A 455324-nucleotide genomic window follows, 5' to 3' on the forward strand; every position below is an offset into this window, starting at 1 on the left:
GCTCGTCGACCTCCTCAAGCGCAGCCGCTACGACGAGGGGAGGATCTACCGCTCGCACCCGTTTCTGGTCAAGGACGTGCTGTTCAGCGCGATCCTCGTCGCGGCAAACGAGGCGCTCGTGGAGATCTCGCGCATCGTCGGCGCGCGGGAGAGGGACGTGGAGATGATAGGGCGCTGGATCGAGCGCGGCCGCCGGGGCCTCGACGCCTGCTACGACGGGGACCTCGGCCTCTGCCTGGACAGGGACCTGCGCTCGGACGAGCCCCTGCGAGTCCGCACGATCGCCGGCTTCGCGCCCCTGATCTCGGGCTGCACGGACACCCTCCGCGAGAAGCTACTCCTGCTCCTCTACTCGGGAACGTTCGCGGGGGACGACCGCCTCCGCTGGCCGCTCCCGCCTAGCACGAGCCCGCGAGAGGCGCGCTTCCACCCTCGCGCCTACTGGCGCGGGCCGGTCTGGCCGGTGATCTCCTGGCTCCTCTGGCGCTCGCTGAAGCTGGCGGGCGAGGAGGGACGCGCCGCCGACCTCAGACGCTCCTCCCTGGAACAACTCGCCGCCGGCGGCTTCGCGGAGTACTTCGAGCCGTTCACCGGCGAACCGCTGGGCTCGGACGACCAGTCCTGGACCGCCGCCGTCGCCCTGGACTGGCTCGCCCCGGAGCCATAGGACGCGCGAAAACGCCCCGGAAGACCGGGGCGTCCATAACCACCTCTATGTTCGCCTCGTTCTACCCGACGCCCTGGGAATCCTCGAGGAGGAACGTGATCGCCAGGTTGACCTTGTAGCCGACGATGCTGCCGTTGTCGATCAGGACGTTCATGTCCTTGACCCAGGCCCCCTCGACGCCCCGAAGCGTGCTGGTGGCGCGGTTGATGCCCTCTTTGACGGCATCTTCGAAGCTCGACTGGGAGGTCGCGCTGATCTCGGTTACACGAGCTACCGACATGCTTTCTCCTTTCCTCGCTACAAGCGGTACTACCCGCGTTAGAGGCGGGTTAAACCCGGAAACAGCGACGAAACGGCGGGTTCCGCTACGCGAGCGGGGCGACGAGGATCGGGTCGCTCGTCGGCATGGGGGAGCCGCCCTCGGGCTCGAGCGTCACCGCGACGGCCTCGGCGCCCTCCATGGAGCCCCGGACGGTCGTAGCGGCGTCGCCGTCGCGCGGCTCGAAGAGGCCAGCGGGCTCCGGCACGCCGTCGCGGATGATCCAGGTCTCGTAAACCTCGCCCTCGGGCGGGGGCGGCAGCTCCCTGGCGACGAGCACCGCCTGATCGTCGCCGGTCATGAGCACCTCCCCGCCCGCGTTGCTCGCGAGCCCCGAGCCCTCCATCTGGATCGTGCGCCGCTCGGCGACCTCGTCGCGCAGGTCGCCGTTCTGGTCCCGCAACGAGAAGTTCCACGCGAGCAGCCCGACCACGGCGAAGAGCACGGCCGCGGCCGCCGCGAGCACCTGCGGACGGAGAAACCAGCGTCTCCCGCCCTCCCGGCGCTCCCGCCGGGGCGGCGCCTCGCTCAGGATCTCGCGCGGGGCGCCGACCCGTTCGAGCACGCTCCTTCTCAGACCGGGGCTCGGCTCCTGTTCGGCGGGGGCGAGGGCGAGAAGGTCGGCGACGCTCTCGAGCTCGTCGACCTCCGCGTTTAGTTCGGGGTGCTCGGCGAGGTAGGCCTCGAACCACAGCCGTTCCTCGCCGGTCAGGGCGCCGAGGGCGTAGGCCGCTGCGAGCTCGTCAAAGCGCGTGCGATCCGGGTCCCCCCCCGGTGCTCTCGTCGGGCCGCTCATCCGGGCACCGCCATCCCGCGGTCCTCGAAGTAGCCCCGGATCTTCTTGAGGCCGAGCCTCATGCGGCCTTTGACCGTACCGAGCGGCAGGTCGAGAAGCTCCGCGATCTCCAGGTGGGTGTACCCGGAGAAGTACGCGAGCTCCAGCACCTTGAGCTGCTCCGGCGGAAGCACCTTGAGGGCCTCGCGCACCTGAACCCTCTGCGAGTTCCGCCACGTCTCCGCGAAGGCCTCGCTCGGCTGCGTCGTGACCGCGACGGCCTCGACCTTATCCTGGGTCCTGCGGCGGCTCGCGCTGGAGCGGAGCTGGTCGATGCCGCGGTTGTGCACGATCGAGAGGATCCAGGTTCGCACGCTCCCCCTGTCCGCTCTGTAACTTCGCGCTGCCCGCCACACCTCCAAGAAAGCCTCCTGCGCCAGATCCTCGGCCGCCTGCCGATCGCCCATCATCCTGTAGGCGAGGGAGTAGGCCGCCCTTACGTGCCTGTCGTACAACCCCGCGAACGCCCCCGAGTCCTCGCTCTCGACCAGGGCCATGAGGTCCTCGTCCGCCATGAGAAGGTACTGTCGTCCCCTGTCCGCCATGCCCGTATCTTACGCGAGCGCCACCGCCCCGGATCACTCCACCCCTCGCTCGAGAACACCAAAGCATGCATCCGAGGGAGGAACGGACGGGCAGGTATGCCGAAAAGCCGCCCGCAAGGTTGCGCTCTTGTTACGAAAATACACACATCTACACACATATTCGCTTGTTCGGATGACGCGGTTGCTGTTAGCATGCGCGTTCGAGGCGTGAGGGGCGCCTTTTTCATATATAGGACCATTGGCGAAGAACATGGGAGGGATTTGGGGGATTGTTGATCCGGGGCCGGGGGGGCTTCGTAGAGAAGTGGTGAGACGAACTGTGGTGTTCTTCAGGGACATAGGGTCCCGCAGAGAAAGGAGTCAGCGGATGGACGGAGCAGAGAGCCGCATCTCGCCGGTCGGGTTCGACCGGGAGTACTCGCGGCGCAACTTCTTGAAGACGGCGGCGATGGCTGGTGCGGCCGCGGCCGCGGCCGGCGCGGGGGGCTTGGCCCTCGGTGCTCGTCCGGCCTGGGCGGTCCACGAGGGTTACCAGGCCGTGGGCGACGTGGGCATCTTCCAGCTCGCCTACAAGCTAGAGCTTCTGGAGGGCACGTTCTACGACATCGGCGCGGCCTCCGGCCTCTTCGCCGGCAACGATCTGGCGCAGATCGCGGCGATCCGCGACCACGAGTTCGCGCACGCCGACGCCATCGCGTCGACCCTCTCGGCCGCAGGCGCCGAGGTACCGGCGACGCCCGAGTTTATCTTCCCGGACGACGCGACCGCGGACGCGGCGACGTTCCTCGGGTACGCGGCGACGTTCGAGCCGGTGGGGATCGGGGCCTACCAGGGCGCCGCTCCGGCGCTCGTCGACAAGAACCTGCTGGCGGCGGCGATCTCGATCCACAACGCCGAGTGCCAGCACCGCTGCGCGATCAACATCCTTCAGGGTGTCGTACCGCCGAACAACATCGCGTTCGAAGAGGCGCTGCCGCTGGACGCAGTTCTGGCCGCCGTCGCCCCGTTCGGCGTCACGGCTTAAGGGAGGGGACAGAAACAGATGGAGAAGCACACGATCAATCTGCCTAGCGTGGAGGAGTTCGCGCGGCCCCGGACCAGGAGCAACTTCCTGAAGGCGCTCGCGGCCGCGGCCGTCGGTACCGTCGCCGGTACGGCGCTCCTCTCCGGTCGCGCGGAGGCGCAGACCTACGGCGGCGCCAGCGGCGGCGGCGACATCGACATCGCCAACTTCGCCCTCACGCTCGAGTACCTCGAGGCCGAGTTCTACGGGATAGCGCTCGACTCCGGCGTCCTCGCCGAGCCCGCCCTCAGCTACATCGCGGCCACGTACGACCACGAGAACCAGCACGTCAACGCCCTGATCGAGCTGATCACGGGCGCCGGCGGCACCCCGGTCGCCAAGCCGGAGTTCACCTTCCCGGAGGGCGCGTTCTCGAGCCAGGCTTCGATCCTGGAGCTCGCGGGCACGTTTGAGCCCGTGGGCGTCGGCGCCTACCTCGGCGCCGCCCCGATGATCTCCGACCCGGCCGTTCTGGCCGCGGCCGGCAGCATCGCCGGGGTCGAGGGCGAGCACGTCGTCGCCATCAACAACCTCAACGGCGTCGTGCCCCCGGCGAACACGGCCTTCCCGGCCGCGCTGACCCAGGACGAGGTCCTCGCCGCCGTGGCGCCGTTCCTCGGCATGGGCTCCATGATGGAGACGGGTGGCTCCAAGCCCGCCCCGGGCGTGGGCAGCGAGAAGGCTTACTAGGCCTCTGAACGCTCACAACCGCAGCATGTACCACCGGAGCAGGGCGTTCTTCTACGCCCTGCTCCTCCTTTCGCTCTTCGCCCTGCCGTCCTGCGGCGGCGCCGAAGAAGCGGAACAGCCCGCGCCTTCGGAAGGGACCCGGACAGCCCCGGCCACGGGGGAGATGGCCCCGGAGACCACCGCCGCCGAAGAGACGACCGTCGCCGGTGGGATGACCGTCGCCGGGAGGACCACCGCCTCGGAGGCGACGGGCGAGGTCGCGGAGGCCCCGAGGGCGTCCCGAAGTTCAGGGACTTCTTCGAGGAGGGCGAGGGGAACGAGCCCGTGCAGCTTCAGGGCGCGGCGGGCTCGGCGGGCGCGATCCCCGCGGTCAAGCCGTTCAATTTCGGGCGGGATCCCGGGGCCCGGAGGACAAGACGCTCTACATCACCATCCCCAAGCTCGGCCTGGAGGGCGTCCCCGCCTTCGACGAGGTCTCGGAGGAGGCCCTGACGGAGGGCACGGCCCACATCCCCGCCACCGGCTACCCGTGGCAGGAGGGGGCGAACGTCTACGTCGCCGGGCATCGTCTCGGCTATCCCGGCACCCGCTCCGACCGCGTCTTCTACGACCTCGACCTGCTCGTCCCCGGCGACGAGATCCTCGTGACGGACTCCGCCGGCGGCGAGTACAGGTACGTCGTCAGCGAGCAGATCGTGGTCCCGCCCGATAACGTCGAGGTGATGAACCCCGTCGAGGGCAAGTCCCTGCTCTCCCTCCAGACCTGCACCCTCCCGGACTACGCCGAGCGCATAGTCGTCCAGGCGGAGCTGGTCTAGGGAGGCCAGCGGGTTCTCCGATCCCGACGATAAGCCCTCCCGGGCGGCGTGCTAAGATCTGCGCCGGTCGGGAGCGGTATCTCTTGGAGGTAGCGAGGAACCTTGGAAGCGGTCTTTCGTTTGAGCGTACTCTCGAGCGGCAGCTCGGGTAACGCCACCTATCTCGAGACCGGCAAGCGCGGGGTCCTCGTCGACGCCGGCCTCTCCTGCAAGAAGCTCAAGGGGCTGCTGGCCCGCGTCGGTCGCGGCCTCGACGATGTCTCGGCCGTCTTCGTCACGCACGGTCACGCCGACCACACCTCCGGGGTGAAGTCGCTGCTGCGCGAACGACGGATCCCGGTCTACGCGGCGCCGGGCGTCGCGGAGGCGGTGAAGGGGTCCGAGCCGGTCCCCGCCGGGGAGACCCTGGACTTCGGCGCCCTCGCCGCGACGTTCTTCGCGGTGCCGCACGACGCCCCGACCTACGGCCTCCGCGTCTCCGACGGCAGGAGGTCCGCCGCCCTCGCCACCGACCTCGGCGAGATCAGCTTCGAGACCATCGAGCACATGCGCGGCGTCGAGGCCCTGGTCCTCGAGGCGAACCACGACCCGGAGTGGCTCCGGCGCGGGCCGTACTCCGCGGATCTCAAGCGCCGCGTCGCCTCGCGCATCGGCCACCTCTCGAACGAGCAGGCGGCGGAGGCGGCGCTCGCCCTCGCCCCGCACGGCCTCAAGGACCTCGTCCTCGCCCACCTCTCGGAGACGAACAACTCCCCCATGCGAGCGACCGGCACCGTCCGCCGTGTGCTCAAGGCCGCGGGCCACGACGGCATAAGGGTACGGGCGGCGATCGCCAGGCACCCCACGCCCTGGATCGAGGTCGGCCAGCCCATCCAGGACCACCGACACGTCTACCGCTACGGGGAGGAGGGCGCGGAGCGCTCCCGACTCTTCGACCTGGGGTAGAAAGCCATGATCCGGCGCGCAACCGTCCTCGCCGTCGGGCGACTGAAAGGTTGGGCCGCCGACGGCTCGGACGACTACCTCAAACGCCTCCGCCGCTACTTCCCGATCGAGGTCGTCGAGGTCCCCGAGGAGGACCTCAACCGCCGCGCCCCCGCGGAGGTGCTCTCCGCCGAGGCGACGAGGCTCCTCAGGCGCCTCCCCGAAGGAGCACACCTCGTCGTCCTCGACCGCGAGAGGGGCCGCCGGTTCTCCTCCGAGGACCTGGCGAGGCACCTGGACGACCTCGGCCTCTCGGGGAACAGCCACGTCGCCTTCGTCCTCGGCGGCCCGCTCGGTCTCGCGCCCGAGGTGCTGCAGAGAGCCGACACCAGGCTCTCCTTCGGCGACATCACGCTGCCCCACGCCCTGGCGCGGGTGGTCCTGCTCGAACAGCTCTACAGGGCGGCCAAGATCAGCCGGGGCGAGAAGTACCACTACTAGCCTCCGCTTATAGGGCCGTCTCGGACGAAGGTATTCTCGCCTCTGCTTTCAACATAGAGGTTAACCGGACCGGTTCTTGCGCAAGGGCGGAGAGCAGGCCCGAAAGCCCTCGCTCGCGGGTCGGCCGACTGCCCCTAAAAGCGGTACTATGTGCATGTATATGCAGGTGCAGATAGACAGTTTCGAGGACGATGGCATGGCGGTACTTGTGGGCTACCCGAAGGGGCGCAGGGCGTTCGACGTGCCCCGGGAGCTGCTGCCCGAGGGGTGTGGCGTTGGGGACGTGTTCGAGGTCCGGTTCGTGAGGGACGAGGGGGCGTCGGAGCGGGCGTCGGCGGAGAACCGGCGGTTGATGGGCGAGCTGCTCGGGCGCGGGGAGGGCCGCTCGTGAGCCTCGAAGCGCGGCTCGCCGGCGCCCTCCGCGAGGCGGCGCGGGAGGCCTACGGGGTGGAGCTCGACGGGGTGCACGTCGAGCGGCCCAACGAGGCGGCGCACGGGGACTTCGCCTCGAACGTCGCCCTCGCGAACGCGAAGGTCTTCCGGCGCAACCCGCGAGAGGTGGCCCAGGGGCTCGCCGAGGCGCTGAAGGCGCCGTTCGTCGAGGACGTCGAGGTGGCGGGGCCGGGGTTCATAAACTTCCGGGTCTCGTCGGAGGCGTTCGGGGAGGAGCTCGGCGGGCTACTCTCGACCGGCGAAGGCTACGGTCGGCGGGAGCCGTCCGGAGCCCCGATCCTGCTGGAGTACGTGAGCGCCAACCCGACCGGTCCCATGACCGCCGCGCACGGGCGCCACGCCGCGTACGGGGACTCGCTCGCCCGGATCATGGCCGCCTCCGGGCGCAAGGTCTCGCGCGAGTACTACTTCAACGACGGGGGAAACCAGATCCGGCTCCTCGGCGAGTCCGTCGCCGCCCGCTACGCCGAGCTCTTCGGACGCGAGCGGCCCGTCTCCGACGCGTCCGCCCTCTACAAGGGCGAGTACATCCGCGACATCGCCGAGGCCCTCAAGGAAAGGGACGGCGACCGCTACCTGGACGCCGATCCGGCCGAGGCTTTGCCGGCCATCACGTCCTTCGCGACGGACTGGTGCATGGCCGGCATCCGGGAGACCCTCGCCCGGGCCCGCTCCGGCTTCGACCGCTACTTCAACGAGAAGAGCCTCTACGAGTCCGGCGAGGTCTCGGAGGTGATCGAGGAGCTCAAGGGGCGCGGCCACGCGTACGAGAGCGAGGGCGCCCTCTGGCTCGAATCCACGAGGTTCGGGGACGACAAGGACAGGGTCCTCGTGAAGCGGGACGGCTCGTACACCTACATGGCGCCGGACCTCGCCTACCACCGCGACAAGTGGAACCGGGGTTTCGGGACCGCAGTGGACGTGCTCGGCGCGGACCACGCGGGCTATCCGCCGCGCATCCGGGCCGGGATCGTCGCCCTCGGGCTCCCCGAGGACTTCCTCGACGTCGAGCTCGTGCGCCTCGTGAAGCTCCTCCGCGGCGGCGAGCAGGTCAAGGTCAGCAAGCGGGCCGGCAACTTCGTGACGTTCGACGAGCTCATGGACGAGGTGGGGGAGGACGCGGCGCGCTACTTCTACGTGCGCTCCTCGCACCGCACGGAGATGAACTTCGACCTCGCCGTCGCCGTCCAGCAGTCCGACGAGAACCCCGTCTACTACGTCCAGTACGCCCACGCCCGCATCGCGAGCATCTTCCGCCGCGCCGAGACGGACCCGGGCTCGATCCGGAACGTCCCGGAGGGCGAGTTCGCCCCGAGGAGCGAGCGCTCCTCCTCGAGCTCCTCGACTTCCCGCGCGTGATCCAGAACGCCGCCGCGAAGAGGGAGGTCCATCCCTGCCGACCTACCTGGAGACCGTCGCGACGCGCTTCCACCGCTTCTACACGGTGCACCAGGTGCTCGTGGAGGACGAGGCCCTCAGGCAGCGGAGGCTCGCCCTGTGCGCCGCCACGAAGCTAGTCCTGGCGTCCGGTTTGAACCTCCTCGGGGTCGAGGCGCCAGAGAGGATGTAGGCGGGCCGGGGGCCCTTGCGCTCTGGGCTGCGTAGACGTGGCCGGGCGGGGCGCAGCGTGTGCTTGCGCAAGATAGCGCCGTTCGTATCGGACCGCTGCGCGGGAGGCGCCTCGAGGTGGCGGAGCTAGAGTGGTTCCGCCACCTCGAGACTACTGGTTATGGTTGACAAGATCAGATGCCCCAGCCTCGCGTACAGCGCGCCGACCAGCAGCGAGGATCTCGGCGGTTTCATCCTCGCCTCTTCAAGAACGTCTCCTTCACGTCCGCCTCCTCGCCCGGTCGAAGCGCGCCGCTGGCCTCCGGTAACTTCCCCTACGCCCGAAGCGCTAGCCGAGGAACGGGGACCGCGGTCTCGCTCGTGCGGGCAGGCTTTCGGAGGACTTCGAGCCTGCTCCTACCGCGGACGGTGCGATTGGGTGGCGGGTGCTGGTGACGGCAGGGAGGGGGCCGGGATCGTCGGTCCCGGCCCCTCCCTATTGGCGGCGCGCTACTTGACCGTGAAGCTCCACCCGGCGGTCGCCGACATTCCTTGCGGATCGGCCACGTATATCTTGACCTTGTGGAAGCCCGGCGCGAGGCTCGGGTGTAGCTGAGCCGGCTGCCGCTGTAACCGAAGGTCGTCACCTTGCGCCCGTCGACGAACAACTGGATGCTGGCCCTGGACAGAGCCGACTGGGCGTCGGCGACGGTGGCCCGATCGTCGGCGTCCGATCGTAGGTGGTCCCGTTGGGGACGGGGTTCAAGTACCGCACCCAGGGGCCGTGTCGTTTGTGGCGGCGGCATGAGCGTTGACGAGCCCCCGGCCGAAGAGCACGTCCTTGCCGGGAGCACCGAGGTCGGTGGCGGTCGCCTCCAGGCGACGGCGTATCTCGGTGGCGGGGAGGCCCCGGGAGGCAAGGTTGGCCGCGATCCCCGAGACGAACGGGGCCGCCATGCTAGTCCCGTTCTTGTGCCCGTAACTTCCGAGCGCGACCGGCAGGGTCGAGAGTATCCTCTGCGAGTTGGGAGCGCCCAACTGGCCGCCCGGCGCGGCGACGTCGACCCAGCTTCCGAAGTTGGAGAAGTTCGAGTCGCCGTTGGACGTGTTCGTGGCCGAGACCGCTATCGCGTTCGGGTAGGCGGCCGGGTAGTTCGGCGTGCTTACGGCGTCGTTCCCCGCCGACGCGACGACCACGACGTTGTTCCTCCACGCGTTGTCCACAGCGTTCTGCGCGACTGTAGAAGAGCCGTACCCGCCGAGCGAGAGGTTGATGACCTCGGCGTCGAGCCGGACGGCCTCGTTTATGGCGGCGATGATGTCCTCGTCGGCGCAGCCCAGATCGTCGCACACCTTGTAGTTGAAGAGCAGGCCGTCGGGGGAGGCCCCGGCGATGCCGGTGCCGTTGCTGGTCAGCGCCGCTGCTATACCGGCCACGTGGGTGCCGTGACCTTCCGTGTCCACGACGGTCGGGGTGTTGTTGATGAAGTCCCAGGAGTCCATTACCCGGAGATGTCGGGGTGGCTCTCGTCGATGCCGCTGTCGATGACGGCGATGGTCGCCCCGGTGCCCCTGGCCGTGTCCCAGGACGGGTAGGCCCTGAGCTTGGGCAGGCCCCACTGCTGGGGGCGAGCGGGTCGTTGGGCGTGAACAGGGGCTTGCGCACGTAGTTGTAGTCGGTCGCCTCGACGTTGGGATCCCGCTCCAACTCCTCCTTCTTGCGCTCCAGCCCTCGCTCTCGCGCTCCTTCGGTCCGCTCGTTCTTTACCGCCGCGAACGAGAGGACCTCGGCGTCGTTCTCGGCGAGTTCCTTGTCGACCCGCGCGCCGACTTTCTGTTTCACACCGTCCTCGCTCGCCGCGGAGGCCTTCTCCTCGTACGTGACGATCAACTCGCCCGCGACGTAAGGGTTCCCCTGGGCATCCTTGTCTACCTGGCGCTCGGGCTGCGCCTGGGCTTCTGCAGGACCGACGGGTGCCGTCCTCGCCCGCTCCGCCTTCGCCTCATCCAGTTTCTTGGCCTCCTCGGCGGAGAGCTTGGGCTTCTCGGCCGAAGCGCCTCTATCCTCGGACTCGCCTCGAGCCTGCGGCGCGAGCCACAGCAGCGACAGCGCCGCGAGCAACGCCATCAACATCACCCCCACGCTCCTGAACCACCCGCTGCCCCTGACAGTGTGCATCTCGTGCTCCTTCCGAACGAGGCGGGGCGACTCTTGCCCGCCGTTTGCTTCAGATCTCCCTGCCCGCCCATGACGCCATCCCGCGAAGGAGCACGTCCTGCTTGAACCCGGCCGCCGCCGGCCGTCTCACGCTTGCTCCTCCTCTCGCAGTCCCCGCGTCCGCCTCTCAAGGGACAGCGCTCTCGACCTCCACGTCCGGCTCGTCGCCGAACTTCTCCTCGACCCTCTTCAACACCTCCTCCAGCTTCTCCCGAGCCTCCCGAGGGCGGCCCGCGCGGCGTCGACCTCCGTACCTAGCGGTGACACCGTCTCCCTTCCTGCGACCCAGTCTTGCGCGTCCTGCTCCATCTGAACCTCCGAAAAACGCTCGCTTGCACAACCGTAGTCGGCGCCAGTGCGCACCGGTATCACCCACCCGGGTGTTTCTGAGGAAGTTTTCGTCCCGTTCCTGTAACAAGAAGTAACAAAACAATGCTTGTTGTTGCAATGTAGGGTCCGTGGCATCACCCGAATGGGTATTTGTGGCTTGTACGGTTGCGAGGCGGGTCATGTGATGGGGCTGCGTCATCGGAGGCGAGAGCCTTGCTAGTATCGCGATCTTCGGATACGTTCGGGAACGGGAGGCATCTCCGCCAGCCTGTACCGGGTCGCATTTTGGGGGCAGTACAGGTTTGAGGTCTTAGAGAGAACGCGGGAGGAGTTAGGGTTTGGGCTCCACGAGGGTCTTTGAAGGCGTTACCGTTCGCTATTCGAGGCTGCGGGGACGGGATGCTCGTGGCCGGCAAGGACGGAACCGTCGTGGACGCCAATCCGGCGGCCTGCCGGCTTCTTGGGCTGGAGTCCGAGCGGCTCGTCGGGTCCGCGTTGGTGGCGCACTTCGACCCCGTAGACGAGAGGCTCGGGCGTGCCTGGGAGGAGTTGCGGGCGACGAGCAGGTTCGACGGGGGCTCCTCATCAGGCGCGCGGACGGGACTAGTTTCACGGCGGAAGTCGCGCTGCGGGGGGGACATGGAGAGGAGATCGCCGTGGTACTCCGAGCCGTCGGCGAGCGCGAGCGGATCGGGGGTAGCCCCGCGGGCGAGGAGGCGTTCAGGGCGCTCGTGCATGGGGCGCCGGACCTCGTGGCCGTCACCGACGCGGAGGGGGTGTTGGGGTACGTCAGTCCCTCCGTGGAGCGGATGTACGGCCACAAGCCCGAGGAGGTCGTGGGGAGGAACCTCCTGGAGTTTGTCCACCCGGAGGACCATCCGGCGGCGCTCAAGGACCTCGCGTGGACCGCTCGCAATCCGGGGGTGGTAGGGATGCCGGGGCCGCTGGTGCGGCTCGGGCACCGGGACGGCACGTGGCGCCACGTCGAGACCTCCGCCTCCAACCTGCTCGACGAGCCCGGGGTGCGCGGTCTCGTGTTTCACGGCCGCGACATAACCGACAGGGTCAGGCTCGAAGAGGAGTTGCGGGGGAGCGAGGAGCGCTTCAAGGCGCTGGTGGAGAACGCCCAAGACTTCGTGGTCTTGGCCGACGAGAACAACGTCGCGCTCTACGCGAGCCCGGCGATAGGCCAGATCCTGGGTTACTCCCCGCAGGAGTTCGTCGGGACGCGTATCTCGGGCTACGTGCATCCCGACGACTGCGAGTGGGCTCTTGGCAAGGTGGCCGAGGTGTTGCCGGTCCCCGGGTCGCACAACCTGGGGACCGCGAGGTACCGGCACGAGGACGGCTCCTACCGCTACCTCGAGGTCGTCGTCAACAACAAGCTCGAGGACCCGGTTCTACGAGGGGTGGTGTGCAACTGCCGCGACGTGACGGCGCGCGTCGAGGCGGAGAGGGCCCTGCGCGCGAGCGAGGAGCGCCACCGGGCGCTCAACGAGAACGCTCTGGACTTTGTCGTGGTGCAGAGGGCCGACAACACGCTCTCGTACGTCAGCCCCTCGATAGAGCGGTTGCTGGGCTACAAGCCGGAGGAGGCCGTCGGGAAGGTCGGGGCGGACTTCATACACCCCGAGGACCTGGAGTGGGCGTGGCCGCTGTTCTACGAGCAGCTCGAGAAGCCCGGGATCAACGAGGGCGTCGTCATCCGTTACCGGCACAAGGACGGCTCCTGGCGATGGTTCGAGTCGGCGTGCAACAACCAGCTGGCGAACCCCGCCGTGAGAGGTCTCGTCTTCAACTGCCGGGACGTGACCGCGCGCGTCGAGGCGGAGACCAGGCTCAGGGAGGCCGAGGAGCGGTATCGGCGGCTGGTCGAGCGGGTGCCGGCGGCGACGTACATCGAGAGGAACGACGCGGAGAGCTCGACGGTGTACGTCAGCCCGCAGATCGAGGAGATGCTCGGTCACACGCCGGAGGAGTGGATCTCCGACCCCGGGCTCTGGCTCCGCACGCTCCACCCCGAGGACCACGGGCGGGTGCTGGCCCGCCACCTCAAGTGCAACGGGACCGGCGAGCCGTTCGAGGAAGAGTACCGCTGCATCGCCAGGGACGGGCGGGAGGTCTGGGTGCGCGACGAGGCCGTGCTGCTGCGCGACGAGCGCGGGGAGCCACTCTACTGGCAGGGGGTGAAGATAGACATTACCGCTCGCAAAAAGGCCGAGCTCGAGATCCTGCGTCTCAACACGAAGCTCCGGAGCCAGGTCGCGGGGTTCACCTCAGAGCTCAAGGCCGCGCTGGCCGGGCTCGAGGAGAGCGAGCGCTACCTGGAGGAGAGGGAGGCGCACTTTCAGGACACCTTCGAACTCGCCGCGGTAGGGATGGCGCACGTCGCCCTAGACGGGCGTTGGGTCCGGGTCAACAAGAAGCTCTGCGAGATCGTCGGCTACGAGCGTGAGGACCTCACGAAGAAGACATTCCAGGACGTCACCCACCCGGAGGATCTCGAAGCCGATCTCGAGCAGGTCGAGAAGCTGCTCGCGGGCGGTATCCCCTCTTACGCCATGGAGAAGCGTTATGTGAAGGGTGATGGCTCCACCGTCTGGGTGGAGATCTCCGTCTCGCTGGCGCGCAAGCCCTCCGGCGAACCGGACTACTTCATCTCCGTGATCGAGGACATCGACCAGCGCAAGGGGGCGGAGGCGCTCTTGAAGCTGCTATCGGCGAGGGAGGTCGAGATCCTCGGCCTCATGGCCAAGGGACGGACCAACACCGAGATCGCCGGGGACCTTGGGTTCAGCCCGAACACCGTCAAGACGCACGTCAAGAGCATTACGGCGAAGCTCGGCGTCTCGGATCGCACCCAGGCCGCCGTCTACGCCGCCGGGGTGGGCCTCTTCACCCCCCGCTTCAGAGTCCCGACGGGGCTTCCCGGCATGGGCGCCTGACCGGCGAGGCGGCGCTCGGATATACTTGAGGGCCATCGGAGCAGACCAAGACTCACGGGGTGATATGGGCAGCGACGGCCGGCTGACGATCTGCCAGATCAGCGACATCCACTGCGGCAGCGCCTACTTTATCCCGGACCTCCTCGAACGCTCCATCCTGGAGATCAACGACATGGAACCGACCGCGGTGGTCGTCTCGGGGGATCTGACGGACGCGGGTTACCGGCAGGAGTTCGAGCAGTCGGCGGAGTACGTGAGCCGTTTTCGGTGCCAGAACGTGATGGTCATCCCGGGCAACCACGACTCCCGGAACGTCGGCTACATCCACTTCGAGCGGCTCTTCGGCGAGCGGTACTCCGTGATCGAGTTCGACGAGGCGATCATGGTCGGGGTCGATTCCTCCGAGCCGGACCTCAACGATGGGCGGGTCGGGCGCGAGCACTACGGCTTTATCCGCAGCTGCTTCGAGAACGCGGGGAACCGGCTCAAGATCTTCGTGGTGCATCACCACCTCGTTCCGATACCGGGGACGGGCCGCGAGCGGAACATCATCTTCGACGCGGGCGATCTCCTGGAGCTTCTGGCCGAGCTCGACGTGGACCTCGTCCTCTCCGGGCACAAGCACGTCCCGTACTCGTGGCGCCTGGAGAACATGTTTATCGTGAATGCCGGCACGGCCTCGACGACGCGCCTGAGGGGGAACACGCGCCCCTGCTACAACATCATCGAGATCGAGGGTCCGCGCGTGAAGGTCTTCCGCAAGTACCCTTTCAAGGAGCGCGAGCTCGCGGTCGACTTCGACGCCGAGACCCACCAGTACTCGCGCTACGAGGACAAGATAGACGCGCAGGTCCAGGCCCCGTCGGAGATCCCCGGCCTGGGCACGGGAGACGCGTAAGCGGCCCCCTTGAGGGCGATCTTCCTTATCGACGGCGAGCACTACCCGCCCGTCGTCTTGCAGGCGATGAGGGCCATCGAGGGCTCGATGGGCCTGACGGCCGTGGCGGCGGCGTTTCTAGGCGGCACGGAGAAGCTGAAGGAGGGGACGGATTACGGCGTGCCGCTCGTGCGCGACGCGGACCCGGTCTCCGCGGTCGCGAACGCGCTCCGCGAGCATCCGGGGGTCGAGGTGGTCGTGGACCTCTCGGACGAGCCGGTGGTCGGGTACCGGGAGCGGATGCGCATAGCCTCGCTCGTCCTCGCCGCCGGGGCCCGCTACAAGGGGAGCGACTTCGAGCTCGCGCCGCCGGCGTTGCGCCGCGTCTCCACGAAGCCCTCGCTCGCGGTGATCGGGACGGGCAAGAGGGTGGGGAAGACGGCGGTCTCGGGGTACCTGGCCCGCCTGCTCTCGCGCAACGGCTTCGACCCTTGCGTCGTCTCGATGGGGCGCGGGGGGCCGGAGGAGCCCGAGGTGATCGAGGGCCACAAGATGAGCGTCGGGAGCGACTTTCTGCTGGAGGCCCTGGAGAAGGGGGCGCACGCAGCGAGCGACTGCTACGAGACGGCGGCGCTGAGCCGGGTCGTCACGGTCGGGTGCAGGAGGTGCGGCGGCGGCCTCTCCGGGGAGCCGTTCGTCTCGAACGTCCTGGAGGGGGCGGAGGTCGCGAACGGGCTTCAGACACACCTCACGCTCTTCGACGGGTCGGGGGCGGCGGTGCCGCCGGTCGAGGTTGGGGGCGCGTGCTCGTCGCGGGGGCCCACCAGGACCCGGAGTACATAGCCGGGTACCTCGGGGCCTATCGGCTCCTCGTCTCCGACCTCCTGCTGCTGACGATGAGCGAGGAGCCGATGGCGGACGCCGCCAGGGTGCGGGCCGTCGTGGAGGCGGTGGGGAGGTGAGGCCGGATCTCCCGGTTCTGCCCACGATCTTCCGGCCCCGACCGGTCGGCGAGGTTCGGGCCTGCGCGTCTCCTACGTCTCGACGGCGCCGGCCGCCGTGCTCCCGAAGCTCGCCGGGCACCTGGAGGAGCGCTACGGGTGCGAGGTGGTCGCCTCCTCCGGGAACCTCTCGGACAGGAAGGCGCTCGCGCGCGACCTCGACGCCGCGCGCGACCTCCCGTTCGACGCGTACCTGACCGAGATAAAGGCGGCGGCGATCGACGTGGTCACGCGCCGGGGGGCGGAGGAGGGCAGGCCGGTCCTGTACTGCGACAACGACCCCGTGGCCGCGGCCGGAGAAGGCGCGGCCCTCGACGGGGCGCTCCTCGCCCTCGCCCGGGAGGCCATCGCTCGTTTCGAGGCCGGGCCCGTCGGGAGTGACCCCGGCAAGAGAAGTGGTGTATAATAATGGCATCGACGCACCACCGGCAGGTCTAACCTCCGGCAGTCCCGCGTCGATTCCGATGGAGCCCGACCCGATGGGTCTTCGCAACCGCAGGACCCCGGTTTGTAGGGGAGGTCGAGTGGTCTTCTTGTATGAGCATGGCTGAGCGTCGCTCCGGGAGCGTTGCGGCCTTCGCGATCGAATACGCCGCAGTCACCGAGCGCGTCGCCCTCCGGGTCGCGCCGTTCGGCGGGGCCGGGGTCCCCGAGCGGGCCTACCCTCTGGCCATGGAGACGTTGAGGCAAGAGCTGGACGCCATGCCCTTCTGCGGGCGCGTGGCGATACTTCGAGAGGAGCGCCTCGACGAGAAGGGCGAGATCCAGTCCCTCGTCGCCTCCCCCGGCACGCTGAAGCTCGGCGACACGCTCGGGACGGCCGACCCGGATCAGGGCGAGGTCGACCTGGCGGTCGAGCCGATCGAGGGCCTGACCCTCCTCTCGCGCGGGCAGCAGGGCTCGATCGCCGCGATCGCGGCGGCCCCCAGGGGGACGATGCTCAAGACGCCCGACATGTACATGAGCAAGCTCATCGTGGGCCCGAACTCGCGCGGCAGGATCGACATAGACGCGCCCGTCTCGGAGAACGTAAACGCCATCGCGGAGGGCTACGGGCGCAGGCCGTCGGAGATAACCGTGGCGGTCCTCGAACGCGAGCGGCACGAGGACCTCGTCGAGCAGATAAGGGCGACGGGGGCCAGGATCCAGCTCCGGCAGGAGGGCGACCTCACGCCGGCGATCGCCGTGGGCCTGCGCGGGGCGGGGCTGCACGCGATCATGGGCATCGGCGGGGCGCCCGAGGGTATCCTCGCCGCCGCCGTGATGAGGTGCCTCGGCGGGGAGATGCAGGCCAAGATGTGGCCCACCCAGCGCTCCCAGGTCGAGAAGCTCAGGGAGTACGGCCTCGACGATCCCGAGAAGAAGCTCACGATGGACGACCTCGTCCGGAGCACGGACGTCGTCTTCGCGGCGACGGGGATCACGTCCGGCGAGATCCTCAACGGGGTGAGGTACTTTCGCGGGGGCGGCAGGACCCACTCCGTGGTGATGTCCACCGAACCCCGTATGGTACGATTCATGGACACCATCCATGCCCTCGAGCCCGAGGCCGGGACGCAGGGCTTCCAGCTTTAAAAAGATAAGTTCACCATTTTATGAAGCCACGCATTCGCGTACCGAAACAGGAGAGGTAGAGAAATATGACGGAGTTAGCCACCCTCGAGCGCAAGCCCCTGAGCGACCTGCACCAGATCGCTTCGCAGCTTGGCATCGAGTCGTACCGCAAGTACCGCAAGCCCCAGCTTGCCGAGCTGATCTACAAGACCGCGACCGAGCAGGCCGACGGCGCGAAGACCGAGCCCGAACCGGTCGCGACGACCGAGCAGCCCGCCGCCGATAGCGCCGCCGCGACCAACGGCGCGGCGACCGAGGCCAGAAACGGGTCGGCCAACGGCGCCGCCGGCGTCGCCACCGAGACCCCCCGCACCGACCCCTTCGGCGAGGCCGACACCGCCGCCGTGGCGGCCCCCGAGGAGGTCGAGAAGCGGCGCAACGAGAAGAAGGGCCGCGACAAGGGCGAGGGCCGGCGCGAGGGGCGCGGGGACAAGGGAGAGAAGGCCGAGCGCGGCGACGGGCAGGCCCCCGTCCAGAGCGGCGTCCTCGACGTCCTGCCCGACGGGTTCGGGTTCCTAAGGACCAACGGCTACAGCCAGGGCAAGGGCGACGTCTACGTCTCCACGTCCCAGATCAAGCGCTTCAACCTCAGGCGCGGCGACGAGGTGGTCGGCCAGATTCGCCCGGCGCGCGACGGCGAGAAGTACCCGGCACTGGTGCGCATCGAGACGGTCAACGGCACGGAGCCCCAGAAGGGCCGCCGCCGGACGAGCTTCGACGACCTGACGCCGCTCTACCCGGAGGACCGCCTCCGCCTCGAGTGGAAGCCCAACGACATCGCCCCGAGGGTCATCGACCTCACGGCGCCGATCGGGAAGGGCCAGCGCGGGCTCATCGTCTCGCCGCCGAAGGCCGGTAAGACGACGATCCTCAAGCAGATCGCGCAGTCCATCGCCGCGAACTACCCCGAGGTCAAGCTCTTCGTCCTCCTCGCCGACGAGCGGCCGGAGGAGGTTACGGACTGGGAGCGGAGCGTGCAGGAGGCGACCGTCGTCTCCTCGACCTTCGACCAGCCCTCCGAGAACCACATAGCCGTCGCCGAGCTCGTCCTCGAGCGCGTCAAGCGGCTCGTCGAGGAGGGGGAGGACGTAGTGGTCCTGCTCGACTCGATCACGCGCCTCGCCCGCGCCTACAACCTCGCCGCACCCGCCTCGGGGCGCATCCTCTCCGGCGGCGTCGACTCCGCCGCGCTCTACCCGCCGAAGAAGTTCTTCGGCGCGGCCCGGAACATCGAGGACGGCGGGTCACTCACCATCCTGGCGAGCGCGCTCGTGGAGACCGGGAGCCGCATGGACGAGGTAATCTACGAGGAGTTCAAGGGCACGGGCAACATGGAGCTCCACCTGGAGCGCAAGCTCGCGAACAAGAGGATCTACCCGGCGATCAACGTCGAGGACTCCGGCACGCGCAAGGAAGAGCTCCTCATGGAGCCCGCCGAGGCCCAGCGGGTCTGGCAGGTCCGGAGCATCCTGGGGGCTTTGGGCACCGACCAGAAGGTCGAGCTCCTCATCCAGAAGCTCAAGGAGACCCGCACCAACGCCGAGTTCCTCCGCGAGCTCCAGCGCGTCCGCGGCTAACGCGAGCGCGACGACCCGGGGGCGGCCACGCGGTAGCGGTCGCCCCTCCAGGTTTTTCTCGCCCGGCGCGGTAAAATACGTTCTTACGACCAATTACAACCGGAGGCTTCTATGAAGACCGACATACATCCCCAGTACACGACGACGCACGTCCATTGCACGAGCTGCAACACCGACTTCGATACTCGCTCGACGGCGGGCGACGCGATCACGGTCGACGTCTGCTCGAACTGCCACCCCTTCTACACGGGCAAGCAGCGCATCCTCGACTCCGGTGGCCGGGTGCAGCGGTTCAGGAACCGCCAGCAGGCCCGCCAGAACCGATAGGGGCTGCGTCGTGAGGGTCGGCGGACAGGCGGTCATGGAGGGCGTCCTGATGCGCTCCCCCAACTTCTGGGGGATGGCGGTCAGGACGCCGAAGGGCGAGCTCGACGTTCAGGCGGAGCCCTTCCGCTCCATCACGCGCAAGAGCAGGCTCTTCAGGATACCCGTCCTGCGGGGCTTCCTCTCGCTCGCGGAGACCTTGTGGCTCGGCATGCGCGCGCTGGCCCTCTCGACGAACATAGCGCTGGGCGAAGACGAGGACCTCTCCAAAAAGGAGATCGCCTTTACGATGATCTTCGGTCTCGTGCTCGCCTTTCTCCTGTTCCTCGCCGCCCCCGTCTTCGGGACGAAGGGCCTGGGGTGGTTGATCGGGAACAGCATCGAGAACCCGCTCCTCTTCAACCTCGTCGAGGGCGCCTTGAGGATCGGCATCTTCATGCTGTACCTCCTCGGCATCACGGCGGTGAGCAAGGACATAAAGCGCTTCTTCGCCTACCACGGCGCCGAGCACAAGGCCATAAAGGTCTACGAGCGGGGGGAGGAGATGATCCCCGCGAACGCCCGCAAGCTCGACACGAGCCACGTGAGGTGCGGGACGAGCTTTATCCTCTACGTGCTCGTGATGAGCATCCTGGTGTTCAGCCTCCTGCCGATAGACTGGTGGGTCGAGGCGCTCGCCGCGCGCGTGGTCGTGATACCGCTCGTCGCCGGGCTCGCCTTCGAGTTCATCATGTGGAGCGCCCGGAACCAGGGCAACCCGATCGTTCGCGTCCTCGTCTGGCCGGGCCTGCAGCTCCAGAAGCTGACTACCCGCGAGCCCACCGACGATCAGGTCGAGGTCGCGATGGCGTCGCTGAAGAAGGTCCTCTCCCTGGAGGAAGAGGCCCGCATCAAGCCCGACGCCACAAACCAGCTCGTAATCTAAAGACCGAGAAGAGTTACACAAGTCATGGATCAACAGGTAGTCAAACTCGCCGAGGAGACGCTGGCGCGCCACGACGCGCTCACCAGGGAGCTCTCGGACCCGAACATCTACTCCGACCAGCGCCGCTACGCGGAGATCGCCAAGGAGCACTCCAGAATGCGGCGCGGGGCAGAGATGTCCCAGGCGCTGCTCGACGCCATACAGGAGGGCCGGGAGGCCCGCGAGCTCGTGGCGACGGCCGAGGACGCCGAGATGCGGGAGTTTCTCGCCGCGGAGGCCGAGGGGGCCGAGGAGAAGGTGGCGGAGCTCTCCGAGAAGATCCGCGTCGAGCTCGTCGACCGCGACCCGAACGACGACAAGGACGTGATCGTCGAGATCCGGGCGGGCGCGGGCGGCGACGAGGCGGCGCTCTTCGCGGGCGAGCTCGAGGAGATGTACTCGCGCTACGCTGATCGCCTGAACTACAAGCACAGGACCCTCTCCTCCAACCCGGCGGAGGTCGGGGGGTACAAGGAGGTCATCCTGGAGATCGAGGGCGACGGCGCCTACTCGGTCTTCAAGCACGAGGGCGGGACGCACCGCGTCCAGCGGGTCCCGAAGACGGAGAGCCAGGGGCGCATCCACACCTCCACGGCGACCGTCGCGGTCATGCCCGAGGCCGAGGACGTGGAGGTCGAGATCGGGCCGAACGACCTGGAGATCGACGTGTACCGCTCCAGCGGCCCCGGCGGCCAGAGCGTGAACACCACGGACTCGGCCGTAAGGATCACGCACAAGCCGACCGGCCTCGTAGTGACGTGCCAGAACGAGAAGAGCCAGCTCCAGAACAAGGAGCAGGCTTTACGCATCCTGAAGTCGCGCCTCCTGGAGCGCGAGATGGAGGAGCGGGCGAAGCAGGCGGGCGAGATGCGCCTCGCCCAGGTCGGGAGCGGCGACCGCTCCGCGAAGGTCCGCACCTACAACTTTCCCCAGGGCCGCATCACGGACCACCGGGTCGGCGTGACCTCGCACAACCTGGAGAGCACGCTGGGCGGCGACCTCGAGGAGTTCACGAAGGCGCTCTCGGCCAAGGAGCGGGCCGAGAAGCTCGCGGCGGAGGCGAACGCGCCGGCTAGCGGCAATGGGGCGACGAGATAAAGTAGCGCGGGCGAGCGTCTACCGCACGGTCCGGGAGGCCGCCCTCAGGCTGAAGGAGGCCGGGGTGCCGGAGCCCGCGGCCTCCGCCGAGATCCTGATGGCCGAGCTCCTCGACCTGCGGCGCGGCAACCTGGCGTGGCGCGAGGAGCCCATGACCGAGGAGCAAGCCGCGACCTACGAGGCCTGGATCCAACGCCGCCTCCGCCGCGAGCCCGTGCAGCGCATCCTCGGCTACACCTATTTCCGCAACCTCGAGCTCGACATCGACGAGCACTCGCTGATACCGCGCCCGGACACCGAGAGCGTGGTGAGCGTCGCCCTCACCCGCATCGACGAACGCGGGGGCTCGTGCCGCGTCCTCGACATCGGGACCGGCTCCGGCACCATCGCGGTGTCCATTGCCCAGGAGCGCCCCCGCTGCGAGGTGCACGCCACCGACATCTCCGAAGGCGCCCTTGAGGTAGCCCGCGCCAACGCGAAGAAGGCCGGCGTAAGGGTCCACCTCCACCACACAGATCTAACCGCCGGCCTCGACGCCCTGCGCGGGAGCGTCGAGGTGCTGGTCTCCAACCCGCCCTACATCACGAGCGCGGAGATCCCGGGCCTCGCCCCCGAGGTCCGCGACTGGGACCCGCGTTCCGCCCTCGACGGCGGCCCCGACGGGTTGGAGTTCTACCGGCGCATCTTCGAGGAGACGCCCCCGCTGCTGGCCGACGGGGCCGGCGTGGTGCTGGAGATAGGCCACGACCAGTCCCGTTCGGTCCTCGAACTGGGCCGGAGCAGGGGGTTCGTCCCCAGGGGCACCGCCCCGGATCTCACGGGTACGCCGCGAGTCGCCCTGCTGAAGTGGACGGGCGGCTCTTGAGGACCGTCGCCCCTCGCGAGGCCGCCGAGCTCCTGCGCGGCGGCGGCGTCGGGCTCGTACCGACGGAGACGGTGGTAGGGCTCGTCGCCGGCGAGACGGGGCTCGACAGGCTCGCGGGGATCAAGGGCAGGGACCCGACGAAGCCCATAGCCTTGCTCTGCCCCTCGGCGGAGAGCGCCTTCGGGCTGGCGTCCCGCGTCCCGCCCGTCGCGGAGGCTCTGGCGCGCTCCCTGTGGCCGGGCCCCCTGACGCTCGTCCTGGATCGGGAGGACGGAGGTACGATCGGCGTCCGGGTCCCCGACCACCCGACGGTGCGAGAGCTGCTCGCCGAGTACGGTAGCCCCCTCTACGCCACGAGCGCCAACCCCGCCGGAGGCCCCGCTCCCGCCACCCTCGATGGGGTGGACCCGGTCATCCGGGAGAGCGCGGACTTCGCCGTCGCCGGCGAGTCGGGGGGCGGGGAGGCCTCCGCCGTCGTGGACCTCTCCGGGGGGCGGGCCAGGATCCTGAGGCCCGGAGCCGGGCTGGACGAGGCGACGCTCTCCCGCATGATGGAGGGGTAAACCGCGTCACGGCGCCCGTTTGAGGCCGTACTGTGCAACGTTTATACTCTGTCGGTCCGTCCGATCAGCAGGGGAAAGGCGTGGGGTACGGCACCATCTGCGGTACGCAACACCGTCGAGCACCGGGACGGAGAGCCCCTAACCCTGAACGGCAAGTAAGTTTTACCGTGAACCGGAGGTAGAAGAATGATAGGCCCGTACACTGAGGTTGATTCAGAGGTTCAGGCGGCGCTCGATGGTGAGCTGGAGCGTCAGAGAACGACGATCGAGTTGATCGCGAGCGAGAACTTTGCGTCTCCGGCGGTGCTTGCCGCGCAGGGCTCGGTGCTGACGAACAAGTACGCCGAGGGCTACCCCGGGAAGAGGTACTACGGGGGCTGCGAGCAGGTAGACAAGGTCGAGGTGCTCGCGATCGAGCGGGCCAAGGAGCTCTTCGGGGCTGAGAGCGTGAACGTGCAGCCGCACTCGGGGAGCCAGGCGAACGAGGCCGCGTACTCCGCCCTGATCGAGCCGGGCGACAAGGTCCTCTCGATGGATCTAGCGCACGGTGGGCACCTCACGCACGGGATGAAGATCAACTTCTCCGGCCGCATGTACGACTTCGTCCACTACGGGGTCGGCGAGGACGGCTACATCGACTACGACGAGGTCCGCGAGACGGCGCGCCGCGAGAAGCCGAAGCTCATCATCGCCGGGGCGAGCGCCTACCCGCGCATCATCGAGTTCGAGAAGTTCCGCGAGGTCGCCGACGAGGTGGGGGCGTACTTTCTGACCGACATGGCGCACATCGCGGGGCTCGTCGCGGCCGGGATGCACCCGTCGCCGGTGCCCTTCTGCGAGATCGTCACGACGACGACGCACAAGACGCTCCGGGGGGCGAGGGGCGGCATGATCCTGAGCCGCGAGCCCTTCGGCAAGAAGGTGAACAGCCGCGTCTTCCCGGGGATGCAGGGCGGCCCCTTGATGCACGCCATCGCCGGCAAGGCCGTCGCCTTCGGGGAGGCGCTGAGGCCGGACTTCAAGGACTACGCCCGGAAGATCGTGGAGAACTCGCGGTCCCTTGCCGAAGGCTTGATGGAGGGCGAGATCAACCTCGTCTCCGGCGGGACGGACAACCACCTCATGCTCGTGGATCTGAGGGGGACGGGGACGAACGGGAAGCAGCTCGAGCACGTCCTCGACGAGGTCGGGGTTACGTGCAACAAGAACATGATCCCGAACGACCCCGAGCCGCCGACGGTCACGAGCGGCGTGAGGCTCGGCACGGCCGCGATGACGACGCGCGGGATGGGGGAGGACGAGATGCGCGAGATCGCGGAGATCATCGTCGCCGCCGTGCGCGGGGAGACCGAGGGGCTGCGTGACCGCGTCACCGCCCTCACGGACGCCTACCCGCTCTATGCCTGAGGGGACGCTGGCCGAGAACCTCCGCGTCGTCGACGGCCCCCTGAGCCGCAACAAGCTCGCGACCCTGCGCGACGAGACCACCGGGACCCCCGAGTTCCGCCGCGCGATGCGCGAGCTCGCCCTCGTGATGGTCGCGGAGGCGACGCGCTCGATGCCGACGCGGACGGTCCGGGTTCGCACCCCGCTCGTGGAGACGGAGGTGGAGGAGATCTCCGGCCCGGTCTGCCTCGTCCCCGTCCTCCGGGCGGGTCTCGGTATGCTCGACGGGGCGCTTGCCCTCCTCCCCGAGGCGACGGTCGGCTTCATGGGCCTTCAGCGGGACGAGGAGACCGCCGAGCCCGTCGAGTACTACGTCAACCTCCCGCAGAACATCGGGGACTACCTCGTGCTCGTCCTCGACCCGATGCTCGCGACGGGCGGGAGCCTCTCCGCGACGCTGACGAAGCTCAAGGAGTACGGGGCGACCTGGATCTCCTGCCTCCACGCCGTCTCCGCCGTGCCGGGCGTCGAGCGCGTGACGCGCGAGCACCCGGACGTGACCTTCTACACCGCCGCCCTCGACCCCGGGCTCGACGAGCGTTCGTTTATCGTGCCGGGCCTCGGCGACGCGGGGGACAGGTTGTATGGAACCCTTTAAGGACCCGTCGGTGGACACCTCGGAGGGCCACGCCGCTCTCAAGAGGGCGCGCCCCTCGTGGGACGAGTACTTTATGCGCATTGCGCACGAGGTCGCGACCCGCTCGACGTGCCCGCGGCTCGCCGTCGGGGCGGTGGTCGTGCGCGACAAGCGCATCCTCACCACCGGCTACAACGGGAGCCCGTCCGGGATGCCGCACTGCGACGACGTCGGGTGTTTGATCCGCATCGTCGACGGCCGCGAGAGCTGCCAGCGGACGCTCCACGCCGAGCAGAACGCCCTGATCCAGGCCGCCTACCACGGCGTCTCCGTGCGCGGCTCCGCCGTCTACTGCACCCACCAGCCCTGCCTCTTGTGCATCAAGATGATCATGAACGCGGGCGTCGAGGAGGTCTATTACGCCGGGGGCTACCCGGACGGGCTGGCGATGGAGCTCGCGAGCGAGGGCGGCCTCTCGGTGGTACGGCTCGGCGACGACCGCGAAGAAGCGCCCGGTTGAGGGGCTGCGAGGCTCGCGGAGACGCCGCCCGTGCGCGGGAAGAAACCGCCGTTGTAGCGGGCTCGAAACAATTTGCAAGAAATTGAAATACTTCGGAGCCTGGAGTAGTATCTAGCCGATGGCGGACACCAATTCGCGCGGGAACGGACGTGGGGGTAATGCGACCCGGTTTCTGGGCATCGGTTTTACTCTGGGGTTGATCCTGGGGCGCCGGTCCTCGCGGGCTTCGTTCTGGACAGGTTTGTCGGCACGCTCCCGCTCTTTCTTCTGGTCGGGGTTGCGATCGGCTTCGTCGGGAGCTTGTACTACGTGCACAGGGCGATAAAGAGCCTGGGCGGTTGATGGGGCGCATTGGAAGCTGGCGTTTCTGTGCGCGGCATGGACGGCGGGGTTGGCCGTGCCGGTGGCCGCCCTGGTCTGGTACCTTTACGGCGGCTCGCACGCCGGGGCCTTGTCGTACGGGGTTGGGGTTGGGATCCTGAGCTTCGTCTCGACGGCGGTGACGGTCTCTTGGCTCCTCAGGGGGACGCGGGCCTGGGTGCTGGCGGGGGCCGGATCGTTCGTGGCGCGCTACGGGTTCGTCGCGGTGGCTCTGGGAGTCCCCGCGTACCTCGAGTCGTGGCCGGCGCTGGCGATGCTCGGCGGGTTCGCCGGGGTGTTTCTGGCCGAGAACGTGGTTCTCGTGCCGGTAGCGTTAAAGATGGCGGGAAACCTTGGAACGGACTACGGTGCGGGTGGCTCGGCGCCGGAGACAGAGGAACGAAGGGTGGAGGTTTGATGGGCTTGTTGACGCTGGCACAGGTGAGTCAGGACGAGTTGAGGCACGAGATCCTGCACACGTGGGAGACCGCCAGGGAGACCTGGCACATACCGATACACCTCGGACCCATCGACATCTCCATAGACAAGAGCGTGTGGTTCCTATTCATAGGGACGGCGCTCACGTTCCTCATACTCTTTGTGGGGAGCAGGATCCTCAGCACGCGGCCCGGCGCGTATCAGGTCATCGTGGAGGAGCTCTACGGCTTCGGGCGCAGCTTCGGCGGTCAGGTCGGCGAGGAGGGGAAGAAGTGGTTCCCGTACACGCTCTCCCTCTTCGTGTTCATCCTCGTGCTCAACCTTATAGGCCTCATCCCGACGAGCTACCCGGTCACCGCCAACATCTCGTTCACGATCGTGCTCGCGCTCATGACGTTCATCCTGACGCAGTACGAAGGCTTCCGGCGTAACGGCCCGGTGAGGTATCTGAAGAGCTTCGCCCCTCCGGGGTTGCCCGCCAAGCCGCTCATGGTGCCGCTGATGACGTTCCTGGAGATCTTGCAGGAGTTCACCAAGCCGCTGACGCTCGGGCTCCGGCTCTACGCCAACATCCTCGCGGGGCACTTGATCATCTTCGTCTTCCTCGGCCTTATCCTGTACTTCGGCCTGAGCGGCGTCGGGGCCATCGTGCCGTTGGTCTCGGTCCCGCTGGCGGTGGTCTTCTACGCTTTCGAGATCTTCGTGGCCGTCCTGCAGGCGTACATTTTCGCTATACTCACGCAGGTTTACATCGAACAGGCGATGTTCCGCGAGGACCACTAGGCCCTCGACCAAACAGGCGTAGCAAAAGCAGAAGAGAGGAGCGGTAATACATGGATATACTGGCGGCGGTTCAACCCTTGCTGGCCCTGCTACTCCAGGCGGACAACAGCGCGGACGGGCTCAAGTACGTCGGGACCGGCATCGCGGCCGGCACGGCGGTCATCGGGCCTGGGGCCGGGATGGGGTACCTGATCGGCCAGACCATAGCGTCGATCCACCGCCAGCCGGAGGCGTTCGACCAGACGAGGACCTTGATGTTCCTCGGCATCGGGCTCGTCGAGGCGTTCGCCCTCTACGGCATCGTCTTCGCCCTCCTCATCGCCTTCGTTCTTTAAGCAAGGCTAGAAAGGGGACGGGGACATGGTCGAGATGGTGGCTCAGCTAGACCCGACGGGTATCTTCGACATACCCAACACGAGGCTGATCTTCTGGGAGGTCGTCGCCTTCCTGATCCTGCTGTTCCTGCTTATCCGGTACGTGTTCCCGCCGATCCGCAAGCAGATCCAGGACCGCCAGCGGGCGATCGAGGAGTCGATCGACGAGGCGGAGCGCACGCGCAGGGAGGCCCACGAGCTTCTGGCCGAGTACCGGCGCCAGATCGACGAGGCCCGCGGCGAGGCGCGCCAGATTCTGGACGAGTCGCGCAAGCAGGGCGAGGCCCAGCGCGAGCGGGCCAAGAAGGAGGCCCGTGAGGAGGCCGATAAGATCATCGAGCGGGCCCGCAACGAGATCGGGCGCGAGCGCGAGGCCGCCCTCCGCGGCGTGCGCCAAGAGGTCGCCGACATGGTCGTCGTGGCCTCCGAGCGCGTCCTCAAGCGCTCCATCGAGCGCGACGACCACGATCGCTTGATCTCGGACGCTCTGGATAGCCTCGAGTCCGACGTCGCCACCTCCGGGGTCGGCGACGGGCGGGGCGGTAGGTAGCGTTTGAGCGCGGTATCGACCTACGCCGAGGCCCTCTTCGAGGCCGCCCGCGAGCGTGGGGAGCTCGAGGAGACGCTAGACAACCTCAGGGAATTTTTGGGTGCCCTGGATGAGAGCGAGGAGCTGAGGCTCTTCTTCTACGGCACCCAGATCCCGGAGAACCAGAAGCGGCGGGCCCTCGACGGGCTCACGGAGGGCATGACGACCTCCACCACGAACTTCTTGAAGGTTCTCACGGACAACGACCGGACGGAGATCCTCGACGAGGTAACGCTGCGGTACGAGGATCTGGTCAAGGAGCACCTCGGAAGGATCGAGGTCGACCTGACGACCGCGGTCGAGCTGACTCAGGGAGAACTCGACGAGGTAAAATCGCGGCTGGGCCGCATTCTGGACGGCAAGGACGTGGTCCTCGAGACCCACGTCGACCCCGAGCTGGTGGGCGGGGCGGTCTTCAGGTTCGGCGGCAGACAGGTAGACGGTAGCGTGCGGGGGCAGCTTGCGAGCCTCCGGGAAACCATGCACGAGAGAGGGGCAGTCTAGTGGGTAGGCTCAGGCCGGAGGAGATCTCCTCCATACTAAAGGGAGCCATAACGGATTACGAGAACCGGGTCCGCACCGAGGAGGTGGGACAGGTTCTAGAGGTCGGGGACGGCATCGCGCGCGTCCACGGCCTGCAGAACGTGATGTATCAGGAGATGCTCGAGTTCGAGGACGCCCGTGGTAACAGGGTCATGGGGCTCGCCCTGAACCTCGAGGAGGACAACGTCGGCGTGATCGTCGCCGGCGACGACACGCACATCCAGGAGGGCAATATCGTGCGGCGCACCGAGCGCCTCGCGAGCGTGCCCGTTGGCGGCGGCGTCCTGGGCCGCGTCATCGACGCTTTGGGCCGTCCGATGGACGGGAAGGGCGAGATCGAGGCCGAGGACAACCTCCCCGTCGAGATCGTCGCGCCGGGCATCATCAAGCGCCAGCCGGTGAAGCAGCCCCTCCAGACGGGCATCAAGGCGATCGACGCGATGATCCCGATCGGCCGGGGACAGCGCGAGCTCGTGATCGGCGACCGGAAGACGGGCAAGACCTCGATCCTGCTCGACACGATCATCAACCAGGCCAACCAGGACGTGAAGTGCATCTACGTCGCCGTCGGCCAGAAGGACTCCTCGGTCGCGGGCGTCGTCTCGTCGCTGGAAGAGGCCGGGGCGATGGACTACACCACCATCGTGAACGCCTCCGCCTCCCAGTCGGCGACGCTGCAGTACCTCGCCCCCTACGCGGGCTGCGCCATCGGCGAGTTCTTCATGAACCAGGGCCAGGACGCGCTGGTGATCTACGACGACCTCTCCAAGCACGCGGTCGCGTACCGGCAGATGATGCTCCTGTTGAGGCGTCCGCCGGGCCGCGAGGCGTACCCGGGCGACGTCTTCTACCTCCACTCGCGCCTCCTGGAGAGGGCCGCGAAGCTCTCGGACGACGCGGGCGGCGGGTCCCTGACGGCGCTGCCGGTCATCGAGACCAAGGCGGGGGACATCTCGTCTTACATCCCGACGAACGTCATCTCGATCACGGACGGGCAGATCTTCCTCGAGGGCGACCTGTTCAACGCGGGCCAGCGCCCGGCGATCGACACCGGCAACTCGGTGAGCCGGGTCGGTTCCTCGGCCCAGATCAAGGCGATGAAGAGCGTGGCGGGCACGCTGCGGCTCGACCTGAACCAGTACCAGGAGCTGGCGAGCTTCGCCCAGTTCGGGAGCGACCTGGACAAGGCGACGCAGCAGACGCTGAACCGCGGCGAGCGCCTGACGTCCATCCTGAAGCAGCAGGAGCGCGACCCGATGCCGGTAGAGGAGCAGGTGGTCGTGCTCTACGCCGCCTCCAACGGCTACCTCGACGAGGTGGACAACGATTCCGTCGGCGACTGGGAGCGCCAGTTCCGCGACTACATGCGCGACAGTCACGGCGAGATCCTGGACGGCATCCGCGACTCCCAGCAGCTCTCCGACGAGAACGAGGGGAGCTTGAAGGAGGCCATCGAGCACTTCAACCAGAACTACGAATCGCAGGCGACCCAGCTCGTGGACGCCTCGGCCGGTACCTCCGACGAGGACGGGGAGAGCTAGACCTTGGCCTCCCTCCGCGACCTCAAGCGGCAGATCGACTCCATAAAGAACATCTCCAAGGTGACGGAGGCTCTGCAGACCGTCTCCGCGGTGAAGTTCCGGAAGGCGGAGAGCCGGGTCAAAAAGGCCCGGCCTTACGCCGAGAACGTCGAGCAGATGATGCGCGACGTCGCGAAGAGCGCCACGGGCTCGAGCCCGCTCCTCGCCGGTCGGGACGAGGTGCGCCGGGTCGCCGTCGCGACCATCACCGCGGACCGGGGGCTCGCCGGCGGTTTCAACGCCCAGGTTCTGAGGCGGACCGTGCGCTTGCGGGAGGAGCTGGACGGGGAGAAGGTCCAGGTCGCGAGCGGCCGGAAGTCGGTCTCGTTCTTCCGGTTCCGCGGCATAGAGCTGGCAGAGACATACACCGGGTTCTCCGACAGCCCGACCTACGAGCAGGCGCGCGAGATCGGCCAGGCGCTCGTCGGCCTCTTCGACGACGAGGAGGCCGACGAGGTCCACCTCGTCTACAACCGCTTCGAGACGGCGCTCACCCAGCGTCCGGTCGTCACGCGGCTTCTGCCCGTGGCTCAGGAGGACGAGGAAGACGAGGATGAGGGCGAGAACGGCTCGGACGCCTCGTACTTCGAGTACATCCCGGACGCCGAGACCGTCCTGAAGAAGCTCGTCCCGCGTTACGTGGAGACGATGATCTGGCAGGCGCTCCTGGAGAGCGCGGCCGGCGAGCACGGCGCGCGGATGACGGCGATGAAGAACGCCACGGACAACGCCAACGAGCTGTCGGACAACCTTACCCTGCAGATGAACAAGGCCCGCCAGGCCCAGATCACGCAGGAGATTCTGGAGATCGTAAGCGGGGCGGAGGCCCTGTCCGCCGGATAGGGCGGATGCGTCTAAGCAGGAGGCTACGCAATGGATAAGTTCGAGGGGGCCATGGATAAGGCCAAGGATCTACTCAGAGGAGCCACCGGCGGTAACGCCGGTGAGCCCGCCGCCGAGGGTCAGCAGGAGGAGGGCTCTTCCCAGTCCAGCGGGACCGGGACGGAGGACCAGCGGCAGACCAACGCGCGGCGCACCCCGGGTCACGAGAGCAACGGCGGCTCGAACGGCGGTAACGGCCAGGCTCAGACCCAGGAGAGGGAGCGCGGCGCGAACGGCAAGGTGACCGGCGTCGGGACCGTGATCGAGGTCAAGGGTCCGGTCGTGGACGTGAGGTTCGACCCGGAGGAGATCCCGGAGATCTTTAATGCTCTGATGGTCACCCTCAGCGAAGACAGCGAGGCGCCGGAGCTCGTCCTGGAGGTCCAGCAGCTTCTCGGCGACGACGTCGTGCGGACCGTGGCCATGTCCTCGACCGACGGCCTCAAGCGCGGCATCGACGCCCGGGACTCGGGCCGTCCGATCGCGGTCCCGGTCGGCAAGGACGTGCTCGGGCGGGTGCTCGACGTGCTCGGCAACCCGGTCGACGAGCAGGGCGAGGTCAAGGCCGACGACTACTGGCCGATCCACCGCCCGGCGCCGAAGTTCGCGGACCTGACGACGCAGGCCGAGCAGTTCGTCAGCGGCATCAAGGTCATCGACCTTCTGTGCCCGGTGCGCCGCGGCGGCAAGGCCGGCCTGTTCGGCGGCGCCGGCGTCGGTAAGACCGTTCTCATCACGGAGCTCATAAACAACATCGCGCTCCAGTACGAGGGGACCTCGGTCTTCGCGGGCGTGGGCGAGCGGACGCGCGAGGGCAACGATCTCTACGGCGAGATGGAGGAGGCGGGCGTCCTCCCGAACACGGGGATGGTCTTCGGGCAGATGAACGAGCCGCCCGGGGCCCGCTTCCGCGTCGCCCTGACCGGCGTTACCCAGGCCGAGTACTTCCGCGACGAGCTCGGCCAGGACGTGCTGTTCTTCGTCGACAACATCTTCCGCTTCGTGCAGTCCGGCAACGAGGTCTCCGCCCTCATGGGAAGGATGCCCTCCGAGGTCGGTTACCAGCCGACCCTGAGCACCGAGATGGGCGCCTTGCAGGAGAGGATCACCTCGACCAACAAGGGCTCGATCACCTCGTTCCAGGCCGTCTACGTCCCGGCGGACGACTTCACCGACCCCGCCCCGTTCACGGTGTTCGCCCACCTCGACTCCACGGTCGAGCTGTCGCGTTCCCTGGCCGCGCAGGGCATCTACCCGGCCGTCGACCCGCTCTCCTCCTCCTCCACCATCCTCGACCCGTCGGTGGTCGGGGACGAGCACTACCAGGTGGCCCAGCAGGTCAAGAACATCCTGCAGCGCTACAGGGAGTTGCAGGACATCATCGCGATCCTCGGCATCGACGAGCTCTCCGAGGAGGACAAGGTCATCGTGGGCCGGGCGAGGAGGCTGCAGCGCTTCCTGTCGCAGCCGTTCTTCGTGGCCGAGCAGTTCACGGGGCTCGAGGGCAAGTTCGTCGACCTCGAGGAGACGATACGGTCGTTCAAGGAGGTCGTGGAGGGCAAGCACGACGATCTGCCCGAGCAGGCCTTCTACCTCGTCGGCGGCATCGACGAGGTAGTCCAGAAGGCCCGCCAGCTCTCCGGCGAGGAGGATGACTCCTCCGAGGGCGGCGACTCCGAGGGCGACGGGGCCGAAGGGGACGACAACTCCGACGGGGAAGGCTAGGGGTGACGGAGGGACGTTCGGAGGAGCGTGAGAGCCGGCAGCTCTACTGCCGGGTCATCACGCCCGAGCGCATGATCTTCGACGACGAGGTGGATCTGGTCGTCGCGAGGATCGCGGACGGACAGATCGGGGTGCTGGTAGACCACGCCCCGACCGTCTCCACGGTGGAGATCGGGGACGTGAGGATCCAGCAGGGCGAGGAGCGCCACGTCTACGCCACCTCCGACGGCTTCTTCAAGGTCTCGGAGAACCTCGTCCAGATTCTGGTCGAGGAGGCGGTGCCGGCGGGGGAGATCGACACCGACGCGGCCCAGACCCGCATCGAGGAGGCCGAGAACGAGCTCTCGGAGCTCTCGGAGGGGACGACGAGGAGAACACGGAGAGGGCTCGCGCCGATATCGAGCGCCGGCGCCGGATGGGCGAGAACCTCGCCCGCGTGGCCCGCGAGTACGGCGGCGAGTAGCCGCAACCGTTTCACGGGGTCGCGGAAGACGGCCCCCGTACCGAGAATGCAAAATCGGGAGGGTGGTCTTCATGGAGAGGTTCTACATCGAGGGTGGCAGGCGGCTCGCGGGGGAGGTAAGGGTTTCGGGTGCCAAAAACGCGGCCCTGAAGCTTATCGCGGCGGCGCTCCTCGCCCCGGGTCGGACGACGCTGCACAACGTCCCCCGCATCCGCGACGTGGACACCATGCTCGCGGTCCTCGACGGCCTCGGGGCGGGGAGCGACTTCAGCGGCAACACGCTGGAGATCGACGCGGGGACCATCGACTCCTACACCGCCCCCTACGAGCTCGTGCGCCAGATGCGCGCGAGCATAGTCGTGCTCGGCCCGCTCGTCGCGCGCTTCGGCGAGGCCGAGGTCTCGGCCCCCGGCGGGTGCAACCTCGGCCTCAGGAAGTTCGACTTCCACCTCAACGGGCTGCGGGCGCTCGGGGCCGAGGTGGAGCTGGATCACGGCTTCATCAGGGCGACGGCGCCCAACGGGTTGAAGGGGGCCGAGGTCTACTTCGAGTACCCGAGCGTCACCGCGACGGAGAACGTGATGATGGCCGCCGTGCTGGCGCAGGGCACGACCATCATCGAGAACGGCGCCCGCGAGCCCGAGGTCGTCGCCCTGGCGGAGTTTCTAAACCTGATGGGGGCCAACGTCTTCGGTGCCGGGACCGGCCGCATAGTCGTGGAGGGCGTCGAGGAGCTGCACCCCGTGGACTACGTGGTGCTGGGCGACCGCATCGAGGCGGGCACGTTCGTCATGGCGACCGCCGCCACCGGCGGGGACGTGACGGTCAGGGGCGTGGACCCCGCGCACCTCAAGATGGAACTCGTCAAGCTGCGGGAGATGGGGGTGGACGTCGCGGACACCGGCGACGGGCTGCGCGTGCAGGTCTCCGACCCCGCCGAGCTCGGCAGCGTCGACGTCTCGACGCTCCCCTTCCCCGGCTTCGCCACCGACCTCCAGGCGCAGATGATCACGCTGCTAACCCAGACCTCGGGGGCCGGGATCATCACCGAGAACGTATACGAGAACCGTCTCCAGGTGGCCGAGGAGCTTAACCGGATGAACGCCGGCATAGACCTCTTCGGCGGCCACCGCGCGATGGTCAAGGGCCCGAAGAAGCTCTCCGGCACGATCGTCCAGTCGCCGGACCTCAGGGGCGGCGCCGCCCTCGTCATGGCGGGGCTCGTCGCCGAAGACACCACCGTCGTGGACGGGGCGAGGCACATCCTCCGCGGCTACGAGGGCTTCGAGGAGAAGCTCTCCGGGCTCGGCGCGACCGTCGCCTTCGGCACCGAGCCCGCGGTAAGCCGCTAGGTCCTCACAGACCTCCTACCGGAACACGTCCTCCAGAACTGCACGCCCGGAGCCCGCGTCCCGCTCGACCACGCCTCCAGGTCGGATCCTTAAGGCCCGGCGCTCCTGGGGTGTAGCGGCGCGGATCGCGCGCGACGGGCCGGTGCCTTGCCGCGCGGTGGTGTGGGAGCAGTAGTCGCGCGCCGGCCCCTACCGCGCCGATGTTGGCGTCTCCGAATATCCCGGTACCGTCATGGGGTAGATAAGGAGAGACGGTCCGAGGAACGGTTGCTAAGATGCACGGATCATCCGTAGCTCCATCGTAACGGAACGGAGATCTAAAACTGGCGGTGGTCAAGAACAAGGTCGAGGTACTCTCGCTCACCCGCAGGCTCGTGCGGTACCGCTCGTACACGCCTGGGGCCGCGGAGTCGACGATGGACTTCGTAAACGGCTGGTTCGAGGCGCGGGGTCTGGAGACTATCCGGTACAAGGGCGCGGGGCCGAACGGGGAGCTCTCCTCGCTCGTGGCGCGGGCCGGATCCGGGGGGCCGAGGATCCTGCTTCACGCCCACGCGGACGTCGTCCCCGGCAACGAGGACCAGTTCGAGCCGTACGAGGAGGGCGAGGAGCTCTACGGCCGCGGGGTCTACGACATGAAGGGGCTCTGGCGGCGATGATGTACGCCGTCGAGGACCTGCACGCTCTGGGGTGCGACTGCACCGTGGAGCTCCTGATCGTGCCGGACGAGGAGCGCGAGTACGGGGGCCGACGGGGGCGGAGGTCCTCATCGAGAACGGCCACACGGGCGACTTCCTTATCACGGGGGAGCCGACGGACTTCCACATCGGGGTGCAGGCGAAGGGCGTTCTGGACCTGCGCGTGATGCTGCAGGGCAAGAGCGCGCACGGCTCCCGCCCCTGGCTCGGCAAGAACGCGGTCCTCCTGGCCTACGAGCACTACAAGCGCCTCCTGGACCTCCCGTTCGCGAGCGAGAGGAGCGAGCTCTTCCCCTACCCGAGCATCAACATGGCCCGGATCATCGGGGGGGACGTCATAAACCGGGTCCCGGACCGGGCGACCTACGACCTCGACATCCGCTACCTGCCGGAGCAGGACCCGCGGGAGATCGCGCGCCAGATCCGCTCCATCGACATGCCGGCCGACGTCGAGGTGCTGTTCTCGCGCGAGCCGACCTACGTCTCCCGCCGCAACCCGTTCGTGAAGGCCCTGCGCGAGGTTGCCGCCCGCCACTTCCACGGCAACCCGGTGAGCGTCGGCCGCCACGGCGCCTCCGACATCGTCTACTTCCAGCGCGCCGGCATCCCGGGGGTCGAGTTCGGGCCCATCGGCGGCGGGCACCACGGGCCGAGGGAGTACGTGGTCTCCCGTTCGCTGGAGATGTACCGGCAGATGCTCGTGCAGTTCGTGCAGATTCTGGCCGCCAACGGGTCCGCCGTCCGGGAGAGTAAGCTTTAAGCTCCATTTGCTACCGTTAGCAGCGTCTTGCAAGATTCCTGTAGCGCGAGTATATTGCGCACAGGTTTCGGGAAACTTCTCGCGGGAAGAGAGGCATACTTGGCGCTAGCTCTGTTGCAGGCGGGGGCCCAAGAGATAGGGTACGGCACCCTATACATCTACGTGGGGCTATTCCTCCTGATGGTGGTCGGTTTCGTGGCGACCACGCTGGTCCTGGCCCGGCTCATCGCCCCGAGTCGCAGGGGGGCGAAGGTCAAGCGGGCCAACTACGAGACCGGAGAGATGACCGTCACGGATCCGTGGCGGCCCTTCCCGGTCCGGTACTACGTTTTCGCGCTGCTGTTTCTGATCTTCGACGTCGAGGCGGCTTTTCTTTATCCCTGGGCCGTCATCTACAGGGACCTGGGGCTCTACGGTTTTGTCGAGATGATTATTTTCGTGCTTATCCTGGGCGTAGGTCTCGCTTATGCCTGGAAGAAGGGGGCCCTCAAGTGGGTTTAATGCAAAGGTTCAACGAGCCGAACGTCCTGACGACGAGCTCGGACAAGCTCTTCAACTGGGCGAGAAAGAACTCCCTCTGGCCGCTCCAGTTCGGGCTGGCGTGCTGCGCGATCGAGATGATGTCCACCGGCATGGCGCACAACGACCTCGACCGCTTCGGGGCCGGCTTCTTCTCGGCGAGCCCCAGGCAGGCGGACGTCATGATCGTCTCGGGCACCGTCTCGACGAAGATGGCCGAGCGGATGACGCGCCTCTACGAGCAGATGCCCGAGCCCAAGTGGGTGATCGCGATGGGCGCCTGCGCCATCTCCGGCGGCCCGTTCCTCGACGGCTACTCCGTCCTCATGGGGGCGGACAGGGTGATCCCGGTGGACGTTTACGTGCCGGGGTGCCCGCCAAGGCCCGAAGCGCTCATCTTCGGGATCATGACGCTCCAGAAGAAGATCGAGCGGGACCAGCAGGTCGGCTACGAGAAGCCGAGGCCCGCGCTCGTCACCGAGGACGGGGACTTTCTCGAGTACCTCCCCGAGCGCGAGTACACGAACATCTCGGAGGGCAAGGCCCCGCGCTTCGAGGGCGTGAAGCCGCTGAAGCGCACCTACGTCTTCGAGCGCAAGGGGATGCCGCCCGCCTCCCAGACGGACGTCGGCTGGATCCCGGCCGAGGTCAAGAAGAAGCTCAAGGAGCAGCAGAGGGCCGAGAAGGCCGCCGCCGCGAGCGCTCAGGAGAACGGCTCCCCCGAGGAGCCCGCCGACCCCAAGGGGACCGCCTAAGTTGGCCTTCACGCTCCCCGAGGGGGACCTCAACGAGCGGCTGGAGCGTTACCTGGAGGGGTTTCGGAACAGGCACGGGCTCGAGGAGTCCGAGATCGAGGGCAACCTCGTGCGGATCGTGATCGAGCCCTCGGCCCTGCGCTCGGTCCTGACGACGGCGCGGGAGGCGCTCGGGATCCTGCACCTCTCGTTTATCACCGTGGTGGACCGGATGGGTTCGTTCGAGATCACCTACGAGCTTCTGGATCTGCGGGGCGGTCAGGTTCGGGTGAAGACGACCGTGGAGGGCGAGGAGCCGGTGATAGATACCGTCACCGACGTCTACCCCACGGCGAACTGGCACGAGCGCGAGGCCTACGACATGTTCGGGGTCGCGTTCAAGGGCCACCCCGACCTCCGGCGGCTGTACATGTGGCAGGATCACTTCGACCACCACCCGCTGCTGAAGAGCTTCGAGATCAGCACCAAGCGCACCTTCGAGAATTTGAGGTAAAGGGATGCTTAGCGAAGAACGCCGCACCGAGCAAGTAAGCCTGGGCAGCCGGGCCAGCGCGCGTCTGGCGGGCTCGGACATCAGGGACGAGTTCGGCCTGGAGACGCTGGACATGAACATGGGGCCGCAGCACCCGGCGATGCACGGCCTGTTGAGGCTCATACTCGAGCTCGACGGAGAGACCGTGGTGCGGTGCGACCCCGTGATGGGGTACCTGCACCGCAGCAAGGAGAAGATCTCCGAGAACCGCATGTACCCCGCGGTCGTCCCGATCACGGACCGCATCGACTACATGAACAACATCGCCATGGAGTACGGGTACTGCCTGGCGGTGGAGAAGCTTCTGGACGTGGAGATAACGCCGCGGGCCGACGCCATCCGGGCGCTGATGAACGAGTTCGGGCGCATCATGAGCCACATCCCGTCCGTCGGCTTCCTCATGCTGGAGCTCGGGGCGTTCACCCCGATCCTGTACGCCTTCCGGGAGCGGGAGCGCATACAGTCCATCTTCGAGGCCGTCACCGGCGCGAGGATGATGTTCCACTACATCCGGATCGGGGGCGTCAAGGCCGACCTCCCCGAAGGGATGCCCGAGAAGATGTGGGAGTACATCGAGGGCCTCGAGAGCCGCTTCGACAACGACTTCGTGGACCTTATCGAGGGGAACGAGATCTTCCGGGCGAGGACGCGCGGCGTCGGCAAGATGACGCCGGAGAAGGCGCTCGAGATGGGCCTGACCGGGGTGCCGCTGAGGTGCACCGGGGTCCCGTTCGACGTGCGCAAGCACTACCCCTACGGCTGGTACAAGAACCTCGACTTCGACGTCGTCACCGACGCCGCCGGGGACGTGGAGGGCTCGTACCGGTGCCGAATAGGCGAGGTCAGGCAGAGCATCCGCATGATCAAGCAGATCCTGGAGAACCTCCCCGAGGGCGAGGTCATGGCGGACATGGGCCGGCGCCTGCGGCCGAGGGAGGGCGACGGCATCGGACGGGTCGAGTCCGCGCGCGGCGAGTACGCCGTGCACGTGGTCTCCGACGGCTCGGACACGCCGTACCGGGTCCACTACCGGACGCCGTGCACCGTGAACATGCAGCTTCTGCAGGAGATCGTGCCGGGCCACTACCTCCCGGACATCATGCCGATCATGGGTCTTATAGACCCGGTCTCCGGGGCGTGGGACAAATAATGGCGAGGGAGGCACTGGGGCTTTGAGCTTGGACATCCTCAATCAGGAGCCGATAAGGTTCCTTCTCTCCTTCGGCGTGGTGCTGTTTCTGGTCCTGAACCTGGCGGCCATCTTCACGATGGCCGAGCGCAAGGTCTCGGCCTACATCCACCTGCGCTTCGGCCCCAACAGGGTGGGCCCGAGGGGGCTCCTGCAGCCGGCGGCCGACGTCTTCAAGCTGTTCACCAAGGAGAACCTCGCCCCGAGCCGGGCGGACATATGGGTCTTTCTCGCGGCCCCCATCGCGATGTTCCTGCCGGCGGCGCTCGTGTGGCTCGTCGTGCCGTTCGCGCCGAACGCCGTGATAGCGGACCTCAACGTCGCCATCGTGTTCTTTATCGCGATGACCTCCATCGGGGCGCTGGGCCTGATCATGGCGGGCTACGGGAGCCGGTCCAGCTTCTCGCTGCTCGGCGCGTTGCGGGGGGCGGCGCAGATGATCTCCTACGAGGTGCCGCTGATCCTGAGCCTGCTCGGGGTCATCATGCTCTCGGGGAGCCTCTCGCTCGTGGACGTCGTCAACGCCCAGGCGGGCGGGTTCTGGCACTGGTACTTTCTGCCGCAGCTCCCGATGTTCGTCGTCTTCTACATCGCGGGGCTCGCGGAGGCGAGGAGGGTGCCGTTCGACCTGCCGGAGGGCGAGAGCGAGATCGTCGGCGGGTTCATGGTCGAGTACTCCGGGATGACGTGGGCCCTGATCCAGGCGGCCGAGTTCGCCTCGATGGGCCTGATCTCCGCGATCACCGTGACGCTCTTCTTCGGGGGCTGGCAGCCGCCCTTCGAGTTTCTCGATCTCGGGAACTTCAACTGGTTCTGGTTCGGCCTCAAGACGTCGATCCTCGTGTTCACCTTCCAGTGGGTGAGGTGGAGCCTCCCGCGCCTGAGGATGGACCAGCTTATGGACCTGGGTTGGAAGATACTCGTACCGGCCAGCTTGATCTGGCTGTTCGTCACCGCCGGGGCCATGCTCCTGCTGCCGTCGGTCTTCTAGTTAGAAAGGTTTTCAGATGCCCCAGCTGGGACAGGGAATCTTGAAGGGGATGGGGATCACCTTCAAGCACATCTTCGACAAAAAGATCACGCGCGCCTACCCCGAGTACAAGCGCGACCTCCCCGAGCGGAGCCGCGGCATGCTCACCGTGGACATGGATAGGTGCATCGCGTGCCTGCAGTGCATGCGCATCTGCCCCGATCACTGCATCTCTATAGAGCAGACCAAGCGCGACGCCGACGGCTCCGGAAAGCCGAAGCCTTACGCCATCGGGTTCGTGATCGACGACTCGCGGTGCATGTACTGCTCCCTCTGCGTCGAGGTCTGCCCGGTCAACTGCATCTACCACACCGAGGAGTTCGAGGCCCAGGCCTACAACCGCCTCGAGCTCGCGCGGCAGTTCGGCGAGCGCCCGGTGGACCCGACGATAGACCCGAAGCCCGCCGTGAAAAAGAAGAAGCCGGCCGGCAAGGCCGCAGCGGGCCAGGGCGCCGAGGGCAAGGCCGCCCCCAAAAAGGCCCCGCGCAAGGCTCCGAACAAGGAAGACGCGGCCTAGATCGTGGTCATCGCTTTCGTCTTTCTGGCCTCGATGACCCTGATCTGCTCCCTCGGCGTGGTGCTGAGCCGGAGCATCGTCCACTCCGCGCTGTTCATGTCGGGGGCGTTTCTGGGGATAGCGGGCTTCTACGTGATGCTCAACGCGCCGGCGCTCGCGGCGTTCCAGGTCCTGATCTACGTCGGGGCGGTGACGGTGGTGATCCTGTTCGGGATCATGTTCACCCAGAAGCCGCAGGCCCGGCACTTCCGGACGATCATCTCGAAGCAGCTTTGGCCCGGATTTTTCGTCACGGCGGGGGTCGGGGCGTTTCTCGCCTACATCGTGACGATCCAGGATTGGTCGGGGAGCGAGCCCGGTAACGGCATGAGGAGCGTCGGGCAGCTCGGCGAGACCCTGCTCGGCGTGAACGGGGCGCCGGAGATCTTCGGGCTGCTCTTCGAGGTGGCGAGCGTCCTGCTGCTCGTCGCGGTGATAGCGGCGATCGTGGTCAGCCGCAGGAAGACGGGCGAGGGGATAGACAGGGGGGTGGAGGAGTAGTGCCGCCGCAGGTGCAGCAGTTTGTGGACACGCTGAACGCGGCGTTGCCGCTCGAAGGGTACCTCGTCGTCGGGGCGATCATGTTCGCCATCGGGGCGTGGGGCGCGCTTATCCGCCGCAACGCCGTGGTCGTCTTTATGTGCATCGAGCTGATGATCAACGCGGTCAACCTCTCGCTCGTGTCCTTCGCGGACTACCTGCCGGACGCCGGCGGGTTCGGGGCGGGGTACGCGGTCCTGGTGATCGCGGTGGCCGCGGCCGAGGTCGCGGTGGGGCTTGCGATCGTGCTCGCCGTCTACCGCTCGCGCAAGACGGTCAACGTCGACGAAGTCAACCTGCTCAAAGGCTAGGGGAACGGATGACGCAGAGCGTTGGACAGCAACTCATCATCGCGGCCATCCCCGGCCTGCCGGCGCTGGTCTTTCTGGTGCTGGCCCTCTTCGGCCGCTACCTGAAGGAGGGCGCCCAGTACGTCGCCATCTTCGGGGTGGCGACCTCGCTGGTCTTCAGCGCCTTCGCGCTGTACTTCGTGGTCCGCACGGGGGCGCCGCTCGACTTCGCGGTGAACTGGATAAACCTCGGGCCCGGCGGCTCTTTCCCGATCGGGGTCTACGTCGACGGCCTCGCCGCGATGATGCTCGTGGTGGTGTGCTTCGTGAGCCTGATGGTGCAACTCTACTCCGGGGCGTTCATGCAGGACGACCGGAGGTTCGCGTGGTACTACGCGATCCTCAACCTCTTCACCGCCTCGATGCTCGGGCTCGTGGTCGCGCCGAACTTTATCGAGCTGTACATCTTTTGGGAGCTCGTCGGGCTGTGTTCGTACCTCCTGATCGGGCACTGGTTCGAGAAGCCCTCCGCCGCCAAGGCGGCGCAGAAGGCGTTTATCGTCACGCGCATCGGGGACGCGGCGCTGTTTATAGGGATCATCATCTTCTGGCGGGCGACCGGCACGACGGACTTCAGCGCGATCTCCGAGGCCGCGGCGGCCGGGTTCGTGGGCGGGTCCGTGTTGACGACGGCCCTGATCCTGGTCTTCGTCGGCGCGGTCGGCAAGAGCGCCCAGTTTCCGCTGCACGTCTGGCTCCCGGACGCCATGGAGGGCCCGACGCCCGTCTCGGCGCTCATCCACGCGGCCACGATGGTCGCGGCCGGCGTTTTCCTCGTCGCGCGCACCTACGACATCTTCGTGCAGAGCGAGCAGGCGCTGCTCGTCGTGGCGTACATCGGCGGGTTCACGGCGCTCATGGCGGCGACGATGGCCGTCGTCAAGAAGGACATAAAGCGCGTGATCGCCTACTCGACCGTCTCGCAGCTCGGGTACATGATGATGGCGCTCGGGATCGGCTCGTACACGGCCGGGATGTTCCACCTCTTTAACCACGCCTTCTTCAAGGCGCTGCTCTTCCTCGGGGCCGGCAGCATCATCTACGCGATGAACAGCTACAACATGTTCGACATGGGGGGGCTACGGCGCAGGATGCCCCTGACGTTCTGGACGATGGTTTTGGCCGGGCTCTCGCTCGCCGGCATCTTCCCCCTCTCGGGCTTCTGGTCGAAGGACTCGATCCTCGCCGGCGCCTTCGAGGAGGGCTTCTACCTCCTCTACGCGATGGCGCTCGCCACCGTCTTCCTGACGGCGTTCTACATCTTCCGCGCGATCTTCGTCGCGTTCACGGGCGAGGCCCGGACGGACGGCGCGCGGGAGGCCGTCGAGTCGCCGAGCATCATGACGGGGCCGATGGTCCTCCTGGCCATCCTCGCCGTCGTGAGCGGCTTCCTCGGCATCCCCGAGGGCTCCTTCGGCCTACCCATCAGGGACTTCTTCTCCGCGCTCGTCGCCCCGAGCGAGTTCACGGTCGAGGCGCTCGAGCTCGAGACGCACTCGTTCAACTACGTGCTGGGGGCGATCTCGGTGGCCGTGGCGCTCGCGGGGATAGGGCTGGCGTACGCGCTCTACGTGCCCAAGCCCGAGCGGGCCGCCGCGCTCGCGCGCCGCTTCGCGCCCCTCCACACGTTCCTGGACCGGGGCTGGTACTTCGACGCGATCTACGACAAGCTCTTCGTCCGGCCGGCGATGGCGCTCGGCAGGGCGACGAACGTCTTCGACAGGCGGGTGCTCGGGAGCATGGTCTCGGGCTTCGGGCGCGGGGTCTCCGGGCTCGGCGAGAGGCTCAGGCCGCTCCAGAGCGGCGGGGCGCAGAATTACGCGCTGTTCATTCTTGTAAGCGTACTGGTGATAGGGGTGATAGTGGGGGCGCAGTACGGGTTCCTCGTGGTGGCGTTGATAGCGGCCGTGACCGTGGGCGCGGTGGCGATAGGGACGCGCCTGTGATCACCACGATAACGATCTTCTTCCCGCTCGTCGCGGCGGTCGTCATGCTCGCGTTCCCGCGCACGGCGGACGCGAGGACGGTCCGCTACACGGCCCTGGGCCTCGCGGCGGTACCGTTCCTGCTGACCCTCTACATCTACTTCCGCCACAGGGGCGACCTCGGCGCGCCGTCGCTCACGCAGGACGTGAACTGGATCGAGGCCCTCGGCATCGGCTACCGCGTCGGGCTCGACGGCCTCGGCTTCGGGATGTTCTTCCTCTCGGCGCTCCTGACCCTGATCGCCGTGGTCGCGTCGTGGGACGTGCGGGAGAACCTGAAGCAGTACTTCGGGATCCTGTTTATCGCCGAGGTCGGGATGCTCGGGGTGTTCGCGGCTCAGGACCTGATCCTGTTCTACGTCTTCTTCGAGATCACGCTGATCCCGATGTACCTCCTCGTCGGCGTCTGGGGGGACGAGAACCGGCGCCCGGCGGCGGTGAAGTTCTTTATCTACACCTTCCTCGGGAGCACGGTGATGCTCGCGGGCTTCCTGGCCCTGGGCATCCTCTCGGGGCCGAACTTCTCCATCGACGCGCTGAACGGGGGCGGGCTGCCGAGGGGTGCCCAGGTCGCGATCGCCGCCCCTATCCTCTTCGGCCTCCTGGTGAAGACGCCGGCCGTCCCGCTCCACAGCTGGCTGCTGGACGTCTACGTCTCCAGCCCGACCTCGACGAACGTCGTGCTCTCGGGCATCCTCCCGAAGCTCGGGACGTACGGCCTCCTCAAGGTCGCCCTCCCGCTGCTCCCGCAGGGGGTCGAGCCGTACCTGCCGATCATCGCCGCGCTCGGGGTCGTGAACATAATCTACGGCTCCTTTGTCGCGTTCATGCAGCCGGACCTGAAGGCGCTCGTCGCGTACTCCTCCATAGGCACCCTGGGGTTTATCCTGCTCGGGGTGGCCTCCGGCAACGCGGTCGGGCTCAACGGGGCGGTCATGCAGCAGGTGACGCACGGGCTGTACTCGGCGCTGTTGTTTATCCTCGTCGGGGTTATCGCGAGCCGCGCCGGGACCCGCAACATCCGGGAGCTCGGTGGGATGGCGGCGCGGATGCCCTGGGCCGGGGGGCTCCTGGCGCTCGGGGCGCTCGCCGCGATGGGGATGCCGGGGCTCGCGGTCTTCGTCTCGGAGTTCATGAGCATCATGGGCGGCTTCGTCGCGTACCCGATCGCGGGGGCGCTGGCGGCCCTGGGCATAATCCTGAGCGTCATGTACCTCTCGTACATGCTGCGCCGCACGATCTTCGGTCCTGCCCCGGAGAGACCCGCGCTGGCCGCGGCCACGGACGCCGGGCCGGTCGAGATGTCGGCCGTCGTGCCGCTCGCGTTCCTGCTCGTCCTCCTGGGCATCTTCCCGGGCCTGCTCATCAGCGTACAACGGCCGGCCGTGGAGCTCCTCCTGGCCGCGATAGGGGGTTCGTAAGTTGTTCACGGCGCAGACCTTCGTCGGGCTGAGCCCGAGATCGTGGCGTTTTTGTTCTCGATGGTCGTGTTGATGGTCGGGGTCTTCGCCCCGAACTCCAAGGGCCTCGTCGCCGGTCTCGCCGTCCTCGGCGCGATCTCGACCTTCGTCACCGCAGCGGTGCTCCTGGCGGCGGGCTTCGAGGGGGAGTTCCTCGGCAACGCGTACGTGGTCGACGCGTTCGCGCTCTACTTCAAGCTCATCGTGGCCTTCTCGGCGCTCTTCGCGATCCTGGCGGCGATACGCTGGTCGGGGCGCACGGGTGACGCGCCCGAGTACCTGATGCTCATACTAGCCGTGGCGGTCGGGGCGATGATGCTCGTCTCGATGCGCGACCTCTTCGGCCTCTTCGTGGCGATAGAGCTCGCGACGATCCCCTCGTACGCGCTCGTCGCCTTCGATCGGCGCCGGCGGGAGAGCTCGGAGGGGGGGATGAAGTACCTCCTGACGGGGGTGATGGCGTCCTCGATCCTGCTCTACGGGATCGTCCTGATCTACGGCGCCTCCGGCTCCGCGAACCTCGCGGACGTCGGTCAGGCGTTCTCGGGCAGCCTCTCGCCGGTCGCGCTCCTCGGGCTGGTGCTCCTGATCTCGGGCTTCGCCTTCAAGCTCTCGGCGGCGCCCTTCCACTTCTGGACCCCGGACGCCTACCAGGGGGCGCCGACGAGCGCGGCGGCCTTCCTCTCGGTGGCGCCCAAGGCCGCGACGTTCGCGATCCTGCTGCGCGTCCTCCTCGAGGGGATGCCCGACGCGGCCCCGACGTGGACGTCGGTGATGGCGTTTCTCGCCGTGCTGACGATGTTCGTCGGCAACCTCCTCGCCCTGAGGCAGCGCAACGTGCGGAGGATGCTGGCCTACAGCTCCATCGCCCACTCGGGCTACATCCTCGGCGCGTTCGCGGCGCTCAGGGGGGCGGGGCTGGACACCGCGGTGCAGGCCGTCCTCATCTACATGGCCGCGTACACCATAATGAACCTCGGGGCGTTCTTCGTGATCGACCTCGTCGGCGAGGACGGCAAGAGCTTCAACGGGCTCTTCCGCTCCAGGCCGGGCGTGGCGGCTTGCATGGCGGTGTTTATGGCGGCGCTGGTGGGGATACCGCCCTTCAGCGGGTTCTTCGGGAAGGCGTGGGTGATCTTCGCGGGCGTGCAGGCCGCCTCGGCCGCTACCTACATCGTGGTCGGCGCCCTCGTGATAAACAGCGTCCTCTCGGTCCCGTACTACTTCGGCATCATCCGCAACATGTTCTTCGAGGACCCGGTCACGGGGGCAGAGGAGCCGAAGGGGACGGGGATCGTCCTGTTCTGCGTCTACGCCCTGGCTATCGCCACGACCGTGTTCGGTCTCTTCATCGGGCCGCTCTCCGCCCTGGCGGAGCGGTCGGGCTTGCTGTAGGGTAACCGGTCCATGAAGGCTATAGTTCTCGTCGGTGGGCAGGGCAGCAGGCTTCGGCCGATCACGTACGACGTGCCGAAGGCGATGGTTCCCCTGAGGAACCGCCCGTTCATGGGCTACATGTTCGACTTCCTGAAGGCCGGGGGGCTCTCGGGCGCGGTGCTCTCCCTCGGGTACCTGCCGGACCCTATCCAGAGCTACTTCGACGGCCAGGACCTCGAAGGGTTCTCCATAGATTACGCGGTCGAGGACCGGCCGCTCGGGACCGCCGGCGGGATCAAGAACGCCGAGGGCTACCTCGACGGGGGGCCGCTCGTCGTGGTGAACGGGGACGTCCTGAGCGGGGCGAACCTGCGCGAGGCGATCGAGGCGCACGAGGCCTCGGGGGCCCTGGCGACCATCGTGCTAACGAGCGTGGAGGACCCGACGGCCTACGGGCTCGTCGAGGTCGACCACGACATGAAGGTCCGCCGTTTCCTCGAGAAGCCGGCCGCCGACGAGGTGACGACGAACCTGGTCAACGCCGGCATCTACGTGATGGAGCCCGAGGTGCTCGCGAGGATTCCGGCTGGCCGCGAGGTCTCGATCGAGCGGGAGATCTTCCCGCGCCTCCAGGCCGAGGGGCTCCTCGGGGCGTACGTCTCCAGCTCCTACTGGCGGGACATCGGGACGCCGCGGAGCTACCTCGCCGCCTCCCAGGACGTGCTCTCGGGCGCGGTCGGGGCGGGCGAGGGCTTCGAGTTCCTGGAGGTCGACCCCTCCACCGGCCGGGCGAAGGGCGTCAAGATCCTGCCGCCCGTCTCGGTGGCCGCCGGGTGCGTCCTCGGGAGGAGCGCCACGATCGGGGGCCGCTCCGCCCTCGGGCGCGGGTGCGTCGTCGGCGAGGGGGCGGTCGTCGAGGGGAGCATCCTCTTCGACGGGGCCGAGGTGGAGCCGGGCGCGGTGGTTCGCGGCTCTATCATCGGGCCGAACGCGCGGGTCGGCCAGGACGCGATCGTGCGGGGCCTCTCGGTCCTCGGCGCGGGCTGCGTCGTCGGCGAGGGGAACGTCCTCGACCAGGGCGTGCGCATCAACCCCGGCGTGGTCCTACCCCCGAGGAGCATGAGCTTCTAGGGCACCATCGCGGTTGTTCGGGGACTGCGAGGGCGGATAGAATGCTGCCCCAAGGACCCAGAGCCGAGAGGTACCTCCATGACCGTAGCGCAAAGACCGGTCACCGCCGAAGAGCTGTTGACGATGCCCGAAGACGGCGTCCGGCGGGAGTTGGTCGAGGGAGAGGTGCGGGAGATGACCCCGGCAGGGAACGTTCACGGGAGGATAATCCTTAACATAACCACCCCATTGGACCGGTACGTGCGCGACAATGGTCTGGGCCTTATGTTCGCCGCCGAGACGGGTTTCAAGATTGCGAGCAACCCCGATACCGTACGCGCCCCCGACGCGTCTTTCGTGCGTCGCGAGCGGGTCGAGGAGGTCGGTGAGGTAGAGGGGTACTGGCCGGGCGCCCCAGACCTCGTAGTAGAAGTGGTCTCGCCGAACGACTCCTATGCCGGCGTGGAGGAGGAGGTCGCCTCCTGGCTCGAGGCCGGGGCCCGCGCCGTCGTGGTGGTGGAGCCGCGGACGAGGACCGTCTCGGTGCGTTCCTCGCGGACGGAGATAAGGGTTCTCACCGAGGGGGACGTGCTCGACGTAGGCTCGGTGGTCCCCGGCTTCTCGATGCCCGTCGCCGACGTCTTCGGGTAGCCCAGGGGCTCGGGTTGGTGCTGAAGCCGTACGCCGAAGTCCTCGCGGACCTCTTTTACCCTCAGCGGTGCGTCGGGTGCTCGCGCCGGTCGAGCGACGTTCTGTGCCGAACTTGCTTCGAGGCGCTGCCGGAGATCTCGCCGCCCACGTGCGGGCGGTGCGGGCTGCCGACGGCGTTCGAGGTCTACGGGTGCGACGGTTGCCGCACGGTCGAGTTGGCCTTCGACGGGGCCCGGGCGCCGTTGCGGTACGAGGGCGTGGGGAAGGGGGCGGTACACGCGCTGAAGTACGAGGGGTACAGGCGCGTCGTGGAGAGGTTGATGGCGCCGCTGATGGCGGGGAGCCTCGCGGGGATGCGCTTCGACGCCGTCGTGGCCGTGCCCCTGCACCGGGCGCGGCTCGCGAAGAGGGGGTTCAACCAGGCCGAGCTCATGGGGCGCGCCGTGGCCGGGAGGATCGGGGCGCCCTTTTTGGATAAACTTCGGGCGGTGAGAGGGACGAGGGATCAGGTCGAGCTTGCGGCGCCCGAGCGGCGCGAGAACGTGGCCGGGGCGTTCGATGCGCGGGGCCCCGTGGCAGGAAGCGTGCTTCTCGTGGACGACGTCATGACGACCGGCGCGACCCTGAACGAGTGCGCGCGGGTGCTCAAGACGTCGGGCACGAGGGAGGTCCACGCCCTGACCCTTTGCAGGACGTGTTGAAGCGCCTTCGCGGTCTCTCGTCCGGGGACACGCGGGGCGCGACGAGAGGGAGGCGGCTCGGGGAGAGGGCGAACTGCAGACCATCGCGGTAGCGCTGAGGAGAAGCCAAGGGTCGACCGCCGGGGGCCGAGGGCCGGAGGCGGCCGACGAAGGAGGCCAGAGCATGGACGTGGCGATCAAGGGGCGGAACATCCCGGTGACGGAGGCCCTGGAGAGGTACGCGAGGGAGAAGGTCGAGCGCGTCGCCAAGTTCTTCGACGACGGGGGGAGCGCGTCGAGGGTCGAGGTCGAGCTCTTGCACGAGCGCAACCCCGCGATAGGCCAGCCCGAGGTCGCCGACGCGACGCTCTTCGTCGGCGGGACGGTGATGAAGGCGCGGGAGGCTTCGGCGGACATGTACGCCTCCATCGACCTGATGGCCGACAAGCTCATACGACAGGTCCGGCGCTACAGGGGACGCCAGATCGACCGCTGGCAGGGCCAGAGGGCGCGCAAGACCGCCGCCGACGCGCCGCCGTCCGGGGCCGAGGCCGTCGACGAGGAGGAGGCGGTCACCGACCTCGGGGCGCGCATCGTGCGCACCAAGCAGTTCCAGATGAAGCCCATGGGGCCAGAGGAAGCGGCCATGCATATGGAGCTCCTCGACCACGACTTCTTCGTGTTCACGAGTGCCGAGACGGGTGATATAAATGTGTTGTACAGGCGTCGCGATGGCGACTTCGGGCTTATAGAGCCCGCGAGATAAACGAGACGGCGGGGCGCCACTTCGGGCGCCGTTTCGCCGAGCGAGGATCCTTACTTTGGCTAACCTGCTTACCAGAATCTTGCGCATGGGCGAGGGGCGCAAGGTCAAGGCGCTCCAGAGGGGCGTCGAGGCCGTCAACGCCTTCGAGCCCGGGGTCGAGAAGCTCTCCGACGAGGAGCTCGCGGCGAAGACCGACGAGTTCCGCGGGAGGCTCGAAGGGGGCGAGACCCTCGAAGACATTTTGTATGAGGCCTTCGCGGTGGTTCGCGAGGCGTCCAGGCGGGCGCTCGGGATGCGGCCCTTCGACGTCCAGGTCATGGGCGGCATCGTGCTGCACGAGGGCAAGATCGCCGAGATGAAGACCGGCGAGGGGAAGACGCTCGCCGCGACCATGCCCGTGTACCTGAACGCGCTCTCGGGCAAGGGTGTGCACGTCGTGACCGTCAACGATTACCTGGCGCGCCGCGACGCGGGATGGATGGGCGAGGTCTACAAGTTCCTCGGGCTCACCGTCGGCCTCATCCAGGACGGCATGGTCCCCGCGGACCGGAAGGTGGCCTACGGGGCGGACATCACCTACGGGACCAACGCCCAGTTCGGCTTCGACTATCTGCGCGACAACATCGCGACCAGCGTGGAGAACCTCGTCCAGCGCGAGCTCAACTACGCCATCGTCGACGAGGTCGACTCCATCCTCATCGACGAGGCCCGGACCCCGCTCATAATCTCCGGCCTCCCCGAGAGCGCCGCCGACACCTACTACCGCTTCGCGGCGATCGTCCCGCGCCTCGAGGAGGGCGAGGACTACGAGGTCGACGAGAAGAAGCGGCAAGTAGCGCCGACCGAGGCGGGCGTGGAAAAAGTCGAGAAGGCCCTGGGCGTGGAGAACCTCTACGACGACGTCAACACGAACCTCGTCAACCACCTCAACCAGGCGCTGCGGGCGCACGCGCTGTACCGCAACGACAACGAGTACATCGTGCGCGACGGGCAGGTGTTCATCGTCGACGAGTTCACGGGGCGCGTCTTGGAGGGGAGGCGCTACTCCGAGGGGCTGCACCAGGCCATCGAGGCCAAGGAGGGGGTGCAGATCCGGGAGGAGAACCAGACCGTCGCGACCATCACGATCCAGAACTTCTTCCGCCAGTACGACAAGCTCGCGGGCATGACCGGCACCGCCGCCACCGAGGCCGACGAGTTCATGCACATCTACAAGATGGCCGTCGTCTCCGTCCCGACGCACCGCGAGATGGTCCGGATGGACAAGGACGACCTCGTCTACCGCTCCAGGAAGGCGAAGTACGAGGCCGCCGTCGAGGACATCGCCGAGCGCCACAAGGCCGGACAGCCCGTCCTCGTCGGTACCGTCTCGGTCGAGGTCTCCGAGCACCTCTCGGGCCTGCTCAAGAAGCGCAGGATCCCGCACGCCGTGCTGAACGCCAAGCAGCACGAGCGCGAGGCCGAGACGATCGTGGCCGCCGGCGAGAAGGGCGCCGTCACGATCGCGACGAACATGGCCGGCCGAGGGACGGACATCAAGCTCGGCGAGGGGGTCCACGAGGCCGGGGGGCTTTACGTCCTCGGCACCGAGCGCCACGAGTCGCGCCGCATCGACAACCAGCTTCGCGGACGGTCGGGCCGTCAGGGCGACCCCGGCGAGTCGCGCTTCTACCTCTCGTTCGAGGACGACCTGATGCGCCGCTTCGGCGGGACCAGGATGCAGGCGGTCATCGACCGCATCGGGCTAGAGGAGGACGTGCCGATCGAGGCCGGCATGATCTCGGGCTCGGTGAGGCGCGCGCAGGAGCAGGTCGAGAGCCAGAACTTCCAGACCAGGAAGCGCATCCTCGAGTACGACGACGTCCTCAACAAGCAGCGCGAGGTGATCTACGCGCTCCGGCGCGACATCCTCATGGGCGGCGAGGTGGACACGTGGGGCTACGCCGAGGAGGTCCTCACGGACGTCGTCCTCACCCACACCCGCGACGACTACCCGGAGAACTGGGACATGGAGACCCTCTCCGCCGAGGTCCGCCGCTTCTACCCGAGCTCGATCGACTTCAAGGCGCTCGACCGCGAGAGCCTCGACTCGGACGGGATGCTCGAGATGGTGCTGGAGGACGCCCGGCAGAAGCTCGAGGAGCGCCAGGCCGAGTGGCGGGAGCGGACGGACGAGCTCGAGAAGCGCAGCCTGATCCGCACGGACGGCATCCACTCCTTCGAGGAGGCCGAGCGGCGCACCCTGCTCTCGATCATCGACTCGCGCTGGCGCGAGCACCTCTACGAGATGGAGAACCTGCGCGACGGCATCGGCTGGCGGGGACTCTCCCAGCGCGACCCGCTCGTCGAGTACAAGCGCGAGGGCTTCGACATGTTCACGGAGATGGAGGCCGGCCTGAAGCAGGACTACGTCACCTACATCTACCACGTCGAGAACGTGAAGCTGCGCGAGGAGCCGGCCCAGGAGCAGCTCTCCTACTCGGGCGGCGGCGAGGAGCCGAGCCAGCGCCCCAAGAGCCCGCGGAGGGTCGACGCCTCGAAGGTCGGCCGGAACGACCCGTGCCCGTGCGGCTCCGGCAAGAAGTTCAAGAAGTGCGGGATGGCGAACACCCCCGAGCACCAGCGCATGATGGCCCAGAACCCCAACCCCGCGGCCACCGCGGGCGCGGCCGCTGCCGGGAGCGCGGGGACGTCCGGCGGCGCCGCCGCGTCCCCCGTCCCCGATGCCTCGGAGGCGGGCGCCTCGTTCCCCGGCACGGGCTCGGTAGACGGCGACGGGAAGTAGTGGCGGAGCTGAACGAAAAGGCGGTCGAGCTCGAGGGGCGCCTGGCGGAGCTCGAGGACTTCTTCGACGTCGAGGGGCTCAGGCGATCGTCGGAGAAGCTCTCCGGCGAGATGAGCCGTCCGGGGTTCTGGGACGACCAGGAGGAGGCCCGCGAGATCTCCGGGGAGTTCTCGCGCGTCCAGAACCGGCTCAAGCTGCTCGAAGACTTGCGCGCGCGCCTCGACGACACCGGGGAGATCCTGGAGCTCTCCGAGGGGGACGCGGAGCTGCTGGGCGAGGTCGGCGAGGAGCTCGGGCGGATCGAGCGGGTGCTGGAGGAGCAGGAGGTGGCGCGGCTCTTCTCCGGCGAGTACGACGAGGGGCCGGCGATCCTCACCATAAACTCCGGCGCCGGCGGCGTGGACTCTCAGGACTGGGCCGAGATGCTCGCCCGGATGTACCGCAGGTGGGCGGAGCGGCGCGGGTACTCCCTGGAGACCATCGAGTACACCGAGGGGGAGGAGGCCGGCATCAAGAGCGCCACCTACTCCATCTCCGGGGAGTTCGCCTTCGGGTTGCTCTCGGCGGAGCGGGGCGTCCACCGGCTCGTGCGCATCAGCCCGTTCGACGCCGGCGGCAGGCGCCACACGAGCTTCGCCTCCGTCGCGGTCGCGCCGGTCGTGGGGGACGCGGTGGAGGTCGAGGTCGACGAGAAGGACCTGAAGGTCGACACGTACCGCGCCTCCGGGGCGGGCGGGCAGCACGTCAACAAGACGGACTCGGCGGTGAGGATCACGCACCTCCCGACCGGCATCGTGGTGCAGTGCCAGAACGAGCGGAGCCAGCACCAGAACCGCGAGGTCGCGATGCGGGTCCTCCGGGCGCGCCTCTTCGAGCTCGAACGCGAGAAGCGCCAGCGCGAGATCGCGGCGCAGAGCGGGGAGAAGGCGGACATCGAGTGGGGCTCGCAGATACGCTCCTACGTCCTGCATCCCTACAAGATGGTCAAGGACCACCGCAACGGCGAAGGGACCGCCGACGTCGACCGCGTCCTCGACGGCGACCTCGACGCCCTGATCTACGCCTACCTCAAGAGCCGCACCGCTGTTTAGCTTCGTTGGCAGGACCCTGGGCTTCGTGCTGCTCGTGGGGGCCGTCCTCGTCGTCGGCACGTACACCGTCCTGCCGCCCCTGGTGGAGGGCTACGTGGCCCGCAACGTGCAGGACCGCCTCGGCCTCGCGGAGACGCCCGAGGTTGACCTCACGAGCGAGCCGGCCCCCTTCATGCTGCTCGGGGAGTTCTCGGACGGGCGCGTGAGCCTGCCCCCTTCCGTGGCGGGCAACGTGAGCCCTGAAGAGGTAGCGATAGACCTGGACCCTTTCGACGTGGACGTCACGGGTAGCGTCCGCGGCGGAGCGCTGCGGACCGAGGCGCCGGTGACGGGCGGTCTGCGCGTGGAGCTCTCGGAGGCGGAGGTGAACCGCATCGCGACCTCCCAGGTCTCGTCGTTTCCGGTCACGGGGGTCGACCTGCGGGAGGGGAGCGCCCTCGTGGGCTCCGAGGTCGCCGTGCTCGGGTTCCCGGTTCCCGTCGGCGTGGAGGGGGGCGTCGAGGTACAGGACGGCGCGCTCGTCTTCGTGCCTTCCCGGGTGGAGGCGTTCGGGACGACGCTGCCGGAGGACCTAACCGGGCAGCTTCTCGAGGGGACGAGCTTTACGTATGCCCTGGGCGAGCAGTACGGCGGGAGCGTCGTGACCGGCGCCGAGCTTCTGGAGGACCGGGTCGTGCTCACGGGAGAGCTCGGGGAGCTTCCCGTGGGGGGAGCGGTTGATCCCCCGTAGCACCTTTGCTATCGTTCGCGGCGGCCCAAGGGGTCCTGGAGGGGGAGCTCGGCCGGCCGTGGTAGGCGTCGATGGCCCTCCGAACACAGAATACGCTGCGGGACCGTTACAGCGGCGCCGGCAGATCCGGGAACGCCACCTACCTCTGCCCGCCGCGCCACGTCTGGAGAGCGCATTGATCAACTTCAACAACGTCACCAAGGTCTACGGCAAGGACTCCGTGGCCCTGGACCACGTCGACCTGGGCATAGACCCGGGTGAGTTCGTCTTCCTCGTCGGCGCCTCGGGCTCCGGCAAGTCGACGATGGTCCGCCTGATCCTCAAGGAGCTCGAGCCCTCCGCCGGCTCGATCACCGTGAACGGGGTGCGGCTCTCGGGGATTCCGCGCCGGAGCGTGCCCAGGCACCGCCGTTCGATCGGCTGCGTCTTTCAGGACTTCAAGCTCCTGCCGAACAAGACCGCCGCCGAGAACGTCGCGTACGCGATGGAGGTGACCGGCCAGAAGCGCCGGGCGATCAGGGTGAAGGTCCCCCAGATTCTGGACCTCGTCGGGCTCGGGGAGCAAGCGGAGAAGTACCCGGACCAGCTCTCGGGCGGCGAGCAGCAGCGCGTCTCGATCGCCCGGGCGTTTGTGGGGCAGCCCCCGATCCTCATCGCCGACGAGCCGACCGGCAACCTTGACCCGGACACGTCGGTCGGGATCATGCAGCTTCTGCACAGGATCAACCGCATCGGCACCACGGTCCTCGTCGCGACCCACGACCGGGAGATGGTGGACGTCATGCGCAAGCGCGTCGTGGCGCTCGAAGACGGGCGCGTCGTGCGCGACATGGTGAAGGGGGGCTACGCGAATGAGGTTTAACCTGGGGTTCTTCCTGCGCGAGGCGGCGAAGAACATGCGCCTGAACGCGCTGATGAGCGTGACGGCGGTGACGACGACGGCGGTTTGCGTCCTCGTCCTCGGGGTCGGCCTCCTCGTCAGCGCCCACGTCGAGGGCATCCTGCGCGGGGTGGGCAAGGACGTCGCCATAACCGCGTTCTTCCCGGAGGACGTGACCCGGGAGCAGATAGACCAGGACCGCAGGCAGGTCGAGGGCTACCCGGAGGTCGAGGAGGTGGTCTTCGTCTCCGAGGCCGAGGCGCTCAACCGCGTCAAGGACATGCTGAGCGAGCAGCCCGAGGTCATGGAGGGCCTCGACCCGGACATCATGCAGGCCTCCATGGAGATACGGCTCGCCGACCCCGAGGCGTCGGACGCCGTCGCGGAGCGGCTCAGGGCGGAGGGCTTCTCGGAGGAGAACCTCAACTACCCTCAGCAGACCATAAGCCAGCTCAACCAGGTCACGGGGTACGTGATCTGGGCGCTCAGGGCGGCGACGGTGCTGTTCCTCGTGGCGAGCGTCCTGCTCATCTCCAACGCCATCAGGATCTCGATCTTCGCGAGGCGCAAGGAGATCGAGGTGATGAAGCTCGTCGGCGCCTCGGACGGCTTCGTGCGGACGCCGTTCGTGCTCGAGGGGCTGGCGCAGGGCCTGATCGGGGCGACCATAGCCGCCCTCGTCGTCGTCTGGGGCAACGCGATCTTTGTCGAGTGGGCCAGCAGCGCGCTGCCCTTCGTCCCCGTCTCCTCCTCGGCCGTCAACACCCTGCTCGTCCTGCTCGTCCTCATCGCCGTCGGCGTCCTCATCGGCATCGTCGGCAGCTTCGTCTCCGTGCGCAGGTTCTTGAGGGTATAGGGCCCCAAGCGCCCGGACGCCCGTTTGTTCCCGGCGGCCCGAGAGGGGGAGGCCGTCGGGAGAGGCCGGGGGTCGCGTTCGCACGGAGCATTATCGTGCACGTCGGGAGGCGTTCCGGAGGCCCTCGAGGGCGCGTCCATACGGCCGGTCGCGCGGTAGTTCGCGTCCCGTAGGTGGTAGACTCTAGGCATGCTTTTGGTTCGTCTACCCCTTCTCTCCCTATGATTTTGCCGGCACAACTGGTTCGCAGGGGCAAGTACTCGATCGCCGATCCTCTCTTCGTCGAGGAGCGGCGTCCGGTGCTGGTCGCGCGCAAGTTGCGGCGCGGGGCCGAGGCGGGGGACATAGTGCTCGTGAACGTCCGGGAGAAGGGCCGGTCGCTGCGCGGCGAGGTGACGAAGGTCCTGGGCTCCCCGGACGACCCCCGCAACGTCTACGACGCCCTTTTCGCCTCGATAGAGACCTCGCGGAGCTTCTCGCCGAAGGTCGAGGAGGAGGCCGTCGCCGTCGCGCGCAAGCCCGTCGGCGAGCGCGAGGACCTCAGTGGGCTGCCGACCGTCACCATCGACGGCTCGGACGCCAAGGATTTCGACGATGCGATCTCCATAGAGCGCACCGGGGGCGGCTACCGCGTGTGGGTCCACATCGCGGACGTGACCCACTACGTGAGGCCGGGGACGAGGCTCGACCGGGAGGCGATGAGGCGGGGCAACTCCGTGTACCTCCCCGGGACCGTAGCCCCGATGCTCCCGCGCGCCCTCTCCGAGGACGCGTGCTCCCTCAGGCCGGGCGAGGAGAAGGCGGCCGTGACGGTGGAGATGGAGGTCTCGTCCTCCGGTGAGACGCTGAGCCGCCGGGCGTACCGCAGCTTGATCAGGAGCGACGCGCGCCTGACCTACGGCGGGGTGGACGCCTTCCTGCGCGGGGAGGGCGAGGTCCGGGAGCCCGAGCTCGTCGGGACGGCGTACGAGCTCTCGCGCAGGCTGAAGACCCGGGCGGCCGTGCGCGGCAAGCTGGAGCTCGGGGGGCGGGAGCCCGAGTACGAGGTGGACGAGCGGGGCGTGCCCGTCGCGTCCGGGGTGCGGCGTTCGACGCCGGCGCGGGAGCTTATCGAGGAGCTCATGATCCTGGCGAACGAGGCGGTGGCCCGCGAGATCCGGGGGAGGCCCGGCGCGGTCTACCGGGTGCACGAGCGGCCGGACGAAGAGGACATGGAGAAGCTCGCGACGCGGCTGGAGGCCATAGGGGTCGGGGCCGAGCCGACGCCGGAGAACCTCGGCACGATCTCGCAGCAGTCCAAGTCCGACGCGGTGAACTACCTGATCCTGCGCTCCCTCCCGCGCGCCTTCTACTCGCCGGCAAGCCTCGGGCACTACGGCCTCGCCCTGGAGAACTACACGCACTTCACGAGCCCGATCCGTCGCTACTCCGACGTCCTGGTGCACCGGGCGCTCCTCGGGGAGGAGGCGCCGGAGGATACGACCGCCGCCGCGGGCGAGGTCTCGGAGCGCGAGTGGAGGAGCACGGTCTGCGAGCGCACGGCCGACCAGTACACGCTGATGTGGCTCATGCGCGACCGCGTCGGGGAGACGATGGAGGGGACGGTCGTGAGCACCGCGGCGTTCGGGCTCTTCGTGGAGCTGGAGACGGGGGCGACGGGGCTCGTGCACGTGAGCAAACTGCCGGGTTGGTGGACGCTGGATCCCAGCGGCGTCGTGCTCTCGAACGACTCCATCGGGGCCTCGTACAAGGTCGGGGACAGGGTGCTGGTAGAGTTGTTGGATGTTTTGCCGCTGATGCAGCGGGCGGAGTTGAGGGTGGTGAAGAGGCGATGAACGGCAAGCAGTACGCGCAGAACAAGAAGGCGTACCACGACTTCGCGATGGAGGAGACGTACGAGGCCGGGCTCCTGCTCACCGGCCCCGAGGTCAAGTCCATCCGCGAGGGACGGGCGAACCTCAAGGAGAGCTACGTGCGCGTCAGGAACGGCGAGGTGTTCCTGATCGGGGCGCACATCTCCCCGTACGAGAACGCCCGCCAGCGCGAGCAGCTCCCCACCCGCGACCGCAAGCTCCTGATGCACCGCAAGGAGATAGACCGCCTCACCGGCAAGGCCCAGGAGGACGGCAAGACCATCATCCCCCTGAAGCTCTACGACAAGGGTGGGAACATCAAGCTGCAGATCGCCGTCGCGAGCCGCAAGAGGGAGTACGACAAGCGCCGCGACATCGCCAAGAAGACGGCGAACCGCGAGATAGAGCGCGCCATGAAGGAGCGTCTGAGGAGCTAGACGGCGCCCCGCAAGGGGTTTGAAGCGGGCCGCTCACGCGGTATAATACGGGTTGTCAAGGGGGCGTACCGGCTTCGACGTGAGCGGTTAGCGCCTAGCGAGACGAGCCGAGTTTGCTGGAGACTCGTTAAACGCCGGCACCACAAGATACACGCCGATAACGATATGGCTCTGGCTGCCTAACTAAAACGGTAGCCGATCGGTCCGGGTAGCCCACGGCTCGGGTACCGGTCTCATTTTAGTGGGCTTACCCTACGGGTCCTGGCCCGGGGCACGTAGGGAACACTCAACGGGCTAGCCTCTCGGCGGTGCCCCGGTCCGTCGAGGCGGGCGAAACGAAACTGGGAGCGACGCTCGTACAATCTCGTGGGCAGCACGTTCGCGGACGCGGGTTCGATTCCCGCCGCCTCCACTACAAGGGCCCCGGTCGAGAGACCGGGGCCCTTCCCTCGTCCGCCTCTACCGGGTGCCTACTCCATCGTCAGAACGACGCGGTTGCGGAGGCGTCCCTCGTGCATCTCGTTCAGGGTGTCGCCGGCCGCTTCGAGGGGGCGGGTCGTGATGAGGGGACGCACGCCGGCCTTTGCGGCGAACTCGAGGGCGTCGCGGACATCCTTGCGGGAGCCCGAGGGGGAGCCCATGAGGTGGCGGCGGGCCCCGATCAGGTCCATGGGGGAGACCGTGATCTCACCGGGTGCGGCGCCGAGCACGGCGAGGGTGCCGTCGGGAGCCAGGCCGGGGAGCGCCGCCGTCATCGGCTCGACTGACGGGGCGGTGGCGAGGATGACGTTCGCGCCGCCCTCCCAGCCGAGGAGGGCCTCCGCGACCGATCCCTCGCGGGAATTGATGAACAGCTCCGCGCCGAGCTCCTTCGCCTCACCCTCCTTGTCCGCGCTGCCGGAGAGGACGGCGACGCGGGCGCCCATCGCCTTCGCGTAGAGGACGCCGAGGTGTCCGAGGCCGCCGAGGCCGATCACGGCTACCCTCATGCCCGGCTGGAAGCCCGCGTTTCTGAGGCCGTTGTAGACGGTGAGGCCGGCGCACATGAGCGGGGCCGCCTCGGCGAAGTCGAGGGCGTCGGGGATCGGGGCGACGTAGGCGGCCGGGGCGAGCATGAACTCGGCGTAGCCGCCGTCGACGGTGACGCCGGTGACGTTCGGGGCGACCTGGCAGAGCACCTCTTCGCCCCTCGTGCACTGCTCGCAGTGGCCGCAGGAGGAGTAGAGCCACGGCATCCCCACCCTCGCGCCCGCCTGGGGCCACTCGACGCCTTCCCCGACCTCCTCGACGACGCCCGCGACCTCGTGGCCCGGCACGACGGGGTACTGCGCGAAGGGGAAGGCGCCCTGCAGGACGTTCAGGTCGCTGTGGCACACGCCGCAGGCGCGCACCCGGATCAAGACCTGCCCGGGGCCGGGTACCGGCCTCTCGCGCTCCTCTATTGCGACCCCGCCGTTGGGTTCGTTGATCACCGCTGCTCGCATGCAAGCTCCTTCCTTTTAGGTGACGGCCCGGATATTAACCGCTATCGCGTATAGGACAAGGGGCGGGCTCGGCGCGGACGGGTGCCATAAGTAGCATGCTAAGGGGGGCGGTCAATGGGTATAATTCGTCGCCGTGAGCGATCCCAGGCCCATAGGCGTGTTCGATTCCGGGGTCGGCGGCCTGACGGTGCTCTCGGAGATCCGGGACAGGCTGCCGTACGAGCATACGATCTACTTCGGCGACACGGCGAGGGTGCCGTACGGCGTTCGCGACCTCACCGAGGTTCGGTGGTTCGCCTTCGAGATCATCCACTACCTGATCGACCTCGACGTGAAGATGGTCGTCATCGCCTGCAACACCGCGACGGCCGCGGCGCTGAAGGCGGCGCAGCGCTCCTTCGACGTCCCGGTGATCGGAGTGATAGAGCCCGGGGCGCGGGCCGCGGCGCTGGAGACCCGCAACCGCCGCGCCGGCGTTCTGGCGACGGAGGCGACGGTGACGAGCGGGGCGTACAGGCGGGCGGTCCACGCCTTCGACGCCGGCATAAGCGTCTACGAGCAGGCCTGCCCTGCGTTCGTGCCGCTCATCGAGCGCGGCATCGTGGACGGGCCGGAGCTCGAAAGGGTCGCCACGGGCTACCTCACGCCGCTCATGGAGCGTCGGGTCGACGCCGTGATCCTGGGTTGCACCCACTACCCGCTCATCTCGGCCACCATCAACCGCATCCTCGGCCCCGGCGTGCGCCTCATCTCCTCCGCGGGACAGACCGCGTTGGAGGTCGGCCGCATCCTCTCCCGCCGCGGCTTTCTCCGCAGGCCCAAGCACCCCGACGACGAGGGCCGCTCGACCTACATCTGCAGCGCCGACCCCGAGGAGTTCGCCCTCCTCGGCAGCCGCTTCCTCGAAGAAGAGATCGAGGCCGCCGCCCCCGCCGCGGCCCTCTAGGGGGCGCTCACATGCTCTGGTATACTCCGTCGCAGACCTTACGGGGCGTGGCGCAGCCTGGTAGCGCACCTGCTTTGGGAGCAGGGGGTCGGAGGTTCAAATCCTCTCGCCCCGACCACGGATAGGTCGCTCGCGGGTGTAGCTCAAAGGCAGAGCCCCAGCCTTCCAAGCTGGTTATGGGGGTTCGATTCCCCTCACCCGCTCTGTGTCCCCGGAAGCACCACCCCCGGGGCCTACCCTAGCGCCTGTAGCTCAGCCGGATAGAGCAGCGGACTTCTAATCCGCAGGTCGTAGGTTCGAATCCTACCGGGCGCGCCCCCGTTTTCCCCGCAAAACGCTGTTTTCCCTCCCGGCGCCTCCCCGTCCCGGTCGGGCGTTTACCACTTCCTTACCACTCAACCCCTTCGACCGCGCCCCCCGAGGCCCTCTCTCGCGCCGGCCCGAAGCGCCCCAGGCTCGCTGCCTGCGTCCTCCGGCGGCCCTGCACGTAGGTGTCCATCCCGCTCTTTCTCGAGCCGGTGAGGTGGACGAACCCCGAGACCGAAGCCGAGCACCTGGTCGCGGACGGTGGGATGTCGAGCAACTTCCCCGTGTGGCTCTTCGACGCCCCCGGCACGGGGTACGAGTTGGGGGTGCTCGGCTACCTGCGGGCGCTGGCGGACACGATGATCGAGGAGCACGACCGGCTCTACCTGGAGGAGCACGACTTCGTCAGGACCGTCCCCATAGACACCCTGGGTGGACGGACCTGTGGAGGTCGGCCTCTCGCCGGAGCTCGCGGCCGACCTCCACAGGTCCGGGCGCTTCGCCGCGAAACGTTACCTGAATAGCTAGACGTCGAGCCGCCGGCTCCATCGCCACGGGCGCGGCGGGGTCGGGGGGGTTCTCGTTACCGCGCTACTTGGGCTTCCTCTCCAGGAACGGCCGCTCGACGAACCGGTGGCTCAGGTAGGCCACCGGGATGCTGAGGGCCAGGATCGCGGCTAGCGCGCACGAGAAGGCGAGCCACGGCGACGAAGTCGCCCACGCCTCGAACTCCGCCGACCAGCTCGACGCAAGGAGGACCAGGACGGTCTGGTGCAGCAGGAAGAGGCTGTAGGAGATCGTCCCGACGAACCGAAACGGCGCGAACGAAAGCACCGGACGGAGGATGCGGCTGCCCGCAACGGCCGCGAAGAAGAACGCCGCCATCGACAGATCCACCAGGAGCCAGGCGGGCACGTGGATCGCGGCGGCGACCTCTGCCCCGAAGTAGGGGTACCCGAACAGGTAGACCGCGGCCGGCGGCGTGAGCGCGGTGGCGAGGGCCGGCCGCTCCCCGAAGCGCCCGACGAGCATGGCCAGCAGCATCCCCCCGGCGAACAGGTAGAGGTGCGTCGTGGGCAGGTGGTTGGCGTAGAGCTCCCCCTCCGGCCCGGGCGTGGCGGCCATCGCGTGTACGTAGATCGCCCGCCCGCCGACGAGGAGCCCCACCAGCAGGAGCGCCCTCTGCCACCAGCGCGGCACCAGCACGATCACGAACGGGAGGATGAGGTACCAGGCGACCTCCGAGGCCAGCGACCACATCACCGGGTCGGCCGAGGCGGTAGTCTCCGGGAACAGGGTGTGCACGAAGAAGGCGTGCGTGAGGAGGTCCCAACCCGTCGTCTCCTTCGGCCACAGGAGCCACACCACGGCCAGGGCGAGGTAGTACGCCGGGAGGATCCTCAAGGCCCGCCTGGCGAAGTACGAGCGCATCCGGTAGGGGCCGCGCTCCTTCCGGCCTTCCTCGACGCGGGTCAGGAGATAGCCGGAAAGGAAGAAGAACAGGAACACCCCGCCCGGCCCAAGCTGCAAGCCTTTCACCACGTCGAAGCCGAGGAAGGGCACGACGAGCGGGAGCCCCACGAGCGCGGCCCACTGCCCAGCCACGTGGGCGAGGACCACCTTGAGGACGGCCAGGCCTCGCAAGGCTTCTACCTCGGCAGAATGATCGGATATATCGTATTTCACGGGGGAAGAGTTTAAGGCTTATCGGGGTCCCTGCCAAGATCGGCCACGGAACTCCCTGGCCTTTCCGATCCTACTCGCCGACGAGTCCGAGCTTCCGGCTGCCCCGAAACCGAGCAAGCGCGGATACGCAAGAATCCGCAGTATGGAAACCCTCATGAGGACCGAGAAGGTCGAGGCTTGCGTCCTGTGTCAGCACCCGGGCCGTAGGATCCTGCACGGCGGCCTCGTGGGCCGCCGTGCAGGGCGTCTCGGGCTTATGGGCCTACGAGCAGCGCGTGGCGCGCCGCCTGATCCACCTCGATCCCGTGCCCGCCCCTGAGGACCTGCACCTCGCCTACGAGAGCTAACCGACCCACGGGGCGGACGAGCTCCCTGGGAGGACCGCCCTCCGCCGGGCAAGGGGATACGTTCGCGAAGGGTACCTGGCCCTCAGGTTCGGCTATGGGGCCTCTCCGGCCGGGCGCCTCGCTGGCCTCCTCGCCTACGTTCACCCCGGCCAGAGGGCGTGCTTGGAGGGGTCCGTCGCGTGGCGCCCCGCCTCCTGGCGGGTCCTGGACGTCGGGGCGGGCGCAGGGAGGACGCTCGACGCTCTCGCGGAACGAGACCGCCGCGGCCCTCTTCTTTCTGCCGGTCAGCGGCACGACTACCCGCTCCTGCGCCTCGCGGCGGCAGGACCCGCAGACCTCGGGCAGGGTCAGCAGGGCGCGCCATTCTACCGACCGAGCGGGGCGGGCGGATTCTCGCCGCCCGCCCCGCTCGTGCGAAGGCCGCTAGAGGAGCCTTACCCTTTCGCAGCTGGTCAAGAGCGAGAGGTCGCCCTCGATCGTCGGCGACACGCCCTCTATGAGGTCCGTGGCGTCCACGTAGGCCGTGTCGGTGCCGGCCCCGCAGTTGACGAAGTCGCTCGCGCCGTCGTTGGCCGCGTAGATCGTGTCGCCGCCGTCGCCGCCGTAGAGCCCGTCGCGGTCGGCGCCGCCGTAGACCTGGTCGGCGTCCGGGCCGCCGTTGACCTGGTCGGCCCCGGCGCTGCCCTGGAGGGTGTCCGAGCCGGCCTCCCCGTAGATCGTGTCGTTGGCGCCGAGCCCGTAGACGGTGTCGTTGCCGGCGCGGGCGGAGATGTTGTCGGCCGCCTCGGTGCCGGAGATGTTGTCGTTGCCGGCCGTGCCCGTCAGCGTGGCGGCCAGGGCGGCCGAGGCCAGCGCCAGGGAGAGGGCGAGGGCCAGGGCGAGGCCCAGGCCGAAGGACGTGCCCTTCTTGCGTATACTCGTCGCGTTCACGGAAACGCTCCTTTCGTGGGTGGGTTCTCCGTGGATTTACGGTCCCGGCGGCGCCTGCACGCGCCCCGGGGCTTCTTGCCTATGCTCTTCTTTGCTCGCGCGGAGTTCGGGCCGGACGGCCCTTCTCTTCTTCGCCCGTCGTCGGGCGCGTTACGCCCGGGGAGGACCATGCATCCCCACCACCCCTTTCGGTAGCCCGGCTGCCTCGCCCATCCTCCGAGGCCCGTGGCTTTGCGTCCCCGCCTCGCGACGGGTTTGCCTTTGTCGTTTTCCCCTACGGAGTCATTATCGGCACGTCGATGAGAAACCTTTAATCCTCGTCCCCGCCCGCGTCGTCGATCGCCCTGCGCGTCTCCTCGAGGTCGTCGAGGGCGTGGTGGGCGAGAGCCTCGGCGCTGCCGCCGGCGTCGCGCTCGAGCGCGGCGAGGACGACCATCGCCTCGCGGGGATCGCCGCGCCTGGCCGCGCCGTCTGCGCACCCCAGCGTCTCCGCCATCCTCTGCGTCGCCGGCAAGAGTGACCTTCGTGTCGTACCCGCCGATCTCGTCGATATTCAAGAAAACATAGATGCCCTCAAGGACCTGCCTGCGGGGTGGAGCGGTTACGATGTGGCTGCGCCGAAGCTCCAGTCGATCCAGAGCGCGACCGAGTGGATCCAGCAGGTGTACGAGGACGCGGCGCGCTCGGGATCGGTTCCTCGAGCAGGATGGTGGATGGGGGTCCGGCGAGACGCTGCGACGTTCTCTAGAGGAGACACGAGGGAGGTAGCGGATGGGCTGCTACGTGTTGGGTTTCGGGGAGATCGACCAGATGCAGGTCGCGGTCGTTGGCGGCAAGGGCGCGCACCTGGGGGAGCTTTCGCGGATCGAAGGCCTCCGCGTGCCGGCCGGCTTTTGGGTGACGACGGACGCCTTCCGCCGGATCATGGCGGAGGCGCCGTCGATCGACGATCGGCTCGATCGTCTGTCGCGCCTGGGGCCGGACGACCGGGAGGCGATCTCCGCGCTCAGCGCGCAGATCCGACGGACCCTCGAAGGGATCGCCATCCCCGACGATCTGGCGGCGGAGATCACCCGCCAGAGCGCCCGGCTCGGCGAGGGGGCCGCCTACGCCGTCCGATCCAGCGCGACGGCGGAGGACTTGCCGACGGCCTCCTTCGCGGGCCAGCAGGACACGTACCTGAACGTCGTGGGGCCGGCGGCGATCCTCCGGCACGTCGGCCGGTGCTGGGCCTCGCTCTTCACCGAGCGGGCCGTGACCTACCGCCTGCGGAACGGCCTGGACCACCGGAAGGTCCGCATGGCCGTGGTCGTGCAGCGGATGGTCTTCCCGCGGGCGGCCGGCACTCTTTTCACGGCCGATCCCGTCACGGGCAACCGGAAGGTCGCCTGCGTGGAGGCCACCTTCGGCCTCGGCGAGGCCCTGGTCTCCGGCCTGGTGAACGCGGACGTCTACGGGGTGCGGGACGGCGAGGTCGTCGCCATGGCGGTCGCCACCAAGCGGCTCGCCATCCACGCCTCGCCGGCAGGCGGTACGCGGGAACAGGAGATCGAGCCGGAGCGGCAGGACGAGCCGGCGCTGACCGAGCGCCAAGTCATGCGGCTCGTGCGGCTGGGACGGCGGATCGAAGCGCACTTCGGCCGCCCCCAGGACATCGAGTGGTGCCTGGTCGACGACGGCTTCCAGATCGTCCAGAGCCGGCCGATCACCACGCTGTTCCCCATCCCCGAGGCCGGCGACCGGGAGAACCACGTCTACGTCTCCGTCGGCCATCAGCAGATGATGACCGACCCCATGAAGCCGCTGGGCTCTCGTTGTGGCAACTGACGGCCGGCCGGCCCATGTACGAGGCCGGCGGGAGGCTGTTTGTCGACGTCACCCGGGGCCTGGCAACGCCCGCGAGCCGCGCAGGCCTCCTGGAGGTCCTGGGGAGAGGCGATCCGCTGATCGGAGACGCGCTGCAGACCATCCTCGACCGCGGCGACTTCATCCCGACGCTCCCGGACGAGGATCCCGGCGGGGCGCCGGCGGGCGGCGCCCCGGCCCCGATCGAGACCGATCCGGCCATCGTCGCCGGGCTGATCGCGAGCAGCGAGGCCTCTATCGCCGCCCTGAAGCGAGACATCCGGACAGAGTCCGGACCGGCGCTGCTCGACTTTATCCTGACGGACATCCAGAAGCTGAAGCGGATCCTGTTCGATCCGCAGAGCCATGGGGTGATCATGGCGGGGATGGAGGCCGCCTGGTGGCTCAACGAGAATCTGCAGGCGTGGCTGGGCGAGAAGAACGCGGCCGACGCGCTAACGCAGTCCGTCCCCCACAACGTCACGTCGGAGATGGGGCTGGCGCTCCTGGACGTCGCGGACGTGATCCGCCCGCATCCGGACGTGGTGGCTTTTCTGCAGCACGTCGAGGACGAGGGCTTCCTGGACGAGCTGCCCAAGCTCGCGGGCGGGCGGGAAGCGCGGGACGCCATCCGGGCCTGGCTCGACAAGTACGGCATGCGCTGCGTCGGCGAGATCGACATCACGAGGCCGCGTTGGAGCGAACGCCCCACCACGCTCGTGCCCATCATCCTGGGCAACGTCAAGAGCTTCGAGCCGGGCGCCGGCGGGCGGCGCTTCGAGAGAGGAAGGCAGGAGGCCCGGAAGAAGGAAGAGGAGCTGCTGGAGCGCCTGCGGGCCTTGCCGGACGGGGAGCGGAAGGCCGAAGAGGCCAAGCGGATGATCGACCGGGTCCGGACCTTCAGCGGGTACCGGGAGTATCCGAAGTACGCCATGGTCGGCCGCTACTTCGTCTATAAGCAGGCCTTGATGGAAGAAGCCCAGCGCCTCGTGCGGGCCCACGTGCTTCGTGAGGAGGAAGACATCTTCTACCTCACGTTCCAGGAGCTCCACGACGTCGTGCGCACGAACGGGGTGGATGACGGGCTCATCCGCGAGCGCAAGGACGCGTTCAGGTCGTATCAGGCGCTCACGCCGCCCCGGGTGCTCACCTCGGATGGCGAGGCCGTCGCCGGAGCGTACCGGCGCGGCGATCTGCCGGCCGGCGCGCTGGTCGGCTTACCGGTCTCCGCCGGGACCATCGAGGGGCGGGCCCGCGTCATCCTGGACATGGCACAGGCCGAGCTCGAAGCGGGCGACATCCTGGTCACCGCCTACACGGACCCCAGCTGGACGCCCCTGTTCGTCGCTATCGGGGGCCTGGTGACGGAGGTGGGGGGCCTGATGACGCATGGCGCGGTGATCGCGCGGGAGTACGGCTTGCCGGCCGTCGTGGGGGTGGAGCACGCAACCCGGCGGATCCGGGACGGGCAGCGCATCCGCGTGCACGGAACGGACGGGTACGTAGAGATCCTGCCCTAGTGGGCCAGCCCGACGGGTAGCCGGGCGGCAAGTGGTAGGCCAGACGCCGTTGGCGGCCTCGTGGAAGGCGCGGCCGCGTGCATGGCCGCGGCGTCCACCGTCAGGACGACGGGCGCCTCGCGGGCCGAGCGCCACCCGGTCGGGCCCGGCCGAAAGAGATGGTGACGTAGCGCTCGGTGCCGTTTAGCGGAGACCGGGGCTCCGCTATCATTGCGCTTATGGGACGAGGCCTGTAACTCAGAGGTCAAGCCGCGGGGGGAACCTGCTGCTCTTACGCGAGATTTGTAGCAGCTTCCGCACTTGGGATTCGGGTCGGGCAGGAGGAGAGGGGAAGGCGATGATCCAGGACCATTCCTTGGGAACGAATTGGGCCGGCAACTATGCGTACCGGGCGGCGAAGCTGCACCGGCCGTCGACGATCGAGCAGGTGCAGGAGATCGTCGCCAACGCGCCCGGCGTGCGCGTTCTGGGTTCGCGGCACTCGTTCAACGACGTCGCCGACTCCTCGGAGCTTGTAACGCTCGAAGCCATGCCCGCGGACGTGGTCGTCGACCACGAGGCGAGCACGGTCTCCGTCAACGCGGCCCTGAAGTACGGCGAGCTGGCGGAGATGCTGAACGCCGAGGGCGTGGCCCTGCACAACCTCGCCTCGCTTCCCCACATCTCCGTCGCGGGCGCCGTGGCGACGGCGACGCACGGCTCGGGCGACGCGAACGGCAACCTCGCGGCGGCCGTCGCGGGGGTCGAGCTCGTGACGTCGGCGGGGGAGATCTTCGAGGTCTCCAGGGGAGAGCCCGACTTCGAAGGCGTCGTGGTCGGGCTCGGCGCGCTTGGCGCGGTCACCCGCGTCACCCTGGACGTGGAGCCGGCCTACGAGGTGCGGCAGCGGGTCTTCGAAGGCTTGAGCTGGGACGCCCTCCTCGAGAACTTCGACGAGATCACTTCGCGCGGCTACAGCGTGAGCGTCTTTACCCGCTGGGGCGAGACGAACGACCAGGTCTGGGTCAAGAGCCGCGTGACGGACGAGGCCGAGGAGACGGAGGCCGACCTCTTCGGCGCGGTCGCGGCAGCCGTCGACCGGCACCCGATCCTCGAGCTCGACGCGTCTCCGTGCACGCCGCAGCTGGGCAGGCCCGGCCTCTGGTCGGACCGCCTGGCGCATTTCCGCATGGGCTTTACGCCGAGCAGCGGCGAGGAGCTGCAGTCGGAGTACCTGCTCCCGCGCCGGCACGCCGTGGAGGCCATAGAGGCCGTGCGCGCCCTCGCGGACGGCATCCGGCCGATCTTGCAGGTCTCCGAGCTCCGCACGGTGGCGGCGGATCGGCTCTGGATGAGCACGGCTTACGGGGAGGACGCCGTCGGCATCCACTTCACCTGGAAGCCCGAGCCAGGCGCGGTCGAGGCAATGCTCGTCCACATCGAGGACGCGCTCCTCCCACTCGGGGCACGCCCGCACTGGGGCAAGGTCTTCAATGCGGACGCGGCGGCGATCGCCCCGCACTACGAGCGCAGAGCGGACTTTGTCGGCCTGGTCGAGCGGCTCGACCCACGGGGAGCGTTCCGCAACTCCTGGCTGGAGGCCCATGTGCTCGGGGAGCCGTGACGCGCCAGGCCGCAAGACCGGAAGCACCGGCGTCTCCCCGATGGGTGTGGCCCCGAGCGTGGGCGGCGGCCGTCCACCGTGTCCAGGATACTCATACGCGCACGTTCTCCTGCGGGCCTGACAGGAGCCCCCGAGGATCGTTGCTCGCACCCTCTGGTGGGCTTACACACAGCTAGCTATCTCGAGTTCGAGGACATGCCCATCCGGGAACCTTCGAGAGCTACCGCTACGGTCCTCCCGCCTCCGCCCAGGCGTCGTCAGAGGGCCTTCGAGGAGCAAGGTGCCGGTCCGCCAGGCGAGCCCTACGGGAGGGGGCTCTTGCTAGGAGGACCGGGAGCGGCGTTCGTCCCCGATCAGGCCTTCGGCCTCCTCCGCGACGGCCACGAGGTCGTCCATGGAGGGGTTGTACGCCTCAGATCGCCGCCCGCCGACGCAGACCCTGGACGGTCGATCGGGCTCCGGGGAGAGCTCCACCCACGCGGCCCCGGTACCGAAGGCGCCGGGGAGGCTGGCGATCACCAGGTGGGGGTCGAAGGCGGCCACCTTGTCCCCTATCGCCGGGAGCGCGGCGGCCTCGACCTCGTCCTCGGGGCGCAACGCGCTTAGCGCACCTGAGATGGCCTCGCGGAACGCACGATACTCGTCGTCGAAGGCCACCAGGATGCGCATCTCGACCAACCCCTCCTCACCGGCGTGTGCTCTCTGGCAAAACTAATGCCTCGAAGGCGAAAAAGTTGTAACGCGCAACACAACATGCAACATATCAGGCTGCAGGTTTGTCCGCCCGCGAACGCGCGGCAACGGCGCCCGGAGACCGCAGGTTCGGAGGGAGGTGCTGCCTTAGATCACGCTGTTCGTTACCGCGTGCGTCGGGAGGGTACTGCCCTGGTGCTGACCGCTGTGGGCGCGCTACGCCTCCCGGAGCGCCTCACCTGTACGTCGGGCGCTTTCTTCCTGCTACTCCTCGTCGGCGCCGTAGCCTCGGTGGCGATGCTCCCACAAGCCGCGCCCCTAACTTATGCAAGACGATTTTTGCAATCGGCGTGAAAGATGGTGCGGTGAATGTCAATAAAGGTTGACACATCTACTAGCGTCAATTATAGTTGACGCATGAACGAGAAGACGAGGACACGAGTTGGAGGGCCGGAGGATCCGCGGGAGGGCTTGGAGGCCGTCGTCGCTTTGAGGCGGACGCTGGAGGCGCTGGAGGCGGCGCAGGTCGAGAACGCCATCGTGGCCGGGTGGTCCTGGGCGAGGATCGCCGAGGTCCTGGGCGTCAGCAAGCAGGCCGTGCACAAGAAGCATGCCAGGCGGATCAGGGACAGGTACCCGGGGGAACCGCCGGGGAGGAAGGGGAGGGGCGCATGATGTTCGCTCGTTTCACGGATGGGTCTCGCGGATCGGTGGAGGCCGCCTTCGAGGAGGCGAGGGCGCTCGGGCACGACTCGCTTGGGGACGAGGACCTTCTGCTCGGGATCCTCCGGGTCGACGAGGGGATCGCCGGGGAGGCGCTCTCCTCGCTGGGCGCGACGCTCGAAGGGGCGCGCGAGGAGTCCGAAGCGATGCTCTCCGACGCCCTCTCCGCGATCGGGGTCTCCCTCGAGGGGCTGCGCCGGGAGGCGGGGGAGGCCTTCGACATGAGCCTCCCGGACGACCGCAAGATCCCGCACTCCCCCTTGGCCAAGAACGCGCTCGTGGGGGCGCGCAAGGAGATGCGCAGGCTCGGAGACAGGCACCTCGGCGCCGAGCACGTGCTCTTGGGGATACTCGGCAACGAGGACGGTACGGCCTCGAGGCTGCTGGCGCGCTTGGGCGTGTCCCCGGCGGCGCTGGAGGAGCGGCTGTTCGAGCTACGAGGGGAGCCGCGCGGCCGGTAGCGGCATGGGGGAGGGGTAACGTTTCGGCGGCGCGAAACCCTCGCCTGCGGTGCGATGCCGAGTGCGAGTGCGAACCCGCCGACGTTCAGGCGCGGTGGTTGACGCGGAACGACGGCGGGTCGATCATGGTTCTCCGTGTCGGTCGGCTGCGGCGGCTCGTACGGCCAACCGGAGAAGGATGTCCGCGGGGAACGGACATCTGGACGAGCAGATCGACCCCACGAGCCGCGATGACCGGGTTCGTACCGGGGGTTGCGACGCCCCGGTACGAGTCGCAAGCGATCGGCGCTTCTGAGGAGGAGCTCGTGGGCACGGTATGCCGGGGGGCGGGGGAGGCACGAATGCGGTACGCCGAGTGCTAGGAGGAGAGTCGTGAACGAGCGAAGGGGAGAGGCGGCGAGCGGGGCGCGCAACCTCGCCGACGAGGACCTGACGCGGGCGGTGCTGGAGAGCTTCGGGGGCGCGGAGTCCGGACGGTTCAGGGAGGTGGCGCAGAGCCTCGTCAAGCACCTCCACGCGTTCGTGAGCGAGGTGAAGCTGACCGAAGAGGAGTGGTTCGAGGGGATAAACTTCCTCACCCGCACCGGCCACATCACCGACGACAAGCGCCAGGAGTTTATCCTGCTCTCCGACGTACTGGGCGTCTCGATGCTCGTGGTCGGGCTCAACCACCGCCACGTCGAGGGGGCCACGGACTCCGGCGAGGGCGTCGAGGTGGTCCGGGGTGACGGCAGCCTGCCCACGGGGAGCACCGAGGCTACGGTCTTCGGTCCGTTCTTCGTCGAGGGCGCGCCGGCCTTCGAGAACGGCGACGACATCTCGGGCGGCGCCCCCGGGGAGCCCTGTTTCGTCTCGGGGAGGGTGTTAAACGCCGGGGGGGAGCCGATCCCGGGCGCACGGGTGGACGTCTGGCAGGCCGACGAGGAGGGCTTCTACGACGTGCAGTACGACGATCTCGAAGGGGCGCGCGGCCGGGGACGGCTCCGGACGGACGAGGAGGGGCGCTACTCGTTCTGGTCCGTGAAGCCGGAGCCCTATCCGATCCCCTACGACGGGCCGGTAGGCGATCTGCTTCGGGCCGCGGGCCGCAGCCCGATGCGGCCCGCGCACGTCCACTTCATGGTGCAGGCGCCGGGCTACGCGACCTTGATCACGCACGTCTTCGCCGAGGGCGACGAGCACCTCGACACCGACGCGGTCTTCGGGGTGAAGGAGACCCTGATCGCCCCGTTCGTCCGCCACGACGCGGGCGCGGCCCCGGACGGCAGGGAGACGAAGGGGCCGTTCTACACGATGGAGTATGACCTCGTCCTGGCACCCGCCGGCGAGTAGCGAAGGAGGAGGGTTTGGGCGCAACGATGGAGACGGACGTCCTGATCGTCGGGGCCGGACCCGCGGGCCTGGCGGCGGCGCTCTTCTTGAGCGAGTACGGCGTCGAGAACGTCTTGCTGGAGAAGTACGGCTGGCTCGCCAACACTCCCAGGGCGCACATAACGAACCAGCGCACCATGGAGATCCTGCGTGATGTCGGCCTCGAGCGGGACGTCATCGAGAAGGGCGTGCCCCAGGAGCTTATGGGCGACACCGTGTTCTGCGCGAGCCTCGCGGGCGAGGAGCTAGCGAGGTTGCACACGTGGGGCACGCACCCGTTGCGCAAGGCGGACTACGATCTCGCCAGCCCCTCGCGCCACTGCGACATCCCGCAGACCCTGATGGAGCCGATCCTGCTCGGCGGCGCCGCCTCGCGCGGGACGAAGGTCCGCTTCGACACCGAGTACCTCTCCTTAGAGCAGGACGAGAGCGGCGTCACCGCGACGGTGCGCGACCGCCTCGACGGGAGGACGTACGAGATCCGCGCCCGTTACCTGATCGGGGCCGACGGCGGCCGGAGCAAGGTCGCCGCGGACATCAGTCTGCCCATGGAGGGGCAGATGGGCATCGCGGGGAGCATGAACATCGTCGTCAAGGCCGACCTGACGCAGTACGTCGCCCACCGCCCGAGCGTCCTGTACTGGGTCCTCCAGCCGGGCTCCGACATAGGCGGCATCGGCATGGGCCTCGTTAGGATGGTGCGCACCTGGGACGAGTGGCTGATCCTGTGGGGCTACGACATAAACGACGACCCGCCGGAGCTGGACGACAGGCAGGCCGTCGAGATCGTGCACAACCTCATAGGCGACGACACGGTCCCGGTCGAGGTCCAATCGTTCTCCTTGTGGACGAACAACCGCGCCTACATGACGCGCTACTCGGAGGGGCGCGTGTTCTGCATGGGCGACGCCTGCCACCGCCACCCGCCCTCCAACGGCCTGGGCTCGAACACCTCGATCGCCGACTCCCACAACCTCGCCTGGAAGCTCGCCCTCGTCTTGAAGGGCAAGGCCGGACCCTCGCTCCTCGAGACCTACGACGCAGAGAGGGCGCCGATCGGCAGGCAGATCGTCGAGCGGGCCAACAAGAGCATCGAGGAGTTCGGCCCGATCTTCGAGGCTCTGGGACTCCTCGACACCACCGACCCCGACGTGATGCTCGCCAACATGGAGGCGCGCAAGGAGAACACCCCGGAGGCCCGAGACCAGCGGGAGAAGCTCCGGAAGGCCATCGAAGGGAAGAACTACGAGTTCAACGCCCACGGCGTCGAGCTCGGCCAGCGCTACCGCTCGTCGGCCGTGGTCCCCGATGGGACGGACGAGCCCGCCTTCACGCGCGACCCGGAGCTCTATTACCACCCCACCACCTGGCCCGGCGCCAGGCTACCGCACGCTTGGGTGGGCCACGAGGGACGCAAGGTCAGCACGCACGACCTGGCGGGCAAGGGACGCTTCGTGCTCTTCACCGGCATAGGCGGCGAGGCGTGGAGGGAGGCGGCGCTCGAGACGAGCCGCAGGACGGGCGTGGAGATCGCCTGCTACGAGATCGGGCCGGGCCGCGAGGTCCTGGACCTCTACGACGACTGGGCGCGCCTCTCGGAGATCGAGGATAGCGGCTGCGTGCTCGTGCGACCCGACGCCCACGTGGCCTGGCGGCGGCGCACCGCCGCCGGAGACTGCACGCAGGAGCTCGGCCGCGCCGTGGACGGGATCCTCGGCCTCGCGCAGCCCGCGAACGGGCGAGGCGCGCGGACCGGGGAGGCGATAAGAGCGCAATAGGGCGGCCGGGAGAGCGTCCGCACCGGCTCTCTGCGCCCTACACGAAGGCGTGGCTCGGACGGGAGCCGGCTCCCCGGTGCCTGCGCCGACCGTCTGCTGCTACGCGCGGGGATCAGGCCTTGAGCCGGTAGCCCGTCTTGAAGATCCAGGCCACGAGCCCCAGGCAGATGGCGAGGAAGAGGAGCGTCATGCCCAGGCTCACGCCGACGCTCACGTCGGCGATACCGTAGAAGCTCCAGCGGAAGCCGCTGATCAGGTAGACGACCGGGTTGAAGAGCGTCACCGTCTGCCAGACCGGCGGCAGCATCTCGATGGAGTAGAAGCTGCCGCCGAGAAAGATGAGGGGCGTGACGATGAGGAACGGGACGAGTTGGAGCTTCTCGAAGCCGTCGGCCCAGATGCCGAGGACGAAGCCGAAGAGGCAGAACGTGAAGGCGGTGAGCACGAGGAACAGGAGCATCCAGAGGGGGTGTTGGATCTCCAGCGGCACGAACAGCGCCGACGTCGCGAGGATGATCAGGGAGAGGATGATCGACTTCGTCGCCGCTGCCCCGACGTAGCTTATGACGATCTCGACGTAGGAGACGGGGGCGGAGAGCAGCTCGTAGATGGTGCCCGTGAACTTGGGGAAGAAGATGCCGAACGACGCGTTGGAGATGCTCTGCGTGAGGAGCGAGAGCATGATCAGGCCGGGCACGATGAACGCGCCGTAGCTGACCCCGTCGATGCCGGTGATGCGCGAGCCTATCGCCGCGCCGAAGACGACGAAGTAGAGGCTCGTCGAGATGACGGGCGAGACGATGCTCTGCAGCAGCGTTCGGAAGGTCCTCGCCATCTCGAACGTGTAGATGGCGCGTATCGCGTGGAAGTTCACCGTTCCTCCTTGAGCAGGTCGACGAAGATCTCCTCCAGCGAGCTCTGTTTGGTCTGGAGGTCCTTGAACCGGATGCCCGCCCGGTTCAGATCCGCGAGCAGGGCGGTGATGTCCGTGCGCTCCGTCTGCGTGTCGTAGGTGTAGACGAGCTCGCCGCCGCCGGCCGCCAGCTCCAGCCCGTAGCCGGCGAGCTCGGTCGGGATCTCGTCGAGGTTCTCGTCGAGCTGCAGCGCGAGCTGCTTTCTGCCGAGCTTGCGCATGAGCTCGGCCTTCTCCTCGACGAGGATGATCTCGCCGTGGTTGATCACCCCGATCCGGTCGGCCATCTCCTCGGCCTCCTGGATGTAGTGGGTGGTCAGGATTATGGTGACGCCGGTCTCGCGCAGCGCGCGCACCATCTCCCACATGTCCCGCCTCAGCTCGACGTCCACGCCGGCCGTCGGCTCGTCGAGGAAGAGGATCTGCGGCTCGTGCGAGAGGGCCTTGGCGATCATGACCCTGCGCTTCATGCCGCCGGAGAGCGTGATGATCTTGTTGTCCTTCTTGTCCCACAGGGAGAGATCCCTGAGCACCTTCTCGACGTAATCGGGGTCCTTCGGCTTGCCGAACAGCCCGCGGCTGAAGCTGACGGTGGCCCAGACGGTCTCGAAGGCGTCGGTCGTGAGCTCCTGCGGGACGAGCCCTATTAGCGACCGGGCCGCGCGGTAATCGGAGATGATGTCGTGGCCGTCGGCCCGGACGGCGCCCTCGCTCGGGTTGACGATCCCGCAGATGATGTTGATGAGCGTCGTCTTCCCCGCGCCGTTGGGGCCCAGAAGGGCGAAGATCTCGCCGCGCCGGATGTCAAGGTTGATCTTCTTGAGCGCCCGGAACCCGGAGGCGTAGGTCTTGGCGAGGTTGGAGACGGAGATTATGGCGCCCAAGATCAGACCGCCAACCCCGCGAAGACCCGGCCCGCCTCCGAACGCCCCCGATCTTCGGTGCCGCCCTGTACCCTCAGCTCCCTCGTCTCGCCGGGCATCCCGCGACCGAAAACGGCCGGTCCGTCGTGGACCCCGTCCCCTCCAAGATTACGTGGTAGCGTCGCGCAATGGGCTCGGTGCATGGGTAGTCTCCTCCGCCGATAGCTTCCTGACCCCTATAGTCGCAAGGATACGACCCGTACACACCGGACAAAAGTACGGGTTTTCGATACGCACCTCGACGCGGGACGAACCTCGCGGAGCCGAAGAGGCTCGCACGCGCCGTCTCCCTTCCGCAGAGGAGGCGCGCGACGGCGAGCGTCTTGATCTATCATTTTGACCGTCCATACAATCAGGTTGTCGAGCGATTGGCTGGAGACGACGCTCGGGTTGGAGGTCCGGATGGCGGAAGTTGGCGTGGTGGGGGCGGGGACCATGGGCGCGGGGATCGCGGAGAGCGCGGCGCTGGCGGGCATGTCGGTGGTGATGCTGGACGTCGGGGAGGACGCGCTGGCCCGTGGGAGGCAGACCATCGAGAAGGACCTGGACCGCCGGGTTAAAAAGGGCCGGATCTCCGAGGCCGAGCGGGCCGGGATCCTGGGCCGCGTCACGCCGACGACCTCCATGGGCGACCTGGCCGGCATCCCCCTCGTCGTCGAGGCCGTGGTCGAGGACATGGACCTCAAGAAGAAGGTCTTCGCCGACCTCGAGGGCGTGGTGGGCGAGGACGCGGTGCTCGCCTCCAACACTTCCTCGCTCTCCGTCGCCGGCATCGCCACGGGCGTGAGTAGACCCGAGCGCGTCGTGGGCATGCACTTCTTCAACCCCGTGCCGGCGATGAAGCTCGTCGAGGTCGTCTCCGGCCCGTCCACGTCCCCCGAGGCGGTGCGCCGGACCGAGGAGGTCTCGGAGCGTCTGGGCAAGACCCCGATCCGCGTTTCCGACACGCCGGGCTTCGTGGTGAACCGCGTCGCCCGGCCGTTCTACCTGGAGGCACTCAGGATCGTCGAGGCCGGCGGGAAGCCCGGGGCGGTGGACGCGGCGCTGCGCGGCGCGGGTTTCCGGATGGGTCCCCTCGAGCTCGCGGACCTCATAGGCATGGACGTCAACCTCGCCGTCTCCGAGTCGCTCTTCGAGCGGTACTACTTCCAGCCCAGGTTCCGGCCCTCCTTCCTCCAGCGCTCGATGGTCGAGGCGGGGACCCTCGGCAGGAAGAGCGGACGCGGCTTCTACGACTACGGGGGCGAGGGGCAGAGGGAGGCAGAGGCGGAGGAGGGAGACGAGGCTATCGCCCTGCGCGTGATCTCCTGCATCGTCAACGAGGCCTTCCTGGCGCTCTCCGAGGGCGTGGCGACCGCCGAGGACATCGACCGGGCGATGAAGCTCGGCGCGAACTACCCGAAGGGCCCGTTCGAGTGGGCGGAGGAGTTCGGGGCGGGCGCCATCGTGCGGACGCTCGACGGGCTCAGAGAGATCCACGGCGACGCGTACCTCGCCGCGCCGTCGCTGAGGGAACGAGCCGCGAGCGCTTAGGGGCGCCGACAACGACACGAACCCGGGGAACCCCGCAACGACGATCTCTGCGACCCGTAGCAAGACCGGCGTCGTCGGCTAACCGGCAGGCGCATCAGGTTCCCCGAAAGCGCGTCGGCCTGGCGGTTCGCTTGCTCGTCGCTGGGACGACATCTCTTACCGGTTCGCGAGCGGGACGAGTCGAAACAGACGGGCCTCGTCCCAGGGGCTCCGCGAGGGCCTCGGTCAGGCGCCGACGTAGGCCGCGAGGTGCTTGCCGGTGAGGGTGGAGCGGGCGGCGACGAGGTCGGCGGGCGTGCCCTCGAAGACGATCCGGCCGCCGTCGTGGCCGGCGCCGGGGCCGAGGTCGAGGATCCAGTCGGCGTGCGCCATGACCGCCTGGTGGTGCTCGATGACGACGACCGACGAGCCTGCGTCGACGAGCCGGTCGAGCAGGCCGAGCAGCCCTTCGACGTCGGCCAGGTGCAGGCCGACCGTCGGCTCGTCGAGGACGTAGACGCCGCCCTTCTCGGCCATGTGGGTGGCAAGCTTGAGCCGCTGCCGCTCGCCGCCGGAGAGCGTGGTGAGCGGCTGGCCGAGGCTGAGGTAGCCGAGCCCGACGTCGGCGAGCCGCTCGAGGATGGCGTGCGCGGCCGGGGTGCGCGCCTCGCCGGCGCCGAAGAACTCCCCGGCCTCCTTCACCGACATCGCGAGCATCTCGGCGATGTTCCGGCCGCCCAGCGCGTACTCCAGCACCGACGGCTGGAACCGCTTACCCTCGCACTCCTCGCAGGTAGATTCGACGGTGGCCATCACGCCCAGGTCGGTGTAGACGACGCCGGCGCCGTTGCAGGTGGGGCAGGCGCCCTCGGAGTTGGAGCTGAAGAGCCCCGGCTTCACGCCGTTGGCCTTCGCGAACCGCTTGCGGATAGGGTCGAGCAGGCCCGTGTAAGTCGCCGGGTTGCTCCGTCTCGAACCGCGGATCGCGCCTGCGTCGACCACCACCACGCCGTCGCGGCCGGAGACCGAGCCGTGGATCAGCGAGCTCTTGCCGGAGCCGGCGACGCCCGTGACCGCGCAGAGCACCCCGAGCGGGATGTCGACGTCGACGTCCCGAAGGTTGTGCGTCGACGCGCCGCGGACCTCCAGCGCGCCGGAGGACGAACGCACCGATCCCTTAAGGGTCGCCCGGTCGTCGAGATGGCGGCCGGTGGTGGTGTCGCTCCCCCGCAGCCCCTCCACGGTACCCTCGAAGCAGACGGTGCCGCCCTCCGCGCCGGCCCCGGGGCCGAGGTCGACGACGTGGTCGGCGATCGCGATCGTCTCGGGCTTGTGCTCCACGACGAGCACGGTGTTGCCCTTGTCCCGCAGCCTCAGCAGCAGGTCGTTCATCCGCTCGATGTCGTGCGGGTGCAGGCCGATCGTGGGCTCGTCGAAGACGTAGGTGACGTCGGTGAGCGACGAGCCGAGGTGGCGGATCATCTTGGTGCGCTGTGCCTCGCCGCCCGACAGCGTCCCCGACGGCCGGTCGAGCGAGAGGTAGCCCAGCCCGATCTCCGCGAACGAGTCGAGGAGGTGTTGCAGCCCGGTGAGCAGCGGGGCCACGGAGGGCTCGTCGAGGCTCCGGACCCAGCCGGCCAGGTCGCTGATCTGCATCGAGCAGACGTCGGCGATGTTCTTCCCGTCGATCTTCGACGACCGGGCCTCCTTGCCGAGCCGGGTGCCGTCGCACTCGGGACAGGTCGCGAACGTCACCGCCCGCTCCACGAAGGCGCGGATGTGCGGCTGCAGCGCGTCGACGTCCTTGGACAGGAACGACTTCCGGATCCTCGGGATCAGCCCCTCGTACGTCAGGTTGATCCCGTCTACCTTGATCTTTGTCGGCTCCTTGTGGAGCAGGTCGCGCAGCTCCTTCCTGGCGTACTTGCGGATGGGTTTGTCCGGGTCGAAGAAGCCGGAGCCGCGGAAGATTCGGCCGTACCAGCCGTCGACGCCGTAGCCGGGGATCGTGAGCGCGCCCTCGTTGAGCGACAAGCCGTCGTCGTACAGCGCGGACAGGTCGAAGTCGGTGACAGAGCCCATGCCCTCGCAGCGCGGACACATGCCTCCGAGCCGGTTGAACGTGGCCTTCTCGGCCTTCGTCTTGCCGCCGCGCTCGATGGTAATTGCGCCGCTCGCCCTCACCGAGGGGACGTTGAACGAGTACGCGTTGGGCGAGCCGATGTGCGGCTTCCCGAGCCTGCTGAAGAGGATGCGCAGCATCGCGTTGGCGTCGGTGGCGGTGCCGACGGTGGAGCGGGGGTTGGCGCCCATCCGCTCCTGGTCGACGATGATCGCCGTCGTCAGGCCATCCAGCACGTCGACCTCCGGCCGCGACAGCGCCGGCATGAAGCCCTGCACGAAGGCGCTGTAGGTCTCGTTGATCATCCGCTGCGACTCCGCTGCGATCGTGCCGAACACCAGGGAGCTCTTGCCCGAGCCGGAGACGCCGGTGAAGACCGTCAGGCGGCGCTTCGGGAGCTCGACGCTGACGTCCTTGAGGTTGTTCTCGCGCGCGCCCTGCACGCGGATCAGGTCGTGGCTGTCGGCGGCGTGCCGCGCAGGCGCCTGCATGTCCGTCCTCATCGTCTCCCCCTCTGTCGGGCGCGGCGCAGCCGCGCGAGGTCGCGCAGGCGCTGCGCCGCGGCGGGTCGGCCGGTCGCCTGCGCGATCACGCCGCGCCGCACCAAAGCGAGGTGAATAGCGCGGGGCCCCGGCACGGCGGCATAGGCGACCTTCGTCGTGTCGCCGCCGAACGCCGCCCGTAGCCCCACCCCCGTCTCGATCACGGCCACCTCCCGTCCCGCACGTTGGCCTCCGCAGCAACCGGTCGCGTCGATTCCTGCCAGGGTGATTCTACGCAGAAGAGGGTGTTTCGCATCGCGGAAATCGTCCCCCCGATCCGGCGTCGGCGGACAGCCTCTCCATAACGTCACGCGTCCCGGAGCGTGCCGCGACGGCGACCGTTTGCCGACAACGCCGGTCTCGCTGTGGGTCGCAGACGTCGCGGCGAGGCTCGAACCCGGGCATCGAACCTCCTCAGCGCGGAGCGCCTCAGAGAGAGCCGACGCCCCCAGCTTCCGCAGCAGCTCCGCAGCCGTCGACCGCCTTCTTACTGGTGCTGCATAGCGAAAACTCTGTGAAGACTCAATAGTCGTTCCGTTGACACGGATTTGACTGATCGGTTAGACTAATCCGCGCACAGGGAGTTGTCCTTCCGCTTGGGGAAGCAGGAGGGCGTCGAGGAGACGGGGGCTGGGGCGATGGTAGAAGGTGCGCGCTCTACGGGGAGCCGCGGGGCCTTGGGCAAGGCCCGCATCGCTCTGGCCCCGTCGTCCGTCGGGCGCAGTGGGGAGGAGATCAGAGGAGAGAACCGTCGGTTTCGTTGTGGTCCTGCCTCGCGCGGGGGCGTACCGCGTCTCGGAGGCGGATCGTCGAGGCGCCGTTGCGCGTGGAGGAAGGGGGTGCTGGAAGAGAGGCTGCCTCGGGCTTCCGGCTCGGGAGTACCGGAGGAAGGGGATGGTTGCCGGCCGCGTCAGCGGCGGGAGAACTTCTGGAAAGGAGAAGAGTTCGAATGTCTGCGAGTACAGTAGGCCAGGCGCGAACATCGCGTTCCGCCATATGGTTGGTTCCGGCCTTGTGTGGCTTCGCGGTCGGGTTCGACGGGTACGACCTGATCGTCTACGGGACGGTGATTCCGGCCCTGCTGGCGTACGAGCCGTGGGGGCTAACGCCCGAGCGGGTGGGGCTCATCGGCAGCTACGCCGTCATCGGCATGCTCTTCGGCGCGCTGCTCGCGGGCACCGTCACGGACATAATAGGGCGTCGCAGGGCGCTGCTGATCTGCGTGACCTGGTTCTCGATCTTCACGGCGGCGTGCGGCCTGGCGCCGACGCCCGAGATGTTCGGGTTGTTCCGCTTCCTCGCCGGGATCGGCCTGGGCGGGCTCATACCCGTGGCGACGGCCCTTACGCTGGAGTACGCGCCCGGCCACCGGCGCAACATAACATACACGGCCATGATGGCCGCCTACAACGTCGGGGGCCTCCTGGCCGCGGGTCTCGCTATCCTGCTCATACCCTCCTTCGGCTGGCCGATAATGTTCCTGGTCGCGCTCGTGCCGCTCGTGGTCGTCGTGCCGCTGGGCCTGAAGTACCTGCCGGAGTCGATCAGCTTCCTCGTGGCGCAGGGCCGCAGGGGGGAGGCGGAGGAGCTCTCCCGCCGGTTCGGGGTACCGTTGCAGGAGGTCGCCAGCACGGTGCAGAGAGAGGAAGAGACCGCCGCGCACGGGGCAAGCTCCACGGGCTAAGGACGATCCTCGGCAGGCTCTATTTCCTTCGCAGCGTGGCCTTCTGGGCCGCCTCCTTCTGCGGCCTCATGCTGATCTACGGCTTCAGCACCTGGCTGCCCGATACGATGACGAGGGCCGGGTTCTCGGTCGGTTCGGCGCTCTCGTTCCTGTTGCTCTTCCAGGGCGGCGCCGTGATCGGCAACCTGGTCGCCGGCGGGCTCGCGGACAGGTTCGGCACGAAGCTGATCTGCGGGGTGTTCTTCGCGATCGCCGCGATAGGCATCTCTTTGTTGAGCGTCAATTTGCCGCTCCTCCTGACCTACCTGTTCGCCGGTGTGGCCGGTGCCGGGGTCTTCGCCGCCATGGTGCTCGTGTACTCCTACATCGGGCAGTACTACCCGGCGAGCAGCCGCGCCACTGCGCTCGGATGGGCGGCGGGGATCGGGAGGACGGGAGCTATCGTCGGCCCGATTTTGGGAGGATTCCTGGCGGGGGCCGGTCTGGCGGTGCCGTGGGGCTTCTACAGCTTCGCTATCGCCGGGGTGATCGCGGCGCTCATAATCTTCCTGCTTCCGAGGTCCCCCGCTCACGTGGACGTCGAGAAGTCCGAGTGGATCTAGTGCGCGAAGACGCGTCCGCGACCCGTCTTCACCGAACCTTCACCGACCTGAGGCCGGCGAAGGTAGGCGTGGCTTCGTAGAACCGACGTTCGAGAGCTCATCTCCCCGGAGGCGCTGGCTATCTTCGCCTCCGGGGATCGGACGCTTCGGGCGAGAGACGGCCGTCTCGGGGCTTCGCGGGTTCGGATGCCCGGGCGTAGTGCCGCATGAACTCGCCCGAGCAGCTCGTGAACGGTGGGACCTTCTCGCCACCCTTCGAAGAAGGCGCTTCGGCCTGCCCTTCGAACGCACCCAGAAGGATCGCGTTCCGCGGCCCGCGTACACGGGCACGGAACGAGTGAAAGCGTTGACACGAGTTTGACTGATCGGTTAGACTAATTTTCGTTACGGGAACGGGGACCGCGAAGATGCGTTCGGGGAGCGTAGGGATGTTCGAGGTGAGGGTTGGGGGTGGACCGGGCGTTGGTCCTGTGGAGGTCGCGTCGATGGCTGACGGCTATTCGGGGCTACCTCCGAGCGCGTAAAGGAGAGTTTATGGCCGAGGTGTTTATCAACGGCGAGAGCGTGGAGCTTTCGCGGCTCGAGCGCATGGCGATCGTGGATCCGGCGATCGGGGAAGAGGTGGGCAGCGTCCCGGCCGGTGGGGCCGGGGAGGTGGATCAGGCGGTCAGGAGCGCCTACGAGGCGTTTCCGGCGTGGCGCGACACTCCGGCGGCGAAGCGGGGCGAGATCCTCGGTGGGGCCGCCCACGCCGTCCTCGGCGCGGTTGGGGAGCTTGCTCCGCTCTTGACCTCGGAGCAGGGGAAGCCCTTGCGCGAGGCGCGGCTGGAGATACGGCGGTTCGTCCACACGCTGGAGCACTACGTCGGGCTCGCCAAGAACATCCGGGGCGGCTACGTGCCCGACCTCGACGTGGATACCTACGGGCTCATCATCCGGCGCCCCCTCGGGGTGATAGGGGCGATCGTGCCGTGGAACTTCCCGACGACCCTGCTGGGGAACAAGCTCGGCCCGGCGCTCGTCACCGGCAACGTCGTGGTGGCGAAGCCGGCCGATACCACGCCGCTCACGACCCTGAGGATCGCGGAGATCATGCACGAGGCGGGGCTTCCGGCCGGGGTCTTCAACGTGGTCACGGGGACGGGGGAGGGGGCGGGGCAGGCGCTCGTGGAGCACCCCCTGGTCCGCAAGATCGCCTTCACCGGCTCGACGCCGACCGGCAAGAAGCTCATGGCGCTGGCGGCGAACGACCTGAAGCGGACCACGCTGGAGCTCGGCGGCTCCGACCCGATGATCGTGTGCGACGACGCGAACCTGGAGAAGGCGGCGAGCGCCGCGAGCGTCGGGCGGTTCTTCAACTGCGGCCAGGCGTGCCTCGCCATAAAGCGGCTCTTCGTCTTCGAGAGCGTCGCCGACGAGTTTATAGAGAAGCTCGCGGGCAAGGTCGGGAGGCTGAAGCTCGGGCCGGGGACGGCCGAGGGCGTGATGCTCGGCCCGCTGCACTCGGCGCGCCAGCGCGACCTGCTCGAGGAGCAGGTCCGGGACGCCGTGGACTCCGGCGGCGAGGTGCTGCACGGGGCGAAGCGGCCCGGGGGGGACGGCCTCGACAGGGGCTTCTTCTACGAGCCGACGCTGCTCGTGGAGCCTGCGCGCGATTCGAGGGTCGCCACCGAAGAGGTGTTCGGGCCCGCGCTGCCGGTGTGGCGCGTGAGGGACATGGAGGAGGCGCTGGAGCTCGCCAACAGCTCCGTCTTCGGGCTCGGCTCCTCGATCTGGACGGCCGACCTGAACCGCGCCTCGGACGCGGCCCACCGTCTGGAGGCGGGGTACACCTGGATCAACAGCCCCCAGCTCGTCTACGACGAGTTGCCCTTCGGCGGCTTGAAGCAGTCGGGCTACGGCAAGGAGCACGGCATCGAGGCGCTCGACTTCTACACGGAGACGAAGTCCGTCGTCGTCAAGAAGGCGGTCGCCACCCAGGAGCTCGGCGGCGCCGAGCCGCAACCTTCGCAGAGGTGAAGCCATGATCGAGATACCGAACTGGTACAACGCCAGCTTGCTCGTGGACCGGAACCTGGAGGCCGGGCGGGCCAACAAGGTCGCCATCTACCACGGCGAGGGCGAGGTCACCTACGGGGAGCTTGCCCGCCGCATCAACCGCTTCGGGCACGCCCTCAAGGGGATGGGGGTGCGCCAGGAGGACCGGGTGCTGCTCCTCCTCAACGACACGCCGTCCTTCCCGACCGCCTTCTTCGCCGCGATCCGCATCGGCGCCGTTCCGATCCCGGTCAACACCCTGTTGCAGGCGGCGGACTACCGCTTCTTCGTCGAGAACAGCCGCGCGCGCGTCGTGGTCGCCGACGGGATGTTCGACGAGACGCTGACGGAGGCGCTGGCGGGCTACGACGAGCCCGTCGAGGTGATCCTCACCAACGTCGAGGATGCGGGGGGCAGGAAAACCCTCGAGGCGCTGCTGGAGGAGGGCGAGGACGAGCTCTCGCCCGCGGCCACCCACAGGGACGACCCCGCGTTCTGGCTCTACAGCTCGGGCTCCACGGGGAGGCCGAAGGGCGCCGTCCACCTGCAGCACGACATAATCTACACGTGCGAGACCTACGCCAAGCACGTGCTCCAGATCACCGAGGAGGACAAGGTCTTCTCCGCCTCCAAGCTCTTCCACGCGTACGGGCTCGGGAACGGCATCTCCTTCCCGTACTGGGCCGGCTCCTCGACGGTCCTCCACCCCGGGAGGCCCACGCCGCAGGCCGTCCTCGGGACCATCCAGCGCCACGAGCCGACGCTTTTCTTCTCCGTGCCGACGCTCTACAACGCGATCCTGAACTGGGAGGACGCGCGGGACTACGACCTCTCCTCCGTCCGCCTCTGCGCCTCGGCGGCCGAGGCGCTCCCGGCCGGCCTCTGGCGGCGCTGGAAGGAGGCCTTCGGCTCCACGATCCTCGACGGCATCGGCTCGACGGAGATGCTGCACATCTTTATCTCCAACACCGTGGACGGCCTCAAGCCGGGATCTTCGGGGAGGCCGGTGCCCGGCTACGAGGCCAGGGTTCTGAACGAGGAGGGCTACCCGGTGGAGCCCGGGGAGGCGGGCTACCTCTCCGTGAAGGGGGACTCGGCGGCGGCGTTCTACTGGCGCAGCCACGAGAAGACGAAGGCGACCATGCAGGGCGAGTGGATGTTCGCCGGGGACTGGTACCGAATGGACGAGGACGGGTTCTACTGGTACGAGGGGCGCTCGGACGACATGATCAAGGTCAGCGGCCTCTGGGTCTCGCCGGTCGAGGTCGAGAGCGCGCTCGGAGATCACCCGGCGGTCATAGAGGCGGCGGCGGTCGGCATCCCGGTCGACGGCCTCACCCGCGTCAAGGCCGCCGTCATCTTGAGGGAGGGCTACGAGCCCTCGAACGACCTGACCGAGGAGCTGCAGACCTGGTGCAAGGAGCGCCTGAAGCGCTACCAGTACCCGCACATCGTCGAGTTCGTCGACGACCTGCCGAAGACGGTGACCGGCAAGATCCAGCGCTTCAAGCTGCGCCGGCCGGAGCCGAACGTCCAGATGCCCCAGCAGGAGGACGAGCTGGTCTAGGGGAACGAGGAGGAGGGTGAGTTTGAGCGACCACTCGGCGACCGGGACGAATTCGGCGGCTCGACGGGTCGGCGGGAGTCCGCCGGGAGCACGGCGTTGCTGAACGGCATCCCCCTGATCGACGCGCACGTCCACGCCGCGCGCCTGCCCACCCTGAAGCAGTCATGGAGGGACTGGGCGGCCCGCTTCGGCTCGCCCTCCCTCATGGACCTCTACGACGACGAGGGGACTCTGGTCCCCGAACGCTTCGACGAGTACATGGCCTCGGAAGGTGTGGACGTCGCGATCCTGTTCTGCGAGTACAGCCCGAAGTCCACCGGCATCCAGCCCGTCGAGGACCTCGTCCCTATCCTCTCGTGCAACCCCGAGCGCTTCCGCCTGATGGCGAACCTGAACCCGCACCTGCACTACCCGCTCGTCGAGGAGCTGAAGCGCCAGATCTCCTTCGGCGCCGTCGGCCTGAAGCTCCACCCCGTCCACGGCACCTTTGCCCCGAACGAGAGGATGCTCTACCCGGCCTACGCCTTCTGCGAGGCGAACGGCTTCCCGGTCGTCTTCCACTGCGGCACGAGCGTCTTCCCCGGCTCCACGAACCGCTACGCCGACCCCGCCCTCATCGAAGACGTCGCCCGCGACTTCCCGGACCTCACGGTCGTGCTCGCCCACGGCGGGCGGGGCTGGTGGTACGACGCGGCGGCGTTCATCACCCTGATGCGCCCGAACGTCTGGATCGAGGTCTCCGGCCTCCCCCCGAAGAAGCTCCCCGACTACTACAAGGCCTACGACTTCGCCCGGCTCGCGAAGAAGATGATCTTCGGCACCGACTGGCCCGGCGTCCCCGGCAACCGCGCCAACGCCCAGGCCATCATCGACCTCGGCCTCGAACGCGAGACGGTCGAACTCATCCTGCACAAGAACGCCCGCGAGGTCTACGGGCTGGATCGAGAAGCCCCGTGAACGAGGCGACGGGGCCCGTTCGTCCCGCCCACCTCCGGGCGCAACCCCTCGTGCGAAACCTCCCAAACCCCTTGATTTTGACCGTCCGGTCAGTTACTCTGTGCGAGGATTGGAAGGCTAGAAAGGAGCGGGGCATGACTATGACGGCCGTAACCGAGGAGATACTCCTCGACCGCATAAAGAGCGGGAAGTTGATCGAGGATTCTTCCCAGGCGACGGAGCGTTACATCGAGGGGTTGAAGCGGACTTTGATCGTCTCGGCCGACACGGAGCTCATAAGCGCCCCGGCCTACATGAACGCGACGAAGGACTTCTCGACGCTGCCGAGCGTCAACAACTACATCACCGTCATGGGCATTGTGCAGGACGAGCTCGGGCACGCGCACATCGCGTACCGGATGCTCCGCGACCTCGGGGTCGACACGGAGGAGCTCGTCTACGAGCGCAAGCCGCGCCAGTTCAAGTACCCCTACGCCTTCGACGTGCCGCTGGAGAGCTTCACCGAGCTTATCGTGGGGAACGGCTTCTACGATAGGGCCGGGTTCGTGCTCCTGAGCGACATCCACCAGAACTGCTCGTATGGTCCTTGGAAGAGGGCGCTGGTCAAGGTCGACCGGGAGGAGAACTTCCACCTCAGGCACGGCGAGAAGTGGATGAAGGCCTTCTCGAAGGACCCGGAGAAGAAGGCCGAGCTGCAGCGGGCGGTCGATTGGATGTTCCCGCTCACGCTGGAGTGGTTCGGGCTGCCGGACGGCAAGAAGAAGCACAACGAGCAGATCGAGTACGGCTACAAGGGCTCGACGAACGACCAGTTGAGGCAGACCTGGATGTCCCACACGGTGCCGCTCTGCGAGGGCCTCGGGCTCGACGTGCCGGCGCACTACGACGCCGAAGGGGAGAAGTACGTCGTGGACTTCCCGTTCCCGGCGCAGTTCGACGCCGAGGAGAAGCGCTGGAAGTTCGAGGACGGCGCCATCACCTGGGACGACGTCATGAAGCGCTGGAAGGACCGCGGTCCGAACAACGAGGAGTACGTGAACCACCTCCAGCGCGGCTACAAGGAGCTCTACGCCAAAGACGTGGTCTAGGGTTGAGCACGTTCGTACTCATCCACGGGGCCTATCACGGCAAGTGGTGCTGGGAGAAGCTCGCGCCCCTTCTCGAAAGGGAGGGGCACGAGGCCGTCGCGGTCGATCTGCCCGGCCACGGCGAGGATGGGACCCCCGTCGGCGAGGTTACGCTGCAGGACTACACGGACCGCGTTTGCGAGGTCCTGCGGCGGCAGTCCGGGCCCGTCGTGCTCGTGGGGCACAGCCTGAGCGGCATCGCCATAAGCCAGGCCGCGGAGCAGTGTCCGGGCAGGATCGAGAAGCTCGTCTACCTGAGCGCGTTGCTGCTGCCGAACGGCAAGAGCGCGGCGGAGGCCTCTCAGGAGGACCCGGAGTCGGTGATCTCCGAGAGCACCGAGCTCGACGCGGAGAACGGGCGGCTCGTGCTCGAGGACGCGGGGATAACGGACGCCCTCTACAACGACTGCTCCGAGGAAGACGTGGAGCGGGCCAGGCGGATGGTCGGACCGCAGCCCCTGGCGCCTCTCGCGACGCCGGTGCAGCTCACGCAGGGCAACTACGGCGGCGTCAGGCGGACGTACGTAAAGACCCTGCGGGACAGAGCCGTCAGCCCGGCGGTGCAGGAGAAGATGCTCGCCGAGATGCCCTGCGAGAAGGTCGTCTCGATGGAGACCGGGCACATGTCGTTCTTCGCCGACCCCGAAAATCTGGCGAAGAACCTCGATTCTCTCGCGAGACTCTGAAAGGAGCGGGATGCACACGGTAGAAGAAGTGCGGGACGCGCTGCGGGAGGTTCTGGATCCCGAGTACCCGATCAGCCTCGTCGACCTCGGGCTCATACGCGGGATCGAGGTAGAGGGCTCGAAGGCTTACATCAAGCTGACGTACACCTGCATGGGGTGTCCGGCGATGGACATGATCCAGGATGACGTCCGGGACCGGCTGCTGGAGATGGAGGGCATCGACGAGGTAGACATCGAGGTCGTCTGGGAGACGTGGTCGCGCAAGGACATCACGCCGCTGGGCAAGAAGCAGCTCAAGCAGGTCGGGGTCGTCTAATGCGCCCCGTGGACAACTACGAGGTCTTCACGGCGCGGGTGGGGGAGGAGAACCCCCTCAGGCACAACGGCAACGTGCGGGCCTCGGAGCCGAAGGACGCGGCGGTCTACGCCCACCTCATGTACGACGAGTGGCGCTGGCGCGAGATGTTCGTCGTGCCGAGCGAGGCGCTCGTACGGGTGATCAGGCCGGAGTAGGGGGAGGGGCATGGAGAGGTACATGGTCTTTGCGCGCACGGAGTACGACCAGCCCATCGAGCATCGGGGCGACGTCGAGGCCGGGAGCGACGAGGAGGCGGCGAAGGTCGCGCAGGAGCGCCACGGCAGGGACTGGCTGGAGATGACGCTCGTCCCGGTGAGCAGGGCTTACTGGGCCGAGAAGGAGACCCAGGAGGGCGAGACGGAGGTGCAGGTGTGACCGGTCGTCCGGAAGGCACGGATAAGGTGGCGCCGGGACGCGGCGCCGAGAACGAGTTTCTCGTCGAGAGCGACGACGCTCTGGCGGCGCTGGTCAACGTCATCGCGGTCATAGGCGACAACGAGTACTTTCTCGGCCGCCGCGTCTCCGAGTGGGCCGACGCAGGACCGCTGCTGGAGTCGACGGCGGCGTGCGCGGCGATCACGCAGGACAAGCTGGGGCACTCCCGTGCGATCTACCCGCTCCTGGAGGAGCTCCCGTGGCCGAACCCGCCGACGGGCTTGCAGGGCGAGGTGGACCGGGCGCGGCGCTACTCGGTCAGCTTCCTCGACGACCCGCTGCCGAGCTGGTCGAACGTCGTCGCGGCGCTCGCGCTCGTGGGGCCCGCGGTGAACGTCGTGCTCGAGTCCGTCGAGAACTCCAGGTACGAGGCGCTCGCCAGGAGGGCGCACCGCATCCTCGACGAGGAGAAGCTCACCTCCGCCTACGCCGAGAGCCTCGTGCGCCAGATCGCCTACGAGGAGCGGGGCCGCGCACTGCTCCAGGAGCGGGTGAACGACCTGTTCCCGGAGATGCTGTGCTGGTTCGGGCCCGAGGGCGAGGAAGGCATCGAGGCCCTGAGGGCCGAGGGGCTGGCGAGCATGAGCAACGAGGAGATGCGCCAGAGGTACCTCGACCGGATCGTGCCGCTCCTCAAGGGCTGCGGCGTGGAGATCCCGGTGGAGCGAGACGAGAGCGAGGGACGATGGGAGTACGGAGACCTGCCATGGAACGAATGGAACCAGCTGCAGCGCCGTCTGGAGAGGTCGAAGGCAACGGCGTAGACGGGCCGCTCATCTGCCCCTGGTGCGACGGGGAGGACGTCGAAAAGATCTCCGAATACGGCCCGCACCTCATGGTCTACTCGTTCATGTGCCGGGAGTGCAACAGCCCGTTCGAAGTCATCAAACGATGACCGAGCCCTCGGGCCTGAGCGTCACGCCGGAGGAGGGCGGCGCGCTCCTCGTGGAGTTCGACCGCCCCGAGAAACGGAACGCCCTGGACGAAGGGCTGCAGGGCGAACTGCTCGCCGTCCTCCAGGAGGCGGCGGTAGACCGTGGGGTGCGCGGCGTGATCCTCACCGGGAGCGGCGAGGCGTTCTCTGCGGGCGGCGACCTCTCCAGGTTCGAGAAGGACTGGGACCCCGCCGAGTTTCGGGCGCAGAGCCACGAGTTGACGCGGCTCATCTCCGCCGTGGAGAGGTTGGAGAAGCCGGTGGTCGCGGCCGTCAACGGGCTCGCGACCGGGGCCGGGACGCAGCTCGCGCTCTCTTGCGACCTTCGGATCGCCTCCGAGAACGCGCGTTTTTTGTTCAGGGAGGGCATGATCGGGCTAATACCGAGCCACGGCGGGACGTCGCGGCTCGTCAAGCTCGTCGGGCTTGCCAGGGCACGCGACATCGTGCTCGGCGGCGAGGATCTGGACGCGTCCGAGGCGTTCCGGCACGGGCTCGTCACGCGCGTGGTCCCGCACGGACGGCTGCTCGACGAAGCGAGGGAGCGCCTGGGACACATCCTGAGGCGGGCGCCGCAGGCCTACGGGCTCGCCAAGCGCCTCCTTCACCTCTCGGCGAGCGTGGACCTGGAGAGCGGGCTCTTCGCGGAGAGCCTCGCGCAGAGCTCGCTCGTAGGGACCGAAGACCACAAGGAAGGCGTGCGGGCCACCCGCGAGCGGCGCGCGCCCCTCTTCGAGGGAAGGTAGGGTTTGGCGCATTTTCTTGCTTTCGAGGGGAAGGAGCCCCGGGTCGCCCCCGACGCCTTCGTCGCCCCGACCGCGGTCCTTGTCGGGGACGTGGTCGTCGAGGAGGGGGCGAGCGTCTGGTTCGGGGCCGTCCTGAGGGGCGACTTCAACCGGATCGTGGTAGGGGCCGGGAGCACCGTGCAGGACAACTCCGTGCTGCACACGGCGGAGGACCAGCCGACGGTCATAGGGGCCAACGTCACGGTCGGGCACCTCTCGATGCTGGAGGGTTGCACGGTCGGGGATGGGGCCCTGATCGGGATGGGGAGCATCGTGCTCAACCGGGCGCGCGTCGGGAAGGGGGCGATGCTGGCGGCGGGGAGCGTGGTGAGGGAGGGCGGCGAGATCCCGCCGGAGGTCCTCGCGGCGGGGGTACCGGCGCAGGTGAAGAAGGAGCTCGGGGGGAGTTCCTCGGAGTGGGTACAGACCGCCGCGCGCGAGTACCAATCGCTGCGGCTAAAGTACATGGGCAGGCCGGAGTATTCCATGGGTGAGAGCGGGAAGGGAGAAGCTTAAGCATGACTCAGGCGTTGATAAACGGGGAGAGGGTAGGAGCGAAGTCCGGCGAGGAGATGCCGGTCGTCAACCCGGCGACGGGGGAGCAGTTCGATTCCGTGCCCAAGTCGGGCGCGGAGGATGTGGACGCGGCGGTCGAGGCGGCGAAGGCGGCGTTTGGCCCCTGGTCGAAGACCGACCCGGACGAGCGGGCCCAGATCATGCGCGCCGGGGTGGCGAAGATACAAGAGAACTCCAAGGAGATCGCGAAGCTCCTCGTGCAGGAGCAGGGCAAGCCGATGATGGAGGCGATGGGCGAGCTCCATCACTTCCTGCACGGGATGAACTTCTACGCGGACCTGGCCAGCAAGATCCGGGGCTCCTACGCCCCGCTGCCGTCCACGTTCGGGACGAGCTACGGCATGGTCATCAAGCGCCCGATCGGCGTCTGCGCCGCGATCGTCCCGTACAACTTCCCCCTTACGCTCATGGGGACGAAGGTCGGACCGGCGCTCGCCGCCGGCAACACGATCGTCGTGAAGCCGGCCGACACGACGCCGCTGGCGACCTTGAGGATCGCGGAGCTCATGCAGGAGGCGGAGCTTCCGGCGGGCGTGCTGAACGTCGTGACCGGCCCGGGCAAGGAGGTCGGGGAGGCGCTCGTGGGGCACCCGGACGTGCGCCGGGTAGCGTTCACGGGGAGCACGGCCGTGGGCCGGAGGGTCATGGAGATCGCGGCTCCGCAGTTCAAGCGGGTCTCGGCGGAGCTCGGCGGCTCGGACCCCGTGATCGTCTGCCCGGACGCGAACGTCGAGAACGCTGTGAAGGGGATCAACGTCGGCCGGTTCTTCAACGCGGGCCAGGCGTGCCTCGCGGCCAAGCGGGTCTACGTCTTCGAGGAGGTCTACGACCAGTTTATGGAGAGCCTCATAAAGAGGGTCTCGCGCTACGAGGTCGGGGACGGGATGGAGAAGGCGGAGAAGCCGAAGATTCGGATGGGCCCCCTGAACGCCGCCCGCCACCGCGACGCCCTCCAGGAGCAGCTCGACGACGCGGTGAAGGGCGGGGCGAGCGTCGCGTACCAGGGCGAGACGAACGGGGGCGGCGGGTACTTCTTCGCCCCGGCGATCCTGGAGAACGCGCCCCACGACAGCCGGGTGACACGCGAGGAGACGTTCGGGCCGCTGTTGCCGGTCTTCAAGGTCAAGAGCATCAACGAGGCCATCGGACTCGCGAACGACACGAGCTACGGGCTCGGTTCTTCGATCTGGACGTACAACGTCAGGTACATCAATAAGGCCGCGCAGGAGATCGAGTCGGGGATGACGTGGGTGAACCAGCTCCACTTCGGCTACGACGAGCTGCCGTTCGGGGGCATAAAGGACTCCGGCATCGGCCGCGAGCACGGACCGGAGGCCCTGGAGTCGTACCTCGAGGCGAAGTCCGTCGCGGTCGGCGACCTCGACGTCGTGGAAGAAGAGGGCTCGGGCCTACAGTAAGGGAGGGGAGAGAGCATGGCGGTAGAGTACGGCAGGGAAGGCAACGTAGGGTACGTGACCCTGAACAAGCCCCCGGCGAACAGCTACGACTACTCCTTTATGGAGGAGCTGGGCGAGAGCGTCAACGAGGCGGCCTCGGACGCCGGAGCCCGCGCGGTCATCCTCAGGAGCGCCTCGGAGCGGTTCTTCAGCGCGGGCGCGGACATCAAGGCGTTCAACCAGAACCCGCCCGAAGAGAACATGGACATGATCCGGCTCGCCCACGAGAACCTCGCGCGCATAGCCGAGCTCCCGAAGGTCTTTATCGCCCAGATCGGCGCGACGGCCCTGGGCGGCGGCCTGGAGATGGCGCTCGCGTGCGACTTACGCTTCGGCGCGGAGGGCGAGTACTACCTCGGGCTCCCGGAGGCGACGCTGGGGCTCCTGCCGGGCAACGGCGGCACGCAGCGGCTTCCGCGCCTCATCGGGGCGCCCAAGGCGCTGGACCTCATGATCACGGGCCGCAGGCTCTCGCCCCCGGAGGCACACGAGCTCGGCATCCTCGACCGGCTGTTCCCGGCCGGTTCGTTGGAGGAGGAGACGCTGAAGTACGCCCAGGGGCTCGCGGACGGGGCGGCGCAGGCGATCGGCTCCATAAAGCTCGCCGTCCACCGCGGGATGGACAAGCCGCTGGCGGAGGGGCTCGGGATCGAGCGCGAACTGGTCGAGCCGTTGTTCAGCAGCGAGGAGTCGAAGGAGGGCATAGGGGCCTTCATGGAGAAGCGCAAGCCGGAGTTCGCCAAGCAAACGTAGCATCTTGCTCCGGCATGTAAAATAGTTTCAAGAGCGGTTCCTGGGGGAGGGCTCCACCCCTCCCCCGATCTTCTACGAGCAACGTAAGGAGCGCATAGCGTGTCCCAGCCCGACACCCTTATACAGATCTCAGACCGGGACGGCGACTCCCTCGCGCCGAAGCAGGCGCGCCTCATCAGGAGCGCGTACAAGGTCATGGGTGAGAAGGGGCTGGGACACCTCTCGTTGCAGGACGTCGCGGACGACGCGGGGGTGAGCAAGGCCATCCTCCCGTACTACTTCGAGTCCAAGGAGAACCTGATCCTCCTCACCATGCGCTGGGTGCTCGCGCGCGTCGCCCAGCGCATCCGCGAGGCGATCTCGCGCGCCGAGAGCGCCGAGTCGAAGGTCTCGGCGATGATCGACGCGATCTTCGTGAACGCGGAGTCCAACCGCCGCTTCTACCTGGTCTTCTTCGACTTTCTCGGCTACGCGGCCCGCAACGACCGCTTCGCCGACGTCGGCGCGACCTTTCACGAGATCTGCAACGGCCTCTACGCCGAGGTCGTGCGCGCCGGGCAGGAAGAAGGGGTCTTCAACGGGACGGACGCGCGCGAGGCGGCAACGGTGGTCCGCGCCCTCGTGGACGGGCTGTTCACGCAGTGGATCCAGGAGAAGGACTGGGAGAACACCCACGCGGAGTACCGCGAGGTCTGCAAACGCTCCGTCCTTGCCTACCTTACCGCCGGCGTCTAGCGCGTAGAGGCCTTCCCTCAGGGCGCTTGCCCGTGGCGCCACACACCGACCGATGCCGGCTTCGCCATGCCCTCGCGTCCCACACCCGGCGCCTGCGCTCCGCCCGGCCTCGTAGCCGTTGCCCGGAGTTGTCCGATCGGTCAATAATGAGGCCGGTTCGAGGCTTGGCGCCTCGGCGGGGCAAGCGGCAGCAAGCCGGGAGGATTGGCTCGTGAGCGACAGGGCGTGGTACGGCGGTTTGATGAGGCGACCGTGTGCTGCTTCGCTTCGGTCACTCCGGCCCTCGTCCTCGGTGTCGCGCCGGTCGTTTTCCGCAGGCTCGCGTCGCGGCGACCCGGGAAGGTAGCTTGCCCCTGCGCCTGACCGGTCCCGAACCGCCCGGGGACGTCGCACGCAACCTGCGGGACCTGCCGCGGTATACGACCGCGTCCACGCTCGGGGCCGGTTTCGTGGCGGCGCTTCTCGGGTCGACGGGGCCGGCGCTGCTGGTGTATCAGGCGGCCTCGGGCGCGGGTATCCGGAGGCGGTGATCTCCTCCTGGTTTCTCGCGATCTTTGTCGGTGGCGGGCTGTTGAGCCTGCTCTTGACGGTTCTGTACCGCGAGCCCATCTGCGGGGCCTACCCGATCGCGGGTAGCGCCCTGCTGGTCACGGTGCTCGGCGAGTACAGCATCGCGGAGGCGGTGGGGGCGTTCCTGGTCTCCGGCGTGCTCGTCACCCTGCTCGGTGTGACCGGCCTCTTCGACGCGGTGATGGAGCGCGTGCCCAACGAGGTCCTCATGGGGGCGCTCGCGGGGATACTCCTGCCGTTCGGGATCGAGGTCTTCGCCCTGCTCCCGTCGCAGCCGCTCCTGATCGGCTCGATGGTCGCGGCCTACCTCCTCGGCGTCCGCTTCGTGCGCGCGGTCCCGCCCGCCCTCCTCGCCCTCGTCGCCGGGTTCGCCGTGGCGGGGGCGAGCGGCCGGGTCGAGGTGGCGGAGCTCGAGCTCGCGCTCTCTCGGCCGGTCCTGATCCCGCCTTCCTTCGATTGGGGCGCGGTCGTCTCCGTCGCCGTGCCGCTCACGCTGCTCGCCGTCGCGACGCAGAACGCGCCCGGGGTCGGGATACTCAGGGCAAATGGGTACGCGCCGCCGACGAACGCCGTCACGATCTTCAGCGGGATAGGTTCGATCCTGACCGCGCCCCTCGTCGGCAACGGGGTGAACATCGCCGCCCCGATGACGGCGGTCTGCGCGGGGCCCGAGGCGCACCCGGACGTGGAGGGGCGCTACGTCGCCACGGTGACGCAAGGGGTGTTGTTCGTCGCCTTCGGGCTCGCGGGGGCCACCGTGATCTCGCTTATCGGCGCGCTGCCCGCCGCCCTCATCGCCGGCGTCGCGGGGCTCACGCTCCTGCCGGTGATCCTGCAATCTCTGAGGCTCTCCGTCGGGGGCGAGAGGCACGCCCTCGCGGCGGGCGTGGCCCTGCTCGTCGGGGCCTCGGGCCTGAGCATCCTCGGCATAAACTCGACCTTCTGGGCGCTCGTCGTCGGGGTGGCGCTCGCCAAGGTGCTCGGCGGGAACGAGGGGAAGAAGCCGTGAATCACCCCCGGGGCGGCTCTTTTGTAGGATCGGCGCGTGGCGCCGAAGGTGCCGTGGCGGATTTCCCTATAAAAGACGGCGCACGAACCTCATCGTGCCCGAAGCCCTGGAGAATCTGAGCATGCAGCCCAGCCCCGAGGAGCACGCGAAGGTCATAGAGACGGCTCGCGGCGAGCGCCCGGCGGAGCTTTTCGTGCGCGGCGGCACGATAGCGAACGTCTACTCGGGCGAGCTGCACCCGGGGAACGTCGCCGTCACCGGCGGGCGCATAGCGTACGTGGGGGAGGGCGAGGGGGCCATAGGGCCCGAGACGCGGGTGGTCGAGGCGGACGGGATGGTCGTGGCGCCCGGCTACGTCGAGGCGCACTTCCACCCCTGGGTCCTCTACAACCCCGTGAGCCTCGTCGAGGGCGTCCTCCCCCTGGGCACGACCACGATCTTCGCCGACAACCTCTTCTTCTACATGCAGATGGGGCCGGACGGCTTCCGGGCCATGATCGAGGACCTCGAGGAGCTGCCGCTCTCCTACCTGTGGATGGCGCGCCTCACCTCCCAGGCGAAGTTCCCCGGCGAGGACGAGATGTTCGCCCTCGAGAAGGTCGAGCCCCTCCTCCGGCGCGACGACGTCGCCGGCACGGCCGAGGTGACGCGCTGGCCCGCCCTCGCGGCCGGAGATCCCAACCTCTTGGCCGGCATCCGCGCCGCCAAGGCGCTCGGTAAGATCGTGGACGGCCACACCGGGGGCGCCTCGGAGGCGCGCCTGCAGCCGGTCGTCGCGGCGGGCATCGACGCGGACCACGAGGCGATCTCGAAGACCGAGGTCCTGAACCGCCTCAGGCTCGGGGTGTGGACGATGCTCCGGAACAGCTCGCTCCGCCCCGACCTGCCGGAGCTGCTGCGCGCCGTGACCGAGGACGGCGTCAGCACGCAGCGGCTCATGATGAGCACGGACGGCCCCTCCCCCGAGTTTGTCGCCGAGAACGGGCTCGTGGACGGCCTGCTCCGCATAGCCGTCGAGAGCGGCGTCCCACCCGTACAGGCGCTCCAGACCGTAACGATCAACCCGGCCACGCTGTTCAGGATCGACGGACAGGTGGGCGGCATAGGCATCGGCCGGCGCGCCGACCTCCTGCTCCTGCCGGACCTCGTCTCCTTCCGCCCCGAGACGGTCATCACCAGGGGCCGCGTCGTCGCCGAACGGGGCAAGCTCACCGCCCCGCTGCCGCGCCTCGACTGGTCGCGCTACGGGAGCCGGCCGCGCTTCGACCGGGGCCCCGACCTCGCGGACCCCGCGCTCTACCCGCAAAGAGCCGCCGGAGAGGAGGCCGAGGTCCCGGTCCTGCACCTCAAGACGGCGGTGATCTCCGAGAGGAGGGAGGCGCGCGTTGGGGTGAAGGGCGGGCGCGTAGCGCTCGACGGGCGGCCGGGCCTGCTGCACGCCGCGCTCGTGGACCGGGAGGGGGCCTGGATCTCCCGCGCCCTCGTCTCCGGCCTCGCGGACGACCTCGAAGGTCTCGCGAGCACCTACAACACGACCACCCAGACCCTCGTCCTCGGAAGGGACCCGGACGCGATGGCCCGGGCGGCCCGGCGGGTGAGAGAGCTCGGCGGGGTATAGCGATCGTGAAGGGCGGGGAGGTGACGTACGAGATCGCCCTCCCCATCACCGGCATGATGTCCGGGCGCCCCTTCGACGAGGTGGTCGAGCTGAACCGGAGCCTCACCCGAGCCGTCAACGAAGCGGGCTACCGGCACCACGACATCCTCTACACCCTCCTGTTCCTGACCTGCGACTTCCTGCCCGCCCTGCGCCTCACGCCGCTCGGCCTCCTGGACGCAAAATCCTCCGAGGTGCTGCTGCCGAGCGCTAGACCCGAATAGCAGCCCCCCGCAGCGGCGGAACCCACCGCTGCGCGAGACGGACGTGCCTCGATCGTCGCGCCCGAAGGTTCATCCCGGCCCGAGAACACCGGCGAGAGCCTTTTGCGGGCGCTTGGCCGGTCAGGGATGCTCCCCCGTCGACCGGGGCCGGCGGGAGAGGGGCTCGCTTGTTCCGTCGTGCTCGATTCCCGCGGGGCGTAGAGGTTCCCCGGGAGGAGCAGCGGGTTCGCCGTCCAGGGGGGTCTCGTAGGGCTCCCCGGTCGGGGACCCGTAGCGGCCGGTGAGCGTGATGCCCTCCCGCAACCCCATCTCCCGGAGCGGGGGCACGAGGTTGTGGTGACTCCCAGACGGTCGCGATCTCCGCTCCGGCGGCGAGGTAGCTCGGCAGACAAAGCCCTGCGTCACGCAGCCTCGACTCCCTCATTGCCCGCTAGTAACAAACGTGGTATATGTTCTGTAATGAGGTGAATGTTCTTTATGACGCAACGTGAGAGGCCAGAGGTGTTTACGGGCGGCGCCGGTCGTATGGGGGGACCGGTGCGCTGGGGTACGGCCTCTTCCGGCGGGTATCGCGGGCCGGCGGTCTTTCTCGGCCGGTCGTTGGCGCCGGCGGTGCGCATGGGTTGCATGCCGGGCAGGAGCCTGGCTTCGAGGCTCTTCGCTGCGGAGAAGCCGGCGCACCGGATGAACCCGTGGTCGGACGAGGATCTGCACAGGATGGACGGTCAGGAGGGGGGAGGCCAGTATCGCGCGGGCCGCCGCGCGCCGCCGCGTCTCCGTCCGTAGCAAGAAGGGGGGTCGACTCTACAAACCATACGTCCGGTGCAGGAGGATCGTATGTCAGATCGCCCGAACATCCTGGTCATCGTCTCGGACACGTTCCGGCGCGACCATCTCGGCGCATACGGCAACCGCAACATCCACACGCCCCACCTCGACGCCTTCGCGCGCTCGTCGGTAGTCTTCGACGGGCACCTGATCTCTTCCTTCCCCACGATGCCCGCCCGCGCGGACATCCTGACGGGGACCTTCTCGTACACCTTCATGGGGTGGCAGCCCCTGCCGAGGGACCTTCCGACGCTCCCGGGCTCTTGTCGCAGGCCGGGTACCTGACGATGGGATCGTGGACACCCCGTTCTTCGTTCGCGGCGGCTTCGGGTACGACCGGGGCTTCGACGACTTCGTCTGGGTCAGGGGCCAGGGCGACGACACCAGGCCCCGGGAGCGCTCCGACTACCGCGCGACGTGGAGGCACGAGGCCGACCGGCTCGTGGCGCGCACGGTGGACGCAGCGGAGCGCTGGCTGGAGAGGCACTACGAGGAGCCGTTCTTCCTGTACGTGGACACGTGGGACCCGCACGAGCCGTGGGACGCGCCCGCGTACTACACGGCCAGGTACCGGCCGCAGTACGCAGGAAGGGAGCTCTACCCCGTCTACAGCAAGTGGGAGGAGGCTGGGCTCACCCCGGACGACATGGCCCTGGCGCACGCTTTGTACTGCGGCGAGGTCACGATGGTCGACTTCTGGGTCGGGCGCCTGCTCGCCAAGCTTGACGTGCTCGGGCTCCGGGAGAACACCATCGTCGTCTTCACCTCCGACCACGGGTTCTACTTCGGCGAGCACGGCTACTTCGGCAAGGCCGAGTGGTTCCACGACGCCGGGGCCACCGTCAAGGAGGGTTCGATGCTGCCGGCCTGGCTGCCCGAGTCGTGGCTCCTGACGATCGGGTGGTCGCCGCTGCACCGGGAGCTCACGAGGGTCCCCCTCATGGTGCGCGGTCCCGGGCTGGAGCCGGGGCGCAGGACGGCGCTCACCACCGCGCCGGACCTCGCGCCCACGATCCTCGAGCTGGCCGGCGTCGAGCGCCCGGCGAGCATGCAGGGGGAGTCGTTGCTGGAGGTCCTCGGGGGGGTGAGGGACGAGCACCGCCCGTTCGTCATAAGCTCCTGGCCGCTGTACTTCGCGGAGGGCGAGATCACCACGGCCGTCGACTCGCGGCCGCGGCGCATCTCCAGCTATATGCCGCTCACCGTGTCCACGAGGGACCGCTCCCTCATCCTCGGCGGGCCGTCGGAGATGCCGGAGCTCTACGACCTGACGGTAGACCCCGGCGAAGAAGTGAACGTCTGGGAGGAGCACGTCGCCGAGAGCAGGGCGATGTGCGAGGCCGCGATCTCGTTTCTCGAGAGGTGCGGGACGCCCGAGGAATACCTCACACCGAGGCGAGCTGCGCTCGATAAGTGGCTCCGGTCGGAGCGTAAAGGGCCGGCCAGCACGGTGGCGTGAGCGGCTATCTGAAGGAGGCAATGCGATGAGCGTCGAGGTCGAGGTTGTCCGCACCGTCGAGGTGCCGACCCGCATGGTACACGGGCCGGGCGCGCTCTCCCGTCTGGGCGAGCTCGCGAGGGAGTTGGGGATACGCAGGCCGTTTCTGGTCACCGACGGGGGCGTCTCCGCCGCTGGGATCGCCGATGAGGCGCTAAAGCACCTCGAAGGCGCCGTCCCCTTCGACGGCGTGTACCCGAACCCGGACGTAGGGCTCATCGGGCGGGCGAGCGCGCTTTACAACGAAGAAGGCTGCGACGGGCTCGTGGCCCTGGGCGGCGGCAGCTCCATCGACACCGCGAAGGGCGTGGGCGTCGAGGTCACGCACGGAGGCTCCATCTCCGAGTACGAGTACGGTAGGACCCCGATCACGAGGCGCATACCGCCGCTCGTCGCCGTGCCGACCACCGCCGGGACCGGGAGCGAGGTCACGCTGTGGGCCGTGATCGCCGACCACGAGCGGAAGATCAAGTTCAACGTCGGGGGCACGCTGCTGATCGGGGCAAGCGTCGCCCTCGTGGACCCCTCCCTCATGACCGGGCTGCCGCCCACGATCACGGCCGCAACCGGGATGGACGCCCTCTCGCACGGGATCGAGTGCTACACCTGCGACTACCACCAGCCGTTCAACGACGCCGTCGCCCTCGCCGCGATAGAGCTCGCCGCCCGCTGGCTCAGGACCGCCTGCGGGGACGGCGCCGACCTCGAGGCCCGCACGCACATGGCGCATGCGGCGACGCTCGGCGGCCTCGCCTACGGCACCGAGAGCGCGGGCGCGGCCCACGCCATGAGCCAGTCCGCCGGCGGCGTCCACGATTGTCCGCACGGCGCCCTGACAGCCCGCGTCCTCGGGCCGGTCTGCGAGTACAACGTCCCCGCCGCCCCCGAGCGCTACGCCCGCGTCGCCCAGGCCCTCGGTGCCGACGTCTTCGGGCTGCCGCCGATGGAGGCGGCAGCGGCCGGTATAGAGGAGCTGTACCGCCTGACCGAAGACGTCGGGATACCGACGATGCGGGAGCTCGGCTTCTCGGAGGAGGAGATCCCGCTGCTCGCCCGCATCGCCTACGAGGACCCGCAGACCGTCGGGAACCCGCGCGAGGTCGGCGTGGAAGAGTACGAGGAGATCTACAGGAACGCCTTCGCGAGGGGTGAGCGATGATAACGCGGACGCAAGACCACCGGATGTACGTCGCCGGCGACTGGACCCCGGGCGCCTCGGCGAGGCGCCTGGAGGCGACGAGCCCGGCGACGGGGGAGCCCATCGGCACCGTCCCCGAGGGCACCCGCGAGGACGCCCGCCGCGCGATCCTCGCCGCGAACGACGCCTGGCCCGCCTGGGCGGCACGCTCCGCCTTCGAGCGCGCCGCCGCGATGGACCGCGTGGCCGACCTCATCGAGGAGCGCCGCGACCACCTCGCGTACACGCTCACCCTGGATCAGGGCAAGCCGCTCCACGCCGAGGCCTACGACGAGGTCGACGAGCTCGTCGTGTACTTCCGCATGGCGGCCGCGGACGCCACGCGCCTCGACGGCTCGATGCCGCCCTCCGTGGACGCCACGAAACGCGTGTTCCTCCACCGCGTCCCGCGCGGGGTGGTCGGCGTCATAACACCCTGGAACTGGCCCTACACCATGCCGGCCGAGCTGCTCGCCCCGGCCCTCGCCTCCGGCAACGCCGTGGTCTGGTCGCCGGCCTCCTCGACCTCGATCTGCGCCGTCGGGCTGGCCGAATGCATCGCCGATGCCGAGCTGCCGCCCGGGGTCTTCAACATGATCACCGGGCCCGGCTCCGAGGTCGGGGACGAGATAGCCGCGAGCCCCGGAACGCAGGCGATCGGCTTCGTCGGCTCGACCGCGACCGGCCGGAGGGTCGCCGAGCGCGCCGCCGGGAAGGCGACCCTCCTGGAGATGGGCGGCAACGGGCCTATGGTGATCCTGGAAGACGCGGACCTCGACGCTGCGGCTGAGGCGACGCTGGCCTCGGCCTTTCTGTGCGCGGGCCAGAGCTGCACCGCCGGGGAGCGCTTCCTCGTCCACGAGAGGGTCTACGACGGCTTCCTGGCTCGGCTCGAAGCCGCGATAGGACGGGGGCTCCGGCTCGGCGATCCCTTCTCCCCGGAGACGACGATGGGGCCGCTGAACAACGAGACGACCGCGAGCAAGATGGACCGCCACGTGGCCGACGCCCTCGACCGTGGGGCGGAGCTCCTGCGCGGCGGCTCCCGGGCCGGCGGCTTCCCGACGCGTCTCTACTACGAGCCCACGGTGCTCGGCGGGGTGACGGAGGAGATGGAGGTCGCGCGCGAGGAGACCTTCGGGCCTATCGTCCCCGTCACGGCGATTCGGGACGAGGCCGAGGCGCTACGGACGATCAACTCCTCGCCCTACGGCCTGCTCACCGCCGTCTGGACCGGAGACCTCGCCCGGGGACTGCGCTTCGCAGAGTCGGTGCGGACCGGCTGGGTAAACGTCAACGCCTCCTCCAACCACTGGGAGAGCCACCTGCCCTTCGGCGGCCGCGCCGGCTCTCGATCCGGCATCGGACGCGTCGGGGGCCGCTACCCGATGGAGACCTTTACCGAGCTGAAGACCGTCATCCTGAGCCTGCGCTAAACGGGCGAGGTTGTGGGCGGCCGGCGCCGGTGGGACGCCCGGGTGCTCAGCGGGCCGGGCTCTCGCCCCGGCTACGGAACCCGAGGCACTGGGAGATCTCGGCGGCCGCTTCCCGCACCGGGGCGACGACCTCCTCCGCGGACTCGACCGGCAGCCGGAAGGACGGGCCCGAGACGGAGACGGCGGCGACGACCGAGCCGTTGGCGTCCCGTATGGGCGCCCCGGCCGCGCTCAGGCCGATCTCGAGCTCCTCGACGGTGAAGGCGTAGTCGTCGCGCAGGACCTCTCTCAGCTTGTCCTCGAGGTTGGCCGGGTCGACCACGGTGTGCTCCGTGAAGCGCTCCAGCGGCCTCCTCAGGATGCGCCGGCGCTGGTCCTCGGGCATGTGGACCAGGAAGAGCTTGCCGGAGGCCGTGGCGTGCAGCGGGGTGTGTACCCCGGTCCAATCGGCGCTCAGGGCGGAGGACCTGGAGATGGTCTGGTGGATGATGACGGCGTCGTCGCCCTCCAGCATCGCCACGGTGACCGTCTCGCGCGTCTGCTCGCTGAGGCGCTCGCAGATCGGGCGGGCGCACCGGACGACGTCGAGGTCGGCGGTCACCGCGCTCGCGAGCAGCACCAGGCCGAAACCCAGGCGGTACTTCTCCGTCACCGCGCTCTGCTCGACCATCCCACGGTCGCGCAGCGTGGTGAGCAGCCGGTAGGCGGTGGACTTGTGGATGTTCAGCTCGTTCGCCACCTCGGTCACCCTGGACCATCCCCGGTTGGCGAGAAACTCGAGCACGGTGATCGCCCGGTCGACCGACTGGACGCCGCCTCCCTTGCGATCCGTGGCTTCCATGGCCGAGCATTCTACATCGTTCATGCTTGTACTCCCACACCTCGCGGCGCGCGGCCCGGACGAGGTACGGGCCCGCCCCTACCAGGGGGGGCTCACCGCCCCCGCCCTGGGGAAGGGGCGCACCGCCCCGTCACGCCCCGCGTCGGGCCCGGGCGCACGGCGGGCCCCGGGCCGCAGGAGGCGCTCCAGCCGGAACGGGCTTATGGGGTGGCGGGTCGTCCCCTTCTCGGCGAGGTCGGCCATGATCTCGCCGACGACGCTCGCGAACTTGAAGCCGTGCCCGGAGCAGGGCGACGCGAAAGAGACCTGCTCGTACTCCGGGTGCAGGTCCATGACGAAGTGGTGGTCGGGGGTGTTGGTGAACATGCAGGTCTGCAGGTTCATCGTCGGGCCCGCCCCCTCCGGGAAGTACCGCTCGGCGAAGGCCCTGAGCAGATTCTCGTCGCGGTCGTGGACCTCCCGGTCCACGGTCTCGGGGTCGGTCGCCTCCTCGAGGTGGTGGTACTTGCCGAACTTGAAACCGGGGACCCCGAAGACCGGGAAGCCGTAGTAGCGGCCCTCTTCCACGAGGAGGTTGAAGACGGGGAAGTTGTCGAGGCGGAAGCGCTCGGGGCGTAGGGGCTGCAGCCAGGCGAGAACCTGGCGCTCGGGGACGGCGAGCCCTCCTAGAAAACCGAGAAGCTGGCCGTCCCAGGCGCCCGCGGTCACGACCATCTTGTCGGCCTCGTAGGTCCCCCGCCCGGTTCGGACGCGCACCCCGCCGTGCAGGGGCTCCCACTCCAGCACCCGCTCGTGGGCGTGGAACTCGGCGCCGAGGGCCTGCGCCGCGGTCGCGTACGAGACGATGCACCGTTCGGGCACGAGAAACCCGCCGTCGGGCTGGACGAGTGCCGCCGTCTCGGGGGGGAGGCGGTAGCCGGGGTAGCGGCGGCGCACCTCGGCGCCGGTCAGCACCTCGTGCGGCAGGTCGTGGAGCTTGCAGGAGTCCCAGGACCCCTTGAAGACCCAGCTCTCGGGCGGCCCGGCGTCTATGGAGCCGGTGGTGTACAGGAGCTTCTCCCCGGCGGTTCTCTGCAGCTCGCGCCACAGCTCGTAGGCACGGACGATGAGCGGGACGTACGAGGGATCCTCGTAGTAGGCCATGCGGATGATGCGGGTGTGGCCGTGCGAGGAGCCCATCGCGTGCGGGATGCCGAACCGCTCCAGGCCGAGCACGCGCCTCCCCCTGCGCGCGAGGTGATAGGCGGTCGCGCTCCCCATGCCGCCGACGCCGACGACGATGACGTCGAAGCGCCCCGAGTACGAGACGCCCATCAAGTGTTCCCGTTGGGGGAATGCCTCGCCGGGACGTTGGGCCGGGCGCCGTCCCTGCGCGCCGGAGCCTCCGGGCGCCGCTCCTCCGGGGGCTCCGCCCGCACGCGGGCGTTCTCCGGGTCGAAGAACGGCGTGTGGGCGATCCTCGCCGGTACGAACCGTCCCGCGGTCTCCACAATGAGGGAGTTGCCCGGCCAGGAGTGGGCGGTCTCGACGTAGGCCATCGCGAGCGTCTCGCCGACGGAGGGCCCCACGGCGCTGGACGTGACGCGCCCGATGCGGTGTTCGGCGGGTTTCAGGCGGTCTTCGTACGCGCCGGCCTCGGCTCCGGTCTCCACGATCTCCCTGAACGTCGCCTCGTCGGCGACGGCGTAGACCGCGTCTCCGGAGGATGCGGGCGCCTCGCTCTCCAGGGTCAGGCCAACCCAGCGCTCGTCCAGGCCGCGGTAGCGGGCCCGCAGCAGGGCCTCGCGGCCGACGAAGTCGCGCTTGTCGAAGCGGATCCAGCGTCCCAGCCCCGCGTGGAAGGGGGTGTGGCGCTCGTCGATGTCGGGTCCGTACAGCGGGAGGGCCTTCTCGATGCGCAAAGATTGCATGGCCGCCACGCCGTAGGGCTTGAGGTTGAACTCCCGGCCTCTCTTCAGGAGGTGCTCCCAGAGGACGGAGGCCTGGTCGGCGGGGGTGTAGAGCTCGTAGCCGAGCTCGCCGGTGTAGCCGGAGCGCGAGATCAGGAGCTCCACCTCCCCGATGCAGCCCGGCGCGAACCGGAAGAAACGGAGGGCGTCGAGGTCCGCCCCTTCGACCACGGTCTCGAGAAACTCCCGCGAGCGCGGCCCCTGCACGACGGGCAGGGCGACGGCGGCGGTCACGTCGGTGACGTAGGCGCTGGCGCCGGCGGCGTGATCGGAGATCCAGCGGTACGTCTTCAGGCGCGGCCCGGAGCTCGTGACCACCATGAAGTGCTCGTCGTCGAACTTGTAGACGGTGACGTCGTCGACGATGCCGCCCTCCTCGTTGCACATCGTCGAGTAGCGCAACTGGCCGGGCTCCATGTCGGCCACCTCGTTGACGAGCAGCCGCCTCACGAGCCTCTCGGCCCCCGGACCCTTTACGTCCACCTCGCCCATCGTGGAGAGGTCCTGCGCCCCGACGTGCCTTCGGACGTTGAGGTGCTCCTCCACGGGCGAGGTGTACGACGTCGGGAACACGTAGTCGCCTCCGCCCTTGACGAGATCCCGCGCCGAGCGCAGGTGAAAGTCGTAGAGCGGGGTCCTCCTCTCCGTCATCTCCTACCTCCTTGTCGCCGGCCCTCCCGGGAAGGGGGGCGCGTCGATCGATCTCGTCCTTGCAGGACGTTCGCAACGTCGGCCCTCTCCTCTGCCCCGAGTGCGTGCGCGGCGGCGGTCCGGGCGAGCTCTCCGGCGCGCTCGACGCATCCATCGTAGAGGCCGGCGGCGGAGAGGTTGATCTTTGCCAGCGTGACCGCGGCCCTCGTTCCCGCCTCGGCCAACAAGGCGGCGCAGACCGCGTCGCCCCTGAGGTTGGGGTTGCCCTCCCGCGCGAGCCTCGCGGCCAGCCCGGCGATCTCGGCCCCGGCTTCGGCCACGGCGAGCGGCACGCCGGCGGCCTCCGACAGCGCCTCCCCGACGCGCCTCCGACGCAGTTCCGGATCTCTGGGGGAACGGCGTGCCTCCAGGACGCGCGCGTAGGCCGCGGCGTCGGCGCGCGCGAGCCCGGACGCCTCCTCCCCGAGGAAGTCCGCGCGGGCGGCGAGCTCGTCGGCCTCCGCGAGGTGGTCGTCCGAGAAGCGGGCGGCCATGCCCGTTAGCGCGGCGGCGAGCGCCACGGTCACGGCCGCGGCGGAGCCTCCGGCGGGGGCCGGCTCGCGGGAGGCCGTGAGGTCGAGGAACCGTTCGAGCGGAAGTTTCGGGTAGTCCGGCGTCGGGTCCTCCGCGTTCACGAGAGGCCCACGATCTCGCCGTGCTCGTCCAGGTCTATGCGCGTGGCGGCGGGGACGGGGCTGAGGCCGGGCATGGTGCGCACGTCGCCGCAGAGCACGTAGATGAAGCCCGCGCCGACCGAGGCGCGCACCTCCCGCACCGGGAGGGTCCAGCCGGCGGGCGCCCCCACGAGGGCCGGGTCCGAGGAGATCGAGAGGTGCGTCTTCGCGATGCAGACCGGGAGATTGCCCAGGCCGCCCTTCTCGAAGGAGTCGAGCTGGCGGGAGGCCGCGAGGTCGTACTCCACCGCCCCGGCGCCGTAGATCACGGTCGCGATCGCGTGGATCTTCTGCCGCAGGCTCGCAGAATCTGGGTAGAGCGGCCGGAAGGCGGTCGGCTCCTCGCACGCCTCGGCGACCGCCTCGGCCAGCTCGACGGCGCCCTTGCCGCCCTCCGAGAAGTGGTTGCAGACGGCGACGCGCACCCCCAGGCTCTCCGCGACCTCGCGGATCGCCTCTTGCTCTGAGGGGTGGTCGGTGGGGAAGGCGTTGACGGCCACGACCGGCGAGACGCCGTGGACGAGGATGTTCTCGATCTGCTTGCGCAGGTTCTCCGCCCCCGCGTACACGTCGCCGGGTTCTCCTGGAGCATCTCGGGTGGCAGGGGGCGACCCGCGACCACCTCGTAGCGGCCCGAGTGGGCCTTGAGGGCGCGCACCGTGGCGACGAGCACCGCGGCGTCGGGCGTAAGCCCCGAGGTTCGGCACTTTATGTTGAAGAAGCGCTCGGCCCCCATGTCCGCGCCGAAGCCCGCCTCTGTAACGAGAAAGTCGCCGGCGCGGATGCCGATAAGGTCGGCCACCACGGAGGAGTTGCCGTGGGCGATGTTGCCGAAGGGGCCGGCGTGGACGAGGACCGGGGTGTTCTCCAGGGTCTGCATCAGGTTCGGCTTTACCGCCTCGCGCATGATGACGGCCATGGCCCCGGCGGCCTTGAGGTCCTCCGCCGTGATGGGCTCCCCGGTGGTGCTCCTGCCGATCACGATCCGCCCCAGCCGCTCGCGCATGTTCTTCAAGGAGGTCGAGAGCGCGAGGACCGCCATGACCTCGGAGGCCGCGGTGATGTCGAAGCCGGTCTCGCGCGGGACGCCGTCGGTGCGCGAACCGAGACCCGTGATGATGTTGCGTAAGGACCTGTCGTTGACGTCCAACACTCGCCGCCAGGTGACGCTGTGGCGGTCGACGTGGAAGAAGTCGTCGTTCTGGTGGATGTGGTTGTCGATCATGGCGGCGAGCAGGTTCGTCGCCGCCGTCACCGCGTGCGTGTCGCCGGTGAGGTGCAGGTTGAGCATCTCCATCGGCACGACCTGGCTGTAGCCGCCGCCCGCGGCCCCGCCCTTGATCCCGAACGTCGGGCCCATCGAGGGCTGGCGCACCGTGACCGTCGCCCGCCTGCCGATGTGCTCGAACGCCTGGCCGAGGCCGACCGCCGCCGTAGTCTTGCCTTCCCCCAGAGGCGTCGGCGTGATCGCCGAGACGAGCACGTACTTCGCCCTGGGCCGCTCCGCAAGCTCCTCGATCGCCTCCAGCCTCACCTTGGCGACGGAGCCGCCGTAAGGCTCCAGGAGGTGAGGACCGATGCCCATCCCGGCGGCGATCTCCGGGATGGGCTTCAACGTCGCCTTCCGGGCGATCCCGAGGTCGTCCGGCATCGTGGTCGGGTACACCATCCGAAACTACTCCTTGCCTTGCATCGGCGCGGGAGCGGCGCGCCGGACCCCTTCGAACACCCCTCCGTCGGCCGTGGAGCCGAGCCTCCCCCTTCGCCACCTCTCCGTCTCCTCCACGTGGTTGAAGGTGTTGACGTGGAACCCGCGGATGCCGTAATCGGGGTCCCCGACGTACGGCGAGAGGCCCTCGATCAGGGCGTCCGGGCTGTAGCCGCGCGGCCGGAGCAAGCGCCCGACGAGGCCGGTCTGCTTCTTGAGGAACCTCATCGAGTCGCCGAGGCCGATCTTGAGCGAGATCCGGAGCAGCTTCTTCCGGTCCACGACCCCCGGAACCCCGACGTAGACGGGGAGCTTCAGGCCACCTTCGCGGGCGCGGGCGAGCCAGCCGAGGACCGTCTCCGGCTCGAAGCAGATCTGGGTGACCGCGTAGGACGCGAAGGGCTGCTTCGCCAGCAGCGCCCGCGTCAACTCCTCCTCCGCGACGAGCGGGTGTCCCTCCGGGTAGGCGGGGACGCCTACCCGCTCGATCCCGGCCCCGAGCCGCGACATGGCCCTCAGGAGCGTGAGCCCGCTCGCGTACGGCCCGGCGGGGACCTTGGAGTCGCCCCCGACGACGAAAACATCCTTCAGGCCGCGTTCCTCCAGCCTCCCGAGCACCGCCTTCAAGCGGGTCTCGTCCTCGATCAGGCGCGCAGCCAGGTGCGGCACGACGGGGAAGCCCCGCGCGAGAAGCTCCTCGGCGAGCGCGATGGTGCTCCCGATCCCCAGGGTCGGCGAGCAGGTGACGGAGACCTCCGCGCCTGCGGGGAGATAGATGGCCTGCTCGCGCGCGCCCTCGACGGGGACGAGCTCGTAGCGCGGGTGCTCCAGCCCCCGGAGCGGGGCCGCTCCGTACCCTTCGCGCCTCTCGTCCGAGGCCTCTTCGTGTTCCCCGATCACCGCCGGCCCTCGTCCCTCGTCACCCCTGGGAGAGCGTCTTTTTCGGGTCGGTCTTCGGGATCTCCTTCTGCGGGTCCACGAACGGCCGCCGGACGACGACCGCGCGCTGCCGTCCGTGGGGAGTCTCGACCGTAAGCTCGGTCCCGTACTCGACGTACTCGATCGGCACCATCGCGTAGCCGATGTTCTTCTCCAGGCGCGGCGAGAAGCAGGCCGAGGTTACCCGGCCCACGTGCCGGTCTCCGTCGTGGACGGGGAAGTAGTCGATCATGGAGCCGTCGTTGTACGAGCCCAGAGGCTCGCCCCCGATCTCCACCCCGACGAGCTTGCGCCTCACGCCCTCTTCCTTTATGCGCTTGAGGGCCTCCTTGCCGACGAAGTCGGCCTCCTGCTCGAGGTCCACCATCCACTCGTAGCCGTAGTCCACCTCGTACGGGTTCGTCTCGATCGTCATGTCGCACCCGTGAGCGAGGATGCCGCCTTCTATGCGGCGGATGTGGCACGGTCCGATGACCTTGAGGCCGTGCGGCTCCCCGGCCGCGAGCACCGCGTCCCAAAGTTTCTGCCCGTTCCGGTAGGCGTCCTTCAGGTAGATCTCGTACCCGAGCTCCGAGGTGTAGCCGGTGCGCGAGACGATCACGTCCATCCCGTCGAGCTGTTCGTGGGCGAGGAAGTAGTAGGGGACGTCCAGGATGCCCTCGCCGAAGAGGTCCACCATCACCTCCTTGGACTTCGGCCCCTGCACCTGCACCGGCCCGACGTCGGGCTCGCGGATCCGGACGTTCATGCCGGAGTTGTAGGCGAGGGCGCGGGCCCACAGGAGGACGTCGCTGTCGGCCAACGAGAGCCAGAAGTGGTTCTCGCCGAGGCGCAGGAGCACCGGGTCGTTCACGATGCCGCCGTCCTCGGCGGTGACGAAGACGTACTTGCACTGCCCTACGGCGCACTTGTTCAGGTCGCGCGGGACGAGCATGTTCGTGAAGGCGAAGGCGTCGGGGCCGGTGATCTCGACCTGCCGCTCCACCCCGACGTCCCAGAGCGTGACGCCGTTGAGGAGGTCCCAGTACTCCTGCACGGGATCTCCGTAGTGGCGCGGGTGGTACTGGTGGTTGTAGACGCTGTACATCTCGACGCCGTGCTTGCGCGAGGCGTAGAAGTACGGCCCCCGCCGGATCCTGGTGTACAGCAGTACCTTCGGCGCCTCGCGTACGAGGTCCGCCGGGGACGTCGTCGCCGTCTGGGTCATGAAGCTTCTCCTTCCGGATCTCCTCGCCGGTCCGCCGGGCCGGCTCCGCTACGAAACCCCTCGCCTAGTGCATCGCGCCCCTCCCTCCTAGCTCCTCATCCGCTTCATCGCGGGGTCGAAGAGCGGCTCGTCGGCGACGGTGGCCGCGTAACGCTCCCCGAAGTAGCCGATGTCGAGCCACGTGCCCTCCTCGGCGAGCTCGGGCGGCAGCCAAGCGTAGGCGATGCTCTGCCCGACGGTGTGGCCGTACGCGGCGCTCGTCACGTACCCGACCGCCGCGTCGCCGCTAAAGACCGGCTCATTGCCGAGGACCATCACCCTCGGGTCCTCCAGAACGAGGCAGGCCAGCTTGCGCCTCGGCCCCTCGGCCCTCCGCCTCTCGAGCGCCTCGCGGCCGACGAACTCGCCCTTCTCCGGCTTGACCGCGAAGCCCAGACCCGCCTCGTAGGGGTCGTGTTCGCTCGTCACGTCCGTGCCCCACATCCTGTAGCCCTTCTCCAACCGCAGCCCGTTGAAGGCCCCGCGCCCGGCGGCGATGGCGCCCAGGGGCCGGCCCGCCCGCCACAAGAGGTCCCACAACCTCAGGCCCATGTCGGCGGAGGCGTACAGCTCCCACCCGAGCTCCCCGACGTAGGAGAGGCGCAGCGCCACGACCGGGACTTCTCCGACGTGGATCCCGCGCGCCCGGAAGAACCCGAACGACTCGTTCGAGAGGTCGTCCTCGCTCAACGACTGCACGAGCTCCCGCGCCATCGGCCCCCACACCCCGACGCAGCACGTCCCCGCGGTGATGTCCCGTACCCGCACCGTCCCGCCCTTGGGCAGGTGCCCCTCCATCCACGCGAGGTCGCGCACCCCGTTGCAGCCGACCTGGAAGTGCTCCTCGCCGAGGCGGGCCACGGTGACGTCGCTCCTGACCCCGGCCTCCTCGTCGAGCATCAGCGTGTACGTGACCGTGCCGACCGGCTTGTCGAGCTCGTTCGTGTTCAGCCCCTGGAGGAACGCGAGCGCCCCCGGTCCCGTGACCTCGACCTTCTTCAGCGGCGTCATGTCGTAGAGGGCTACCCGCTCCCGGGTGACCCCGTGCTCGGCGCCGACGATGGGCGACCAGTAGCGCCCCGCCCAGTCGTCGGGGTGGGGGATGTCCCGGCCCTCCACGAGCCGCTCGTTCGCCCCGAACCACTGGGGGCGCTCCCACCCGGAGGCTTCGAGGAAGTAGGCCCCGAGCTCCCCCTGGCGCGCGTAGAAGGGGCTGGTGCGCAGCGGCCTGGGTCTCTCGATGGGCTGCTGGGGGTGGATGATGTCGTAGACCTCCCGGAAGGCCCGGTCGCTCCGTACCCGCACGTAAGCGGGGCTCCGGGCGAAGGCCTCGAAGCGGTTGACGTCGCACTCGCGCAGGTCGATGCTCGGCACACCACGAGCGATCCACTCGGCCACGACCCTCCCTACGCCGGGGCCGTGCGTCACCCAGACCGCCTCCGCCACCCAGAGACCGCCCACCTCCCGCGTCTCGCCCAGCAGGGGCAACCCGTCCGGCGTGAACGAGAAGAGGCCGTTGATCCCCTCTTCTATCCCGGCGTCTCCGAGGGCGGGCAGGAGCTCCACCGCGTCCCGCCACGCTCCCTCGAAGTCCTCCGGCGTGAACGGCATGACGGAGGGCATCCCCGCGACCTCCCCGTGACGCGGGATATCCTCGGGCGAGACGGGCATCGTCCGGTGCCCGTAAGAGCCGACTCCATAGCGCTCCCCGACCTGCCGAAAGTACATGGAGGCGTCCTGGTGGCGCAGGATCGGATGTACGGCCTCTTCCGTCTCCCCTGCTAGCTCCGCGAGCGGCCCGGTCCGCGCGTACTGGTGCTGCATCGGCACCAGCGGGATGGAGACCCCCGCCATCCTTCCGAGGCGCGGCCCCCACATCCCGGCGCAGCTGACGACGAGACCGGTCTCGATCCGTCCGGCGGAGGTCTCGACCGACCGGACGCGCCCACCCTCGACGTCTATCCCCGTCACCTCGGTCTCGCCGTGGAAAACCGCCCCTCGCGAGCGGGCCTCGCGCGACAGGGCCTCGCACGCCCACACGGCTCTCGCGATGCCGTCCGAGGGCACGTAGTAACCGCCCAGGATCCTGCCGCCATCGAGCAGCGGCACCTTCTCGACGCATTCCCGCGCCGTCAGCAGCGCGGACGGGATGCCCCACGAGGAAGCCAGCCCGTGCTTGCGCTCGAGGTCGCGCCAACGCGCCGGGGTCGCCGCGACCTCGATGCTCCCGACCTGCCGGAAACACGGCCGCCCCTCCGACCGCAAACTACCGTAGCGCCGCACCCCGTAGCAGGCGAACGCCGACATCGTCTTCGAGGGGTTGGTCTGAAAGACGAGCCCGGGGGCGTGGCTCGTCGACCCACCGGTGGTGAACAGCGGGCCCTGGTCCAGAACAACCACGTCCCGCCACCCCATCCGCGTGAGGTGCTCCGCCACCGCACAGCCCACGATCCCTGCGCCCACGATCACGACGTCGGCTCTCGCTTCCACCGCTCTCTCCCCGTGAATCCGATCGGGGCGACCACCGGATAACCCGCGCCCCGACCCCATACTTTCGCCAGGTTCTGTTGCGCATAAAGCAACGCGTTCTTATATAAGAAACGAATACCACAAGCGATGTTGCTAGTCAAGAAAGTTGCTAGCGTCGGTGCTCGCTGCGTCGGGTCTCGACGGCATGCGGCCGTTATCCGGGGCTCGCCGCGGGATCAGGGGCTGCGAGGGTTGCCACCGGTGGGGACGTCGTTCGGGGGGTCGGGATCTCGCGCGGGGAGCTCGACGGGGTCGGGGCGAGTCGAGAAGAGGAGTATGGGAAGGTCATCGCGAGCGATCGCGGGTTCCGCAAGCGCTACGTGGTTACTGGCGAGACCCCGGTGGGACGGAGCGTGTGATCGCCGCGGACGGGGGCGCCTCTAGCGGAGACGAACCCTGCGCGCGCGACGCCGCGCCGGTCGGACGCAGGGTAAAGACGCTCTATCGGCCCTCGCGCCGGGGCAGGTGCGGCGTGGGGTCCTCGTCGGAGCGTTCCCCTTTCCCCCTGATGTCGTGCCCCGCCGCCGAGGGCTCGAAGAGGTTGTCCATGGGGGAGGTTACGCGTCCCCCTTCTGGACCCCTCGGGCGACGAGGCCCCCGAAGAGGTCGACGAGGCGCGGGGCGAGGGCACCGAAGACGAAGGCGGCCTTGCCCTGAATGCCCAGCGGTATGTTTCTCGTTCCCGGCTTCTCCAGGCAACGGACGACGGCCTTCGCCACCGTCTCGGGGTCCTGCAGGAAGGGGGCGACCCTCTTGGAGAGCCTGAAGCCGCGGGTGCGCTGGTGGAAGAAGCCCGCGGTGTTTACGCCGACCGGCATCACCTGGCAGACGCGGATGCCGCTCCCCTTCAACTCCCTCCTGAGAGAGTCCCCGAGGGCGAAGACCCCCGCCTTGCTCACCGAGTAGGCCGATCCGACGGGGAGCGCGACCAGCGAGGCCAGGCTGGCGATGTTGACGATGACGCCCGAGCCCTGGCGGCGCATGGCGGGCAGAGCGGCCCACGCCCCGTACACGCAGCCCATAAGGTTCACTTCGAGGATGCGGCGGAACTCCTCCTCGGTGGTGTCCTCGAAGAGCGACCAGGCGATAACGCCGGCGTTGTTGATCCAGGCGTCGATCCGGCCCCACCGCTCCTCGGCGGCGCGCGCGACCCCCTCTACCTGCTCCCTCACGGTCACGTCGCAGGGGACCACCAGCGCCTCCCCGCCCCGGTCCTCGACCTCCCGGGCCGTCGCCTCCAAAAGCTCGACCCGCCGGGCCGCGAGCACGAGGCGCGCCCCCCTGTCCGCAAGCGCGAGGGACATGGCCTTCCCGTTCCCGCTCGAGGCCCCCGTAACGACCACTACCCGTCCTCGCACGCTCTCCTGCGCCATGCCAGCTCCCTTCCGCTCAACGAACCTGCCGCCATCCCGTGAAGCCGCGCCCCGAAACCCGCCGCGACCACACCGAGCCGCCCGATCGCGCCCGGACGGTGTTCGAACTCCCGCGCCCGGCCATGCTTACCCCGATCCCGCGAGTCGCAAAGACGGCATGTCGGGTCTTCTACCGCGGGCGTTCGTGCTCCCGGAGCTCTTCGGGTCGTTTCCCCGTCGAGCGGACGTACGGTTCCCCGGTCCTACCGCGTTCGGGGACGTTCGGTCAGCCTACCGGCGGGGGTAGGGCGACGGATGCTTGTCAGCCCTGATCCCAGTAGGTGACGCCGTCGCCGTGGCGGCGGACGAACCGTACGTTGCCGTCCTTGGAGACGACGACCGCCAGGGCGTCGGGCAGCTCCTTGCAGAGGCGGTAGGCGGAGCGGTGGCGGGTGCCCACGATCTCCGTCGGCTCCTCCTGCACCACGTTCCCCTCGATGTCGAGCGCTCTGTGGACGGTCTCCACGCTGGAGAGCTTGCCAGAGATCTCGCCGCCGAACCCGAGCAGCTCGTAGCGCTTGGTCATCACCACCGCGCCGTCCGTCGTGGCGAGGGCGGCGACGAGGTGCGCCACCTCGAGGACCGCCTCCTCGAGGGTCGCGATCCCCTCGTCGTTGGTCTCCTGGTATTCCCGCCAGCCGATCTTTCGCGGGGGCTGGGACGCGTCGCTCGTGCAGTGCGCCTGCGCCAGGCGGTTCATGATCTCCACGATAAGAGTGCGGAAGCGCCTCCGCGGCTTGCCGTCGGAGATCCTGTACTTAAGGGCGACGTAGCGGTTCGAGGTGGAGAACTCCTCGGTCCGCTCCGGGGGCACGAAGATCACCGTCCCCCCGCGCCCGAAGTTCTGCACGGTCGAGACCAGCCGCTTGAACATCTGTCTGCTGATCCTGCGCGCAAGGTCCGGGTCGAGCGACGCCCACCGCTCGCCGTCGCGCTCGTAGGCCCGTTCGCGGGCCTGCGAGTGCAGGTTCATCAGCTCCGCCCTCTCCGCCGCGAACACGGCCGGCATCCAGCCGGATTCGAAGACGTCCATCGAAGCGTCCGAGAGGACGCCGTTCTCCAGCTTGCCGACGATCTCCGAGCCCTTCCGTACCTCGATGCGCCCCGGCCCCGTCACGTGCACGACCGCCAGGGGCGGGAGCGGCGCGGAGGTGACCCGCCCGCCCTGGCGGTCCCGCAGCCAGCGGGGACCGGAGTGCAGGAGCCCCCAGATCCTCAGGCCCTCCTCCCCGTCGTGCCTGACCCCCACGATGGAGCGAGGGTAATCGGTGGCGGGGGAGAGCCGGCGCAGCTCCTGCTCGTCGAAGGTACGGGGCTCCGGAAACTCGAGGGGCTGCAGACCGTCCGGGGGCCCACCCTCCGGAGGAAACACCTCCGGCGAACCGAGCGCGAGGCGGAAAAGGACGGGCTGGTCCTCCTCGCGGAGGAGGCTCGCCTGGAAACAGGTCGAAAGTACCTTTTCCAGCACGGCGATCCGGGGCAGAGGATCGACGGGGGCGCGATGGGAGACGGGGGCGCGAGGGTCCGAAGCGCCCGACGCCTCCGCCCACCGCGCCGTCACGAACGCGGCGAGATCCCGGGGGTAAGCGTGCTCCGCGTCCGTCCTCTGCTCGTACCCGCGCGACACCATCTCCTCGGACATAACAACTACCCTCCGTTTTCCTTCTCCACGAGGTCGATCCCGGCCAGGCATCCCGTATTCCCCGGATGCGTTACCGGTCCCGCTGAATCCCTACCACTGCGCCGTCCCACCGCTACGGATGGCGCCTCTCTGCCCGTCGACCGGGAAGCGCGTCCAAGCTAGGTACCCGCGCGGGAACCAGGCTACTCGCTCGACCCGCGCCCAACAAGAGGACCGACCGAGTCTCCGAAGAGGGGCATCTACACCGGAGGCTATCCCTGCCGCACCGGCAAGAACGCACCTGGTCCATTCAGGGTGCAAACTTCCGCCGATCGCGGCAACGGGTGACGCGAAGAGCCGGAGCGGGAACATCGTTGCGGGCGAGATCTTGATGGGAAGTCTTCTCCGACAGCCAGGGAGGACCAAGGCCGCACGCGAGGGCGGCAGCGAACCGCCAGGGTCAGACCTGCGGGTACCCGGACGGTCTGCCGTAGGCGCCGGACGCCCGGGCCGGGTGGCACCCGGTAAGAATCATCCCCGAGGTAGGATGCTCTGCCCGGATCCACTCCTTACGCTCTTGGCATGCACGAGATAACGCGAGCCGAAGCGTCCTCGCTCGAAGTCGGATCTATACCTTCGAGCTCGAAACGCCGCGACGCTCGTCCACCCACCGGTAGGGAGACACCATGAGAAAGATAGCCCTGCTCGCCGTCGCGACGCTGCTCGCCTGCGCTTTGCCCACCGAAGGAGCGACCGCCCAGGAAGACGGGACCGGAGAGCGCCTGTTGGAGGCGGCCGAGGGCTTGCAGATGCCCTCCTCCGAGGCCGACTCCGCCTGGTACCTCGTGTCCTACGCCGGTGTGGACGAGTTGCCGGACGCCGAGTCGTTCGGCGTGATGTCGGGATGCCCCCGTGCCGGCACGACCCGCCAGGACTTCGACGAGACCCTGGCTCGACTCAGCGAGGTCGAGCCGTGGATGGACGAGGGCCAGGTGCGCAGCGCCCGCGGCTTCCGCAAGCTCGGGAAGACCTTCCGCCACGCGCTCGGCGAGGACCTGGCCGTCTACCGTTGCGAGGACGGCGGTCCGGAGGTCGGCATCTACTTCGTCGGCGCCGCGGACGGCCGCCTCACGGGCTTGAAGACCATCAGCATAGAAACGTAGGCGGAAGCGGCCGTGGATAAGCCCCGCTACGGGGGCCGTGGCACCACGCTCCGGCTCCCTCCGGCTCGGACGCTGCGTCGAGAAAAGTTAGAAAATACTACTTTTGTAGGATGTTTATTGAGTTCTTGTGTGAGAAACTCCGTCGTGTCCAGGGTGGTGCCCGGGTGCCAACACGCCGAGATCCCTTCGTGCGTAAGTTAGCTCGGTTCGGGCCGGAAGCAGGGGAGGAAGGGATGAGGATGCGTGCCGGAGATCGGGTAGAGGCTTCGGGCGGGGGGCTCGGGGCTTCGGGGGTTGCGTGGAGCAGCCCGAAGAAGCTTCTCGGGTCCTGGCCGGGGTTGTTCTGATGCTAGGCCTGGCCATCGCGGTGTGGGGCGATACCACAAGCTCCGCCCAGACCAGCGACCGGGCCGCGCAGGCCGCGTCGGAGTGCAAGAGCATCGGCGGCAAGGTGAACTACAGGAACGCGCGCGGACAGTTGCTGGCCTACTTCTACGTGAGCCAGAGGTCCTGCTGGAACTACTCCCAGATCACCTACCTCTCCAGGCCGGCGGTCACGGCGGGCGTGACCGAGATCGGCGAGGACAGCGGCTGGACGTACGACGGCATCCTCCGCAAGCGCGACTTCTACTACACGTACAAGGGCAACGACTACGGCGCGCACCTCAGCTCCCGCAAGGGCGGCTTCACCGTCTGCCAGAAGGGCGGCGGCTGCTACCAGGAGACGCCGGTCATCAAGCGTTACGCGTTCTTCGACAAGGCGGGCTACCAGATCTCGAAGGGCTAGACCGCCCGCGAGCGCGGCGAGGGCTCTGGAACCCTCGCCGCGCGGCCTTGTTTCGCTCCCGGTCCCGGGGGTTTTGCAGTAGAGGGCGGGCTGGTAGAATCTCGTAGTTGCCTGGTGATCGTAGCTCAGTTGGCAGAGCATCGGGTTGTGGTCCCGAAGGTCGCGGGTTCGAGCCCCGTCGGTCACCCTCTTCGATAAGTCCCCGTTGGCGCGGTCCGTCGGCGGGATTTCGTCGTTGCGGCCGGTCCCCACGCGGCTTGCGCCCTTAGCGTACAGGGCCGAGGGGAGCGGGGCGACTGTTATAATCCCGCCAGGTTTGAGGCGAGCGAGAGTGGTGGAATGGTAGACACGCTAGATTTAGGATCTAGTGCCCTCGGGCGTGCGGGTTCAAGTCCCGCCTCTCGCACTACGCCGATGGTGGCGCCCGTACCGCAGGAGATGGTCGAGAAGAGTTGGGGTGTATGACGGCGAACGTAACTAAGCTCGAGGACAACAAGGTAAAGCTCGATGTCGAGGTCTCCCCGGAGGCCGTCAAGAAGGGCGTCGACGCGAAGGTCCGCGAGCTCGGCAATCAGGTGCGGGTTCCGGGCTTCAGGCCGGGCAAGGCTCCACGCAGGATCATCGAGAACCACGTCGGGCGCGACTACATCTACATGGAGGCGCTCCAGGACGGGCTGCCGACCTGGTACTCCGAGGCGGTCGTCGAGAACAACCTCAGGCCGATAGACCGGCCGGAGATCCACTTCGACGAGGGGCTCGACGAGAAGGAGGGCTTCAAGTTCTCCGCCACGGTCGAGGTTCGTCCGGAGGCGACGCTCGGCCCGTACAAGGGCCTCGAGGTGCCCCGGCGCGAGGTCGAGGTCCCGGACGATCAGGTCGAGGCGCAGCTCGAGGAGCTTCGCGGCCAGTTCGCCACGCTCGCGGCGGTCGAGGGCCGTCCGGCGCAGCAGGGCGACTACGTGATCATCGACTTCAACGGCGAGAAGCTCACGGGCGGGCCGCTCGAAGGCGGTCAGGCCGAGGACTACATGCTGGAGATCGGGGGCGGCGAGCTGCTCCCGGACTTCGAGAAGGAGCTCGTCGGGATGAACGCCGACGAGCGCAAGAAGTTCGCCGTCACCTTCCCGATGGACTACGGCGAGGAGTCGCTGCGCGGGCAGTCCGTGCTGTTCAACGTTCACCTCAAGGAGATCAAGGAGCGCGACCTTCCGCCGCTGGACGATGACCTCGCCAAGGAGGCGAGCGAGTTCGAGACGCTCGACGAGCTCCGCGGCGCCGTGAGGGGCCAGCTCGAGGAGACGGCGAACCAGCGCGTCGAGGGCGAGTTCCGGGGCCGGGTGCTCGACGAGGTCACCAGGGGCGCAGAGGTCGCGGTGCCGGACGTGATGGTCGAGGAGAAGGCCGACGAGATGGTCGCCTCGTTCGAGCGGAGCATCCGGTCGCAGGGCATCGAGCCCGAGCAGTACTACCAGCTCGCCGGCGCCAACAAGGACGAGGTCAAGGAGCGCGTCCGCGAGGACGCGGCCGACACCGTCAAGAAGGAGCTCGTGCTCGACGCCGTCGCGGCGGCCGAGGGCATAGGGGCCGACGAGCACGAGGTCTCGCACCAGATCGAGCACATCGCAGAAGACGCCGGGCGCAAGCCCAAGGAGATCGAGAAGACGATGCGCCGCAACGGGACGTACGCGCTTCTCGAAGAGGAGATCGCCCGCTCCCGCGCCCTCGACTTCCTCGTCGAGAACGCGGTCGCCGTGCCGATGCCCGAAGAGGAAGAGGTTTCCGAGGCCGACGAGGGCGGGGAAGAGATCTCCGGTACGGAGGCGTCGGAGCCCGAGGCCGGCGAGGCCCGGGTCGAGGCTACGGTCGAAGCGGGCGAGAGCGGCTCGTCCGAGACCAGCGAAGGAAAGGAATAGCAGCATGAGTTACGACATAAACAACGTGATCCCCTACGTAATCGAGCAGAGCCCGCGGGGGGAGCGGGCGATGGACATCTACTCCAGGTTGCTGAAGGACAGGATCATCTTCCTCGGCACCCCGGTGGACGACCAGGTGGCGAACGCGATCATGGCGCAGCTTCTGCACCTCGAGAGCGAGGACCCGGACCAGGACATCAACATTTACATCAACTCCCCGGGCGGCAGCGTCACGGCGGGGCTGGCGATCTACGACACGATGCGCTTCGTGAAGCCGGACATCGTGACCACGGCGCTGGGGATGGCCGCCTCGATGGGCGCCTTCCTGCTCGCGGCCGGGACGAAGGGCAAGCGGAACGCGCTGCCGAACACGCGGGTGCTGCTGCACCAGCCGAGCATCGGCGGTCTCGCCGGGCAGGCGTCCGACGTGCAGATCCACGCCGAGGAGCTCATCAGGACGAAGCGCCGCCTGAACGAGATCCTGGCCGAGAACACCGGCCAGCCGTACGAGAAGATCGAGCGCGACACCGATCGCGACTACATCCTCGGGGCCGAAGAGTCCATCGAGTACGGCGTTATCGACAACATCGTCCAGCAGCACTAGGGACGAAGCGACTAGCGGATGAAGACGCCGGGTAAAGCCGTAGCGGCAACGTACAGGGGGAGGGCCTAAACGTATGAGGGACCCATCGGACCAGCTGCAGTGCTCTTTCTGCGGGAAGAGCCAGCGCCAGGTCAGGAAGCTCATAGCCGGCCCCGGCGTCTACATCTGCGACGAGTGCATAGAGCTCTGCAACGAGATCATCGACGAGGAGTTCTCGGGACCGGAGATCCTCAAGGACGACGACCTCCCCAAGCCCCGTGAGATCAACCGCATCCTCAACGAGTACGTGATCGGCCAGGAGGACGCGAAGAAGGTCCTCGCCGTCGCCGTCTACAACCACTACAAGCGGATCAGCATGGGCGTGGACACGACGGACGGCACGGAGCTGCAGAAGTCGAACATCCTGCTCGTCGGGCCGACCGGCAGCGGCAAGACCCTGCTCGCCCAGACGCTCGCCAAGATCCTGAACGTCCCGTTCGCCATCGCCGACGCCACGGCCCTCACGGAGGCCGGCTACGTCGGCGAGGACGTCGAGAACATCCTGCTGAAGCTCATCCAGGCGGCGGACTTCGACGTGAAGAAGGCCGAGACCGGGATCATCTACATCGACGAGATCGATAAGATCGCGCGCAAGTCGGACAACCCGTCGATCACGCGCGACGTCTCCGGCGAGGGGGTGCAGCAGGCGCTCCTGAAGATCCTGGAGGGCACGGTCGCGAGCGTCCCGCCGCAGGGGGCCGCAAGCACCCGCACCAGGACTTCCTGCAGATCGACACCAAAAACGTGCTGTTCATCTGCGGCGGCGCGTTCGGGGCCTGGAAGACGTGATCCGCCAGAGGATCGGCAAGCGGAGCATCGGCTTCGGGGCGAGGTGGATCGCCGTCTCGAAGAAGAGGACAGCAAGATCCTCAGCAACGCCCAGCCCGAGGACCTCCTCAAGTACGGCCTCATCCCCGAGTTTGTCGGGCGGCTGCCGATCATCTCGACGCTGCGCACGCTCGACGAGGCCGACCTGATCCGCATCCTCACCGAGCCGAAGAACGCGCTGGTGCGCCAGTACCGCCAGTTTTTCCGCTACGACAAGGTCGACCTGACCTTCACCGACGACGCGATGAAGGCGGTCGCGGAGCTCGCGCTGGAGCGGGGCACCGGGGCCCGGGGCTTGAGGAGCATCCTCGAGACCGCGCTCCTGCCGACGATGTACGAGCTGCCGAGCCGCTCCGACGTGACGAAGTGCGTCGTGGACGCCGACACGGTGCGCCAGGGGGTGCAGCCGACCCTCGTCACCGCGTCGGGGAAGGCGAAGTACTCCTACGACGAATCGGCCTAGGGGCGTAAAGGTCAGTTGAACCAGGCGGAGATCCCCAAGACCTACGACCCGAAGGCCGTCGAGGGCCGCATCTACGAGGAGTGGGAGCGCTCCGGCGCCTTCGACGCCGAGCCGAACCCCGAGAAGGAGCCGTACTGCGTCGTCCTGCCCCCGCCGAACGTGACGGGGGCGCTCCACATGGGCCACGCCCTGAACGGCGCGATCCAGGACACCCTGATCCGCCGGGCCCGCATGAAGGGCTACGAGGCCCTCTGGCTCCCCGGCGTCGACCACGCCTCCATCGCGCTCCAGAACGTCGTCGAGCGCAAGCTCGTGCGGGAGGAGGGCAAGACCCGCTGGGACGTCGGCAGGGAGCGGTTCCTGGAGCTCTGCCAGGAGTTCGCCCAGGAGTCGCGCTCCCAGATTCTCGGCCAGATGAAGCGGCTCGGGGCCTCCGCCGACTGGCGGCGCCTCCGGTACACGATGGACGAGGGCTACCAGGACGCCGTCGCGGAGGCGTTCGTCGAACTGTACGACGCCGGGCTTCTTTACAAGGGAGCGCGCATCACCAACTGGTGCCCGCGCGACCGAAGCGCCATCAGCGACCTCGAGGTCAACTACGAGGAGGTGGCGGGCAAGCTCTACGGGGTGCGCTACCCCTTCGTCGACGGCGGGGGCCCCGGTCCCGACGGCAACGACTACGTCCAGGTCTTCACGACGCGGCCGGAGACGCTGCTCGGCGATGTGGCGCTCGTCGCCAACCCGGACGACGATCGGTACAAGGGCCTCTTCGGACGTAGGGTGATGGTGCCGTTCGTGGGGCGCGAGGTCGAGGTGCTCTCGGACTCCTACGTAGACCCGGCGTTCGGGACAGGTGTGCTGAAGGTGACGCCCGCGCACGACCCGAACGACTTCGAGATCGGGGAGCGCCACGGGCTCGAGCCCGTGAACGTCCTCAACCCGGACGGCACGATCAACGAGAACGGCGGGCCTTTCGAGGGGATGACACGCGAGGACGCGCGGGTGGAGATCGCGCGCCGCCTCGACGCCGAGGGGCTGCTCGGGGAGGTCAAGCAGCACACCCACCGCGTCGGGCACTGCGACCGCTGCGGGGCCGTCATCGAGCCCTGGCTCTCGGAGCAGTGGTGGATCTCGATGAGGGAGCTCGCCGAACCCGCCATCCGGGCGCTCCGTGAAGGGAAGATCACGGTCTACCCCGACTCGTGGCGGCGGGAGACCGTGCGGTGGCTGGAGAACCTGCAGGACTGGAACGTGAGCCGCCAGCTCTGGTGGGGCCACAGGATACCCGTGTGGTACGGCCCCGGCGGCGAGGTCGTCGCGGCGAAGGAGTCGCCGGGCGAGGGCTGGGAGCAGGACCCGGACATCCTGGACACGTGGTTCAGCAGCGGGCTGTGGCCTTTCGCGACGCTCGGGTGGCCCGTGGAGACGGAGGACCTCGGGTACTTCTACCCGACGGCGCTCCTCTCTACGGCGCGGGAGATCATGTACCTGTGGGTGGCGCGCATGATCATGACGGGTCTGCGCTTCCGCGGGGACGTGCCGTTCGAGAAGATCAACGTCCACTCCATCGTGCTCGCCGAGGACGGGACGAAGATGAGCAAGTCGAAGGGGAACACCATCAACCCCCTCGAGCTCTTCGACGAGTATGGCACGGACGCGGTCCGCTTCGGGCTCCTCTACCAGTCCTCGACGCAGGACTTCGCCTACTCTTACGAGCGGGCGAACATGGGGCGCTCCTTCGTCACGAAGCTGTGGAACGTGACGCGTTTCGTCGCCGGGTACGAGGCTAAGGACGCAGCGGGGGAAGCTTCGGCGTCGGACCGTTGGATCCTCCACTCCTTCAACGAGACGGTGCGCGAATACGACCGCTTCCTGGAGGAGTGTGAGTTCTCCGAGGCGATGCGCCTCGTCTACGACTTCGCCTGGCACCGTTTCGCGGACTGGTACGTCGAGATAGCGAAGGCCGCGCCCTCCGCCGAGACCCCACGCATACTTCGGGAGGTCCTCGGCGGGATCCTGCGCCTCCTCCACCCCGTCATGCCGTTCGCGACGGAGGAGATGAACCGGGTCCTGGGGGGCGAGGAGATGCTCGTGAGGGCACGGTTCCCCGCTTCGATCCCTCGCTGGAGGACCCTGCGGCGGCCCGCCACATCGACCTCACGCGCGCCGCGATCACGGCCGTGCGCTCCTTCCGGTCCGAGGGCAAGGTGGAGGGCGAGCTTACGGGGCTCGCCCCGAGGGCATCGACGAGCGGGTGTTCTCCGCGCTGGCGGGCGTCAGGCTCGTCGACGAGGTCGACGGCTCGGAGCGCAGGGCGGCGCTCGCGGCCGGCGAGGGCGTCGTCGAGATCGTGCTCTCCGAAGAGCTCCGTCTCGGGGAGATCACGCGCCTGGAGAAGGAGATCAAGCGGGTCGAGGGCGAGGTCAAGCGCGCGGAGGGCAAGCTCTCGAACGCGAGGTTCGTCGACAAGGCTCCCGCCCCGGTGGTCGAGGCCGAGCGGGAGAAGCTTCGCTCGAACGGGAGGCTGCTCGAGACGCTCCGCTCGCGCCTGGACGACTACCTCTAAGCCAGGCGTGAGACCGGCCGCTCCCACGGCATACGAGGCGGTCTGCGAAGAGCTCGACCGCCGCCGCCGCATCGCCCTGGGCTTCGAGCGCATCGAGGCCCTGATCTCCCTCCTCGGCGACCCGCACCGCGCCCTCCGCGTCGCGCAGGTGGTCGGCACGAACGGCAAGGGCACGACGGCCAGCGCTCTCGCGGCAGCGCTCGAAGCCGCGGGCCATCCCGCCGGCGCCTTCCTCTCGCCCCACGTCCTCTCCTACACGGAGCGCGTGATGGTCGGGGGCGTCCCCGTCTCCGAGGGGGAGTTCGCCTCCGCGATGGCCGGGGTCATGGAGGTCGCCGATTGCCACGGCGTCCCCGCGACGCAGTTCGAGATCCTCACCGCCGGCGCCCTCGAGATCTTCCGCGACCGCGGCCTCCGGTTCGCCGTCCTCGAGGCCGGGCTCGGGGCGCGACACGACGCGACGACCGCGGCGCCCGCCGAGGTCGTGGTCCTCACCAACGTCGGCCTCGACCACGCCGAATATCTGGGCGGCACGGTCGAGGAGATAGCCGCCGAGAAGCTGGCGAGCGTCCGCCCGGGCTCGACGCTCGTGCTCGGGACGGACGACGGGCGAGTGGTACGGCTGGCCCGGGAGACGTGCGAGCGAGTTGGGGCGAGCCTCGTGGAGCTTACGGACGACCGCGTGGGAGACTCCGCGACCGCCGATCTTCCGACGCACCTCGCACGAAACGCGCGGCTCGGCATGCGGGCCGCGGAGGTGCTGCTCGGGCGGCCCCTGGCGGAAGAGGAGCGAGGTCTGGCGGCGCGTGGGGCGCGGCTCCCGGCGCGCTTCGAGGAGTTCGAGGTCGGCGGGGCGCGGGTGGTGGTGGACGGGGGGCACAACCCGGAGGGGCTCGCGGCGACGCTCTCCGCGGTCCGGGCGCGGTTCGGCGGGCGGCGGCTTACGGTCGTCTTCGGCGCCTTGCAGGACAAGGACGTCGTGAGTATGCTCCGGGCCGTCGAGGAGCAGGCCGATGGACTGGTGCTGACCCGCCCCCGCGGCTCCGGCGGCCGGGCCGTCGGGCCGGAGGAGCTGGTGCGGAGGTACGATCCGAGGGATAGGGCGGGGGGGAGCGCCGCGGTCTTCGAGAGCCCCTCGGACGCTCTGGAGGCGGCCGTCGGGAGGCGGGCCGCGAAGACGGGGTGGTGTTGGTGACGGGCTCGCTGTATACGGCGGCGGGCGTGCTCGGCGTGTTGCGCGGGGAGGGATCTTGACTAGCGGGATCTGGAAGCTGCTCGGGCTGCTGGCGGTCGTCGCGGTGGTCTCGTTCGTGCTCGGGTTCTTCGTGGTGTCGAGGTTCGTGGGGTGAGCGCGGTCCTGTTGCAGACGGACGGGGACCCGTTCCAGGTCGTAAACGACTTTCTGGGCAGCCCGCTCTTGACGCTCGGGCTGCGCCTCGTCGCGCTGTTCTTCGCGATCCTGTGGCTCGCGCTCGTCTACTGGACCTTCACCGACGCCGACCGGCGCGGGGCGATGCGCTGGTACTGGGGGGCCGTCGCGCTCATCTTCCCGTTTATAGGGACCTTGATCTACGTTATAGTGCGTCCTCCCGAGTACGTGGCGGAATCCCGGGAGCGCGAGCTGGAGCTCGCGGTCCTGGAGCGGGAGCTCAAGCATCGGGTCAACCTGTGTCCCAACTGCGGTTCCGTGGTGGAGAGCGATTATCTGCTCTGCCCCGAGTGCAACTGGGACCTGAAGAGGCCCTGCGAGAACTGCTCGCGGCCGCTGCAACTCGAGTGGGCCACCTGCCCGTACTGCGCGACGGCGCAGAAAAAGAAAGTCGACTGGTAGAGACGGAAGAAGGAGCGTAGAACCATGGAACAGACCCTCGTGCTCGTGAAGGGCGACGGCGTCCGGCGGCGTTTGATAGGCGAGATCGTGAGGCGCATAGAGGCGAAGGGCCTCGACATACGCGCGATGCAGCTTATGGACGTGAGCCGCGAGCTCGCGGAGGAGCACTACGCCGAGCACCGCGAGAAGCCCTTCTTCGGCGAGCTCGTGGACTTCATCACCTCGACGCCCGTCGTCGCGATGAGGATCGAGGGCGAGGGCGCCATAGCGGTCGTCCGTCGCCTCATGGGCTCGACGAACCCGGCCGAGGCGCCCCCCGGCACCATCCGCGGCGACCTGGCCCTGAGCCTCCCCGACAACCTCGTGCACGGCTCCGACTCGCCGGAGAGCGCCCAGAGGGAGCTCGGCCTCTTCTTCGGCGGCAAGATCTAGGGCTCCGTGCAGTTCGTCCTCGCCTCGGAGTCCGCCCGCCGCGTCGACCTGTTGCGCATGGTCGGCTACGACTTCGTCGGGCGTAAGAGCGGCTTCCCGGAGGTCTCCCTCTCCGACCCCGCCGAGACGGCCGTGCAGAACGCCAGGGGCAAGGCGCTCGCGGTCGCGGAGGGGCCGGGCGCCTCCGCCGGCACCGTGGTGCTCGCCGCCGACACGGTGGTCTACGTGCCGGGCTCGGGCGAGGTCCTGGGCCAGGCGAAGAGCGAGGGCGACGTGCGGCGCATGCTCGGCCTCCTCGAAGGGCGCGAGCACGAGGTCTACTCGGGGGTGGCGGTCGTCGGCGGCGATGGGGACGGCGTCTCCGTCGAGAGCGTCAGGACCCGCGTGCGCATGCGCGGGCTCTCCGAGCCCGAGCTTCTGGCCTACGCGAGGCTCGGGGAGGGGGTGGGGAAGGCCGGCGGATACGCCATACAGGGCACGGCGGCGCTCTTCGTGGAGGGGATCGAGGGCGACTACACCAACGTCGTCGGGCTCCCGCTCTCCACGACGAGCCGCATGCTGGAGGAGCACGGGGTACGCTGGTACTAGTTCATCCCGACCGGAGGACGCGGTCCCGGGCCGGCCGTCGTATCCTTGTTCCGAGCCGTGGGTCAGCGTAGCGGGAGAGGCCGAGGGTGGGGCGCAGGTACACGATAAAGGACCTCCCGCCGGAGCTCAGGCCCCGCGAACGCCTCCTCGAGGCCGGTCCGGCCGCCCTCTCCGACGGGGAGCTGCTGGGCCTCCTGTTCGGGATCGGCAGCCGCGAGAAGACCGCCGTCGAGCTCGCGAACGAGGTCATAGGCGAGGCCGGGGGCCTGCACGGGCTCTACGACGTCTCCGTCCACGAGCTCACCAAGGTCAACGGAATAGGCGAGGCAAAGGCCTGCATAATACTGGCCGCGGTGGAGTTGGGGAGGCGCATCGGGCAGGTTCGCAACCCGGGAAAACCCGTGATATCATCGCCGGCGGACGTGGACAGGCTACTGAGGGGGCGCATAGCCAACCTCGACCGGGAGAACTTCGTTGCCGTGCTGCTCAACACCAAAAACGAGGTCATCGGGACCCCGTTGATCAGCGTCGGTACGCTCTCCCAGGCGCTCGTCCATCCCGGGAGGTCTTCAAGCCGGCCATCCGGGCGAGTGCGGCGGGCGTGATCCTGGCGCACAACCACCCCAGCGGCAAGACGGAGGCCAGCCCGGAGGACCGTGAGGTCACGAAGAGGCTTGTGGGGCCGCCGAGATTCTGGGGATCGAGGTCCTCGACCACGTGATCGTGGGCGACGGGCACTTTAGCATGAAAGAACACGGGATGCTTTGAAGCGGTTCGGGGCTTCCTGCCTGAACGGATGGGGATAGGGGAATGTTGGGATTGTTCGGAAGGGATGTGGCGATAGACCTCGGCACGGCGAACACGCTGGTGTTCGTGAAGGGGCAGGGGATCGTGCTGTCGGAGCCTTCGGTGGTGGCCATCGACAACAAGACGGATAAGGTGGTCGCCGTCGGGAGCGCCGCCAAGAGAATGCTCGGCCGCACGCCGGGCAACATCGTTGCCATGCGTCCCTTGAAGGACGGGGTGATCGCGGACTTCGAGGTGACGGAGAAGATGCTCGCCTACTTTATCCGCAAGACCCAGCCTAGGCGCCGGCTCTTCCGCTCGCTCGTCGGGCCGCGCGTCGTGGTCTGCGTCCCCTCCGGCGTGACCGGGGTCGAGCTTAGGGCGGTGAAGGAGGCGACGGAGTCGGCCGGGGCGCGCCAGGCCTTCACCATCGAGGAGCCCCTGGCGGCGGCCATCGGGGCGGGGCTGCCCGTCAACGAGGCCCAGGGCTCTATGATCGTGGACATCGGCGGCGGGACGAGCGAGGTCGCGGTCATATCCTTGGGCGGCATCGTGACCAAATCCTCCATCCGCATCGCCGGCGACGACATAGACGACGCCATCGGCACGTACATCCAGAAGGAGTACAAGCTGGCGATAGGGACGCAGACGGCGGAGCAGCTTAAGATCGAGCTCGGCAGCGCGTTCCCGCTCGCCGAGGAGGAGTCGGCGGAGATCCGGGGGAGGGACCTGGTGACCGGGCTGCCCAAGACCATCGCCATCACCAGCGAGGAGATCCGGGAGGCGATCAGCGTCCCCGTCGAGGCGATCGTAGCGGCGGTCCGCGACACCCTGGACCGCACGCCCCCCGAGCTCGCGTCGGACATCATGGACCGCGGCATGATCCTCGCCGGCGGCGGGGCCATGCTCAGGCACCTCGACGAGCGGCTGCGCCGCGAGACCGGCATCCCCGTGCACGTCTCCGACGACGCGCTGATGTGCGTCGCTATCGGTAGTGGCCGCTCCCTGGAGGAGCTCGAGTACTACCGCAGCGCGCTCTCCGCGGGCTAGCCCGCGGGTCTGGGGTCCCGTCATGGGTAGAAAAAAGTCCAGCGCCGCAAGCGGTCTCGCGGGCCTCGCCATCCTCTGCGTGGCGAGCCTCGTCCTGTTCACGATCTACCTCAAGGAGGACGAGCAGACGGGGCCGCTGCACACGGTGCAGCTCGGGGCCGCCGAGGTGCTCAGGCCGGTCAGGGGGCTGTTCTCGTTTGTCGGGTCGCCGGTGGCGTCCGCGCGCGACTCCATGGGGAGCGCGTTCAACGCCCGCGAGGAGGAGGCGCTCCAGCGCCGGGCCCTGGAGAACGAGGAGGAGGCGGCCGAGGCGGCTCGCCTGAGGCAGGAGAACCAGCGGCTGCGCGAGCTCCTCGAGGCCGAGCAGCCCTCGTTCGAGTACGCGCCGCTCGCCCACGTGGTCGCGCCGGTCGGGGGCCAGCTCACCAAGCGCATCCAGATCAACGTCGGGAGCGAGGATGGGGTGAGGCAGGAGCAGCCGGTCGTCGTCGGGGAGAACGTCCTCGTCGGGCGCACGACGAAGATGGTCACGCCGCACACCGCCGAGGTCATCCTCGTCACCAGCCAGGACTTCGCGGCCGGGGTCCGGATGGTGCCGCCCGACGCCCCCGAGGAGCCGCCGGAGGGCGAGGCTCCTTACGGGCAGGGGATGCTCAAGACCGGCTGGGAGGGCTACCTCGGCGTGGACTACGTGGACCTGAACGCCAGGGTGGAGAAGGGCGACTTCGTGGTGACGAGCGGCCGGAGCGAGGACAGGCTGTCCATCTACCCGCCGGGGCTCCTCGTGGGGACCGTCGAGTCCGTAAGCTCGCAGGACATAAACCAGTTCCAGAACATCACCGTCACCCCCGCAGTGCGCCCCAGCGACCTGCAGGAGGTGCGGGTGATCACGGGTTGGTAGGTGGCGCCTCCATCGTCCGGGCGGCGGTCCTCGTCGGGGTCGCGGCGGTCCTCGAAGCGGCGCTCTCGCCGCTCTTGACCTTCGGCTGGGTGGGGCCGAGGTTCGCGATCATAGGCATCCTGGTCGCGACGAGCGGCCAGCGCGACCTGCAGGCGCTCCTCCTGGGGTTCTTCGGGGGCATCCTCACGGACGCCCTCGCGGCCGGCACCGGCATCTTCGGGGTCGGCGCCCTCGGCGGGCTCGCGGCGGCGGCGATCTCCATGCGCGCCTCGGGCCGCAAGGGCGACTCGAGGGCTATTCTCGCGCTGTGCACGGTGGTCGCGGTGGCCGTCTACGACCTCGTCGGCCTCGTCGCGCTCTCCCTCGCGGGCGCGGGCGGGCCGTCGTTTCTGGCTTACGCCTTCGGCGGTATACTGCCTGACGCCCTGCTCAACGGGGTGCTGGCGTACCTCGTGGGGGCGTGGCTGTTCAAGATCGTAACGAAGGATGGGGGCAAAGCGGCTTGACGAGCAGGAGCACGACGAACGGCATGGCGGGGCGCGGCCGTCCCGCCGAGGGCATCTTCGGGTGGCTCAGGGCGATGGACCCGATACTCCTCCTCACCTCGCTCGCGCTGACGGCCTTCGGGATGCTCGCCGTCTACGTCTCGGGGGCGACCCCGGAGGAGTCCTACGGCCTGGCGTTCAACCAGGGGCTCGGGTTCGTGGCGGGCCTGATCGGCGCGGTGCCGCTCGCGATCTACGACTACCGCAAGCTCCAGAAGTACCTGCCCTGGGTCTACGGGGCCGCCGTATTCATGCTCCTCGCCGTCACCATCACGGGCGACTCGGCCGGGGGCGCCCAGCGCTGGATCGACATCGGCCCCGTGCAGGTTCAGCCCTCGGAGTTCGCGAAGCTCCTGGTGGTCATAGCCCTCGCCGGCTACTTCGCCGAGAACCCGCCGAGCGAGACGAAGACGTTCCTGAAGTCGCTGGGCTTTCTGGGCGTGCCCGCGGCGCTGGTCTTCGCCCAGCCCGACCTCGGGACCGCGCTCGTCTTCGGGGCCGTGTTCTTTACGGTTTCGTTTATAGGGGGGGCGAAGCTCTACCAGCTCGGCCTGCTCGCGGCCTCCGGGTTGGTCGCGTTCGCGCTCGCCGTCAAGTTCCAGTTTCTGGAGGAGTACCAGATCGCGCGGCTCACCGCGTTTATGGACCCGACGGGCTCGACGGACGTCGGGTACCAGGTGCTGCAATCCAAGGACGCCATCGGCTCGGGCGGGCTCACCGGCAAGGGTCTCGACGCGACGACGCTCGCGAAGCTGGGGTTCCTGCCGGAGGACCACACGGACTTTATCTTTTCGAGCCTCGCCGAGAGGATCGGGTTCGTGGGCGGGGCGCTGCTGCTCGTCCTTTTCTTCGTCCTGATCTGGCGGATACTCCACGTCGCGACCGTCTCCAAGGATCGTTTCGGCGTCCTCATCGCGGTCGGCGTCGCCACGATCTTTCTGTTTCACGTCTTCGTCAACGTGGGCATGACGATGGGGATGATGCCCGTGACCGGCATCCCGCTGCCGTTCATAAGCTACGGCCGCAGTAGCCTGGTGGTAAGCGTGATCTCCCTCGGCCTGCTCCAGGGCATCGCGATGCGCTCGAAGGCCGAAGGCTACAAGGGGTAGCCCGGTGGGGGCACCCGACTGGTCGAAGGTACGGTCGGGGGTTATACTAGTCCGTCAGTACCGTGGCATTCCTTTTAGAAGTGCCCGTTCGAATGATAAAGCGTTCAGGAGCGTCTCATGTTTGCAGTCTTGAAGATCGGCGGGAAACAGTACAGGGCCGCCCGCGACGGGGAGCTGGTCGTCGACCGCCTCGCGGGCGAGGTCGGGGAGTCGGTGGAGCTGCCGGTCTCCTTCGTCGCGGACGGCGACGACTTCGATCTCTCCGGCCGCACGGCCAGGGTGGAGATCCTGGAGCACCTCAAGGGCGACAAGATCCACATCTACAAGTACAAGCCGAAGAAGACGTACCGCAAGAAGACCGGGCATCGTCAGGCCCGGACCCGCATAAAGGTTCTGGAGGTAAGCTAAGAATGGCACACAAGAAGGGCGGCGGCTCGTCGAGGAACGGCCGCGACACCGAGGGCAAGCGGCTGGGCATCAAGACCTACGGCGGCCAGACCGTGACCGCCGGCAGCATCATCGTCCGCCAGCGCGGCACGAAGGTCCACCCGGGCCTCAACGTCGGCAAGGGCTCCGACGACACCCTGTTCGCCAAGGTCTCGGGCCAGGTTGCCTTCAGCCGCACGCGCGGCAAGAGCGTGGCGAACGTGCTCGAGAACCCGGCCGCGGAAGTCGTAGGGGTAACGGCCTGAACGCCGAGCTCTTTGGGGGTCTGTAGCCCCGTTGCAGTTTGTAGATGAAGCCCGCTTCGTCGTCCGCGCCGGGCGCGGGGGCGACGGCAGCGTCTCGTTCAACCGCGAGAAGTACAAGCCCCGCGGCGGCCCGGACGGCGGCCGCGGGGGCGACGGCGGCTCGGTGATCTTCCGGGCCACCGAAGACCTCCAGACGCTCGAACAGTACGCGCACCGCAACCTCATAAGGGCCGACCGCGGCCGCCACGGCTCCGGCAACAACCGCGCCGGAGAGGGGGGCGGGGACGTGGTCGTCGAGGTCCCCGTGGGAACCTTGATCTACGACGAGCAGGGGCTCCTGGCCGATCTTGCGGACGCGGGCGAGGAGGTCGTCGTCGCGAAGGGCGGCCTGGGGGGCAGGGGCAACTCCTCCTTCGCCACCTCGACGAGGCGCGCCCCGGCCTTCAGGGAGAGGGGGCTGCCGGGGGAGGAGCGGGAGATCCGCCTGGAGCTCCGGGTCCTCTCCGACGTGGGTCTCGTGGGCCTGCCGAACGCGGGGAAGAGCTCGCTGCTCTCGGCGCTCAGCGCCGCCAGGCCGAAGGTGGGCGACTACCCGTTCACCACGCTGACCCCGGGGCTAGGCGTCGTGGACGACAAGACGTACCGCGAACCCTTCGTCGTCGCGGACATCCCGGGCCTTATCTCCGGCGCGAGCGAGGGCAGGGGCTTAGGCAACCGTTTCCTGCGCCACGTGGCCCGCGCCCGCCTGCTCGCGCTCGTCCTCGACGCGGCGGAAGACCCGGAGGGGGCGGAGGGCACGCTGCGGGCGGAGCTCTACGCGGCCGGTCTCGGCGACAGGCCCCTCATCACCGTTCTGAACAAGGTGGATACCCTCGACGAGGAGCTGCGGGATTATCTGCGGGACCAGTTCCCCAACGCCGTCCAGGTCTCGGCGCTCACGGGTGAGGGGGTGCCGGAGTTGCGGGACCTTTTGGAGAGGAGGCTGCGGGCGCTCAGCGAGCGGGAGATCGCGGTGGCCGCCGTGGCGCGCGAGCACCGGACCTTCCGGCCGACCTGGAGCGGGATGCGGGTCGAGAAGATGGGGGAGCACGCGTACGAGGTCTCCGGCGAGGAGATCGAGCGCCTCGCGCTCAGGACGGACTGGGAGAACCCCGAGGGGGTCGAGAACTTCCAGCGGGAGCTGGAGCGCAAGGGCGTCGTGGCGGCCCTGAGGCGCGCGGGCGCCGCGGCCGGAGACGAGGTACGCATCGGCGAAGTGGGGTTCGATTTCAGTTGAGCGGGCGGATGGGCATTTTCGGCGGCACCTTCGATCCCATACACCACGGGCACCTCGTGATCGCCGAGCAGGTCGCCGACGTGCTCGGGCTGGAGTGCGTGATCTTCGTCCCCGGCGGGGTGCCCCCGCACAAGGACTTCGCGAGCGTCAAGGCGCCCGTCGAGGACCGCTACGCGATGGTCGAGGCGGCGGTGAAGGGGAACGGGCGCTTCGTCGTGGACCGCGTCGAGGTGGACGCCGGGAGGGCGATGTACAGCGTGGAGACCGTGCCGCTCGTCAAGGAGCGCTACGAGGGTGAGGAGTGGTTCTTCGTGAGCGGGGCCGACGAGGTCTCGAACCTGCTCTCGTGGCGGGACCCGGACGGGTTTCTCGCGGAGGCCCGGATGGTCGCGGCCACGAGGCCCGGCTACGACATCTCGAACCTGGATCACCTCGCGGCCGAGTTGAAGAACTTCGATCGGATCGTCCCGGTGGAGTGCACGAGGGTCGACATCTCCGCGACGACCATAAGACAGATGGTGGCGGACGGGAAGAGCGTCCGGTACCTGGTGCCGGAGGCGGTACACGAGATCATCCACGACAGGGGGTTGTACGGTGCGGGAGACGGCGTGGCAGTGGACGCACGGGGGGAAAGCTTGAGCGAGGAGGACGCATCTTGAACCGCGAAGAGCCGGCGCGGCGTTCCGTGGACGACGTGGTGCGCGAGGGGCCGGAGATCACCCGGCACATGGCCGAGACGGCGGCCGGGGCAGCGGCCGGAATGTTCGGCCGCGACGTGACCATCATAGACCTCACGGAGCTCGTCTCCTACACCGACTACTTCGTCGTGACCAGCGCCGAGACCGACCGTCAGGTGCGCCGCATCGTCGAGGAGGTCATCGACAAGATGCGGGAGGAGGGCTACCGCCCGCGCTCACGCAACTACGACGAGGGCTCGGCCTGGATCAGCCTGGACTTTCTCGACGTGGTGGTTCACGTCTTCACCGACGAGGCGCGCGACTACTACCGCCTGGAGGCCCTCTGGAGGGCGGCACCGCAGGAGAAGTGGGAGGAAGAGTAAGGAGGCCAACGGCACGCGGCGCGTTGACACATCCGCGCCGGGTGCCTATACTCTTTGGGTCTTCGGGGCCGTAGCTCAGCTGGGAGAGCGCCGCGCTGGCAGCGCGGAGGTCAGGGGTTCGATCCCCCTCGGCTCCACATTCCGAGTGGTCATGCCTTCGTTTATTACCCTGCTGCCATTCCTCCCGGTTTAGGGAAGTCGGGCAGGATCATCCCTCGAGCATGACGCGGCCGGCGGGCCCGGCCCCTAACCTCTCCCCATGTACGTGAAGCGAGGGGGAGGAGGAAGCGGAGCCGGCGGCAGTCCTCGTATGTTCTAGGCTCGTACCGTCGCTCGCCGCCAACCCACACGGTGTTCGGAAATGAGTTCGAGACCGCAACTTCGACGAGCCGCGGGGGGTGGCTCCCGTCGGGCCGCCTCCGCCGGTACAAGCCCCAGGTCGTCGTGAGCGCCCTCGTGGTGATCGTGCTCTCCGGCGGCGCCTACTACTCGTCGCGGGCTTCGGAGGCGACGCCCAGGGTCGTTTACAGCACCTCGCTGGAGGAGGCGATCGTCGAGGCGCAGGCCCCGCTCCTCGTCGACGTGAACACCGCCGAGCCCGAGGACCTGGAGGAGTTGCCCGAGGTGGGGCCCTCGACCGCGCAGAGCATCGTGGAGTACAGGGAGGAGAACGGGTCCTTCCGGTCCCTCGACGAGCTCGAGGAGGTTCCGGGGATCGGTCCGAAGACGCTGGAGAAGATCAAGCCTTTTGCAGGCGTTTAGGACCTCGGAGAGCACCGGTACGCGGGGGCTACGCCTCGACCTGAGCCCGCCGGTGCGCCTGGATCTGTGGGCGCTGCTCCTTGCCCTCGGCGTCGCCTCCGGCACCCTCGCGCCGCCGCTCGGGGTGGCGCTCGTACTGGTCGGCGTCTCCGTCTCGGTCGCGGCGGTGGTCCGGCCCTCCGGTCTCGTGCCCCCGGGCTGGCGGGCGATGGCGATCCTGGGGTCGCTCTTCATCGCGGGCGGGGTTTGCATCGCGTTCCTCCACGCGTCTACCCCGGATCCCCTGCGCGAGCTGGCCGCGGTCATGCCGGGCGAGGTCGAGGTGGTGGGGCGCGTCTCCTCCCCGCCGGTGCCGACGAAGATCGGGTACCGGGCGGAGGTGCGCGTCGAGCACCTCTGGTACGAGGAGAAGGAGGTGTTGAGGGGCGGCGCGGTCGAGGTCTACTCCGCGGACATGCGGGTCGGGGTGGGCGACAGGGTGCGGTTCGCCGGGGAGATCGAGCGCCCGGAGGTGGGGGAGGACGGCTTCGATTACGGGCGGTACCTCCAGACGCGCCGCGTCTCCGGGATCGTGTACGCGGGCGGCGTGTGGCCCATGGACGAGGAGCGCGGCACCATCGGCCAGATGCACCGCGCGACCGACCTGGCGCTCGGACACGGGCTGAGACCGCGGGAGGCTTCGGTGGTGCGCGGCATGGTGCTCGGGGACCCGTCGAGGATACCGGAGGATCTGGAGGAGGCGTTCAGAAGGGCCGGGGTAATGCACGTCCTCGCCATCTCCGGCCAGCACGTCGCCGTTCTGGCGGCCATGATCTACCTCGTCCTCCGGCTCCTCGCGGTGCCGACCCTCCTCAGGAATCTGACCGTCCTCACCCTCGTCTGGCTGTACATCGTCGTCGCCGGGGCCCCGCCTTCGGCGATCCGGGCGGGTGTGGTCGCCACGTTCGTGCTCGCAGCACCCCTGCTGAAACGCCAACTCTCTCCGCTCCATTTCATGACCACGATGCTCGCGGCCGTGCTCTCCTGGAACCCCATGCTCGTTTACAACCCCGGCTTCCAGCTCTCCGTCGCCGCCGTCTTCGGCATCCTGCTCCTGAGAAAACCGCTGCAAGCCCTGGTTAAGAGGACGATCTTCCGCCGCGCGAAGAAGCCGCCCGAGCTCGTCTCGAACCTGCTGGCCGTCTCCCTCGCCGCCCAGATCGCCACGACGCCGATAATCGCGACGAGCTTCGGCGAGGTATCTGCGGTCGGTCTCCTGACGAACCTCGTTGCGGTGCCGCTCTCGGGCCCGATCCTCACCCTAGGGCTCCTCGGCGTCCTCGCGGGCAGCGCCTCCGCGACGCTGGCCCACCTCATCAACGCCCCGAACGGCTTTCTGGTTACCGTCCTCGCCTCCGTCGCCGAGGGTGGAGCGGCGCTGCCCGGCGCCGCCGTGCCGACGCCCGGTGCCTCGTTGCCCCTCGTCGCGCTCTTCTACCTCGGCTGCGCCTACGCGGCGATAGCGGGGGTCGTGCTGCCGGAGGAGCGGTGGCCGAGGGCGGCGGGGATCACGGTCGTTCTGTGCGTGCTCTGGGTCGTGTTGGTCGCCGTGCTGCCGGGTTAGAATCGATGCGTGGCCGTTTATCTGTTGCTCGGGGACGACGAGGAGCGCAAAGCCCGCGGGGTCGACAAGATCCGCAAGGGCCGGACGGTCGAGGCGTACGACGCCGCGGATTCGAGCCCCGAGGCGGTCGTCTCGGCCTGCAACTCGTACTCGCTCTTCGGGGAGGGCTCGGTCGTCCTCGTCCGGAACCTCGACGCCTGGAACGCCGCGCAGAAGGCCAAGATCGTGGACTACCTCGGGGACCCCTCGCCCGAGGCGGACCTCGTCCTGCTCGGCAAGAAGCTCGGCGCCCGCGAGAAGCTCCTCGCCGCCGCCAAGAAGATCGGCGAGGTACACAGCTTCGAGCAGCCGACCGGCAAGGCCCTCGCCCGGTGGGCGGTCGGCTACGCCAAGAAGGCGGAGCTCAAGCTCCCGGAGGACGTGGCCGCCGAGCTCGTCCTGCGCTGCTCCGACGACAAGACGCGCGTCTCGCGCGAGGTGGAGAAGCTCGCCCTCTACGCCGACGGGGAGGCGACGATGGGGGACGTCGAGGCGTTGTGTCCGCCGGACCTGCAGTCCAACATCTTCCAGTTCGTCGACGCCCTCGGGGCGGGGAAGGGGGGGCGCGCCCTGACTCTCCTCGAGGCGCTGCTCGGGACGGGGGAGCCGCCGCTGAGGATCGTGCACATGATCCGGCGCCAGTTCCGTCTCCTGGCGCGCGCGAAGGCCCTCTTCGAGGACGGCGCACCGCGCTCCGAGGTCGCGAGCGCGCTGAAGGTACCGCCGTTCGTCGCGCGCAAGCTGGAGGAGGGGGCCGGCAGGATGGGGGAGGAGGAGCTCGAACAGGCCCTGGCCCTGGTCTCCGACCTCGAGCGCGGCCTCAAGGGCGGCAGCGACCTCTCCGACAACCTGCAGGTCGAACTCACCGTGCTCGGCATGGCCCGCTAGCGCGGTCTACGACGTCCGGTAGCCTTTCGCGCAGGAGAGCAGAAGGGGCCGCCTCCCGTTGCTAGGGAGGCGGCCCCTTCTGGGCCCATCTGGCTCGGGAGCTCTAGGCGTCGGAGCCCTTGCCGGCCAGGGCCTTGTCGAGGCGGCTGGTCTTGCGGGAGGCCTTGTTGGGGTGGATTATCCCCTTCGAGGCGGCCTTGTCGTAGGCCTGCTGGGCGTCGTTCCTGAGCTCGGTGGCGCGCTCGGTGTCGCCGGCCTCGATGGCCTTGTAGAAGCTCTTGGAGATGTTGCGCAGGCGGGTGCGGACGGGCTTGTTCAGCTCGTGCGTCCGGGCGCTCTGCTTGTCGCGCTTGGAGGGTGCTGGCACCTTGGGGGTCCTCCCGTTTGTAATCGTCTTGAACCACGAGAATGTAACACATGTAGAACAAGAGGGCAATCATGGTAAACTCTTCGGGTGTCTACCCTAGAGAATATTCGCAACTTTTGCATTATCGCCCACATAGATCACGGTAAGAGCACGCTCGCCGACCGGCTCCTCGACGCGACGCATGCCGTCGCCGAGCGGGACCGGATGGACCAGATCCTCGACACGATGGACATCGAGCGGGAGCGGGGCATCACGATCAAGGCCCAGGCCGTGCGGGTCCTGTACCCGCGCGAGGACGGCGAGTACAACCTCAACCTCATCGACACCCCGGGCCACGTCGACTTCGCCTACGAGGTCTCGCGGGCGATCGCGGCGTGCGAGGGGGCGCTGCTCGTGGTCGACGCGAGCCAGGGCATACAGGCGCAGACGCTCGCCAACCTGTACCTCGCGATGGAGCACGACCTCGAGATCATCCCGATCCTCAACAAGATCGACCTGCCGATGGCCGACGTCCCCGCCGCGACGGAGGAGCTCGTCGAGCTTCTGGGCGTAGACCCCGACGACATCATCAAGATCTCGGCGAAGACCGGCCAGGGCGTCCCGGAGGTGCTCGACGCGATCGTGGACCGCGTCCCCCATCCCGAGACTACGGAAGAAGAGACGCGCGGCCTCGTCTTCGACTCCTACTACGACCCCTACCGGGGCGTCGTCTCGCTCGTGCGCCTCGTCGACGGCGAGCTGAAGAAGGGCGACGAGGTCAAGGCGATGCGCGCCGACGAGCGCTTCGAGCTTCTGGAGGTCGGGTGCTACTCGCCGAAGCCGACGGCGCTGCCCTCCTTGCGGGCGGGGGAGGTCGGGTACGTGATCGCCGGCCTGAAGGACATCGAGGCCCTGCGCGTCGGCGACACGGTCACGAGGGTCGCCCAGCCGGCGGAGAAGGCGCTGCCGGGCTACGCTCAGGCGCTCCCGACGGTCTTCAGCGGCCTCTACCCGACGGAGGGCGACGACTTCGAGCGCCTGCGCGACGCCCTCTCGAAGTTGCAGCTCAACGACGCCTCGCTCTTCTTCGAGCCGGAGAACTCCAAGATGGGGTTCGGCTTCCGGTGCGGCTTCCTGGGGCTCTTGCACATGGAGATCGTGCAGGAGAGGCTGGAGCGCGAGTTCGACCTCGACCTTATAGCCTCGTCGCCGAGCGCCCGGTACGAGGTCGTGATGGAGGACGAGGTCCGCATCGTGACGAACCCGAGCGACCTGCCGGAGGCCTACCTCGAGATCCGGGAGCCCGTGGTGCGGGCGACCCTGATCGGGCCGAAGGAGTACGTCGGTCAGGTGATGAGCCTCTGCCACGAGCGCAGGGGTGTGCAGGTCGGGATGGAGTACATCTCGTCGCGGCGGGTGCAGCTCACGTACGACCTGCCGCTCGCGGAGATCATCACGGACTTCTTCGACGCCCTGAAGAGCCGGACCAAGGGCTACGCCTCGTTCGACTACGACTTCAAGGGCTACGAGGTCTCCGATCTCGTCAAGGTCGAGGTGATCGTCTCCGGCGACATCGTGGACGCGCTCTCGATCATCGTCCACCGCGACAAGGCGTACTATCGGGGACGCGCGCTCGTGGAGAAGCTCAAGGAGCTCATCCCGCGCCAGCAGTTCGAGGTGCCGATCCAGGCGGCGATGGGCAAGCGCGTGATCGCGCGCGAGACCGTCCGCGCCTACCGCAAGGACGTCATCGCGAAGTGCTACGGCGGCGACATCACCCGTAAGCGCAAGCTCCTCGAGAAGCAGAAGGCGGGCAAGCGGCGCATGAAGCAGGTCGGCAGCGTCGAGATACCGCAGGAGGCCTTCCTCGCCGCGCTGAAGCTCTAGCCCCGCCGCCGCGGCGGGCCGCTTCCACCGCTCCAGCGAGATGTAGCAAACTGCCCCCGTGGTAGAATTTTCGCTATGGCCGTCTCCCCAAGGCAGCACGAAATCCTGACGAAGACGCTGGAGCTGTACATCCAGACGGGCACGCCCGTGGGCAGCGCCGCCCTCGCCGACAAGGTCGACGCGAGCGCCTCCACGATCCGGTCCGAGCTCGCGGCGCTGGAGGCCGAGGGGCTGCTCACGCACCCTCACACCTCGGCCGGGCGCGTCCCCACGGACGCGGGCTACCGCTACTACGTGGACGCGCTCATGGTCGAGGAGACGGGCTCGACGGGCCCGTCGTTCGAGGCGCCGGAGGGCGTCGGCAACGTGGACGAGCTCTTGCAGGGGGTCTCGGAGGGGATGAGCGAGGTGACGCGCCTCCTCGCGGTCGTCGCCGGGCCGAGCGCCCTGGGCGACGGGGTGGCGCGCGTGGACCACCTCCCGCTCAGGGAGGGGACGCACCTCGTGGTGGTCACGACCGAGAGCGGTCTCTCCTCCAGCACGACCATCCAGCTACCGCCGGACGTCCCGAACGAGGAGGTGCAGGGGATACTCCAGTCCCTCAACTCGTTTCTCGGGGGGTACTCCGCCGGGACTTATCAGCTCTCCTCGGCCCGGCGCTACCTGTCGGACTACAACCCGATGGCCGTGGGCGCGGTCTTGCAGGCGGTCGAGGTCCTGGGACGGGCGACGGAGCGGGGGCTGTTCATCCGGGGGCTTCGGCGCTCTTCGCCCGGCTCGACGACCTGGACCCGGCCAGTTTGGCAGCGGTGGTCGAGGTCTTCGAGCGGCGGCGCTGGCTCCTGAAGCTCGTCGGGGATTCCCTGAGGCGTTCGGTCTCCAGCAGCGGGGTCGTCGTTTCTATAGGGGCCGAGTCCGGCTTCTACAACCTCACGGGGACCAGCCTCGTCGCCGCGGCCTACAGCCGCCACGAGCGGCCCTTCGGCGTCGTCACCCTTATAGGGCCCAAGCGCATGGAGTACGGCGCCGCCATCTCCACCGTCCGTTCGGCGGCGGAGGCCCTGACCCAGCACCTCGACTCCAGGTTCTAAGGAGCAAAACCTTTGGCGAAGCGTGACTACTATGAGATCCTGGGCCTGCAACGCGAGGCCTCGGAGACGGAGATCAAAAAGTCCTACCGCAGGCTCGCCCGCGAGCACCACCCGGACGCGAACCCGGACGACGCCGGCGCCGAGGAGCGCTTCAAGGAGCTGACGGAGGCCTACGAGGTGCTCTCGAACCCGGAGTCGCGGAGGGCCTACGACACCTACGGCCACCAGGTGCCGCGCGGCGCCGGGGGGGCCGGGCCGGGCGGGGACCCCTTCGGCGGCTTCCAGGACATCTTCGACGCGTTCTTCGGGGACCGCTTCGGCGGCTCGTTCTTCGGCGGCGCACGAGCCCCCGCCCGAGGGGAGGACGTCGAGGCGGAGGTCGAGGTCTCCCTGCGGGAGGCCGCCTTCGGGACGGAGCGCGAGGTCAACGTCCAGGTCGTCAAGAACTGCGAGGTCTGCGACGGTGTCGGGGGGACGAAATCGCGCCAGTGCGAGACCTGCGGGGGCGTGGGGGCGGTGCGGACCGTCCGGGAGAGCATGCTCGGCCAGATGGTCAGCACGGGCGCCTGCCCGACCTGCTCGGGGCGCGGCAGGATCATCGAGGAGTCGTGCGAGAACTGCTACGGGAGCGGGCGCGTCTCGGAGGTCGTCACGCGCCGGGTCTCCGTGCCGGGCGGGATCGAGGGCGGGATGAGGATCCGGCACAGCGGCCAGGGCCACAAGGGCGAGCGCGGCGCGCCAGCGGGCGACCTGTACGTGAGGGTCAGGGTACAGGAGGACCCCGAGCTTATGCGCGACGGGGACGACCTGGTGCACAGGATGAGGGTCAACTTCGTCGATGCCTCCCTGGGCACGGAGGCCGAGGTCCCGACGCTCGACGGCAGGAAGAGCGTCAAGGTCGAGCCGGGGACGCAGCCCGGGGAGACGCTCACGCTCCGCGGCGAGGGGATGCCGCGTCTCAGGCGCCGCGGGCGCGGCGACCTCAAGGTCGTCGTGGACGTTATGGTGCCGACGCGCCTCAACCACGAGCAGCGCGACCTCCTCAGGCGCTTCGACGAGATCAGCGGCGCGGAGACCTACAACGGCGGCGGCGACTCGTTCTTCGACCGCCTGAGGGCCGTCTTCAGGTAGGCCGGGCGGTCTCCTCATGTCCGTACGCACCCGCGTCTTCTCCGACGTTCGCCTCTCCGCGGGCGACGGCCTGCGCCTCCCCGCCGAGGAGGCGCACCACCTCTTCAAAGTCCTCCGGGCACGCGCCGGGGAGACCATCGAGGTCGTGGACGGCGCGGGGAGGCTCTTCCTGGCGGAGCTCGGGGAGGGGCGGGAGGCCGTCGTGGTCGAGGAGGGCTCGGGTCCGGCCGACGAGGGCGCCGTCACGCTCTACCAGGCGGTCCCCAAGGGTCGGCACATGGACCTCGTCGTGGAGAAGGCGACGGAGCTCGGGGTGGGCGCTATCGTGCCGCTCTCGACGGAGCACGGCGTGGTGCGGCTCGACAGGAGCGACGGCAAGGTGGAGCGATGGCGGCGCGTGGCGCTGGCGGCGGCGCGTCAGTCGCGGCGGCTGCGGGTGCCGGAGGTCCGCGAGGCGGTCCCCTTCGCCGAGGCCGTCGAGGAGGTGGGCGCGGCCGGCGTGCTCCTGCACAACGGGCGGGATCTGCCGCCGCTGGAGTCCGCGGTAGGGGACGGCGCGGTGAGCCTCTTCGTCGGGCCGGAGGGCGGTTTCGGCGAGGGGGAGCTGGACCTCGCTGCGAAGAAGGGGGTCGGGCTCGCGTCGATTGGCCCGTTCAGGCTCCGGAGCGAGACCGCGGGGATGGTGGCGGTGGCGCGCGCCTGCGCGGCGCTGGGTAGCACGGCGAGGAACTTCGAGAGGAGACCATGAGCGACGACGGTTGCGTGTTCTGCAAGATCGTGAGGGGCGAGATGGAGGCGAAGGTCGTGAGGGACGAGGACGGGGTGCTCGCCTTCCACGACATAGACGGCCGGGCGCCGGTGCACGTGCTCGTCATCCCGAAGGAACACGTCTCCTCGCTCGCCGAGATCGGGCGCTTACCCGACGGGGTCGCCAAGCGCCTCTTCGAGGTCGCGCAGGAGGTCGCCGAGGAAGAGGGCGTGGCCGAGTCCGGTTACGCCTTCAGGATCAACAACGGCCCGGACGCAGGCCAGGAGGTCTTCCACCTCCACGCCCACGTCATGGGCGGCGAGAGGGTGAGGATGCCGTAATGGCTATACGCGAAGACGTGGTACGTGATACAAAAGAGGCGATGAGAAGCCGTGACAAGGGGCGGGTCACCGCCCTACGCATGATCTCCGCCGCCCTCAAGAACGCCGAGATCGAGAAGGGCGAGCCCCTGAACGACGAGGACGAGATGGCGGTCCTCCGGCGTCAGGTCAAGCAGCGCGAGGAGTCGGCCGAGGCGTACCGCAACGCCGGCCGGGAGGAACAGGCCGAGGCCGAGACCCGGGAGGCCGAGATCGTGCGCGCCTACCTCCCGACCCCGCTCTCGGACGAGGAGCTGCAAGGGCTCGTCGACAGGGTGATCTCCGAGACCGGCGCCTCGAGCATGAGGGAGATGGGGACGGTCATGGGCCGGGCCAACGAGCTCGCCGCGGGGAGGGCCGACGGCAGGAAGCTCTCCGGGATCGTGCGCGAGAGGTTGCAGGGCTGATGTTTGAAGCTACGGTAGAGAGTTAAGGAGGAAGTACGGACACCAAGTCTGGAAATCAGGTCGAGGCCAAGCTCGTGGTGCCGCCGGGGCGGCAGTACGAGGTCTTCGGGGACCGGGACTCGGTCTTGCGGAGGGTCGAGGAGCTCGTGGAGTGCGAGGTGATCGTGCGCGGCAACGAGATCGTCCTGCGCGGGAACGAGGAGGCCGTGGAGAGGGCCGAGGTCGTCTTCGACGGCCTGGTGGACCTCGCGGAGAGGGGAACCATCCCACGCCGGAGACGGCGGAGCGCCTCTTCAAGATGGGCGCGAGCGGCGACGGCAAGGAGGTGCTCGGGACATCATCCTCACGCACCGCGGCCGCCGCGTGGCGCCGAAGACCCGCAACCAGAAGGCGTACACCGACGCGATCCGCAACCACCAGGTCGTCTTCGGCGTCGGGCCGGCGGGGACCGGCAAGACCTACCTCGCGGTTGCGCTCGCGGTCGACGCCCTGAACCGGGGGGAGGTCAACAGGATCATCCTGACGAGGCCCGCGGTCGAGGCGGGGGAGTCCCTGGGCTTCCTGCCGGGCGACGTGATGGCGAAGGTCGACCCGTACTTCAGGCCGCTCTACGACGCGTTGTACGAGATGATCGACCCCGCCAAGTTCGGCGGCCACCTGGAGCGCGGCACGATCGAGGTCGCGCCCCTAGCGTTCATGCGCGGGCGGACGCTTAACGACGCCTTCGTCATCCTGGACGAGGCCCAGAACACGAGCCCGCAGCAGATGAAGATGTTTCTGACGCGCCTCGGCTTCGGCTCGAAGATGGTGATCACGGGGGACGCCACGCAGGTCGACCTGCCCAGGGGCCAGGGGAGCGGCCTCGACGACGCCCAGCGGACGCTCTCGGGGGTGGACGGGGTGGCGTTCGTGCGCCTGAAGCGCGACGACATCGTCCGGAGCGACCTGGTGATGCGCATCGTGGACGCCTACGAGCAGGCCGGCGACCCATCCGGGGCTTCCTAGAGGGCCCGGAAGGGGCATAATAACGGGTGCCGTGAACGAACCCCCAGACAATCAGGCCCGCGAGGACCGCGCGCAGGACCTCCGGGAGACCAACGGGGCCGCGGCCGAGAACGGCGGCGCGCCGGCTCCCCCGAGGGAGGCGCCCGCCGAGGGACCCCAGGCGCCCGGCAAGAGGCCGGAGGAGTTCCACCGGCTACCCACGCGGTCGGAGAAGTTCCGGGGCTGGGTCGACGGCCTGCCCCGGATGCGGTTCTACGTCACCCTGCTCGTCATCACCTGGCTCTCGCTCACGGTGCTTATCAGCCTGGACCCCCGGCCGACGTTCTCGACGGGCGGGCTGCCCGGCAGCGGGGCGGGCTACGAGGTGGGGAGCGTCGCCCGCGACGACGTCTTCGCCCAGCGCGGCGTCACCTACGTGGATCCCGTGGCGACCGAGGCCGCCCGCGAGGAGGCGCGCGACGAGGCGCCGGTGGCCTACAGGCAGGACGCCGGGATCCCCACGCGCCAGACCGAGGCGGCGGCGGGCTTCTTCGACGAGGTCCGCGGCATACGGGCCTCCGGCGGCGAGCCCGAGGAGAAGGTCGCGAGGGTGACGGGCGCAGCGCCCTTCCCCCTCCCCGAGAACGCCGCCCGGTCCCTCGTCTTCCTGGAGGACGAGGAGGTGGACGAGGCCGAGCGTTACGTCGTGGAGAACCTGGACGAGCTCTACGGGACCACGCCGGTGGGGGACGACGGCGTCGAGGAGGCCGCCTCCGGGTCGTGCCGATCCCGGAGGCGCGCGAGCGGCTCTCCGAGGCCGCGAGAAGGGACGCCTCCGGCGAGCTTGCGGTCGTGGTCGACGTGCTGAGCGGGGGTTCGTAGCGCCGAACTACGTCGTGGACCGGAGCGCGACGGCCTCCGCGCGCAACGAAGCCGCCGCGGGGGTGGACGACGTCTCGGGGCGCGTCGCGCAGGGCGAGCGCGTCGTCGCCAGGGGCGAGGTGCTCGACCGGGGCGACGTCGCCAGGATGGAGGCCCTCGGGTTAGCGGGCGGGGCGAACCCCTGGTCCGTCTTTCTCGGGGTCGGGATCGTGGTCGCGACCGAGATGTGGGTCGCCTGGTACTTTCTGGAGCGCTTCGGAAAGAGGATACTCAAGGGCAAGACCGCCATAAGGGTCCTGCTCGCCGCCTCGCTCCTGATCCTGTTCACGGCGCTTGCGCGCGCTTTCGTCCTGCTCTCCCTGCCGTACTACCTCATCCCGCTCGCGGGCCTCTCGATCCTCGGGACGATCCTGCTCGGGCCGCGCCTGATGTTCCTGATGGTCGTGATCGAGAGCGTCAACATCGGCATTATCGCCGGCAACGACTTCTTTCTCGCGTCGGTGCTGCTGCTGACCTCGGGCTTCGCGATCTACACGGTCCTGCGCGTCGGCCCGAGGACGGAGTTTCTGTGGGCGGGGCTCCTGATCGCGGTGGTCACCGGGGTGGTGACGTTCGCGTTCGCCCTGATCGGGGGCGGCGGCCTCCAGGCGGCTCTCGGGCAGGGCGGCATCGGGCTGGTGAACGGCCTGCTCTCCCTGATGCTCGCGATGGTCCTGCTGCCGCTGCTGGAGAACGCCTTCAACATCCTCACGCCGCAGAAGATGCTGGAGCTCGCGGACACGGGCAACCCGCTCCTGCACAAGCTCCTTAGCGGCGCGCCGGGCACGTTCACCCACTCCATCCAGGTCGGCAGCCTCGCGGCGAACGCCGCCGAGCGGATCGGGGCGGACCCCCTGCTCGCCCGCGTCGGGGCGTACTACCACGACGTCGGCAAGCTCGAGCACCCGTACTACTTTATAGAGAACCAGATCGGGCGGGCCAACCCGCACAAGAGCCTCACGCCCGCGCTCTCGGCCCGGATCATCAAACGCCACGTGAAGGACGGCCTCAGGCTCGGGCGGGAGTGGAACCTCCCGCAGGAGGTCCTCGACATGATCGCCCAGCACCACGGCACGACCCGCATCGAGTACTTCTACCGCCGCGCCCTCGAAGACTCCCTCGGCGGCGACCTCGCCGGCGTCGACGTCCGCGAGGCGGACTTCCGCTACCCGGGTCCGAAGCCGAAGAGCAAGGAGGCCGGCATCCTGATGCTCGCCGACTCCATCGAGGCGACGGTGAAGTCCCTCGACAAGCCGACCCCGAAGCGCATCGAGGACATCGTCGCCGGGACCATCCGGGGCAAGCTGGAGGACGGCCAGTTCGACGAGTGCCAGCTGACGATGCACGAGATCCACGAGACGGGCGAGGCGATCCGAGAGGCCCTCATCGGCTTTATCGGGCCGCGCATAGAGTACCCCCAGGCCCCCGCCCAGAGTAAGCCCGCCCCCGCCCGCGGCTCGACCGCGTAGGGGAGCCCAGTGCCGTTCACCGTCGCCGTCCTCGACGAGATCGGCTTCGACGGGCTCTCGCCGGAGCGCGCCACGGAGCTCGCCGCGGCCGCCTTCGCCGCCCGCGGCTACGACCCGAACGTATGGGCGAGGTCTCGGTGGCCCTCGTCCGTAGGGAGACCATCCACAAGCTCAACCTCAAGTACAGGGGCAAAGACTCCCCGACGGACGTCCTGAGCTTCGGGATCGACGGGCCGTACGGGGAGATGGTCGGCGAGATCGTCATCTGCCCAGGCGTGGCGAGCTCGGAGATGGGCATCGAGGAGCTCGTCGTGCACGGGGCGCTCCACCTCTCGGGGATGGACCACGGGGAGGACTTCGAGGAGAGCGAGATGGCGGCCGTGCAGGGCGCGGTGCTGAGGGACGTGGGCGGTGGCGGGTAAGAAGCTAGCCGAGCCCCGGAAGGGCCAGCAGGGGGTGGCCCGGTCCTTCAACCACGCCTACCGGGGCCTCGTCTACGCGGTGCGGACGCAGCGCAACATGCGCTTCCACACCGTCGCGTCGGCGGCGGTGCTCGTCCTGAGCCTGCTCGTGGGGGTGAGCAAGCTGGAGCTCGCGATGCTCGTCCTCGTCATCCTGGCCGTCTTTGTCGCCGAGATGTTCAACACGGCGATGGAGTTCGCCGTGGACCTCGTCACGCAGGAATACCACCCGCTGGCGAAGCTCGCCAAGGACGTCTCCGCCGGGGCCGTGCTCGTGGCGAGCATCGCGGCCGTGCTGGTGGGGTATTTGATCCTCGGCGACGACCTCGGCCCGTTCTCGCTGGAGACCCTGGACAGCGTCCGGCGCTGGCCGGGGCACCTGACCGTCGTGGCGCTCGTCCTGGTCGCCATAGCCGTCGTGCTCGGCAAGGCGCTTACCCGTTCCCCGAACGCCTTTCTCGGCGGGATGCCGTCCGGGCACGCGGCAGTCGCGTTCGCGGCGTGGGTGGCGGCGAGCTTCATCGCCGCGGACGGGGCGGCGCGGTACGCGGGTTTGATCTCCGCGATCACGCTGCTCATGGCCCTGCTCGTCTGCCAGAGCCGGGTCGAGGCGGGCTTCCACTCCGTCTACCAGGTCGCCGTCGGCGCGGTCCTCGGCACCCTGCTCTCCGTCGCCGTCTTCCAACTCCTATAGAATCGGATAATGGAGCTTAGAGACGCGATCGACGCCGCAAGGGCCGTCTCCAGACAGGCTTACGCCCCGTACAGCGGCTTCCGGGTAGGGGCGGCAATCGTCACCGAAGGCGGCGCCCTCTACGACGGGTGCAACGTCGAGAACGCCTCCTTCGGGCTCTCGATCTGCGCCGAGCGGGGCGCGGTGATGAAGATGATCGCCGACGCGCCGCCGGACGACCACGGGATACGGCTCGTCGCGGTGGTCAGCCCCAACACGGCGCCCTGCTTCCCGTGCGGGGCGTGCCGGCAGGTCCTGCGCGAGTTCGGCTGCGAGGAGGTCGTCGTGCTCGACGCGGAGGGTAACCCGCGCCGGTATCCCTTCGAGGAGATCCTGCCGAACTCCTTCGGCCCGGAGGCGCTGTGATCGGCGACGGGCAGGAGGACGGCTTCAAGAGCGGCTTCGTCGCCGTGGTGGGCCGGCCGAACGTCGGCAAGTCGACCCTCATCAACACGCTCGTCGGCAGCAAGGTCTCCATTACCTCCCCTCGTCCCCAGACCACCAGGAGCCCCGTCCGCGGCGTGCGCAACGGCCCGGGCTACCAGGCGGTCTTCGTGGACACCCCCGGCTCCCAGAAGCCGCGCGACACCCTGCGCAGCCGCATGCAGCAGCAGGTCCTCGACAGCCTCAAGGAGGCCGACGCCGTCCTTCTCCTCTTCGACGCGACGCAGGTCGAGGGCGAGCTCGGCACCGGGGACCGCTACGTCGCCCGGCTCGTCGCCGACTCCGGGACGCCCGCGATCGCCTGCGTCAACAAGGTGGACCTGCTCCGCGGCCGCGAGGCCGTGCTGCCCGTGATCGAGGCCGTCTCCCAGACCGGCTCCTACAGGGAGATCTTCGCGCTCAGCGCCCTGAGGGGCCTGAACGTCGAGCCGCTCACCGAGGCCGTCGTGGAGCTACTGCCGCCCGGTCCGCAGTATTTCCCCGAGGGGGCGGTCACGGACTTCCCCGAGTCGTTCATCCTCGCGGAGTACGTGCGGGAGAAGGTGCTCAACGCCCTGCGGGAGGAGGTGCCGCACGCGATCGTCGTCGAGATCGACGAGGTCGAGCGCAAGGAGAACGTCACGGTCGTGTACGCCGTCATCCACGTCGAGAGGCCCTCGCAGCGCATGATCGTGCTCGGCAAGAACGGCCGCACGATCAAGGGGATCGGCACGGAGGCCCGCCGCGACGTCGAGCGCCTCCTCGGCACCCGCATCTATCTAGACCTGAAGGTGAAGGTCACGCCCGGCTGGAGGAACGACCCGAGGTTCCTGGAGCGGCTCGGGCTATAATAACCGTGTCGCAGGGTGTTCCGTTTTATCTCGGGAGGAGCGTGGCCGGTTGGGCATGAGGGTCAGGGAGTTCGCGAAGACGGTGGATCACACCCTCCTCAAGCCCAACTCGACGGAGGCCGAGGTACGCACGCTCTGCGAGGAGGCGGCCCGCTACCACTTCGCCGCCGTCTGCATCCTCCCGTGCCACGTTCGGCTCGCCGCCAAGGCCCTCAGGGGGACGGACGTCAAGGTCGCGACGGTCGTCTCGTTCCCTTTCGGTGCGGACACGACCGGCGTCAAGGCCGCGGCGGTGAGGGACGCCATCGTGGGCGGGGCCTCGGAGATCGACGTGGTGATGAACATTTCGAAGTTCCTCTCGGGCGAGTTCTCCTACGTTGCCGAGGAGCTCGCGAGCCTCAACGGCGAGGTCAGCGCCGTCGCGATGAACAACGGCCTCAACGACGCCGTCCTCAAGGTCATCATCGAGGCGGGCTACCTCACGGACGAGATGAAGCGGCTCGCGGTCCAGATCGTGGCCGCCAGCGGCGCGGACTTCGTGAAGACCTCGACGGGCTTCGGCCCGGGCGGGGCCACCCCCGAGGACGTCTCGCTGCTCCGCGAGGAGGCGCCGGAGGGGTTGTCCGTAAAAGCATCGGGCGGCATCAGGTCGCTCGAGGACGCAATCGAGATGCTCAACGCCGGGGCTTCCCGCCTCGGGACGAGCGGGAGCGTGGCGATCATGGAGGAAGCCGAGAATGGCGGTCTACAAGAGTAAGGGCATAGTCCTCCGTTCGATCCGCTACGGAGAGGCCGACCGCATCCTGGACCTCTACACGAGGGACGCGGGGCTCGTCTCGGCGATCGCCAAGGGCATACGCCGCACCAAGTCCCGCTTCGGCGGGCGCCTCGAGCCGCTCTCGTGCGTGGACTTTCTCGCCTACGAGGGCCGCACGCTGGACACCGTCACCCAGGCCGAGGTCTTGAGGAGCTTCCACGCCGTCCGCGAGGACCTCGCCCGCCTCGAAACCGCCGGCGGCATCGTCGCCACGACGCGGGCCCTCGCGGGCGGGGACGAGGCCGACCGCCGCGTCTTCAACCTTCTCTACAACGCCCTCGACGCCCTCGAGGGCCGCGCGGAGGGGCACGGGAGCGTCGAGTCCGCCTTCGCGCTGAAGCTCTCGATGCTCTCGGGCTACGCCCTCCGCCTCGACGCCTGCGTCTCGTGCGAGAGGAGCCTCGACGCGCTCGACGAGGAGGGCTTCCTCTACTACGCCCCACCCCTCGGGGCGTGCTCTGTCCCGAGTGCCGCCGGGCGGGCTACACGGGCGACGCCTTCCCGCTCCCCGACGGCACCCTCGACGCGCTCCGGACGCTGCTCTCGAGGCCGCTGAAGGAGGCGCGGGTGGAGGACGGCCTCGGGGAGAGCGTCCGCAGGGTCGTCGCCGCCCACGTCATCGCCCACGCCCCGGCAACGCCTCCCTCCTCGACGCCCCGACCGGCGCTCGGCCCGCCCGGCGTGACCGAACCGGGCGTGCGCGTGAAAGACGTGGAGCCCGGCTGGGCCTGCACGACCAGCGCCGGCCGCCCGAGGCCCGAGGCCCCCGACGGGGTGCGCAACCCGTTCCAGAGGGACCGGGACCGCATCCTCCACGCCAAGTCCTTCCGCCGCCTGATGCACAAGACGCAGGTCTTCATCTCGCCCGACGGCGACCACTTCCGCACCCGCCTCACGCACACCCTGGAGATGATGCAGGTCTCCCGCACCATCGCCCGCGCGCTGGACCTCAACGAGGACCTCACCGAGGCCATAGCGTTCGGCCACGACCTCGGCCATGCCCCCTTTGGCCACGTCGGCGAGGAGGCCCTCGCCCGCGTCCTCGAAGACCACGGCAGGACCTTCCGCCACAACGAGCACTCCCTGCGCGTCGTGGACCACCTGGAGAGAGACGGGGCCGGGCTGAACCTCACCCACGAGGTCAGGGACGGCATCCTCAACCATACGGGGAGGGGTTATCCCTCGACGCGGGAGGGCGAGATCGTGCGCACCGCCGACCGGATCGCCTACGTCAACCACGACATCGACGACGCGCTGCGCGCCGGCATCATCGCCTCCAAGGACCTGCCGGAGGGCCCCATCTCCGTCCTCGGCGGCACCACGAGCGCGCGCATAGACACGCTGGTGCGCGACATGATCTCGACCTCCGCCGAGCGCAGGGAGATAACCCTCTCCGAGAGGGTCCACGAAGCTCTGATCGAGCTTAGGGGATGGCTCTTCGAGAACGTCTACCACAACCCGAGCCTCCGACGTTCGGACAGGGCCGGCAACGTGGTCGCCGCCCTCTTCGAACACTACCTCCATAACCCGGAAGAACGGCCCCGTACGGACCCTGACCCCGTCGTACAGACGGTGGACTTCGTCGCCGGCATGACCGATCGCTACGCCCTCGCGACCTACGAGCGGGTCTTCCTGCCGAGGCCGGACGAGATCTCCCCGTAGCCCCGGGCCAGGACCGGCACCAACCAGTAGAGGAGGCACGGAGGGTGAGGCGCGTGTGCGTGTTCTGCGGCTCCAGCGAAGGCTCGCGCCCCGTCTACCGGGAAGCGGCGCGCCGCGTGGGGGAGGAGATCGCCCGCCGCGAGGGCCGTCGCGGACGCGGCCCTCGCGGCGGGCGGCGAGGTCGTAGGGGTGATGCCGGATGCACGGGTCTCCCGGGAGATAGGGCACGAGGGCCTCACGGAGCTCCACGTCGTCGGCTCCATGCACGAGCGCAAGGGGCTCATGGCCGACCTCTCGGACGGCTTCGTGGCCCTCCCAGGGGGCTTCGGGACCCTGGAGGAGTTTCTGGAGGTCCTCTCCTGGGCCCAGCTCTCCATCCACGCCAAGCCCTGCGCCCTCCTCGACGCAGCCGGCTACTGGGAGCCGCTCGTCGCCCTCTTCGACCATGCCGTGACCGAAGGCTTCGTCCCGCCAGATCACCGCTCTCTAGTTCTGACTGGAGGGCATCCCCGTGAGCTTCTCGATCTGATGGAGCGCCGCGCGTCTTCGAGCGCGAGGAAGAGGGTCGACGCCGAGTAGGGGTGGGGCGACGATCGAAGACGGCCACACTCCGGTGTCAGCCGGTGTTCAGGAGCCCCGAGGAGATGGCCGAGACGGTGAGGAGGAGGGGATGAGCGACCGCGTCGCGCTCGGGCGAGCCCTCGGGGAGGGCTCGCAGCCGTCTCAGGAGGTTTACCTGGATGTAGGAGAGCGGGTCGACGTAGGGGTTGCGCAGCCGGATGGAGCGTTGCAGCACGGGCGAGCCGTCGAGCAGGTTCTCCTGCCCCGTGATGTCGAGGAGGGCTCGAACGCAGGCCGCGTGCTCCTCGGAGACACGGCCCCAGATTCGCTCCCTGACCCCGTCGTCGCCGACGAGCGAGACGTAGGCCTCGGCGATCCGCATGTCGCTCTTCGCGAGGGTCATCTGCATGAAGTCGACGAGCGTGCGGAAGAACGGCCACCCGCCGTACATCTCCCGCAGGAGTTCCGGCCCGCCGTCCCACTCCAGCGCCTCGGAGAACGCCGTGCCCGCGCCGTACCAGGAGGGGAGGAGGAGACGGTTCTGCGTCCAGGCGAAGACCCAGGGGATGGCGCGCAGGCCCGAGACGTCGGGGCTGTCGATCCTCTTCGCCGGGCGGCTCCCGATGTTCAGGAGCGAGAGCTCGCGTATGGGGGTAGCCTCCGAGAAGAACGGCGGAAAGTCCTCGTCTTCGTAGACCAGGGAGCGGTAGACCTCGCGCGATCGCGCCGAGAGGTCCTCCAGCGCGCGGACCCAGCGCTCCTTGACCTCCGCTCCTCTCTCCGGGGCCGCGCTCGTCTCGATCACGGCGGCCAGGACGGTGTCGAGGTTGCGGCGGGCGAGCCCCTCCATGCCGTACTTGTACGAGATCACTTCGCCCTGCTCGGTTATGCGGATCCTGCCGTCCACGGTCCCCGGCGGCTGCGCGAGGATGGCGTCGTACGAGGGGCCCCCGCCGCGCCCGACCGTCCCGCCGCGCCCGTGGAAGAGCCGGAGCCCCACCCCGTGCTCGCGGGCGACCCCGGCGAGCTCCCCCTGCGCCTTGTAGAGCGTCCAGTTGCTCGTTACGTACCCCGCGTCCTTGCCCGAATCGCTGTACCCGAGCATCACCTCCTGCACGTCGCCCCGGGAGGCGAGGAAGGAGCGGTACATCGGGTCTTCCAGGAGGCCCCGCAGCACCCCGGGCGCCTGCTCCAGGTCGTCCACCGTCTCGAACAACGGGGTGACGCCGAGCCGTGCGCCCGTGCACCGCCCCTCCCCGTCGATGTCGACCAGCCCGCTCCTGCGCGCCAGGTAGACGACCGCGAGGACGTCGCTCGCCCCCCGGGCCATGCTCAGGATGAACGTCTCGACCGCAGGCTCCGAGAGAAGCTCCGCCGCTTCGCGGATGTTCGCGAACGTCTCCAGGACGTCCCTGGACTCCTGCGAGAGGTCCTCCGGCGGTGATTCCCACGAGGGCTCGCCGAGGAGCCGCCGGAGCAGGTCCGCCCGCCCGGCCTCGTCCAGCCCCGCGTAGTCCGTGCCCGTCGGCGAGAGGATCTCGGCGACGGCGCCGTGGATGCGCGAGCTCTCCTGACGCACGTCGAGCTTCGCGAGGTGGAAGCCGAAGACCTCCACCTGCCGGATGAAGTCCTTGAGCCTCCCCTCGGCCGCGCGCTCGCCGGCGTGGCGATGGAGGCTCCTACGGACCACCAGCAAGTCTTCCAGAAGCTCGGTCGCATCCGCGTAGCCCTTCGGGTCCGACCCGTCCGGCGACTCCAGCGCTCTCCTCAGGCGCCCGGCCACGAAGAGCATCTTGCGGCGGTAGGGCTCGTTCGCGTCCTCTCTCGTGAACCGTTCCGAGGCCTCCGGGAAGAGAAGCTCGTCGCCCCTCAGCGACGCCTCCAGCTCCTCCGAGACCCCGACGCGCCGGATGGTCTGGCTCAGGTGCCGGGCGAGGGAGAGCGCCGTCTCGCGGTGGCGCTCCAGGACGAGCTCGCGCTGCAGCCCGAGGGCCGTCAGCATCGTCTCCGGGCGCACGAACGGGTTGCCGTCCTGGTCTCCTCCGACCCAAGAGCCGAACTTGAGGACGGGGCCGACCTTCGGGCCCTCCTCGCCGTAGAGGCGGGCGAGCTCGTCCTCGAGGTCGCGGTAGACCTCCAGGGTCGCGGAGATCAGGGGGTCCTTGAAGAACAGGAGGGTTCTCTGGATCTCGCCCTCCACCTCCGGCCGTTCCGCCCTCAACTCGTCGGTCTGCCAGAGCAGCGTGATCTCCTCCGCCAGCCTCTCCCGCGCCCCCTTGCGCTCCCGGGCGGTGAGCCTGCCGGAGTCCATGTCGTCGAGGATGCCCGCGATCGCCCCGTGCCTGCGGCGGATGGTCCTGCGCTGCGCCTCCGTGGGGTGGGCCGTGAGCACGAGGCTGAGGCCCATCCCCTCCAGGAGGTGCCCGAGCTCCTCCGCCCCGACGCCGTCCCCGGCGAGGCGGCCGAGGGCGCTGCGAAGGGACGCCCTTTGAGGCTCGTTGTTCTCGTCGGCCTCGTGCTGGCGGCGACGGCGTACCCTGTGGTACCGCTCCGCGACGTTGACGAGCTGGAAGTACACCGAGAACGCCCGCACGACGCGCCCCATCTCCCCGCCGTCCATCCGCCCGATCCGCGCCCTGAGCCGCTCGTCCAGCTCGGGGTCGTAGGCGAACCGGAGGCTCTTGCAGAGGGCACGGATCTCCTCCTCCGCCCCGAGGAGCCCCTTGCCTTCCTGCTCCAGGATGACCTGACCGAGAATCCTGCCCAGCAGGTTGATGTCCCTGCGCAACGGCTCGTCCTTCGCGGCGAACCCCACCCCGGGCGGCAGGTCCGCATACTCCGCGCGTCCCCTGCCGTTCCGCTCCGCCGTGCCCCGTCCAGTCTCCATGCCCCGCAACCTACCACGCAGCCGCTCATCGATCTTTGGACACGAGTACAAAGATCCCGGCCTACGCCATCCCCTCCGTCCACCGTAGAATGTACGGCATGAGAATCTCGCAGCGGAGCATAGAGACGGTGAGGGAGACGGCCAACATCGTCGAGGTAGCCTCCGAGTTCACCGCGCTCCGCCGCGCCGGCGCCCGATTCACCGGCCTCTGCCCCTACCCGGACCACAACGAGAAGTCCCCCTCCTTCGGCGTCTCCCCCGAGAAGGGCTTCTTCCACTGCTTCGGCTGCGGCAAGGGGGGCGACGCCATCAAGCTCGTTATGGAGCTGAAGAACCTGCCCTTCGCCGAGGCCGTCTCTCACCTCGGGGAGCGGTTCGGGATCGAGCTCGAGTTCGAGGGCCGCTCCCCCGAAGAGGAGCGCGCCGCCAAGACCCGCACCGCCCGCCGCCGCTCCGCCTACAGGGCCCTCGCCGCCGCCGCCGCCTACTACCACAAGTACCTCCTGAAGGCTTCCGTCGCCGAAGAAGCTCGCCGTTACCTCAAGGGGCGCGGGATGGAGCCATCTACTATCGAAGAATTTCGTTTGGGGTACGCTCCGCCGCGGGGATCTGGCGGTTTCTCGGCGGCGGCGCGCAAGGTCGGGCTGGACCGCAGCGCCCTGGATGCGGCCGGTCTGCTCTCCCCCCGCGGGGGCGAGCGGTTCGTGGACAGGGTGACGTTCCCGATCTCCGACCTGCGCGGCCGCATCGTCGGCTTCGGCGCCCGCACCCTCGGGACGCGAAGCCGAAGTACCTGAACTCCCCGGAGACGGAGCTCTTCAACAAGCGCTCCCTGCTCTACGGCCTGCCCCAGGCCGCGGCGGCGATGCGGCAGGAGAAGTCCGCCCTCGTCGTCGAGGGCTACACCGACGTCCTGATGCTCAGCCAGGTCGGGATAAAGAACGCCGTCGCCACCCTCGGCACGGCGATGACCGAGGGGCACCTGAAGTCCTTGAGCAGCTACGCCGACACGATCCACCTGCTCTTCGACCCCGACGAGGCGGGGGAGAAGGCGCTGAGGAGGGTCGAGGAGATGGTCCGCAATAGCGCAGACCTGAAGGTGGACGTATACGTTCTGCGCCTCTCCGAAGACCCGGCGGATTGGCTGCTCGAGCACCCCGCAGAGGAGTTCAAAGAGCTCCTCTCCAACTCCGTGCCCGCCCTGGAATACGTTGTCCGTTTGATGGCCGAGTGCATGCGCGGCGCGAGCCCGGCGGAACGGTCCCGGTCGCTGTCGGAGCTCAGGGAGATGGTGGCCGCCATAAAGGACCCGGTGTTTCGCAACGAGGCGATCCGCGTCGTATCGGAGTCCTTGCGGGTTGACGCCAGATCCCTGAGCTCCGTCCCCAAACCGGAGGAGAACGGCGGTGGGGAGCGTGCGACGCGCCGCCGCACACGAAACCCTCTAATGGAAGCGGGGCGCGAGGTGCTCGCTCACGCGTTCGCCCGTCCTGGTTCGGCCGCCCGCGCGATGACGGAAGGCGTAGAAGCCCCCGGTATCCTCGATGCTCCCTTCGTCCTCAAGCTCAAGGACTTTGCCGACGAGACGCAGGCGCACATCTACGCGCTGCTCCTGGAACACGCGGGCGAGCCGCCGAGCGCGTTGCTCTCCGACGAGCGAACCCGGCCGATGATGGACGAGGTAAGCGCCCTGCAGGCGGCGGGGGAGAGGCTCCCCGATCCCTCGGAGGCCTCCCTGCGCGCCGCCTGGTTCAGGCTCGGCGCCCTCAGCCGCGAGAGGTCCAAGGCCCGCACCGACGACTTCGACGAGAAGTTCCGCCTGCACACGGAGGCCAAACGCCTCGAGAGGGCGGCCGTCGAGGCGAGCAACCTGACCCTGGAGTCTTGAAGCCGAGGGGTCCGGAACGTATAATCTTCGAGGTTATTGCCCTGTAGCTCAATGGCAGAGCATCCGACTGTTAATCGGAGGGTTGTAGGTTCGAGTCCTACCAGGGCAGCTCACCGCCCACTCCTTGGGCCCATAGCTCAGTTGGTTAGAGCATCCGACTCATAATCGGACGGTCCCAGGTTCGAGTCCTGGTGGGCCCACCTCATCGCCTGGATCCACACCAGCGAACGCCCTCTCCGGTCGCCGCGCAAGCACCCCTTCAAGCACAATTTTCCGCTTACCCAAGATGTAGTACCAACTCCATTTCTCCACCCATATGTGCGACCTCCACGCGCCAGCGGCCTCCGCTTGACCCGTGCGAACCGACGGGGCGACCCGTCTCGGGCTTGCAACCAACATAGGGGGTCCATTACCCTGGGGGGGAGGGTAAAAGAGGCGAAAAAGCGGGGTTTCACGGCCAGAGCCCCGGAAAGAGCCTCATCGGATTGCAGGTTTTGCAGGGGTATGCCAGAATTCCCAGCGTTGTGGGTCAAAGTGGGACGTAGTGGGAGGACGAGACCCTGGCCCTTCTGGGAGAGTACGAGCACACCCTAGATGAGAAAGGGCGGTTGACTCTCCCCTCCCGACTCCGCTCTTACTTCGAGGGCGGCATCGTAATCACCAAGGGGGTTGATCGTTGTTTGTTCGCGTTCCCGCCGGACGAGTGGGCGGCTTTCAAGGCGAACATAAAGGCCAACGCGGACCTGTCGGCCAAGGGGCGCCAGCTGTCGAGAATGTTCTTCTCGATGGCGTTCGAGGCTACCCTGGATCGCCAGGGGCGGGTCCTGCTGCCCACGAAGCTGGCCCAGTACGCCGGCCTCTCGCAATCGGTTACCCTCGCCGGAGTGGATGACCGGTTGGAGATATGGGACACCGAGGAGTGGAACCGGTACCTGTCGACCGCAGACGAGTCTTTCGCGGAGATCGTCGAGGAGTTCGCGGGAAGGGACTTCGGGGTTTGATGGCCGCCGGACATTATCCCGTGATGCTAGAAGAGGCGATCGAGGCGCTCGCCCCCGGGGGGACGAGACGATCGTGGACGCCACCTTCGGCGGCGGGGGGCACTCCCGAGGGGTGTTGGAGAAGCTCGGGCCGGGGGCCGACTAATAGCCATCGATCGAGATCCCGAGGCCGCCGACAGGGCGGCCGAACTGCGTGAGGACCCGCGCTTCTCTTTCAGGGCGGGCGCCTACGACGAGGTCCTGGAGGGGCTCGTCGAGGAGGGCGTCGAGGCGGACGGCGTCCTCTTCGATCTCGGGCTCTCGAGCTTCCAGATCGACGAGGCGGAGCGGGGCTTCAGCTACGTGCAGGAGGGCCCTCTCGATATGCGCATGGACCCGACCTCCGGCCGATCCGCGGCGGAGTTTCTCAACGCCGCCGAGCCCGCGGAGGTCTCGGACGTCCTCGTTCGTTACGGGGACGTGCCGCGCGGGGAGGCCCGCCGGATCGCCCGGGAGATCTCGAAGCGTCGCCCGCTCGCGACGACGGTGGAGCTTGCGGCGGCCGTGCGCTCGGCGGTCGGCTGGAAGGAGCGGGGCGGCAACCCGGCGAAGAGGGTCTTCCAGGCGGTGCGCGTGTTCGTGAACGACGAGCTCGGCGGTCTGGAGCGCGCGCTCGACGCCGCGGAGAAGCTCTTGCGGCCGGGCGGGCGGCTCGTGGCGATCACGTTCCACTCTGGCGAGGACCGCATGGTGAAACGCTTTATAAAGGACCGGGAGGGGCGGTGCGTCTGCCCGCCGGAGCTTCCGGTGTGCGCGTGCGGGGCGGAGCCAACCCTGCGCCGGGGTCCCGTGCGCAAGCCCTCGCCGCAGGAGGTCGCCGAGAACCCCCGCAGCGGCTCCGCCCGCCTGCGCCTCGCCACCCGCACGAACGAGCCGGTCGGGGACCGGTAGTGGCCGCCCCGCAGCGCAGACGGGACTACGGGATATCGCCGGTCGAGGCGCCCCCAAGAGGCCTGCCGGGCGGGGCCCCCCGGCAGGCCGCGCGCTCCGGGGGGCAGGCGGCGCGCAGGCGGCGGGCCTTCCTGGTGCTCGTGGTCGTTCCGGTGGTGCTGATGCTGGGGAGCGTCTACGTCCACACGGCGGCGGCCGGGCTCCAGGGGGAGGCGGCGGCCCTCCAGGAGGAGAAGGCGCGGGCCGAGGCCGAGGCCGAGCGCCTCGAGGTCAAGGTCACGGAGCTCTCCGAGCCGGGGAGGGTTCGAAGCTTAGCCGAGGGGGATCTCGGGATGAGAGATCCGGCCGGCGGTGACCTGAAGACCTACAGCGGGAGCGAGGGGGAGGAAAGGGCGAGTGAAGGGGAGGAAGAGAAGGGGAGCGGAGGTTGACGCCCGGTACCGCCGGGGGCGAGGGGGCGACCCTCGGGAGACCGGCGGGCGTACGAGCGGCGGCGAAGTCGTGGAGCTCGCCGGCAGGGGGCGGCGCGGCCGATCGAGCGGGACGAAGCCTGCCGCCGGCGATCGGGCAAGGGCGGTCGGGCGCGGCAGGGTCCGGCTCGCGGTCGGCGTCGTCGCCGTGGTCTGCCTCTCCCTCGGGGGGCGAGCGGTGCAGCTGAGCGTAGCGGGGGAGGGGGACGCCGGTCTGTTCACCACGGAGCACCGCCGCGTCGCCGCCTTCGAGGATCGGGCCGAGCGCGGCGCCATCCTCAGCGCGGACGGCCGGCAGCTCGCGACGAGCCTCGAGGCCTCCAAGATCGTCGCGACGCCGTACCAGGTCGAGGACCCGCGCGCGGCGGCCGAGGCGCTGGCCGGGGTGCTCGACGAAGAGGTCGCCGGGGTCGAGGAGAAGCTCACGAGGAGGGACGAAGGGGGCGCCCTGAGCGGGTACAGCGTCGTCGCCTCCGGGGTGGAGCCGGAGAAGTCGCGCGAGATCCTGGACCTCGCGCTGCCGGGCGTCTCGGTCGCGCCGGACGCCGAGCGGGTCTACCCGAACGGCGCCCTCGCGAGCCAGACCCTCGGCCACCTCGGGGCGGACATGGCCTACGGCGGGGTGGAGGCCAGCCACGAGGAGGCGCTGAAGAGCGGCGACGACGTGGAGCTCACGCTCGATACGGCGGTGCAGAAGGAGCTCGAGGGGACGCTCATCGAGACCGTAAAGGAGCACGAGGCGAAGAGCGCCGTAGGTATCGTGATGCGCGTGGACGACGGCGCGGTCGTGGGCATGGCGAACGTCCCCGGCTACGACAACAACGAGTTTGGGGAGGCGTCGGGGGAGGCACAACGCAACCGTGCCCTCACCGACCCGTACGAGCCCGGCTCGACCTTCAAGGCCTTCACGATGGCCGCGGCGATAGAGGAAGGAGCGGTGACGGAGAGCAGCGCTTTCGTCATCCCCGACCACATGGCGGTCGCCGACAGGATCATCAACGACTCCGAGCCGCACGAGACCCTCACCCTCGACACCGGCGATATCCTCGCGCGTTCGAGCAACGTGGGCACGGTCCAGGTCGCCCAGGCCCTCGGCGGCGAGAAGCTCGCCGAGTACATCGACCGCTTCGGCTTCGGGAAGGCCACCGGCGTGGACCTTTGGGGCGAGGACGTGGGGATCGTGCCGCCCTACGAGGAGTGGAGCGGCTCCTCCATCGGCAACATCCCCATCGGGCAGGGCCTGACCGTGACCCCCATGCAACTCGCCGCGGGCTACGCCGCCATCGCAAACGGGGGCCTCGCCGTGACGCCGTACGTGGCGGAGGGGTCGGAGCCAGAGGACGCCGGGCGCCGGGTGATAAGCGAGAACACCTCGTCTATAGTACGCGGGATGCTCCAGGGCGTGGTCGACGGCGAGGAGGGGACGGGCGAGCTCGCCCGGATACCCGGTTACAGCGTCGCCGGGAAGACCGGCACCGCGGAGAAGGTCGACCCCGAGACCGGGCTCTACGGCGGGGGCTTCTTCACCTCCTTCGTGGGCTTCGCCCCGGCCCAGGATCCCGAGTACCTGACCCTCGTCCTCGTGGACGACCCCCAGACGACCTACTGGGGCGAGGTGGTCGCCGCCCCCGCCTTCCAGAAGGTTATGAGCTTCACCCTCAGCTACATGAACGTCCCCCCGGACCGCAAGGACGCGGCCGGACCGGCGACGAACCAGTACGCGGCGGGAGGTAGCCGGTGAGGCCCGTCTCCCTCGAGAGAGCGGCGGAGGCGATGGCCGGGACGCTCCACGACGTCGCAAACGGGAGGGCCGAGGCGCCGGTCTGCGGGGCGGCGGTCGACTCCCGGGCGGTGCGCGAGGGCCACCTGTTCTTCGCGATGAGGGGGCAGGTGGACGGGGCGGACTTCGCGCCCGAGGCGATGCTGAGGGGGGCGACGGCGGTGGTCTGCGACCGGCCGCTCTCCGTACCCACGGTCGTGGTGAACGACGTACAGGCCGCTCTCGGGGAGCTCGCGCGGTGGAGCCTGGCGCGCGAGGGTGCGCCCACGGTCGTCGGGATAACCGGGAGCGTGGGCAAGACGACGGTGAAGGACGCCCTCGCGGCGATCCTGCGCTCCACGGGCAGGCGCATCGCGGCGACGGAGGGGAACTACAACAACGAGATCGGGCTGCCCCTCACGGTGCTCGCCGCCGACGAGAAGGCGGAGGTGCTCGTGCTGGAGATGGGCGCGACGCACCCGGGGGACATCGCCCACCTCTCCAGGATCGCCCCGCCCGAGGTGGGCATCCTGACCGCCGTCTCCCCGGTCCACCTGGATTCTTTCGGCAGCCTCGAAGCCCTCGCCGCCACGAAGGGCGAGCTGGCGATGTCCCTCGGCGAGGGGCCCGAGAGCGTCCTGGTTTGTCCGATCGACGCGCCCGCGGCCGCGACGGGGCCGGGACGGGAGATAGGGCGGCGCATCACTTTCGGGCGTAAGCCTGAGGCGGACCTTTACGCCTCAGGGGTCGCCGAGCAAGACGGCGGTCTTTCCTTTACCCTGCACATGAGGGACCAGGGACGTGAGATCGAGGTCAAGGCCCCGGTCTTCGGGACGCACCTCGTGGAGCCGCTCCTGGCGGCGATCGGGGGCGGACTGGCGCTCGGGCTGGAGCCCGAGGAGTGCGCCCGCGGCCTCACGCGCCTCAGGCGAACGGGCCTCCGGGGCGAGGTGTACAAGCTCCGGGAGGACATCATCGTCTACGACGACTCCTACAACGCGTCGCCGGCAGCGGTCGCGGCCGTGCTACGGTACGGGGCCGAGGGGGCTCGGCGGCAGGACCGCCGGCTCGTCGCCGTGCTCGGCGGGATGTTCGAGCTCGGCGGCGCAGCCCGCGAGTACCACCGGGAGGCGGGAAGGCTCGCGGCCGAGGTCGGGGTGGACCTGCTTGTCTGCGTCGGGGACGAGGCCCGCTGGTACGCGGAGGCCTTCCCGAAGGAGTCCCTCTTCTACGAGAGCGCCGAGGCCGCGGCCGCGGGGCTCGAGAGGGTACTCAAAGAGGGCGACTACGTCGTCGTAAAAGGTTCGCGAGGGGTCGGGCTCGACCGTCTGACCCGCAAGTTGAAGGAGAGATTAGCTCTTGTTTAGCGTTGTCCTGGCGGCGGGGATCGCCTTTCTGGTGACCCTCGCGTCCGGGTCGAAGTTTATAGAGTTCCTCAGGAACAAGAAGTTCGGGCAGTTCGTGCGCGAGGAGGGGCCGCAGACGCACCTCATCAAGCAGGGGACGCCGACGATGGGCGGGGTCGTGATTCTGCTCGGTCTCGCCGCGGCGCTCGTGGTCGTAGCACGGCCTAACTTCGCGACGCTTACCGTGCTGCTGCTCGTCTCGGCGGTCGCGGCGATAGGGCTGTACGACGACTGGCAGAAAATCTCCAACCGGCGCAACGAGGGGTTGAGCGCGCGCTACAAGGCGCTGCTCCTGATGCTCGCGGTCGTCGTGGCGGACATCATGGCGCTGCGCTACGTGGGCGTGACGCAGAACGTGATCCTGCCCGGGCTCGACCGGAACCTCGTGCTCGGGCCAGGGGTGATAGGGGTGGCGCTGTTCAGCGTGCTCGTGCTGCTCGTGATAGTCGGGGCGACGAACGCCGTCAACCTCACCGACGGGCTCGACGGGCTCGCGGCGGGGGCAGGGGCGATAGCGCTGCTCGCGTACACGGCGATCGCGTTTCTGGAGCGCCAGTACGACCTCGCCGTGGTCTGCGGGGCGATGGTCGGGGCCATCATCGGGTTCCTGTGGTTCAACTCGCACCCTGCAGAGGTTTTCATGGGGGACACGGGGTCGCTCGCCATCGGCGGCGTGCTCGCCGTGGCGGCCGTCCTGACGAAGACCGAGATGCTGCTGCCGGTTATAGGCGGGATCTTCGTCATAGAGACGCTCTCCGTGATGATCCAGGTCGTCTTCTTCAAGCTCACCGGCAGGCGCGTCTTCAAGATGGCCCCGATCCACCACCACTTCGAGTTTCTGGGGTGGCAGGAGAACAAGGTCGTGGTGCGCTTCTGGATCATCCAGGCCGTCTTCGCCTCCGCCGGTTTCGTCCTCTACTACTTCACCCTCTACAACGACTCCGTATGACGACGCTCGTCTACGGCCTCGGGGAGTCCGGCCTCGCCGCCGCGCGCGCCCTCGCCGAGCGCGGTACGGACGTCGTAGCCGCCGACTCCAACGACTCCGAGGCGCTGCGCCGCTCGGCCGGGTCCCTCGACGTAGAGACGCGCCTCGGGGCGGGTCCGGAGATCCTCGGGGAGGGCTTCGACCGGGTCGTCGCGAGCCCCGGCATCCGCCCCGGCGACGCCCTGCTCGCGGCGGCGGAGGGGCACGGCGTCCCGATCTCCTCCGAGGTCGCCCTGGGGCTGGAGCTGCTCGGGAGGGAGGCCCCGGACCTCAAGGTCGCGGCCGTCACCGGGACGAACGGCAAGACGACGGTAGTGGACATGATCGGGCATTGCCTGACGGCCTCCGGGGTCCCGCACGCCGTTGCGGGCAACTCCTGGCGCGCCCTCACCGGCTGCCTGGAGGAGGTCCGCGAGGCCGGCACGCTCGTCCTGGAGGTCTCGTCCTTCGGGCTCCACTACCTCGAGAACCCCGGCTTCGACGTGGCGGCGCTCCTGAACGTCCGCCCCGACCACCTGAACTGGCACGCCTCCTTCGAGGAGTACGTCGCGGATAAGCTGCGGATCTTCGACGGACAGGGCTCGGAGGACCTCGCGCTCGTGAGCGCGGGGGACGAGGTGGGCCGGCGCGCGGCCAAGAACCTCGCCGCCGAGACCGTCGTCGTAGGGGAGGGGGAGACGCGGGTGGATGGGGAGACCCTCCTGCTCGGGGGCGGCCCCTCGTCGAGGCGTCGGAGCTGCCGTTCGCGGGGGGGCACAACCGGGAGAACGCCCTCTTCGCGGCCCTGGCGGCGGAGAGACTCGGGGCGTCGACGGAGGGCATCCGTACAGGGCTCACCGGCTACGGGCTCAAGCCGCACAGGATGGAGGTCGTCGGGGAGAGCGGGGGCGTCGTCTGGGTCGACGACTCCAAGGCGACGAACCCGGCGGCAACTGCGGCGGCGCTCGCGGGGATCGAGGGCCCGGCCGTGCTTCTCCTCGGCGGCTCGGAGAAGGGAACGGATTTCTCCGAGGTGCTGCCCCACCTCGGGCGGTGCCGCGCGGTCCTCTGCCAGGGGGAGGCGGGTCCGCGGCTCGCCCGGTTCCTCGGGGAGGCCGGGGTGGACGCGGAGGTTCGCTTGCTGCCGGACCTGCGCTCGGCGGTCGAGGGGGCGCGCGAGATGGCCCATCCGGGCGACGTGGTGCTGCTCTCGCCCGGGTGCGCGAGCTTCGACCAGTTCTCCGGCTACGCGGAGAGGGGGGAGGTCTTTGCGCGGCTCTCGGCCGTTCGGGACGGGGCGCGGCGGTGACGTCGCTCCGGACGAACCTGTTCGTCGTGGCGCTCGCCCTCGCGTTTCTCGGGAACGTAATGGTCTACTCCGCGACCTCGGCCGAGGGGGGCGCCGAGTACGGGGCCTACTCCCTCGCGACGCGGTTCGCGCACCTGGGGATCGGGATCATCGCCTTCTTCGTGACGAGGGGGATCCGCTACACGGCGTGGCGCAGGATAGCGGCGCCGCTCTACGCGGGCGTGTTCCTGAGCCTCGTCCTCGTGCTCTTCGTGGGGCGCGAGATCAGCGGGGCCAGGAGGTGGATCGACGTGGGCCCCCTCCAGGTCCAGCCGGCGGAGTTCGCGAAGCTTGCGGCCGTGGTGCTGCTCGCGTCGGTGGTCTCGCGGGCCCGACCGGGCTCGGGGCTGCCGTGGAGGGCGATCGGGGCGGTCGGGGTCCTGTTCGCGCTCGTCCTCGTCGAGCCGGACTTCGGGACGTCGGTCGTGATCTCGGCGGGGGCGGCGGGCGTGCTCTGGGCCTCCGAGTCGAAGACGCGGGACCTCCTGCTCGCCGGGAGCGGGGCGCTGGTGCTGCTCGTCGGGGCGATGCTCGCGGCGCCGTACAGGAGGGAGAGGTTCCTGACCTTTCTGGACCCCTTGAGCGTCTGCGACGGGTCGGGGTACCAGATCTGCCAGTCCATGAACGCGATCCGGGAGGGGAGCTACCTCGGGGCCGGGCCCGGGGCCGGGGGCGTCCCCGTCCCCGAGATGCACACCGACATGATCTTCGCCCTCGTCGGCGAGGAGCTCGGGCTGCTCGGGATGTTCGCGGTGATCGGGGCCTTCGGCTTCTTCGTGGTCTCGGCGTACCTTATCGCCCTGAACGCCCCGACGGTGCTGGGCCGGTGCCTGGCGGCGGGCCTCGCGACGATGTTCGCCGTGCAGGTCGTCTTCAACATCGGCGCCACCATGAGCGTCGTCCCCCTGGCCGGGATGACGCTCCCGTTCGTAAGCTACGGCGGTTCCAGCGTCCTCGTCTGCTTTGCGGCGGTGGGGATCCTGTACCGCATATCGGAGGACAGTGAGGTTGCGAGAGTGGCGAGACGCGCCCCGAGCGGGGAGCGGCGCGGGAGCGCGCATCCTGATCGCCGGCGGAGGGACGGGGGGACACGCGATCCCCGCGCTGTGCGTGGCGGATAGCCTGCGCGAGAGGGCGGCCGACGTCGCCTTTATCGGCTCCGAGTCGGGCATCGAGGCCGACCTCGTGCCCGAGAAGGGCTTCGAGCTGCACGCCCTCCCCCTCGCCGGCTTCGCCGGGGGCCCCGTCGCCCGCGCCCGGGCCGGCCTCCTCTTCGCGCGGGCGGTCTCCCGCTGTCGCGACATCCTCGAGCGCTTCCGTCCCGGCGCCGTCCTCGGCGTCGGCGGCTACGCGAGCGCCCCGGCGGTCCTCGCGGCCCGAGCCCTCGGCATCCCGACCTTTCTACACGAGCAGAACTCCGTCCCCGGCAGGGTGAACAGGCTCGCCTCGCGCTTCACCGAAGAGGTGCTCGTGACCTTCCCGAAGGCGGAGAAGGCCCTGAGGCGCGCCGTCCCCGTCGGGATGCCGACCCGCGCGGAGTTTTTCGGGGCTTCGCGGGAGGAGGGGCTCGCCCGGCTCGGGGTCGAGCCGCCGGTCGTCCTGCTCTTCGGCGGGAGCGGCGGCGCGCTGAAGCTCAACCTGGCCGCGGCCGAGGCCTTCGGAGGGGGGGAGACGCCGTACTCGGTCGTCCAGATCTCCGGCCGCCGCGACTTCGCCCGCCTCTCCACGGAGAACCCGCGCCACAAGATCATCGCCTACGACGACGAGCTCTGGCACGCGGTCGCGGCGTCGAGCGTCGTGGTGATGCGGGCCGGAGCAGGCTCGCTCTTCGACACCGCCGCGGTGGGGCGGGCCTCGATCCTGGTCCCCTACCCCTACGCGACGGGCGACCACCAGCTCCACAACGCCCGCTACTTCACCGAAGGGGGCGCGGCCGAGCTCATGCTCGACGGCGAGGTGGAGGCCGGGACCCTTCGCGATCGGGTCGAAGGGCTACTAGACGACGAGAATCGACGAGAGGGGCTCGCGCGGAACATGCGCGCCCTCTCCACCCCGCGCGCCGCGGACGAGGTAGCCGACAGGCTCCTCTCCGCCGCGACCGCGACGAACGGAGGAACGCGATGAAGATACACATGATCGGGATAGGCGGCGCCGGGATGAGCGGCATCGCGGAGGTCCTGCACGGCGCGGGCCACCGCGTCACCGGCTCCGACCTCAAGGAGTCGCCCTACACGAGGAGGCTCGCCGAGGCCGGGGTGCAGGTCTACATCGGGCACGCCGCCGGGCAGGTCGGCGACGCGGAGGAGGTGGTCATCTCGACGGCCATCCCCTCCACGAACCCCGAGCTCCTCGAGGCGCGGCGGCGCTCGATCCCGGTGGTCCCCGCGCGGGCGCCCTGGCCCGCATCCTCTCCGGCGGCCGGAGCGTCGCCGTCGCGGGCACCCACGGCAAGACCACGACCACGAGCATGACGACCCACGCCCTCAGGGCCGGGGGCGAAAACCCGACGGCGCTTATCGGGGGCGAGCTGAACGACATCGGCAGCAACGTGGTCCTGAGCTCCTCCGACCTCTTCGTCGCCGAGGCCGACGAGTCGGACCGCTCACTCCTCCACCTCGACCCCCTCGCCGCCGTCGTCACCAACGTCGAGTTCGACCACCCGGACTTTTACTCCTCCCTGGAGGACGTTATGGAGACCTTCGAGAAGTTCGTCCGGAAGCTGCCGGCCGAAGGTCACCTCGTCACCTGCGCCGACGACGCGAACTGCATGGAGCTCGCGGCCCTCGCCCCCTGTCCCGTGACGACCTACGGCATAGGGGCGGGGGATCTACGAGCCGAGCCGGTCTCCTCCAACTCCTACGTCCTGTACGAGGACGGCGAGGAGCGGGGCCTCGTCGAGCTCGGGGTGCACGGGCGCCACAACATGCTCAACTCGCTCGCGGCGGCCGGCATAGCGCGCTGGCTCGGCCACGACGCCCACGCCGCCGCGCGAAGCCTCGGGGACTTCGGCGGCGTCCGCCGGCGTTTCCAGCTCAAGGGGATCAAGGACGGCATCCGCGTCGTGGACGACTACGCCCACCACCCGACGGAGCTCTCCGCTACCCTCGAGGTCGCCCGGGCGACCTCCTCCCCCGAGGGCCGGGTGGTCGCCGTCTTCCAGCCGCACCGCTACTCGCGCACGCGCACCCTCTACCGGGAGTTCGGGGAGGCCCTCACCGCCGCGGACGCCGTCCTCGTCACCGAGGTCTACGGCGCCGGCGAGATGCCCCAGCCCGGGGTGAGCGGGAAGCTGATCGTGGACGCCGTCTGCGAGAGCCGCACGCCCGAGCGCCCGGACGTCTACTACGTCCCCGACGGCCACGACATCGCGACCGTGCTGCGGTCCATCTCCCACCCCGACGACACCGTCCTGACGATGGGCGCCGGCGACATCTCGCGGGCCGGCGACGAGTTTCTGGCCGCCCTCGGCTAGGGACGAGGAACGCGCGTGAAGGAGACCACCCCTGCGTAGGCTGCTCACAGCCCTGACGGTCTCGACCGTCGTCGCGGCCGTTACCGCGCTCGCCGCCTTCTTCGGGGCCTACCTCCTCTTCCCCGTCACCGGGGTCGAGGTCGAGGGGGCCCGGATGTTCCCCGAGAGGGAGGCCTGGGCCGCGGTCCCCGACCGCGCCAGCCTCCTCACCCTCGACGAGGAGAGACTGGAGCGAAGGGTGGAGTCTAACCCTTGGGTGAAGGGTGCCGAGGTGCTGAAAAATCAGGGTTCCGGTATAGTTGTGGTCGAGGTTGAGGAGCGCGACGCCGTTCTCAGCGGAGATCTGGGCCGGGAGAGCGGGGTGTGGGCCGTGGACGGGACGAGGCTCCCGGGCTCGGGGGGCGCGCCTCAAGCGGGTCGGGCTCGACGAGGGGCGGCTGGAGGAGATCTTGGGCATCGGCGAGGCGTTGGAGGAGAACGGGGTGCGCCTCGACTCGGTCGACGGGGTGGGAGCGGGGGCATAGAGGCCACCGTGGAGGGGCGCCGCGTCGTCTTCGGGGGGACGTCGGGACGGACAGGTCCGCGCCCTCGAGGGGATCATGAAGGAGCACCCCGAGGCCCCGTACTTCGACCTCCGCTCCCGGAGAGGGTCGTGGTCGGCGCGGCGGAGCCCGACGTCACCCCCGACGGGGCGAACGGGTAGCAGGGGCATGTCGAAGCTCGTCTACGGGTTGGACGTCGGCACGACCAAGATCGTGGCGATCGCCGGTCGGGTCGACGGCCGCCGCCCGGTCGAGATCCTCGCGATGGGCGAGGCCCCGAGCTACGGCCTCCGGCGCGGGGTCGTCGTCGACCGGGAGTCCGCGACCGAGTCCATCGCCGAGGCGGTAGAGGCGTGCGGCGGCGGGTCCTTGCGCGGCGGGCCGGTGAGCGTGGGGATCGCCGGCAGCCACATACGCTCCCTGAACACGGAGGTCACGCTCCTCAACCGGAGCCGGAACCGCCTCGTCACGGAGAGGTTCGTGCGCAGGCTCCACGCCGAGGCGCGGGGGACGAGCGCCGGCGAGGAAGAGGAGGTCTTGCACGTCGTCCCGCGCTCCTTCGTCCTCGACGGCACCGAGGGGGTCAGGCAGCCGGTCGGCCTCGCGGCGCGGCGGGTGACGATGCGGGGCCACGTCGTGACCGGCGCGATCTCCAGCATCCAGAACCTGCTCGGCGCGGTCGAGGACTGCGGGGTGAGGGTCGCGCGCGTGGTCCTCGAACCGCTCGCCTCCAGCGAGGCGTGCCTCACCCCGGACGACAGGCAGATGGGCGTAGCCCTCCTCGACGTCGGCGGCGGCACGACCGACATCGCGGCGTTCGTGCGCGGCGCCCTCACCCACACCGCCGTCGTCCCGATAGGGGGGAGAGCTTCTCGTCCGACGTCGCCTACGGGCTGAAGCTGCCGTTCGAGGACGCCGAGAGGCTCAAGGTTCGCTACGGGAACGTGCTCTCGAGGAACGTCGACGACGTCGCCCCCGTCCTCCTCGACGACCGCCACTACAGCGCCAAGTTTATAAGCCAGATCCTGGAGTACCGGGCCCGCGAGGTGCTCGAGTTCGCCCGCGATTCCCTGGACGATGCTCGCCTCCTGAACGCGCTGCCCGGCGGCGTCGTGCTCACCGGCGGGGGCTCACAGCTCGAGGGCTTCGGGCAGCTCGCCGAGGAGATCCTGGGGACGCGCGCCGGGTTCGCCGTACCCCGTCGCATCAAGGGCGACGTTAAGCCTGTATTGAAGCCTCAGTATTCGACGGCTGTAGGTCTGCTATACTTCGCCGCGAAAAACGATGACCTTCGACCGAAGAGTAAAGGTGCGGGGGCTTTCGATTTTGGTAGCATAGTGGCCGCGGTCAAGGGGTGGTTCCGGGCTCTGCCCGGTTAGGGACCGGGAGACCAGGGTTAAAGCGCAGGCGACGGAGGGCTGGGAAGGTAATGTTGGAGTCGGGGACTAACTATCTGGCGGTGATTAAAGTCGTAGGGATCGGCGGGGGGGGAACCAACGCCGTGAACCGCATGATCAACTCCGGTCTGACCGGGGTCGAGTTCATCGCCGTGAACACTGACGCTCAGGCGTTGCAGATGTGCGACGCGGACATGAAGATCCACATCGGCGAGAAGCTGACGCGGGGCCTCGGCGCGGGCGCCGACCCCAAGATCGGCATGGAGGCCGCCGAGGAGAGCAAGCAGGAGATCGAGGAGGCCCTGCGCGGGGCCGACATGGTCTTCGTGACCGCCGGCAAGGGCGGCGGCACCGGCACGGGGGCCGCCCCCGTGGTGGCGAAGCTGGCCCGCGAGCAGGGGGCGCTGACGGTCGGCGTCGTGACGCGGCCGTTCACCTTCGAGGGCCGGCGGCGCTCGACGTACGCCGAGGAGGGCATCAAGCGCCTCAAGGAGAACGTCGACTCCCTGATCATCATCCCGAACGACAGGCTCCTGCAGGTCGCCGAGAAGCGGACCAGCATGATGGACGCCTTCAAGATGGCCGACGACGTGCTGAGGAAGGGCGTTCAGGGGATCACGGACCTCATCACGGTGCCCGGCCTCATCAACCTCGACTTCGCGGACGTCCGCACGATCATGCAGAACTCGGGCTCCGCGCTGATGGGCATCGGCGAGTCGAGCAGCGAGGCGAGGGGGGCCGAGGCGGCGAAGACCGCGATCAGCAGCCCGCTTCTAGAAGCCAGCATCGAGGGCGCTACCGGGATCATCCTGAACATCACCGGCGGCACGGACCTCGGGCTCTTCGAGGTCAACGAGGCCGCCGAGATCGTGCACAACGCCGCGCACCAGGACGCGAACCTGATCTTCGGGGCGGTGGTCGACGAGACCTACGGCGAGCGCGTGAGCGTGACGGTGATCGCCACCGGCTTCGACCAGCGCCTCGTCACCCGGCGTCGCGAGGAGCAGGTGATAGAGAGCCCCCGCGACCGTGAGGAGGCGCCGCCCGCCGACAGGGACAGCGGCGACGTTCTCGACATCCCGGCCTTCCTCCGCCGCCGCTAGGCGGCCTGGCCGGGTTAGCCTTTGCAGACCGCACCCTGGATTGAGCGCGCCGCCGATGCCCCGGGCGGCGCGCCTTACGTTACCCCAGAGCCCTCGCCAGCGGGCGCCAGAATCTGGTTTTTTACCCGCAAGGGCGGCGTCTCCGAGCCGCCCTACGACTCGTTGAACGTCTCGACCCTGGTCGGCGACGAGCGCTCCGCCGTCGAAGAGAACCTCTCGCGCATAAGGGCCTCGATGTCGGGCCGGTCCTCCGCCTGGGTGCGGCAGGTAGCCGGCGACGGGGTGGTGCGCGTGGAGGAGGGCCGGTTCGGGGGCGAGGGCGACGCGCTCGTGACCGGGTCCGCGGGCTTCTCGCTCGCCGTCGCGATCGCGGACTGCGTGCCCGTGGCCCTCGTCGGGGACGGGGTCGTGGGGATGGTCCACTCGGGATGGCGGGGGACGCTCAAGGGGATCTCGGGCAAGGCAGCGAAGGAGATGGGCGACCCCTCGGTCGTCCGGGCGTATATAGGGCCCGGCATCCGCCGGTGCTGCTACGAGGTCTCGGAGGAGGTCGCCGGTCGCTTCGCGGACAGGTTCGGCCGGGGGGTGGTAGACGGGCGGATGCTCTCGCTGGCGGCCTCGATCGAGACCGACCTTCGCGAGGCCGGCGTCGCGGAGGTGCACGACCTCGGGCTGTGTACCGGTTGCCGCACCGACCTCTTCTACTCGCACCGCAAGGAGGGACCGAAGACGGGGCGCAACCTCGCGGCGGTGGCGCTGGAACCCGGGGGCCACGGGGGAGGCGCGCGTTAGCTTGCAGGCGACGGAGCCCATACGGGAGCGCGTGGAGGAGGTGCGCGGGAGGATCGCGGAGGCCGCCGTCGAGGGCGGCCGGCGGCCGGAGGACGTGCGGTTTCTCGTCGCCAGCAAGTACTACGAGCCCGAGCAGATCGGCGCGCTCGCGGACGCCGGGATCGGGCTTCTCGGGGAGAACAAGACCGACGACCTCGTCCGCAAGCAGGAGATGTTCCCCGACGCCTTCGAGTGGCACTTTATCGGCCACCTCCAGCGCCGCAAGGCGAAGGAGGCCGTGGGCAGGGTGAAGCTCATTCACTCCGTCGATTCGGTGAGGCTGGTCCAAGAGCTAGCGAAGAGGGCGCCGGAGGGGGGGATCGAGGTGCTCGTGCAGGTCAACGTCAGCGGCGAGGAGGCCAAGTACGGGGTGCCCGAAGGGGAGGTCGAGCCCTTGCTCGAAGCGGCGGCCGGGACCGGCGGAGCGGTGCGCGTGCGGGGCTTCTCCACGCTCGCGCCGCTGGTTGCGGACCCCGAGGATGTACGCTATGTTTTCGCAAAACTGAGGGCGATACGTGATAGGCTGGGGGCTGGTTGGGCCCCCGACTTCGACCTTTCGGAACTTTCCATGGGTATGAGCAACGACTATGCTGTCGCCGTCAAAGAAGGGGCCACTATTGTGAGGATCGGGCGGGCCCTCATCGAGGAAGCCCGGGTTCGGTGAGGCCCGTGAGGAGGTCGGATGGGAGTTAGGGATCAACTCGAGCGCGTCGCCGCGTGGTTCGGTTTCGGCGTGGACGAGGATGATTACTACGAGGAGGAAGAAGAGGAGGGTCGCCGTTACGCCTCCAAGGGCCGTTACGGCAGCGAGCCTCAACAGCCGAGCGAGCCGAGCCCGGCGGTGCGCCGCCTGGGACGCGCGGAGCGCTCCTCGGCGTTCGGCACCTCCCTGGGCGATCTCTTCGGCAGCGAGAACTCGCAGGGGCGCGAGCGCGGCGCCTCCGGCGGCGGCTACAGCGCGGCGCCGCAGAACAACTCGGGACACCTCAGGGCCGTCCCGGACAACAGGGTGGCGCCCTCGACGAGGGTCAGCGTGATCGACCCGACCAACTTCAACGACGCGCAGGCCCTGGCCGACCGCTTCAAGCGCCAGCAGCCCGTGATCCTGAACCTCCAGCACGCCGACGGCGAGCTCTCGCGGCGGATGGTGGACTTCTGCTCGGGGCTGACGTACGCGCTCGACGGCCAGATACAGACCGTCGCCAACCGCGTCTTCCTGCTCACGCCGCGGAACGTCGAGGTCTCGGCCGAGGAGCGCAAGCGGCTCGCCGAGCGCGCGTTCTTCAACCAGCTCTAGTCTCGGGTGGCTTCGACCAAGAAGGTGGGCATCGTCGGGGCGGGCAAGATCGGGGGCTCCCTCGTCGCGCGGCTCTCGGCCTCCCGTGACTTCGACCTCATGGTGAGCGACGTCCACGAGGAGCAGTTGAAACGTTTCGCCGAGGGTTACGGCGTAAGGACGACGCACTCCAACAGAAAGGCCGCCGAGGACAGCGATCTACTTATAGTCGCGGTCAAGCCCTGGGACGTGCTGACGGTCCTGGACGAGGTTGCACCGGCGATCGAGGGTGTGGCGGTCGCGAGCGTGGCGGCCGGGGTCACGATCAAGGCGATCGAGGGGCGGCTCCCGGCGGGTACGCCGGTGCTGCGCGTGATGCCGAACGTCGCCGCCTCCGTCGGGCTGGGCTCCGCCGTCGTCGCGGCCAACGAGGCCGGGCAGGCGCACGTCCCGACCGTCATGGAGATCTTCGGGCACGTCGGGGACGTGATGGAGCTGCCGGAGCGGCTCTTCGACGCGGCGACGGCGCTGCACGGCTCGGGGCCGGCGTACGTCGCGCTCTTCGCGGACGCGCTTATTCAGGCGGGGGTCCGGGAAGGGATACCGCGGGACGTGGCCCGCAGGCTCGTAAACCAGACCATAGGGGGAACTTCGGTGCTGCTCAAGGAGCGGTCCGCGCATCAGATCCGGGACGAGGTCATGACGCCGGGCGGGACGACGGCGGCGGCGTTCGTCGCGATGGAGAAGGCCGGGTTCGTGGCGGCGGTCTACGACGGCATCGAGGCCGCGACCGAGCGCGCCCGGAGGCTGGCGGACTGATGGGGATCGGCCTCACGCTCGCGCAGCTTTTCGGCTTCAGCGTCGGCGACGTGCTCTCCAACATCGTCAACTACGCCTTCTACATCCTCTTCGGGGCGATCCTCGCGTCCATCGTCATAAGCTTCATCCCCAGGTACCCGTCCAGCGGGTTCTTCCAGGCCGTGTACGACGCGGTGCGGGCGATCGTCAACCCGATCCTGGGGCCGATCCGCAGCGTCATACCGCCCCTGCGGATCGGGGGCTTCGGCCTTGACCTCTCGCCGCTTATCGCGATCATAGGGTTGAACATAGCGTCCAGCTTGCTGTTGCTAGTAATCGACGAGTTTATAAGACCGATAACGGGGTGATCTCATGGCTATAAAACCGGTAGACGTCCGCCGCAAGGAGTTCAAGAACAGCCTGCGGGGCTACGACGCGAACCAGGTAGACGACTTTCTCGACGAGGTCGCCGACGAGTTCGAGCGGTCCTTCTCCGAGAACCAGCGGATGAAGGACGAGCTCGCCTCGCTCAAGGGCCGCCTGGAGCAGTTCGAGGAGCTGGAGGGCGCGATCCGGGAGGCGCTCGTCCACGCCCAGCAGGTCGCCCGCGACCTGCGGCGCAACGCTAACAAGGAGGCCGACCTCGTCGTGCGCGAGGCGAAGGAGCAGGCGCACCGCATCCTCGCCGACTCTTCCTCCCGGGTCGAGCGGGTCCAGGAGTCCTACGGCGTCCTGCAGAAGGCGAAGCAGGACTTCCAGAACGACTTCCGCCATCTCCTCAAGAGCTACCTCGCCGTGATGGAGAACGCCGACGTGGCCTCGGCGAAGGAGATCGAAGCCTCCCTCCGCGAGCGGCTCGACACCGAGTCCATCGCCGCCGCCCGTCAGGCCGCCGAGACCCGCCAATCCGAGGGGGCGTTCGACGAGACGACCCGCCAGCCCGGCGTCTCCGGCGAAGTGGGCGAGGACGTGGGTGAGAGCGGGGACGACGTTGGGGCCGAGGACGCGACCCAGCGCATAGAGGTTCCTCAATCCCCGAGCGGCGGCGAATCCGAGTCGATGGCCGCGGACTACCCGGAGCCCGAGGTCGAGGAGCCGGAGGTCGAGCCTTCGACGGCGAGGTCGGGCGCTCAGACGGATGCCCCCGCGAGCGCTGCGGCGAGCGCGCAGGAGACCGGGCCCCTCTCCAGCCTCGACGAGGACGGGGTGCGCGAGGTGGACGCGAGGCCGCTGGCCGCCGAGGAGGTAGACCGGGAGGAGCCCGCGCCGACCGGGGACGGTCCGGCGTACGACCGGTTCTTCGACGAGGAGCGCTCCGGGCAGCAGAAGGCCGAGGAGAGCAGGATCTTCCGGGCCAGCCGCTTCCTCCGCAGGCGTGGCTAGCGCGGGGGCAGAGACCCGCGGGTTCGTCCGACCCTCCAAAGACGGCGTCCTCGTCAGCCTCCGAATCTCGCCCGGGGCCAGGGAGACCTCCCTGAAGGGCTCCACAGCGAGGACGCCGTGAGGCTCTCCGTCGCAGCACCCCCCGTGGACGGTAAGGCGAACGGCGCGGCAGAGCGCTTCCTGGCGGGGCCGCTGGGAGTGCGCGACGCCGACGTGGCCGTCGTCCGAGAGTCCTCCTCGGGCGATGAGTATGTCCTCGTGCGCGGCGGGGAATGCGACGACGTCCCCGTGCGCCTGGGATCTCCCACATAGCGACGCCCGACGCCGAGACGCACGACTTCGAGGTCGGGCCCGCCGAGGCCGGGGAACGCCTCGACCGTCTCGTCGCCCGGCGGCTCGACGTCAGCCGGAGCGCGGCTCGGCGCATGATCGAGGACGGCGCGGTGCGCGTCGGGGGGGAAGAAGCCTCGCCCTCCCGCAAGGCGCGAGCCGGGGAGAGCGTAGAGGCCCGCCTCCCTGATGGTGGCCTCCTCCCGGAGGATATTCCCGTTCCGGTCGTCTACGAGGACGACCACCTCGTCGTCGTGGACAAGCCCGCCGGGCTCGTCGTGCATCCCGGGGCCGGGAACTCCTCGGGGACGCTCGTCAACGCGCTGTTGAGCAGGGGCATAGCGGGCGGGGAGGATCCGGATCGGCCCGGGGTGGTGCAGCGCCTCGACCGCGATACCTCGGGGCTCATGGTGCTTGCGAAGGACGAGGCCGCCTACGAGGGGCTCGTGGCGGCGCTCTCCGCGCGGGTGGTCAAGCGCCAGTACAGGGCCGTGGTCGAGGGCGTCGGCCTGCCCGCGACGGGGAAGGTCGACTCCCCGGTCGGGCGCCACCCCACGAACCCGACCCTGATGACCGCGGGCGTCGGCAGGCAGGCGGTGACGCACTTCGAGGTCGTCTCGGAGGCGGGGGGCCACACCATGCTCGCGGTGAGGCTCGAGACGGGGCGGACCCACCAAATCCGGGTCCACCTCTCGGCCATCGGCTTCCCGGTCTACGCCGACCCGCTGTACGGTACGCCCGTTCCGGACGCGCGGCTCTGGCTCCACGCCGAACGGCTCGGCTTCGAGCACCCGGTGACGGGCGAGGCGATGGAGTTCGAGTCCGGGATACCGGACGAACTCCGGGAGGCGGCGCGCCGGCTGGGCTTCTGAGATTGGCGTCGGACCAGGGTCCTGCGGGCGAGGCGCAGGGCGGGCTCGCTTGATTCCCAACGGCCGCTTTGGTAGTGTCACCGGAAATTTGCCGATCCTTTAACGGCGCCCCGTGAGGCGCGAAGGGGGTAGTAGCTTGAGACGTTCGAGCGCCGACGCTCGTCGGCACGACAGGCGCGGCCGGGCGGAGACGCCGGCCGGGGGCCGAAGTTCCGAGATCCTCTCCAAAGACGGACTCGACCGCTCCCTGAGGCGCATCTCGCACGAAATCCTGGAGCGCAACGCAACCTGCTTGGAAGATCTGGCCCTCGTCGGCGTGCTCACGCGGGGGTGCCGCTGGCGCGCAGGATCGCGGAGAACATAAAGCGCTTTGAGGGCCTGGAGGTGCCGGTCGGCTCCCTGGACATCACGCTCCACCGCGACGACCTCGGGGACCACGGCGAGGAGCCGGAGGTGAGGGGAGCCGCCTGCCGTTCGACGTCGCGGGTAAGACGGTCGTCCTCGTCGACGACGTGCTCTACACGGGCCGGACCAGCCGGGCCGCGATGGACGCCCTCCTGGAGATGGGCCGGCCGGCGGCGATACGGCTCGCGATCCTCGTAGACCGGGGGCACCGCGAGCTGCCCATCCGGGCGGACTACGTCGGCAAGAACGTCCCGACCAGCCGCGCCGAGACCGTGCGGGTCAGGCTCGTCGAGACCGACGGAGAAGACGGGGTGATCACCGTTGCGCGCTAGAAACCTGCTCTCGCTGGAAGAGACGAGCCGCGCCGAGCTCCGCGAGGTGCTCGACCTCGCGCGCGAGCACGCCGCCGGTCCCCTGGACCGCCCGCTCGCCGGCAAGACCGTCTGCCTCGCCTTCTTCGAGGCCTCCACGCGCACCGCCGTCTCCTTCGAGCTCGCCGCCCGCAGGGCCGGGGCCGACGTCATCTCACTCTCCGAGAAGGGCTCGTCGCTCGAGAAGGGCGAGGGCCTGATCGACACGGTGGTCACCCTCGACAGCCTCGGGGCCGACGCCATAGTCCTGCGCCACCCCGCCGCCGGAGCGGCCAGAATCGCCGCCCTCCACACGGGGGCCGCGGTCGTCAACGCCGGCGACGGGCGCGGGCAGCACCCGACCCAGGCCCTCCTCGACCTCCACGCCCTCTCGGACCGCTTCGGGGGCTTCGACGAGCTGATCGGCCGCAGGGTCGCCGTCGTCGGAGACGTGCTGCACAGCCGGGTGGCGCGCAGCGTGATCCCGGCCTTCCGGGCCGCCGGGATGGAGCTCGCCATCGTCGCCCCCCGGACCCTGCTGCCGCTCGAAGCCGACGCCTGGGGCCTCCCCGTGCTCCCCTCGGTCGACGACGCGATCGACTGGGGCGCCGACGTCCTCTACGCCCTCCGCCTGCAGAAGGAGCGCATGACGGGCGGCTCCCCGCGCGTCCCCTCCGTCCCCGAGTACGCCCGGTACTACGGCGTGGCGAAGCGGCACCTCGCGGCCGGGGCCCTCGTGATGCACCCGGGGCCTGTCAACCGGGGCGTCGAGGTCGCGGGCGACGTGGTCCTGGACGCCTCTTCGCTTATCCCGGATCAGGTCGGATCCGGCGTCGCCGTCCGCTCGGCCGTCCTCGCCCTCACCATGGGCGCCGTCCCGAGCAGGGTAGCCGCGTGACGCACGGGGCACCTACGAACATCCCCACACACGGGCCGGACGACCTCGTCGTCCGCGGCGCCCACGTCCTCGACCCGGCCTCCGGCCTCGACGGGGTGATGGACGTCCGGGTCTCCGGCGGGCGCGTCGCCGAGGTCGGCGAGGGGCTGAGGGGCACCCGGAGCCTCGACGCCGACGGGCTCCACCTCTTCCCCGGTTTCACGGACGTACACGCCCATTGGCGCACCCCGGGCCGGGAGGACGAGGAGACGGTAGAGACCGGCTCTGCCGCGGCGGCGGCGGGCGGCTTCACGGGCGTGGTGATGATGCCGAACACGGACCCCGTGATCGACCGTCCCGTCGTCGTCTCCGGGCTGGTCCGGCGCGTCGAGGGGGAGTCGCGGGTTCGCGCCTACGTCTCGGCGGCCCTGCACGAGGGCTTGAAGGGCGAGCGCCTGACGGAGATGCGCCTGATGAGGGAGGCCGGCGCGTTCTGCGTCTCCGACGACGGGCTCGGCACGCAGTCCGCGGGCGTCTTGCGCAACGCGATGCTCTACGCCAAGGACGCGGGGATGCCCGTGATCCTCCACTGCGAGGACCACACCCTCGCGACGGGCGTCGTCCACGAAGGGGTCGCGGCGGCCCTGGCCGGGCTCCCCGGCTCCCCCGGCAGCGCCGAGGACGTCGCCACGGCGACCGCGCTCGTCCTCGCCGCCGAGACCGGCGCGAGGGTCCACGTCACCCACGTCTCGACCGCGCTCTCGGCCGCCCTCGTGGGCTTCTTCAAGGGGAACGTCCCCGGCGCGGACGTCACGGCGGACACGACGCCGCACCACCTGACGCTCACGGACGAGCTCGTCCGGACCCTCGAAGGGATGTACCGGGTGAACCCGCCCCTGAGGCCGGAGGGCGACAGGCTGGGCGTCGGAGGGGCCCTGCGGGATGGTATCCTTGACTTCGTCGCGACGGACCACGCGCCGCACGCCTCCGAGGAGAAGGACCTCCCGCTGGAGGAGGCCGCGCCCGGTTTTCTCGGGCACGAGACGGCCTTCTCGGCGCTCTACACGGAGTTGGTGCTGGGCGGGCATCTCTCGCTGGAGAGGCTCGTCGGGGCGATGGCCTCGGCGCCCGGCGCATGGGTCGGCGACGGGGCAGGGAGGATAGCGGAGGGGGCGCCGGCCGACCTCGCGCTCGTGGACCTCTCCGAGGAGTGGACGGTGCGGGGCGAGGGGCTCCTCAGCCGCTCCGGGAACAGCCCCTACATAGGGAGAAGCCTCAAGGGGCGAATCGTCGGTACGATGGTCGGCGGAGAGCTTGTACAGGATCGGACGGGAGCAAGGTTTGGGTCAAGGGCGTAGCATCAACTATCTTGGACCGCTGGCGGGCGGAGCCGGGCCCTCGTGGTCCTGGAGGACGGAACCCACTTCTCCGGCTGGACCTTCGCCGGGGACGGCGACGTAGCGGGAGAGGTCGTCTTCACCACCAGCATGGTCGGCTACCAGGAGACCCTGACCGACCCGTCGTACCGCGGCCAGATCGTGCTCTTCACCTACCCCCTGATCGGGAACTACGGCGTGATCCCCGACGACGCGGAATCCAGAAAGGTTCAGGCCGCCGCCGTCCTCGTCCGCCAGTACACCGAGTACCCGAGCAACTGGGCGAGCGAGCTCTCCCTCGGCGACCTGCTGGAGGCGCACGGCACCCTCGGCGTCGAAGGCATCGACACCCGCGCCCTCACCCGTCACCTGAGGGACAAGGGCGCGATGCGCGGCATCATCTCCACCACGGAGACGAACGTTGAAGTCCTGAGCGAGAAGGCGAAGTCTCACCCTTCGATGGAGGGTCTCGACCTCGCGTCGTCGAGCGCGCAGCTCACCGAGCCGACCCTGCTGCCGGCGTTGGGCGAGGAGCGCTGCCGCGTCGTCGCCCTGGATTACGGGGTGAAGGGCTCCATCTACCGCGAGCTCAGGAGCCGCGGCGCTACCGTCCTCGCGGTGCCCGGCTCGACGGGGGCCGAGGAGATCCTGAGTTACCGTCCCGACGGCATCTTCCTCTCCAACGGGCCCGGCGACCCGGCCGCCCTGGAGAAGGCCGCCGCGACGGTCGAGGACGTCATGGGCGAGGCGCCGGTCTTCGGCATCTGCCTCGGCCACCAGCTTCTCGGGCTCGCCCTCGGGTGCATCACCTACAAGATGCCCTTCGGCCACCACGGGGCGAACCACCCCGTGAGGAACCTGGAGACGGGCAAGATCGAGATCACGAGCCAGAACCACGGCTTCGCGGTCGTCGGGGAGAAGCTCCCCGAGGGCGTCGAGCTCACGCACCAGAACCTCTACGACGGCACGGTCGAGGGCCTGAAGAGCTCCTCGCTCCGCGCCTGGAGCGTCCAGTACCACCCCGAATCGAGCCCCGGGCCCCACGACTCGGGCTACCTCTTCGACGATTTCGTCGAGGTGGCCTCCGGCGCCCGGGCGCTCTAGAGGAGACCTTTCTTGCCGCGCCGCAACGACCTTTCGAGCATCCTCATCATCGGCTCCGGCCCGATAGTCATCGGCCAGGCCGCCGAGTTCGACTACTCGGGAACTCAGGCCTGCCGGGCCCTGCGCGACGAGGGCTACCGCGTCATCCTCGTCAACTCCAACCCCGCCACGATCATGACCGACCCCGAGCTCGCGGACGTGACCTACGTCGAGCCCCTCACGGTCGAGACGGTGGCGGAGATCCTGCGCCGCGAGCGCCCCGACGCCCTGCTCCCGACCCTCGGCGGCCAGACGGCCCTGAACCTCGCCATCGAGCTGCACGAGGCGGGCGTCCTCGAAGACCTCGGGGTCGAGCTCCTCGGCGCCTCGGTCCCCTCGATCCAGATGGCCGAGGACCGCCAGCTTTTCCGAGAAGCGATGGACAGGATCGGCCTGAAGGTCCCCGAGAGCGAGGTCGTGAGCCGCGTCGACGAGGCGCTGGAACTGGCCGCGCGCATCGGGTACCCCCTGATCCTGCGCCCCAGCTTCACCCTCGGCGGCAAGGGCGGCGCCACCGTCCACGACGCCGAGGAGCTGCGCACCGCCGTCGACGACGCCCTGGACGCCAGCCCCGTCCGCAGCGTCCTCGTGGAGCGCAGCGTCGCGGGCTGGAAGGAGTTCGAGCTCGAGGTCATGCGAGACGTCGTCGACAACGTCGTCGTCGTCTGCTCCATCGAGAACATCGATCCCATGGGCGTCCACACCGGCGACTCCATCACCGTCGCCCCCGCCCAGACCCTCTCCGACCGCCAGTACCAGACGCTGCGCGACGCATCTTTACGCATAATACGTGAGATTGGGGTTTCGACGGGGGGTTCGAACATACAGTTCGCGGTCGACCCCGACGCGGACGACTTCTACGTGATCGAGATGAACCCGCGGGTATCGAGGAGCAGCGCGCTGGCGAGCAAGGCGACGGGTTTCCCGATCGCGAAGATAGCGGCGAAGCTCGCGGTGGGTTACTCGCTGGACGAGATCCCGAACGACATCACCCGCGCGACCCCGGCCTCCTTCGAGCCGGCGCTGGACTACGTGGTCACCAAGATCCCGCGGTTCGCCTTCGAGAAGTTCCCGGCGGCGGCGCCGCGCCTCTCCACGAAGATGCACAGCGTCGGCGAGGTCATGGCCATCGGCCGGACGTTCACGGAGAGCCTTCTGAAGGCTATGGTTTCGCTGGAGGTAGAGCCCCAGGACATAAAGGCCAGCCTCGACGAGCCGAACCCGTACAGGATCTTCGCCGTCTTCGACGCCTTGCGGGCGGGGTCGGATATACCCGAGATCTGCGACAAGACGAAGATCGACCCGTTCTTTATCGCCTCCATAGCCAGGATCGTCGCGGCCGAGGGCTCCGTCTCGGAGACGCTCTCGGCGGAAGAGCTCATGGAGCTCAAGCGGACCGGCCTCCCGGACGAGGCGATAGCCACAGCGGCGGGCACGTCGACCGAGGTGATACGGGGCGTCCGCAGGGCTCTCGGCGTCCGACCGACCTACAAGTCCGTCGACACCTGCGCCGGGGAGTTCCCCGCCCGCACGCCCTACTTCTACTCGACCTACGAGGTCGAGGACGAGGTCGTCCGGGGCGAGAACCCGTCCGTGGTCGTCCTCGGGAGCGGCCCGAACCGCATCGGGCAGGGCATCGAGTTCGACTACGCCTGCGTGCACGCGAGCTACGCGCTGGTCGAGGCCGGCTACGACGCGGTGATGGTCAACTCAAACCCCGAGACCGTCTCGACGGACTACGACACCTCGACGAGGCTCTACTTCGAGCCGCTGACCGCCGAGCACGTCCTGGAGGTCGTACGGCGCGAAAGGCCGGAGGGCGTGGTGCTCCAATTCGGCGGCCAGAGCCCCCTGAAGCTCGCCGACGAGCTCGAAAAGAACGGCGTCAAGATCCTCGGCACCACCCCCGACGCCATCGACCTCGCCGAGGACCGCTCCCGCTTCGGGGCGCTCCTCGAAGAGCTCGGCATCCCGCATCCACGGTTCGGGACGGCATCCTCGGCCGAGGAGGCGAGGACCGTCGCCCACGAGCTCGGCTATCCCGTGGTCGTGCGGCCATCTTACGTCCTCGGGGGGCGCAGGATGGAGATCGTCTACGACGACACGGATCTCGACCTGTATTTGAGGTCCAGCGTGAGCACGGACCCGGAGCACCCGATCCTCATCGACAAGTTCATGGAGGACTACATGGAGGTCGACGTGGACGCCGTCTCCGACGGGAGGACGTCTACGTCGGCGGGATCATGGAGCACGTCGAGGAGGCGGGGTTCACTCCGGCGACTCGAGCTGCGTGACCCCCCGATCTCGCTGCACAGGGCGCTCCTCGAGCGCATCGAGGACTACACGCGCCGCCTCGCCCTCTCGGTCGGGGTGGTCGGGCTGATGAACATACAGTTCGTCGTCCGGGGCGAGGACGTCATGGTGATCGAGTGCAACCCTCGCGCCTCCCGGACGGTGCCGTTCGTCTCCAAGGCGACCGGGGTGCCCCTCGCGAAGGTGGCGACGCGCGTCCTCGTCGGCGAGAAGCTGCGGGATATGAGCCTCGGGTCGCACACGAACGGCCGCTTCAGCGTCAAGGCGCCGGTCTTCCCGTTCGACCGCTTCGCGGGCGTCGACCCCCTGCTCGGCCCCGAGATGCGCTCGACCGGCGAGGCGATGGGGATAGATCCGACCTTCGGCGGCGCCTTCGCCAAGGCGCTGACGGCGGCGGGCCAGACCCTCCCCGCGAGCGGCCGGGTCTACATCTCGGTCGCCAACCGCGACAAGCGCACCGTCGTCCTCATAGCGCGGGCGTTCGCCGACCTCGGGTTCGAGCTCTTGGGTAGCGAAGGCACGGCCGAGGTTCTGAGCAACAACGGCCTCAGAGTGTCCGTCGTCCCGAAGATAGGGGTCGGCGAGGACGACGTGCTCGGGCTCATAGAGCGGGACGGGGTCGACCTGATCGTCAACACCCCGTGGGGCCGGGGTGCGAGGACGGACGGCTACCAGATCCGTCGCAAAGCCCTCATGCACGGTGTCCCCTGCATAACGACGCTCGCCGGAGCGGCGGCGGCGGTACAGGGCATAGAGTCGAAGATAAGGGGCGGCCTCGGGCGCGTAAACTCCCTCCAGAGCCTCTACGCCGCGAGGGCCTGACCCTCCGTTGAAGCTCCACCCCGTCGAGGTGCTTAGCAGGGAGGAGCACGGCCGCCACGTCCTCCTTCGCTACGGGTGGACGGGCGCCGCTCCGCAGCCCGGCCAGTTCGTCATGGCCCGCCCCGGGCGGCACGCGGGCCTCGACCCCTTCCTCCCCCGGCCCCTCTTCGCTCATGACCACGACGGCGAGGTCGCGAGCCTGCTCTTCGAGGTCCGCGGACGCGGCACCGCCCTCCTCGCCGAAGAGGACGCGGGACTCCTCGTCAGCGCGCCGCTCGGGCACGGTTTCGCCGTTCGAAGCGGCGGACCCGTTGCCCTGATCGGCGGGGCGTCTGGGTCTCGCCCTTGAAGCTTCTCTCCCGGCGGCTGGAGGACTCGGGGATCGAGCACGACGTCTACCTGGAGGTTCCGGGGATGCCCGGAGGCCTACGCCAGCTTCCTGCGCTCCCGCTACGAGGGCGCGACGCTCGTCGAGACGGGGGGGCCGGGGACCCCTCGCGGGCGGTCCTCGACCGGGTCGGAGACCTCTCTCGCTACGCCGCGCTCTACGCGAGCGGGACGGCGGAGACCCTCGGCGCGACGAAGCGCGCGGCCGTCGACGGGGTGGTCCCCGCCCAGCTCGCCCTCCGGGAGAGGATGGCCTGCGCCAACGGCTCCTGTTACGGTTGCGCCGTCCCGTGTGGGAGGCGGGGGAGAAGACGTACCAGAGGACCTGCGTGGAGGGCCCGGTCTTCGAGGCGGAGGCGCTGGCGTGGTAGCCGGATCCGGGGACACGGTGATGGCGGGAGCCCTCGCCGTCGAGCTCTGCGGCATACCCCTGCGGACCCCCCTGATCCCCGCCGCCGGCACCCTCGGCAAGGAGGCGCTCGACGGCTCTGAGGAGGTCTACGGGGCGATGCTCCCGAAGACCGTCACGCCGGGGCCGCGCGCGGGCAACCCGCCGCCGCGCCTCGCGGAGGCGCCGTCCGGCATGATCAACTCCATCGGACTCCAGAACCCCGGCCTCGACGCCTTCCTCAAAGACCTCGACGCCTTCCACGCGGTCGGCCTCCCGCTCTTCGTCTCCGTCGCGGGCGACACGGTCGCCGAGTTCGCCTCGACGTGCGGGGCGCTGGCCTCCGACGGCCGCGTCTCGGCCGTCGAGCTCAACCTCTCCTGCCCGAACGTCGAGCACGGCGGCGGGACCTTCTGCGCCGGCCCCTCGACCGTCGGGGAGGTCGTGGCGGCCTCGAGGGAGGCGCTGGGCGGGGCGAAGCCGCTGCTCGTGAAGCTGGCGAACGACGGCGTGACATCCAACGCGGTGGCGGCGGAGGACGCGGGCGCGGACGCCGTCACGGTCATAAACACCCTCCCGCGCTCGTCGTGGACGCGGGGGAGAGGCGCGTCTTCCTGCGCGGGGGCTCTCGGGCCGGCGATCAAACCCGTCGCGCTCCGGGCGGTCTACGAGGTCTCGCGGGCCGTGAGGATCCCCGTCGTCGGCTGCGGGGGGTGACGAGCGGCACCGACGTCGCCGAGTTCATGCTCGCGGGGGCGACGGCGGTGCAGGTCGGGGCGGGCGGCTTCGTGCGGGAGCCCGGGCGATGCTCGCCGAGTTCGAGGAGTACCTGCGCGACGGCGGGTTGCTCGCCAGGGAGCTCCCCCTGGCCATCGGAACTTGAAGGGTTACGCTGGTATAATTTCGGGTCGATGCTGAGGCGCGCACCAGAGAGAACTTCGCAGGAACGCCGCAGCGCGTTGGAGGAGGCCAACCGGATCCGGTTCGCCCGCGCCGACGCGAAGCGAGAGCTCAAGAGCGGAGGAAGAAACATCTACGGCCTGCTCATGGACCCTTCCGAGGAGCTCAAGGGCGCCAAGGTCGAGGAGATGCTCCTCGCCGTCCGCGGGATGGGGCGGGTAAAGGTCACCAGGATTCTTCGCGAGGCGGGTGTGAGCCGGTCGAAGACCCTCGTCGGCCTCACGCACGGCCAGCGCGACCGCCTGCTCGAGGCTCTGGGTTGCGACGAGGACGCCTGATCGTCGTCTCCGGGCCCTCCGGAGCAGGCAAATCCACCCTTATCCGCCAGGCCCTCTCGGAGGTCCCCGAGCTGGCCTACTCGGTCTCCGCGACCACCCGCAAGCCCCGCGAGGGCGAGGTCGACGGCCGCGACTACCTCTTCATATCGCGCGAGGAGTTCGAGCGCTGGATCGAGGAGGGCAGGTTCCTGGAGTGGGCCGAGTACTCGGGCAACCTCTACGGGACGCCGGAGGAGAAGGTCGAGGAGTTCCTCGACGAGGGGCGCTCGGTGATCCTGGAGATAGAGCTTCAGGGGGCGCGCAAGGTGCGCGAGAAGCGGCCGGACGCGGTGATGGTCTTTGTCAGGGCGCCGTCCCTTGAGGAGACCCGGAAGCGCCTCGAGGGCCGGGCGACCGAGGACACCGAGGCGATGGAGCTGCGCATGGCGACGGCCCTCGGCGAGGTTGCGGCCATGGACGAGTTCGACCGCGAGGTCGTCAACGGGGACCGTGAGCGGGCGCGGGAAGATATGATCAGGACGATGAGAGAGATTATAGGAGGCAAGTGAGATGCTGAACGAGCTGAAGATAGACAACCTTCTCGGCAAGGTCGACTCGCGCTACGGGCTCGTGCTCGCGGGCGCGCGCCGCGCGCGCCAGATCAACGAGTACACCGCGACCCTGGGGCTGAACGATTCGCTCGGCATCCCCGGTCCGCAGGTCCACACCCGCTCCCAGCACCCCCTGAGCATCGCCTTCGAGGAGCTCCGCTCCGGCAAGCTCGAGGTCGGCTTCAAGAAGTCCCAGGAGGAGCTGGAGCATGAGGTCGAGCAGGAGGTCGGGGCCGCCGGCGGCGACGCCTTCGGCGTGAACGCCGGGATCCCCGGTACGGGCCCGACGGTCGGCGAGCCGCAGGAGGACGGCGGCGACGACCCGGACGGCGAGGGCGCCGCTTAAACAGAACCCGGGCGCCCTCCCCGCCGTGATCCTCCTCGTGGTCGGCCCGGGACCGGGCTCTCTCCGCGCCCCCGAGGTTGCCCGCGAGCTCTCCTCGGCCGGGCACGAGGTCGAGGTCTTTCTGGAGCCGCGCGCCCGGCTCTTCGCCGGTCCGGCGGCCTTCGCGACCGTGGCTCGCGTCGTCGGTGTGCCGACCGCCGCGCCCGAGGCCGCCGTCTTCGCCCCCGCGACCGCCGCAACCCTGGCACGCCTCGCCCGGGCGTGGGGGCGCGGCCTCCCCTTCGACGTCGCTGCGGGCGTCCCGCGGTGGTCGCGCCCGAGCTCGACGAGGCCACCGCCGCGCACCCCGCCGTGCGGGAGAACCTGGCGCTGCTGGAGGCGGACGGCTTCCGCGTCTTCGGCGGCGCCGGCGGGGAGATGGCCTCGCCCGTGGGGTGGCCGGCGCCCTGCTGAACGCGATGGACGGGCCGCTCTCCGGCATGCGGGTCTTGATCACGGCCGGGGGACGCGGGAGCCCATCGACCGGGTGCGGGTCGTCAGCAACCGCTCGTCGGGGAAGATGGGGCGCGCCGTCGCCCGCGAGGCGTGGCGCCGCGGCGCCGGGGTGACGGTCGTCGCGGCGAACGTCGAGGGGGCCGAGCCGGGGTCACCTGGGTCCCGGTCGAGACCTACGCGGAGCTCGAGGAGGCGACCGTGCGCCTCGCGCCCGAGGCCGATGCCCTGATCATGGCGGCGGCCGTCTCGGACTTCACCCCGGCCGAGGTAGAGGAGGGGAAGATACGGCGCGGCGGGCGGAAGGAGTTGGAGCTCAGACTCGTCGCGACCGGCGACATACTGCGGGCCGTTCGCGAGGGGAACCCGGAGCTCTTTATGGTAGGATTCGCCGCGACGCATGGGAACCCCGTGTCCGACGCCCGTGAGAAGCTGGGGCGAAAGGGTGTGGACCTCGTGGTGGGGAACGACGTTTCGCTCGCGGGGGCCGGGTTCGGCTCCGACGACAACGAGGTATACATCGTCGGCCCCGAAGGCGAGCAGTTCGTACCCCGGGCGTCCAAGCGGGAGGTGGCCGGTCGGATACTGGACGCCCTCGCTGCCAACATAGGCGAGGAAAGGGCTGGTTGATGGCTGAGAGGACGGTACCTAGGACGTCGGAAGAGGGGGGCGAGTCCGGCTTGGCCACCTCGCACCTCTTCACCTCCGAGTCGGTAACCGAGGGGCACCCGGACAAGATAGCCGACCAGATCTCCGACGCCATCCTCGATGCCGCCCTCGCGCGGGACCCCATGAGCCGGGTCGCCTGCGAGACGCTCGTCACGACCGGCCTCGTCGTCGTGGCCGGTGAGATCACGACCGAGACCTACGTGGACATCCCGACCATCGTGAGGAGCAAGGTCTCCGAGATCGGCTACACCCGCGCCAAGTTCGGCTTCGACGCCGAGACGTGCGGCGTGATCGTCTCCATCGACCCGCAGTCGGCGGACATCGCCCAGGGGGTCGACCGCGCGATGGAGGTCCGCGAGTCCGAGATGACGGAGTCCGAGCTCGACGAGGTCGGGGCCGGGGACCAGGGGATGATGTTCGGATACGCCTGCCGCGAGACCGAGGAGCTCATGCCGCTGCCCATCACCCTCGCCCACGCCCTTACCCGTCGGCTCTCCGAGGTCAGGAAGTCCGGCGCCCTCCCGTACCTCAGGCCGGACGGCAAGAGCCAGGTGACCGTCCGCTACGAGGGCTCGCGCCCGGTCGCGGTCGACAAGGTCCTGATCTCCGCCCAGCACCAGGACGGGATGGAGGCGCGGATCAAGAACGACCTCCTGGAGGCCGTCATCGAGCCGACCATCCCGGCGGAGTTCTACGAGCGGGGCCGGACGGACATACTGGTCAACCCGACGGGCCGCTTCGTGACCGGCGGCCCCCAGGGCGACGCCGGGCTCACGGGGCGCAAGATCATCGTCGACACCTACGGCGGCGCGATCCCGCACGGCGGCGGGGCTTTCTCCGGCAAGGACCCGACGAAGGTCGACCGCTCGGGCGCCTACGCCGCCCGCTGGGTCGCCAAGAACGTGGTCGCCGCCGGGCTCGCGGAGCGGTGCATGATCCAGGTCGCCTACGCGATCGGGGTCGCCCACCCGGTGAGCCTGCTCGTCGAGACCTTCGGCACCGAGACCGTGGACCGCACGACCCTCCACGCGCTCGTCGAGGAGCACTTCGACCTCAGGCCCGGCGCCCTGATCCGCGACCTCGAGCTCCGTCGCCCGATCTACGCCCAGACCGCCGCCTACGGCCACTTCGGCCGCAGCGAGCCCGGCTTCACCTGGGAGGACACCTCGCGCGCCGCCGACCTGCGCCGCGCCGCCGGCCTGTAATTGACCGGGCCCACGACGACCTCCTCCCGCCGTCGGCGGGGCCCGGCGCGACGGGAAGCGGGACGGGTAGCCAGGGTTAGCCTCCTGATCCCGTCCCACGCCCTCCCGCCCCTCGACTACCTCGTCCCCGAAGACCTCGCCGGCGAGGTCCGGGTCGGCACGGCCGTGACGGCCCCCCTCTCGGGCTACGCCCGCCTCGGCATCGTGGTCGGTCTCGAACGCCAGGGGGAGAACCGGACGCTCGAGGAGGTCCGAACGGTCGTCCCGTCGCTCTCCCTGCGCCCGGCCGTGGTGAGGCTCTGCGGCTGGGCCGCGATGGCCTCGGCCCAGCCGCTCCCGGCCGTCCTCCAGGCGGCACTCCCGCCCGGGGTCAAGCTCGCCTACGAGGTGCTGCGTCCTGCCCGGGACTGGCCCTGGAGGGCGGGGGATTCGGTCACGCGGACGGAGCTGCGCCGTACCCTCGGGGCACCAGCCTCCAGAGCGGCGGAGGTGGAGGGCAGGATCTCCCTCTCCCCGATCCACCCGCGGCGGCGGACCGTGGAGTGGGCCGTGCCTTCGGGGGAAGCGGGCACCGAGCCCCCGACCCGGGCGACCCGTCAGCGGGAGCTTCTCCGGGTTCTGGAGGAGCAACCCGGCGGCCTGCCCGTCCGGGAGCTTCTCCGGATGACCGGCGCCGGGCGCGCCACCTTGAACCAGCTCGTCCGGCGCGGCGCGGTTCGGGTAGAGGAGAGGCCGGACGCAGCCCCGATCTCCTACACGCGCGGCTCGGGGATCGACCTCGACGGGTACCTCGGGGGCGCGAGGCGGGCGCTCGACGGGGGAGGGGCGTGGGTGTGGCGCGCGCCCACGGGCGAGGGGGCCATGGCGGCCGCCGCGATCTCGCGCCTCGCGGCCCGGCGCGGAGGGCAGACCCTGGTGCTCGCGCCGGACGTCGGGTGCGTCGAGAAGCTCGCGCGGGATCTCGTGCGCCTGCTCCCGGCCGGGCTGACGGTCTCCCCCTACCACGGCTCCCTCGGGCGCGAGCGCGCCACGGCGTACGAGGCGGCGCGCAGCGGCGAGGTCGACGTCCTCGTCGGCACGCGGACGGCGGCGCTCGTGCCGCTGGCCTCCCTCGGAGCGATCTGCGTGGTCGACGAGCCGAACGAGGACCACCGGGCCTCGGCGGACCACAAGGGGCTCCACGTCCACGCCCGCGAGCTCGCCATGGCGCGCGCCCGGATCGAGAACGCCGCCGCGATCTTCCTCTCCCCGACCCCCTCGCTCAGGCTCTACGCGCCGGAGAGCGGGACGCGCCGTCTGCCGCCCCGACCGCCGGCTCGCTGGCCCTCGATCGGCGTCGTCGACACGCGCGGAACGGGCGCCGCGCTGAGCTCGTCCCTCGTCGCCGCCTGCCGCGAGACCGTCGGGTCGGGGGGCGGGTAGGCGTCGTGGTCGGCAGGCGCGGCCTCGCCACCAGCGTCTCCTGCGGCCGGTGCGGGCACGTCCTGCTCTGTCCCTCTTGCGAGCGTCCGCTCGCCCCGCATGGCGGGGGGCCGCGAGCGCCGCCTCGAAGAACGGCTCGCCGAGCGGCGCCCTGGTCTGCGGGGGTGCGGGCTGCGGGAGGGGACCCCGGGCTCTTGCCCGGCCTGCGGGACCGCGCGTCTCATGGCCGTCGGCCTCGCCGCGGAGGGGGTGAGGGACGCCCTCGCGGACGAGCTCGGGGTGGTGGTTGGGCTGGCGTCGGTCGAGGATCGGGACGGCGGGGGGCGAGGGTCGTGGTGGGTACGCCGCGGCTCGTCCTATGCGGGGCGTGGGAGACCGTGATCGTTCCGGAGGCGGACGCGTTCTTGTCGGGTTCGTTCTCTGCCGAGAAGGGCTTCAGGGTTCTGTACCGGGCGGCGGAGGCGAGCCGGACCAGGGTCCTCGCGCAGACGCGTACGCCGGAGCATCCCGCGCTTCTGGCGGCGCTCCGGGGCGACTACGAGTCCTTCGCGGAGAGGGAGCTTCCGAGGCGCCGGACTCTGGGCTATCCGCCGCACGGCCACATGGCGGAGATCTCGCTAAGCGGGCCCGAGGGCGAGGTGCGGCGTGCGGTAGAATCCAAGCTGCGGCCGGCCCTCGGGCCGGGGGTTACGGCGACGGACCCCATGCCGCTTGCGGCGTCCGGGCACGACGGGGGGCGTACCGTGTGGCGGCTGCTCCTCCGGGGGCGCGCCCGCGCCGAGGTCGCGTCGGCCGCGGCGGTCGTAGCGAAGGCGGCGGCCGGGACCGGCGGCAAGCTCCGGGCGCGGATCGAGATGGACCCGAGGAGGTATGAACATGGCACACGAGATCAGGACGTTCGGCGACCCCGTGCTGAAGTCGAGGGCGACGCCGGTCAAGGAGTTCGACGATTCCTTGCAGAAGCTCGCCGAAGAGATGCTGAAGATCATGCGCGAGAACGACGGGGTCGGCCTGGCGGCGAACCAGATCGGCCGCCTCAAGCGCATCCTCGTCGCCGCGTACGAGGAGGAGAACGGGGAGACGGTGGAGTTCGCCGTCGTGAACCCGAAGATCGAGGAGCGCTCGGAGGAGACCGATAAGCTGGAGGAGGGCTGCCTCTCGCTGCCCGGCACGAGGGTGGACGTCGAGAGGCCGACGGCGGTGACGATCACGGGACAGAACCCGTCCGGCGAGCCCCTGCGGGTGGAGGCCGAGGGCCTCCTCGCGCGCATCTTCCAGCACGAGATCGACCACCTCGACGGCGTCCTCATCCTGGACCGCACCGACCGCGAGTCGCGCAAGCAGGCCATGCGCGAGATGCGCGAGCGCAACCTCGCCCGCGGCTAGCGTCCCCGACGCCCCATGAAGCTAGCCTTCGCCGGCACCCCGAGCTTCGCCGCGACGATCCTGCGGGGCCTCCTGGGCTCCGAGCACGAGGTCGGGCTCGTGATCTCCCAGCCCGACCGGCCCCGGGGCCGGGGCCGGAAGGTCACCCGTAGCCCCGTCGCGGAGCTCGCCACCGAGGCGGGGCTCTCGCTGGCTCAGCCCGCCCGCATCGGCGAGGCGGCCGGGGAGATCTCCGCCCACGACGCCCTCGTCGTCGCCGCCTACGGCCAGATTCTGCGCGCCGATACCATCTACGCGGCCCCCTCGGGGCCTGGAACGTCCACGCCTCCCTGCTCCCCCGCTACCGCGGCGCCGCCCTATCGAGCGCGCCATCATGGCGGGGAGGGGGAGACCGGCGTCTCCTTGATGCGCATGGACGAGGGCCTCGACACCGGCCCCTTCGCCCTACAACTCAGGACGCCCATCCCGCCCGACATGACCGGGGGCGAGCTCACCGCCGCGCTCGCGGAGCTTGGAGCTAAAGCTGTGGTAGAGGGTATGTCTAGCCTCGCCAAAAAAATGCTAACCCTCACCGAACAGGATAACGATCTGGCCACCTACGCACCTAAACTCGGGGATGAGGAGAGGGTGATACGGTGGGGTGAGCCGGTCGAAAGGGTGCACGATCGGGTCCGTGCTCTTACACCACATATAGGAGCACGCGCCTATCATCCGGATCTGTCCGGTCCGATCAAGGTGCTGCGCGCCAGGATCTCCGAGAAAAACGTTCGAAGAGGAGTCCCGGGAACTATTTTACCTGCAAAGGAGCACATTCTGGTGGCGTGCGGCGAGGGAGTGTTGGAGGTTCTGGAGCTTCAAGCGCCGGGCTCGAAGATGCTCTCGGCACCGGATTTCTTGCGTGGAAGGCGGTTGGAGGGCACTTTTTCGTCCTGAGTGGGCACTACCTGTAGTGGGTAGTCTCGCGCATTCACTCACCATGTAGAGATAAGCGCGAGCCCTATGCCACGATGCTAGAATGCCACGCATGGGCCACCCAACCGTGTCGGAGAGGAGACCGAGATAACCGAGCCCGGGGCAAGTACTGGCATACCTCAACCGCAAGTTCAGGTTCAAGAAATCGGCCTCGACGACGGTGTCAGGGTAGCGATCGTCGGGGCCGGCGGTTATGGGCGACTGGCGCTGGATGTCCTGGTAGCTTCGGGTTTTTCGTCGCTCGTGATCGGCTTCTACGACGACGCTCACGCTGCGCTTCCGGCTCACGTTCGGGGTTTTCCGGTGCTCGGGGACGTGGGGATGTTGAAGAGCATGCTCTCCGTCGAGGAGGTACACGTCATCGTGGCCGTGACGGACAACGCGGCGCGGTTGAGGATAGCCAACTCCGTGCGCGGGTTGGGGGCGAGCTTCTTCACGGCCATACACCCGATGGCGTACGTCTCGTCGGAGGCGACGCTCGGGGACGGCACGGTCGTCACGGCGGGCGCGGTCTTGCACCCGGACTCTTCGGTGGGGAGCCACTGTTACGTGGGCCGGGGCCGTCGTGGATCGGGACGCGATGGTCGGGCCGGGTCGTGGCTCGCGTCCGGGGCGGTCGTGGGTCCGGCGGCGCGGGTCGGGGTGCGGGCCGTGATCGGGCAGAACGCGAGCGTGGGGCGCAGGGCGGTCGTGGAGGAGGACGTCCAGGTCCCCCGCTGCGGGCGGTGGAGGCCGACGCGTGATCGTGGTCGTCGCCGTGCTCTTCGGGCTGGTGGTGGGGAGCTTCCTCAACGTCGTGATACACCGCGTCCCCCTGCGCCAGTCCATCGCCTGGCCGGGCTCGCAGTGCCCGCGGTGCGGCGCTCCCATAAAGAGCTTCGACAACGTGCCGCTCCTCTCGTACCTGTTGCTCCGGGGGAAGTGCCGCAACTGCGGGGCGCGCATCTCGCCGCGCTACCCGCTCGTCGAGGGGCTCACCGGGCTCCTGTTCGGGGTTGCGGCCTACCGCTACGGGCTCTCGCTGGAGCTCGTCTCCGCGCTCGTCCTGATCGGGGTGCTCGTCGCGCTCGCCGGGACGGACCTCGAGTACAGGTTGCTGCCCAACGCGATCGTCTTCCCGGCGACGGCCGTGGGGCTCGTGCTCTCCATAGCGCTGGAGCCGTCGCGCTGGTGGGTGTACGTCGTCTCCACGATCGGGGTGGCGGGGGCGCTCTTCGCGCTCGCCATCGCGCGTCCCGGCGGCATGGGGATGGGGGACGTGAAGATGGGGGGATGCTCGGGCCTTTCTCGGGCTCTACGCCCTGTTGGCCGTCTTTCTCGGGGCGCTGCTCGGGCGGTCGTCGCCGGGGTCCTCATGGCGACGGGGAAGATGGGGCGGAGGACCGCGCTGCCGTTCGGGTGTTCCTCGCGGTGGCGGGGTCCTCGTGTCCTTTGTGGGGTCCGAGATCTGGGGCTCCTACAGCGAACTCTTTCTAGCCCTGATCGGGGAGGTGTAGGGGGATGGGACGTTTCAGGCCGCAGGCCGTGGGGCTGGACATAGACCGCGGGCGATAAAGGCGGTGCAGATCTCGCAGTCCGGCGGCGGCTACACGCTGCAGCACGTCGGGTACCGGAAGCTTCCCGCAGGCGCCGTCGCGGACGGGGAGGTCGCCGACCACGACCTGCTCGCCGCGGAGCTCAAGGAGTTCTGGGGCTCGCACTCGTTCAAGGGCAAGAACGCCTACCTCGGGGTCGCGAACCAGAAGGTCGTCGTGCGTCTCCTGGACTTTCCCAGGATGAGCCCGGACGACCTCAAGGGCGCCATAAACTTCGAGGCCCAGGACCACATCCCCATGCCGGTCGACGAGGCGATCCTCGATTACGTCGTGCTCGGGCCCGCGGGGGAGGGCTCCGACCTCGACCGCATCCTGATCGTGGCGGCGCAGAAGGACATGATCGGGCGCTTCGCCTCCGTGATGCGGACGGCCGGGCTGAGGCCGCAGGGGGTGGACGTGAAGGCCCTCTCGCTCGTCCGCTCGACGCTGCCCAACGCCCTCTTCGACGACGAGGGGCGATCCTGCTGCTCGACGTCGCCACGGAGATAACGAACCTCGTGGTCGCGCAGGGGGGCACCCCGACGCTGACGCGCTTCATCCCCGGGGCTCGGGCTACCTCGCCCAGGTCGTCTCCGAGGTCGCCGACGTGCCCGAGGAAGAGGCCGAGCGCCAGCTTATGAACCCGAAGGTCAGGATCGGGCCGGAGGCGATGGACGACGACGGCGCGGGCGGGGACGACGACTTCGACCCGGCGCTGATGTACGACGTCAGGCGGGGGCTCGAGGACGCGGTCCAGGCGCTCGCCGAGGACGTGCAGCGTTCGATCGAGTACCACTACTCGCAGCCCGGCTCGCGGGAGGTGGCGCAGGTCTTCGTCTCGGGCGAGGGCGCGCTGGTGAACGGTCTCGACGCCTACCTCGGGGAGCTGCTCGGCATCCCGACGCGGCGCGGCGCGCCGTTTCAGAAGCTCGCCGGGAACAAGTCCAACGTGCCGGACGAGCAGCTCAGGGTCATGGAGCCCGTCCTCGCCGTCTCCCTGGGGCTCGCCCTGGAGGAGGCGTGAGCCAGACGAAGCGTAGGGTTGCGCCGTGAGGCGGATCAACCTTCTCCCGGCCGACGAGCGGCGTGGCCGCCGGCCGGGCCTACCGTCGGCGTCGAGGGGCGGCATCATCGGCGCGCTACTGATCGCCGGGGCGCTCCTCGTGCTCGTGATGATCGGGCTGTACCTTCTGTACTTTATCCGCCTCGGGAGCGAGCAGGACCGCATCGCCGCCGTCGACGGGGACATCGCCCAGCAGCAGGCGCGCATCCAGGAGCTGGAGCCCTACGCGGACCTGCAGGCCCGCCTCGACGCGAAGAAGCCCATCGCCGACGGCATCTACCGGACGCGGTTCCCGTGGGACGAGTTCTTGCAGGGGCTCGCGTTCGTGATCCCGGACGCCACGGCGCTCGACAGCTTCGTGGGCCAGGCGACCCCGGTCAACATCCAGACGCCGCCGGTCGAGCCGCCCAACGTGCAGAACCTCGAGCCGCCGGGGGCCATCACCTTCACGGGCGTGGCCGAGCCCGAGTACCAGAACGTCTCGGACTTCATGGTGCGGATGAACAACCTGCGCTTCCTGGCGAACACGCGGCTCACCACCGCCGAGCTCGACCGGGAGACCTTCGCGAGCGAGGCGATCACCTTCGAGGTCGCCGCCGAGCTTGTCACGCGCGTCGGGGACGACGGCAACGAGGTGCGCCTGGAGGACGGCGAGCCCGACGAGGGCGAGGACGACACCGGGGCGCCGATCGAAGACCAGCAGGCGAGCCGCGCCGGCCGCGACGACTTCTCGGAGGTGGAGTACCAGTATGGACCGTAACGACCGGAACATCCTGATATTCGGGCTCCTGATCCTGCTGCTCCTCGCGGTCGGCTACTACTTCTTGCTCTTCAGCCCGCTGCGCCAGCAGTACCTCGCCGCCTACGAAGAGCGGACCCAGAAGGAGCAGCAACGCGCCCAGCTCGAGCAGAGCGTCGCCGAGCTCGAGAACGTCCGGCGCAACGCCCCGCAGATCGAGCGGAACATCCTCGAGTACTCCAAACGCCTCCCCGAGCAGGAGGAGATCCCGACCCTCATCGTCCAGATCGAGCAGATCGCCGAGGGGGCGGGCGCGACCCAGCTCCTGATCACGCCGGAAGACCCCGGCGCGGCGGGCGGAGGGACGGCGGGGGGAGACGCCGCCGCCGCGCCGGCCGATGGTGACTTCTCGCGCATACCCATTACAATGTCTTTTGAAGGGACGTACCTCGAAATGCAGGACTTTCTGTTCCGGCTCAAGAACCTGAGCCGCCTCGTGACGGTCAACGAGGTGACCTTCGAGGAGCTCGAGGAGGAGGGGGGCAGCACCACGGTGGCAGGGGCGGAGGAGATCCTGACGGTCGAGATCCTGGCGGAGACCTACGTGCAGCCCGCGAGCGGCAGCGCGAGCCCGGACGCCCCCGCCGCCCCCGGCGGTCCTACCGGCGGTACGACGGCGGCACAGGGCGGCACGACGGCCGCCGGGGGGACCACCTAAGATGGTCCGCCGCCTCCAGCTTATGGAGCCCGAGCGCCGGAGCTTCGGCTCCCGCGTGGCCGAGGCGATCGGCGGCCTGCGCGACGGCCTGCTCCGGGACAACAAGGTGCTGCCGCCCGTACTCGCGGCGCTGGCGCTCATCATCTTCGCCTGGCTGCTCGCGGGCGTCATCATCGGGGACCCGAGCGAGGAGGATCGCGTCGCCCGCCAGGCCGCGCAGCCCTCGGTCGCGCAGGCGCCGGAGGACGGCGCCGGCTCCGGTACCCCGGCCCCGGGCGTGGAGAACCGCGACAACGAGGCCCTCGACGTCTTCGAGAGCAAGGACCCGTTCCGCGAGCTTATCCCCCCGCCGACGCGGGCGGCGGCGACACCACCGGCAGCGACACGGGCACGAGCCCTCCGGTCGACGACGGCACGGGGAGCGGGACGGGCTCCGACCCCGGCACGGGGACCGGGGACGGCACCGACTCCGGCTCGGGACGGGCTCCGACGGCGGAGACGACTTCCTGGATCAGACGTCGCCCGGCGATTCGGGCTTCGACGACGGCTCCGGCAACGGTAACGGCGGGAACGGGGCGGCGGCAACGGGGGCGGTTCCGGCAACGGCGGCTCCGGCGGAGGCTCCGGCAACGGTGGCGGTTCCGGTCAGTACGACGACGGGGACGGGAACGGGAACCTCTTCGACAGCGGCGGCGGGCTAGGCCGGTAGCGAGCCTCGGGAGGGGTTTCGCCGGGGCTTACGGGACGGTCGTTCGCGCGGGGTGTTCGTGCGGGGTGTTCGTGCGGGGGTCGAGGGTTTATATTAGCCGGACGGCCCGAGAGGACGACGGTCGCCTTGTTCGTTAGGTCTCATAAGAGAGGGAGTGTGCGGGGAAGATGAGGTTCGATTTTTCCACGGCGGGGGAGTCGCATGGGCCCGGCGAGGTCGCGTTGGTACACGGGGTTCCCGCGGGCCTCGGGCTCGTCGCGGGGGACGTGAACCGGGACCTCGCGCGCAGGCAGAGGGGCTACGGCCGGGGCGGCCGGCAGAAGATAGAGAAGGACGAGATCGAGTTTCTCGGCGGGGTGCGCCACGGCTACACCCTGGGCTCGCCCATAGCGATGCTCGTCCGGAACAAGGACTACGCAAACTGGGAAGACCGGATGAGCCCGGAGCCGCCCGAGAAGGAGCCCAAGAAGGTCACGCTCCCGAGGCCCGGCCACGCCGACCTCCCGGGGATGCAGAAGTACCACTTCGACGACCTGAGGAACGTCCTGGAGCGCTCCAGCGCCCGGGAGACCACCGCCCGCGTCGCCGCCGGCGGCATAGCGCGCAAGCTCCTCGCCGAGTTCGGCGTCGAGATCAACAGCGCGGTCTACCGGATCGGGGCGGTCGCGATGGACAAGGAGGCCGCCGCGCTGGCGGCCGGGAAGGCCGACGAGTCCGAGGTCCGCTGCCCGGACCCGGAGGTCACCGAGAAGATGAAGGCCGAGATCGACGCGGCCCGCTACGCCCGCGACGCCCTGGGCGGCGAGTTCGTCGTCGTCGCCGAGGGCGTCCCGCCGGGGCTCGGCTCCTACGTGGACTGGCGCGACAAGCTCGACGCGAGGCTCGCGCACGCCGTCATGTCCATCAACGCCATGAAGGGCGTCGAGGTCGGGATGGGCTTCGGGGTGGCGAGCCGGAGGAGCAGCGAGGTTCAGGACGAGATCCTGCTGGAGAACGGCGAGCTGGTCCGTTCGTCCAACCGCGCCGGCGGCCTGGAGGGCGGCATGACGAACGGCGAGCCCGTCGTCGTCTCCGCCGCGATGAAGCCGATCTCGACGATCGCGAAGGCCCTGCGGACGGTCGACCTCTCGACCTACGAGCCCGCCCGCGCCTTCAAGGAGAGGGCCGACTCCTGCGCGGTCATGGCCGCCGCGGTGGTCGGGGAGTCGATGGTGGCGATCGTGCTGGCCGACGCCATGCTGGAGAAGTTCGGCGGCGACAACATGACCGACCTGCGCGCCGCCTACGAGGCCTACACGGGCCGCCTGCGCGACGAGGCACGAGCCAAGGGCGCGGGGAACGGCGCATAGCCGCGTGCGGGGGCCGCTCGCCTTGGTCGGCTACATGGGTAGCGGCAAGACCACGGTCGGCCGCGTCGTCGCGAGGGACCTCGAGTGGGACTTCGTCGACCTCGACGCGGCGATCGCCGAGCGGGCCGGGCTCTCGATACCGGAGATCTTCGCCGAGGCCGGCGAGCCCCGCTTCCGCGAGCTGGAGCGCCTCGAGCTCTCCCGCGCCCTGGGCGGCCCCCGCGAGAGGGTGGTCTCCTGCGGCGGCGGCGTCGTGATCGACCCGCGCAACCGCGCCCTGCTGCAAGGGGTCCCGACGGTCTTTCTGTGGGAGGACGCCGACGTCCTCTACCGCAGGACGCGAGGGCCGAACCGTCCACTCAGGGGCACGAGCTTCGAGGACTTCTCCCGACGCTACGCCGAGCGCCTGCCGTACTACCTGGAGGTCGCCTCCCTGCACCTCGAGCCCGGCGACCGCCCCCCCCGCCGCGTCGCCGACGAGATCGTCGAGTGGCTCCGGACAGAGGCGGCCTGAGGGTGCCTCCTGCGGGAAGCGTAACGGTCGGCACCGGCTCGGCCGCACCCTACGAGGTGCGCGTCGAGTCTGACCTGGATCTCTCCGCCGCCGTCTCGGAGGCGCTGCCGCCGGGAGCTGCGGCCGTACTCACCGATTCGTCCGTGGGACCGCTCCACGCCGACGCCGTCGTCGGCGCGCTCGCGGGGGCGGGTTGGGAGATCTCGGAGGTCGTAACCGTCCCGGCGGGGGAGCCCTCCAAGAGCCTCGCCGTCTACGAGACCGTCCTGCGCCGCCTCGCCGCGGCCGGGCTCTCGCGCGACGGCACGCTCTTCGCCCTCGGGGGCGGTGTGGTCGGGGACCTCGGGGGCTTCGTCGCGAGCAGCTACATGCGCGGGATCTACCTCGTTCAGCTTCCGACCTCGCTGCTGGCGATGGTGGACAGCTCCGTGGGCGGCAAGGTCGGCCTGGACCTGCCGGAGGGGAAGAACCTCGTCGGGGCGTTCCTGCAGCCCCGCCTCGTCGCCGCGAACCTCGACTGGCTTCTGACGCTCCCCGACCGCGAGCTCTCCCAGGGCCTCGCCGAGGTGGTGAAGATGGGCATCCTCTCTGGCGGCTCGTTCTTCGACGACCTCCACGAGTACCTGGGCCCGGCCAGGGAGCGCGACGCCGAGGCCTTGCGGCGCTTGATCCTGCACTCCGTCCGGTACAAGGCCGCCGTGGTCGCCGCGGACGAGAGGGAGAGGGGTCTCCGCGCCGTCCTGAACTACGGCCACACGGTCGCCCACGGCCTCGAGGCCGCCGCGGGCTACGACCTGCCGCACGGGGAGGCGGTGGCCGTCGGCATGCTGGCCGCCGCCCGTCTCTCGCACGAGAAGCTCGGGCCCGACCTCGTCGAGGTCCACCGGGACCTCCTTCGGGCGGCCGGCCTCCCGTTGAGCGTGCCCGCCACGGACGTAGAGGCCGTCCTGAACGCGATGGGCCGCGACAAGAAGCGGCGGAGCTCGGACGGCGAGGGGCGCTACCGCTTCGTCCTCCTCGAAGGGATCGGGCGCCCCGTCCACGGCGTCCCCGTAACCGCGAGCGAGGCCCGCGCCGCGATCGGGAGCATCCTTGAACGATAGGACCGGCGCTAGCGTCCACGTCCTCAACGGCGTGAACCTCGGCACCCTCGGCAAGCGCCGCCCCGAGGTTTACGGAACCCTCACCCTCGACGACATCGAGAACCTGCTGCGGGACGAGTACCCGGGGGTGAACTTCGAGTTCAGGCAGACGGACCACGAGGGGGAGATGGTCGGGTTTATCCGCGAGGCCGCGGGATCGGACGGTCTCCTCATAAACCCCGGCGCGTGGACGCACTACGCCTACGCCCTCCACGACGCCCTGGAGGCGGTGGACGTACCGAAGGTCGAGGTTCACCTCTCCAACGTCCACGCCAGGGAGACCTGGCGGCGTCACTCCGTCGTCTCGCCCGCGGTCGACGCCGTCGTCGCCGGGATGAGGCAGTGGGGCTACGTCGCGGCCGTGCGCTACGTGCTGGAGCGCAGTCTGGGGTAGGGGGCCGCCCGTCCGGGAGCGCGGGTAGGCTCGGCGTACACACCGGCACGCGGGACCCCCCCGACGGGTGAGGAAGGCGCAACCACGGTACCGGCCGAAGCCGCGGCGCGTCTGCCAGGCAGGACGCGCCGCGGCTTCGCCGTTTCGGGCCTCCCGCCGGGTGGAAGGCGTGCAGAACGATCTCTGCCTCCCGAGTCGCAGCCAGGCGCTTTCGTGGTGCGCGGTACGGAGCACTTTCTACCGCTCTCTTCCCGGCCCATGGAGGCGCTCGGGAGGGTGAGAGGCGCCTTGATGCGTGGGTGTGGGACGGCCGGAGGGGCGTTGTCGCGGAGGGGCATCGGGGCGTCGGGCGGAGGCTAGCCGGGGGACGGCGTGTGCGATAATATCGCGACGTTCAGAAGTAGGGTAGCGGTATCGGGAGTTTTGGTTTTCATGATTTCGACGAGTCAGTTCAGAAACGGCGCGGCCTTCCGGTCGGACGGCAAGCGCTTTACGATCTTGTATTTCCAGCACGTCAAGCCCGGCAAGGGCGGGGCGTTCGTGAGGACGCGCCTCAGGAACATCGACACCGGGGCGATCATCGAGAAGACCTTCCGGGCCGGCGAGAAGTTCGATCCGGTGAGGACCGAGACCCGGGCGATGACGTTCCTGTACGCGGACGGGGACCTGTACAACTTTATGGACTCGGGGACCTTCGAGCAGGTCGCGGTGCCGGCCGAGGTGCTCGGCGAGGCCACGGGCTACATCGTGCCCAACGGCGAGGTAAAGGTGCTGAGCGCGGACGGGGAGGTAATAGGGGTGGAGCCCCCGGCGCACGTGGACCTCGAGGTGACGGAGACGGACCCCGGCCTCAAGGGCGACACGGCGACCGGCGGGTCCAAGCCCGCGACGCTCGAGACCGGGCTCGTGGTGCAGGTGCCCCTCTTCGTGAACATCGGTGACAGGGTGCGGGTGGATACGCGCACCAGAGAGTACCTGACGAGGGTCTAGGGGAGACTAGGGGCTTGAGCAGCCGGCGCACGGCGCGTAAGAACGCTTTTATCGTGCTCTACCAGAGCGACGTCACGGGGCGTCCCGTGGAGGACGCCTTGGCGAGGTGGCGCTCCTACCGGGGCGAGGTCGACGCCTACATGGCCCGGCTCGCGCGGGGGGTCGAGGAGCGCGGGGAGGAGCTCGACGAGCGTATTGGGGAGGCCGCCGTCGGCTGGACGGTCGGGCGGATGAGCGCGATCGACCGGAACATCCTGCGCCTCTCCCTCTACGAGATGCTCTACGTCGAGGACGTGCCGCCGGAGGTGGCGGTGAACGAGGGGATGGAGCTCGCGAAGGGCTTCTCCAGCGAGGAGGCCCCGCAGTTTGTCGGGGGCGTGCTGCGCGGCGCGAGGCCGTCCGGGCCGGCCGGCGCTCCGACGGGCCACGAGGAGCGGCGAGCCAGCTTTGGATAGCGGGGGGACGCCGGACGCTACCTCCGGGGGGGGCTCTCCCTGGGAGGGGCACCGGGTGGCCTTCGAAGGCTACCTCGAGACGCTGTACTTCTCCGAGGAGCCGCTGCTGCAGCGGCTCGTCGAGGCGATGCGCTACTCGATGCTCGGCGGGGGCAAGCGGGTGCGGCCGACGCTGTGCATGGAGGTCGCGCGCGTCTTCGGCGCGGAGCCTTCCGTTACGCTGCCGAGCGCCGCGGCGATCGAGCTCATCCACACGTACTCCCTGATCCACGACGACCTGCCGGCGATGGACGACGACGACTTCCGGCGGGGGAGGCCGACCGCGCACAAAAAATACGGCGAGGCGATGGCGATACTGGCCGGCGACGCGTTCTTCGGCGAGGCGCTGACGCTCATCACCGTGCACCAGAAGGGGACGTGCGAGCAGATCCTGGAGGTCGTCCGGGAGCTCGCGGGCTCCACGGGGGTGAACGGGATGGTCGGCGGTCAGGTCGTGGACATGGACCTGACGGGGGTGGGGGGATCTGCAGACCCCGAGGCCCTGCGCCTCATACACACGTTCAAGACGGGCGCCCTCATCAAGTCCAGCGCGCGGATTGGGGCGATCCTCGCCGGGGCGGACGCGGCGGGGCAGAAGGCGGTCTCGGACTACGCCCTGGAGCTCGGGCTGTGTTTCCAGATCGTGGACGACGTCCTCGACGCCACCTCGACGCGCGAGGCCCTGGGCAAGAGCGGCGGGAAGGACGCCGAGCAGGGGAAGGCCACCTTTGTCGGCGTCTACGGCCTAGACGGGGCGAGGCGCGAGGCGGACGAGTCCGTGGGCCGGGCGCTCGCCTCCCTCTCGACCCTGCCCGGCGACACCTCGGGGCTCCGTGAGCTCGCCCTCTTCGTCCGGCACCGGGGCCATTAAGGCCGCGCGGAGCGCCCGGCTCGACGCCCTGCTCGTCGAGAGGGGGCTCGTCGAGAGCCGGACGCGCGCCCAGGCCCTCGTCCTCGCGGGGCTCGTGAGGGTCGGCGGGGAGGTAGCGGGCAAGGCCGGGCAGAAGGTCGCCGCCGACGCGGAGCTGTGCGTCGAGGGCGGCAGCCGGTTCGTCTCGCGGGCCGGGGAGAAGCTGGACCACGCGCTCGACGCCTTCGGCATCGGGGTGGAGGACCGCGACTGCCTCGACGCCGGGGCCTCGACCGGGGGGTTCACGGACGTGCTGCTCCGGAGGGGGGCCCATCGCGTCCTCTCCGTCGACGTCGGCTACGGCCAGTTCGACTGGAGGCTGCGCAACGACGGTCGCGTGACGGTGATGGAGCGGACGAACGTGCGCCGCCTCTCCGGCGAGGACCTGCCGTTCGCGCCGGATCTCCTCGTCGCGGACCTCTCGTTTATCTCGCTTCGCGTCGCTCTGGAGAACCTGCTCCGGACGACGCCGGGGATGGGGGAGGCCGTGCTGCTCGTCAAGCCGCAGTTCGAGGCCGGCCCCGAGAGCGTCTCGCGCGGGGGGCTCGTGCGGGAGGCGGGGGCCCGGGCGGCGGCGGTGCGGTCCGTGGCGGAGGCGTTCGCGTCTTTGGGCTTCGGCGCCGTGGGGCTCACCCGCTCGCCCGTCGCGGGGCGCAAGTCCGGCAACAGGGAGTACCCCGTCCATCTGCTGAGGGGGTCCGCGACTACTTTGGGGGAGGGGGAGATCCTGTCGGTGGTGGAAGAAGCGTGAAGGTGCGGCGCGTCGGGGTGGTGGCGAACCCGAAGGTGAGCGAGGGGTACTCGGAGAGGCTGACCGGCGTCCTCGCCGCCCGGGGGTCGAGGTGGAGCGCTTCACCGGGCCGACGGGGAGGCTCGGCGGGAACGGCGGCGTCGAGGAGCTCGACCTCGTCTTCGTGCTCGGGGGGACGGGACGATGCTGCGGGCCTCGAAGATGTACCCGGGCCGGGTGCTCGTAGGGGTCAACCTCGGGAGGGTCGGTTTCATGAGCGGGATGCGGCCCGAGGAGATCGAGTCGGGCGTCGACAAGATCCTCGACGGCGGGCTGCACGTGCAGGACTACCGCATGCTGGAGACGCGCATCTCCGGGGAGAGCGAGCCGCGCCTGGCCGTCAACGACTCCGTCCTGCTGAAGAAGCTCCCGCACCAGATCGCCTCCGTCGAGGTCTCCGTCGCCGGGGAGGACCTCGTCTCGTACCAGTGCGACGGGCTGGTCGCCGCGACGCCCCTGGGCTCGACGGCCTACGCGCTCTCGGCCGGCGGGCCGCTCATCTCCGGGGACGTGCCCTGCTACGTGCTCGTGCCCATCGCGCCGCACTCCCTGATTAGCCGCCCGCTCGTCCTCGGGGAGGACCAGGTGGTCGAGCTGACGGTTACGGAGCGGCCCGCGCTCGTCTCGGTGGACGGCGGGGACCCGGTGGAGGTGCCGGAGGGGGGCGCGTGAGGCTCAGCCTCTCCCCCGAACGGGTTAGAATAGGCAGGACCGACGAGTGGACGTGGTGGCGTGCCGTTCGGAGGACGTTCTTGTAAGGAGGGACCCGCAGGTGCTAGCCGAGATCTCCGTCCAAAACGTGGCCCTTATCGAGGAGGCCACCCTGGAGCTCGCACCCGGCCTGAACGCCATCACCGGCGAGACGGGAGCCGGAAAGACCCTGCTCGCCACCTCCCTCCAGATGCTCCTCGGCGGTCGCGCCCGCGCCGAGGCCGTCCGCTCAGGGGCCGAGAGGGCGACGATCGAGGGGACGTTCTTCCTGCCCGACGGGATCGCCGAGAAGATGCTCTCGGAGTCCCTGGGCGACCTGGCCGAGGAGATCGAGGCCGACGACGGGCTCGTCCTCAGGCGCACCCTGACGCGGGAGGGCCGCTCGCGCTGCTTTGTCGGCGGCGTCTCCGTGCCGGTGAAGGCGCTCTCGAGCCTCGGGGAGAGGCTCGTCTCGTACCACGGGCAGCGGGACCAGGCGCGCCTCGTGGAGCCCGCTGCACAGATGGGCATCCTCGACGACTTTCTGGACGAGGACGCGCTGCGGGCGAAGGACGAGCTCGCCGGGCTGTGGGCGAGGGTCGAGGGGGACCGGCGGGAGCTCGCGGACCTGAGGAGCAACTCCGAGGCGCGCGTGCGCGAGGTCGAGTTTCTGCGCTACCAGGTCGCGGAGCTCGAGGAGGCCGGGCACGGCGGCGAGGCCGAGGTCGCGGAGCTCACGCGCGAGAGGGACCGCCTGAGGAACGTGACGGACCTGATCTCCGCGGCCTCCGCCGCGTCGTCGGCCCTCTCCGGGGAGGAGGGGGGCGCCGCCGACGCGGTGGCGCGCGCCGGGGCCGAGCTGGAGCGGGCGGCGCGCTACGACGAGGAGCTCTCGGGGCTGGAGGGGCGCATCGCGGGCCTCTCGGCGGAGCTCGAAGACGTGGCCTACGAGCTCGCCACGTACCTGAACGACCTCGAGGCCGACCCGAACCGGCTGGAGGTCGTCGAGGAGCGGCTGCAGGTCCTCAGAGCCCTGGAGCGCAAGTACGGCCCCGACGTGGGGGGGTACCTGGAGGAGGCCCGCGCGCGCCTCTCGCGCCTGGAGAACTTCGAGGAGGAGACCGCGGGCTGGAGGGTCGCATCGCGCGGGGCGAGGCCGAGCTGGAGGGGATCGGGGAGGTGCTCTCCGCCGGGAGGTCGAGGGCCGCGGAGGAGCTCTCCCGCAAGGTCCAGGAGAACCTCGGGGACCTGAACCTCGACAAGACGACGTTCCGGGCGGAGCTCCTGCCGGTGGCGCTCGGGCCCGGGGGGAAGGAGCGGGTGGAGTTCGTGATCCGGCCGAACCCCGGCGAGCCGGAGCTGCCGGTGAGGAAGTACGCGTCGGGCGGAGAGCTCAGCCGGGTGATGCTCGCGATCCGTCTCGCCCAGGGGCGGGTCGAGCCGGGGGCCACGTACGTCTTCGACGAGGTGGACGCCGGGATAGGCGGCGAGACGGCGACGGCGGTGGGCCACAAGCTCCGCGAGCTCGGGGGGCGCAACCAGGTCCTCACGATCACGCACCTGCCCCAGATCGCCTCGGAGGCCGCCTCGCACGTCGTCGTGCAGAAGGCCGAGGCCGACGGGCGGACGACGACCCGGATCCGCAAGGTCGAGGACGAGGAGCGCCGCAGGGAGCTCGCCCGGATGCTCTCCGGCAGGGTGGACGAGGCCTCCCTCGCCCACGCGCGGGAGCTTCTCGTGGGCGTCGCGGGCGGGGACGCGAGCGGGTGACGCGCCTCTCGCGGATCCTGCGCGGGGGGCGGGACGGCGAGGAGTTCCGCCTCCTCGGGCGGGCGGTCCTCGGGAGGAAGACCAAGGAGATCGTGCCCCGCCTCGACGCGTCCACGATCCCGGTCATAGACCACGAGAACCTCGACCGGGTGACGGCGGAGACGCTGGTGGAGAGGGGGGTGGGGGCGGTCGTAAACGCGGAGCGTTCGGCGACCGGCTCCTACCCGAACCTGGGGCCCGTGATCCTGGCGCGCGCCGGGGTCCACATCGTCGACGGCGTGGGGGGCGACGTCTTCGAGCGCCTGAAGACGGGCGACGAGATCGAGGTGAGGGGCGACGGGGTGTACCGGGACGGCGTCCTGCTCGCCACCGGGGAGCACCTCGACTTCGAGGGGGCCGAGCGCCTCCTGAGGAGCAGCCGGGAGACGGTCGGGGTCGCCCTGGAGAGCTTCGCGCAGAACACGGTCGAGTTTATGCGCCGGGAGAGCGACCTTCTGTTCTCGACCCTGGAGGTGCCGCCGGAGGTCTCGCGCCGTATCCGGGGCCGCCACGTCCTCGTCGTGACGCGCGGCTACGACTACCGCGAGGACCTCGCCACCCTGGGCCCGTACCTTCGCGACGTGAAGCCCTTCATCCTCGCCGTCGACGGCGGCGCCGACGCCCTGTTGGAGACGGGCCGGCGCCCGGACCTCGTCTTCGGGGACATGGACTCGGTCTCCGGGGGGGCGCTTAGGGCCGCGGACCGCGTGCTCGTGCACGCCTACCCCGGGGGCGAGGCGCCCGGGCTCGCTCGCGTGCGGAACGCAGGCGTTCGGGAGGCGGGGGTGCTGGCGGCGCCCGGGCTCTCGGAGGACGTCGCGATCCTGCTCGCGGAGCAGTGCGGGGCGGAGCTTATCGTGGCGGTCGGCACGCACGTCGGTCTGACGGAGTTTCTGGACAAGGGCCGCAAGGGTGCGTCCTCGACGTTTCTGACGCGCCTGAAGGTTGGCCCGAAGCTCGTCGACGCCAAGGGCGTCTCGAAGCTCTACCCGACGCGGCTCTCGGTGGCGCACCTCGTGGGGCTCGTCGTGGCCGGTCTCGTCGCCGTCTCCGCGGTCGCCGCGAGCTCGCAGGTGGTGGCGGACATCTTCCGCCTCCTCGCGCTGAAGCTCAGGCTCCTCCTGGGCATTTAGGGGCGGCGGGGGCTCACAGCGTTGCCGGACCTCCGCTACCACGTCGTCTCCCTGATCTCGGTCTTCCTCGCCCTCGCCATCGGGGTGCTCCTCGGCATAGCGATGGCGGACAACGGCCTCCTCGACGAGCAGCTGAGGGCCCAGGTCTCCGACATCCGGGCCGACCTCGAGGGGCAACGCGCGCGCCTCGACGAGAAGGACGAGCGCATAGCCGAGCTGGAGCAGCGCGCCGCCGGGGACGACGCCATGCTCGCCGGAGTCTCGGAGGCCGTGATCTCCGGCCGCCTGGAGGGGACGAGCGTCGCCCTCGTCCTCGGCCCGTACGCCGACGAGGGGACCGCCGAAGCCCTCCAGGACGCCCTGGCCCTCTCCGGCGCCACCCTGACCTCGGTGACGGAACTCGAGCCCCCGGCGCCCGCGACGGGCGGGACTTCCACCCCGGAGGAGCAGTACGCCGAGGAGGCGGCCGACGTTATCGGCCCCTACCCCGTCACGGAGGGCTTGGCCTCCGCCGGACCCGAGATCGTGGTGTTCCTGGGCGGCGGAAACCCCCCGCCCGAGGCCGACGAAGAGACCCTCAACGCGCTCGCCAGCGCCGAGGCGTCGATGTTCCGGGTCTGGCAGGGCGCGAACGTGCGCATCGTCGGCGCCGAAGCCTCCGGCGACGGGCGCAGCCAGGTACCTCAGTACAACGACCTCGGCGTCCCCTCCGTGGACAACGCCGATCGACCCGCCGGGCGCGCCGCCCTCGTCCTCCTCGCCGCCGGCGCCGCCGCGGACGGCGCCTACGGCACGAAAGAGACCGCCTCCGACCCCTTCCCCCCGGTCCCCGGCTAGCCCGGTAGTCCCTGGAACCCGGAAGGGCGTAGGCCCCGGATCTACCGTCGGTGGCGTCGGGCCACGGTCGCTCAAAGCTTCAGGCTTTCGTCCCGTCCTTCTCCGGCGCGGCCAACCTCGCGACGTCCGAGGCTACCAAGCGGGTCCCCTCCGCGGCCAGCGCCACGCGAGTATTGGCGATGCCTCGAGCTTCGGCGCGAGTGGCCGTCTGCGCCACCTTCTCCGCCACGTCGTTCGCGCGGCGCCTGACGTCCGGACGTTCGGGGTCCTCCGCCAGCGGCTCCAGCGCCCGGGCGAGCTCGTTCAGCGCGAGGGCGAGCCAGCCCGGCGGCGCGGCGCGCTCCTCCGGCAGGAGACGGAGGGTCGCGAGAGAGGAGCAGGGTGCCGACGGAGGAGGGATCCAGCCCTCCCATCCGGGCGTCGAGGCGCGCGTGCCGGTCCGCCTCCAGCCTGCCGCGGAGCGTCCGGCTCGCGACCTATCCCTGTTCGGCTCTCGAAGGCCCTGTCGGGTCAGCGGGGCTCGTCGTCGCGCAGGTGCGTGGCGTGGGTTGAGGGGTAGCGCTCGTCGTGGAACAGCTTCGCGGTCACGACCCTGCGTCGGGAGGCGGCTGTGGGGAAAGACAGCGGCGAGCGGGGCTCCCGGGACCGGAGAGATAGACCCACAAGGAGGGGGACGTCGCGGACACGACGCCGGGGCCGAGGGTGCGCGCGGGGTTCATGCCGGCGCCGGTGGGAGGCCCGACGGGGACCTATCGACCGGAAGCTCCGGCTCCCGTTCTCCCGCCCGCCGAAACGCCTGCTCCCCCGAAGTTCGTCTTGAGGGTCACGCCGCCATAACCGGGCACCGCGAGACGGAGCCGCCCCGTGTCGCCCGGTACGCTTTCTCCGTTGCGCGGCGAGAGCCGAACCCCGATCACGCGTCGCCCGTAGCCGGGCACCCGGATCTTCAGCTTCGCGTCCGCCGGAACCTTTCCGCTTCCGTTCTCGGCCGGACCTTCGACCAGAACGGCGCTCAGGGGTGCTCCTCCGTAGCCGGGTACCTCGTTTCGGAGGGTGATCTTCTCGCCGAGGCCGAAACCCGGGCGGGCCTCCGTCTCGACGCCGGGGTTCTCCCGCCGCTCCGGGCGCGTGAGCGTCCGGGTGGTAGCGTGCCTCGCGTACTGTCGCTGGTTCATACCGTCGTCCTTTCGTTTACGGTCTCTACGCTCCCGACCTGCCGGCCGTCTCGGGAGGACCCGATATGCGACCCAGGTCTCCCGGCGCGGATCGTCGAGGTACTCCGTGGGCTCGCTCGCCGCGCCCGACGGTCAGTCTTCTCCCTACGCGGGCACTTCCTGCGTCCCTTTGTGCGTCTCGGCGGCGTGCGGCGCGCGTCCCAGGATCCCCGCCATCGCGGCGACGGTGGCGCTCAGCGCCACGACGATAAAAAGGGCCGCCCCGAGCCCGGTGAGCTCGGCGACGAAGCCGATCGCCGAGGGGCCGACGAGGAAGCCGAAGTACCCGGCGGTGGAGACGGCCGCGATCGCCGTTCCGGCGGGCATCTCGCCGTCGCGCCCGGCGGCGCTCAGCACGCTGGGGAAGACGACCGAGAACCCGGCCCCCGCGCAGGCGAAGCCGATAAGGGCGAGCACCGGGTGCCCGACCGCCAGGGAGATCCCGAGCCCGGCGGCGGCGAGGGCAGCGCCCGCGCGCACGAGCGCTGCGGGCCGGAAGCTCTTCGCGAGCCTGTCGCCGCAGAGCCGGCCGGCCGCCATGGTCAGGGAGAAGACGGCGTAACCTGCGGCGGCGAATCCGGGGCCGGACCCCAGCGTCCCGCCGAGGTAGACCGCGCTCCAGTCCGCCATCGCGCCCTCCCCCAGCAGCACGCAGAAGGCTATGAAGCCGAGCCCCGCGAGCGCGCGGTTCGGCCGCACGAAGGTCGGCCCCTCCTCTTCGCCCCCGCGATCCGCGCTCGGGGCAGCAGCGCCCTCGAAGAGACGGCGAGCGCGAGCGCGCTCACCACGGCCACGCCGCCGAGGTGCGGCGCGAGGCCCACCCCGTAGGCGGAGAGGAGCCCCCCGCCCGCGGCGCCCGCGAGGCCGCCCAGGCTGAAGGCCGCGTGGAAGGAGGACATGATCGGGCGCCGGTAGTCCCTCTCCACCGCCACGGCGTGGGCGTTCATCGAGACGTCCAACGCCCCGTGCCACGCCCCCGCGACGAGCAGGGCCACTACCAGGGCGGGCAGGCTCTGCGCCAGCGCCGGCAGCACCAGCGAGAGCCCGAAGACCGTACCCGCCACACCCACCACGGGCCGGCTGCCCAGCTTCTGCACCACGCCGCCCGTGAAGACCATCGTCGCGAGCGCCCCGCCCGCGAGCGCGAGGAGCGCCAGCCCCAACGAACCCTCGCTCAACCCCAACTCCTCCTGCACCGTGGGGATGCGCACGATCCAGTTCGCGAAACCGAACCCGTTAATGAAAAAGACCACGAGCGCGGCCAGACGCGCCCGCTTCAACCTCGCCAGCTCCATCATCTGCTTTCCGAGCACGTCACGCTCCCTTCTGTAACGATTTAATCTGTAACGTTACAGTAGGTTATCATGGGGTGCATGGATGTCAATCGGGCGGCGGAGAAAAGTCCGCAGCGGAGACGTGTGACGGTCAAGGAGGTTGCGGCGGAGCTGGGGGTTTCTCCGTCGACGGTGTCGAACGCGTACAACCGGCCGGACCAGCTTTCGGCGGGGCTGAGGGAGAGGGTGTTCGAGGCGGCGCGCAAGCTGGGCTACGCGGGTCCGGATCCCTTCGGGCGCGGTTTGAGGCAGCGGCGGGCGAACGCGGTGGGGGTCTTGTTCAGGGACAAGCTCTCCTACGCGTTCGCGGACCCCGCGGCCGTGTTGTTTCTCGAGGGGTCTCCGAGGCCGTGGAGGAGGCCGGTCTCGGGATGCTGTTGCTCCCCGGCGGGTCGCTCGGAGCAGGGACGCGGAGGTGGTAAGGGGGGCGGCGATCGACGGGGTGGTCATCCACAGCATGGCCGCGGACGACCCGCTCGTCGGAGCGGCCGTCGAGCGCCGGCTACCGGCCGTGATCGTGGACCAGCCGCCCGTCGATGGGGTGCCGGCCATCAACATAGACGACGAGGGGGCGGCCCGGGCGGCGGCCGAGCACCTGATCGAGCTCGGCCACCGGCGCCTGGGCGTGGTCTCTTTCCGGCTGGCGCTCGAGGCGAGGAGCGGCATGGTCGAGCCCGACCGGCGGGGGATCGCCACCTTTCGGCCGAGCGGAGCCAGGCTGCGGGGCGTGGCATCCGCGGCCGGCGCCGCCGGGATCCCCTGGGACGACGTCCCGGTCTACGAGTGCGCCGTGAGCAGCCCGACGGAGGGCAGGGCCGCCGCCGAGGCGTTGCTCGCCCGCGAGCCGCGCCCGACCGCGATCCTGGCCCTGAGCGATCAGTTAGCCTTCGGAGTCATCGACGCGGCGGCGCGAATCGGCCTATCCGTGCCGGAAGACCTCTCCGTCGTCGGCTTCGACGACGTCCCCGAGGCGGCGCGCTCGAACCCCCCGCTGACCACCCTGCACCAGCCGCACGTCGAGAAGGGCCTGCAAGCCGGGCGGAAGCTCGTGGCACAGCTCGGCGGGGAAGACGCCGGAGACCAGGAAGAGGTGCTCCTGCCCACCCGGCTCGTCGTGCGAGGCTCGACGAAGACGTTCTCGTGAGCCGTGGTGGCGCGAGCCGAGGAGGGCGGCCCGTTGCGCTACGACGGCGAGCCGGGGCGAGCACCGGCTCGTTCCGGAGTTGCGTCGCGTTGAGATGCTCGATGCATCCAAATCTTGACAGCCCCACCCGGGACGACTAGCCTCCCGGGCATGTCCGTCGAGTTCTTGCTGACATCGCTCGTGGTGGTCCTGATCCCGGGTACCGGGGTGGTTTATACGGTCTCTAGCTCGGTCGGCGGTGGCTGGCGCCGCGGGCTGTACGCGGCCGTGGGCTGCACCCTGGGCATCGTCCCCCACATGCTGGCGGCGATACTCGGCCTCTCCGGGATCATGCAGGCGGGGTCGGTCGCGTTCGAGGCGGTCCGTTGGGCGGGGGTCGCTTACCTCGTCTTCATGGGCCTGTCGATGATCCGGGAGGCCGGCACGGTACCGCTCGACGCGGGAGAAGCGCCGATCGAGCGCATGGACGCGGTCGTGCGGCGCGGGATACTCTTGAACGTGCTGAACCCGAAGCTGACCCTGTTCTTCTTCGCCTTCCTCCCGCAGTTTCTCGACGCCACCCCCGGATTTTTCGACGCGCGCCTGATCGGGCTCGGCGGCATCTTCATGCTCATGACCCTCGCGGTCTTCGCCGTCTACGCCCTGGCTAGCGCCGCCGCACGCGACCTCATCCTCGCCGCGCCCGTCGTCCGCCGCTGGATCGAGCGGTCCCTGGGCGCGCTGCTGATCGGGTTCGCCGCCAGACTAGCCCTCACGGATCGGTGAGAACCGCGCGGGCCTCTGGGGCCGTGAACATCCGCGGCCGGGCCGTCCGCAGATCAGTACGCGCTTCGTCGGCAGAGAAGAAGTATGTCGCAAGAGCTGAGGACGTATGCGGGGTCAGAGAAAAGCGGGGCGGGTCCGCCGTCTGCGGCTCCATTACGAAGGCCGTGCTTGATCCGGGCCGGAAGACCGGGAGCGCCACCTCGCGTTCGCGAGGTGGTCCATGAAACGGTCCCTGGCGAGGGTGACGAGGCCGACGGTCCTCTGGGCCACCATCTCCGGCAGGGGGTCGAGGGCCACCTCCTTGACGCATGCGTAGGGCCCGCAGAGAACGTAGATGAGACCCCCGTTGCGAATCTCGGTCACCCGCCATTCGTCGTCCGCTTGCCCGAGATGGAGGAAGATCTCGGCCTCCTCCGCGTGGCTGAAGACCGGCAAGGTCCCTCCGGTGCCGCAGTCGAGGGTCAGCACTTCCACCCGGCCGTTCGCGGTCTTCGTGATCAGCCAATACGCCCCCCGTGGCCGATACCGCGTCCGCTCGGTTGCTCCCTCTGTCTCTCGCGTTGCCGTCCCGATCACCACGTCTCCTCGCCTTCTCTCTCCCCGACTCTCCTCGAAGTCCTCCATGACGTGGTCCGGGGTCTCGGCATCGTCGTCGCCGGGTGCTTTACTCCCGCGCGACTCTCCCCGATCTTCCCTCGCTCTCCGCGCCCGCAACGTCCCGCCGCTTCGGGCGTGACGGTCGATCTTCTGCGGATCTGCCGGTCGCACGTCTCCTCCTTAGCTGTAGAAGCCTCTCCTGCGAGAGCTACCGGCGCCCCGCCGGTGGAGCGGGTAAGGAAGGCGAAAACGTCGGCACCCCTCGACTTTCCTCCCGAAACTTTTCATCCGGGAGGCCCCTGGCCGCCCATCGTGAGGCGACCTGCAGGGAACCAAGACTACCGACCGTCCCCGGCGCCCGGCGACGACAAAATCCTTCAATTCTCGCTAGGTCATTTTCCCCATCTCCTACGACCGGCCGCGCGGCTCGGTGGGGCGGCCCTCCCGCGAGGACGGTCGCGAACCGTCTCCCGGACCGTTCTCGGCGGGTTACTCTAGGAGATCTTGACGGCGCCGTGGCGGACGGCGAAGACGAGGGCCTGCAGTTGGGAGTGGACCCCGAGCTTCATCAGGATGCTCGCCACGTGGTTGCGATGCGTACGCTTTGCGATGTGCAGCCTCTCGGCGATGCCGTCGCTGTCGAGGCCCTCCGCGAGCTTCTGCAGGACCTCCATCTCGCGGGGGTGAGGCTCGCTATGGACTGACGGGCCTCGTACTCCTCGTCCTTCTTGGTCCCGGCGAAGCGGAGCAGCTCGACGACCTCCTCCAGGGGCATCAGGGTCTCGCCCGCCCTGAGCCGTTCCAGGGCCCCGACGACCTCGTCCAGGTGGGCCGTCTTGTGCAGGACGCCCGCGGCCCCGCTCTGGACCGCGCGGGCCGTCTCGGCGCGGTCCAGGCTCGCGGAGAGCACGAGCGCCTGAGCCTCGGGGTTGGCGGCTCGCAGGTCCCCGATCAGGTCCCCCCCGTAGCCGTCCGGGAGGCCGAGGTCCACGACGGCCACGTCCACCGGGACCCCTTCGGCGAGCAGCCGGCGGGCCGCCTCCAGCGAACCGGTCTGGCCCACCACCTCGAAGCCGGTCTCCCGCTCCAACGAGGCGGCGACGGCCTCGCGGACGGCGACGTGATCCTCGACCAGCAGGACTCGCACGTCCGACTCCGGCTCGTCTCTCTTCCGCTCCAGGGCCATCTCGAAGCGCACCTTCGTGCCCATCGCGGGCTCGCTCTCGATCCTGAGTTCCCCGCCGAGGGCGCGCGCCCGCTCTCGCATCCCCTTTATGCCCATGCCGCCGTCGGGGGACGGCTCCCTCGACGGGTCCGTGCCCCGGCCGTCGTCGGAGACCTCCGCCAGGAGTCTGCCGTCCGAGGTCGAGACCGAGATCCCGATGTTGCGCGCCCCCGAGTGGCGCCGGGCGTTGGTCAGGGCCTCCCGACTATGCGCAGGGTCTCCCTGCCCGGGGTCCCGAGCGGTCCTTCGAGGACCCCGTCGCGCAGGTCCAGGCTGATCTCGGTGTTCGGGGCCATGGTGCGGTGCAGCTCGATGAGCGAATCCAGAAGCCCCGAGAACGGTTTGTCGTGCTCGGCCTCCAGGCGCAGGTCGTAGATGGCGACGCGCAGTTGCTGCTCGACGCGCTTGAGCGCCGCGGTCAGCCTGCCCGCCCGGTCCGCGGTCTCGCCCCCGGCGGGCGCGGCCCGCACCATCTCGGCCTGGGTCATCGCGTAGGCCAGGTCCTGGAGGGCCTCGTCGTGCAGGTCGCGGGCAATGCGGCTGCGCTCGGCCTCCCTGACCTCGCCGAGCTCTTTCCCGGCCTTCTCGCGCTCTATCGCCGTGGCGAGCACGTTGGCTACGGCCTGCAGGAAGTTCGCGTCTTCATCGGAGAAGGTCCGGCGGGTGCCCGCGTGCGCTCCCAGCGCCCCGTAGGGCTCCTCCCTGCCGGGGACGAGGACGGTCATGCCGCTTACCACGCCGTGCGCCAAGAGTATGGGGGCCGGCTCGAAGCGCGTCTCCGCCTCCAGGTTCTCGAAGATCACGGGGTCGCTCCCGTCCAGGGTGTAGGCGACTTGGGGGTCTATCTCGTCCGTGCTCCCGACGGCCCCTCCTGCCAGCCGAACCCCGCGCGCAGCGTCAGCTTCTCGCCTCCGGGCAGGATCTCAACGATCTTGCAGAACTCCACGTCCAGGGTCCGGGCTACGAGGGCCACGGTGTCGTCCAGGAGCGACCCGAGGCCGTCGTTCGCCAGCGCCCTGAGACCCAGGTCCGCGACGACCGCCTGCTGGCGGGTCTGCTCCTGGCCCGTCTCCTCGGCCCGCTTGCGCTCCGTTACGTCCTGGAAGTAGATCGACAGGCCCTGCTCCGAGGGGTAGGCGTGCACCTCGAAGACCGGGCCGCCGCCAGGGTAGGGGTACTCGAAGACGGCGGTCCGCTGCTCGCGGACGGCGCGACGGTACTCGTCCTCGATCGAGGTGCCCAAGATGGCGGGGAGCGTCTCCCAGAGCGTCCGGCCGATCAGGTCATCTCGCGTAAACTCCTCGCCCGCCAGTTGCGAGGCGAAGCGCAGCGCCCGCTCGTTCAGGTAGGTGAGGCGCCACTCGTGGTCGAGGGCGTAGAAGGCGTCGGTTACGCTCTCCAGGATGTCCTCGGTGCGCCGGCTCGATTCTCTGAGCGCCTCCTCGTTCCGCTTGCGCTCGGTGACGTCCCTGACGAGTACCTGCACCGCGGGGTCGCCCTCGTGGACGATGGCTATCGCCGACACCTCCACGTCCACTGCCCCCCCGTCGGACCGGAGGGCCCTCGCCTCGAACGGCCCCACGGTCTCGCCCCCGAGCGCCCGCGATACCCCCGCTTCCACAGCCGCCCGCGAGCCCGGGTGGAAGAGGTCGAGGTAGGGCACGCCCAAAAGCTCGCCCGGGCTTCCCGCGCCGACGAGCCTCGCCCCGGCGGGGCTCACGAAGGCGATGCTGCCCTCGGCCAAGACGGCTATGGCGTCCGGGGAGTTCTCGACCAGCCGCCGGTAGCGCTCCTCGCTCTCGCGCAGCCTCTCCTCTGCCTCCCTGCGCCCACTTATGTCTCGCATGATGCACAGGTAGCCCGTGGTTTCGTCCTGCCCTCCGCGCAAGGCGACGGTTATCCCTTCGGCTTGAACCGGCGCGCCGTCCTTTCGGTACCAGGTCCTCTCGCCACGCCACCGACCCGTGTCGGTCAACTCCTGGAGTTCTTGGGCAAGTTCCTCGTCGCCGTAGTCCCTGGGGACCACCTCTTGTATCGAACGACCCAGCGCCTCGTTGGCCGTCCAGCCGAACATCCGCTCCGCGCCCTTGTTCCAGGCCGTCAGCACGAACCGCGCGTCCGTGGCCAGGACGGCGTCGTGGACGTTCTCCAGCAGGCCTGCGTCGTAGCGGCGCCTCTCCTCGGCCCGCTTCTCCTCGGTCACGTCGCGCACGAGGAGTACACCGGCGACGACGCGCCCCTCGTCGTCGTAGATGGGCGAGGCGTCGCAGCGCATCGTGCCCCGGGTGCCGTCGGCGGCGACGTAGTCGTACTCCTCGTCGCTCACCTCCTCGCCCGTCCTTATGGACCTCATCACGGCCCACTCTTCGAGTTCGTAAGCATCTCCGTCGGGACGGTACAGCTTGAAGTCACCGGCGTCGCGAAGGTCCTTGAAACCTTCCACCCTCGGGGGCACGGGCCCGGTCAGGATCCGCCTCATCATGGCCTTCGCCTCTTCGTTGGCGAGGATGATCTCCCCCGAGGCGGCCTCGACGATGGTGACCGCCGCGGGCACCTGCCGGACCGCTTTTTCCAGGCCCGCACCCCGGATCTTCTGAAGGTCAAACACGCCTGGTCCTCTCGTCCCGGGCACCCGGGCGGTCGAACAGAGCACCCGATCGTATTCGTCCTGTTCGCTGCTCGAACCCCCCACCCCGGCCGTAAAATGCTTCGCCGGGGGTGGCGGTCTGAATGGGCCCGAGCCGAGGCGATGTCCTTCCGGAGACCGGACACGCGGTTGCGGGAGTGTATGTGAGATCTAGCCTCACGCCGGGACCCTCCTTGGGGGTTGGTCTGGTATAGATCGTCACGGAACGTCCCCTCTTAGACTACGGTTCTGTGTGTAATGTTACTTTCTTGTGTGGGCTTTTACCCTTTTTTTGTGAGCTTTACGCCAAGTGAAACCTCCGCACGGCCCCTCCGGGATGGATGTACCGGTCTTTCGTGGGTGATTTGCCCCGCGAGAACATAGACTCTCTGCCTCACGACCGTCCGACCCTCCGGGTGGAGTATGTGTACCGACCGAAGTCGAGACGCGAGGGAGCTGACACAATCCCACGAGGACCGCTGGACGCTCCCCCGTTCCTCCACCGGGGCGACCGGAGCGCGCGCCCGACGGGCATGGGGGACCTCGCGGTCGCCGTCCGGGACGTCTTTCGCAGGCCGGATAAGTAAGGCCGCGGGCCGAACGTCGGAGCCTGGGGAAAATGTACCAGGCGGCCGTGGTCCTTTTGTCTCAGGCGAAGATGGATAACGTAACCCATGACGCAAGGCCGCCGGCGGGTGATCATCGGGCCTCGAAAGCGAGGTAGGAAGCCAACGAGCTTGTCGGAGGCCGGAACCCTGTGTCCCGCGTGACGCCCTGGGCGGCGCGAAGGACTGCATGCACACTTCGGACCATACTACATGCACACTTCGGGCCATTCAAGGGTACCGGGACCGGCAAGACGGACGTTGCCTACCACGCTTCTCGAGTAGCGCGGGAGCTGGATGTTGGAAGATCGATCAGAGGAGGACGCAATGAAAGCACTTGTGTACCATGGGCCTCGCAAAGTAAGCGTGGACAACGTCGCCGACGCGGCGATCCAGAAGCCGACCGACGTCGTCGTCAAGATCACCTCGACCAACATCTGCGGGTCCGACCTGCACATGTACGAGGGCCGGACGGACTTCGAGGAGGGCCGTATCTTCGGCCACGAGAACGTCGGCGAGGTGGTAGAGGTCGGCGACGCGGTAGACAAGATCCAGGTCGGCGACATGGTCTCCGCGCCCTTCAACATCTCCTGCGGCCACTGCCGCAACTGCGAGCACGGCCTGACGAACTACTGCATCAGGATGCAGCCTGTCGACGGATGGGCGGGTGCGGCCTACGGGTTCGCGGACATGGGTCCCTACGCCGGCGGGCAGGCCGAGTTCCTGCGTGTCCCCTACGCGGACTTCAACCTCCTCAGGCTGCCGGAGGACGCGCGGGAGAAGCAGGACGACTACGTGATGCTCTCGGACATCTTCCCGACCGGCTACCACGCCACCGAGATGGCCGACGTGCAGCCCGGAGACTCCGTCGTGGTCTACGGCTCCGGGCCCGTGGGGCTCATGGCGGCGTACTCGGCGATCATCAAGGGGGCCGGCAAGGTCATGGTCGTGGATAGGCATCCGGACAGGCTGCGGCTTGCCGAGCAGATCGGCGCCATCCCCATCGACGACTCGAAGGGCTCTCCGGTGGACGCGGTGTTGAACGAGACCGACGGGGTGGGCGCGGACAAGGGCTGCGAGTGCGTGGGCTACCAGGCGCACGACCCGAACGGCAACGAGGACCCCGCCATGACCATGAACAACCTCGTCAACTCCGTGAAGTTCACCGGCAAGATCGGCTGCGTGGGGGTGTTCGTACCGCAGGATCCCGGAGGGCCGGACCAGATGGCCCAGCAGGGGAAGGCCGCCTTCGATTTCGGCATGTTCTGGTTCAAGGGCCAGCAGGTGGGCGTCGGCCAGGCCCCGATCAAGCGCTACAACCGCCAGCTCCGGGAGCTGATTCACCTGGGTAAGGCCAAGCCCTCGTTCATAGTCTCCCACGACCTCACGCTCGACCAGGGACCGGACGCCTACGAGCACTTCGACAAGCGCGAAGAGAGCTGGACCAAGGTCGTCCTCCACCCGAACGGGTCGTAGAAGAGCGAACGAGAACGAACGCGGGTGGGTTTCGAGGCCGAGGCCCACCCGTACACACCAGACGACGGAAGATGCGTACGAGCAGCACTCGCCCGCCGTCTCGGAAGGAGCCATGCATGGCTAACGAACTACAGGGGCGCAAGGTCGCCATCCTCGCCGCCGACGGGGTCGAGCGCGTCGAGCTCGAGCAGCCGCGCCAGGCGTTGCGGGAGGCCGGCGCCGAGACCACGCTCCTCTCCATCCACCAGGGGGAGATACAGGCCCGCAACAACGACATCCAGGAGGCCGGGACCTTCGCGGTCGACGGCCTCGTCTCCGGGGCGTCGGTGGACGACTACGACGCCCTGCTCCTCCCGGGCGGCACGGTGAACCCCGACCAGCTGCGCGTCGACGGCGACGCGGTGGGCTTCGTGCGGGACTGGTTCGCGACCGGCAAGCCGGTCGCGACGATCTGCCACGGCCCGTGGACGCTCATCACCGCGGGCGTCGCCGAGGGCCGCACGCTCACCTCCTACCCGAGCGTGCGCGTCGACCTGAGCAACGCCGGCGCCGAGGTGGTGGACCAGGAGGTCGTCGTGGACGACAACCTGACCTCCAGCCGCGACCCCAACGACCTGCCGGCGTTCTGCTCCAGGATCGTCGAGGAGTTCGCCGAGGGCAAGCACCCGGTCAAGGCGGGCAGCGCCTAGAGAGTAGGAGATCCGTAAAGGAGCAGGACCGGCCCGAGACCGTCGACCCGGTCTCGGGCCGGACTGCCCGAACACCACGCGCCCCACGAGAGGCGCGGAAGGGACGAAGGATGAAGGCAAAGAAGGTCGTAGCTATAGGCGGGCTTGCCGCCGCGGGCGGGGGGACTGCCCTGCTCATCGGGCGCCTCACCGGCAGCAGGTGGGCCGGACGGGTGGTCGGCGACGGGTACCGCCCGTCCGGCGCGGCGACGCGCGCGTTCTTCGCGGGCGGTGGGGCTCCCTCCGGCGGACGCGCGGATCGCTGGCACGCCGTCACGGTCAACGTCCCGCCCCAGGAGGTCTCCTCCGGCGACGGGCTTCCGGGCCCGCTCGCCGCGATGGCCGACAGGATCGAGGTGCGCATAAAGCCCGCACCCGGGGACCGCGGCACGGAGATCCACGCACGACTGCGCGGCTCCGTGCCTTCGGGCCCGAGCGCGATAAAGGCCCGGGCTTCCGGCGAGGACCCCCGCCAGGACCTGCGCGCGGCCCTCAGGGAGACAAGGTCGATACTCGAGATAGGCGAGGTTCTGAGCCCGGACAAGCCGCCCACGACGAAGGATACGCCGGGCGGCAAGCTCCTCGGTATGGTGACGAGCCGCGGCAGAGGGGAGGGGCTGATTTGAAAGCCCTAGTTTGGAACGGCGTCAATAAGCTCGGGGTCGAGCAGGTTCCCGACCCCCAGATCCTCAACTCCGGGGACATCATACTGAAGGTGCGCCTGAGCTCGGTCTGCGGCTCGGACCTGCACCTCCTGGGCGGCTACCTCCCGGCGATGCGCGCGGGCGACGTCCTGGGCCACGAGTTCATGGGCGAGGTCGTCGAGGTCGGACGGGGGGTGCAGAACCACTCCGTCGGCGACCGGGTCGTCGTCTGCTCGTTTATAGCCTGCGGGCGCTGCTGGTTCTGCCAGCACGAGATGTACTCGCTGTGCGAGAACTCCAACACCAACCCCGCCATAACCGAGACGCTGTACGGCAGCGCTCTGGGCGCCTGCTTCGCCTACTCGCACGCCCTCGGCGGCTTCGCCGGCAGCCACGCCGAGTACATCCGGGTGCCGTTTGCCGACCAGGGCGCCTTCACCATCCCCGACGGGGTCTCCGACGAGGCGGCGCTCTTCGCCTCCGACGCGGCGCCGACCGGCTGGACGGGCGCGGACGGGGCCGGCGTCCAGCCCGGCGACGTGGTCGCCGTGTGGGGCGCGGGCGCCGTCGGGCAGATGGCGGCCAGGGCGGCGATCCTCATGGGAGCCGAGCGCGTCGTCAACATCGACCGGTACCCGGAGCGGTTGAGGATGGCCGAGAAGAACATCGGCTCCGAGGCTATCAACTACACCGAGACCCACGTCGAGGAAGAGCTGCGGGAGATGACCGGCGGCAGGGGCCCCGACGTGTGCATCGAGGCCGTGGGCATGGAGTCGCACGCCGACAACCCGATGTTCCTCTACGACTGGGCCAAGCAGCAGACGTACATGCAGTCGGACCGGGCGTTCCCCCTGCGCGAGGCCGTTCACGCCTGCCGCAAGGGCGGCTCGCTCTTCGTCCTCGGCGTGTATCTGGGGACGGTGGACAAGTTCCCCATGGGCGCGGCGATGAACAAGGGGTTGCAGATCCGCGGGGCGCAGCAGCACGGGCAACGCTACATCCCGCAGATCCTCCAGCACATACAGAACGGCGAGCTGGAGACGAGCCACCTCATGACCCACCCGATGTCCCTCGACGAAGGACCCAAGGGCTACGACATGTTCAAGAACAAGATCGACGGCTGCGTCCGCTCGGTCTTCCAGCTCGACGGCCACTCGAACGGACACTCCCACTGACCACTGTCGGAACCACGAAGGCCGGAATTGTCGCGCCGGTGCGGGTCGAGAGGTAAAGGAGGTCCGAGGTGCCTATTGCAACGATACGCACGATACCGCTCCCGTCCGGCGAGGAGATCCCGGTCTTGGGGCAGGGGACGTGGGGTTACGCCGAGGACCCGGGGCGCCGGGAGAGCGAGATCTCGACCCTGCGCCACGGCCTCGACCTCGGCATGACGCTGGTCGACACCGCCGAGATGTACGCCAACGGCGCCGCCGAGGAACTCGTCGGGGAGGCGATCTCCGGCCGGCGCGATGAGGTCTTTCTCATCAGCAAGGTACTGCCGTCCAACGCCACGCGGGAGGGCACCATCGCCGCCTGCGAGCGCAGCCTGCGGCGGCTCGGCACGGACCGGATCGACCTCTACCTCCTGCACTGGCGCGGCCCCGTACCGCTGGAGGAGACGATCGACGCCTTCACGGCGCTGGTCAACGCCGGGTACGTCCGCCACTGGGGCGTCAGCAACTTCGACGTCGCGGACCTGGCGGAACTCGCGAGCCTCCCAGGCGGCGCGGCCGTCGAGACCGACCAGGTACTCTACAACCTGACGCGCCGCGGCATCGAGTGGGACCTGCTGCCCGCGTGCCAGGGGAGAGGCCTCCCGATCATGGCCTACTCGCCCTTCGAGCGGGGGCGCATGATCGGGCACCCGGGCCTCGGGACCATAGCCGAACGCCATGGCGTCTCCTCGGCCCAGGTGGCCCTCGCCTGGACGCTGCACCAGGACGGCGTCAACGCGATCCCGAGGGCCGGCACCGCCGAGCACGCCGAGGAGAACCGCGCGGCACTCGACCTGCAGCTCACGCCAGGGGACCTGGCCGAGCTCGACCGCATGTTCCCGCCCCCGACGGGACCGCGGCCCCTGGAGGTGCTCTGAACTTACGCGGGTCCAGGCATGCCGCCCTTCGGGGCAACGAACAGATAGATCCAGAGGAGGGACGCGACGGGGAAGCGAACCGGGTTCCTCTACGAGTACCTGCAATTCCCTCAGAGAACAACGGTAGACCGGGGCGCAAGTCCCACGACGAATAGGAGAAGTTTATGGCTAACGAACTACAGGGGCGCAAGGTCGCCATCCTCGCCGCCGACGGGGTCGAGCGCGTCGAGCTCGAGCAGCCGCGCCAGGCGTTGCGGGAGGCCGGCGCCGAGACCACGCTCCTCTCCATCCACCAGGGGGAGATACAGGCCCGCAACAACGACATCCAGGAGGCCGGGACCTTCGCGGTCGACGGCCTCGTCTCCGGGGCGTCGGTGGACGACTACGACGCCCTGCTCCTCCCGGGCGGCACGGTGAACCCCGACCAGCTGCGCGTCGACGGCGACGCGGTGGGCTTCGTGCGGGACTGGTTCGCGACCGGCAAGCCGGTCGCGACGATCTGCCACGGCCCGTGGACGCTCATCACCGCGGGCGTCGCCGAGGGCCGGCGGCTCACCTCCTACCCGAGCGTGCGCGTGGACCTGAGCAACGCCGGCGCCGAGGTGGTGGACCAGGAGGTCGTCGTGGACGACAACCTGACCTCCAGCCGCGACCCCAACGACCTGCCGGCGTTCTGCTCCAGGATCGTCGAGGAGTTCGCCAAGGGCAGGCAGACGGCGCAGGTCCGTTCCTGAGAGAAGGCTTACTTGCCAGGACCCGGCTACTTTCGGGTCCTGGTCGCCGCACGTCCGGCCAGGCGGACGCGGAAGAAGACTAGAGAGAGGGAAAGCGAAAAAGGTAGTGGCCCTAGGCGGGCTTGCCGCCGCAGGCGGGGGTGCGGCCCTGCTGATCGGACGGTTGTCGGGCAGCCGGTGGGCCGGCCGGGTGGTCGGCGTCAGCGGCGGTACCGGCGAACAGGACCAGACCGTCGCCGAGGCCGCCGCCGCTGCGTTCTGATCCGAAGCTCGCACTTTGAAACGCCGCATCAGGCGGAGCGGGGGTGGCTCGTTGCCGCTACCGACAAGAGACATATCGAAAGGAGATAGTCATGGCCGAAACGGTTACCGTAGGGCTGCTGATCCGGCTGGAGGCGGCGCCGGGGAGAGAGGGGGACGTCGAGAACCTCCTCATACAAGGGCTCTCCGCGGTCCAGGAGGAGCCGAAGACGACCGCGTGGTTCGGCATCCGCATGGGGCCCTCGACGTTCGGCATCTTCGACGTGTTCCCGGACGAGGACGGCCGCCAGGCGCACCTGTCGGGCCGCGTCGCCCAGGCGTTGGCGGACAATCCCGATTTTTTCGCGGAGCAGCCCAACATCGAGCAGATCGACGTCATCCGATCCAAGCTTCCGGGATAGATGTGGGAAGGAGACGTCCCTCTGCCGAGGACGCCCTCGAAGGGGGTGAGTCAGCTTGACATCTGAAATGAACGAACCGCGAACGGGACGCCAGCAGGGAGACGGGGCGGGCGCAGCCAGCGGCGTCGTGGTGCTCGGTCTGCTGGCGCCCCCCCAGGTGCCCCGGGAGGTCGTAGAGGATCTCGCGGCCGAGCTGCCCGGGGCGCTCTCCGAGCACGTCAGCGACCGCGTTTCCTGGAAGGTGCCCACCATGCGCGACCCGCGCGTCCCGGACGCCGAAGGCGGGGAACACGCCGGGGACGAGACTATCGAGGATGTCGGCGAATGGAGGCGCAAGGAGGGCTGGGACCTCGCGGTATGCGTGACCGACCTGCCGCTGCTGCACGACGACGGGCGGGCGGTGGTGGCCGAGGCGTCCCCGCAGCAGGACGTGGCGCTGGTCTCCCTGCCGGCCCTCGGGGTGGTTCGGAGGCGCCGGCACGCGCGGGACGCGATCGTCCGGTTCGTCGACGAGGTCCTCGGTGAGAGGCTCGGGGTCGGTCAGGAGCACGAGGAGGATCACGGCGAGGGCGGCCGCCGTTCCTCCAAGCCCACGACGGCCTCCGGGCTCGTCGTGCGGAGCGAGGAGGATGGCCACCTGCAGCTCGTCATGCCGGCGGGGCTCGGCCAACTGCGGCTGCTGACCGGGATGGTGCGCGCCACCCACCCCTTCCGGGTCGTCCTCGGCCTCTCCTACGCGCTCACCGCGGCCCTCGGGACGGCGGCCTTCACGATCACCACCAGCACCATATGGCAACTGAGCGGCGCGTTTAGTTGGGCGAGGCTCTCGGTGCTGGTGGTCGCCTCGGTGGTGACGATGATCGCCTACATCACCGTCCGCCACGGCATGTGGTACCGGTCGGGCGGCCGGACGAACCGGGAGCTCACGGCGCTCTTGAACGCGACGACCCTGATCACGCTAACCATAGGAGTGCTGTCTTTCTTCGCCGCTTTGTTCGCGCTGACGCTCGCCGTGGCGGGGTTCCTCATAGATGCCGGCGTGCTCGGGACGACCATCGGACGTCCGGCCGGCCTGGGCGAATTCGTGGCCCTGGCCCTGATGACGAGCTCGCTGGCCACGCTCGGAGGCACCCTCGGCTCGGGACTGCAGACCTCGGACGACGTGCACGAGGCCGCCTATACATACCACGGAGAGCGACGCAGCAATGAGGGTCAGAGCCAGGACGGTTCGGGCTGACGCGACAGCCGCCGCGGAGGAGGTGCTGGATGGTCTCGTGAACGTCCAGTACCGCCAGGACGGAGTGAACGTACCTGCATCGAGAACCAGTCGAGGTCGAGCGCGGCCAGGACCGGGAGACGGTGATGGCGAACGGCGAGCAGAGCGTCCCATACGGTGAGTAAGGAGGAGCGTGGCCTCTACGGACCCCAGGGAGGGCGAATCGCGGGCGGTACGCTCACGCCGGAACCAGCCCGCAAACGGTAGCACCGTCACGCTGGGGTTGGTACCCGCCCCCGAAATACCGGAGAAGATCGCCAGGGACCTCGCAGCCGAGCTCCCCGAGCTCCTCGGCGATCGGGTCGACGTCCGCGTGTCGTGGGACGTCGCGGTCTTCGTCGATCCGCTCACGGGCAGCGAGCGGGACGCCCCCGAGATCCTGGACGTCTGCCGCGACCGCAAGGAGCGGGAGGGCTGGGACATGGCCGTCTGCCTGACCGACCTGCCGGTGTACAGGAACGGGCACCTCGTCGTGGCGGACGCGAGCGCTTCGCGCGGGGTCGCCGGGCTCTCGCTGCCCGCCCTCGGGGCGCTCAGGCTCCGCTCCAGGGCCAGGGAAGCGACCCTCCAGCTCGTCGGAGAGCTGTACGCGAGGCTCCAGGGACTCAAAGATGACGCCCGTGTCCCGGAAGACGGCGCTGACGCTGGCGTGGTTGAAGGCCGAGGGGGCGGGTTCCTCGCCCCCTTCCGCCGGATCGCGCCCCCCGACGAGGACATGAAGAGCATGGGCGTCGACGTGCGTTTCGCCGCCCCGCGGGTGAACGGGCGTCCGCGGCTCCTGGCCGGCATGGTACTCGCCAACCGCCCCTGGAAGCTCTTCCCCAGCTTCGGGGGCGCGCTCGCCGCGGCGTTCGCCACGGGCGCCTACTCCCTGATCACCCCCACCATCTGGACCTTGAGCGACCTGTTCGGTTGGGCTCGCCTCCTGCTGCTCATGGTCGTGGCGCTAGTGGCGATGGTCGCCTGGGTCATCGTCGCCCATGGGCTCTGGGAACGCCCCGGGGACGGGGAGCCCCGGCACTGGGCGAGACTGTATAACGGCGTGACCGCCCTCACCGTTACGGCGGCGACGCTGCTCTCGTACGCCATGCTCTTCTTACTGGTGTTCGTCGCGGCCTGGGTCTTCGTGCCGAACGGCTACCTCCAGAGCACCCTCGGCCACCCGGCCGGCTTCGGGGAGTACCTGATCCTCTCCTGGTTCACAGCCTCGCTGTCCTTGGTCGCGGGCGCTCTGGGGTCCTCGCTGGAGGACGAGGACACCGTGCGCGAAGCGGCCTACGGTTATCGTCAGAGACGCCGCCACGAGGACGCCGACGAAGACGGGTCCGACGCGTCGTGACTCCGCCCCCTTAGCCCACCGCTACACGCCGCAAGACGGGCCCGAGAGGGCCCGTACCGAATGTCGAGGAAGGAACGGTCTACGACGGGCCGCCGGAGAGCGCGAAGGCCCTGAGCAGGGGGGCTCCGAGAGCCTCCCCAAGGCGGAGTTGACGGACCTCGTCGTCGGGGTAGACCGCTGGACGCATTTCCCGGCCCGCCTCACCTACGCCGCCGGATCCGAGCCCACGACCGCCGGCCTGAGGAGACACCTCCACGCCGCGATCCTCGCCCGGGTCACCAACGTGGGGCCAGTCAGGATGGCGGACCTGGCCGAACTCTCCTACGAGAAGATCGCCTGGGCCACCACCTGGTACGTGAGGGAGGACACCCTAACGGACGCCGTGGCCTCGGTCGTCGACTTCCACCACGTCCTCCCCTGGGCACCGTTTGGGGAGGCGGCACCTTCTCCTCCTCGGACGGCCAGCGCTTCCCCGTCGACGTCAAGGCGAAGAACGCGAGGGCATTACCCTGCTGCTTCGGCTACTGCAAGGGGGTGACGCTCTACTCGTGGACGAGCGACCAGTTCTCCCAGTACGGGACCAAGGTCATACCGTCGACGGTCCGCGACGCCACCTACGTGCTCGACGGCACCCCGGACAACGAGACGGAGCCCCCGCTCTTCGAGCACACCGTGGACACCAGCGGTTTCACGGGAACCGTTTTCGCCCTCTTCGCCGGGCTCGGGATGAGATTCTCCCCCCGCATAAAGGACGTCGCGGACCGGATCCTCTACGGCCTGGCCCTCGTCACGGGCGAGGCGCCCGGCGCTCCGAGAGGCGCCCTCGCGTGGTCGCTGCTCTCGAAGAGGACCGACGAGTAGCTTATCCTCCGCTACTGGGACGACGTCCGCAGGGTAATAGCCTCCCTCGAGCTCGGGTGGGTCACCGCTCCCTGTTCGTAAGCCGTCTCGAAGCGAAGCCGAGGAGGAGCGGCGTGGCCAACGCGATACAGGAATACCGACGCCCGCAGAAGTCCTTGTTGTAACCAGGTCTGCGAGGCATCCCCTGCCTGTCGGTGTAGAGGCGCTGCCCTAAACTGACCCCGTGCGCGACGGTTTTACGGCGGTGGTGGCGGCGCGGGACGAGGAGGGTCTCCTCCCCGCGACCCTCGACGCCCTGTTCGGGATCCCGAACTTGTCCCGCCTCGTGGTAGCCGACGACGGCAGCCGGGACGCCACCGCCGCGCTGGCCCGCGCCGCCGGCGCGGAGGTCGTCTCCCTGCCCTCGCCGCGGGGCAAGGGGGCCGCCTTACGCGCGGGCATCCTCCTCGCCCGCAGCGCGGGCCCCTCCTTCTCCGCTCAACCGCTGCTCCTCGCCGACGCGGATCTCGGGCCCTCGGCCTCGCGCCTCGCCGCCCTCCTCGATGCCCTCGACGAGGACCACCCGGCCTCCGTCGCGGCGTTCCCGAAGGGCGTCGCCGCTCGCGGCGGGTTCGGCCTCGTGAAGGGCCTCGCCCGCCGCGCCATCTCCCGGCGCGCGGGCGTCGCGCCCCTGGAGCCCCTCTCCGGACAGAGGGCCCTGCTCCCGGCGGCCCTCGACGCGCTGCCGGGCCTCGCCCCCGGCTTCGGCGCCGAGGTGGGGATGACCCTCGACCTCCTCTCCTCGGGCATAACGCCGCTCGAGGTCCCGCTCCCCCTCGCGCACCGGACGGCCGGAAAGACCTTCGAGGGCTTCGCCCACCGCGCCCGCCAGGGCCTCGACGTCCTCAGAGCCCTCCGGGGCGAGCGCGTCCCCTGGTAAGCGCGTGCCCGTCCCCGCCCAGGTCGCCCTACTGATCGGCCTCGGGGCCCTGGGAACCCTCCTCGCCCTCGCCCTCCTGGCCCCCAACTCCCCGGCGCCGCAACCTCGAGCGCAACAACATCCCGACCGCCGCGGGCCTCGCGCTTTTACCCATAATACTCCTGACGCTGGTGCTCGCGGCATCGGGCGTGGTCCGGATCGGGTCGGGTGGGCTCGCGTATCTCGTCTACGCCTTCGCGGCGGGCATGATCGGGTTTGTGGACGATGTGTGGGGCGGGGGGAGGCGCGTGGGTTTCGGGGCACCTCGGGGCGCTCCTGGGGGCAGGGTGACGACGGGGTTCTCGAAGCTCGTGTTGTTCGGGGCGGGGCGCTCGCGGTCGCGCTGGTCGTCGCGGACGGGGTCTTCGGTGTGCTGGGCGCGGCGGTGCTGGTGGCGGGAGCACCAACCTGGCGAACCTGTTCGACGTGCGGCCGGGCGGGCAATCAAGTTCGTGGCGCTCCTCGTGTTGCTCGCGCTGCCGTTCGCCGGGTCGTGGGGGCGGTGCTCGCGGCCCTGCCCGTGGCAGGCGGCGCGGCCGGGTTGTTTCCTTTCGACGTTCGGGGCGTATCATGCTCGGAGATGCGGGGGCCGCCGTGCTCGGGCAACCCTGGGTTATGTCGCGATCTCCGGCGGGCCCGGGCCTTCGTGGTGGTTCTTCCTCGCGGTAGTACTCGGGCTGACCGCTCTGGCCGAGGTTTCGAGTATCTCGAGGGTAATAGAGAGGGTAGGTTTTTTGCGCAGGTTCGATTCTTGGGGGCGTGATCGGTTATGACGGAGCCGTTTTCTACGGATACCAAGTACATCTTCGTGACGGGCGGCGTGGTCTCGTCTATCGGCAAGGGGACGAGTGCCGCGGCCTTGGGGATGCTCCTCAAGGCGCGGGGGTACAGGGTCGTGTTGCAGAAGTTCGACCCTTACATCAACGTGGACCCCGGCACGATGAACCCTTACCAGCACGGTGAGGTATTCGTCACGGAGGACGGGGCCGAGACCGACCTCGACCTCGGCCACTACGAGCGCTTTCTCGACGAGAACCTCGGCAAGCTCTCCAACGTCACCACGGGGAGCGTGTACTGGGAGGTCATCCAGAGGGAGAGGCGCGGGGACTACCTCGGGGCCACCGTTCAGGTCATCCCGCACATAACCAACGAGATCAAGAACAGGATAGGGCGCTTGGGCGCCGAGAACGACGTCGTCATCACCGAGATCGGGGGGACGGTCGGGGACATAGAGAGCCTGCCGTTCCTCGAGGCCATAAGGCAGTTCCGAAACGACGTCGGGCGGAAGAACGTCCTGTACATGCACGTCTCGTACGTGCCGTACATCGAGGCCGCGGGCGAGCTCAAGAGCAAGCCGACCCAGCACTCCGTGCAGACCCTGCGGGAGATCGGCATAAGCCCGGACATCATCGTGTGCCGGGCGGACCGGCCCGTCAGCGAGGACATCAGAAAGAAGATCTCGCTCTTCTCCGACACGGAGCTCGAGGCCGTCATCCCGGCCGAGAACGCCCCGACGCTCTACTCCATCCCCCTGACGCTGCACGAGGCGGGGCTCGACGACCTCGTCCTCGAGAAGCTCGGGCTCGAGGCTGCGCCGCCCGACCTCGCCGAGTGGCGCGGCCTCGTGGAGCGCATGATCTCCGCCGAGGACGTGGCGCGCGTCGCGATCGTCGGCAAGTACGTCAAGCTTCAGGACGCGTACCTCTCGGTGGTCGAGGCCCTCGGGCACGCCGGGGGCGCGCACGACGCACGGGTCGAGATCGACTGGGTGGACGCCGAGGACCTCACCGACCCCGCCGCGACGAAGCGGAGGCTCGCGGGCGCCGACGGCGTCCTCGTCCTGCCGGGCTTCGGCGACCGCGGGACGGAGGGCAAGATCCAGGCGGCGCGATACGCCAGGGAGTCCGGCACGCCGTACCTCGGCCTTTGTCTAGGCATGCAGATCGCGGTCGTGGAGTTCGCCCGCAACGTCGCGGGCCTGGAGAGGGCGAGCTCCTCGGAGTTCGACCCTGAGAGCCCGCACAAGGTCATCGACATCATGCCGGATCAGGTCGGCGTCCAGATGGGCGGCACGATGCGCCTCGGGCGCTACCCCTGCAAGATCGTGCCCGACACCCTGGCCGCCCGGGTGTACGGGGAGGACCTCGGCGTCCGGGGCGGCGAGGTCGTCTCCGAGCGCCACCGCCACCGCTACGAGGTGAACAACGGCTACCGCGACGCCCTCGCCGGGGCCGGGATGGTCTTTAGCGGCACCTCCCCTGACGACCGGCTGGTCGAGATCGCCGAGGTCAGGGACCACCCGTTCTACATCGGCAGCCAGTTCCACCCGGAGTTCAAGAGCCGCCCCCTGCGCCCGCACCCCCTCTTCTACGGCTTCGTCGAGGCGTGCCGCGACCTTCACCGCGGCGCGGCGGCGGAAGAAGAGGCGAACGGCTCGGCCCCCCAGGAGACGGCCCCGACCGGGGAGAGGACGGCCCGCTGAGGGCCGCCTACCGCGAGCACGCCAGCCGGGCGTTGCCGCCCCGCCCGGCTGGCGTGGCGCTTCTCCCCGGCGAGCGCGCCGGCAAGATCTGCACCGCCTCCGCCGGCTCGGTCTCCGTCGAGGCCTTGCTCTGCGCGCGCCCCGGTGAAGCCCTGCCGTCCCCCAGCCTCCCCGACTGCGGCCCGCGCGCCCGCCGCTACGGGCTCCGGGAAGACGGCGGGGGCGGAACGTACGAGCTGGCCTGCGAGGTCAGGGCCCTGCGCGGCGCCGAACTCGCGGAGGCCGTGGACGAGCTCCTTCGCGCCGTCTCGGCCCACGCGGCCCTCGTCGGGGCCGTGCTCGAGACGCGGGTCGTGCGCCTGGGCGAGCCGCTAGTGCCGGACCCCCTCGTCCTGGGCAGGCTCGCCCGGTACCTCCGGTCCTCGGGGCTCGGCGTGAGCTTCGGCCCCTCGTGGACCCCGGCGCCGCAAGCCGAGGCCTGGGTCGGCGCGGGCGGCCGACGGCGCGAGATCGAGCATCTCCTGCGGGAACACCCCTCTTGGCAGCCCGTCCTCCCGTAGCCCTGCGCCGGGCGCGCGTGCTCGAGGCCGGGGAACGCTTCCTCCGGATCGAACCTCTGGAGGGACCAATGCGCGGCCAGGACCTCCCCGCGCTCGCCCCCTTCGAGCCCCTACCAGAGGTCGGGGACGAGGTCGCCGTCAACCTCCTCGGCCCGGAGATGGGGCTCGGCACCGGCGGCTTCGCCTTCGTCCTCCCCACGACGGACGGGGACGGCGCGGCCGTCCCCGAGAACCGGGATCACTTCGTGAAGCTGCCCTACACGCCGCTGCAACACCCGGCCCCTCCACCCGCCGAGAGGGGCGATCTCGTCGGGGTGCCGGTCGTCGTGCTCCCGCTGCACTCGCACCTCGCGCCCGCCTGCGCGGCGGCGGCCGACCTCCGCCCCGGCGTCAGGGTCGCCTTCGTGTGGCAGGAGGGCGGCGCGCTGCCCGTCGCGTTCTCCGGCGTCGTGAGGGCGCTCGAAGAAGGGGGGCTTCTGCACGCGGTCGTCTCCTCGGGGGCCTGCTTCGGGGGCGACGTCGAGGCGCCGAACGTCTACTCGGGGCTCCTGTCGGCGGCCGGGCCGTCGGTCGGGGCGGACCTCGTGATCTCGGGCATCGGGCCCGGAGTGGTGGGGACGGCCACGGCCCACGGCCACGGCGGCATGTCCGCGGCGGTCGCGCTCAACGCCGCCTCCTCGCTCGGGGCCTCGCCCGTCCTCGCCCCCCGTCTCTCCGCGGCGGACGGGAGGCCGCGCCACGGGGGCGTCTCGCACCACACGGTCTCCGCCCTCCGGGCCGCGCTCGCCGGATGCCGCGTGGCCGTGCCAGAGGCGGCGGGCGAGCTTCCCGGCGGGCTCCCCTCGCGCCACTCCTACGAGCGCGTCCGCTGGTCTGCCGCTGGATTAGAGGGGCGTCACGGGGTAACCTTCTCCAGCATGGGACGCGGTTACAAGGACGATCCGGTCTTCTTCGACGCGGCGGCGGCGGCGGTCGCCCTCGCCCTCGGGGGGGGCGCGCCGTGAGGATAGGGGTGGTTCGCGAGCTGACGCCCGGCGAGGGCCGGGTGGCGCTGACGCCGCACGCCGTCCACGAGCTCGTCAGGGCGGGGCACCGGGTGCACGTCGAGGCCGGGGCGGGGGAGGGGGCCGCGGTCTCCGACGAGGAGTACCGCCGGGCCGGGGCCAGGGTCGTCGCCGGCGCCGAAGGGGTGTGGCGCGACTCCGAGTTGATCGCCAAGGTCTTCGGGCCCCTGCCCGAGGAGTACCGGTACTTGAGGGAGGACCTGATCCTCTTCGCCTTCCTCTCCCTGGCGGTCGATGCCGGGCTTCTGGAGGCCCTCCTGGCCTCGCGGTGCGCCGCGTTCTCCATGGAGGCCATCGGCGACGGGAGGGGCGGGCTGCCCGTGCTCGCGCCGATGAGCGAGATCGCCGGCCGCCTCGTGCCGCAGATCGGGGCGCACTACCTCCAGCGTCCCTCCGGCGGCAGGGGCATCCTGCTCGGGGGCGCGGCGGGCGTCCGCCCGGGCCGCGTGGTCGTGCTGGGGGCCGGGATCGTGGGCTCCGGCGCGGCCTGCGTCGCCAGCGGCCTCGGGGCCGAGGTGGTCGTGGTAGATCGCGACCTCGACCGGCTGAGGCGCCTCGAGGCGATGCGCCTCGGCGGCGTGAAGACGCTCGCCGCGAGCAGCATGGGCATGCGGGAGGTCGTCCCGGACGCCGACCTCCTCATAGGGGCGGTGCTCGTCGTGGATTCCAGGACCCCGCACCTCATCGACCGCGAGACCGTCCGCGCGATGAGGGACGGCGGCGTGATCGTCGACGTCGACGTCGACCAGGGGGGCTGCGTCGAGACCTCGCGCCCGACCACCCTGGAAGCCCCGACCTTCGTCGACGAGGGCGTGACCCATTACTGCGTGAAGAACGTGCCCGCCGCCGTCCCCGTCACCGCCGCCCACGCCCTCTCCAACGCCCTCGTCCCCTACGTGGCCAAGGTCGCCGGACGCGGCCTCGTCGACGCCCTGAACGCGGACGCGGGCCTCGCCCGCGGCGCCTCGGTCGTCGAGGGGCGCCTCGTCAGCCCGTCCCTCGCCCGCGAGCACGCGGCGGAGCACCACCCCCTGACCTCCATCCTCCCCCTGCACGCGGAGGCCCGGTGAGCGATGGATCCCGCGGGGCCGAAGCCGGTGCCAAGCCCCTGAGCGCCTTCACCGTCGAGCTCGACGTCTACTCGGGCCCCTACGAGGGCCTGCTCGCCCTGATCCTGCGCGACGAGCTGGAGATCTTCGAGGTCCCCCTGGCCGAGCTCGTGAACCTCTACCGCAGCTCGGGCGGGTCGGACGAGGGCTCCCCCGGCGCCCTGGAGCGCGACACGGACTTCGTGGACTCCGCGACCTCTCTCGTCCTCTTGAAGGGGCGCTCGCTCGTCCCCGCAGGCTCCGAGACGGGCGACGAGGACGGCGACGAGGCCATCGGCCCGGAGGAGCTGGAGGCGCGCCTCGTCGCCTACCTGAAGGTGCGCCGCGCCGCGGAAGCCATCGGCGAGCGCCTCGCGCGCAACGCCGGCTACTACCCGTCCGGGCACGCGCCGCCGCCGAAGCCCGGGAAGCTGCGCATCAGGCCCGAGAAGATCTCCGCCGCCGCCCGCCGGACGTTCTCCCGGACGGTCGAGCCGGAGACGCGCCACCTCGGCCCGATCACGGTGACCGTCGGCGAGCTCGTCGCCCTGCTGCGCCGCTCCCTCGCCGGGGGCGAACCGGTCTCGTTCGAGGCCCTGACGCGCGAGATGGACCGCCTCCGCTCGGCCGTGACCTTCGCCGCCGCCCTCAGCCTGGCCTCCGAGGGGAGCATCGTCCTCGTCCAGCCCGAGCCCTTCGGCCCCCTGACCCTGAGGCCCGTCCCTTGACCGGGAACGCCCGCTACGAAGCGCCGCCGGAGCACCTGATCGAGGCCGTCCTCCTGTCGAGCCCGAGCCCCATCGCCCTGCCCGACCTCCTCTCCGCGACGGGCCTCGCGCAAGGGGAGGCCCTCGCGGCCCTAGAACACCTCCGGGCACGCTTCTCCCCGGCGTCTTCGGGGATCGTGCTTCGAGAGGTCGCGGGGGGCTACGCCCTGGCGACGAACCCCACTTGCGCGGCGGCGGTCGAGCGCTTCCGCGCGGAGGCCCGCCCCGCCCCGCTCTCCGGCGCCGCCCACGAGGTCCTCGCCTCTGTCCTCTACCTCGGTCCGATGACGCGCGCCGCCGTCTCCGCCGCGCGCGGCGTGAACTCGGACGCCGTCGTCCGCAACCTCCTCGAGCGCAACCTCCTCGAGGAGCGGGGCCGGGACGAGGGCCTCCCCGGCTCCCCGGCCCTCCTCGGCGTCACGGACGACTTTCTCGCCGCCGCCGGCGCCCGGGACCCCGAGGACTTCCCGCCCCTCGACGCCCTCGTGGACGAGGCCGAGCTCGCCCGCGTCCGCGAGCGCATCTCCGGCGCGAGGCCGGACGCCGCCGGGGAGGCCTAGAGCCCCTTGCGACTCCAGGCGTTTCTCGCCCGGAGCGGCGCCGCCCCGTCGCGCCGCAAGGCCGAGGCCTTTATTACGGATGGCCGGGTCAGGGTGAACGGCAGGACGGCCACCCTCGGCGAGGGGGTCGAGCCCGGGACCGACCGCGTCCTCCTCGACGGCAGGCCGGTCGAGCTCCCGAGCGCCCACGCCTACCTGGCGCTAAACAAGCCCGCCGGCTACCTCACCACCCTGCACGACGACCGCGGCCGCCCGACCGTCGCCTCCCTCATGCCCGAGGGCGTCCCCGGCCTCGTCCCCGTCGGCCGCCTCGACGCCGACACCACAGGCCTGCTCCTCCTGACGAACGACGGCAACCTCGCCAACCGCGTCGCCCACCCGTCCTCCGAGATAGAGAAGGAATACGAGCTGACCATAAAGAACCCCGTCGCCCAAGGGTCCCTCGAGGCCCTCGCCGAGGGCCCCACCCTCGAAGACGGCAAGATGCTGCCGCCCAGGATCTCCGACCCCCGCCGCACCTGCGAGCACACGACCCTCAACGTGACGATCCACGAGGGCCGTAACCGCATAATACGCCGAGCCTGCGACGCGGTCGGGCTGCGGCTCCTCCGGCTGAGGCGGGTGAGGGTCGGTCCCGTGCGCCTCGGCGGGCTCCGCGAGGGGCGCCACCGCCCGGTGACCCGCGAGGAGCTAAAGGGATTGCGGGGCGGCGCATGAGCGGGGAGCGGACGAGGCCCGTCGCCGGCGTGCCCGGCGTCGACTTCACCGTCGACGACGTGCGGGGGCGGTTCCCGGTGGAGCTGGAGATCAAGCCTCTGTCGCGCCCCGTGGACGCCACCGTGAGGGTGCCCGGCTCCAAGAGCGTCACAAACCGCGCGCTCGTCGTGGCGGCGCTCGCGGACGGGCGCTCCAGGATCCTGAACCCCCTCTTCAGCGACGACTCCTACTGGCTTATGGACGCCCTCGTCCGCCTCGGCTTCGGGGTCCGCGCCGACCGCGAGGGGGGGGAGGTCGAGATCCTTGGCCTCGGGGGCCGCGTCCCGAACGAGGACGTCGAGGTCTTCGTGGGCAACGCGGGCACGGTGGCGCGCTTCCTCCCGCCGGCCCTCGCCCTGGGCCCGGGCCCGTACCGCCTCGACGGTGTCCCCCGCATGCGCGAGCGCCCGGTCGGCGACCTCGTGGACGCCATGCGCGAGCTCGGCGCCGCCGTCCGCTACGCCGACGGGGAGGGCCGCTTCCCCCTCGTCGTCGAAGGCGGTGGCCTCCGGGGCGGCACGGCGAGCGTCGAGGGGAGCAAGAGCAGCCAGTTTCTGAGCGGCCTCCTCATGGCGGCCCCCTACGCCCGGGAGGGCATGACGCTCGAGGTCGAGGGGGAGCTCGTCTCGAAGCCCTACGTCGGCATCACGACCGGGGTGATGCGCTCCTTCGGCGTCGGCGTCGAGGAGGAGGGAGGCCGCTTCACGGTCCGGCCCGCGGCCTACGGCGCCCGCGACTATCCCGTCGAGCCCGACGCCTCGGGGGCCTCGTACTTTATGGCCGCCGCCGCGGTGACCGGCGGGAGGGTGGAGATCCCCGGCCTCGGCTCGTCCTCGCCCCAGGGCGACCTGCGCTTCGCCGAGGTGCTAGAGCGGATGGGCTGCGAGGTCCGGATCGAAAGGGACCGCGTCGCGGTCCAGGGCCCCCGGCGCCTCCGGGGCGTCGACGTCGACATGAACGCCTTCTCGGACACCATGATCACGCTCGCCGCCATCGCCCCCTTCGCCGACGGCCCGACCACCATCCGAGACGTCGAGCACACCCGCCACCAGGAGACCGACCGCATCTCCGCCGTCGCCACCGAGCTCGCCCGCCTCGGCGCGGACGTACGGGAACACCGCAACGGTATCCGCATAATACCCCGAGAAACCCGGCCCACCTCGATCCGGACGTATGACGACCACCGGATGGCGATGGGCTTCGCCGTGACCGGGCTTGTGGCGGCCGGGATCAGCATCCAGAACCCCGCGTGCGTCACGAAGACCTTCCCGGACTTCTTCCGCAAGCTCGACGCGCTCCGGTAGCCGAGACGCCGGGCCTCACCTACGGGCGGATGCCGGCGGCGAAGGCCGCGTCGCCGGAGTGCGCGAGGGCCCGGATCGGCGTCTCACCCCTCCCATCGCCGGGGACGCGTGGTCGTCCGGATCTCGTGCTGACCGGCTTCCTCGGGAACCTGCGCGCCGTTCGGGTTGTACTTTGTAGCAGGGTCGGGAAGGGAGAGGGCTGGGGGCCGTTTCGGAGGATTGGAAGCTCGTGGAGCGTGCGAGGGGGGCGATGCGGCGGCGTACGAGGTCCTCGTGCGGGCGTACGGGGGCGTGGCGTTTCGGGCGGCGTACCTGATCCTCGGGGATTCGGCGGAGGCCGAGGACGCCTCGCAGGAGGCGTTCGTGAAGGCTTATCGCGCGCTGGCGCGGTTCGAGCCGGGGGCTTCGTTCGGGCCCTGGATCCTCGCCATAACCTCCAACGAGGCGCGCAACCGGCGCAAGGCCGCGGGGCGTAGGGTGGGCCTCTCCCTCCGCGCGGCCGAGGAGGGCGTCGGGCGTGGAGACGGGTCCCTCTCGCCGGAGGCGGCCCTCGTCGCGCAGGAGAGGCGGGCGGAGCTGCTCGAAGCCCTCGAAGGCTTGCGCGAGGAGGACCGGGCCGTGATCGGCTACCGCTACTTTCTCGACCTCTCCGAGGCGGAGACCGCGGAGGTGCTCGGCTGCGCGCGCGGGACGGTCAAGTCCCGGCTCTCGCGGGCGCTCGGGCGGCTGCGCGAGGCCCTCAGGAAGGAGCAAGATGCCGGATAGGGAGCAGGATCTGGAGAGGGAGCTTCGGGAGCTCGGCTCCCACATCGAGTACCCCGAGCCCCCCGACCTCGCCCGAAGCGTCCGGCGCAGGCTCGACGCGGAGGCCGCGCGGCGCCGCGGCTGGCCGCGAAAACTCGCCACGCCCCGGTGGGCCGCTGCCGCCGCGACGCTCCTGATCTCCCTGTCCCTACTCTCGCCCGCGGTGCGCTCCACCGTCTCGGACACCCTGTCGTCCGGGGCATCGGGGGTGGCGGGGCCGCCGGGGGGCCGGCGCATCCTCCGCGGAGTACGCCCGGGAGGCAGCCCCCCAACCTGCCGAAGGGGATGCACCGGCCTCCGCCGGCAGACCCGAGGCGCCGCCCGGGAAGACCCTCGGTCTCGGCGAGAGGCTCACCATGACGGAGGCCCGTGACGAGGTCGGGAGGCTACTCCTACCCGAGAGCCCGGAGCTTACGGGCGAGCCCCGGGCGCTCTACGACGCCGGCTCGCCCCGGCGAGCCGGCGTCGTCCTCGTCTTCGGACCGGGCCCCGACCTGCGGCCGCTCGGCGACACGGACGCAGGGCTCCTCCTCGTCGAGGTACCCGGGAGCCTCGCCTCCGCCTACCCGGGGGTGGCCACGGCCTCCCGACCATCGTCCGAGGAGGTCGACGTCGGCGGTCGCCGGGGCTACTGGTTCCCCGACGGACGGAAACTGCGCCCGCAGCCCGGAGAAGCCGAACGCCTACCCGGCGGCGCCCTGTTGTGGGAGCAGGGAGAAGCAACGCTCCTCCTGCGGGCAGGTATCCCGCGGGAGGAGGCCGTTCGGATCGCCGAGACGGTCCGGTAGGAGTGCGCCGGGAACCGATCCCGCTCGTCCCTTGTACTAAGGGCGTACGGTAAGCCAGAGCCCGCGCGTTCTCGCGCCAGCGCCGGATGTGCGGCGCGGAAGGAGGCAGGATGCCCCGGATCTTCCCCTGGTTCGAGAACGACCGATGCCCGGCCGAACGCGCCCTTGCACCAACGCCAAGCACGGGCCTTCGCGCCTCGCTCGACGGGAACATCGCGGCCTACGCGTGGCCGATCGCCCTGACGGCCCTGCTCGTGTTCGCCTCGGCCGCGTGCGGGGGTGCTGGAGGGGGCGGGGCGCAGTCGTCGGGTTCGTCGGCGGGTCAGGCCTCTCCGGAGACAGACTTCGCCCCGACGCCCGGGGACGAGGCGGCCTCGTCCGCCGGCGCCGCTGCCTCGTCCGCCGCGCGGCAGGTCGAAGGTGGGGCCGAGGAGGGCCCGCGGGCCGCCCTGCCGGGCTTCGACGGCGAGAAGATCGTCAAGACGGCCGAGCTCGAAGTGCGGTCCGAGGACGTCCGCGGCGCCGCCTCGCGGGCGCAGGAGGTCGCCGCGCGGTTCGGGGGGAGCGTTACAAGCTCGCGCGTGGACGGCGGGGACGATGGGGTCACGGCCGACCTCGTCCTCTCTGTGCCGTCCCCGGAGTTCGAGGCGGCGCTCGAGGAGTTGCGGGCCTGGGCGAGGTTACGACCGACACCGTCGGCGGCGAGGACGTGACGGAGGAGTTCGTGGACCTCGAGTCGCGCGAGCGGAACCTGCTCGCCGCCGAGGACGGGCTCCTCGGGCTCTACGGCGAGGTAGAGAGCGTCGACGACGCGCTCGCCATAGAGCGCGAGCTCACGGACCTGCGCGGCCAGATCGAGACGGTGCAGGGCCGCATCCAGTTTCTCGAAGACCGTGCGACGACCTCGCGCATAGCGCTGGGGATCCAGCCGGTTCGGGGCCCCGCGACCCCTGAGCCGGCCCTGGAGCCCGTCCGCGCCGTCGCGGCGGCCTGGGAAGCTTCGCTGGCTTTTCTCGGGACGGTCGCCGGCGCAGTCATCTCCGTCGTCGTCTTCGGCTGGTGGCTCCTGCCCGCGCTCGTGGCGGCCTCGGTCTGGTGGCGGCGCAGGACGCGGCGCGCGAGCCCCGCCGAGGGTCCCTAGCCCCCGGAGCGCGAGGCCCGTTCTGCCGCCCGGCATCGGTTATACTCCCCGATCGATGCGAGCTTTCCTTGTAGCGATAGACGGTCCCGCGGGGAGCGGGAAGAGTTCGGTGGCGCGCGCGGTGGCCGAGAAGCTGGGCATCGTGAACCTCGATACCGGCGCGACCTACCGGGCGGTGGCCCTCCTCTCCCTCAGGGACGGCGTCGCCCCGGACGACGGCCCGGCGCTCGCCGCCCTCGCCGGGCGGGTCGAGCTCGACGGGGCGGGGGTCCGGGTCGACGGCGAGCGGGTCCCGGGCGACGCCCTGCGCACCCCCGAGGTCGCCGCGGCGGCTTCGCGCGTCTCCACGCACCCCGAGCTGCGCCGCGTCCTCGTCGAACGGCAACGGGCGGCGGCCCGGAGCCTCGGCGGCGCCGTGATGGAGGGGCGGGACATAGGGACCGTCGTCCTCCCCGACGCGGCGCTCAAGGTCTTCCTCTCCGCCTCGGCCGACGAGAGGGCCCGACGCCGCGCCGCCCAGACCAACCGCGAGGCCGAGCTCGACCGCATCCGCGAGGCGATGCGCACCCGCGACAAGCGCGACGCCGAGCGCGAGGCCTCGCCGCTCGTCCCCGCCCCGGACGCCGTCGTCATAGACACCACCGGCCTCTCCCTGGAAGAAGTCGTAGAGCGCGTCGTGGGCCTCGCCGCGGCCGCGCGGGCCGAGGGAGGGTGAGCCCCGTAGACGGTTTCCCGAAGCACGGCGGACGCAGGATCATGTCCCCGCGCTACAAGCTCTTCAGGGCCCTTATGCGCGCGCTCACGCGGCTCCTCGTCGGGTTCGAGGTGCACGGCGTCGAGAACGTGCCCGAAGACGGGCCCGTGATCCTGGCCGCCAACCACCGCCGGTACGCGGACCCGGTCCTGGTGTGCATGGCCGTCCCCCGGCGCATACAGTGGATGGGGAAGAAGGAGCTCTTTACCCCTCCGTTCGACAGGTTCTTCTACTTTATCGGCACGTTCCCGGTGGACCGCGAGGGGGGCGGCCGCGGCGCCCTTCGGAGCTCCCTCGTGTTCCTGAAGCACGGGTGGACACTGGGCATCTTCCCCGAGGGGACGCGCCGCAAGGCATACGACCCGGGCGACCCGCCCAAAGGCGGCGTCGCCATGCTCGCCGCCCGCTCCGGCGCACCCATAATCCCCGTGTTCATGGATAAGGTGCCGAGCTTCTCCGAGCGTCTGCGGGGCGGGAAGCTCCGGGCGTACATCGGGGCTCCCATACGGGTGGACGCGACGAGAAAGGGCAAGCCGTCCTACGACGAGGTCGCGGACCGGGTGCTGCGCGGGATCTACGCCCTCGGCGAGACCAGGGGCTCGGCCAGGAAAGCCGGGGTCTCTTGAGCCGCCTGCCGGTCGTGGCCATCGTCGGAGCCCCGAACGTGGGGAAGAGCACGCTGGTGAACAGGATCCTGGGCCGGCGCCAGTCCGTGGTCGCGGACGAGCCGGGGACGACGCGGGACCGCTCCTACAGCCGCGCCGAGTGGGCGGGGAGGGAGTTCTCGCTCGTGGATACCGGGGGGATGGAGCCCACGGCCAAGACCGGCCTCGAAGCTCTCGTGACGCTGCAGGCGCGGGTCGCCGTCGAGGAGGCCGACGTCATCATCCACCTCGCCGACTCCAGGCTCGGGGTCACGGAGGCGGACGCCGCGATCGCGAGGGAGCTCCGAGGGTCGGGCAAGCCCGTCCTCCTCGCCGCGAACAAGCTCGACAACCCCGCCGACGACACGGCGCGCTACGACTTCTACGCCCTCGGCGAGGGCGAGCCCCACGCGGTGAGCGCGGTCCACGGCATAGGGACGGGCGACCTGCTCGACGAGATCGTCGCCCTCCTCCCGGAGGCGGAGCCCGAGGAGGAGGCCCCGTACCCGAAAGTGGCCGTCGTCGGCCGCCCCAACGTCGGCAAGAGCACGCTCCTCAACCGCCTCCTCGGCGCCGAGCGAGCCGTCGTCTCGGAGGTCGCCGGCACCACCACCGACGCCGTCGCCCACGAGATCTCCGCCCCCGAAGGCGCTTCGGTCCCGGGCGGACGGTTCCTGCTGCTCGACACCGCCGGCATCAACCGCAGCGCGAGGAGGGCGTCGGGCGTCCCCTACTACTCGACGCTCAAGACCGAAGGGCCATCCGCCGCTCCGACGTCTCCCTGCTCCTCGTCGACGCCGTCGAGGGCTCGTCGGGGAGGACCTGAGGCTCGCCCGACAGATCGAGGAGGCCGGACGAAGCTGCGGGGTGCTCGTGAACAAGAGCGACCTCGTCGACGAGTACCGGCTGCGGGAGATCGAGGCCGACGTCGTCTACCGCATGACGGACCTCAAGCCGCCGCTCCTGGCCATCTCCGCCCTCTCGGGCGCCGGCGTGAGCGGCGTGGTGCCGCTCGCCGCCCGATTGCACAGCTCGTACAACACCAGGGTCCCGACCCACGAGGTCGCCGAGTTCGTCAACGAGCTCACCGCGCGCACCCCCCCGCCCGGGAACGTCAAGATCCGCTTCGCCACCCAGACCGGCACCGCCCCGCCCCGCTTCTCCGTCTTCGCCACCCGCCCGAACGACGTCCCCGACGGCTACCTCCGCTTCCTGGAGAACTCCTTCCGCGAGCGCTACGGCCTGAGGGGCGTGAGCGTCAAGCTGCGCCTGAAGAGCAGCCGCTAGACCGTCCCCGGCCTGCGTGCGGGACGGAACCGCTCGTGGGGGACCCCTGCGTCGCTGGTAAGATACCCGTCAGGAAAAACGCAACGGGAAGGCCGCACCAGCGGCCGGCGGAAGCAGCCGGGGAAGGCAGGGAGTATGTATCATTCGGGTCGTGGGGCCTCGCGCCCCGCACGCTCGCGCCGCTCGCGTGTTCGGGGGGGCGCGCCGGCCGCCGGGGGTCCCTCGTGAAGGCCGTGATCATGGCCGGCGGTCAGGGGACGAGGCTCCGGCCGCTCACGAGCAACCAGCCCAAGCCCATGATCCCGATCGTCGGCGTGCCGTGCATGGAGCACATCGTCACCCTCCTCAAGCGACACGGGATCGAGGAGATCGTGGTGACGCTCCAGTTTATGCCGGACGAGATCCGGGACTACTTCGGCGACGGCTCGGAGTGGGGCGTCTCGATGAGCTACTCGGTCGAGGACGCCCCGGCGGGCACCGCGGGCTCCGTGAAGCTCGCCGAGGAGCACCTCAAGGGCGAGCGCGTCCTCGTCATCAGCGGCGACGCCCTCACGGACTGCGACCTCGGCGCCGTCCTCGCCTTCCACGAGGAGCGTAAGGCCGAGGCGACGATGGTCCTCAAGAGCGTCGAGAACCCCTTGGAGTTCGGCGTGGTCATAACCGAGGGCGACGGGCGCATCGTGCGCTTTCTTGAGAAGCCGACCTGGGGGCAGGTCTTCTCCGACACCGTCAACACCGGCATCTACCTGCTCGAACCCTCCGTGCTCGAGGAGATCCCGGCCGAGGGCGAGTACGACTTCTCCAAGGAGCTCTTCCCCAGGCTACTCGACGCCGGCCGCCCGCTCTACGGCTACGTCACCGAGGAGTACTGGGAGGACATAGGGACGCTCGAGCAGTACATGAAGGCCCAGCGCGACGTCCTCGACGGCAGGATGCGCGGGGCGAGGCCGCCCGGCACCCGCCTGAGGGAGAACGTCTACGTCGGCGCCCGCGCCCAGGTCGACGATGAGGCCCTCGAGGGTCCCGTCGTCATCGGGGAGAACGTCAGGGTCGACGAGGGGGCGAGGGTCAGCCCGTACTCCGTGATCGGGGACAACGTCGTCGTTGCCTCGGGCGCGTCGGTCGAGCGGAGCGTCGTCGCCGAGGGGACGTACGTCGGGGAGGGGGCGGAGATCCTCGACGCCCTCGTCGGCCGCAACTCCTACATCCAGGAGCGGGCGCGCATCCTCGAGCGGAGCGCCCTCGGCGACGACGTGATCGTGGGCGAGGGCGCGACGATAGCGCCGGAGGTCAAGGTCTTCCCGCACAAGACCGTCGAGAGCGGGGCGAACGTCACGCAGTCCCTGATCTACGAGACGATGGGCCTGAGGACGGTCTTCAAGGGCGGCATCGTCCAGGGCAAGTTCAACGTCGACCTCACCCCCGAGTTCGTCGTGCGCCTCGCCTCCTCCGTCGGCACGGAGCTCGACCCCGGCGAGATCGTCTCTTTAGGCCGCGACTCGACCCGCTCGGCGCAGGTCGCCAAGCGCCACATGTCCGGCGCCCTCATGGCCACGGGCGTCAACGTCCGCGACCTCCGGGCCGTACACGCGGGCGTCGTGCGCCACGACGTCCTCGCGGGCAAGTCCTCGGCCGGGGCGCACATGCGCGCCGGCGAAGACCCGGACGACGTCGAGATCCTGTTCTTCTCCTCCGACGCCACCCCCATGAGCGAGGCCGAGCAGCGCTCCGTCGAGAAGGTCTTCGTCCGCGAGGAGTACCGCAGGGCCCACGGCCCCGACGTGGGGGAGTTGATCTACCCGGGCCGCGCCGTCGAGCAGTACGTCGAGCGCCTCGAGAGCGCGCAGAAAGAGACGAAGACGCGGGGAGCCACCGTCGTCGTGGACTTCTCGGGCGGGGTCGCGGGCCTCGTCGCGAGCCGGGTCTTCGCGCGGCTCGGCATCGGCGCCGTCGTCGTCGAGGGCTTCACGAACGCCAACGCCTCCACCACGGGGGCGCGGAGGACCAGCCTCACCGACGCCCTGGATCGCGTCGGCCGGATCGTCCCGACCGTGGGCGCCGCGTTCGGGGCGGTCGTCGGCCCGACCGGCGAGGACGTCCAATTCGTCGACGATCAGGGGGAGTTCGTCCCCCCAGACGTGATGCTCGCCTGCCTCATCTCGCGCCTGCGCCCGCGGAAGGCCGTGCTGCCCATAAGCCTGAGCAGCGGCTACGACGACCTGGTGCGGGAGGGCGGCGGCGCCGCTCAGCGGAGCCGCGCTGGCCTCGGCAACGTCGCTCTCAAGGCCGCGCGCGAGGGCGCCGACGTCGCGGGCCTCGCCGACGGCCGCTTCGTCTTCCCGGCCTTCCTCCCGGCCCCCGACTGCTTCATCACGCTCCTTCGGGCCCTCGAAGCCTTCGGCGGCGGCGACGGCGACGGGGCTCTCTCCTCCGTTAGGGGCCGCTTCGGCGAGAGCTTCGGGAGCGTCGAGCGGCGTCGCCTGGAGTGCCCGTGGGCGGCCAAGGGGCGCGTGATGCGCGGGCTCGCCGAGAGGTTCGGGGGAGACCCGGACGCCATACTCACGGACGGCGTCAAGCTCAACCTGGAAGACGGGGGCTCCTCGTGGGTCCTGATGCTCCCGGACCCGGACAACCCGCTCTTCTACGTCTACGCCGAGACCGGCGCCGACGGCGAGAACGCGGATCGCGTGCTCGACGAGTACGCGGGGCTCGTGGAGGGGCTCATCCGGGAGGGGTAGCGAGCGCGTGCTCGGGCCCGGACGGGGACCGTGAGACTGTACTAGAGGTTCAGGGGAGGTTATACTCCGGCCATGGCCGACGAGACGAGGGGTGGGGAAGATCAGCGCTACGATTGGGAGGGCGAGCCGGACCTTACGGACCTCTCCGAGGAGGAGCTCAGGCAGCGCTTGAAGGCGCTCTCGGACGAGGAGAGGGACGTGAGCTACCGCAGGCGCGTCCTGCAGGGCCGCATAGACCTGATCCGGGCGGAGCTCGTCCGGCGCGGGGGGGCGGCGCTCTCGCCCGAGGAGCTCGCCCGCGTCCTGCTCGGGGCTCCGCCTCCGAAGAGCCCCGTTCCTCCGGGGACGCGGGGAGGGGCGAGGGGGGAGGGGCGTTTGAACCGTTGCCCCGAATGCGGCTCCGAGGTCAACCCCGGCATGAAGTTCTGCGCGGAGTGCGGCACCCGCCTCGTGCACGCGCAGTCCACCGTCTCCTACGCGCCGAGCTTCGGCGACGAGGAGTACGCGGCCGGCAAGAAGCTCGCGCAGGACGAGAACGGCCTCCCGGAGGGGGCCGCGCTCATCGAGCTGGACCAGGTCGAGGGCACCGCCGGGCGCCGCATGCACGACATCGGCAGCGAGAAGGTCACCGTCGGCCGGAGCCCGGACAGCCAGATCTTTCTGGACGACGTGACCGTGTCGCGCAGGCACGCCGAGGTCTTCAGGCGCGAGGCGCCGAACGAGAACGGGTTCAGGATCCGGGACGCCGGCTCCCTGAACGGCACCTACGTGAACCGCGTCCGGGTGGACTCCGTCGACCTGAGGAACGGCGACGAGATCCAGATAGGAAAGTACCGCTTCAAGTTCGTCTTGACCTAGGGCGTGCTTCGGGGGGCGCGGCGCAACGCCGCGCGGAGGGGGCGTATTTGGCATTGTATGTGTTGTAGGCGATGGCAGTCGAGGATGGGAGCAGTAGGCTTACGATGATGGAGAACGGCGGTCCCAAAGACCACTATACGATAGGCGAGGTCGTCACGAGGCTCCGCAAGGAGTTCCCGACCCTCTCCGTGAGCAAGGTGCGCTACCTCGAACGGAGGCGGCTCATCAACCTCACGCGCACGCGCGGCGGCTACCGCCTGTTCTCCCCGCAGGACGTCGAGCTCCTCAAGTACATCCTCACCCTCCAGGACAAGGAGTACCTCCCCCTGAAGGTGATCAAGAAGCGCATCGAGGGCGGCATGCCGGTCGGGACCTCGGACTCCGGCGGCGACCTCTCCCGCGTCCTCGAGGACAAGACCTACACGCGCGAGGAGCTCGCGGACGCCATAGACAGCGAGCTCCGCTTCGTAGAGGAGCTCCAGTCCGTGGGCGTGGTCGGGCGGGGCGGCGACCTCACCCAGAGGGACGTCGAGATCGCGCGCATGGCGCTCGAGATGGCGAAGTACGGCATCCAGCCCCGCCACCTGCGCGGCATCATGGCCGCCGTCGAGCGGGAGGCCGCGATGTTCAAGCAGATCCTGAACCCCGAGCTCAGGAGCGGCGACGAGCAGCGGGTGCAGGACGCGGTGAACAAGGCCCGCCACCTCGCCGCCGTCGACTCGCGCCTCAAGGAGCTGATGATGGCGTCGGCGATAGACAACTTCGCCTCCTGACCCCCGGATGGACGAACCTTCCGCCACCTCCTCGCCCGCGCTCCTGTCGATACAGGAGATCGAGCGCCACGTCCGCGAGGTCCCGGACTTCCCGTCCCCGGGCATCTCCTTCAAGGACATAACCCCCCTCATAGAGGACGGTCCCGCCTTCCACGCCGCCGTGGACCGCGCCGCGGCGGCCACCGCCGGCATCGACTACGACCGCGTCCTCTCCGCAGAGGCCCGCGGCTTCGTCTTCGGCACCGCGCTCGCCTACCGCGCCCGCAAGGGCCTGATCCTCGCCCGCAAGCCCGGCAAGCTCCCGCGCGAGACGATCTCGGCCTCCTACGACCTCGAGTACGGCTCGAACACGCTCCACGTCCACGCCGACTCCATCAGGGAGGGCACGCGCGTCCTCGTCGTCGACGACCTCCTCGCCACGGGGGGGACCGCGAGGGCCATGTGCCAGCTCGTCGAGAACGCCGGCGGCGTCGTGGCCGGCGTCGCCTTCCTCGTCGAGCTGACCTTCCTCAACGGCCGCGAGCGCCTCGCCCCGTACCCCGTGACCTCCCTCCTGACCTACGACGCCTGATGCACCGGTGAACGGCCCCGCCCAACACGACAGCGCCCGCAGCACCGACAACCTCCCCGCCACCCAACACCTCCGTCCCGCGCCACAGGCCGCAAACGATCCCCCCGCCCCGCAGCCCCCGGCAGACCCCGGCCGTCTCCTCGCCGCATACCTCCGTACGCTCTCCAGCCCCGCGACGATAAAAACCTATAATACAGAGATCGGGATGTTCTTCGGGTACCTCTCGGAGAACCTGGGCGGAGACCTCGCGAACGTGACGGCGGAGGACCTGTCGTTTTACAGGGAGCATCTTCTCGCGACCTACGCCGCGGCGACGGCGGCGAAGAAGCTCTCGGCCCTTCGACGGTTCCTCACGTTCACGTACATGGTGGGCGCCACGAGGGTCAACCCGGAGGCCCTGAGGTTCTTCGCGAAGAGCCCGAAGGTCATGCAGGATCCCTCCTACAACGTCCTCACGGAGGACGAGCTCTCGCGGATGCTCTCGGCGGCGAGGACGGGCAACTGGCGCGACTACGCCCTGCTCGCGGTGATGGCCGGGGCGGGGCTGAGGGAGGCGGAGGTCGTGGGGCTCAGGATCGGCGATTTCCGGGAGGTGGGGGACGGGCAGGTGATGCTGCGCGTCGAGGGCAAGGGGCGCAAGATCCGGGCGGTCCCCGTCTCCCCGGACCTGTGGGCCCTCGTGCAGCGACACGTCCTCCTCTCGGGCAAGAGCCTCGTCTCGATGTCCGACGCCCGCAAGCCGCTCTTCGCCTCCAGAGAAGGCCGCGACAAGCCCCTCACGACCCGCTCCATCCGCTACATCGTCAAAAAGTACGCCCGCGCCGCCGGCATAACGAAGGCCATCTCGCCCCACTCCATCCGGCACACCGTCGGCACCAACATGGCGATAAACGAGGCCCCGCTCCTCGTCATCCAGCAGTTCCTCGGCCACTCCGACCCCAAGACCACCCTCCGCTACATACGACGCGCCGAAGACCTCGCCAACAAAGCGTATACCTATAATACTCTACCGACTTCGTAGCGGGGTCCGACACGCCTACAGACAACAAAGGATGATAAAAGCAAGCAAAACAAAGAACGAGAGGGCCCCCGGTGGATCCACCGGGGGCCCTCTCGCGTCGGCGGTGTCGGTTCGCTTCCCGGCCTACCTGTAGCAGCCCTCCCCGCGCTCGACGGGGAACTCGCTCGGGCAGGCGCCGCCGGGCATCCTGGGGGCGGGGCCGTTCTCGGGGCCGCCGGCCTCCATGAGGATGTTGCCGGAGTCGTCGGCGGAGGAGTACTGGTACTCCCCGGAAGAGTCGTCGGAATCCGAGTCGTCGGTGCTGCTGCTGTCCGAGTACTGGACCTGCTCGTACTGCGCCTCCTCGGTGTCCTGGGAGGCGGAGCGCGTCTCCTCGCCCTCGCCGTCGCACGCGATGCCGTTGCCGTCCTCGTCGAGGCCGTAGGGGTCGCCGTCGACGAGCTGCTCCTGCGCCTCCTCCTCGGTCTCGAAGTCGGAGCAATCGAAGAGGTCCTCGTCCTCGCCGCCCTGCTGCGCGACCTCGGAGGCCCTTATGCTCTCCGGACCCTCGCTGTCGAAGGCCATCGCCCAACCTATGCGGCCCACGAAAAGGCACAGCACCGCCAGAACGAAGATTATCGCCACCCTCGTCGGTATTCCCGCGCTCCGCAACAACCCAGCCCCCGATCTCCCGTAAGACGAACAAGTAGTAACTTCTGTTAAGATTTATTATAGGCTTCGCCGCGCGGGATAGTCAAAGCTCCGGGGCATGCCATCTCTACCTGCACCACATGTTCAGCCCTCGGTCAAAGACCGTCCACATGTGGTGTGCGAGGGGCGCGTCCTCGGAGCGCGCGAGCGGTACCAGGAGGACTTTCGGGCCGCGGAGGCGATACCAGAGGCCGAGAAGGAAAGAGGGCAGGGTACGGGGTTCGAAGCCCCCGGCGGAGTCCGACGGGGGCGTCTATGGGCCGCTAGGGTCTGTTCCTTCACCCTAAAGCGCGCCGTTACTGGCCGGGGCGCACGGAGCGCCGGGAGAACAAAAACTCCTCCCACGCGAGGGCCGCCGGAATAAGCGTGCGCGTCGAGCGCGGACCGGTCGCCAATACACGTACGAGTCTTAAGATCGCCGCTGAGCAATCCGTGACACTCACGCCACCCGGGCCAACGAACAAGCGAACGCCGGTTGCCGAACGGGGATCACGCAATCGGCTCGGCGCGAGAGCTCTCGCGCGCGGCCTACACTACGGCTCCCGCAACGTCGAGGACGACCCCGCGAACCTGACACGCGCCATCCTTATGGCCTTCGCAGGGTGGCGACAAGGCCATGGCTGTAGAATGCCTTCAATTTCCGAGAATTACACTTATCGGAAATTGAAGGCTGCCGGTCCGGCTACGCGCGCGGGCTCCGCGGGCGCTTTTGGTATCTGAGGTAGAGTTCTCCTTCCTCGGTCGCGCAGTGGACGGAGATCGGGTGGAAGTCCATCGCGCGGGAGTGGCCGGCGGTTCGCGCCTCGGCGATGGCGAAGGCGCCGCGGGGCATGGCGATCTTCGGGCTGAGGGTCAGGAACAGCTCGTCGACCACTCCCGAGGACAGGAAGGAGCCGTTGACGCCGGGGCCGCCTTCTAGGAGGACGTTTCGTACGCCGAGGCGGTCCCGGAGGACGGCTAGGACGTCGTGTGGTTTCGGGAGGCTGGGGGTTTCCGTGCGAAGGACGCGTACGCCGGCCTCTTCGGCTTCGGCGAGGGTTTTCTCCGGCGTGGCGCCGCCGGATATCACCACGACGGTCTGCTGGCCCTGACGGCGGAAGACTTTTCTCCCGAGGGGCAGCTCGCCGGCGCCGGCGAGGACCACGCCCAACGGTTGGCCCGGGCGGGCGGCGGACTTGCGCCTCTCGGCGAGCTCGTCGGTTACGGAGAGGTTCATCTCCTCGGTGCGGACGGTGCCCGCTCCCACCACGACGGCGTCGAAAGCGGCCCGGATGTTGCGCATGATCTGCCTGTCCACGGCGCTCCCTATCGGGCTGGCCTTGCCGCCGACCGCGGCCTTGCCGTCCAGCGTGCTGACCATGTTGATGGCCACGTAGGGACGGGCGCCCTCGACGCCGGACGTCGGGAAGGTCAGGCCGGAGTAGACGTCCTCGGCGGCCATCTCCTCCGGAGGGCCCGGGAGGAGGCGGAGGACCCTAGCCATCGCGTAACGCGGACGGGGAGCGGATCGGCGTCTTGAGGCCCCGGGTCAGACCGCGACCATGAAGCGGGCGTACTTGGGCAGGTCCTGTTTGGGGAGCGTGACGTCCATCCACACGCCCTCCTCGGTGCTCTTCTCGGCGTGTATCTCGGCCGAACCGTACAGGCGAGCCGCCTTGCCGTACTCCTCGTGGGGTATCAGGATCTCGGCGCGCACGAAGCCGCCGGAGATCCTCCGGCGTACGGCCCGGGCGAGCGGCGCCACGCTTCGGACGGCGCTGATCCTGACGGCGTCGGGGTAATCCCTTTCGAGGGCCGCGAGGCCCCCCTCGTCGAGGAGGTCTATCTTGTTGAGGCAAAGGAGCGCATCCTTCGTGGGGATCCCGGCCTCCTCCAGGGTGCCGACCACCGAGTCGAGCTCCTCCCTGAGCTCGACCATCCCGCCGCCGGCGTTGGCGCACACCACGATCAGGTCGGCCTCGCGCGCCGCCTCCAGCGTGGCCGCGAAGGAGTGGACGAGCTGCGTGGGCAGCTTCCTGATGAAACCGACGGTGTCCGTGACCACGAAGTCGGGCCCGGCGGCCCCGTCGGAGGCGCCGTTGGAGCCGCTGGCGGGCGCGCCGCTTACCAGGCGCGTCGTCGTCTCCAGGGTCTCGAACAGCCTGTCCGCCGTCGACCTGGTCTCGCCGCTGAGGGCGTTGAGGATCGTGGTCTTGCCGGCGTTCGTGTACCCGACCAGGGAGACCGTCGGAGGACCGGCCTTCTTGAGCCGCGAGCCTCGGACAGCGCGGTTGGACCTCTCGGCCTCAAGCCTGCGCCCGATGGAGGACATGCGCTCCCGGATCACGCGCCGGTCGTACTCGAGCTGCTGCTCGCCGGAGCCACGCCGGGCGCCGCCGCCGCCCGCGCCGCCGCCGCCCAGACGGCTGAGCGCGCGGTTGCCGCCCTTGATCCTCGGGAGCCTGTACGTGAGCTCCGCGAGCTCGACCTCCATCCTGCTCGCCGCATCCCGCGCGTGCTCGGCGAAGATCCTGATGATCAAAGCCGTACGGTCCACGACCGGGACGCCCGCGTCGCCCTCGAGGACCCGCGCCTGCGAGGCGGTCAACTCGTCGTCCGCGACCACGAACCCGGCCCCGGTCTCCTCGACGAGCGCCCGGAGCTCCTGCCGCTTGCCGCGCCCGAGGTAGCCGACCCCGTCGCGGCGCCCCTGCTCGAGCTCCCCGACGACCCCGAGTCCCAGGGTCTCCACGAGCCTGCCGAGCTCCCCGAGCTCGCGATCCTCGCCCGCCGCGACGAGCACGACCCTCTCTTCGGCTTCGCCCTCCGCCCCGTCGCGCCCTTGTCCCCCGTTTATGACCATGAGCACATTATATCATGCATTATATGCTTTATCGCGGGATCTTCGGCGGTCTCGACGATCGCCCTCTCGGTGCCCGCCGGTAGCGCGCGCATGAGCTTGTCGAACCAGCGCATCTGGCGCCTGGCGAGCCGCCTGGTGCGAGCGGCTATCTTCTCCTCGGCCTCCTGCCGCGACACATCGCCGGAGGCCAGCCGCATCATCTCCTTCGGGCCCACGGCCTGCCGCACGGAGGGGTTGGGGTCCATCGCGTTGAGGGTCCTGCCCTCGGCCTCGCCCCTGCGCACGATCTGGCGGGAGCGCCCGGCTATGCGGAGGTCGAGGGCTTCTCGCGGGGGTCTGAGGTAGACGAAGGAGGCGCCGTACATCGGGCTCCCGGACCACACTGAGCCCCTCTCGGGGGCCCCTTCTAGCCTGAGCTCCTCCTCCCTCGCCGCGCGCCTGGGGTTCGCCGCGCCCGCGGACGCCCTTATCGCCTCCCGTCGGGCCTCGTCGGACGCCTTCGGCGCGAGTGGGAGGCCAAGCACTATGGCGTTGAGGTACATCCCCGTGCCCGCGTCGAGGACGAAGGGCCACCCATCCCCGAGCCCGCCTATCAGGCCCTCGGCGCGCCGCTTGTGGAGCGCGACGGTCCACTCGTCCTCGACCGAGACTACCCCGACGAGTTCGGCCGGCCTCTCGCGGCGCTGGTTCGTCGTCTCGGGTATCTCCTCGTAGACCTGCATGGAGTCGACGACGAGCGTGGGCACCCAGCCCCCCCATTCCTCCGAGAGGCTTGCGGCGAGCCCGTCCGCGAGGGAGCTCTTCCCCGCGGCCGTCGGGCCACAGACGACGAGGGCCCTCCTCGGCGCCCCTCCTTCTTCCGGCGCAGGATGACCCACGACCCCGGCCCGGAGCCCCTAGAAGGCCGGCTCGCCCGCGTAGAGCACGTGCGGGCCCGCGCCCTCGATTCTCGCGGTCACGTACTCCCCGGGTGCTGCGCCCGTCGGCACGTGGACGGCGTGACCGCTCCAGGTCTCCCCGATCGCGCGCCCCTCCCCGGTGCGCCCGTGCCTTACGTATATCTCCTCGAGGGCCCCGACCTTGGCCCTGTTCCTCCGGGAGGCGTTCCCTTCGACGGCGCGCAGGACCTGGAGGAACCTCTTCTGCGAGACGTCGTCTGGCACGGTCTCCTCGGCCGCCATCTCCGCGGCCTCCGTCCCTTTGCGGGGGGAGAACTTGAAGACGTACGCGGAGTCGAACGCGCAATCCTCCACGAGCCTCAGCGTCTCCTCGTGGTCGGCCTCGGTCTCGCCCGGATGCCCGACGATGATGTCCGTCGAGAGCGTGCCGTCCGGCACCGCCTCCCGGAACACCTCGATCTTCCTGCGGTACCTGTCGGCCTTATAGCCGCGGTGCATCGCCCTGAGCATCCGGTCGGACCCCGACTGCACCGGCAGGTGCAGCCTGCCCACGATGGTCTCCTTCTCGCCGATCAGCCTGAGCGTCCGATCTTCCATGTTCGACGGGTGGCTGGTCGTGAACCACACCCTCGGCGCCTCGTCGGCGACCCTCTCCAAAAGGTCGCAGAACCTCTTCCCGCCGTCCTTCTCCCGCCACGCGTCGACCGTCTGCCCCAGCAGGGTCACGTACTTCGTGCCGGACCCGACGAGCCTCCTGACCTCCTCGACGACGCCCTCCATCGGCCTGCACGCCATCCTGCCCCTGACGGTCGGGACGATGCAGTAGCTGCACTGGTAGTTGCAACCCGTCATAATGGTCACGAACGCCTGGTGCTCGCCTTCGGTCCCCGGCAGGTCCGGCGTGTACGTCTCTTCCATCCCCGGCAGCCCCACGAACTCCGCCAACTCGTATGTATTATGGGTGCCTAGAACGAGGTCCACGCCGTAGGTGTTCTGGAGCTCGGACGACTCCTTGGCGGCGCCGACGCAGCCGGTGAGCGCCACCTTCTTGACGCGGCCTTCCTTCTTGAGGCGCGAGAGCTCGCCGAGGTGGCCGCGGACGCGGTCCACGGCGTTCTCCCGGACGTAGCAGGTGTTCAGCACGACGACGTCGGCGTCCTCGTAGCGCTGGACCTCGGCGTATCCGGCGTCCCGGATCATGCGCAGCATCCTGTCGGAGTCGTGGACGTTCATCTGGCAGCCGAACGTCCTGATGCACGCGGTCTTGCCGGCGCCCGGAGCCAGGGCGCCTCCCCCGACGCCGGAGCCCGCCGGGCGGGGTTTGCGGCCGAGCGTCACAGCGACGGGCGCCGGGCCGTTCGTAGATACCTTGCCCGGACCGTTCGTGGTGCTAGTCATCCCCGTACTCCTCCTCAGGTTCGTAGACGCGGGCCTTGATCACGATCTCGCCCGGCCGCCCCTCGGCGGCGAGCCCGGAGAGGTCGAGGTAGCTCGCCCTGGCGACCCTCCGGAGGACGGCGGAGAGCTCCTCGAGCTCCTCGTCCCCGAGCGTGAGTATAGGCCCTCCGGCACGAGGGCTACCACCCCCGCTCTCCCCCTGCCGACGCCCGGCCCCGCCTCCCCCACGGGAACCGCACCCAAAGGCTCCGCCGCCGCAATGGCCCCTGAGAGCACCCTCTGCGCCGTCCTCAACGACACCCCCAAACCCAGCGAACCCGCCTTCTCCCGCAGCTCGACGGCGTGCGACGAATTTTCTTGTATTATGCGGTTGTGTATGAGTCTGGCGAGGATGCTGGCCGGGGAGCCGTGGAAGAGGTTCGGGGGGGTTCGGGGGCCGTTGCGGGCGGTCTGGGCGAAGCGGGAGAGGACGGCGAGGACATTGGATCTCGAGGGTTTGGAGGCGGACTGGAGCCTCTTTTCGGGGAGGCCGTCGCGGGTGTCGAAGACGGCTCTGACGGAGGTCGGGGAGGACGGCGAGAGGACCTCGGCGGAGACGGCGGCTTGTCGTATGTGGTGCAGGGAGAGTCCGGCGCCGTGCGGGGCCGTCGAGGGGGCTCCTGTGCGCCCGGGGGGTTCGGGGACCGGGGAGAGGTGGCGGGTGGTCACGCCCGGCTCGAAGACGAGGTGGGCGTGGGAGGCGGGGATGCCGTGGCCGTCGTCCAGGACCGTGAGGTGGCGGTAGCGGCGGGCCTTGAGGATGGAGGCGACGTAGATGTTCGAGGCGCCGGCGTCGCGGGCGTTGCGGAGGAGCTCGAAGAGGGCGTCTTCGACGGAGCGCAGAGGGACGGGTGTGCGCCTCAGGCCCTCGGCGCCGGCGAGGCGGGCGAAGCCGGCGCCGAGGTCGCGGTACGGTCCCTCCACGGGTGCGCTCCCTAGCGGGCGACCTCGGTCACGCGGCTCTCGCGGATCACGGTCACCTTGATCTGGCCGGGGTACTCGAGGTCCTGCTCGATCTGCTTGGAGATGTCGAAGGCGAGCTTGGCGGCGATGCGGTCGTCGACCTCGCTCGGCTGGACCATCACACGGATCTCGCGCCCGGCCTGTATCGCGTAGGCCTTGTCCACCCCGCGGTGGCCGAGGGCTATGTCCTCGAGGGAGCGCAGGCGCTCTATATACATCTCGCTCGACTCGCGCCTCGCCCCCGGGCGCGACGCCGAGACGGCGTCGGCGGTCGCCACGAGGACGTCCTCCACGGTCTCCATCTCGATCTCGTGGTGGTGGGCGGAGATCGCGCGGACCACGTCCTCGGACTCGCCGGCCTTCTTCGCCATGCGCCCGCCGATGAGGGCGTGCGTCCCCTCGACCTCGTGGTCGACGGCCTTGCCGACGTCGTGGAGCAGGGCGCCCCGGCGCGCGAGCTTCACGTTCGCCCCGAGCTCGGCGGCCATCATCCCGCAGAGGTTGGCGACCTCGACGGAGTGGGAGAGGACGTTCTGCCCGTAGGAGGTGCGGTACCTGAGGGCGCCGAGCATGCGCACGAGGTCCGGGGCCATGCCGCCAGAGATCTTGGCGTCGAAGACGGCCTGCCTACCCGCCGCCTTGACCTCCTTCTCGACGTCCTTTTTGGCCTTGGAGACGATCTGCTCGATGCGGCCCGGGTGGATGCGCCCGTCCTGCACCAGCCGCTCCATCGAGACGCGGCCGACCTCGCGGCGCACGGGGTCGAAGCTCGAGATGACGACCGTCTCGGGCGTATCGTCGATGATGACGTCCACCCCCGTGGCGGCCTCGAAGGCCCGGATGTTCCTGCCCTCCCGCCCGATGATGCGCCCCTTGAGGTCGTCGGAGGGGAGCGAGATGGCCTTGACCGTCGACTCGGCGGTCAGGTCCGACGCGAGGCGCTCCATCGTGAGCGCCGTGATCCGGCGAGCCTCCGCGTCGGCCCTCTCCTCGGCCTCGAAGGTCCTATCCCTGACCATCCTCCCGAGCCGGTCCTCGAGCTCTACTTCAAGGTCATGGACGAGCCTGCGCTCCGCGTCGGCGCGCGTCAGGCCCGAAACCTCTTCCAGAACCTTGAGCTGCTCGGCCTCGCGCCCGTCGAGCTCGACGGCGCGCGCCCTCAGGGCCTCCTCGCGGCGGGAGAGCTCGCGCCTCTCGCGGTCCATCTCCCCGTCGCGCCGGTCGAGCGCGGCGTCGCGGTTCTCCAGACGCTCCTCGACCCTGGCGAGCTCCGCCCTGCGCGCCCGCGCCTCGGCCTCCGCCTCGTCCTTCGCCCTGATCGCCGCCTCTTTGGCCGCTAGCTCCGCCTCTCGGCGCGTGGCCTCGGCCTCGCGGCGGGCCTCCTCGACGATCCTGCGGGCGGAGTCGCGCGCCTCCACACCCTCGGCGTCCGCCGACGCCCGCGCCCTCGATCTGAAGTACAGGTAGCCTGCGGCGGCCCCGAGGCCCAGGCCGGCGACGACGCCGAGGACCAGTAGCAAAACTTCCATAAACTATTCCTCCAAAAAAGGCCGCTAGCCGCGACCCGGGAGCGCGAAGGCGTGACCGCCACGTACCCCACCCACCACCGTCGCGGAGCAGCGGCCGGAAAGCTCCGGTCTTTACTCCCCGTCTCCCCCCTCGCGGTACCTTCTGGCAACCTCGGCGCACACACCCGCCGAGTACCCCCTCCGAGCGAGGAAGCCGTAGACCCGGCGCGCGAGCGCGTCGGACCTCTCCCCGGTATTATAACGCCGCTGTGCCGCCGCGGACGCGGCCTCGATCTCGTCGTCGCCGGAGAACTCCTCCTCGACGGCCTCGCGCGCCACCTCCTCGTCCACCCCGCTCTTCTTGAGGTCGACGAGGATCCTGCGCGGCCCGTACTTGCGGGACTTCTCGTGGGCGGCGTTTCTGGCGAACTCCCCGTCGTCGAGGTACCCGAGCTCCCGCAGCCTCTCGAGGACGGCCCCGACCGTCGCGTCGGCGTAGCCCGCCCGCTCGAGCCGGGTCCGCAGCTCGCCCTCGGCGCGCGCCCGGTAGCCGAGCACGTTCAGGGCGCGCGTCATCGCCAGGGGACGCTCCCCCGCGACCCTCGCCTCCCGCAGACCCTCGTCGGAGAGCTCGACCCCCTCGGCGAGGCCCAGGTCGAAGGCCACGGCGGCGTCGAGCACGGCCCAGAACTCGCCGTCGACGAAGACCTTCGCCCGGCCCCGCCGCTCGACGAGGCCGGTCACGGTCGGCAAGAGTGCCTGCCCTTCGCCGTCGTAGCGGGGCCGGGGGCTCTAGCCCAGGCGCTCGGAGCCGAGCGCGGCGGCGCGGCCGTTCGGCGCGCCGTCCTCCGCCCCGTCGTCCTCGGGGCCGTCGGCGGGCTCGGCGAAGCCGAGCTTCTCGTGGATGTCGGCGAGGATGCGGTTGCGCACGGAGTCGTTCTCCTTGAGAAACTGCTTGGCGTTCTCGCGGCCCTGGCCGAGCCGCTCGTCGCCGTAGGCGAACCAGGCGCCGGACTTCTGCACCACGTCGTGCTGGATGCCCATGTCCAGGAGGCTCCCCTCCTTGGAGATCCCCTCCCCGTACATGATGTCGAAGAAGACCTCCTTGAACGGCGGCGCCACCTTGTTCTTGCGGACCGTCACCTTCGTCTGGTTGCCCACCGTGTCGGTGCCGGCCTTGAGCGCCCCGATCCTGCGGACGTCGAGCCTGACGCTCGAGTAGAACTTCAGGGCGCGGCCGCCCGGGGTCGTCTCCGGGGAGCCGAACATTACCCCGATCTTCTCGCGCAGCTGGTTGATGAAGATGGCCGTCGTGTCCGAGCGGCTCAGGGAGCCCGAGAGCTTCCTGAGGGCCTGGCTCATGAGGCGGGCCTGGAGGCCGACGTGGGAGTCGCCCATCTCGCCCTCGATCTCGGCGCGCGGCACGAGGGCGGCGACGGAATCGATGACGACGACGTCGAGGGCGCCGCTTCGTATGAGGGTGTCGGCGATCTCGAGGGCCTGCTCGCCGTTGTCCGGCTGGGAGAAGTACAGGTTCTCGAGGTCGACGCCGATCGCCTCGGCGTAGGTCGGGTCGAGGGCGTGCTCGGCGTCGATGAACGCCGCGAGGCCGCCGGCCTTCTGGGCCTCGGCGATCACGTGCAGGGCGAGGGTCGTCTTGCCGCTCGACTCGGGGCCGTAGATCTCGACGATGCGCCCCCTCGGCACCCCGCCGATACCGAGCGCGAGGTCGAGGGCGAGGGCGCCGGTCGAGATCGAGGACATCTTCTTCGGGCCCTCGTCGCCCATGCGCATGATCGAACCCTTGCCGAAGGCCTTCTCTATCTGCGAGACGGCGGCGCCTATCGCTTTGGTCTTGTCCACTGTTGCATCCTCCAAAAACGGTGTCTTGTCGTCGGTTCTGATCGGCTCTTCTTATGCAAGGAGGATTATACAGCGGGGGTAGGGGCCTCCCAATAACCCTTTGGGGATGATAAAGGCAGAAATCCGGGGGCGGGCGCTTACGCGGGGGCGGCGCCCCGAGGGTGTAGGTCTGCGTCGTGATCTGCCCGTCGTACCCCAGGGGCCCGACGCTCCTGCCGTCCACCTCGACGGCGACCGCCCCGGCGTCGCCGGCCGTCACGCTGACGTACTCGGCCCCTCGAAGGTCGATTGGAACCCGGCGGGCGCGGTCTCGTAGAACAGGACCACCCCGTCGGCCTCGACGTTGAGCCACGACGCCCTCTCCCCCACGCTCACCACCACGTCGACGTTCTCGTCGGTCGCCGCGTCGGGGGCCTCCTCGGCGGGCTCGTCGGGCCCCTCGGGTTCGGCGGGCGCCTCCTCCTCGGGCTCCTCGGGGACGGGCGCTCCTCGGGGCGGGCGCTTCGTCCTCCCGGCGGGGCGGGGCTCCTCTTCCTCCTCCTGCTGGGGGCGGGCTCGACGTTCGCGGAGCCCCCGCTCTCGGGCGTGCTCGCGGAACGGGAGCCCACGTAGTAGAGGGCGCCCCGACGAGGGCTATGAGGATCAGGGCGAGGACCACGGTGAAGACGGCCGCGCCCGAGACCCTGCGCCGCTCGGCGCCCGCGAGGCCGCCCGGGCTCATGACGGGCCGCTCGAACTCGCTGTTTCGGGGGCGCTCGTAGTTCAGGGCCCTCTCCCGGCGCGGGGCGCGGCGCTCCCTGAACTCCTGGGCGAGGCCCTCTCCGTCGAGGCCGAGGTAGTTCGCGTAGGTCTTCAGGAAGCCCTGGACGTAGACCTGGTCCGGGAGCATGGAGTAGTCCTCCCGCTCCAGGCCCTCGAGGTAGCGGGTGCGGATCTTGGTCGCGTTCTCCACGTCGCGCAGCGAGAGTCCCCTCTCCCTGCGGACGCGCTCGAGAAGCTCGCCGGTCCTGCCGCCTTCGTCCCGCCCGTTGTCCATCCCGTCGCTCACCTGACCGGAGCCTACCACAAAAGGGGCAAAATCTAGAAGCCCGAGGCGGCGCTACTCCCGGTCGCGAGGGGCGCCGTAGGGGTCCCCGCCACCGGTCCCGCGCTCCTCGTCGAAGCGGCCGAACGGGAACGCCCCCTCGTCGCCGTCGACGCCCCCGGCGCGGCCGTCGGGACCGCCGGGGTTCGTCCCGTCTCCGGACCCTTCGGGGTCGAAGATTCGGGGCAGCTCGAGCTCCGTGACGATCACGGAGCGGCTCTTCGAGCCCTCGTGGGGGCCGACGACGCCCTTGCGTTCGAGGGCGTCGACGATCCTGCCCGCGCGCGAGTACCCGACGCGGAAGCGCCGCTGCACGGCGCTCACCGAGGCCTGCTGCGTGGCGACGACGAAGCTCGCCGCGTCCGGCAAGAGCTCGTCCTCGGGCTCCCCGCTCTCCTCCTTCTCCCCGCGGGTCTCCGTCACCTCCTCGACGAACCTCGCCTGAGCCCGCTCGGCGCACGCGGTGACGACCTCGTCGACCTCCGCCTCCGAGAGGTACGCGCCCTGCACGCGCGAGGGCCTCAGCGCGCTCACCGGCTTGAAGAGCATGTCGCCCTGGCCGAGGAGGGCCTCCGCGCCCGGGGTGTCCAGGATCACGCGGGAGTCCACCTGGCTGGAGACGGCGAAGGCGATGCGGCTCGGGACGTTCGCCTTGATCATGCCGGTGATCACGTCGACGCTCGGGCGCTGCGTGGCGACGACGAGGTGGATGCCGACGGCGCGCGCCTTCTGGGCGAGCCGGATGACCGCGTCCTCGACCTTGGCGGCGGAGGTCATCATGAGGTCGGCGAGCTCGTCGATGACGACGACGACGTAGGGCATCTGCTTCTCGGGGCGCTTCTCGTTGTAGCCGTCGAGGGAGCGAACCCCGAACTTCTCCAGGACCTCGTAGCGCCGCTCCATCTCGGCCACGGCCCACGAGAGGGCGTTGGCGGCCTTTTTGACGTCCGTAACCACGGGGGTTATGAGGTGCGGGACGCGCGCAAACTGCGAGAGCTCGACCCGCTTCGGGTCGATAAGGACCATCTTGACCTGCCGGGGGTCGGTGGTCAGCAGCAGCGAGGTCAGGAGGCCGTTGAGCATCACGCTCTTGCCGCTCCCCGTGGTCCCGGCGACCAGAAGGTGGGGCATCTCCGCCATGTCGAAGAAGACGGCCCTCCCGGAGATGTCCTTGCCCAAAGCAACCGGCAGGCTCCAGTCGTTGCCGGCGGGGTACTCGCGGAAGACGTCGCCTAGAGTGACGACGGCCGGGCGGGTGTTCGGGACCTCGACCCCGACGGCGCTCTTGCCGGGGATGGGCGCGAGGATGCGGACCTCGGTCGCGGCGAGGGCGTAGGCGATGTCCTGCTGCAGGTTTCTGACCTTGCCGACCTTGACGCCGCTCCCCAGCCTGAGCTCGTAGCGCGTCACGCGCGGGCCGACGACCGCGCGCACGACGGTCGCCTCGACCCCGAGGTCGGCGAGGGCGCGCGTGAGGCGCCTGCTCGTCCCCTCGGCGTCGTGCTCCGGGTCGCCCCGGCCCGGCCTCAGGAGGGACAGGGGCGGCAGCGAGTACTCGCCCGGGATCACGGGCCCCTCCTCGTCGAGACCCGCCTCTTCCCGAAATTCCGGCAGCACGATCTCGAACGGCTCCTCCGGCTCGTCCTCGGTGGACCCTTCCGGCCCGCCCTCGTAGTCGAAGACCCGGGCGGCCGGCTGCAAGGGCGGCGCCCCGGCGTCTTCTGGGAGCGCACCGGGGGCTTCGGACTCCGAGGGTCCGCCGTGGACGCCGCGGAGCTCCTCCTGCGCCGGGCGGGCGCGCTTCGGGCTCGCCTGACGAACCTTCTGAGCACCCTGCTGCCTGCGGCGCTCCCGTGCGTCGCGGAGCTTCTCCCGGAGCGTGCTCGCGGCGGAGCCCGCCCGGGCGCTCGCGCCGGCGGCCGAGTCCCGCGGCGAGAGGCCGGTCAGGAGGAAGACGCCGGCGGCGTAGAGGGCGAGGAGGGCGAGGGCGGCGCCGACGGGACCGCCGGCGACGGCCAGGGCCCCGTAGATCCCGCTGCCCACGAGACCGCCGCGGTCGGGGTAGACGGCCTCGTCGAAGCGCGTCTGCGGGGGGAGGGTGGCCGCGAGGGTCGCGGCGATCGAGACCAGGAGCAGCGCGAGCCCCGCGGCCCTCCTCCCCGGGAAGCGGCCGAGCAGCAAGAGGGCCCCGGCGAGCACCGCGAGGGGCGCGAGGGCGAGGCCGACGACGCCTAGGGTACGGGTCGCGGCTAGAAGACCCGCCTCGCCCAGCACGGCCCCGCGGCCGGTGACGAAGGAAGCGGTAAAGAAGATCCCCGCGACGAGCAGGACGAGGCCGATCGCCTCGCGGGAGAGAACCTCGCCGAGGCGCGAGAAGGGACCGGAGCCCCCGCCCTTTGCGGAAGAGCGTTTCTTCGAGTTGGAAGCCTTGCTCGAGCCCTTGCCCGCGGCCTTTGTCGAGGCGCGGGTCGAGTGTCTGCGGGGGGATCTGTTCGTCGCCATGCACGCAAGTCTAGCGCAGGGCGAAGGGGCGGAGGTGGGGCACGTTATGTGGTGCCCCTCCCCCTAGACCTCTACGATTAGGGGCAGGATGATCGGGCGCTTGCGCGTCTTCTCCGAGAGGAGGCCCGCGAGGTCCTTACGGATCGCCTTCTTCAACTCGGACCAGTCCGTGACGTGGCGCTGCGCGGTCCGCTCAAGAGTCTTCGTGACGGTGGCGACAGACTCGTCTACGAGGCCGTTCTGGGCCTGCGGGTCGACGAAGCCGCGGGAGATGACGTCCGGCGGCCCCAGAAGCTCGCCCGACTTCGAGTTGATGCGCGCGACGACGATGAACATGCCCTCCTCGGAGAGCTGCTGGCGCTCGCGCATGATCGCGTCGGAGTTGTCGGCGACGCTGCCGGCGTCCACGAGGAACATGCCGCTGGAGACGGTCTCCAGCCGCCTCGCCTCGCCGCCCTCGAACTCGACGGGCTCGCCGTTCTCCAGGATAAGGATGTTCTCCTCGGGGATGCCCATGGAGATCGCCGTGTCCTTGTGGTGCTTCTGCATCCGGTACTCGCCGTGCACGGGGACGAGGTACTTCGGCTTCAGCAGCGAGAGCACGATCTTCTGCTCCTCCTGCGCCGCGTGCCCGGAGACGTGGACGCGGCTCAAGGGCGTGTACAGCACCTCGGCGCCCCGCTTCATGAGGCTGTTGATCGTGCGCGAGACCCCCCGCTCGTTCCCCGGGATCGGGTGGGCGGAGACGATGACGATGTCGCCCGCGCCCGCCTCGATGGTCCGGTGCTGCCCCGCGGCGATGCGCGAGAGGGCGGCCATCGGCTCGCCCTGGGAGCCCGTCGTCAGGATCACGATGTCCGAGTCCGGGACCTTGTTGATGTCGCGCTGGTCCACGTACATCGACTGCGGAAGGTCCATGTAGCCGAGCTCCCGCGCGATCTGCACGTTGCGGATCATGGACCGCCCCGTCACCCCGACGAGCCGCCCGTGCGCCTTGGCCGCCTCGACGACCTGGTTGACGCGGTGGATGTGGCTCGCGAACGAGGCGACGATGATGCGCCCCGTCGCCCTCTCGAAGACCTGGTTAAAGGTCTCGTTGACCACGCGCTCCGAGGGCACGAAGCCGGGGCGCTCGGAGTTCGTCGAGTCGCCGAAGTACGCGAGCACGCCCTCCTGGCCCAGAGCGGCGTAGCGGTTCAGGTCCATCGGCTCGCCCTCTATGGGCGTCAGGTCGATCTTGTAGTCGCCGCTGAAGACGATGAGGCCCGCGTTCGTGCGCAGCGCGACCGCGACGGCGTCGGGGATGGAGTGGTTGACGTTTATAAACTCCATGCCGAAGCCGCCGAGCTTCTGTCGGTCTCCGGCCTTGATCTCCCTGAGGTCGCCCTTCTTTATGCCGTGCTCGGCGAGCTTGGGGCGCACGAGCCCTAAAGTGAGCTTCGTCCCGTACACGGGCACGTTGAACTCGCGCAACAGGTACGGCAGGGCGCCGACGTGGTCCTCGTGGCCGTGGGTGAGGACGATGCCCTTAAGCTCGTCGCGGTGCTCCCTGAGGTAGGAGAAGTCCGGGAGGACCAGGTCGATCCCGGGCATCTCCTCGTCCGGGAAGGACATGCCGGCGTCGATGAGAACGATCCCGCTCTCCTGGCGCACGGCCGTCATGTTCTTGCCGATCTCCCCCAGTCCTCCGAGGGGGATGACCTGCAGTGCTTTGCTGTCCAAAATCGTTGCTTACCTCCTAGAAAACGCCCCGGCCGGCCAGCGAGATGAGAGGCTGGCCGGCCCGGGTTGGTTGCTGCTTTGTGGCTTTGTTCGTTTACGCCGCGAGGTGCCTGCCGAGGTCGAGCTCTTTCGGGCCGACGGCGGAGAGGTACATGTCGCCCCTCTTCAGGTGTCCTTCGGCGAGGCGCTTGACGTCCTCCGCGGTCACCGCGTCTATCCTGGCCGAGATCTCCTCGGGCGTCAGAAGCTCGGAGCCGGTGATGACGCTGCGCCCGACGCGCGTCATGCGCGTCGCGGTGCTCTCCAGGGCGAGGATCGTCGAGCTCTTGAGCTGCTCCTTGGTGCGGTGGAGCTCCTCCTCGGTGACGGGCTCCTCGCGTACCCGGTCGAGCTGCTCGGCGATGATCTTCACGGCCTCCTCGACGTTCCCGGTCGTGGAGCCGACGTACATCTTGACGGCGCCCGCGTCGGAATATCCCTGGTGGTACGAGTAGACGGCGTAGGCGAGCCCGCGCTTCTCACGCACCTCCTGGAAGAGCCGGCTGGACATGCCGCCGCCGAGCACGTTGTTCAGGGCGAGCATCGCGTAGCGGTCGCCGCTGCTCGCCGGTATCCCCTGCGAGCCCATCGCGACGTGGTACTGCTCCGTCTCCTTGAACTTGTAGAAGAAGCGGCTCTCCGGCGGGGTGACCTGCGCCCTGCGCACGAACGGCTCACCCGAGGGGAGCGCCGCGCCGAGCTTCTCCTCGACCATCTTCTCGAACGACTCGGACTCGAGCTTCCCGGCGCCCACGACGAAGACGTTAGGCGCGGTGTAGGTGTTCCGGTGAAAGCCCTTGAGGGTGTCGTGGTCCACGCCGCGCACCGTCTCGGCGGAGCCGATGATCGGGCGCCCCAAGGGGTCGCCGTGGAAGACGAGGCCGGAGAGGTACTCGTCGGCGAGCTGGTCCGGCCGATCCTCGTACATCCGGATCTCCTCGACGATGACCTCGCGCTCGCGCTCGAGATCCGCGAAGGTCGGGCGCGTGATCATGTCGCTCATGATGTCCAGCGCACGCTCGAGGTGCTCGGGGAGGAACCGGGCGTAGAGCACGGTGTACTCCTCGCCCGTCGCCGCGTTCTCCTGGGCCCCGATCCCCTCGAACGCCTCGGCGATGCCGAGGGCGTCCATCGAGGGGGTGCCCTTGAAGAGCATATGCTCCATGAGGTGGGTTATCCCGGCCACCTCGTCCTTCTCGTCGCGGCTGCCGGCGCGGATCCAGACCCCAGGGAGACGCTCGTCGCCTCGCTCAAGGGCTCCGAAAAGACGCGTAGGCCCCCGGAAGCTCCTTCTTGTTTACGTTCCTCTCGCTCAACCTCTAGTCCTCCAGCTTCTCCAGGGAGATGCGCTTCTGCTTGTCTATCTCGAGGACGCGGACCTTGATCCGGTCGCCCTCGCTGACGACGTCCTCGACCCGCTCGACCCTCGTCTTTCCGGGGGCGAGGCGCGAGATGTGCACGAGACCGTCGCGGCCCGGGGTGAGCTCCACGAAGGCGCCAAAGTTCGTCGTCTTGACGACCTTGCCGTTGTAGATCTCGCCGGCCTCGACGTCCTTGGTCATCCCGTTGATGGCGGCCGCGGCCTCCTTGGTGACCACGCCCTCGCCGGAGACGTAGACCGTCCCGTCGTCCTCGACGGAGATGTTGACCCCGAACTGGTCCTGCAGCGCGTTGATGGTCTTGCCGCCCGGGCCTATCAGGAGCCCGATCTTGTCCGTCGGGATCTTCAACACCTCGACGCGCGGGGCGAAGTCCGAGACCTCGGTCCTCGGCTCCGCGATGACGTCGGCCATGATGTCCAGAAGCTCCACGCGGCCCTTCTTGGCCTGCGCGAGCGCCTCCCTCAGAAGCTCGGCCGAAACGCCGGTGATCTTCATGTCCATCTGGAGCGCCGTGATCCCGTCGCGCGTCCCCGCGACCTTGAAGTCCATGTCGCCGTTGTGGTCCTCGAGCCCCTGTATGTCCGTGAGGATGACGTAGTCGTCGCCCTCCTTGACCAGGCCCATCGCCACGCCCGCGACCGGCGCCTTGATCGGCACGCCGCCGTCCATGAGCGACAGCGTCGAGCCGCAGACGCTCGCCATCGAGGACGAGCCGTTGGACTCCAGGATGTCCGAGACGATCCTGAGGGCGTACGGGAAGACGTCCTCGGCGGGCAAGACCGGCACGAGCGCGCGCTCGGCGAGCGCCCCGTGGCCGATCTCGCGCCTGCGGGGGCTCCCGACCCTGCCGGTCTCGCCGGTGGAGTAGGGCGGGAAGTTGTAGTGGTGCATGTAGCGCTTACCCGTGACCGGCTCTATGGTGTCGAGCCGCTGGGAGAGCCCGAGGTCGGCCAGCGCGAGCTCCGAGAGGGCCTGCGTCTCGCCGCGCGTGAACAGCGCGGAGCCGTGGACGCGCGGTATGAGCCCGACCTCGGCGGTGGTCGGACGGATCTCGTCCATCGCCCTGAGGTCGGTCCTCTTCCTGTCCTCTATGTACAGCTTGCGGAACGCCTCCTTCTGGAGGACGCTCACGGCCTCGCCGATCTGCGCGGCCTCTTCCTCGTCGCGCCCCTCGGTGAGCTCGGCCTTGAGCTCGTCCATCGCCTCGCCCCGGCCCCTGCGGTCCGGGTTGACGATGGCGTCCTTGACCCGGTCGAGGTAGCGCCCCGAAGGTCGTCGAGGAACGGGTTAGCGTCGTCGGCCGCGACGACCTCGCGCTTGGGCTTGCCGTGCTCGGCGGCGTAGCCCTCGATCGCCTCGGCGATCCGGCTGATCGCCTCCTGGGCGACGAGCATGGCGTCGACCATGACCTCCTCGGGGACCTCGTTCGCCCCCGCCTCGACCATGGTGATGGCCTCCTTCGTCCCCGCCACCACGAGGTCGAGGTCGCTCTCGGCGATCTGCCCGTAGGTCGGGTTGAGGATGAACTCGCCGTCCATCGACCGGCCGACGCGCACCGCGCCGATCGGACCGTCGAACGGGATGTCCGAGAGCGAGAGCGCCGCCGACGCCCCGACCATGCTCACCGTGTCGTACGGGACCTCCTGGTCGGCCGCGAAGACCGTCCCTATAACCTGGATCTCGTTGCGGTAGCCCCTGGGGAAGAGCGGCCTGATCGGCCGGTCCGTGAGCCGCGCCGTGAGGACCGCCCTCTCGGAGGGCCTCCCCTCGCGCTTGATGAAGCCGCCCGGGATCTTGCCGGCCGCCGCCATCCGCTCCTCGATGTCGACGCTCAGGGGGAGGAAGTTGACCCCCGGCCTCGGGAAGACGAGCCCGTCGCCGTGGACAGAACCACAGTGTCGCCGAGACGCGCCATGACGGAGCCCCCGCCTGGCGCGCCATCTTCCCGGTCTCGAGCACGATGGAGTGCTCGCCTACCGGTATCTCTAAACGCATATTCTTTTCTCCTCTTGCTGCTTTTGAAGACTCGATGCTTGCCGTACCGCTACCCTAGCGGCGCAGACCGAGCCTGGCGATGAGCGAACGGTAACGCTCGACATCCTTGCTCTGGAGGTACTTGAGGAGCCGGCGCCTCTTGCCGACCAGCTTCAGAAGCCCTCGCCTGGAATGGTAATCGTGCTTGTGGGTACGCAGGTGCTCCGTGAGGTGTCGGATGCGCGTGGTCAACACCGCAACCTGGACCTCGGGCGAGCCGGTGTCGCCCTCCTGGACCGCGTACTCCGAGATTATCGCCTCTTTGTTCTCGACAACCGCCAACTTCGTCTTTCTCCTCTTTGCCGTCTCTTATAGTCTCAACCTGTTTCTTGTCAACCTCTATGCTACCACAAGGGCTAGCAAACGCCCCTAGACCGCCCCGAGCACCCCCGCGCCTCCTCGACGTCGCGCCCTATCTGCGCCTTGAGCTCCTCTATCCCGGAGAAGCGCTTCTCGCCCCTGAGCTTCTCCACGAAGCTCACCTCGACGACCTTCCCGTACAAATCCCCTCGAACCCGAGCAGGTACGCCTCGACCCGCCGCTCGTGCCGCTCGAAGGTCGGCGCCTCGCCGACGTTGGTGCAAGCACCGTACACCCGCCCGTCGACGGTCACGTTGCCGGCGTACACGCCGATCCCCGGGCCCACGACGCGAGGGTCCGGAAGCACGTTCGCGGTCGGGAAGCCGATCTGGCGCCCCCGCCGATCCCCGGCGACGACGGGCCCTCGCAGAGAATACGCCCGCCCCAGGAGACCCGCCGCCTCCCGAACCTCACCCGCCGCCACGAGCTCCCGGATCCGGGTCGAGCTGACGTCCTCCTCGGCGGCCAGGATCGAGACGGCGTACGCCTCCCCGCCCAGGGCGCGCATGTGTCTCCTGAGGCTCTCGAAGTCCCCGCCGCCCGGTGCCCGTACCGGAAGTTCTCCCCGACGACCACGGCCGCGGCCCCTATCGTCCCCACGAGCACGTCGCGCACGAACTCCTCGGGCCCTTCTTCGAGAGGGCCAGATCGAAGGGGATCTCGCGGACCTCGTCCGCCCCGTACCGCAGCAGCAGCTCCCGCCTCACCTCCGGGGTGCTCAGCAGCTTCGGCCCCGTCCCGGGCCACAAGACCTCCCTGGGATGGGGGTCGAAGGTCGCCGCGACGACGCTCGCCCCGCGGGCGCGCCCCTCCTCCACGGCGCGCCCGAGCACCGCCTGATGCCCGAGGTGCACCCCGTCGAAGTTCCCGAGCGCCACGACTACCCCGCGCACAGCACGACCTCCGCCCGCGAGATCTCCCCGTCGTCCCGATACACGGCCAAGAGCTCCCCCCCGTGCTCCACCCGAAACGGACCGCCAACCCCGAACGCCCCCATCTTCCTGCCGTTGCACACGTAAGACCGCTCTGCCTCTTCGACCTCCACGCCGGGCAAATGCCCAACCACGCCCTCGGATGTATTATGTGGTTATCTAGGAGGTCGGCGGCGAGGTCTTCCGGGGAGGGGGCCCCTTCGACGGAGAGGTGGCCGACCGAGGTTCGGCGCAGGGCGGTGAGGTAGGCGCCGGTGCCGAGGGAGGCGGCGAGGTCCGAGATCAGGGACCGGACGTAGGTTCCGCTGCCGCAGCGGATGCGGAAGGTCGCGCAGGCTTCGTCCTCGTCGTAGGAGACGAGGTCGAGGGCGTGGACGGTTACGGGGCGGGCCTCGCGCTCGATCTCCTCGCCGCGGCGGTGGGCTTTGTAGAGACGCTCGCCGCCGACCTTCACGGCCGAGGCCATCGGGGGGACCTGCAGGAGTTCTCCGGTGAGGGCCCGCGCGGCGGCGCGCAGCTCGTCCTCCGTCGGCACGGGGGCGTCCGGCAGCGGCGAGACCACGCTGTCGGCGTCGAGGGTGTCGGAGACGGCGCCGAGGCGGGCCGTCGCGGTGTAGGCCTTGTCGAGGCCCGTGACGTAGCGGGAGAGGCGGGTCGCCCGGCCCAGCATGAGGACGAGGAGGCCGGAGGCGAGGGGGTCCAGGGTGCCGGTGTGGCCGATCTTGGTCCCCTTCGGCAAGAGGCGCTTCACGCGGGCGACGGCCCGGGCGCTGGTGATGCCGGTCGGCTTGTCCAGGAGCAGCGCGCCGGAGGGCGCCTCCGGGGAGCGCATCCCCTCGTCCTCCCGCTGTCCGGCTCCGGCTATCTCGCGCCCCCGCCGTTCGGACCCGGCTCCTCGCCGAGGTCGACGACGCCTTGAAGGGCGTCGAGGAGATCGGCCTTCGCCTCGTCCGGCTTCTTGCCCTTGATGGTGAAGCCCGCGGCGAGGCGGTGGCCGCCCCCGCCGAAGCGGTTCGCTACCTGCGAGACGTCGACGCTCTCCGAGCGCAGGGAGCCCTTCGTGCCGCCGTCGACCTCGCGCAGGTGGGCGACGACCTCGACGCCGGCCACCGTGCGCAGGCGGTCGATGGACTCCTTCGAGTCGAGCTCCGACCCGCCGGTCCGCTCGTAGTCCTCGCCGTCCACCGTGGAGATCAGGGCGCTCCCGTGGAGCTCGGCGTTGGCGAGCGAGGCGCCGACGATCCTCAGCTGCGGGACCGTGCCGGTGCGGTTGATCCGATCGTCCACCTCGGCCGGGACGACGCCGGCCCTCAGGAGGTCGGCGACGAGCTCGTGGGCGGCCGGCGAGACGTTGCGGAACCGGAAGCCGCCGGTGTCCGTCGAGACGCCGGTGTAGATCGCCGTCGCCGCGTCGCGGTCGAGGGGAATGCCGCACTCCTCGTACAGGGAGGCGACGATCTGGGCGCTCGCCGCCGCCGTCCCGTCGACGTAGTTGTACTCGCCGTAGAGGGGGTTGTCCGCGTGGTGGTCGAGGTTGAGGCGGACGGGGGTCCCCTCGTAGTCGACGCCGACCCTGTCGGCGCGCGAGGTGTCGACGACGAGGAGGTCGTGGTCCGGCGGGAGCTCCGTCAGGGGCTCGCCGGGGACGAGCCAGCGGAGGTAGTTCGGGACGGGCTCGCGGTGGCAGAAGACGGCCTCCGCCCCGAGGGAGCGCGCGAGGCGCACGAGCGCCGCCGAGGAGCCAATGGCGTCGCCGTCGGCGCCGACGTGCGTCGTCACCGCCACCCTGTCGAGGCTTTTGAGGAGGTCGGCAACCTCCCGCACCGTGTTACTGGTCCTTGTCTCCATCGTCTCCCGTCTCCCTGATATCTCTCAGTGCTGCGTTGATCCGATCGACGTTATCGACGATCGGGTCCGGCTCGAAGCGTAAGCGCGGCGTGCGCCTCATGCGCGTCTGGCGCCCGACGGCGCTCTGGATGCGTCCGGCGGCGCTGTCGAGGCCGTCCTGCGCTTCTTCGGCGTCCTCGCCGGCGAGCAAGCTGTAGAAGACCGTGGCGACCGCGAGGTCCGGGCTCACCCGGACGGCGGTCACCGTCACGAGCCCGTTGATGCGCGGGTCCGAGAGCGAGGCGAGCTCCTCGCCCACGATCTCCTTGAGCTGCGATTCTACCTTTCGCGTGCGTTCGCTCATAGCTTTACGAACTCCTCCCGCCACTGCGAGATCGAGAGCTCCTCGTAGTTGAGGAGCGAGCGGCGTATCTCCTCGCGCTTCTCCTCGAGGGAGAACCGGTCCACCGCGGCGAAGGCGAACTCTACCGTCGCCCTCTGCCAGGCGTCCTGCTGGCCCGCCTCCACGACCGAGACGTTCCTGCGGCGGAGCCGGTCCTTGAGCGACCGGAGGATTTGGCGCTTCTGCTTCAAGCTGGAGCTGAAGGGCAACTCCAGCTCCAGCCTTACCGCGCAGAACAACTTTGCAGGGGTCCCCTTACCTCGGGACCTCGACGACCTCGAAGAACTCGAGGACGTCGCCCTCCTTGACGTCGTTGAAGTTCTCGACGCCGATGCCGCACTCGAAGCCCGCCCTCACCGAACGGGCGTCGTCCTTGAAGCGCTTCAACGAGGAGATGTTCCCCTCGTAGACCACCGTGCCGTCGCGAACGACGCGCACGCGGTTGTTGCGGACGACCTCGCCGCTCGTAACGTAGCAGCCGGCGATCACGCCTACGCTCGGGACCCGGAAGATCGCGCGGGCCTCGGCCGAGGCCGTCTCGCGCTCCTCCTGCTCGGGGGCCAGCATGCCGCGCATGGCCGCCTCGATCTCCTCGAGCGCCTTATAGATCACGTCGTAGGTCCGGATCTCGACGCCCTCGCGCTCGGCGACCTGCTTGGCGGTCGTCGTCGGGCGCACGTTGAAGCCGAGCAGGATGCCGTCGGAGGCGCTCGCGAGCATGACGTCGGAGTCCGTCAGCGCGCCGACGCCGCTCCGGACGATGTTCACCCGAACCTCCTCGGTCGAGAGCTTCGCGAGGGCCTCCTTGAGGGCCTCGACGGAGCCCGCGACGTCCGCCTTCACGACGAGGTTGAGGTCCTGCACGCCGCCCTGGCCCAAGAGCTCCTCCAGGGTGCGCCTCGGGCCGCCCTGCGCGAGCTCCTGGCGGCGGAGGGCCGCCTCGGCCTGCTGGGCGCGGTCGCGCGCGGCGCGCTCGTTCTCCGTCACCTCGAAGCGGGTGCCCGCCTCGGAGACGCCGGAGAGGCCGAGGATCTCGACCGGCTCGCCGGGGCCCGCCTGCTTTATGCGCTTGCCGGTGTAGTCGAGCATCGCGCGGACGCGCCCGTAGGCGGTGCCGGCGAGCACCACGTCGCTCTTCTTCAGGGTGCCCCGGTTCACGAGCAGCGTCGCAACCGGACCGCGGCCCGGGTCGCGCTCCGACTCGATCACGTACCCGCTGGCGGGGGCGTGCGGGTTGGCCTTCAGGTCCTCGAGCTCGGCGACGATGAGGATGTTCTCCAGAAGCTCCTCGAAGCCCTCGCCGGTCTTCGCCGAGACGCGGACCGTCACCGTCTCACCGCCGTACTCCTCCGGCACGAGCTCGCGCTCGGAGAGCTGGCCGAGGACCCGATCCGGGTTCGCGTTCGCAACGTCGATCTTGTTGACCGCGACGACGATCGGGACGCCGGCGGCCTTGGCGTGCTCTATCGCCTCGTCCGTCTGGGGCATAACGCCGTCGTCGGCGGCGACGACGAGCACCACGACGTCCGTGATCCTCGCGCCGCGGGCCCGCATCTCGGTGAACGCCTCGTGGCCCGGGGTGTCGACGAAGGTGATCTTACGGTCGCCCAGGCTAGCCTGGTACGCGCCGATGTGCTGCGTGATCCCGCCGGCCTCGCCGCTCTGCACGTTGGCCTGGCGGACGCGGTCGAGCAGCGACGTCTTCCCGTGGTCGACGTGGCCCATGACCGTGACCACCGGCGGCTTCTCCACGAGGTCCTCCGGGGAGTCCTCGGGGAGCGTGGCCTCGACCGGCTCCTCGATGGCGGCGACCTCGACCTCGACGCCCATGTCGTCGGCGATAAGCTCGATCTCGTCGGTGGAGAGCGTCTGGGTCATGGTCTTCATCTCGCCCATGCCCATGAGGATCTTGATGATCCTGGTCGGCGGCACCCCGAGGGCGCCGGCCAGGTCCGCGACCGTGGCGCCCGGCTCGACCTTTACGGCCGTGCCCTCTTCTTCCTTGGCCTCCGCCGCCGCAACAGGCTTCGGGGCCTCCTTCTGCGGGACCTCCGTGGCGGTCGGCCTCGGGCCGCGGTTCGTCGCGCTCGCGTCGATGACGACCCGGCGCCGCTTGTTCTTGCCGCCCTTGCCGCCCGGGCGACCCGAAGGGGCCGCCTCGGCCGGCCGGCCGTTGCCGCCGCCGTTGGAGGCGGCCGGAGCGGCCTCGGCCTTCCCGTTCTGGCCGTCCCCGAAGACGCGGTCGTAGACGGAGTCCTCCACCGAAGAAGAGTGGCTCTTGACCTCCACGCCGGCCTGCTGCAGGCGGCCTATTACCTCTTTGTTGTCCAGGTTCAGTTCCCTGGCTATCTCGTATACGCGCTTACTCATCTAACCCCCTAAGAGCCCTCTACCAGGCCCTCGAACTCGGCGGCCTGGGCCTGGTGCGACGGTATGCCGCAGAACAGCGACCCCGGCAGCGCGGTGTTGGCGCACCTCCGGCCGTTGGAGAGGACGGCCCGGCAGCGGTGCATGGCGCTGTCCGCCTCCGGCTCCCAGTCCTCTTCCTCGTCCTCGAAGTCGCCCGCCTGGCTTTCGGGCTTTATGTCTATCTTCCAGTCCGTCAGCTTCACCGCGAGCCGGGCGTTTTGCCCCTCCCGGCCTATGGCCAGCGAGAGCTGATCGTCGGGCACTATGACCTCGGCCTGCTTCTCGTCCTCGTCGAGGTAGACCTCGCGGACGCGCGCCGGGCTCAGGGCCTTCGCTATAAACTGCGCCGGGTCCGGGTGCCACTGGATGATGTCTATCTTCTCGTTGCGAAGCTCGGAGACGACCGCGCGCACGCGGCTCCCCCTCGGCCCCACGCAGGCCCCGACCGGGTCTATTCCCTGCTCGTTGGACCACACGGCGACCTTCGAGCGCAGGCCCGCCTCGCGGGCGACCGCCCGTATCTCCACGAGCTTGTCGTAGATCTCCGGTACCTCCAGCTCGAAGAGGCCCCTGAGGAGCCCCTCGTGGCGGCGGCTCACGGTGAGGCTCGGCCCCCGGCCGGGCTCCCGGATCTCCAGGAGGTAGACCTTGAGGCGCTGGCCGTTCTCGTAGCGCTCGTTCGGCACCTGCTCGCTGGCCGGCAGGAGCGCCTCGACCCTTCCGAGGTCGACGAGCGTCATCCGGCGGTGCGCCTGCTGCACGATCCCGGTGACGACGTCGCCGATGCGGTCGCCGTACTCCGCGAGGAGCTGGTCGTTGTTTATCTCGTTCAGGCGCTGGTAGAAGGTCGTGCGCATGGTCTGCGCGGCGATCCTGGTGAAGTCGTGCGGCGTTATGTCCTCGCCGTCCTTCATCACCCGGAGGTCGCCTGTCTCGCGGTCGAGGACCACCTCGGCCCCCTCCTCGGCCCCCTCCCGGCCCTCGTAGGCCGCGAGCAGGGACTCCTCGAGGACCCCCTTGACGACGTCGAAGGAGATGCCCTTGTCCGCCTCGATCTCGTGCAGCGCCGATAGTAGTGCGGTGTTCATCCTGTTATATGTCCTCCTTGAGGTTCGCTCGGGCTACGGAGCCGAACGGCAGCTCCACCTCCGCTCCCCCCTCCGGGAGTTTTAGTACGAAGCTGTTTTCGCCCGCCCGGTCTATGACCCCGGTAAAGTTCCGCCGGCCCTCGATGGGCTCCGAAACCTTGACCTTCGCCTCGTGACCTGCGTAGCGGCGGAAGTGCTCCGGCTTGGTCAGCGGGCGCTCTATCCCCGGAGAGGAGACCTCGACGAGCCCGTCGTATCCCTCGTCCTCCAGGGCCGGGGTTACGACCCCCGCCACCCGCCTACAAAACTCGTGGTCCACGGGTCCGTCCTCCCGGTCCACGAGCAGCGTAAGAAAAGGCCCACCGTCGAAGCGGGCTTGTACAAGCTCCGCACCCTCCGGAAGGGCCCCCTCCACGACCTCCGCCAATCTCTCCAAACTCGCCGTTTCGAGCACTCCCTCATCAAGACGTTAAAAAAGCAACGAGCCCCGAAAGGCCCCTTGCTCCTCAACAACACCACTGATTGTACATCAGAGTATGTAGGTTACAAGGTAGGAGACGCGGCTCAACCGCCGGACAGGACGCTCGCCAGCAAGACCGCCAGCAGCCCTGAGATCCCGAGCGCGAAGCCCGCCACGCGCAGCGACGCGCGGGCTCCTGGGGACCCCCCGGCGCCGAGGTCGGCCAGGCCGCCGAGGAGCAACCCCGCGGCGACGGCGAGAAACCCGAAGGCCGGCGCGGAGAGGCGCGGGGTCCCCGCGGAGAGGACGAGAAAGAAGCCGGCGAGCGCCACCAGGACGTAGAGCGGCGCCATGAAGCGCCGGGCGCGGCTCGGCTCCTTGCTCAACTCCCGGCGCAGCACATCCCTACGCCGGGAGGAGCCCACCCAGGCCCCTTACTTCCAGCCGTCCTTCTCTATCTCCTCGAAGAGGGCGTCGTAGATCTCGTCGCGGCCGACCTTGCGGAGGGGCTTGCCCTTCGCGAAGATCACGCCGTCGTCCTTGCCGCCCGCGACGCCGTAGTCCGCGTCCCTGGCCTCCCCGGGGCCGTTCACGATGCAGCCCATGACCGCGACGGTGAAGTGGTCCTCGAAGTTCTTGAGCTTGTCCTCGACCTGGGCCGCCATCCCTATGACGTCGAAGCCCAGGGTTCGGGCGCAGCTCGGGCACGCGATGACGTTCGGGCCGCGGTGGCGAAGGTTCAGGGACGAGAGGATCTGGTACGCCACCGGGATCTCCTCGACCGGGTCCTCCGCGAGCGAGATGCGGATGGTGTCCCCGATGCCGTACGGCAGGAGCTGGCCGAGGGCGGCCGCGCTCTTTATGGAGCCGTTGAGCTTCGTCCCGGCCTCGGTGACGCCGAGGTGCAAGGGGGCGTCGGAGTGCTCGCGGAACTTCCTGTTCGCCTCGACCATCTCGGGGACGTGGCTCGCCTTCAGGGAGACCTTGAAGTTGTAGAAGCCCATCTCCTCGGCGATCTCGACCTTGTCGAGCGCGCTGGTCACGAGCGCCTCGGCCTTCGGGAGGTGCCAGTACTTCTTCTCAACGGACCCGGAGTTGACGCCGATGCGCATGGCGACGCCGGTCTCCATGCACTTCTCGATGACCTGCTTGTAGCGGTCGTCGCTGCCGACGTTGCCGGGGTTGATGCGCACGCACGCCGCCCCGGCGTCGGCGGCCCCGAGCGCCATCCGGTAGTCGAAGTGGATGTCCGCGATCAGGGGGACCGGGCTCCGCCACACGACCTCGCGGAAGCCCTTCAGGGCCTTGGAGCCGTTGACGGAGACGCGCACGAGGTCCGCGCCGGCGGCGCTGAGGTCGTAGACCTGATTGACCGTCGCCTCCACGTCGTAGGTCATCGTGTTCGTCATGGACTGGACGGCGACCTGGGCCCCGCCGCCGATCGGCACGCCGCCGACCTCGATCCTGCGGCTCGTGATCGGCCTCTCCTGTATCGCTGCCTCGGTCATCTCACTCCCATGTTTGTTACGGACGTCTCTCGGGCTGCTCGGGGATGAACGGCTGCCCCTCTACGATTTTACTAACATCCGCGTAGGTTGCGAACACGAAAAGCATGAGAATTAACGCCAGCCCGAACGCCGCGACCTTCCCGATCGTCTCGGGCCTGACCGGCCTGCCGATGACCTTCTCCGCCGCGATAAAGAACAGGTGTCCGCCGTCGAGCGGCAGGATCGGCAGCAAGTTAAAGACGGCGAGGTTCAAGCTGATGAACGCGAGCAGGTTCGCGAAGCTCAAGAGCCCCTGGGACGCCACCGTGCTGCTCACGGAGACCACCCCGATCGGGCTGGAGACGGAATCGAAGAAGTCGATCCCGCCGGTGACGAGCTGCCCGACGAACCAGCCGAAGAGCCCGATCACCTGTATCGTGCGGCCGACCGCCTCCACGAACGCCTCGATGGGCCCGGCCGCGGTCGTGGCGGCCGGCTGTATGCCGACGATGGCCCGCTCCGGGTTTGTCGGGTCCGCCCCGAGCTCCCCGGAGAGCTCCAGGTCCCGCCCGCCCCGTTCCACGACGAGGTCCACGGGGTCCCCGATCCGCCGGCCGGCCATGATCTCCTGAAACTCGGACCACTCGCCGACGGGCTCGCCGTATGCGGAGACGATGCGATCCCCCGGCCGCAGCTGGAGCTCCGCGGCGAGCGAGTCCGGGACGACCTCCTCGACGGTCGTCGTGATGCCGGTCGGCGCGCCGGCCATGTACACCCCGAAGAAGATCACCACCGCCGCCAAAAGGTTCGCGAACGGCCCCGCGAAGATGATCGCGGCCCGCCGCCACGCCGGCTTGGACGGATAAGCGTTCGGCCCGCGCTCCCCCGTCTCCTCCTCGACGCTCGCCATCCCTTCCATCCCCTCCATCTTGGCGAAGCCACCGAGGAGTATTATGCGGAAAGAGTAGACCGTCTTGCCGAACTTCTTTTTGAAGATGGCGGGGCCGAAGCCTATGCCGAACTCGGGGACGTGGACGCCCATCGCCTTGGCGACGAGCATGTGGCCCAGCTCGTGGACGACGACGAGCAGGATCAGGCCGAGCAGGGCGACTACCACGGTCACCGGGCCTCGGCCCCCCGCACGGCGCGCTCCGCCTCTTCTCGACCCCAGCGGTCCACGCTGGTTATTGACTCCATGCTTTGCATCGCACCGAACTCGGGCACGGTCGAAAGCACCTCCTCGACTACGTCTGCTATACGCAGGAATTCTATCCTGAGGTCAAGGAAAGCCTGGACGGCCACCTCGTTCGCCGCGTTGAGGGCGACCGGATACGCCCCTCCGCGACGCCCCGCCTCGATCGCGAGCGGCAGGCAGCGGAAGGCGTCGTTCCGGGGCTCCTCGAAGGTCCAGGTGGACCCGCCGAACGGCACGGCCTCGACGCCGACGTCGGCCCGCTCCGGGTACAGGACGCCGTACGCAATGGGCAGCCGCATGTCGGGGTTCGCCGCGTGCAGGACGACGGCGCCGTCGTTGAACAGCGCCCCGCCGTGCACGACGGACTGCCGGTGCACGACGACCTTCACGGCCTCGTAGGCGACGCCGAAGAGGTGGTGCGCCTCTATCACCTCCAGGCCCTTGTTCATCATCGTCGCCGAGTCGATCGTGATCTTAGGCCCCATCCGCCAAGTCGGGTGCTTGAGCGCGTCCTCCGGACCGAGCCCCTCCAGGCTCTCCCGACCGAAGAACGGCCCGCCAGAAGCCGTCAGCAAAACCCCCGAGATCTCCGCCTCAGCCCGCCCCTCCAGACACTGGAAGATCGCCGAATGCTCCGAATCCACGGGTATTATGCGGTTATTTGCTTCGCTGGCTAGCTTCATGACCCATTCGCCGCCGGTTACGAGGGATTCCTTGTTGGCGAGGGCTACGCGGTTGCCCGTTTCGAGGGCCTTTACGGTGGCGGCGAGGCCGGCGAAGCCTACGATGGCGTTGAGGACGACGTCCGTGGGGGCTTCGGCGAGGGTCGCGGCGGAGCCGGGTCCGGTGAGGATCTCGGCCCTCAGGCCGTTCAGGGGGGTCGGGTCGCCGTTCTCGAGGGCGAGGTAGCGCGGAGCGAACTCCTCGGCCTGCTGGCGCAGGACCTTCGCGCTCGAGGAGGCGGAGAGGCCCACGATCTCGAAGCGGTCGGGGTGGGCGCGGACGACGTCGAGGGCCTGGAGGCCGACGCTGCCGGTGGAGCCGAGGATGGTGAGGCGTTTCTTTTCTTCGTTCATGTCAGAAAGAGAGTGTAGAGGTAGTAGACGGCCGGGGCTGTGAACAAGAGGCTATCGATGCGGTCGAGGATGCCGCCGTGGCCGGGCAGGGCGCGGCCGAGGTCCTTGAGGCCGAGGAGGCGCTTCAGGATCGACTCGAAGAGGTCGCCCGCCTGGCTTACGATCGAGATCACCACGCCCGCCAGCGCCGAGGTCCACAGGGGGAGATCCAGGAGCAGGTTTGCCAGGGGGGCGACGACCGCCGTCGTCAGGACGATGCCGCCTATGGCGCCCTCGATCGTCTTTTTCGGGCTGAGGGACGGGAAGAGCGGGTGGCGGCCGAAGAGGAGGCCCGCAAAGTAGGCGCCCGAGTCGGAGACCCAGGGGCCGGCGACCGCGATAAGGACGAGGTAGACCCCGTCGAGGTCGTTCGTCTGGTCCCCGATCAGGTACACGTGCGCCAGCGGCGCCCCGACCCACGTCGCCATCAGCATCAGGGCGAGCATGGCCCTGAGCGTCCGGGCCTCGGGGTAGCCCGCGAGCCAGAACAGCGCCCAGGGCAGGCCGAGCATCACCCCGGCGAGGATGCCCGTCGTGCCGAAAGGGACGGCGAGGAGGACAGGGAGCGCCCCCGCGCCGAAGGCGGCGGGGTAGGGCAGCGTCAGGGCGCGGGCGAGCTCGTAGGAGGCGCGGGCCGTCACGAGCAGGACGAGGGCGACCACGTATGGGCCGCCCAGGACGATGGCGCCGACGACGATGGGAGCGAGTACGGCGGCCGTGCCGAAACGCCTCCTGAGCACGCGGTGATGGTCCTCTAGACCCCGCCGCGGCGCCGGGAGCGGGCAGCGTACGAGGCGATCGCGCGGCGAAACTCCTCGGGGGAGAAGTCCGGCCAGAGCGTCTCGGTGACGTAGAACTCGGCGTAGGCGATCTGCCAGAGAAGGAAGTTCGAGATCCTCAGCTCCCCGCTCGTGCGGATGAGCAGGTCGATCTCCGGCACCTCCGGGGCGTACAGGTACGAGGCGAACGTCGCCTCGTCCACCGCGTCGGGGTCGAGGCCGTCCCGGATCATGCGCCGCGCGGCGTCCACGAGCTCCGAGCGCCCCCCGTAGTTCAGGGCGACGTAGACGTCGATGAGGTCGTTGCCGGAGGTGAGGTCCTCGGCCTCCTCCATGGCCTCGCGGACGTTCTGGGGCAGGTGCTCCCGCCTCCCCACGAAGCGCAGGCGCGCCCCCCGCTCGTTCAGCTCGGGCACCTTGCTGCGCGCCGTCTCCAGAAAGAGCGACATGAGGGACTCGACCTCGCCCGAGGGCGGGCCCAGTTCTCGGTGGAGAACGCGTAGAGGGTGAGGGTGCGCACGCCGAGCTCGCCGGCCGCCTCGATCAGGGGGGTGAGCACGGCGACGCCGGCGCGGTGGCCCGCGGCGCGCGGGAGCCAGCGTGACTTCGCCCAGCGGCCGTTGCCGTCCATGATGATCGCGACGTGGCGGGGCGCCCCCTCCCGCTCTATCGGGGTGAGGACGCGCTCGGGAACCTGCGGCCGCGGGGGAGGACCCCCTGCGGCCCTTTTTCGGGCGGGGTTTAGCAGGGCCTAGACCTCAAGGAGTTCGGCTTCCTTGTCGGAGAGCGCCGCGTCGATGCGCGACACGTAGCGCTTCGTGAGCTCCTGAAGCTCCGTCTCCGCCCTGCGCTCGTCGTCCTCGGAGATCTCGCCCATCTTCACGAGCTCCGTGAGGTCCTTCATCTCGTCGCGGCGGACGTTTCTGACGGAGACCCGGCCCTCCTCGGCCATGCCCCGGGCCCGGCGGACAAACTGCTTGCGCCGCTCCTCCGTGAGCTCGGGGACGGGGAGGCGGATGATCTTGCCGTCGTTCTGCGGGTTCAGGCCGACGTCGGCGTTGTCTATCGCGCGCTCTATCGCCTTGAGGGTGCCGGGATCGAAGGGCGTGACCGTGAGGAGCCTCGGCTCCGGCACGTTCACGTTCGCAACACTCCTCAAGGGCATCCTCGAGCCGTAGGCGTCGACCTCGACCCGGTCGAGGATGGAGGGGTTGGCCCGGCCGGTCCGGATGGTGCCGAACTCCCGGCGGACGGACTCGACCGCCCCCTGCATGCGGCGCTCGGCCGCCGTGAGATCTACGATATCCGACATGCCTTACTCTCCTCCGACCCCGTCCTCCGAGGCACCGTCCGCGCTCCAGACGAGCGATCCGACCCGCTCGCCCCGCAGGATCCCGCTCAAATTACCGGGCTTCAGTATATCGAATACGACTATGGGCAGGTTCTCCTCGCGGCACAGCGTCGCCGCCGTGTGGTCCATGACCGCGAGGTTCTTGGACAGGAGATCGAGGTAGGCGATGCGCTCCAGCCTCTTGGCGTCCGGGTTCGTGCGCGGGTCCTTGTCGTAGATACCGTCCACCCTGTTCTTCGCCATGAGCAGCGCGTCCGCCCCGATCTCCAGCGCCCTTAGCGCGGCCCCCGTGTCCGTCGTGAAGAACGGGTTGCCCGTGCCGGCGGCGAAGATGACCACGCGCCCCTTCTCCAGGTGGCGCATCGCCCTGCGGCGGATGTACGCCTCGGCGACCTCCTGGATCTGGATCGCCGACTGGACGCGCGTCTGGATCTCGCGGCGCTCCAACGCCGCCTGGAGCGCGAGGGCGTTGATGACGGTGCCGAGCATCGCCATGTAGTCGGCGGTCGCGCTCTCGATGCCGAGCTGGTCCGCGACCCCCGAGCCGCGGAAGATGTTCCCGCCGCCGACGACGACCGCGAGCTCGGCCCCCGCCTCGACCGCCTCCTGGACCTGGTTCGCCGCGACGTCGAGGCTCGCGGGGTCGATGCCGTAGCCGCCGTCGCCGGCGAGGCTCTCGCCAGAGAGCTTGAGGACGACGCGCTTGATCGGGCCGAGGGGGCCCGGTTCGGCCCCCGTGGCTTTATCTTCCCCTAGCGGAGAGGTCTCCTCCACGCCTCCCTACTTCCCCGTGCTAGAGCTCGTAGCGGACGAACCTGCGGACGACGATGTTCTCGCCGAGCCTCTGGATCGTCTCCTGGAGCAGGTCCCCGACCGTCTTCCCGGGCTCCTTGACGAAGTCCTGGGTCAGGAGCGCCCGCTCCTTGACGAACTTGTTGACCCGGCCCTCCACGATCTTCTCCTGGATGTTCTCGGGCTTGCCGGAGTCCTGGGCTTGCTTGCGCGCGATGGAGCGCTCCTCCTCGACCGCCTCGGCCGGGACGTCGCCCTCGCCGACGGCGAGCGGGTTCATCGACGCCACGTGCAGCGCGACGTTGCGGGCGAACTCCTTGAACTCCGGCGTCCGGGCGACGAAGTCCGTCTCGCAGTCGACCTCGACGAGGACGCCGAGCTTGCCGTTGAAGTGGATGTACGCCTCGATCAGGCCCTCGTGCGTCTCGCGCGAGCTCTTCTTGGCCGCGATGGCCTGGCCGCGCTCCCTGAGGACCCTGCGCGCGCCGTCGAGGTCGCCCGAAGACTCCTCCAGCGCCCGCTTGACGTCCATCATCCCGGCGGCGGTCTCCTCGCGGAGCTGCTTTATCTTCTCAATGGTGCTCGCCATAGGGCTCTCAGTTCTCCTCTACGTCGTCCTGCTGCTTGGTCTCTCTCTGGGCCGCCTGGTTGCTCGTCGGCTCGCCCTGCGGGGCGGGGACGGCGCCCTGCTCGGGGCCGCCCGGGGTCCCCTCCTGGCGCTCGGCGCTCTGGGCCCCGCGGTAGCTCGTCGTCGGGTCCTCCTCGGGGGCGATCTCGCCCGCCGACTCCACGGGGTCCGCGAGCCCGGTCGGCTGGTCGTCGGAGAGCCCGCCGTCCTTGGCGGCCTCCGAGAGGGGCTCGTTCGCCCGCTCCTCCGCGACCATCGCCTCCTCGACCGCCGGCGGGACCGGCCGGTCCTCGGACGGCGTGACCTCCTCGCCGCGGCCCTCCACGATCGCGTCCGTGATGAGGCGCGAGATCAGGTTGATCGAGCGAATGGCGTCGTCGTTGCCGGGGATGACGTAATCCACGACGTCGGGGTCGCAGTTCGTGTCCGTCAGCGCGACCACCGGGATCTTGAGCCGGTTGGCCTCCTTGACGAGAAGCTCCTCGCGCTTGGGATCGATGACGAAGACCGCGCCCGGGAGGCGCTCCATCTCCGTAAGCCCGGCGAAGTTGCGCCGGAGCTTCTGGTACTCGCGGTTGAGCGCGAACCACTCCCGGCCCGTCCGCTCCTCCTCGGGGGTGCCGTCGACCCGCTCCATAAGCTGCGTGAAGTACCGGATGCGCGGCTGTATCGTCTGGAAGTTCGTCAGGAGCCCGCCGATGTACCGCTCCACGACGTAGGGCTGCCCGCCCCTCACCGACTCCTCGGCGAGCGTGAGCTGGGCCTGCTTCTTCGTACCGACGAAGAGGACCTCGCGGTTGGCCTCCGCGATGCTCCGGACGAAATTCAGCGCCCGGTCCAAGAGATCCAACGTCTGGTCCAGGTCGATGATGTGCACCCCCGCCCGCTGGGCGAAGATGTACTTCTTCATCTTGGGGTTCCACCGCTTGGCCTGATGCCCGAAGTGGACGCCGGCCTCGAGAAGCTCCCTGACGCCGACCGCCTGCTGTACCGTACTCTCCAAAACCCTTACCTACTCCTTCTTTTCAGGTGGTTTTGCCTCCGCCCGCGCCTCGCAATCCGGCTTGGCAATGAGATGACTCTCCGGACCACCACCTGGGCCGATCTGAAAAACCGACCCTACGGCGGGCGTGCGTGATCGTTACGACCAAAACTCCGCGAAAGATATTAGCACAGCGCCTACGGGGCTTCTAGCCGATGCTCTGCTGCCAGCCCCCGGAGACGACCGTGGACTCCTTGAGTCGCCCCCTTAGCTTCTCCAGCGCCTTCCGCAGGAGCTGGCTGATCCGGCCCTCCGTCAGGTTCATCGCCTTGCCGATCTCCTTGAGGGTCAGCCCCTCGTAGAAGTAGAAGGTGGCGACGATCCGCTCCTGGTGCTCGAGCTGGCCTATGGCCTCCACGAGGTGGGACCGCAGCTCCTCCATGTTCGCCCGGCTCTGGGGGTCGACGGCCGCGGTGTCGACGACGAACGCCCCGTACTCCCCGCCGGGTCCGCCGTCCACCTCCAGGCGCGCCTCCAGCGAGGCGACCTGTGCGCGGGAGTACTGCTGCAGAAAGGTGCGGTGGTCCTCCAGCTTCGTCCCGAGCTCGCCGGCGACCTCGACCTCGGACGGCGGGCGCCGGAGCTCCTGCGTCAGCCTCGTGGTCGCCTGCTCGACCTCCTGCGCGCGCAGGCGAACGCGCCGAGGCACCCAATCCTGGCTGCGTATCTCGTCGAGGATGGACCAGCGGATCTTGCTCACCGCGTACGACTCGAACTTGGCCTTCTTGCCCGGCCTGTCCGGGTCGTAGGTCTCGATCGCGTCGAGGAGGCCCAGGACGCCCCAGGAGATCATGTCCTCCTGGTCTATGGTCCCGGCCGTCATCCGCGCCCCGACGCGGCTGGCGACGTACTTGACGAGCGGCGAGTAGTTGACGACGAGCCGGTCCCTGAGCCCGTTGACCTGGCGCTCGACCTCCCTGCGCCTCTCGTCCTCGGGGCCGAGCCTCTCGAGGTCCTCCTGGAGCTTCCTGTAGCGCTTCCACAGGCGCCCGACGGTCTGTCCGCTCACGCCGTCCCCCCTGCCCGCCCGACCGGGCTCCTGGCGAAGGAGCCGCCCGCGTCGCGCCTCACGTAGCCCTTGAGCTCCAGCAGCGCGAGCGCGGAGAGAAGCTCGCGCATCCCGATCCCGCAACGCCCCGCTATCGTATCCACCCCGGTCGGCTCGAAGCCTACCCCCATCAGCGCCGCCCTCTCGTGTTCCGGCAACCCGGGGTCGACGGGCAAACCCTCCGTCCCCGCGCCGCCGTTCCCGGCCGGCCTCAACGGCTCCTGGGCGGGGGGCGCGACGGAGTCGGCGAACTCGTCGATGTCCCAGAGCACCCCCGCGCCGTCGGCGAGGAGCTTGTTCGACCCGCGGCACTCGTCGAAGCCTATGGGGCCCGGCACCGCCCACACGTCCCGCCCGGCGTCCGCCGCGTGGCGGGCCGTGATCAAGGACCCGCTCTGCTCCGGTGCCTCTACCACCACTACGCACGCCGAGAGGCCCGAGATCACGCGGTTGCGCGCCGGGAACCTCCACCGCAGGGGCGGCTCCCCGAGCCCGTACTCGGAGACAATCCCCCCGGACTCCCTCACGAGCCCGAAGAGCTTGCGATGGCTCCTCGGATACACCCCGTCGATGCCGCAGCCGAGCACCCCGACCGTCGTCCCGCCGGCCTCCAGCGCGCCCTCGTGCGCCGCCGCGTCCACGCCGAGCGCGAGCCCGCTGACCACGCAAGCCCCACGCTCGGCGAGCGCCCTCCCGAGCGCCCGCGCCGCGTCGAGGGCGGTGGCGGACGCCTTGCGCGAGCCGACGATCGCGACGGCCGGTCCCTCCGGCAGCCCCCCGCCCACGAACAGCGCCGGCGGGGGATCCGGGGCCTCCGCCAGGCTCTCCGGGTAGTCCGCGTCGGCCAGCGTGACCGCCCGGTACCCCTTCTCCCCGAGGCGCGCCCGCACGCCCCCGGCGTCGAAGCCGTCCCGAAGCTCCTCTAGAGCCCCCCGCACCTTCGCGCTCACGCGGAGCGCGGCGGCGAGCTCGCCCGGCGGCATCTGCAAGACGCCCTCCGGCGCGAGACCGTTCATGCGAGCCACGACGCTCGTGCCGGCCCTCGCCTGCAGGAGCGAGAGGAAGAGGTAGGCGTCGGAGGCGCTAGGAGTCAACGCTCGCGGCCCTCCTGTAGTTCAGCGCTTCGGCGAGGTGCTCGACCCCGATCTCGGGCTCCCCGGCGAGGTCCGCGGCGGTGCGCGCGACCCTGAGCACGCGGTCGTGGGCGCGCCCGGAGAGGGCCATGCGGTCTATCGCCCGGGAGAACAGCGCCTCGGCCTCCCCGCCGAGGGCGGCGTGCTCCCTGAGCGCCCTCCCCGCCAGCGCCGCGTTCGGGACCCCCTGACGCTTGGTCTGAAGGGCGCGCGCAGCGCCGACGCGCGCCCGGATCCCGGCGGACCCCTCCGCGGCCTCGCCGCCCCGAAGCTCCTCGCGGGTCAGGCGCGGCACGTCGACGAACAGGTCGATCCGGTCGAGCAACGGCCCCGAGACGCGCCCCTGGTAGCGCTCGACCTGCCCGGCCGAGCACCGGCAGGCCCTCCTCCTGTCGCCGTGGTAGCCGCAGGGGCAGGGGTTCATGGAGCAGACGAGCGTCACGCGGGCCGGATACGTCAGCGTGGCCGCTACCCGCGAGATCGTCACGGTCCCGTCCTCGAGCGGCTGCCTCAACACCTCCAGCGTGGAGCGGCTGAACTCGGGGAACTCGTCGAGAAACAGGACCCCGTGATGGGCCAGGGAGACCTCGCCGGGCCGCGGGTTGCTCCCCCCTCCCGCGAGCCCGGAGGTCGAGATGGTGTGGTGCGGGGCGCGGAAGGGCCGCCGCCGGACGAGGTGCCCGTCCCCGACACCGGCCGCGCTCGCCACCTTCGTCACCTCGATGCTCTCCTCCTCGGTGAGCGGCGGCAAGATCCCGGCAGCCGTCGCGCGAGCATCGTCTTGCCCGAGCCCGGAGGCCCGTTCAGCAGGATGTTGTGCCCGCCGGCGGCCGTCACCTCCAGGGCGCGCTTGGCGAACGCTTGCCCCGCCACGTCCGCGAAGTCCTCCCCGAAGGGTTTGTCCCCGGACCTTCGCCGTTGGCCTGTGGGGAGAAGGGGGACACCGGGGCCTCGCCGGAGAGGAGGCCGACCGCCTCGCGCAGGGAGGTCACGCCGTAGGTCTTCGGGCCGGAGGTCGCGGCTGCCTCGGCGGCGTTCTGGTGCGGCAGGATCAGGACGCCCAGGCCCTCCCTCTTCGCCCCTTCGGCCATCGAGAGCGCACCCCTGACGGGCCTGAGCCCTCCGTCCAGCGAGAGCTCGCCGACGACGCCGGCGCCGGCCAGGCCCTCCCCCGGCACGTGACCCGACGCGGCCAGCACGGCCAGCGCGATCGGCAGGTCGAAGGCCGGTCCTTCTTTACGCAGGTTCGCGGGGGCGAGATTCACGATGACCTTCTTCGTCGGAAACTTGTATCCGCTGTTGGATATGGCGACCCGGACCCTCTCCCTCGCCTCCTGCACCGCCGCGTCGGGCAACCCGACGATGGAGAAGCCCGGAAGCCCCGCGCCGACGTCCACCTCGACCTCGACCGGCAAGGCATCCACACCCTGCAGAGCCAGACTACGAACCCTGCACACAGACACTACGCCGCGTACCAACCCTTTCCTGTGGCCCTACTCACGAAACCCTCCATCCATGCTACGCCCTCGACGGAGCGCGAAGCATTCCATGCCGGACGATTGTACCAATGTGCTCGATTACGCGCGACGCCGGTGGCGCCGGCCCGTGCGCAGCCCTCAGAAGGCGTCTTCGACGTGAATGATCTCGGGCGCGCCCCCGCGAGCACTATCCCGACCGCGTCGAACCGCATCTCCTCGAACCCCTCCGCGAACCCCGGCCCCTGCTCGGCGAGGTAAGCCTCCGCCATGAGGCGCACCCGTTCCTGCTTCCCCGGGTCACCGCCTCCAGCGGGTCCCCGAACCCCCTGCCGCGCCGCGCCTTCACCTCGACGAAGACCAGGACGTCCTCGCCGCGCAGGATCAGGTCGATCTCCCCGTGTCGGGTGCGGTAGTTCCGCTCCACGAGCTCGTAACCCTTGCGAACGAGGTACCCGAGCGCCAGCGACTCCCCGAGCTCGCCGGTCGCTCGCCTGCTCACGACGCGCCGACCCCCGCGTAGCTTAACCGGTGCACGGCGCAGGGCCCCACCTCCCGCAGGGACGAGCGGTGCTCGAGCGTCCCGTACCCCCGGTTGCGGTCGAAGCCGTACCCGGGATGCTCGAGCTCCAGCATCCGCATCGCGTGGTCCCTCAGCACCTTCGCCACGACGCTCGCCGCCGCGACCGCGGCGCTCTTACCGTCCGCCCGCGGCATGCACTCCACCGCCGGCCCGAGCTTCGGGGTGCCGTCGGCGAGGGCGCGGCCCGAGTAGGGGGACACGCTGCCGAGAGCGCGGGAGAGCGCCTCGCGGTTCGCCCGCCCGACGCCGTGCTCGTCGATCCACCACGCCGGGAACGAGACGACCGAGAGGGCCCGGGCGTCGGCGACGACACGCCGGAACAGGGCCTCCCGAACCCCCTCACCGAGAGCCTTGGAGTCGTCGAGGCCGGCCAGCTTCTCCTCCCCCAGGATGACCGCCGCCGCGACTATCGGGCCCGCGAGCGCGCCGCGGCCCGCCTCGTCCGCCCCGGCGAGCGGCCCCCTCCCACCGGAGACGAAGGCGGCGTCGAAAGCGTAGAGGGCGCCGCTCGGGTCCTCCCGGCGGCGCCCTCTCTTCGGTTCAGGCATCTTGCTACAGGTAGGAAGCTACTTAGCCTTCTTCACGCGGGCCTTCTTGCCGATCTTCTCGCGGATGTAGTAGAGCTTCGCCCGGCGCACCGCGCCGCGGGAGACCACCTCTATCTTCGCGATCTTGGGCGAGTGGAGCGGGAAGACGCGCTCGACGGCGACCCCGAAGGAGTTCTTCCGGACCATAAAGGTCTCGTTGATCCCGCCGCCCTTGCGGGCGATACATAGCCCCTCGAAGTTCTGTATGCGTTCGCGGTTCCCCTCGATGACCCTGTACTGAACCCGTACGGTGTCGCCGGGACGAAAATCCACGTCGATGGGCGTTATCGTATCATTCGTGATCATTGCTGTCCTTCCTCGTGGGTGATATTCGGAGCTTCTCGCGCGGGGACCTCCCGGTCCCCCGCCGCCCTGGTGCGAGCCCGCTCGCGGGACTCTCTTTCGCGCCAGGCGCGGATCTCTCGATGGTTGCCGGATAATAGCACGCCCGGCACGTCCTCTCCATCCCACCGCGCGGGCCTCGTGTAGACCGGCGGCCCGATGGTCCCCTCCTCCGAGAAGGACTCGCCCTCGAGGCTCTCCGAGTTCCCGAGCACCCCGTCCAGCGTCCGGATCACGGCATCCGTCAGGGCGGCGGCCACGATCTCCCCCCCGGAGAGCACGAACGGTCCCAGCGACACCGCCTCCGTAGCCAGGTGTTCGCGCACCCGCTCGTCCACCCCGCCGTAGCGGCCACAAACCACGACGACGTCCTCGCCCTCCGCCATCCCGGCGGCGAGCTCGCCGACGTACCCCTGATCCAAACCCCTGCCGCCCGGCTCCGTGAGGATGACGCGCCGCCCCTCGCGGACCTCCCGCGCGGGCTCACCGTAGACCTCCCCGAAGGCGCGTGCGACCACGTCGACTCGCACCACCATCCCGGCCCCGCCGCCGAACGGCGCGTCGTCGATCCTGCCGTTCGGCGAGAAGTCGCGCAGGTCGAACGCCCGAAAGCCGACCGAGCCGCGTTCGATCGCGCGCCCCACCACCCCGACGCGCACCGTCGCCTCGACCGCCTCCGGGAAGACGCAGAAGACGTCTATCGAGCCCATCGCGGCCCTAGCCCTCTATCTCGGGCCGCTTCACCGCGACCCGGCCGCCCTTCAGGTCTACCTCCGGGACGTGCTCCAGCGTGAAGGGCACGTAGACTTCCTCGTCGTCCTTCCACACCACGAGAACGTCGTGCGCGGGCGTGGGAAAGACGTGGACCACGGCCCCTACGTGCTCGCCGCCCTCGACGTCGTACGCCTCCAGGCCGACGAGGTCCCCGACGTAGAACTCGTCCTCGTCCGGCGCGTCGAGCTCGGTCCGGTCCAGAACGATCTCGGCGCCCCTCAACCCCGCGGCCGTCGCCCGATCCCCGATCCCCTCGACGTCTACGAGAAACCCCTTGGGCGTCTCCCTGACGTTGAGTATCCGCCGTCTGATCTCGCCCACGAACGGTTGCACGCCCTCCCTCAGGTGACGGCCGGAACCGGTAGGCTTCACGCGTAGGGCGCCCCTCACCCCGTGCGCGGTGGCGACGACGCCGATGACTATGGGGTCGGAGAGGTCCCCCACGGACCCTGCGGGACGGGGCACGACCGCTAGTCCGCGACCTCCACGTTGACGCGCTTCTGCGCCTTGACGGAGGCCGCCTTCATAACGGTGCGGATGGCCTTCACGATGCGGCCGCCCTTGCCGATGACCTTGCCGACGTCGCCCTCGGCGACCCGCAGCTTCAGGTCGACGCGCGAGTCAGACTCCTGGCCCGTGACCTCCACCCTATCGGGCTCGTCGACGAGCTGCCGGGCGAGAAAGACGAGCAGGTTCTCGAGCTGGCGCACGGAGCTCCTAGAGGGCCCCGGAGATCTTCAGGAGCTTGCGGACCTGATCGGTCGGCTGGGCGCCCTTCCCGAGCCACTCCTTCGCCTTCTCGACGTCCACCTTTATGTCGGAGGGCTGCGTCCTGGGGTTGTACGTGCCGACCCTGTCGATAAACGCGCCGTCGCGCGGGCTCCTCGCGTCGGCCACCACTATCCTGTAGAAGGGGGCCTTCTTCGAGCCGTGCCTCGCCAGCCTGATCTTTACCGCCATGCTCTACTCACCTCTCGTTGATCTTACGATTCTCTGTCTGGACTACCTGAAGGGCACCCTGGGCATGCGCTTCGGCATCCCGCCGCCGCCCTTGCCCATCTGCTTCATCATCTTCTGCATCTGACCGAACTGCTTGACGAGCTTCTGCACGTCCTGCTGGGTCGAGCCGGAGCCGCGGGCTATCCTACGCGCCCGGCTCGGGTTCTGCAACAGCTTCGGGTTGCGCCGTTCCTGTACCGTCATAGAGGTTATCATCGCCTCGACCCTGCCGAGCGCCTTGTCGTCCAGATCGCTCAGATTCGCGCCCTGAAGCTGCTTGCTCAAGCCCGGGATCATGCCGAGCAGGCTCGACAGGGGACCCATCTTCTTGATCATCTGCATCTGCTTCAGGAAGTCCTCGAAGTCGAACTTGCCGGCCATGAGCTTCTTGCTCTGGGCCTCGGCCTCCTGCTGGTCCATCTGGCCTTCGGCCTTCTCGATGAGCGTGAGGACGTCGCCCATACCGAGGATGCGCCCCGCCATGCGGTCCGGGTAGAAGTAGTCGAACTCGCTCATCTTCTCGCCCTCGGAGGCGAACTTGATCGGCCGCTCCGTCACGGAAACGACGCTGAGCGCCGCCCCCCCGCGGGCGTCGCCGTCGAGCTTCGTCAGGACCATCCCGTCGTAGTCGACGTACTCCTTAAAGACCTCGGCGATCTCCACCGCGTTCTGGCCCGTCACCACGTCGAGGACGAGCAGGACCGAGTGCGGCCTCACCGCGCCGCGGACGCGCTTGATCTCGTCCATGAGGTTCTGATCCACGACCTGACGACCCGCCGTGTCCACGATGACGAAGTCGTAGCCGCCGTCGCGCGCGGCCTTCACGCCCCGCTCGGCGATCTCCTCCGGAGACGGCTCCGTCCCCTCCGCGTACACCGGAACACCTAGCTCGCGCCCGATCTGCTGCAGCTGCTCTATGGCCGCGGGGCGGTACGTGTCGCAGGCGACGAGATACGGCGTCTTCCCCTGCTTTCTCGCGAAGAGCGCGAGCTTGCCGGCGGTCGTCGTCTTCCCGTGGCCGTTGAGGCCCGCGAGCATGACGACCGTCGGGGGCCGCGAGGCGAACGAGAGCTTGCTCGAGGTGCCGCCCATGAGGTTGGCGAGCTCCTCGTTGACGATCTTGACGATCTGCTGCCCCGGCGAGAGGGCCTTTGAGACCTCCGACCCCGTCGCCCGCTCGCGGACGTTCCCCACGAACTCCTTGACGACCGCGTAGTTCACGTCGGCCTCGAGGAGGGCCAGACGGATCTCGCGGGTAACCTTCTTTACCTGGTCCTCGGTGAGGTTGCCGCTGCCGCGGACGCCTTCGAGGGCCTTACCGAGCCTATCGCTTAATGTATCGAACATACTTACAAATCTCCAAACAACGCCTGCGCGAACTCGCGGGCCTCGAACGGGTGCAGATCGCCGATCTGCTCGCCGACCGAGATCATCTTGATCGGCACCCCGACCTCGTTGGCGATGGCGAGCGCGATGCCGCCCTTCGCCGTCCCGTCGAGCTTGGTCAATATTATACCCGTGACCCCCGCGACCTCGTGGAAGAGCTTGGCCTGGCGGAGGCCGTTCTGCCCCGTCGTCGCGTCCACGGTGAGCAGGACCTCGTGCGGCGCCCCGGGCAGCTGGCGCTCGATGACCCGCTTGACCTTGTCGAGCTCGGCCATGAGGTTCATCTTCGTGTGCAGCCTCCCCGCGGTGTCTATGAGCAGCACGTCCGCGCCCTCGGCCTTCGCCGCCTCGACCGCGTCGTGCGCGACGGCCGCCGAGTCGGCGCCCCGCTCGCGCGCTACGACCGCAGCACCCGTCCTCTCGCCCCAGGACTGCAACTGCTCTATCGCCGCCGCCCTGAACGTGTCGCCCGCCGCGAGCATCGTCTTGCCGGGCAGGAAGCTCACGAGCTTGCCGATGTTCGTCGTCTTGCCCGTCCCGTTCACCCCGACCATGAGGAGCACCGTCGGCTTGTGCGAGATGTCCAGCTCGACCGGCTTGTCGAGGATGCGAACGGCGTGCTCGATCATGAGCTCCCGAAGCACTCTACCGCTGGTGATGTTCCGCTCCAGCGCCTCCTGCTCGAGCTCGGCGACGAGCTTCGCCGTCGTCGGCACCCCGACGTCGGAGGTTATGAGGATCTCCTCGACCCTCTCCCAGAACTCCTCGTCCTCGGCGTCCTTGAACTCCGCGACCGCCGCGTTGAGCTGCCCGACGAAAGACTCCCGGCTCCGGCTCAGGCCCTGGCGCAGACGCCCGAACCACCCGCGAGACTCCTCCATCTCCTCGTCCTCGGGCACCTCCTCGACCGGCGCCGGCTCCAGAACCTCGGCCTCCCGCGCCTCGACGAGCTCGGGCTCGTCGACAGGCTCCTCGTCCTCGACTTCCCGCCGCCGGCGCCGCCCGAACCATCCGCGAGGCTCCTCGGGCTCTTCTTCCTCCGACGCGCTCTCCACCGAAGCCGTCTCCGCAACGTCGATTTCCCGCACCTCCACGGGCTCGGGCTCTACGACTTCGTCGGGCTCAGGCTCGGCGACCTCGGGCTCCTCCTCCTCGAGCCGTCTGACCGGCACCTCCCGAACGGGGGCCTCGAGGTTCTCCTCGGGCTCCTCCGCGACGGGGGTCTCCTCCACTACCTCGCCCGTCTCCGCCAGGCCGTTGGCGGAACCTTCGGGCTCGTCCGGCTCGGCAGGTTCCCGCTCCGGCGCCTCGACGGCGGTCTCGGAAACCTCCTCCTGCTTCTTACTCCTCCTGAAAAAGTTGCGCCACGACCGTCCCATACAGGTTCTTCATTCTCCCGTTAAACGCTTGGATACGACAACCGTGGCCCCTGAGGAATCCTGAGTAACCCCGTAGAGTACGTCGGCCGTCGCCATGGTCCGTTTCTGGTGTGTCACGAGCAAAAATTGCCCGGATGCCCTGTACGAGTCTACCACAGAGAGGAACCTGGCCAGGTTGACGTCGTCGAGCGCGGCCTCCGCCTCGTCCAGCACGCAGAAGGCCCCCGTGCGGTCTCCGGAGGGGGTCGGACGGCTGAGGAAGATGCTGAAGAGAAAGGACAGCGCGAGCAGGGATCTCTCGCCGCCGGAGAGCACCCGCAGGGGCCTCCAGCCCTTCCTGCGCAGCCGCAGCCCGACCTCCACGCCCTCCTCCGAGAGCGTGAGCTCCCCGGAGGCCCCGTCCATCATGCGCGGCACGATCTCCCCGAAGGCCCGCCGAACGTCCCTGAAGGTCGAGGTGAAGCGCTCCTCCATCTCGCCGTCGAGCTTGCGGATAACGTGCTCCAGCTCCTCGGCCGCGGCCTCCACGTCGGCGCGCTGCGCCGAGACGAACTCGTAGCGCTCCTCGAGGTCCCCCTGCTGCGAGATGGCGAGCAGGTTGACGTCCCCGAACCGCTTGAGCCGCCGGGCGAGCCGGGCCCTCTCGGCCTCCGAGGGCTCGCCGAGGGCCTCGGCCTCCCCGCGCGCGACCTCCAGCGTCGCGCCCCACTCCTCGAGGATCTCCTCCGAGGCCCGCGCGGCGGCCTCCTCAACGCGGACGAGCTCCTCCCGCACGGCCTCGACCCCGGATCGCGCGCGGGCCAGCTCCACGGCGAGCTCCCCCGCGGTCCGGGAGAGCTCGGCCCGCTCCTCGGAGACGCGCGTGCGTCGCGCGGCGGCCTCGGACCGAGCACGACGGGCCGCGCCGAGCCCCTCGCGCCCGCCCGCTTCGAGTCGGGAAGCGGCCCCGATGGCCCGGCGGGACAACTCCGCGAGCCTCTGGTCCCTGCCCGCCGGGGCGGCCTTCTTCAGGCGTCCGAGCTCGCGGACGAGCCTGGCGCGGCGGTCTCGGAGGGCACGGATCGCCGAGCGGGACCGGGCCAGGCGCCCGGCCGCCTCCCGGGTCGCCGCGTAGGCGGGGTCGACGGACCGCTGGGCCTCGGAGAGCTCCTCCCCGGCCCGTTGCTCCGCCTTCTCCGCCTCCCCGAGGGTGGCCTCGGCGGTGGAGATCTCACCCTCCGCCCCTTCTAGCGCGGCCTCGGCCTCCTGGCGCAGACACCGCGCGCGCTCCGCCCCCTTGGAGCGCCGCTCCGCCTCGGAGGCCAGCAGCCGGCCGGCGCGCGTGACCCTGGAGGCGAGGTTGCGCAGGGCCTCGCCCCGGGCGTTCAATTCGTCGAGGCGCCCGGAGTGGGAGGCGACCTCCTCCCGAAGGTCGTAGAGCTCCTCGCCCATGCGGTTCTTCAGCACGTCGAGGCGGGCCTCCTCCTCGGCGAGCCGCGCCTCCCGGACGAACTCGCCGTCCTCGGCGGTCCGGCTCGCGCTCGTGCGCGTTAGGCGCAGGCCCTCGCGGGTCACCGCCACGTGCCCGTTGCTGGGCGCGGATCCCCCCGGCTCCGCGACCCCATCGATGACGTAGATCCCGGCGAGCAGGCGGGATGCGACCTCCTCGTACGAGGGGTCGAGGACTTCGACGCATTCGGCGAGCGGCTTGCCGGGCGGCGTGCCGTGCTCCGCCAGCTCGCCCGCGTCCAGGCGCACCACGACGCGCTCCGAGGGCCGTTCGCCGGAGAGGAAGCGTAGGCCCTCGCTGAGGGGCGCGATCACGCCGCCCGCGAGGTCGCCGAGCGCGGCCTCGACGGCGGCCTCGTAGCCGGGCCTGGACCTGACGACCTCGTACAGACGCTTCCCGTTCGAGCCGCCCTCCGGCACCCGGAGGGCGCGTACCTCGGCCTCCGTCCTCCCGACGAGCGAGGCCAGAACGCCCCTCCTGCTGTCCGCATCCGCCGCCCGCCCGCGCAGGAGACCCCGCAGCTCCCTCACGCGCTCCGGCACGGCCGACGCGCCTACCCGCGGCTCGGAGCGCAGAGCGTCCAGCCCCTCCCTGGCCTCCGCCAGCCGCGCGAGATCCTCGTCGCCCATCGCCTCCGTCTCCCCCAGACGGCTCGCCGCGCGGTCCCGCCTCTCGCGCAGCGCCCTCAGGTTGCCCGCGGCCTCGACCCTTCGCGCCGTCGCCGCCGAGCCCTCCCGCCTCGTGCGCGAGACGAGCCCCTCCAGCCGGCCGAGCTCTCCCTTCGCCCGCGCGTGCCCCTCCTCCAGCCCGTCCACCCCCTCCTCGAGGCGTCCGAGCTCGGCGGAGACGCGTTCGATCTCCCCCTCGATCCTCTCGACCAGCCTGCGCCGGTCCGCGTCGACGTCGCGAGCACCCTCGGCCCGGAACGCGGATCGCTCCGCGCGGGACGCGTCGGCGCGCAGGCGTTCCAGGCCGTTCTCCAGGCCCTCGATGAGGCGCTCCACCTCGCGCAGCTCGCCCTCCAGCTTCACCTCGGCTTCGCCGTGGCGCCGCCCCTGCTCGCGGGCCGCGCCCTCCTCTTCGACCAGCCGGGCCGCCGTAGCCTCGGCCTCCGCGAGGCGCGAGCGCAGGCCGTCGAGACCGCGCGTCGCGACCCCGTAGAGGTGCGCGAGCGAGAGCTTGCGGTAGCGGGCCTCCAGCTCCCGGTACTCGCGGGCGGCGACGGCTTCCCGCTCGATCTTGCGTAGCTGCTCCGCGAGCTCGGCCTCCAGCGCCCGCCCGCTCTCCAGCTGCGCCGCCGTCTGGTCCAGCTTCCGGCCCGCCGCGAGCCGCCGCCTCCGGAACACCCCGAGGCCCGCCGCCTCCTCGAGGGCCGTCCGGCAAGCCTGGGCGCCGCCGGCGACGATCGCGTCCACAGCCCCCTGGCGCAGGATGCTGTGGCGGCCGATGCCCGCCTCCCCCGCCACGGCGCGCACGTCCGCCATCCGGGCCCGGCTACCGTTGATCCTGTACTCCGTGTCGCCGCCGCGAGAGATCCTGCGCGTCAGCGACACCTCCCCGTACGGCAGCGAGACCACACCGTCGCCGTTGTCGATGACGAGCGTAACCTCCGCCGCCCCCGCCGCCGGCAACGACTCCGAGCCCGAAAACACGACGTCGTCCATCGAGCCCGCGCGCAACAAGCTCGGGCTCCCCTCCCCGAGGGCGAAGAGGATCGCGTCCGTAATGTTGCTCTTCCCCGACCCGTTCGGCCCCACGATCGCCGTGATCCCCCCCGAGAGCGGCATCCGTACCGGACGAGCGAACGTCTTGAAACCCTTTACGTATATCGCCGAGAGCATCGCCGCATTCTACGCGCTCCCATGCTCGGAAGTACAGACGGGGACGAAAAGTGGTGCAAACGAGGGTTCAGTAGGCGCATCCGACACGTGCCGGTTCCTCGGAGAAAACGTCAGCGCTCCTGATGTGCCACGCCCACGGGGTACGTACCCCGGCTTCCGGTTTGGAGGTTCCGCACGTGCTTCGGAGAGCGAGCGGCAGGACGACCTAAGGTCTGGCAAGCGTCGAACCCGCCACGGTGAATGACCTTGTCGAACGCTTAGTCGAGCGCCTCCGCCCGACAACTACGCGCCTACGTGCACCTCGACGGCGGAGCGCGGGACGGGGCGTACGCCCAGGATCTCCAGCGCGGCGCGCGCGGCGGACTGCTCGCTCTCCTTGATGGAGCCGCCCTCCCCGGAGCCCACCTCGCGGCCGTCGACCGCTACGGCCGAGATAAAGTGCGGGCGATGCGGCGGGCCTTGCTTGGCCTTGACCCTGTAGGTGGGCCGTAGGCCCTCGGCCTGGAGCGTCTCCTGGAGGAGGGTCTTCCAATCCCGGAGCTCGTCGGTGTCGACCTCGGACGGGTTGAAGATCTCGTCGACCGTCTTGTACACGAGCTCCTTGTCGATAAGGTACGCGGCCCCGATGATCGCCTCGACGGTGTCCGCGATAACCGAGTCGTTGATGACGGAGCTCTCGATGTCGTCTTCGAGGCCCTCGCTCCTACCGACCGTGGCGAGAAACGACTTCCTCACGAGGTGCGCCCGGATGCGCGTCAGGTCGCCCTCCAGAAGCTCCGGGTAGCTGTGGAAGACCATCTCCGCGACGCGGCTGTTGAGGACCGAGTCGCCGAGAAATTCCAGGCGACCGTTCGAGTCGTACGGGTCGGCGACGGACGGGTGCGTGAGCGCGCGCTGACGCAGCGGCTCCGGGAGGATGTTGATCAGGTCTCTTAAAGACATATCCGTTCCATATTACCCCACCTCGGAGAACGCCACGACGACGTTGTGGCCGCCGAAGCCCATGGAGTTCGAGATGGCGGCCTTGAGGTCGGGCACCTTCCGCGCCTCGTTGCGCACGTAGTCGAGCTCCATGCAGTCCTCGGCGACGTTCTCGAGGTTGATCGTCGGCGGCAGGACCTTCTCCTTGAGGGCGAGGGCGCACATGATCCCCTCGGTCACCCCGACGGCCCCGAAGAGGTGCCCGGTCATGGACTTGGTCGCCGAGACGGCCGCGTGCGGCAGGTACCGGGAGACGGCCTTCGTCTCCGGCCCGTCGCCGGTGGGGGTCGAGGTCGCGTGCGCGTTGACGTGACCGACGTCCTCGGGCGAGAGCCCGGCGTCCGCGAGCGCGAGCTTCATCGCCCGCTCCACCCCGCGTCCCTCGATGTCCGGCGCGGTCACGTGGTAGGCGTCGGTCGAGCGGCCGTAGCCCGCGACGCGCGCTATGGGGTTCGCCCCGCGCCGCTCGGCGTGCTCCACGCTCTCGAGGACCACCGCTCCGGCGCCCTCGCTCATCACGAAGCCGTCCCGGTCGGCGTCGAACGGCCGGCTCGCCCTCGCGGGGTCGTCGTTGCGCGTCGAGATCGCGCGGATCGCGCAGAAACCGGCCATGCTGAGCGGCGTGATCGGGGCCTCGGAGGCCCCGGCTATGACGACGTCGGCGTCGCCGCGGCGGATAAGCTCCAGCCCTTCGGCGATGGCCTCGCCGCCCGTGGCGCAGGCGAGGACCGGGCACTGGGTCGGGCCCGTGGCCTTCAGCGCGATCGCGAGCTGGCCAGCGGCCATGTTCGGGACCATCATGGTGATAAGGAACGGGCTGACGCGGTTCGGCCCCTTCTCGTTCAGGATCTTGTACTCGCGCTCCCAGGTCGAGAGCCCGCCGATGCCGCTGCCCATAATGATCGCCACCCGCTCGGGCGTCTTCTGGAGCGTCTCGGAGATGCCGGCGTCCTCGGCCGCCTGGATGCCGGCCGACACCCCGAGCTGGGCGAAGCGGTCCATCCTGCGGGCCTCCTTCTTCCCCATGAAGTCCACGGGGTCGAAGTCCGAGCACTCGCCGGCGATGTGGGAGGGGTACGGCTCGGAATCGAAGAGCGTGATCGGGCCGATCCCGCTCTTGCCGTGCAGCGCCGCGTCCCAGAAGTTCTCCGTGCCGGTCCCGAGCGGCGTAACCGCCCCGGCGCCGGTCACGTAGGCGAAGCCCTTCCCGCTTGAGGCGCCGTCCCCTGGTGCCCCCTGGGTCACGCCGCCTGGTGCTCCGTAACGTAATCCACGGCCTGCTCGACCGTCGTGATCTTCTCGGCCTCCTCGTCCGGGATCTCCATCCCGAACTGCTCCTCGAGCTCCATGATCAGCTCGACGAGGTCGAGCGAGTCGGCCTCGAGATCTTCCCTGAACGATGCCTCGGGCGTCACGTCGCCCTCGTCCACGCCGAGCCTGTCGGCGGTAATCTCCTTGATCTTCTCCAGGATCTCGTCCCGTCCCATACCTCTCCTCCTCACACGATATTCGACTCTCGAGAACTTCCCGCGGGCGCACCCGCCCGAAAGATAGCGCGTAGTGTAACCTAAATCGCCTTTACTGCATAACCATCCCGCCGTCCACGGTTATGGTCTGCCCCGTTATGTACGCGGCCCCGTCGCCCACCAGGAACGCGACGACCTCCGCGATCTCCTCGGGCTCGCCGAAACGCCCCACGGGCACCTGCCCGAGGATGCGCTCTTTTATCTCCTCGGAGAGCGCGCCCGTGAGCTCCGTCTCGACGTACCCCGGCGCCACCGCGTTCGCCGTGATCCCGCGGTTCGCCACCTCCCGGGCGACGCTCTTCGTCATGCCGATGATCCCGGCCTTGGAGGCAGCATAATTCGCCTGCCCCGCGTTCCCGAGCAGGCCCACGACGGACGAGACGTTGACGATCCTGCCCCACCGCGCCCGGACCATCCCCCGCAGCACCGCCCGGGTGCACAGATACGTCCCCTTGAGGTTGGTCTGCAAGACCTCGTCGAACTCCGCGTCCTTCATGCGCAGCATGATGTTGTCCCGCGTCGTCCCCGCGTTGTTCACGAGGATCTCGACCGGCCCGAATGCCTCCTTGACGCCCGCGAACAGGGCATCGACGTCCTCGGACGAGGCGACGTCGCCCTTGAAGGTCTCGCACTCCGCCCCGGCCTCGCGGACGAGCCTGGCGGTCTCCTCGGCGGCCTCGTCGTTTGCCCTGTAGGAGACGGCGACCTTCGCGCCCCCCCTCGCCAGCCTCACGGCGATTGCCCGACCGATACCCCGGCCCCCGCCGGTTACGAGCGCGACGCGTCCCTCCATCTACTCTCCCTCTACTTTGTCGGCGAACGCGAACATGAGCTCGGCCTCGCAGGCCCGCTCCCCGTTCACCGTCGCCGAGCCCTTACCCCGACCGACCCTACCCTTGAGGCGCGAGATCTCGACCTCCATCCGCAAGACGTCCCCCGGGATGACCTGGCGCCTGAATCGCACCCCGTCGATCCCCGCGAAGAGCGCGAGCTTCCCGGCGTACCCCTCCAGCGTCATCACCCCGACCGCCCCAACCTGCGCCATAGCTTCCACGATGAGGACGCCCGGCATCACCGGGTAGTCGGGGAAGTGTCCCTGGAAGAACGGCTCGTTCTGGGTGACGTTCTTGATCCCGACCGCCCGAACCCCCGGCTCGACCTCCTCGACCCTGTCCACGAGCAGGAACGGGTAGCGGTGCGGTATAAGCTCGCGGATGGCGGCGGGACCGAGCGGCAGCTCCAGGGCCTTCACGAGAGCACCTCCTTCGCCGCGCGCCCCGTTATCTCCACGTCCTTGAAGTCCCTGAGCATCCGCACCAGCGTCCCCCCTCCGGCCTCCACGATCTCCTCCACCCCGAGGGCCGCGAGCCTCTCCACGACCGCCACCCACCTCACCGGCGAGAGCATCTGGTCGCGCAGCGCCAGCCGGACGTCGTCGGCCTTGGCCAGGATCGCGCCGTCCACCCCGCTGACCATCGGGACCTCGGGGTCCCGTACCTCCGCCGCGTCGAGCTTCTCCTCCATCGCCAGGGACGCCGTGAGCATCAGCGGGGAGTGGAACGCCCCCGCGACCTCCAGCTTCCTCTTCTTCCCCCCGAGGCGCTCGCCCAAGGCATCGAGCGCCGCCTCCTCGCCCGAGATGACGGTCTGGCGCGGCGTGTTGAAGTTTGCCGCCACGACGACCCCCTCCGCCTCGGGAAAGGCCTCGACGGCGTCCGCGACCTCCCGCGGCGCCGCCCCGAGCACGGCGACCATCCCCCCCGGGTTCTGGCTGGAAGCCAGGTTCATCAGCCGGTCGCGCTCCGCCACGAGGCGCGCCGCCTCCTCCAGGGTGATGGCCCCCGCCGCGTGCGCCGCCGCGTACTCGCCGAGGGAGTGCCCCGCCACCACGTCGGGCCGGACGCCCCTCTCTCCCAGCTCCCGAAGCGTCTCCACGGAGCTCGCGAAGACGGAGAGCTGGTAGGGGACCTCGCCCCCCCCGGTAACGGAGCGGACGACCTCGCCGACCTCGCCCGAGACCTCGCCTCCCGCCGTCCCCTGGCCCGGAAAAACCACGGCCAAACGCAACGCCAAACCGCCCTCCTCGTCCTCGTGTCGACCTTAGATCTTGTACAGGTTCGCGGCCCACGTGAGCCCGAAACCGAAGCCCACCGTCACCACGTAGCGGCCCTTCTCGAACCCGTCGTAGATGTCCGGGTAGGAGATCGGGATGCTCGCCGCCGATGTATTCCCGAAACGGTCGAGGTTCACCACGATCCTCTCCTCCGGTACCGGCATCTTCCGCGCCGCCGCGTGTATTATGCGTGCATTGGCCTGATGAGGGATGACGTACTGGACCTCGTCGGGGTCGATGCCGTTGCGGGAGAGGAGCTTCTCGATCATCTCGGGCAGTATCCTCACGGCGAACTTGAAGACCTCGCGGCCGTTCTGGTAGAGCTTCTGCTCGTCGCTCGGGTGCCCGGCGCGGCCGAGCGGCGCCATGCGGCCGTCGGCGCCGAGGATGTGGTCGACGAAGCCGGAGCTGCCGTCTCCGCGGTCGAGGACGACCGCGCCCGCCCCGTCGGCGAAGATCACGGCGGTGGAGCGGTCGTTGGCGTCGACGATCTTCGTCATCGCGTCGGCCCCTATGAGGAGGACGCGGTGGGCCATGCCGCTGTCGAGCATCGAGCCCGCCACGCTCGCGGCGTAAGCGTAGCCGGAGCAGGCCGCGGCCACGTCCATCGCCCCGACCCCCGGGGCGCCGATCGCCTCCCCGACGTGGCAGGCCACGCTCGGCATGGACTCCGGCCCGGTCGAGGTCGCGCAGATGATGAGGTCCACCGTCTCGCCCGCGACCCCGGCGTGCTCGAGCGCCCTCTTGGAGGCGTCGATCGCGAGCGTCGCGCAGTCCTCGCCCTCGGCGACGAAGTGGCGCACCTTGATGCCGGTGCGTTCCGTGATCCAGGCGTCGTTCGTGTCCATGACCTCGGAGAGGTCGTCGTTGGTGACGGTCCGCCCGCCGAGCGCGCGGCCGACCCCGACGATCTTGCCGACCGGCTCGTTCACGACGCTTCCTCCACGCTCCGCCTCCCGGCGGCGAGCGCCGCCTCGGACTCCTCGACGAGGCCGGAGCCCGCGCGCGAGATCCCGACGATGGCGTTCTCCACGCCGCGGGCGCGCGAGTTGCCGTGCCCGATGACCACCGGGCCGCGCACCCCGAGCAGGAAGGAGCCCCCGTAGTTCTCAGGGTCCACCCGATCCCTGACGGCGACTAGCGACGGCCGGAGCACGGCAGCGGCGAGCTTGTTGACGACGTTCTTCGTCATCGCGTCGCGGACCATGCCGAGGATCTCACGGGCCACGCCCTCGGCGGTCTTGAGCACGACGTTGCCGGTGAACCCGTCCGTCACGAGCACGTCCGCCACGCCGCTCCCGACGTCCCGCCCCTCGACGTTGCCGACGAAGCGGACCCCCTCGGAGGCTTCCAACAGGGCGTGCGCTTCCTTGGCGAGGTCGTCGCCCTTGCCGGGCTCCTCACCGACGTTGACGAGGCCCACCCGGGGCTCGCCATCGAGGCGCAGGTATCTCTTCGCGAACACGCCGCCAAGGATAGCGAAATTCAAAAGATCCTGCGGACGGCAGGCCACGGTCGCCCCGGCGTCGAGGAGCAGCGCAGGCTTGTCGAACGGGAGCATCGTCGCTATTGCCGGTCGGCGGCAGCCCTTTAGCCGCCCGATGCCTAGCAGGGCGGCGGCCACGGAGGCGCCGGTGCTGCCGGCGGAGAAGAAGGCCTCGGCCTCGCCCCGCCGCACGGTCTCGGCGGCGACGGCGATGCTCGAATCGGGCCGGGCGCGAAGGGCCGCGGCCGGGTCCTCGCTCATCCCGACGGCGCTCCGAGCTTCCTTCAGGCGGACGTTTTGCGGGAGCTCCGGGACGAGGGGGCGGACGGACACCTCGTCGCCGACGAGCAAGATCTCGTCGCGCGGCAGCCTCCTCGCGGCGGCAAGGGCGCCGGAGACGATCTCCCCCGGCGCGTTGTCTCCTCCGAGGGCGTCAACGGCTATGCGCAAGTCGCCGGCCTTTCGGGAGCCCCAAAGGGAGGGCCCTCCGCTACTCGGTCACCTCGACGGCGACGGCGTTGCGGCCCTTGTAGAAGCCGCAGTTGCGGCAGACGCGGTGCGGGACGTGCAGCTCGCCGCAGTTCGGGCAGGAGACGAGGTTCGGCGCCTTGATGGCGTCGTGCGCCCTGCGCTGGTCCCTGCGTGCCTGAGACGTCTTCTTCTTCGGTACGGCCATGATAATCCTCCTGTCGGTGTTGGTTCTCTAGAAGCCCGAGGCGAAAAGGTCGCCCAGGCCGCGCCAGCGCGGATCGATCTCGTCCCCGCCTGGCTCCTGCTCGACCGGTTTGGTGCCCGGGCAGAAGACCTGCATGGGGAGCTCGCTCGGGATCGCCTCCTCGGCGTAGCTCGCCACGTCGAGCTCCCAGTCCTCGACGTACAGCTCCGGATCGTTCGGCCCCGAGAGGAACTCGGAGTCGCCGAACGAGAGCGAGACGTCCGTCGGCTCCAGCGTCCGATCACACGTCGTCGAGATCCGGCACTCGACCTCGAGGTCGAGGTGCAGACCCTCCGCGAGCCGCGTCACGACGACCCTCGCCTCCGCCGACTCCACCTCGTGGTGGCGGCCGTAGAGGTCGAAGGGCGACAACTCGAAAGTCCTGAGAAGCTCCCACGAGTCCCCGATGTCCATGCCGGGGCGCTTCAGCTTGATGCGTTCGTTCATCGGGCGATTGTACTACGCGCGGGTTTGGAGACTACTCGTCCGGGACGCCCTGGAGCTTCGAGCGGCCCCGCTGGACCGCCTCGAGGAGGCGGGAGAGGTTGTCCTCTAGGTTAGCGAGGACCTCGTCGGCGTAGTCCTCGGCGCCGAGGCGGATCTCGCGCTCGCGCCGGCGGGAGTCCTCGAGAATCTCCGAGCCCCGCTTCTCGGCGCGCTTGAGCACCTCTTCTTCGGAGGTGATCTTCTCGGCCTCTTCCTGGGCGCCGCGGATGATGCGGTCGCTCTCGCTGCGGGCCTCGTCGAGCATCGCCTGGCGCTCCTTGACGATCCAACGCGCCTGCTTGAGCTCCTCGGGGATGGTCTGGCGCATCTGGTCGATGACGTCGAAGGCGGCGTCGCGGTCGATCATCGCCGTGTTGCCGAAGCCCGGAAAGCTCCGCGCCTCCTCGACCAACTCCTCAAGCCTGTCTATAAGCACCAAAACATCCATTTTTTCATTCTACCCTTTATCGCTCTCGGCTGCCGAGCCCTCCGCGGGCACGTAGTACCGGCTCTGCACGGTCTCCAGGATCTCGTCCGGCACGAGCCCCTTCACGCTGCCCCCGAGCGAGGCTATCTCGCGCACCGCGCTCGACGACAGGAAGCTGTGCTCGGCCGCCGCCATGATGAAGACCGTCTCGAAGTCGGAGTAGAGCGTCCGATTGAGCTGCGCCTGCTGGAACTCGGACTCGAAGTCCGAGCCCGCGCGCAGGCCCTTGACCACCACCCGCGCCCCCTGCTCCCGCGCGAAGTTCACCAGGAGGCCCTCCATGATCTCTACGGAGACGTTCTCGAGGGGCTTCGTGACCTTCTCGATGAGTCGCGCCCGGTCGTCCGCCGGGAGCTTCGACGTGTTCTTCCGCACGTTCCTGCCGACGGCCACGACGACGTGGTCGAAGAGGTGCGAGGCGCGGCGGATGACGTCGAGGTGCCCGCTGGTAACGGGGTCGAAGCTGCCGGGGCAGATCGCTACGTCCATTGTCCCCTCGGATCGTTCAAAGATGGTTACGATCGTCCCGCCGTAGCGGCGACTGACCCCTTTCGCGCTCGCGATCTGCTCGGCGTCCAGGGGGGCCCCGCTCTCGACCACGACGCGCCCGCCCGGCGCGAGAAGGGCTATAAGCAGCGGCAAGACCTCCCCGATCTCGCTCCCGGCGATTCTATAGGGAGGGTCCGCGAAGATCAAACGGTACTCCCGACCCTCCCGAACGAGCCTCTCTACCTCCCCGCGCGCGTCGCCGCGTACAACCTCTGCCCTCCCCTCGAAACGCGTCCGCCGCAGGTTCTCCCGTATGACGCCCGCCGTCCGCCCGCTCTTCTCGACAAAGGTCGCCCTCTCGCAGCCGCGGCTCAGGGCCTCTATGCCGAGGGCCCCCGTGCCCGCGTAGAGGTCGAGCACCTCCCCCCCGTCGAAAAACTGGCCGAGGGAGTTGAAGAGCGCCTCCCTCACCCGGTCGGCGGTCGGCCTGACCCCCTCGGGGACCGGGGCCAACCGTATCCCCCGCGCCTCCCCAGCGACGACCCTCAAGGCCGGTTTCCCCTCGCGGATACGTGCCGGCAGAGCATTCGGGGCGCTGACGCCCGGACCGTGCTTGGCTTCGAGCCCCGTTCCGGCAACTTCGATGCCCGCTTGACCTCTGGTGTCCTACGCGGCAAGGATGCGCCAGATCCCGACGACGCCGAGCACGACGATGACGCCGCGCAGGACGGCCGGGTGGAGCCGGCGGCCCACGCTCGCTCCGACGAAGCCGCCCGCGAGCGAGCCGACCGCGATCAGGCCGGCCGCCGTCCAACTGATGCGGTCGTATGCGACGATCGTGTAGGTGCAGGCGGCGACGACGTTGACGGCGAGCGCGAGCAAATTCTTGAGGGCGTTCACGCGCTGCAGCGTCTCGGGGACGAGGACGCCGAGCGCGCCCACCAGCAGGATGCCCTGGGCGGCGGTGAAGTAGCCGCCGTAGACCCCGATCAGGTACGTGGCGCCGAAGGCGGCGGGCTCCCTCCCGGATCTCCCCTCGCGCTTGGGCCCCTTGGCGGCTTCGCGCTCGCGGCGCCGGGCGAGCGCCCGCTGTATGCGCGTCTGGGTCACGACCAGCACGAGCGCGAGGACCAGCAATACGGGCACCACCGCCTCGAACGTCTCCTCGGGTAGGCGCAGGAGAAGCCACGCGCCGGTAACCGCGCCAAGGAGCGACGCGGGCAACAACCGGAACACGCGCCGCCTCTGCCCCGCAAGCTCCCTGCGGTAGCCCCAGGTGCCGGAGACGCTGCCGGCTACCAGGCCGATCGCGTTGCTCATAGTCGCGGTTACCGGCGGAAAGCCCAGAGAGAGCAGGACCGGGAAGGTGAAGAGCGTCCCCGAGCCGATGACGGCGTTTATGGCGCCGGCGGCGGCGCCCGCCAGAAGAACGATGAGCATCTCCACGAAGCTCACCGGCGGCCCCCACGGGCTGCGAGGCAGAGCCCATCACGAAACAACTCTCCCACGCGAGCCTCCCCGTCGAGTCTGCCGGCACCGACCACCGCTACTCCTTGAACAGCCAGTCCACGTCCCGGCCGAGGAGGTCGCGGATCTCGCGCCTGAGCGGGCGGTGGTGGGGCTTGCGGAGGGTCGGGTCATCGGCGACGAGCTCGAAGGCCTCGCGGCGGGCCTCGACGAGGATGTCGATGTCCCGGAGGAGCTTGGCGATCTTGAGGTCCGGCATCCCGCTCTGGCGGGCCCCGAAAAGGGTCCCCTCGCCCCTGATCGCGAGGTCCACCTCGGAGAGCTTGAAGCCGTCCTGGTGGTCGCACAGGGCGTCGAGGCGCTTCTGCGAGTCGTCGGTCTTCGGGTCGGCGACGAGAAAGCACTTCGGCGGATGGAGGCCACGGCACACCCTCCCCCGGAGCTGGTGGAGCTGGGAGAGGCCGAAGCGCTCGGCGCCCTCGATCACGATCGCGCTCGCGTTCGGCACGTCCACCCCGACCTCGACGACCACGGTGGCGACGAGGACCTCGATCTCGCGCGAGCGGAACGCCGCCATCACCTCGCGCTTCTCCTGCGCCTTCATCCGTCCGTGCAGCAGGCCGACGCGCCGCTCCGGGAAAATCTCCGTGACGAGCTCGTCGTACAACTCCTCCGCCGCGCGGACGTCCTCCAGGGCCTCCGACTCCTCGACGAGCGGGCAGATCACGTACGCCTGGCGCCCGGCCTCAAGCTCCTCCGCGACGCTCTCGTACGCCTCGTAGCGCTCCGCGACCGCGATGGCCCGGGTGTCGACGGGCTTCCTGCCCGGGGGCAGCTCGTCCAGGATCGAGACCTCCAGGTCCCCGTAGAGCGTGAGCGAGAGCGTCCTGGGTATGGGCGTCGCCGTCATGATGAGGGTGTCGGGCGTCACCCCCTTCTCCTTGAACTCCGTCCTCTGCCCCACCCCGAAGCGGTGCTGCTCGTCGACCACGACGAGCGAGAGGTTGTGGAAGTCCACGCCTTTCTGGATCAGGGCGTGCGTGCCGACGACGACGTGGGCCTCGCCGCCCGCGACGGCTTCGAGCGCTGCGCGGCGCTCTTGTGCGCCCTGCGAACCCGTCAGCAGGACCACGTTCACGGGCAGGTCCTTGAGGGCCGCGGAGATGGAGAGGTAGTGCTGCTCGGCGAGGACTTCCGTGGGGGCCATGATCGCGCCCTGCCCCCCGGACTCGACCGCCGAGAGGAGCCCCGCGACGGCGACGACGGTCTTGCCGCTCCCGACGTCGCCCTGGAGGAGCCGGCGCATCGGTTTCTCCGAGCGCATCCCCTCGAGGACCTCCCCGATGACGCGCTCCTGCGCCCCCGTCAGACCGAAGGGCAGCGCCTTGAGGAACGGGTTGAGCAGGCGCCCGTCGCCCCGGTGCCTCCGGCCCGTCTCCGTCTTCTCCAGCCGGGCTTTGCGGGCGGCGAGACCGGTCTGGATGAGGAAGAGCTCGTGAAAGACGAGCCTGCGGGTCGCCTCCTTCAAGCAGTCCCTGTCGCTCGGGAAGTGGATCTCGTGGATCGCGTCGTGCAGGTTCGGGAGGTTCTGGCGGGCGAGTATCGCTGCCGGCAGGGGGTCGAGTATGCGGCCGGCGCCGTCGAGGCCGCGGTGGATCAGGGTCCGCGCCCGGCGCGCGTTAATGGCCTTGTTCGCCGGATAAACGGGCACGAACCTGCCGGCGTGCGCGGACTCGCCGAGCGTCGCGGGATCGTCGACGACCTCGATGCTCTTCGCCGCGAGCTGCAACCCGTACTTGCGCTGCACCTCGCCCGAGACCACGACCCAGGTGTCGGGGACGAGCTGGTTGAGGAGCCAGCCGCGGCCCCAGACGGTCGCGGGCATGTACCCCGTCCCGTCGTAGAGCTGCGCGGAGAGGCCGGGGACGCGTCCCCGGACGGGCCTCCCCACGGGCTTCACGTTCACCACCCGCGCGACCACCGTCGCCTTCTCGCCGACGCGCAGGTCGGAGATCGGCTTGACGTTCGAGAGGTCCTCGTGGCGGGAGGGGTAGTGGGAGACGAGGTCCGCCAGCGTCCGGACGCCGAGGTCCCCAAGCGCCGCCGCGATGCGCGGGCCCACCCCGGGAAGCTCGGTGACGGGCCGTTCCCTGAGCTCCGGCAGCGTCGTCCGCCAGGAAAGGCGAGGGGGAGGTACCGTCTCCCGGACGGCCCCCGGTGAGGCCTCGTTAAAGGTAGGCCACGCCATAAGCACCGGGCCCGACGTGGGACCCGACGACGCCCCCGATCTCGGCCACGAACCGCCCCCTGTTCCCGAGCGCCTTCATCAGGTCGTCGAGCGCGTCGGGGGCGTTGACCTGGCCGTAGGCGATCTGGCGCCCCGACTCGACGAGCGGCTTGACGTCGTCCACGATCGCCGCCATCTGGCGCTTGCGGCCCCGCGCCCGCTTGTGCGGCACGACCTCCCCGTCCTCGAGGCGCAGGACCGGCCGGATGTCCAGCGCCGTCCCGAGGAGGCGCTGCGCCCGGCCTATGCGCCCGCTCTTCTCCAGGTACTCCAGGGTGCCGACGGCGAAGTAGATGCCGCACCGGCGAACCGCCTCCTCCACCGCCCCCTTGACGTCCTCGAAGCCGCCACCCTCGTCCGCGACCCTGAGGGCCTCCAGGAGGATCAGGCCGGACCCCATCTCGGCGGTCTTGGTGTCGATCACCTCGACGTGACGCTCGACCATCCCCGCCGCCGAGAGCGCCGACCCGTACGTCCCGCTGAGCTTGCTGGAAAGCGTGAGGACGAGCACGTCGTCGTACGCGCTCAGGGACTCGTACGCCTCGACAAAGGCCCCGGCCGAAGGCTGGGAGGTGGTCGGGAAACGGGAGGAGGTCTTCAGCTTCTCGTAGAACTCGGCGTTGGAGAGGTCGACCTTGTCCGTGTAGGTCTCGTCCGGGCCGAAGCCGAACGTCAGCGGGACCACCCGCACGTCCGGCCTCTCCACTACCCCTTCGGGGAGGCTCGTCGTCGAGTCCGTGACGATCGCCGTCGTCATTACTCGGCCACCATCTGCAAGGGATAGAGGGGCTGTCCCCCATCCTTCACCTCGACCTCGACCGCCTCGTCCAGGGTCCTTATCCTCTCGGCGACCTTTCTCGCGGAGTCCTCGTCCATCCCGTAGCCCCGGAGCAGGGTGACGACGTCGGCCCCCTCCGCGAGCATCCTCTCGACGAGCCGGACCGCCGCGTCCTCGACCCCCTGCTCGACCGCGACGAGCTCGCCGTCGAGGAGCCCGATGTACGCCCCCTCGGGGACCTCGCGGCCCTCGACGCGGGCCTCGCGGACGGCCTGGGTCACCTCGCCGCACCGCAAGCCAGAGACGATCTCGCACATCTCCTCCACGACCTCCTCGGGCTCCCCCTCGGCGTCGTAGCCGACCATCGCGGCGAGGCCCCCGGCGATGGTATGCGTCGGGACCACCCGGACCTCGACCTCCACGAGGCCCGCGACCTGCCCGGCTGTCGGTACCACGTTCTTGTTGTTGGGCAGCAGGATCACGGTCCTCGCCCCCGTCTGCTCCACGGCCCGGACGAAATCTTCGGTGCTCGGGTTGGCGCCCTGCCCCCCCTCGACGACCACCGCCCCCATCGACTCGAAGAACGCGCGGTTCCCGGCCCCCCGGCTCGCCACGACGACCCCGAGGTCCGCCGCGGGCGTCTCGTCCGCGTGACCTACCCGGGCCCTCGTCTGGGCCTCCATGTCCTCGACCTTGACCCCGGAGAGGCGGCCGTAGCGCCCGGCGAAGGAGATCGCGCCGCCCGGGTCCTGGGTGTGGAGGTGGACCTTGACGAGGTCTTCGTCCGGGATCACGAGCACGCTCTTGCCGACCTCGTGGATCCAGGCCCCGAACCCCTCGGCGTCGCCGGAGAAGCCGTTGACGACGAACTCGGTGCAGTAGCCCCAGGCCTCCTCGGCGGAGTGCTCGATCGTGCCCTTGAGCAGCCCCTCGTTGGGGACGGACTCGTCGTCATCGTCGAGCTCGAGCTCCTCCCCCGACAGCGAAGCCCGCAGCGCGTCGAGGATCACCGCGACCCCGTAGCCGCCGGCGTCGACCACCCCGGCCTCCCTCAGCGCCCTCAAGAGCTCGGGGGTCCGCCTCACCGACTCGTGCGCCGCGCGCGCGGCCTCCCGCAGCACCTCCGCGGGGTCGCTCTTGCCGCCCTCGACGAGGGCCTGGGCCGCCGCCGCGGCGTCCTTCATCACCGAGAGCATCGTCCCTTCTACGGGCTCGCGCACCGCCGCGTACGCCCGCTCCTTCGCGCCGCCGAGAGCCTCGGCCAGCGCCTTCGCGTCGAGCGAGCGGGCCTGCCCCAGCTTCTCGCACGCCCCGCGCAGAATCTGGGAGAGGATGACGCCCGAGTTGCCTCTCGCGCCCATGAGCGCCGCCCGGGAGACGGCCCTGGCGGCGTCCTCACCCCGCAGGTTAGGAGAGCTGGAGACCGCCTCCATCACGGAGCGTAGGGTGAGGAGCATGTTGGTCCCGGTGTCCCCGTCCGGGACCGGGTAGACGTTCAGGGCGTCGATCTTCGCCGCGCGAGCCTTGAGGGCGGCGTAGGCCGCCCCGACGACGACCTTCAGCTCCGACTTGGGCAGTACTCCTTCTTCGCGACCCTCGGCCGTGCGGCTCATCAACCTTCCTCTTCCCCATGGACGGCCCGTGCGGGCACCACCGTATTCTAAGTGTTGCGGGATGGAAACTGGTGTACAATCTTCGCCCGGAGCCCGTCTTTAGGTCGTGCGCAGCGAGCCACCACTTATGGGCCCCATCCGATATCGGCCGGTATCCTAGCACAGGAGAATTCTCGTGGCTAAAGTCTGTTATTCCTGCAAGAAGGGCCCCAACTTCGGCAACGCCCGGAGCCACTCCCTGCGCGCCACCCGGCGCCGCTGGAACCCGAACCTGCAGAAGATCCGCATTCAGGAAGGCGCCTCCGTCAGGCGCGAGTACGTCTGCACCTCCTGCCTGAAGGCCTTCAAGGTCCAGAAGGCCGCCCCGAGCATCCGACCCGCCGACGCCACCGCTACCGCCTAGGCAACCTCTCCCCGCTACAACCGGAGCCCCGAGCCCCTACTGGAGGCTCGGGGCTCTTCTCGTCGGTCGCCCCTCAGGCCTGCCCCACCCGCGGGGAGGCGGAGTGCTCCCCGCGGCCGGCGCGCTCGTCGATGCGCTCCACGAGCGAGGCCATCTCGATGGCCGTGACGGCGGCCTCGAAGCCGTGGTTGCCCGCCTTCGTGCCGGCGCGCTCGATGGCCTGCTCTATGTTCTCCGTCGTCAGGACGCCGAAGATGACGGGCACGTTCGTCTCCAGCGAGACGGAGGTGACCCCGGAAGAGGCGGCGCCCGCGACGTAGTCGAAGTGGGCGGTGGCGCCCCGGATCACGGCGCCTAGAGTGATGATCGCGTCGTAGCGGTCCGAGACGGCGAGGCGCTTCGCCGCCAGCGGCACCTCGTAGGCCCCCGGCACCCACGCCACGTCTACGGAGGCGAGGTCGCCCCCGTGGCGCTTTATGGCGTCGAGCGCCCCGTCGAGCAGCGCCTTGACGACGAACTCGTTGAAGCGGGAGGCGACGATCGCGAACCGCCGCCCCGCCGCGCTCAGGTGTCCCTCGATGATGTTCGGCTCGTTCAACCCGGTTCCCCTAGATGTTGTCGAAGACGTGGTTGAGCTTCTCCTTCTTCGTCTGGAGATAGCGCTTGTTCTCGCCGTTCGGCGTGATCTCAAGCGGCACACGGTCCGTGATCTCCAGCCCGAATCCCCCGAGCCCGACCACCTTGGTGAGGTTGTTGGTCATGAGCCGGATGCGGGAGAGGTCGAGGTCCTTGAGGATCTGGGCGCCGAGGCCGTAGTCCCGGAGGTCCGGGGCGAAGCCGAGCTTCTGGTTCGCTTCTACCGTGTCGAGGCCCTCGTCCTGGAGGTGGTACGCCTTCATCTTGTTGAGGAGGCCGATGCCGCGCCCCTCCTGCTGCATGTACACGAGGACCCCCTCGCCCTCCTTGGCGATCTGCGCCATCGCGGAGTCGAGCTGCTGCCCGCAGTCGCAGCGCAACGAGTGCAGGGCGTCGCCGGTCAGGCAGGCGGAGTGGACGCGCACGAGGACGTCCTCCTTGCCCTCGGGCTCGCCCATGACGAGCGCCAAGTGCGTCAGGTCGTCGACGTCGTTCTCGTAGGCGCGCAGGCGGAACTCGCCGTGGTCGGTGGGCAGGCGCGTCTCGACCGCGAACTTCACGTGGCGCTCGTAGCGGCGGCGGTACTCGATAAGCTGGGCCGTGGTCACGAGCTTGACGCCGTGCTCCTCGGAGAACTTCTCGAGGTCCGGGACGCGGGCCATCGTGCCGTCCTCTTTCATGATCTCGCAGATCACGCCGGCGGGCTTCAGGCCCGCGAGGCGCGCGAGGTCGACCGCGGCCTCGGTCTGGCCGGCCCGCTGCAGGACGCCGCCGGGGCGGGCGCGCAGGGGGAAGATGTGGCCCGGCATGACGAGGTCGTCCGGGCCGGTGGCGTCGTCGACGGCGACGCGGCAGGTGTGCGCCCGATCGGCGGTGGAGATGCCGGTCGTGATGCCGTCCTTCGCCTCGATGGAGGCGGTGAAGGCCGTGTTCATGCGCGAGGAGTTGTGGGTCGCCATGTCCGGGATCTCGAGCTTGTCGATCATCTCCCCGGCCATAGGCAGGCAGATGAGCCCCCGCCCGTGCGTCGCCATGAAGTTTATGTCGTCGGCGGTGACGAGCTCGGCGGCCATCGTCAGGTCGCCCTCGTTCTCCCGGTCCTCGTCGTCTATGACGATGACCATCTTTCCGGCCTTGATGTCCTCCAGGACCTCGTCTATCGGGCTAAACGGCATCTTCTCTCCTATCTTTTAATTGCGAGACTCCGCTGCTCTGCGCCACGCTCCCCAGCCGGGGCCCGAGGAGCTTCTCCACGTACTTGCCTATCACGTCCGCCTCCAGGTTCACCCGGTCGCCGGGGACGAGCCCCTTGAGGTTCGTCGCCTCCCTCGTCTGCGGCAGGATGGAGACGGTGAACGAGCCCTCGCGGACGGAGGCGAGGGTGAGGCTGATCCCATCTACGCAGACGCTCCCCTTCTCGACGGCGTACCTGAGGACGCTCTGCGGGGCCGAGAACTCCCAGAGCTCGGCGTCCCCTCGGGCGTGACGCCAAGGACCTCCCCGACCCCGTCCACGTGCCCCTGCACGATGTGGCCCCGAAGCGCTTCTCGGGGGTCATGGCGCGCTCCAGGTTGACGGCGTCGCCCTCCCCGAGGCCCCCGAGCGCCGTCCGCCTGAGCGTCTCCTGCATGGCGTAGAAGACCAGCTTCTCGCCGTGGATCTCGTTGACGGTCAGGCATGCCCCGTTGACCGAGACCGAGTCGCCGATCCCGGTCCCCTCTGCGAGCCTCCCGGCCTCCACCTCGATCCGGGCCATCTCGCCCCCTTCGAGGGAGGCGACGCGCCCCGTCCCTTCGACCAGCCCCGTAAACACCCTAGCTCTCCTCCGTTCTCGCCGGGTAGAGCGTCAGCGCGACGTCCTCCCCGAACCTCTCGACCTCATCGACGCGGAACCCCGGCGCCCTCCCGACCGCGTCCACCGCGAGAGACCCCATGAGCGGCGTCCCCCCCGAGCCCAGCACCTTCGGCGCGTAGAACACGGTGAGCTTGTCGGCCAGGCCCTCGCGGACGAACCTCCCGACGGTCTCCCCGCCCCCTCCACGAGCACGCCGCGGACGCCCCGCCGCCCCAGCTCGTCCAGCACGTAACCGAGGTCCATCCCCCGCCCGAGCCCCGGGCGCCGTCACGACCTCCACGCCGCGCCCGCGCAGCACCTCCCCGTCGCGGCGTCGGCGTCCTCGCCGGAGAAGACGAGCACGGGGTCCGCGCCAACCGTCTCGACGAGCCGGCTCTGCGGGCTCAGGGTCAGATGCGGGTCGAGGACGACGCGGAGGACGGGCGGGGCCGCCTCGGGGAGGTCTCGCGGGGTGAGGAGGGGGTCGTCGAAGCGAGCGGTGCCCGCGCCGACGAGGACCGCCCCGGCCTCGGCGCGCAGCTCGTGGGCGCGCCGTCGGGCGGCCTCGCCCGTGATCCACTTGCTCTCCCCGCCGGAGGCGGAGATCCTGCCGTCCAGCGACGACGCGAGCTTGAGGTGCACGAACGGCCGTCCCGTGGTCATCAGGTGGAGAAACTGCTCGTTCTGGCGGGCGAAGGACCCGTCGTCCAGAACCTCGACCGCCACCCCGGCCTCGCGCAAGAGCTCCATGCTCCGGCCGCGCATCTTGGGGTTCGGATCGAGGTGGCCGGCGACGACGCGGCCGATGCCGGCCCTCAGGACGGCGTCCGTGCAGGGGGGCGTCTTGCCCTGGTGGTTGCAAGGTTCGAGGGTGACGAAGAGCTCGGCCCCGCGCGCCGCGGAGCCCGCCGCGTCGAGGGCCACGACCTCCGCGTGCTCCCTGCCCGCGCGAGCGTGCCAGCCCTCGCCTATGATCCCGCCGTCACGCACGACGACCGCCCCTACGAGGGGGTTCGGCGCCGCCGTGTAGCGTCCACGCTCCGCGAGTTCGCGGGCGCGGCGCATGAATACGTCCTGAGACAACGCACCCTTTCTCCCATCCGGACTCTGACCGTCGGCGCCGGACTACGGCTGGCGAGACCAGCCTTCACCGGCTCAACCCCGGATCTCTCCGTGAGGTTCGCGGGCTTTCCGCGGGACACAGTGCCCGCGGGATCACCGCCGGTGCGGGAATTCCACCCGCCCCCGAAAAGCCATACGGGGCAAAGGTACCACGCGCTCCAAATGCTTACAAGTAACGCGTGTTCGCCGCGGAGAGGGAGGCGTCAGGCCGGCCCCAGCGCCCCCTCTCCGGCCTCGACGATCCCGCGCATCCGGGCCGCCCTGTCCCCCCTGAAGACGGCGGAGCCGGCGACGAGAACCCGCGCTCCGGCCGCGACCATCAGGGGGGCGGTCTCCTCGGTGATGCCGCCGTCGACCTGGATGGGGAGGTCCGTCATCTCCCGCAGCCGGCGGACCTTCCCGACCATCTCAGGGATGAACGCCTGCCCGCCGAAGCCGGGGCTCACGCTCATCACGTTCACGTAATCGAGGTACGGCCACGCGTACTCCAGAACGCTCGGCGACATCGTCGGGCTCAGGGCGCAGCCTGCGTCAAGGCCCGCGTTCTTTATCGCTTCTAGGGTGCGGTGCAGGTGGGGGGTGGACTCGGGTTGCACCTGGATGCTCGCCACCCCCGCCTCGACGAGGGCCGGGATCAGGGAGTCCGGACGCATGACCTGCAGGTGGGCGTCCACGGGGAGGTCCGTGGACGCCACGAGCGCGGCGGCGACCGCGGGCCCCACCGACAGGTTCGGCACGAAGTGGTTATCCATCACGTCGAAATGGACAAGCTCCGCCCCCCCGGCCTCCACCCGGCGAACCTCCTCGGCGAGGTTGGCGAAATCGGCCGCGAGGATGGAAGGAGCGCCCACTACCCTGTCGCCGACCGATCCAAAGAAACCCAAAGAATTACGCTCCTTCCGGGCGGCGCGAGCCGCGAAGAACAGCAACGGAAGGTCGGAATTCTACAGCACAGTCTGGAGTGCGGGCTCCCAGCAAACCTGACCGCGAGAAGGTGCGCGACGCGCGACGAAACCCGCGCTATCGGCCGAACCCATGGTCGCGCGGCGGCCGTCCTACCCGATGCGATCTCCTGCGCGTAGCGCCTCCCGCGCTTAGAATCGTGGCACGTACCCTGGGGAGAAACCGGTGTCGGGAGGTGTGTCAGCCATGCGGCCACGGATTCGGCCGTTCGAAGATCGAGACGCCGAGGCGGTAGTCGACTTCTCGCTGAGGGCGTGGGCGCCGGTCTTCGCGTCCCTGGAGAGGACGCTGGGGTCGGAGATCTTCCGGCGGCAGCATCCGGACTGGCGCGAAGACCAGCGGCGCGCGGTGGAGGACGTCTGCGACGCAGAGAACGGGCGGGTATGGGTCGCCGAGGTAGAAGGAGCCACCGTCGGCTTCGTCGCGGTCGAGCTCCATCATCCGGAGCGCGGCATGGGCGAGATCTCCATGCTGGCCGTCGACCCGGACCACCAGGGCGGTGGCATCGGAACGGCCCTGACCGAGTTCGCCCTTGAGAGGCTCAAAGAAGCCGGGATGAGAGTGGCGATGGTCGAGACGGGGGGAGACCCCGGGCACGCAGCGGCGCGCCGCACCTACGAGAAGGCCGGATACGTCCACCTGCCGATAGCCAGGTACTTCAAGAACCTGTAGCCACGAGGGGCCGGAGAGTGCCCGAAGATCCCCTCCTCATCGGTTCGCGTTCCGTACCGGTTCGCCGCAAGAGGCTACCGCTCGCGGCTTTACCGCCGTGCTTCGCGCGCCACACGGACGGGGTCGCCGCTAGCGGCTGATCCTGTCCTTCAGGGACTTCATCGAGGAGGCGATGATGCGCGAGACCTTGCGCTGGGGGAGCCCGAGGCGCTTGCCGATCTCCGTCTGGGAGAGGTCCTTGTAGAAGAAGAGGTAGACCACCTTGCGCTGAATCTCGCTGAGAGAGTCCAGGCCCTGCTCCAGGAGGATGCGGTCCTCCACCGGCAGGGAGAACGAGTCGTACTGGAGGCTCTTGATCGCCCCGATGTTCGGCTCCTCGCCGTCGAAGCCGGGGGCGTCGAGGGAGGAGACGTTCGTGTTCAGGAAGAGCTTCATCACCTCCATCACGCCCTCGGGGGTCACGTTCACCTCCGTGGCGATCTCGTCGACGAGCGGGGGCCGGCCGAGCTCCCCGGTGAGCTTCGTCGTCGCCTCGGCGATGCGGGAGTAGAGGCTCCGCGCCCACCGCGGCCTCTTCACGAGGCCCGTGTCGCGGAAGTGGTGGCGGAGCTCGCCGTCGATCATGGCGTAGGCGTAGGAGCTGAAGCGGGCGTTCGAGTCCGTCTTGTAGCCGTTCACGGCCTTGATGAGGCCCACGTAGCCGACCTGCAAGAGGTCCTCGTAGGTCTCGCCCGAGGAGCCCGAGTAGCGGCGGACGATGTGGTTGAGGATCTTTCCGTGGATCGAGAAGATCCGCTCCACCGCCCGTCGGTCGCCCTTCTCGCGGTAGGCCCGTATGAGCCGCACGACGCGGTCGTTCTCCACCTGCCCCACGGCGGCCATAGGGTTCCGCTATCCCCTTCTGTAAGGTCTCAGCCTACCTCGGAGCGCGAGGCGCCGAGGGTCGGACGGATGATCTCGAATGCTTCGTGCCGCCCTCCCTCAGCGCAACCGGAAATTCCTTGAAGGGTCGCCGGGAGCGCTGCAGAGATGGCAACTTTTCCACGATCGTTCCTCACGCCCTCAACCCCTTCCGTCCGGGTCCGTCAGATCTAGCGACTACATGGTTATCGGGCAGCGCGAGAGAAACCTTTAGCCGCGCTTCAAGTGCATGCCTCGGAACTTCCGGACAGGCGAGCAGATCGACGCCCATGCTCGCATGGTTACGCCCGGCCTGCACGGTCCCATCCGGAGAAGTTGCCACCGGGAAGGCTCCTAGCGTTCCCTGCGCGCCACCGGAGCCGGGTCGGCTCTTACCAGCGACCGGGGGCACCATTCAAGCTGGACACAGGGTTCGCCCGCGCGACGGAGCTTGGCGCTTTTACAGCTTCAACTACCGTGCTCCAGCGATGAGGAATCGCTCGAAAAAGGTAAAATCAACGTCCGCTTCCGGGTACGGCTCAGACAAGTACGAAGGGCCCCGATGTCTACGGCGTCCCGCAGGTCTGTCTCCGATGTACTTCCTTGACCACCAGGAAAACGGCATGCTTCGTTTCGCTTGGAACACTAAGGGACCCGGACCTGAAACCCTGCCCGTCACGGACCGAGCGTTCGGTTCGTGCGCATGTGCTGCCGATCGAGGAAACGTCGGTAATGGGGTGGCGGCTAGTCCTCGTTCAGGAGCGCCTCGATCTCTTCGTCCAACAATACCAGCTCCCAGCTCCGCACCAGCGCCCCATTTTCGAAAGCGCCGAAACCCTTCACCCGCATCACTTCGGGGTGGCTGGCAACGGGTTCTGCGTCCACGACGACGTCTTTGGCGAGACGGGCGTACCTGGGGACGTTTTGCGTTATCCGTATCTTCATAGCTCCTCCATTTGCCATTCTTGCATACGAGCGGGCTCTGATCTTGTGCGTTCGCTTACGTTTCGTTGGCCGCCTGCCTTGTCTGGCTGAGTACTATAGGCTCGCCCGAGAGGATTCTGGAAGGCTATAGTCCTTGCGGGTTGGATGCCCACTGCTTGGAACGGTCAAACTCCGGGCGCGGCAGAGCTCATGCACTGGAGACTGCGGACGATGCACGCATGAGAGGGAGTGAGATGAACCTGGTGGCCAGAGTTGAAGCTTCTGGCTCCTCTTCGGTAGGATCCTGGCCGTGATCGTTCGGGGTCTCGTCGTGGAAGACGAGCAAAACCCCTTGAATCTGCTCCGGAAGTACCTGGAGAGGGAGGGGTTCGAGGTCCACGGTGCCCTCGACGGTCTAGAGGCGCTCGAGGTCGCCCGGCGGACTGAGCCCCTGCCGCCCGCGCTCCTTGCATCCACTGCCCGTCCCCCTACTGGGTCCTCCCGGACCCGCTCGTATGCTCCGTAATGGGTCGCACCCGCCCCGCAAGCATCGACCCGCCATCCGTGCGGCTTCTCCGCCCTTGGCACCGCCGATCCGCACAGGCCGTTCTACTTCGACACCTACATACAGACCGGTTAATCCAGAATCGAATGCACATCTTCGCCACACCGAACCGGTTTAGAAGCGACAGAGCGTCGCGGCAGAGCCGCCGAGAGCCACGCTCGGGCCGAAAGCCCCGGGAGCGAAGAGGCTCAGGAAGTCTGCAGACATACTAGACGACTTGAGCGCGAAGGGCTTATGCCATTCGTCGTCGATAGCCGAAGCTACGCTCGTTACGGAATCAAACCCACTGTACCGAACGCTGCCCGGCACAGTGGGTTTCGAGAAACGCTTCAGAATCGAGGCTAATCGAGGTTGAAACCCCGGGTTATCCTCAGACCTTACATCTCCGCTACTCGATAAGCTCGAAGATCTTGAACATCGGCAGGTACATCGCCACGATTATGCCGCCGACGATGCCGCCGACGACCACGATCATCAACGGCTCGATGATCGAGGTCAGCGCCTTGACTGCGGCGTCGACCTCCGACTCGTAGAACTCGGCGATCTTCGTAAGCATCCCGTCGATGTCGCCCGTCTCCTCGCCGACCGCGATCATTCGGGTCACCATCGGAGGGAACGCCGCCTCCTCTTCGAGCGGCTGGTAGATCGGCAGGCCCTCCCGGATCGCCTGGCGGCTCTTCAGGAGCGCCTTCTCGATCACCCAGTTGCCGGACGACGTCGCCGTGATCTCCAGGGCCTGCAGAATAGGGACGCCGGCCGCGCTCAGGGTGCCCAGGGTGCGGGCGAAGCGGGCGAGGGCGACCTTGTGGATGATGTCCCCGATCTTGGCCGGTATCTTCAGCATCGCCGGATCGACGACCTTGCGCCCGTTCTCGGTCTTGCGCCACCTCAGGAAGAAGACCACGCCGCCGATCAGACCCGCGTAGACGAAGACGCCGAAGATGCTCGTCAGGATGCCGGAGAGGCCCATCGCGACCCTCGTCGGGAGCGGCAGGTCGCCGCCGAGGTCCTCGAACATCTTGGCGAAGATCGGGACGATAAAGATCAGCATGAACGAGGCGGCCAGGATCGCGAGCACGAGGACGACGATGGGGTACGTCATCGCGCTCTTGACCTTGCGGCGGAGCTCTTGGTCGTTCTCGAGCTGCTGGGCGATGCGGAGCAGCACCTCGTCGAGGATGCCGCCGATCTCGCCGGCGCGGACCATCTCGGTGTAGAGCTTGCTGAAGATCTTCGGGTGCTTGTCCAGGGCCTCGGAGAGGGCGAGGCCCGCCTCGACGTCCTTGCGCACGTCTTCGAGGACGTCCTTGAGCTTCTTGTTGTCCGTCTGCTCGGTGAGGACGTAGAGGCACCGCACGATCGGGAGGCCGGCGTTGATCATCGTCGCGAACTGGCGCGTGAAGACGACGAGGTCGGCGAGCTTGACCTTCTTAAAGGGCTCGAGGATGTCCTTCTGCCCGACGCCCTGCTCCTTGATGTCGATGACGAGCAGGCCCTGCTGCCTCAGCGCCGTCGCCACGCTCATCGTGTCGTTACCCTCGATCTTGTCCTCGAGGATCTCGCCCGCCCGGCTACGGGCCTTGTAGGTGAATTGCGCCAAAGTAAGCCTTCCTCTCCGTCCTACCCCTGGGGCCTAGCGCCGACTTCCGAAGGCCGCGTAACCGGATTTCGCAGGCGCCGCCGCTACGGGCGCCTGCGGCGTCGCGCCGGAGCCGCCCATCAGCCGCTTCAACTCGTCGGGGTTGCTGGAGCGCTTCTCGGCCTCCTCGCGCGAGATCTCGCCCTTACGGACGAGCTCCACGAGGGCGGCGTCCATCGTCTGCATCCCGAACTTCCCGCCCGTCTGCATGGCGGAGTAGATCTGGTGGTTCTTCCCCTCGCGGATGAGGTTCCTGACGCCCGGCGTCGGCACGAGGATCTCGCAGGCCACGACCCGCCCCTTGCCGTCGCGCTTCGGGATCAGGGTCTGCGTCACGATGCCCTGGAGCGCGATGGCGAGCTGCGCCCTGACCTGGCCCTGCTGGCTCGGCGGGAAGACGTCGATGATCCGGTCGACGGTCTGCGGGGCGTCCTGGGTGTGGAGGGTGCCGTAGACGAGGTGGCCGGTCTCGGCCGCGCTGATGGCGAGCCCGATCGTCTCGAGGTCGCGCATCTCGCCGACGAGGATGACGTCCGGGTCCTGCCTGAGCACGTGCTTGAGGGCCTGGGCGAAGGACTTGGTGTCCTGGTTGACCTCGCGCTGGTTCACGATGCACTTCTTGTGCTGGTGGAGGAACTCTATGGGGTCCTCCACGCTCATGATGTGCTCGGCGCGCTCGCGGTTGATCTTGTCGATCATCGAGGCGAGGGTGGTCGACTTGCCCGAGCCGGTCGGCCCCGTGACGAGGACGAGCCCGCGCGGCTTCTCGGCCATCTGCTCGATCGCGTGCGGGAGCCCGAGCTCGCTGAAGTCCTTGATCTCGTGCGGGATCGTCCGGAACGCCGCCCCCATCGAGCCGCGCTGAAAGTACACGTTGACACGGAAGCGGGCCGTCCGCGGCAGCGTGTACGCGAAGTCGAGCTCCCACTCGCTCTCAAGCCGCTGGCGCTGGTCGTTGGAGAGGATGTCGTAGACCATCTCGCGCGTCATCTGGCCCGTCAGCGGCGGGTAGTCCAGGGGCTGGACCTTGCCGTGTACCCGGATCATCGGGGGCAGGCCCACGGTGATGTGCAGGTCGCTGGCCCCCGCTTTTATGGCGTCGAACAGGTAGTCGTTGAGCCCGCTCTCTAGCATCATCTCGTGTTCCCTCCGCAGTGTTAGTCGGTTCCGCTCAACGACTTATCGGCACAACCAAGCCGGAACTTTAGCCGCTTACAATGCTTGGCGCTAGATTACGGTCCGCAGGATCTCCTCGATCGTGGTGACCCCGGCGGCGGCCTTCAAGAGCCCGTCGTCGCGGAGCCGGACCATCCCCTCCTCCTCGGCGACCCGCCCGATCTCCAGCGTGGACTCGCCGCGCAGGATCATGCCCTTTATGTTGTCGCTGACGACGAGGAGCTCGTAGAGGCCGACCCGCCCGCGGTAGCCGGAGCCGCCGCACCTGTCGCAGCCGACGGCCTTGTGGAAGTCGAGGAAGGCGGCCTCCGGGACGTGCTTGAAGGGGAACCGTATCCCCTCCAGGATCTCCCGCTCGAGCTCCACCGGCTCCTTGCAGTTCTCGCACAGGCGCCTGGCGAGCCGCTGCGCGATCACGCAATCCACCGCCGACGACGTGAGGAACGGCTCCACGCCCATGTCGTTCAGGCGGCTCACCGCGCCGGGCGCGTCGTTGGTGTGCAGGGTCGCGAGGACGAGGTGGCCCGTGAGCGCCGCCTCCACCGCGATCTTGGCCGTCTCGAAGTCCCGGATCTCGCCGATCATCACGATGTCGGGGTCGGCGCGCAGGATGCTCTTCAGGGCGCTCGCGAACGTGAGGCCGGCCTTGGGGTTGGTCTGCACCTGGTTGACCCCGCGCATCCGGTACTCGACCGGGTCCTCGACGGTGATGATGTTCTTCTCGGGGGTGTTGAGCTCGTTGAGCGTGGCGTACAGCGAGGTGGACTTGCCCGAGCCCGTCGGGCCGGTCACCAGGATCGCGCCGTACGGCCTGCGGAAGACCTCCTCGTACTGGGCGTAGACCTTCGGCGGGAAGCCGAGCTTCGTCAACTCGACGGTGGCGTTCGAGGTGTCGAGGAGCCTCAGCACGATCTTCTCGCCGAACACGGTCGGTAGCGACGCGACGCGAAGGTCGATCTTCTGCCCGCCGAGCTTGACGCTGAAGCGCCCGTCCTGCGGCACGCGCTTCTCGGCGATGTCGAGGTTCGCCAGGATCTTGAGGCGCGCGATGACCCCGTTCTGCAGCTTCGGGGGGACGGTCATCGACTCGCGCAGCACGCCGTCCACCCTCATGCGGACCGCGAGCTCGCGGGCCTGCGGCTCGATGTGGATGTCCGAGGCCCCGTCGCCGACGGCCTGCTGGAGGATGGAGCTGACGAGCCGGATGATCGGGGCCTCGTCCGGCGAGGTCTCGACCCCGAGGTCGAGGTCGCCGTGGTCCTGCTCGACCGTCTCCTTCGAGGCCTCCTCGAGAAACTCGGAGATCTCGTCGCTCATGGCGAAGACCTTGTTGTGGACGCGCTGTATCTCCTCCTCGAGCGCGACCACCGGCGTGATGGGGTGGCCCGAGATCATCATCAGGTCCTCGAGGGCGTAGATGTTGGTCGGGTCGCTCATCGCGACCACGAGGCGCCCGCCCTCGACCCTCAGCGGCATGACCCCGTGCCTGCGGAGTACCTTCTGCTCGACGAGGGAGGCCGCCGCCCGGTCCACGTCGCGCTCGGTGAGCTCCACGAAGTCCAGCCTGAGACGCCGCGCCAGGGCCTGAGCGAGGTCGGTCTTCTCGATGTGGCCGAGGGAGAGCAGGATCTTGCCAACCTCGCGAGGGTCGTCCTGCTGCATGGCGAGGGCTACGTCGAGCTGCTCCTCGGTGACCTTGCCCATGGAGAGCAGGATGTCCCCGATCCGGCCTCCACCGACGGCGACCTTCCGGTTCCTCGTCCCCTCGACGCGCTCCAGGGTGCCGCTGTCGCCGGCCTGCCGCCCGAGGGGAACACCCTCCGTCGGCGCCTCGGCCGTACCGTTGGAACCGACCACGAAGCCGGTCGAGGACCCGTTCTGCGGCCCCTCGGGCGGGGCGTCCGGGCCGGGCTCCTCGACCGGCGGCAGGGGTTCCTGACCACCGCCTTCGGCCTCGGGCTCGTCCACGACGTCAGGGTAGAGGTCCTCGTCGCCGAACAGGGCGGCGAAGGCCCCCTTGAGGTCCTCCTCCGTCGCGACGAGCGGGGTGATCGGGTGCTTCGCGATGATCCTCAGGTCCTCGAGGGCGAAGATGTCGTTGGGGTCGCTCATCGCGACGATGAGCCGCCCGTCCTCGACCCTCAAGGGCAGGGCCATGTACTTCCGGAGCGCCTCCTCGTTTACGAGCTCGATCGCGGCCGGGTCCACCTCGTCCTCGGAGAGGTCGGCGACCACGACGAAGTCCAGCTTCAGGCGCTCGGCCAGCGCCCTTCCGAGGTCGGCGGGCGTGACGTAGCCCAGGGCGACGAGGATCTTCCCGAGGTCCCTCGGGTCGTTCTTCTGGAGCTCGAGCGCCTGGTCGAGCTGGCCCTGCGTCAGCTTGCCCTGCGAGATCAGGATCTCCCCGGTCTTTCTGGCGCCCCTGATGTTCCTGCGTCCGCCGCCGCGCGCCGCGGGCTCCCCCCGCGCGCCGTTCGGCTCCGCGACGGGCTCGCCGAGATCGGCCTCGGGCTGCGCCCCGGGCTCGACCCTCCTGGCCTTCCTCGCGGCCTCGGCGTCCCCTGCCTCGGTCTCCTCCGTCGCCCTGTAGGCCTGGACCGCGTCGGCGAGCTCGGCGAGGGCGCCGTCCACGACGGCCCCGTTGCCGAAGAGCTGCTCCTGCAGCCGCCGGACCGCGTCCTCGGCGGCGACCACGGTGGTGATCGGGTAACCGGCGCTGATCGTGAGGTCGCTCCTGGCGTAGATGTCGTTGGGATCGGTCATCGCGACGATGAGCCGCCCGTCCTCGACCCTCAGGGGCACCGCCTTGTGCTGCAACAGGACGTCCTCTTCTATGATCCCGAGTACCTCGGGGTCCACGTGAACCTCGAAGAGCGCCACGTACTCCACGTTGAGCCTCATGCTCAACGCCTGGGCCAAGTCGTCCTCGTTGATGTAGCCGAGGGAGACGAGGATCTTGCCTATGTTCCTGGTATCGGACTTCTGGATCGCGAGGGCCTCGTCTATCTGCTCCTCGGTGACCTTGCCCTGCGCGACGAGGATCTCGCCGATCTTCTTCTCCTTGAAGACCCCGTCGCCCTTCCCCGTACTGCTGCTGTAGGAATGCATCGCTTGTTACCCCACTTCGGGCTCGCGCCCGATCTGCGTCCATTGACCCAGGTACCGAGGGCCTTAACCCCCGCGCCTGTTCAAGTATTCCTCACCGGCCCCCGCGCCTCCACGGTCCGGCCCCGAACCTCTCGGCTCGCGGGCCACGATGCTCCCCGGCGGGGGATCTGCGGTCGTGTCCGACGGGCCCGTTCCTCCGTCCGGTCCGCCAGACGCCACGGCCCGCAGAGCTTCCGCAACGGCCTCCACATGATTATCGGCAGCGCGGCGCCAGACCTTTAACGTACCCCCCGGCAGGCCGCTCCGCTGCCCGGTCAGCGCCCGGCCTCGCTCTTGGCGGCGAGAAACTCGTCGTAATCGTTCGTAAAGAAGTGCTTTCGGCCGTCGGCCTCCAGCACGTAGTAGAGGTAGTCGGTCTCGGCGGGCTCCAGGGCGGCGACGAGGGAGTCCCTGCTGGGCTGGCGATGGGCCGGGCGGCAGACCGGGGTTCGCGTAGGTGTTGTAGGGGCTCTCCACCTCGAGGTCGGCGAGCGAGAGGTTCTCCTTGGGCTCCCCCAGGGCGTACTGCACGGTGGCGTCGATCTGCAGGGCATGCCGGCGCGTATGCGGTTGTAGATCACCGAGGCGATCATGGTCCGCTCCTCGGGTTGGCCGACTCCCTCTCGACGAGCGACGCCACGGTGACGAGCTGGTACTCGGTGAGGTTGAACCGGTCCTCGGCGGCGGCGAAATCGAGCGCCTCGGTCTCTATAAGGTACTGCTCCAGGAAGCGGTCGATCATGCCCTCGGCCCCGGTCCCCTTCTCGAACTGGTAGCTTTTCGGGAAGAGGAACCCCTCGGTGCTCCCTATGGCAGGATCCTCCAGGAAGGCGTAGCCGTAGTCCGTGCGGCCCGCCGCCGCCTCGAACTCCGCGGCGGGAACGCCGCCCTCGGCCTCTACCGTCCGGGCCACCTGCGCGATCGTGAGCCCCTCGGGGATGGTGACCGCGAAGGTCGAGACGTCCTCCTCCTCGGACGAGAGGGTGGCCAGGATCTCCTCCCCGCTCTCGCCGGGGGCCAGCCGGTACTGGCCGGGCCTGAGCTGCGTGGCGCCGCCCCGCACGCGGGCCTGCAACTCGAAGAGGGCGCTGCTGCTGATGACGCCGGCCTCGTCGAGCTTGTCGGCGACGCTCGAGAGCGTGTCCCCCTCCTCCACCGTGACGGTGACGGGCTCCTCCTCGCCGCCGCGCAGGGCGGACCCCACGAGCACGACGATCCCGACCAGGACCCCGAGGAGCAGCAGGACCATGAACATCCGCGCGAACGGAGACGTCCCCTTGCGCCTGCGCCTCTTCGGCCTCGGCCGCGAAGAACGCCGGACGGCGCTCAACCGGGCCTCGATCTCCTCCTGCCCCTGCGCCTGCCCCCCCTACCGCGACGCCGCAACGTCCCCCCTCCGGTCCAGGTACTCCTGCAACATGGCCGCCGCCGCGAGGTGGTCCACCCGCTCCTTGCCGCCGCGCCGGCGCCCGCCCTTCCCCCGCCCCGATCGTAGCCCGGGCCACGCGCGTGGTGAGGCGCTCGTCCCACTCGACGAAGCGCACCCCGGGAAGGACGCTTCTAGCCCCTTCGCCCGCTCGAGGACGCGGCGGGCCTGAAAACCGATCTCGCCGCCGAGCGTCTTGGGACGCCGAGCACGACCTCGGCGACGTCCCCGTCCGCGAACAGCTCCCGAGGTAGCGGTCCAGCTTCTCCGACGGCACGGCTTCGAGGGGCAGGCGAGGGTCGCGCCGGTATCGGAGATGGCGACCCCCGTGTAGGCCTCGCCGATGTCGAGGGCCGCGACCCGGCCGATGCTCCGCGCCGGCGCCAGGGCTAGGCCCCCGGCCCGCCCGCCAGCTTCTGCCCGATAACGTCCCGCGCCCTGCTCAGGGCGTCGGGGATGGCAGAGACCTCTCCGCCGCCGGCCTGCGCCATCGTGGGACCACCGCCCCCGCCGCCCCCGAGGACGCCCGCCGCCTCGCGCACGATCTCCCCGGCCTTCACCTTCTTGGAGACCTCGGGGTGGAGGTTCGCCACGAGGACCGCCTTGCCGTCGAGGGCGGCGGCGAGGATGACCGCCGCCGCCCCCCGAGCCTGTTCTTCACGTCGTCGGAGATCTGCCGGAGCCCCTTGACGTCCGCCGCGACGACCTGCCCGGTGACGACCTTCGCTCCGTCGATGGACTCCGCGCTCTCGACGAGGGATCCGACCTCCGCGAGCCCCTTGCTGAGGGCCTGCGCTTTTTGGGCCTCGCGCGCCTCGCGCGCCTCGCGCCTTAGGTCCTCCACGGCCCCCGGCAGCTCCTCGATCTCGACTCGTAGGGAGTCCGAGAGCTCCTCTGCCGTCTCGGTGGCGCCGATGAGGTAGTAGAGCGCCTCGCGCCCCGTGATGACCTCGATGCGGTAGAGGTCGGCGCCGTGCTTCCTGTTCGTCACGATCTTGAAGGCCCCGACCTCGGCCGTCCCGCGCACGTGGGTCCCGCCGCAGAGCTCGCGGGAGAAGCCGTCTATCTCGACGACGCGCACGAGGTCCCCGTACTTCTCACCGAAGAGCATCATCGCCCCGAGGTTGCGGGCCTCCTCGATCGTCGTCGTGTAGTACCGGACGGGCTGGTTCTCGGTGATCTTGAGGAGACACAACTCCTGCACGCGCCGCAGCTCGTCCTCGTCGACCTTGCCGGTGTAGCGGTAGTCGAAGCGGAGCCTGTCCGGCCCGACGTAGGAGCCGGCCTGCACGACCTCCTTGCCCAAGACCGCCCTGAGCGCCCAGTGCAGCACGTGCGTCGCGGTGTGGTTTGCCTCGATCTGCTGGCGCCGGACGCGGTTTATGGAGGCGGTCACCCGGTCCCCCGCCCTCACCTCGACCGTCTCGCCCTCGACGGGCCGGGCGCGCAGCACCTGGTAGTCCCCGGCGGGGACCACGTCGAAGACCTCGAGCTGGCCGCTCTCGAGGGAGATCCACCCCTCGTCCGCGACCTGCCCGCCCCCCGTCGCGTAGAACGGGTTCTCGGCGAGCACGACGTAGAGCTCGCCCCCGCCGCCCGGCGCCCCTTCGGCCGCGAGCACCGTGGTCTCGACCTGCTCGCGCTCGTAGCCGACGTAGCGGCTCTTGATCTCCCGATCCCGGAACGCCGCGACCAACCTCTCGTGACCCTGCAACGCCCCCCGCGCACGCTCCCTCTGGTCGGTCATCGCCTTCTCGAAGCCCGCCTCGTCGAGCGAGAGCCCCGGTCGGCGAGCACCTCCCGCGTCACCTCCACCGGGAAGCCGTAGGTGTCGTGCAGCGTGAACGCGACGTGCCCGGGGAAGTTCCCCCCTCGAAGCGCGACAACTCCTCCTCCAAAAGCCCCATCCCGGAGTCGTAGATCTCGACGAAGCGCCGCGCCTCCGCCGTGACAACCCGACGGATGTCCTCCCTGGATTTCTTCAACTCCTCGTAGAAGTCGCCCATGTAATCGACGACGACCTCCGCGAGCCCGGCGAGCCCCTCGGGTCCCATCCCGAGCCGCCCGTAGGCCTGCAACGCCGCCCGACGTATTATGCGGCGAAGGACGTACTCGCGGCGCTGGTTGCCGGGGCGGACGCCGTCGGCGATGAGGAAGGCCATGCCGCGGGAGTGGTCGGCGAGGATGTAGAGGGCGCGGTCGGTGGTCTCGGACGATCCGAAGCGGGCGTCGGTGTACTCGCGGACCTTCTCGAAGATCGGAGCGTAGAGGTCGGTCTCGTAGACGGAGCGCACGCCCTGGACGACGGCGGCGGTCCGCTCGAGGCCCATGCCCGTGTCGATGCCGGTCTTGGAGAGGGGGGTGAGGGTCCCGTCGCGGGCCTGCTCGTACTGGTTGAAGACGAGGTTCCAGATCTCGATGAAGCGCGGGTCGCCCTCCTCCCCGCCGGGGCCGTACCTCGGGTCCTCGGAGGGGTCGCCCTTGGCGAGGTCCTCGCCGTAGTCGAAGTAGACCTCCGAGCAGGGGCCGCAGGGGCCGGAGTCGCCCGGCGGGCCCCACCAGTTCTCGCTCTTGGGGAGGCCGAAGATACGGTCCTCGGGGACGCCGCAGGCCATCCAGTGTTCCTTCGCCTCCAGGTCCTCCGGGGCGTCTTCGTCGCCCTCGAAGATCGTGATCCAGAGCTTCTCCGGCGCCAGCCCGAGATCCTCCGTGAGGAACGCCCAGGCGTACTCGATCGCCTCTTTCTTGAAGTAGTCGCCGAAGGAGAAGTTGCCGAGCATCTCGAAGAAGGTGAGGTGCGTCGAGTCACCGACGTCCTCGAGGTCCGGAGTACGGAAGCACTTCTGGACGCTCGTGGCGCGGGGGCTCGGCGGCTTCTCCTGCCCGGTGAAGTAGGTGATGAACTGCTGCATCCCGGCGGTGGTGAGGAGGACCGTCGGGTCGTTGTGCGGGACGAGCGAGGAGCTCGGGAAGAAGCGGTGGCCCCGCTCCTGGAAAAACTCCAGGTAACGCTTTCGGATCTCGTGACTCTGCATGGTCGTGATTCTACGTTATCCGCGTCGCGTTATCTCGGAGCGGTTCGGCCCGGAGCGGGCAGGCGAGGACTAGCTTCCGGTGCGCGCCCGCGCGGTTTCGGACCGCCCGTCCTCCTCGCCGCCCATGTCGTCGAGCTGGCGGCGCAGGTCGTCGAGGGCGCGGCGGAGGAGGCGCGAGACGTGCATCTGGCTCACGCCGATGGTCTCCGCGATCTCCGTCTGCGTCTTCCCCTCGTTGAAGCGGAGCTTGAGGATGCGCTGTTGCTGATCCTTCAGCGTCTCGATCGCCCTTTGCAGCAGGATCTTGTCTTCCAGACCTTCTATAGGGCTGTTCTCGTCCGCCTGCAGGTCCATGATGGTGTCGCCGTCGGAGTCGTCCTGGCTCACGGGGGCGTCGAGGCTCGCCGTGTTGTAGGCGCGCCCGAGCGTGAGGGCCTCGGCGACGCTCTCGACGTCGGAGTCGAGGCGGTCGGCGAGCTCCTGAATCGTCGGGGAGCGGCCCGTCTTCACGGTGCCGTCCCGGATCGCCTCCTTGGCGGACTGCCTGAGCTCCTGCAAGCCGCGGGGGACGCGCATCGCCCATCCCTTGTCGCGGAAGTAGCGCTTGATCTCCCCGAGGATGTTGGGCGTCGCGTAGGTCGAGAACTCGATGTTCCGGTCCACGTCGAAGCGGTCCACGGCCTTGATGAGGCCCACGGAGGCGACCTGGACGAGGTCCTCGACGGGCTCGCCGCGGCCGGCGAACTTGCGGGCGAGAAACTCGACGAGCGGGAGCTGCTCCTGAATGGCGAGCTCGCGCGCCCGCTGGTCCCCGTGCTTGTGGTAGCGCGTGAGCAGCCTGCGGGTGCGGGCCTTGTCCGGGCGCCTGTAGCGTCTCCCGGTCGTCACGAAACCAGCTCTACCACGGTCCGCCAGCCGCGCTCGGCTTCCCCGGTCCCCCCCGCGACGCCGGCGACCTTGCGCTGCTCCTCGACCTCGGCGAGGAGGCGGTCCTCCACGAGCGAGAAGCGGTAGCGGGTCGCGTGCTCGTTCGAGTGGCGGTCCTCGAGGAGCTCCACGGCCTCCTCCAGGCCGCCGACCCCGATCTTGCCTCGCGCCGCCATGCCCGCGACAACGAGGCCGATGCATGAACGCACGGCCTCGCCCGGCGGGAGCGTCAGGTAGGTGTAATCCGTGGGGTCGCTCAAGTTCTCTTCTCCCTCTCGGTTGGCTATTCTTCGACCGGCGCGGCGGGCTCGGGCCGCCCCGCTTCGGCGCGTCGCACCACGCGGGGCGCGGCCGGAACTTCGGACGGTCCTTCTGCGGCGGGCAGGCCGGGGACCGCCCCGGCGGGCGCCCCCAGGGAACGGCGACCGGCGTGGTCGCCCCCGTGAGCCTCTAGCTCCTTGATGATCTCGGCCCTCCGCAGCGCCGAGGCCTCGCGCGCGGCCGCGGTCGCCGCCTGGAAGCGGCGCCGGACGGTCTCGGGCAGGTCCCGGGCCGCGCCGGGCAGACCCTTGCGCAGCTCCTCGTTTGTCGCGTAGATCGCGCCGGCGGCCCCGATCACGGCGCCGGCGATGAGCTTGCCCCAACCCGCCAAGGCCTAACCCTCCCTCGTGGTTCGCCCGTCCCCGGGCGCCGTCGCGTCGCTTGCGGGGCCTTCCTTGCCGGAGGCCCCGAAGAAGGCGCTTATGCCCTTGGAGAGGCCGGCGGTCGCGGAGGAGAGGTTGATCACGCCGCCGCGCACCCCGCGGGTGATGACGGTGGTGGTCTGGTCGAGCTCCCCGGTGATGTCGGCGACGTCGCCGACGGCGTTGTCGAGCTGGTAGAGCTGGCTGTTTATGTTGTCGACGGTGACATGGGTCTTGCCGAGGAGTGGGACCACCTGCTCGGAGACCTCCTTGATCGTCTTCTCGGTGGTCGAGAAGATCCGGGCGAGCCTGAGGAACATCCAGGCGAGGACGAAGAAGGCGACGGCCAGCCCCCCGAAGAGCAGCCCCTTCATAAGGTCCACAAACGCGTCCAAGCCTTACCGCACCTCCACTACGTCTCGCTCTTCGCCAGAGGCCATTATACTCGCCGCCCCCGCCGCGGCACCTGGAAGGCGCCCCTACGTGTCGCGACGCACCACGCCGCCGCCCACGACCTTGTCCCCGTCGTAGAAGACGGCGGACTGGCCGGGCGCGACCCCGAAGACGGGCGCCCCGAGATGCGCGACGACCTCGCCGCCCTCCGCGTGCTCCATCTCGCACGGCACCGGGCGGCCGTTGTAGCGGATCTGGACGGAGCCCGCCCTCTCCGGTGGCAGGAACCAGTTCAGCCCGCCCACGCGCACCTCCCGCGTCTCGAGGTCGGCCTTCTTGCCGACGACGACCTGCCCCGTCTTCGGGCGGACCTCGGTGACGTAGAGCGGGGTCGGGGCGGCGACGCCGATGCCCCGGCGCTGGCCGACGGTGAAGTCCACGACGCCCTTGTGGCGGCCGAGGGCGCGGCCCTCGCGGTCCACGATCTCGCCCGGCTCCGCCGCTACCGACTTCCGGACGAAGCCGCGGTAGTCGCCGTCCGGGATAAAGCAGATGTCCTGGCTCTCGGGGGTGTACGCGACGGCGAGGCCCCGATCCTCGGCGATCCTGCGGACCTCCTCCTTGCGGTGCTCGCCGAGCGGGAAGATCGTGCGGGCCAGGAGCTCCCTGGGGACGGGCCACAGGACGTAGGTCTGGTCCTTGGCCTCGTCGACGGGCCGGGCCATCGTGGCCCCCTCCGGCTCCTCGACCACGCGGGCGTAGTGCCCCGTCGCCACGCGCTCGAAGCCGAGCTTGTCGGCGAGGAACGAGGCGGCGTGGAACTTTACGTGGGCGTTGCACGAGACGCAGGGGTTCGGGGTCCTCCCCTCGGCGTAAGAGCCGACGAAGTCCTCCATCACGCGCCGGTCGAAGAGCTCCTTGAGGTTCAGGGTGAAGTGCGGCAGGCCCATCCGGTGCGCGGTGTCCCTCGCGAAGAGGACGGTGTCCGGCGAGCAGCACGAACGGCTGCCGCGCTCGCCGTCGTGGAGGCGGAAGGTGACGCAGGCGACCTCGTAGCCGGCCTCCTTCATGAGGAGCGCGGTGACCGCCGAGTCGACCCCGCCGCTCGTCGCCACGACGACGGTCTTCTTGCCGCCCGTCCCCGCGCGCAGGCCCCCGTAGCCCTCGACGAGCATCTCGCCCGCCTCCCTGTTCCAGTGGTCCTCGATCGCCTTGTGCAGCGCGTCGAGGACGAGGGTGAGGGCGTGCTCCTTGCCGGCCGGCAACGGCCCGCCGAGGGCCTCTTCCAGGTCGACCCCGGAGACGCGCGCGGCGTCGAGGAGGCTCGCGTCCGACACGAGCTCCGAGAGGGCCGAGCCCGCGGCGATGCACGCCGCGCAGCCGTAGACCTTGTAGCGGACCCCCTCGACGCGGTTCTCCGCTATCCGGACGGTGAAGCGGGCGACGTCGCCGCAGGAGGCGTCGCCGGACTCGCCGGTGCCGCTGGCCCCTTCGAGCTCGCCGACGTTCCGGGGCCGGACGAGGTGGTCTATTACCTGCGGGTTGTAACGATCTGGCATATCGATCCCTCGGCTATGAGCTTGCGTACAGGGGAGAGAGCTCGCGCAGCTGCGAGACGGCGGCGGAGAAGGCGCCGAGGAAGCCCTCGACCTCCCCCCGCGTGGAATCCTTGCCGACGGTGACCCTGACGGCCGAGAACGCCTCGTCCTCCCCGCGCCCCATCGCGAGAAGCACCGGCGAGGCCTTGTGGCCGGCCGAGCTCGAAGCGCACGCCGAGCCGCTCCCGACGGCGTAGCCGAGGGCGTCCAGGAAGAGGACGAGGCTCTCCGCCTCGACCCCGTCGACGCAGAGGTGGACGTTGTTCGAGAGGCGCTCCGAGCGGTGCCCGTTGAGGCGTACCCCGGGGAGCGCGAGGGCGCCGCGGAGGAGCAGCTCCCTGAGCCCCTCCTCGTGGCGCGCCCGATACCCCATCTCCTCCGAGGCGAGGCGCGCGGCGGCGCCGAAGCCCACGATCCCGGCGACGTTCTCGGTTCCGCTCCTCAGCCCCCCCTCCTGGCCGCCGCCGAAGACGATCGGCGCGACCTCCACGCCCTCGCGGACGTACAGGGCGCCGACGCCCTGCGGCCCGTAGAGCTTGTGGGACGAGACGGCGAGCGTGGAGACGGGGACGCGCGAGACGTCGATGGGGAGCCTCCCCGCCGCCTGGACCGCGTCGGCGTGGAACGGAACCCCGCGCTCCTCGCACAGCCCGGCGAGCTCCGCCACCGGCTGCACGGTGCCGACCTCGTTGTTCGCCCACATCACGGCGACGAGGGCCGTGTCTTGCCGAAGGGCATCGGCGAGGGCGTCCGGGGAGACGCGGCCGTCGGCATCCACGCCCAGGCGCGTGACGTCGTAGCCCCGGGATTCGAGGTGCGCGGCGGCCCCCCGAACGGCGGCGTGCTCGACGGCGGAGACGACGACGTGCCTCTTCCCTCGCCGCGCGGCGGCGAGGCCGAGGACGGCGAGGTTGTCCCCCTCGGTGCCGCCGGAGGTAAAGAAGATCTCCGCGGGCCGCGCCCCCACGAGCGCCGCGACCTCGGCGCGGGCCGCCTCGACCGCCTCGCGAGCGCCGGCGCCCGCGCCGTGCAGCGAGGAGGGGTTGCCCCCCGCCGCCGCGCCGCCGAGGTGCGGGAGCATGGCCTCGAGGACCCTCCGGTCCAGAGGGGTCGTGGCGGCGTGGTCCAGGTACACGGAGCCGTCGGTCATGGGGTTAGTTATAACGCATGGTAGGGCGCCTGACCGCCCACGTAAGGGCCGCGGAAGGGGCGGTCTTAGACGGCTACGGTATCGACGACGGCGCCGCCGCCGTCGAGGAGGGCGACGGTGTCGCCGGGCTGGAGCTCGAGGTCTTCCCCGCCCTCGAAGGTCCCCCTGACCTGGCGTCCGTCGGCGTCCACGGCGTCCGGGACGCGCCCGACCGAGGCGCTCCTGCCGGGGCCCACGCGGGTCTGCTCGTTCACCTCGACGCCGGGCGAGTCCGTGGTGACCTCGCCGCTCTCGGGGTCGACGACGCGGAGGCTGAAGCCCTGGAGGTTCACCCTGTCGTCGCCGTCGTTCGTCACGGTGAAGTACTCAACGCCCCCGCCGCTCTCCGTGAGCTCGACCGTCTCCAGCTCCACGTCGGTGTCGCTCGTGTTGCTCGCGACCTCGACGCTCGTCAGGTCGAAGAGGGCCTGGTCGAGGACGCCGCGCTCGACGTAGCCCTGGTAGAGGTTCGTGATCGTGTACTGTTCGCCGCTCGGCGCGAGCATCGCCACGAAGGGCGTGAAGCCGACGTCCATCTGGGCGGCGAGGGTGCCGTACTGCCCCTGCTGGAGCTCCTCGCTCGTCTCGGCCTCGCCGGGCTCCGAGATGTCGTAGGAGAAGAACTCGACCTCCGGGTACTGCGACTGGAGCTCCGAGAGGTCGCCGTTGACGAAGTCGTCGACCTCGAGCCCCTGCGGGTAGAGAGGGTCCTCCCCCTCCTTGAAGAACGCCACCGCGATGAGGGCCTTGCGCTGGTAGGCGGCCCGGAAGTCCGGGGGGACGGGCTGGTCCAGGTTGAGGGTGAACGGCTGATCCTGGAGCGCCTCCGCCTGGGCGCTCCCCTCGACGGTCGCGCCGCCGGCCGTGTTCGCGCCGGGAGCGCCGGGGCGGCGGCGGAACCCGTGGTGCCGCCGGGCGGGGGACCACGGTCGCCTCCTCCTCGCCGCCCCGCAGCCCGCGAGGAGGAGCAGGGAGAAGAGCGCCAGGGAAGCCGGTATAAGGGAACCACGCCCCCGAAGGGGCACATCGAAAGCGCGTCTTAAGATCTCACTCCCCCGTTCTGTGGGCCCGCCGCCGGCCAGGCTGTATGTCAGCCCCTTTCCGGGCAGAGCCTGGCGCAAATTAACACAGGGGTGAAAAGGGTGCAACGGAGCCTTCAACGCCGCCCGGCGCGCGGTCGCGGGGGGCGCGACGCTTGGCCCCTTCGGGGGTCTAACCTATACTTGCTCGGACCCTCGACGAACGGCGGAAGGAAACTCTTGCACCGGGAAGAAACTGGCACGAAAAGCTTCGAGAACAACCCTTACCGGACGCACACCGCGGGCGAGTTGAGGGCCGGTGACGTCGGCGAGCGCGTGAGGCTCGCGGGCTGGGTCAACCGGCGCCGGGACCACGGCGGCCTCATCTTTATAGACCTGAGGGACCGCTGGGGGATCACGCAGGTCGCCTTCCGGCCCGAGGAGGCCGAGCTCTTCGGCCAGGCCGAGGAGCTCCGGCCGGAGTGGAGCGTCTCCATAGAGGGGGAGGTCGCGAGGAGGCCCGAGGGGAACGAGAACCCCGAGCTTCCGACCGGTGAGGTCGAGATCTCGGCCACCGCGCTGAGCGTGCTCAACCGCTCCGAGACGCCGCCGTTCGAGATCGACCGCGAGAGGCCGGTCGACGAGATCCTTCGCCTCAAGTACCGCTACCTGGACCTGAGGCGCAAGAGGATGCAAGAGAACATCATCTTCCGCGACCGCGTCGTCAAGCACATGCGCAGCTACCTCGCCGAGCGGGACTTCGTGGAGGTCGAGACGCCGCTCTTGACAGCCTCCTCCCCGGAGGGCGCGCGGGACTACCTCGTCCCGGCGCGGCTGTACCCGGGGCAGTTCTACGCCCTGCCGCAGTCGCCGCAGCAGTTCAAGCAGCTCCTCATGGTCGCCGGGTTCGAGCGGTACTTCCAGATCGCGCGCGCCCTGCGCGACGAGGACCAGCGCGGCGACCGCCAGCCCGAGCACACCCAGCTCGACGTCGAGATGAGCTACACGACGCAGGAGGAGGTGCTCGTCCTGATCGAGGGCCTGTTCACCGAGATCGTCGAGGGCTACACGGAGAAGAAGATCCTCCACAAGCCCTTCCCGCGCATGACGTTCGCGGAGGCGATGTCGCGCTTCGGCACGGACAAGCCGGACCTTCGCTTCGGGCTGGAGATCCGGGACGTCTCCGAGGCCGTCCGCGGCTCCGGGTTCAAGGTCTTCGCCGGCGCGATCGAGCGTGGCGGCTCCGTGCGCGGCTTCGCCGTGAGCGGTCTGGGGGACCTCTCGCGGCGCGAGATCGACGAGCTCACCGGCGTCGCCTCGGCCGGCGGGGCCAGGGGCCTCGCGCACCTCAAGGTCGGGGCGGACGCTCTGATCGGCCCCATCGCCAAGTTCTTCTCCCCCGAGGAGGGCGACGCGCTGAAGGTGGCCCTGGGGGCCCAAGAGGGCGACTACATGTTCTTTGTCGCGGACGCGGACGCGGTCGTCTTTGAGAGCCTGAACCGGCTGAGGCTGCACCTGCGCGACCGGCTCGGGCTCGCCGACGAGGGCGTGCTCGCGCTCGCGTGGGTCACGGACTTCCCGCTCTTCGAGTGGAACGAGGACGAGGGGCGCATCGAGCCGATGCACCACATGTTCACCATGCCCAGGGAGGAGGACCTCCCGCTCCTGGATTCCGACCCCTTGAAGGTGATCGGGCAGCTCTACGACCTCGTCGCCAACGGGACGGAGCTCGCGTCCGGGAGCATCAGGATCCACCGCCCGGACATCCAGCAGAAGGTCTTCTCGACGATCGGCATGAGCGAGGAAGAGGCCCAAGAACGCTTCGGGGCGATGCTCACCGCGTTCCGCTACGGGGCGCCGCCGCACGGCGGCATCGCGCCGGGGGTGGACCGCCTGATCATGCTCCTCAAGGACGAGCCGAACATCCGCGAGGTCATGGCCTTCCCGAAGACCCAGGCCGCGCGCGACGAGATGATGGACGCCCCCGGCCCCGTCGCCGAGGAGCAGCTCAAGGAGCTCCACATCGCGCTGCGCCGCCCCCCCGAGGGGAAGCCGGGCTCCAACCCCGCGTCCCGCCCGAGCGAGGGCGACAACTCGTAGGGCGTCCGGGATGGAGGTGAGCGTCCGGCGCGCCGAGCCCGGCGACGCGGAGGCCGTCAGCCGCCTCTTCGACGGGCCATGCGCGGTCTCGGGCACGCTCCAGCTTCCGTACCCCTCCGTGGAGGCGTGGCGGCGAAGGATCTCGCCGTCCGAGGGGATACACAGCCTCGTGGCCGTTCTGGAGGGCGAGGTCGTCGGCGAGTTGGGGCTCGTCGTCCTAGAGCACCCCCGGCGCCGGCACGTCGGGGAGATCGGGATGGCCGTCCGCGACGACCGCCAGGGGCTCGGCGCGGGGCGGGCGCTCCTGGAGGCCGCCCTCGAGCTCGCGGACCGCTGGATCGGCCTGAGCAGGATCGAGCTGCAGGTCTACACCGACAACGAGCGGGCGATCTCCCTGTACGAGCGGTCCGGCTTCGTGGTCGAGGGCACCCACCGCTCCTACGCCCTGCGCGACGGCCGCTTCGTGGACGCCTACTCGATGGCGCGCCTCAGAACGGACGCCCCCTAGCCCTTCCGCCCCCGAGACGGCCCCGGTACACCACGCAACCTTCGCCGCCGCGCCGTCTTCGCCCACCGGCGTCGCCCGCAAGCGTGCCGATGCTCGCCCGCGCCGGGCCCGTCGAAACGGCGAGGGTCGATGGTACGTTCGTGCGTCCGAGGAGATGGAAAACGCGGGATTGCCCTGGCCGGTAATAGACAGAAGTCACGGGCCCAGGCCGAGGGACGAGGGCCGTACGGGGAGGGTCGCGTCGATAAAGACGCCCGGGTCGGGGGGCGTCGCTCTAGGTTTCGGGGGCCGCCTGCTCCTCGACGCGCTCGACGGTGACGCGCAGCCGCCCGATCGGGGTGTAGCCACTCTCGGCTTCGGCGCCGAAATGCCTCCTTAGCATCGAGCCGAGGTGCTCACCGTCGAGAAAGACGAAAAAATCTTCCTTCGGCCCGAGTTCTACGCTACCTTCCGCGACGAACCTCTCTGATGAACTCACGGTGGTCGGATCCCCTCACGCGGTTACATACGGTGGACCAGCCCCTTTATTCTACAGCCCCGACGACGCCGTCTAGGCGAATTCCGAAGCGAGGTATTAGCCCCTCGACGTGTTGCCCGTCTCAGGCCTCACGAGCCGCCGCCCCTCCCCCGTCGCCAACGAGACGCCGAACGTCCATACGGTCGGGCCTTCGGAGAACCCGCCGAACCTCTCGCGCTCGCGCGTTCGGTTTCGGCTCGTTCCGATGATGTGGGTAGCGGCCCTCACCTGCGCGTAGGGCGCCCGAGGCGTTGCGTGCGGCCTTGTTCGGGGGTTTCGGCGGCACCCCCGGTGCCGTGGGCAGTGAAGGGCCACACGTCCGTTTCTCCCCGAACCCCTATGCTTACGGGGACGCGGTCGTCGCCGGAGGCGGGGGACGCAAGCGGCGGGGTAGATCGGGGTGCAGGGAGGTGCTCATACAGACGCAACGGACGTCCGACGAACGTGCACCCAAGGGACGTATGGACGTCACGGATACGCCGGGGGTCGCCCTGACCTTCGACGACGGTCCCGACCCGGTGTGGACGCCGCGGGTGCTGGACGCCCTGGATCGGGCCGGCGCGCGCGCGACGTTCTTCGTGATCCCGCCGCTAGCCCTCGAACACGAGGGGCTCGTACGGGCCGCTCTCGAGGCGGGGCACGGGGTCGAGCTGCACTGCGTGCGCCACGTGCGCCACACCGAGCTCTCGCCGCGAGAGGTCGAGGCGGAAGCCCGGGAGGGGCTGCGCGCGCTGCGGTCATTCGGGGCCGAGCCCAGGCTCTGGCGCCCCCCGTGGGGCGTCGTCGCGCCCTGGACGTGGGGCATCGCCGCGGAGTACGGGCTGGAGATAGCGGGCTGGACCGCCGACACCCACGACTGGCGAGGAGACGACGCGCCGGCGATGCTCCGGAGCGTCTCTCCCCTCATCCGGCAAGGCGCGGTGGTGCTCATGCACGACGGGATCGGCCCCGGCGCGCTCCGGGACGGTTGCGCAGAGACGGTGGCGCTCGTCGGAGAGCTGGTCGCCCACATAGAGAAGCTAGAATGCGAGCCGTCCCCCTACCGGGCGCGGCGGGGGGCGTAGAAGGAGCACAGATGAAGGCCGTAGAGGAGAGAAACGGGGCGTCCGGCGGCTGGGTCGGGCCGGGCTCCGCCGGATTCGACAGGTTGCTGGAGGGGATCGGGGCGGGCGCGGCGGCGCGCGACGCGGACCCCGCCTTCCCCGAGGAGCCGTTCCGCTCCCTGGCGTCGGCGGGCCTACTTTCGCTGCCGGTCCCCGAGCTCCCGGACGGGCCGGGCAGGCGCGCGACCGTCGGGGAGGAGTGGCGGGTCTTGAGGGCCGTAGCCGCCGCCGACGGCTCGGTGGGCAGGATCCTGGACGGCCACTACAACGCCGTCGAGCGGCTCACCGTCCTGGCCCCGAGCCCCTTCGCGGCCGGGAGCTCGCGGCGGTCGCCTCCGGGGAGCTGCGCGTGGGGGTCTGGGGGCCGACCCCGTCCCCGGCGAGGGCGAGCCCGCGCGCCTCGTGCGTAGCGGGGACGGCTTCGTGCTGAGGGGCGTCAAGACGTTCTGCTCCGGCTCCACCGGCCTCGACCGGGCGCTCGTCCTCGTTCGGGGCCCGGAGGGGGAGCCGGGGCCGCCCCTGCTCGCGTACGTGGACCTCGCGGGCGGGCTCGAGGTGGACCGGGGCTGGTTCAGGGGCGCGGGGATGCGCTCGTCCGAGAGCCATCGGGTCGTCTTCGACGGGGCGCGGGTGCTCGCGGTGTTCGGGGAGCCCGGCGAGATCCTGCGCGAGCCGTACTTCGGCCGCGACGCCATCCGTACCGCCGTCTCGTGGGCGGGGATAGCGGACGCCGCCGTGGAGGCGGCCCTCGACACCCTGGCCGCGAAGTCCGCGGGGCGGGAGCCCGACGACCTCGTCTCCCTGGCCGCCGGCAAGATGCTCTCCGCGCAGGGCACCATCGACCGCTGGATCGAGCACGCCTCCGCCCTCGCCGACGAGGACGGGGAGCGGCCCCTGACGGAGACCTCGATCCGCCTGCGCGCCGCCGTGGCCTCCGCGTGCCGCGAGATCCTGGACGAGGCGGCCCGGGCCTGCGGCTCCCGCCCGTTCGCCGTCGCCGACGGGCTGGACAGGGCCCGCCGCGACCTCGAGCTCTTCCTGCTGCAGCACCGCCTCGAGCCCGCCATCGCGCGCGACGGACGCCGAGCTATCAGGCGCCGGTCGGAGGACCCGGATGGCTGAGAGACCGCGCCTCCGGTCGGAGTACTTCGAGAACCTCTACTCGGCCTCCCCCGACCCGTGGGGCTTCGAGACCTCTCCCTACGAGCGGCGCAAGTACGAGCGGACCCTGGAGGTCTTGCAGGACCGCCGGTACGGACGAGCGCTGGAGGTCGGCGCGTCCATCGGCGTCTTCACGGAGATGCTCGCCCCGCTCTGCGACGAGCTCCTGGGGGTGGACGTCTCGGAGAAGGCGGTCTCTGTCGCGCGTCAGAGGCTGCGAAAGTACTCTCACGTCAGGATCGAGCGTCGCGAGCTGCCGGAGGAGATGCCGGAGGGTCCCTTCGGCCTGATCCTGGCCTCCGAGGTCCTCTATTATCTGCCGCGCGAGGTCATGCTGGAGACGCTCGCGCGCTTCGAGGACGCCCTCGCGCCCGGGGGGAGGCTGCTCGCCGTCCACTGGCGCAAGGAGACCGAGACGTACCCCTTGCAGGGCGACGAGGTCCACGGCCTTCTCGTGGGGAACTCGCGCCTGCACGTGAGGGAGACCATCGTGGAGCCGGAGTACCGGCTGGACCTTTTCGAGGACGGGAGATGAACGAGACGGATCGCATAGTCATAGTCGGGGGCGGCCCCGGCGGCCTCGCCGCCGCGCGGGCCTACCGCGAGTCGGGGGGGCGCGGGCGCGTCACGATCCTGACCGCGGAGAGCTTCCCGCCGTACCGCCGCCCCCCGCTCACGAAGGAGTACCTCCGCGGCGAGGTGGAGCGGGCCGAGCTCCCCATGCAGGGCGCGGGCTGGTACGAGGAGAACGGCGTGGAGCTGAGGCTCGCGACCTCCGCCCTCTCCCTCGACGCGGGCAGGGGCGTCGTGGCGACGGAGACCGGAGAGATCCCCTACGACGCCTGCGTGCTCGCCACGGGCTCGGAGCCTTTACGGATACCCGTCCCCGGCGGGGATCTGCCCGAGGTCCTCGTGATGCGCACGCTGGAGGACTCGGAGAAGCTCGGGGCGCGCGTCTCCCCCGGGAGCCGCGCCGTGGTCGTGGGGAGCGGTTTTATAGGGTGCGAGGCGGCGGCGTCGCTCTCCATGCTCGGGGCACGGGTGACCCTCGTGAGCCAGGAGGACTCGCCGCAGGCGGCGCGTCTCGGCCCGGCCGTCGCGCGCAGGATCCGGGGCTGGCTGGAGGGCTTCGGCGTCGACCTCCGCCTCGGCCGCAACGTCGAGGGGATCGAGCGTTCGGACGGCGGCCTCCGGGTCGGCGTCGAGGGCGAGGAGACGCTGGAGACGGAGACGGTCCTTTTCGGGACCGGCATCCGGCCGCGCATCGGGCTCGCCGAGGAGGCGGGGCTGGAGATCGAGGGCGGCGGGGTCGTCACCGACTCTTCGATGCGGACGAGCGTCCCGAACGTCTTCGCCGTCGGAGACGTCGCCTACGCGATGAACGAGTCGGCCGGGACGCACCAGAAGGTCGAGCACTGGGGCGACGCCCTGAACCACGGCGGCGTCGCGGGCGCCGTGCTGGCGGGCGGGGAGGCCGGGTGGAGCATGGCCCCCGGCTTCTGGTCCACGATGGCGGACAAGAGCTTGAAGTACTGGTCGTGGAGCAACGGCTGGGACGAGGCCCGCTTCGTCGACCACGTCGAGGCCGGCGACGCCCCCGAAGGCGCCGGGGAGTCCTTCACCGTCTGGTACGGCAAGGGGGGCACCTGCATCGGCGTCCTCTCCCACAACCACGACGAGGACTACGACGAGGGGCGCGGGCTCGTCGAGCGGGGAGCGCCGCTCCCCGGATGATCCTCCCCCCGCCACGCGAGACGCTCCGGGCCTCGGTGGTCGTGCCGGCCCGCGACGAAGAGGACCTGATCGAGGCCTGCCTAGACGCCCTCGCCGCGCAACAGGGCGTCACGGCCGACGAGTACGAGGTCCTGCTCGTCCTCGACGGGTGCGAGGACGAAACGGAGGCGCGGGCGCGACGGTTCGCCTCCGAGCACCCGGCCCTCGCCCTGCACCTGCTGCACGGGCCCGGGCGCGGGGCCGGCCGGGCGCGCAGGGTCGGGATGGACGAGGCGTGCTCCCGGCTCGTCTCGGTGGGCAGGCCCGGCGGCCTCGTCGCCTCGACGGACGCGGACACGGTGGTGGCGCCGGACTGGCTGCGGGCCCAGCTCGACGCGGCGGCGCGCGGGGCGCGGGCGATAGGCGGCAGGATCGAGCTCCGGGACGACGAAGACCTCGTCCAGGGCGTCAGGGAGTGGAGGGCGGCGCGGGGCCGCGAGAAGCAGATGGAGCTGCTCGCCGAGGATACCGGCGGAGGCACGGCCGAGCACTGGCAGTTCAGCGGGGCCTCCCTCGCCCTCACGGCGGAGGTTTACGCCGAGGTCGGCGGTCTGGAGCCGCGCGCCGCCTTGGAGGACGAGCAGCTCGAGCGCGCGCTCGAACGCTGCGGCATCCCGATCGAGCGTTCCCTCGCCGTGCGCGTCATGACCTCCGCGCGCACGGTCGGCAGGGCGAAGAGGGGGCTGGCCAGGGACCTCGCCCTCGCCTCCTGGGTGCGTAGCAACACCTTCGATCGCGGCGACTTCGACCCCGCGATGCTCGCGGAGAGAAAGGCGGCGTCGGGGGCGACGGTGAGCGTGATCCTGCCGATGGGCGGCAAGGGCAGGGGCACGTCGGCCCTGCTCGACGCCCTGGCGCCGCTGACGGAGGCCGGCCTCATCGACGAGGAGATCGTGCTGTGCCGGGAGGCCAAAGACCTCTCGTCGCGGGGCGACGCCAGGTTCTACCCGGACGCCGATCTCCTCCCCGGCCACGGCCCCGTGCGCGGCTACGGGGACGCCCTGTGGCGGGGGCTCGCGGTCTCCGGGGGGGAGATCCTGCTCTTCCTCGACCCCGCCGCGCCCGACCCCGACGGGCGGCGCGCGCTGGGCCTGGTGGGTCCGCTGCTCCTGAGGGAGGAGCTCCACCTCGTCAAGGGCTTCTCCCCGGTGGGCTCCGGGGGGGACGAGATCGGCGCGAGGGGCCTCTCCGAGCTCGTCGCGAGGCCCCTGATCAACCTGTACAGGCCGGAGCTGGCCGGCTTCGTGGACCCGGTCTCGGCCGAGTTCTCGGCCCGCCGGAGCCTCCTCGCCTCCCTCCCCTTCCCCGTCGGCTACGGCGCCTCCCTGAGCCTCCTCCTGGACGCCCACGAGTGGAAGGGCGTGGACGCCCTGGCGCAGGTATGCCTCGGGGAGCGCCCGGAGGCCAGGGTCCCGACCCCCGACCTCGGAGAGGCGGCCTACGCCACCCTCACGGCCGCGATGTCTCGCACGGGCGAGGACGACCTCGGAGAGCACGCCCCGGGCCCCCTCTTCCTCCCGCTCCCGGGCCATCCCACGAGCCTCGGCCAGCGGCGAGTCGCCGTCGAAGAGCGTCCGCCTTTGGCGAGCTTGGGGCCGCCCCGCAGCGGCCGGTAGGACGACGAAGCGCCGCCCGGTGGCGGCGGTCGCCACCGGGCGGCGCAAGAGCCCTCGAAGCTGGGGCTAGTTGGCCTTCTCCTCGCGGTACTCCTGGATGCTCTCGAAGACCTCGTCGGGGAAGTCGAGCTCCTGGTAAGGGTTGCAGGCGTCGGGGTCGTCGGGGTTCGGGCAGATGTCGAAGTCCTGCTGCTTCTGGTAGTCCAGGATCTTGTCCCGCTTCGGCGGGCTGTAGTTCTTCTCCTCGACCTGCTGGACGAGCGCCCGGATCTCCTCCTCGTCCGCGTCCTTGTCCTGCGTCATGAGCTTGACGAGCTCATCGTTGTCCACGAAGTGGCGCGCGATGACCGCGAACGTGAAACGCCCGTAGTGCCCTATGTCCTCGCCGTTCTCCAACGCGTCGAGAATGTGGCTCATCATCGGACTCTTGCGTAGGTCCTCGACCGGCATAAATTCCGCTCCTCTCTCTGATCACGAACCGTAAGACTACGGATGTGTGCCCGAATGACCACCCCCAAAACCCCACCCTGGATACTGCCCGCGGTAGCGACCGGTATGGGCAAGGGCAGGGCAGCGCCACAGGCGGTGCCGGGGGACCCGCGGCGGAACGTGCCGGCCCGGCTACCCGGAGGAGCGCCCTGGGTCTTCTAACGCCTTCGAGGGGTCACGCCTCGCCGAGCGCCGCGACGAGCGCGGGCAGCACCTCCCCCGCCCTGCCCCTCAGGGCGTGGTCCGCGTGCTGCGTCAGGGGCGTATCGTCCGGGTTGATCTCGACGAGCAGGGCTCCGGAGCGCGCGGCCTCGTAGGGCAGGGAGGCGGCCGGGTAGACGAGGCTCGACGTCCCCGCGGAGAGGAAGACGTCGCAGCCCCGCGCTGCCCCGGAGGCGGCCGCGAACGCGTCTTCGGGCAACGCCTCCCCGAACCACACCACGTCCGGCCGCAAGAAGCCGCCGCAGCCCGGACACAGGGGCGGCACGCTCTCGTCGCCTTCGCGGGGCTCGGCCTCCATGCCTTCGACGGAGCACTTCGAGCGCATGATGTTCCCGTGCAGCTCCAGCACGCTCTCGCTGCCGGCCCTCCGGTGCAGCCCGTCGACGTTCTGGGTGGCGAGGGAGAACGAAGGCACGCGCCGCTCGAGCTCTGTGAGGGCGCGGTGCCCCGGGTTGGGCTTGGCCGCCCGGACGAGGTCCCTGCGCCACTCGTACCACTCCCACACCAGCCCGGGGTCCCGCTCGAAGGCTTCCGGGGTGGCGAGCTCCTGCGGCTCGTAACGGGCCCAGAGGCCCGTCTGGGCGTCCCGGAAGGTCGGCACGCCGCTCTCGGCCGAGACGCCGGAGCCCGTCAACACGGCGACGCTGCGGGCGCGGCGTAGCGCCGAGACCAGGGCGTCCGTAATTCCCGAACCGGCGTTCGGCACGGCCGTCAGACGCCGACGGCCCGCAGGACCGCGGGGGCGCCTTCCCCCAAGTCGAGGACCTTCTCCTCGCCGGAGGACATGTCGCGCAGCTTGAGGGCGTTCCGGGCGAGCTCCTCGTCGCCGATGACGATCGCGAAGCGCGCGTTCGTGCGGTCGGCCTGCTTGAACTGGCCCTTCGCGCTGCGGTCGGCGTAGTCGAGGTCGCAGCGCAGGCCCTCGGCGCGCAGGGAGGACGCGAGCGCCATCGCCGGCAGGCGCGCCTCGGGGGCGAGGGTGACGAAGTAGACGTCGAGGCCGTCCTCCTCGGGTGGGGCGTTCGCGGCGAGCAGGATGCGCTCCACCCCGGTGCCGAAGCCTATGCCCGGCATGTCCGGCCCTCCGAGGGCCTCGACGAGGCCGTTGTAGCGCCCGCCCGCCCCCACGGTATCCTGGGCGCCGAGGGCGCCGCTCTTCGCCTCGAAGACCGTCATCGTGTAGTAGTCGAGGCCGCGCACCAGCCTCTCGTCTACCCTGTAGGGGACGCCGACCGCCTCGAGGCCCTTCTCCACCGCCGAGAGGTGCGCTCGGGCGTCGTCGCTCAGAAACTCCCCGATCAGGGGCGCCTCGTCGAGGACGGCCTGGGTCTCCTTGCTCTTGGAGTCGAAGGTGCGCATCGGGTTCTTGTCGAGGCGGGCGCGGGAGTCGGGGTCGAGGTCGGCCTCGTGGCGCCTCAGAAACTCCCGGAGCTCGGGGACGTAGCGGCTCCTCGTCTCGAAGTCGCCGAGGTTGTTGAGGTAGACGACCTCGTCGCGGACCCCCATCGTCTTGTGCAGGTTGTAGAGCAGCGAGATGACCTCGACGTCGACGAGCGGGTCCGGGGAGCCGAGGACCTCCACCCCGATCTGGACGTGCTGGCGGTAGCGGCCCTTCTGCTGGCGCTCGTGGCGGAACATCGGGCCCATGTACCAGGTCTTCACGGGCTGGGCCGCCCCGTACAGCCCGTGCTCGATGTAGGAGCGCACGACCCCCGGCGTCCCCTCCGGCCTCAGCGCGAGCTCCCGCCCGCCCTTGTCCGTGAAGAGGAACATCTCCTTCGTGACGATGTCCGAGGTCTCCCCGGAGCTCCTGACGAAGAGCTCGGCCTCCTCGAAGACGGGGAGCCGAGACTCGGCGTAGTTGTAGCGGCGGAAGAGGTCGCGGGCCACGCGCTCCACCCGGGCCCAGAGCTCGGGCCGCTCGTGCGGGTCGCGCCCGCCGGGGTAGACGTCGTAGGTCCCCTTCGGCCCCCGGTAGCTCACACGACCCCTAGCGGCAGGTACGGGTTCCCTTCCAGCTCCTCCATCGCCACCATCGGGTCGCCGTGCCCGGCGTAGAGGCGCGTGGAGGGCTCCCAGTACGGCATCACGCGGCGCAGGGAGACCTCGATCTCCTCCCACGAGGCCCCGCCGAGGTCCGTCCGGCCGACGCTGCCCGGCAGGATCAGGTCGCCCACGATCTGGTCGGCCCCGACGAGGAACGTGACCGAGCCGGGGGAGTGCCCGGGGGTGTGCAGCACGTAGATCCCCTGCCCGGCGAGCGCCATCCCCTCGCCGTCCTGCAGGGGCTCGTAAGGGCTCACGCCCGCCCCTTCGGCGTCGGCCGGGTGCATGTACATCGTCGCCCCCGTCTCCCGCCGGACGTCCTCCAGAGCGCCCACGTGGTCGGCGTGGCCGTGGGTCACGAGGATCGCGGCCACCGGCGCCCTGAGGGCCGCGAGGATCTTCTCGGGCTCGGCGCCGGCATCCACGATGATGTCGCCCTCGGGGGCGTGGACCACGTAAGAGTTAACCTCGAAGCCGCCCATGCTCAAGCGGACCTGTTCTATCTCGGCCAAGGGGTTACGGGCCTCCTATCGTTCGTGGGAAGACGGGATCGGGGTGCCGTCGCGCGAGACGCGGCAGACGTCGTAGACGTCGGGGATGCCCCGGATCTTGCGTACGATCTCCTCGACGTGCTGCAAGCTCGCCGCCTTGAAAGCGAACCGGCTCAGGGCGGTGCGGTCCTCGATGGTGTCGACCCGCGCCGAGAGGATGCTCACCCCGGCGTCGGAGATCGTCGAGGTAACGTCTTTGAGGAGGTGCATCCGATCCAGCGCCTCGACCAGGATCTCGACGGTGAAGAGGTTCCCCCGCCGCTGCGCCCACTCGACCTCGACGAACCGGTCCGGGTCGCGGGCCTTGAGCGCCCGCGCGTTCACGCACCCGCCCGCGTGTACCACGACCCCGCGCCCGAGGCTCACGTAGCCCACGATGTCGTCGCCGGGCATGGGGCTGCAGCAGCGGGCGAGGCGCGTCAGGATGCCGCTGGAGCCGACCACCCGCACCCCGGTCTCGGCGTCGGTGGCGCCCTCGGGGAGGGGGAGCGGCACGAGGGCGGGGCTCTGCCCCCTCTCCTCCGGTTGCTCCTTGGGGATCATCTTCTCGGCGATGCGGTGGGCGACGTTCTCGGCCGATACGGCCCCGAGGCCCACGGCGGCGAGCATGTCGTCCGGCGACGAGTTGTTCGTCGAGCGGGCCACCTCTTCGAGGACGGCGGTGGGCACCTTGTCGCGGTCGATGCGCTGCTTTTTGAGGAGGGCGGCGACCTTCTCGCGGCCGAGGGAGAGGTTGTCCTCCCAGTCCGCCTTGTTGAAGAACTGGCGGATCTTATTGCGGGCGCGCCCGCTCTGGACGACCGCGAGCCAGTCCCGGCTCGGGCCCTCCTTCTTGCCCGTGATGATCTCGACCCGATCCCCGGAGACGAGCTCGGAGTCGAGCGGCACGATCCGGTCGTTCACCCGCGCCCCGACGGTGCGATGCCCGACCTCGGTGTGGACGTGGTACGCGAAGTCTATGGGCGTCGCCCCGGACGGGAGGCTGACGACGTCGCCCTTCGGCGTGAACACGAAGACCTCGTCGGCGACGAGCTCGCCCTTGAGGGACTCCATGAACTCCTGGGCGTCCGTCGTCTCCTTCTGCCACTCCATCATGCTCTTCAGCCAGGTGAGCCGATCGACCTGCTTGTCCTTGAGGCCGTGCTTGTACATCCAGTGAGCCGCGATGCCGTACTCGGCGGTTATGTCCATGTCGCGGGTCCGGATCTGGATCTCAAGGAGCTTCCCCTCGCACGACATCACCGTCGTGTGCAGCGACTGGTACATGTTGAACTTCGGCATCGCGATGTAGTCCTTGAAGCGCCCCGGTATGGGCTTCCACACCGAGTGGATGACCCCGAGCGCCCCGTAGCAGTCGCGCACGCCGTCCACGACGACGCGCAGGCCCGCGAGGTCGTAGATCTCGTTGAACTCCTTGTTGCGGCGGACCATCTTGTTGTAGATGGAGTAGAAGTGCTTGACCCTCCCGCGCACCTCGGCCTCGACCCCGGCCTCCCCGAGGTGCCTCAGGAGCTCCTCGCGCGTCCCGTTGATAAACGACTCCCGGTCGCCCCTCCTGGCCGCGACGAGGCGTTTGATCTCCGCGTAGCGCCGGGGGTGGAGGGTGGCGAAGGCGAGGTCTTCGAGCTCCCACTTCACCGAGTAGATGCCGAGCCTGTGGGCGAGCGGGGCGTAGATCTCCAGCGTCTCCGTCGCCTTCTGCAAGGCCTTCTCGCGCTTGAGGTACGCGAGCGTCCTCATGTTGTGCAGCCGGTCGGCGAGCTTGATGATGATGACCCGGACGTCCCGGCTCATCGCCACGATCATCTTGCGCAGGGATTCGGCCTGCGCCTCCTCCAGGTTCCCGCTCGGGAGCCGCTTGAGCTTCGTAACCCCGTCCACGATCTCCGCGATGTCGTCCCCGAAGAGCGAGGCGAGCTCCGCCTTCGTCAGCTCCGTGTCTTCCAGGACGTCGTGCAGGAGCGCCGCCGCGATCGTCGTCGTGTCCAGGTGCAGGTCGGCGAGGATCTCCGCCGCGCACAACGGGTGGTAGACGAACGGCTCCCCGCTCTTGCGGACCTGGCCCTTGTGGGCGGCGTGCGCCGTGCCGTACGCGCGCGCCAGCAGCTCCTCATCAGCCTCGGGGTTGTAGGAGCGGACCTTCTCGATCAGGCTCGTAATGGTGACGTCGGGGACCGCTACGGGCCTCGGGTACGCCTCTTCGCGGATGGTTTCCATAGCCAAATTCTAACACCGGCACCCGGAGCAGCCCCGGACGGTCCTCCCGTCGCCGCCGGAAGTTCGAGGCCGGAACCTACAACCTGTTCGAGCGGAAGATAACGACGAGTAGCAGCACGGCCAGGAGGGCCGCGAGGGTGAAGCCTATAAAGGCGACGACGGGGACGCCGAGCAGGGGTACCTGGGGGCCGGAGGCGGCGAACGCGCCGATGATCGAGGAGCCGACGAGGAGCGCCCCCGTTACGAGGGCGAAGACGAGCCGGTTCGCGAGCACGTCGACCTCGCCCACGAGCTCGTCGATGCCGCCGTGGCGGAGCCGCACCTCCAGGGTGCCGTCCTCCAAGCCCGCGAGGACCTGCCTGATCTGCTCGGGGTAGTCCTCCAGGTAGCGGGCGTACTCCACGGCCCGCTCGCCCGTCCTCTCCAGGAGGGCGTCGGGCTCGTAGCGTTCCAGCAGGAGGCGTCGGGCGTAGGGCTGGGCGAGCTCGTAGACGTTTATCGTGGGGTCGATGGAGCGCGCCAGGGCTTCGGCCGTCACCAGGGACTTCGTGAGGAGCGGGAAGACCGGGGGCATGGAGACCCGGTAGCGCCTGGCGAGCGAGATCAGCTCCGAGAGCGCCTGCCCGAGCGAAAACTCCCCGACCGTGAGCCCCGAGTACTTGTGCAGAAACTCCCGAAGCTCCTGCACGAGGTCCCCGCGCACCTCCGTCGCGTACCGGACGCCCAGGCCCTCCAGCCCGCGGAGCGCGGCGTCGGCGTCGCGCCGGATCGTCGCTATAAACAGCCGGCTCAGGGCCTCCACGTCGCCCCGGCTCATGAACCCGACCATCCCGAAGTCCAGGAGCGCGAGCTCCCCCTCGGGGGTGAGGATCAAGTTCCCCGGGTGCGGGTCCCCGTGGAAGAAGCCGTCGTCGAAGGCCATCTTGAAGATCGCCTCCGCCCCCATCGCCGCGACCCGCCTCCTCTCCCCCGGCGCCATCAGGAGCGGCCGGACCTCGTGAAAGCGCGTCCCCTCCACGAACTCCATCGTCAGGACCCGCCCCGTCGAGAGCTCCCGGTACACCCGGGGGATCTTCACTTCCGTCCCGGCGAAGTTGTGGCCGAAGCGGCGGGCGTTCTGCGCCTCCGCCTCGTAGTCGAGCTCGCGCCGGATGACGCCCTCGAACTCCGCGACAAGCTCCGGCACGTCGATGAAGAGCCGCTCGCCGAACCTCGCGTCCAGGAGCGCCGCGAGGTCCCTCATGAGGGTGAGGTCCGCCTCCACCCTCCCCCGCGCGTCCGGACGCTGGACCTTGACCGCGACCTCCTCGCCGCCCTTCAAACAAGCCCGGTAGACCTGACCGATGCTCGCCGACCCCAGCGGGACCTCCTCGAAGGAGGCGAAGATCTCCCCGACCGGCGCCCCGAGCTCGCGCTCGATGACGCGCTCCGCGACCGCGAGCGGGACGGGGGCCACCGTGTCTTGCAGCTTCTGAAGCTCGAAGAGCACGCCCTCGGGCAGGATGTCCTGCCGCGTCGAGAGGAGCTGGCCGAACTTGACGAAGGTCGGCCCCAGGTCGTCCAGCGCCCGCCTGAGCCTGACGCCGAAGTTCGGGGCCAGAAGCTCCTCCAGGCCCCGCTTCTCCCGCCGGTCCCGCCGGACGTCGAAGACGAACCCGAACCCGTGCCTGAGGAGCACGCGCCCGATCTGGGAGAACCGCAGGAGGTTCTCCCGCCGACCACCCGTTAAGGGGCGGAGGCTACCGTCGGAGGCCGCGATCTGCGGACCCCCGCTCCCCTAGCCCCGCGGCGCCAGGCCAGGGGTGGAGCCGGGCTCGTCCCTCGGAGGCTGCGGCGCCACGTCTATCCCCCCGACCGGCGCGTCGTCCACGGCCGGAGCGTCCGGGGGCGGCACCGCGGCGGCGGGCGTCTCCGCGGCCGACGCCGGCGTGCGCGGAGGGGTGGAAGCCGGGCGGTCTTCGAGGAGGCGCACGCGATGCTCGAGCTGCTCGATGCGGAACAGGAGATCCTCGTAGGCCTCGCGATCCGGCACACCCGCCGTGCGGAGGCCCTGCTGCAGGGAGGCGTCGATGAGGCTGCGCGCGCCACCGGAGCGCTCCCGCGCCCGCGTCACGACGTCGTCCACCACGGCACGCCCCTCCTCGCGCTCCATGCGGCCCTGCTCGATCAGGCGGTTCACGACCTCCTGCACCCTCTCGCGCGTCGCCGCGGCGGCGCCTATCTGCAGAAGGATCAAGCGTTCGATCGAACCCATAACCATCTCTGGCCCTCCTCGGTGCGGTTTCGTTCTCGAATGATAACGTAGCGAAGGCATCCCCAACGAGTCTGGGCGTCAATAAAAGGCCTCTTACTCGCTTTCGGTTCGCCGCTTTCTCCGAGCCGGGGTATCCGAAGCTACGTTTTCACCGTCCGACGTTCGGCACGTGGAGTACCGCGGCGGTGGTCCGGCCACCGGGGGCATTGGTACCATCTGAGCCATGCCAGCAGAACCGGAGCACCCAGCCCGGCGTCCCGCGCCCGATCCCATCTTCGGCAGAGGCACGGTGGTCGCCCTGTTGGCGTGGGGGCTGATCGTCCTGGCCTTCTCCGCCGGAGGCCTCGCGGACGTGACGAGCCTCTGGTGGCTGGTCCTCGTGTTCGGCGCGGCGGCGCCCGTCGCCCTGATGGCGATCCGGGGCTGGGCTTCGAGAAAGGACGCGATCGGCGGCGCGAAGGGCGCAGAGCGAGAGCTGCTCGCCGCCCTGCGCGAGTACGGCGAGCTGACCCCCACCGCAGCGGCGATGCTCACCCCGCTCACGGTAGCCCAGGCCGCCGAGGAGCTGGAGAAGCTCGCGCGCGAGGGGCACCTGGAGGCGAGGACTCGGGAGGGCGCGATCTCCTACGCCATGCGCGAGGGCGACCGCCGCGCGGTGCCGAGCGCGCAGTCGGAGGCTCGTACGCGGCCAATCGGCAACGCCACCGGAGAAGCGACACCCCCGGCACGGCCCGCCCAGACTCTCCCGGATCCCTTGACCGGCCGGGAGCTCGCCGTGTTGAGGCTCCTGGCGGCGGGACGCACCAACAGGGAGATCGCCAGGGAACTCTTCGTCGCCGAGGGGACGGTGAAGGCCCACGTGGCGGGCGTCTACCGCAAGCTCGGGGTGCACTCGCGTGCCGAGGCGGCCTCGAGGGCGGCGGACCTGAACCTGCTCTAGCACGCTTCCTCCCGACCGAGAACCGGACGGGCGACCGTCGAGTACGCCCGTCCTTTCCGAAACAACCCCGGGTTAGCCGCGGGTTAGGACATGTGGCCGATGCCGTTAACCCGGGGTCGGACCTACCTTCTGGGGCGCACAGCGTAGCAATCGCCCGAGAAGGAGGTACTCGCAATGCTCACCGTTCGAGAAGTGGTGAGGCGGCGCCCGGTCGCGTGGTTCTTCGCGGTCTCGTTCGTCCTCAACGTGGCGGTAATCGCGACCCTGTTGTTCAGCGGCGCCGGCGGCACGCTCGAAACCGCCATCGAGGCGGTCTGGGGAGGGCAGCAGAGGACCGACTTCGTCTCCGCCCTCCGGCTGGCCGTGGAGGCCCCGCAGGCCATCCCCGGCATCGTGCTCTCGATACTGCAGCCGCTCACGCCGGACATCGCCGCCTTCGCCGTCGCCGGCATCGCCTTCGGGCTCGGGGGCATCGGGGGCGTGGTCGCGCTCGTGCGCCGCTACCGCTTCTGGAGCGTCGACGTCGGTCGGAGGAGAGGCCTCCGGGTCTGGGGGCTCATGCTCCTCTCTTTCCTCGCGATGTCGCTCTCCACGGCTGCCCTCAACCACCTGTTCGCCCCGCCTGGCAGCTTCGAGTGGGTGCGCACGCCCCTACTCTCGTGGGCGTTTCCCCTGGCCCTGCTCGCCTCGATCTTTCTGGACATCGGCGGGGTAACGGAGGAGACGGGCTGGCGCGGCTTCGCCCAGCCGCTCCTGCAAGAGCGCATGACGCCCCTGGCGGCGTCCTCCATCGTCGGTCTCCTGTGGGGCGTGTGGCATCTCCCGGCCAGGCCGGACATACTTACGGGCGCCTACGGCATGTGGGGCGGCGTGACGCTCCTCGCGATACTGGTCGCCCGGTTCTTGTTCCTCTCGGTAGTAATGGCCTACTTCTACAACCGGGTCGGCGGCAGCACAATCATCGCGATAGCCATGCACGGGCTGCACAACGACTCCGTGTTTCTGCAGGGACGGATCGACGCCGAAGGTCTGGGCCCCTACATGACGAGCGAGCTGACCCTGCTAGCGCCGATCCTGGTCGTCGCCTGCGTCCTGCTCGTCGCGAGCGGGCGGCGCCTGGGCCTGAGGAGCACGACCGGCAAGACGACCGGGTGAGCGCGGCGGACGGACGACTTCGACGGGCCGCTCTACCGGCGCCCATCCGGGAGGCTCGTAGCCTTCCCGACGACCGGGGCTCAGGCGGTCTTTACCGCGTCCTTTCTCGCCCTGTCGGCGCGCCAGGCCTTGTACAGCGCGAGGGCGGGGGCGGCGATAAAGATCGAGCTGTAGGTGCCGGCGGCGATGCCGACGAGGAGGGCGAAGGCGAAGTCGCTCAGGGTGGACTCGCCGAAGATGAGGAGGGCTGCGACCGGGATCAGGGTGCAGATGGAGGTGTAGATCGAACGCATCACCACCTGGCGGATGGAGGAGTTCGCCATCGCGTCGAAGCGGCGCCGGTTGTAGCCCGCCTCGGGCGTGTTCTCCCGGATGCGGTCGAAGATGATGATCGTGTCGTAGAGCGAGTAACCGAGGACCGTGAGGACGGCGACGACGGTCACGAGGTTCACCTCGCGCCCGACGAGGGCGTAGAAGCCGACGGTTATCAGGATGTCGTGCAAGAGCGCGAGCATCGCCGCGATCGCGAAGGCGAACTCGAAGCGGATGCTTATGAACAGCACGATGATGATGAGCGCGGCGGCCACGGCCTGCAGCGCCTGCGACCGGATCTGCCCGCCGAAGGTCGGGCTGATGCTGGTGACGCTAACCTCGGCCCCGAGCTCCTCCGCGAGCGCGTCGCGCACCTCGGCGTCCTGCCCGGGCTCGAGGACCGGCGTCCGGACCTCGAACCCGTCCTCGCCGAGGCTCTGCACCACGGCGTCCTGCCCGAGGTTGCCGGGGAGCGCCTCCCGCACCTCCTCGGTGGTCGGGTTGCCCTCGAGGCCGCTCGCCGTGAACTTGGAGCCGCCCTCGAAGTCTATGCCGAAGTTCAGGCGGCCGAGGGCGATCGCGCCGATGCTGACGAGCAGAAAGATCGCCGACAGGGCGAACCAGAGCTTCCAGCGGCCGACGAAATCCAGGTTCTTGAAGACGCCGGACGCCACTAGCGAGCCTCCTCCCTCTCGGCGTCGCGGGCGCTCGTCGCCGCGATGCTCCCCTTGGAGACCCCGACCATCCCCGCCGTCAGGCCGAAGCCGCGGCCGGAGATCACGCCGAGCAGGGCGCGCGTCACCGCGATGGCGGTGAACATGCTGAGGACGACGCCCACGGCCAGCAGGACCGCGAAGCCGCGCACGGAGCCCGAGGAGAGGGCGAAGAGGATAAAGGCCGTGATCAGGGTCGTCAGGTTGCCGTCGAGGATCGCCTTGAAGCCCCTCCCGTAGCCGAGCGTGACGGCGGTTCGGGGGCTCTTGCCGCGACGGATCTCCTCCTTGATCCGCTCGAAGATGACCACGTTGGCGTCGGCGGCCACGCCGATGGAGAGGACGATGCCGGCGATCCCCGGCAGGGTCATGGTGATCGGGATGGCGACGATGAGGCCCCAGAGGAGGAACACGTAGATCAGGAGCGCGAGGTCGGCGACGAGCCCGAGCACCCGGTAGACGATCACGAGGAAGACGAGCACGAGCCCGAAGCCCACGAGCGCGGCGATCAGGCCGCTCCGCAAGGAGTCCGCCCCGAGCGTCGGCCCGATGGCCGTGACGGAGAGCACCTCCATGTTCACCGGCAGCGCGCCGGTCTGGAGCACGATCTCGAGCTCCTCGGCCTCCGCGGGCGGCAGCCCGCCTGCCCCGGTGTTGTTGATGCTGACCTGCCCGCCGTAGATGGCCTGGTCGATGCGCGGCGCGCTCACCACGTCGTCGTCGAGGACGACGGCGAGCTGCCCCTGCCCGGGCGTGCCGTTGGCGAGGGCGTTGTCCACGATCTGCTGGGAGAGATCGCCGAACTGGTCGCCCCCCTCCCTCGTGAAGGTCATCTGTACCTCGAGGAAGCCGGACGGGTCCCGGGCCTGCGTCGCCGAGTCGAGCGCGTCGCCGCGGACGGCGGGCTCCTCCGGCACGACGTAGCCGAAGACGAGCGTCCCCTCCCCCTCCGGCGCGGGCGTCTCCTCGAAGAGGACCTTCGTCTCCCCCTCCTCGTAGGCCGGGTCCCCTTCGAGCTCGGCCCGCAAGTCCTCCTTGACCCCGTCCACCTCTTCCGCGGGGACCGTCTCCCCGCCCGCGACGGCGAGGACCTCGTAGAAGCCGAGCTGCGCGGTGCGCCCGATAAGCTCCACGGCGCGGTCGGAGTCGGTGATGCCAGGGATGTTGACGACGACCTGGTCCTGCCCCTGGAGCTGTATCTCGGGCTCGGTGACGCCGAGGGAGTCGACCCTCTGGCGGATAACCTGGGCGGCCTGCTCCATCTCCTCGCGGGTCACCTCGGAGCCGTCCTCCTGGAAGCCCCTGAGGCTGGCGCTCACCCCGCCCTCGAGGTCGAGGCCGAGACGCGTCGCCTCCGCGACGGGCTGCCGCACGAAGATAAAGTAGGCGGCCACCCCGATAAGGACGACCACGAGGCCCAGCACGATCAGGTTGTTGCGGCTGCTACCCATACCTTGGGGCCACTATAGCACCCATCATCTCGACTCAGAAGCCTCCGCCGACCGGGGAGCACCCGCCGCTCCGGTGTAGCGGGAGATCCAGGTCTCCATAAACTCCGCGTACGTTTTCTCGCGGATCGCCCGCCGCGCCTTTCGGCACAGATCTCCCATGAAACGCACGTTGTGCAGCGTCACGAGCCGGTGCGCCAGAAGCTCGTTCTCTCGGACGAGGTGCGAGAGGTACGCCCGGCTGTAGTCCGAGCACGCCTCGCAGGGGCACTCGGGGTCCAGGGGGCCGAAGTCCCGCCTGAAGCGGGCGTTCTTGAGGTTCAGCCTGCCGTCCGCGGTGAGCGCCATGCCGTGGCGCGCGAGGCGGGTAGGGAGGACGCAGTCGAACATGTCCACGCCGAGCGAGATCACCTGCAATATGCCGACCGGGTCCCCGATGCCCATAAAGTACCGGGGCTTCTCCGCCGGCAGGTTCGGGGAGACCAAGGCGAGCATCTTTAGCATCTCCTCGCGAGACTCCCCCACCGAGAGCCCCCCGACGGCGTAGCCGGGGAAGTCGAGCTCGACGGTGCGCCGCAGGCTCTCCTCCCTCAGGTCCGGGAAGAGCCCACCCTGCACGATCCCGAACAGCGCCTGATCCCGCCTCGTGTGCGCCTCCCGGCAGCGCTCGGCCCAACGCGCCGTCCGCCTCAACGACTCCTCGTGGTACCTGCGTTCGGCGTTCGCCGGGGGACACTCGTCCAGCACCATCGCGACGTCCGCCCCAAGCTCCTCCTGCACCCGCGTCGTGAGCTCCGGGGTGAACTGGTGCGTCGTGCCGTCGTAGACGGAGGCGAACCTCACGCCCTCCTCCGAGAGCTTGCGCCGGTGGGAGAGCGAGAAGACCTGGTAGCCCCCGAGTCGGTGAGCATCGGCCCCTTCCACCCCCGAAGGCGTGGAGCCCCCCCGCCTCCCGCACCACGTCCGGACCGGGCCTCAGGTACAGATGATAGGTGTTGCCGAGCACGACCCCCGCCCCCGCCGAGCGGAGATCGCCGGGCGTCAGCCCCTTCACCGTCCCCTTCGTCCCCACGGGCATGAAGGTCGGCGTCTCGACCTCGCCGTGCGGGGTGCGCAGCCTGCCGACCCGGGCCTCGCCGTCGCGCGCCTCGACCCTTATGGTGACGGGCGCGCTCAAGTCCGTCCCCGTCCACCGTTGAGAAGCAGCATCGCGTCGCCGAAGGAGTAGAAGCGGTAGCGCTCCCGCACGGCCGTCTCGTACGCCTCCCGAACCAGCTCCGTGCCCGCGAAAGCCATCACCATCGCGAGCAGCGTCGAGCGCGGGAGGTGGAAGTTCGTGATGAGGGCGTCGACGGCGCGCCAGCGGTAGCCGGGGTAGACGAAGAGCTCCGTCTCCCCCTCGCGCTCCCCGCTCGCCGCCCAGCTCTCCAGCGTACGGGCCGCCGTCGTCCCGACCGCGAAGACCCGCCCGGCCTCCGCCAACGCCCGCGCCGTCTCCTCCGGCACGAGGTAGCGCTCCGCATGCATCCGGTGTTCGGCGAGCTCTTCGGCCCTGACCGGAGAGAACGTCCCGGTGCCGACGTGCAGCGTGATCTTCTGTACGGTCCCCCCGGCCCGGCGCACACCGTCGAGCACCCGCTCGGTGAAGTGGAGGCCCGCGGTCGGGGCGGCGGCGGAGCCCGGCACCCTGGCGTAGACCGTCTGGTACTCCCCCTCCGCCTCCGGCGTCGCGCTTATATACGGGGGCAGGGGCATCCGGCCGTGACGCTCCAGCAGCGCCGGCACGTCTTCGGCGGCGACAGCCCAGCGCCCTTCTCCGAGGGCTGGAGAAGCCGGAGGGGTCGCCGTTGACGGAGAGCTCCATGCCGGGTCTGAGGCGGCGGCTCGGGCGCGCCAGCACCTCCCAGGCGCCGTCGTCGAGCTCCGCGAGAAACAGGAGCTCTGTCGCGCCCCCGCCCGGCCTGCGGGCGGCGAGACGCGCGGGGAGGACCTTCGTCTCGTTCAGTACGAGGGCGTCGCCCCGGCGCATAAAGGACGGGAGGTCGCGGAAGACGTGGTGGGAGATCCCGCCGGTCGCGGCGTCCACGACCATGAGGCGCGATGAGTCCCTGGGGACTGCCGGCCTCTGGGCGATGGACTCCTCGGGCAGCTCGTAGTCGAGCTCGTCGGTGCGCACGCCCGGTCTAGCGGCGGAGGAAGATGTTCAGGAGGATGGTGCCGGCGACGGAGAGCAGGATCATCAGCCCCAGGGGGAAGTAGACCGTGAGCCCGCCTCGCCGGAAGACGAGATCCCCCGGCAGCCGGTCGATCCCGAGGCGCCCGAGCAGCAGGAAGAGGCCGCCCAGCACCAGCAGCGCCACCGCCGCGCCGATCAAAACCCTGCCTATGCCTCCGAGCTCCACGCCCACATTCTACGTCCGGCCCCTATATTCGCCAACGGCGCCTGTCCCACCGCCCCCTCGCAAGCACCGCGCGACCCCCGTCCCCTTCGAGCGAGCCGCGCCGGCCGGTACGCCCTGCTCCCGGTAGGGGTAAGCCCGGGACGGCGTCTAGCCCAGTTGGGCCAAGATAAGATCATCCATAACGCGGAGGTTCTCGGGGCGGCCCCGAAGCAACGTAGCCTCCGAGCGCAGAGTGCGCGGCAACCGTGCTGGTCGTGACGGCGTTCGCGGGGACCGCGTTGGCCCCGAACCGGACCGGCGACGACGGCGCGGACAGGCTCGTGGGCACCGCCGAGAACGACCGCCTCGACGAGCGCGGCGGGAACGACTCCATCACCGGGCGCGGAGACTCCGACGTCCTGATCGGCGGCAGCGGCAACGACCGGCTCCAGGCCCGCGAGAGCGGCGAGCAGGACGGGGACCGGGTCGACTGCGGGCCGGGCAGGGACGCCGTCATCACGGATGACACCACCGAGGACATCATCGCGTTCAACTCCGAGATCGTCAGGCGGGGCTAGTCGTCTCCGCTACGGAACGCCGGGGCGTCGATGGCCGCGGCGGTGCGGTTTTCGTTCGATCGCGGTAGGATCTTGCGGTCATGGCACCGCTACGCATCCTACGGATACTGGCCCTCGCCGTCGCGCTCCTGTCCCTGGCGGCCTGCGGCGCGGAGGAGGAGCCGCCCCCGGACGAGGCCGAGGCGCTGCGCTCGGCGGTGACGGCGGACGGGATCTTGCAGCACGCCCGGCGCTTCGAGGAGGTGGCCGCGGCGAACGGGGGCAACCGGGCGGCGGGCACCCCTGGCTACGACGCCTCGGCCGGGTACGTGGCGGAGGAGCTGCGACGGGCCGGCTACGCCGTCGAGGTGCAGCCCTTCGAGGTTCCATACTACGAGGAGCTGGTCCCGGCGAGGCTGGAGCTCGTCGCCCCGGACGAGCGCCCGTATCAGGAGGGGGAGGACTTCTCCACGCTGCAGTTCTCGGGCTCGGGGGCGGTCGTGGCCCCCGTGCGGCCGGTCGACCTCGGTGAGCCGGGCGACTCGTCGAGCGGCTGCGAGGCTGTGGACTTCGAACGCCTCGTCCGGGGCGAGGTCGCCCTCATCAGGCGGGGGGGCTGCCCCTTCGAGGAGAAGGCCCTGCGCGCCGAGGAGGCCGGAGCCTCCGCGGTCGTGATCTTTAACGAGGGCGGGCGAGGACGGACCGGCATCCTGGAGGGCGGGACGCTGGGGGAGCCGGGGATCGGCATCCCCGTCGTCGGCGCCAGCCTCGCGGTGGGAGAAGACCTCGCGCGGCTGGCCGGGGAGGGCGACGCGGCGGTCCGGGTGGCGGCCTCCACCGTCTCGGGGAGCAGGGAGACGACGAACGTCATCGCCGAGACGAGGACCGGGACGGAGGACGGAACGGTGATGGTGGGCGCGCACCTCGACTCCGTGCCGGAGGGCCCCGGCATCAACGACAACGGCTCGGGCTCCGCCACGGTCCTGGAGATCGCGCGCCAGATGTCCGGCCTCGGCATCGAGCCCCGCAAGAAGATCCGCTTCGCCTTCTGGGGGGCCGAGGAGATAGGCTTGATCGGCTCTACGGGCTACGTCGATGGCCTCCCGGAGGAGGAGTTAGACCAGATCGGGGCCTACCTCAACTTCGACATGCTCGGCTCCCCGAACCACGTCCGCTTCGTCTACGACGGCGCCTCGGGGCCGCGCGGCTCCGGCCGCATCGAGGAGGCTTTTCTGGACTTTTTCGCCTCCCAGAACCTCGAGGCGCGGACGGACTCGACCCTCGAGGGCCGCTCGGACCACGGCCCCTTCGCGGACGCCGGGGTCCCGGTCGGGGGCCTCTTCACCGGCGCCGAGGGGACGAAGACCGAGGAGGAGGCCGCCCTGTTCGGCGGCGAGGCGGGCGAGCCCCACGACCCCTGCTACCACCAGGCCTGCGACACCGCCGAGAACCTCAGCCCCCGCGCGCTCGACGAGATGTCGGACGCGGCGGCCCAGGCCACGCTGGTCCTGGCGAACGAGGAGTAGCGGGTCCCCTCAGGCCCCGTCGAGCTCGGCGAGCAGGCCGTGGACGTCGAGGGGGCGCGTGAACATGTGGAGGCCGCCGTCCTCGGTGCGCGGCCACTCCCCCTCGGGCCGGTCCCAGTAGAGCTCCACGCCGTTGTCGTCCGGGTCTCGCAGGTAGAGGGCCTCCGAGACCCCGTGGTCCGAGGCGCCGTCGAGCGGGTAGCCGGCGTCGACGAGGGCGCGCAGCGCGAGGGCGAGCTCGCGGCGCTCGGGGTAGAGGATCGCGAGGTGGAAGAGCCCCGCCGAGCGCGCCGGCGCGGGGGACGCGTTCCGGCTCATCCACGTGTTTAGCCCTATGTGGTGGTGGTAGCCGCCGGCCGAGAGAAAGACCGCGTCCTCCCCGTACCACTGCGTGACCTCGAAGCCGAGGATGTCCCGGTAGAAGCCCAGGGCCCGCTCTACGTTCGCCACCTTGAGGTGGACGTGCCCTATGCGGGTTCCGGGGTGTACTCGCCGCGCCTCGCCCTGCTTGCCGGTCTGCATGGATGCCACCTTTCCTCGCTCGCGACCCCGCAGATTCTACCGTCCGGACCCGCTTCGGCCCCGGGCGTTCACGAGCAGCACCCCGCCGAGGCAGAGCGCCCCGCCCGCCACCGAGAGGAGCGTCGGCACCTCCCCGAGCCAGGCCCAGGCGATCAGGAACGCGAGCACGGGGATGACGTACAGGAAGCTGACCGCGACGGAGGCGGTCATCCGCGAGAAGACGTAGCCCAGGGCGAGGTAGGCGACCACCGTCGGGAAGACGCCGAGGTAGACGACGCTGAGGGTGGCGTCCAGCGGCGCCTCCCTCACCCCCTCCACGAGCCCCGGCGAGAAGACGAGCATGAACAGGGTGCCCGCCCAGATGGAGTACGTCGTGTACCTCAGAGAGCCGTACTTTTCCAGGTACGGCTTCTGCAGGACGAAGAAGAGGCTCTCGCCGACGGCGGCGAGCAGGATAAACGAGGCGCCGGGGTCGAAGCCGACGGCGCCCCCCTCTCCCAAGGAGATCAGGGCCACCCCCGCGAAGCTGGCCCCGCTCCCCACCCAGCCCCAGGCCCCGAGCCTCTCCCCGAGAAAGGCCATCGCCAGCAGGGCCGTAAAGACGGGCACGGAGGCGATGATGAGGCTCGCCGCCCCCGCCTCGACCGTGACCTCCCCGTAGGCGAGCCCGACGTGGTAGACGAAGAACCCGAGGAAGCCTGCGAGCAGGATCGCCGGTACGTCCCCAAGGCGCGGCAGCGGCATCCGCACGAGAGCCGCGTAGACGGCGAGGAGCCCCGAGCCCACCAGGAACCTGAGCAGGGCGAGATGCCCCGGCGCGTAGCCCTCCAGCCCGGCCCTGATCCCCGCGAACGCCGACGCCCATATGAGTAGCACCACCCCCATGGCCGCAAGCACCCGCGCGTCTGCTCCCCCCTTCATGCCCCCGATTCTCGCACAAGCCCACCCCGGCACCCGCCGCTAAAGCAAGCCCGGCCTACGTGCCGATAATGGGAGGCACACGAAAGGGCAAACTCGCCGCGAGGCGGGGACGCAAAGCCACGGGCCTCCAGGAGGTAGCCGGGCCGCCGAAAGTCCAAGGCCGCGTCCCTCGTCTCCCGCAACAGAGAAGGAGCGAAGGATGCTAGAGGCCGGAGCGAGCGCGTGATCCCCCGGACGCATGGGTCGAGGACGGTGCTGCTCGTGGCGCTCGCGGCGGCCCTGGCGGCCGTCCTCCTGGCCGCCGTCTCCGCCGATCCGGCCCGCTCCGCCACCAAGCCCAGGATCTCGGTCTCCCCCAAGACCGCCGACCCAGGCACCACGGTTTCCACCACCGGCACCGGCTTCCCGGCGAGGGCCCGCGGCAACCTGACCTTCGCCGGCCGGACGGTCGGCACCTTCACCACCTCCGCGAGCGGGCGCTTCACCAAGCGCTGGCGGGTGCCGTCCGGGGCGCAGAGCGGGGCCGTCCGCGCAAAGGCGGCCTCGGGGCGCGCGAGCGCCACGCTCGGGTCCGTCAGCCCCCGCCGCCGCCACCGCCGCCACCGCCGCCTCCACCTCCGTACGTCCCTCCCGCTCCCCCGCGCCGCCCACCCCGGCCGACCCCGCCCCGGCGGGGCCCAGCGCTGGTCGGACCCCGCGACCTGGGGGGCGCGGTGCCCGGGCGGGCGAGACCGTCACCATCCCGGCCGGCAAGACCGTCCTCCTCGACGCGAGCCCGCCGTCGCTCGCGGGCCTCCAGATCGACGGCACGCTCCTCTTCGAGGAGAAGGACCTCACGCTGACCTCGCGCTGGATCATGGTCCACGGCAAGCTCGGCGTGGGCACCGAGGCCGAGCCCTTCGAGCACAGGGCCAGGATCGTCCTGACCGGCAGCGACCCCGCGCAGAACGTCATGAACATGGGCACGAAGTTTATAGGCGTCATGGGCGGCACCCTCGACCTGCACGGCGAGGCCCGCAAGAGCTGGACGAAGCTCACCACCACCGCCCCGAAGGGCACCGACAAGCTCACCGTAGAAGATCCCGACGGCTGGCGCGTCGGGGACAGGATCGTCGTCGCCTCCACCGACTACGACCCGCTCCAGGCCGAAGAAGCCACGATCAAGGCGATCTCCGGCGGCACGATCACGCTGGACAAGACCTTGGCGAACGCCCACTGGGGGACCGTGCAGACGGTCGCCGGTCGTCCGCTGGACGAGCGGGCCGAGGTCGCTCTCCTCAGCCGCAACGTGACGGTCGAGGGCGAGCAGGCGTCGAGCGCGGGCGGGTTCGGCGGCCAGATCATGGTGATGGGCGGCACCGCCAGGATCGACGGCACCGAGCTGACGCGCATGGGCCAGAAGAACATCCTCCGGCGCTACCCCATCCACTTCCACATGCTCGGCAACGCGGGCGAGAACTCTTACGTCAGGGGATCCAGCCTCCACAAGACCTTCAACCGCTGCGTCACGATCCACGGCACGAACAAGCTGAACCTCACGGGCAACGTCTGCCACGACCACCTCGGACACGGCTTCTTTATGGAGGACGGCGCCGAGGTGGACAACGTCCTCGACGGCAACCTCGGCATGACTTCGAGGAGGCCGGCGGTGGGCGAGCGCCTCCTCCCGAGCGACGAGTCGCCGGCGACGTTCTGGGTCACGAACCCCGACAACGTGCTCAGGAACAACGTCGCGGCCGGGGGCTTCGGCATCGGCTTCTGGCTCGCCTTCCCCGAGCACCCGACCGGGCTCTTCGCCAAGGACCGCCCCGCCGAGACCGCCGCGATCTGGCCGCGCCGCACCCCGCTGGGGGCGTTCTCCGGCAACGCCGCCCACTCCTACGAGGGCGACGGCCTCCACGTCGACCGCGGCCCGAGGCCGAACGGGACGATCGAGACCGCCCACCACAGCGCGCGCGAGAACCCCGCCGACACGAAGTCGCCGACGGTGGTCACCAGCTTCGAGGACTTCACCGGCTACAAGAACCGCGGCCGGGCCGTGTGGCTGCGCGGCTCGAACCACGTCCTCTCCGACCCGACCCTCGCGGACAACGCCATCGGCGCGACCTTCGCGAGCGACGAGAGCTTCCTCGAGGACGGGCTCGTGGTCGGCGAGTCGGCGAACAAGGGCACCCCGCGCTCCTGGGAGACGAAGGGCCTCGACGGCCGGAGCCTCCCCCGCTTCTGGGACGCGGACTTCCCCATCCGCGGCTTCGAGTACTACGACGGCCGGGTGGGCGCCGAACGGACGGCCTTCGCCAACTTCTCCCCGAACACGCAGAGGCGGGCCGGCGCCCTGGGCTTCAACCTCTCCAACCACTTCAACCTGCACCCCAAGAACTTCGCTACGGCCCTTAGCTTCGTGGACGCCAACCGCGTCTACCTGCTCGACCCCGAAGCGAACATGGACGGGGACCGCTCCTCCGTCTTTCTCGACACGGACGGCTCCGTGACGGGGACCGCGGGCAGAACGGTCGCCGCGAACAACCCCTTCCTCCTCGACGGCTCCTGCGCGCGGCGCGACGAGTGGAACGCCCACGTCTGCGCGACCGAGTACGCGACGCTGGACGTCGGGACGCTCGACGGCGACCCGGCCGCGATCAAGCCGCTAAAGCTGACGCGCGAGGACGGCGTCTCCCAGACGCTCATGGGCTGCTGCGACGACTCCACGACGGCCCACTCGAGCATCCTGCCGAACGCGGCCTACGACGTGGCTTTCAACGGCGCCACTCCCAAGAAGGCGCGCTTCGTCCTCGCCCGCGGCTCCGGCAGGTTCGTCCGCCTCGGCCTCGACTACCCCGTCGAGCCGAAGGTCACCAAGTACGGCTGCGACGTCGCCGGCACGGGCTGGTGCGGGGGCGGCAAGGCGGCGAGCCTCGCCGAGCTGGACGCCAGGACCGTCTCCGGCTACTACTACGACGCGGCGGCGAAGAAGCTGCACCTCAAGATCGTGGCGGGCGGTACGGACTACGAGGAGCTGCAGGTCGCCCCGTCCCCGATCGTGGGCGGCGCCGCCCCGCCCGAGACGGCCGGCACCGGCACGGGCCTCAAGGGCGAGTACTTCGACAACACGGACCTGACCGCGCTCAAGACGACGCGCACCGACGGCACGGTCGCCTTCGACTGGGGCTACGGCATCCCGCCGGGCACGGCGCTCACCGGGGCCGACACGTTCTCGGCGCGGTGGACCGGCGAGATCGAGGCGCCCGAGACCGCCGACTACAACTTCGTCACCACGAGCGACGACGGGGTCAGGCTGTGGGTCTGCGGCAGGCTCGTCGTCGACGACTGGACGGACCACGCGGCGACCGACCGGAGGTCCTCGGCCCCCATACCGCTCACCGCCGGACAGCGCTGCGAGGTCAGGATGGAATACTACGAGAACGGCGGGGGCGCCGTCGCGAAGCTCCAGTGGGACTACGCGGGCTACCGGACGCACCCGGTGCCACGCAAGCAGCTGTACGCGGCGCCCTAGCGCGGGAGGCGCCGTTCCCCGGTATTTTCCGGGGTCACGCTGTAGTATGGGGATCGGGAGGATCGTCGTACCAGAACGGAGGCACCGTGGAAACTACAGATCTCAGGCATAAGAGCCGCGCGATCCTCGAGGGCCGGGACAGGGCCCCGGCACGCTCGATGCTCAAGGCCATCGGCTTCGACGACGAGGCCCTCAGCAAGCCCATAATCGGGGTGGCGCACACCTGGATCGAAACGATGCCCTGCAACTTCAACCAGCGCCGGCTCGCGGAGAGGGTGAAGGAGGGAATCCGGGAGGCCGGGGGCACCCCGATGGAGCTGAACACCATCGCCATCTCCGACGGCATCACGATGGGCACCGAGGGGATGAAGGCGAGCCTGGTGAGCCGCGAGGTGATCGCCGACTCCATCGAGCTCGTCGGCCGCGGCCACATGTTCGACGCCATCGTCTCCATCGTCGGCTGCGACAAGACCCTCCCGGGGGCGGCGATGGCCCTCGTGAGGCTCGGCATCCCCGGTTTCCTTGTCTACAGCGGCTCCATCGACCCGGGCCGCTACAAGGGCCAGGACATCACGATTCAGGAGGTCTTCGAGGCCGTCGGCGCGCACGCGGCGGGCCGCATCGGCGACGACGACCTCAAGGAGGTGGAGAACAGCGCCTGCCCCGGCGCCGGCGCCTGCGGCGGCCAGTTCACCGCGAACACGATGGCGCTGGTCCTGGAGTTTCTCGGCCTCTCCCCGATGGGCTCCGCGAGCCCGCCGGCGAACGACGCACGCAAGGACGAGGTCTGCGTCGAGGCCGGCCGCCTCGTCATGGACCTCCTCAAGCGCGGCGTGACGCCGCAGGACATCCTGACGAAGACCTCCTTCGAGAACGCCATCGCGGCGGGGGCGGCGACCGGCGGCTCGACGAACCTCGTGCTGCACCTCCTCGCCATCGCCCGCGAGGCCGGCATCGACCTCGACATCGACGACTTCGACCGCGTGAGCGAGCGGACCCCGATCATCGCCGACATGAAGCCGGGCGGTCGATACACCGCCGTCGCCCTGGACAAGGCCGGCGGCTCGCGCCTCCTCGGGAGGCGCATGGTCGAGGCGGGCCTCGTCGACGGCGGGGGGCTCACCCCGACCGGCAGGACGATCGCCGAGGAGGTCGAGGGGGCCGAGGAGACCCCGGGCCAGGAAGTCGTCGCCCCGGTCGACAGCCCCTTCAAGGAGACCGGCGGCCTGGTCATCCTCAAGGGCAACATCGCCCCGGAGGGCTGCGTCGTCAAGGTCGCGGGCTACACGCGCCTCAGGCACGAGGGGCCGGCGCGCGTCTTCGACTCCGAGGAGGAGGCGATGGAGGCCGCGCAGTCCGGCCGCATCGTCGAGGGGGACGTCGTCGTGATCCGCTACGAGGGACCGAAGGGCGGCCCCGGCATGCGCGAGATGCTCGGCGTCACCGCCGCCCTCGTCGGCCAGGGCCTCGGCGAGAGCGTCGCCCTCCTCACGGACGGGCGCTTCAGCGGCGCCACCCGCGGCCTCATGGCCGGCCACGTCGCCCCCGAGGCGGCGCACCGCGGGCCCATCGCGGCTCTTGAGGAGGGCGACAACATCGTCTTCGACGTCGCGAACCGCACCCTCTCCGTCGACCTCTCGGACGAGGAGATCGAGGGCCGCCTCGCGGGCTGGACCGACCCCCTCCCCCGCTACGAGACCGGCGTCTTCGCCAAGTACGCCGCCCTCGTGGGCTCCGCCTCCGAAGGCGCCGTCACGAAGCCCGGAGCGAACGGGGCCAGAGGCTAAACCAACCTGAGACTGCCGGACCCGAGGCGGCGCAGAAGGGTACACATCCCCGTTCTGCGCCGCCCGAGGGCTAGGAGACCTCGGCAACCTCCAGGTTCCTGGCTACGCGTCTTCGCCGCGGTCATCGGCGGTCTGCGGGCAGAAAAATACCGGGCCGACGAGAATATCCGCTTCTTGAAGCGGCCGTTGGCCCGGCCCACGGATCTAGTCCGTGGCGTTGTTCGCTCGCTAGTCCATCGGACCCTTTCCTCCTACTCGAGGTGCAGCGACAACACCAACATAGTACCACCTCTCACAATCTACTAAACCTCCGTGGAGCCATCTCGCGCGTAAATTTCACGGGCTTTCGGCGACGAGGCCCTGCAGCGCGGTCAGGTCCCGGACGATGGCCCAGCGGAGGTCCTCGATCCTCCGGACGAGGGCGCGCGGGACCTCGGGCTCGTCGGAGAGCAGCCTGGGGAGGAGCAGGTCGTGGACGAGGACCCTGCGCGCGGCCACGTTGCCCAGCAGCCGCATGGCAACGGCGGCGCCCTCGGGGTCGAAGAAGCCGCCGCGCGTGGCGTCGGTCAGGATCAGGGTCTCGAGCCGGGAGGGGACCACGGCCAAGGTCTCCCCGGTGCCGGAGAGCCGGACCTCAACCGCGTTGGCCTCGTCGAGCAGGCGGAGCAGGCCGGAGAGCTCGGTCCTCAACAGCCGCGCGACGAGCCGCGCGTTCTCTTCCTGGGCCCTCTCCAGCTGGTAGTCGTAGAGCAGGGCCCCGGTGAAGAACGTCAGTACCAGCGAGGCGAACGTCACCACGAACAGGTCGAGCAGGCCGAACAGGACGCTCTGGGGGGCGTTGTACTCGCGCAGCAAGATATACAGCGCGAGCGCGAGCACCAGGAGCACCGCGCAGGAGGCGAGGGCGAACCTTATCCCCCGCGTGAGCACCCGCCTGTCCCTCACGATCCTGGGCGTGGTTTGGCTCACCGGCCCGAAGAAGCTCGGCGCGTGATCGGGGGTCCAGCCTCGCCGAGGGACAACCCCGCCCGTCTCCTCAGTCGCCGTTCGCGCGGTACCGAAGCGGGAGCACGAACCAGACGTAGACGAAGAAGGCGCTCACGATCGCGGTCGCCAGGGAGGCGAGGACGGCGTCGAAGATGATCTCCGTAACCATGAAGACGACGCCTACCATGGCCGGCACGAGCAGCGCTATGCCCGCGATGGCGAGGCGGTTCGCGGCCTGGAGCCGCTGCTCCCTCGCCTGCTTGCGCCACAGCATCCGGTGGTGGGCGGAGGGCGCAATGAGCAGGCCCGCCGAGAGCGCCGTGCAGATCAGCGTCCCGAAGAAGATCTTCTGCTGCACCGGCCCGACGTCGGCGAAGCCCGCCGAGAACGGCACGGTGAGCAAGAAGGCGAACAGGACCTGCACCCCGGGCAACACCACCCGCAACTCCTGCAGCAGCTCGATCAACTCCCTCGCGCTCCTCGCGCGATCGTCCTCCCCGACCCGCCGCTCGACCAGCTCCTCAGCGCTCACGTGACACCTCGCCCGGTAAGGATTTAACGTCCGTGTAACAAACAGTTTACACGAGGGGGACCCGGCGGAGGACCTCCGGATGCGGGTCCGAACGGTCCCTTCGGGGCTCCGGTTTTGCTAAGTGAACGAGTGTACTCGGACGGGGCGCTCGGGGCCGGGCCGACGCTCCCGCGTCCCGGTTCGGCCGGAGGGGGCTAATCACTCGCGCGTCGTATCTTGGGGAGGGCATCGGGGGAGATCAGGCCCCGGTCCGCCGCGTGCTCGGCCGCCGCGGCCGTGTTCGGGACGAGCAGCATCTCGACGCCGAAGGAGCGGACCTGGCGGGCGATGGCGTGGACGACGACGTCGCGCTCGGCGGTCGTCACGTCGCGGATGTAGACGGCGGCGATGCGCCCCGGGTTCTCGCGCACGACGGTCCGGTAGATCTCGGGGTCCTGCTCCCCGGAGTCGCCGACGAGGACGAACGGCAGGTCCGGGTAGGTGGCGAGCAGCGTGCGGATGACGCCGAGCTTGTGCTGCTCGTGACCCTTGAGGGCCATCGGGCTCCAGTCCTTGAGGAAGAGCGGCCCCGCGGGCACGCCGTGCACGTCGAGGAAGTCCTCCAGGAGGTCGTAGAGGTTCCACGGGCTGCTGGAGACGTAGAAGATCGGGTTGGCGTCCCCCTGCAAGGCCCGGTAGAAGTGGGTCACCCCCTCGAAGGGCAGGCGCGTGTGGGCGTTGTGCAGGAGCGCGGTGCGCAGCATCTTCAGCAGGCTCGTGACGCCGGTCTGGATCACGGTGTCGTCGAGGTCGCTTATGACCCCGAACCTCGCCCCGTTGGGGACGAGCACCCTGCCCGAGGCCCGGGCCTCGGCCCCGCTGGTCTCCAGGAGCTCCACCTCGACCGGGTGCCAGTCCACCCCGCTATCGGGCGGGGCGGGGAGGTCGAACCTGACGTCGAAGAACCCCTCCTCGTCGGCGGCGACCGAGACCTCCAGGCCCGCGTGCCGGGCGCGGAGCCGGGCGAGGGGACCTCGTTGCTCAGGAACCTCCTCGCCATGTTGCGCAGGTTCGTCCTCGTCGTGTCCGTCACGCTGGAGCGGGTGAGCCCCTTGGACTCCAGGACGCGCCCCTTCATGAACAGCGCCTCCTGGGTACCGTGCCCCGATACGTCAGCACCTCCGGCGGCGCCATCAAACCGAGCCGCCGCCGCACCCCGGTCTTCAGCGTGTCGAACCGCTCCTCGAGCGCCCGACCCACCCCAACCGCAACATCGAACAAACGCGACAAACACACCTACCCCGACCGGAGACCGACGCGCCTATTATGCACGAACGCTCGTCGCTGCCCCGCGCGCGACGCCTGCTCGCCTTCGCGAAGACGGTCTACCGTGCCGGCCGGACGGCGCGCCCCGGACCAAGCTCCCGCTCTCGCAAGCCGCGCAAAACGCGGCGGTCGCCGGCGGTGGTCCGACTCCTCACCCCATCGCCCAGGCAGGCCGGCCTAGTAGTACAGGACCTGTCCCGCGTAGATGTAGTCCGGGTCGGAGATCGCGTTCAGCGCCGCAAGCTGCTCCACGGAGACCCCCATCTCGGCGGCGATAGCAGACAGCGTCTCCCCGGGCCGCACCACGAGTACGGCGCTGCTGGAGCCTCCCACGGCCGCGCTCGTGGTGGCGGCCGGTGTCGCGGTCGTGGTCGCGGGCTCGGCAGGGACCTCCGCCTCCACGTACTGCTCGGAGCTCGCGTACTGGTCGTCGCCGAGGATCGTCTCCGTCCCCGACGAATACTGGGTGGTCGAGACGCTGGCGTAGGCCTCGGGGGTCGTCGTGGAGTACTGGTCGCCCCCGGCGTACGCATCCGTCGGGACCGCTTGCGAAGCCGCGGCGTACTGGTTCGTCGAGGCGTACTCGACGTAGTCCACGCCCGCCTCCGTGAGCCCGAGCGCCTCGGCCGCACCCTGGGAGAGGTCCAGCTCCCGCTCACCGACGTACGGGCCGCGATCGTTGACCGTCACCTCGACCGCGCTCCCCCCGTAGCTCACGAGAAGCTCCGTCCCGAGCGGCATCGTCTTGTGAGCGGCCGTGAACCCGAACGGATCGTACGGCACCCCCGACGCCGTCGGCAGACCCGAGAAGCCCGGCCCGTACCATGAAGCCAGCGCCTCCTCTGCGTCCGCTTCCTCGCTCGAGAAAGCAAGACAGGCCATCAACACGAGCGGAAGCCACAACACGAACAAGAACCTCGGCAACACGTATCCCCCTCCGTCAACGTCTACCTTCAATACAACGTTAAGCTTTGCGTCCCAGGAGTATCGGGATCCTGTACCTATCGTTCAAGTCTTTTTCACGCTTTATCGCGGCGTGATAGAAGCTGTGTCAGGCAGCTTCGGCGCCAGTCGAGGACTTCGACCACGGCGTCGAATAAGAAATGCTTTAGATAAGCCATTTATAGGACCTTGGACGGTAAAGCCAGGGCCTTCCGAGGTTGTGCTAGGATACGTTCGCTCGGGCAAAAACCCGCGAAAATATCCCCGTGATAATCGGGAGGGGGGCATGATCTATACCGTCGACGAGGTGAGCGTGGAGTTGGGCATACCGCGACCTACCGTTTACCGTTACCTCAAGGAGTACTCCATCCCCTTCTCACGACGGTCCGGCAGGATCTTCGTGCCCGAGGAATCCATCCGTAAAGTGGGCACCGTTCGCGAGCTCCATGCCGGCGGTTTCGGCACCGAGGCGATACGCGAAAAGCTCAAGCAGGGGAAGGCACGGATCTCGAACGCGTCACCGAACGGCTCGACAAGCTGGCGGACGCCCTGGAGAGCTCGAGGCTGGAACGCAGGACGTCGTTAGAGCCCGCCCACGCCTCCCCGACGCCCACGCCCTCCGGACGGTGCTCGCGCGCCAGAGCCTCCTGATCTCCGCCGTCTCCAACCTCGCCGAGATGGTCGGCGACCTCATGGCGGTGAACGGTCTGCCGCGCCGGGCCATCATCGACTACCCGGAGCCCGAGCACGCGAGCGACCGTCTTCCTCTCCCCGACCGGCGCGGCAGGAGCCTCGCGGCCCTCACCGGTCGAACCTCGCTCGGCCGCCCCGCAAGCGGAACCCCGGTGAGGAGGCCTGACGCCCTGCCCTCCGACATCTCGCACGACAAGTTCGGTACCCTCGCCCGCCGGCGACGCGCGATCCTCGCATCCTCCCTGGCAGCCCTGGCGCTCGCAGCCATCCTGGCCTGGCAAGTCCTTTAGAGGGTTAGAGGGGCCGCCTGCGTCGGTACCCGTATCGGGGTTCCCGGTGACGATCAAACTCCTCCGTTCTCCATTGGATCAACCCGCGAGGACGAGCAGGCTACCGACGTACTCGCCGTTGATCGCCAGCAAGACGCCGTCGAAGACCGCGAGCCACAATCCCTGCACGACCAGGCCCTTACCCCAGCCCTGCAACCGCTCGGAGTCGCGTGTGACCGTCCGCCAGGCGAGCAGAGCGCCGACCAGCATCGTCGCCAGGTCGGAGACGAAAGCCCCGGAGAGCAGGCGCGCGGTGCCCAGGCCATCCCGGAGGGCCTCCGCGAGGGTCGCCGGCGGGGTAGCGGGTCCGGCGAGGTCCAGGTACTGCGGTAGCCCGATCAGGGTGTTGACCGCCCAAAGGGCGGCCACCTGCCAGAAGTACCTGAGCTGCCCGAGGACCACCGGGAGAGCAACACCCCCGCAACGAGGTTGGACACCCCCCAGACCGCGAGGATCAAGAGCGCCGCAGACTCCCGGCGCGAGTAGAGGAGGTAGGCCTCCAGCGCGGTCTCGCTCAAGACTCTTCCCTCTCCCCTTCCCGTATACCGACGTCCCCCTGATCCTCCGCACCTAGTCTGCGCCTCCGCGCGAACCCGCGCGAGCGAGGTTCCGCCCTTACCGTCGCCCCTTTCCCGGCCGCCCTACGGGCTCCTCCGCATCCATTATCCGAAACGTGCCACACGCAGGCACGTTAACAGGCCTTCCGGCTTGAACTCGACCACGCAGCACGCCCTCGACGAGGCACGGTTCCCGGCTAGCGCCACAGCTATTCGGACCGACCGCCATAATCCTCGTTTCGACCGGCAGCGTTACCCGAGAGGGCGCGGCGGCCTCCGGAAGACGTACTCCTCCGCGGCGTGACGGTGAGGAGCGCCACCGGAGCCGTCTTCGAGGAGGAAGCTGCGCTCAAGTTCCCCGGGCCGTCTCGTCGACGAGCATGTCCACGACGGCCTCGAGGCTTCCGGTGCGGCGGAAGACGGCGCGCTGGCGGGTGGCCCCGTTGCCGCGTTCGAGGGTCTCGCGGACGGTGCCCGAGACCTCGTCCCAGTCGCCGAGCTCCTCCAGGGCCGGGCGGGCGAAGTCGAGCAGCTTCTGGATCTCGTACCCCGCGGGCACAACGCGCTCCTCCTCGACGTCGACGAGCTCCCCCTCCAGGCCGTACCTCGACGCGCGCCAGTGCGCGGCGCGCAGAAGCTCCGGGCGTGCGGCCGGGTAGGGCTCCTCGCGACCGTCCCGCTCGTAGCAGGCACGGACCAGCGCCCGCGAGAGCCCGGCGAGCATCACCGCCTCGTCGATGCGCGGGCAGACGTCGGCGACCCGCACCTCGATCGTATCGGTCTTCTCCGGGAGGCGGGCGTCCCAGTAGATCTTGGTGGCGTCCTCGACGGTCTCGGTCCGGACGAGAGCCTCGACGAGCGCGTCGTGCTTGGCGCGGGAGGCGAAGAGCCCCGGTGGTCCGGAGACGGGGAACCTGCCCCACACCTGCGTCCGGTAGCTCGCGTAGCCGGAGTCCTCGCCGAGCCAGAACGGCGAGTTGGCCGAGAGGGCGAGCAGGGGCGCGAGCCAGACCCGCAGCCGGTTCATCACCCTCACCGCCGACTCGCGGTCCTTTATCCCGACGTGCACGTGAAACCCGAAGACGAGCTGCTCCTGGGCGAGCTGCTGGTACGCCTCTATCAGGACCCGGTAGCGCTCCTTCGGGGTGACCACCTGCTCGCGCCAGTGGGAGAACGGGTGGGTGCTCGACGCCGCGATGCGTGCCCCCTCCCCCGCAGCCCCGATCACCGCGCGCCTGAGCCGCGAGAGCTCGGCCCGTACCTCACCGAGCGTCCGGCAGACGGGGCTCACGGCCTCGACCTGCGACTCCATAAGCTCGGCGGTCACGTCCCCCTCGCCCCGATTGCCCCGCGCCCTCTCGACGACGCGCCCGCCCTGCGACCGCAACCCGCGCGTACCGGAATCGACGATCTGGTACTCCTCCTCTACCCCCAGCGTGTACTCATCCACCCCTGAAGCCATCTTCCTCTCTTCCTCCGAAAACGGCCCTCCCGCCGGCCCCCGTCCCCTCAGAAACGATTTCCTGCGACCCCGCACGAAAACCTCTGCCCGAAGACGGAGCCTAACTTACCGTGCAGCCACGGGCCAGAACCTGCGCTCCACCTCCCAACAGACGACGCCATACAGCGCCGGGAGACCAAGGCCCGTGAGCCGACGCGAGAAACCCCATATCCGGCGCAACCGTACGGCTTTGCACGCCGTCTTGACACAACACCGCTCCCTCGTGCTACCATCCATGTGGATGGCACACAGATGTTCGAGTGAGAGGAGGCGCGATGGTAACGAGCGAGTTGGAGAAGATCACGATCAACATGCCCCCGGTGGATCTGGGGCAGATCGACCTCCTGGTGCGGGAGGGCTTCTACCAGAACCGCACCGATTTTATTAGGACCGCGATCCGCAACCAGCTCAACACGCACGCCGACGCGGTCCGGCAGACGGTGGTCCGCAAGGAACTGGTGCTCGGCTTGCAGCACTACTCCCGGCGCGACCTGGAGGCGCTGCGCGAGGCGGGCGAGATGCTGGAGATCCGGGTGCTCGGCCTGGCGAGCATCGCCGACGACGTCGCGCCGGAGCTCGCCCTGGAGGCCGTGCGTTCGGTCGCCGTGCTCGGCGCCTTCCGCGCCAGCCCGGCCGTGAAGAAGGCTCTGGCGGACAGAATTCAATCGACGTGAGACCAGACAGGACAAAGGAGAGATAGATGGATAACCAGATGCAGGACATGATGTCGGAGGCCACGCGCCTCGTGCAGGAGGGCCGGCTCTCGGACGCCACCGCCGCCATCCAGCGCGCCCTCGGGGGCGGGTTCGCCCCGGCGGCGACGGTGGAGACCAGGTGGTTCCCCGCCTCCGGGGGAGCGGTCGACGAGCAGGTGATCGACGCGCCCCCACGCGCACGCTGCCGGATCCCCCTCCCCCGCCCGGGCAAGCGTTCTTTCCGGCGCGGCTCCGACTGGGGACGCGTCGGCCCCGCCACGTGGAGGCCCGACGTCTCGAAGACCGGCGGCGCCCCGCGGGGCCGGACGTGGTCCCGGACGGGGGACGGTTCCTCGAGCGGTCCTTCACCAACGCCGCCGGCACCCGCTCCTACAAGCTGTACGTCCCGAGCGGCTACACCGGGCGGGAAGAGGTGCCGCTGGTCGTCATGCTCCACGGCTGCACCCAGAACCCCGACGACTTCGCCGCCGGGACGCGCATGAACGCCCTCGCCGAGGAGCGCACCTTCCTCGTCGCCTACCCCCAGCAGGGCGGCGGAGACAACATGCAGAAGTGCTGGAACTGGTTCAAGGAGGCGGACCAGGGACGCGGAAGGGGCGAGCCGTCCATCATCGCCGGGATAACCTGCGAGGTCCTCGGCGAGTACAACGTCGCCCCCGATCGAGTCTACGTCGCCGGGATGTCCGCAGGGGGCGCGATGGCCGCGATCATGGGCTCCGCCTACCCCGACCTCTACGCCGCGGTCGGCGTCCACTCCGGCCTCGCCCCCGGCGCCGCCCGCGACCTCCCCTCGGCCTTCTCCGCCATGAACGGCGGCATGGGCCTCGGAGGCACCGCGCCCGCCAGCGTCCCCCTCACGGACGCGTCCGGCCGGAGCGTGCCCGTGATCGTCTTCCACGGCGACCGCGATGGCACCGTCCACCCGCGCAACGCCGAGGCGGTGATCACGTACTACAAGGCGAGCGGCCTCGACGGCAAGAGCGCAGCGCCCATAAAGGTCAGGCAAGGACAGGTCCCCGACGGCTACTCCTACACCCGCGCCACCCACCTCGACGCCGACGGCCGCCCCGTCGTGGAGCACTGGACCGTGCGCGGGCTGGGGCACGCGTGGTCCGGAGGGGGACGACGCGGCTCCTACACCGACCTTAAGGGACCCGACGCCTCGGCCGAGATGGCCCGCTTCTTCGACGCGCACCGGCTGCGCACCTGACGAACGGTCTCCTCGGCAGCCCGACGCAGGGACGAACTCTTCCGTCCCTGCGTCGGGCTGCGGGCCGAGCACCCGGATAACCCGCTTCGATGGGAAGGGCGAAGCCCGGGGAGACGAGGAGTAGGTACACCGTGACGCTGCACCCGCAGGCCGACGCGATGCTCAAACAGATGGAGAAGGACGGCGTCCCGGACATCTAGGAGATGAGCGTCGGAGAACCCCTCAGCGAGTTCGGCGCTCGGCCCACGTCCGGACCGCCGCGAGCTGGGCCGGGGTCTCCACGGAGCCGGGCCTCGATACGCGCACCCGCCGGACCGCCTCCTCCGCCCCGAGGCCCTCGCTGCTGGCCAGGAGGTAGCACGCCAGCACCGTGCCCGTGCGCCCCAGCCCGCCCCCGCAGTGGACCGCAGCCGCCTCGCCCGCCGCCAGGGCCCCGAGGATCGCCGCTATGGCACGCTCCATCTGCTCCGGGAAAGGCGCGGCGAAATCCGCCACGGGCAGGTGCGCCTCCCTGAGGCCGTGCCTTCGGAGGCGGGCCGGGTCGTGGGGCCGCTCGTGGAGGTTGACCAGCAGCCGCACGCCGCTGCCCGAGAGCGCGGCCAGTGCTCTCTCCGTACGCGGATAGGCGCAGCCCAGAACGCCGGTCGCGACCCATCCTCCCCTGTCGGTCAGGCGCAGGAGCATGCGCAAGGCGACCCGCGCCCGCGCTAGCGGGACCGACCCGACCGTCCATCGCCGTCTACCGTGTTGCACGAGATCCCTCACCGCTCCCACGGTACCGCCCGACCTCTCCGACGACAACCCTTGCCGCCACCATCGCGCGCTACCGTCGAGGGGACAAGAGCGAGGCGCTCTCTCGGATGTTGCGGGCTCCTCTGCGCGCACCCGCAAAACCCGTCCCATATCGGACGATGCTCCATCCACCATCCCGTTAAAGGAGGTGCGACGAGCTCTCGCGCCGTTCGGCCCTTTCGGCTATGCAATCTCGGAGGTCACGACCTCGCCGGCCCTGCGCTTATGCCAGAGGTAGCAGATCGCCAGGATGCGGCCCCACTCCTCCCGATCGGCGAGGTAGGCTTGCAGGGCCCGCTCGAAGATGTCGGCCGCCTCGTCGCAGTCCACGAAGAAGCGGGTACAGCCGCACTTTTTGTCCATCCTCCCGTCCCCTATCTCGAGCCCCCGCGCCCCGTCTGGGGAAGGCCCTCCACACCCCGGTCGGTGCACCAGAAGCTCGTGACCGTCGCCGGAGGCGAGCACCCTCTCGCCCCCACCTCACGCTCCTTACCTAACAAACATCTCATGTATCAAAGTACACGACGCATGCAATGCAAGGCAATACGCCGTATGAGCTAGATTCTCCTCAAGAGTCGTCGAGGCGGCGGCCGGAGCCGCACCGAGCGACTTCGGAGCAGTGGGGGCATGCCCGTGGCGGAGGCGGGCCGGGCTCTCACGAGTGAGGGGTCGCTCCCGCGCCGGGGTCGAAATGCCTTTCACAGGGGCTTCGGATGGACGATGCTAGACTTCTATTCGTGACCAAGAACAGGGACGGCGCGGGGGAGCGGACCTGTGAGCTCTGCGGGCGGGCGGCCGAAGACCTCACCCGCCACCACCTCATCCCCAGGACGCGCCACAAGAACAAGCGCAACAAGAAGATGTTCGACCGGCAGGAGATCCACCGCACCGTCGACCTCTGCCGGCCGTGCCACCGTCACATCCACGCCACGATCGACAACAAGACCCTCGAACGCGAGTACAACACCGTCGAGTCCCTCCTCGCCCACCCCGACATCCTCCGGTTCGTCGAGTGGATCCGCAAGAAGCCCCACGGCACCGTGCGACGGGGCTCCCGCCGCGACGACTGGTCCCGCGCAAGCTAGGCTCCACCGCACCCAGGGTCCGCATTCGTCGCCCGCTCCTTCCCCGCGTACCCACGCCGACGAGGTGAGCGAACATACCGGCCATGCTCTGATGCAGCGCCTCCTTCGCCTCGCGGAAGTCGCGTTCCCGAAGCCCCAGAGATCGCCCGGTGAACCGACCCGGCATCGGAACTTCACACAGCGGCGTTTACCCGGTTACGCCACGGCTCTCCTGAACAACCCCGGATGATCCAGCACGAGGCCGTCGTCAACGACGGGTAGGTCCGCCGTGAAACCACCATCGATACTCACAAACCTGTAGAGTCCGCCCCGGTCCCCTTGCTTCATACACGTGTAGCGCTGCGGCTCCGGCCAGACCTGCAACTGCGTGCCCTCGATGTAGGCGACGGAGATCTCGGCGGACTCGCTTGGAGCGAGGCCTGGCCTGCGGATCGGGAGGGTGCTGGTGAACGGCGTGACGGAGACGTCCACGTCGATGCAGCCCTCGAGCGCCGGCACGGCACGCCCGTCCCTCGTAGTCCAATGGCCCTCGCCGTCTGGGAGCAGATGGACTCCCGGCGGCTCGGGGCCGGGGACGCCCACGCGCACGGCCGATGGCAAGATCGGTCATGAGGGTTCGCGGTTCGGACATCCAAGACGCCTCTCCTTTGTGTACGGTGTTCACAATCCGTAAAGATAGAATACGATTCGTGCACGGTGTTCACTACCGGCTTTCATGATTTTGCGGGCAGATAGGCCGCTTGTTCTGAGGAGGAGATGACGAGCGCGGAAGCGGGACCTCGGAGACGCGAGAAGTACCGCCATGGCGACTTGCGCCGGGCGCTGGTGGAAGCGGGTACGGAGATGGCGCGCGAGGGCGGGCCACAGGCGGTGGTGCTGCGGGAGGCGACCCGGCGGGTGGGTGTCGCGCCGAGCGCCGCGTACCGGCATTTCGAGGACCGGCGGGCGCTCCTGGACGCGGTCTGTTCGGCCGCCCAGGCGGCGCTGGCCGTCGCGATAGAGGGAGAGCTCGCCGGACTAGCGGGTGACGGGAACCCCGCCGAACTCGCGCGGGCTCGGCTGCGCGGGGTGGGTACGGGCTACCTGCGGTTCGCGCGGGCAGAGCCTGGGTTGTTCCGGACGGCGTTCTCGGCCTCGGATAACCTGCGCAGCGCCGCGAGCCGGGACAGAGCCGGGGAGGGAGGGCTGACGCCCTTTCAGCTTCTGGGCGCGGCGCTGGACGAGCTCGTCGAGGCGGATGTTCTGCCGCGTGAACGACGCCCGGGCGCGGAGTTTCTGGCCTGGTCCGCGGTACACGGGCTGGCGATGCTCCTGATCGACGGACCGCTGCGCGGCCTCGAACATCCCGAAGCGCGGGAGGTCGGCCAGCGGCTGATCGATATGGTCGAACGCGGCTTGTAGGCCTACCGTTGGCCCCTGCCCGGTCCCTCGACCCGTACCTCGCGGAGCCGCGCTGCCACCCGAACGGGTCGCAGAGACTAAAGCAATGCTTCCCCGCGTCCGATAAAGGAGTAGGACGTAGCAAGTTAGTATCCCAAGGGGGGATTCGTGGGAAGGTTTGTCGCACTGGCCGTGGCCCTGACGCTCGGTCTGGCATCGACCCTGGCTTACAGCGGTTCGTCGTCCGCGCAGTCGGACAGGTCCATCCTGAGGGCGTGCGCCCCGAGCGAGGGGAAGATCGAGGCCCGCGGCCTCCCGCCCGTCGTCGACGCGGGGGATTGCCCCGTCGGGGACCGGGTGATCTCGGACAACGGGGCGAGCAGCACGCTCCCCCCGCGCGGCGAGAGCGTGCACGTCGAGACGCTCGGCGTCTCCGGCGCTCAGGAGCTCGTGATCGAGCACCGTCCGGACGGTGCGATCGAGCTGGCGAAGGTCGGGGACGACTCGGCGGCGAACGAGCCCGCGAGGGCCACGAGGGCGACCGGGCCGAGCGAGTGCTCCGACCGCGCCTTCACCCCCCTCTCCTACCGCGTGGAGCCGGGCCTGAGCTACTACTTCAACCGCGCCACGACCCCGTCGGAGATCACGCGCACCGCCGCCGAGGCCGCGGTCCGCAGGGCGACGACGAACGTCGCGAACACGAGGAACGCCTGCCGGCTCGGCGACAGGGTCTCCGTGGGCATGGCCTACGCCGGCGCGACCACTGCGGTCGCCGGCGTCTCCGCCTCCGGGACCTGCGCGGCCAACGACGGCAAGAGCATCGTCTCCTTCGGTACCCTCTCCTCCGGGGCCCTCGCCGTCACCTGCACCAACTACCTCGTGGGGGGCGGCGGCCCCGACCGGGTCACCGCCTCGGACATCAGGATCAACACGGGCCCCAGGTGGACCACGGCCCCGACCGCCCGCTCGTGCAAGAACAGCTACGACCTCGAATCCGTCCTGACGCACGAGCGCGGCCACACCTTCGGCCTCAGCCACGTCTCAGAGGGCAGCCACGGCAACCTCACCATGAGCACCAGGTCGAACGGGCCCTGCCAGGCCTCCGAGCGTACCCTCGGCCGCGGCGACGTCCTCGGCCTGGACGCCAAGTACTAACCCCTCCCGCAACACCAGACGCGGCCCTCCCGCTCCCTCCGGCAAAACGCCAACAGGAGCAGAAGGGCCCTTCTCATCCCCCCGCGCCTCTGCTCTCTCCCCCGACCTCGCACGAATACCGCAAGAAACGGCCACAACGGCGGTACCCGTTACGTCCGACTCTGCATCCACCCCATCCTGTCGTGCCGTTTCTCGATCTTTTGTTCTCTTTTAACGGTATCCCTTGACCAAAGTGCACGAACGCGGGCAACACTACCCTACGCATACCATGTCGGGGGATGGGAGATTGATGATGCAGCGCAGAATGCGGGCGGTCCTCGTGGCCCTCTTCGCCTTGTCCGTCTTGGCCCTGCCCGCCTGCGGCTCCGAGCCGGACGACGCCCAGACCGGACCGAGTACGGCTCCGGCGCGGGCGGAGACCCAGAGCCCGTCTCCGGGTCCGGCAACAGGAGAAGAGCCTGCAGTCGGGGAGAGCCCCGGCGGGCCGTCCGGTGGAGAAGAGGCGAGGACCGAGGGCGAGGCCGAGCCCGAGAAAGCCGCGCCCAGGCCGGTGGAGACGGTCCGGCTCGCGGCCAAAAAGACGGCGAAGGCGAGGACCGCCAAGTTCACGATGTTCATGGACTTCTCCGGGCTGGCGCCGGCGGGTACGAACGGTCCCGACGCGTTCAGCGTCCGGGTGGACGGGGCGGTGGACTTCGACAGGAACGTCTCCAGGTTCACCATGAACATGCCCTACATCGGCCAGATGAAGGTCCGCCAGATCGGCCCGGACGTCTACCAGAAGATGCCCGAGTACGTCCGCTCCCAGCTGCCCTTCGAGGAGGCTTGGATCCGCTGGAGGGACGACAGCCTCGCGACAGGAGGGTCCGCCGGCCAGGCCTCCGATGCCCGCACCGGCACCCCGGACGACGTAACGGGCGAGCTGGAGTACCTCCGCGGCGTCTCGGACGGGGTCGAGGAGGTCGGCAGGGACTGGGTCCGCGGCGTCGCGACGACGCACTACCGCGCGGACATCGACGTGGACGTCGCCGCCGAACAGGGCAGCGAGAAGCTCCGCGAGGCCTTCGGGGAAGTGAGGGATGAGCTGGGGCTCACGACCCTGCCCGTCGAGACGTGGCTCGACGACGAGGGCCGGGTCCGCCGCTTCAAGATGGAGGTCCCGCTGGACACCCCCGAGCTCAGGGACGCCGGCATCGAAGACGCCACGATCTCGCTGACCGAAGAGGTCTACGACTACGGCGCCCCCGTGCGCGTAGAGGCACCGCCCGAGGAAGACACCATCGACGTGGAGGAGATCGAGGAGCGGTCCCGCACGCGCTCGACCTAGAACGCAGAGCCGCCGGCCCTCCGCGGGCGCGGAGATACCGGCGGCGATGGCCCTCGCGCGGGAGCCGGGTCTAGTCCACCATCGGGATGCCGAGGTGGTCGTAGGCCCGCCGCGTCGCCACGCGCCCGCGGCTCGTGCGCTGGATCAGGCCGCTCTGCAGGAGGTACGGCTCGTAGACGTCCTCGACCGTGTCGCGCGCCTCGCCGAGGGCCACGGAGATCGTGCCGACCCCCACCGGCCCGCCGCCGAACTTCTCGATGACCAGCGCCAGGTAGTCGCGGTCGATGCGGTCGAGGCCGAGGTCGTCCACGCCCTGCATCAGGAGGGCCGCGGCGGCCGTCTCGTCGTCTATCGTCCCGTCGCCCATGACCTCCGCGTAGTCGCGGACGCGCTTGAGGAGACGGTTGGCGATGCGCGGCGTCCCCCTGCTCCTCATGGCGAGCTGCTGGGCCCCGGCCTCGGTGATGCGGACCTTCAAGATGCCGGCGTTGCGCACCACGATCTTCTTGAGGTCCTCGGGGGCGTAGTAGTCGAGCCGGGCGTTGAACCCGAACCTGTCGAGGAGGGGCTTCGTCATCAGGCCGGTGCGCGTCGTCGCGCCCACGAGCGTGAAGCGCGGGACGTCCATCCGGATCGTGCGCGCCGACGGGCCCTGGCCGAGGACGATGTCCATCGCGAAGTCCTCCATCGCGGGGTAGAGGACCTCCTCGATCTGGCGGTTGAGGCGGTGGATCTCGTCTATAAACAGGAAGTCGCCCTCTTCGAGCTGCGTGAGGATCGCCGCCATGTCCCCCGCCCGCTCGAGGCTCGGCCCGCTGGTGATGGAGATGTCCACCCCCATCTCGGCCGCGAGGATGCGGCAGAGCGAGGTCTTGCCGAGCCCCGGGGGCCCCGCGAGCAGCATGTGGTCGAGGGGCTCCCCCCGCCGCTTCGCCGCCTCCACAAAGACCCAGAGGTTCTCCTTGAGGGCCTCCTGCCCGATAAACTCCTCGAGCGTGCGGGGCCTGAGCGTCGGCTCGTCGCCCTCCTCGTCCTCGGAGGGGTCGACGGCGCTCTCGAAGCCTGCGGCCCCCGTTATGTCCTCGGGGACCTCTTCGTCGCGCTCGCCGTCTTCCCAGGGGCCGCGGCCCACCGTGAAGTCGTCCATCTCTTCCATCCCGCCGTCCGGCCCCTCGCCCGCCCCGCGGACCGGGCGCCGCTCCCCGTCGAACCCCTCGGAGCTCAACGCCTGCTGCCTATCCGTCGCAACGCCTCCTTGACGTATCTCTGCACCGAATCCTGCGGCGGCACCGCCTGCAACGCCCTCTCGGCCTCCTCGATGGAGTACCCGAGCGCCGCGAGGGCCTCGCGCGCCTCGATAAACGGCCCGCCCGCGCCGCCCCCGATGCCGGGGTCGAACGACCCGAGGTTCTTGCCCTTGAGCTCCAGCACCAGCCGCTCGGCCGTCTTCTTGCCGAGCCCCGGCACCGAGGCGAGCTTCACCACGTCGCCCCGCCCTACCGCCTCGACGATCTCCTGCGGCGAGAGCGATGAGAGGATCGCGAGCGCGAGCTTCGGCCCGATCTTGCTGACCGCAGTGAGCGTATCGAAGGCGGCGCGCTCCTCGCGCCCGGCGAAGCCGAAGAGGAGCATCGCGTCCTCCCTGACCACCATGCGCGTGTGCAGCACGCAATCCTCGCCCACCGCCGGGAGCGCCCTGAGCGTCGACGCCGAGGTGGAGGCCCGGTAGCCCACCCCGCCGACGTCGACGACGACGCCCTCCATGTCCTTCTCTGCCAACTGTCCGCGAAGCCTGTGTATCATCGCCTGATTATCCCCCACGCCCGGCTATTTCCCCACCCCCAACTTCTTGCCGGCCCTCCCGCCCTCCATCCTCAGGGAGAACGCGTGGCAGATCGCGATGGCCAGCCCGTCGGCCGCGTCGTCGGGGCGGGGGATCTCCGGCAGCTTCAACAGCGCCTTGACCATCTCCTGCACCTGGCGCTTGTCGGCCCTCCCGTAGGACGTTATGGCCTGCTTCACCTGCAGCGGCGTGTACTCGGCGACCTCGATCCCGGCCCGGTACGCCGCGAGGATCGCGACCCCCCGAGCCTGGCCGACGCTGATCCCCGTGGTGACGTTGGTGTTGAAGAAGAGCTCCTCGACGGCCACGGCCTGCGGCCTGTACCCCTTGACGAGCTCCGTGACCCCATCGAAGAGCCGACCCAGGCGCCTCGGCATCTCCCACGTCGAGGGCGTGGTGATTGCGCCGTGCTGCACGTAGCTCAGGCGGGTGCCCAGCGGCCCGCCGGTGCGGATCACGCCCCAGCCCATGGTCGCCGTCCCGGGGTCTATCCCCAGGATCGTCGTGCCGCCGCGCCTCTCTGCCATCTTCACCACCATGCCGGGAAACAGGTTAACCCGTCCCCAAGGGGCCTGCACCGCTCACCACATATGGTACGCCACCGCCACCGCGCCACTACCCCGGATCTACGGCGGCCCCGGTCCGGACCGGCTCTTCGGCCATACCGGCACGGACTCGCTGGATACCCTCAACGGGATCCGGCCGAACGACCTCGCCGCCGGCGGCTCGGGCAGGGATTCCTGCGCCACCAACGCCGGCGACAGGGTGAGGTCCAGCCCGTAAGCCGCAGGCATCCGGTGCGCCGTGCTAGCATCCCCTTGACACTCGAGGGACGGGAGAGAACATGACGGACTACTTGCCCGGGATCTACAAGCAATTCGAGAAGCGCTACCCCGGCGTGAAAGAGGCCTTCGACGCCCTGGGCGCCGCCGAGCACGAGGCCGGGCCGCTCGGCGAGAAGGAGCGAAGGCTCGTCAAGCTAGGGGTCGCCGTCGGCGCGGAATCGGAGGGCGGGGTCCGCTCCCACGTCCGCAAGCTCCTCGGGGTGGGGGCGTCGGAAGAGGAGATCCTGCACGCCATCGTTCTCTCGCTCACCACCATCGGCTTCCCCGCGACGAACGCTGCCCTCTCCTGGGCCGAGGACGTCCTCGCCGAAGAAACCAAGTAGAGGTTTCCCCGCTCAAAACCCATCTCCGCCTCGCTGGCTCGCGCGGAGCACGGCGACGAACACGAGGACGCAACTTGAACGAGCCCGGCCTGAGCAGGGAGATGCTGCTGGAGAATCTGAGGTGGCTGGCGGCGGGCAACCCCGCGTACGCCGGCACCGACGAAGAGGAGCGCCAGAACCCCGAAGTAGCCCGCCTGATGGCGGAGGATTTCCTGCTCTCCTACGTGGACGACCGCGAGATCACCGACCTCTTCGCCCGAGTTCGCGAGCGGTGATCTCGGCGGCGCCCGCCGCCGGTCAGCCGAGCGGCGAGCAGAGCCACTCCACGGCCTCGCGCCCGATACCCGGCGGGACCACGTGCCCGCCCTCGAACTCCCGATAGCGCACCTCGTACCCCGCGCGCTCAAGGTCCGGGACGATCCTGCGGCTGCACATGTCGATGGGCAGCCACCCGTCGCGCGTCCCGTGGGAGACGAAGAAGCGCGGCGAGCCGACCCGGCTAGCCGGCGCCACGAACCCGGGCGAGAACGCGAGCACGCGCGTGAACAGGTCCCCGTTCGACAGCCCGAGGGAGAGCGCGTAAGAGGCCCCGTCGGAGTACCCCCCGACGGCGACCCGGGCGGGGTCCACGGCGTGGGATGAGAAGACTTTCTCCAGAGCCACGTCGAGGGCCGCGGCGTCCGGCCCATACCGCCCGCGCCCCACGACGACGTCCCCAGGTCGGCCCGCGCGACGTGGGAGCGAGCAGGATCAGCCCCGCGGCGTCCGCATGCTCCCTCAGCTGCGCCAGACCGTCGCGCGCGTCCTCGCCCGCCCGTGCAGCAGCACCACCAGGGGCCGTGGCCGGCTCCTCCCGGTACCCGGCCGGGACGTACAGATACCCCCGCGAGCGCCACCCTGACCGAGATGACGCAGACCGAGCGAGGCCTCGCCGGTGGGCCTCCCCGGCCGCGCCCGCAGACGCCCCCCTCGTAAGACTCCGACAAGCGAACGCTCCTAGCCCTGGGCACCCCGCAACCGGGCCCCGTCGTCCTCCACGAGCAGGACCGCCCGAGCAGAGGCCGGTCCTATCCCGTTAAGCGGGCTACGATCGTGGCCCTCCTACGACACGAGAGCGGCCGGGGAAACCCGGCCGCTCATCACGCGTGCTATCGGTCGACGGGGACGCGCCTCGTTGACCGCGGCACGCCCAGACCCGGAGTCTTCGGGCCTCCGAGACCCTCGTCGAGCTCTCTACTGCTGGCGCGCCTGTTCCTTGACCTGCTCCTGCTGGCCCAGCATCGGCCGCTGCTCCGGGAACTGCACGTCGTTGACCGTGATGTTGACCTCGGTGACCCTCAGCCCGGTCAGGTTCTCGACGCGGTTTATGACGTTGCGGCGTACCGCCTCGGTCGTGCGCGGGATCGCGACGCCGTACTCCAGCGCCACCGTGAGGTCCACGGCCGCCTCCTCGTTGCCTACCTCCACGTTCACGCCTGTAGTGGGAGCAGGGCCGCTGGAGCTGCCGGTAACGGCGCCCGTCACGCTCCCCAGGAAGCCCCCCACCGCCGCGGAGGTACCGCCGCCCACCTGGACCTTCTCTATCTCCTGCGCCGCGATGCCGGCGATCTTCTTGACCACGGCGTCGTCTATCGTGGTGCCGCCCCTGTCGCTACTGAGCGCGCTCTGGCCCTGCTGTCCACCACGGGTTCCCTGTTCGGTCATTCTCTCGATCTCCTTTCCCTGGATCCCCGGCCGGGCTCAGTTCACCCGACCGGAGATCGAAACGAACTCACTCTGCGGTCTTAGACATCCCCGTCGTTGCGGCGGCGGGAGGTGCCGGAGGCGTCGTCGACGTCGACCTCTTCCTTGCGCACGTCCTCCTCGACGATCTCCTCGTCCTGGGCGACCTCCTTGCGCACACGGACCTCTTCCTTCACGACCGGCTTCTTGTCGACGACGACCTCCTCCTCGACGACGGGCACGCTGACCTCGTCCTCGCCGATCTCGCCGGGGGAGGCGTCGCGGTCCACCGGCACCCTGTCGACCGAGACCTCCTCGCGCTTCTTCGGGACCGCGATCCTCTCGCGCTCGGTGCGCACGCGCTTTCTGACGTTGACCTGCCCGGCCTCGCGCTCGCGGACCCCGGCGCGAAGCTCCTCCTCGGAGCGCTGCACCCTTAGCTCGTCCTCGTCCTCGAGGTCGTCGCCGGAGCGCTGGTTGACGCCCTCGTTGTCCGCCGCGTGGCCGCGGAACTCGCCGGACTCGGTGTCGCCCTCGACCATGCCCGGGCCGACCCTGCCGGCCTCGGCGTCGCCGGAGGTCGTGGAGTCGTCCCGCTCGTAGGCGCCGTAGGAGCCCTGCCCCTCCTGCTGCTGGGAGGCCCCGAGGCCGTAGTACTCGCGCACCTGGCGCTCGTAGTCGGGGTGATCTCCGAGTCGTCGTCGAAGCGCGGCCCGTTCTTGACCTGCTCCTTCTCCGCCTGCACGTACAGGGCCTGCGAGCCCTCGTCCACCCGCACCGCGTCCATCGGGATGAGGGTGGAGGAGAGGCCGAAGAAGCCCATCTTCACGCCCACGTACTCGGGCCGGTCCGACTCGTCCAGGAACAGGTCGTCGACCTTGCCGACCTTGTCGCCGTCGCGGTCGTAGACGGTGTAGCCGGCGAAGCGGTCCTCCACCGCCGTGAACCTGTCCGTGCGCTCCTCGCGTTCCATCAGGGATCCCTCCTCTATCGACGTCGGCCCAAACCCGGCCAACTGGTGCTGCTTACGTCATGTGGGGTATACCCTCCCTATAGTGCGGTAAACGACGAACCGTACGGGCGCCATAGGCGAGCACGTTCAACCGCTCGGATCACCGCTCGACGAAGCCGATCTCGCCCTCCAGATCGAAGCGCACCACAGCGACGACCGTACATCACGCCCAGGTCTTGAGCGTCAGCAAGCCGGTTCCGAGGGGATTCCTTGCGATCAGGTCGGGCCCTCTCTGAACCAGGCAAGAAAAAGCGGCCGGGGTAGACCGGCCGCCGAGGAAGAAAATCTGTTGCGGGGAGAGGGCTAGCCTGCCACCTCGGCCATGACCTCGTCGCTTATGTCGAAGTTGGCGAAGACCTCCTGGACGTCGTCGTTGTCCTCGAGCGCGTCGATAAGCCTGAGCGTCTGCTTCGCGGTCGAGACGTCGAGGTCGATGCTGTTCTGGGGCTGCATCGTGATCTCGGCGTTCTCGAACTCGATGCCCGCGTCGCGCAGCGCGTCCCTTACCGCCGTGAAGTCCTCGGGCGAGGTGACCACGCGGTAGTCGCTCTCGGAGGTCTCGACGTCCTCGGCCCCGGCCTCGAGCGCCGCCTCCATAAGCTCATCCTCGTCCACCGAGTCGATGGGGACCAGGATCACGCCCTTCCGCTCGAAGAGGTACGCGACCGAGCCGCTCGTCCCGAGCTTCCCGCCGTTCTTGGAGAAGACGTAGCGGACGTCGGAGGCCGTCCTGTTGCGGTTGTCCGTCAGGACGTCGACGAGCACCGCGACCCCGCCCGGGGCGTAGCCCTCGTAGGTGATCCGCTCGTAGGTCTCGCCGTCGGCGCCCGCGCCCGTCCCCTTGTCTATGGCCCGCTGGATGTTGTCGTTGGGCATGTTGGCGCCCTTGGCCTTCTGAACGGCGAGACCCAGCGCCGGGTTCATCTCGGGGTCGCCCCCGCCCTCGCGCGCCGCCACCGTGATGGCCTTCGAAAGCTTGCCGAAGAGCGCCCCGCGCTTCGCGTCGGCCGCCCCCTTCTTCCTCTTGATGGTGGACCATTTGGAGTGTCCGCTCATATACCGCATACCTCCCGTAAAAAGTACTCGTGGAACCGCACGTCGTCCGTGAGCTCCGGGTGGAAGGCCGTGACGAGGATGTTCTCCCCTTCGCCGCGACGATCCTCTCCCCTACCTTCCCTATGACTTCTACCCCGGGCCGACGTCCTCAAAGAACGGCGCCCGGATGAAGACGCCGGTGAACGGGCGGTCGAACCCCTCGACGTCGAGGTCCGCCTCGAAAGAGTGGACCTGCCGCCCGAAGCCGTTGCGCTCGACGAGCGCGTTCATGAGCCCGAGAAGGGCTGCCTGCCGCCCGTCGTCGCCGAGGCGGCGAGCACCATCCCGGCGCACGTCCCCCAGACGGGTCCACCCTTGTAGAAGTAGCTCCTCACGCTGTCCAGAAGCCCCGTCTCCACCATCTGCTTCCCGATGGTGGTGGATTCGCCCCCCGGCACGATCAGCCCGGCGAGCCCCATCAGGTCCTCGCTCTTGCGCACCTCGACGGGCTCGACCCCGAGCTTCCTCAGGATCTCGACGTGCTCGCGCACGTCCCCCTGCAACGCCAGCACTCCAACCCGCGTCGGGCCGGACTCCTCGCGCTCGGCCTTCCGAGCCGTTACCGGCCGATCGCCTTTTCGAGCCGTTACGGGCCGGCCCCCGCCGTTGTTCCCGTTACCAGCCACGCGAAGCTAGTTTCTCCCCCTCCGAGAGGTCGCCCATCTCCCGGCCGACCATCGCCTCCCCGAGGCCCGGCTGACCTCCGCGATCACCTTCGGGTCCTTGAAGTGCGTCGTCGCGCGCACGATCGCCCGCGCCCTCGACGCCGGGTCCCCGCTCTTGAAGATGCCGCTCCCCACGAACACCCCGTCCGCCCCGAGCTGCATCATCAGCGCCGCGTCGGACGGCGTCGCGATCCCGCCCGCCGTGAACAAGACGACCGGCAGCCGCCCGTTCTCCGCCACCCAGCGCACGAGCTCGTACGGCGCCCGAAGCTCCTTCGCCTCCGCCATCAGCTCCTCGTAGTCCAGCACCGTCAGCTTCTTGATGCCGCCGACGATCGAGCGCATGTGCCTGACCGCCTCGACGACGTTGCCGGTCCCGGCCTCGCCCTTGGACCGGATCATGGCCGCCCCCTCGCCGATGCGCCTCAGCGCCTCACCGAGGTTCGTCGCCCCGCACACGAACGGCACTTCGAACGCCGCCTTGTCGATGTGGTGCGCCTCGTCGGCCGGCGTCAGCACCTCGGACTCGTCGATGTAGTCGACCTCGAGCGCCTCGAGGACCTGCGCCTCCACGAAGTGCCCGATCCTGGCCTTCGCCATCACCGGGATGGAGACGGCCTCCTGGATGCCCTGGATCATCTCGGGATCGCTCATCCTCGCGACCCCGCCCTGCGCCCTTATGTCTGCCGGGACCCGCTCGAGCGCCATCACCGCGACCGCTCCGGCCTCCTCGGCTACCTTGGCCTGCTCGGCGTTCACCACGTCCATGATGACCCCGCCCTTGAGCATCTGGGCCATCCCGCTCTTCACCCGGAACGTCCCGGTCGACTGCCCGTTCTCCATGCGTAACTCCCGTCGGTGCTAACGAAATCCTGCCGAAAATGTATGAACGTATCTTACTACCGACACCCCCTCACGCCAAACCTGCCCGGCGCTCGCGCGGGGGAGCCCGCCTAAACCTTCTGCTGCTTCTCGCGCTCCTCGGCGAGCCCCTTCGGGAACACCCTCAGCGCCTCCTTCACGCCGTGGGTCACGGCTCCTACCGCCGCGGGCACCGCCCTTGCGAGCGAGTTCCCCAGCCGTCCTGCTCGCCCGTCGGGTCATCGCCGCCTCCCCGGCGGCGGCCAAGCGCGGCGCTACTCTATCTCGATCCGCTCCCGGCGCTCCGCCCCGGCATCCTGCCCCCGCCCCTCGGGGCGCGCGAGAGCGCCGACGCCCCGCAGGACCTCCAGCCCCGCCCGGCGAAAGTGCCCGGTCGCGCGCCTGCGCCGTTCCCCGGCACCAGCACGTAAGCCAGGACGCCGAGTATCGGCGCGCGGCGCCTCCTCCTATCCTCCGTCATCCGCGAGCCTCACCTTCAGCTTGTCGCCCTCCATGCGCGCCCCGCCGCCCGCAGCCGCACCATCGAGTCCGGCAGCAGGACGCTCCGCCGGTAGCCGCCCACCCGCACCGAGAGCTCCGCCCCCTTCTTCGACAGGTCCACGCTCCCCTTCTCCAGGAGCGGGAGGTTCAGGATCACCTCGTACCCGCCGTCGGCCTTGACGATGTCGTGGGCCGCCCCACGGAAGTAGCGCCGCAGCGGGTCCTCCCCGCCGAAAATCTCCTCCGCCAGCGCCGAGAGCGCCTCGACGCCGTACATCTCGCGCTCGAAGAGCCGGGCCTTGAAGATGGGGAGCGGCGAGAACGCCTCCTCGATGCTCCTCAAGTGCCGGCCCTGCGACTCCCGCCACCTCTCGAAGTACGGGTCCGAGACCTCGTCCGGCAGCAGACGATTCACCACGACCGCGTCCACGGCGTAGTCGTACAGGTTCAGGTACGTGTACGCCCTCCGGGACTCGGCGACCACCATCTTCTCCGCGTTCGTCACGAGCCGCACCGACGTCTGCTCGGGGTCCGTCAGGACCTCACCCACGCTCGCCACCGCGTCGTAGAAGCGCTGGAGAGCCCCGAAGAAGCTGTCCTCGGGGAGCGGTGGCAGCGCCTTCGTCCTCGCCCGCCGCGCGAACGGACGTACCAGCTTCGCCGCGCTCCTCTGCACGGGGAAGATCTTCTCGACGTACCAGCCCATCTGATCCGGCAAGCTCAGGAGCCGCAGCGTCTCCCCCGTAGGGGCGGCGTCCACGACGAGGGCGTCGTACAGCCCCTCCTCGTGGTGGCGCCGGACCATTAGGAGGCCGAAGATCTCGTCCATCCCGGGCAGCATCGCCAGCTCCTCGGCCGCCAGCGCCTCCGTCCCCTGCCACTCGAAGAGCGTGGTCATGTACTCCTGGATCTCCGCCCAGTGCTCCTGGATCATGGTCCCCTGATCCATCTCCTGCGCGAACAGCCCCTCGGCCATCTCCCTCGGCTCCGGCCCCACAGGCTCGTCGAACGCGTCCGACAGCGAGTGCGCGGGGTCGGTGCTCATCACCAGCACCTTCTTGCCCGACGCCGCGGCCTTTACCGCCGTGGCGGCCGCGACGCTGGTCTTCCCGACCCCGCCCTTTCCGGTGTAGAGAACCGTCCTCAAGCGCTCGGCGGAGGAGCCGGCACGTCGGTGACCCCCATGAGGAGGGCGAGGGAGACCGCGAGGACGAGGTACACGGCCCCGACGGCGAACCTGTGGCGCGGCTCGATCTTGTGGTAAGCCTGCCCCTCGGGCGTGTTGCGCGTCTTCCAGCGGTGCCAGAGCTCCGGGCCACCGAGAAAGGCGACGAGCAGCAGGAACAGCGGGCTGATCGCCGACGTAAGCATCAGCGCGGCCATGAGGCCCACCCCGAGGATCCAGAACGCCGGCGAGAGCGCGCCTATCGCCCGCCCGCCGTCCAGCGGCAGCACGGGCAGCAGGTTGATCAGGTTCAAAAAGAACCCGACGTACGCCAGCGCCAGCAGCACGGGCTCCTGGGTCCACGCGTAGAGCCCAAGCACGCCGAGCGCCCCCAGCGTTCCGAGCACCGGCCCCGCGAGCCCCACCCGCGCCTCGGCCAGCGCGTTCTTGGGCAACTGCTTCATCGCCACCAGCGCCCCGAGGAACGGGATGAACATCGGAGCGGACGCCGGTATCCCCTCGCGCTTTAGCTGCAAGACGTGGCCCATCTCGTGTACCCAGATCAGGGCCACGAGACCCACCGCGAACCACAACGGGAAGAGCAGCGCGTACGCCCCGATGCTCAGCAGCGCCGTCAGCGCCGTCCCGACGAACTTGATCTTGAGCAGGGCGAACAGGACGAACTTGAACTTCGCCAACAGAAACCCGATGGCCGCGAGGGGCGCGAGGAGGCGCTTGACCGTCCTCCACATGCCGCCCTCGGGCCTCACGGGCTCGTACGTCGGTGCCTCGGGCGCTCTTGCAGGTCGCTGCGGAAGATGGGCTCGTCGCCGCGTCCCCGGTCGTCCCCGCCGAAAGAATGTCGATCCATGCCTACATTATACCGCCGAGCCCGCGCGGCCCGTGGGGCCGCGCACACGCTACGAGATCGGCGGCTGGCTGTCTTCGTTTATCTCCTGCCGGTAACGCCGTCCGTCCTCGAAGGCCTGCTGCTCGTCCACCTTGTAGATCGCCTCCGGCGCCGCCTCCAGACGCCCCCTGACGATAGGCTCCCCGCTCACGTCGGAGAGGCCATAGGTGCCCTCCTCTATCTTCTGCAACGCCCGCTCCACGTGGCCCAGGCGCCCCTCCATCGCCTCACCGACGGTCGCGTCCATCTCCCGCGTGAACATCGACTGGCTCATGTCCCCCGAGTCGTGCTCCGTGAAGTCGCCCTCGTCCTCGGCGCGGTTCTGGTTGTCTCCCTCCATCCCCTCGACGATCCTGCGCAGCTCCGCGCGCATCTCCTCGAGCCGCCCCTTCTGCTTCTGTACGAACTCCTGATCAATCTCGGGATGAGCCACCAAACTCTCCTAACCTAGTCTCAGACCTACGGGCGCGAATACTAACCGCCCACGCTCAACTTACCGCAATCGGCCTCACGCCACACGTGCCTTCTAGCCGTCCTCAGGACGCGCCGGCCCCTGCTCCTCGGAAGCAATCCCAGCCTAACGAGGCCGGTCCTCCCGTACCGCGCGAAGCCGGACGCCCGTGCCTTCGACTTCGCCACGACTCCGATACCGTCGCACCCACTCATCGCGCTCGGAGACCACTCAGCCGGCACGTTGGCGAGGGTTTGTGCCAGCCACAAACACCACGGCGATGCGGCGACGCGCGTAAAAGCATAAAGGTCCTACGTAGTAGCACCTGGCACGTACGAGGAGAGCCTGGTAGTCTTCGCGCAGACCGGGAGGAGGATCCGACGGATACGCAGACGATAACGTGGCTCGTGGGTGACCCACGGTTCTGGTATGGGTTCGTTGCTTGCGCGGCTCTCGTGTTCCTCGCGTTGCTGCCCGGGGTACTCTTCCCGCGTAGAAGAACGGTCGTCCTCTATGAGCCCCACGACCGCGCGCCCGTCCCCTACTCGGACCCCTTCTACAACGCAGGCTCCGAGAAACTGAGGCACGCCAGGACCGGTACTGCGCTCCGCGAACACCGGGAAAGGCTCAAGCAGACGCGTCTATCCTACGACACGCGGCGCTCCCCGCAGGCTTCCCACATCCGGGAGGCCCGGAAGCTAGCGGTGTGGCACCCCCACCCCGACGACGCCATGCCCTCGTGGGGGCTCTGGTAGCACCGTCTTCTAGCAACCCGTAAGATCAACGTCCCGAACGACAAGAAGCCCCCGGCGCAAACCGGGGGCTTCAGATCACGATCTAATAAAGAATGGGCGACGACCTACTCTCCCACAGGGAGACCCTGCAGTACCATCGGCGCTGGCGGGCTTAACTTCTCTGTTCGGAATGGGAAGAGGTGTATCCCCACCGCCATCGTCACCCTTTCAAAAGGATCAGCGTATTCGGTTGTAGAACGCCCGGAGGCACATCTGATCTTTGAAAACCGCATAGCACGATAAAACATCAAGCCCTCGACCTATTAGTACCACTCGGCTGAACACATCGCTGTGCTTACACCTGTGGCCTATCAACCTGGTGGTCTACCAGGAGTCTTACTCCCTCATGGGGATGGGAGATCTTATCTCGAGGCGAGCTTCCCGCTTAGATGCTTTCAGCGGTTATCCCTTCCGAACATAGCTACCCGGCGGTGCCCTTGGCAGGACAACCGGTGCACTAGAGGTTCGTTCACTCCGGTCCTCTCGTACTAGGAGTCACTCCTCTCAAATCTCCAACGCCCACGGAAGATAGGGACCGAACTGTCTCACGACGTTCTGAACCCAGCTCGCGTACCGCTTTAATGGGCGAACAGCCCAACCCTTGGGACCTACTCCAGCCCCAGGATGCGACGAGCCGACATCGAGGTGCCAAACAGCCGCGTCGATGTGAACTCTTGGCGGCTATAAGCCTGTTATCCCCGGAGTACCTTTTATCCGTTGAGCGACGGCACTTCCACTCGTTACCGCCGGATCACTAACCCCGACTTTCGTCCCTGCTCGAGATGTCTCTCTCGCAGTCAAGCTCCCTTGTGCGTTTACACTCTGCGCACGATTTCCGACCGTGCTGAGGGAACCTTTGGGCGCCTCCGTTACTTTTTGGGAGGCGACCGCCCCAGTCAAACTACCCGCCTGACACTGTTCCCCACCCGGATCACGGCGTAGGGTTAGAACACCAACACAGCAAGGGTGGTATCTCAAGGACGGCTCCACCGAGACTGGCGTCCCGGTTTCATAGCCTCCCACCTATCCTGCACAAGCTGTGTCAGCATCCAATGCCAGGGTATAGTAAAGGTTCACGGGGTCTTTCCGTCTTTCCGCGGGTACTCGGCATCTTCACCGAGACTACAATTTCACCGAGTCTATGGTCGAGACAGCGCCCAGATCGTTACGCCTTTCGTGCAGGTCGGAACTTACCCGACAAGGAATTTCGCTACCTTAGGACCGTTATAGTTACGGCCGCCATTGACCAGCGCTTCAGTCGCCAGCTTCGCCCGAAGGCTAACCGGCTTCCTTAACGTTCTGGCATTGGGCAGGCGTCAGCCCCTATACATCGTCTTGCGACTTAGCAGAGACCTGTGTTTTTGGTAAACAGTCGCCTGGGCCTATTCTCTGCGGCTCCGAACAGCTTACGGCGCAAGGCCTTCACCGTCCAGAGCTCCCCTTCTCCCGAAGTTACGGGGACAATTTGCCGAGTTCCTTAACCATAGTTATCTCGATCGCCTTAGTGTTCTCCACTCGCCCACCTGTGTCGGTTTTGGTACGGGCACGTACATGACTCGCTTAGAAGCTTTTCCTGGAAGCATGGGATCAACCACTTGCCCTTGCGGGATTCGGCTCGACCCTCAGCTTTTACGGGGCCCGGATTTTCCTGTTCCCCAGCCTACGGCAAAGCCCGCAGTCAACCAGCGCTGCGGTTGGCCTACCCTTCTCCGTCCCTCCATCGCTCAAACGCCATGTTCGTGGTGCAGGAATGTCTACCTGCTGTCCATCGCCTACGTCTTTCGACCTCGGCTTAGGTCCCGACTGACCCTGGGAAGATTAGCTTTACCCAGGAACCCTTGGGCTTTCGGCGGACAGGTTTCTCGCCTGTCTCTCGTTACTCATGCCAGCATTCTCTCTCCTGATCCGTCCACGCCGGCTTACGCCGCCGCTTCGACCGTTACAGGATGCTCCCCTACCACTCCAGCATAAGCTGAAGTCCGTAGCTTCGGTAAACGACTCAAGGCCCGAACATTTTCGGCGCAACACCACTTGACCAGTGAGCTATTACGCACTCTTTAAATGATGGCTGCTTCTAAGCCAACATCCTGGTTGTCTGTGCAGCGCCACATCCTTTAAACCACTTAGCCGTTATTTAGGGACCTTAGCTGACGGTCTGGGTTGTTTCCCTCTCGGAAATGAAGTTTATCCCCCACTCCCTGACTCCGGCGCTCTTACGTCCACGGTCTTCGGAGTTTGTCTGAAGTTGGTAACCTTGTGGGGCCCCGCGTCCAAACAGTGCTCTACACCCGCGACGAAACACGCCAGGCTATACCTAAATATATTTCGGGGAGAACCAGATATCGCCGAGTTTGATTAGCCTTTCACTCCGATCCACAGCTCATCCGCCCAGTTTTCAACCTAGGTCGGTTCGGTCCTCCACGAGGTCTTACCCCCGCTTCAACCTGGCCATGGATAGCTCACTCGGTTTCGGGTCTGCGGCATCTGACTCTACGCGCTATTAACACTCGCTTTCGCTTCGGCTCGCTCTTAGCTAAACCTCGCCAGACACCAGCAACTCGCTGGCCCGTTATGCAAAAAGTACGCCGTCACAGCACGAAGCTGCTCCGACCGCTTGTAAGCGTATGGTTTCAGGTACTATTTCACTCCCCTTGCGGGGTACTTTTCATCTTTCCCTCACGGTACTGGTTCACTATCGGTCACCGTTAGTGTTTAGCCTTGCGGGGTGGTCCCCGCGGATTCGATCCGGGTTTCACGTGTCCGGATCTACTCAGGTGCCGAACAGAGAGTCGCTCGAGTTTCGCCTACGGGGCTTTTACCCACTACGGCGGGACTTTCCAGTCCGCTTCGACTACCCGTGCGTTTTGTAACTCTCTAGGCTGCCCTGTGGGACAACCACGTCGGTCCTACAACCCCCAACACGCAACGCCCACAGGCTTTCACGTGCTGAGTTTGGGCTATTTCCCCTTTCGCTCGCCACTACTCAGGGAATCGAGACTTTCTTTCTTTTCCTCCGGGTACTCAGATGTGTCATTTCCCCGGGTTCCCTCCGCACACCCTATGTGTTCAGGTGCGGGTAACGAGCCGTTACGCTCGCTGGGTTCCCCCATTCGGAAATCCGTGCTTCAAAGCCCGCTTGCGGCTCCACACGGCTTATCGCAGCTTGCCACGTCCTTCATCGGCTTTCGGTGCCAAGACATCCACCATACGCCCTTAATATCTTGATGGCATTATTATCGCACTATGCAGTTTTCAAAAACCAGACGCCTCGCTCTCGCAGGCGCGCCTCTACGGCGAGGGGCCGAAGCCACCCACCGCACGGCTCCAGAGCCAAAGGCCCTGAAAACTGAATAGTAGCTAGAACAGAGAGAAGAAGGGAACCCAACGTCGAGTCTGGTCGAAGTATCCTAGGTCGAGAAGCCTCACGAGGAACTGTAAAGCTCAACCCGCTATATCGAGACCCTCGTCCGGTCGGCCGTTGCCGGCCTAACCTACTCCCTAGAAAGGAGGTGATCCAGCCGCACCTTCAGGTACGGCTACCTTGTTACGACTTCACCCCAGTCGCAAGCCCTACCTTCGCAGACCGCGTCCCGCAAGGGGTTCGCTGCGCCTACTTCGGGTATTGCCTACTCCCGTGGTGTGACGGGCGGTGTGTACAAGGCCCGGGAACGTATTCACCGCGGCATGCTGATCCGCGATTACTAGCAACTCCGCCTTCACGCAGTCGAGTTGCAGACTGCGATCCGAACTTAGACTGGCTTTGATGGGATTCGCTCCACCTCGCGGTCTTGCAACCCTTTGTACCAGCCATTGTAGCACGTTTCTAGCCCTGGACGTAAGAGCCATGATGACTTGACGTCATCCCCACCTTCCTCCGGTTTGTCACCGGCAGTCTGATGTGAGTCCCCAACTTAATGCTGGCAACACATCACAGGGGTTGCGCTCGTTGCGGGACTTAACCCAACATCTCACGACACGAGCTGACGACAGCCATGCAGCATCTGTGGTGCACCCTCGAAGGTCACACGTTTCCGTGCGCTTGCAGCACCATGTCAAGTCCAGGTAAGGTTCTTCGCGTTGCATCGAATTAAAGAACATGCTCCGCTGCTTGTGCGGGCCCCCGTCAATTCTTTTGAGTTTTAGCCTTGCGGCCGTACTCCCCAGGCGGGACACTTATCGCGTTGGCTGCGGCACGGACAGATTCGACTCCGCCCACACCTAGTGTCCATCGTTTACGGCTAGGACTACCAGGGTATCTAATCCTGTTCGCTCCCCTAGCTTTCGCGTCTCAGCGTCAGGTGTGGCCCAGCAAGCCGCCTTCGCTACTGGTGTTCCTCCGAATATCTGCGCATTTCACCGCTACACTCGGAATTCCACTTGCCTCTACCACCCTCTAGCCCGGCAGTATCCATCGCACGCCCAGGGTTGAGCCCTGGGTTTTCACGACAGACTTACCGAACCGCCTACACGCTCTTTACGCCCAATAATTCCGGACAACGCTCGCCCCCTACGTATTACCGCGGCTGCTGGCACGTAGTTAGCCGGGGCTTCCTCGAAGGGTACCGTCAAGCTCGAGGCTATTAACCTCTCGCCCTTCGTCCCCAACAACAGTGCTTTACGACCCGAAGGCCTTCCTCACACACACGGTGTTGCTGCGTCAGGCTTTCGCCCATTGCGCAAGATTCCCGACTGCTGCCTCCCGTAGGAGTCTGGGCCGTGTCTCAGTCCCAGTGTGGCTGATCATCCTCTCAGACCAGCTATCCATCGCCGCCTTGGTGGGCCGTTACCCCACCAACAAGCTAATGGACCGCGGGCTCATCCCTCGCCGGATGGCCGAAGCTACCTTTCCTCTATGGACCATGCGATCCGTAGAGCGTACGGGGTATTAGCCGGAGTTTCCTCCGGTTGTCCCCCTGCGAGGGGCAGATTGCCCACGTGTTACTCACCCGTTCGCCACTGTACTCACCCCGAAGGGCTTTCTCGTTCGACTTGCATGTCTAAAGCACACCGTCAGCGTTCGTCCTGAGCCAAGATCAAACTCTCCGAACTAGCTGCAAAAACGAGCCGAAGCCCGCTCAAAAGCTAAAGTGGTCGTGGGCGCTACCCACGGCGGCGACCTCCGTATTACTCTTGGGCCGCAAAGAGTCAGATCCCGACGTTATTTTAAGACGGGTTCACCTATCATTCTCTAGGTCTTTCGCTACTATTCAGTTTTCAAGACCTCCAAGCTCTTGCCTCTCGGCTGAGCCGGACCGGGATTATAGCACCTCGGGGGCGAAAGAAAACCCACTCGCTAGAGTGGGCGTCGGACTCTTCCCAGTTTGTCGGGAAGTCGCCCTATCGCACCGCCTCGGTTATCAAATCGCTTCCGGTCATCGGTAGAGGGAGTATAGCACCGCGATCCCGGTTGTCAAACCGTTCTCTGCGGGCTCCTCTGGGCCAAGACTGCGCCCTCTCTACCACTTCTTTTCGACCGACCCAAGCCCTCTGCCTCTCGGCGGGGCGATTATTCCGAGTTGTGTAGAACCTTTAGATTCCCACCGCCCCGGTCTCCCGGGACCGCCTCAGATGTCGGCGATGAGGAGTATAGCGCGCCGCCCCGAAGCGTCAAGCGCTTCCTCGAAAAAAGTTTCCGGGCCGTTAAACGCGCCCGGCCGAGCGCTTCTACAAGGTCTCTAGGAGGGCGCGACGAGGCGGGCGTAACGGCGTTTGCCGACCTGAATGACAGAGCCATGTAGCGTCCCGGCGTCCAGCGCGAGCTTCTCGTCTCGGACGGGCTCGCCGTCTAGCCTGACGGCGCCCCCCTTTATGAAACGCCTCGCCTCGCCGTTCGTGCCGGCGAAGCCGGCGTGGGTAATGAGGTCGACGATCCAGACCTCCCCATCCGGCAGCGCCACCTCTGGCGCGTCGTCGGGGATGCCGCGGCGGACGACGGTGTCGAAGGTGGCCTCCGCGTCCTTTACGGCGTCCTCGCCGTGCAGCATGCGCACGAGGCCGCGGGCGAGCTCGCGCTTCTGCTCGACGGGCGGGGCGTCGGGCACGGCGCTGTCTAGCAAGAGCTCGTAATAATCCTTCATGAGGTTGTCCGGGATGCTCATGGCCTTCCCGAACACGTCGCGCGGGGGCTCGGTGAGCCCTATGTAGTTGCCCAGGGACTTGCTCATCTTCGCGGAGCCGTCGGTGCCCACGAGGAGCGGCATCGTAAGGACGCACTGGGGGGTCTTGCCGTAGTACTCCATGATGTGGCGCCCCATGAGCAGGTTGTAGAGCTGATCGGTGCCGCCGAGCTCCACGTCGGCGTCCAGGGCCACGGAGTCGTACGCCTGCACCAGCGGGTAGAGCAGCTCGGTGAGCGTGATCGGGTCGCCGGCGCCGAAGCGCTTGCTGAAGTCGTCGCGCTCCAGGATGCGGGCGACGGTGGTCGCGCGCGTGAGACCTATTATGTCCGCGAGCGTGAGGGGGGCGAGCCACTCGGAGTTGTGCCGGACCTCGGTGCGGTCGCGGTCGAGGATGAGGTAGGCCTGATCCAAATACGTCCTGGTGTTGGCTTCGATCTCCTCGGGGGTGAGCATGGGGCGGGTCTTGGAGCGCCCCGAGGGGTCCCCTATCCTCGCCGTATAGTCGCCGACGAGCAGGACGGCTGTGTGCCCGAGATCCTGGAACTCTCGGAGCTTCTTTAGGACGACGGCGTGGCCGAGGTGGATATCGGGCGCCGTGGGGTCGAAGCCGAGCTTGACCCGGAGGGAACGACCGCTCGACAGCCGCCTCTCCAGCTCGTCGCGCGGGATCACGTCTACCGCGTTGGCGAAGATCCGGTCGAGGTCTCCCATTAAAGAAATGCAACCCTTTCGCAATATCCTCGTAACCCGTCCACGGTTGCTGTACTATACCGCACCGATGGCCCGCACTTATCAGAGGAGGGGCGGCAAGGCCGTGTCGAGCCCGGCGCCCGGTAAGGGCACGCTGCGGGTCGGCCCCTCCAAGGATGCCAAGAAGAACCGCGGTCGCGGCAAGGAGAGCCTCAAGGCACGCATTCTCAAGTGGTTTGGCGTGGCGTTGCTGTGCGGCGTCGTGGCGGCGCTCTTCTTCGTGGCGGGCGGTTATCTGGGTCTGGTGCGCAGCGTCGGGGAGCTGGAAGAGCCTCCGGTCGTCTCCTCGCATCCGACGTACATCTACTCCGAGCCGATCGGCGAGGCGCAGGGTTCCGCCCGCGTGGTGGGGACGATCTTCGAGGGCGAGAACCGCAAGGCGGCCTCCGTGGACGAGATGCCGGCGACGCTCCTCGACGCCCTCGTCGCGAAGGAGGACGCCCGGTTCAGGGAGCACGCCGGCGTCGACCTCGCCGGGATCATGCGCGCGCTCTGGGTGGACATCCGCGCCGGGGAAGCGGTCGAGGGCGCCAGCACGATCACCCAGCAGTACGTGAAGAACGCGTACCTCTCTCAGGACCGCTCCATCTCGAGGAAGCTCGAGGAGGCGGCGATCGCCATCGAGCTCGAGCGGCGCTACGAGAAGGACAGGATCCTCGGCATGTACCTGAACACCGTGTACTTCGGGAGCAACGCCTACGGGGTCGGGGCCGCGGCCGAGACCTACTTCAACAAATCGGTGGACGACCTTACCCTAAGCGAGTCAGCCACCCTCGTCGGCCTCCTCTGGTCGCCCTCGACGCTCGGGGTGGACGGCGAGGGGGCCATGTACCAGCGCAACTTGGTGCTGGAGAACATGTTCGAGGCGGGCTACATCACCCGCCAGGATCACCGGCAGGCCCTCGACGAGCCCCTCCCGGAGCCGTGGCCGAAGGCGCCCATGATCGAGTCCGGCCTCACGGGCCCGCCCGAGATGAGGGACTTCGCGGAGACGGTGCGCGAGGAGCTCGTGAACGAGTACGGGGCGGCTACCGTCCTTCAGGGCGGTCTGAGCGTCTACACGACCCTCGACCTCGAGGCACAGACGGGGGCCCGGGAGATGCTCTACGGGCCGGCGGGCTTCCTCGCCTACGCCGGGGACCCGGACGCTGCGCTCGTGACCATCGAGCCCGAGACCGGCTACATAAGGACGATGGTAGGAGACCGGAACACGGAGTCGCAGTTCAGCCTCGTGACGCAGGCAAGGCGCCAGCCGGGCAGCTCCTTCAAGCCGTTCGCCCTCATCGCGGCGCTCGAGCAGGGGATCGACCCGAAGACGACGCAGTTCGTCTCCGAGAAGAAGCGGTACACGATCCAGGACGCCGAGGGCAACCCGGAGAAGTGGGTCGTGGACAACTTCGAGGAGGAGCACCGCGGGCCCATCACGCTGGAAGAGGCCTTGTGGTTCTCGGACAACTCGGTCTTTACGGACCTCGTGATGAACGCCGACGGCAAGGGGCTCGAGAACGGCCCGGAGGCCATCGCCGACGTGGCGCACAGGCTCGGCGTAACGGCCGAGCTCGACACCTCGAACCCCTCCATCGTACTCGGGACGCGGGAGGTCTCCCCGATGGACATGGCCACCGCCTACGCCACGATAGCGAACGGGGGGCGCCTGGTGTCGCCGACCGGGATCAAACGCGTCGTGCAGAACGAGGGTCAGGAGAACGAGACGGTCCTGCGCGAGGAGGGCGACCGCCCCGAAGGCGAGCAGGTGATCGAGCCAGAGGTGGCGCGGGCGGCGACGGAGGTCATGATCGGGGACGTCACCGAGGGGATCGCGACGAAGGCCAACCTCGGGGAGCGCCCCGTAGCCGGCAAGAGCGGGACCTCGGAGAACTTCTTCGACTCGTGGTTTGTCGGTTTTACCCCGCAGCTCGTGACGGGCGTATGGATGGGCTACGCCGAGGGCGGCGCTACCCTGGAGGGGCTGCTCGCGCTGGACAGCAGAACCCAGAAAGGACCCCTCGCCCCGCCGGCCGTGATCTTCCAGACCCACATGCAGCGCCTCCTCGAAGGCGCTCCGGTGGAGCGCTTCGAGGGCATCGACGGTTCGCAGACCTTGACGGAGGGCAGGGAGCAAACTCCCGGCGCTCCGTCTTCTCTCGAGAGCACGACCCCCGCCGCGCCAGGTCAGGCCAACGGGTTGCAGCAGGCCGCGCCCAATACCGTTCCGGGGATAGGCGGTGCGACGGGCGCCGTGCCTCCCACGCCTCCCGGGCAACCTGTAGCGCCGCCCGTGACCGCGCCGTCCGTGACGGACCCGTCGAGCGGGGCCGCGGCGGCCCAGTACGGCTTCTAGTACTCCTAAGATTTAGGAGAAGTCAGATGGTGGGGACGGGACCGCCGCGCCTCAGCCCGCGCTCGGCGACGGTCTTGGGCGGAACGGAGACGTTGGGGTCTCCCTCGACGAGGTAACGGTAGGGTAGCTCGGTGCCGCGGCTGAGGCCGATGCGGGTGGTGGCGACGATCTCGCCTTCCGAGGCCTCCCCGTAGCGCAGGGTGAGCGGCGGGTGCGTGAGATCGTGGGCGTCGTGGCGCATCTCTATGCCCAGGGCCTGCGTGAGCTTTCCGGGTCCGGTACACAGGTCCAGCTTGCCGCGGCGCTCGGCCATAAGGTCGAGGCCCACGAGGGGAGCCAGCGCGCGGATAAGGACGGCGCTGCCCTTGCCTTCCTCCTCGCAGTTAACGTTGATCAGGGGGTACCTGCCGTAGATGAGGTAGACGTAGGCGAGGCCGGGGCCCTTGAAGATGGTCCTGTTCTTCATCTCGGGCCAGCGGTACGCGTGGCAGGCCGGATCGTCCATGCAGAGGTACGCCTCGGTCTCCACGATCACGCCGGAGGCCGTGCCCTCGTCCGTCTCGTGGGCGAGGACGCAACCCAGGAGGTCCACGGCGACCTGCCTCGGGTCGCGATCGTAGAAGTCGCGCCCGAGGACGTCGCCGAGCTCCAACGCCCTACTGCTCCCCGGTGAGGTCCGAGATACGGTGGGAGAGCTGGTCGAGGTCGAGGCCGGCCTCGGAGCGTATGGAGCCCTTGAGGAGCGGCCTGACCTGCCCGATCTGCATCTGGAGCTGGCGCAGGAGCTCCACCGCACCGCTCTCGACGCCGACCATGTCGCGCACGATCGTGCCCTCCGTCCGCCCCGCGACGAGCGGCTCGGGGAGGTTCTCCACGTACACGAGGGTCCGCCGGCCGCTGCCGCGATCCTCTTCTATCGGTACGAGCGCGACGATCTTGTCCGCCCGCACATACTTACCGAAACCCAACGAAACGATTCTGTCCTGAATTACTTTCATGATGCTGTAATTTTAACATGATTTCCGATATCTCCAACGGAGAACCCCGCATATAATGGCGCGATGGGCCGCACCGGGAGGACGCGCGAGTTGATCGGGGAGGGCGTCGAGTTGCGGCGCCACCGCAGGGAGAACTACCCGCTCTACGCGCGCTGGTACGGCGACGAGGAGGTCTGGCGGCTCACGAGCTGGGCGTCGGGGCCGATGCGTCAGTCGGCGGTCGAGCGCCTCTTCAGGGACCGGGAGCTGTCCAGCATCGACGACTCCTTCGCCATCCACCGGGAGGGGGTGGAAGAGCCCGTAGGCGTCATCGGCCTGATGAACGTGAGCGAGGCCAACTCCTCGGCGGACCTCTCGATCATCGTCGGGTCGACCGACGACCGGGACCAGGGCGTCGGGACGGAGGCCATACGGCTCCTCCTCGGGTACGCGTTCGAGGAGCTGCGGCTGCACCGCGTGGGCCTGAGCGTCTTCGACTTCAACGAGCCGGCGATCTCGGCGTACGAGAAGATCGGCTTCTCCCACGAGGGGCGCCTGCGGGGGGCCGTCCGCCGGGACGGCTCGTTCCACGATGCGATCCTCATGAGCGTCCTCGCGGAGGAGTGGGGCGCGGGAGGCCGCCCCTAACCGCTGCGCACCTCGGCGCCGAAGGCGTCGCGCAGGCGGGCGGAGACGCGATCTAGCTCCTCCTTCACCGCCTCGTCGGTGAGGGTCTCCTCGGCCTGGAACGTAAAGTTCAGGGCGACGCTCTTCTTGCCCTCGGGGACCTGCGAGCCCTCGTAGACGTCGAAGACGCGCGTCTCGGCGAGGATCGGGCTGCCGAGCGCGGCGACCTCCCGGAGCATCTCCCCGACGCGTACGTCCCTGTCGACGACGACGGCGAGGTCCATGGAGACGGCCGGCACGTTGACGAACGCGCGGAAACGGGGCTCGGGGTCGGGATCGGCGAACGCGACGTCGAGTTCGAAGGCGGCGACGGGCCACCCTTCGAGCTCGAAGCTCTCGGCGGCCTCCGGGTGCACCTCCCCCACCCATCCGGCCTCTTCGCCGTCCACGAGCACCACGGCGGCCCGTCCGGGGTGGAGGAAGGGCGTCGTGCGGGGCTCGAAGGTGGCACCGGGGATCAGCCTCTCGACGAGCCCCTTGGCCTCGAAGAAGCCCGCGGGCTTCGGCGGGACGTTCCAGCCCGCAGCGCGGACGATGCCCGCGAGCACGCCCGCGACCTTGTTGCTCTCCCCCACCCCCATGAGTAGCTCCGGGGGTACCTCGGCGTCGGGGCCCATCTCGCCGCGCATGCGGTAGCGGAGGGCGTACTCGCGCATCCCCTCCGGGCCTTCCTTCGGCTCGAAGACGTGTCCTACCTCGAAGAGGGCGCCGCCACGGGCGCCGAAGGAGCGGTTGCGGGCGGCGGCGTCGAGGAGGCCCGGCAGCAGGGTGCGGCGCAGGTTGCCCGCCTCGGCGCTCAATGGGTTCTGGAGCTTGAGGGGCGCTCCGACGTCCCCGGCGAGCCCGAGGTCCCGCGTCCAGCGGTCGGGGCCGAAGGGGTAGGTGACGGCCTCGTGGAGGCCGAGGTCGGCGAGGAGGCGGCGCAGGGCGCGGAGCTTGCGCTGCTCCGGGGTGAGGCCGCCCACCTGCGGGGCCCTCGGCAGGCTCTCGGGGACGTTCTCGAGGCCCACGAGACGGCCGACCTCCTCGATCAGGTCGGCCTCGCGCGTCAGGTCGCGCCTGAAGGTCGGGACGGTGACGGCGAGCTTGCCCTCCCCGGCCTCCACCTCGCAGCCAAGTCCACGGAGACGCTCGGCGGCCTCGCCCTCCCCGACCGGCATCCCGAGCAGGAGCTCGGCGCGCGGGAGGCGGAGCGGCACCTCCCACGGCTCGACGGGCTCGGGGTAGAAGCTGAGGGTATCGGGGGCGGGCTCGCCGCCGGTGGTCCTCGCGATAAGGTCCGTCACGCGGTTCATCGCGAAGTCGACCATATTCGGGTCGAGACCCCGCTCGAAGCGCCCGGAGGCGTCGGTGCGCAGCGCGAGGCGCTGGGAGGTCTCCATTATGTTGCGGCCCGCAAAGGTCGCGACCTCGACGAGGACGTCGGTGGTCTCGTCGCCGACCTCGGCGGTCTCCGCGCCCATCACGCCCGCCACGACAAGGCCGCGCTCCTCGTCGGCGATCACGAGCATCTCCTCGTCGAGGGAGCGCGTGTGGCCGTCGAGCATGGTCATCTTCTCGCCGGGATGGGCCCGCCGGACGACGATGCCGCCCCGGACCTCGCCGGCGTCGAAGGCGTGAATGGGCTGTCCGGTCTCCAGCATGACGTAGTTTGTCGCGTCGACGACGGCGTTGACGGGGCGCATCCCTGCGGCGTGGATGCGGCGGCGCAGCTCCAACGGCGCCTTCTCGCCGGGGCGGACGCCGGAGACGCGCCTGAGATCGTAGCGGGGGCAGAGCTCGGGGGCTTCCACGCGCAGGGTGTAGGCGCCGGTCGGCTCGCAGGAGGGGTCGAAGACCGGCTCGGGGACCTCGAACTTCGTGTTCAGGATGGCGGCCAGCTCGCGGGCCACCCCGATCATGCCCCACAGATCCGGCCGGTTCGGGTTGACGTCGAGCTCCAGGACGGTCTCGCCGACGGGGAAGTAATCCGAGACGGGGCGTCCGACCTCGTAGGAGTCGTCGAGGAGGAGTATCCCGGAGTGTTCGGCGGAGATGCCGAGCTCGCGCTCGCTCATCATCATGCCGTTGGACTCCTCGCCCCGGAGCTTCGCCTTCTTCAGCTTTCGGCCATCGGCGAGGACGCTCCCCGGCACGACGACCGGGACGCGGGCGCCGGGGTACGGGTTGGGGGCGCCGGCCACGATCTGCACGATCTGCCCCCCGAGGTCGACCTTCGCCACGTTCAGCCGGTCGGCGTTGGGGTGCTGCCCGAACTCGACCACCTCCCCGACGACGACCTCGCCGTCGAGGACGCCGAAGCGTTCGATCCCATCTACCTCCTGGCTGCGCAGCGAGAAGAGGTCGGCCAGATTGTCGGCCGAAAGGTCGAAATCTACGTACTCGCGGAGCCAGGAAAGCGGGACGCGCAAAGTGATCTCCCTCTAAGGACTAGAACTCTAAAACTGCTGAAGGAAGCGGAGGTCGCCCTCGAAGAAGAGCCTGAGGTCCGGGATGCCGTACCTGACCATCGCCATGCGGTCGGGTCCCATGCCGAAGGCGAAACCGGTGTACTCCTCGGGGTCGTAGCCCGCCTCGGAGAGGACCGCGGGATCCACCATCCCGGCACCAAGCATCTCGATCCAGCCGGCACCCTTGCAGACCTTGCAGTTGGGGTCGCTCCCGCCGCAGACGAAGCAGCTCACGTCGAGCTCTACCCCAGGCTCGACGAACTGGAAGTAGCTCGGCCTCAACCTCACCTTCACGTCCTCGCCGAAGACGTGCCGGGCCATCGCCGCGAGCGTCCCCTTGAGGTCCCCGAGGGTGAGCCCCTTGTCCACCGCGAGGCCCTCGATCTGGTTGAACATCGGCGTGTGCGTCGGGTCGGAGTCGCGCCTGTATGTCCGCCCCGGACAGACGATGTAGACCGGCGGCTCCTGCGAGAGCATCGTCCTGACCTGCACCGGCGAGGTGTGCGTCCTCAGGACGAGACCGTCGTCTAGGAAGAACGTGTCCTGCATCCCGCGCGCCGGGTGCCCCGGCGGGATGTTCAGCGCGGTGAAGTTGTAATAGTCCGTCTCGACCTCGGGGCCCTCCGCGACCCTGTAGCCCAGGCCCACGAAGAAGTCGACGACCTCGTCGATGATCCGCAGAGACGGGTGAAGGCTGCCCTTCGGGTACGGCACCCCCGGGAGCGTGACGTCCACGGCCTCGGCCCGAAGCCGCTCCTCCCGCTCGGAGACGGCGACCTCGGCGAGGCGCTCCGCGAGGGCGGCTTCGATCTCCTTTGTCGCCCTGTTCGACGCCCCGCCGACGGCCTTCCGGTCGTCCGGGGGCAGGTCGCGGATGCCCTTCTTTATCTCCGTGAGGTCGGCCGAGCGGCCCAGGTAGCGCACGCGCGCGGACTCGAGATCCTTCGTGGTGCCCGCGTCGGCAAGGGCGGAGAGGGCCTCCGTCTTCAACTCTTCTATGCGCTCAACCACGGACATCTACGGGCTATCCTAGCATACGGCCGTGGGCCTCGTAGATCAGGATCGAGGCCGCTACGGCGGCATTCAGAGACGGCGCGAGCACGGGGATGGTGACCCTGAGTGAGCACGCCACGGCCACCTCCTCCGAGAGGCCCGCCCCCTCCGATCCCACCACGAGTACGAGCTTGCCGGCGGGCAAATCGGCGGGCGCGTCTCCTCCCTCCGGCATAGCCGCCGCGGAGGCGAAACCAGCGGCGTGGGCCGACGCCAAGAAGCCGGTCGGATCGAGCTCGCGGGCCACGGGGGCGTGGAAGAGAGAGCCCATTGTGGCCCGCACGGTCTTGGGGTTGTACAGGTCGGCGGTCCCGGAGGAGAGGGCGACGCCCGCCCCGAAGGCGTGGGCGGCCCGGATCGCGGTGCCGACGTTCCCCGGGTCCTGTACGCCGTCGAGCAGGACGATCAGGTCTCTGCTCCGGAGCAGCTCGTCCGGGGGAACGTCGAGGAACGGGAACAGGGCGACGGGGCCGGTCGGGGTGGTGAGCGTGGAGAGTCTCTTGACGGCGGCGGGATCGTCGTAGGTCTCCAGCGGAGGTTGCGGCGATGAACCGACGAGGTTCCGGCCCTCGGCCAGGAAGAGGCGCTCCGCCTCGCGGTACTTCTTCTGCTTGAGCTTCGCGAGTCGCTTGAGGTCGGCCGCGGAGGGCATCAATCCAGTTCTTTGAGCTCGTCGAGGCGCCGCTTCGGGCCGCCGAGGACGAGGAGATCCCCGCGCTCCAAGGGCAGGTCGGAGCGCGGGGGATGGTATCCCCCGGCCGGCGGACTTGACGGTGACGACCTCGACGCCGTTCTTCTCGGGGAGCCGGAGCTCCTTGAGCGTCCTGCCGACCCACCCCTCCGGGGTCGTCATCCGAATCAGCGCCTCGTCCTCCCGAGATCCAGGTAATCCTGGATTCCGGGCGAGGCTATGCGGTGCGCCAGGGCCTCGCCGAACTCCCTCTCGGGCTGCACCACGTGGTCCGCCCCAACCCTCTCGAGCACCCGGGCGTGCAGCTCGCTGCTCGCACGCGCGAACACCACCGGCACCCCGAGGTCTTTCAAGATCAGGGTCACCAGCACGCTCGCCTGGTCGTTGTTCCCGACGACCACCGCAGCCCCGTCGAAGCTCTCGAGCCCGAGGTCGCGCAGGACGGTGCCCTCGGTCGCGTCGGCGGTCACGAGGCTGGCCCCGGGCAGCTCCGCCGCGAGGTCCTGGATGCGCTCCTCGTCGCAGTCTATCCCGAGGTAGTCGTGCCCCAGGGTGTCGAGGGTCCTGACCAACGAGGTCCCGACCCGGCCCATCCCTATTACGGCGAACTGCTTACTCATCCGATCGCAATATCCTCCTGAGGGTACGTGTAGCGCCGGGGCTTGGAGCGCGCGGCGAGGGCCACTATAAGGGTTATCGTCCCGACCCGCCCCATGAACATGACCGCAGCGATCAGCACCTTGCCGAACGCGCTCAACTCCGGCGTGACGTTGAGCGAGAGGCCCACCGTCCCGAACGCCGAGGTGACCTCAAAGAGGGCCGGCAACAGCGGCAAGCGGTCGGAGACCATGAGGGCGAGGGTCGCCACGAAGATGATCGACGCGCCCAGGGACAATAGAGCCAGCGCCTCGCCGACGAGGTTCCCCGGGACGCGGCGTCCGAAGGCCGTCAGCTCCCGCTCCCCGCGGATCTGTGCGACGAGGATAAGGAAGATCAGGGCGATGGTGGTCACCTTGATCCCGCCGCCGGTCGAAACAGGGGCCGTCCCTATGAACATGAGCACGGTCTGCACCGCGAGGGTCGGGTCGGTTAGGTCTGCGTAATCCACGGTCTGGAACCCGGCAGTCCTCGGTGTGACCCCCTGAAACACGGACTGCGCGAGCTTGGTACCGAGCGGCTCGCCGCCCATCGAGGCCGGGTTGGTCCACTCGAACGCCGCGAAGCTCGCCACCCCGACGACCAGCAAGATTGCGGACGGCACGAGCACGAGCTTGGAGTGCAGGGTGAGGTATCGACGCCTCGGGTAGTTGTAGAGGTTCACGAGCACCGGGAAGCCGAGGCCGCCCGCGAGGACGAGCACGGCGAGGACGAGCGTCAGGGTCCAATCACCGGCGTAGGGGTAGAGGCCCTCCGCGAGGTTGGAGAAGCCGGCGTTGCAGAACGCGGTCACGGCATGGAAGAGGCCGTAGCCCACAGCGTTCATGAGACCCACCCCGTCGAGGGCGAATCGCGCGGTCAGAAAGAGCGCGCCCGCAAGCTCCACCGCCACCGTCACGAGCGCCACCTGGCCGATCAGGCGCAGCACGTTGCGCGGGGCGTCGGGGCTACCAAGCTCCTCGCGGACGGTCAGCAGGTGCCTGAACCCGAGGCGGTCCCGGACCAGCAGCGCGCCGAGGGTCGCCGCGGTCATGATCCCGAGCCCCCCCACCTGCACCAGGCCCGCCAGAACGATCTCCCCGAAGGTACTGAGGGTCGAGGGGATGTCCACCGGGGTCAGCCCGGTGACGCACACCGCGCTGACGGCGATAAAAAAAGCGTCGAGCCAAGATAGCCCGACGCTGGAGAAAGGAAGTTTTAGGAGGACCGTCCCGAGTACGACGAACCCGGCGAACCCCATGACGATGAGCCGGGGGGCCGATATGCGCTCGAACACCGGGACGGCCCCCCGCCGGTCCTAGGCGGCCTGCAGGGCGTCCTTGGCCTTCTCGACCACCGCGGCGAAGGCGGCGGGCTCGGTCGCGGCGAGGTCCGCGAGGATCTTCCGATCAAGGTCCACCTCGGCGAGCCGCAGGCCGTGCACGAACTGCGAGTACGAGAGCCCGTGCTCACGAACGCCGGCGTTGATCCGCTGGATCCAGAGCGACCGGAAGTCCCTCTTGCGCTGCTTGCGGCCCGCGTAGGCGTAGACCCCGCCCTTCCAGACCTGCTCCTTCGCCCGCTTGTACGAGCTATTCTTTGTTCCCCGATAGCCCTTGGCCTGCTCGAGAACCTTGCGGCGCTTCTTGCGGGCGTGAAGGCTGCGCGCGACGCGTGCCAACTACTTCACCCCCAAAAGGCGCATGACGCGCTTCTGGTCGTTGGCGTGGATCGTCGTCTCGGTGTTGAGACGCCGCTTGCGCTTGGAGCTCTTCTTCTCGAGGATGTGGTTGTGACCACTCCTGCGACGCTTGAGCTTCCCCTTCTTGGTGACCTCGAAGCGCCCGGCGGCGCCCTTGTGGGTCTTCATCTTCGGCACGTTTCGTCCTCCACGTTTTCTTTTGTCTGCACTACGAAAGGAGGCTCGCGGCACGGGAGTAGCCGGTTCGCCTCCGAACAGCGAAAGATTGTACCAGACCTTGGCGCTAGGACCGGGCGGCGCTCGTCTCCTGGCTCTCCTGACGCTCGCCCCTGCCGCCGTCGGCCTTAGCCTCGGCCTTCGGGGGGACCTCCTTCTTGGGCGACATCACCATGACCATGTTGCGCCCGTCCAGGTTCGGCTGGCTCTCGATGCGGCCGAGGTCTTCCAGGTCGGTGGCGAGCCTGCGCAGGAGCTTCTCGCCGAGGTCCGGGTGCTGCACCTCGCGGCCACGAAACATGATCGTGACCTTCACCTTGTCGCCGCCGCGGAGGAAACGCTCCACGTGCCCGCGCTTGGTGTTGAAGTCGTGGTCCCCGATCTTCGGCCGGAGCTTGATCTCCCGCACGTTGATGTTGACCTGCTTCTTGCGAGCGGCCTTGCGGGCCTGCTCCTTGCGATACTTGTCCTTGCCGTAGTCCATGATCTTGACCACGGGCGGATCGGAGTTCGCAGCGACCTCGACCAGGTCCAGGTCCTGCTTCTCGGCGATCTCCTGGGCCTCCCTTATGTGCCGGATCCCGAGTTGCTCACCCTTCTCGGAGATCAGACGAACGGAACGCGCCCTGATCTGGCCATTAATCCTTGGTTCTTCTTCAGCGGCTACTGTACACCACTCCTTCCAAATTCGGCTTCTCGGGGATGGGTTGCGGCCCGAACACGGTTAAATCATACCCGAGCGTACCCCAGTCCCCAACCTGCAACTATTATACCGCGTCCTCTCTACTTCCGTCCATAAGAGCCGCGTGATGCAATCTCCTGCCCGGTGCGCTGGATAAAGTCGTCGACCCCGACGGCCTCCTGGGTCTTCTCGCCCCTCTTGCGGACGTTGACCGACCCCTCCCCCGCCTCCGCGTCCCCGACGATGAGGAGGTAGGGTATCTTCTGACGCGCGTTCTCCCGGATCTTCTTCTGCATGCTGTTCTGCGAGCCGTCGACCTCGACCCTGAGACCGGCGGCGGCGAGCTTCGCCCGGACCTCGCGAGCGTACGGGAGGTGCCGGTCTGCAACCGGGATCACGACGGCCTGTACCGGCGAGAGCCACAGCGGGAACGCACCTGCGTACTGCTCGATGAGCACCGCCATGAACCGCTCCGTCGTACCGGTGACCGCCCTGTGCAGAAGGACCGGAGTGTGCGCCTCACCGTCCTCGCCGATGTACTCGCAGCCGAGCCGGGCCGGCTGGATGAAGTCGACCTGGATCGTCGAGAGCTGCCACTCGCGGCCGAGGACGTCCCTCGCCATAAAATCCGCCTTCGGGCCGTAGAACGCCGCCTCGCCCTCGACGGGCTCGTAGGCGATGCCGGCCGCGTCCAGCGCCTCGCGCAGGGCGTCCTCGGCCCGCGCCCACTTCTCGTCGTCGGCCACGAACTTGTCCGAGCCGCGGTCGCGCAGGGAGAGGCGGACCTTGTAGTCCTCGAAGCCGTACGTGTCGAGCACCTCGCGGATAATCTCCAGCGCCCGCGAGAACTCCTCCTGGACCTGACCCTCGGTGCAGAAGACGTGCGCGTCGTCCTGCGTGAGCGCCCGCACCCTCGTGAGGCCCGTGAGCTGACCGCTCTTCTCGTAGCGGTAGAGCGTCGCGAACTCGGCGTAGCGGATCGGGAGCTCGCGGTACGAGTGCGCCTCGCTGTTGTAGAGCGTCATGTGGCTCGGGCAGTTCATCGGCTTGAGCCGGATGCGCGTCTCCCCGTCGACCATCGCGGGGAACATGTCCTCCCGGTAGTGCTCCAGGTGCCCGCTCTTGGCGTAGAGCGTCTCGTTCGCGATGTTGCTCGTCCACACGTGGTCGTAGCCGTGCCGGGTCTGGACCTCGCGCACGTAGCCCTCCATGAGGTGGCGGAGCATCTCGCCCTTGGGCAGGAAGAGCGGTATGCCCGCGCCGACGTCCGGGGAGAACGTAAAGAGCTTGAGGTCGCGCCCGAGCTTGCGGTGGTCGCGGGCCCTGGCCTCCTCGAGCCGCCTGAGGTACGCCTTGAGCTCCTTCTCCGAGCCCCACGCGGTCCCGTAGACGCGCGTGAGCATCGGGTTCTTCTCGTCGCCGCGCCAGTACGCCCCGGCGATGTTCTGGAGCTTGAAGGCCCCGAGAGCGCCGGTGCTCGGGACGTGCGGGCCGCGGCAGAGGTCGAAAAACTCGCCCTGGCGGTAGACCGTGATGTCGCCGTCCTCCAGGGCCTCGACGATCTCCATCTTGTACGGGTTATCCCCGTAGAGCTCCTCGGCCTCGGCCTTGGAGACCTGTTCGCGCACGATCGGCAGGTCCCGCGCGACGATCTCCCGCATCTTCTCCTCTATGGCCGGCAGGTCGTCGTCGGAGATCTTGCCGTCCACCTCGATGTCGTAGAAGAAGCCGTTCTCGATGGGCGGCCCGATGGTGAGCTTGCTCCCCGGGTACAGCTCCATGATGGCCTGGGCCATGGCGTGAGCCGTCGAGTGGCGCAGGACCTCCAACCCCTCCTCGGAGTCCCTGGTCACCACCTCGAAGAGACCACCCCCGTCCACGGGGGCGTCGAGGTCCACGACCTGGCCGTCGAGCTTGGCGACCACGGCATCCCTCGCGAGACGCTTGCCGATCTTCTCGGCCACGTCGCGCGCCTTCTCCCCGGGCTCCACCGCGAGCTCCCTGCCATCGGGGAGCTTTACAGCGGCCATCTTTGATCCTCCGAAGGGCTGCAAAAAGAAAACGTCATCGAGTATCTCCAAGGTTAGCGTCTCTGCTCCGCAAGGGAGATTCTAGTACCGGAACGGCCCTGGGTTTGGAGCGGCTCCACGCCCGCCGTAGGGATAAAGAGCGGGGAATGAGAGAGGCGGGCCCGCTACAGCCGCGAGCCCGTAGTTCGAAGTGGGCGATAATGGATTCGAACCATTGACCTCTTCCGCGTCAAGGAAGCGCTCTCCCCCTGAGCTAATCGCCCGTTGTGCCGGAGACCAATCGTCTCCGCCGAGAGGCGGCACCCGGAATCGAACCGGGGTTAACGGATTTGCAGTCCGGTGCCTCACCACTCGGCCATGCCGCCGTAGCCCCCGTGCCTCCGGGGCCAGAGCGGAAGACGGGATTCGAACCCGCGACCCTCACCATGGCAAGGTGATGCTCTACCAGCTGAGCTACTTCCGCGCTCTCGCGCCCCGCTCTCGCCGAACGCAGTCGTAATTTAGCACGACCCCGGAGCGCTTACAAGCGCCCCTGCGAGGCCCCTCTACCCCTCGCGCGGGAAAACGTAGTACCGCTGCACGAAGTAGCTGAGGGTCGAGGCGATGGACGTCGAGATCACCTTCGCGACGTTCCCCGCGACGACCGGTGAGAGGCCCGTGCTGTTCAGCGCGTAGTGTATGAGCAGCCAGAAGATGGCGCTGCTGACCCCGACGCCGACGAGCGCCTGCAGGGCGAAGAGCCCGCCCTGCTTGAGGCCTGGGTGGGCCTGGCCCCTGAAGGTCCAGAGCGAGTTCAGGACGTACGAGTTGACGTTCGCGAGGACGAGGGCGACGAAGTTGTAGAGCACGAACTGCCACGGCTCCTCCGTCGGGTAGGCCCACAGCAAGAGGTTCAGCACCGCAAGGTCCACGACGGCGTTGATGACGCCGACCACCGAGAACTTGGAGAAGCGTCGGGCGAACCGCCCAGCCGATCCCCTTCTCCTTCATCTCGCCATGGCCTCCCGGTAGTAACCGCGAAGGGTGGCCGTCGACGCCTCCCAGGTCCGTCCCTCGGCCGCGGTACGTGCCCGTCGCTCAAGCGCAGGCGCGTGTCCTCGTCGGCGAGCACGCGCCGGACGGCGGAGACCATGCTCTCCACGGAGCCGGGATCGTAGAGGAAGCCGCTCTCCCCCTCGGAGACGACCTCGTGGGTGGCGCCGCTGCGCGCCGCGATCACCGGCAGGCCGGAGGCGAGGGCCTCTATCATGGCGAGCCCGAGCGTCTCGGTGGTGGACGGGAAGACGAAGGCGTCCGCCGAGGCGTAGGCCTGCGCGAGCTCCTCCCCCTGTAGCATCCCCGCGAAGACCGTGGGCGTCCCCCGAAACTCGCGCTCGAGCTCGCCGCGCGCGGGCCCGTCGCCCACGATGGCGAGCCGCGTCCCCGGGACCCCGGAAAGCACCCCCTTGAGCCCGGCGATGTTCTTCTCGTGCCCTAAGCGCCCGACGTAGAGCAGGAGCCGCTCGCCGGGGCTACCGCCCGAGAGCCGCACGCGCAGGTCCTTGGAGAGCTTGTCGGGATGGAAGCGCCTGGCGTCGACCCCCTGCGGCCAGAACCGCACGCCCCGGACCCCCTCGCTCTCGAGGTACTCTTGCGTGGTCTCGGAGGTGCACAGGTTGATCCTGGCGCGGTTGTGAAGCGCGCGCACCCAGCGGCGTCCGAGCCCGCCGAGGAAGCCGAGGCCGTAAAACCGAGCGTAGACCGTCACGTTGGTGTGGTACGAGGCCACGAGCGGCGCTCCCATGCGCCGGGCGTAGAACACCCCCGAGGCCCCGAGCACGAACGGGTTGACGACGTGTACGAGGTCGGGGCGGAAGCGACGGAGGGCGCTGCCGACGCTCGGGTTCGGGGGGGCCAGCTTGATCTGAGGATACGGCGGGAACGGCACCGCCGGCACCCGATGTATGGGGGCGCCCGCGTACGACGAGGGCCCCTCCCCGTACTTCGGGGCGATGATGAGGAACTCGTCGCCGAAGGCGCCCAACTCGTCCAAGGTGTGGCGCAGGCGCGTCACGACGCCGTCGGTCGCCGGGAGAAAAGACTCTGTTACGAACGCGATCCGCAAACGTATCGCCCGGATGGTCCTACTTGTAGTGCGGCTTGCGCCAGTTCACCTGCGGGGCGAACGTCTCCGGATGGATGCGGTCCCGGTTCTCCATCGCGATCAGCAGCAGCTTCTCGACCGTCTCCTCGTTCAGGAGGTGCGGCTTCAGCCCGAGGTCTATAAGACGGGTGTTCGCAGCCTTGTAGTAGTGCGTCTCCTTCTCGACCCGCGGGTTCTCCAGGTGCACCAGGTTCGGCTCCAGATCTAGCGTCTGCGCGACCTTGGCGACGAGCTGCCCAAGCTCCAGCACCGACCACTGCTCCGTAAACTGGTTGAAGACCCGGAACTCGCCCCGCTCGGCCGGGTTGTTCGCCGCGAGCTCGATGCAGCGCACCGTATCGCGGATGTCGATAAAGCCGCGCGTCTGGCCGCCCCCGCCGTAGACCGTGATGTCGTTCCCGCTCGCCGCCTGCGCGCAGAAGCGGTTCAGCGCCGTCCCGAAGATGCCGTCGTAGTCGAAGCGGTTGGCGAGCACGGGGTCGGAGGCCGTCTCGTCCGTCTCGACGTTGTAGACGACGCCCTGGTTGAGGTCGGTGGCCCTTAGGCCCCAGATCTTGCAGGCGAAGTGGATGTTGTGCGAGTCGTGGACCTTGGAGAGGTGGTAGAAGGAGCCGGGCTGCTTCGGGTACGGCAGCGTGTCCGTCCGGCCGTTGTGCTCGATGGTGATGTAGCCCTCTTCGATGTCTATGTTCGGCGTGCCGTACTCGCCCATCGTCCCCAGCTTGATCAGGTGGCACTCCGGCACGATCTCGCCGATGGCGTACATGATGTTCAGGTTGCCGACGACGTTGTTCACCTGGGTGAAGACGGCGTGGGAGCGGTCGATCATTGAGTACGGCGCGCTCCGCTGCTCGGCGAAGTGGACGAAGGCGTCCGGCCTGAAGCGGTCCACGATCTCGTAGACGTAACGCTCGTCCGTAAGGTCGCCGGAGGCGTAGCCGATCTCGCGCCCGCTGGTCTCCTGCCAGCGGGCGACGCGGGTCGGCAGGTCCGAGATCTCCGTGAGCGAGTTGGTGCCGAGCTCCTCGTCCCAACCCCTGCGGCTGTAGTTGTCGGCTATAAATACTTCGTGACCCTGCGCCGACAGGTACAGGGCCGTCGGCCAACCGCAGAATCCATCACCACCAGCTACGAGGACGCGCACCGACCCTCCCGTCTTGAGCCTATACGAACCGAACCAGTGTACCCCTCTAAGACAGGTTTGAGACTATCGCTTGTGTAAATTCTTTGGTGCCCGCCGTGCCGCCGAGGTCCTTGGTCCTCGTCTCGGGCTCTTGAGCGCCGCCTCGATGCCGGCCTGCATCCTCTCTCCGTCCTCCTCGTGCCCCATGTAGTCCAGCATGTTCTTCGCCGAGAGGAGCGTCGCGAGCGGGTTTGCCCGGTTCTGGCCGGCGTACTTGGGGCCGAGCCGTGTACCGGCTCGAAGAGCGCGAGCTCGTCCCCGATGTTCGCCCCCGGCGCCACGCCGAGCCCTCCCGTGAGGCCCGCGCAGAGGTCCGAGAGGATGTCCCCGTAGAGGTTCGGACAGACCATCACGTCGTAGAGCTCCGGCTTCATCACGAGCTGCATGCTCATGTTGTCCACGATGCGGTCGTCGATCTCCTCGAAATCGTTCTCGTAGTCCTTGGCGACCTCGTAGAAGACGTCCCGGAAGAGGCCATCCGTAAACTTCATGATGTTCGCCTTGTGTACCACCGTTATGTGCTTGCGGCCGAGCTCCTTCGACTGCTCGAAGGCCAGACGGCAGATTCTCTCCGTACCCTCTCGCGTGATGATCTTGATCGACTCCGCCGCGTGCTTGCCGACCTGGTGCTCGACGCCAGCGTAGAGGTCCTCCGTGTTCTCCCGGAAGATAATGAGGTCTATATCCTTGTACCGGAGGTCGAGGCCCGGCAGGCTCAGGTTCGGCCTGACGTTCGCGTAGAGGTCGAGCTCCTTGCGGAGCGCCACGTTCACCGAGCGGAACCCGGTCCCGACCGGGGTGGTCAGCGGCCCCTTCAGCGCTACCTTGTTGCGCCGGATGGACTCGAGGACCTCCTCGGGTAGGGGCGTGCCCTTCTCCTCCATGACCGTCTCGCCGGCCTCGGCTACCTCCCACTCGATGTCGGTGCCGAGGGCGCCGATAACCTCCTTCACGGAGTCTGTTAGGTCGGGACCTACGCCGTCCCCCGGAATGAGAGTGACCGTCTTCGCCACGCGAATACCTCCTCGACTCGAAATTTGAGCCAGTATAGCGGTCGCGCGTTGGGGCGGCTAACGGCCCCTTTATGCGAATTGGAGAAGTATCGCGGCACCAGTTACGAAGATGATAAAGAAGATGACTACCAGCACGGGAAGGGCGACGACGGCGGCGGCCCTCTGGTTGGTCGTGGCGTGGACCTCTCGAATACCGAAGTACGCCACGTACAGCCCATATATGGCCGCGATGATGTTCACGATCGGTATCCACGTCAGCAGCTGTATCGCGGAGACGTAGCAGACCACCCGGAAGGTCGCCTCGAAGCCGCCGTTTGAGGGGCGCACGAGCAGGAGCACGAGCAGATGGTAGACGCCAGCCGTAATCAGCAGACCGATAGCCGTGAATATCGGGGCGAGGATCACGCCGACCAAGAATCCTCCGATACCTGTCGCCGCCTCGGCCCCGCTGAGTGCGGAGAACACGGATCCGAAGACGAGACCGACCAGCCCGCCGAGCAAGGCCGAGATGAAACCGCATATAAGCCCGTATACCCCCGGGTTGATGAAGTCCCCCTGCCGCGACATGCCGCGAAAGAACTCTTTGGGCCTCGTCAAGACCGCGACGGTGGTCCTGACGAAGCTGTTTATGGGGTCGGAGAGGCTGAACTCGCCGCCCGATCCTCCAGGAGATGGGCCGGCAGGAGAACGTGGCGGACCCGTCTCCCCGCTGCCGAACAGCGGGCTCGACGAATCGTCTGGGCGGCGTGAAGGCTCCCCGGAACCGCGTCCCGTGTTGAAATCCATTGTCGTCCTCCTAGGAGAGTAAGCGTTACGGAAATCTAGCCGTTGGGGTCGCCGGGCGCAACGCTCGCGCGTGTTACTGTAGAATCACTTTAACGGGTTGGAGAAGCGGGGAAGGTCTCATTTTGTCTTCCACCATAGAGACGCTGGAGCGGGAGCTGGGGGAAGCTCAGCGCGAGCGAGAGGAGCAGCAGCGGGCGGTCATCCGGGCGGAGAACGCCCACGAGGCCGTGTGCGCCGCGCGCGACGACGCGTGGTCCGCCGCCGAGGATTTCGCCCAGGACGACGAGGTCGAGCGCCTCTCGGCGCTGGTGTATCAGCGGAGGCGAGAGCTTTACGAAGCGATAGACCGCCTGAAGGCCGCGGAGGGCAAGGAGCGGAGGATCAAGAGCCGCCTCATGTACGTGCTGCCGGCGGAGCGGCGGCGCTACCTCTCCGGGACGGTGGACGAGGAGTTCGAGCGGCTGCTCCTCTCCGTGCGGCACGCCTACTCGCGCGACCTGCCCGGGGCGGAGGTCAGGGTCGTGACCGAGAAGCCGGGGGAGCTGGACTTGCGCGGGGACGCCACCTGGAGGGCCCTGGAGAGGCTGTACTCGGGGACGGTGCGGCGGTGGGTCGAGATCCGCACGGGCGCGGCCCCCGGGTACGCGGAGAAGGCGTGCGCCATGGCGCACCAGGTGGCGTACTACGCCGGCGGGCACCTCCCGCGCGTCTTCGTCGGAGGCGAAGAGATCCGCATGACCGGGGCGACCCCCGGAGCGGGCGAGCCGCGCGGGGACACGGGGCGGCCGCTCGCGGGCTTCGACGGGGAGAAGGGGCAGCTCGCCCTGGCCCGCATCACCGCCCGCCGGTACCTCGACGAGACGTCGGTGGCGCGGCTGAGCAAGCGGGCCCCCGCGCTCGTCCAGATCTCCGAGATAGCCCGCCTCTACCAGACCATGAACCTCACGGGCGACGAGATCCGCTGGCGACTCGAGCAGTTGATCTCGCTGAGGCTCGACGTTCTCGAAGCAGTCTACACCCTGACGGGCGAGAAGCGGCGCTTCTCCTTCTACGAGATCGCGCGCGCCGCCCGCCTCCTCGACGGCCACTTCCCCGATGCCGGCGTGGCCGCCGAAGCCCTCTCCCGCGCCGTCAACCGCGCGGTCGAGACGGGCGTCCCCCTCGTGGACGTCGCGTACCTGAGCGTCACCTCCGGCGAGGGCTTCTAAGCAAAAAGCGCGGCGTCGGGAGACCCTGCCTCTCTTACGGGCTTCCAGGCTGCATCGAGGCTACCGGCAGGTCCGGCGAGGCGAGAGCTCGCCAGATTTCCCCGGCGGGCCTTCTTACCGAGGGCCGGGATTGTAGCGCTTGTTGCTCAACCGTCGGACAGGTCGTGTTCGGGGACGGAGAGGTTGTATGGGCGGGCCGGTCTCTCGGCGAGGACGCGCACCTTGTAGACGAAGTCGGGGACGAACTCCCCGCGGCGGACCTCGAGTATCTCGACGGGCTGGCCCGTGGCTTTGAGGGCGGCGCGCCCTCCTACCTCGTAGCGCGCCGGACGGTTGCGGTCCACCATGATCCACTTCCCTTCGGTTTGAGATACGGTTTCGGGGCGAAAGTATAATGGCGCGGAGGGTCGGCCTTGCGGCCCGTTTATCGACTGTTTGGAGAGGCGGTGGTCGGATGACGGCGAGCTGGGACCTTATCGTGGTGGGGGCCGGGCCGGGGGGCGCCTCGACGGCTTACCACTCGGCGCGGGCGGGGCTGAACGTCCTGCTCCTCGACCGCCAGGAGTTCCCGAGGGACAAGCCCTGCGGCGACGGCCTCATGCCGCACGCGGCGGGAGAGGTGGCGCTGATGGGCCTCGGCGAGTGGCTCGACGAGCCGGGCCACGGCAAGTTCTCCGGGTTCTCCATCTACACGCAGACCGCGTACCTCCGCCAGAAGGTCCCCCCCACCTTCCACGGCCCGCACGGCTACGTCATCCCCAGGGAGGAGACGGACGCCCGCCTCGTCGAGCGCGCCACGGAGGCCGGCGCAGAGCTTCGCACCGGGGTTCGGGCGACGGAGCTTCTGCGGTCTTCGTCCGGCAGCGTGACCGGGGTCGAGGCGGTCGCGGTCGGGGACGGGGGTGAACCCTCGAGGTTCGGGGCGCCGCTGGTCGTGGCCGCGGACGGGATCGGGGGGTTCGCGGGCGAGGGGATGAAGGCTCACCAGAACTCCGTGGCCCGGCGGCAGTACTTCAAGGGGGTCTCCGGCCCGAACAAGGAAGACCTGCACGTCTTTATAACCAGGGACATGAACGAGCACGGGGCGGGATACGGCTGGGTCTTCTACTTCGGGGACGGCCGGGCGAACGTCGGGGCGGGCGTGTCGACGAAGACGCTGGCGCGGTCCGGGCGCAACCTCAAGGACTTCTACGACCGGTTCCTGGAGGAGCCGGAGATAGCGGCGTGGCTGGGGGACGCGGAGCCGGAGGGGCCCGCGAAGAGCTGGTCGCTGAAGATGGGGATGTGGGGCGCGAAGCGCCACACGCAGGGCCTCATGACCGTCGGGGACGCGGCGAGCATGATCCACCCGATCAGCGGCGAGGGGGTCGGGTACGCGATCGAGTCGGGACGCCTCGCCGCCTCCTGGGCCCACGAGGCCCGCGCGCGGGGCGACTACTCGGCCTCGGTCCTCAAGGGCTACGCCACCCAGCTCCGGCAGAAGCGGGCAAAGGAGCACATCTCGGGCTACGCCCTCACCAACCTGGTGCCGAACCTGCAAACGATGGAGCCCCTGTTCGCCGCCTGCGAGAAGGACCCGGCCGCGCGCCGCGCCCTCGTCGAGGCGTTCACCGGCGACGCTCCTACCTACGCGCTCCTCAAGCACCCCCGCATGCTCGCCCGAGCCATAAGGGAGGCGGTCCGCTCCTGACCCGACGGCCGGGCGGCGGGCCCGGCTCGGCCCGGGCTTGTATGCTGGCGGCTCCCCTACGAGAGGAAGGCGATGGCCAGGGAGACCTTGAAGGTGGGAGAGATCGAGGTTCGGGTGCTCGACGACGGAATCTTCGTCACCGACGCCGGCAACCTCTTCGGCCCCGACGCGAAGCGGGCCAAGATCAAGGGCGGCATGCACCCCGTGCTCGTCCGGTCCGGCGACGCCCTGGTCCTGCTGGACGCGGGCTTCGGTCCGGAGCTGCCCGAGATGCTCGTGGGGCGCTACGAGATCCGGCGCGAGAGGGGCCTCGTGGAGGACCTCGAGGAGGCCGGGTACGATCCCGGGGACGTTACGCACCTCGTCCTCTCCCACCTCGACCCCGACCACGTCGGCTGGGCGCTGAACTCGAACAGCTTCCCGAACGCCACGGTCTACGCGCAGGAAGCCGCGTTGGAGGAGGCGCGCAAGATGCCGGAGAAGGACGGCAGGCGTCTCGCCGTCTCGCCGGTAGAGAACGGCGTCTACGAGGGCTGGTTCGAGCTTCTAGAAGGCCCGAGCGAGATCGTCGAGGGGGTGCGCGTCGAGGTCAGGAGCGGGCACGCGGAGGGGCACCAGATCGTGTGGATCGAATCCGGGGACGAGGCCGCGCTCTACACGGCGGACCTCGCCCCCGCGAAGATCTGGCTGAACCCCGACCTCATCAGCGGCGTCGACACGGACCCCGAGGCGGCCCGCAAGAACCGCATCGAGGTGCTGACGGAGGCGGAGGAGCGCGGAGCCCCCGTCATCCTCTACCACGAACCGAAGGATTTCCTCGTTCGCATCCAGGGGAAGGACGGGGGCTTCGAGGGCGTCTCCCTGGGAGACGCGTAGGGCGCGGCTAGCGGCGTCCCCTGCGGCGGCGCTGCTGGATCTTGCGCCACAGTATTGGCGCGGCCATTATTGCGAGGCGTCTGAGCAGAGTTCCCACGTTCTCTCCTTGGGGTAGCTTTCTCTCTCGTATACGAACCTACCCGTCCGAGGTTGCCGCCACTCCCCTACCCCTCGTGCCAGACCGTCCTGCTGGTGGCCGGCTCGCGCCTACGGGGCCTCTCTTCCACGTCCCCGTAGCCGAGGTAAACGAAGGCCACGACCTGATCCTCGCCCTCCAGCCCCAGGAAGCCGCGCATGTAGGGGTGGTAGGCGATGGGGCCGGTGCGCCAGATCGTCGCGAGCCCGGCAGCGTGCGCGGCGAGCTGCATGTTCTGGACGGCGGCCGAGCAGGCGGCGTAGTTCTCGAGCGTCTCGACCTCGTCGCGGCCCCCCTTGGAGACCACCGCGATGACCACGGGAGCTCTGAACGCCTTCTTGCGCTCGCGGCTCAGGCGGCCGGAGATCGTCTCTTCCTCCTCGCCCTCGGCCTCGGCCATCAGGCGCGCGCACTCCGCGCGGGCGCGGGCGAACTCTCCCCGTCCCTTCCCGACAAAGACGTGGAAGCGCCACGGCTCGGTCATCCTGTGGTTCGGGGCGTGGACGGCGCTCTCCAGGATCCCCTCGACGACCTCCCTGGGGATGGGGTCCTGCTTGACGCGCCCGACGCTGCGGCGCGTCTCTATTGCCTGGGTTACTTCCAAAACTCTCCTCGCTTGTGGACGCATCGTCAGGGGTATTTTACTGCGAGGGGGCGGCGGCAGAGGCATGCGGGGTCCTCTATCATTGATCCGTAAAAGCTAACAAGAGGAGAGATAAGCTGATGACAAAGACCGTAACGGTTACCGGCGCGGCGGGCGCGATCGGCTACGCGATCCTGTTTCGTATAGCGTCGGGCCAGCTGCTCGGGCCCGACGAGAAGATCAAGCTGAAGCTCTTGGAGATCGAGCCGGCGCTCAAGGCCGCCGAGGGGACGGCTATGGAGCTCCACGACTGCGCCTTCCCGCTGCTCGACTCCATCGACATCACGGCCGACGCGAACGAGGCCTTCGACGGCTCCAACGTCGCCATGCTCATCGGGGCCCGGCCGCGCCAGAAGGGGATGGAGCGCGCCGACCTCCTGGAGGCGAACGGCGCGATCTTCGGGCCGCAGGGCCAGGCCATCAACGCCGGCGCGGCCGACGACGTGCGGGTCCTGGTCGTCGGCAACCCGGCGAACACGAACGCCCTGATCGCCATGAACAACGCCCCCGACGTGCCGCGCGAGCGCTTCACCGCGATGACCCGCCTCGACGAGAACCGCGCGGTCTCGATGCTCGCCCAGAAGCTCGGCGTGGGCGTCGAGGACATCCAGGACCTCGTCGTGTGGGGCAACCACTCCCCCTCGATGTTCCCCGACCTCTTCAACGCGAAGGTGAGGGGCGAGCGTGCCGTCAACCAGGTCGACATGGACTGGTACGAGAACGAGTACATGCCCGCGGTCGGCAAGCGGGGCGCCGCGATCATCGAGGCGCGCGGCGCGTCTTCGGCGGCCTCCGCGGCGAACGCGGCGATCGACCACATGCGCGACTGGGCCCTCGGCGCCGACGGCCTGCGCTCGATGGCGGTCCCTTCGAGCGGCCAGTACGGCGTCGAAGAGGGCCTCGTCTCGTCCTTCCCGGTGCGCACCCAGGGCGGGAGCTACGAGGTGGTCGAGGGACTCGAGGTCGGCGACTTCGCGCAGTCGAAGCTCGACATCACGGTGAACGAGCTCAAGGAGGAGCGCGACGCGGTGAAGGGGCTCGGGCTGCTCGGCTAGCCCCGTGCGGTAGCCACCGCTCCGATCGCTAGAGCCGACCCAGGCCGGACGAGCGCCCCGCTGGGAGCAGCGGGGCGCTCGTCCGTGGTCGGGGCGCGCGCTATGCTGCGTGAGAGATCCGACGCAAAGGGGGGCTTGATGGGGGCAACGCCGGAGTTCAAGCGGCAGCTACGCGAGGCGCTCGGGGAGATGAGCGTCGGCCAGACCTATCGGTTCCGGCGGACGTTCACGGACGGGGACGTCGCGATGTTCTGCGGCGTCACGGGGGACTACAACCCGTACCACCAGGACGCCGAGTTCGCCCGGGAGAGCCCGTACGGTCAGCTCACCATCCCCGGCCTCCTCACCGGGAGCATGCTGACGCACATCGGCGGGCTCCTCGGCTTTCTGGCGACGGAGATGAGCTTCGAGTACCTGGCGCCCGTCTTCGTGGGCGACACGATCTCCTGCACCGTCACCGTCACCGCCAAGGACGAGGAGAGGCGGCGCGTCGAGTGCGACGCGGCCTTCGTCAACGGCGACGGCAAGAACGTGCTGCGGGCGAGCTTCGCCGGGTTTCCCGGCAGGGTACGCCTTGCCCGCTGACCCCTTCGTCTTCTTCCAGCGCCCCTACCCGAGCGCGAACATGGTCCTCGTCCGGGGCGAGTACCCGATCCTCCTGGATTCGGGCTACGGGAGCGATCTTCCGGAGACGGAGGATCTGCTGAAGCGGGCGGGCACGCCGCCCGAGTCGCTCTCACTCGTCGTCAACTCGCACTACCACTGCGACCACGCGGGCGGCAACTCGGGCCTGCAGCGCGACCACGGCGTCCCCGTAGCGGCCCACCGCTGGGAGGCCGAGCTGGTGAACCGGCGAGATCGGGAGGCCTGCGGCGTGGAGTGGCTCGACCAGCCCATCGAGCCCTACCGCGTCGAACGCCCCCTCTCCGACGGCCACGAGCTCGACGCGGGCCCGGTGGTCCTCCAGGTCATCGAGACGCCGGGCCACACCCTGGGGCACGTCTCCCTCTACGCGCCGGAGGAGGCGACCCTGCTCCTCGGCGACGCCGTCCACGGCGACGATGTCGCGTGGCTCAACCCGTTCCGGGAGGGCGTCGGGGCGGCGCACAGGGCGCTCGAGAGCCTCGACCGGCTCTCGACGCTGCGGGCGCGCCGGACCTTCTCCGGCCACGGGGCGGAGATAACGGACCTACCGGCCGCGATAGATGCCGGCCGTCGCCGCTACGAGAAGTGGCTGGAGGAGCCCGAGAGGTCGTACTGGCACGCCTGCAAGAGAATCTTCGGCTACGCGCTCATGATCCACGGCGGACAAGACGAAGACGAGGTCTCCCCCTACCTGCTCCGCTGCCCCTGGTTCCAGGACTACGCCCGCCACGGCTTCGGTACGGAGCCCGAGACCTTTGTAGAGCCGCTCGTCGCCGAGATGCTCCGCTCGAAGGCGGCGGGCTGGAGCGGCGGTCGCCTCGTCGCCCTCCCGCCACACAACCAGCCCCCACCCGGCTGGCCCTCGGGCCCCACGCGCCCCAGGGACTGGCCCGGGACATCGCGGCGCTAGGGCAAAACGGAGCGCCCCCGCCTCACGAGGCGGGGGCGCTCCGTTGACGGCCGCGAGCTGTCGGCTACAGGACCTTGATGCGCCTGCGGACCTTCTTCTGGGCGATGCCCCGGGCGATCTCGTCGAAGGCGCGCGCCGGGGCCGAGGCCTCGGGGAAGAGGGCGTGGCCGGGCTCGCCGGAGGCGTCCGGGAGGATGGGGATGCACCCCATGACCTTGGCGTCGAGCTCGCCCGCGACGCGGTCCCCGCCGTCGCCGCCGAAGATCTTGAGCTGCTCGCCGCAGCACGGGCACTCGGCGTAGGACATGTTCTCGACGACGCCCGCGACCTTGAGGTGGGCCTGCACGGCCATCTTGCCCGCCTTCACGGCGACGCGGGCGGCGTCGGCCTGCGGCGTCGTGACGACGAGGGCCTCGGCCTTCGGGATCATCTGGGCGACCGTGAGGGCGACGTCGCCGGTGCCGGGGGGCATGTCCACGATGATGAAGTCCGGCTCGTCCCAGTACACGTCGCGCATAAGCTGGGTGAGGGCCTTGTTCACGATCGGGGCGCGCCAGATTATGGCCTGCCCCTCGTTCACGAAGTTGCCCATCGAGATGAACTTCAGCCCCGAGGCCGACTCGATCGGGAAGATAACGCCGCCCACAACGTTCGGCTTCTCGGTCGCGCCGAGCATCACCGGGATGGAGGAGCCGTGCACGTCGGCGTCGAGGATCTCGACGGAGTGCCCGGCCCGGTCCAGCGCCGCCGCGAGGTTGACCGCCACGGTGCTCTTACCGACGCCGCCCTTACCCGAGACGACGGCGATGATGCGGGTCTTCGACTCGTCCTTGAAGGCGGGGGCGAGCTCGGAGGGGCCGCCGTGCAGCGAGGTCATGAGGTTCTGCCGGTCGGCGTCGGTCATCACGCCGAAGTCCACCTCGACGCTCTCGACGCCCTCGATCTCCATCAGGCGGTCGCGGACGTCCCCGGTGATCCGGGCCTTCATCGGGCAGCCGGCGGTCGTCAGCGCGATCCCCACGGTGACGGCGGAGCCCTGGATCTCCACGCCCCGGACCATGTTGAGGGAGACGACGTCGCGCCCGATCTCGGGGTCCCTCACGTCCCTCAGCGCCTCGCGTATGCCGGCCTCCGAGAACCCGTCGGCGGGCTCGGGAGCCGGCGGCGTACGGTCGATCAGATGCTCTGCCGTCTCGCCCTCCGGGGCCACGGAGACGTCCTCTTCCCGGGCAGCCGGCTCCGCCCGCGATGAACCGTTCTTGCTGTCGCGTCTACGGAACCAGTCGACCACGTTTGCAACCTCCTCTGGGGTCTTCACCCCAACACAACGAAAGATCTGAAGACGGGCCGAAACGGCCCCACGGTACCGGGCAAATACTACCACAAGCCCCTATTCGCACCGACGGCTGATTCGACACGGGTAGGGGGCCGGAATGGGTGTTCCGGCCCCCTACCCGTGCGTCTCCCAACCGTGCGCCAGAGACGTTTAGCGTACGATCTTGAAGCTCCATTGCTTGTTTCCGACGTTCCCCGCGGCGTCGGTGGCGACTACCCTCACCGTGTGGGTACCGTAAGCCCTGTTTGTGGGCGGGGTGTACCGCAGCACGTCGGCAGCGGCGTCGTAGGTGAAGGTCGTTACGCGCGCACCGTCGAGGTAGAGTTGCAAGTTGGCCTTCTGTAAGTTCGTCTGCGTATCCCGCACCACTACCTGTATCAGCGGGGTGCGGTCGCGCGTGCTGGCACTCGGGGCGGGGGACGGCGAGGTAGCAGTTGGCAGGACCGTATCGACGGTCCAGTTCCGGACGGCAGGCGTCGCGTCCACGTTGCCAGCCCGATCCACTGCCCGAACCCTGAAGCTGTGCGCCTTACTCGTCAGACCGCTGTAGGCCGTGGGGGAGGCGCAGGCGGCGAACGCCGCACCGTCGAGGCTACACTCGAACCTCGACACCGGTTCGGAGGCGGCGAATCCGAAGCTTGCCGAGGTGCTCTTCGTGGTACCGGAGGGTCCGGAGGAGATGCTCGTCTCCGGCGCGGTAGTATCCTGGGGGGGCGGGTTGGTTCCGAGCGCTCGCGCCGAGTTCACCCGTCCGCCGGTCGCCACCTTACCCGTTAGATTGCCCTTGGTATCGACGGATTGCACCAGCTGGGCCTTCATCTGAGCATCGTCGAAAGAGGGATTCTTCGCCTTCAGCAATGCCGCTACGCCCGCGACATGAGGGGTAGCCATCGAGGTCCCGCTGTAGGCACCGTAGGAGTTACCGGGCAGGGTGCTCAATATGCGGACACCAGGGGCCGCGAGGTCCACGGAGGAATCCCCGTAGTTGGAGAAGGAGGCCAGTGCGTCCCCGTCGTCTGTAGCGGCTACCGACACGACGTTCGGGATGTCGTAGTTCGACGGGTAGTGGGGTGCTGCGTCGTTGTCGTCCCCGATCCCGTCAGAGCCGCCGTTGCCGGCAGCCGCCAGGAACAGATGCCCCTGGGCGTCGGCCCGGCTTATGGCGTCGGAGAGGGCCTGCGAGAAGCCGCCCCCGCCCCAGGAGTTGTTGCTGATCTTGACGCCCCTGGCTACCGCGTAGTTGATCGCCTCGACGGCATCCGAGGTATAGCCCCCGTTCGTGCCGAGAAACTTGAGCGGCATGACCCTGGCCTGCCAGTTGACCCCGGTGACCCCGAGGGAGTTGTTGCCCGCGCGGCGATGGTGCCGGCGACGTGGGTGCCGTGCTCGTCCCCCGCGCCGCTTATCGGGTCCGGGTCGTAGACGCTGTTGTCGTTGTTGGCGAAGTCCCAGCCGTTGACGTCGTCTACGTAGCCGTTGCGGTCGTCGTCGATCCCGTTGGTCTCCCTACCGGAGCCCGACTCGCCGGGGTTGACCCATATGTTGTCCCTGAGATCCTGGTGGTCCGTGTCCACGCCCTCGTCGATGACGGCCACCACGACGCTTGGATCGCCCGTCGTCGTGCCCCACGCCTCCGAGGCGTCGATGTCGGCGTCGCTGGAGCCGCCGCTCTGGCCGGTGTTGTTGAGGCCGTAGAGCCTGGGGTAGTCCGGGTCATCCGGCGGGGGCGTCTGTGCCGGCTTCAGCAGGAAGTCCGGCTCGGCGTACTCCACGTCCGGGGAAGCCTCGTAGCGCTCGATGGCCTCCTCGACCGGCAGGTCCTGCGGCAGGTCCACGACGCTCACGTCGCTGCGCGGGAGGTCGTCCTCGGTGCGGGCGTCGTTTCTGCGGTTGATGGTCTCGAGGTCCGCCTGGGTGGCGTCTTCTTCGATCTGGACGATGATCTTATCGGAGGCGAACTCGCGCCCCTTGCCTTCCTTGAAGGTGGGCGTAACCGGCGGTCCCCCCTGCCTGGGCTGCGTCTCGACCTCCTGGACCGAGCTCTGAAAGACCAGGTATCCCAGGATCACCGCGAACGTGACGCCCAGGGAGAGAAAGATGCGTTGCGTAGATGACATGCCGCCTCCTACGGGAGATCCTCCCCAGCTTGCTGTTCGGTAGCCCGGCCGCCTCCCCTCGGAGGCCCGTAAGCTTTGCGTCCCCGTCTCGCGACGGGTTTGCCCTTGTCGCGGCGCTCGCGCACCTAACCTATTATCGGCACGAACGCGGACAAGCTTTATTCAACGACAGACCCTATCATCCCCGTCTACCGCAGAAAGTAATCAGAGTGACCACCGGCGGGCGTTGCGTTCTTCAGGGGCGGTACTGGCCGTACACCTCGCGCAGGGTATCGGAGACCTCGCCCAGGGTGGCGAGGCTGGCGAGGGCCTCCTTCATCGGGTAGAGGAGGTTGTCGGTGCCCTCGGCGGCCCCCTTGAGGTCGGCGAGGGCGGATTCGACGGCCGAAGAGTCGCGGGTCTCCTTCAGCTCCCTGAGGCGCTCGGTCTGCTGCTCCTGGATCGTCTCGTCGGCGGTGTGGAGGTCCATCTCCGGGTCGTCGTCCGTCTCGTAGCGGTTCACGCCGACGATGACGCGCTCCTCCTTCTCCACCTCGCGCTGGTAGCGGTAGGCGGCCTCCTCGATCTCGCGCTGCATGTAGCGCTCCTCGATCGCCTTCACCGAGCCGCCCATCTCGTCGATCTGCTTTATGTAGCCCCAGGCCTCCTCCTCGACGGCGTCGGTCAGGGACTCGACGTAGAAGGAGCCCGCCAGGGGGTCGGAGGTGTCGGTGAGGCCGCCCTCGCTCGCCAGGATCTGCTGGGTCCTCAAGGCGATCCGCGCGCTCTTCTCCGTCGGCAGGGCGAGCGCCTCGTCGAAGGCGTTGGTGTGCAGGCTCTGCGTGCCGCCGAGGATGGCGGAGAGCGCCTGCACGGTCGTGCGCACGATGTTGTTCTCGGCCTGCTGGGCGGTCAAGGAGGAGCCCGCGGTCTGGGTGTGGAAGCGCAGCTTGAGGCTCTTCTCGTCCGTCGCGCCGAAGCGCTCCTTCATGATCCTGGCCCACATCCTCCTTGCGGCCCGGTACTTGGCGACCTCCTGGAAGAGGTCGTTGTGGGCGTTGAAGAAGAACGAGAGGCGCGGGGCGAACTCTTCTACCTCCAGGCCCGCCCTCGTGGCCGCCACGACGTAGGCGATGGCGTTGGAGAGGGTGAAGGCGAGCTCCTGCACGGCCGTCGAGCCGGCCTCGCGGATGTGGTAGCCGGAGATGGAGATGGTGTTCCAGCGCGGGAACTCGCGGGCGCAGTAGGCGAACATGTCCGTGGTGATCCTCATCGACGGCTCGGGCGGGTAGATGTACGTCCCGCGCGCGAGGTACTCTTTGAGGATGTCGTTCTGCGTCGTGCCGGTGACGCTCCTGGCCTCCGCCCCCTGCTCCTCGGCGACGAGGCCGTAGAGGAGGAGCAGGGTCGAGGCGGTCGCGTTGATCGTCATCGAGGTCGAGACGTCCTTGAGCGGGATGCCGTCGAAGAGCTCCCGCATGTCGAGGAGGGAGTCGATGGCGACCCCGACCTTGCCGACCTCGCCGAGGGCCAGCGGGTGGTCCGAGTCGCGGCCCATCTGCGTCGGGAGGTCGAAGGCGACGGAGAGGCCGGTCTGGCCCTGCTCGGTGAGGTACTTGAAGCGCTTGTTCGTTTCTTTCGCGGTCCCGAAGCCGGCGTACTGGCGCATGGTCCAAGGGCGGCCCCGGTACATCGAGGGGTAGACGCCGCGGGTGTAGGGGTACTCGCCGGGATCTCCGAGCTTCTCCCCGTAGTCGGAGGAGTCGAAGTCCTGGGGGCCGTAGACCGGCTTCACCTCGATCCCGGACTCCGTGCGGCGTGCTTCGTCCCGGCCCTGGCGCTTCTCGGTGTCCACCTCTGCTGCCCCTCCCCTACCGCTTGCCGTTCGGTCGCTCGACGAGCTCTGTGAGGACCCCGAATGCCTCGCGCGGGTGGACGAAAGCCATCCTGGTCCCCCCGGCCCCAACCCGCGGCTCCTCGTCTATAAGCTCGACGCCGCTATCTTTGAGCTCCCGCAGGGCGGACGTGATGTCCTCGACCTCGAAGGCGACGTGGTGGAACCCCGGGCCGCGCTTGCCGAGAAACTTCCCGACCGGGGAGTCCTCGCGGGTCGGCTCCAGAAGCTCGATCTTGGACTCGCCCACCCGGAACATCATCGCCCTGATGCCCTGCTCGGCGACCTCCTCGGGCTCACCGACCTCGACGCCGAAGCGTTCCTCGTAGAACCTGGCCGCCGCTTCGAGATTCTCGACCGCGTAGCCGAGGTGCTCTATCTTTTCGAGCAAGCCTCTCCTCTCTCTCACCTCGAATTCTAGTCTATCGCCGAGGGGCACACCGGCCCCTCGGCGCCCGTTCGGCTATACACTGCGTCGCAGAGACGTTACGAACGACCCGAGGAGAGGCAGATGGCGAAGGGCGTGATGCAGAGGATCCAGGAGCTCTCCAGGTACCGGGAGGACCTCGTTGCGCGCGAGGGGACGCACCACGCGACGGAGGAGGACCACCAGACCCTCGTGCGCCTCGACCACGACCTGCAGGTCTTGTGGGATCTGAGGCGCCGCGAGCTCGCGGGCGAGGAGGTCACGCTGGACGAGGACTACTACGACGGCTACACCCGCTACACCGACGACGACGATCCCCCGGGCCGCTAGGGGTCGGTCGCCGGCCCCGCACTAGTAGCCCTTGATGTTGGGGTTCTCGGAGACCTCGGCCCACTCGGCGACGGAGGAGGCGCGCTGGAGCACCTTGACCAGCTCGTGCATGTCGTCCTCGCTGAAGTTCTCGCGGCCGGCCTCGGGGACGAAGGTCAAGGTCCGGCCGTCGCCGTAGCGGACCACGATCTGATTCAGCCTGAACACGGACGAGTTCTGGTTGTTTATCTGGCGCTGCCTGATTATTCCGTGCATGAAACCTTCCCCTCTACCGGCTCTGCAAGTCTAGTTGGCTGGAGATGGAGTCCAGGTACGTGGCCGCCTGGCTGAGCTCGTAGGAGCCGAACCGGTCGCGTATGCGCGGCTTCAAGGTCTCGTTGTCGCCGGTGTCGAACTGCAGCACGATCTCCGTGATCCCCCAAGGGTCGAGGCCGCTCCCCATCTGTAGCGGGCTGCCCTCCCAGTTGCCGGATCTCTTCGCTTCCTCGGACATTCGTGCTCCTCCTGCTCGCGTGTCTTCGAACGACGTGAACTATACCCGAGTGCGCAGCGCAAGGACCATCAGAACGGCCAGAGAGGGGCCGCGGCGACGAGCAGCGGGGCGACGAGCAGGGCGGGGAGCATGTTCGCGACCCGCACCTCCTTGAGCTCCAGCAGCATCAGGCCGAGGCCCAGGATGAGGACGCCCCCCGTGGCGGTGGTGGCCGCGATCATCGGCTCGGTGACCAGCCCTTCCAGGAGACCGGCCGAGAGCGTTAGCGTCCCCTGCACGACGAGCACGGTGCCCGCCGAGAGCAGCACCCCCCACCCGAGCACCGAGGCGAAGGAGAGCGCGGCGACGAAGTCGAGCGCGCTCTTGAGGGCGAGCAGGCTGTAATCTCCGGAGAGACCGTCCTCCAGGCTGCCGAGGATCGTCAGGGGGCCCACGCAGAAGAGCAGGCTGGTCGTCACGAAGGCCCGGCTCACGGGGCTCTCCCCCTTCGAGAAGCGCCGCTCCAACCCGTCGCCGAAGCGCTTGAGGGCGCCGTCGATATCCAGAAGCTCCCCCACGACGAGGCCCGAGATCGCGGCGACCAGCGGCACGAGGGGGTTGTCGAACTGCACGAAGCTCTGGATGCCGATGAGGAGCGTGACGATGCCTATCGCCTGCATGGCCGTCTGCCGCATCCTCTCGGGGAGCTGGGCGCCGACGAGGGTGCCGATACCGCCACCGATCAGCACGGCGGCGACGTTTATCGCTGTCCCGACTCCCAAAACACGCGGAGTATAGGCCACACGATCGGAACGCGCCTTCCGGAGCCGGAGGCATCCGGGCGCCCTCGCAGGAGCGCACCGCCGCAGCGATCCGGAATTTCCTGGGATAAAGTCTCGACGCCCGGCGGGTAAGACTCGCCCGCAAACGATGGATTTCGATCGAACGACGCCGGGAAGCCAGAGATCGGCGGCCGGAGAAGGAGGAGATGGCGCCCATGGACCTGTTGCTGAGCCCGGAGATCTGGATCGCATTCCTGACGCTGCTGGCGCTGGAGATCGTGCTGGGGATAGACAACGTGATCTTCATCTCGATCCTGGTAGACAAGCTGCCCCAGGAGAGGCAGGCGCTCGCCCGGCGGCTGGGGCTGGGGCTCGCGCTGGTCATGCGGGTCCTCCTGCTCCTGTCCCTGAGCTGGGTAATCGGGCTGACCGCGCCGCTCTTCACGCTACTCGGGCAAGAGATCTCGGGGCGGGACCTGATCCTGATCCTCGGCGGCCTCTTCCTGCTCGGCAAGAGCACCTACGAGATCCACGAGAACCTCGAAGGCGAGGAGGGACACAGTTCCGCGCGGGTGAAGGCGACGTTCGGGAGCGTCCTGATCCAGATCGTCATCCTCGACATGGTCTTCTCGCTCGACTCGGTGATCACCGCCGTCGGGATGGTGGATCAGGTCTCCGTCATGATCGCGGCGGTCGTGGTGTCCATCGGGGTGATGCTGGTCTCGGCCGAGGCCGTCAGCGGCTTCGTCAGCCGCCACCCGACGGTGAAGATGCTCGCCCTGAGCTTCCTCCTCCTCATCGGCTTCTCCCTCCTCCTGGAAGGCTTCGGCCAGCACGTCCCGAAGGGCTACATCTACTTCGCGATGGGCTTCGCCGTCCTCGTCGAGCTCCTGAACCTCAGGGTCCGCCGGCGCCGCCGGCAGAGAAGGGACGAGAGCCGCCCCGTGGAGCTGCACCAGCGCTACTCCAGGGAACGCCCCGGCCCCACGGAGGGCTGAGTCGGATCACCTCGGGGGCCGGGCCGAGGAACCACCCCCCCGCGCCCGAGGCGCGAAGCTGCGTCAGCCCCCGCCGCCCCCGTCTCCGCCGGAAGCTCCGCCGCCGTCGCCTCCGGAGTCCGCGTCGCCTTCGGCGGTACCGCCGAAGGGCGCGGCGTAGCCCGCCTCCGGCGGGGGCTACGCCGGCCTATCTCGCGCGTGGCCTGATGGAGCGGGCGTCCCTCCCACGAGAGGTAGGCGGCGATGAGGAGCGCCCCCGCCGCGGGGACGGCGGCCAGGAGCACGCTCCCCGTAAGCACGGCGAAGCCTAGGCCGACTAGCAGCGCGACCAACCCGGCGAACGCCCAGCGCAAGATCCCCACAAGACACCTCCGATTCTCCCGTGCAGCCGGGCGTGGCAGCCCAAACTTCCCGAGACCGTATCCGCGGTTTCGGGGAAAGGCAAGGACGTTTTGCGGTCGGGGCAGGGGCAAAAACCGGCCCTGACCCCCTGTATAATGCCGGGCGTTATGGCGGGTTTCGCTGGGAGTTGATCTTGGATCTCTACGAGCATCAAGGCAAGGAACTGCTGCGGCAGTACGGCATAGAAACGCTTGAGGGCATCGTCGCCACGACGCCGGACGAGGCGCGCGACGCGGCCGAGAAGCTCGGCGGCACCGTGGCGGTCAAGGCTCAGGTCCTGACCGGCGGGCGCGGCAAGGCGGGCGGCATCAAGGTGGTGAAGAGCCCGGACGAGGCCAGAGACGCGGCCGAGCAGATTCTCGGGATGGACATCAGGGGGCACACGGTCCGGCGCGTGCTTGTGGAGGCGGGTGCGGCGATCGCGAGCGAGATGTACCTCTCGATCACCGTGGATCGTACGGCGAAGAAGCCCCTGATCCTGTTCTCGACCGAGGGCGGCGTGGACATCGAGGAGGTCGCCGAGAAGAGCCCGGAGTCGATCGTGCGGCTGCACGTGGACCCGCTCGTGGGGCTCCTCCCCTACCAGGCGCGCGAGCTCCGCTTCTCCGCCAGCCTGAGCGGCGACGTTGCCAAGGGCGTCGGCAAGGTCCTCGGCAACCTGTACGAGGCGTTCACCGGGGCGGACGCGAGCCTCGTCGAGATCAACCCGCTCGTCGCCACCGAAGACGGGCGCGTCCTCGCGCTCGACGCCAAGGTGACGGTGGATAACTCAAGCCTCTACCGGCACAAGGAGATAGCCGACCTGCACGACGTCGAGGCGGCCGACCCGCAGGAGCAGCGGGCGCAGGAGGCGGGCCTCCAGTACGTCAAGCTCGACGGGGACGTCGGCATCCTCGGCAACGGCGCGGGGCTCGTTATGAGCACGCTCGACGTCGTCGCCCAGGCCGGCGGCACGCCCGCCAACTTCCTGGACGTCGGGGGCGGCGCGGACGCCGAGAAGATCTCTGCGGCGCTCGACATCGTCACCTCCAACCCGGAGGTCAAGAGCGTCCTGTTCAACATCTTCGGCGGCATCACGAGGGGCGATGAGGTCGCGCGCGGCCTGATGACGGCGATCGAGCGTTCGAAGATCGAGCTGCCCATCGTGGTGCGCCTCGACGGGACGAACGCCGAGGAGGGGCGCCGCATCCTCGCGGAGAACACCCCACCCAACGTGCACACCGAGGAGACCATGCTCGAGGCGGCTAAGAGGGCCGTCGAGCTAGGTCGCGGCTAGAGTAGGGGGACGAGCCACACATGGCGATACTCGTAGACAACGACACGCGGCTCCTGGTGCAGGGCATCACGGGCCGGGAGGGCGGCTTCCACACCGGGAGGATGCTCCAGGGCAACACGGCCGTCGTCGCCGGCGTCACCCCGGCAAGGGCGGGCAGGACTTCGAGGGGTGCCCGTCTTCGACACCGTCGACGAGGCGGTGCGCGAGACCGGGCGAACACCAGCGTGATCTTTGTCCCCGCGTCGTTCTCGGCGGACGCCATCTTCGAATCCCTGGACGCCGGGATGAGGACGGTCTGCTGCATCACCGAGGGCGTGCCGGTCCACGACATGCTCAAGGTCTCCGACTACATGCGCATGCTCGACGCGACGCTTATCGGGCCGAACTGCCCCGGCGTCATCTCGCCGGGCAAGTCCAACGTCTCGATCATGCCGCAGGACATCTTCCTCCCGGCAACGTCGGCGTCGTCAGCCGCAGCGGGACGCTGACGTACCAGATCGTCAACGAGCTCACCCAGCGCGGGATCGGCCAGTCCACGGCCGTCGGCATCGGGGCGACCCGATCATCGGGACGGACTTTATCGAGATCCTCAAGAAGTTCGAGGCCGACCCGGAGACCGAATGCGCCGTGATGATCGGGGAGATCGGCGGCAACGCCGAGCAGCTCGCCGCGGAGTTTATCCAGAGCGAGATGAAGACCCCCGTCGTCGCGTACATCGCGGGCTTCACGGCCCCCGAGGGCAAGACGATGGGCCACGCGGGCGCGATCGTCTCGGGCGGCGACACCACGGCGCAGGCCAAGAGCGAGGCCCTGAGGGCCGCCGGCATCCGCGCGGCGACGAACCCCTCCGAGGTGGCCGAGCTCGTCGCGGAGGCGCTCGGAAAGGGGTAAGGATCATGGGTTACAACCGGCGGGTACCGCGCAACCGGGCGGCGCGCAGGCGTCTCGAAAAGAGCTACCGACGCCGCCCCGCCCCGCGGCAGGGGTCGAACAGAACCCTGTTTCTAGTTCTCGGCCTCTTCACGCTCGCCGTGTTGATCATCCTGGCACTGGGCGCGTACAACCTGCGCTAGCCCGGAAGCGACGACATCCGCACCGGAACGGCGGGGGGTGCCTTCGGGCACCCCCCGCCGCGTCGTGGTGGCTCCCGTGCTCCGGGACGTCGGTTCGGGACGTTATACTCCGCTTACTCTGCTCACCGTAAAGAACTGGAGAGGGCGGTGGCGTGCGGATCGTGATCGTCGGAGCCGGGGAGGTCGGGTTCAACGCTGCTCGGGTCCTCTCGGCCGGGGGCACGACGTCGTGGTCGTGGAGCGGGACGAGGCCCTGGCGGAGAGGGCGACCGAGGGGCTCGACGCCCTCGTGATGCAGGGGAACGGGGCGAGCCCCAGGGTGCTGCGGGAGGCCGGGGTCAAGAACGCCGACCTGCTCGTCGCGGCGACCACCTCGGACGAGGCGAACATCATCGCGTGCCTCGCGGCCAAGGCCCAGGGGGCGCTGCGCACCGTGGCGCGCATCCACAACGAGGACTACTACGACCCGCGCGAGCCCTTCACCCAGGAGGTGCTCGGGATCGACTTCGTCATCCACACCGAGCAGATGGCGACGGAGGAGATCATGGGTGCCCTCGCGCTCCCCGGCGCCGTCAACGCGGAGTCCTTCGCGAACGGGCGCATCACGGTCGCGGAGGTGATCCTGAAGGGAGATGCTCCGGCGGTGGGGGTCCGGGTGCAGGACCTGGAGCTCCCCGAGCGCAGCCTCGTCGTCGGGATCGTGAGGCACGGGGAGGCGCTCGTCCCCCGGGGAGACACGGTCCTGGAGGCCCGCGACCGGGTCTTCCTCATCGGCGAGAAGCGGCGCATCTCCGGGATCGTCCGGGCGATCGCCACGGACACGCAGCCGGTGCGCGAGGTGATGATCTTCGGCGGAGGACGCATCGGGCTGCGGCTCGCCCTGGCGCTCGAGAAGAGCGGCGTGGCCGTCAAGGTCGTGGAGCAGGACGAGACGCGGGCCAGGTACGCGGCCGTGCAGCTCGCGCGGGGCCTCGTGCTCCACGACGAGGGGATCTCGCGGGACTTCCTGCTCCAGGAGCGGGTCGACCGGACGGACGCCTTCGTCGCCGTCACCGGTGACGACCGCGCGAACCTCCTGGCGGCGATGTACGCCCGCCAGCTCGGGGCGAAGCTCACCGTCGCGGGGATAAGCCGCGGCGAGTTCGCCCCCTCGCGGAGGCCCTTGGCGTCGACATCACCGTCTCCCCCGGTTGCTCGCCGCCGGGGCCATCCTTAGGTTCGTGCGGCGGGGGAGATCTCGGCCGTCACCCTTCTGGAGAGCGGGGCCCAGATGATAGAGCTTCGGGTCCCGGAGCGGGGCCGCGTCTCCGGCCGCCCGCTGGCGGAGGCGGGGTTTCCGAGGGGCGCCATCGTCGGCGCGGTGCTGAGGGGCGAGGAGGTCATCATCCCCAGCGGCGAGGACACGCTGCGGCCCGGGGACAACGTCGTGGTCTTCACCGTCGGGGCCGCGGTGGACAAGGTAGAGCGCGTCTTTGCACCCTAGGATAGTCTTGAACGCGCTCGCGGCCGTGTGCGCCGCCGGTGGCGCCGCGATGTTCCTCCCGGCGGCCTACTCGCTCGCGGTCGGGGACGGCAACGTGGTCTCGTTCGGGCTCCCGGCGCTCGTGACGCTCGCCGTCGCGTCGGCCGTGTTTCTGGGGACGCGTTCCCCGGACAGCTACGTCTCGGGGCGCGACGTGTTCCTGATCGTCGTCCTCGGGTGGCTGGGGGTCGGGGCGATCGGGGCGGTGCCGTTCGTCCTCTCCGGGCTCATGGGGCCGGTGAACGCCTTCTTCGAGTCCATGGCCGGGTTCACGACGACCGGGTCCTCGACGCTCACGGCGCCGGAGGAGGTCGCCCCGTCGCTGCTGCTCTGGCGGAGCCTGACGCAGTGGGCCGGGGGGATAGGGATCGTGGTGCTCTTCGTGGCCGTCGCCCCGCTCGTGGGCTTCGGCGCGACCCAGCTCTACTCGGCAGAGGTCGCGAGCCCGATGCCGGAGAGGATAACGCCGCGCATAAGGGAGACGGCCAAGATCCTCGCCTACATCTACGGCTCCCTCACGCTCGGGGCATCGTCGCGCTCCTCCTCGCGGGGATGGGCCCCTTCGACGCCGTCAACCACGCCCTCGCGACGGTCTCCACCGGCGGGTTCTCCACGCGCTCGGACTCCATCGCGGCCTTCGACTCCTGGGCGATAGAGCTGGCCGTTATCGGGGGGATGCTGCTCTCGGGGTGAACTTCGCCCTCTACTTCTACGCCGCCCGCGGGAGGACGGGGCACGCCCTCGGCAACCGCGAGTTTCTGACGTACCTGAGCATAGTGGCCGGGAGCACGGTGCTGCTGACGGCGATCCTCTACGCCTCGGACGCCGGCGGCTCCCCGCTGACCGCGTTCCGGGAGGCGTCCTTTCAGAGCGCGAGCCTCGCCACGGGGACGGCCTTCAGCACCGCGGCGTGGTCCTCTTGGGGGCCGTTCGCCCAGATTTTCCTTATGCTGCTCATGGCGATAGGGCCGTGCGCCGGCTCGACGGGCGGAGGGCTGAAGGTGATCCGGGCCGTCCTCCTGGCGCGCCACGCGTGGCAGGAGGTGTTCCGCATCCTACATCCCCAGGCCGTCACCCCGCTCAAGCTCGGCAACCGCGTGATCCCGGAGCGTATGCGGGGGGCCTTTCTGGGTTTCTTCTTCGTGTACGTGGCCCTCCTGATCTTTGGAACGCTGCTGGTCGCGCTGCACGGCGTGCCCGTAGGGGCGGCCTTCGGCTCCGTCTTCGCCTGCCTGAACATCACGGGCACGGCCCTGGGCCCGGCCGGGGACCCCGCCTTCTACGCCGCCCTGCCCGGCTCCGCGAAGGCGCTCCTGACCTTCTTCATGCTGCTCGGCCGCCTGGAGCTCTTCACGGTGCTCGTCCTCCTGACCCCGGCCTTCTGGAGGGGATAGGCGTAGCCCGCCGTCCCCGCCGACGGTGCGGGGCTCCCGCGACATAGCTACGAATTTGACAGGCGCTAGGGGCCGGGTGTATACCGCACCCTAGCGACGGCCATAGCGCCGAATCCCCGGGTGGCATCGGGGAGCGGGGGAACCAGGAACCGAGGCCTCGTGGCCTAGGGGTGAGTCGCCGGAGGGGCTCCGCCCGGCCGGCGTAGGGAGTGTCCTTTCGTCCCGAACCCGACAGCTAACCTCGCAGGCGCCATAGAAGGGGACGAGGTATGCACCGGTTGGTTTGTGTTTCGGACGGCTCCGAAGCGGTCTCGCCGCGCGGGGAGGGCTCTGCAACCGGGCGCCATGCTCCGCAGGCAGGCATAAAGCAAGGGACCGTCTAGCCGTGGCCTCGCTGTCGAACCGGCAGAAGCGCCCGAAGAGCTCTCTGGGGCGCTGGCTGCTGGAGCAGCGCGTCGAGGGGGTCGAGGGGCCGCAGGTCAAGGAGGGGAGGGACCAGCACACGTGGTGGCAGGTGGTCTGCCTGACCGGCGTGGACTACTTCTCGACGCTCGGTTACATCCCCGGCATCGCCATCGTCGCGGCGGGGGCGCTCTCCCCCGTCGCTACCCTGCTTATAGTGCTGCTCACGCTCTTCGGGATGCTGCCGATGTACAGGCGGGTCTCGGAGGCCAGCCCCCACGGGCAGGGGTCCATAGCGATGCTGGAGAACCTGCTCTCGTTCTGGAAGGGCAAGATCTTCGTGCTCTGCCTGCTCGGCTTCGTGGCGACGGCGTGGCTCGTGACGATAACGCTCTCGGCGGCGGACGCGACGGCCCACATCGTCGAGAACCCGCTTGCCCCGGCGTTTCTGCACGGCAGGGAGGTCATCATCACCCTGGTGCTGCTGGCGGCGCTCGGGGCGGTCTTCCTCAGGGGGTTCGGGGAGGCCATATGGCTCGCGGTGCTCCTGGTCGTCGCCTTCCTGCTGCTGAACCTCGTCGTGGTCGGGTACGGCTTCTACGAGATAGCGACGAACCCGAACACCATCGCCGACTGGCGGGGCAGGGTATTCGACATCTCCGGTGGCAACCCTCTGGCGGTCATAGGCATAGCGTTTCTGGTCTTTCCGCGCCTGGCCCTCGGCCTCTCGGGCTTCGAGACGGGCGTGGGCATGATGCCGCTCGTGCGCGGCGACGAGGGGGACGATCCCGAGAAGCCGATGGGCCGCATCCACAACACGCGCAAGATGCTCGCCGTCGCCGCCCTCATCATGAGCTTCTTCCTCATAACCACCAGCCTGGTCACGACCCTGTTGATACCGCCGTCGGAGTTCGGGCCGGACGGGAGCGCCAGCGACCGCGCGATGTCCTTTGTCGCCCACCAGTACCTCGGGGAGGTGTTCGGTACCGCCTACGACCTCAGCACGATCTCCATCCTCTGGTTCGCGGGGGCGTCGGCGATGGCCGGGCTCCTGAACATCGTGCCTCGCTACCTGCCCCGCTACGGCATGGCGCCGGACTGGACGCGGGCCTTGAGGCCGCTGGTCCTGGTCTACACCTTCGTCGCCCTCGTCATAACCGTCTACTTCCAGGCCAGCGTGGACGCGCAGAGCGGCGCCTACGCGACCGGCATCCTGGCGATGATGACCTCGGCCGCCTTCGCGGTCACGCTCACCACCTGGCGCCGGGGTTTGAGGAAGGCGTCGCTCGCTTTCGGGGTCGTCCTCGCGGTGTTCGTCTACGCCCTCGTGGCCAACGCGGTACAGCGTCCGGACGGGCTCGTCATCGCCTCGTTCTTTATCGGCGCGATCGTGCTGACCTCCCTGATCTCGCGGGTGCAGCGCTCCACGGAGCTCAGGACCGAGCGCGTCGAGGTCGACGAGACCGCCCAGCGCTTCATAGACGAGGCCGCCGAGCGCGGCGAGATCCACCTCGTCGCCCACCGGCGCCGCACGGGAAAGGAGGAGGAGTACGCCCGCAAGGAGAGGGAGCAGCGCGAGGACAACCACATTCCCGCGAAGGACCGCATCCTCTTCCTCGAGGTGGAGGTGGAGGACGCCTCCGAGTTCACGGACGTGCTGGAGGTCGAGGGGGTCGAGATCGGCAGGTACGAGGTCCTTCGCTGCCAGAGCTCGACGGTGCCGAACGCCATCGCCGCCCTCCTGCTGCACCTCCAGGAGACGACGGGCAAGAAGTCGCACTGCTACTTCGGCTGGACGGAGGGCAACCCGATCGTGTACCTGATCCGGTACCTCCTCTTCGGCGAGGGCGACACCGCCCCCGTAACGCGCGAGGTCCTGAGGGAGGCCGAGAAGGACCCGGACCGCCGGCCCGCGATCCACGTCGGCGGCTGACCGGGGATCGGACCCGAACGAGGCCGCAGACTCGTCGCCGGAGTCGTGAACCGTCGATCACGACTCCGTAGATTTTCGCCCCCCGCCGTTGTAGCATGACCGCGCCATGCGACAACCAGGGGGGATCCTGATGATACGCAACAACCTGACCATAACCTTAGCCGTGGTGGCGCTGATCGCGCTGGGCGGGCTCTCGGCCCGGCTGACCGTGGCGCTGATCGACGACGGCGAGGGCTTCCTCGGGCTGGGCTCCGCCTACGCCCAGGAGGACTCGCTCGGCACGACCGGCTCCACGGACTTCGACCGGACCACGAGCCAGGACGATACCTCTGGCACGACGCAGTACGAGACGACCCAGTACGAGAACACCTCCAGCGGCGGGACGACCCAGTACGAGACGACGCAGTACGACACGACCCCGCTGATGCAGTCCGGCGGCCCCGAGGACGGCCCCGTGCCCCCCCTCCCGAGCGGCGGCTGCCCCGACGAGTTCCCCGTCGACAAGGACGGCGCCTGCTTCGCCCGTTAAAACAAGCAGAAGGACGAGAGAAGCGGAAGCCCGGCGCAGGAAAAGAACCGCGCCGGGCTTCCGCTTCTGCATCTTGCAGCACCGCGAACCGCCCGTAGGGCTCGGAGCCGGGGCTCCCGAGTGGCAGTTCTCGTGAGCGACGGAGCCGTTGGGGGGAGTGGTTCGGTGTTGGGGGATTCGAGGCGGAGGCTCCTGGCCCTCTTGCTGCTGGTTGCGTGCGCGGCGGTTCTTCGGGTCGCCTGGGGGACGGCGGGAACGTCCGCGATCGCCCAGGAAGGCGGCGAGGATTGCGCGCCGGTGACCAGGATCAACGGGCGCGGGACGCAGGAGAGCGAGCCCTTCCAGATCACGGGCCAGACCTTCAGGGTCCTGGAGACCGTCGAGGGCGACTCGACGAGCGGCTCCACGGTCTACGCCCCGCTCGACGAGAACGACGACCCTATCCTGGCCAGCTCCACGGACGGAGGCGGCGGGGGCCTCCAGTCCTACCAGACGACCGCCACCTACGACCCCGGCCCCGGCACCTACCGCATCGGCATCGTCTCCGAGGGGGCCGAGTACACCTACGAGGTCCAGGACTGCGGCCTCTCCACGAGCGGCGGGGAGCTTCTAGACGCGGGAGGGCCTCAGGACGGCCCCGTGCCGGTCATGCCGGACGGCGGCTGCCCGAGAGAGTTCCCCGTCGAGGGCGCCGGGGGCTGCTACCGCTAGGAGAACGTCGCCCGCGCCAACACGGGCTGCTTCCTCAGCGCGGGAAGTTGATGATCTGGCGGCCCATCAGGCTGCCGACGAGCTCTACGGCAAGCTCCGCGGTTCCGTTCCGAACGTCGAGGATAGGGTTCACCTCGACGACGTCCAGGGAGGTCACGACGCCGGACTCGTTGGCGAGCTCCATCATGAGGTGGGCCTCGCGGTAGGTCAGGCCGCCCCTCACGGGGGTGCCGACGCCCGGGGCCACGTCCGGGTCCACGACGTCGAGGTCGAGGGAGAGATGGACGCGGTCGAGGTGCGAGAGGTCCTCGAGGGCGCGCCGGATCACGGTGGCCGCCCCGTAGGCGTCGATCTCCTTCATCGTGTAGACGTTGACCCCGGCCTCCTCGAGAAGCTGACGCTCCTCGGCGTCCACGGAGCGCAAGCCCACGAGCGCCGTATCCTCGGGGTTGATGCTCGCCCCCTCCCCGCCGATGCGGACGAGGTCGGGGTGTCCGCGGCCGGTGAGGGCCGCGAGGGGCATGCCGTGCACGTTCCCCGAGGGGCTGGTCTCGGGGGTGTTGAAGTCCGAGTGGGCGTCGACCCACAGGACGCCCGTGCGCCCCCCTCCGGCCTCCCGGGCGGCCCCCGCCACCCCGGAGACGGTGCCTATGGAGATGGAGTGGTCCCCGCCGAGGAAGATCGGGAAGAGCCCGCCGGAGACCATGTCCCGCGCGCGCAGGGCGACCCTCTCGCAGACGGCGCGCACCGCCCCGACGTGCTTCGTGCCGCTCGCCTCCTCCACCGTCTCGGGTATCGGGGTCTCGACGTTGCCGAGGTCGGCGACGGGGTAGCCGAGGTCCTCCAGGACGCCGGCGAGGCGCGCGTAGCGCAGCGCGGAGGGCCCCATGTCTACGCCGCGGCGGTCCTGGCCGAGGTCCATCGGGACGCCGAGGATGCCGACGGGACGGCGGGGGGCCTGGCCCCTAAGCAAAGGCGACACCGCCCGAGCGGCGGGGATCGGCGGCGGCTTCGAACAGGCCCTCGCCCGTGCGCCGGACGGCGTTGACCGCGCCGAAGAACATCGACGGCTCGTCGTAGCTCAGGACGCGCTCGTAGAGGGAGAGGTCGGGCTTTCTCGCGCCGGCCTCGTAGGCGAAGAGGTCGCCCTCGGCGTGGAGGCGGGGGCGAGGACGGCGCCCCTCAGCGGCATGCCGAAGTCCACCACGTTTATGAGGGCCTGGGCGATAGCCGTCGGGATGCGCGAGGCGCCGGGGGAGCCGAGCGAGGTCACGTCCCCTCCCCGTCCGAGAAGATCGTCGGGCTCATGCTGGAGATCAGACGCTCCCCCGGCCTGAGGGCGTGGAAGCCCTTGGGGTTGAGCTCGGGCTCGCCTAAAGTGTTCCCCATCGGGATGCCGGTCCCGGGGATCACGATGCCGGAGCCGTAGCCCATGCTGGCGGTGATGGAGACGGCGAGGCCGGACTCGTCGACGCAGGAGAGGTGGGTCGTGTACGGGTGGCCGAAGGCGGAGCCGGCCGCGCCGAAGATCCGCGCCCGCTGCGATTCGGCGTACTCCTCGCCCGTGAGCTTCTCGGCGACGCGGGCGTTCTCGGCGAGTTCGGTGTAGGCCCGGTCGCGGTCCTCGAGGGCGTACTTCATGGCGCCGGAGAGCGCCAGCGCGTGCTCGGCCTCCGGGAGGTTCGCGAGGTCGTAGGCGGAGACGACGCGCAGAATCTGGGCGAGCGTCGCGCCGCCGGCCGACGGGGGGCCGTTCGTGTACCCGGTCCTCCCGTGGTAGGCGAAGGAGAGGGGCTCGCGGACCACCGCCTCGTACGTCGCGAGGTCCTCCTCGGTGATGATCCCGCCCATCCCCAGGATGTACGAGGAGAGGCGCCGCGCGAGCTCCCCTTCGTAGAGGAGGTCGGCCCCGGCCTCCCCGACGGCCTCCAGGGTGTCGGCGAGCTCCGGGAAGCGCACCTCCTCGCCGGTGACGTAGACGCGGTCTCCGGTGTAGAAGTTCTTGCGCGTCTCCTCGGTCAGCTCGAGGACCTCGGCGGCGACCTCGAACCACATGCCGCTCGTCTTGCACAGGAGGAAGCCCTCCCGGGCGAGCCGGACGGCCGGGGCGAGCGTCTCGCGCAGGCCCAGCTTGCCGTGGCGCGAGAGCAGGGTCTCCCAGCCGCGCAAGGAGCCGGGGACGGCGCACGAGGCGGCCCCCACGATGGACTTCACGCCCGCGCCGTACTTCAGGATCATGGTCGTCGGGCTGCCCCGGCGCCGAAGGCGGAGGCCGGGAGGCCCTTGCCGGGCATGCAGTCGTAGTAGTCGACAAGCTCCGCGCCGCCCCGCCCGGGGGCCTGACGAGGGCGAACCCCCGCCCCGATGCTGCTCATGAGGGGCTCCGTAACCCGACCGCCGCCGCGGCGGCCACGGCGGCGTCCGCGGCGTTGCCCCCGGCGCGGTAGATCTCGGCCGCCGCCTCGGCGGCATACGGCGTGCCGGCCGAAGCCGCGAAGCTTGTTCCTGGGAGGGGAGAACCGGTGGAGTCCATGAGGGCATTATAGATGGACCACCCGCGGCCGTTCGCCGCGACGAGGGGCCCTCGCGAGAGCGTGAGCCCGGCGTTGCCACGCCCCCCCGGCGCTCCGCCCTCTAGTCTATCTGGAGTAGGAGAAAGCTATTCATTTTTGAAGAAGCAGAGACCAACGATCTTCGTCACTATTCTTACCAGACAGCGACGGCCTGGCGCAGGAGCAAGCGCAGCGTAGCTCGCGCTCCGGGCGGGTGGGACCGGGTCAGAGAGGGACGCCGATGATCGCAACAGCAGAGACAGACGCGGAGAACAGTCCCGCAGAGGAGCGCCCGCGGGTCCTCGTAGCCATCGAGCCCCGCTCGTACAGGGATGCGGTCGGCCGGGCCATACAAGCCCTCCGGCCCAACCTGGAGGTCGAAGTCGTCGAACCGGACGACCTCATGCTCGAGGTACTGTGCTTGAACCCGGTGCTGGTGATCTGCAGCCTGCCCAGGACGCTGAGGCCCGTCCCCGGTAGGCCGGCCTGGTTCGAGTTCCACCCTTACGAGAGCCCGGCGGCGCGGATCAGCATCGACGGCCAGTACTTCGAGATGGAGGAGGTGGACCTGCTAGACCTCCTCTCCGTAATCGACGACCGCGCGGCGGCCGCGCGGGCCGGCTAGCGGGCGCGCACCGGCCGAGCCCCCTCGTGATTACGCTATCATTCGGGTCCTGGTGAGACGGTGGTCGGACATCTTCGCCCCATCCGCGGGACGCGCGGCCGTGGGCCTCGCGCGACCGGAGGTGCGGGGCCGCGAGGGCGGGGGGACGGCGGTGTTCCCCGCGCGTTCCAGCGCGCTCCGGGAGCATCGGGTCGCCCTCATGGTCGCGGCGCTCGTGGCCTTTATCGTCGTCTCGGCGTCGGCCAACTTCGTCACGGGAGGGGCCGGTCTCGCCGTGCACATCCCGGACAAGCTGCAGAGCAGCGAGGAGGCGGCTTCGGCGCTGACCCGGCTCTTCGCGGCGCTGGTGCTCGTCCTGTTCCTCGCGGAGAAGGAGGGCTGGCGCATGGGCTGGGTGGCGGCCGGGCTGGTGGTCCTGGGCCTCGGGCACCTGACCTTCGGTTACGTCGAGCCGTTGCTCCAGGACGACCCCCCCGAGCTCAACGAGTCGCTCTACGAGAGCCTGGTCACGCGCACCGCCGCGTGCGCGCTCTTCGCGGTCGGGCTGCTCCCCCGGAGGTTGCCGCAGCGGGCGGCGCGCGTGGCGATGGTCGCGCTCGTCCTGGCGCCGATCGCCGCGTACCTGCTCGTCTTCGAGCTGCTCGATGGGGAGACCTGGATGCCGCCGCTGACCCGCGTCGAGGGCTACGAGGAGATCGTGCAGCTCGGCATGTCCTTCGGCTGGCTCACGCCCTGGCACTGGGCCTTCTCGACGCTCCCGCTCGTGCTGGCGGTGGTGGCCGTGGCGGGGACCTTCCGCCTGAACCGTAGCGGGCTCTTGCGCAGCTGGGTGCTCTTCGCGATGATCCTTCTCGCCGGCTCGATCCTGCACGAGTACATGTGGCCCACGGTCTACGGCCTCGGGGTGCTCTCGACCTCGGACCTCCTGCGCTTCGGGTTCGCGCTCGTTGTCGCCGTGGGCGGCATCGTCGAGCTCAGGAGGATCGCCTCGGAGCGCACCGCGCTCGCGGCGGAGCGCAGCGCGCTGCTGGCCACCGAGCAGGAGCGGACCCGGCACCTGGCGGAGCTCGCCACCCTGAGGGCGGACTTCAGCGCCATGGTCGCCCACGAGCTGGACCGCCCGATCACCGCCATCCGCTGGCTGAACGAGGTGCTCGGGGTCGAAGGGAAGAACCCGGATATCCGCGAGTACGCGACGGCGGCGATAGAGAAGGAGATCTCCAACCTCAACGCGCTCGTCGCCGACGTGCGCACCGCCGCCGCCGTCGAGCGCGACGACTTCGAGGTCGAGCCGGAGCCGCTGCCGCTGAAGGTCCTGCTGATCGACGCCAAGGCATACGCGGACTCCCTCCCGGGCGACCACCCGGTGCGGGTGGTCTCGGGCGACGGCTTCGAGACGAGCGGACGGGTGATGGCCGACCCGCAGCGGGTGGGCCAGGTCTTGCGCAACCTCCTCTCCAACGCCGCCAAGTACTCCCCGGAGGGCAGACCGATAGAGCTGCGGGCGAGCGCCGACGGGCGAGGGCGCGCCCGCATCGAGGTCGCCGACTACGGCTCCGGCATCCACGCCGAGGACCTGCCCCTGATCTTCGAGAAGTTCGGGCGGGGGCGCGACGCGCAGGGCAAGCAGGTCCCGGGGGCGGGCCTCGGCCTGTACCTCTCCCGGCGGATCGTGCGGGCGCACGGCGGGGAGCTGACGGTGGAGACGCGGCAGGGAGAAGGGTCGGTCTTCGGGTTCGACCTGCCCCTGGCCGAACGGTGAGCGCCGCGCCGCGCGCAGCCGCCTCCGGGCCCATACGGGTCATGCTGGTGGACGACCACACCTCCTTTCGCCTGCCCCTGGCGATCGTGCTGGGGCGCGAACCGGACCTGGAGGTGGTCGCCGAGGCGGGCTCCCTGGCCGAGGCGCGCGCACTCCTGGGGCGCGAGGATCTGGAGATCGACGTCGCGCTCGTGGACCTGAACCTGCCCGACGGCTCCGGGGTGGACCTGATCGGCGACCTGCGCAAGGCCCGGCCGGGCACCGCGACGCTCGTCCTGAGCGCCCACTCCGACCCGGTCCAGCTCGCCCTGGCCATAGAGGCCGGGGCGATGGGCACCGCGCACAAATCCGCGAGCCCGCTGGAGGTCGTCGAGTCGCTGCGCCGCCTGCACGCCGGGGAGCAACTCCTCTCCCTGCAGGAGATCACGAAGGCCATCCGGCTCGTGAGCCGCGAGCGCCAGGAGGACCACGAGGCCCAGCTCGCGATCGAACGCCTCACCTCCAGGGAACGGGAGGTCTTGCAGTCCCTCGCCGAAGGCCTGAGCGACCAGGAGATCGCCGAGCGGCTCTACGTCGGCGTCGGAACCGTCCGCACCCACCTGAGGAGCCTCCTCCTCAAACTCCACGTCCAATCTCGCCTGCAAGCCCTCGTCTTCGCGGTCCGACACGGCCTGGTGGAGATCAGGCGATAGGACGCGGGGAAGCGTCGCCGCCGAAGCCCTCCGAATCCCCGGGGTACGGCCAAGCGTTTTCGGGCGTCGTCACCGGGTAACGATGAGAGCGAAGGCCAACGCTTGGCCCTTACCGGGCCTCGCCCGATTCGCCAGGGTTCCTTGGGTAGGATGTCTTGCGGGCGGCGATCGGGGGCGGCGCTTGCGCACCACCCCGTCCGGGCGTTGCTTCCTCGCCGGCGCTCCTCAGTTCTGGGGCGGCTGGGAGCCTTCAGGCGGCGGCGGGGGCTGTACCTTGCCCGAGCCCTCCTCGATCTGGCGCCGGATGGACTCGAGCGTAGCGTCCATCGCCTCCTCCACGGGGTCGCGGTCCTCCGGGGCGCCCTCCTGGATGTCGCCTTCCACGGAGCGCTCCCCGAACGAGAGGTGCACCACGACCTCGCTGCCGCTCTCCCCGTGGTTGCCGACAGTGAGCCAGCCCGAGTAGTCGCGCTCGGTCTCCGCGCCCCACTCCATCCTGCGCTCGCGCTCGTCGGTGGCGAGGTAGCCCTCGGCGTCGAAGGAGCTGCCGTTCGGGAACTCGAGGGTCATGCGCACCTTCCGTCCCGGCGTCCCCTCGGCCGAGGGGCCCTCGATGGAGGCGTCGGTGACCGGGGGCAGGTAGCCGGGGAGGTTGTCGACGTCCGCCAGCCAGGCGAACACGTCCTCGGGAGGGGCCTCGATCGCCATGCTCCGCTCGTAATCTGCCACGTTCTCTCCTTCTTCTATCTCGGTTACGCCCTGGCGGCCGTCGAGCCCCCCGAACAACCGGCGCGTACGGCACACCGGACGGTCAGAGCGGACCGGGCCGCCGACCCGGTCGTCGGACGGCCCGGTCCGCGCCGCGTGGCGGCGGCTCTCTCCCGGCGGGCTAGTACCTCTTGTCTCCGACGCCGCCGGCCGGGGCGGGACCGCCCGTCTCCATCATCGAGCCCATCCCCATGTACGGGGCGAGGATCGCCAGGACCTCGTCCTGGGTGAGGGCCGCGGGGAACGGCTCGTTCGCCGGCGGGACTACCCCGAGCAGGTTCTTGATGGCGGTGACGTTCTCGGCCTCGGCGCCGTTGATCGCGCCGGCCGCGGCCAGGATGTCGGGGCTCTGGATCATCGGACCCAGGCCCAGGTTGGCCCCCACGTCCTTCTGCTCCTGGACGAGGGCGGCCTCCAAAAAGGCCTGCTGGCTCGCCAGGACCGCCTCGGGGACCATAAACTCCGGGGCCTCCACCGGGGTTCCGCCCAGGCTGACGATGGCATCGGCCAGGGCGGCGGCGTGTACCACCTCGATCTCCTGTATCTGGGCGACGACGTCGTACGCGGCACCGGAGAGGATACCGGCGTCGAGCGCCGCGGGGTAGAAGACCTGAGATTCGAAGATCTCGTTGGGGAGGAGGAAGTTGAGGATGTCGAGGTCCGAGACGACCCCCGTGGTCTGGGCGGAGGCCTTCTTCGCGAAGAGGCTCGTCCCCGCGGCCGCACCGAGGCCCAGGGCCGCCAGTTTCATGATCTCGCGCCGCGTCCTGGGCCTGGCGAGGGCCCCCACTTCGGGCTTCTCTGCTTCTCTGCGCATCGTCTATCCTCCCTTAACCCGTGATCCCGAACGGGGCGACCGCGGCCTGCACGGTACCCAGGGGCAGCGCCTCTTCGAGGGCCACGTTGTTCGGAGGCGAGACGCCGTTGAGAATCTTGATCGCATCCCAGTGCTGGCACTCGGCCGCGTGTATGGAGAGCGCCGCGGCCAGTATGTCCTTGCTGACGAGGGCCGGCGCCGCCCCCTGGTAGGCCCCGATCCCCACGGGCTCCAGCGTCGCCGCGTAGCCGAGGAACGCGGCCGCGCTCGCGGTCGCGTCGGTCGGGAACGTGAACGCCGGTACGGCCGGTACCGCAGCGCCCAACGTCCCCAGCGTCGAGGCGATGGCGTCCGCGTGGGCGAACTCGTGGTCCCTCAACTCGGCGATCTGCGCCAGGGCATTGCCCGTGAAGAGCCCCGAGTCCGCGCCGATGGCGTAGAAGGTGCCCTCGAGCTGCTCCAGAAGGTACGCGAACTGCAGGATCGCGGCGTCCCCGAGACCCTGGTACGTCACGTACGGCGCCGTCTGCGCTTCGGCGTAGCGGTTGGCGACGCCGAAGCCGCCGATGCCGGCGGCGGAGATCGCGGCCGTCGCCCACGCCGCCGTCTTCAGAAAGTTGCGCCGCGAGTACTCCCGGTCGAGATCCACGGGGAGGGCGCGGCCCTCTGCTCCATCCATGCACGTTCCCCTTCCTAATGGCCGCGGCCCCGCTCGCCCAGAGGCGCCCGGTAGGACCGCGTCGTCTGCGCACACTCTTCCCCGCGGGCCCGGGCTCAAACTGTAATAGACAACACAAACATCCGCCCTCGAGGAGGACGTTGGGCCGAAGTGTGTAGACGATCCTCCTCTTCGAGCCCTCCGTCGCGGGCCGGCGGGGGAGGTTCGGGCGGCGGGATGCGTCCTCCCGGCATCGTCCCGGACGGGCGCGCCGTGGGGCCCTCCTTTGGCTATGATGGTGCCGGCAGGCGTCGAGGGGAAAGGGTCGCGGGTTGGGCGAAACGGGCGTGAACGGACGGCGGTTCAATACGGCCTCTGAGGAGGAGATACGCGGCGCGAAGGTCGCCGACGTGTACTTCCATCGCACGATGGAGGTCCTGAAGGCTCGCGGCCTGGAGAACACGCCGGTCCACATGGAGGTCACGCTCAAGACCTCCGACGAGAGCGCCTGGTTTGTCGTCGCGGGGATGGACGAGGTCGCGAGCCTCCTCGCGGACGTGGACGTCGAGGTCGAGGCGGTGCCGGAGGGGACGGTCTGCCGCCCCTACGACCCCATCCTGACCCTTTCGGGCCCCTACGGCGCCTTCGCCGAGCACGAGACCGCCATCCTGGGCTTCCTCTGCCAGGCCTCGGGGGTGGCGACGGGGGCGGCCCGTTGCAGGCTCGCGGCGGGCGAGAAGCCGGTCGTCTCCTTCGGGGCGCGCAGGATGCACCCGTCGATAACGCCCATGATCGAGCGAAGCGCCTACCTCGGCGGCTGCGACGGGGTCGCGGTCGAGCTCGCCGCCGACCGCCTGAACATCCCCGCGAGCGGCACCCTCCCCCACGCCCTCGTCCTCATCATAGGCTCGACGGAGGAGGCGGCCCGCGCCTTCGACGAGGCCGTCCCCGAGGACGTCCCGCGCACCATCCTCATAGACACCTTCGACGACGAGAAGTTCGGGGCGCTGATCGCGGCCCGCGCGATCCCCGACTCCATCTACGCCGTCCGCTTCGACACCCCCGGCAACCGCCGCGGGGACTTCCGCGATCTCATGCAGGAGGCCCGCTGGGAGCTCGACCGCAACGGCTTCTCGCACGTCAAGATCTTCGCCTCCGGCGGCATCGGCGTCGACGACATCCTGCACCTCAACCCCATCTGCGACGCCTACGGGGTGGGCGGCGAGATCGCCGCGGCCCCGATGATCGACTACTCGCTAGACATCGTCGAGGTGAACGGCGAGGACCGCTCCAAGCGCGGCAAGCGCGGCGGCAGGAAACGCCTCCTGGAGCTCGAAGACGGCTCCCACCTCGTCGTCCCCGCCGGCGCGAA

451 protein-coding genes, 11 tRNA genes, 3 rRNA genes, 1 other RNA gene, 37 pseudogenes and 5 riboswitches (2 of these 508 running past the window's edge) are annotated in these 455324 nt (G+C 69.1%); of the genes and pseudogenes, 294 read left to right on the plus strand and 209 right to left on the minus strand.

Annotated elements, in window-relative coordinates:
* Positions 1–667: the 3' portion of a glucosylglycerate hydrolase gene (gene ggh, locus GBA65_RS09515; RefSeq protein ID WP_166396359.1), read on the plus strand. Its footprint begins 671 nt before the window's first position; 667 of the gene's 1338 nt are visible here — the last part of the coding sequence; its start codon lies beyond the left edge, outside the window; it ends in the stop codon at positions 665–667.
* Between the two features lie 61 nt (positions 668–728).
* Here ggh and GBA65_RS09520 read toward each other — a convergent pair whose 3' ends face one another.
* The 3 genes from GBA65_RS09520 to GBA65_RS09530 form a co-directional block, all read right to left on the minus strand.
* Positions 729–947 (minus strand): dodecin family protein, encoded by a 219-nt coding sequence (locus GBA65_RS09520; RefSeq protein ID WP_166396360.1) that lies wholly within the window; start codon positions 945–947, stop codon positions 729–731.
* Between the two features lie 85 nt (positions 948–1032).
* Positions 1033–1782, minus strand: coding sequence for an anti-sigma factor (locus tag GBA65_RS09525; protein WP_166396361.1), 750 nt, complete (start codon positions 1780–1782; stop codon positions 1033–1035).
* Positions 1779–2366 (minus strand): sigma-70 family RNA polymerase sigma factor, encoded by a 588-nt coding sequence (locus GBA65_RS09530; protein WP_166396362.1) that lies wholly within the window; start codon positions 2364–2366, stop codon positions 1779–1781. Before GBA65_RS09530 ends, GBA65_RS09525 begins: the two co-directional genes overlap by 4 nt.
* Before the next feature lie 367 nt (positions 2367–2733).
* Here GBA65_RS09530 and GBA65_RS09535 point away from each other — a divergent pair, with 367 nt between their 5' ends.
* The 8 genes from GBA65_RS09535 (at position 2734) to GBA65_RS09570 (ending at position 8385) form a co-directional block, all read left to right on the plus strand.
* Positions 2734–3390 carry a ferritin-like domain-containing protein gene (locus GBA65_RS09535; protein ID WP_166396363.1) on the plus strand — a complete coding sequence of 219 codons (657 nt, stop codon included), beginning with the start codon at positions 2734–2736 and terminating at the stop codon, positions 3388–3390.
* Between the two features lie 18 nt (positions 3391–3408).
* Positions 3409–4119, plus strand: coding sequence for a ferritin-like domain-containing protein (locus GBA65_RS09540; RefSeq protein WP_166396364.1), 711 nt, complete (start codon positions 3409–3411; stop codon positions 4117–4119).
* A 446-nt stretch (positions 4120–4565) separates the two neighbouring features.
* The gene (locus GBA65_RS09545; protein WP_407691083.1) at positions 4566–4937 is read left to right on the plus strand and encodes a class E sortase; all 372 of its coding nucleotides are present in this window, start codon (positions 4566–4568) and stop codon (positions 4935–4937) included.
* A 120-nt stretch (positions 4938–5057) separates the two neighbouring features.
* Complete coding sequence (locus GBA65_RS09550) at positions 5058–5882, plus strand: MBL fold metallo-hydrolase (RefSeq protein WP_166396365.1); 825 nt, start codon at positions 5058–5060, stop codon at positions 5880–5882.
* Positions 5883–5888: 6 nt separating this feature from the next.
* Entirely contained in the window at positions 5889–6362 is a 474-nt protein-coding gene (locus tag GBA65_RS09555) for a 23S rRNA (pseudouridine(1915)-N(3))-methyltransferase RlmH (RefSeq protein ID WP_166396366.1), read from the plus strand.
* Positions 6363–6558: 196 nt separating this feature from the next.
* Positions 6559–6753: a DUF3006 family protein gene (locus tag GBA65_RS09560; RefSeq protein WP_207956285.1), complete on the plus strand. Its 195-nt coding sequence runs from the start codon at positions 6559–6561 to the stop codon at positions 6751–6753.
* The gene (gene argS / locus GBA65_RS09565) at positions 6750–8174 is read left to right on the plus strand and encodes an arginine--tRNA ligase (RefSeq protein WP_166396368.1); all 1425 of its coding nucleotides are present in this window, start codon (positions 6750–6752) and stop codon (positions 8172–8174) included. The genes GBA65_RS09560 and argS overlap by 4 nt, the downstream gene beginning before the upstream one ends.
* A 94-nt stretch (positions 8175–8268) precedes the next feature.
* Entirely contained in the window at positions 8269–8385 is a 117-nt protein-coding gene (locus tag GBA65_RS09570; RefSeq protein ID WP_407691055.1) for a DALR anticodon-binding domain-containing protein, read from the plus strand.
* A gap of 740 nt (positions 8386–9125) precedes the next feature.
* On the opposite strand, the gene GBA65_RS09575 is transcribed toward GBA65_RS09570, so the two are convergent.
* Positions 9126–9866, minus strand: coding sequence for a S8 family serine peptidase (locus GBA65_RS09575; protein WP_166396369.1), 741 nt, complete (start codon positions 9864–9866; stop codon positions 9126–9128).
* Between the two features lie 301 nt (positions 9867–10167).
* Positions 10168–10542 (minus strand): annotated as a pseudogene (locus GBA65_RS26315) (S8 family serine peptidase); the annotation flags it as partial.
* A gap of 768 nt (positions 10543–11310) precedes the next feature.
* Between GBA65_RS26315 and GBA65_RS26320 the strand changes: the two are divergent.
* The 25 genes and pseudogenes from GBA65_RS26320 to GBA65_RS26325 form a co-directional block, all read left to right on the plus strand.
* Positions 11311–11412: pseudogene (locus GBA65_RS26320) on the plus strand (PAS domain S-box protein); the annotation flags it as partial.
* A gap of 155 nt (positions 11413–11567) precedes the next feature.
* Complete coding sequence (locus GBA65_RS09580) at positions 11568–13856, plus strand: PAS domain S-box protein (protein ID WP_266096564.1); 2289 nt, start codon at positions 11568–11570, stop codon at positions 13854–13856.
* A 64-nt stretch (positions 13857–13920) separates the two neighbouring features.
* Positions 13921–14754 (plus strand): metallophosphoesterase family protein, encoded by an 834-nt coding sequence (locus GBA65_RS09585; RefSeq protein ID WP_166396371.1) that lies wholly within the window; start codon positions 13921–13923, stop codon positions 14752–14754.
* A gap of 9 nt (positions 14755–14763) precedes the next feature.
* Positions 14764–15576, plus strand: coding sequence for a hypothetical protein (locus tag GBA65_RS09590; RefSeq protein WP_166396372.1), 813 nt, complete (start codon positions 14764–14766; stop codon positions 15574–15576).
* Entirely contained in the window at positions 15537–15695 is a 159-nt protein-coding gene (locus GBA65_RS09595) for a hypothetical protein (protein WP_166396373.1), read from the plus strand. Before GBA65_RS09590 ends, GBA65_RS09595 begins: the two co-directional genes overlap by 40 nt.
* A 97-nt stretch (positions 15696–15792) precedes the next feature.
* Positions 15793–16140 (plus strand): hypothetical protein, encoded by a 348-nt coding sequence (locus GBA65_RS09600; RefSeq protein WP_166396374.1) that lies wholly within the window; start codon positions 15793–15795, stop codon positions 16138–16140.
* A 137-nt stretch (positions 16141–16277) separates the two neighbouring features.
* Complete coding sequence (locus tag GBA65_RS09605) at positions 16278–17309, plus strand: fructose-bisphosphatase class II family protein (RefSeq protein WP_166396375.1); 1032 nt, start codon at positions 16278–16280, stop codon at positions 17307–17309.
* Positions 17310–17374: 65 nt separating this feature from the next.
* Positions 17375–18925, plus strand: a complete 1551-nt coding sequence (rho, locus tag GBA65_RS09610; RefSeq protein ID WP_166396376.1) for a transcription termination factor Rho — start codon at positions 17375–17377, stop codon at positions 18923–18925.
* Between the two features lie 111 nt (positions 18926–19036).
* Positions 19037–19252 (plus strand): 50S ribosomal protein L31, encoded by a 216-nt coding sequence (rpmE, locus tag GBA65_RS09615; RefSeq protein ID WP_166396377.1) that lies wholly within the window; start codon positions 19037–19039, stop codon positions 19250–19252.
* Between the two features lie 10 nt (positions 19253–19262).
* Positions 19263–20174, plus strand: coding sequence for a DUF1385 domain-containing protein (locus GBA65_RS09620; protein WP_166396378.1), 912 nt, complete (start codon positions 19263–19265; stop codon positions 20172–20174).
* Positions 20175–20198: 24 nt separating this feature from the next.
* The gene (gene prfA / locus GBA65_RS09625) at positions 20199–21311 is read left to right on the plus strand and encodes a peptide chain release factor 1 (protein WP_166396379.1); all 1113 of its coding nucleotides are present in this window, start codon (positions 20199–20201) and stop codon (positions 21309–21311) included.
* A complete protein-coding gene (prmC, locus tag GBA65_RS09630; protein ID WP_166396380.1) occupies positions 21295–22176 on the plus strand; it encodes a peptide chain release factor N(5)-glutamine methyltransferase in 882 nt (293 codons plus the stop codon). The genes prfA and prmC overlap by 17 nt, the downstream gene beginning before the upstream one ends.
* Positions 22173–22739: an L-threonylcarbamoyladenylate synthase gene (locus tag GBA65_RS09635; RefSeq protein WP_166396381.1), complete on the plus strand. Its 567-nt coding sequence runs from the start codon at positions 22173–22175 to the stop codon at positions 22737–22739. The genes prmC and GBA65_RS09635 overlap by 4 nt, the downstream gene beginning before the upstream one ends.
* A gap of 186 nt (positions 22740–22925) precedes the next feature.
* Positions 22926–24146 carry a serine hydroxymethyltransferase gene (locus GBA65_RS09640; RefSeq protein ID WP_166396382.1) on the plus strand — a complete coding sequence of 407 codons (1221 nt, stop codon included), beginning with the start codon at positions 22926–22928 and terminating at the stop codon, positions 24144–24146.
* Entirely contained in the window at positions 24139–24783 is a 645-nt protein-coding gene (gene upp / locus GBA65_RS09645) for a uracil phosphoribosyltransferase (RefSeq protein ID WP_166396383.1), read from the plus strand. Before GBA65_RS09640 ends, upp begins: the two co-directional genes overlap by 8 nt.
* The gene (locus GBA65_RS09650; protein WP_166396384.1) at positions 24770–25282 is read left to right on the plus strand and encodes a deoxycytidylate deaminase; all 513 of its coding nucleotides are present in this window, start codon (positions 24770–24772) and stop codon (positions 25280–25282) included. The genes upp and GBA65_RS09650 overlap by 14 nt, the downstream gene beginning before the upstream one ends.
* Before the next feature lie 391 nt (positions 25283–25673).
* Positions 25674–26060, plus strand: coding sequence for a hypothetical protein (locus GBA65_RS09655; protein ID WP_166396385.1), 387 nt, complete (start codon positions 25674–25676; stop codon positions 26058–26060).
* A gap of 5 nt (positions 26061–26065) precedes the next feature.
* Complete coding sequence (gene atpB / locus GBA65_RS09660; RefSeq protein ID WP_166396386.1) at positions 26066–26863, plus strand: F0F1 ATP synthase subunit A; 798 nt, start codon at positions 26066–26068, stop codon at positions 26861–26863.
* 50 nt (positions 26864–26913) lie between these two features.
* Positions 26914–27198, plus strand: coding sequence for an ATP synthase F0 subunit C (atpE, locus tag GBA65_RS09665; RefSeq protein WP_166396387.1), 285 nt, complete (start codon positions 26914–26916; stop codon positions 27196–27198).
* Between the two features lie 25 nt (positions 27199–27223).
* Positions 27224–27787 carry a F0F1 ATP synthase subunit B gene (gene atpF, locus GBA65_RS09670; protein WP_166396388.1) on the plus strand — a complete coding sequence of 188 codons (564 nt, stop codon included), beginning with the start codon at positions 27224–27226 and terminating at the stop codon, positions 27785–27787.
* Between the two features lie 3 nt (positions 27788–27790).
* On the plus strand, positions 27791–28330 hold the full coding sequence (atpH, locus tag GBA65_RS09675; RefSeq protein ID WP_166396389.1) for an ATP synthase F1 subunit delta: 540 nt from the start codon (positions 27791–27793) through the stop codon (positions 28328–28330).
* A complete protein-coding gene (gene atpA / locus GBA65_RS09680; RefSeq protein WP_166396390.1) occupies positions 28330–29910 on the plus strand; it encodes a F0F1 ATP synthase subunit alpha in 1581 nt (526 codons plus the stop codon). Before atpH ends, atpA begins: the two co-directional genes overlap by 1 nt.
* Positions 29911–29913: 3 nt before the next feature.
* Complete coding sequence (locus GBA65_RS09685) at positions 29914–30792, plus strand: F0F1 ATP synthase subunit gamma (protein WP_166396391.1); 879 nt, start codon at positions 29914–29916, stop codon at positions 30790–30792.
* Positions 30793–30822: 30 nt separating this feature from the next.
* Complete coding sequence (gene atpD, locus GBA65_RS09690) at positions 30823–32556, plus strand: F0F1 ATP synthase subunit beta (protein WP_228281789.1); 1734 nt, start codon at positions 30823–30825, stop codon at positions 32554–32556.
* A gap of 71 nt (positions 32557–32627) precedes the next feature.
* Positions 32628–32855: pseudogene (locus GBA65_RS26325) on the plus strand (FoF1 ATP synthase subunit delta/epsilon); the annotation flags it as partial.
* Here the strand turns inward: GBA65_RS26325 and GBA65_RS24215 are convergent.
* Positions 32768–33034 (minus strand): hypothetical protein, encoded by a 267-nt coding sequence (locus GBA65_RS24215; RefSeq protein ID WP_228281798.1) that lies wholly within the window; start codon positions 33032–33034, stop codon positions 32768–32770. The pseudogene GBA65_RS26325 and the gene GBA65_RS24215 sit on opposite strands and share 88 nt — an antisense overlap.
* Positions 33035–33090: 56 nt before the next feature.
* On the opposite strand from GBA65_RS24215, the gene murA reads away from it, so the two are divergent.
* From murA to ssrA, 26 genes and pseudogenes are all read left to right on the plus strand, one after another.
* The gene (gene murA, locus GBA65_RS09700) at positions 33091–34371 is read left to right on the plus strand and encodes a UDP-N-acetylglucosamine 1-carboxyvinyltransferase (protein WP_166396392.1); all 1281 of its coding nucleotides are present in this window, start codon (positions 33091–33093) and stop codon (positions 34369–34371) included.
* Between the two features lie 329 nt (positions 34372–34700).
* Complete coding sequence (locus tag GBA65_RS25155; protein WP_166396393.1) at positions 34701–35030, plus strand: M20/M25/M40 family metallo-hydrolase; 330 nt, start codon at positions 34701–34703, stop codon at positions 35028–35030.
* Positions 35031–35061: 31 nt separating this feature from the next.
* The gene (locus GBA65_RS09710; RefSeq protein WP_166396394.1) at positions 35062–35829 is read left to right on the plus strand and encodes a M20 family metallopeptidase; all 768 of its coding nucleotides are present in this window, start codon (positions 35062–35064) and stop codon (positions 35827–35829) included.
* A 180-nt stretch (positions 35830–36009) separates the two neighbouring features.
* The gene (locus GBA65_RS09715) at positions 36010–36330 is read left to right on the plus strand and encodes an NADH-quinone oxidoreductase subunit A (RefSeq protein ID WP_166398441.1); all 321 of its coding nucleotides are present in this window, start codon (positions 36010–36012) and stop codon (positions 36328–36330) included.
* A pseudogene (locus tag GBA65_RS26330) lies at positions 36330–36794 on the plus strand (NADH-quinone oxidoreductase subunit B); the annotation flags it as partial. The gene GBA65_RS09715 and the pseudogene GBA65_RS26330, both read left to right, overlap by 1 nt.
* Positions 36795–37104: 310 nt before the next feature.
* Positions 37105–37596, plus strand: a complete 492-nt coding sequence (locus GBA65_RS09725) for an NADH-quinone oxidoreductase subunit C (RefSeq protein ID WP_166396395.1) — start codon at positions 37105–37107, stop codon at positions 37594–37596.
* Between the two features lie 4 nt (positions 37597–37600).
* Positions 37601–38785, plus strand: coding sequence for an NADH-quinone oxidoreductase subunit D (locus GBA65_RS09730; protein WP_166396396.1), 1185 nt, complete (start codon positions 37601–37603; stop codon positions 38783–38785).
* Between the two features lie 22 nt (positions 38786–38807).
* Entirely contained in the window at positions 38808–39815 is a 1008-nt protein-coding gene (nuoH, locus tag GBA65_RS09735; RefSeq protein ID WP_166396397.1) for an NADH-quinone oxidoreductase subunit NuoH, read from the plus strand.
* 16 nt (positions 39816–39831) lie between these two features.
* The gene (locus GBA65_RS09740; RefSeq protein ID WP_166396398.1) at positions 39832–40371 is read left to right on the plus strand and encodes a NuoI/complex I 23 kDa subunit family protein; all 540 of its coding nucleotides are present in this window, start codon (positions 39832–39834) and stop codon (positions 40369–40371) included.
* A gap of 3 nt (positions 40372–40374) precedes the next feature.
* Positions 40375–40911: an NADH-quinone oxidoreductase subunit J family protein gene (locus GBA65_RS09745; protein ID WP_166396399.1), complete on the plus strand. Its 537-nt coding sequence runs from the start codon at positions 40375–40377 to the stop codon at positions 40909–40911.
* An 80-nt stretch (positions 40912–40991) separates the two neighbouring features.
* The gene (gene nuoK, locus GBA65_RS09750; RefSeq protein ID WP_407691084.1) at positions 40992–41261 is read left to right on the plus strand and encodes an NADH-quinone oxidoreductase subunit NuoK; all 270 of its coding nucleotides are present in this window, start codon (positions 40992–40994) and stop codon (positions 41259–41261) included.
* Between the two features lie 8 nt (positions 41262–41269).
* Positions 41270–43246, plus strand: a complete 1977-nt coding sequence (gene nuoL, locus GBA65_RS09755) for an NADH-quinone oxidoreductase subunit L (RefSeq protein WP_166396400.1) — start codon at positions 41270–41272, stop codon at positions 43244–43246.
* Entirely contained in the window at positions 43243–44706 is a 1464-nt protein-coding gene (locus tag GBA65_RS09760; protein WP_166396401.1) for a complex I subunit 4 family protein, read from the plus strand. The genes nuoL and GBA65_RS09760 overlap by 4 nt, the downstream gene beginning before the upstream one ends.
* A 42-nt stretch (positions 44707–44748) precedes the next feature.
* Positions 44749–46140, plus strand: coding sequence for an NADH-quinone oxidoreductase subunit N (locus GBA65_RS09765; protein WP_166396402.1), 1392 nt, complete (start codon positions 44749–44751; stop codon positions 46138–46140).
* Between the two features lie 12 nt (positions 46141–46152).
* Entirely contained in the window at positions 46153–47253 is a 1101-nt protein-coding gene (locus tag GBA65_RS09770; protein WP_166396403.1) for a nucleotidyltransferase family protein, read from the plus strand.
* Between the two features lie 78 nt (positions 47254–47331).
* Positions 47332–47883 (plus strand): Uma2 family endonuclease, encoded by a 552-nt coding sequence (locus GBA65_RS09775; RefSeq protein WP_166396404.1) that lies wholly within the window; start codon positions 47332–47334, stop codon positions 47881–47883.
* Positions 47884–47900: 17 nt separating this feature from the next.
* On the plus strand, positions 47901–48584 hold the full coding sequence (locus GBA65_RS09780) for a ComF family protein (RefSeq protein ID WP_228281952.1): 684 nt from the start codon (positions 47901–47903) through the stop codon (positions 48582–48584).
* Between the two features lie 163 nt (positions 48585–48747).
* Entirely contained in the window at positions 48748–49329 is a 582-nt protein-coding gene (hpf, locus tag GBA65_RS09785; RefSeq protein ID WP_166396406.1) for a ribosome hibernation-promoting factor, HPF/YfiA family, read from the plus strand.
* 85 nt (positions 49330–49414) lie between these two features.
* On the plus strand, positions 49415–52114 hold the full coding sequence (secA, locus tag GBA65_RS09790; protein WP_407691085.1) for a preprotein translocase subunit SecA: 2700 nt from the start codon (positions 49415–49417) through the stop codon (positions 52112–52114).
* A complete protein-coding gene (prfB, locus tag GBA65_RS09795) occupies positions 52114–53205 on the plus strand; it encodes a peptide chain release factor 2 (RefSeq protein ID WP_166396407.1) in 1092 nt (363 codons plus the stop codon). The genes secA and prfB overlap by 1 nt, the downstream gene beginning before the upstream one ends.
* A 25-nt stretch (positions 53206–53230) precedes the next feature.
* Positions 53231–53935 carry an LmeA family phospholipid-binding protein gene (locus GBA65_RS09800; RefSeq protein ID WP_166396408.1) on the plus strand — a complete coding sequence of 235 codons (705 nt, stop codon included), beginning with the start codon at positions 53231–53233 and terminating at the stop codon, positions 53933–53935.
* Positions 53936–54110: 175 nt separating this feature from the next.
* On the plus strand, positions 54111–54797 hold the full coding sequence (gene ftsE / locus GBA65_RS09805) for a cell division ATP-binding protein FtsE (protein ID WP_166396409.1): 687 nt from the start codon (positions 54111–54113) through the stop codon (positions 54795–54797).
* Complete coding sequence (locus GBA65_RS09810; RefSeq protein WP_166396410.1) at positions 54787–55671, plus strand: cell division protein FtsX; 885 nt, start codon at positions 54787–54789, stop codon at positions 55669–55671. The genes ftsE and GBA65_RS09810 overlap by 11 nt, the downstream gene beginning before the upstream one ends.
* Before the next feature lie 227 nt (positions 55672–55898).
* Positions 55899–57506 carry a ribonuclease R family protein gene (locus tag GBA65_RS09815; protein WP_166396411.1) on the plus strand — a complete coding sequence of 536 codons (1608 nt, stop codon included), beginning with the start codon at positions 55899–55901 and terminating at the stop codon, positions 57504–57506.
* Positions 57503–57961 carry an SsrA-binding protein SmpB gene (gene smpB, locus GBA65_RS09820; protein WP_166396412.1) on the plus strand — a complete coding sequence of 153 codons (459 nt, stop codon included), beginning with the start codon at positions 57503–57505 and terminating at the stop codon, positions 57959–57961. Before GBA65_RS09815 ends, smpB begins: the two co-directional genes overlap by 4 nt.
* Before the next feature lie 59 nt (positions 57962–58020).
* Positions 58021–58376, plus strand: a transfer-messenger RNA (tmRNA) gene (gene ssrA, locus GBA65_RS09825).
* Positions 58377–58431: 55 nt separating this feature from the next.
* Here the strand turns inward: ssrA and GBA65_RS09830 are convergent.
* Positions 58432–59445 carry an alcohol dehydrogenase catalytic domain-containing protein gene (locus GBA65_RS09830; RefSeq protein WP_166396413.1) on the minus strand — a complete coding sequence of 338 codons (1014 nt, stop codon included), beginning with the start codon at positions 59443–59445 and terminating at the stop codon, positions 58432–58434.
* A 133-nt stretch (positions 59446–59578) separates the two neighbouring features.
* Here GBA65_RS09830 and murI point away from each other — a divergent pair, with 133 nt between their 5' ends.
* The 5 genes from murI (at position 59579) to GBA65_RS09855 (ending at position 61221) form a co-directional block, all read left to right on the plus strand.
* Positions 59579–60391 carry a glutamate racemase gene (gene murI / locus GBA65_RS09835; protein WP_166396414.1) on the plus strand — a complete coding sequence of 271 codons (813 nt, stop codon included), beginning with the start codon at positions 59579–59581 and terminating at the stop codon, positions 60389–60391.
* 41 nt (positions 60392–60432) lie between these two features.
* A tRNA-Pro gene (locus tag GBA65_RS09840) sits at positions 60433–60509 on the plus strand.
* 14 nt (positions 60510–60523) lie between these two features.
* A tRNA-Gly gene (locus GBA65_RS09845) sits at positions 60524–60594 on the plus strand.
* Positions 60595–60632: 38 nt separating this feature from the next.
* Positions 60633–60706, plus strand: a tRNA-Arg gene (locus GBA65_RS09850).
* 176 nt (positions 60707–60882) lie between these two features.
* Positions 60883–61221 (plus strand): hypothetical protein, encoded by a 339-nt coding sequence (locus tag GBA65_RS09855; protein WP_166396415.1) that lies wholly within the window; start codon positions 60883–60885, stop codon positions 61219–61221.
* Positions 61222–61288: 67 nt separating this feature from the next.
* Here GBA65_RS09855 and GBA65_RS09860 read toward each other — a convergent pair whose 3' ends face one another.
* From GBA65_RS09860 to GBA65_RS09870, 3 genes are all read right to left on the minus strand, one after another.
* Positions 61289–62341 (minus strand): acyltransferase family protein, encoded by a 1053-nt coding sequence (locus tag GBA65_RS09860; RefSeq protein ID WP_166396416.1) that lies wholly within the window; start codon positions 62339–62341, stop codon positions 61289–61291.
* Between the two features lie 812 nt (positions 62342–63153).
* Positions 63154–63660, minus strand: coding sequence for a calcium-binding protein (locus GBA65_RS09865; protein WP_166396417.1), 507 nt, complete (start codon positions 63658–63660; stop codon positions 63154–63156).
* A gap of 187 nt (positions 63661–63847) precedes the next feature.
* Positions 63848–63930, minus strand: a riboswitch (cyclic di-GMP riboswitch).
* Positions 63931–63970: 40 nt separating this feature from the next.
* A complete protein-coding gene (locus tag GBA65_RS09870) occupies positions 63971–64174 on the minus strand; it encodes a hypothetical protein (protein WP_166396418.1) in 204 nt (67 codons plus the stop codon).
* A 257-nt stretch (positions 64175–64431) separates the two neighbouring features.
* On the opposite strand from GBA65_RS09870, the pseudogene rph reads away from it, so the two are divergent.
* Both rph and GBA65_RS09880 read left to right on the plus strand, forming a co-directional pair.
* Positions 64432–67025, plus strand: a pseudogene (gene rph, locus GBA65_RS26335) (rifamycin-inactivating phosphotransferase).
* A 337-nt stretch (positions 67026–67362) separates the two neighbouring features.
* Entirely contained in the window at positions 67363–68628 is a 1266-nt protein-coding gene (locus GBA65_RS09880) for a D-arabinono-1,4-lactone oxidase (RefSeq protein WP_166396419.1), read from the plus strand.
* 321 nt (positions 68629–68949) lie between these two features.
* Here GBA65_RS09880 and GBA65_RS09885 read toward each other — a convergent pair whose 3' ends face one another.
* Positions 68950–69306 carry a hypothetical protein gene (locus GBA65_RS09885; protein WP_166396420.1) on the minus strand — a complete coding sequence of 119 codons (357 nt, stop codon included), beginning with the start codon at positions 69304–69306 and terminating at the stop codon, positions 68950–68952.
* A gap of 432 nt (positions 69307–69738) precedes the next feature.
* On the opposite strand from GBA65_RS09885, the gene GBA65_RS09890 reads away from it, so the two are divergent.
* The 4 genes from GBA65_RS09890 (at position 69739) to GBA65_RS09905 (ending at position 73654) form a co-directional block, all read left to right on the plus strand.
* The gene (locus GBA65_RS09890; RefSeq protein ID WP_166396421.1) at positions 69739–69996 is read left to right on the plus strand and encodes a sigma-70 family RNA polymerase sigma factor; all 258 of its coding nucleotides are present in this window, start codon (positions 69739–69741) and stop codon (positions 69994–69996) included.
* Complete coding sequence (locus GBA65_RS09895) at positions 69993–70505, plus strand: Clp protease N-terminal domain-containing protein (protein ID WP_166396422.1); 513 nt, start codon at positions 69993–69995, stop codon at positions 70503–70505. Before GBA65_RS09890 ends, GBA65_RS09895 begins: the two co-directional genes overlap by 4 nt.
* A gap of 372 nt (positions 70506–70877) precedes the next feature.
* Entirely contained in the window at positions 70878–71837 is a 960-nt protein-coding gene (locus tag GBA65_RS09900; RefSeq protein ID WP_207956287.1) for an intradiol ring-cleavage dioxygenase, read from the plus strand.
* A gap of 26 nt (positions 71838–71863) precedes the next feature.
* Positions 71864–73654, plus strand: a complete 1791-nt coding sequence (locus tag GBA65_RS09905; RefSeq protein ID WP_166398444.1) for an FAD-dependent oxidoreductase — start codon at positions 71864–71866, stop codon at positions 73652–73654.
* A gap of 112 nt (positions 73655–73766) precedes the next feature.
* On the opposite strand, the gene GBA65_RS09910 is transcribed toward GBA65_RS09905, so the two are convergent.
* On the minus strand, positions 73767–74528 hold the full coding sequence (locus GBA65_RS09910; RefSeq protein WP_166396423.1) for an ABC transporter permease: 762 nt from the start codon (positions 74526–74528) through the stop codon (positions 73767–73769).
* Entirely contained in the window at positions 74525–75451 is a 927-nt protein-coding gene (locus GBA65_RS09915) for an ABC transporter ATP-binding protein (protein WP_166396424.1), read from the minus strand. Before GBA65_RS09915 ends, GBA65_RS09910 begins: the two co-directional genes overlap by 4 nt.
* Before the next feature lie 441 nt (positions 75452–75892).
* Here GBA65_RS09915 and GBA65_RS09920 point away from each other — a divergent pair, with 441 nt between their 5' ends.
* A complete protein-coding gene (locus GBA65_RS09920) occupies positions 75893–77023 on the plus strand; it encodes a 3-hydroxyacyl-CoA dehydrogenase NAD-binding domain-containing protein (protein WP_166396425.1) in 1131 nt (376 codons plus the stop codon).
* Positions 77024–77248: 225 nt separating this feature from the next.
* Here the strand turns inward: GBA65_RS09920 and GBA65_RS09925 are convergent, their stop codons facing one another.
* Positions 77249–79627, minus strand: a complete 2379-nt coding sequence (locus tag GBA65_RS09925) for an ATP-binding cassette domain-containing protein (protein WP_166396426.1) — start codon at positions 79625–79627, stop codon at positions 77249–77251.
* Positions 79624–79830 (minus strand): hypothetical protein, encoded by a 207-nt coding sequence (locus GBA65_RS23015; RefSeq protein WP_207956289.1) that lies wholly within the window; start codon positions 79828–79830, stop codon positions 79624–79626. Before GBA65_RS23015 ends, GBA65_RS09925 begins: the two co-directional genes overlap by 4 nt.
* A gap of 836 nt (positions 79831–80666) precedes the next feature.
* Between GBA65_RS23015 and GBA65_RS09935 the strand changes: the two genes are divergently transcribed.
* The 23 genes and pseudogenes from GBA65_RS09935 (at position 80667) to GBA65_RS10040 (ending at position 102758) form a co-directional block, all read left to right on the plus strand.
* Positions 80667–81350: an MFS transporter gene (locus GBA65_RS09935; protein ID WP_166396427.1), complete on the plus strand. Its 684-nt coding sequence runs from the start codon at positions 80667–80669 to the stop codon at positions 81348–81350.
* A gap of 5 nt (positions 81351–81355) precedes the next feature.
* Positions 81356–81952, plus strand: coding sequence for an MFS transporter (locus GBA65_RS09940; RefSeq protein ID WP_228281953.1), 597 nt, complete (start codon positions 81356–81358; stop codon positions 81950–81952).
* Positions 81953–82486: 534 nt separating this feature from the next.
* Complete coding sequence (locus tag GBA65_RS09945; RefSeq protein WP_166396429.1) at positions 82487–83971, plus strand: aldehyde dehydrogenase family protein; 1485 nt, start codon at positions 82487–82489, stop codon at positions 83969–83971.
* A 4-nt stretch (positions 83972–83975) separates the two neighbouring features.
* Positions 83976–85556, plus strand: a complete 1581-nt coding sequence (locus GBA65_RS09950) for a benzoate-CoA ligase family protein (RefSeq protein WP_166396430.1) — start codon at positions 83976–83978, stop codon at positions 85554–85556.
* Between the two features lie 96 nt (positions 85557–85652).
* Positions 85653–86513, plus strand: coding sequence for an amidohydrolase family protein (locus tag GBA65_RS09955; protein ID WP_166396431.1), 861 nt, complete (start codon positions 85653–85655; stop codon positions 86511–86513).
* Positions 86514–86653: 140 nt separating this feature from the next.
* The gene (locus GBA65_RS09960; RefSeq protein ID WP_166396432.1) at positions 86654–87601 is read left to right on the plus strand and encodes a Phenylacetic acid catabolic protein; all 948 of its coding nucleotides are present in this window, start codon (positions 86654–86656) and stop codon (positions 87599–87601) included.
* Positions 87602–87603: 2 nt separating this feature from the next.
* Positions 87604–88326 (plus strand): alpha/beta fold hydrolase, encoded by a 723-nt coding sequence (locus tag GBA65_RS09965; RefSeq protein WP_166396433.1) that lies wholly within the window; start codon positions 87604–87606, stop codon positions 88324–88326.
* Positions 88327–88336: 10 nt separating this feature from the next.
* On the plus strand, positions 88337–88642 hold the full coding sequence (locus GBA65_RS09970) for a metal-sulfur cluster assembly factor (RefSeq protein ID WP_166396434.1): 306 nt from the start codon (positions 88337–88339) through the stop codon (positions 88640–88642).
* The gene (locus tag GBA65_RS09975) at positions 88642–88839 is read left to right on the plus strand and encodes a hypothetical protein (RefSeq protein ID WP_166396435.1); all 198 of its coding nucleotides are present in this window, start codon (positions 88642–88644) and stop codon (positions 88837–88839) included. The genes GBA65_RS09970 and GBA65_RS09975 overlap by 1 nt, the downstream gene beginning before the upstream one ends.
* 10 nt (positions 88840–88849) lie before the next feature.
* Positions 88850–89059, plus strand: a complete 210-nt coding sequence (locus GBA65_RS09980; RefSeq protein WP_166396436.1) for a hypothetical protein — start codon at positions 88850–88852, stop codon at positions 89057–89059.
* A 26-nt stretch (positions 89060–89085) separates the two neighbouring features.
* On the plus strand, positions 89086–89883 hold the full coding sequence (locus GBA65_RS09985; RefSeq protein WP_228281820.1) for a Phenylacetic acid catabolic protein: 798 nt from the start codon (positions 89086–89088) through the stop codon (positions 89881–89883).
* Positions 89835–90014, plus strand: a complete 180-nt coding sequence (locus GBA65_RS27015; protein WP_456115080.1) for a PaaD-like zinc ribbon domain-containing protein — start codon at positions 89835–89837, stop codon at positions 90012–90014. Before GBA65_RS09985 ends, GBA65_RS27015 begins: the two co-directional genes overlap by 49 nt.
* A complete protein-coding gene (locus tag GBA65_RS09990; RefSeq protein ID WP_166396438.1) occupies positions 90011–90799 on the plus strand; it encodes an enoyl-CoA hydratase/isomerase family protein in 789 nt (262 codons plus the stop codon). Before GBA65_RS27015 ends, GBA65_RS09990 begins: the two co-directional genes overlap by 4 nt.
* A gap of 3 nt (positions 90800–90802) precedes the next feature.
* Entirely contained in the window at positions 90803–91354 is a 552-nt protein-coding gene (locus GBA65_RS09995) for a gamma carbonic anhydrase family protein (RefSeq protein WP_166396439.1), read from the plus strand.
* 2 nt (positions 91355–91356) lie between these two features.
* Entirely contained in the window at positions 91357–92832 is a 1476-nt protein-coding gene (locus GBA65_RS10000) for an aldehyde dehydrogenase family protein (protein ID WP_166396440.1), read from the plus strand.
* Between the two features lie 15 nt (positions 92833–92847).
* Positions 92848–93624 (plus strand): enoyl-CoA hydratase/isomerase family protein, encoded by a 777-nt coding sequence (locus GBA65_RS10005; RefSeq protein ID WP_166396441.1) that lies wholly within the window; start codon positions 92848–92850, stop codon positions 93622–93624.
* A 99-nt stretch (positions 93625–93723) separates the two neighbouring features.
* Positions 93724–94359: a TetR/AcrR family transcriptional regulator gene (locus GBA65_RS10010; RefSeq protein WP_166396442.1), complete on the plus strand. Its 636-nt coding sequence runs from the start codon at positions 93724–93726 to the stop codon at positions 94357–94359.
* Between the two features lie 526 nt (positions 94360–94885).
* Entirely contained in the window at positions 94886–95938 is a 1053-nt protein-coding gene (locus GBA65_RS10015) for a benzoate/H(+) symporter BenE family transporter (protein ID WP_166396443.1), read from the plus strand.
* Positions 95939–96272: 334 nt separating this feature from the next.
* Positions 96273–97819: pseudogene (locus GBA65_RS10020) on the plus strand (adenine deaminase C-terminal domain-containing protein).
* Positions 97820–98656: 837 nt separating this feature from the next.
* Complete coding sequence (locus GBA65_RS25160) at positions 98657–98932, plus strand: sulfatase-like hydrolase/transferase (protein ID WP_166396444.1); 276 nt, start codon at positions 98657–98659, stop codon at positions 98930–98932.
* A gap of 10 nt (positions 98933–98942) precedes the next feature.
* Positions 98943–100106, plus strand: a complete 1164-nt coding sequence (locus GBA65_RS10030; protein WP_166396445.1) for a sulfatase — start codon at positions 98943–98945, stop codon at positions 100104–100106.
* 25 nt (positions 100107–100131) lie between these two features.
* Positions 100132–101304: an iron-containing alcohol dehydrogenase gene (locus tag GBA65_RS10035; RefSeq protein ID WP_166396446.1), complete on the plus strand. Its 1173-nt coding sequence runs from the start codon at positions 100132–100134 to the stop codon at positions 101302–101304.
* Positions 101301–102758: an aldehyde dehydrogenase family protein gene (locus tag GBA65_RS10040; RefSeq protein WP_228281823.1), complete on the plus strand. Its 1458-nt coding sequence runs from the start codon at positions 101301–101303 to the stop codon at positions 102756–102758. Before GBA65_RS10035 ends, GBA65_RS10040 begins: the two co-directional genes overlap by 4 nt.
* A gap of 46 nt (positions 102759–102804) precedes the next feature.
* Here the strand turns inward: GBA65_RS10040 and GBA65_RS10045 are convergent, their stop codons facing one another.
* From GBA65_RS10045 to GBA65_RS10090, 10 genes and pseudogenes are all read right to left on the minus strand, one after another.
* Positions 102805–103599, minus strand: coding sequence for an IclR family transcriptional regulator (locus GBA65_RS10045; protein WP_228281824.1), 795 nt, complete (start codon positions 103597–103599; stop codon positions 102805–102807).
* A gap of 78 nt (positions 103600–103677) precedes the next feature.
* The gene (gene solA / locus GBA65_RS10050) at positions 103678–104913 is read right to left on the minus strand and encodes an N-methyl-L-tryptophan oxidase (RefSeq protein WP_166396448.1); all 1236 of its coding nucleotides are present in this window, start codon (positions 104911–104913) and stop codon (positions 103678–103680) included.
* Positions 104913–106199 (minus strand): aminomethyltransferase family protein, encoded by a 1287-nt coding sequence (locus GBA65_RS10055; protein WP_166396449.1) that lies wholly within the window; start codon positions 106197–106199, stop codon positions 104913–104915. Before GBA65_RS10055 ends, solA begins: the two co-directional genes overlap by 1 nt.
* On the minus strand, positions 106196–106873 hold the full coding sequence (locus GBA65_RS10060; protein WP_166396450.1) for a cyclodeaminase/cyclohydrolase family protein: 678 nt from the start codon (positions 106871–106873) through the stop codon (positions 106196–106198). The genes GBA65_RS10055 and GBA65_RS10060 overlap by 4 nt, the downstream gene beginning before the upstream one ends.
* Positions 106870–108581, minus strand: a pseudogene (locus GBA65_RS26340) (formate--tetrahydrofolate ligase). Before GBA65_RS26340 ends, GBA65_RS10060 begins: the two are co-directional and overlap by 4 nt.
* Positions 108582–108587: 6 nt before the next feature.
* Positions 108588–109520: a methylenetetrahydrofolate reductase gene (locus tag GBA65_RS10070; RefSeq protein ID WP_207956292.1), complete on the minus strand. Its 933-nt coding sequence runs from the start codon at positions 109518–109520 to the stop codon at positions 108588–108590.
* 19 nt (positions 109521–109539) lie between these two features.
* On the minus strand, positions 109540–110766 hold the full coding sequence (locus GBA65_RS10075; RefSeq protein WP_166396451.1) for a glycine cleavage T C-terminal barrel domain-containing protein: 1227 nt from the start codon (positions 110764–110766) through the stop codon (positions 109540–109542).
* Between the two features lie 87 nt (positions 110767–110853).
* Complete coding sequence (locus tag GBA65_RS10080) at positions 110854–113295, minus strand: GcvT family protein (protein WP_207956293.1); 2442 nt, start codon at positions 113293–113295, stop codon at positions 110854–110856.
* A gap of 596 nt (positions 113296–113891) precedes the next feature.
* A complete protein-coding gene (locus tag GBA65_RS10085) occupies positions 113892–114707 on the minus strand; it encodes an SDR family NAD(P)-dependent oxidoreductase (RefSeq protein WP_166396453.1) in 816 nt (271 codons plus the stop codon).
* A gap of 301 nt (positions 114708–115008) precedes the next feature.
* Positions 115009–116388, minus strand: coding sequence for a putative sensor domain DACNV-containing protein (locus tag GBA65_RS10090; protein WP_166396454.1), 1380 nt, complete (start codon positions 116386–116388; stop codon positions 115009–115011).
* 665 nt (positions 116389–117053) lie between these two features.
* Between GBA65_RS10090 and GBA65_RS10095 the strand changes: the two genes are divergently transcribed.
* The 27 genes and pseudogenes from GBA65_RS10095 to holA all read left to right on the plus strand — a co-directional run bounded on the left by GBA65_RS10095 (position 117054) and on the right by holA (position 138292).
* Positions 117054–117530 (plus strand): nuclease A inhibitor family protein, encoded by a 477-nt coding sequence (locus GBA65_RS10095; protein WP_166396455.1) that lies wholly within the window; start codon positions 117054–117056, stop codon positions 117528–117530.
* Positions 117531–117828: 298 nt separating this feature from the next.
* Positions 117829–118317 (plus strand): hypothetical protein, encoded by a 489-nt coding sequence (locus tag GBA65_RS10100; protein WP_166396456.1) that lies wholly within the window; start codon positions 117829–117831, stop codon positions 118315–118317.
* Between the two features lie 114 nt (positions 118318–118431).
* Positions 118432–118504 (plus strand) — tRNA-His (locus GBA65_RS10105).
* Positions 118505–118642: 138 nt separating this feature from the next.
* Positions 118643–118723 (plus strand) — tRNA-Leu (locus GBA65_RS10110).
* A gap of 55 nt (positions 118724–118778) precedes the next feature.
* Complete coding sequence (gene tig, locus GBA65_RS10115; protein WP_166396457.1) at positions 118779–120230, plus strand: trigger factor; 1452 nt, start codon at positions 118779–118781, stop codon at positions 120228–120230.
* Between the two features lie 4 nt (positions 120231–120234).
* On the plus strand, positions 120235–120834 hold the full coding sequence (locus GBA65_RS10120) for an ATP-dependent Clp protease proteolytic subunit (RefSeq protein WP_166396458.1): 600 nt from the start codon (positions 120235–120237) through the stop codon (positions 120832–120834).
* Between the two features lie 73 nt (positions 120835–120907).
* Complete coding sequence (clpX, locus tag GBA65_RS10125; RefSeq protein ID WP_228281825.1) at positions 120908–122164, plus strand: ATP-dependent Clp protease ATP-binding subunit ClpX; 1257 nt, start codon at positions 120908–120910, stop codon at positions 122162–122164.
* Between the two features lie 15 nt (positions 122165–122179).
* Positions 122180–124222, plus strand: a pseudogene (locus GBA65_RS23025) (valine--tRNA ligase); the annotation flags it as partial.
* A 292-nt stretch (positions 124223–124514) separates the two neighbouring features.
* Entirely contained in the window at positions 124515–124730 is a 216-nt protein-coding gene (locus GBA65_RS26345; RefSeq protein WP_407691086.1) for a hypothetical protein, read from the plus strand.
* Positions 124731–124737: 7 nt separating this feature from the next.
* The gene (locus tag GBA65_RS10135) at positions 124738–125925 is read left to right on the plus strand and encodes a bifunctional folylpolyglutamate synthase/dihydrofolate synthase (protein ID WP_166396459.1); all 1188 of its coding nucleotides are present in this window, start codon (positions 124738–124740) and stop codon (positions 125923–125925) included.
* A gap of 150 nt (positions 125926–126075) precedes the next feature.
* Entirely contained in the window at positions 126076–126561 is a 486-nt protein-coding gene (locus GBA65_RS10140) for a double zinc ribbon domain-containing protein (protein ID WP_166396460.1), read from the plus strand.
* A gap of 24 nt (positions 126562–126585) precedes the next feature.
* Positions 126586–126993 carry a nucleoside-diphosphate kinase gene (gene ndk / locus GBA65_RS10145; protein ID WP_166396461.1) on the plus strand — a complete coding sequence of 136 codons (408 nt, stop codon included), beginning with the start codon at positions 126586–126588 and terminating at the stop codon, positions 126991–126993.
* Between the two features lie 6 nt (positions 126994–126999).
* Positions 127000–127581 (plus strand): Maf family protein, encoded by a 582-nt coding sequence (locus GBA65_RS10150; protein ID WP_166396462.1) that lies wholly within the window; start codon positions 127000–127002, stop codon positions 127579–127581.
* A gap of 86 nt (positions 127582–127667) precedes the next feature.
* Positions 127668–128349: pseudogene (gene radC, locus GBA65_RS25825) on the plus strand (RadC family protein).
* 45 nt (positions 128350–128394) lie between these two features.
* Positions 128395–129417: a rod shape-determining protein gene (locus tag GBA65_RS10160; protein WP_166398448.1), complete on the plus strand. Its 1023-nt coding sequence runs from the start codon at positions 128395–128397 to the stop codon at positions 129415–129417.
* A gap of 22 nt (positions 129418–129439) precedes the next feature.
* The gene (gene mreC, locus GBA65_RS10165) at positions 129440–130318 is read left to right on the plus strand and encodes a rod shape-determining protein MreC (protein WP_166396463.1); all 879 of its coding nucleotides are present in this window, start codon (positions 129440–129442) and stop codon (positions 130316–130318) included.
* Positions 130312–130824, plus strand: coding sequence for a rod shape-determining protein MreD (gene mreD / locus GBA65_RS10170; protein ID WP_166396464.1), 513 nt, complete (start codon positions 130312–130314; stop codon positions 130822–130824). The genes mreC and mreD overlap by 7 nt, the downstream gene beginning before the upstream one ends.
* Entirely contained in the window at positions 130821–131972 is a 1152-nt protein-coding gene (gene rodA, locus GBA65_RS10175; RefSeq protein ID WP_166396465.1) for a rod shape-determining protein RodA, read from the plus strand. Before mreD ends, rodA begins: the two co-directional genes overlap by 4 nt.
* Before the next feature lie 117 nt (positions 131973–132089).
* Positions 132090–132380 carry a 50S ribosomal protein L21 gene (gene rplU / locus GBA65_RS10180; RefSeq protein ID WP_166396466.1) on the plus strand — a complete coding sequence of 97 codons (291 nt, stop codon included), beginning with the start codon at positions 132090–132092 and terminating at the stop codon, positions 132378–132380.
* Positions 132381–132382: 2 nt separating this feature from the next.
* On the plus strand, positions 132383–132664 hold the full coding sequence (gene rpmA / locus GBA65_RS10185; RefSeq protein ID WP_166396467.1) for a 50S ribosomal protein L27: 282 nt from the start codon (positions 132383–132385) through the stop codon (positions 132662–132664).
* A gap of 31 nt (positions 132665–132695) precedes the next feature.
* The gene (obgE, locus tag GBA65_RS10190; RefSeq protein WP_166396468.1) at positions 132696–133940 is read left to right on the plus strand and encodes a GTPase ObgE; all 1245 of its coding nucleotides are present in this window, start codon (positions 132696–132698) and stop codon (positions 133938–133940) included.
* 8 nt (positions 133941–133948) lie between these two features.
* Positions 133949–134599, plus strand: coding sequence for a nicotinate-nucleotide adenylyltransferase (nadD, locus tag GBA65_RS10195; RefSeq protein WP_166396469.1), 651 nt, complete (start codon positions 133949–133951; stop codon positions 134597–134599).
* Positions 134596–135000, plus strand: a complete 405-nt coding sequence (gene rsfS / locus GBA65_RS10200; RefSeq protein ID WP_166396470.1) for a ribosome silencing factor — start codon at positions 134596–134598, stop codon at positions 134998–135000. The genes nadD and rsfS overlap by 4 nt, the downstream gene beginning before the upstream one ends.
* 64 nt (positions 135001–135064) lie before the next feature.
* A tRNA-Ala gene (locus GBA65_RS10205) sits at positions 135065–135137 on the plus strand.
* A gap of 307 nt (positions 135138–135444) precedes the next feature.
* A complete protein-coding gene (locus GBA65_RS10210) occupies positions 135445–135762 on the plus strand; it encodes a ComEA family DNA-binding protein (RefSeq protein WP_207956296.1) in 318 nt (105 codons plus the stop codon).
* Complete coding sequence (locus GBA65_RS10215; RefSeq protein WP_166396472.1) at positions 135749–137365, plus strand: ComEC/Rec2 family competence protein; 1617 nt, start codon at positions 135749–135751, stop codon at positions 137363–137365. The genes GBA65_RS10210 and GBA65_RS10215 overlap by 14 nt, the downstream gene beginning before the upstream one ends.
* Before the next feature lie 9 nt (positions 137366–137374).
* Positions 137375–138292, plus strand: coding sequence for a DNA polymerase III subunit delta (holA, locus tag GBA65_RS10220; protein ID WP_166396473.1), 918 nt, complete (start codon positions 137375–137377; stop codon positions 138290–138292).
* Between the two features lie 103 nt (positions 138293–138395).
* On the opposite strand, the gene rpsT is transcribed toward holA, so the two are convergent.
* Entirely contained in the window at positions 138396–138659 is a 264-nt protein-coding gene (rpsT, locus tag GBA65_RS10225) for a 30S ribosomal protein S20 (protein WP_166396474.1), read from the minus strand.
* A gap of 87 nt (positions 138660–138746) precedes the next feature.
* On the opposite strand from rpsT, the gene lepA reads away from it, so the two are divergent.
* The 17 genes and pseudogenes from lepA (at position 138747) to GBA65_RS10315 (ending at position 153182) form a co-directional block, all read left to right on the plus strand.
* Positions 138747–140525 (plus strand): translation elongation factor 4, encoded by a 1779-nt coding sequence (lepA, locus tag GBA65_RS10230; protein ID WP_166396475.1) that lies wholly within the window; start codon positions 138747–138749, stop codon positions 140523–140525.
* Between the two features lie 75 nt (positions 140526–140600).
* A pseudogene (gene hrcA / locus GBA65_RS10235) lies at positions 140601–141616 on the plus strand (heat-inducible transcriptional repressor HrcA).
* Positions 141617–141628: 12 nt separating this feature from the next.
* The gene (gene dnaJ, locus GBA65_RS10245) at positions 141629–142747 is read left to right on the plus strand and encodes a molecular chaperone DnaJ (protein WP_166396477.1); all 1119 of its coding nucleotides are present in this window, start codon (positions 141629–141631) and stop codon (positions 142745–142747) included.
* Positions 142748–142763: 16 nt separating this feature from the next.
* Positions 142764–143495: an RsmE family RNA methyltransferase gene (locus GBA65_RS10250; protein ID WP_166396478.1), complete on the plus strand. Its 732-nt coding sequence runs from the start codon at positions 142764–142766 to the stop codon at positions 143493–143495.
* Positions 143492–143836, plus strand: a complete 345-nt coding sequence (locus GBA65_RS10255; protein WP_166396479.1) for an HIT domain-containing protein — start codon at positions 143492–143494, stop codon at positions 143834–143836. The genes GBA65_RS10250 and GBA65_RS10255 overlap by 4 nt, the downstream gene beginning before the upstream one ends.
* Before the next feature lie 41 nt (positions 143837–143877).
* A complete protein-coding gene (locus GBA65_RS10260) occupies positions 143878–144282 on the plus strand; it encodes a GatB/YqeY domain-containing protein (RefSeq protein ID WP_166396480.1) in 405 nt (134 codons plus the stop codon).
* Between the two features lie 363 nt (positions 144283–144645).
* The gene (locus tag GBA65_RS10265) at positions 144646–145287 is read left to right on the plus strand and encodes a PhoH family protein (RefSeq protein WP_228281827.1); all 642 of its coding nucleotides are present in this window, start codon (positions 144646–144648) and stop codon (positions 145285–145287) included.
* A 31-nt stretch (positions 145288–145318) separates the two neighbouring features.
* Positions 145319–146134 carry a hypothetical protein gene (locus GBA65_RS25175; protein WP_166396481.1) on the plus strand — a complete coding sequence of 272 codons (816 nt, stop codon included), beginning with the start codon at positions 145319–145321 and terminating at the stop codon, positions 146132–146134.
* A 28-nt stretch (positions 146135–146162) separates the two neighbouring features.
* The gene (locus GBA65_RS26350) at positions 146163–147656 is read left to right on the plus strand and encodes an HD family phosphohydrolase (protein ID WP_166396482.1); all 1494 of its coding nucleotides are present in this window, start codon (positions 146163–146165) and stop codon (positions 147654–147656) included.
* A 122-nt stretch (positions 147657–147778) separates the two neighbouring features.
* Entirely contained in the window at positions 147779–148078 is a 300-nt protein-coding gene (gene ybeY, locus GBA65_RS10280; RefSeq protein ID WP_166396483.1) for an rRNA maturation RNase YbeY, read from the plus strand.
* Positions 148068–148811: a diacylglycerol kinase gene (locus GBA65_RS10285; RefSeq protein ID WP_166396484.1), complete on the plus strand. Its 744-nt coding sequence runs from the start codon at positions 148068–148070 to the stop codon at positions 148809–148811. Before ybeY ends, GBA65_RS10285 begins: the two co-directional genes overlap by 11 nt.
* A 9-nt stretch (positions 148812–148820) precedes the next feature.
* The gene (locus tag GBA65_RS10290; protein ID WP_166396485.1) at positions 148821–149216 is read left to right on the plus strand and encodes a cytidine deaminase; all 396 of its coding nucleotides are present in this window, start codon (positions 148821–148823) and stop codon (positions 149214–149216) included.
* On the plus strand, positions 149213–150124 hold the full coding sequence (gene era / locus GBA65_RS10295) for a GTPase Era (RefSeq protein ID WP_166396486.1): 912 nt from the start codon (positions 149213–149215) through the stop codon (positions 150122–150124). Before GBA65_RS10290 ends, era begins: the two co-directional genes overlap by 4 nt.
* Positions 150125–150179: 55 nt before the next feature.
* Entirely contained in the window at positions 150180–150881 is a 702-nt protein-coding gene (gene deoC, locus GBA65_RS10300; RefSeq protein WP_166396487.1) for a deoxyribose-phosphate aldolase, read from the plus strand.
* Positions 150862–151497, plus strand: a complete 636-nt coding sequence (gene recO / locus GBA65_RS10305) for a DNA repair protein RecO (RefSeq protein ID WP_166396488.1) — start codon at positions 150862–150864, stop codon at positions 151495–151497. Before deoC ends, recO begins: the two co-directional genes overlap by 20 nt.
* 11 nt (positions 151498–151508) lie before the next feature.
* Positions 151509–152603 carry a deoxyguanosinetriphosphate triphosphohydrolase gene (locus GBA65_RS10310; protein ID WP_228281828.1) on the plus strand — a complete coding sequence of 365 codons (1095 nt, stop codon included), beginning with the start codon at positions 151509–151511 and terminating at the stop codon, positions 152601–152603.
* A gap of 44 nt (positions 152604–152647) precedes the next feature.
* A pseudogene (locus GBA65_RS10315) lies at positions 152648–153182 on the plus strand (LOG family protein).
* Between the two features lie 37 nt (positions 153183–153219).
* Here the strand turns inward: GBA65_RS10315 and ppc are convergent.
* Positions 153220–156051 carry a phosphoenolpyruvate carboxylase gene (gene ppc, locus GBA65_RS10320; protein ID WP_166396489.1) on the minus strand — a complete coding sequence of 944 codons (2832 nt, stop codon included), beginning with the start codon at positions 156049–156051 and terminating at the stop codon, positions 153220–153222.
* Positions 156052–156149: 98 nt separating this feature from the next.
* Here ppc and GBA65_RS10325 point away from each other — a divergent pair.
* The 48 genes and pseudogenes from GBA65_RS10325 to GBA65_RS26380 form a co-directional block, all read left to right on the plus strand.
* Positions 156150–156847: pseudogene (locus tag GBA65_RS10325) on the plus strand (CHC2 zinc finger domain-containing protein); the annotation flags it as partial.
* A gap of 69 nt (positions 156848–156916) precedes the next feature.
* Complete coding sequence (locus GBA65_RS10335; protein WP_166396491.1) at positions 156917–157939, plus strand: toprim domain-containing protein; 1023 nt, start codon at positions 156917–156919, stop codon at positions 157937–157939.
* A 37-nt stretch (positions 157940–157976) separates the two neighbouring features.
* Positions 157977–158048: transfer RNA gene (locus tag GBA65_RS10340), tRNA-Asn, on the plus strand.
* A gap of 17 nt (positions 158049–158065) precedes the next feature.
* Positions 158066–158139: transfer RNA gene (locus GBA65_RS10345), tRNA-Ile, on the plus strand.
* Positions 158140–158547: 408 nt separating this feature from the next.
* The gene (gene mraZ, locus GBA65_RS10350; RefSeq protein WP_407691056.1) at positions 158548–158940 is read left to right on the plus strand and encodes a division/cell wall cluster transcriptional repressor MraZ; all 393 of its coding nucleotides are present in this window, start codon (positions 158548–158550) and stop codon (positions 158938–158940) included.
* A gap of 189 nt (positions 158941–159129) precedes the next feature.
* The gene (gene rsmH, locus GBA65_RS10355) at positions 159130–159870 is read left to right on the plus strand and encodes a 16S rRNA (cytosine(1402)-N(4))-methyltransferase RsmH (protein ID WP_407691087.1); all 741 of its coding nucleotides are present in this window, start codon (positions 159130–159132) and stop codon (positions 159868–159870) included.
* Positions 159870–160301, plus strand: coding sequence for a cell division protein FtsL (locus GBA65_RS10360; protein WP_166396492.1), 432 nt, complete (start codon positions 159870–159872; stop codon positions 160299–160301). Before rsmH ends, GBA65_RS10360 begins: the two co-directional genes overlap by 1 nt.
* Before the next feature lie 70 nt (positions 160302–160371).
* A complete protein-coding gene (locus GBA65_RS10365; protein ID WP_166396493.1) occupies positions 160372–162081 on the plus strand; it encodes a peptidoglycan D,D-transpeptidase FtsI family protein in 1710 nt (569 codons plus the stop codon).
* Positions 162078–163466, plus strand: coding sequence for a UDP-N-acetylmuramoyl-tripeptide--D-alanyl-D-alanine ligase (locus GBA65_RS10370; protein ID WP_166396494.1), 1389 nt, complete (start codon positions 162078–162080; stop codon positions 163464–163466). The genes GBA65_RS10365 and GBA65_RS10370 overlap by 4 nt, the downstream gene beginning before the upstream one ends.
* Positions 163459–164454: a phospho-N-acetylmuramoyl-pentapeptide-transferase gene (mraY, locus tag GBA65_RS10375; protein ID WP_166396495.1), complete on the plus strand. Its 996-nt coding sequence runs from the start codon at positions 163459–163461 to the stop codon at positions 164452–164454. Before GBA65_RS10370 ends, mraY begins: the two co-directional genes overlap by 8 nt.
* A pseudogene (locus GBA65_RS26355) lies at positions 164451–165101 on the plus strand (Mur ligase family protein); the annotation flags it as partial. The gene mraY and the pseudogene GBA65_RS26355, both read left to right, overlap by 4 nt.
* A 254-nt stretch (positions 165102–165355) precedes the next feature.
* Positions 165356–165781 (plus strand): glutamate ligase domain-containing protein, encoded by a 426-nt coding sequence (locus tag GBA65_RS10385; protein WP_166396496.1) that lies wholly within the window; start codon positions 165356–165358, stop codon positions 165779–165781.
* On the plus strand, positions 165778–166941 hold the full coding sequence (locus tag GBA65_RS10390) for an FtsW/RodA/SpoVE family cell cycle protein (protein ID WP_166396497.1): 1164 nt from the start codon (positions 165778–165780) through the stop codon (positions 166939–166941). Before GBA65_RS10385 ends, GBA65_RS10390 begins: the two co-directional genes overlap by 4 nt.
* Entirely contained in the window at positions 166931–167944 is a 1014-nt protein-coding gene (locus GBA65_RS10395) for a UDP-N-acetylglucosamine--N-acetylmuramyl-(pentapeptide) pyrophosphoryl-undecaprenol N-acetylglucosamine transferase (RefSeq protein ID WP_266096566.1), read from the plus strand. The genes GBA65_RS10390 and GBA65_RS10395 overlap by 11 nt, the downstream gene beginning before the upstream one ends.
* A complete protein-coding gene (locus GBA65_RS10400) occupies positions 167941–168291 on the plus strand; it encodes a Mur ligase domain-containing protein (protein ID WP_166396499.1) in 351 nt (116 codons plus the stop codon). Before GBA65_RS10395 ends, GBA65_RS10400 begins: the two co-directional genes overlap by 4 nt.
* A complete protein-coding gene (gene murC, locus GBA65_RS10405) occupies positions 168225–169292 on the plus strand; it encodes a UDP-N-acetylmuramate--L-alanine ligase (RefSeq protein ID WP_266096582.1) in 1068 nt (355 codons plus the stop codon). Before GBA65_RS10400 ends, murC begins: the two co-directional genes overlap by 67 nt.
* Positions 169293–169446: 154 nt before the next feature.
* Positions 169447–169554 (plus strand): annotated as a pseudogene (locus tag GBA65_RS26360) (hypothetical protein); the annotation flags it as partial.
* Positions 169555–169603: 49 nt separating this feature from the next.
* Positions 169604–169816: a hypothetical protein gene (locus tag GBA65_RS24255; RefSeq protein ID WP_228281839.1), complete on the plus strand. Its 213-nt coding sequence runs from the start codon at positions 169604–169606 to the stop codon at positions 169814–169816.
* Positions 169817–170002: 186 nt separating this feature from the next.
* Positions 170003–170731 (plus strand): cell division protein FtsA, encoded by a 729-nt coding sequence (gene ftsA, locus GBA65_RS10415; RefSeq protein WP_166396501.1) that lies wholly within the window; start codon positions 170003–170005, stop codon positions 170729–170731.
* 2 nt (positions 170732–170733) lie between these two features.
* Positions 170734–171213 carry a cell division FtsA domain-containing protein gene (locus tag GBA65_RS10420; RefSeq protein WP_266096583.1) on the plus strand — a complete coding sequence of 160 codons (480 nt, stop codon included), beginning with the start codon at positions 170734–170736 and terminating at the stop codon, positions 171211–171213.
* Positions 171214–171263: 50 nt separating this feature from the next.
* Positions 171264–172334: a cell division protein FtsZ gene (gene ftsZ / locus GBA65_RS10425; protein WP_166396502.1), complete on the plus strand. Its 1071-nt coding sequence runs from the start codon at positions 171264–171266 to the stop codon at positions 172332–172334.
* 21 nt (positions 172335–172355) lie between these two features.
* Positions 172356–173126: a polyphenol oxidase family protein gene (locus GBA65_RS10430; protein WP_207956298.1), complete on the plus strand. Its 771-nt coding sequence runs from the start codon at positions 172356–172358 to the stop codon at positions 173124–173126.
* Positions 173127–173157: 31 nt separating this feature from the next.
* Complete coding sequence (locus GBA65_RS10435; protein WP_166396503.1) at positions 173158–173829, plus strand: YggS family pyridoxal phosphate-dependent enzyme; 672 nt, start codon at positions 173158–173160, stop codon at positions 173827–173829.
* 18 nt (positions 173830–173847) lie between these two features.
* Complete coding sequence (locus tag GBA65_RS10440; RefSeq protein ID WP_166396504.1) at positions 173848–174462, plus strand: cell division protein SepF; 615 nt, start codon at positions 173848–173850, stop codon at positions 174460–174462.
* Positions 174463–174468: 6 nt separating this feature from the next.
* Positions 174469–175260, plus strand: a complete 792-nt coding sequence (gene proC, locus GBA65_RS10445; protein WP_166396505.1) for a pyrroline-5-carboxylate reductase — start codon at positions 174469–174471, stop codon at positions 175258–175260.
* Positions 175260–175607 carry a YggT family protein gene (locus GBA65_RS10450; protein WP_166396506.1) on the plus strand — a complete coding sequence of 116 codons (348 nt, stop codon included), beginning with the start codon at positions 175260–175262 and terminating at the stop codon, positions 175605–175607. The genes proC and GBA65_RS10450 overlap by 1 nt, the downstream gene beginning before the upstream one ends.
* Positions 175608–175611: 4 nt before the next feature.
* Positions 175612–176622, plus strand: a complete 1011-nt coding sequence (locus GBA65_RS10455; RefSeq protein WP_166396507.1) for a DivIVA domain-containing protein — start codon at positions 175612–175614, stop codon at positions 176620–176622.
* Between the two features lie 144 nt (positions 176623–176766).
* Positions 176767–176934 (plus strand): hypothetical protein, encoded by a 168-nt coding sequence (locus GBA65_RS26365; protein ID WP_407691088.1) that lies wholly within the window; start codon positions 176767–176769, stop codon positions 176932–176934.
* Positions 176895–177824: an RluA family pseudouridine synthase gene (locus GBA65_RS10465; protein WP_166396509.1), complete on the plus strand. Its 930-nt coding sequence runs from the start codon at positions 176895–176897 to the stop codon at positions 177822–177824. Before GBA65_RS26365 ends, GBA65_RS10465 begins: the two co-directional genes overlap by 40 nt.
* Before the next feature lie 217 nt (positions 177825–178041).
* A pseudogene (gene pyrR, locus GBA65_RS26370) lies at positions 178042–178561 on the plus strand (bifunctional pyr operon transcriptional regulator/uracil phosphoribosyltransferase PyrR).
* Entirely contained in the window at positions 178551–179477 is a 927-nt protein-coding gene (locus tag GBA65_RS10475) for an aspartate carbamoyltransferase catalytic subunit (RefSeq protein WP_166396510.1), read from the plus strand. Before pyrR ends, GBA65_RS10475 begins: the two are co-directional and overlap by 11 nt.
* Positions 179474–180814 (plus strand): dihydroorotase, encoded by a 1341-nt coding sequence (locus GBA65_RS10480; protein WP_166396511.1) that lies wholly within the window; start codon positions 179474–179476, stop codon positions 180812–180814. Before GBA65_RS10475 ends, GBA65_RS10480 begins: the two co-directional genes overlap by 4 nt.
* A 42-nt stretch (positions 180815–180856) precedes the next feature.
* Positions 180857–181936, plus strand: a complete 1080-nt coding sequence (carA, locus tag GBA65_RS10485; RefSeq protein ID WP_166396512.1) for a glutamine-hydrolyzing carbamoyl-phosphate synthase small subunit — start codon at positions 180857–180859, stop codon at positions 181934–181936.
* A gap of 12 nt (positions 181937–181948) precedes the next feature.
* The gene (gene carB / locus GBA65_RS10490; protein ID WP_228281840.1) at positions 181949–185110 is read left to right on the plus strand and encodes a carbamoyl-phosphate synthase large subunit; all 3162 of its coding nucleotides are present in this window, start codon (positions 181949–181951) and stop codon (positions 185108–185110) included.
* A gap of 7 nt (positions 185111–185117) precedes the next feature.
* Positions 185118–185459, plus strand: coding sequence for a ferredoxin reductase domain-containing protein (locus GBA65_RS10495; protein ID WP_166396513.1), 342 nt, complete (start codon positions 185118–185120; stop codon positions 185457–185459).
* A gap of 402 nt (positions 185460–185861) precedes the next feature.
* Positions 185862–186602, plus strand: a complete 741-nt coding sequence (locus tag GBA65_RS10500; RefSeq protein WP_166396514.1) for a beta/alpha barrel domain-containing protein — start codon at positions 185862–185864, stop codon at positions 186600–186602.
* A 242-nt stretch (positions 186603–186844) separates the two neighbouring features.
* The gene (locus GBA65_RS10505) at positions 186845–187123 is read left to right on the plus strand and encodes a hypothetical protein (protein ID WP_166396515.1); all 279 of its coding nucleotides are present in this window, start codon (positions 186845–186847) and stop codon (positions 187121–187123) included.
* A complete protein-coding gene (gene gmk / locus GBA65_RS10510) occupies positions 187105–187671 on the plus strand; it encodes a guanylate kinase (protein ID WP_166396516.1) in 567 nt (188 codons plus the stop codon). The genes GBA65_RS10505 and gmk overlap by 19 nt, the downstream gene beginning before the upstream one ends.
* Before the next feature lies 1 nt (position 187672).
* Entirely contained in the window at positions 187673–188059 is a 387-nt protein-coding gene (gene rpoZ / locus GBA65_RS10515) for a DNA-directed RNA polymerase subunit omega (RefSeq protein ID WP_166396517.1), read from the plus strand.
* Positions 188060–188096: 37 nt separating this feature from the next.
* Positions 188097–188276: pseudogene (locus GBA65_RS26375) on the plus strand (hypothetical protein); the annotation flags it as partial.
* A gap of 89 nt (positions 188277–188365) precedes the next feature.
* Positions 188366–188512, plus strand: a complete 147-nt coding sequence (locus GBA65_RS10520; RefSeq protein ID WP_166396518.1) for a hypothetical protein — start codon at positions 188366–188368, stop codon at positions 188510–188512.
* A 109-nt stretch (positions 188513–188621) separates the two neighbouring features.
* A pseudogene (locus tag GBA65_RS10525) lies at positions 188622–189181 on the plus strand (phosphopantothenoylcysteine decarboxylase domain-containing protein); the annotation flags it as partial.
* A gap of 50 nt (positions 189182–189231) precedes the next feature.
* Positions 189232–190425, plus strand: a complete 1194-nt coding sequence (metK, locus tag GBA65_RS10530; RefSeq protein ID WP_228281841.1) for a methionine adenosyltransferase — start codon at positions 189232–189234, stop codon at positions 190423–190425.
* A complete protein-coding gene (locus GBA65_RS10535; RefSeq protein WP_166396521.1) occupies positions 190426–191847 on the plus strand; it encodes a primosomal protein N' family DNA-binding protein in 1422 nt (473 codons plus the stop codon).
* A gap of 99 nt (positions 191848–191946) precedes the next feature.
* Positions 191947–192228: a hypothetical protein gene (locus tag GBA65_RS10540; protein ID WP_166396522.1), complete on the plus strand. Its 282-nt coding sequence runs from the start codon at positions 191947–191949 to the stop codon at positions 192226–192228.
* A gap of 495 nt (positions 192229–192723) precedes the next feature.
* Positions 192724–193233, plus strand: coding sequence for a peptide deformylase (def, locus tag GBA65_RS10545; RefSeq protein WP_166396523.1), 510 nt, complete (start codon positions 192724–192726; stop codon positions 193231–193233).
* A gap of 15 nt (positions 193234–193248) precedes the next feature.
* On the plus strand, positions 193249–194166 hold the full coding sequence (locus tag GBA65_RS10550; RefSeq protein WP_166396524.1) for a methionyl-tRNA formyltransferase: 918 nt from the start codon (positions 193249–193251) through the stop codon (positions 194164–194166).
* 255 nt (positions 194167–194421) lie between these two features.
* A pseudogene (locus GBA65_RS26380) lies at positions 194422–194553 on the plus strand (hypothetical protein); the annotation flags it as partial.
* On the opposite strand, the gene GBA65_RS24260 reads toward GBA65_RS26380, so the two are convergent.
* Positions 194490–194705, minus strand: a complete 216-nt coding sequence (locus GBA65_RS24260) for a hypothetical protein (protein WP_228281842.1) — start codon at positions 194703–194705, stop codon at positions 194490–194492. The pseudogene GBA65_RS26380 and the gene GBA65_RS24260 overlap by 64 nt on opposite strands.
* Before the next feature lie 239 nt (positions 194706–194944).
* On the opposite strand from GBA65_RS24260, the gene GBA65_RS10560 reads away from it, so the two are divergent.
* From GBA65_RS10560 to GBA65_RS10650, 19 genes are all read left to right on the plus strand, one after another.
* On the plus strand, positions 194945–195745 hold the full coding sequence (locus GBA65_RS10560) for a prepilin peptidase (RefSeq protein WP_166396525.1): 801 nt from the start codon (positions 194945–194947) through the stop codon (positions 195743–195745).
* Between the two features lie 19 nt (positions 195746–195764).
* On the plus strand, positions 195765–196289 hold the full coding sequence (pilM, locus tag GBA65_RS10565) for a type IV pilus biogenesis protein PilM (RefSeq protein WP_166396526.1): 525 nt from the start codon (positions 195765–195767) through the stop codon (positions 196287–196289).
* Positions 196290–196386: 97 nt separating this feature from the next.
* Entirely contained in the window at positions 196387–196803 is a 417-nt protein-coding gene (gene pilM / locus GBA65_RS10570; RefSeq protein WP_166396527.1) for a pilus assembly protein PilM, read from the plus strand.
* A gap of 25 nt (positions 196804–196828) precedes the next feature.
* Positions 196829–197602: a PilN domain-containing protein gene (locus tag GBA65_RS10575; protein WP_166396528.1), complete on the plus strand. Its 774-nt coding sequence runs from the start codon at positions 196829–196831 to the stop codon at positions 197600–197602.
* On the plus strand, positions 197592–198299 hold the full coding sequence (locus tag GBA65_RS10580) for a type IV pilus inner membrane component PilO (protein ID WP_166396529.1): 708 nt from the start codon (positions 197592–197594) through the stop codon (positions 198297–198299). The genes GBA65_RS10575 and GBA65_RS10580 overlap by 11 nt, the downstream gene beginning before the upstream one ends.
* 1 nt (position 198300) lies before the next feature.
* Positions 198301–198861, plus strand: coding sequence for a hypothetical protein (locus GBA65_RS10585; RefSeq protein WP_166396530.1), 561 nt, complete (start codon positions 198301–198303; stop codon positions 198859–198861).
* Between the two features lie 314 nt (positions 198862–199175).
* Positions 199176–200357, plus strand: a complete 1182-nt coding sequence (gene aroC / locus GBA65_RS10590; protein WP_166396531.1) for a chorismate synthase — start codon at positions 199176–199178, stop codon at positions 200355–200357.
* A gap of 22 nt (positions 200358–200379) precedes the next feature.
* Complete coding sequence (locus GBA65_RS10595; protein ID WP_207956299.1) at positions 200380–200871, plus strand: shikimate kinase; 492 nt, start codon at positions 200380–200382, stop codon at positions 200869–200871.
* Complete coding sequence (gene aroB / locus GBA65_RS10600) at positions 200847–201974, plus strand: 3-dehydroquinate synthase (RefSeq protein WP_166396532.1); 1128 nt, start codon at positions 200847–200849, stop codon at positions 201972–201974. Before GBA65_RS10595 ends, aroB begins: the two co-directional genes overlap by 25 nt.
* The gene (locus tag GBA65_RS10605) at positions 201964–202407 is read left to right on the plus strand and encodes a type II 3-dehydroquinate dehydratase (RefSeq protein ID WP_166396533.1); all 444 of its coding nucleotides are present in this window, start codon (positions 201964–201966) and stop codon (positions 202405–202407) included. The genes aroB and GBA65_RS10605 overlap by 11 nt, the downstream gene beginning before the upstream one ends.
* Before the next feature lie 432 nt (positions 202408–202839).
* Positions 202840–203397 carry an elongation factor P gene (gene efp / locus GBA65_RS10610; RefSeq protein WP_166396534.1) on the plus strand — a complete coding sequence of 186 codons (558 nt, stop codon included), beginning with the start codon at positions 202840–202842 and terminating at the stop codon, positions 203395–203397.
* A gap of 14 nt (positions 203398–203411) precedes the next feature.
* Positions 203412–203852 (plus strand): transcription antitermination factor NusB, encoded by a 441-nt coding sequence (nusB, locus tag GBA65_RS10615; RefSeq protein WP_166396535.1) that lies wholly within the window; start codon positions 203412–203414, stop codon positions 203850–203852.
* Between the two features lie 55 nt (positions 203853–203907).
* Entirely contained in the window at positions 203908–204762 is an 855-nt protein-coding gene (locus GBA65_RS10620; protein ID WP_228281844.1) for a polyprenyl synthetase family protein, read from the plus strand.
* The gene (locus tag GBA65_RS10625) at positions 204725–205552 is read left to right on the plus strand and encodes a TlyA family RNA methyltransferase (protein ID WP_207956300.1); all 828 of its coding nucleotides are present in this window, start codon (positions 204725–204727) and stop codon (positions 205550–205552) included. Before GBA65_RS10620 ends, GBA65_RS10625 begins: the two co-directional genes overlap by 38 nt.
* 183 nt (positions 205553–205735) lie before the next feature.
* The gene (locus tag GBA65_RS10630; RefSeq protein WP_166396536.1) at positions 205736–206263 is read left to right on the plus strand and encodes an NAD(+)/NADH kinase; all 528 of its coding nucleotides are present in this window, start codon (positions 205736–205738) and stop codon (positions 206261–206263) included.
* Positions 206264–206363: 100 nt separating this feature from the next.
* Positions 206364–207533 (plus strand): AAA family ATPase, encoded by a 1170-nt coding sequence (locus tag GBA65_RS10635; protein ID WP_166396537.1) that lies wholly within the window; start codon positions 206364–206366, stop codon positions 207531–207533.
* Entirely contained in the window at positions 207461–208051 is a 591-nt protein-coding gene (locus GBA65_RS10640) for a DNA repair protein RecN (RefSeq protein WP_166396538.1), read from the plus strand. The genes GBA65_RS10635 and GBA65_RS10640 overlap by 73 nt, the downstream gene beginning before the upstream one ends.
* The gene (steA, locus tag GBA65_RS10645; RefSeq protein ID WP_228281846.1) at positions 208048–209223 is read left to right on the plus strand and encodes a putative cytokinetic ring protein SteA; all 1176 of its coding nucleotides are present in this window, start codon (positions 208048–208050) and stop codon (positions 209221–209223) included. Before GBA65_RS10640 ends, steA begins: the two co-directional genes overlap by 4 nt.
* A gap of 21 nt (positions 209224–209244) precedes the next feature.
* Positions 209245–210060: a copper transporter gene (locus tag GBA65_RS10650; protein WP_166396539.1), complete on the plus strand. Its 816-nt coding sequence runs from the start codon at positions 209245–209247 to the stop codon at positions 210058–210060.
* Between the two features lie 584 nt (positions 210061–210644).
* Here the strand turns inward: GBA65_RS10650 and GBA65_RS26385 are convergent.
* The 4 genes from GBA65_RS26385 to GBA65_RS23035 form a co-directional block, all read right to left on the minus strand.
* The gene (locus tag GBA65_RS26385) at positions 210645–210779 is read right to left on the minus strand and encodes an aquaporin (RefSeq protein WP_166396540.1); all 135 of its coding nucleotides are present in this window, start codon (positions 210777–210779) and stop codon (positions 210645–210647) included.
* 30 nt (positions 210780–210809) lie between these two features.
* On the minus strand, positions 210810–211235 hold the full coding sequence (locus GBA65_RS10660; protein ID WP_166396541.1) for a hypothetical protein: 426 nt from the start codon (positions 211233–211235) through the stop codon (positions 210810–210812).
* Positions 211236–211379: 144 nt separating this feature from the next.
* On the minus strand, positions 211380–211973 hold the full coding sequence (locus GBA65_RS23030) for an MFS transporter (RefSeq protein WP_207956301.1): 594 nt from the start codon (positions 211971–211973) through the stop codon (positions 211380–211382).
* On the minus strand, positions 211934–212587 hold the full coding sequence (locus tag GBA65_RS23035; protein ID WP_207956302.1) for an MFS transporter: 654 nt from the start codon (positions 212585–212587) through the stop codon (positions 211934–211936). The genes GBA65_RS23030 and GBA65_RS23035 overlap by 40 nt, the downstream gene beginning before the upstream one ends.
* Positions 212588–212647: 60 nt before the next feature.
* Here GBA65_RS23035 and GBA65_RS26390 point away from each other — a divergent pair.
* The 3 genes and pseudogenes from GBA65_RS26390 to GBA65_RS10675 all read left to right on the plus strand — a co-directional run.
* Positions 212648–212767, plus strand: a pseudogene (locus GBA65_RS26390) (helix-turn-helix domain-containing protein); the annotation flags it as partial.
* 256 nt (positions 212768–213023) lie between these two features.
* Positions 213024–213752, plus strand: coding sequence for a substrate-binding domain-containing protein (locus GBA65_RS10670; protein WP_207956303.1), 729 nt, complete (start codon positions 213024–213026; stop codon positions 213750–213752).
* A gap of 150 nt (positions 213753–213902) precedes the next feature.
* Positions 213903–214517: a LysE family translocator gene (locus GBA65_RS10675; RefSeq protein WP_166396542.1), complete on the plus strand. Its 615-nt coding sequence runs from the start codon at positions 213903–213905 to the stop codon at positions 214515–214517.
* Between the two features lie 153 nt (positions 214518–214670).
* On the opposite strand, the gene GBA65_RS10680 is transcribed toward GBA65_RS10675, so the two are convergent.
* From GBA65_RS10680 to GBA65_RS10695, 5 genes and pseudogenes are all read right to left on the minus strand, one after another.
* Positions 214671–214991 carry a hypothetical protein gene (locus GBA65_RS10680; RefSeq protein ID WP_166396543.1) on the minus strand — a complete coding sequence of 107 codons (321 nt, stop codon included), beginning with the start codon at positions 214989–214991 and terminating at the stop codon, positions 214671–214673.
* 707 nt (positions 214992–215698) lie between these two features.
* Positions 215699–215788 (minus strand): annotated as a pseudogene (locus GBA65_RS26395) (LuxR C-terminal-related transcriptional regulator); the annotation flags it as partial.
* 188 nt (positions 215789–215976) lie between these two features.
* Positions 215977–216534, minus strand: a pseudogene (locus GBA65_RS24265) (response regulator); the annotation flags it as partial.
* Positions 216531–217142 (minus strand): sensor histidine kinase, encoded by a 612-nt coding sequence (locus tag GBA65_RS10690; protein ID WP_166396544.1) that lies wholly within the window; start codon positions 217140–217142, stop codon positions 216531–216533. The gene GBA65_RS10690 and the pseudogene GBA65_RS24265, both read right to left, overlap by 4 nt.
* Positions 217143–217180: 38 nt before the next feature.
* Positions 217181–218947 (minus strand): PAS domain-containing protein, encoded by a 1767-nt coding sequence (locus GBA65_RS10695; RefSeq protein ID WP_166396545.1) that lies wholly within the window; start codon positions 218945–218947, stop codon positions 217181–217183.
* 950 nt (positions 218948–219897) lie between these two features.
* On the opposite strand from GBA65_RS10695, the gene GBA65_RS10700 reads away from it, so the two are divergent.
* From GBA65_RS10700 to GBA65_RS10860, 31 genes and pseudogenes are all read left to right on the plus strand, one after another.
* Entirely contained in the window at positions 219898–221046 is a 1149-nt protein-coding gene (locus GBA65_RS10700; RefSeq protein ID WP_166396546.1) for a glutathione-independent formaldehyde dehydrogenase, read from the plus strand.
* Between the two features lie 116 nt (positions 221047–221162).
* Positions 221163–221735: a type 1 glutamine amidotransferase domain-containing protein gene (locus tag GBA65_RS10705; protein ID WP_166396547.1), complete on the plus strand. Its 573-nt coding sequence runs from the start codon at positions 221163–221165 to the stop codon at positions 221733–221735.
* Positions 221736–221845: 110 nt separating this feature from the next.
* Complete coding sequence (locus tag GBA65_RS10710) at positions 221846–222400, plus strand: hypothetical protein (RefSeq protein ID WP_166396548.1); 555 nt, start codon at positions 221846–221848, stop codon at positions 222398–222400.
* Positions 222397–223593: a zinc-dependent alcohol dehydrogenase gene (locus GBA65_RS10715; protein WP_166396549.1), complete on the plus strand. Its 1197-nt coding sequence runs from the start codon at positions 222397–222399 to the stop codon at positions 223591–223593. The genes GBA65_RS10710 and GBA65_RS10715 overlap by 4 nt, the downstream gene beginning before the upstream one ends.
* 68 nt (positions 223594–223661) lie before the next feature.
* Positions 223662–224510, plus strand: a complete 849-nt coding sequence (locus tag GBA65_RS10720; protein WP_228281235.1) for an aldo/keto reductase — start codon at positions 223662–223664, stop codon at positions 224508–224510.
* A 164-nt stretch (positions 224511–224674) separates the two neighbouring features.
* A complete protein-coding gene (locus tag GBA65_RS10725; RefSeq protein ID WP_166396550.1) occupies positions 224675–225244 on the plus strand; it encodes a type 1 glutamine amidotransferase domain-containing protein in 570 nt (189 codons plus the stop codon).
* Between the two features lie 353 nt (positions 225245–225597).
* On the plus strand, positions 225598–225906 hold the full coding sequence (locus GBA65_RS10735; protein WP_166396552.1) for a putative quinol monooxygenase: 309 nt from the start codon (positions 225598–225600) through the stop codon (positions 225904–225906).
* A gap of 67 nt (positions 225907–225973) precedes the next feature.
* Positions 225974–227143, plus strand: a complete 1170-nt coding sequence (locus tag GBA65_RS10740) for a hypothetical protein (RefSeq protein ID WP_207955687.1) — start codon at positions 225974–225976, stop codon at positions 227141–227143.
* Between the two features lie 172 nt (positions 227144–227315).
* On the plus strand, positions 227316–228521 hold the full coding sequence (locus GBA65_RS10745) for a hypothetical protein (RefSeq protein ID WP_166396554.1): 1206 nt from the start codon (positions 227316–227318) through the stop codon (positions 228519–228521).
* Positions 228522–228669: 148 nt separating this feature from the next.
* Positions 228670–229382, plus strand: a pseudogene (locus GBA65_RS24270) (Tn3 family transposase).
* A gap of 223 nt (positions 229383–229605) precedes the next feature.
* Entirely contained in the window at positions 229606–230301 is a 696-nt protein-coding gene (locus tag GBA65_RS10760) for a glycosyltransferase (RefSeq protein ID WP_166396557.1), read from the plus strand.
* A gap of 808 nt (positions 230302–231109) precedes the next feature.
* A complete protein-coding gene (locus GBA65_RS10765) occupies positions 231110–232822 on the plus strand; it encodes a CTP synthase (RefSeq protein WP_166396558.1) in 1713 nt (570 codons plus the stop codon).
* Between the two features lie 53 nt (positions 232823–232875).
* A complete protein-coding gene (locus GBA65_RS10770) occupies positions 232876–233382 on the plus strand; it encodes a hypothetical protein (RefSeq protein WP_166396559.1) in 507 nt (168 codons plus the stop codon).
* Between the two features lie 68 nt (positions 233383–233450).
* Positions 233451–234386 (plus strand): DUF3866 family protein, encoded by a 936-nt coding sequence (locus GBA65_RS10775; RefSeq protein WP_166396560.1) that lies wholly within the window; start codon positions 233451–233453, stop codon positions 234384–234386.
* Entirely contained in the window at positions 234383–235516 is a 1134-nt protein-coding gene (gene ald / locus GBA65_RS10780) for an alanine dehydrogenase (protein ID WP_166396561.1), read from the plus strand. Before GBA65_RS10775 ends, ald begins: the two co-directional genes overlap by 4 nt.
* On the plus strand, positions 235513–236262 hold the full coding sequence (locus tag GBA65_RS10785; RefSeq protein WP_166396562.1) for a segregation and condensation protein A: 750 nt from the start codon (positions 235513–235515) through the stop codon (positions 236260–236262). Before ald ends, GBA65_RS10785 begins: the two co-directional genes overlap by 4 nt.
* Entirely contained in the window at positions 236259–236861 is a 603-nt protein-coding gene (gene scpB, locus GBA65_RS10790) for an SMC-Scp complex subunit ScpB (RefSeq protein WP_166396563.1), read from the plus strand. Before GBA65_RS10785 ends, scpB begins: the two co-directional genes overlap by 4 nt.
* Positions 236862–236867: 6 nt before the next feature.
* Complete coding sequence (locus GBA65_RS10795) at positions 236868–237578, plus strand: pseudouridine synthase (protein ID WP_166396564.1); 711 nt, start codon at positions 236868–236870, stop codon at positions 237576–237578.
* Positions 237575–238921, plus strand: coding sequence for a 3-phosphoshikimate 1-carboxyvinyltransferase (gene aroA / locus GBA65_RS10800; RefSeq protein WP_166396565.1), 1347 nt, complete (start codon positions 237575–237577; stop codon positions 238919–238921). Before GBA65_RS10795 ends, aroA begins: the two co-directional genes overlap by 4 nt.
* 273 nt (positions 238922–239194) lie before the next feature.
* Entirely contained in the window at positions 239195–239686 is a 492-nt protein-coding gene (locus GBA65_RS10805) for an RNA polymerase sigma factor (protein WP_207955688.1), read from the plus strand.
* A gap of 395 nt (positions 239687–240081) precedes the next feature.
* Entirely contained in the window at positions 240082–240513 is a 432-nt protein-coding gene (locus GBA65_RS10810) for a hypothetical protein (RefSeq protein ID WP_166396567.1), read from the plus strand.
* 110 nt (positions 240514–240623) lie between these two features.
* Positions 240624–241654, plus strand: a pseudogene (locus GBA65_RS24275) (DUF4349 domain-containing protein).
* 109 nt (positions 241655–241763) lie between these two features.
* Positions 241764–242369: a (d)CMP kinase gene (cmk, locus tag GBA65_RS10825; RefSeq protein ID WP_207955689.1), complete on the plus strand. Its 606-nt coding sequence runs from the start codon at positions 241764–241766 to the stop codon at positions 242367–242369.
* Positions 242366–243034 carry a lysophospholipid acyltransferase family protein gene (locus tag GBA65_RS10830; RefSeq protein ID WP_166396570.1) on the plus strand — a complete coding sequence of 223 codons (669 nt, stop codon included), beginning with the start codon at positions 242366–242368 and terminating at the stop codon, positions 243032–243034. Before cmk ends, GBA65_RS10830 begins: the two co-directional genes overlap by 4 nt.
* Before the next feature lie 56 nt (positions 243035–243090).
* Positions 243091–243699 (plus strand): annotated as a pseudogene (locus GBA65_RS26400) (GTPase); the annotation flags it as partial.
* Between the two features lie 220 nt (positions 243700–243919).
* Positions 243920–244339: a ribosome biogenesis GTPase Der gene (locus tag GBA65_RS24285; protein WP_228281239.1), complete on the plus strand. Its 420-nt coding sequence runs from the start codon at positions 243920–243922 to the stop codon at positions 244337–244339.
* 224 nt (positions 244340–244563) lie between these two features.
* Positions 244564–247077: a sugar phosphate nucleotidyltransferase gene (locus GBA65_RS24290; protein WP_228281241.1), complete on the plus strand. Its 2514-nt coding sequence runs from the start codon at positions 244564–244566 to the stop codon at positions 247075–247077.
* 72 nt (positions 247078–247149) lie between these two features.
* A complete protein-coding gene (locus tag GBA65_RS25835) occupies positions 247150–247935 on the plus strand; it encodes an RsiG family protein (RefSeq protein ID WP_207955690.1) in 786 nt (261 codons plus the stop codon).
* 104 nt (positions 247936–248039) lie between these two features.
* Positions 248040–248708, plus strand: a complete 669-nt coding sequence (gene ftsR, locus GBA65_RS10850) for a transcriptional regulator FtsR (protein WP_166396572.1) — start codon at positions 248040–248042, stop codon at positions 248706–248708.
* Between the two features lie 7 nt (positions 248709–248715).
* Positions 248716–249279 carry an adenine phosphoribosyltransferase gene (locus tag GBA65_RS10855; RefSeq protein WP_207955691.1) on the plus strand — a complete coding sequence of 188 codons (564 nt, stop codon included), beginning with the start codon at positions 248716–248718 and terminating at the stop codon, positions 249277–249279.
* A 205-nt stretch (positions 249280–249484) separates the two neighbouring features.
* Positions 249485–250300 carry a tyrosine-type recombinase/integrase gene (locus GBA65_RS10860; protein ID WP_407691011.1) on the plus strand — a complete coding sequence of 272 codons (816 nt, stop codon included), beginning with the start codon at positions 249485–249487 and terminating at the stop codon, positions 250298–250300.
* A 123-nt stretch (positions 250301–250423) separates the two neighbouring features.
* Here GBA65_RS10860 and GBA65_RS10865 read toward each other — a convergent pair whose 3' ends face one another.
* The 9 genes from GBA65_RS10865 to recA all read right to left on the minus strand — a co-directional run bounded on the left by GBA65_RS10865 (position 250424) and on the right by recA (position 260502).
* Positions 250424–250924, minus strand: coding sequence for a hypothetical protein (locus tag GBA65_RS10865; protein ID WP_166396574.1), 501 nt, complete (start codon positions 250922–250924; stop codon positions 250424–250426).
* A 748-nt stretch (positions 250925–251672) separates the two neighbouring features.
* Positions 251673–252431 carry a RibD family protein gene (locus GBA65_RS10870; protein WP_166396575.1) on the minus strand — a complete coding sequence of 253 codons (759 nt, stop codon included), beginning with the start codon at positions 252429–252431 and terminating at the stop codon, positions 251673–251675.
* An 87-nt stretch (positions 252432–252518) separates the two neighbouring features.
* Positions 252519–253832 carry a GTPase HflX gene (gene hflX, locus GBA65_RS10875; RefSeq protein WP_166396576.1) on the minus strand — a complete coding sequence of 438 codons (1314 nt, stop codon included), beginning with the start codon at positions 253830–253832 and terminating at the stop codon, positions 252519–252521.
* The gene (locus GBA65_RS10880) at positions 253823–254710 is read right to left on the minus strand and encodes a hypothetical protein (RefSeq protein ID WP_166396577.1); all 888 of its coding nucleotides are present in this window, start codon (positions 254708–254710) and stop codon (positions 253823–253825) included. Before GBA65_RS10880 ends, hflX begins: the two co-directional genes overlap by 10 nt.
* Positions 254711–254728: 18 nt before the next feature.
* A complete protein-coding gene (locus GBA65_RS10885; RefSeq protein ID WP_166396578.1) occupies positions 254729–256129 on the minus strand; it encodes a MiaB/RimO family radical SAM methylthiotransferase in 1401 nt (466 codons plus the stop codon).
* A gap of 39 nt (positions 256130–256168) precedes the next feature.
* Positions 256169–257092, minus strand: coding sequence for an ATP-binding protein (locus tag GBA65_RS10890; RefSeq protein ID WP_166396579.1), 924 nt, complete (start codon positions 257090–257092; stop codon positions 256169–256171).
* A gap of 11 nt (positions 257093–257103) precedes the next feature.
* On the minus strand, positions 257104–258660 hold the full coding sequence (gene rny, locus GBA65_RS10895) for a ribonuclease Y (protein WP_166396580.1): 1557 nt from the start codon (positions 258658–258660) through the stop codon (positions 257104–257106).
* Positions 258661–258771: 111 nt separating this feature from the next.
* On the minus strand, positions 258772–259383 hold the full coding sequence (locus GBA65_RS10900) for a regulatory protein RecX (protein WP_228281956.1): 612 nt from the start codon (positions 259381–259383) through the stop codon (positions 258772–258774).
* Positions 259384–259431: 48 nt separating this feature from the next.
* Positions 259432–260502 (minus strand): recombinase RecA, encoded by a 1071-nt coding sequence (recA, locus tag GBA65_RS10905; RefSeq protein WP_166396582.1) that lies wholly within the window; start codon positions 260500–260502, stop codon positions 259432–259434.
* Between the two features lie 288 nt (positions 260503–260790).
* Here recA and GBA65_RS10910 point away from each other — a divergent pair, with 288 nt between their 5' ends.
* Together GBA65_RS10910 and GBA65_RS25185 are read left to right on the plus strand one after the other, a co-directional pair.
* The gene (locus GBA65_RS10910) at positions 260791–261114 is read left to right on the plus strand and encodes a hypothetical protein (RefSeq protein WP_166396583.1); all 324 of its coding nucleotides are present in this window, start codon (positions 260791–260793) and stop codon (positions 261112–261114) included.
* A gap of 23 nt (positions 261115–261137) precedes the next feature.
* Complete coding sequence (locus GBA65_RS25185) at positions 261138–261263, plus strand: hypothetical protein (RefSeq protein ID WP_266096475.1); 126 nt, start codon at positions 261138–261140, stop codon at positions 261261–261263.
* Positions 261264–261379: 116 nt separating this feature from the next.
* Here the strand turns inward: GBA65_RS25185 and GBA65_RS26405 are convergent.
* From GBA65_RS26405 to GBA65_RS11180, 56 genes and pseudogenes are all read right to left on the minus strand, one after another.
* Positions 261380–261538 (minus strand): annotated as a pseudogene (locus tag GBA65_RS26405) (helix-turn-helix domain-containing protein); the annotation flags it as partial.
* 63 nt (positions 261539–261601) lie between these two features.
* The gene (locus GBA65_RS10920) at positions 261602–264088 is read right to left on the minus strand and encodes an FtsK/SpoIIIE family DNA translocase (protein ID WP_166396584.1); all 2487 of its coding nucleotides are present in this window, start codon (positions 264086–264088) and stop codon (positions 261602–261604) included.
* A 63-nt stretch (positions 264089–264151) separates the two neighbouring features.
* Complete coding sequence (locus tag GBA65_RS10925; protein ID WP_228281242.1) at positions 264152–265810, minus strand: ribonuclease J; 1659 nt, start codon at positions 265808–265810, stop codon at positions 264152–264154.
* A 94-nt stretch (positions 265811–265904) separates the two neighbouring features.
* The gene (locus GBA65_RS10930) at positions 265905–267035 is read right to left on the minus strand and encodes a M16 family metallopeptidase (protein ID WP_166396585.1); all 1131 of its coding nucleotides are present in this window, start codon (positions 267033–267035) and stop codon (positions 265905–265907) included.
* A 133-nt stretch (positions 267036–267168) separates the two neighbouring features.
* Positions 267169–268431: a polyribonucleotide nucleotidyltransferase gene (locus tag GBA65_RS24305; protein ID WP_266096476.1), complete on the minus strand. Its 1263-nt coding sequence runs from the start codon at positions 268429–268431 to the stop codon at positions 267169–267171.
* Entirely contained in the window at positions 268359–269042 is a 684-nt protein-coding gene (locus tag GBA65_RS24310) for a hypothetical protein (RefSeq protein ID WP_266096477.1), read from the minus strand. The genes GBA65_RS24305 and GBA65_RS24310 overlap by 73 nt, the downstream gene beginning before the upstream one ends.
* 238 nt (positions 269043–269280) lie before the next feature.
* Positions 269281–269547 (minus strand): 30S ribosomal protein S15, encoded by a 267-nt coding sequence (rpsO, locus tag GBA65_RS10940; RefSeq protein ID WP_166396586.1) that lies wholly within the window; start codon positions 269545–269547, stop codon positions 269281–269283.
* Between the two features lie 74 nt (positions 269548–269621).
* A pseudogene (locus tag GBA65_RS23065) lies at positions 269622–270133 on the minus strand (riboflavin kinase).
* Between the two features lie 79 nt (positions 270134–270212).
* Complete coding sequence (locus GBA65_RS23070; protein ID WP_207955695.1) at positions 270213–270518, minus strand: adenylyltransferase/cytidyltransferase family protein; 306 nt, start codon at positions 270516–270518, stop codon at positions 270213–270215.
* Positions 270506–270679: a hypothetical protein gene (locus GBA65_RS23075; protein ID WP_207955696.1), complete on the minus strand. Its 174-nt coding sequence runs from the start codon at positions 270677–270679 to the stop codon at positions 270506–270508. Before GBA65_RS23075 ends, GBA65_RS23070 begins: the two co-directional genes overlap by 13 nt.
* A gap of 131 nt (positions 270680–270810) precedes the next feature.
* A pseudogene (gene truB, locus GBA65_RS26410) lies at positions 270811–271389 on the minus strand (tRNA pseudouridine(55) synthase TruB); the annotation flags it as partial.
* 29 nt (positions 271390–271418) lie between these two features.
* On the minus strand, positions 271419–272405 hold the full coding sequence (locus tag GBA65_RS10955; protein ID WP_166396587.1) for a DHH family phosphoesterase: 987 nt from the start codon (positions 272403–272405) through the stop codon (positions 271419–271421).
* Positions 272386–272748 (minus strand): 30S ribosome-binding factor RbfA, encoded by a 363-nt coding sequence (rbfA, locus tag GBA65_RS10960; RefSeq protein ID WP_166396588.1) that lies wholly within the window; start codon positions 272746–272748, stop codon positions 272386–272388. Before rbfA ends, GBA65_RS10955 begins: the two co-directional genes overlap by 20 nt.
* Positions 272745–273026, minus strand: coding sequence for a DUF503 domain-containing protein (locus GBA65_RS10965; protein ID WP_166396589.1), 282 nt, complete (start codon positions 273024–273026; stop codon positions 272745–272747). The genes rbfA and GBA65_RS10965 overlap by 4 nt, the downstream gene beginning before the upstream one ends.
* A gap of 16 nt (positions 273027–273042) precedes the next feature.
* Complete coding sequence (gene infB / locus GBA65_RS10970) at positions 273043–275157, minus strand: translation initiation factor IF-2 (RefSeq protein ID WP_166396590.1); 2115 nt, start codon at positions 275155–275157, stop codon at positions 273043–273045.
* Between the two features lie 8 nt (positions 275158–275165).
* Positions 275166–276284 (minus strand): transcription termination factor NusA, encoded by a 1119-nt coding sequence (gene nusA / locus GBA65_RS10975; RefSeq protein WP_166396591.1) that lies wholly within the window; start codon positions 276282–276284, stop codon positions 275166–275168.
* Positions 276285–276288: 4 nt separating this feature from the next.
* Entirely contained in the window at positions 276289–276720 is a 432-nt protein-coding gene (rimP, locus tag GBA65_RS10980) for a ribosome maturation factor RimP (RefSeq protein WP_166396592.1), read from the minus strand.
* Between the two features lie 128 nt (positions 276721–276848).
* Entirely contained in the window at positions 276849–277130 is a 282-nt protein-coding gene (locus tag GBA65_RS10985) for a hypothetical protein (RefSeq protein ID WP_166396593.1), read from the minus strand.
* Between the two features lie 48 nt (positions 277131–277178).
* Positions 277179–278252 (minus strand): flavodoxin-dependent (E)-4-hydroxy-3-methylbut-2-enyl-diphosphate synthase, encoded by a 1074-nt coding sequence (ispG, locus tag GBA65_RS10990; protein ID WP_166396594.1) that lies wholly within the window; start codon positions 278250–278252, stop codon positions 277179–277181.
* Between the two features lie 16 nt (positions 278253–278268).
* Positions 278269–279354: a M50 family metallopeptidase gene (locus tag GBA65_RS10995; protein WP_166396595.1), complete on the minus strand. Its 1086-nt coding sequence runs from the start codon at positions 279352–279354 to the stop codon at positions 278269–278271.
* Positions 279351–280502, minus strand: coding sequence for a 1-deoxy-D-xylulose-5-phosphate reductoisomerase (gene dxr, locus GBA65_RS11000; RefSeq protein WP_166396596.1), 1152 nt, complete (start codon positions 280500–280502; stop codon positions 279351–279353). Before dxr ends, GBA65_RS10995 begins: the two co-directional genes overlap by 4 nt.
* Positions 280499–281281 carry a phosphatidate cytidylyltransferase gene (locus GBA65_RS11005; protein WP_166396597.1) on the minus strand — a complete coding sequence of 261 codons (783 nt, stop codon included), beginning with the start codon at positions 281279–281281 and terminating at the stop codon, positions 280499–280501. The genes dxr and GBA65_RS11005 overlap by 4 nt, the downstream gene beginning before the upstream one ends.
* Before the next feature lie 14 nt (positions 281282–281295).
* Positions 281296–281951, minus strand: a pseudogene (uppS, locus tag GBA65_RS11010) (polyprenyl diphosphate synthase).
* Between the two features lie 120 nt (positions 281952–282071).
* Positions 282072–282632, minus strand: a complete 561-nt coding sequence (frr, locus tag GBA65_RS11015) for a ribosome recycling factor (protein WP_166396598.1) — start codon at positions 282630–282632, stop codon at positions 282072–282074.
* 3 nt (positions 282633–282635) lie between these two features.
* Positions 282636–283379: a UMP kinase gene (pyrH, locus tag GBA65_RS11020; protein ID WP_166398463.1), complete on the minus strand. Its 744-nt coding sequence runs from the start codon at positions 283377–283379 to the stop codon at positions 282636–282638.
* A gap of 85 nt (positions 283380–283464) precedes the next feature.
* Positions 283465–284052 carry a translation elongation factor Ts gene (locus tag GBA65_RS11025; protein WP_166396599.1) on the minus strand — a complete coding sequence of 196 codons (588 nt, stop codon included), beginning with the start codon at positions 284050–284052 and terminating at the stop codon, positions 283465–283467.
* Between the two features lie 7 nt (positions 284053–284059).
* A complete protein-coding gene (gene rpsB, locus GBA65_RS11030) occupies positions 284060–285094 on the minus strand; it encodes a 30S ribosomal protein S2 (protein ID WP_207955697.1) in 1035 nt (344 codons plus the stop codon).
* A gap of 187 nt (positions 285095–285281) precedes the next feature.
* Entirely contained in the window at positions 285282–286142 is an 861-nt protein-coding gene (locus GBA65_RS11035; RefSeq protein WP_166396600.1) for a FliA/WhiG family RNA polymerase sigma factor, read from the minus strand.
* Entirely contained in the window at positions 286139–287275 is a 1137-nt protein-coding gene (gene dprA / locus GBA65_RS11040) for a DNA-processing protein DprA (RefSeq protein WP_166396601.1), read from the minus strand. The genes GBA65_RS11035 and dprA overlap by 4 nt, the downstream gene beginning before the upstream one ends.
* A pseudogene (locus GBA65_RS26415) lies at positions 287265–288777 on the minus strand (YifB family Mg chelatase-like AAA ATPase). The gene dprA and the pseudogene GBA65_RS26415 overlap by 11 nt, the downstream one beginning before the upstream one ends.
* Positions 288778–288979: 202 nt before the next feature.
* Positions 288980–289291, minus strand: coding sequence for a YraN family protein (locus GBA65_RS11050; RefSeq protein WP_166396602.1), 312 nt, complete (start codon positions 289289–289291; stop codon positions 288980–288982).
* Entirely contained in the window at positions 289288–289920 is a 633-nt protein-coding gene (locus GBA65_RS11055) for a ribonuclease HII (RefSeq protein ID WP_166396603.1), read from the minus strand. The genes GBA65_RS11050 and GBA65_RS11055 overlap by 4 nt, the downstream gene beginning before the upstream one ends.
* A gap of 18 nt (positions 289921–289938) precedes the next feature.
* Positions 289939–290265 carry a 50S ribosomal protein L19 gene (gene rplS, locus GBA65_RS11060; RefSeq protein ID WP_166396604.1) on the minus strand — a complete coding sequence of 109 codons (327 nt, stop codon included), beginning with the start codon at positions 290263–290265 and terminating at the stop codon, positions 289939–289941.
* Positions 290262–291011, minus strand: a complete 750-nt coding sequence (gene trmD, locus GBA65_RS11065; RefSeq protein ID WP_166396605.1) for a tRNA (guanosine(37)-N1)-methyltransferase TrmD — start codon at positions 291009–291011, stop codon at positions 290262–290264. Before trmD ends, rplS begins: the two co-directional genes overlap by 4 nt.
* A 7-nt stretch (positions 291012–291018) precedes the next feature.
* Positions 291019–291540: a ribosome maturation factor RimM gene (gene rimM, locus GBA65_RS11070; protein WP_166396606.1), complete on the minus strand. Its 522-nt coding sequence runs from the start codon at positions 291538–291540 to the stop codon at positions 291019–291021.
* A 5-nt stretch (positions 291541–291545) separates the two neighbouring features.
* A complete protein-coding gene (locus GBA65_RS11075) occupies positions 291546–291785 on the minus strand; it encodes a KH domain-containing protein (RefSeq protein WP_228281245.1) in 240 nt (79 codons plus the stop codon).
* A gap of 7 nt (positions 291786–291792) precedes the next feature.
* On the minus strand, positions 291793–292035 hold the full coding sequence (gene rpsP / locus GBA65_RS11080) for a 30S ribosomal protein S16 (protein WP_166396607.1): 243 nt from the start codon (positions 292033–292035) through the stop codon (positions 291793–291795).
* 42 nt (positions 292036–292077) lie between these two features.
* A complete protein-coding gene (gene ffh, locus GBA65_RS11085; protein ID WP_166396608.1) occupies positions 292078–293421 on the minus strand; it encodes a signal recognition particle protein in 1344 nt (447 codons plus the stop codon).
* A 2-nt stretch (positions 293422–293423) separates the two neighbouring features.
* Positions 293424–294839, minus strand: a complete 1416-nt coding sequence (gene ftsY / locus GBA65_RS24325; protein ID WP_166396609.1) for a signal recognition particle-docking protein FtsY — start codon at positions 294837–294839, stop codon at positions 293424–293426.
* 9 nt (positions 294840–294848) lie between these two features.
* Complete coding sequence (gene smc, locus GBA65_RS11095) at positions 294849–298169, minus strand: chromosome segregation protein SMC (RefSeq protein WP_166396610.1); 3321 nt, start codon at positions 298167–298169, stop codon at positions 294849–294851.
* Positions 298170–298451: 282 nt separating this feature from the next.
* A complete protein-coding gene (locus tag GBA65_RS11100) occupies positions 298452–299111 on the minus strand; it encodes a ribonuclease III family protein (RefSeq protein WP_166396611.1) in 660 nt (219 codons plus the stop codon).
* Positions 299112–299123: 12 nt separating this feature from the next.
* Complete coding sequence (gene fabF, locus GBA65_RS11105) at positions 299124–300395, minus strand: beta-ketoacyl-ACP synthase II (protein ID WP_207955701.1); 1272 nt, start codon at positions 300393–300395, stop codon at positions 299124–299126.
* Positions 300392–300637 (minus strand): acyl carrier protein, encoded by a 246-nt coding sequence (gene acpP, locus GBA65_RS11110; protein WP_166396612.1) that lies wholly within the window; start codon positions 300635–300637, stop codon positions 300392–300394. Before acpP ends, fabF begins: the two co-directional genes overlap by 4 nt.
* Positions 300638–300728: 91 nt before the next feature.
* Entirely contained in the window at positions 300729–301469 is a 741-nt protein-coding gene (gene fabG, locus GBA65_RS11115; protein ID WP_166396613.1) for a 3-oxoacyl-[acyl-carrier-protein] reductase, read from the minus strand.
* Positions 301470–301919 carry a 3-hydroxyacyl-ACP dehydratase FabZ gene (gene fabZ / locus GBA65_RS11120; RefSeq protein WP_166398466.1) on the minus strand — a complete coding sequence of 150 codons (450 nt, stop codon included), beginning with the start codon at positions 301917–301919 and terminating at the stop codon, positions 301470–301472.
* 5 nt (positions 301920–301924) lie between these two features.
* Positions 301925–302749, minus strand: a complete 825-nt coding sequence (locus GBA65_RS11125) for an ACP S-malonyltransferase (RefSeq protein ID WP_166396614.1) — start codon at positions 302747–302749, stop codon at positions 301925–301927.
* Between the two features lie 27 nt (positions 302750–302776).
* Entirely contained in the window at positions 302777–303721 is a 945-nt protein-coding gene (locus GBA65_RS11130; RefSeq protein WP_166396615.1) for a beta-ketoacyl-ACP synthase III, read from the minus strand.
* The gene (gene plsX, locus GBA65_RS11135) at positions 303718–304725 is read right to left on the minus strand and encodes a phosphate acyltransferase PlsX (protein ID WP_166396616.1); all 1008 of its coding nucleotides are present in this window, start codon (positions 304723–304725) and stop codon (positions 303718–303720) included. Before plsX ends, GBA65_RS11130 begins: the two co-directional genes overlap by 4 nt.
* A gap of 40 nt (positions 304726–304765) precedes the next feature.
* Positions 304766–304951 carry a 50S ribosomal protein L32 gene (rpmF, locus tag GBA65_RS11140; protein WP_166396617.1) on the minus strand — a complete coding sequence of 62 codons (186 nt, stop codon included), beginning with the start codon at positions 304949–304951 and terminating at the stop codon, positions 304766–304768.
* Between the two features lie 27 nt (positions 304952–304978).
* Positions 304979–305437 (minus strand): YceD family protein, encoded by a 459-nt coding sequence (locus GBA65_RS11145; RefSeq protein WP_166396618.1) that lies wholly within the window; start codon positions 305435–305437, stop codon positions 304979–304981.
* Positions 305438–305468: 31 nt separating this feature from the next.
* Complete coding sequence (locus GBA65_RS11150) at positions 305469–305924, minus strand: ATPase (protein WP_166396619.1); 456 nt, start codon at positions 305922–305924, stop codon at positions 305469–305471.
* Between the two features lie 9 nt (positions 305925–305933).
* On the minus strand, positions 305934–307001 hold the full coding sequence (gene coaD, locus GBA65_RS24330; protein WP_228281247.1) for a pantetheine-phosphate adenylyltransferase: 1068 nt from the start codon (positions 306999–307001) through the stop codon (positions 305934–305936).
* Positions 307002–307118: 117 nt separating this feature from the next.
* Positions 307119–307907 (minus strand): sulfite exporter TauE/SafE family protein, encoded by a 789-nt coding sequence (locus GBA65_RS11165; RefSeq protein WP_207955702.1) that lies wholly within the window; start codon positions 307905–307907, stop codon positions 307119–307121.
* Between the two features lie 91 nt (positions 307908–307998).
* Complete coding sequence (gene recG / locus GBA65_RS11170; RefSeq protein ID WP_166396620.1) at positions 307999–310041, minus strand: ATP-dependent DNA helicase RecG; 2043 nt, start codon at positions 310039–310041, stop codon at positions 307999–308001.
* A 106-nt stretch (positions 310042–310147) separates the two neighbouring features.
* Positions 310148–310963, minus strand: a complete 816-nt coding sequence (locus GBA65_RS11175) for a DegV family protein (RefSeq protein ID WP_166396621.1) — start codon at positions 310961–310963, stop codon at positions 310148–310150.
* Positions 310963–312597 carry a DAK2 domain-containing protein gene (locus GBA65_RS11180; protein WP_166396622.1) on the minus strand — a complete coding sequence of 545 codons (1635 nt, stop codon included), beginning with the start codon at positions 312595–312597 and terminating at the stop codon, positions 310963–310965. Before GBA65_RS11180 ends, GBA65_RS11175 begins: the two co-directional genes overlap by 1 nt.
* A 175-nt stretch (positions 312598–312772) precedes the next feature.
* Here GBA65_RS11180 and rpmB point away from each other — a divergent pair, with 175 nt between their 5' ends.
* Positions 312773–313000, plus strand: a complete 228-nt coding sequence (rpmB, locus tag GBA65_RS11185; protein ID WP_166396623.1) for a 50S ribosomal protein L28 — start codon at positions 312773–312775, stop codon at positions 312998–313000.
* A gap of 73 nt (positions 313001–313073) precedes the next feature.
* Here the strand turns inward: rpmB and ribH are convergent, their stop codons facing one another.
* From ribH to rpe, 7 genes and pseudogenes are all read right to left on the minus strand, one after another.
* Positions 313074–313598, minus strand: coding sequence for a 6,7-dimethyl-8-ribityllumazine synthase (gene ribH, locus GBA65_RS11190; protein WP_166396624.1), 525 nt, complete (start codon positions 313596–313598; stop codon positions 313074–313076).
* 10 nt (positions 313599–313608) lie between these two features.
* Positions 313609–314811: a bifunctional 3,4-dihydroxy-2-butanone-4-phosphate synthase/GTP cyclohydrolase II gene (locus GBA65_RS11195; RefSeq protein WP_166396625.1), complete on the minus strand. Its 1203-nt coding sequence runs from the start codon at positions 314809–314811 to the stop codon at positions 313609–313611.
* Positions 314801–315052 (minus strand): annotated as a pseudogene (locus GBA65_RS26420) (riboflavin synthase); the annotation flags it as partial. The pseudogene GBA65_RS26420 and the gene GBA65_RS11195, both read right to left, overlap by 11 nt.
* Before the next feature lie 202 nt (positions 315053–315254).
* Positions 315255–315392: pseudogene (locus GBA65_RS26425) on the minus strand (riboflavin synthase); the annotation flags it as partial.
* 58 nt (positions 315393–315450) lie between these two features.
* Positions 315451–315789 carry a dihydrofolate reductase family protein gene (locus GBA65_RS25210; RefSeq protein WP_166396626.1) on the minus strand — a complete coding sequence of 113 codons (339 nt, stop codon included), beginning with the start codon at positions 315787–315789 and terminating at the stop codon, positions 315451–315453.
* A complete protein-coding gene (ribD, locus tag GBA65_RS11210) occupies positions 315759–316553 on the minus strand; it encodes a bifunctional diaminohydroxyphosphoribosylaminopyrimidine deaminase/5-amino-6-(5-phosphoribosylamino)uracil reductase RibD (RefSeq protein ID WP_166396627.1) in 795 nt (264 codons plus the stop codon). Before ribD ends, GBA65_RS25210 begins: the two co-directional genes overlap by 31 nt.
* A 1-nt stretch (position 316554) precedes the next feature.
* Positions 316555–316727, minus strand: a riboswitch (FMN riboswitch).
* A gap of 68 nt (positions 316728–316795) precedes the next feature.
* Positions 316796–317476 carry a ribulose-phosphate 3-epimerase gene (gene rpe, locus GBA65_RS11215; RefSeq protein ID WP_166396628.1) on the minus strand — a complete coding sequence of 227 codons (681 nt, stop codon included), beginning with the start codon at positions 317474–317476 and terminating at the stop codon, positions 316796–316798.
* 265 nt (positions 317477–317741) lie between these two features.
* On the opposite strand from rpe, the gene GBA65_RS11220 reads away from it, so the two are divergent.
* Positions 317742–318227, plus strand: a complete 486-nt coding sequence (locus tag GBA65_RS11220; RefSeq protein WP_166396629.1) for a GNAT family N-acetyltransferase — start codon at positions 317742–317744, stop codon at positions 318225–318227.
* Between the two features lie 129 nt (positions 318228–318356).
* Here GBA65_RS11220 and GBA65_RS11225 read toward each other — a convergent pair whose 3' ends face one another.
* The 18 genes from GBA65_RS11225 to GBA65_RS11305 form a co-directional block, all read right to left on the minus strand.
* Positions 318357–319109 carry a sigma-70 family RNA polymerase sigma factor gene (locus tag GBA65_RS11225; protein ID WP_166396630.1) on the minus strand — a complete coding sequence of 251 codons (753 nt, stop codon included), beginning with the start codon at positions 319107–319109 and terminating at the stop codon, positions 318357–318359.
* Positions 319110–319871: 762 nt separating this feature from the next.
* Positions 319872–320072, minus strand: a complete 201-nt coding sequence (locus GBA65_RS11230) for a hypothetical protein (RefSeq protein WP_166396631.1) — start codon at positions 320070–320072, stop codon at positions 319872–319874.
* A 932-nt stretch (positions 320073–321004) separates the two neighbouring features.
* Entirely contained in the window at positions 321005–322216 is a 1212-nt protein-coding gene (locus tag GBA65_RS11235) for a type II secretion system F family protein (RefSeq protein ID WP_207955704.1), read from the minus strand.
* Positions 322217–322249: 33 nt separating this feature from the next.
* On the minus strand, positions 322250–323392 hold the full coding sequence (locus GBA65_RS11240) for a type IV pilus twitching motility protein PilT (RefSeq protein WP_166396632.1): 1143 nt from the start codon (positions 323390–323392) through the stop codon (positions 322250–322252).
* A 90-nt stretch (positions 323393–323482) separates the two neighbouring features.
* Positions 323483–326539, minus strand: coding sequence for an ATPase, T2SS/T4P/T4SS family (locus GBA65_RS11245; RefSeq protein WP_166396633.1), 3057 nt, complete (start codon positions 326537–326539; stop codon positions 323483–323485).
* A gap of 63 nt (positions 326540–326602) precedes the next feature.
* Positions 326603–327109 (minus strand): endolytic transglycosylase MltG, encoded by a 507-nt coding sequence (locus GBA65_RS26430; RefSeq protein ID WP_407691012.1) that lies wholly within the window; start codon positions 327107–327109, stop codon positions 326603–326605.
* Between the two features lie 58 nt (positions 327110–327167).
* Entirely contained in the window at positions 327168–327908 is a 741-nt protein-coding gene (locus tag GBA65_RS25220) for an endolytic transglycosylase MltG (RefSeq protein WP_166396635.1), read from the minus strand.
* 39 nt (positions 327909–327947) lie between these two features.
* Positions 327948–328391 carry a Holliday junction resolvase RuvX gene (ruvX, locus tag GBA65_RS26435; protein WP_166398470.1) on the minus strand — a complete coding sequence of 148 codons (444 nt, stop codon included), beginning with the start codon at positions 328389–328391 and terminating at the stop codon, positions 327948–327950.
* Positions 328392–328393: 2 nt separating this feature from the next.
* Positions 328394–328597, minus strand: a complete 204-nt coding sequence (locus tag GBA65_RS11265; RefSeq protein WP_166396636.1) for a DHHA1 domain-containing protein — start codon at positions 328595–328597, stop codon at positions 328394–328396.
* Entirely contained in the window at positions 328561–329751 is a 1191-nt protein-coding gene (locus GBA65_RS26440) for an alanine--tRNA ligase-related protein (protein WP_407691013.1), read from the minus strand. The genes GBA65_RS11265 and GBA65_RS26440 overlap by 37 nt, the downstream gene beginning before the upstream one ends.
* Before the next feature lie 58 nt (positions 329752–329809).
* Entirely contained in the window at positions 329810–331039 is a 1230-nt protein-coding gene (locus tag GBA65_RS24350; RefSeq protein WP_266096481.1) for an alanine--tRNA ligase-related protein, read from the minus strand.
* 69 nt (positions 331040–331108) lie between these two features.
* Positions 331109–331927: a SigB/SigF/SigG family RNA polymerase sigma factor gene (locus GBA65_RS11275; RefSeq protein WP_166396638.1), complete on the minus strand. Its 819-nt coding sequence runs from the start codon at positions 331925–331927 to the stop codon at positions 331109–331111.
* Positions 331924–332226 (minus strand): hypothetical protein, encoded by a 303-nt coding sequence (locus GBA65_RS11280; protein ID WP_166396639.1) that lies wholly within the window; start codon positions 332224–332226, stop codon positions 331924–331926. Before GBA65_RS11280 ends, GBA65_RS11275 begins: the two co-directional genes overlap by 4 nt.
* A 23-nt stretch (positions 332227–332249) precedes the next feature.
* On the minus strand, positions 332250–332618 hold the full coding sequence (locus tag GBA65_RS11285) for a hypothetical protein (protein ID WP_166396640.1): 369 nt from the start codon (positions 332616–332618) through the stop codon (positions 332250–332252).
* 3 nt (positions 332619–332621) lie between these two features.
* Positions 332622–333044, minus strand: coding sequence for a DUF948 domain-containing protein (locus GBA65_RS11290; RefSeq protein ID WP_166396641.1), 423 nt, complete (start codon positions 333042–333044; stop codon positions 332622–332624).
* Between the two features lie 84 nt (positions 333045–333128).
* Positions 333129–334601, minus strand: a complete 1473-nt coding sequence (gene mnmA, locus GBA65_RS11295; protein WP_166396642.1) for a tRNA 2-thiouridine(34) synthase MnmA — start codon at positions 334599–334601, stop codon at positions 333129–333131.
* A 13-nt stretch (positions 334602–334614) separates the two neighbouring features.
* Positions 334615–335790, minus strand: a complete 1176-nt coding sequence (locus GBA65_RS11300; RefSeq protein ID WP_166396643.1) for a cysteine desulfurase family protein — start codon at positions 335788–335790, stop codon at positions 334615–334617.
* Between the two features lie 65 nt (positions 335791–335855).
* Positions 335856–336854 carry a lamin tail domain-containing protein gene (locus tag GBA65_RS11305; protein WP_166396644.1) on the minus strand — a complete coding sequence of 333 codons (999 nt, stop codon included), beginning with the start codon at positions 336852–336854 and terminating at the stop codon, positions 335856–335858.
* Between the two features lie 234 nt (positions 336855–337088).
* Between GBA65_RS11305 and aspS the strand changes: the two genes are divergently transcribed.
* On the plus strand, positions 337089–338948 hold the full coding sequence (gene aspS / locus GBA65_RS11310; RefSeq protein ID WP_166396645.1) for an aspartate--tRNA ligase: 1860 nt from the start codon (positions 337089–337091) through the stop codon (positions 338946–338948).
* Between the two features lie 10 nt (positions 338949–338958).
* Positions 338959–339456, plus strand: coding sequence for a GNAT family N-acetyltransferase (locus GBA65_RS11315; RefSeq protein WP_166396646.1), 498 nt, complete (start codon positions 338959–338961; stop codon positions 339454–339456).
* Positions 339457–339730: 274 nt separating this feature from the next.
* Here GBA65_RS11315 and GBA65_RS11320 read toward each other — a convergent pair whose 3' ends face one another.
* Entirely contained in the window at positions 339731–339934 is a 204-nt protein-coding gene (locus GBA65_RS11320; RefSeq protein ID WP_166396647.1) for a hypothetical protein, read from the minus strand.
* Positions 339935–340434: 500 nt separating this feature from the next.
* Between GBA65_RS11320 and GBA65_RS11325 the strand changes: the two genes are divergently transcribed.
* From GBA65_RS11325 to GBA65_RS11350, 6 genes are read left to right on the plus strand one after another with little or no spacing between them, the layout of a single operon-like run.
* Positions 340435–341037 (plus strand): polysaccharide deacetylase family protein, encoded by a 603-nt coding sequence (locus tag GBA65_RS11325; protein ID WP_166396648.1) that lies wholly within the window; start codon positions 340435–340437, stop codon positions 341035–341037.
* An 11-nt stretch (positions 341038–341048) separates the two neighbouring features.
* Positions 341049–341486, plus strand: coding sequence for an acyl-CoA dehydrogenase family protein (locus GBA65_RS11330; RefSeq protein WP_166396649.1), 438 nt, complete (start codon positions 341049–341051; stop codon positions 341484–341486).
* Positions 341479–342198 carry an acyl-CoA dehydrogenase family protein gene (locus GBA65_RS11335; RefSeq protein WP_166396650.1) on the plus strand — a complete coding sequence of 240 codons (720 nt, stop codon included), beginning with the start codon at positions 341479–341481 and terminating at the stop codon, positions 342196–342198. Before GBA65_RS11330 ends, GBA65_RS11335 begins: the two co-directional genes overlap by 8 nt.
* Positions 342191–342772 (plus strand): class I SAM-dependent DNA methyltransferase, encoded by a 582-nt coding sequence (locus GBA65_RS11340; protein ID WP_166396651.1) that lies wholly within the window; start codon positions 342191–342193, stop codon positions 342770–342772. The genes GBA65_RS11335 and GBA65_RS11340 overlap by 8 nt, the downstream gene beginning before the upstream one ends.
* Entirely contained in the window at positions 342769–343971 is a 1203-nt protein-coding gene (locus GBA65_RS11345; protein WP_166396652.1) for an NAD(P)/FAD-dependent oxidoreductase, read from the plus strand. Before GBA65_RS11340 ends, GBA65_RS11345 begins: the two co-directional genes overlap by 4 nt.
* Positions 343968–345626 (plus strand): glycosyltransferase family 2 protein, encoded by a 1659-nt coding sequence (locus GBA65_RS11350; RefSeq protein ID WP_166396653.1) that lies wholly within the window; start codon positions 343968–343970, stop codon positions 345624–345626. Before GBA65_RS11345 ends, GBA65_RS11350 begins: the two co-directional genes overlap by 4 nt.
* A gap of 66 nt (positions 345627–345692) precedes the next feature.
* Here GBA65_RS11350 and GBA65_RS11355 read toward each other — a convergent pair whose 3' ends face one another.
* The 7 genes from GBA65_RS11355 to GBA65_RS11385 form a co-directional block, all read right to left on the minus strand.
* A complete protein-coding gene (locus GBA65_RS11355) occupies positions 345693–346076 on the minus strand; it encodes a hypothetical protein (RefSeq protein WP_166396654.1) in 384 nt (127 codons plus the stop codon).
* A gap of 214 nt (positions 346077–346290) precedes the next feature.
* The gene (locus tag GBA65_RS11360; RefSeq protein WP_228281259.1) at positions 346291–347043 is read right to left on the minus strand and encodes an SIR2 family NAD-dependent protein deacylase; all 753 of its coding nucleotides are present in this window, start codon (positions 347041–347043) and stop codon (positions 346291–346293) included.
* Positions 347044–347048: 5 nt separating this feature from the next.
* Positions 347049–348320 (minus strand): histidine--tRNA ligase, encoded by a 1272-nt coding sequence (gene hisS / locus GBA65_RS11365; protein WP_166396655.1) that lies wholly within the window; start codon positions 348318–348320, stop codon positions 347049–347051.
* A complete protein-coding gene (locus GBA65_RS11370) occupies positions 348317–348895 on the minus strand; it encodes an MBL fold metallo-hydrolase (protein WP_166396656.1) in 579 nt (192 codons plus the stop codon). Before GBA65_RS11370 ends, hisS begins: the two co-directional genes overlap by 4 nt.
* A gap of 15 nt (positions 348896–348910) precedes the next feature.
* Complete coding sequence (locus GBA65_RS11375; protein ID WP_166396657.1) at positions 348911–351151, minus strand: RelA/SpoT family protein; 2241 nt, start codon at positions 351149–351151, stop codon at positions 348911–348913.
* Positions 351152–351227: 76 nt separating this feature from the next.
* The gene (locus GBA65_RS11380; RefSeq protein ID WP_166396658.1) at positions 351228–352829 is read right to left on the minus strand and encodes an ABC1 kinase family protein; all 1602 of its coding nucleotides are present in this window, start codon (positions 352827–352829) and stop codon (positions 351228–351230) included.
* Positions 352830–352928: 99 nt separating this feature from the next.
* Positions 352929–353411, minus strand: coding sequence for a phasin family protein (locus tag GBA65_RS11385; RefSeq protein ID WP_166396659.1), 483 nt, complete (start codon positions 353409–353411; stop codon positions 352929–352931).
* 283 nt (positions 353412–353694) lie between these two features.
* Between GBA65_RS11385 and GBA65_RS11390 the strand changes: the two genes are divergently transcribed.
* Together GBA65_RS11390 and GBA65_RS11395 are read left to right on the plus strand one after the other, a co-directional pair.
* Positions 353695–354345, plus strand: a complete 651-nt coding sequence (locus GBA65_RS11390) for a LuxR C-terminal-related transcriptional regulator (RefSeq protein ID WP_228281261.1) — start codon at positions 353695–353697, stop codon at positions 354343–354345.
* 174 nt (positions 354346–354519) lie between these two features.
* Positions 354520–355500 (plus strand): CPBP family intramembrane glutamic endopeptidase, encoded by a 981-nt coding sequence (locus tag GBA65_RS11395; protein ID WP_166396660.1) that lies wholly within the window; start codon positions 354520–354522, stop codon positions 355498–355500.
* An 80-nt stretch (positions 355501–355580) separates the two neighbouring features.
* Here GBA65_RS11395 and secF read toward each other — a convergent pair whose 3' ends face one another.
* The 6 genes and pseudogenes from secF to GBA65_RS11420 all read right to left on the minus strand — a co-directional run bounded on the left by secF (position 355581) and on the right by GBA65_RS11420 (position 360375).
* Positions 355581–356486, minus strand: coding sequence for a protein translocase subunit SecF (secF, locus tag GBA65_RS11400; RefSeq protein ID WP_166396661.1), 906 nt, complete (start codon positions 356484–356486; stop codon positions 355581–355583).
* Positions 356486–357976, minus strand: a complete 1491-nt coding sequence (secD, locus tag GBA65_RS11405; RefSeq protein WP_166396662.1) for a protein translocase subunit SecD — start codon at positions 357974–357976, stop codon at positions 356486–356488. Before secD ends, secF begins: the two co-directional genes overlap by 1 nt.
* Positions 357977–358000: 24 nt before the next feature.
* A pseudogene (tgt, locus tag GBA65_RS23105) lies at positions 358001–359150 on the minus strand (tRNA guanosine(34) transglycosylase Tgt).
* Positions 359147–359758, minus strand: coding sequence for an S-adenosylmethionine:tRNA ribosyltransferase-isomerase (locus tag GBA65_RS25235; protein WP_266096483.1), 612 nt, complete (start codon positions 359756–359758; stop codon positions 359147–359149). The pseudogene tgt and the gene GBA65_RS25235 overlap by 4 nt, the downstream one beginning before the upstream one ends.
* Before the next feature lie 124 nt (positions 359759–359882).
* A pseudogene (locus tag GBA65_RS25240) lies at positions 359883–360149 on the minus strand (S-adenosylmethionine:tRNA ribosyltransferase-isomerase); the annotation flags it as partial.
* A gap of 7 nt (positions 360150–360156) precedes the next feature.
* Positions 360157–360375 (minus strand): DUF2905 domain-containing protein, encoded by a 219-nt coding sequence (locus GBA65_RS11420; RefSeq protein ID WP_228281263.1) that lies wholly within the window; start codon positions 360373–360375, stop codon positions 360157–360159.
* A gap of 245 nt (positions 360376–360620) precedes the next feature.
* Between GBA65_RS11420 and GBA65_RS11425 the strand changes: the two genes are divergently transcribed.
* Both GBA65_RS11425 and GBA65_RS11430 read left to right on the plus strand, forming a co-directional pair.
* Positions 360621–360932 (plus strand): calcium-binding protein, encoded by a 312-nt coding sequence (locus tag GBA65_RS11425; RefSeq protein ID WP_166396664.1) that lies wholly within the window; start codon positions 360621–360623, stop codon positions 360930–360932.
* An 80-nt stretch (positions 360933–361012) separates the two neighbouring features.
* Entirely contained in the window at positions 361013–362437 is a 1425-nt protein-coding gene (locus GBA65_RS11430; RefSeq protein ID WP_166396665.1) for a M20/M25/M40 family metallo-hydrolase, read from the plus strand.
* Between the two features lie 9 nt (positions 362438–362446).
* Here the strand turns inward: GBA65_RS11430 and GBA65_RS11435 are convergent, their stop codons facing one another.
* Positions 362447–362959, minus strand: a complete 513-nt coding sequence (locus GBA65_RS11435; RefSeq protein WP_166398473.1) for a VOC family protein — start codon at positions 362957–362959, stop codon at positions 362447–362449.
* Positions 362960–362995: 36 nt separating this feature from the next.
* Complete coding sequence (locus GBA65_RS11440) at positions 362996–363880, minus strand: DMT family transporter (RefSeq protein WP_207955705.1); 885 nt, start codon at positions 363878–363880, stop codon at positions 362996–362998.
* Between the two features lie 76 nt (positions 363881–363956).
* A riboswitch (cyclic di-GMP riboswitch) is annotated at positions 363957–364031 on the plus strand.
* Between the two features lie 588 nt (positions 364032–364619).
* Here GBA65_RS11440 and GBA65_RS26445 point away from each other — a divergent pair.
* Positions 364620–367394, plus strand: coding sequence for a G8 domain-containing protein (locus GBA65_RS26445; protein ID WP_228281963.1), 2775 nt, complete (start codon positions 364620–364622; stop codon positions 367392–367394).
* A gap of 86 nt (positions 367395–367480) precedes the next feature.
* Positions 367481–369181 (plus strand): dihydroxy-acid dehydratase, encoded by a 1701-nt coding sequence (ilvD, locus tag GBA65_RS11450; RefSeq protein WP_166396667.1) that lies wholly within the window; start codon positions 367481–367483, stop codon positions 369179–369181.
* A gap of 336 nt (positions 369182–369517) precedes the next feature.
* Here ilvD and GBA65_RS11455 read toward each other — a convergent pair whose 3' ends face one another.
* From GBA65_RS11455 to GBA65_RS11470, 5 genes are all read right to left on the minus strand, one after another.
* On the minus strand, positions 369518–370150 hold the full coding sequence (locus GBA65_RS11455; RefSeq protein WP_166396668.1) for a hypothetical protein: 633 nt from the start codon (positions 370148–370150) through the stop codon (positions 369518–369520).
* Between the two features lie 67 nt (positions 370151–370217).
* Positions 370218–370700, minus strand: coding sequence for a DUF6328 family protein (locus tag GBA65_RS11460; RefSeq protein ID WP_166396669.1), 483 nt, complete (start codon positions 370698–370700; stop codon positions 370218–370220).
* A 194-nt stretch (positions 370701–370894) separates the two neighbouring features.
* Positions 370895–371599, minus strand: coding sequence for a phosphatase domain-containing protein (locus GBA65_RS11465; protein ID WP_207955706.1), 705 nt, complete (start codon positions 371597–371599; stop codon positions 370895–370897).
* A 214-nt stretch (positions 371600–371813) separates the two neighbouring features.
* A complete protein-coding gene (locus tag GBA65_RS23120) occupies positions 371814–371969 on the minus strand; it encodes a hypothetical protein (protein ID WP_207955707.1) in 156 nt (51 codons plus the stop codon).
* 213 nt (positions 371970–372182) lie between these two features.
* Positions 372183–372932: an RlpA-like double-psi beta-barrel domain-containing protein gene (locus GBA65_RS11470; RefSeq protein ID WP_166396670.1), complete on the minus strand. Its 750-nt coding sequence runs from the start codon at positions 372930–372932 to the stop codon at positions 372183–372185.
* 301 nt (positions 372933–373233) lie between these two features.
* Here GBA65_RS11470 and GBA65_RS11475 point away from each other — a divergent pair, with 301 nt between their 5' ends.
* Positions 373234–373533 carry a helix-turn-helix domain-containing protein gene (locus tag GBA65_RS11475; protein ID WP_166396671.1) on the plus strand — a complete coding sequence of 100 codons (300 nt, stop codon included), beginning with the start codon at positions 373234–373236 and terminating at the stop codon, positions 373531–373533.
* A 40-nt stretch (positions 373534–373573) separates the two neighbouring features.
* Complete coding sequence (locus GBA65_RS11480) at positions 373574–373930, plus strand: hypothetical protein (RefSeq protein ID WP_166396672.1); 357 nt, start codon at positions 373574–373576, stop codon at positions 373928–373930.
* 78 nt (positions 373931–374008) lie between these two features.
* On the opposite strand, the gene GBA65_RS11485 is transcribed toward GBA65_RS11480, so the two are convergent.
* Both GBA65_RS11485 and GBA65_RS11490 read right to left on the minus strand, forming a co-directional pair.
* Positions 374009–374371 (minus strand): DUF6992 family protein, encoded by a 363-nt coding sequence (locus GBA65_RS11485; RefSeq protein WP_166396673.1) that lies wholly within the window; start codon positions 374369–374371, stop codon positions 374009–374011.
* A 504-nt stretch (positions 374372–374875) separates the two neighbouring features.
* The gene (locus GBA65_RS11490) at positions 374876–375988 is read right to left on the minus strand and encodes a carboxylate-amine ligase (RefSeq protein ID WP_166396674.1); all 1113 of its coding nucleotides are present in this window, start codon (positions 375986–375988) and stop codon (positions 374876–374878) included.
* Positions 375989–376302: 314 nt separating this feature from the next.
* Between GBA65_RS11490 and GBA65_RS11495 the strand changes: the two genes are divergently transcribed.
* Together GBA65_RS11495 and GBA65_RS11500 are read left to right on the plus strand one after the other, a co-directional pair.
* A complete protein-coding gene (locus GBA65_RS11495; protein ID WP_166396675.1) occupies positions 376303–376701 on the plus strand; it encodes a CopG family transcriptional regulator in 399 nt (132 codons plus the stop codon).
* 301 nt (positions 376702–377002) lie between these two features.
* Positions 377003–377953 (plus strand): extracellular catalytic domain type 1 short-chain-length polyhydroxyalkanoate depolymerase, encoded by a 951-nt coding sequence (locus GBA65_RS11500; protein WP_207955708.1) that lies wholly within the window; start codon positions 377003–377005, stop codon positions 377951–377953.
* 222 nt (positions 377954–378175) lie between these two features.
* Here GBA65_RS11500 and GBA65_RS11505 read toward each other — a convergent pair whose 3' ends face one another.
* Together GBA65_RS11505 and GBA65_RS11510 are read right to left on the minus strand one after the other, a co-directional pair.
* Entirely contained in the window at positions 378176–378706 is a 531-nt protein-coding gene (locus GBA65_RS11505) for a phosphatase domain-containing protein (RefSeq protein ID WP_166396677.1), read from the minus strand.
* A gap of 222 nt (positions 378707–378928) precedes the next feature.
* Positions 378929–379108: a hypothetical protein gene (locus GBA65_RS11510; protein WP_166396678.1), complete on the minus strand. Its 180-nt coding sequence runs from the start codon at positions 379106–379108 to the stop codon at positions 378929–378931.
* A gap of 374 nt (positions 379109–379482) precedes the next feature.
* Between GBA65_RS11510 and GBA65_RS11515 the strand changes: the two genes are divergently transcribed.
* Positions 379483–379830 (plus strand): hypothetical protein, encoded by a 348-nt coding sequence (locus tag GBA65_RS11515; protein ID WP_207955709.1) that lies wholly within the window; start codon positions 379483–379485, stop codon positions 379828–379830.
* A 195-nt stretch (positions 379831–380025) separates the two neighbouring features.
* Here the strand turns inward: GBA65_RS11515 and GBA65_RS11520 are convergent, their stop codons facing one another.
* Entirely contained in the window at positions 380026–380418 is a 393-nt protein-coding gene (locus GBA65_RS11520; RefSeq protein ID WP_323127094.1) for a putative glycolipid-binding domain-containing protein, read from the minus strand.
* 168 nt (positions 380419–380586) lie between these two features.
* Here GBA65_RS11520 and GBA65_RS11525 point away from each other — a divergent pair, with 168 nt between their 5' ends.
* The 3 genes from GBA65_RS11525 (at position 380587) to GBA65_RS11535 (ending at position 383692) form a co-directional block, all read left to right on the plus strand.
* The gene (locus GBA65_RS11525; protein WP_166396681.1) at positions 380587–381231 is read left to right on the plus strand and encodes a TetR/AcrR family transcriptional regulator; all 645 of its coding nucleotides are present in this window, start codon (positions 380587–380589) and stop codon (positions 381229–381231) included.
* 147 nt (positions 381232–381378) lie between these two features.
* On the plus strand, positions 381379–382365 hold the full coding sequence (locus GBA65_RS11530; protein ID WP_166396682.1) for a matrixin family metalloprotease: 987 nt from the start codon (positions 381379–381381) through the stop codon (positions 382363–382365).
* A 289-nt stretch (positions 382366–382654) separates the two neighbouring features.
* Positions 382655–383692: a hypothetical protein gene (locus GBA65_RS11535; RefSeq protein ID WP_166396683.1), complete on the plus strand. Its 1038-nt coding sequence runs from the start codon at positions 382655–382657 to the stop codon at positions 383690–383692.
* Positions 383693–383762: 70 nt separating this feature from the next.
* Here GBA65_RS11535 and ruvB read toward each other — a convergent pair whose 3' ends face one another.
* From ruvB to ruvC, 3 genes are all read right to left on the minus strand, one after another.
* Complete coding sequence (gene ruvB, locus GBA65_RS11540) at positions 383763–384848, minus strand: Holliday junction branch migration DNA helicase RuvB (protein ID WP_166398475.1); 1086 nt, start codon at positions 384846–384848, stop codon at positions 383763–383765.
* A 65-nt stretch (positions 384849–384913) separates the two neighbouring features.
* On the minus strand, positions 384914–385495 hold the full coding sequence (gene ruvA, locus GBA65_RS11545; RefSeq protein WP_166396684.1) for a Holliday junction branch migration protein RuvA: 582 nt from the start codon (positions 385493–385495) through the stop codon (positions 384914–384916).
* Between the two features lie 24 nt (positions 385496–385519).
* On the minus strand, positions 385520–386062 hold the full coding sequence (ruvC, locus tag GBA65_RS11550; RefSeq protein WP_166396685.1) for a crossover junction endodeoxyribonuclease RuvC: 543 nt from the start codon (positions 386060–386062) through the stop codon (positions 385520–385522).
* Between the two features lie 317 nt (positions 386063–386379).
* Between ruvC and GBA65_RS11555 the strand changes: the two genes are divergently transcribed.
* Together GBA65_RS11555 and GBA65_RS11560 are read left to right on the plus strand one after the other, a co-directional pair.
* On the plus strand, positions 386380–386703 hold the full coding sequence (locus GBA65_RS11555) for a carboxymuconolactone decarboxylase family protein (protein WP_166396686.1): 324 nt from the start codon (positions 386380–386382) through the stop codon (positions 386701–386703).
* Positions 386704–386777: 74 nt separating this feature from the next.
* Positions 386778–386978 carry a hypothetical protein gene (locus tag GBA65_RS11560; RefSeq protein WP_166396687.1) on the plus strand — a complete coding sequence of 67 codons (201 nt, stop codon included), beginning with the start codon at positions 386778–386780 and terminating at the stop codon, positions 386976–386978.
* Between the two features lie 22 nt (positions 386979–387000).
* On the opposite strand, the gene GBA65_RS23125 is transcribed toward GBA65_RS11560, so the two are convergent.
* From GBA65_RS23125 to GBA65_RS11610, 12 genes and pseudogenes are all read right to left on the minus strand, one after another.
* Positions 387001–387408 carry an alpha/beta hydrolase gene (locus tag GBA65_RS23125; protein WP_207955710.1) on the minus strand — a complete coding sequence of 136 codons (408 nt, stop codon included), beginning with the start codon at positions 387406–387408 and terminating at the stop codon, positions 387001–387003.
* Between the two features lie 528 nt (positions 387409–387936).
* Positions 387937–388407 carry an Asp23/Gls24 family envelope stress response protein gene (locus GBA65_RS11570; protein ID WP_166396688.1) on the minus strand — a complete coding sequence of 157 codons (471 nt, stop codon included), beginning with the start codon at positions 388405–388407 and terminating at the stop codon, positions 387937–387939.
* An 80-nt stretch (positions 388408–388487) separates the two neighbouring features.
* Positions 388488–389090 (minus strand): YsnF/AvaK domain-containing protein, encoded by a 603-nt coding sequence (locus GBA65_RS11575; RefSeq protein ID WP_166396689.1) that lies wholly within the window; start codon positions 389088–389090, stop codon positions 388488–388490.
* 119 nt (positions 389091–389209) lie between these two features.
* Positions 389210–389398 (minus strand): annotated as a pseudogene (locus GBA65_RS26450) (PRC-barrel domain-containing protein); the annotation flags it as partial.
* Between the two features lie 342 nt (positions 389399–389740).
* Positions 389741–390493, minus strand: a complete 753-nt coding sequence (locus tag GBA65_RS11580) for a YebC/PmpR family DNA-binding transcriptional regulator (RefSeq protein ID WP_166396690.1) — start codon at positions 390491–390493, stop codon at positions 389741–389743.
* Positions 390494–390622: 129 nt separating this feature from the next.
* On the minus strand, positions 390623–390763 hold the full coding sequence (locus GBA65_RS25260) for a type 1 glutamine amidotransferase family protein (protein WP_266096485.1): 141 nt from the start codon (positions 390761–390763) through the stop codon (positions 390623–390625).
* Positions 390760–391044, minus strand: coding sequence for a type 1 glutamine amidotransferase family protein (locus GBA65_RS25265; protein WP_266096486.1), 285 nt, complete (start codon positions 391042–391044; stop codon positions 390760–390762). The genes GBA65_RS25260 and GBA65_RS25265 overlap by 4 nt, the downstream gene beginning before the upstream one ends.
* Before the next feature lie 103 nt (positions 391045–391147).
* A pseudogene (gene pdxS / locus GBA65_RS11590) lies at positions 391148–392040 on the minus strand (pyridoxal 5'-phosphate synthase lyase subunit PdxS).
* 298 nt (positions 392041–392338) lie between these two features.
* Positions 392339–392539, minus strand: coding sequence for a hypothetical protein (locus tag GBA65_RS11595; RefSeq protein ID WP_166396691.1), 201 nt, complete (start codon positions 392537–392539; stop codon positions 392339–392341).
* A 15-nt stretch (positions 392540–392554) separates the two neighbouring features.
* Entirely contained in the window at positions 392555–393706 is a 1152-nt protein-coding gene (locus GBA65_RS11600) for an ArsA family ATPase (protein WP_166396692.1), read from the minus strand.
* Positions 393703–394494, minus strand: a complete 792-nt coding sequence (locus GBA65_RS11605; RefSeq protein ID WP_166396693.1) for a site-2 protease family protein — start codon at positions 394492–394494, stop codon at positions 393703–393705. Before GBA65_RS11605 ends, GBA65_RS11600 begins: the two co-directional genes overlap by 4 nt.
* Positions 394495–394644: 150 nt before the next feature.
* The gene (locus GBA65_RS11610; protein WP_166396694.1) at positions 394645–395067 is read right to left on the minus strand and encodes a TraR/DksA family transcriptional regulator; all 423 of its coding nucleotides are present in this window, start codon (positions 395065–395067) and stop codon (positions 394645–394647) included.
* Between the two features lie 425 nt (positions 395068–395492).
* Here GBA65_RS11610 and GBA65_RS11615 point away from each other — a divergent pair, with 425 nt between their 5' ends.
* Entirely contained in the window at positions 395493–395840 is a 348-nt protein-coding gene (locus GBA65_RS11615; RefSeq protein WP_166396695.1) for a solute carrier organic anion transporter, read from the plus strand.
* Between the two features lie 91 nt (positions 395841–395931).
* Here the strand turns inward: GBA65_RS11615 and rrf are convergent.
* From rrf to tyrS, 4 genes are all read right to left on the minus strand, one after another.
* Positions 395932–396047, minus strand: a 5S ribosomal RNA gene (gene rrf, locus GBA65_RS11620).
* Between the two features lie 75 nt (positions 396048–396122).
* Positions 396123–399106, minus strand: a 23S ribosomal RNA gene (locus tag GBA65_RS11625).
* A gap of 275 nt (positions 399107–399381) precedes the next feature.
* A 16S ribosomal RNA gene (locus GBA65_RS11630) occupies positions 399382–400928 on the minus strand.
* The 16S, 23S and 5S rRNA genes sit together here, the layout of an rRNA operon.
* Positions 400929–401554: 626 nt before the next feature.
* The gene (gene tyrS, locus GBA65_RS11635) at positions 401555–402709 is read right to left on the minus strand and encodes a tyrosine--tRNA ligase (protein ID WP_166396696.1); all 1155 of its coding nucleotides are present in this window, start codon (positions 402707–402709) and stop codon (positions 401555–401557) included.
* A gap of 67 nt (positions 402710–402776) precedes the next feature.
* On the opposite strand from tyrS, the gene GBA65_RS11640 reads away from it, so the two are divergent.
* Complete coding sequence (locus GBA65_RS11640) at positions 402777–405089, plus strand: transglycosylase domain-containing protein (RefSeq protein WP_207955711.1); 2313 nt, start codon at positions 402777–402779, stop codon at positions 405087–405089.
* 22 nt (positions 405090–405111) lie between these two features.
* Here GBA65_RS11640 and GBA65_RS11645 read toward each other — a convergent pair whose 3' ends face one another.
* Both GBA65_RS11645 and GBA65_RS11650 read right to left on the minus strand, forming a co-directional pair.
* Positions 405112–405741, minus strand: a complete 630-nt coding sequence (locus tag GBA65_RS11645; RefSeq protein ID WP_166396698.1) for a DNA-3-methyladenine glycosylase — start codon at positions 405739–405741, stop codon at positions 405112–405114.
* A 4-nt stretch (positions 405742–405745) separates the two neighbouring features.
* Positions 405746–406057: a hypothetical protein gene (locus GBA65_RS11650; RefSeq protein ID WP_228281267.1), complete on the minus strand. Its 312-nt coding sequence runs from the start codon at positions 406055–406057 to the stop codon at positions 405746–405748.
* A 120-nt stretch (positions 406058–406177) separates the two neighbouring features.
* On the opposite strand from GBA65_RS11650, the gene GBA65_RS11655 reads away from it, so the two are divergent.
* Positions 406178–406714, plus strand: coding sequence for a GNAT family N-acetyltransferase (locus GBA65_RS11655; RefSeq protein ID WP_166396700.1), 537 nt, complete (start codon positions 406178–406180; stop codon positions 406712–406714).
* Here GBA65_RS11655 and pheT read toward each other — a convergent pair.
* From pheT to GBA65_RS11740, 17 genes and pseudogenes are all read right to left on the minus strand, one after another.
* Entirely contained in the window at positions 406711–409164 is a 2454-nt protein-coding gene (gene pheT / locus GBA65_RS11660) for a phenylalanine--tRNA ligase subunit beta (RefSeq protein ID WP_166396701.1), read from the minus strand. The genes GBA65_RS11655 and pheT overlap by 4 nt on opposite strands.
* A 27-nt stretch (positions 409165–409191) precedes the next feature.
* Complete coding sequence (gene pheS / locus GBA65_RS11665; protein WP_166398476.1) at positions 409192–410214, minus strand: phenylalanine--tRNA ligase subunit alpha; 1023 nt, start codon at positions 410212–410214, stop codon at positions 409192–409194.
* Between the two features lie 13 nt (positions 410215–410227).
* Positions 410228–411109, minus strand: coding sequence for a TrmH family RNA methyltransferase (locus tag GBA65_RS11670; protein WP_166396702.1), 882 nt, complete (start codon positions 411107–411109; stop codon positions 410228–410230).
* Between the two features lie 5 nt (positions 411110–411114).
* Complete coding sequence (locus GBA65_RS11675) at positions 411115–411567, minus strand: potassium channel family protein (RefSeq protein WP_166396703.1); 453 nt, start codon at positions 411565–411567, stop codon at positions 411115–411117.
* Positions 411564–412880: a TrkH family potassium uptake protein gene (locus GBA65_RS11680; RefSeq protein WP_166396704.1), complete on the minus strand. Its 1317-nt coding sequence runs from the start codon at positions 412878–412880 to the stop codon at positions 411564–411566. The genes GBA65_RS11675 and GBA65_RS11680 overlap by 4 nt, the downstream gene beginning before the upstream one ends.
* A 21-nt stretch (positions 412881–412901) precedes the next feature.
* Complete coding sequence (rplT, locus tag GBA65_RS11685) at positions 412902–413264, minus strand: 50S ribosomal protein L20 (protein ID WP_166396705.1); 363 nt, start codon at positions 413262–413264, stop codon at positions 412902–412904.
* On the minus strand, positions 413265–413453 hold the full coding sequence (rpmI, locus tag GBA65_RS11690) for a 50S ribosomal protein L35 (RefSeq protein WP_228281965.1): 189 nt from the start codon (positions 413451–413453) through the stop codon (positions 413265–413267).
* A gap of 115 nt (positions 413454–413568) precedes the next feature.
* Complete coding sequence (gene infC, locus GBA65_RS11695) at positions 413569–414189, minus strand: translation initiation factor IF-3 (protein WP_166398477.1); 621 nt, start codon at positions 414187–414189, stop codon at positions 413569–413571.
* Positions 414190–414284: 95 nt separating this feature from the next.
* Entirely contained in the window at positions 414285–416213 is a 1929-nt protein-coding gene (gene thrS / locus GBA65_RS11700; protein ID WP_166396707.1) for a threonine--tRNA ligase, read from the minus strand.
* 191 nt (positions 416214–416404) lie between these two features.
* Positions 416405–416476, minus strand: a tRNA-Val gene (locus GBA65_RS11705).
* A 31-nt stretch (positions 416477–416507) separates the two neighbouring features.
* Positions 416508–416578: transfer RNA gene (locus GBA65_RS11710), tRNA-Cys, on the minus strand.
* A gap of 25 nt (positions 416579–416603) precedes the next feature.
* Positions 416604–416676: transfer RNA gene (locus GBA65_RS11715), tRNA-Gly, on the minus strand.
* 82 nt (positions 416677–416758) lie between these two features.
* A complete protein-coding gene (locus GBA65_RS11720; protein WP_166396708.1) occupies positions 416759–417148 on the minus strand; it encodes a GtrA family protein in 390 nt (129 codons plus the stop codon).
* Positions 417106–418317 (minus strand): glycosyltransferase family 4 protein, encoded by a 1212-nt coding sequence (locus GBA65_RS11725; RefSeq protein ID WP_207955713.1) that lies wholly within the window; start codon positions 418315–418317, stop codon positions 417106–417108. Before GBA65_RS11725 ends, GBA65_RS11720 begins: the two co-directional genes overlap by 43 nt.
* A gap of 19 nt (positions 418318–418336) precedes the next feature.
* Positions 418337–419500: an NAD-dependent epimerase/dehydratase family protein gene (locus GBA65_RS11730; RefSeq protein WP_166396709.1), complete on the minus strand. Its 1164-nt coding sequence runs from the start codon at positions 419498–419500 to the stop codon at positions 418337–418339.
* A 46-nt stretch (positions 419501–419546) separates the two neighbouring features.
* Positions 419547–420552, minus strand: a pseudogene (locus GBA65_RS11735) (isocitrate/isopropylmalate dehydrogenase family protein).
* A gap of 69 nt (positions 420553–420621) precedes the next feature.
* Positions 420622–421338, minus strand: a complete 717-nt coding sequence (locus tag GBA65_RS11740) for a YIP1 family protein (RefSeq protein WP_166396710.1) — start codon at positions 421336–421338, stop codon at positions 420622–420624.
* A gap of 122 nt (positions 421339–421460) precedes the next feature.
* On the opposite strand from GBA65_RS11740, the gene GBA65_RS11745 reads away from it, so the two are divergent.
* Positions 421461–422546, plus strand: coding sequence for a hypothetical protein (locus GBA65_RS11745; RefSeq protein WP_166396711.1), 1086 nt, complete (start codon positions 421461–421463; stop codon positions 422544–422546).
* Positions 422547–422692: 146 nt separating this feature from the next.
* Here the strand turns inward: GBA65_RS11745 and GBA65_RS11750 are convergent, their stop codons facing one another.
* A complete protein-coding gene (locus tag GBA65_RS11750) occupies positions 422693–422893 on the minus strand; it encodes a hypothetical protein (protein WP_166396712.1) in 201 nt (66 codons plus the stop codon).
* A 107-nt stretch (positions 422894–423000) separates the two neighbouring features.
* Between GBA65_RS11750 and GBA65_RS11755 the strand changes: the two genes are divergently transcribed.
* Positions 423001–424236: a geranylgeranyl reductase family protein gene (locus GBA65_RS11755; RefSeq protein ID WP_166396713.1), complete on the plus strand. Its 1236-nt coding sequence runs from the start codon at positions 423001–423003 to the stop codon at positions 424234–424236.
* Between the two features lie 72 nt (positions 424237–424308).
* The gene (locus GBA65_RS11760) at positions 424309–425112 is read left to right on the plus strand and encodes an MBL fold metallo-hydrolase (protein ID WP_166396714.1); all 804 of its coding nucleotides are present in this window, start codon (positions 424309–424311) and stop codon (positions 425110–425112) included.
* A gap of 164 nt (positions 425113–425276) precedes the next feature.
* On the opposite strand, the gene GBA65_RS11765 is transcribed toward GBA65_RS11760, so the two are convergent.
* On the minus strand, positions 425277–425852 hold the full coding sequence (locus GBA65_RS11765; RefSeq protein WP_166396715.1) for a nitroreductase family protein: 576 nt from the start codon (positions 425850–425852) through the stop codon (positions 425277–425279).
* A gap of 119 nt (positions 425853–425971) precedes the next feature.
* On the opposite strand from GBA65_RS11765, the gene GBA65_RS11770 reads away from it, so the two are divergent.
* From GBA65_RS11770 to GBA65_RS11780, 3 genes are all read left to right on the plus strand, one after another.
* Positions 425972–426946, plus strand: coding sequence for a malate dehydrogenase (locus GBA65_RS11770; RefSeq protein WP_166396716.1), 975 nt, complete (start codon positions 425972–425974; stop codon positions 426944–426946).
* 138 nt (positions 426947–427084) lie between these two features.
* Positions 427085–427531: a MaoC family dehydratase gene (locus GBA65_RS11775; RefSeq protein WP_228281966.1), complete on the plus strand. Its 447-nt coding sequence runs from the start codon at positions 427085–427087 to the stop codon at positions 427529–427531.
* The gene (locus tag GBA65_RS11780; protein WP_228281269.1) at positions 427521–428501 is read left to right on the plus strand and encodes an MBL fold metallo-hydrolase; all 981 of its coding nucleotides are present in this window, start codon (positions 427521–427523) and stop codon (positions 428499–428501) included. Before GBA65_RS11775 ends, GBA65_RS11780 begins: the two co-directional genes overlap by 11 nt.
* Before the next feature lie 64 nt (positions 428502–428565).
* Here GBA65_RS11780 and GBA65_RS11785 read toward each other — a convergent pair whose 3' ends face one another.
* The 4 genes and pseudogenes from GBA65_RS11785 to mce all read right to left on the minus strand — a co-directional run bounded on the left by GBA65_RS11785 (position 428566) and on the right by mce (position 434218).
* Complete coding sequence (locus tag GBA65_RS11785; protein WP_166396718.1) at positions 428566–429792, minus strand: Mrp/NBP35 family ATP-binding protein; 1227 nt, start codon at positions 429790–429792, stop codon at positions 428566–428568.
* A 195-nt stretch (positions 429793–429987) separates the two neighbouring features.
* A pseudogene (locus tag GBA65_RS26455) lies at positions 429988–431954 on the minus strand (S8 family peptidase).
* Positions 431955–431989: 35 nt separating this feature from the next.
* Positions 431990–432068: riboswitch (cyclic di-GMP riboswitch) on the minus strand.
* Between the two features lie 121 nt (positions 432069–432189).
* Positions 432190–433788, minus strand: a complete 1599-nt coding sequence (locus GBA65_RS11800; RefSeq protein ID WP_166396720.1) for an acyl-CoA mutase large subunit family protein — start codon at positions 433786–433788, stop codon at positions 432190–432192.
* 16 nt (positions 433789–433804) lie between these two features.
* On the minus strand, positions 433805–434218 hold the full coding sequence (gene mce / locus GBA65_RS11805; RefSeq protein ID WP_166396721.1) for a methylmalonyl-CoA epimerase: 414 nt from the start codon (positions 434216–434218) through the stop codon (positions 433805–433807).
* A 120-nt stretch (positions 434219–434338) separates the two neighbouring features.
* Between mce and GBA65_RS11810 the strand changes: the two genes are divergently transcribed.
* Entirely contained in the window at positions 434339–434584 is a 246-nt protein-coding gene (locus GBA65_RS11810) for a DUF2630 family protein (RefSeq protein WP_166396722.1), read from the plus strand.
* 21 nt (positions 434585–434605) lie between these two features.
* Here GBA65_RS11810 and GBA65_RS11815 read toward each other — a convergent pair whose 3' ends face one another.
* The 3 genes from GBA65_RS11815 to GBA65_RS11825 form a co-directional block, all read right to left on the minus strand.
* Positions 434606–434839, minus strand: a complete 234-nt coding sequence (locus tag GBA65_RS11815; RefSeq protein WP_166396723.1) for a hypothetical protein — start codon at positions 434837–434839, stop codon at positions 434606–434608.
* Positions 434840–434852: 13 nt separating this feature from the next.
* Positions 434853–435077: a hypothetical protein gene (locus tag GBA65_RS11820; protein ID WP_166396724.1), complete on the minus strand. Its 225-nt coding sequence runs from the start codon at positions 435075–435077 to the stop codon at positions 434853–434855.
* 68 nt (positions 435078–435145) lie between these two features.
* Positions 435146–435838 carry a DUF554 domain-containing protein gene (locus GBA65_RS11825; protein ID WP_228281271.1) on the minus strand — a complete coding sequence of 231 codons (693 nt, stop codon included), beginning with the start codon at positions 435836–435838 and terminating at the stop codon, positions 435146–435148.
* Between the two features lie 215 nt (positions 435839–436053).
* Between GBA65_RS11825 and GBA65_RS11830 the strand changes: the two genes are divergently transcribed.
* On the plus strand, positions 436054–436836 hold the full coding sequence (locus tag GBA65_RS11830; RefSeq protein WP_166398480.1) for a TerC family protein: 783 nt from the start codon (positions 436054–436056) through the stop codon (positions 436834–436836).
* On the opposite strand, the gene GBA65_RS11835 is transcribed toward GBA65_RS11830, so the two are convergent.
* Positions 436800–437198: a hypothetical protein gene (locus GBA65_RS11835; protein WP_166396726.1), complete on the minus strand. Its 399-nt coding sequence runs from the start codon at positions 437196–437198 to the stop codon at positions 436800–436802. The genes GBA65_RS11830 and GBA65_RS11835 overlap by 37 nt on opposite strands.
* Before the next feature lie 173 nt (positions 437199–437371).
* Here GBA65_RS11835 and sucC point away from each other — a divergent pair, with 173 nt between their 5' ends.
* From sucC to GBA65_RS11885, 11 genes are all read left to right on the plus strand, one after another.
* Complete coding sequence (sucC, locus tag GBA65_RS11840) at positions 437372–438514, plus strand: ADP-forming succinate--CoA ligase subunit beta (RefSeq protein WP_166396727.1); 1143 nt, start codon at positions 437372–437374, stop codon at positions 438512–438514.
* A gap of 20 nt (positions 438515–438534) precedes the next feature.
* Positions 438535–439002 carry a hypothetical protein gene (locus GBA65_RS24360; protein ID WP_228281276.1) on the plus strand — a complete coding sequence of 156 codons (468 nt, stop codon included), beginning with the start codon at positions 438535–438537 and terminating at the stop codon, positions 439000–439002.
* A gap of 97 nt (positions 439003–439099) precedes the next feature.
* The gene (locus GBA65_RS24365; RefSeq protein WP_266096588.1) at positions 439100–439405 is read left to right on the plus strand and encodes a hypothetical protein; all 306 of its coding nucleotides are present in this window, start codon (positions 439100–439102) and stop codon (positions 439403–439405) included.
* A 5-nt stretch (positions 439406–439410) separates the two neighbouring features.
* Complete coding sequence (locus GBA65_RS11850) at positions 439411–439587, plus strand: hypothetical protein (protein ID WP_166396728.1); 177 nt, start codon at positions 439411–439413, stop codon at positions 439585–439587.
* Between the two features lie 229 nt (positions 439588–439816).
* The gene (gene trkA, locus GBA65_RS11855; RefSeq protein ID WP_166396729.1) at positions 439817–440803 is read left to right on the plus strand and encodes a Trk system potassium transporter TrkA; all 987 of its coding nucleotides are present in this window, start codon (positions 439817–439819) and stop codon (positions 440801–440803) included.
* Positions 440804–440857: 54 nt separating this feature from the next.
* Entirely contained in the window at positions 440858–441070 is a 213-nt protein-coding gene (locus tag GBA65_RS11860) for a TrkA C-terminal domain-containing protein (RefSeq protein ID WP_166396730.1), read from the plus strand.
* Positions 441060–441764, plus strand: coding sequence for a potassium transporter TrkG (locus GBA65_RS11865; RefSeq protein WP_166396731.1), 705 nt, complete (start codon positions 441060–441062; stop codon positions 441762–441764). Before GBA65_RS11860 ends, GBA65_RS11865 begins: the two co-directional genes overlap by 11 nt.
* A gap of 34 nt (positions 441765–441798) precedes the next feature.
* A complete protein-coding gene (locus GBA65_RS11870) occupies positions 441799–442503 on the plus strand; it encodes a potassium transporter TrkG (protein ID WP_166396732.1) in 705 nt (234 codons plus the stop codon).
* 96 nt (positions 442504–442599) lie between these two features.
* Positions 442600–442768: riboswitch (cyclic di-AMP (ydaO/yuaA leader) on the plus strand.
* Positions 442769–442888: 120 nt separating this feature from the next.
* Positions 442889–444838, plus strand: coding sequence for an amino acid permease (locus GBA65_RS11875; RefSeq protein ID WP_166396733.1), 1950 nt, complete (start codon positions 442889–442891; stop codon positions 444836–444838).
* Positions 444839–444968: 130 nt separating this feature from the next.
* The gene (locus GBA65_RS11880; protein WP_166396734.1) at positions 444969–445367 is read left to right on the plus strand and encodes a hypothetical protein; all 399 of its coding nucleotides are present in this window, start codon (positions 444969–444971) and stop codon (positions 445365–445367) included.
* Positions 445368–445532: 165 nt separating this feature from the next.
* Positions 445533–446078 (plus strand): hypothetical protein, encoded by a 546-nt coding sequence (locus tag GBA65_RS11885; protein WP_166396735.1) that lies wholly within the window; start codon positions 445533–445535, stop codon positions 446076–446078.
* A gap of 34 nt (positions 446079–446112) precedes the next feature.
* Here GBA65_RS11885 and rocF read toward each other — a convergent pair whose 3' ends face one another.
* From rocF to GBA65_RS23130, 5 genes are all read right to left on the minus strand, one after another.
* A complete protein-coding gene (gene rocF / locus GBA65_RS11890) occupies positions 446113–447000 on the minus strand; it encodes an arginase (protein WP_166398481.1) in 888 nt (295 codons plus the stop codon).
* Positions 447001–447159: 159 nt separating this feature from the next.
* Entirely contained in the window at positions 447160–447351 is a 192-nt protein-coding gene (locus GBA65_RS25840) for a gamma-glutamyltransferase (protein WP_166396736.1), read from the minus strand.
* Positions 447348–448316, minus strand: coding sequence for a gamma-glutamyltransferase (locus tag GBA65_RS11900; RefSeq protein ID WP_166396737.1), 969 nt, complete (start codon positions 448314–448316; stop codon positions 447348–447350). The genes GBA65_RS25840 and GBA65_RS11900 overlap by 4 nt, the downstream gene beginning before the upstream one ends.
* Entirely contained in the window at positions 448313–448453 is a 141-nt protein-coding gene (locus tag GBA65_RS11905) for a hypothetical protein (protein ID WP_166396738.1), read from the minus strand. The genes GBA65_RS11900 and GBA65_RS11905 overlap by 4 nt, the downstream gene beginning before the upstream one ends.
* The gene (locus GBA65_RS23130; protein ID WP_207955715.1) at positions 448450–448611 is read right to left on the minus strand and encodes a hypothetical protein; all 162 of its coding nucleotides are present in this window, start codon (positions 448609–448611) and stop codon (positions 448450–448452) included. Before GBA65_RS23130 ends, GBA65_RS11905 begins: the two co-directional genes overlap by 4 nt.
* A 260-nt stretch (positions 448612–448871) precedes the next feature.
* On the opposite strand from GBA65_RS23130, the gene GBA65_RS11910 reads away from it, so the two are divergent.
* From GBA65_RS11910 to GBA65_RS11920, 3 genes are all read left to right on the plus strand, one after another.
* Complete coding sequence (locus GBA65_RS11910; protein WP_166396739.1) at positions 448872–449255, plus strand: hypothetical protein; 384 nt, start codon at positions 448872–448874, stop codon at positions 449253–449255.
* Between the two features lie 100 nt (positions 449256–449355).
* On the plus strand, positions 449356–451017 hold the full coding sequence (locus GBA65_RS11915; RefSeq protein ID WP_166396740.1) for a sensor histidine kinase: 1662 nt from the start codon (positions 449356–449358) through the stop codon (positions 451015–451017).
* On the plus strand, positions 451014–451709 hold the full coding sequence (locus tag GBA65_RS11920; protein ID WP_228281284.1) for a response regulator: 696 nt from the start codon (positions 451014–451016) through the stop codon (positions 451707–451709). Before GBA65_RS11915 ends, GBA65_RS11920 begins: the two co-directional genes overlap by 4 nt.
* A gap of 225 nt (positions 451710–451934) precedes the next feature.
* Here GBA65_RS11920 and GBA65_RS11925 read toward each other — a convergent pair whose 3' ends face one another.
* The 3 genes from GBA65_RS11925 to GBA65_RS11935 all read right to left on the minus strand — a co-directional run bounded on the left by GBA65_RS11925 (position 451935) and on the right by GBA65_RS11935 (position 453973).
* Positions 451935–452438, minus strand: a complete 504-nt coding sequence (locus tag GBA65_RS11925) for an SRPBCC family protein (protein ID WP_166396741.1) — start codon at positions 452436–452438, stop codon at positions 451935–451937.
* Between the two features lie 160 nt (positions 452439–452598).
* The gene (locus GBA65_RS11930) at positions 452599–453294 is read right to left on the minus strand and encodes a ferritin-like domain-containing protein (RefSeq protein WP_166396742.1); all 696 of its coding nucleotides are present in this window, start codon (positions 453292–453294) and stop codon (positions 452599–452601) included.
* A 13-nt stretch (positions 453295–453307) separates the two neighbouring features.
* Positions 453308–453973 (minus strand): ferritin-like domain-containing protein, encoded by a 666-nt coding sequence (locus tag GBA65_RS11935; RefSeq protein WP_166396743.1) that lies wholly within the window; start codon positions 453971–453973, stop codon positions 453308–453310.
* 311 nt (positions 453974–454284) lie between these two features.
* On the opposite strand from GBA65_RS11935, the gene GBA65_RS11940 reads away from it, so the two are divergent.
* Positions 454285–455324, plus strand: the 5' portion of a protein-coding gene (locus tag GBA65_RS11940) for a nicotinate phosphoribosyltransferase (RefSeq protein ID WP_228281285.1). 115 nt of this gene lie beyond the right edge of the window; the window shows 1040 of its 1155 coding nt (coding positions 1–1040); its start codon is at positions 454285–454287; the stop codon falls past the right edge of the window.

Origin of the sequence: Rubrobacter marinus, from assembly GCF_011492965.1 — a bacterium.
Lineage (GTDB): Bacteria > Actinomycetota > Rubrobacteria > Rubrobacterales > Rubrobacteraceae > Rubrobacter_F > Rubrobacter_F marinus.

Excerpts from the sequence above, each read along its gene's own strand:
- GBA65_RS11595 (WP_166396691.1), bottom strand. The coding sequence starts at position 392,539 with ATGACGGAGGATAGGAGGAGGCGCCGCGCGCCGATACTCGGCGTCCTG.
- ybeY (WP_166396483.1), top strand. The coding sequence starts at position 147,779 with ATGGGCGAGGTCTCGGTGGCCCTCGTCCGTAGGGAGACCATCCACAAG.
- atpD (WP_228281789.1), top strand. The coding sequence starts at position 30,823 with ATGGATAAGTTCGAGGGGGCCATGGATAAGGCCAAGGATCTACTCAGA.
- deoC (WP_166396487.1), top strand. The coding sequence starts at position 150,180 with ATGAGGGTCAGGGAGTTCGCGAAGACGGTGGATCACACCCTCCTCAAG.
- ruvC (WP_166396685.1), bottom strand. The coding sequence starts at position 386,062 with ATGGCAGAGAGGCGCGGCGGCACGACGATCCTGGGGATAGACCCCGGG.
- GBA65_RS09980 (WP_166396436.1), top strand. The coding sequence starts at position 88,850 with ATGGAGAGGTACATGGTCTTTGCGCGCACGGAGTACGACCAGCCCATC.
- GBA65_RS11100 (WP_166396611.1), bottom strand. The coding sequence starts at position 299,111 with ATGTCTTTAAGAGACCTGATCAACATCCTCCCGGAGCCGCTGCGTCAG.
- GBA65_RS09945 (WP_166396429.1), top strand. The coding sequence starts at position 82,487 with ATGGCCGAGGTGTTTATCAACGGCGAGAGCGTGGAGCTTTCGCGGCTC.
- GBA65_RS11195 (WP_166396625.1), bottom strand. The coding sequence starts at position 314,811 with ATGCCGTTTAGCCCGATAGACGAGGTCCTGGAGGACATCAAGGCCGGA.
- GBA65_RS11375 (WP_166396657.1), bottom strand. The coding sequence starts at position 351,151 with ATGGAAACCATCCGCGAAGAGGCGTACCCGAGGCCCGTAGCGGTCCCC.
- GBA65_RS10000 (WP_166396440.1), top strand. The coding sequence starts at position 91,357 with ATGACTCAGGCGTTGATAAACGGGGAGAGGGTAGGAGCGAAGTCCGGC.
- GBA65_RS09895 (WP_166396422.1), top strand. The coding sequence starts at position 69,993 with ATGATGTTCGCTCGTTTCACGGATGGGTCTCGCGGATCGGTGGAGGCC.
- GBA65_RS25260 (WP_266096485.1), bottom strand. The coding sequence starts at position 390,763 with ATGAACGCGCTCGTCGAGCGCAACGGCTTCGGGCGGCAGGTCCACTCT.
- GBA65_RS09770 (WP_166396403.1), top strand. The coding sequence starts at position 46,153 with ATGAAGGCTATAGTTCTCGTCGGTGGGCAGGGCAGCAGGCTTCGGCCG.
- GBA65_RS09740 (WP_166396398.1), top strand. The coding sequence starts at position 39,832 with ATGCCCCAGCTGGGACAGGGAATCTTGAAGGGGATGGGGATCACCTTC.
- GBA65_RS11640 (WP_207955711.1), top strand. The coding sequence starts at position 402,777 with ATGGCCCGCACTTATCAGAGGAGGGGCGGCAAGGCCGTGTCGAGCCCG.
- frr (WP_166396598.1), bottom strand. The coding sequence starts at position 282,632 with ATGTCGGATATCGTAGATCTCACGGCGGCCGAGCGCCGCATGCAGGGG.
- GBA65_RS11430 (WP_166396665.1), top strand. The coding sequence starts at position 361,013 with ATGGCACCGCTACGCATCCTACGGATACTGGCCCTCGCCGTCGCGCTC.
- GBA65_RS11510 (WP_166396678.1), bottom strand. The coding sequence starts at position 379,108 with ATGGACAAAAAGTGCGGCTGTACCCGCTTCTTCGTGGACTGCGACGAG.
- GBA65_RS10095 (WP_166396455.1), top strand. The coding sequence starts at position 117,054 with ATGAGAAAGATAGCCCTGCTCGCCGTCGCGACGCTGCTCGCCTGCGCT.
- GBA65_RS11535 (WP_166396683.1), top strand. The coding sequence starts at position 382,655 with ATGATGCAGCGCAGAATGCGGGCGGTCCTCGTGGCCCTCTTCGCCTTG.
- GBA65_RS10550 (WP_166396524.1), top strand. The coding sequence starts at position 193,249 with ATGAAGCTAGCCTTCGCCGGCACCCCGAGCTTCGCCGCGACGATCCTG.
- rny (WP_166396580.1), bottom strand. The coding sequence starts at position 258,660 with ATGGAAGTTTTGCTACTGGTCCTCGGCGTCGTCGCCGGCCTGGGCCTC.
- GBA65_RS10260 (WP_166396480.1), top strand. The coding sequence starts at position 143,878 with ATGAGAAGCCGTGACAAGGGGCGGGTCACCGCCCTACGCATGATCTCC.
- GBA65_RS09950 (WP_166396430.1), top strand. The coding sequence starts at position 83,976 with ATGATCGAGATACCGAACTGGTACAACGCCAGCTTGCTCGTGGACCGG.
- nusA (WP_166396591.1), bottom strand. The coding sequence starts at position 276,284 with ATGAACACCGCACTACTATCGGCGCTGCACGAGATCGAGGCGGACAAG.
- GBA65_RS11475 (WP_166396671.1), top strand. The coding sequence starts at position 373,234 with ATGATCTATACCGTCGACGAGGTGAGCGTGGAGTTGGGCATACCGCGA.
- fabG (WP_166396613.1), bottom strand. The coding sequence starts at position 301,469 with ATGGAGGGACGCGTCGCGCTCGTAACCGGCGGGGGCCGGGGTATCGGT.
- GBA65_RS11495 (WP_166396675.1), top strand. The coding sequence starts at position 376,303 with ATGGTAACGAGCGAGTTGGAGAAGATCACGATCAACATGCCCCCGGTG.
- GBA65_RS11670 (WP_166396702.1), bottom strand. The coding sequence starts at position 411,109 with ATGACGACCCCGGAGGGGTGGGTCGGCAGGACGCTCAAGGAGCTCCGG.
- rho (WP_166396376.1), top strand. The coding sequence starts at position 17,375 with ATGACGGAGTTAGCCACCCTCGAGCGCAAGCCCCTGAGCGACCTGCAC.
- GBA65_RS10710 (WP_166396548.1), top strand. The coding sequence starts at position 221,846 with ATGAAGGCAAAGAAGGTCGTAGCTATAGGCGGGCTTGCCGCCGCGGGC.
- GBA65_RS09880 (WP_166396419.1), top strand. The coding sequence starts at position 67,363 with ATGATCCAGGACCATTCCTTGGGAACGAATTGGGCCGGCAACTATGCG.
- rpmI (WP_228281965.1), bottom strand. The coding sequence starts at position 413,453 with ATGAAGACCCACAAGGGCGCCGCCGGGCGCTTCGAGGTCACCAAGAAG.
- rplS (WP_166396604.1), bottom strand. The coding sequence starts at position 290,265 with ATGATCACGAATGATACGATAACGCCCATCGACGTGGATTTTCGTCCC.
- GBA65_RS27015 (WP_456115080.1), top strand. The coding sequence starts at position 89,835 with ATGGAACCAGCTGCAGCGCCGTCTGGAGAGGTCGAAGGCAACGGCGTA.
- GBA65_RS10870 (WP_166396575.1), bottom strand. The coding sequence starts at position 252,431 with ATGGCCGCCGAGGACGTCTACTCCGGCCTGACCTTCCCGACGTCCGGC.
- ppc (WP_166396489.1), bottom strand. The coding sequence starts at position 156,051 with ATGGAGACTGGACGGGGCACGGCGGAGCGGAACGGCAGGGGACGCGCG.
- GBA65_RS10400 (WP_166396499.1), top strand. The coding sequence starts at position 167,941 with ATGAAGATACACATGATCGGGATAGGCGGCGCCGGGATGAGCGGCATC.
- GBA65_RS11350 (WP_166396653.1), top strand. The coding sequence starts at position 343,968 with ATGATCCTCCCCCCGCCACGCGAGACGCTCCGGGCCTCGGTGGTCGTG.
- rpmA (WP_166396467.1), top strand. The coding sequence starts at position 132,383 with ATGGCACACAAGAAGGGCGGCGGCTCGTCGAGGAACGGCCGCGACACC.
- rocF (WP_166398481.1), bottom strand. The coding sequence starts at position 447,000 with ATGGACCTCGGCCAGGACCGCCGCGGCGTAGACATGGGGCCCTCCGCG.
- GBA65_RS11245 (WP_166396633.1), bottom strand. The coding sequence starts at position 326,539 with ATGCATTCCTACAGCAGCAGTACGGGGAAGGGCGACGGGGTCTTCAAG.
- GBA65_RS10955 (WP_166396587.1), bottom strand. The coding sequence starts at position 272,405 with ATGGAGACAAGGACCAGTAACACGGTGCGGGAGGTTGCCGACCTCCTC.
- GBA65_RS11760 (WP_166396714.1), top strand. The coding sequence starts at position 424,309 with ATGGCCAGGGAGACCTTGAAGGTGGGAGAGATCGAGGTTCGGGTGCTC.
- GBA65_RS10085 (WP_166396453.1), bottom strand. The coding sequence starts at position 114,707 with ATGGCGCAGGAGAGCGTGCGAGGACGGGTAGTGGTCGTTACGGGGGCC.
- GBA65_RS10455 (WP_166396507.1), top strand. The coding sequence starts at position 175,612 with ATGGCTATAAAACCGGTAGACGTCCGCCGCAAGGAGTTCAAGAACAGC.
- GBA65_RS11830 (WP_166398480.1), top strand. The coding sequence starts at position 436,054 with ATGGACCTGTTGCTGAGCCCGGAGATCTGGATCGCATTCCTGACGCTG.
- GBA65_RS11880 (WP_166396734.1), top strand. The coding sequence starts at position 444,969 with ATGATACGCAACAACCTGACCATAACCTTAGCCGTGGTGGCGCTGATC.
- GBA65_RS09990 (WP_166396438.1), top strand. The coding sequence starts at position 90,011 with ATGACCGAGCCCTCGGGCCTGAGCGTCACGCCGGAGGAGGGCGGCGCG.
- GBA65_RS10725 (WP_166396550.1), top strand. The coding sequence starts at position 224,675 with ATGGCTAACGAACTACAGGGGCGCAAGGTCGCCATCCTCGCCGCCGAC.
- GBA65_RS11325 (WP_166396648.1), top strand. The coding sequence starts at position 340,435 with ATGGACGTCACGGATACGCCGGGGGTCGCCCTGACCTTCGACGACGGT.
- GBA65_RS11775 (WP_228281966.1), top strand. The coding sequence starts at position 427,085 with ATGGGGGCAACGCCGGAGTTCAAGCGGCAGCTACGCGAGGCGCTCGGG.
- rpmF (WP_166396617.1), bottom strand. The coding sequence starts at position 304,951 with ATGGCCGTACCGAAGAAGAAGACGTCTCAGGCACGCAGGGACCAGCGC.
- GBA65_RS11220 (WP_166396629.1), top strand. The coding sequence starts at position 317,742 with ATGCGGCCACGGATTCGGCCGTTCGAAGATCGAGACGCCGAGGCGGTA.
- GBA65_RS11820 (WP_166396724.1), bottom strand. The coding sequence starts at position 435,077 with ATGTCCGAGGAAGCGAAGAGATCCGGCAACTGGGAGGGCAGCCCGCTA.
- GBA65_RS11340 (WP_166396651.1), top strand. The coding sequence starts at position 342,191 with ATGGCTGAGAGACCGCGCCTCCGGTCGGAGTACTTCGAGAACCTCTAC.
- hpf (WP_166396406.1), top strand. The coding sequence starts at position 48,748 with ATGGACGTGGCGATCAAGGGGCGGAACATCCCGGTGACGGAGGCCCTG.
- GBA65_RS09975 (WP_166396435.1), top strand. The coding sequence starts at position 88,642 with ATGCGCCCCGTGGACAACTACGAGGTCTTCACGGCGCGGGTGGGGGAG.
- GBA65_RS09520 (WP_166396360.1), bottom strand. The coding sequence starts at position 947 with ATGTCGGTAGCTCGTGTAACCGAGATCAGCGCGACCTCCCAGTCGAGC.
- GBA65_RS10660 (WP_166396541.1), bottom strand. The coding sequence starts at position 211,235 with ATGAACCAGCGACAGTACGCGAGGCACGCTACCACCCGGACGCTCACG.
- GBA65_RS10005 (WP_166396441.1), top strand. The coding sequence starts at position 92,848 with ATGGCGGTAGAGTACGGCAGGGAAGGCAACGTAGGGTACGTGACCCTG.
- GBA65_RS09890 (WP_166396421.1), top strand. The coding sequence starts at position 69,739 with ATGAACGAGAAGACGAGGACACGAGTTGGAGGGCCGGAGGATCCGCGG.
- GBA65_RS10775 (WP_166396560.1), top strand. The coding sequence starts at position 233,451 with ATGCGCGGCCAGGACCTCCCCGCGCTCGCCCCCTTCGAGCCCCTACCA.
- GBA65_RS10450 (WP_166396506.1), top strand. The coding sequence starts at position 175,260 with ATGGGGATCGGCCTCACGCTCGCGCAGCTTTTCGGCTTCAGCGTCGGC.
- GBA65_RS10630 (WP_166396536.1), top strand. The coding sequence starts at position 205,736 with ATGCTGCGGGCCTCGAAGATGTACCCGGGCCGGGTGCTCGTAGGGGTC.
- GBA65_RS11145 (WP_166396618.1), bottom strand. The coding sequence starts at position 305,437 with ATGAACGAACGCATCAAGCTGAAGCGCCCCGGCATGGACATCGGGGAC.
- GBA65_RS10810 (WP_166396567.1), top strand. The coding sequence starts at position 240,082 with ATGACGGAGGCCCGTGACGAGGTCGGGAGGCTACTCCTACCCGAGAGC.
- GBA65_RS11860 (WP_166396730.1), top strand. The coding sequence starts at position 440,858 with ATGATAGAGCTTCGGGTCCCGGAGCGGGGCCGCGTCTCCGGCCGCCCG.
- ruvB (WP_166398475.1), bottom strand. The coding sequence starts at position 384,848 with ATGGAAGAGATGGACGACTTCACGGTGGGCCGCGGCCCCTGGGAAGAC.
- rpoZ (WP_166396517.1), top strand. The coding sequence starts at position 187,673 with ATGCTGAACGAGCTGAAGATAGACAACCTTCTCGGCAAGGTCGACTCG.
- tyrS (WP_166396696.1), bottom strand. The coding sequence starts at position 402,709 with ATGGGAGACCTCGACCGGATCTTCGCCAACGCGGTAGACGTGATCCCG.
- GBA65_RS11900 (WP_166396737.1), bottom strand. The coding sequence starts at position 448,316 with ATGATCCTGAAGTACGGCGCGGGCGTGAAGTCCATCGTGGGGGCCGCC.
- rpsP (WP_166396607.1), bottom strand. The coding sequence starts at position 292,035 with ATGGCGGTAAAGATCAGGCTGGCGAGGCACGGCTCGAAGAAGGCCCCC.
- GBA65_RS10920 (WP_166396584.1), bottom strand. The coding sequence starts at position 264,088 with ATGGCGACGAACAGATCCCCCCGCAGACACTCGACCCGCGCCTCGACA.
- trmD (WP_166396605.1), bottom strand. The coding sequence starts at position 291,011 with ATGGGCTCGATAGACGTCTTCTGCGTCTTCCCGGAGGCGGTCGAGGCG.
- aroC (WP_166396531.1), top strand. The coding sequence starts at position 199,176 with ATGAGGTTCGATTTTTCCACGGCGGGGGAGTCGCATGGGCCCGGCGAG.
- GBA65_RS09650 (WP_166396384.1), top strand. The coding sequence starts at position 24,770 with ATGGAACCCTTTAAGGACCCGTCGGTGGACACCTCGGAGGGCCACGCC.
- GBA65_RS11435 (WP_166398473.1), bottom strand. The coding sequence starts at position 362,959 with ATGCAGACCGGCAAGCAGGGCGAGGCGCGGCGAGTACACCCCGGAACC.
- def (WP_166396523.1), top strand. The coding sequence starts at position 192,724 with ATGGCACACGAGATCAGGACGTTCGGCGACCCCGTGCTGAAGTCGAGG.
- GBA65_RS11055 (WP_166396603.1), bottom strand. The coding sequence starts at position 289,920 with ATGCCTGAACCGAAGAGAGGGCGCCGCCGGGAGGACCCGAGCGGCGCC.
- GBA65_RS09920 (WP_166396425.1), top strand. The coding sequence starts at position 75,893 with ATGGCGGAAGTTGGCGTGGTGGGGGCGGGGACCATGGGCGCGGGGATC.
- GBA65_RS11935 (WP_166396743.1), bottom strand. The coding sequence starts at position 453,973 with ATGGATGGAGCAGAGGGCCGCGCCCTCCCCGTGGATCTCGACCGGGAG.
- GBA65_RS09775 (WP_166396404.1), top strand. The coding sequence starts at position 47,332 with ATGACCGTAGCGCAAAGACCGGTCACCGCCGAAGAGCTGTTGACGATG.
- aroA (WP_166396565.1), top strand. The coding sequence starts at position 237,575 with ATGAGCGGGGAGCGGACGAGGCCCGTCGCCGGCGTGCCCGGCGTCGAC.
- GBA65_RS10290 (WP_166396485.1), top strand. The coding sequence starts at position 148,821 with ATGGAGCTTAGAGACGCGATCGACGCCGCAAGGGCCGTCTCCAGACAG.
- smpB (WP_166396412.1), top strand. The coding sequence starts at position 57,503 with ATGAACGGCAAGCAGTACGCGCAGAACAAGAAGGCGTACCACGACTTC.
- GBA65_RS11225 (WP_166396630.1), bottom strand. The coding sequence starts at position 319,109 with ATGGCCGCCGTGGGGCAGGTGGAGAACGACCGCGTCGTGCGGCTCATA.
- GBA65_RS10580 (WP_166396529.1), top strand. The coding sequence starts at position 197,592 with ATGGACCGTAACGACCGGAACATCCTGATATTCGGGCTCCTGATCCTG.
- GBA65_RS10335 (WP_166396491.1), top strand. The coding sequence starts at position 156,917 with ATGCGGCAGGAGAAGTCCGCCCTCGTCGTCGAGGGCTACACCGACGTC.
- GBA65_RS10540 (WP_166396522.1), top strand. The coding sequence starts at position 191,947 with ATGGCGGGGGGCCGCGAGCGCCGCCTCGAAGAACGGCTCGCCGAGCGG.
- rbfA (WP_166396588.1), bottom strand. The coding sequence starts at position 272,748 with ATGAGCGAACGCACGCGAAAGGTAGAATCGCAGCTCAAGGAGATCGTG.
- GBA65_RS10855 (WP_207955691.1), top strand. The coding sequence starts at position 248,716 with ATGGACGAACCTTCCGCCACCTCCTCGCCCGCGCTCCTGTCGATACAG.
- GBA65_RS26440 (WP_407691013.1), bottom strand. The coding sequence starts at position 329,751 with ATGACCGACCAGAGGGAGCGTGCGCGGGGGGCGTTGCAGGGTCACGAG.
- ndk (WP_166396461.1), top strand. The coding sequence starts at position 126,586 with ATGGAACAGACCCTCGTGCTCGTGAAGGGCGACGGCGTCCGGCGGCGT.
- GBA65_RS09525 (WP_166396361.1), bottom strand. The coding sequence starts at position 1,782 with ATGAGCGGCCCGACGAGAGCACCGGGGGGGGACCCGGATCGCACGCGC.
- GBA65_RS11930 (WP_166396742.1), bottom strand. The coding sequence starts at position 453,294 with ATGCGCAGAGAAGCAGAGAAGCCCGAAGTGGGGGCCCTCGCCAGGCCC.
- GBA65_RS11905 (WP_166396738.1), bottom strand. The coding sequence starts at position 448,453 with ATGAGCAGCATCGGGGCGGGGGTTCGCCCTCGTCAGGCCCCCGGGCGG.
- GBA65_RS09810 (WP_166396410.1), top strand. The coding sequence starts at position 54,787 with ATGAGGTTTAACCTGGGGTTCTTCCTGCGCGAGGCGGCGAAGAACATG.
- upp (WP_166396383.1), top strand. The coding sequence starts at position 24,139 with ATGCCTGAGGGGACGCTGGCCGAGAACCTCCGCGTCGTCGACGGCCCC.
- GBA65_RS09970 (WP_166396434.1), top strand. The coding sequence starts at position 88,337 with ATGCACACGGTAGAAGAAGTGCGGGACGCGCTGCGGGAGGTTCTGGAT.
- GBA65_RS11355 (WP_166396654.1), bottom strand. The coding sequence starts at position 346,076 with ATGCCGGTCGAGGACCTACGCAAGAGTCCGATGATGAGCCACATTCTC.
- GBA65_RS10735 (WP_166396552.1), top strand. The coding sequence starts at position 225,598 with ATGGCCGAAACGGTTACCGTAGGGCTGCTGATCCGGCTGGAGGCGGCG.
- hflX (WP_166396576.1), bottom strand. The coding sequence starts at position 253,832 with ATGGTCATAAACGGGGGACAAGGGCGCGACGGGGCGGAGGGCGAAGCC.
- mreC (WP_166396463.1), top strand. The coding sequence starts at position 129,440 with ATGGGTAGAAAAAAGTCCAGCGCCGCAAGCGGTCTCGCGGGCCTCGCC.
- infB (WP_166396590.1), bottom strand. The coding sequence starts at position 275,157 with ATGAGTAAGCGCGTATACGAGATAGCCAGGGAACTGAACCTGGACAAC.
- GBA65_RS24310 (WP_266096477.1), bottom strand. The coding sequence starts at position 269,042 with ATGGCGGCGGCCGGCAAGATCCCGGGCGGCTTCATCAAGCGCGAGGGG.
- GBA65_RS11345 (WP_166396652.1), top strand. The coding sequence starts at position 342,769 with ATGAACGAGACGGATCGCATAGTCATAGTCGGGGGCGGCCCCGGCGGC.
- thrS (WP_166396707.1), bottom strand. The coding sequence starts at position 416,213 with ATGGCCGCTGTAAAGCTCCCCGATGGCAGGGAGCTCGCGGTGGAGCCC.
- nuoL (WP_166396400.1), top strand. The coding sequence starts at position 41,270 with ATGACGCAGAGCGTTGGACAGCAACTCATCATCGCGGCCATCCCCGGC.
- GBA65_RS24305 (WP_266096476.1), bottom strand. The coding sequence starts at position 268,431 with ATGGACGAGCTCAAGGCCGAGCTCACCGAGGGGCGCGACGAGGAAGAG.
- GBA65_RS10860 (WP_407691011.1), top strand. The coding sequence starts at position 249,485 with ATGTTCTTCGGGTACCTCTCGGAGAACCTGGGCGGAGACCTCGCGAAC.
- GBA65_RS10440 (WP_166396504.1), top strand. The coding sequence starts at position 173,848 with ATGGGAGTTAGGGATCAACTCGAGCGCGTCGCCGCGTGGTTCGGTTTC.
- secD (WP_166396662.1), bottom strand. The coding sequence starts at position 357,976 with ATGGGTAGCAGCCGCAACAACCTGATCGTGCTGGGCCTCGTGGTCGTC.
- nadD (WP_166396469.1), top strand. The coding sequence starts at position 133,949 with ATGGGCATTTTCGGCGGCACCTTCGATCCCATACACCACGGGCACCTC.
- GBA65_RS11850 (WP_166396728.1), top strand. The coding sequence starts at position 439,411 with ATGGGTTACAACCGGCGGGTACCGCGCAACCGGGCGGCGCGCAGGCGT.
- GBA65_RS09575 (WP_166396369.1), bottom strand. The coding sequence starts at position 9,866 with ATGGACTCCTGGGACTTCATCAACAACACCCCGACCGTCGTGGACACG.
- GBA65_RS11490 (WP_166396674.1), bottom strand. The coding sequence starts at position 375,988 with ATGGCTTCAGGGGTGGATGAGTACACGCTGGGGGTAGAGGAGGAGTAC.
- GBA65_RS10585 (WP_166396530.1), top strand. The coding sequence starts at position 198,301 with ATGGTCCGCCGCCTCCAGCTTATGGAGCCCGAGCGCCGGAGCTTCGGC.
- GBA65_RS10765 (WP_166396558.1), top strand. The coding sequence starts at position 231,110 with ATGACGGAGCCGTTTTCTACGGATACCAAGTACATCTTCGTGACGGGC.
- GBA65_RS10090 (WP_166396454.1), bottom strand. The coding sequence starts at position 116,388 with ATGTCCGAGGAGATGGTGTCGCGCGGGTACGAGCAGAGGACGGACGCG.
- prfA (WP_166396379.1), top strand. The coding sequence starts at position 20,199 with ATGGATCAACAGGTAGTCAAACTCGCCGAGGAGACGCTGGCGCGCCAC.
- GBA65_RS11555 (WP_166396686.1), top strand. The coding sequence starts at position 386,380 with ATGACGGACTACTTGCCCGGGATCTACAAGCAATTCGAGAAGCGCTAC.
- GBA65_RS10035 (WP_166396446.1), top strand. The coding sequence starts at position 100,132 with ATGAGCGTCGAGGTCGAGGTTGTCCGCACCGTCGAGGTGCCGACCCGC.
- GBA65_RS09925 (WP_166396426.1), bottom strand. The coding sequence starts at position 79,627 with ATGAGGACGGACATGCAGGCGCCTGCGCGGCACGCCGCCGACAGCCAC.
- GBA65_RS25160 (WP_166396444.1), top strand. The coding sequence starts at position 98,657 with ATGTCAGATCGCCCGAACATCCTGGTCATCGTCTCGGACACGTTCCGG.
- secA (WP_407691085.1), top strand. The coding sequence starts at position 49,415 with ATGGGCGAGGGGCGCAAGGTCAAGGCGCTCCAGAGGGGCGTCGAGGCC.
- GBA65_RS09905 (WP_166398444.1), top strand. The coding sequence starts at position 71,864 with ATGGAGACGGACGTCCTGATCGTCGGGGCCGGACCCGCGGGCCTGGCG.
- GBA65_RS23130 (WP_207955715.1), bottom strand. The coding sequence starts at position 448,611 with ATGGACTCCACCGGTTCTCCCCTCCCAGGAACAAGCTTCGCGGCTTCG.
- GBA65_RS26385 (WP_166396540.1), bottom strand. The coding sequence starts at position 210,779 with ATGAACCCCGCGCGCACCCTCGGCCCCGGCGTCGTGTCCGCGACGTCC.
- GBA65_RS10075 (WP_166396451.1), bottom strand. The coding sequence starts at position 110,766 with ATGACCCAGACGGCGACGACGTCCCCGGCGGACCTCGTACGCGAGGCG.
- GBA65_RS10120 (WP_166396458.1), top strand. The coding sequence starts at position 120,235 with ATGAGTTACGACATAAACAACGTGATCCCCTACGTAATCGAGCAGAGC.
- GBA65_RS25185 (WP_266096475.1), top strand. The coding sequence starts at position 261,138 with ATGAGGATCAGGGCGAGGACCACGGTGAAGACGGCCGCGCCCGAGACC.
- GBA65_RS09530 (WP_166396362.1), bottom strand. The coding sequence starts at position 2,366 with ATGGCGGACAGGGGACGACAGTACCTTCTCATGGCGGACGAGGACCTC.
- acpP (WP_166396612.1), bottom strand. The coding sequence starts at position 300,637 with ATGGGACGGGACGAGATCCTGGAGAAGATCAAGGAGATTACCGCCGAC.
- GBA65_RS11675 (WP_166396703.1), bottom strand. The coding sequence starts at position 411,567 with ATGAGTAAGCAGTTCGCCGTAATAGGGATGGGCCGGGTCGGGACCTCG.
- GBA65_RS11810 (WP_166396722.1), top strand. The coding sequence starts at position 434,339 with ATGGCGAAGGGCGTGATGCAGAGGATCCAGGAGCTCTCCAGGTACCGG.
- GBA65_RS10705 (WP_166396547.1), top strand. The coding sequence starts at position 221,163 with ATGGCTAACGAACTACAGGGGCGCAAGGTCGCCATCCTCGCCGCCGAC.
- GBA65_RS11175 (WP_166396621.1), bottom strand. The coding sequence starts at position 310,963 with ATGACGACGGCGATCGTCACGGACTCGACGACGAGCCTCCCCGAAGGG.
- GBA65_RS10885 (WP_166396578.1), bottom strand. The coding sequence starts at position 256,129 with ATGACTAGCACCACGAACGGTCCGGGCAAGGTATCTACGAACGGCCCG.
- dxr (WP_166396596.1), bottom strand. The coding sequence starts at position 280,502 with ATGAACGAAGAAAAGAAACGCCTCACCATCCTCGGCTCCACCGGCAGC.
- clpX (WP_228281825.1), top strand. The coding sequence starts at position 120,908 with ATGAGGGACCCATCGGACCAGCTGCAGTGCTCTTTCTGCGGGAAGAGC.
- GBA65_RS10255 (WP_166396479.1), top strand. The coding sequence starts at position 143,492 with ATGAGCGACGACGGTTGCGTGTTCTGCAAGATCGTGAGGGGCGAGATG.
- GBA65_RS11315 (WP_166396646.1), top strand. The coding sequence starts at position 338,959 with ATGGAGGTGAGCGTCCGGCGCGCCGAGCCCGGCGACGCGGAGGCCGTC.
- GBA65_RS10385 (WP_166396496.1), top strand. The coding sequence starts at position 165,356 with ATGGAGGTCGTCGGGGAGAGCGGGGGCGTCGTCTGGGTCGACGACTCC.
- GBA65_RS11580 (WP_166396690.1), bottom strand. The coding sequence starts at position 390,493 with ATGAGCGGACACTCCAAATGGTCCACCATCAAGAGGAAGAAGGGGGCG.
- GBA65_RS11385 (WP_166396659.1), bottom strand. The coding sequence starts at position 353,411 with ATGGTTATGGGTTCGATCGAACGCTTGATCCTTCTGCAGATAGGCGCC.
- GBA65_RS24360 (WP_228281276.1), top strand. The coding sequence starts at position 438,535 with ATGGCGATACTCGTAGACAACGACACGCGGCTCCTGGTGCAGGGCATC.
- atpE (WP_166396387.1), top strand. The coding sequence starts at position 26,914 with ATGGATATACTGGCGGCGGTTCAACCCTTGCTGGCCCTGCTACTCCAG.
- GBA65_RS11910 (WP_166396739.1), top strand. The coding sequence starts at position 448,872 with ATGATCGCAACAGCAGAGACAGACGCGGAGAACAGTCCCGCAGAGGAG.
- ruvA (WP_166396684.1), bottom strand. The coding sequence starts at position 385,495 with ATGATACACAGGCTTCGCGGACAGTTGGCAGAGAAGGACATGGAGGGC.
- ftsY (WP_166396609.1), bottom strand. The coding sequence starts at position 294,839 with ATGGGACGGTCGTGGCGCAACTTTTTCAGGAGGAGTAAGAAGCAGGAG.
- GBA65_RS09960 (WP_166396432.1), top strand. The coding sequence starts at position 86,654 with ATGACGGCCGTAACCGAGGAGATACTCCTCGACCGCATAAAGAGCGGG.
- GBA65_RS10465 (WP_166396509.1), top strand. The coding sequence starts at position 176,895 with ATGCGACGACGTCCCCGTGCGCCTGGGATCTCCCACATAGCGACGCCC.
- GBA65_RS09715 (WP_166398441.1), top strand. The coding sequence starts at position 36,010 with ATGGTGGTCGGTTTCGTGGCGACCACGCTGGTCCTGGCCCGGCTCATC.
- ispG (WP_166396594.1), bottom strand. The coding sequence starts at position 278,252 with ATGACCGAGGCAGCGATACAGGAGAGGCCGATCACGAGCCGCAGGATC.
- GBA65_RS11230 (WP_166396631.1), bottom strand. The coding sequence starts at position 320,072 with ATGAAGATACGGATAACGCAAAACGTCCCCAGGTACGCCCGTCTCGCC.
- GBA65_RS09605 (WP_166396375.1), top strand. The coding sequence starts at position 16,278 with ATGGCTGAGCGTCGCTCCGGGAGCGTTGCGGCCTTCGCGATCGAATAC.
- GBA65_RS10250 (WP_166396478.1), top strand. The coding sequence starts at position 142,764 with ATGTCCGTACGCACCCGCGTCTTCTCCGACGTTCGCCTCTCCGCGGGC.
- prmC (WP_166396380.1), top strand. The coding sequence starts at position 21,295 with ATGGGGCGACGAGATAAAGTAGCGCGGGCGAGCGTCTACCGCACGGTC.
- GBA65_RS11240 (WP_166396632.1), bottom strand. The coding sequence starts at position 323,392 with ATGATGCTAGAGAGCGGGCTCAACGACTACCTGTTCGACGCCATAAAA.
- recO (WP_166396488.1), top strand. The coding sequence starts at position 150,862 with ATGGCGGTCTACAAGAGTAAGGGCATAGTCCTCCGTTCGATCCGCTAC.
- smc (WP_166396610.1), bottom strand. The coding sequence starts at position 298,169 with ATGCTCTCGGCGATATACGTAAAGGGTTTCAAGACGTTCGCTCGTCCG.
- GBA65_RS10040 (WP_228281823.1), top strand. The coding sequence starts at position 101,301 with ATGATAACGCGGACGCAAGACCACCGGATGTACGTCGCCGGCGACTGG.
- GBA65_RS11815 (WP_166396723.1), bottom strand. The coding sequence starts at position 434,839 with ATGCACGGAATAATCAGGCAGCGCCAGATAAACAACCAGAACTCGTCC.
- GBA65_RS11330 (WP_166396649.1), top strand. The coding sequence starts at position 341,049 with ATGAAGGCCGTAGAGGAGAGAAACGGGGCGTCCGGCGGCTGGGTCGGG.
- GBA65_RS25835 (WP_207955690.1), top strand. The coding sequence starts at position 247,150 with ATGGCCGACGAGACGAGGGGTGGGGAAGATCAGCGCTACGATTGGGAG.
- solA (WP_166396448.1), bottom strand. The coding sequence starts at position 104,913 with ATGGGCGTCTCGTACTCGGGGCGCTTCGACGTCATCGTCGTCGGCGTC.
- GBA65_RS11150 (WP_166396619.1), bottom strand. The coding sequence starts at position 305,924 with ATGGATGTTTTGGTGCTTATAGACAGGCTTGAGGAGTTGGTCGAGGAG.
- GBA65_RS10740 (WP_207955687.1), top strand. The coding sequence starts at position 225,974 with ATGAACGAACCGCGAACGGGACGCCAGCAGGGAGACGGGGCGGGCGCA.
- GBA65_RS09535 (WP_166396363.1), top strand. The coding sequence starts at position 2,734 with ATGGACGGAGCAGAGAGCCGCATCTCGCCGGTCGGGTTCGACCGGGAG.
- ftsA (WP_166396501.1), top strand. The coding sequence starts at position 170,003 with ATGTCGAAGCTCGTCTACGGGTTGGACGTCGGCACGACCAAGATCGTG.
- GBA65_RS09730 (WP_166396396.1), top strand. The coding sequence starts at position 37,601 with ATGCTTAGCGAAGAACGCCGCACCGAGCAAGTAAGCCTGGGCAGCCGG.
- rpmE (WP_166396377.1), top strand. The coding sequence starts at position 19,037 with ATGAAGACCGACATACATCCCCAGTACACGACGACGCACGTCCATTGC.
- GBA65_RS09555 (WP_166396366.1), top strand. The coding sequence starts at position 5,889 with ATGATCCGGCGCGCAACCGTCCTCGCCGTCGGGCGACTGAAAGGTTGG.
- GBA65_RS11440 (WP_207955705.1), bottom strand. The coding sequence starts at position 363,880 with ATGAAGGGGGGAGCAGACGCGCGGGTGCTTGCGGCCATGGGGGTGGTG.
- GBA65_RS09540 (WP_166396364.1), top strand. The coding sequence starts at position 3,409 with ATGGAGAAGCACACGATCAATCTGCCTAGCGTGGAGGAGTTCGCGCGG.
- GBA65_RS10675 (WP_166396542.1), top strand. The coding sequence starts at position 213,903 with ATGTCCGTCGAGTTCTTGCTGACATCGCTCGTGGTGGTCCTGATCCCG.
- ftsZ (WP_166396502.1), top strand. The coding sequence starts at position 171,264 with ATGTTGGAGTCGGGGACTAACTATCTGGCGGTGATTAAAGTCGTAGGG.
- GBA65_RS11740 (WP_166396710.1), bottom strand. The coding sequence starts at position 421,338 with ATGGATTTCAACACGGGACGCGGTTCCGGGGAGCCTTCACGCCGCCCA.
- GBA65_RS11395 (WP_166396660.1), top strand. The coding sequence starts at position 354,520 with ATGCTCACCGTTCGAGAAGTGGTGAGGCGGCGCCCGGTCGCGTGGTTC.
- GBA65_RS11770 (WP_166396716.1), top strand. The coding sequence starts at position 425,972 with ATGACAAAGACCGTAACGGTTACCGGCGCGGCGGGCGCGATCGGCTAC.
- GBA65_RS10055 (WP_166396449.1), bottom strand. The coding sequence starts at position 106,199 with ATGACGGAGAGGAGGACCCCGCTCTACGACTTTCACCTGCGCTCGGCG.
- GBA65_RS11750 (WP_166396712.1), bottom strand. The coding sequence starts at position 422,893 with ATGGTGGACCGCAACCGTCCGGCGCGCTACGAGGTAGGAGGGCGCGCC.
- GBA65_RS11025 (WP_166396599.1), bottom strand. The coding sequence starts at position 284,052 with ATGGCGAGCACCATTGAGAAGATAAAGCAGCTCCGCGAGGAGACCGCC.
- nuoK (WP_407691084.1), top strand. The coding sequence starts at position 40,992 with ATGTTCGCCATCGGGGCGTGGGGCGCGCTTATCCGCCGCAACGCCGTG.
- GBA65_RS11300 (WP_166396643.1), bottom strand. The coding sequence starts at position 335,790 with ATGACCGACGGCTCCGTGTACCTGGACCACGCCGCCACGACCCCTCTG.
- GBA65_RS09585 (WP_166396371.1), top strand. The coding sequence starts at position 13,921 with ATGGGCAGCGACGGCCGGCTGACGATCTGCCAGATCAGCGACATCCAC.
- ffh (WP_166396608.1), bottom strand. The coding sequence starts at position 293,421 with ATGTTCGATACATTAAGCGATAGGCTCGGTAAGGCCCTCGAAGGCGTC.
- GBA65_RS10045 (WP_228281824.1), bottom strand. The coding sequence starts at position 103,599 with ATGGAAGCCACGGATCGCAAGGGAGGCGGCGTCCAGTCGGTCGACCGG.
- efp (WP_166396534.1), top strand. The coding sequence starts at position 202,840 with ATGATTTCGACGAGTCAGTTCAGAAACGGCGCGGCCTTCCGGTCGGAC.
- GBA65_RS11755 (WP_166396713.1), top strand. The coding sequence starts at position 423,001 with ATGACGGCGAGCTGGGACCTTATCGTGGTGGGGGCCGGGCCGGGGGGC.
- atpF (WP_166396388.1), top strand. The coding sequence starts at position 27,224 with ATGGTCGAGATGGTGGCTCAGCTAGACCCGACGGGTATCTTCGACATA.
- mnmA (WP_166396642.1), bottom strand. The coding sequence starts at position 334,601 with ATGCCAGATCGTTACAACCCGCAGGTAATAGACCACCTCGTCCGGCCC.
- ftsR (WP_166396572.1), top strand. The coding sequence starts at position 248,040 with ATGATGGAGAACGGCGGTCCCAAAGACCACTATACGATAGGCGAGGTC.
- GBA65_RS09560 (WP_207956285.1), top strand. The coding sequence starts at position 6,559 with ATGGCGGTACTTGTGGGCTACCCGAAGGGGCGCAGGGCGTTCGACGTG.
- GBA65_RS11525 (WP_166396681.1), top strand. The coding sequence starts at position 380,587 with ATGACGAGCGCGGAAGCGGGACCTCGGAGACGCGAGAAGTACCGCCAT.
- GBA65_RS11570 (WP_166396688.1), bottom strand. The coding sequence starts at position 388,407 with ATGACCGAACAGGGAACCCGTGGTGGACAGCAGGGCCAGAGCGCGCTC.
- GBA65_RS24350 (WP_266096481.1), bottom strand. The coding sequence starts at position 331,039 with ATGCAGAGTCACGAGATCCGAAAGCGTTACCTGGAGTTTTTCCAGGAG.
- murA (WP_166396392.1), top strand. The coding sequence starts at position 33,091 with ATGGAGAGGTTCTACATCGAGGGTGGCAGGCGGCTCGCGGGGGAGGTA.
- GBA65_RS09830 (WP_166396413.1), bottom strand. The coding sequence starts at position 59,445 with ATGCGAGCAGCGGTGATCAACGAACCCAACGGCGGGGTCGCAATAGAG.
- GBA65_RS09640 (WP_166396382.1), top strand. The coding sequence starts at position 22,926 with ATGATAGGCCCGTACACTGAGGTTGATTCAGAGGTTCAGGCGGCGCTC.
- GBA65_RS10700 (WP_166396546.1), top strand. The coding sequence starts at position 219,898 with ATGAAAGCACTTGTGTACCATGGGCCTCGCAAAGTAAGCGTGGACAAC.
- rplU (WP_166396466.1), top strand. The coding sequence starts at position 132,090 with ATGTTTGCAGTCTTGAAGATCGGCGGGAAACAGTACAGGGCCGCCCGC.
- tig (WP_166396457.1), top strand. The coding sequence starts at position 118,779 with ATGACGGCGAACGTAACTAAGCTCGAGGACAACAAGGTAAAGCTCGAT.
- GBA65_RS11180 (WP_166396622.1), bottom strand. The coding sequence starts at position 312,597 with ATGAGCCGCACGGCCGAGGGTCGCGAAGAAGGAGTACTGCCCAAGTCG.